The organism is Streptomyces umbrinus, from assembly GCF_030817415.1.
GTDB classification, from domain to species: domain Bacteria; phylum Actinomycetota; class Actinomycetes; order Streptomycetales; family Streptomycetaceae; genus Streptomyces; species Streptomyces umbrinus_A.
The window spans coordinates 793,359-1,250,859 of sequence record NZ_JAUSZI010000002.1 but is presented as its reverse complement, the minus strand read 5'-3'; the positions used below and the strand labels follow the sequence as shown (position 1 = coordinate 1,250,859).

Here is a 457,501-nt window from a genome sequence, read left to right as displayed (position 1 = left end):
CTCGCGGCTGACCACGTGAGAGGTGCGCGCGGTCAGGTCGGCGACGGTGATGTCCTCCTTCAGGCGGTAGCTCTGGCCGTACAGATCGCGCTGGGTGAGACCCGTGAGATAGAGGACCGCCTCGCGAAGCGTTTTCGAGGGGATGGTCCCGGTATGGATGGAGACCCCACCGACCATGTCGGGGCGGTCGACGACGGCGACCCGGCGGCCGAGCTTGGCCGCGGCGATGGCGGCCTTCTGGCCGCCCGGGCCGGATCCGATGACGAGCAAGTCGAAGTCGCGCACCCTCCGGAGTGTGTCAGCCAGAGGCTCTCGCCCGAAAGGGTGAACGGGTGTCGGTTCTTCCCGCTCACTGGAAGCCGGCGAGCTCCTGGCGGGTGCGCAGGGTCCAGGAGTGCTCCTCGCCGAGGTGCCGGACACGGTCCTGGAGTATCTGCCGCAGCAGCCGTGCGGCGCGCGCCCGGTCGCCTGCCTCACCGACACAGCGGGCGTGGGCGTTGCGGCTGCCCAGGGTGGCGGGGTGGTCGTCGCCGAGGATCCGGGTGCGGTCCTGTACGAGGATCTCCAGCAGGTCGGCGGCTTCCGCGGCGCGGCCGACGGCGCCCAGGCCGCGCGCGTGACCGCTGCGGGCGGCGAGCGTGTGCGGGTGGTCGTCGCCCAGGGCCGACCGGCAGTCGTCGACGAGGCGCTCGTACAGTTCGACGGCTTCCTGGGGTCGGCCGCGGCGGCTGGTGCTGCGGGCGTGGGCGGCGCGGATGGCGAACAGATGCGGGTGGCCGTCGTCGAGTACGGCACGGCTGTCGGTGAGCAGCTCGTCGAGCAGCCGCGCGGCCTGGTCGGGATCGCCCGCCTCGCCGGTGAAGAAGGCCCGGTAGCGCCGCCACACCAGGGCCACCGGGCTGCGGGAGCCGTGCGTCCCGCTGTCCCGCGCGCCGTCCCCGTTCGCGTCGGCCAGCAGTGCGGTGAGCAGCGCCGCCGCCCTGGCGGGGTCTCCGGACTCGCCGAGGAAGCGTGCGTGCCCATGACGGGCCGCGACGGTGTCGGGATGGTCCGGGTCGAGGACCTGGAGGCAGTCCTGGATCAGCTCCTCGAACAGCTCGGCCGCCTGCGCCGCGTGTCCGGCCTCCCCCAGGAAGTGGGCGTGGTGGCGCCGGTTGTTGAGCGTGTACGGGTGGTACGGGCCCTGCGTACGGGTCCGGTCGGCGACCAGGCTCTCGAAGAGCCGGGCCGCATGCGCGGGGCGGCCCGCGTCGCCCAGCAGATAGGCGCGCCCGTAGCGGGTGCTGAGGGTGTGCGGATGGTCGGCGCCCAGCAGCCGGGTGCGGTCGGCGAGCACCGTCTCGAACTCCGCCAGCGCCGGGCCGATCCGGCCGGACTCGCCGAGGAACAGGGCAAGGTTGTTGCGGCTGTTGAGGGTGTGGGAGTGGCCGGCACCCAGAACCCGTGCGCGGTCGGCGACGACGTCCCGCAGCAGGTCCGCCGCTTCGGCGGGGCGGCCGGCCATGCCGACGTACCGGGCGTAGGCATTGCGGTTCTCCAGTGTCTCGCGGGCGTCCGGGCCCAGTTCGCCCGTCGACTCGGTCACCAGCTCCCCGTACAGCTCGACGGCCCGCGCGGGGTTCCCGGCTTCGCCCACGCAGGTCGCGTACCACTGGCGGGGCAGCCGTCCGCGGCCCAGGCCGGCCTTCTCGAACGCGGCCATGGCGTGCGAGAGGTCGCCGCGCTGGTAGGCGGTGGTGCCGATGTCGAGTGCTCCCGTGGCGTTCGCGTGGCCGATGAGGGTCTCCCAGACGGTGTCCGGGATGCGCGGCGGCGGGACCTGCTCGTCGAGGGTGTGGTGGAGGTAGTCGAAGGCCTGGAAGCGGTCCCCGTCGTGCGGCAGCAGCAGGCTGGAGGTGGCATGCAGCGGTTCCGTCGCCCAGGTCAGCGCCTCCTCCCAGGGCTCCGGACGCAGCGCGGTCCCGCCGCGCCGCTCCAGATACACCTCGTGCAACCGGAGCAGGACCTCCTGCGGCAGCGGCTGGTGGAAGCCCGTACGGCGGGCGTCCGCGGCGGCCGTCACCAGCGCGGCGGCGCGCGGATGGGTGCCGGGCGACCAGGCGTTGTGCCACTCGTCCAGCAACTGCGGTGCGGCGGCCAGGTATTCGGCCACCCCGTGACCGTCCCGGCCGGCGCCCTTGACCGCCGCCCTGATCCGGGGGTCCTCGGTGTGCCGCTCGGCGCGGGCGATCTCGGCCGCGCTCCACGTACGGTCCACCCGCACCGTGGTGGCCAGCCGGATCACCTCACGGCCGCTGCGCAGGACATCGAACCCGGGCTCGTTGTCGGCCCCCGACCTGGCCCCGAACTTGCCGTGCTGCTGGGCGCTCATCGTCGCCAGGATCACCACACTGGAGTCCTCGGAGCCCAGCATCCGCTGCACATGACCCGCGGTCAGCCCGCCGACCCCCAGAAACACGTCCAACTCGTCGAGCCACACGACAGACCGGCGCGTCCGCACGACGAGGTCGACCAGGGGAACTGCCGACTCCCGGCTGTCGGGCACGATGAGGTGGTACCTGGCGAAATGCTTGCGCATCACCTCGTACGCGAGCCGCGACTTGCCCGCCGTCGACTCGCCGATCAGCAGGACGAACCCCTCACCCGCACTGAGCGCGGCCTCCACCTGCGGCATCATGTCCCGGTCGATGAACGCGGGCACCCGGCCGAGACCCGCCGCCCCACCACCGCCCGGCGGCGCCGGATGCACCCCGAGCCAGATCGGATCCCGCGCGTCGGCCACGGTCGGCACCCGCCCCCGCCGCGAGATCCTCAGCAGACCGGGTAACGCCTGCTGCCGCGCCGCGACCCGGTCCAACGCCTGCCCGCCCGATGCCACCGCGGCCCCCGCGGGCGCTGCGACGGCAGCACCGGGCGGCCCGAGAACCGCCACGAGCACCGGGCGAGCCACGGCCGCCACCAAGCGCACCACCCCGGCCCCCACAGACGCGAACCACCCCGCCCGCCACGCCATGACACCACCCCCGTGCGGCTGTTGGTCCTCCTTTTCCCGCTCGGGGGCCGGTGTAGCCATGCCGCGGGCGTTCCGCCTACTCGTCGGGGAACTTCCAGATGTACGGCTCGCCGTCCTCCTCCGACCAGTGGACCTCGAGGGACTTCGCGTTCGAGGGGACCAGGTACGACTCGCAGAAGACGTGGCTCTCGCCGGACTTCCAGCTCGTGACGTCGTACGGGTCCTCGCAGCCGGGGGCGTCGTCGGCGGAGCCGAGGAGCAGGGTGCCGCGCTGTCCGTCCGCCCAGATGGTGGTGCCGTCGCCCGCGTCGGAGTCGCTCGTGAGGGCCGGGCCCGCCTTGTGGGTGTACTTCACGTGGGCGACGGCGAGGGCCATGCCCTTGGCGTCGGCCTTGTCCTGGACCAGCTTCTCGGCCTCGGCCTCCGTGCCGAGATCGACCTTCTGGGCGGTGATCTCGTACGTGACCTTGCCGTCCTCCTCCTCGACCTTCCCCGTGGCGCTCTCGCCGGTGGCCAGCTCGCCCCCGGACGAGGCCTTGGACTGCGAGGCGGAGGCCTTGGGCCGGGAGGACTTCTTCGCGTCCGTGCCGGCGTCGTCGCCACCGCCGCATGCACTGAGGGTGAGCGCGAGGACGGCGGCGGGTGCGACGGCGCGCAGCGCGGAATGGTGGCGCAGCAAGACAGACTCCTTGAGATGAAAGGTGTGGGGGAGGCGAGGCCCCGGCTGCCGGTGGCGGCGCGGCCTGGCGGGCCGCGGTCAACACGGGCGGGGCATGGGGGAGTTCGCGCTCCTCGCAGAGGGCGCGATCACTCATCCGTTGAAGATCTTGGTGCAACCCAATGCGCTGCGTCAACAAATGTGAACGTTGTGTGAGGTGCGGTCGCCCTGGTGTGGAGGGCGCGTTGACCACGGGGTTCCGTGGCGACCCGGGTAACTCCCCGTCCCGGTGGGCGGATCAGGGCGCGGCGGAGCGCGCGACGCGGAACCCCACGTCGTCGACCTGATAGCTCGGGTGACTGCGGCGCCGTGCGGAGGCCCGGCAGCTCCAGTGTTCGTCGAACCAGCCGCCGCCGCGCAGGACTCGGTAGGTCCCGTAGACCTCGGCGTCGTAGACGTCCCAGCACCAGTCCCAGACGTTGCCGAGCATGTCGTGCAGGCCCCAGGGGTTGGGCTGCTTGCCGCCCACGTCGTGGATGCGCTCGTCCGAGTTGCCGCGGTACCAGGCGATGTCGTCGAGCGGCCCGTAGCGCGGCCCGGTCGTACCGGCGCGGCACGCGTGCTCCCACTCGGCCTCGGTGGGCAGCCGGTACCCGTCCGCGGCCGCGTTCCACTCGATGCCCTCGACGCCTTCGTCGTCGGTGTGGAGGAGGTACGCGGGGGCCAACCCCTCGTGCCGGGACAGGGCGTTGCAGAACCGGACCGCGTCCCACCAGGACACGCCCTCCACGGGCAGCAGGTCGCCCTCGGCGCTGCTCGGCCGCGCACCCGTGACCTGTGCGTACAGCGCCTGCGTGACCGGGAACGCCCCGAGCCGGTACGGCGCGAGGTCGACCTGCCAACTGCGGTGCGTCCGCCGGTCCGACAGCGTCACCTGCCCCGGAGGGACAGCGATCATCTCGTTCACCGTGCTCGTGTCCATGAGCTGTCGATCCTACTGAGGATCTCGGTCCGTCTCCGGGACCGCGTAGCCGGGCACGGACGGCCAGCGGACGGTCAGCACGACCGACTCCTCCTCCGCGAACCAGGAGTGGTCGACTCCGGGCCCCCACACCACGTAGTCACCCTGCTGTTGCAGCGTGACGCTGCGGCCGGGGAACTCGACGCGGAACCGGCCGCTCACCAGGACCTGGAGGGCCGTGCGTTCCTCGCCCTCGACCCACCGCGCCCGCTCGTCGCCCTTGGGGTGTACGCCCCACTTGATCTCCAGGGCCTCGCTGTGGCGCGGATCGTCGGCGTCCTTGAAGTGGCCGAGCAGCCACCCCCGGTCCAGTGCCGCGTCCTTGCCCGCGTTTCCCACATACACACTGTCGTTCACGCGCCCGGACGCTAGCAGTTGCCCGCGTCCGGTGCCGCGTCCGGTGCCGTGGCGAGGGTGGCGGGGCCTACCGTCCGTCCAGGATCGCGGGCAGCTCGTCCATCCAGGCCAGCACCGCCTCCTCGTAACGGATGCCGAAGGCCAGCGTGGCCTCCGTGAAGCGGTCCGGGGCGCCCGCGGCCGCTCTCTCGCGGTAGTCCGCGAGCCGCTTCTCGTGGTCCGCGCGGTGCCCGGCGATGAACTCCGTCAGCCGGTCCCGGTCCAGGGCGGAGCCGAAGGCGATGGTGAGCAGCAGCGGATAGCGGATCTGCTCGGAGCCCGGCGGCTCGGCGAGCCATGCGGCGAAGGCGGCCCGGCCCTCGTCGGTGAGGCGGTAGGGCTGCCGCGACCGGGGGCCCGCGGGCCCGGCCTCGACGAGCCCGCGGCCGGCGAGGGCCGCGAGCTCGCGGTAGACCTGGCTTCGGGTGAGGGTCCAGAAGTCGCCGATGAGCTGCTCGGCGGTGTGCACCAGCTCGTACCCGCTGGCTTCCCCGCCGTGCAGGAAACCGAGCAGCGAAGCCGCGGTGGGGTTGAGGTCGGCCATTCCGTTCTCCCCTTGACATTCCACTGTGGACGGTGTGCCATGAAATGAAGAGCACAGTCCACTGTGGCATGTCGGGAGGCGACCATGAGTACACCGGGTTTCGCGGCCGGGTTTCAGGGGCTGCACGACGAGGCCGAAGTCGCAGAGCTTCCGGTCAAAGGGACGCTGCCCGGCTGGCTGGAGGGGAGCCTGCTGCGGAACGGCCCCGCGCGCTACGACGCGGGGGAGCGCTCCCTGCGGCACTGGTTCGACGGGCAGGCGATGCTGCACCGCTTCACCATCGAAGGCGGAAGGGTCTCCTATGCCAACAGGTTCCTCGACACCGCCGCCCACCGCGCCGTCGAGTCGGGGACGATCGCCTACCCCGAGTTCGCGACCGACCCGTGCCGCTCACTGTTCGCCCGTTTCTTCACCCGCTTCTCGCGCAGGCCCACCCTGAACGCGAACGTCAACATCACCCGCTTCGGCGACCGCTTCGTGGCGCTGACCGAGACGCCGATACCGGTCGCCTTCGACCGGGACACGCTCGCGACCGCGGGAGTGGTCGGCTACGAGGACGAGTTGAGCGGCCAGCTGACCACGGCCCACCCGCACCAGGACCCCACCACCGGTGACCTGGTCAACTACCTGCTGCACTTCTCGCGCACCAGCGAGTACCGCGTCTACCGGCAGAAGGCCACGGGCACGGCCCGCGAGCTGATCGGCAGCCGCCGGATCGCCCGCCCCTCCTACATGCACAGCTTCGCGATCACACGCCGGTACGCGGTCCTCGCGGAGTTCCCGCTCGTGGTGAACCCGATGAGCATCGTGCTCAGCGGTCGGCCGTTCATCGAGAACTACCGCTGGGAGCCGGAGCGCGGCACCCGCTTCACGGTCATGGACCTGCGCGACGGCTCGGTGCGCGGTGTGTACGAGGGGCCGGCGTTCTTCGCGTTCCACCACATCAACGCCTTCGACGACGGCGACGACATCGTCCTCGACATGTGTTCGTACGAGGACGCCTCCGTCATCGACACGCTGTACCTGGACCGACTGCGCGCGGGCGACGCGGTCCCGTTCGCGCTGCCCATCCGCTACCGCATCTCTCTCGGCACCGGCGACGTCGAGATGAGGCGACTGTCCGAGGAGGCACTGGAGCTGCCGCGCATCGCGTACGAGCGGCACAACGGCGTCGACTACCGCTACGCGTACGGTGTGGGCGCCCGCGACCGCAGCGGTGACGACTTCCTCAACCAGCTCGTGAAGGTCGACGTGACGACGGGCCACGCGCTGAAGTGGTCCGAGGAGGGCTGCTACCCCGGCGAGCCGGTCTTCGTGGCGGCACCGACCGCCGCGCCCGGCGCGGAGGGCGAGGACGACGGTGTCGTGCTGTCGGTGGTCCTCGACTCGGCGCGGGGCTCGTCGTTCCTGCTGGTGCTGGACGCCCGCACGTACGAGGTGCTGGCGCGTGCGGACGTGCCGCACGCCATCCCCTTCGGCTTCCACGGGCTGTTCACCCGGCGCACCTCGTAGGCGCGGGCCTCGGCCCTTACGCGGGCTTCGGTCCTTACGCGGGACTCGTCCAGGTCCCGCTCTCGGCGGAGCGGGACATCGCGTCCAGGGCGGCCGCGCTGTGGACGGCGTCCTCGACCGTGGCGCCGTACGCCGTGCCCTCGGTGATCGAGCGCAGGAAGTTGTAGGCCTCGATGACCTTGAGGTCGTCGTAGCCCATGCTGTTGGCCGAGCCCGGCTGGAAGGCCGCGTACTCCCCGTGCCCGGGACCCACGTACAGCGTGCTGACCGGCTGGTCCTGGTACGACGTGCCCCGGCTGACGCTCAGCTCGCCCATGCGGCGGAAGTCCCAGGAGACCGCGCCCTTGGTGCCGTGGATCTCGAAGCCGTAGTTGTTCTGCTCGCCCACCGAGACCCGGCAGGCCTCCAGGACACCGCGGGCGCCGGACGTGAAGCGCAGGAGGCAGGACACGTAGTCCTCGTTCTCCACCGGGCCCAGTTCGCCGCCCGTCGAGCGGGCGTGGCCCGCGGTGGCGCCGGTGGGCCGGGCGCGCTCGGGGACGAAGACGGCCGTGTCGGCGGCAAGCGACGCGATCTCGCCGAGCAGGAAGCGGGCCAGGTCCACACCGTGCGAGGCGAGGTCGCCCAGCACTCCGCTGCCCCCGCGCTCACGCTCGTACCGCCAGGTCAGTGCGCCCTCGGGGTGGGCCGCGTAGTCACTGAAGAGGCGGATGCGGACGTGTGTGACCGTGCCGATCCCGCCGGAGGCGATCAGCTCGCGGGCCGCCGCGACGGCAGGTGCGTTGCGGTAGTTGAAGCCGACCGTGCCCTGCACGCCCGCCTTCGTGACGGCACCGGCCACGGCCCGCGCGTCCTCGGCGGTGAGGCCGACCGGCTTCTCGATCCAGATGTGCTTGCCCGCCTCGGCCATGGCGACGCCGATCTCGCGGTGCAGGAAGTTCGGGGCTGCGATGCTCACCGCCTGGACCCGGGGATCGGCGGCGACCTCGCGCCAGTCCCGAGCCGCCGTCGCGAAGCCGTACTGCTCGGCGGCCTCCTCGGCCCGGCCGGGCACCTCGTCGGCCACGGCGACCAGTTCGGGCCGCACGGGCAGCTGGGGGAAGTGGTGCGGCACACGGGCGTACGCCTGGGTGTGCACCCGCCCCATCCAGCCGAACCCCACGACGGCGACGCCGAGCGTACTCACCATGACTGCCCTTCTTTGGACCGGTCCAGAACTCTCCCGGTTCACACTGAAGGCCTGTTCCCGCACGTGTCAAGCCCGTCGGAGTATCCTCGCAACCCTTTGACAAGCCATCGATCCCTGTGGAACGGTCCATTTCATGAGACCACCGACGATCCGCGACGTCGCCGAACGGGCCGGAGTGTCGAAATCCCTGGTCTCGCTCGTGCTGCGCGGATCCGACCAGGTGCGCCCCGAGAAGCGGCAGGCCGTGCTGGCCGCCGTCGAGGAGCTCGGCTACCGGCCCAACGCCGCCGCGCGCAGCCTCAGCGAGCGGCGCACACGCACGGTGGGCGTGCTCCTCAATGACATGCGTAACCCCTGGTTCGTGGAACTGCTCGACGGCCTCAACTCCCTGCTGCACGCCCACGGCCTGCGCATGCTCCTTGCCGACGGTCACCTCAACCTGCGCCTGGGCGAGGACCTGACCCGCGCCTTCACGGACCTGCGGGTCGACGGCCTCATCGCCGTCGGCACGCTGCCGGGCCCCGAGGCCCTGCGCACGGCGGCTACGCGGGTGCCCACCGTCGTCGCGGGCGCCCGCGAACCCGTACTGCCGCACGTCGACATCGTCGCGAACGACGACCAGTACGGCGCCCGGCTCGCCACCGAGCACCTCATCGCGCTCGGTCACCGGCGCATCGCCCACATCGCGGGACAGGGCATGGTCGGCGAACTGCGCCGCCGCGGCTTCGAGACGGTCATGCGCGAACACGGACTGGCCGACACGGCCGTCGTGGAACAGGGCGACCTGACCGAGGAGGGCGGCTACCGGGCCACGGTCCGGCTGCTGAGCGCGGGCGAACGGCCCACCGCCGTCTTCGCCTTCAACGACATCGCCTGTGTCGGCGCCCTGTCGGCCGCCGAGGAACTCGGGCTCCGCGTGCCGCACGACCTCTCCCTCGTCGGCTACGACAACACCTACCTCGCGCGCCTGCGCCACCTGTGGCTCACCACTGTGGACAGCGCCGGCCACGACGTCGGCCGCCGCGCGGCGCAGTGCCTGCTCGACCGGATCGCCGACCCCGCCCGTCCCGCCGAGACCGTCCTCAGCACGCCGGTGCTGGAGGTACGGGGCACGACGGCCGCGCCGCGCGAGACCCGCGCCTGAGCCACGCACACCACGAGCCCCGCCGGAGCAGTGCAGGCGAACGCCCGGCCCGAACGAAGCCCGGGGAGCACCGGCGCGGGGCCGTGTCCTCGTGCGCCAAGGGTTCTAGAGTGGGCGGCTGTTGACCGGTTCACCGTGTCCTTCCCCTGGAGGAACGCATGTCCCGCAGACCGCCCCGACGTTCCGTGCTGCGCGACCTGGCCGCCGCAGGAACCGCGGTGATCGGCTTCGACCCCTTCACACGCAGTTGGGCGGTGACCCCGTCCGACCGGCCGCTGCACGACATCCCAGATCTGGACGGAACCCTCCACACCGACGAGGCCGCGCTGAGCGCCGCCGCCGACGACTTCGGCCACATCGTGCACCGCCGACCGGCCGCGGTGCTGCGCCCGGGCTCCGTCGCGGACGTCGTGGCGATGGTGCGGTTCTGCGACAGGCGCGGAATCCCGGTCGCCCCACGCGGACAGGGCCACGCCACGAACGGCCAGGCACAGGTCGCCGGCGGCCTGGTCATCGAGACCGCCCCGTTCGCCGCCATTCACTCCGTCGACTCCGGCAGCACGAGCGTCCGGGTCGGCGCCGGCGCCAAGTGGAGCGACGTCGCCAAGACCACCCTCGTCCACGGCCTGACCCCTCCCGTCTTCACCGACTACCTCGAACTCTCCGTCGGCGGAACGCTGTCCGTCGGAGGCCTCGGCGGCCAGACCCACCGCCACGGCGCGCAGGTCGACAACGTCCTGGAGCTGGAAGTCGTCACCGGCGCGGGGGAGTTGCTGCGCTGCTCCCCGACCCGCCACCAGGACCTGTTCCTCGCCGTACTCGCCGGCCTCGGCCAGTGCGCCGTGGTCGTCGGCGCGACCGTACGACTGGTCCGCGCGCCCGAGACCGTACGCCACTACCTCCTGCCGTACGACGATCTGCGGACCTTCGTGGACGACCAACGCGTGCTCGTCCGCGACCGACGGTTCTCCTACGTCGAGGGGCAGATGGTTCCGGATGCCACGGGCGCCTTCCGCGGGTACGTCATCGAGGCCGTCGCCTACGGACCTCCGGCCGGAGACGTTCCCGACGACACCGCGCTCCTGCGGGGCCTGCGGCACGACCCCTCCGGCGCGGAGATCACCGACATCCCGTACTACGACTTCCTCGACCGGCTCGCCCCGGCCGTCGCCGCTCTCAAGGAAGCCGGGCTGTGGGCATACGCCCATCCATGGCTCAACCTGCTCGTGCCCGGCCGGAAGGCGGCCGAGGTGACAGGCCGGCTCCTGGACGCGCTCACCCCGGACGACGTGGGTCCGGGCGGCGTCGTGCTGCTGTACCCGCTGGTGCGCGAGCACCTGCGGACCCCGCTGCTGCGCATGCCCGACGACCCGGTTCCCTACCTCTTCGCGGTCCTGCGGACCACTCCTCCCGACGACACGGCGTCGGTCCGGCGACTGCTGGCGGCCAACCGGTCCGCGTACGACCTCGTCCGCGCGGCCGGCGGCACCCAGTACCCGGTCGGCTCCGTGCCCTTCGACCGGGCCGACTGGCGACGGCACTTTGGGCCCGCCTGGCCCCGGTTCGCCGCCGCGCGGAAGACGTACGATCCGCGCGGGATCCTCGTCCCCGGACAGGGAATTTTCTGACCGGGCCGGTCATGGGCTGACCGACCCGGTCAGCCGACCGGGTCGTCGCACTGCGTCCCGGGCGGGCAGAACCAGAGCAGGGCCGTGTCCACGAGTTCCCGTTCGTCCTCGGTCCCGTCGGCCTCGGAACCGTACGCGACCAGTGCGTACCGTTCGCCGTCCGTCGCCTCGAAGCGATGGTCGATGACGTGCCGGCTGCCGCCGCCGCCCAGCTCGCCCGCGATCTCGTCGGCGCGGTACTCGTGCTCGGCCGCCTGTCCCACGGCGCTCGGGACCTCCTCCATGGCGACCGGTTCGTATCCGTCGAGCTTCTCCGCCTCGATCTGCGCGGCCTGCAAGGAGGAGTACGGAGAGGTCTCCATCACCTGGAACACCTGAAGCCGTCGGGTGCCGTCCGGACTGCGGTAGTCCACGATGTCGATGCCGTACTGCGACGACCGGCTCTTGCGCTCCCAGCCCTTCGGCAGCGCCACCCGATACCCCGCGACGTCCTGGAAGGACTCGTAGTCCTCGGGGAGGGCCGCCGACGACTCGAAGGTGGTGTCCTGCGAGGGCGACCCGTTCGGCGGCACGTCGTCTCCGGTCCCGCCCGACGTCGTCTCCGAGGAGTCCTGCCCGGTGGCGGCGGGTTCCCGGTACGGTTCCGGCTCGTCCTTCCAGGCCAGTGCCCAGATGCCGAAGGCGAGCCCGGCGACCGCGAGCACGATCCCCGTCTGCTGCCGGACGGTCTTCTGCCGCGGCACGTCCAGGTACTGGTCAGGGTGGAAGAGACGTTCGCGCCGGGAACCGCCCCACTCCTGACGCTCGATGTCGAACACCCTCATCGCAGCGGCCCTCCGTTTCGCCGTCCCGCGCCCGTCATCTGCTGCCTGCCGCCGTCCGTCGTCATCCCGTCGGTCATCCGAGGAGCTGGGCGATGCCCTGCACGACGGCTGTCGCCGAGGCGATGGCTCCGGCGGCCGCGGCCTGCGATCCCAGCCAGCCGCGTACGCCCGTCAGCAGGCGGGTGAGGCGTTCCGGCCCGGCGGCTCCGGTGCGCGTGATCTCCGCCTCCGCGTCGGCGAGTTCACCGTCGAGGGTCGTGTCCTCGGCACTTCGCTCCCGCGCGGGCAGGGCCTCGCGGAGGGCTCGAATCGCTTGGAGCAGTTCCGCGTGCCGCGGGTCCGGCTCCGCCGCCGTCTGGTTGACGGAGTACGCGCTGCCATGGCTGCCGGTGGCGATCGAGCCGCCGCTCATGGAGCCGATGTGCACGCTGCCGGCACCGCCGTCCTGCGTCGGCCGGCCGGGGATGGGGTGTCCTGTGTCGCTCATGTGCTGGGGTCCTTGGGGTCCGGTACCTAGCTGGGGTCGGTGCTCGGCGTGCCGTGCGCCGGTGCGGGGGCGGTGTTGTGCGAGGTGGCGCTGCCGTGGGGGCCGGTGGCGACGGAGCCGCCGGACATCGCCTGGACGAAGACGCTTCCACCGCTGACCTGGTAGACGTGCTGCTCGAACTGCTCGGTCTGGTAGCCGTGTGCGTGGAGCGCCTGGCGCACGCCGTTCACGATGCGCTCCTCGACGGTCTTGATGTACCGGGTGACGTCCATCTCCTGATACGGCGACAGCCAAGAGGTGGCGGTCAGTTGACGCAGCGAGACCCGGGGCACGTCGGGGGCCGGTTCGCGGGTGGACCAGCCGGTGCCGAGCTCCCTGGAGACGGTCTTCAAGGCACTGATGCCCGCGCTGACGCCGGTCGCGGGACCGTGGCCCAGGGCGCGTACGGCGCCGCGCGCCCAGCCCTCGGGCAGCCGGTCCACCAGGGCGTCCACGTTCCTGAAGTCCTTGCGGACCGGGCCGAGTACGTACGGTGAGACCTCCAGTACGAGCATGCCGCCCTGGGTGTGGACGCGGACCAGGACCGTCACCACGACCTGTTCGTGCCAGGCGCCGATGCGGACGCGCAGGAACACGCGCCGCCCCTCGCCGCCCTCGTCGACGGCTTCCTTCAAGTGGGCGGCGACCTGGACGGGGTCGTAGACCGTCAGACCGTCCCCGCCGGCTCCGCCCGCCGCCGTCGCGCTCGCGTCCGGACTGCCGCCGACGTGCAGTTCCTCGTCGCGGCCGACACCGCCCGGCAGATAGACGAAACGGTCGATCTCCAGTTCGCGGAGCCGGTCCTTACCGGTGCGTGCGGCCGAGTCGCGCAGCCGCAGCAACTGGGGCTCGATCATGGCGAGTGCGCCCTCGGCGGTGAGCGGCCCCTTGTCCTGGTGCGGGATCAGGGCTCCGTTCGAGGCGGGGTCGGCCGGGGCGGCAGGCCCGGTCGGCGGCCCGGAGCGCTTGCGCAGTTCCATCGCGAACGACCAGGCCCGACGCCGTGTGCCCAGTCCGACGAAGGGGCTGTCCGCTTCGTAGAGGGTCAGTTTGGCCTGCTGTTCGCGCTGGATGTTGGCGATCAGGTCCTCGTACAACGGCTCTGCGGGCAGGTTCGGTTGAGTCGTCTTCTGGAAGGTCCAGCGCGACAGCCATCGGCACAGGGACCGGCGCTGAGTGGCTTGGTGCCACCATGCGATCAAGGCGATGAGCAGCGGAAAAAGCAGCGGATACGGCGTCTGTACGGTGCCTTGGAGTACCCCGGCCACGTACCAGTACCAGTAGAAGAGGGCGAACATCGCCGCACACCACGTCACCGTGCGGCCGAAGCCCTCGGCCGCCTTGGCCACCGGGTCGGGGAGGCCCGCCTGACGTCCCTCGGAGCTCTGCGTCTTCACGGCGTGCGCGAACCACAGGCCGAGGGCGACGAACGCGTAGAACTGCGACCACGGCATGGGCATTCCGGCGGTGAGCTTCTCGTCGCCGCTGTAGAACGCGGTGAACACGTCGCTGAAACCGACCTCGGCCCCGTCGCCCCAGCTATCGGCGACGCGGTCCCAGAACATCACGACGTCGGACAGGAAGAAGCCGAGCCAGGCGATGAGCATCAGCCATGCCGTGCGCGCCTCCTGCCGGGTGACACGCACGGCATGGGCCAGTACGGGCAGGACGTCGACCCCCAGCGGAGGGGCCACCGGCCGCTCCTGGTGATCCACCAGTTCATCGATGACCCGGCGCCGGAAGCCGGCGTCCTGATAGACGCCGGCACACAACAGCCGGGTCGCCTCCGTGCGGCTGTACGGATGTTCCGGGAGGCTCACTCCGGCCACGTTGCTCCTATGTCCCCTGGTGTCAGGGGAAGGAAGCTAGTGGACGATCGGCCTCGCCCGTCCGGTCGTGGGGCACCGGCACTTCGTTAGGGTGAAAGGCCCCGTTTCCGCTGGACAGGGGTGAGAAGTTCGAAATCTCGGCCCACCATTCGAAACCTCAGCCCATCAGCGGATAGTGGCAGGCGGCCTGACGTCCCGAAGCGGTCCGGGTGAGCGGCGGACGTTCCACCGCGCAGCGCTCCCGGGCGTATGGGCAGCGGGTGTGGAACGTGCAACCGGTCGGCTTGGCCACCGGGTTGGGCACGTCACCGCTGAGGACGATGCGTTCCCGGCGCGATCCGGCCGCCGCCGCGTCGGTGCCGTCGTCGATCTCCGGGACCGCGGACATCAGCGCCTCGGTGTAGGGGTGCGCCGGGGCCGCGTACAGCTCCTCAGTCTCCGCGAGTTCGACGATCTCGCCGAGGTACATGACGGCGATCCGGTCCGACACATGCCGGACCACTCCGAGGTCGTGGGCGATGAAGACGTACGTCAGCCCGAACTCGTCCTGGAGATCGGCGAAGAGGTTCAGCACCTGGGCCTGGATCGACACGTCGAGGGCGGACACCGGCTCGTCGGCGACGATCAGTTTCGGGTCGGTGGCCAGCGCGCGTGCGATGCCGATGCGCTGGCGCTGGCCGCCGGAGAACTCGTGCGGGTAGCGGTCCAGGTGCGCGGTGGCCAGCCCCACGACGTCGAACAGTTCGGCGACCCGCTTCCGGACGGCGGCGGCGTCCCCGTAGCGGTGGATGAGCAGCGGCTCGGCGACGATGTCCCCGGCACGGCGCCGGGGGTTGAGCGAGGCCTGCGGGTCCTGGAAGACCAGCTGCATCCCGGGACGGACGGGGCGCAGGCGGCGCGCGGACAGCGTGCTGATGTCCTGGCCGTCGAACTCGACCCGGCCGCTCGTGAGGTCGGTGAGCCTGACCAGGCAGCGGCCGAGGGTGGACTTGCCGCAGCCCGACTCGCCGACGATGCCGAGCGTCTCCCCGGCACGTACCTCCAGCGAGACTCCGTCCACGGCTCGCAGGACCTTGCGGTGCCGGGCGAGCGAGTCGGCGCGCAGGGTGTAGTGCTTGGTGACGTCCGTGGCGCGCAGCAGTACGTCGCTGCCGGGCCGGGTGTTTTCGTCCGCTGCCGCTGTGTCGAGGGCCGTCACGGCGCCATCTCCCTGTCCGTCTCGTCCGTCCGCTGTGCCCCTGCGCCTGCTTCTGGGCCTGCCCGGGCCGCGAGACGCTGCGCCGCGCGGTCGTCCGGTGGCAGCCAACAGGCGTCGCGGTGGGCGGTGTTGCCGCTTCCCGCGGCGAGCTCGGGGCGCTCCTCGCACCGGTCGTGACGCGCCGGACAGCGCGGCGCGAACGCGCAGCCCTCGGGGAGGCTGTCCGGCGAGACCGGCATACCCGCGATGGTGGGCAGCCGCCGCAGCCGGGTTCCGCCGACGCGCGGCACCGAGTCGAGCAGTCCCCAGGTGTACGGATGGCGGGGGCCGTGGAACACCGCCTGGCGAGGGCCTTCCTCGGCCGCGCGTCCGCCGTACATGACGAGGACCCGGTCGGCGATCTCGGAGACCACGCCCATGTCGTGCGTGATGAGCACCACGGCGGAGCCGCGTGCGTTCAACTCCCGCATCAGGTCCAGGATCTGGGCCTGGATCGTCACGTCCAGGGCCGTGGTCGGTTCGTCGGCGATCAGCAGTGAGGGGCCGCAGGCGAGGGCCATCGCGATGACCGCGCGCTGTCGCATGCCGCCGGAGAACTCGTGCGGGTAGGCGTTCACCCGCGAGGCCGCGTCGGGGATGCCGACGTCGGACAGCAGCTCCACCGCGCGGGCCCGTGCGACCTTGCGGGACACCTGCTCGTGGGCCCGTATCTGCTCGGCGATCTGCCAGCCCACGGTGTAGACGGGGGTCAGCGCGGTCATCGGGTCCTGGAAGACCATGGCGATCTCCCGGCCTCGTATCGCGCGCATCTCCTTGTCGGGGAGAGTGAGCAAGTCGCGGCCACGGAAGAGGACTTGGCCCGAGACGGTGACGTTCGGGTTGGTCAGCAGGCGCAGTACGGCAAGCATCGACACGCTCTTGCCGGAGCCCGACTCGCCCACCACGCCCAGGATTTCGCCGGGAGCCACCGAGAGGGAGAGACCGTCGACCGCCGTGACAGAGCCTCGGCGGGTACGGAAGGTCACCCTCAAGTCGCGTACGTCCAGCAGGGGTTGGCCGGGCAGTTCCTTGACTGGCTGATCAGGCATGGCGGGCCCTCGGGTCGAGTCGCGCGTACAGGATGTCCACCAGGGCGTTGGCGAGGACGACGAAGAAGGCCGCGTACAGGACCGTGCCCATGATCACGGGCAGGTCGAGGTTCTGCAGGGCGTCGAACGTGAGCTTGCCGACGCCCGGCAGTCCGAAGACCACCTCGGTGAGCAGGGCGGCGCCGCCCACGAGCGCGCCGAAGTCCAGGCCGAACAGGGAGACGATCGGGATGAGTGAGCAGCGCAGGGCGTGCCGGACCAGGATGCGCCGCTCGGACAGGCCCTTGGCACGGGCGGTGCGTACGTAGTCCTCGCCCAGCGCGGTGACGACCTCGCCGCGCAGCAGCCGGGCGTAGATCCCTGCGTAGAGCAGCGCCAGGGTCAGCCAGGGGAAGAGCATGTGCAGTGCCCACTGGCCGGGGTCATGGCCCAGTTCGACGTATCCGGGTGGTGGCACCCAGGAGAACACCGTGTCGTGCAGCCGGTTCTGGGTGACCAGGTTGACGACCTCGCCGAGCCAGTAGGCGGGCAGGGACACGCCGACCACTCCGACCAGCATGATCAGTGGGTCGGCGAGCGTGCCGCGCAGGGCTGCCGCGGCGGTGCCCATCACGATGCCCACCGTCATCCAGATGACGGCCGCCCCCACCACGAGCGAAAGGGTCACGGGCATCGCCTGCACGATCTGCGGGACGACACGGGAGCCGCGGTTGACGAACGACTCCAAGTCCCGGTCGACCAGCAGGTGTTGCATCATCAGCAGGTAGCGGACGGGCATCGGCCGGTCCAGCCCGAAGGAGTGCCGCACCTGGGCGAGAGTGGCCGGATCGGCGTTGCGGCCCGCGATCCGCGCGGCCGGGTCCACGCCGGGGGTCGCGAAGAAGATCAGGAACACCAGCACGCTGATCGCGGACATGACGAACAGGGCGGACAGGAAGCGCCGGAGGGCGAAGTACAGCATGCGTCACACCCCTCCGCGCAGCCGGGCGCTCGGGTCGAGCGCGTCACGCACGCCGTCGCCCAGGACGTTGAGCGCCACCGTGGTCAGCGCGATGAGCAGTCCCGGGGCGATCGTCACGGCGGGCCGGGTGTAGAGGAGTCCGAGGCCGTCCTCGATGATCGTGCCCCAGCTGGCGTCGGGCGGCTGGACCCCGACGGACAGGAACGACAGCGCCGACTCGGTGAGCATGGCGAGCGCGGTCATCAGCGGCAGGAAGACGATCGCCGTGGGCACGACGTTCGGCAGCACCTCCCGGCGCATGACACGCAGGGCGGGCGCGCCCGAGCCGATGGCCGCCTGGATGAACTCCTTGTTGCGCAGCACCAGTACCTGGCCGCGCAGGGGCCGGGCGACGTACGGCACGTAGATCGCCGCGATGATCACCACGGGCAGCCACAGGCTCCCCGCGTCCACTGTGACCGGACCGAGCCGCAGTCCGTCGGTGAGCAGCACCACCGACAGACAGATGGCCAGCAGATACACCGGGAACGCCCAGATGACGTCCAGGATCCGGGAGATGACGGCGTCCACGACGCCGCCCGCGTAGCCGGCGAGGACGCCGACGGCCGTACCGATGACGACGGTCAGCAGGGCCGCGGTGACCCCGATGAACAGGCTGGTACGGCCGCCGTACAGCAGCCGTGCCATGACATCGCGGCCCTGGTTGTCGGAGCCGAGGAAGTAGTGGGCGGTGTCCCAGGTGGGCCCGATGGGCGTGACGCCGAGACCGAGCCCGGTACTGCTCGGGGTGAGCACCGGCACGGACCTGCCGTCGACGACCGTGGTGCCGGAGACATGGGACTGGAACGGGTCGGTGTGGGCGATGTGGTCCGCGTACAGCGGCGCGCACAGGCACACCAGGACGACGATCAGCAGGACGAGGGCCGCGGCCGTCGCCGGCCTGTTGCGGGACAGGTCGGCGACGGCGGTCCGCCAGGGACCCGGCGAGCGCCGGGCCTCGGTGGTGGTCGACGGGGCCATGGCGCGGCTCACTTGACCCACAACTGCCCGACGAGCATGTAGAACTGCTTGCTGAACTGGTAGTTGCCGACGCGCTTCGACGTGAAGTCGATGATCTTCGGGTTGATCACCGGTACGACCGGGGACTCCTTCATGATGTCCTGGTCGATCGTGCCCCACTGCTGGTCGGCGCTCTTCTGATCGGTCTGCCCGGTCTTCAGCGCGGTCCGCATCCGTGCGTCGATGCCCTTGTCGCAGAAGCCGGAGATGTTGATGCTGGAGTCGCTGCCCGGGTGGAACGAGGCGCAGGACAGCAGCACGTTGAGGAAGTCGGAGGCCGCCGGGTAATCCTGGTACCAGGACGTCAGGGCGAGCTGCACCTTGTTCTTGGTGTTCTGGATGTACGTGAACTGGATGTTGCCCGACAGCGGTTTGAGGGTGGCCTTGTAGCCGAGCTGGGTGAGCAGGCTCTGCAGATACTGGCCGATCGACTTGTTGACCTCGTCGTCCTGCACGACGATGCCGACCTCCTGCCCTGCCGTACCGGACTTCTTGACCAGTTCCTTGGCTTTGGCCAGGTCCGGGGCCGACCAGGTCTTGCCGCCGCCCTTGGTGTAGTCGCAGGAGTCGACGTGCCCGGGGAAGCCCGGCGGCAGGATGGTGCACGCGGGAGCGGCGAGGTTCTTGCCGCCGTAGAGCCGGACCACGGCCTCGCGGTCCACCGCCCAGTTGATGGCCTGGCGCGCCAACTTGTTGTTGAACGGCGCCGAGTTGACGTTGAGCGTCAGATACCAGAACGCGGTCAGCGGGTTGACGTGCGCCTGTGAGGCGTACTTGGTGCCTATCTCGTTCAGGCGGTCGGCGGGCGGCGGATCGTACATCCAGTCCGCCTGGCCGTTCTGGACGGCGGTGACCTCGGACTCGACGGTCTGCCCGAAGGTGTAGTCGATCCTGTCGGGATAGCCCTGAGGCTGGCCCTCCCGTGACCACTCCTTGAAGTGCGGGTTGCGGACCAGCTTGAGCGCCCGGTTCGGATCGTACGAGGCCGCCATGTACGGGCCGGTGGTCGGCAGTGGCTTTGTGCCCGCGTCCTTGGCCGGCGATTCCTTCGGCACCACGCTGGCGTGCGGGACGGCCAGCTTGTACGGGAACTCCGGGTCCGCGGCGGTGAGGTTGACGGTGACCGTGCCGGCCGACGCGTCGCCGACGACGCCCTTGTCGAGCGTGCAGTCCGCGGGCTTCTTGATACAGGCGTCCGCGCCGACGATCCCGTTGTAGAAGGTGCCCGCGGTGGGGCTGGAGACCTTGAAGATGCGTTGGAAGGACGCCACCACGTCGTCGGTGGTCAGGGCCTTCCCGTTGGAGAACTTGATGCCCTTGCGCAAAGTGAAGGTGTATGTCTTGCCGCCGTTGGTCACCTTGGGCATGGCCGTGGCCAGGTCCGGTACGACGGTGAACGACTGCTGACCGCCGGTCTTCTTGAACGCCAGCAGACCGTCGTACATCGACTGGTACAGCTGCCAGTACTGGAGTGTGTAGTTCACCTGCGGGTCCAGGCTGCCGGCGGCCGCGTGGGCGACCATCCGCAGGGTGCCTCCCTTGTGCTCCGGCTGGAAGGCGGAGGAGCCGGAGGAGGACGAGGTCGGGCCGGAGGCGCTGCCGTCGTCGGAGGACGAGCAGGCGGCGGCGGTGAGGGCGAGGGTGGCGGTGGTGGCGACGAGGGCGGTGCGTCTGGTGCTGCGGGACATCCGAACTCCCGTGGGTGGATCGAACGGTGGAGACAGCGGGGCGGGGCGGCGGGTCGAGCCGATCGGTGGAGCTGTCCGGTCGAGGCCGCGGGTCCAGTCGGCCTGTGGAGCCGGCCGAGTCAGTCGGTCGAGTCGAGGAACGCGCCGACGACCTGGAGGTAGAGCTCCTCCTCCTCGACGTGCGGCATATGGCTGGAGTGCTCGAAGAAGTGCCAGCGCACATCGGGGATGTGGTCGGCGAAGGGACGGACGGTTTCGGGAGTCGCCTCGTCGTACCGCCCGGACACCAGCAGGGTCGGGACGTCGACGAGGTGCAGCCGGTCGATGACCGACCAGTTCTTGAGGGTTCCGACGACGTGGAACTCGTTCGGCCCGTTCATCGTGTGGTAGACGGTCGGGTCGGCCTCGATGTTGTCCCAGGTGGCCTGGACCTCGGGCGGGGTCGGGACCAGGCGGCAGACATGGCGCTCGTAGAAGACCTGCTCCGCCGCGTGGTAGTCGGGATGGTCGGTGGTCCCGGCGTCCTCGTGGGCGAGCAGGGTCCGCTGCACCTCGGGCGGGAGAGCGGCGCGCAGCCCGGCCGCACCCGACAGCCACAGCTCCATGGACGCGGGGGAGTTGGCGATGACCAGGCCCCGCAGTCCCGGCGGGCGCCGTAGGGCGTGCTCGGCGGCGAGCATGCCGCCCCAGGACTGACCGAGGACGTGGTAGGCATCGGCGATCCCCAACGCCTTGAGGAGATTGTCGAGTTCGTCGAGGAAGAGCTGGACGGTCCAGAAGTCGGCGCCCCGGTCGGGCAGATGGGTGGACCGCCCGATGCCGAGCTGGTCGTAGTGCACCACGGGCCGGCCCTGTCGGCCGATGCCCGCGATGCGCAGCGTGTAGTCGTGACCGGCGCCGGGTCCGCCGTGCAGGACCACCAGAGGGGTCTTGCCCGGCTCGCCCGTGATCCGGTACCAGGTGGACCAGCCGTTGAAGTCGACGGTTCCGGTGTGGTTCGGTTCGGGGATCGCCACTGGGGAGCCTCCCGGACCGGCCGAGATTCGGTCGGTCCCTGTCTGAAACGCGATGGGTGTGACGGGTGTCTGCGATACTGATTGGGTAAATGGTCAGCGCACAAGACCTTTTAGCGGGGGCAGGGCAAGACGTAACTGCGTGTTTACGTGTCCAGCGCGCGTTTACATGTCCGGCATCCGCGACCCACCTGAGGAGGACCAGCTGACATCCGCACCGCAGCCGCCCGAGCCGGGGGACGAGTTCGCCCGGGTGCTCGACCGTGTCCTTCTCGGCGGCGCCTCTTCACCGTCCCTGCGCCCGGTACGCGTGACGTCCGCGGTCGACGAGGTCTCCGACCGGCTGCTCACGGCGATCGCCGTCGGGGACTTCCTGCCGGGACAGCGGCTGCCGGCCGAACGCGAACTCACCCAGCTGCTGCGGGTGAGCCGTCCCACCGTGCGCGAGGCGGTCGGGCGCCTCCAGGCCGTGGGTGTCATCGAGACCCGCCGCGGCCGCAACGGCGGTGCCTTCGTGCGCGAAAGCTGGAGCGAGTCCTCCGCGGCCGCGGTGCGCCGCACCCTGCTGCCCCGCTGGGAGGAGTTCGAGCAACTCTTCGATCTGCGGGGGCTGGTGGAGGGCATGGTGGCCGCCACGGCCGCCCGGCGCCGACGGCCCGAGGACCTCGAACCGATACGCGAGGCCCTCGGGGCGTACCTCTCCGCGACGACACCCCGCGAGGAGCAGATCGCCGACAGCGCGTTCCACGAGAGCATCTGCCGGGCCACGCACAACCCGCAGATCGCCACGCTCAGCCGGGACCTGCTGACCCGGATCAGCCTCGGCTTCCCGGCGGAACCCTGGGGCAAGGGGGAACGGTCCCACTTCCACCGGGCCAGCAGGGACCACAAGGCCCTCTATGAAGCCATCGCGGCCGGTGAGCCCGCCAAGGCCGAGGAGATCGCCCGCGACCACTTCACCATCAGCGCCGACATGATCCGCGAGGTACTGGCCCGGGTGCGTGCCGGCGAACCGGCCTGACGCGCTGCGAGCCCGATATCAGAAGGGCGGGATCTCCTCCGGCACGAGTCCGAGCTGCCGGAGGAGGCCGTACAGATCGGTCTCACCCCAGAACTCGACGATCCGCCCCTCGCTCAGGCGGTAGGACTTGATGCCCGACATGGGTCAGGTCACGCCCGGTGCGGTCGTGCGTGTACGTCAGGGTGAAAGCGGTGACCACCCTGTCCTCTGCGGCGAACAGATCGTCCACTCGTAGGCGGCAGTTGGACAGCCCCGGGCTCAATATCGCCCCTTCCGGACAGCGCCGCCCCCGCACGTGCTGCCCGGCGCCATGGACCATCACGTCTTCGGCGACGACTTCCGCGAGTTCGTCGAGGTCCTGTGTCTCGAACACGCGCAGATAGCGGAGGACGACCTCGGCGTTGAGCTTGCTCAGGGCGGTCGGCTCGGCGGGCATGGGAGGAACGTATCCAGCGGGGTCGACCGCCACCAGAGGAGTGCCGGCCGGTTGTCAGAGCACGGCGGTCACCTCGAAGCCCGCCTCGGTGATCGCGGCGCACACCTTCGAACCGTCGAGCCCCTCGCCCGTCACGGTCACCGAACCGGTGTCGAGGTCGATACCCACCCGGTCGACGCCCAGCACCCCGCCGACCTTGGTCTCCAGGGCGTCGGCACAGCGGCCGCAGGTCATTCCGATGACGTGGTACCGCTGTTCAGTCATGATCCCTCGTCTCTTCCCGACGTGCGCACGCACGCTGTGGGAGCCGCTCCGGGATCAGATACGCGTCCGTCGACAGCGGTGTTCACCGCCGCAGGCGACTCACAGGGAAGCCGGTCGGACGGTCCCGCCCGCACCGCCGAGCAGGTCCAACGCCGTGACGGCCACGTGCAGTTGGGTGCGAAGGGCGCCGGACTCCAGGTCGTTGCCCAGGAGCCGCTCGATGGTCCGCAGCCGTTGGTAGAAGGCCTGCCGGGAGAGCCCGACGTGCTTGGCGGCGATCGACTTGTTGCCGGCGGCGACGAGATATTCGCGCAGGGTCGAAAGGAGGTGGCTGCCGTGTCGGGCGTCGTGCTGGACGAGGCGTCCGAGCTGCTGTTCCACGTACCGCTGGACGCGCACGTCGTCGCGAAGCGAGTACAGCAGTTCCGGCAGACCGATGTCCGACGCGACATGGAAGGGGCGGTCCAGTGTTCCGGGGCCGATCGCGTCGGCGATCTGCTCGGCCTCGCGGAACGACCGGGTGACCTGGCTGAGTTCGGTGACTCCGGGGCCGACCGCCACGACGAGGCCCTCCCCGAACGTGCCGCGCAGATCCCGGCCGACGCGTTCCACCACCGGCTGCCAGGCCGAGGCACGGGCCAGCGCGAGCAGCAGTCCGGTCCGGTGTTCGGACAGGTCTCCCACCAGGGCCTTGACCCCCGAGATGGGCAGTTCCGCGGCGAGGTGCCCGGTCACAGTGGTGTCGCCGTCGGCGGTGTCCTCGTGGTCGATGACGACCGGGACGAGGCGGTGACCGGTCGTGGGCAGTCCGAGTGCCTCGGCCCTCAGACGCGCCTCGGTACGGCTCCGGTAGCGCCAGTGGAGCAGATCGAGCAGGACGGAACTGTGCGCGCGCCGGTCCCACTCGGGCCTGCCGGTCAGCCGTGCCAGGGTGAGGGCGGTGGCGGCCTGTTCGAGGATCATCGTCTGCTCGGGACCGATCGGCGGACCGGACGCGTGAGGCAGCATGATCAGCCGCCCCCACCGTCTGCCCCGGTCCTCGACCGGCGCCACGAGCCAGCCCTCGGGTCCGCTCGCCGCCGCCCGGTCCGGCGTCGGGGCGGTGCGCGAGCGTCGTGGCCAGGCCTCCAGGACCTGTCCGTCCGGAGGACCGGCGGTCCGGCAGATCACCGCGTGGTGGATCAGGTTCTCCAGGACCACCGGACACCCCGTGAGGTCCGCGGCGGCCTGCACGAACTCCTCCGGATCCGCGCCGCGCAGGGTGAGCGAGGTGAACAGCTCGCGCACCTGCTGGGCGCGGCGCAGCAGCTCGCCCTGCGCGTCCAGGATCAGCGCGTGGACGGTCTGGGTGACCTCGATGAACCGCACCCCGCGCGCCAGCACGATCAGCGGCAGGTCCCTCTCCCGGCAGGCGGTGACCAGTTCCTGCGGCGCGTGCTGGTAGCGGCGGCCCAGCTCGACGACCAGCCCGGCCACTCCCACATCTGCCAACGAGTCGACGTAGCCGCGCAGTTGGATGGGATCGGCCGGGTGCGGCATGCCCGTGGTGAGGACGAGTTCGCCGCCCTCCAGGAAGGAGGCCGGGTCGAGCAGCTCGGTGACATGGACCCAGCGGACCCTGCGCGACAACTGGTCCTCGCCTGCCGCGACCCGGGGCAGACCGGCGGCGATGACGGGCAGCCGCAGCACGTCCGCGACCGTGAGGAACGGCATGGGGACAGCTCCAGTCCGACGACGTGCCGACCGACCCGGCACGATGTCCGGACCACTCTGAGGGGTGAGACAGACCGATGCAAGGCTCGATTGCCCAGCTCAGCGCCATGCCCCGAAGGGGCGCGGGGAACGGCGCGAGCAACCCACAGAACCGCCAGCCGCGAACGCACCACGCGCCCCTGGGCGAAGAGGCGACCAGAACCAGAACGGGAGGCGTCAGGGCCGCCGCGCGATGAGATCCGCGACCGTGGCGATCGGGGACGTACGGGCCCGCCCGCCGGCTTCGTGCCGGTCCGCCCACCGGTAGGCCACGTACAGCCCGCGCACGCCCAGCCAGCGCAGCGGTTCCGGCTCCCAGGTGCCGGGGCGGTGCCCGGTCCACGGCAGCCGGGTGAGCCGGGACTCGCGCCGGAGCACCAGATCGGTGAGGGTGCGGGCGGCGAGGTTCGTGGAGGTCATACCGTGTCCGACATAGCCGCCGGCCCAGCCGAGCCCTGTGGCGCGGTCGAGTCCCACGGTGGCGGACCAGTCGCGGGGCACGGCGAGCACACCGCACCAGGCGTGGTCGACCCTGGCACCGGCGGTCTGCGGCAGCATCCCGTAGAGCGTGTCGGTGAGCTGGCCGATGGTGTGCGGGCGTCCACCTGCCCAGCGTCGTCCGTGCGGGAGCCGAAGCGGTACGGGACACCGCGGCCGCCGATCGCGATCCGGTCGTCCGGGGTGCGCTGCGCGTACATGTGCCCGTGTGCCGTGTCGCCCAGCGTCTCGCGGCCCGCCCAGCCGATCTCCTCCCACACCTCCTTCGGCAGAGGCTCGGTGGCGATCATCGAGCTGTTCATCGGGAGCCAGGCGCGGCGCAGCCCCTTGAACGAGGCCGTGAACCCCTCCGTCGCGCGCAGGACGACGGGCGCGGTGACCGTGCCGTGCGCGGTGACCGCCCGGCCGGGCTCGATGGCCGTGACCGGGGACTTCTCGTAGAGGGTTACACCGAGCCGTTCGACCGTCTCGGCGAGCCCCTTGACCAGGGCGGCGGGCTGCAGCCGGGCGCAGTGCGGGGTCCAGGCCGCGGCCGTCATGCCGTCGATGCGGATGCGGTCCGCGGCCTCCTCCGGTGTGAGCATCACGGCGTTCGGCACGCCCCACTCGTGGTCGGCCTCGGTCTTGTGGCGCAGCCGGGTCGCCTGTGCGGGGGTGCGGGCCACCCGCAGGGTGCCGCCCTTGACGATGCCGGCGTCGATCCCCTCGCGCTCGGCCACGGCGACGATCTCGTCGACGGCCTCGTTCATCACGCGCTGGTAGTCGAGCACGGCATCCCGCCCGTACTGCTTCGCCAGCCGGTCGCGGGCGCCGGGCACGAGCCCCGAGGCCCAGCCGCCGTTGCGGCCGGAGGCGCCGAACCCGGCGAACTCGGCCTCCAGGATGGTGATGCGCAGCGACGGGTCGGCCAGTTTGAGGTAGTACGCGGTCCACAGTCCGGTCAGCCCGGCGCCCACGATGCACACATCGGCGTCGCGGTCACCGGGCAACGCGGCGCGTGGGGTGGGCAGTTCGGCGAACCAATGGGAGATCCGGCCGTTGACCGGGCCGGGCTGACCGAGCGTGGTGGCGCTCACGGGATGTCCTTTCACGGCGGCTGGACGAGGAGACGACGAAGGTCAGACGCCGAGCAGGGGAGGCAGCTCGGAGAGGTTGCTGATCTCCTCGTACGGCTGGTAGGCGGCCGACCCCGGGAAGCCGTACCGGTTCACCCAGATCCGCCGCATGCCCTCGTACCGCTTGGTCGGCATGATGTCGTACTCCCAGCCCTGCGCGGTGTGGATGATGTCCTCGGGGCCGCGTCCGGTGGCCTTCATGAGGTACTCGAAGGCCTGCGGCAGCGGCTTGTACGCTCCGGCCTGCTCGGCGGTGAGGACGTGGTCCCACTCCACGCCGAGCTCGTCCACGGCGTACGAGATGAGGTCGTCCTCGCTGTTGGAGAGGATGGCGATGTCGTACTCGCCCTTGAGGCGGCGCAGCGCGTCCGGGACCTCGCGGAACGGCGTGAACTTCTTGATGGCCTCGATCAGCGCCTCGCCGTCCTCGGCCCGGTACTCCAGGCCGTGCAGCAGCATGACGTTGCGCAGGGTGCTGCGGACGACCTCGCGGTAGGGGCGGTAGACGTCGACGACGCCCTGGAAGCGCATGACGTACGCGTCGTGGTGGAACTGGTCCGGATCGACGCCGAACTCGGCCAGGCGGTCCTTGACGATCTCGTGCGTGGCGGTCCGGGTGTCGAAGTTGATGAGGGTCCGGTAGCAGTCGAAGCTGACGACCTTGCGCATGGGGTGAACTCCTCTGTGTGGGGCGGGGGTTGAGGTGTTTTGGAGGCGAAGCGGTGACAGGGTGAGCGGGTTCAGGAACGGCTGCTTGCCTCGGTGAGGCCCAGGTCCTTGGTCTCGGGGGCGAGGAAGTAGGAGACGACGAGTCCCACCAGCGTGATCGCCACGGCGATGCCCAGCGTGCCGCGTACGCCCAGGTCCTCGGCGGCGATCGGCAGGAGGAACGTGGAGGAGGCGGAGCCCACGCGGCTCATGGCCGTGGCGATGCCCACGCCCGTGGCCCGCAGATCGGTCGGGAACAGCTCGCTCGGGTAGACGAACTGCAGACCGCTGCCCGCCGCCTCGAAGAACTGGAAGGCCGCGAACAGGGCCACCACCGCGAAGGCCCAGTGCAGCGGCAGGACCGCCAGCGCGATCAGCGAGACATTGATGCACACGAAGCTGCTGATCAGGAGCGAGCGGCGGCCGATCCGGTTGACGACCACCAGGCCGAGCCCGATGCCGGCCACCGCGATGGTGGTGATCAGCGCGCTGGCACCGTATGTGCTCCCCACGCCGAACGCGGACAGCATCTGCGGCTGGAAGGAGCGGACCGCGAAGGCGGGCGCGACCTGACAGATCCAGAACACGGAACAGAAGACGACTGGGACGGTGTAGCCGCGTTTGAAGATCTCGACGAGATTGCCGAGTCCGGAGCCGCCCCGCTTTTCCTGGCGGCCCTCCGCGAGCAGCTCCTCGTCGCTCACCTCCTGGCCGAGGTGTTTGCGGACGACCGCCTTCGCCTCGTCCATGCGGCCGCGCGAGGCCAGCCAGCGCGGGGACTCGGGGATGCCGGCCCGCATGAACAGGAAGATGAGCGCCGGGACCGTTCCGGAGGCCAGCATCCAGCGCCAGGAGTCGTCGCCGAGGCCGGTCAGCGCCCAGCCCACCCAGTAGCTCACGCCGTACCCGACCCACCAGGCGAGGACCAGACCGGACAGGGCCGGGCCGCGCATCCGGCGGGGCACCAGCTCGGTGGTGAGGGCGGAGGCGATGGGGTAGTCGGCGCCGATCGCGATGCCGATGAGCAGCCGCAGCACCAGCAGCTGCCAGGCCTCGGTGACGAAGAACTGCAGCGCCGAGAAGACGACGAAGGTGGCCAGGTTGAGGACGTACATCAGATGGCGGCCGACCCGGTCGGTGATGGGGCCGAAGACCGCGCCGCCGATGAACACGCCGACCAGGACGGAGGCGGCTATCAGGCCCGTCCACAGCGTGTCGAGGGCGAGCGCGGGCGTGATGAGGCCGAGGGCGACGCCCATCACTCCGAGCAGATAGCCGTCGCAGAAGGGGCCGCCCATGGCGACCACCATGATCCGGCGGTGGAAGGAACTGACGGGCGCGTCGTCGAGCGACGAGGCCCCGCCGGTGGTTGATGAGGTCAGAGACATGCTTGAGGCTCCTGGGGGGACGCGGGAAGGCGAGGGGGACGCGCGCCGGCAGGGGGGCCGGGCGAAGGAGGCTTCGTACGTCAAGCATTGGAAAGCGGGGATGTGGGGGGATTTTTTTGAGGGGGGAAGGCGTACAGCGCTGTACGCGGTGCGGACCGGTCGTCTCCGGGTGGCCGGGCGAAGCGGTCCGGGGTTGGCCATCACCCTGGTTCAGCGCGGATCCACCGTCAATGAACACGGTGTTCTCTTGGGAGACGGCGGGTGGACAGTGTGTTCCGTGGCCGCCGGCCGGTTGACACACCGTCCACAGCGGCCGTCCCGGCAGAACACCGTGGTCATTGACCCTTCCGCCACGTCCCCGGAGGGTGGGAGCGGTACCTCGTACCAGCCGCCCCCGCACCGACTCACGCCGTGGGAGAACCGCCTTGGCTGACCGGCTCGTCGTCCTGCACCGCGGCATCCTGCCGCACAACGCCGCCGGCATCGAAAGCCTCGCGGACACGGTGTACGCCACCGAGGAGGAACTGCCGCACCTCCTGCCCGGCGCGGACGCCCTGCTCTGCTGGCACTCGATCACCCCCGCGGTCGAGGCGGCCTGGCCGGAGGACCCGTCGAGCGCACCGAACTGGGTGCACGTGGCCGCCGCCGGCGTCGACTCACTGCTCTTCCCGGCCCTGGTCGACAACCCCCGGGTGGTGCTCACCAACTCGCGCGGCGTCTACGACCGACCCATCGCCGAGTACGTACTCGGCCTGATCCTGGCCCTCGCCAAGGACTTCCCGGGCACCTGGGAACACCAGCGGCGCCGCGAGTGGCGGCCCCGGGACAGCGAACGCATCGACGGACGGACCGTCCTCGTGTGGGGCACGGGTCCCATCGGCCGAGCCGTGGCCCGTATGCTCCGCGCGGTCGGCATGCGGGTGAGCGCCGTAGGGCGTACGGAGTGCGCGGACGACCCCGACTTCGGCACCGTGCACGCCCTCTCCGGGCTGCGCCCCGCCCTGGCCGGGGCGGATTACGTGGTGCTCGCCGCTCCCCTCACGGCGGCCACCCGGGGCATGGTCGACGCGTCCGTGCTCGCGTCGATGAAGCCGGGCGCGCGGCTCGTGAACGTGGGCCGGGGCGGACTCGTCGACGAGGAGGCGCTCGTCCGGAACCTCACCGACGGCCGCCTGGCCGGAGCGGCCCTGGACGTCTTCGCCCACGAGCCGCTGCCCGCCGCCTCACCCCTGTGGGACCTGCCCGGCGTCATCGTCTCCCCGCACACGGCCGGCGAGGTCACCGGCTGGCGCGACGACCTCGCGGACCTGTTCCTCGACAACCTGACCCGCAGGGCCGAAGGCAGACGACTGCGCAACGTGGTCGACAAGGCACATGGCTATGTGCGGGAGGAGCGGGTGGGGACGTCTCCGGCGTAGACCGGGCGGCCGGGTGGCAGCCTGGTAGTGACGAGGACAGGGACAACGTGCCGATCCCACCTACCGCGGATCGCATGGCAACAGGAAGCGAGCTGGGCGACTACCTGCGCTCCCGGCGGGAGCGGATCCGCCCCGAGGACATCGGCCTGCCGGGCGGTGACCGGCGGCGGGTCGCGGGTCTGCGCCGCGAGGAGGTTGCCCTGCTCCTCCTGGGACCGGACACCTCCGCGTCCGTCAACATGGTCAGGATGCTGATGGACGGGACCGGCCCGGAACCCCGCGTCTGTACTTCGCGGTCGTCGACGTACGCGACGCCGCCGACCTCCACCTACGGGCGATGACCAGCCCACGGGCGGCCGGCGAGCGGTTCATCGGGGCCGCGGGGGACACGCTGTCCATGCACGACATCGCCCGCGTCCTGCGTGAGCGTCTGGGCGACGCCGCCCACCGCGTACCCGTGGACGTCCTGCCGGACGAGGCGGTGCTCCGGGCCGCCGAGACCGCCCCCGCGATGCGTCAGACGGCCGATCAGCTCGGCATCATCCGCCGCCTCGACAACGCGAGGGCGCGCCGCCTCCTCGACTGGAACCCCCGCTCCGGCGACGACGCCGTCACCGCCACGGCCGAAAGCCTCCTCCGCCTAGGCCTGCTCAAGGACGCGTCCCTCACGTAGGCGGCTGGCCCGGCGCCCCGGGCTTCGGCCGGAGCCCCGAGCAGGCTCAGCCGCGCTTCGGCGGTGTGTAGAAGTCGCCCTCGGACGTCCACACCCCGTCCTTCACGACCACTCGCTGCACGCTGCGGGTGCCGAGGTGGTTGGACGGGCTGAAGTTCATGACCGGCGACACCCCCGTGTCCACCTTCGTCGCCTTCTCGTACGCCTTGTTGATCGCGTCGGCCGTGACGGGTCCCTTGATGGTCTTCGCGATCTCCGCGAACACCTTCGCGTTGCTCCAGCCCCACAGCGCGAGGAATCCGGCGGGCTGCTTGGGCTCGTACTTGGCCATCGCGGTCCGGAACTCCTTCACCGCGGGGTCGGAGTCGGAGGGCGCCTTGACCAGCTGCACGGCCTTGAGCCCCTCGGCCGCGTCCTTGGCGAGGGAGACCGTCGACTCCGCGGCGACCGGCGCGTAGGCGTACATGGGCAGCGACAGCCCCTGCAGCTTGGCCTCCTTCAGGAAGGCGGCCGCCTCGGGGGAAGTGAGGATGATGACCACCGCCTGGGTCTTCGCGGCCTTCACCTTGCTGATCACCGGGGTGTAGTCGGTGGTCTGGTACTTGACCGTCAGCCGGTCGACCTCGACCGAGGGATCCCCCTTCTTCGCGACGGGCTCGACCTGCTTGGCCACGTTCACGAACGCGGCCGGGTCACTGTGCACGACGAGGATCTTCTTCGCGCCGTCCTGCACCGTCCACGCCGCGATCGCCGCGGCCTGGTCCTCGTAGAGGGTCTGGGTGCCGAACAGGCCGGGGCGCGGCGGCTCGAACCAGGACTCGTTGCCGCCCACCTCGTTGAGAACCGGAACCTTCGACTGGTTGAGGACGAACGGGAAGGCCGCCTCCGCCTGGGAGGTGCCGTTCGCGTTCACGATGGCCACGACCTTGTCCTGGCCGACGAGTTCGCGTGCGATCTGCACGGTCTGCTGAGGGTCGGCCGCGTTATCCTTGACGGTCCAACGGATCTTGCGGCCGTTGATGCCTCCGGATGCGTTGATCATCTTGAAGTACGCGTCGGCGCCGGCCTTCTGCGGCACGCCGTACGAGGCGGTGGCACCGGTCGTCGGGAGCCACGCTCCGATGTGGATCTCCGACGAGTTGCCGCCGGCTCCTGCGGAGTCCTGCTCCGCGCACGCGTTGGCGGTCAGCGCCACTACGGCCAGGACGGCCGTCGTTCCCGCGGCGCGGCGGAATTTTCTCATTGTCCGGAACACGGTCCACCTCGTTCACAACAGTTCACAACATGAGTTCGGTTCGTTTCACAGTCGAGCGGTGGTCGCGGCGGTCTCCCGGGCGCCGCTGAAGTACGCCGCTTCGGCGAGGGCGGCGAACGACGGGTCCCCGGGCCGCCCCTGAGCGGCGACCGACCCCTCGTGCAGCACGGCCACCTCGTGGCAGACGGACATGGCACGGCTGAGCAGCTGCTCCAGCAGAACGACCGTCAGGCCGTCGTGGGCCAGTCGCACCAGCCGGTCGTACACCTCGTCGACCAGTGCGGGCGCGAGCCCGAGCGCCGGCTCGTCGACGATCAGGACGTCGGGTTTGACGATCAGGGCGCGGGCGATGGCGAGCATCTGCTGCTCTCCGCCCGACAGTCCGGCGGCCGGTACGGACATGCGGTCGCGCAGTCGCGGCGGCAGCCACTCGGTCGTCTCCGCGAGGCGCTCGCGCAGCGGGGCCCCGGTGATGCCCGCCGCGTAGGCCGCCACTTCGAGGTTCTCCCGCAGGGACAGCGTCTTGAACAGCGCCCGTCCCTCGGGCGCCAGGCTGGTACGGACGACGGTCCCGCCCGTCTCCCTGCTGCCGCGCGCGGGCTTCAGCGAGCCGTGCAGGATCCCGGCGAGTGTGCTCTTCCCGGCGCCGTTGGCCCCGGCGATCCCGAGCACGACCCCCTCGCGTACGTCGAGGTCGACGTCCCGCAGGGCGACCACGCCGCCGTAGGTGTGACCGACCCCGCTCAGTCGCAGCACGCTCCGCTCACCGACCCGCTCGGGCAGCTCGGCCCGGCCGCCGACCGTACCCAGGTACGACGACCGCACCTCGGGGTTGTCCAGGACGGTGTCCGGGCTGCCCTCGCCGATGGTGCGGCCGAAGTCGAAGGCCAGCACCCGGTGTGCGACGGAGAACAGGTCGTCGAGCACGTGGTCGATGACCAGCACGGCGGTGCCCTGGGCGTGCAACCGCCTGATCTGCTGTGCCAGGAGGGCCCGTTCGCCGGCGTCCAGGCCGCCGAACGGCTCGTCCAGCACCAGGAGTTTCGGTTCCTCGGCCATCGCACGGGCGAGGTCCAGGCGTTTCTGCAGCCCGAACGGCAGCCCTCCGGGCCGTCGGTCGGCCACGTCGGCGAGGCCGACAGAGTCGAGCAGCCGTGCGACGTCGGCCCGGTCCCGGGCGGTGATCCAGCGGCGCGTGCACAACACGTTCTCGGCGACGGTGAGTTCGGAGAACACCTCCGCGTGCTGGAACGTACGCCCGATGCCCAGCCGGCGCCGCGCGGTCGCCCGAGCCTTGAGCAGGGAACCGCCCGCGAAATCGACCGTCCCGCTCACCCGGCCGTTGCCGGTCAGACCCGACACCGCGTTCAACAGGGTTGTCTTTCCCGCCCCGTTGGGCCCGATCACCGCCAGGATCTCGTCCTGCCGCAGCGACACCGAGGCGTCCTCCAACGCCTTCAGCCCGCCGTACGCGACCGATACGTGCTCCAGGCGCAGCACGACGTCGGCTTCACCTGAGGCCGTGGCAGTGGCCGTTGCTGCGGCCGGTTGCCGCGGTGCGAGGCCGACGGCAGGGGCCGGCTTCGAGGGCGTGGGTGCCGGCCGTCGCCACACGCGCCGGAGCAGCGACCGCAGGGGCGCGCTGAGGAACGGCACCACTCCGCCGGGCAGGAACAGCAGCACCCCGATCAGCACGAGGCCCTGCACGACCGGCTGGGGGAGTCCCACGGCGGACGACAGTGAGGGGTTCCAGGTCAGATAGGCGCCGCCGGCCACCGCGCCGATGATGGTTCCGACCCCGCCCAGCACGCACGCCGCGATGAGCGCGATGCCGAGGTTGAGGGAGAACGGATCCGGGCTGACGAAACCGGTGATGAGCCCGAGCAGTACACCCGCGAAGCTGGTGAACGCGGCGCTCACCGCGAACGCCAGCGCCGACTGCGCTTCGGGCGCGATGCCGATCGTACGGGCCGCCAGGGGATGTGATTTCGCGGCCACCAGCCGCATCCGCAGTCCGGACGCGGCGGCCGGTACCGCCAGCGCGAGCACCACGGCCGCGGCGCCGACCGCGAGGTACTGGGACTCGGAGCTGCCGCCCGCGAGGGTGCCCAGGCCCAGGGAGCTGCGCAGTTGGAGCACCGCGACGCCCTGGTCGCCGCCGGTCACGCTGCTCCAGCGGTTGACCAGCTCCAGCGTCACCATGGTGAAGGCGAGCGTCAGCAGGGCGATGTAGAGCATCGAGAACCTGGCACCCGCGTACCCGAGGAAGCCGCCGAGGACGGTTCCGGTGACCACCGCTCCCAGGATCACCGTCTCCAGCGGCCAGCCGTGGCCACTGCCGTACGCGGCGAAGTAGGCGCCGATGGCGAAGAACGCCGGGTGGCCCACCGACCAGATGCCGGACCAGCCCGCGAGCAGGCCGACCGACAGCACGACGATGGTGTAGATCGCGGCGAGCGCCACGGAGTACATCTGGTACGCCGGGATCGCGCCGGAGGCCATGAAGGCCATGAGTACCGCGCCGGCGGCCGGCCCGAGCGCGGCCTTCGCGAGGAGGGAACGGTTGAAGACCATGGGTACGACCCCTCAGACCCGTTGGAAGGTGCGGGTGCCGAAGATGCCCTGAGGGCGGATCAGCAGCACGAGAACAGTGAACGAGAAGACGAATGTGTCCCGGAGGCTCGCGGAGGCGTAGTTCGCCGCGAGGTTGTCCAGCACGCCGACGGTGAGTCCGCCGACGACAGCGCCGTACATGCTCGTCAGGCCGCCCAGGAAGATCCCGGCGAAGGCGCGGAACAGCGGTGCGACGAGGGCGGTCGGTACCAGCCCCGACCTCGGCGCGTACAGACACGCGGCGAGTGCGGCGAGGCCGAGGCCGAGCGCCCAGGCGATCCGGGCCAGGCGCTGCGCCCCGAGCCCGACGACGCGCGCGGTGTCCGCGTTCTCGGCCACCGCGCGCATCGCGGAGCCGAGCGTGGTGCGGGCGAACAGATAGCCCACGACGGCCATCGCCACCGCGGCGACGGCGATCGTCACCAGGCTCTGGACCGGCAGTGCCGCGCCCGACCAGCTCACCGTGCCGTTGACCAGGTTGGGGAAGGACTTCGGTTCGTCGCCCCAGATCGAACTGGCCACGTTCTCGACCACCAGGGACACGCCCATCGTCACGACCAGCGCGGAGAACAACTGTCCTTGGCCCAGTGGCCTGATCACGGTCTCGCGCACCAGCAGGCCCGCCACGACGGTGATGGTGACGGCCGCGACGATGCCGAGCACCGTCGCCACCCCCTGGTCGCGGAGCGAGACCGCCACGTACAGGCCCAGGGTCGCCAGGGACGCCATCGCGAAGTTCACGACGTCCGTGGCGCGATAGATGATGACCAGGCCGAGTCCCATGAGGCCGTACACGGCTCCGCTGGCCACGCCGCTGACCAGGACCAGCAGAAACTGACTCACGGTCCCTCCTTCTTCGAAGAACTTCGAGATGCGCGTGCGGCGTGTTCGCGCCACGTGCTCGAAAGCCGGGTACGCGGTACTCGCCGCTTAGTAAAGTGAACTCAATTCAGTAAGCTAGGCACTCCGGTGCCGGACGGGCAAGACTCGTGCACGGGATTTGTCGGAGTGCGGGTGATCCGGTGCCTGTCCGGCGCGATCCGCCCGACGGGCAGGCCCTTGGGCGGGCCCTAGCGCAGCGCGGTCCGCGCGGCCGCCAGGCCGAACACGAGCGCGGGGGCGAGGCCGCCCGCGTAGGCGCGCCGGTAGAGCCCGCCCGCGTCCGCGCCCGCCACGAGCAGGCCGGGCACGGTGTGCCGCCCGTCCGCCGCCAGGGCACGGGCCTCGGCGTCGATGAGCAGACCGCCGAAGGTGAAGGTGATCGCGGGGGCGGCCTCGATCACATAGAACGGCGGCTCGTCGAGCGGTTGCCGGTCGAGCAGTCGCCCCGGGGCCGGCTCGCCGCCCCCGCCGACGGTGGCGTTGTACTCCTCGACCCGGTCACGGATCCTGGCGCCCGGGTAGCCCCACTCCTCGGGCATCCACGCGAACTCCTCCAGGCTGTCGGCGACCGCGCTGCGGGCGCCCGCGCGATGGCAGAGCTGGAACTTGTCCACGCCGGGGATGCCCTCCACGTACGACGCGGAGATCCATTCCCGGTGCACGCGCGCGTCGGCGACCAGCAGCCCACGGGCCTGCGGTCTCTCCAGCAGCGCCATGGTGGTCAGATGATCCCCGACGGTCTCGTCGGCGAACCGTTCGCCCGTGAGGTCGAACAGCAGGGCGTGCTCGCTGTAGTAGAGGGCGAGGTCGACGAATCGGGCGGGGTCGGCGAGAGAGACGCCCGCGGGCATCAGATGCCCGTAGAAACCCGCGTCCTTCTTGCCGAACGCGGCCCCCGCCGCGAGACCGAGCGACAGTCCGTCGCCTTGGCTGTGCGGGTTCGCCCGCAGCTCGATGTCCGCGGCCTGGGGGTGTACGTGCTCCGTGCGCAGGCCCGGATCCCCCTGGAATCCGCCGGTCGCGAGCAGGGTCCAGGTGGTGTCGATCCGGCGGATCGATCCGTCCGGCAGCACGCACTGTGCACCTGTGACCGCGCCGTTCTCCGTCAGCAGGGTGCGCGTCGAAGTGGCGGTCAGTACCTCGCCGCCCCGGTCGCGGACCAACCGCTCGCAGGCGTCGAGGTAGTGGTTCGTGTCGAGCTGATGTCCCCGGCCGAAGCCGAGTACGGGCACCGGCGGCCGACATTCCACGCCGAGCGACCGGATCCAGGCCACCGCGTCGGCGAACCCGTCCACCAGGGCCGCGGCGAGTTCCGCGTCGCCGTCGGGGTTGACGCGACGCAATTCATCGAAGGTGGGGGTCGTCCATACGAAACCGGCGAAGCGCGCGGAGCCGCCGGGGCGCTCCGCCTTCTCCACGAGAACCACGGAGCCGCCTTCCGCGGCCACCCGGGCGGCGGCCGAGAGTCCGGCCATTCCGCCGCCCACCACCAGCAGATCCACTGTTCCAACACCCATAGCGGGTCCCACCGCCTAGTCGTGTCGCTGAGTGACCTGAACCCTAATTGAACTCACTTCTGTAGTCGAGAGGTGTGTCGGTACGAGCTTTGACAGGGCTGCTTTCGGCCGGGCAGGGCGGTTCGGATCAGTCGGGGACCAGCACGGTTCGCCCCCGTGTCTGGCCGGAGCGCAGTCTGTCGATCGCCTCCGGTGCGCTCGACAGGGCGAACTCCTCCGTCTCCACCCTGACCACGCCCTTGCGCGCCAGGGCGACGACCTCTTCGAGCTCCGGCCGCGTTCCCCAGAAGGGCAGCGAGATCCGCACCCCGGGAGGCAGTCCGCCGGGCTTGCGCACGGTGAGCTCCCCGCCGCCGCTCCCGACGACGGCCAGCTCACCGCCCGCCCGCAGGGCGCCGACCGCGAGTTCCAGGCTGGAGTGGCTGCCGACGAAGTCGAGCACGGCGTCCACGCCGATCCCACCGGCCTGTCGCCGGAGTACCTCCGCGGTGTCGGGCCGCAGCAGCGTGCCGAAGTGCGCGCCGCAGGCGTCGGCGAGCGCGAGCGCCTCCTCGCGTACGTCCACGGCGAGGACCCGCGCCGATGTCGTGGCCCGCAGGATCTGCACCGCCAGATGCCCCAGCCCGCCGACCCCGATGACGGCCACGCTCGCACCGCCACCGCCACCGCCACCGCCACCGCCGGAGCCGTCGAGTGGCAGCGCCGGCCGGATCCCGGACACGGCGTGATACGCGGTGAGCCCGGCGTCCGACAGGGGCGCCGCCTGCGCGCTGGGCAGATCGCCCACCGGAACCAGCAGTCGCCCGGACGGTACGAGCAGGAAGTCGGCCATACCGCCGTCGCGCCCCAGCCCCACTCCCGTACCGGTCCGGACCGCGTCGAGGTCCGCGCGGCGGTCGCAGTAGTTCTCCGCGCCGGCCGCGCAGCGGCTGCACAGCCCGCACCCCCAGGGGCCGTAGACGGCGACGCGCTCGCCCACCGCCGGACCGGTGGCCCCGGGCCCGAGCTCGGCCACCCGCCCGGCGACCTCGTGCCCGAGAGTGAACGGAGTTCGGTACGGAAGGGCGCCGGGTCGGGCGTCCAGGACGTGGAGGTCGGAGCGGCACACACCCGCCGCCTCCACGCGGATCAGGACCTCATCCGCCCTGGGTGTAGGGCGTGCCACTTCGGTCAGCACCGGTGGGCCGCCCCAGTGCGTCATCCGGACTGCTCTCATCCTGCCTGTTGACATGCGCGAAACGGTAGCAAAAATGAAGTCAGTTCAATAAGTGAGCGGAGGCGGGTGGATCCGATGGACGACGAAGACACGCCACACGGACGCTTCACGGGCAGAGCCGCGCTGGTCACCGGAGCCGGCTCCGGCATCGGCGCGGCGGTCGCCCGGCGACTCTCCGTGCAAGGAGCCGCGGTCTTCGCCGCAGACCTCGACGGCGCCGCGGCCGAAGCGGTCGCCAAGGAACTGTCCGGCGTACACCCGGTGACCATGGACGTCTCGGACGCCGACCAGGTCGACCGCGCGGTCGAAGAGGTCGTACGGGAGCGCGGGCGCCTGGACGTGGTGGTGCACGCGGCCGGAGTCGACGACCCGGAGGCGAAGCAGTGGATCGCCGAGGCGCTGCTCGACGAACGGCCGCCCGATGTCGTCACCCGGCTCGACGGGGCCGCTTGGCGGCGTGTCATGCGGGTCAACCTGGACGGCACCTTCCATGTCCTGCGGGCTGCGCTGCGAGTCATGGCGCCCCGCCGGTCCGGTGCGATCGTCACCGTTGGTTCCTCCTCGGCCTTCGACGCTCCGGCCGGCTATCCGCACTACGCGGCCTCGAAGGCCGGTGCGCACGTGTTGAGTCAGGCCGTCGCCAAGGAGGCGATCGCGTTCGGCGTCCGTGTGAACACGGTGGCGCCGGGGCCCACCGACACGGGGATGGCGGCGCGAACGCCTGCCGCGTTGCGGCAGGATCTGGCCGATCCTCGGGTTCGGCCCTACGCGACGGCTGGGGAGATCGCCGACATCGCGTTGTTTCTGGCCAGTGATGAGGCGGTGAATCTCGTTGGGGCGGTTCTGCTGGCCAACGGGGGGCGGTTCACGGTGTGAGGGGTCCGTGGGGCTGGGGATTCGGATTGCTGCTGCGGGTTGCGTGTGGCTGGTCGCGCAGTTCCCCGCGCCCCTGGAGGGGCGCCCGTGGAACCGGAGTTTGTTTGATCTAGGGAGGTCTGTGTGAATCGCCTCGATGTGGATCCGGCCGTGTTGCTGGAGAGCGAGGAGCGGAGTCAACTGCGGGCGGTTCTGCGGGACTTGTTCGCCGAGGCCTGTGGGTCCGAAGAAGTGCGCAAGCAAGTGGAGAGTCCGCGCGGGTACGACCAGGCGCTCTGGGCTCGGCTCGCCGGGGAGATCGGGGTGCATGGGCTTGCTCTGCCGGAGGAGTACGGCGGTGGGGGCTACACCTTCGCCGAACTCGCCGTGGCGCTGGAGGAGGCCGGGCGTGTGCTGTGTCCGGCGCCGCTGCTGTCGACCGTCGTGCTGGCAGGGCATGCCCTGCTGGGGAGTGGTGATCGGCGGGCCTGTGAGCGCTGGTTGCCCGGGATCGCCTCCGGTGCGGTCACGGCCACGGTCGCCGGGTTCGTGCAGGCCGCCGATGTGACGGCCGAACGCGGGCCCGACGGGTGGGTGTTGCGCGGGGAGGCCGACTTCGTTCCCGACGGCGAGGGTGCCGATTTGCTGCTGGTGGTGGCCCGGGCGCCGGACGGGGAGCGGCTGTTCGCCTGTGAACCGGAGCCACCGCACGGGAAGCATGGCTCGACCTGCGATCGTGCGGCCCGTCGCGTTCTCGATCCCACCCGCCGCCAGGTGCTCGTCCGCTTCCGGGGAACGCCGGCCGAACCGGTCGGTGAGCCCGGGCAGGTGCCCGGAATCGTCGACGCAGTCCTCGACGCCGGGCGGGTGGCGCTCGCCGCCGAGCACGTCGGCGGCTGCGCGCATGCCCTGGACGCCACCCTGGAGTACGTCTCGCAACGAACTCAATTCGGTCGGGCCATCGGCTCGTTCCAGGCGATCAAGCACCGACTGGCCGATCTGCTGGTCGAGGTGGAAGGGGCGCGGTCGGCGTCGGCGTACGCGAGCGCCTGTCTGGCGGAGTGGACCCCCGAGCTGCCCGTCGCCGCGAGCGCCGCGGCGGTGGCGTGCACCGGCGCGTACCGGCTCGCCACGACCGAATACGTGCAGCTCCATGGCGGTATCGGCTTCACCTGGGAACACCCGGCGCATCTGTACGTGCGCCGGGCGAGGGCCGACGAGGCGCTGTTCGGCACGGCCGACGACCACCGGCTGCGGTTGGCGGAACTGCTCGGCCTCACCGGCACTTCGGGCTGAGTGGCGGCTTCCGATCCATTGACAGGGGCATCTACTGCCCGCAGAATCGTACTGAATTCAGTTCAGTTTGGAGGAACTCATGGCAGTCGAAGACGAGATCCAGTTCGAGCGGGACGGTCACGTCGCGCGGGTCTGGCTCAACCGGCCGCACAAGAAGAACTGCGTGACCGTGCCGATCCTCAACCGTCTCGACGAGATCATCACCGAGGTCGACGCCGACCCCGAGCTGCGCGTGCTGGTGCTGCGCGGGCGGGGCAACACCTTCTGCTCCGGGTTCGACCTGGACAGCCTCAAGGCCGACTTCATCGGCAGCTCCACCGCCATCGACGTCGCCGTGCTGTCGGCGAAGGTCTGCGACCGGCTCTACTCGATGAAGACGCCGTCGATCGCGGTCCTCGAAGGCCATGTCACCGCGGGCGGCTTCGAGTTGATGATCTCCTGCGACTTCGCGATCGCCGCGGACGACGCCCTGATCGGCGACTTCCACATCCGCCGCGCGCTGTTCGGCGGGGCGGGGCCCATCTACCGGGTGCCGCGCATGATCGGCGTCCGCAAGACCAAGGAGCTCATGCTCACCGGCAAGCTGCTCACCGGGGTCGAGGCCGCGGAGTTCGGGCTCATCAACTCCTCGGCGCCGGCGGACAAGCTGGACGCCACAGTCGAGGAGTTCTCCGACCAGTTGGTCGACAAGAGCCCGTTCACCATGTGGATCACCAAGATGACCATCGACCGCAGCCTCGACGCCGACATCCAGTCGCTGATGGTCATGGAGCACCTCGCGGTCGGCGTGATGCTCAACTCCGAGGACGCGGCGGAGGGTGTGGCGGCCTTCCTGGAGAAGCGGGAACCGCAGTGGAAGGGCCGCTGAGCACCGCGGCCGACCCCGGGAGCCGGCTCCGCGGCTCCCGGTGCGCCGGTTGCGCGGTGGCCGTCTACCCCGCCGACCCGGCGTGCCCGCGCTGCGGAGGACCGGCCGAGCAGGTCGTTCTCTCCGGTACGGGCACGCTGTGGACGTGGACCGTCCAGCGGTACGCGCCCAAGTCGCCGCCGTACGCCGTCCCTGCCGCCGGATTCGAGCCGTTCGCCGTGGGATATGTCGAACTTCCGGAAGGGGTACGGGTGTTGGCCGTGCTGGACATCCGGCCCGAGGAAGCGGAGATCGGCATGCCGCTGACCCTCTCGGTGGGGGACGGCGTGCCGAGGGCCGTGGGAGCCAGGGCATGAGCGCCGAAGAGGTGCTGGTCTGCGGCGCCGGAATCACCTCCTTCGCCCGTACGGAGGACGACGGCAGACAGCTCGCCGTGCGCGCCGTCCGATCGGCACTCGCCGACGCCGGGCTGCCCTGGTCCCGGGTGCGGGCGGCCTACGGCGGCAGCGACGCGGCAGGCAACGCCGACACACTCGTCGCCGAACTCGGCCTGACCGGCGTGCCGTTCATCAACGTCCGCAACGGCTGCGCCACCGGCGGCAGCGCCCTGGTGTCGGCCGTGGGCGCGATCCGCTCCGGCGCGGCGGACGTCGCCCTCGCCGTCGGCTTCGACAAACACCCGCGCGGCGCCTTCGACCCGCGGCCCGCCGACTGGGGGCTCGACGAGGCATACGGGCGCGACGGGCTCATGGTCACCACCCAGTTCTTCGCCATGAAGATCCAGCGCTACATGCACGACCACGGCATCAGCGCCCGCACTCTCGCACTGGTCGCCGAGAAGGCGTACGCGAACGGGGTCCGCAACCCCCACGCGTGGCGCCGCAAGCCGGTCGAAGCGGACGAGATCCTGGCGTCCGGCATGGTCAACGACCCGCTGACCCGGTACATGTTCTGCTCGCCCGGCCAGGGCGCGGTCGCCCTGATCCTGTGCAACCGTGCGGTCGCCGACGAGCTGGAAGGCATCCCGGTCGCGCTGCGGGCCGCGGTCGTACGGACCCGGCGGTTCGGCTCCTTCGAGGTGTTCAGCCCCTGGGCGCCGCCCGGGACGCCGACCAGCGTGAGCGCGGACGCCGCCCGACTGGCCTTCGAGGAGGCCGGGCTGGGGCCGGGCGACATCGACGTGTGCCAGCTCCAGGACACCGAGAGCGGTGCCGAGGTGATGCACATGGCCGAGTGCGGATTCTGCGAGCACGGCGAGCAGGAACGGCTGATCCCCTCCGGCGCGACCGCGATCGGCGGGGCGCTACCGGTCAACACCGACGGCGGCTGTATCGCCAACGGCGAGCCCATCGGTGCCTCCGGGCTCCGCCAAGTCCACGAGATCGTCCAGCAGTTGCGCGGCAGGGCGGGTGAACGGCAGGTGCCGGGCGAACCGTCGACCGGCTTCACCCACGTCTACGGGGCACCGGGCGTCAGCGCCTGCACCGTGCTGACCCGTTGATCCCGGGACCTGATTCGCCGAAGGGAGGACCATGAGCGAGATCCCCGAACCCGAGGAGTTCCGTGCCGAGGCCCGGCGCTGGCTGGCAGGCACGGCGGAGCAACGCCCCGCACGCCAGGACTGGGACAGCGGTGACGACTCGGTGGCCGTCTTCGAGAACTGGACCGAGACCGAGGAACGTGCGCACACCGAGCGGATACGGGGCTGGGAGCGCACCCGGTACGACCGGGGCTGGGGCGCGCTCGACTGGCCACCGGAGTACGGAGGCCGCGAACTGCCCTCGTACTACGAGCAGTTGTACCGGACAGAGGAGGCAGCCTTCGATGTGCCCCGGCGCACCGAGGTCTTCCCGGTCACCCAGCAGCTCGTCGCCCCCGCGATCCGCATCTGGGGCACCGACGAACAGAAGGCCCGCTGGCTGCGCCCCATGCTCCGCACGGACGAGCTCGCCTGCCAGCTCTTCTCCGAGACGGAGGCAGGTTCCGACCTCGCCGCCGTCCGCACGCGAGCGGTGCGTGAAGGCGACGGCTGGCTGCTGCGTGGTCACAAGGTCTGGACTTCCGGCGCCCGCGTCGCCACCTGGGGCGTCGCCGTCTGCCGCACCGACCCGGACGTGCCCAAACATGCGGGCATCACGGTCTTCCTGGTCCGGATGGACGCGCCCGGCGTGACCGTGCGGCCCATCCGGCAGATGACCGGCGGCTCCAGCTTCAACGAGGTCTATCTCGACGACGTCTTCGTACCGGACGCCGACCGGCTCGGCCCTGTCGGCCAGGGCTGGCGGGTGACGCTCACCGTGCTCGCGGCCGAACGGCTGGACTCGGGAGGCCTCGGACTGGACAACGCCGACCGTGCCCTCCACCTCGCCTGCCGGCTGCCCCGCCCGCTCACCGGCGGTGAACGGCAGCAGGCGGCCGACCTGTTCGTCCGTACCCTCGTTCAGCGGCTCATCGGACTGCGCGTCACGGCAGCCGTGGCCGCCGGCCGTGAACCGGGCGCGGAGGCCTCCGTCGGCAAGCTCCACGCCACCGCGACCATGCGGGCCACCACCGATCTCGTACAGCAGCTCCTCGGACCGCGGCTGGCCGCCGACACGGGGGAGTGGGGCACGTTCGCCTGGACCGAGCATCTGCTGGGCGCCCCCGGTTACCGCATCGCCGGCGGCAGTGACGAGATCCAGCGCACGATCCTGGCCGAGCGGGTGCTGGGACTGCCCAAGGAGCCGAAGGGGGCGGTGAGTTGAGTACCGCGACCGAAGTGACGGAACTCGCCGGACGGGTGCGCGAGCGGCTCGCCGTCAGGCATCCGGGCGTGCCCTTCGGCGAGTTGCGCACATTGCCCGGCGGCCACTCGGGGCTCACCTACTCGATCGCGGCGGGATCGGCCTCGTACGTCGTGAAGGTTGTGCCGCCCGGGCAGCGGCCCGTCGGTCGCAACGACGTGCTCCGCCAGGCCGAGGTGCTGCGTGCCCTCACCGGATCGCCGGTCCCCGTGCCACAGGTGTTCGCCGTCGACGAGCGGGAACCGGCCTGGTTCGCCATGGAGTTCGTGGACGGCGAGGCGGTCGAGCCGGTCCTGGACGAGCACCGGCTCGACCCGGGCCTGTGCCGGACGCGGATGCTGGCCGTGGCCGGGGTGCTGAGGGATCTGCATGGCACGAAGACCGAGGTCACCTCGGAACTCCTCGATCCGGCGGGGGAGTTGGAACGGTGGGGACGCACCATGCGGGCCGTGCCGGAGGATCTCCGGCCGGGTGCGGAGGAGTTGCTGAGCCGCCTCGCCTCCATGGTCCCGGACGGCATGCCCCCCACCCTGACCCACGGTGACTTCAGGCTCGGCAACGTCCTGTGCCGGGGCGAGCGACCCGCGGCCGTCGTCGACTGGGAGATCTGGGGCCTCGGGGACCCTCGCATCGATCTCGGCTGGTTCCTTCTCTTCGCCGACCACCGGAACTTCCCTCAACTGGGCCGCCAGGTCCCGGGCCTGCCCACCGAGGAGGAGCTGCTCGCCGCCTATACGGACGGCCGCACCGAACTCCCCGACCTCGCTTGGTTCCGTGCCCTGGCCCGCACCAAGATGGCCGCGATCATGGGTCACAACCTGCGCAGACACCGCGAGGGCAAGCACCACGACCCCGACCAGGAGCGGCTGCCGCCGACCATCGCGGCGATGATCCGCACGGCGCTCGACATCCTCGCGCAACGGTCTTGAAGGAGCACCACCATGGATTTCGGACTCTCCCCGAGGACCGACGAACTCCGCTCGCGCATGGCCGCGTTCATGGACGAGTACGTCTTCCCCGCCGAGCCCGTGTACGACCGGCAGTTGGCCCAGGCGGTAAATCCGCACGAACTGCCGCCGGTCATGCGCGAGTTGAAGGAGAAGGCGCGCGCCGAGGGGCTGTGGAACCTCTTCCTCGCGCACGGCGACTGGGGCGCGGGCCTGACGAACCTCGAGTACGCGCCGCTCGCCGAGCTGGCCGGGCGGTCCGTCATCGGCCCCGAGGTGTTCAACTGCTCGGCCCCCGACACCGGCAACATGGAACTGCTCTCCCTGTTCGGCACACCGGAGCAGCAGGAGCGCTGGCTGCGGCCGTTGCTCGCTGCCGAGATCCGGTCGTGCTTCGCGATGACCGAGCCGGAGGTCGCCAGTTCCGACGCACGCAACATCCGCACCCGGATCACCCGTGACGGCGACGAGTACGTCGTCAACGGCCACAAGTGGTACACCTCCGGGATCCTCGATCCGGACTGCCGGCTGATCATCCTCATGGGCGTGACCGACCCGGACGCGCCCACGTACCGGCAGCAGAGCATGCTGCTGATCCCGCGCGACACCCCCGGCATCACCGTCCTGCGCGATCTGCCGATGTTCGGCTACACCGACCGCTGCGGCCATGGCGATGTCCTCTTCGAGGACGTTCGGGTGCCCGTGTCGGGCCTGTTGGGCGATGAGGGAGAGGGATTCGCCCTGGCCCAGGGCCGGTTGGGACCCGGACGCATGCACTACGCCATGCGCGCCGTCGGATTCGCCGAGCGGGCACTGGAGTTGATGTGCCGCCGGACCCTGACCCGTACGGCCTTCGGCGGCGCCCTCGCCGAACAGGGTGTCGTCCGCGAGTGGATCGCCCGCAGCCGGATCGAGATCGAGCAACTGCGGCTGCTGGTCCTCAAGTCCGCCTGGTTGATGGACACATCTGGCAACGCGGCCGCCCGTACCGAGGTCGCCGCCATCAAGGTGGCCGCGCTGGAGGTCGCCCACCGGGTGGTCGACCGGGCGGTCCAGGCGCACGGGGCCGCGGGGGTCAGTGACGACACCGTACTGGCGCGGCTGTTCGCCATCACCCGGGCGCTGAAGATCGCGGACGGGCCCGACGAGGTGCATCTGCGGACCGTGGCGCGCCGTGAACTGACCAAGTACCGCGAGGAGTCGGCATGAGCGGATACGCACTGAACGGCCGTGTCGCCGTGATCACCGGCGGTTCCCGGGGCATCGGCCTGGGCATCGCCAAGGCGTACCGGGAGGCGGGGGCCCATGTGGTGATCGCCGCCCGCAAGCCGGACGGACTCGCCGTCGCACGCGAGGAGTTGCTCCGCGTCAAGGGCGACGGCGAGGTGCACGAGGTGGTCGCCAACGCCGGGGAGCCGGACGACGCCGAGCGCTGTGCCGAGGAGACCATGGCACGGCTCGGCCGCCTCGACATCCTGGTCAACAACGCGGCCACCAACCCGTACATGGGCGATCTGCTCGACCTCGACCTGCCGCGCGCGGAGAAGACCGTACGGGTCAACCAGTACGGCATGATCGCCTGGACCCGGTGCGCCTGGCGGGCGTGGATGGCGGACCACGGGGGAGCGGTCGTCAACATCGCCTCCGTCGGCGGGCTCATCGTCGACCCGCACATCGGCTGGTACAACGCCACGAAGGCGGCGATGCTGCACATGACACGGCAGCTCGCGTACGAACTCGGGCCGCGGGCGCGGGTGAACGCGATCGCGCCCGGTCTGATCAAGACCGAACTGGCGCGGGCCGTCTGGGAGCCGAGGGAGCCGATCCTCACCGCGAAGCTGCCGTTGCGCAGGCTGGGCACGGTGGAGGACGTGGCGAACGCCGCGGTGTTCCTCGCCTCCGAGGCGTCGGCGTGGATGACCGGCCAGGCGCTCGTCCTGGACGGTGGGGCGACCGTGCTGCCGATCGGGGTGGACGCATGACGACGGCCTCCCCGACGAACCGGGACGCGGACCTGTTCTCGCTGCACGGCCGGACAGCAGTCGTCACCGGGGCCTCCTCAGGTCTCGGCGCCCGGTTCGCGACCGTCCTGGCCGCCGCCGGCGCCACGGTGTTCGCCGCGGCCCGCAGACCCGACCGGCTGAAGGAACTGGCCGACGACGATCCGCGCATCCACCCCGTTGTCTGCGACGTCTCCCGGGAGCTGGACCGCGTGCGACTGGCCGAGACCGTGCTCGCGGCCGGCGGAGGCTTCGACATCCTCGTCAACAACGCGGGGGCGCCCGGAGCTGTACGGGCCCAGGACGAGAGCGCCGACGCCTTCGCGGACGTACTGGCCGTGAATCTGGTGGCCGCCTTCCACCTCGCCCGGCTGCTGGCGGAGTCGCCGTCCGCCGGTCGTCCGCGGTCCATCGTGAACGTCTCGTCCGTCCTCGGGCTGGTCTCCGGTGCCCCGATGGGCGGTGCCGCCTACGCCGCGTCGAAGGCCGGACTCGTCGGACTGACCCGCGAACTGGCCGGGCAGTGGGGGCAGTCGGGGATCCGCGTCAACGCCCTGGCCCCCGGCTGGTTCCGCACCGAGATGACCCACGAGTTGTTCGCGGACGAGCGGTCCCGGCGGTGGGTCGAGCGCGGCACGATGCTCGGCCGGGGCGGTGAACAGGGCGAACTGGACGGGGCGTTGCTGTATCTGGCCTCGGACGCGTCCTCGTACTGCACGGGGCAAGTGCTCACCGTTGACGGCGGATGGACGGCGCGATGAGGGTGACGGTCGAGGTCGACGGTGACGGGGTGGCGCGCGTCGAGATGTGCCGCGGGGACGGCAACGCGATCGACCTGGCGATGGCCCGGGCACTGCTGGACGCCGCGCGGGAGAGCGAGCGGGCGGGAGCACGGGCCGTGCTGCTCACCGGGCAGGGTCGGCACTTCTGTGTCGGAGGCGACCTGAAGGAGTTCGCGGCCCTCTCCGGTGAGCGGCTGGTCGCGCACCTCACCGAGGTCACCGACGCGCTGCACGGAGCGCTGCGGATCCTCGCCGGTCTCGACGCGCCCCTGGTGACGGCTGTGCAGGGAAGCGCGGCGGGGGCCGGGCTTGGGCTCGCCGCGGCGGCCGACCTGTGCTTCGCGGCCTCGGACGCCGGCTTCACGGCCGCGTACACCGGCATCGGGTACTCGCCGGACGCCGGGGTCAGCTGGTCGCTGCCCCGGCTCGTCGGACCGAGGCGTGCCATGGACCTGCTGCTGACCAACCGCCGCATCCCGGCCGCCGAGGCCCTGGACATGGGACTGGTGAGCAGGATCGTCGCGCCGGAGCGGCTGTACGAGGAGGCCGCCGAGGCCGCGAGCGCACTGGCGCGCGGGGCCACGGGAGCGTACGGGTCGACCCGGCGGCTGGTCGCCGGGGCACTGTCGGCGGGGTTCGGCGAACACCTCGACGCGGAGGCCCGCCAACTGGCCGCCGCCGCGGTCTCCGCCGAGGGGCGGGAAGGCGTGGCCGCGTTCCTCGCCAAGCGCCGGCCCGACTTCACGCACGCCCCGGTCCCGTGAGCGCCCGGGCCGGACCGGTCGCCCCTCTTTCGTTCGCAACCGGCCTTCCATTCGTAACCGACTTGAACTTGGGTCTACTCTCGGACACCCGAGCGGTGATCGGTGCCGGTCGTGGCGAGAAGAGGGAGAGACGATGGTGAGCGCGCGGATCGTGGATCCGGACGAGGGGCCCAGGTCCAAGCGGGCCGCGATTCTCGTGGCGGCCGTGGAGCGGTTCGGGGAGGACGGCTACGAGAACACGAAGTGGTCCGAGGTCGCCGACCGGGTGGGCATCGGGCAGACCGCCCTCTACCACTACTTCGAGTCCAAGGCCCACTGCCTGCTGACCATCATGCGCCTGGAGCTGCAGCGCTCCCACGACATGTTCGTCGAGGCCACGGCCGGGAAGTCGGAGCCGGTCGAGGAACTGCGCGCGGGTGTCCGTACCGCCTTCGCGGTCACCGAGCAGGAGATCCGCCAGATGCGCATCCTGCAGGCCAACATGTCCCTGCTCGCCACCCCGCGGAAGTCCAAGCGCGAGGAGACCGAGCGCGTCGCGGCCCGCCAACTGGTGCAGATGGTCGAGCGGGACTGGACGAACCTGCTGATGCGCGGCATGTCCAAGGGCGCCTTCCCGGTCCGGGACGCGCACACCCTTGGGCTCGCCGTCCTCGGAATGATCGTGAGCGTCTGGCGCTGGTACCGCCCGAGCGGAGCGATCCCGCTCCCGGAGATCAGCGACATGATCGAAGGATGCGTGGTGCGCATGGTCGCCGAGTAGTAGTCCCGGCTGCCGGCCACGTCCCGCCTCTTGCCGGGGGCGGGACGCCCGCCTTACATTCAAACTGAAGTGAACTCAGGTTGTTTTAGACACGGGAACGCTGACAGGAACGCTGAGGAGAACGATCAGCATGGTGCTTCGCGCATACATGGCCGCCATGGACGGCCAGGATCCCGACAAGGCCCTGGAACTCCTGGAGCCCGACTTCCGCTTCCTCATCGCGCTTCCCGGCGGACAGCGGACCGGGAAGTCCCGCGAGGACTTCGCCGGCTACATCGCAGGGCGCGCCGCGGTGGACCGTACCCACGAGATCGTGCGGTCCGCGGTCGACGGCGACGTCGAGACGGTGTACGGCTTCGTGGTCGAGAAGGGTGTGACGGCGGGCGCCTTCCTCTCCGCCGCGCAGATCTCGCCGGCCGGGCTGATGGCGCGCTACCAGTCCTTCTTCACCACCGACTTCGACCTGGTGGACCGGCCATGACCACACAGTCGCGCGCCTCCGGGGCCGCTGCTTCCCAGCCTGCCGCTCCGCAGCCCGGCGCCTCTTTCCTGACGACCTGGTTCGCGATCCTTGACAGCGAGGACGCCGACCGGATCATCGACCTGATCAGCGACGACTTCTCGTTCGCCATCCTGTTCTCCACCGGCGGCGACGGCGCGACCGACTTCCACGGCGGCCGGGCCGAGATGGAGGGCTACCTCGCCCAGCGCGAGGTGGGCGTCCGCACCCACCACGTGCTCTCCGCGAGCACCGTCGGCCTGGACGAGCTGTTCCTGGGCGAGGTACGGCGCCACGGTGAGCTGGAGGCGACCTTCGTGGCCTCCGCGCGCCTGACCGGCACGGGCCGGGTGCGACGGCTGCTCATCGGGCGCTCGCCCTCCGTGCTGTTCACCTGAGGAGTTCCGGCAAGCCCGAGAAGCCCGAGAACTGTGAGGAGCGACGATGTACAACCTCGTGCTGATGGCCGCCCGGCCGTCCGACTGGACCCATGAGCGGTTCATCGACTGGTGGCGCGGCGACCATGCCGAACTGACGCGCACCCTGCCCGGTCTCAGGTCCTGGCGACACACCGAGATCGACACGGCTCTCGAGCCGCGCTCCGAGGGCTGGGACGGCGTCTCCATCCTGGGCTTCGACACCGCGGATGACCTGCGCAAGGCCCTCGACAGCCCCGAATGGGCGGCGGCCGTCGCCCAGGTCGGCGACATGAAGGGCCGCCGGATCGCGGTCATGGGCGGCGAGAAGGACATGCTCGCGGGCTGAGCGGGCTGAGCGGGCTGAGCGGGCTGAGCGGGCTGAGCGGGCTGAGCGGGCCGAGTGGGCCGGGCGCGTCGGCGGGCGGGCCGGCCGGCGGGAACGGACATCACCACCTTTCGCGCGACGAGGCGAGGAAGCGGATGCGACAGACAGTACGAGCTTTTCAGGAGCGGGCCGAGAAGGCCGACTTCACGGCCGTCATCGACGACGCCGGACCGCACAGCGCGCGCGAACTCCTGGCGCGCGCGGCCGACCTGGCCGACACCATGACACCTGACGGAACACCCGGGGGCACGGTCCTCCTCCAGGCCGACAACACCTGGCGCACGGTGGCGGCGACCCTCGCCGTGGGGATGACCGGCGGTGTCCTGGCCCTGGTCAACCGGCATACGACCCGGGCGGAGTTCGCCGCCGCCCTGGAGGACATCCGCCCCGACGTCGTGATCGCCGAGCCGGCCGCCCTCCAGGAGTGGCACGGCCGGGAGGGTCTACCCGGCGCGTGGCAGACCGAGGCCCTGGACGGCTGGACGGTCCTCGCAGGCCGCGGCCCGCGCGACGTCTCCCGCTGGTCCGGGGGCGCCCTCATCGGCCTCACCTCCGGCTCGACCGGACGGCCCAAGGGCGTCGTCCAGTCCGAGAGCGCGCTGCGGTACGCGTGCTCCAGCACCGCCGACATCAACGGGCTGCGCGACGGTGACGCGGTGGCCGCCGTCGTCCCCCTCTCCTCCACCGCCGCGTACTGCTTCGGCGTATGCATGGCGCTCATGCTCGGCGGACCGCTCGTCCTGAGCGGACGATGGGACCGCGAGGAGGCACTGGCGCGGATGGCGGCCCACGACGTCCGGTGGACCATGTGCGTGCCGACCATGGCCCTCCAGATGGGCTCGGCGGCGGCAGGATCGCGTGTCCTCGAAGGGGTCCGCTCGATCACCGTCGGAGGCGGCCCCATGGACCGCGGCGCGCTCGCCCGTGCCGAACGCTCCCTCGGTACGAGGATCCTGCGGGTGTTCGGCATGTCCGAGTGCCTGGGACACACCTCGCCGCGACCCGAGGACCCAGAGGAGCTCCGCCTGGACCGCGACGGCCGGCCCTTCCCCGGCACCGAACTGCGTGCGGTCGCACCGGACGGAACGGTCCTGGGCCCCGGCCGGACGGGCCGGGCCGAGGTCCGCGGTCCCTCCCTCTTCCTCGGCTACGCCCGCGACGGCAAGGTCGAGCCGCCCACCCTCACCCCGGACGGCTTCTTCCCCACCGGGGACCTGCTCATGACCGGCGACGACGGCACGGTCACCATCATGGGCCGCGAGAAGGACGTCATCATCCGCGGCGGCCGCAACCTCGACATCACCGAGATCGAGCGCGCAGTCGCCGGGCACCCGTCGGTGGCCCGCGTCTGCGTGGCACCCGTACCGGACCCGCTGCTCGGCGAACGCGCCGCCGTCCTGGTCGTGCCCGAGGACGGCGGCGAGGCACTCGGCCTCGACGAGATCACCGCACACCTCGCCGGCACCGGCCTGTCCAAGGCCAAGTGGCCCGAATTCGCTTTCGCCGTGAGCGAGTTGCCGCAGACGACCGTCGGCAAGCTCGACCGGTCGGGAGCCCGAGAACTCGCACGCGAACTGCACGCACGGCTTTCCGCAGAGCCGGAACCGACGCCGACGCAGGAACCGACGTCGACGCAGGAACCGACGCCGAAGCCGGAGTCGGAGCAGGGACAGCCTCGTCAAGGAGATGCATGACCACCCCCACGACCCGTGTCACCCGCTTCGACCGCGGCAGGTGGGCCGAGGCAGGAGCCGAGACCGTACGTCCCGGCGTCCACCGCATCCCGCTGCCGCTGCCGGACGACGGACTGCGGGCCGTCAACGTCTACGCCCTCGAAGGGCTGACGGAAGGGGTGGTCCTGATCGACGGGGGATGGTCGATCCCCGAGTCCCGCAGGGCACTTGAGGACGCGCTGGGCGGGCTCGGTCACGACCTCGGCGCGATCAGCCACGTCCTGGTCACCCACATCCACCGTGACCACTACACCCAGGCCGTCGAACTGCGCAGACTGCTCGGCTCCCGGGTCTACCTGGGCTCCGGCGAGCGCCGCGGCCTGGAACTGCTCGGGGAACTGCGTACGGACCAGCCGGTCGGCTCACTTCGGACGCTTCACCGGGCCGGTGCCCACGAACTCGCCGAGCGCATCGCCGCGATGGACCACGGCGGCTTCGACCCGAGCGTGTGGGAGGCACCGGACCGCTGGCTGGAAAGCGAGGAACTCCGGTTCGGGGAAGCAAGGTTGACGGTCGTCCCCACTCCCGGCCACACCCGCGGACATGTCGTCTACCTCGACCGGGCCCGGGGCCTGCTGTTCTCCGGGGACCACGTGCTGCCGCACATCACGCCCTCCATCGGCTTCGAACTCGGCGGCGGCACACTGCCGTTGGGCGACTACCTCGCCTCGCTGCGGCTGATGACCACCCTCTCCGACGCCCGGCTGCTGCCCGCGCACGGCCCGGTCGGCGACAGCGTCCACGCACGCGTCGGCGAACTGCTGGCCCACCACGACGACCGGCTCACCGAGACGCTCACGGTTCTCGGCGACCGTACGCTCAACGCCCATGCCGTGGCGGGGGAGTTGGGCTGGACCCGGCGCAAGGTGGCCTTCGCCGACCTCACCCCGTTCAACCAGATGCTCGCCGTCAGCGAGACCGCGGCACACCTGGACGTCCTGGTGGCCGACGGCCGTGCGCGCCGCACGGAGGAGGACGGCGTCGACCTGTACGCCGTCGTCACCGCCACTGCCTAGCGGGCGGGCCCTCGCCGAACAGGCCGCGCCAGCACCCTGAGACATCACAGGATGTGCCCGTCCCCGTTGGATGCCAAGGTCGATGACCATGACCATCGAACGGAGGAACCGATGCTGACGTCACGGCTACTCAGGTCCCGAAGAGGCTCGGCGGCCGTCGCGGGGGCGGCCACCGTCCTGCTCGCCGGGGCCGGGCTGCTCGCGGCCACGCCCGCCCAGGCAGCGCCGCGTCCGTGCCCCGGCGCAGGCCCGGGTGACCCGGCCCGTTGCGCCCAGGTGACCGGCATCGACCCGGGCTCGGCCCTGGTGATGCGTACCGCACCCAACTACGGCGCGACGCCGGTGGCCCGTTGGGGCAACGGGCAGTGGCTGGAGGTCAACTGCTGGACCACCGGCGACCCGGACGCGGACGGCCACGGCTACCGCTACTGGATGAAGGTCTCCACGGGGAGCGCCAGCGGCTACGTCAACGACTGGTATCTCGACACCGGCGGCCCTGGCACCTGGAAGCCGCTGATCCACCAGTGCTGACCCCGCCGACCCCACGGAAGGACCCCTCATGAAGCAGTCGAACCAGGCGCACTCGTCGAACCAGGCGCACTCGTCGGACCAGGCGCAGTCGTCGGACCCGCGGACGCGGCCCAGGCGGCGTCTGCGTGCGCTCGCCGCCACCGGCGCCGTGCTGACCGCCGCGGCCTTGGCAGTGGTCGGCGGAGCCGGCCGGGCGGGCGCCGCCATCCACCAGTGCAGCATCTCGGGCGACCGGACCAACTGCGCGTACGTCACCGGCATCGACGCGGGCTCCCACCTGGCCGTACGCACCGGCCCGAGCTACGGGGCCGCGAAGTCGCCCGTCTTCGGGCAGTACCAAAACGGGGACCAACTGGGCCTCATCTGCTGGACCACCGGCGACCCGGACGCGGACGGCAACGGCTACCGCTACTGGATGCGGGTCGACAACGGAATCGGCGACGGTTACGTCAACGACTGGTACCTGGACACGGGTGGCCCGGGCACCTGGAAGTCCCAGATCCCGCAGTGCTGAGCCGGACCGTGCGACCCACCGTGGCCCGCTGCGGCGCGGTGGGCCGCACGGCCCGTACCCCGTATGACGGGACCGCCCGGTCAGGTCCCGGTCCCACTCATCGCGCCGTCCAGCCCCCGTCGACATACAGCTCCGAGCCGGTCATGAAGCTCGCGTCGTCGGAGGCGAGGAACGCGACGGTAGCCGCCACCTCCTCGGGTGTGCCGAGGCGGCCGAGCGGGGTGCCGTCGAGCATGGCGGCCAACCGGGGCGTGTCGCGCCACAGTTCACGGGAGCGGGGCGTCTCGATGAAGCCCGGATGCAGGGAGTTGACCCGTACGCCGCGCTTCGCCCAGTGCAGCGCGGCGTTCTTCGTCATCAGACGTACGGCCCCTTTGGCCGCGTGATACGAGAACTGGGCACCGAAGCCGCCGACCGTGCCGAAGATCGACGCGACGTTGACGATCGAGCCGCCGCCGGAGCGCTCGATGGCCGGGCCGCCGTGCTTCATGCCGAGCCAGACGCCGGTCTGGGTCACGCCGATGACCCGGTCCCAGGTCTCCTGGGTCTCCGTCTCCACCGTGCCCATCGCGGCGATGCCGGCGTTGTTGACCAGCACGGACAGACCGCCCAGCTCGGCGGTCGCGCGGGTGACGACCGCCTCCCAGGCCGACTCGTCGGTGACGTCCAGGGCCAGGCCCACGGCACCGCCCCCGACCTCCTCGGCGAGTTTCGCGCAGCGGTCCGCGTCGACATCGGTCACCACCACCGCGGCGCCCTCGGCCGCGAGCCGCCGTACGACCGCTTCGCCGATGCCTCCGGTCGCGCCGGTCACCAGCGACACCTTGCCGGCCAGTCTCGCTTCCATCGTGTCTCCCACGTGCTCAGCCCTTGACGCCGCGCCAGGCCAGCGCGCCGCCGTCGATCACATACGTGGAGCCCGTGATGAACGCCGCGTCGTCGGACGCCAGGAAGCTGGCGAGCCGGGCCACCTCCTCCGGCCGTCCGAGCCGGTCCACCAACTGCGGTGCGGTCAGCTCCCGTTCCATCGCGTCACGGTCCTCGGCCGCCGCGAAGAAGTCCTGCGCGAGCGGTGTGTCGATGACGCCGGGGCAGAAGCAGTTGCAGCGCACGGGGGCGAGATCGACGGCGGTGACCTTGGTCAGATGGATGACACCCGCCTTCGTGACGCCGTAGGCGGGGGCGTTGGGGAAGCCGGTGAGACCGGAGACGGACGCCGTGTTCACGATGGCCGGGCCGCGCCGGGAAGCGCGCAGGAACGGCGCCGCGTACTTGGTGGCGAGCCACGCGGACTTGAGGTTGACCTCGTAGACCGCGTCCCATACCTCCTCGGCGAGTGTGTCGACGCTCCGGCCGGGGTCGGCCGTGAACGTGGTCTCGATCACACCGGCGTTGTTGACCAGCACGTCCAGTCCGTCGAACCGCTCCGCCGAACGCGTCACCATCGCCTCGATGTCGCCGCGCACCCGCAGATCGCAGATGATCGCCTCCGCCTTCGCCCCCGCCGCGCGCACCAGCCCGGCCGTCTCGGCGGCGGTTTCCTCGTTCCGGTCGGCGACGGCGACCGCCGAGGCACCCTGGCGGGCGAACTCCACGGCGATCGCCCGTCCGATGCCCTGGCCCGCCCCGGTGACGAGGGCGGTCTTGCCGTCGAGAGAACCCAGCATGCCGTTCGCTCCCGTCCGTGAGCCGTGTGATCCAGATAACTGAACCAACTTCAGTTCGGTGTCGAGTCTAGGTCCGGGACGCGAGGGCGACAAGGCTCAGGTCAGGTCTTCGGCCGGGCCCGTCGCCGCCCGGTGGAGGGGCCGGACCCAGAGAGGCAGACGTATGGCCGCCGCGGTCCCCTCCGTGGCCGCGCAGACCAGTTCGCGCCGAGCGCCCGGTGCATAGGTTTCCGGCAACACCGGCGAAGTGCGAGGAGAAAGGAGGCGGGCTCATGGAGAAGACCCAGTACGACACCTGTGTCATCGGGGCGGGACCTGCCGGGCTGGCGGTCGCGAGGGCCCTGGCCGAGAGGAACCTGCCGTACACGCACCTGGAGCGGCACACCGGGCCCGGCGGTATCTGGGACATCGACAATCCCGGCAGTCCGATGTACGAGTCGGCCCACTTCATCTCCAGCAGGACGCTCTCGGGATTCGGCGGCTGGCCGATGCCCGACCACTTCGCGGACTATCCGCCGCACCGGCAGATCCTGTCGTACCTGCGGTCGTTCGCCGACGCCTACGGTCTGACGGACCGGATCGAGTTCGGCGTCGAGGTCGAGGGCGTAGAGAAGAACGCGGACGGGACCTGGACCGTCACCCGGGCCGACGGACGGCAGAGCGTGCACGGCGAGGTCGTGGTGTGCACGGGCGCACAGTGGCACCCCAACCTCCCCGAGCTGCCGGGGAACTTCACCGGCGAGGTCCGCCACACGGTCGGCTTCCGCAGCGCGGACGAACTGCGCGGGAAGCGGGTGCTGGTCGTGGGCGCGGGGAACTCCGGCTGCGACATCGCCTGCGACGCGGCGCGCAGCGCGGACCACGCGGTGATCAGTATGCGGCGCGGGTACTGGTTCATCCCGAAGCACCTGTTCGGGCGGCCGGTGGACACCATCGCGGCCGGTGGGCCGAAGCTGCCGATGTGGCTGGAACAGGTGATCTTCGGCAGCCTCCTGCGGGTCATCAATGGAGATCCGAGGCGTCTGGGCCTGCAGAAGCCGGACCACAGGCTGTTCGAGACGCACCCCGCGGTCAACTCGATGCTGATGCACCACCTCCAGCACGGGGACATCACCGCAAAACCGGGGATCGCCCGCGCCGAGGGCAGCACCGTGTACTTCACCGACGGCACGAGCGACGACTTCGACCTCGTCCTGATGGCCACCGGCTATCTGCACAAGGTGCCGGTCGCGCAGAAGTACTTCGGCGACGAGCAGCACCCCGACCTGTACCTGTCGTCGTTCTCCCGCGAGCACCGGGGGCTGTTCGGCGTCGGCTTCATCGAGACCAACTCAGGCGCGTACCAACTCTTCGACGCCCAGGCGCAGTTGATCGCCGGGTACGTCCACGACTCGCGGCACGGGCTGCCGAACGCGGAGCGCTTCGCGCAGATGATCCGCAACGACCGACCGGATCTGACCGGGGGCCTGAAGTTCGTCGACTCGCCCCGTCACACCGGCTACGTCGACAGCGCGACCATCGTGAAGCACCTCGGCAGGATCGCGGCCCGGATGGGCTGGCGCACCGAGGGGCAGCCGCCTCCGGTGAGGTCCCCGCGGCGCGCGGAGGTGGTGTCGTGAGCGGCTTCGACTTCACTGACAAGGTCATGCTCGTGACCGGCGGTGCGGGCGGCATAGGCAGCGCGATGTGCCGCCGTTTCGCCTCCGGCGGTGCCCGCTGCGTGGTCGTCGACATCGACGCGGCCCGCGCCGAGAAGACCGCCGACGAACTGCCCGGCACCGGGCACTTGGGCATCGGCTGCGACGTCCTCGACCGCGCCCAGGTGGAGCGTCTCTTCGACCTGGTCGCCGACACGTACGGCCGGCTCGACGTCCTCGTCAACAACGTGGGCATGACCAGCGCTGAACGCTTCGACGTCCGCAGCGTCGAGAGCATCGAACGGGAGATCACGCTCAACCTGATCTCCCCGCTGATCGCGACCAGGATCGCGATCCCCCTGCTCCAGGCCTCCCGGGACGCCCGGGTGGTCACCACCGTCTCCCTCGGCGGGATCTTCCCGCTGGGCGAGACCCCCATCTACACGGCCTCGAAGTTCGGACTGCGGGGCGCGATGCTCTCCATCGGGCTCGACCTGAGGAGCAAGGGCATCCTCGCCGGGTCGGTGCTCCCGTCGGCCACCGACACCCGGATGCTGCGCCAGGAGGCCGTGGACGGCGGCAACTCCATGCAGTTCCAGGACCGGCCGCAGCAGCCCGCCGACGTCGTGGCGGCCGTGGTCAGCCTGCTGGACAGGCCCCGCCTGGAGGCCTACGCCCGGCCAGGTGAGTCGTGGCTCGTCCGGTTCGCGATGCTCGCGCCGAACCTGCTGCCGAAGGTCCTCCCGCTCTTCCGCAGGAGAGGCGATCGCGGGATGGCCCGCTATCTGGAGGACCTGCGCAGCAGGGGGCTGGCGTGCCGGGTCGACGACCGATGGGAACTGGTGGAGGAGGCATGACCACAGTGGAGAGCCGGTCCGTACTGCGCGTTCCCAACCCCACGACGGGGGAGCTGAACGCCACGCTCCCCGCCGCGACGGCCGAGGACGTCGCCAAGGCCGCGGAGCAGGCCCGACAGGTCTTCGATTCGGGAGTCTGGTCGCGGTTGCCGGTCCGCGAGCGGAGCGCGGTGCTGCTGCGGCTGGCCGGTCTGATGGAACGCGACGCCGAACTGCTGGCCCGGCTGGACAGCGAGGACGCGGGCAAGCCGATCTCCGAGTGCCGGACGGGTGACGTACCCGGCGCGATCGAGTCGATCCGCTGGTTCGCCGAAGCGGCCGACAAGGTCTTCGGCCGCGTGGCCCCGACCGGGTCCGACAGCCTCGGCCTGACGATCCGGGAGCCCATCGGGGTGGTCGCGGCGATCCTGCCGTGGAACTACCCGCTGGCCATGACCGCGTGGAAGGTCGGGCCCGCGCTGGCCGCGGGAAACAGCCTCCTGGTCAAGCCCGCCGAGGCGACACCGCGTTCGGCACTCCACCTGGCCGGTCTCGCCGCCGAGGCCGGCCTCCCGGACGGCGTCCTCACGGTCCTGCCCGGATACGGCCCGGTCACCGGGACCGCCCTGGCCCGCAGCCCTCTCGTCGGAGCGCTGTCCTTCACCGGGTCCACCGCCACCGGGCGGCGGATCCTCAAGGACGCGGCCGAGACCAACTTCAAGCGCGTCTCGCTGGAGATGGGCGGCAAGAGCCCCCAGGTGCTGATGGCCGACGCCCTCGCCTACGGGGACGACCTCATCGACGGCATGATCGAGGCCGCGTTCCTGACGATGGGCCAGAACTGCACGGCGGGCTCCCGCATCCTGGTCCATCGGAGCATCGCCGACGACGTCCTGGCCCGGTTCACCGTCGCCGCGAGGGAGCTGGTCATCGGCGACCCGGCCGACCCACGAACGCACATCGGCCCGCTCATCGACCGCGCCGCTTTCGACAGGGTCGCGGGAGCCGTGGAGGCCGCCCGCGCCGACGGAGCCCACATCCACACCGCCGGCCTGCCCGACGGTCTGCCGCCGCGCGGCGCCTACTACCCGCCGACCGTCGTCACCCACGCCCCCGAAGACAGCGACGTCCTCACCAAGGAGCTGTTCGGGCCGGTCGTGACGCTGCAGACCTTCGCCTCGGAGACCGAGGCGATCGCCCTGGCCAACGCCACCGCGTACGGTCTCGCGGCCTCCGTGTGGACCCGAGACCTCGACGCCGCCCTCCGCCTGGCCCGCGGCATCCAGGCCGGGGTCGTCTCGGTCAACTCCTACAGCGAAGGCGACATCACGACCCCCTTCGGCGGGTGGAAGGAGTCCGGCTTCGGCGGCGCGGAGAAGTCCACGAACGCCTTCGAACAGTGGACCCGGGTGAAGACCATCTGGATCCGGAGCCGCTGACCGACCCGCCGAGCACGGGGGCGTACGGGGCGTCCGTGGCGCCCCCTTCCGGCGTCAGCCCAGGGCCGGCCCCTCGGCGCCCAGCATTTCCTCCCGAAGCCGCCGCGAGGAGGTGCCGTGCCAGCGGCGCACCGCCCGGCGCAGGGTCCGCTCGTCGGAGAAACCGGCCTGATGGGCGATGTCACGCAGGGTCGGTTCCGGGCGCCGCAGCAACTGCTCGACGCGCTCCCTGCGTACTCCGTCGACGAGAGCCTCGTACGTGGTGCCGCAGTCGGCCAGCCGGCGCCGGAGCGTGCGCTCGCTGGCCGCGTGCCGACGTGCCTGCTCGGCGAAAGACGGCACCACCGGGAGGCTCTGCGCGATGGAGATCTCCATGACCTCCAGCAGCTCCTGGTGGTGCCGACGCGAGGCCATCTGCTCGTCGAGCGTCTCCAACGCCGACGCGAACGTCACCGGATCCCGGCCCGGCATCGGCGCCCTGGCCCACACGGGTTCGATGACGACACGGCTGACCGGGACCCCGAAGCGGACCGGACAGCCGAAGAAGGGACCGTACGGGTCGCTGTGGGCCGGTGCGGGGAAGGCGAACTCCACGACGCGCGGGCCGAATTCCGGGCCGACGGTCAACCGGGCCAGCGTGACCGCGGAGGTCAGCGCCTCCTCGACCAGGAAGACGGCGACACCCGGATCCATGGCGGGATCGGGCAGGTCGGCCCGGATGGCGAAACCGCCGTCCTCCTCGCCGGCCGACCACACCACCATCGCGCCGGACAGGTTCTGGTACGTCACCCCGGTCTCGGCGGCCTGCCGCAGGTTCTCCGCGGCCATGAGCGCGAAGCCGAGCAGCCCCCAGGCGGTCAGGTGCTGCGCCGCGCCCACCTTCATGCCCAGGTGCTCGTCACCGGTGAGTTCCAGGGCCCGCCGGATCACCGCGCTGCCCTGACGGTAGGAGACCCTGAGGGCCGCCGAACGCATCAGGGCCTCGCTCAGGCCGACCTGCTCCAGATGCGGCCGCAGGTCGACACCGCGCTCGAACGCGACCGAGGTGAGATAGCGCAGGATGTTCGGCTGGATCGTGGCCGATGTGCTGCGACTGGTTCCCGCGGGGACCGGCGGGACGTCCTCGACGTGCATCGCGCTCACCTCTTGCCTGGGCAGACCCACCTCTTGCCTGGGCGCACCACTGTAGGCCGCGGGACCCCAGCGGCAGGAGGTCTGGCCGGTGAAGTCCCCTGTCCGGCCGCCGGCGCCCCTCGCGCCTGGTCCCTGGCGCCCAGCACGCCCGGCTCAGCACGCCCGGCTCAGGCCGGTTGCCTGATGCTCTCGATGATCCGGGCGAAGCCCTCCTCTCCGTGGCCGGCGTCGATCTGGCGCCGGACGAGCCGCTGGACCATGTCGACCACCTCGGTGCTGATGCCCTGGTCCGCACTGGCGGCCACGAGGTCACCGAGGTCCGAGAACGCGAGGCTCTGCTGCCCCGCCACCGTGTAGTCCCCGCCGTCGATGACCGCGGCGAACCCCTGGAGGCCGCCGGTCATGGCTGTCAGCCAAGGCGCGGCGAGCGCGGCGAACTCGCCCGCCGTCACACCGGCCGGGGCGACCATTGCGGCGCCGTGCAGGAATCCGGCGAACATGACGTACATGCCGGCCAGCAGGGCGAGGTCGTACAGGGACGCCAGCCCGGCATCCTCACCGAAGTAGGTACTGGTGCCCCACAGTTCGAGCAGCGGCTTGTACTCGTCGAAGACCTCGGCCGATCCGCTGTAGAGGATCGACGACCCGGGCCGGCCGATCATGTCCGGCACGGCCATGATTCCGCCGTCCAGATACGCGACCCCTGCCTGGGCGGCCCAGCCCGCGAACTCCCGTGACTGCGCCGGGGACGTCGTGGTCACGTTGACCAGGGTTCGTCCGGCCAGCTCGTCGGAGAGCGGGTCGAGCACCTCGTGGACCGACGCGTGGTCCAACAGACACACGACTACCAGTCGGCCCGCGCGGACCGCGTCCCGGGCCGTGGCGGCCACCTCCGCGCCCTGCGCGACGAGTTCGTCGGCCTTCCCTGGAGAGCGGTTCCAGCAGGTGGTCGCGTATCCGGCCTTCACCAGGGCGCCCGCGAGGGCGGTCCCCATCGCACCCAGCCCGAGAACACTCACCTGGACACTATTGTCGGTCGTCATTTCCGGCGTTTCCCCTCGTGTTTGCGGTTCGGTTCGATCCTCTCCGCGGCCGGTAGGGTTGACCAGTACGGACTATTTAGTCGGGTACTCACCTGTTGGTAAGTACCCCTGGGGTCTTGGGTTCTGGGTTTTGGGGGACGGATGGCGACTCAGGCACGGCGTGGTCCCTATTTCTGCGGCATCGACGCGGCCATGGACGTGGTGGCCGGCAAGTGGAAGTCGCTGATCCTGTGGGAGCTGGACCACTACGGGGTCCGCCGGTTCGCCGAGTTGCGCCGCGGACTGCCGGGCGTCAGCGAGAAGATGCTGATCCAGCATCTGCGGGAGATGGAAGAAGACGGGCTCGTCCATCGTGAGGTGTACCGAGAGGTGCCGCCGAAGGTCGAGTACTCCCTGACGGAGCACGGCGTCTCGCTCAACGCGGCCCTGGCCTCCCTCGGGGCGTGGGGCACCGAACGCATCCGGCGGATCGGCGCCGAGAAGGTCTCCGCCGGTGTCGCGGAGACCTCTCAGAGCTAGACACCTGGGCTTCCGGGCAGGATCAACTGCCTTCCGGCAGGGCGCGGTTGAGGATCGCGTCCAGGTCGGCGGAGGCGGGGAGCGTGCCGAAGGCGTGTCCCCAGTCGCCGCCGAGGCGGGTCGCGCAGAAGGCGTCGGCGACGGCGGCCGGGGCGTGACGGACCAGGAGCGAGCCCTGCAGGACCAGCGCCATCAGCTCCACCAGCCGGCGGGCGCCCGTCTCGGCTCCCTCCACGTCGGACAGCTGGTCCCCGAGCCGGAGCACGGCGGCGTCGAGCCGGGCGTCGGCCCCGTGCGCCAGGGCGAGTTCGGCGAACAGGGCCTCGGCGGTGTCGGGCGCCCGGCCGAGGGCACGCAGCACATCGAGCGCGTTGACGTTGCCCGACCCCTCCCAGATGGAGAGCAGGGGCGCCTCGCGGTAGTGGCGGGGCATGCCCGACTCCTCCACGTAGCCGTTGCCGCCGAGGCACTCCAGTGCCTCGGCGGTGAAGGCCGGGCCTCGCTTGGTCACCCAGTACTTGCCGACGGCGGTGGCGATCCTGCGGAACGCCGACTCCTGCGCGTCGCCGCGGATCGCGCGGTCGGCGGCACCCGCGAGCCGCAGGGTGAGCGTCGTGGCGGCCTCGGACTCCAGTGCCAGGTCGGCCAGTACGTTGCGCATGAGGGGCTGGTCGATCAGGAGCGCTCCGAAGGCGCCGCGGTGCTTCGTGTGGTGGCCCGCCTCGACGAGGGTCTTGCGCATGAGCGTCGCGCTCATCATCACGCAGTCCAGACGCGTGCAGTTGACCATCTCGATGATCGTCTTCACGCCCTGCCCCTCGGGGCCGACCAGCCAGGCGACGGTGTTGTCGAACTCCGGCTCGGAGGAGGCGTTGGAACGGTTGCCGAGCTTGTCCTTCAGCCGCTGGATACGGAACGTGTTGCGGGTGCCGTCCGGCAGGATCCGCGGCACGAGAAAGCAGGACAGGCCGCCGGGCGCCTGGGCGAGGACCAGGAACACATCGCACATCGGCGCCGAGGTGAACCACTTGTGGCCGCGCAGCGTGAACACGCCCGGCTCGGCCGTCGGCGCGGCCACCGTCGTGTTGGTACGGACGTCCGAGCCGCCCTGCTTCTCCGTCATCCCCATGCCCGCCAGCAGCCCGCGCTTCTCGCCCGGGACGCGCAGGCCCGGATCGTAGACCCGGCTGACCATCAGAGGTTCGTAGACAGCGGCCAGCTCGGGCTGCCGCCGCAGAGCGGGTACGGCCGCGTACGTCATCGAGGTGGGGCAGCCGTGTCCGGCCTCGGTGTGGCCCCACACCAGGCCGCCGGCGGTACGGGCGACATGGGCACCGGACCTGTCGTCCGCCCAGGGCGAGGCGCCCAGGCCCTCGGCCACCGCCACTCCCATCAGCCGGTGCCAGCTCGGGTGGAACTCGACCTCGTCGATCCGGTTGCCGTAGCGGTCGTGCGTACGCAGCTCCGGCTCGTGGCGGTTGGCCTGCTCGCCCCACAGCTGGGCCTCTTCACCGCCGGCCACACGACCCAGACGCCGTACGTCGTCCTCGGCCCAGTCGGCGCCCTCGCGGCGCACTCCCTCCAGCAGGGCCGCGTCTTCGGAGGCGTCGTACGGCGTCAGGGGCGGAGCCTGGTTGGTGACGTCGTGCGTGGCGGACTGCTCGGGCGCGAGTATCGGGACCATACAGCCAGTGTTGCACTATCTCTGCGACCGCATCAAGGATGTAACACGCTGCTTCTGGGTGCGCTCCCCACCCACGCGGGCGGCACCGAACGCATGCCTGACACGGCCGCGCCCGCGTCCCGCCGCGCCTGACCGGGCACAATGCGACCCATGCGGTCCATGCGGATGAACGTCACTCAGTCGCCGGACGACGTCGAACTGCGCCCACTGTCCGCGCGGTCGGTCGTCCTGAGTCTTCTGCTCGGCGTGCATCCGCCGGAACTTCCGGTACGGGACCTGGTCCGCAGCGTCGAACCCTTCGGCATCGCCGGCTCCACGCTGCGGGCCGCGCTCAGCCGGATGGTGACCGCGGGCGACCTGGACCGCGCCGACGGGGTCTACCGCCTCAGCGAACGGCTCCTGGAGCGCCAGCGCCGCCAGGACGACGCGGTCCACCCGAGAACCAGGACCTGGGACGGATCATGGGAGACCGTCGTCGTCACCGCGACCGGCCGCGGACCCGCCGAACGGGCCGAACTGCGCGCCGAGTTGTCCCGCCTGCGACTGGCGGAACTGCGCGAGGGCGTCTGGCTGCGCCCGGCCAACCTGCGGCGCCCCTGGCCGACCCACCTCACGGAGGTCGCCCAACGCTTCACCGCACGCCCCGAACAGCCCGACCGCGCCCTGGCCGCGACCCTGTGGCCCCTCGACGACTGGGCCCACACCGCGGGCGCACTACTGGCCCACGTGGACCGACTGACCCACCCGGCCGACCGCTTCGCCACCTTCGCGGCCATCGTCCGCCACCTGGTCACTGACCCCGTCCTCCCGGACGACCTCCTCCCCACCCCCTGGCCGGCTCCGGCCCTGCGCGCCGCCTACACCGACTACCAACGAGAGGTGACGGAGGCACTGCACCGGGAACCGACATCCATGGAGCGTCTCGACGAGGGCTGAGGCGGTGCCGCGGTCGGGGTGGAGCAGTGTCCAAGGCCACCGCCATCGCCGTTCACGGCTCTGATTCCGGGGCTCACTCTTTCTCCTTGTCGGGGTCGGGGTCGGGGTCGGGGTCGGGGTCGGGGTCGGAGTTGGGGTTGGTGGGCGGGGGAGCGGTGAGTTCGGCGACCGCTGCTGCCAGGTGTTGCTGGAGTGGTTCGGGGAGGGGTTCGCCCTGGACGGCACCCACCATGTCCTGGGCCAGGTGGTGGAGCTTGGTGTTGGTGTTCTGGGAGACCGCCACCAGGACGTTCCAGGCGTTCTCCGGGCTCAGGCCGAAGGAGGCCATCAGGACTCCGCGGGCCAGGTCGATGACCGGCCGGGTCTGCATGGCGCGCTTGAGCTGGACGACTTCCGCGCGCAGGTCCCGCTCGGCGTCGCCGGGCAACGCGTCCTCCTCCGTGGGGCGGGGTGTCTGGCCGGGGCGTGCGTCCTGGCCCGGAAGGGCCGCGGCCCTTCCGGCATCAGCTGTGGGTGCATGTGTGGGTGCATGTGTGGGTGCGAATGCGGGCTCGAACAGTGACGACGTCTCGGTGACGGCGAGCAGTCGCTCGACCACCGGGTCGGCAGCCTGTATGACGACGGTCTTGGCGGCCTTCAGCGCACGCCGACGCAGGCGCAGCAGGACGTTGAGACCGGAGCAGTCGCAGAACTCGACTCCGCTCAGATCGAGATCCACACCGGTGACCGAGTCGGCGAGGGCTCGCCCCAGCTCCTGCTTCAGCTGCTGTTCGCCGTCGAGGTCGATCTCGCCGGCGATCACGACGGCTGTACGCGCGCCGACCTGGTGTTCCTCGATCTTCAGGGGCGCCGGCGGACGCCCCGTCCCCGCGATGACCGATGTCGCGCAGCCCGGCTCGTACCCGCCCTCGAACTGCGCGGAAAGTGCCGTGTCTCGCATGGCAGCCGCTCCTGAGGCATCCGGCCGTCTCTAACTCCCCCAGGCTCAGCTCCCGAGCGTCACACGTCAAGTGATACATGAAAATTCTTTCGTCCTTTTGAATGCGTGAATGGCAGGTCCTATGCTGTGGCGCATGGGTGGAGTACCTGAGACACATTCCGGCTGGACGTTCCTCACCAACCACGCCCGCGTACTGGCTGCCATCGCCGATGACCAGAACACCCGTATCCGGGACATCGCCGCGCGCTGCCGACTCACGGAGCGGGCCGTGCAGAAGATCATCGCCGATCTGGAGCAGGGTGGTTATCTCACCCACACACGGCAGGGGCGCACGAACGAGTACCGCATCGAGCCGGGGACCGGCCTGCGCCACCCGGCCGACGCCGGGCTGTCGGTCGCGGGCCTGCTCTCCGTGCTGGCACAGCACGACGCCGAGCGCGACACGAGATCACAGCGGCTGCAGACGGCATCCCTCTCCGAACAGGGTTCCACCACCGACCAGTGACGAGTGGCGTCGGCGCCATTCGGCCCACGCAAGATCGACTGGTGAGGCCCGGCGCTCAGGACTACCGTCGGTACAGCGAACGTCGACGTCCATGACGTCGCACACGCGGGGCACATGTCATGACGGACGCTCAGACGACACCCTCGGAAACTGCCAAGTCCCCGGAGCGGGGCCGAGGCAGAGGGATCGCACTACTCGTCATCGCCTCCTGTCAGCTGATGGTGGTCCTCGACATCACCATCGTGAACATCGCCCTTCCGCACATCCAGAGCTCGCTCGGCTTCTCGACCGAGAACCTGTCCTGGGTGATCAACGCCTACACGCTGACCTTCGGCGGTCTGCTCCTGCTCGGCGGGCGGTTGGGTGACATCCTCGGCCGTCGCCGGGTCTTCATGTTCGGCGTCCTGCTCTTCGTACTCGCCTCCCTGCTCGGCGGACTCTCGCAGGAGTCCTGGCAGTTGCTCGCCGCGCGCTCGCTGCAGGGCGTCGGCGGTGCCATCGCGTCCCCGACGGCCCTCTCGCTGATCACCACGACGTTCGAGGAAGGGCCCGAGAGGAACAGGGCGTTCGGCGTGTTCGCAGCGGTCTCGGCCGGCGGCAGCGCGATCGGCCTGCTGGCCGGCGGACTGCTCGTGGAGTGGCTCGACTGGCGCTGGGTCCTCTTCGTCAACGTGCCCATCGGCCTGCTGATCGTGCTGGCGACGCCCCGCTACATCAGGGAGTCCGAACGCCATCCGGGCCACTTCGACCTCCTCGGCGCGCTCACGTCCACCCTCGGCATGGTGATGCTCGTCTACGGGTTCATCCGCGCCTCGGAGGACGGCTGGAGCGACAGCCTCACCCTGGCGGCCTTCGCGGCGGCCGTCGTGCTCCTCGCCGTGTTCATCACCGTCGAGCGCAGGTCGAAACAGCCCATCACGCCCCTGTGGATGTTCCGCGACCGCAACCGGGCGGGCGTCTACGCGATCATGCTGAGCCTGGCCGCGGCGATGTTCGGGATGTTCTTCTTCCTGACGCTCTTCGTGCAGAACATCCTGGGCTTCAGCCCGCTGGAGGCCGGCCTCGCCTTCCTGCCGGTGAGCGCGATCATCGCCATCGGTGCCGGATTCGCCTCACAACTGCTGCCCAAGTGGGGGCCCAAGCCGTTCATGACGGTGGGCGCGGTCCTGTCCGCCATCGGACTCGGCTGGCTGACCCTGACCGGGGTCGACAGCACGTACGCGGGCAGCATCCTCGGCCCCATGCTGGTCTTCGGCTTCGGCATGGGTCTCAACTTCGTGTCGCTGACGCTGATGGCGGTCTCGGGAGTGGAGTCCAAGGACGCGGGAGCGGCCTCCGGGATCCTCAACGCCACCCAGCAGGTGGGCGGTTCGCTCGGTCTGTCGGTGCTGGTGACCGTCTTCGGTACGGCGAGCCGCAACGAAGCCACCGATCAGGTCCGCGACTTCATGGCGGAGGCGACCCCGGCCCAGCGCCTCGAGTTCCGCAGAACCGGGGAACTCCCGCCGCCCTGGAGCGACCAGGTGCTGACCTCGGGTATTTCAAGCGCGTTCATCGTCGCGGCGATCATCGCCGTCGTGGGCGCCCTGATCGCCCTGATCGTCATTCAGGTACGCCCCGACGATCTGGAGCGCCTCCAGGGAAACGGTGCCCTGGCGCCCGTAGCGGCCGGGGACGCCCCGGAGGCCGGGGAGGCACAGGGGAGCCCGGCCGACGCGAGCCGGCCGGCTTCGGACCCGCCCGGGTCCCGTCCGGGGCCCGGCGAGGATCCCCCCTCGCACGGTTGAGGCCAAGGCCGAGCCTCAAGGCAGCGGCTGTTCCGTCCAGATGACCTTCCCGGTGGGGGCGTAGCGGGTGCCCCAGCGTTCGGCGAGCTGGGCGACGAGGAACAGTCCGCGTCCACCCTCGTCCGTGCTGGCCGCGTACCGCAGGTGCGGTGACGTGTTGCTGCCGTCGAAGACCTCGCAGATCAGGCTGCGGTCGCGCAGCATACGGACCTGGATGGGGCCGGTGCCGTACCGGATGGCGTTGGTGACCAGCTCGCTGAGCATCAGCTCCGTGGCGAACGCCAGGTCGTCCAGCCCCCACTCCGTCAGCTGCCGGGTGACCGACGCGCGCACCTCGCCGACGGCGGCCGGGTCGGACGGCACCTGCCACTCGGCGATGCGGTCGGCTCCCAGGGCACGGGTCCCGGCGACGATCAGGGCGATGTCGTCACTGGGCCGGTCGGGAAGGAGGGCGTTGAGAACGCCCTGGCAGGTGTCCTCCGGCGACCGGTCGGCGCCTGCCAGCGCGGTACGCAGCAGCTCAAGGCCGACGTCGATGTCCCGCTCCCGGTCCTCCACGAGCCCGTCCGTGTAGAGGACCAGACGGCTGCCCTCCTCCAGCTCGAGTTCGGCCGTCTCGAACGGGAGGCCGCCGAGACCGAGCGGCGGACCCGCGGGCACCTCGGGGAACTCGACGCTGCCGTCGGGGCTGACGACGACAGGCGGTGGATGGCCCGCCCGGGCGACGGTGCACTTCCGGGAGGTCGGGTCGTAGACGGCGTACAGACAGGTGGCGCCGGTGATCGCGGCACCGCTGTCCTCCGCCGCCTCGTCCTGGTCGATGCGGCCGACCAGCTCGTCGAGGAGTCCGAGCAGTTCGTCGGGCGGCAGGTCGAGCGCGGAGAAGTTGTGCACGGCGGTCCGCAGCCGCCCCATCGTCGCCGCGGCGTGCAGCCCGTGGCCGACGACATCGCCCACGACGAGCGCGACCCGGGCACCGGACAACGGCAGTACGTCGAACCAGTCGCCGCCCACCCCGGCCTGTGCGGGCAGGTAGCGGTAGGCGATGTCCAGGGCGCTCTGCTCGGGCAGATTGCGCGGCAGCAGACTGCGCTGCAGCGTCACGGCCATGGTGTGCTCGCGCGTGTAGCGGCGCGCGTTGTCGATGGAGACCGCGGCACGGGCGACCAGCTCCTCGGCGAGGGCCAGCTCCTCCTCGTCGAACGGCTCCGGCTTCTCCGAGCGCCAGAAGTTGACCACGCCCATCACCAGGTGTCCCACCCGCACCGGAACGATGATCAGCGAGTGGATCCCGTACTCCACGACCTGCGCGGTGCGCTCCAGATCCTGCGCGAGCCACCCCGGGGCCTCCCGGAGGCTGGGCTCGACCACGGCCTGGCCGGTGCCGATGCTGCGGGCCTGGGGCGTGGACGCGACGAACCTGATCCGCTCGCCCACCGGATAGAGGGGAGCGTCCTTGCGGATACCGCTGAACGCCGTTCGGCGCAGATCGGTGCCCGCCTCCGGCTCCTCGCCGCTCAGCACGGCGTCGGCCAGGTCCACGGTGACGTAGTCCGCGAACCGCGGTACCGCCACCTCCGCCAGTTCCTCGGCGGTACGGGTCACGTCCAGGCCCGTACCGATGCCCACCCCGGCGTCGTACAGGAGTTTGAGATGCTCCCGGGCCACTTCGGCCTTGCCGGACAGGGCACGCAGCTCGGTCGAGTCGCGGAGTGTCGCGACGCTGCCGGCCGGGCCGCCCTTGAGGTCCGTGGGCCGCTGGTTGATCGCCAGCAGCCGGTCGCCGACCAGATGCACCTCGTCCGTCGCGACGCGCCCCGAGGCCAGCAGGGCGGCCGTGTCCGTGTCGAGGCCGAGTTCGAGCACATGCCGTCCCTCGGCGTCCCGGGGAAGGTCCAGCAGCCGCTTCGCCTCGTCGTTGGCGAGCAGCAGCCGCCCCTCGCCGCTGGCGATGATCACGCCTTCCCGGACCGCGTGCAGCACCGCGTCGTGGTGCTCGTACATCCGGGTCATCTCGAACGGGCCCAGCCCGTGTGTCTGGCGCAGTAGCCGTCTGCTCACCAGTGCCGTCCCGCCCAGGGCCAGGGCGAGTGCCGCGGCCGCGGCGGTCAGCAGGAGCGGGAGCTGCCGGTCCGCGACACCGCCGACGTTCTCGGTCGTGATACCCGCCGACACCAGGCCCACGACCTTGCCGTCGTCCGCCTTGACGGGAACCACGGCCTGCACCAGCGGCCCGATGGTTCCCGTGATCTCCTCGGTGAAGGAGCGGCCCTCCAGCGCCGGTTCGAGGGTCCCGACGAACTTCTTGCCGATCCGGTCGGGCTTGGGATGGGTGTAGCGGACCCCGTCGGTGTTCATCACCACGATGAAGTCCACCTTGGACCGCTCACGGGCCGCCTCGGCCCGCGGCTGAAGGACCGCGGTGGGATCGGAGGAACTCAGGGCGTCGCGGGTGCCGGGAGCATTGGCGAACGTCTCGGCGACGGCCAGGGAACGGTTCGTGGCCTCCTGGGTGCTGTCGTGCCGCACCTGCAGCACCAGGGCCACCACCGCGGCCACGACCAGCAGCAGCACGATCACCACTTGCAGGACGAACACCTGGCCCGCGAGACTGCGCCCGCCCAGCCCGGACCGCAGCCCCGCCGAGGGCCCGTGCCCGCCGTCGTGGGCCCCCCGGGGATCGACTGGATGGCGCGGCGTCTGCCGTGCCCGCCGCGCATGCGCTCGGCGAGGGCGGTCACGCCTGCGCCGCGCACGCAGGCCGTTGAGGTGGGGGGTCGACCGAGCCCAGGATCGACCCAAGAGTCGGACCATAAGCCCATGTCTACACTGCCGGGCGCCATGAGGCGAGAGGGTCACGTCCCGGGAGGGGCGACGGCCCGGGCCGGGTGGCCCAGACCAATGGCGGAAGGAGCGGCTCAGGCGTGTGGGGCAGTGCGTGCCGGCCGCGGCCCTGTGCCGGTGACTCCGGGCCGTCCGGTGCTGCCGTCGGCGCGATCTCGCCGCATCATGGAGAGGGGTCGATTTTGGGATGATTTGCGCTTAAGTGCGGGAGGTCGACATGCATACCCCGGATCGGTACCGGCTGACCTTCACCCATGAGGGCTTGGGTGTCGGTGCGACCACGGACAAGGTGGTCGTCGAACGGACCGACACCCTGGGACCGGGCGGAAACCCGGTCTACTGCGATCCCACCGGCATTCTCCGCGCCGAGATCAGCCCGGCGGGTGAGGTACGGATGCTGGCCAGCGGCGGCTACCAGTCGCCCCTCCCACCGTCCGCCGAACCGCTCCGGCAGTCATAGACGAGGTCAGGGAAGCCCAGGCGGGCCGTAGGCGAGCCCTAGGCGAGGAGCAGCGCGGCGGCGCTGCTCGCGCCGAGCGAGGCGCCCGTCACCGTCTGCGCGGTGGAGTGGTAGCCGAGGGCGACCCGTGACCAGCACACTCCGACCACGAGGACATACGCGGCGAGCCACCACACGGTGTGCGTGGCGGCGAGCATCGCCACGACCCCGGACGCGACGGCGGAGTCCACGCTGATCTTCCACGCCGTGTTCACGGCGAGCAGCGCGACCGTCGTGCCCCACAGCCCGAGCATCGCGGCCAGGATCCCCGCGGGAGCGCCGCCGAGGAGCATGACCAGGGTCCCGAGCCCGAGGGAGCCGAGGATCACGAAGAAGATCGGCGCCCGCTGCGTCCGGTCCACCACATGCCGGTCGCCCCAGGTGCCGCGCCCGCGCTCCCACTGGATGTACACGGCCGGCACGATCCCCGCGCACAGGGCACCGAGCAGGCCCCACGGAACGCCCGTCCAGTCACCCGCGGCGGCCGCCCCGATCCCGGTCATTCCGGCGACCAGGACATTGCGGGGCTGAGGACGTCGGTCACGACGCGGGCGGTTCTCATGCACTCGGCTTCACGGGTTGGGGGCGGGTGATCGGGCGGCGGCCCAGCATGTCATGTACGGCGCGGCGCGATGTGCCTGGCCGAAAGCACCGTTGGTCCTGTGCCGAGTCCCGGTTAGCGTGCTTTTCAACCGATCATCAGGGGGAAACAGCATGTCAGCAGGGCCTGTTGTCGATCTGCAGCAACTCGGAGGGGACTTCACGCGCGATCCCTATCCCGTCTACGCCGAACTCCGCGCGGCCGGACCCGTGCACAGGGTCCTCGACACCGACGGCGAGGAGGTGTGGTTCGTCGTCGGCTATGACGCGTGCCGTACCGCCTTCACCGACCCCCGGCTCAGCCGGGACTGGCGCAAGTCCGGCAACATCGGCCAGATCGTCAACACCGAGCAGGACCAGCCGGCGCTCGCCCACATGCTGATGTCGGACCCGCCGGACCACACCCGGCTACGGCGGCTGGTGGCAAGGGAGTTCACCCCACGCCGTATCGACGCCCTGGCCCCTCGCGTCCAGCAGATCGCCGACGATCTGCTGGACGCGATGCTCGCGGGGGACGAACGGCAGGCGGACCTGGTGGCCTCCTTCGCCTTTCCGCTGCCCATGACCGTCATCTGCGAACTGCTCGGCGTGCCCGCGCTCGACCGGGACGCCTTCCGCGCCTGGTCCAACGAGATGGTCGCCCGTACGAGTCCGGAGGCGGAGGCACGCGCCTACCAGGAGATGCCGGCGTACCTCGCCGAACTGGTCACGGCCAAGCGGAGCCGCCCCGGCCAGGACCTGCTGAGCGCGATGATCCACACCGTGGACGAGGGCGGCGACCGGCTCTCGCCCGACGAACTCATCGGCATGTGCGTGCTGTTGCTCATCGCCGGCCACGAGACCACGGTCAACCTGATCGGCAACGGCATGCGGGCCCTGTTCGCGCATCCCGGCCAACTGGCCGACCTGCGCGCCGACTTCGGGCTGCTCGAAGGCGCGATCGAGGAAATGCTCCGCTACGACGGCCCGGTGGAGAACTGCACGGACCGACTGGCGCTGGAGGACGTGGAGATGGGCGGGGTGACCATCCCCGCCGGTTCCACCGTCCTGATCGCCATGGCCGGCGCCGACCGCGATCCGGAGCGCTTCCAGCAGGCCGACCGGTTCGACATCCGCAGGGACTCCCGCGGCCACATCGCCTTCGGCCACGGCCTGCACTACTGCCTGGGCGCCCCGCTGGCCCGGCTGGAGGGCGGCATCGCGATCCGCACCCTCCTGGAACGCTGCCCGGACCTGAGGCTGGACGCCGACGAGACCGAGCTGCCGTGGATGCGGGGGCTGTTGATCAGGGGTGCCCGCGAACTTCCCGTGCGCTGGTGACCGTCGGCACTTCAGGCCGATGACCGACAGCGGGACGGCCGTCGCCGGTTACCGGCAGTAACTGGATCGCTCTCGCTGAACTCCGGCCGCCACCAGTGCGTACGCGGTGGCGCGCCCTCATCGACAACATGACTTCGCGGCGCCCGGCAGGCCTGTCTGCCGGGCGCCGCAAGGCGTTTGCGGGTCGGTGCCCGCCGCGTGGCGATGGAGACGGCGCAGACGTGACGCGCGCTCGCCGCCGCTCCCTGGGGTAAGGTCCTCGTCACTTCGGAGGCGCCCGTATCTCTCCGTCACATTGTCCGGCCGTGTACACCTGCCGGACGAGGAGGGCGTACGCGGACGAGGAGCAAGAAGCCGTATGGCGCCCTCGGGTGGGCTGGTTCATGAGAGGTTTCTATGAATCCGCGGGACGTTTGAACACTCGGGGCCTCCCCTCCGTATAGGGCGGGGGATTGCCATGCCGGCTCCGGCAACAGAAGCGTAGGAGTAGATCCTTGGGACGCAACACGCGCAGACGCCCAACAGGCGCACGACGCGCGACCATTGGGGCGGTCGCGCTGATGCTGGGTGGAGGTGGGCTGGTAGCGGCGAACGTCTACGCGACGGCCTCCGAGAGCGGTCAGAGCCAGGCCGGTCAGGTACTGGCCTCGGGAGCCGCCACGATCGACTGCCCGGACGTGGGCGGTCAGCTGACGGCGGTGCCGGACGAGGCGAAGGCCGAGGTCGACAAGGAACTCGCCCTCCTCGACAAGCAGATCGCCGAGGCCTACCAGCGGTTGCAGCAGTCGACGCAGGCCATCCAGCAGGACGGTGCCTTCGCCGAGAACTCGATCATGAACCCGCTGAAGGAGAAGCGAGCCGCGACCATCGAGCGGATCGCGATAGCCGTCGACCGGGTGGGGGATCGTCCGCAGGGTCTCGAGCCCTTCGCGGCCTGCATACTTCGCGCCTCGGGCAACCAGGGCGAGCAGGGCGGCGACGGACAGAACGGCGACCAGGGCGGCGAAGACCAGCAGCAGGACGGTCAGGCCCAGGACGGTCAGAACCAGGGCGAAGGCCAGGACGACGGCCAGAACCAGGACAACGGCCAGGGCCAGGGCGACGAGCAGGGCGATCAGCAGGGCGGCAACGGCGGCCAGGCCGGCAACGGCCCTGTGGCCGCCGACTTCGTGGACATCAAGTCGGTCCAGCCCAACGTGCAGAGCCCGCGCAAGCAGGGCAACGCCTCGCGCGGCACCTTCAGCACCGCCTGCGGTGTGAACGAGAACGGCCTGTTCAACTCCGACAACGTGATCGTGGCCCCCGGTGTCACCAACGGCGCCCACCACTTCCACGACTACGTCGGCAACCAGGACAACAACGCCTTCGCGAGCGACCAGGACCTGGCCAACGGCGACACGTCCTGCGAGAACAAGGGCGACAAGTCCTCGTACTTCTGGCCCGTGATCCGTCTGCAGAACGGCGCCCAGGAGCAGGACGCGGGTTCTCCCGGCGGCGGCATCGAGGGCAACGCCGGTGAGATCGTCACGCCCAAGCAGGTGACCATGACCTTCGTGGGCAACCCGCAGAGCAAGGTCACCGAGATGCCGAAGCTGCTGCGCATCATCACCGGTGACGCCAAGGCGTTCGTCAACGGCACCGCCAACGCCAACGCCTCATGGAGCTGCACCGGGTTCGAGGACCGGCAGCTGAAGGACAAGTACCCGCTCTGCCCGCAGGGCAGTGACGTGGTCCGCACCTTCAAGTTCCAGAGCTGCTGGGACGGCAACAACATCGACAGCGCCAACCACCGCACCCACGTGGCCTTCGCCGACGCCAACGGCGTCTGCGGGAACGGCTTCAAGGCCATCCCGCAGCTCGTCCAGCGGATCGTCTACGACATCGACGCGCCCAGCCTGAACGACGGCGGCCGCACAACTCCGCTGTTCGCGGTCGACTCCTTCCCGGAGCAGCTGCACAAGCCGGTCACCGACCACGGCGACTTCATCAACGTCTTCGACGAGGACCTGATGGGGGAGATGGTGGACTGCATCAACGGAGGCCGGAAGTGCGACGCCGCCGACGGTGCGGGTGGCGGCGGCGGGGGCGAGGAGCCGGGCAACTCTCCGTCGCCGACGCCCGAGAACCCGCCCGGCGGGAACAACGGGGACGACGACCCCGCGGACAACGGCAACGGCAACGGTGGCGAGAACACCCCGTCGCCCACGGCCACCGCCCCGTCCGGTGGGAACAACCAGGACGAGGAGCCCGCCGACAACGGCGCCGAGAACACGAAGAAGCCCTCCACCGACAGCACCCAGGCCCCCAACCCCGCCGACGGCGAGGACAAGGGCAACGGTGAAGCGGTGCCGAAGGCCGAATCGTCCCCGTCGGCCGTCCAGAGCGACGAGGCCGCGGCGACGGGTGGCGACGACAACGACCTCGGCGGCGCCGTGCCGGGCCCCGAACCGTCGGGCGCCTCGGTGCTCGAACCGCAGGCGACCTCGGGCGGACTCGCCGACACCGGGACGCAGTTGTGGCCGGCCGCGGCCGGAGCGCTGCTCCTGCTCGCGGGCTTCGTACTGCTCCGCCGTATCAACAGCAGGCAGACGTGACGCGGAGGCGCCACGATGAGGTAGCGCCACAACGAGGTAACGCCGTTTCGCAGTAGCGGCATCGAGGAGCCGACCGGGGAAACCCGGTCGGCTCCTCACTTGTGTGCGCGACCGTCTACCGCGGCGCCTCGTCCGGCCCCGTGCCGAGAACCTCGGCGATGAAGCTCGCCAACTGCTTCCGCATGTCTTCCCGGGGCACGCCTTTCGGACCGGCCAGGTGCTCGACGAGGTCGGCCCGGACGGCGGCGAGCAGCGCGTGCGCGGTGAAGTCGCTGTTGGTGAGGCCGGGAATCTGCTCCAGTGCGGACCGGAGCAGGCTGTGCCAACGCTCGTAGTGCTCCGCCTGGTAGGGGCTGTCGCTGCCGGTCGCCTCCAGGGCCAGGGCGAGATGGCGGTTGTCGAGCTTGAAGGACAGGAGGGCGTCGAGCAGGGCGGGTACGCGCTGAAGCGGCGGAGTGTCCGGCCCCAGTGGCGGCGGGCCCTCCTCGACGGCACTCCTGACCGGTTCGAGTCGCGTCGCGTACAGCGCCCGGATCAGTCCGGTGCGGTCGCCGAAGGCCCGGAAGAGCGTCCCCTTGCCGACGCCTGCCGCCGTCGCGATGTCGGCCATGGTGACCTCGTCCGGGCTCTCGCACTTGGTGAAGAGCGTGTCGGCGGCCGCGAGTACGGCAGCCCGGTTACGGGCCGCGTCCTTGCGTGGTCTGCGCTCGGTCATGCTGCTCCTCCATTTGCAAAGCGGACCCCGGGTCCGTATCGTCCATTGAAACGGACCGGTGGTCCGTATCGTACTGGACGGAGAAACGCATGCCCGCGAACACCTCACCGGCGGATCTGTACCGCCACAGCCTGCAGCTGCTCCTGGACAAGAACATCCCCGCCTGGGTCGACCTGTGGGCCGAGGACGGTGTCATTGAATTCCCCTTCGCGCCCCAGGGCTGGCCCGGGCGGCTGGAGGGCAAGGAGGCCATCGCCGCCTACATGCGCCACTATCCCGACCACATCGACCTGCACGACTTCCCCGACGTGCGGATTCACCTGACCACCGAGTCGGACGTCATTGTGGTGGAGATGCGCGCTGTGGGCCGCCTCGTCGAGACCGACAGTCCCTACGACATGACCTACATTGCCGTCGTGACCGTCCGGGACGGCCTCATCTCCTCCTACCGCGACTACTGGAACCCGCTCGTCGTTCAGGAACCCGGCGTCGACTTCACCGCGAGCGGTACCCGATGAGCATCACCGGCGCCGCTCTGCCCGCGAGCGTCACCGGCACGACTCTGGTCATCGGTGCCAGCGGCACCACGGGCAGCCGTACCGCCGCGCAGTTGATCGCTGCCGGCCATCGCGTCAAGGCCGCCGGCCGTCGCGCGACCCCGGTGCCGGGCGCCGAACCGGTCCGCTTCGACTGGGGCGACCCCGAGACCCACGCCGACGCCCTCGACGGAGTCGACCGCGTCTACCTCATCCCGCCCCTGGGCGACTCCGACCCGGCCTCGGTCATGCTGCCCTTCCTGCGGCAGGCCCGCGCCGCCGGGGTGCGGCGCGCGGTGCTCCTCAGCTCCTCGGCCATACCCGAGGGTGGCCCGGCGGTGGGGATGGTGCACCAGGCGCTGCCCGGCCTGTTCGACGAGTGGGCGGTGCTGCGGCCCTCGTGGTTCATGCAGAACTTCACCGGCGCGCACGCCCATGCCGACAGCATCCGTGCGGACGGCACCATCCTGACCGCGGCCGGCACCGGTCGTGTCGGCTTCGTCGACGCCGACGACATCGCCGCCGTCGCCGTGCGTGCCCTCACCGACGACCGCGCCCCCAACGCCGAACTGGTCCTGACCGGTCCGGAGGCGCTCAGTTACGACGACATCGCCGCGATCGTCACGGAGGTCACCGGTCGAATCGTGGTCCACCACCGGCTTGCTCATGAGCAACTGCGTGATCGCCTGGCGGCGTTCATACCGCTGGAGTTCGCCACCATGCTGGCCGACATGGACCGCGCCATCGCAGGCGGAGCCGAGGACCGCACCACCGGCACCGTCCGACTCCTCACCGGCCGTCCGCCGAACGGCTTCCGTGCCGTTGCCGAACGTGAGTTGAGCGATCCGGTCTCCTCGTAGAGGACGGCAAGCGCCTGTTCGCCGGACACCGGGTCGGCCCGGCGCCCGACGAACCGCGTGCTGTCAGCCGTGGTAGCCGATGTACCCGTTGCCGTCCCGGTCGTTGTTCCTCTTCGTGTAGCTGTGCACGTCCGCACGGCTCCCGGCCGGCTTGTAGAGGTAGATGGTGTCGGCGTCGTTGTTCCACATGAAGTTGCAGTTGTCGCGGTAGACGACGTTGTTGGCATCGGAGTCGTTGCCGTTGCCGCCGCGCAACTTCACATAGTCCCCGGGCTGGAGGTAGTGGTTCGCGGTGAAGTCGAAGCGGTTGCCGGCCTTGTCCTTGACGACATAGCCCTTGAGATTCACGGTCGCCGAGGACGAGTAGTTCTTGATGGTCAGGTATTCCAGGTGTGTATTGCCGGTGGTGCATCTGTTGGAGTCGCTGCCGGGCGCGTCGTACTGGACGCCCCGGACCTTCAACGCCGATGTGTACTCGGCCGCCTGGGCCGGGGCGGCAACGAGAACCGCCAGAGCGCCGGCTGTGAAGGACACGGCTATGACAGGGTGCTTTCGCATGGGAATCCCCCTCCAGATCGCTATGAGGCACTGGAGCCTAGCCATGCCGTGAACGAAGTGTGTCGGGTTGGGGGTTATTGCGTTTTCCGTCATGAAAACGTGATAGCGGTGCGAATGGTCGGGGGTGTGCTGGGCGCCCCCGCCGAGGGCGGAAATCCGTTGAAACCTGTCGGTAATACCCCTGTGGGGTGAATGCCCGCGCTCCTAGCGTGGTGAGCCGTTCCCGCCTGAGTCCGGCGGCACGTTCACACTCCAGGAAAGAGCACAGGCATGCAGTACTTCCTGCCGATCGTCATCGGCGTCCTCTACGCGCTGCTGATGTCCCTCATCCGGGAACCGCACCGGCGGCGCTTCAACGCCGTCATGGTCGCGGGGGCGGGCGCAGCGTACCTCAGCGGCGGCGGAATGGGTGGCTGGGAGCTCGCGTTCACGGCGGTCATGGCCTATGTCGCGTACCGCGGCCTGGACTCGTGGACCTTCATCGGTATCGGCTGGCTGCTGCACACCGCGTGGGACGTCGTGCACCACGTCAAGGGGAACCCCATCATCCCCTTCGCCCACGACTCGTCGCTGGGCTGCGCGATCTGCGACCCGGTCATCGCGGTGTGGTGCTTCATGGGAGGCCTGTCGCCGCGTGAGCTGCTGCGCAAGGTGCGGTCCGGGAAGTCCCGGGACCACGACGCGAACGTCCCGGCCGACCCGCACGCTGAGGCGGGGCGGCCGGGACGGGCGGTGCCGAGGGATCAGACCGCCGGGGCCGGGTAGGTCGGGTACTCCACCCCGGAAACGTGCTGGACGACCCGGATGACCTGGCACGAGTAGCCGAACTCGTTGTCGTACCAGAGGTAGAGGATCGCGTTGTCGCCGTCGACCTTGGTGGCGCCGGCGTCGACGATCGACGCGTGACGCGAGCCGATGAAGTCGTTGGAGACCGCGTCCGGGGCGCTGGTGAAGTCGATCTGGCGCTTGAGCGGCGAGGTCAGCGACACATTGCGGAGGTAGTCGAGGACCTCGTCGCGGGTGGTCTCGCGCCCGAGCCGCAGGCTGAGGATCGCGATCGAGACGTCCGGCACGGGCACGCGGATCGAGCTGCCCGTGATCGGCGCCTTGAGGTCGGGCAGCGCCTTGGCGACGGCGGAGGCGGCACCCGTCTCGGTGATGACCATGTTGAGCGGCGCGGAACGGCCGCGGCGGTCGGCCTTGTGGTAGTTGTCCAGCAGGTTCTGGTCGTTGGTGAACGAGTGGACCGTCTCCACGTGGCCGCGCACGACGCCGTACTCGTCCGCCATCGCCTTCAGCGGCGGCACGATCGCGTTGGTGGTGCAGGACGCGCAGGACAGGATCTGCTCGTCCGGCTTGATCGTGTCGTGGTTGACGCCGTGCACGATGTTCGGGACATCGCCCTTGCCGGGCGCGGTCAGGACGACCTTGTCGATACCCGGGCGCAGGTGCCCCGACAGGCCCTCGCGGTCGCGCCACTTGCCGGTGTTGTCGATGAGGATGGCGTCCCTGACGCCGTACGCCGTGTAGTCGACCTCCGACGGGTCGCTCGCGTAGATCACCTTGATCTCGTTGCCGTTGGCGATGATCGTGCTGTTCGCCTCGTCGACGGTGATCGTGCCCTGGAACTGGCCGTGGATGGAGTCGCGGCGCAGCAGCGAGGCGCGCTTCACGATGTCCTGCTCGCCACCCCGGCGGACCACGACGGCGCGCAGCCGCAGACCGTTGCCGGAGCCGGTCTTCTCGATGAGCAGGCGGGCGACGAGGCGGCCGATACGGCCGAAGCCGTAGAGGACGACGTCGCGCGGCTCACGACGATCGATCTTGTTGGCGCCCGTGGCGCCGGCGACGGACTCCGCGGTGAACTCGCGCACCGACAGACCGCGGTCGTCGGCCTTGTACGTCGCGGCGAGCATGCCGAGGTCGATCTGCGAAGGCCCGAGGTCGAGCTCGGTGAGGGTCTCCAGGAACGGCAGCGTCTCGGTGACCGAGAGCTCCTCGCCGGCTATCTGCCGGGCGAATCGGTGGGTCTTGAGGATGCTGACCACCGACTTGTTCACCAGGGAGCGGCTGTGCAGCAGGATCGTGACGTCCCGCTCCCGATGCAGCTTCCCGATGAGCGGGATCATCGACTCCGCGATCTCCTCGCGGGTCTTCCAGTTGGTGAACGAGTCGTCATTGACAGTCACAGGTTTATCTTTCGAGCTAGGCGGCGCTCATATGCTAAACCGTCGCCTTTTTGATCATGTCAGCGGCATCGCCAGTGGCGTCGGTCCAGCGGGTGGCGCGCTCGCTCGCGGTGGCCGAACGGCCTCGCTCAGCGTCGTCCGGGTGCGGCAGGTCCGGAGGTGCCTGGCCGCGGCGCTCCCACGCGCAGCCCGTCCATGATCAGGTCCAGGAGCCGGGTGGCGCGGGGCCGCCAGTCGCCGGCGGGGTCGATCAGCCAGAGGCCGCCGATGGCGAGGATGAAGTCGTCCGCGGTGACCCCTGGGCGGATGGTGCCGGCCTCGTCGTTGGCGCGGAGGAGGAGTTCGGCCGCCTCGGACACCGGGGCGTGCCCCGGCTTCGCCAGGTTCCCCGGACCGCTCGTCGCCTGCTGGATCGCGTTCGCGAGACCGGCCTTGGCCATGCCGAACTGGGCGAGCCGGTCCATCCACTCACGCAGTGCCTGCTCGGGTTCCCGCGTCTCGAGCAGCTGGGCCGCGCTGTCGGCGACCTGCTGCATCTCGTGGCGGTAGATCTCAAGGACGAGGGTCTCCCGATTGGGGAAGTTCCGGTAGAGCGTGCCCTGTCCGACGCCCGCTTTCTTGGCGATCACGCTGAGCGGGGTGTCCGCGGAGTTCGTCAGCTCGACCAGGGCCACTTTCAGGATGCGTTCGCGGTTCCGCTGTGCGTCCGAGCGCTGGGGTGCGTCCTTCTTCGGCTGCACTCGTCCTCCTCGCGGGTCCGTGTCCGAATCCCGACCTTGCTCAACCGGACAACTGTCCGTTACGTTTCCTGTGAGCGGACAACTGTCCGGTTGCGTCCATTCTAGCGGTGGGCACGGCCGGCGTGGACGCCCGTGACCGTTGTCACCAGCATTCCCTCTCTGACTCTTGTGCCCGCCGGACCGTCCCCCGGACGCACTCCGGGAACGCGAAAGAAGGCTGATCATGGCCCCAGCCACCCCCCCGACGCACAGCGCCATAAGTCTGAACATCAACGGCGAGAAACACACGCTCTCCGTCGACCACCGCACCACCCTGCTCGACGCCCTGCGTGAGCGCCTCGACATGACAGGTACGAAGAAGGGCTGCGACCAGGGGCAGTGCGGTGCCTGCACCGTTCTGCTCGACGGCCGCCGGGCCGTGTCCTGTCTGCAGCTCGCCGTGGCGGCCGAGGGGCGTGAGATCACCACCATCGAAGGCATGGCCGCCGGCGACCAACTCCACCCGGTGCAGCAGGCGTTCCTCGACCTCGACGGCTACCAGTGCGGCTACTGCACGCCCGGCCAGATCTGTTCGGCGATCGCGGTGATCGAGGAGCACGCGGCCGGCTGGCCGAGTGCCGTCACCGACGACGTCCGGCCCGAAGCCGGACCACCACCGCTGAGCGCCGACGAGATCCGCGAGCGGATGAGCGGCAACCTGTGCCGCTGCGGCGCGTACGTGTCGATCGTCGAGGCCGTCGCCCGTGGGGCCGCCGAGACGCAGGCCGTGACGTCCGCGGACCTCCCGCAGACCGAGGAGGCGGCGGCATGAGGGAGTTCGGATACCAGCGGGTGTTCGACGTCTCCGGCGCGGTCGCGCTGCTCGACGCCGACCCCGACGCCCGTTTCCTGGGCGGCGGCACCAACCTCGTCGACCTGATGAAGACCGGTGTCGAGCGGCCCGCCCGACTCGTCGACGTCCGCGAACTTCCGCTGGACACCGTCGAGTCGATGCGAGACGGCAGCCTGCGCATCGGAGCGACCGTCACCAACAGCGACCTCGCCGCGCACCCCGAAGTCCGGCGCCGCTACCCGGCGTTGACACAGGCGGTGCTGGCCGGCGCCTCAGGGCAGCTGCGCAATATGGCCACCGTCGGCGGGAACCTGCTCCAGCGCACCCGCTGCGGCTACTTCGCCGACGTGACCAAGCCCTGCAACAAGCGCGTCCCGGGCAGTGGTTGCCCCGCCATCTCGGGCGAGCACCACAACCACGCGATTCTCGGTGCCTCCGACCGCTGCGTGGCCACCCACCCCTCCGACATGGGCGTGGCGCTGACCGCGTTCGACGCCGTCGTGTCGTACGAAACGGCCGACGGACCGGGGGAAGTGCCGCTCAGCTGGCTCTACCTGCCAGTGGGGGACACTCCGCACCGCGAGACGGATCTGCCGCCGGGCGCGCTGATCACCCATGTCACGCTGCCGCCCGCCCCGGTCGCAGCCAACTCCCGCTACCGCAAGGTGCGCGAGCGGGCCTCGTACGCCTTCGCGATCGGCTCGATCGCCGCCGCGCTCGACGTCCAGGACGGCGTCGTACGCGATGTGCGTCTCGCCTTCGGAGCGGTCGCGTCCCGGCCGTGGCGGGCCCGCGCGGCCGAACGGGTGCTGGCCGGGGCACCGGCCGACGCCGAGACGTTCGCCGCCGCCGCGGACGCCGAACTCGCGGCCGCCCGGCCGCTGCCGCACAACGGATACAAGGTGACCCTGATGCGCAACCTCGTGGTGGCCGAGCTGACCCGACTCGCCGAGGAGGCCACCCGATGACCACCGTCACGACCGGCACCAGGGCGGTCAAGGGAGCCGTCGGCACCGCGCACACCCGCGTCGAGGGCCGCGACAAGGTCACCGGAGCGGCCCGCTACGCCGGAGAGATCCCCTTCGCCGAACTCGCCCACGGCTGGCTGGTGTTGTCGACCGTCGCCCGGGGCCGCGTCCGCTCGGTGGACACCGCGCTCGTTCTCGGTATGCCGGGCGTGCTCTCCGTCCTGCACCACGAGAACGCCCCACGGGTCGAGACCGACTACCCGGGGCTGCTCGGGTCCGCGCCGGACCCGACCGTGGCCGTCTTCCAGCACGACCGGGTGCCGCACATGGGCTGGCCCGTCGCCCTGGTCGTCGCAGAGACCTCCGAACAGGCACGGGAAGCCGCCGAAGCTCTCGTGGTGCAGTACGAGGAAGAACCGCACGACGTCGACTTCTACGCGGGACACCCGGACGCGTACGCGGCGGAGGGCCACATGCCGGGCGTGACGGCGAAGGGCGACCTGGAGGCCGAACTCGCCGCGTCCGCCGTCGTGGTGGACGAGCGGTACACCACCCCGGAGGAACACCACAACTCGATGGAGCCCCACGCGGCGACGGCACGCTGGGACGGCGGCCGGCTCGAAGTCGTCGACTCCAATCAGGGCACGACCTGGGTCGCGGGCGAACTGGCGAACCTGTTCTCGCTCGACCCGGCCTCGGTGTGGGTGCGGTCCGAGCACGTCGGCGGCGGCTTCGGCAGCAAGGGCGTCCGCCCGCACCAGGTGGCCGCGGTGATGGCCGCGACCGTCCTGCAGCGCCCGGTCCGGGTCGTCATGACCCGCCGTCAGATGTTCTCGCTGGCCGGCTACCGCAGCCCCACCACCCAGCAGGTCAGGCTCGGCGCCGACGCCGACGGGCGGTTGCGCGCGCTGGACCACAGCTCGCTGAGCCTCACCTCGACCGTGCACGAGTTCATCGAGCCCAGCGCCGGCGTGGCACGGGTGATGTACGACGCCGATGCCCACCACACGGCCAACCGGGTCGTACGGCTCGACGTGCCGACGCCGACCTGGATGCGCGGGCCGGGCGAGGCACCGGGGTCGTTCGCCATCGAGTCGGCGCTCGACGAACTCGCCGAGAAGTGCGGCCTCGACCCGATCGAACTGCGCGTACGCAACGAACCCGAGGTTGGCCCCGTGTCCGGGCTGCCGTTCAGCGGCCGCAACCTCGTCGCCTGCTTCCGCAAGGGGGCGGGCAGGTTCGGCTGGGCGGACCGCGACCCGCGTCCCGGACTGCGGCGCGACGGACGCTGGCTGCTCGGCACCGGCACGGCGGCCGCGTCCTTCCCGGCCGGTGCCGCCCCGTCCACGGCGGCCATCACGGCGGAGGCGGACGGAACCTTCACCGTGCGGATCAACGCGGCGGACATCGGCACCGGGGCGCGGACCGCGCTCACCCTGATCGCGGCCGACGCGCTGGAGGTGGCACCGGACCACATCCGCGTGCGCCTCGGCGACAGCGACCTCGGACCGGCGATGATCGCGGGCGGCTCGATGGGCACCCGCTCCTGGGCCTGGGCGCTCACGGCCGCGGCCGGCGATCTGCGCGAGCGGATCGCCCTGAGCGACGGCATTCCGCCGGAGGGGATCACGGCGCGCTCGAACACGACCGAGGCCATCGGCGCCCTCGCTCCGAAGGAACGCCACTCCTTCGGAGCCCAGTTCGCCGAGGTGGCCGTGGACGTCACCACCGGCGAGGTACGGGTGCGCCGCATGCTCGGCGTCTTCGCGGCGGGCCGGATCGTCAACCCCCTCACCGCCCGCAACCAGTTCGTCGGCGGAATGACCTGGGGCATCTCGATGGCCCTGCACGAGGAGGCGGTACGCGACCACCGCACCGGCGGCCACTACGGCGCCGACCTCGCCGGCTACCACGTCGCCGCGCACGCCGACGTACCGCACATCGAGGCGGACTGGGTGGACGACCCCGACCCGGACGACCCCGTCGGGATCAAGGGCATCGGCGAGGTCGGCATCGTGGGCGCGGCCGCCGCCATCGCCAACGCGGTCTGGCACGCGACCGGCGTACGCCACCGGAACCTGCCCATCCGTCCCGACCGCGTCCTCATGGCAGGCGAGGATGCTTGACATCAGCGAGGAGTTGCACGGCTGGGCGGAGGAGGGCCGGGACTTCGCCGTCGCCACCGTCGTGGCCGTCGGCGGCAGCGCCCCGCGCGGCCCCGGCGCCGCCCTCGCGGTCGACAGCGACGGAACGGTCATCGGCTCGGTGTCCGGCGGCTGCGTGGAAGGGGCGGTGTACGACCTCTGCCAACAGGCGCTGGCAGACGGCGGGACCGTCCTGGAACGGTTCGGCTACAGCGACGAGGACGCCTTCGCGGTCGGCCTGACCTGCGGCGGGATCATCGACATCCTGGTCACGCCGGTGCGCGCGACAGCGCCCGCCCGGACGGTGTTCCGGTCGGCGCTGTCGGCCTCGGCCCAGGGCGAGCCGACCGCCCTCGCCCGGGTCGCCCGGGGCCCGGCCGAACTCCTGGGCCAGGCCCTGCTCGTACGGCCCGACGGGTCGTACGAGGGTGGGCTCGGCGGTCACCCCGAGCTGGACCGGACGGCGGCGGCGCAGGCCCGGGCCATGCTGGACAACGGCAGCACCGGAACGATCGAGCTGGCAGCGGACGGATCGCACTGCCCCGGCGGTGTCACGCTGCTCGTCGAGTCGAGCGTCCCGCCGCCCCGCATGATCGTCTTCGGGGCGATCGACTTCGCGTCCGCGCTGGTCCGGGTCGGCAAGTTCCTCGGCTACCACGTGACGGTCTGCGACGCCCGACCCGTCTTCGCCACCCGGGCCCGCTTCCCGGACGCCGACGACATCGTCGTCGACTGGCCGCACCGCTACCTGCGGCGCACCACGACCGACTCCCGCACGGTCCTGTGCGTACTCACCCACGACGCCAAGTTCGACGTGCCCCTGCTGACGGAGGCCCTGCGAACGCCGGTCGCGTTCGTCGGCGCGATGGGATCGCGGCGCACGCACAACGACCGTGAACGCCGACTGCGTGAAGTGGGCCTGACGGAAGGGGAGTTGGCCCGGCTCAGCTCGCCGATCGGGCTCGACCTCGGCGCCCGTACGCCCGAGGAGACGGCCCTGTCCATCGCGGCGGAGATCGTCGCGGCCCGGCGGGGCGGCACGGGCGTCCCGCTGACCGGCTCGGACGCGCCGATCCACCGAGAGGGAGGAGAGCGGGGCGCCGCGGTGGCCGCCTGAAGCGGCGTCAGCCCAGCCGGGACACGTCGAGCGCGATGAGAGCCACGTGCAGTTCGGTCCGGCGCTCGCCGGATTCGAGGTCCAGGTCGAGCATCCGCTCGATGGTGTGCAGCCGTTGGTAGAGCGTCTGCCGGGACAGCTCGCCCCGGCGTGCGGCGGTGGTCTTGTTGCCGGCGGCGTCCAGGTAGTGGCGCAGCGTCGTCAGCAGGCTGGTGCCGTGCCGGCTGTCGTGGTCGATGAGCTGGGCGAGCTGCCGCTCGGCGAAACTCTGCACACGTGGGTCCTGGCGCAGCGCGTACAGGAGGTGCCGCAGACCGATGTCGGACAGCTCGTGGAAGGGCTTGTCCGAGGAGTGCGGCAGGGTCGCCTCCGCGACTCGTGTCGCCTCGCGGAAGGAACGGGCCGCGCGGGAGAGGTCGGTGACCTCGGAACCGACGCTCACGACGGCCCCCGAGTCCAGGTTCAGCGCGGTGCGGCCGAGCTGTTCGACCGTGGGCCGCCAGGACCCGGAGGGGCGCAGGGACAGCAGCACGCCCACGCGTCCGGGGGCCAGCTCGCCCACGAGGGCGGGCACGGTCACCGTCCGCAGGTCCTCGGCCAGCCGGGTCTCCAGCTCCTCGCCGCCCGGGTGCGTACGGGTGTCGACCAGGACGGCGAGGAAACGGCACTCCTCGGTGGGCAGGCCCAGCGCGGCGGCGCGCGCCCGGGCCTCGTCGGGGGAGCGGTGGCGCTGCTCGGCGATGTCCCGCAGCGTGTTGCGGTGCGCGCTCCGCTCCCAGGTCGTGGCGTGGATGAGACGGGCGATGGTCAGGGTCATCGCCGTCCGTTCCAGCACGGCCACGTCCTCGGGGCCGAACGACGGGGTACGGGGGGTACGGGTCGGGGCGGGGAGCATGATGACGCGGCCCCACGGTTCGCCCCGGTACTCCACCGGTGCCACGAGCCAGTCCTCAGGACCGAGCACCTCCGTGTGGTCGCGGCTAGGTGTCGCCCGGGAACGCCGCTCCCACCCGGTGAGCGCCTCCTCGACGGAATGGCCCGAAGGTTCGCAGATCACCGCGTGGTGGACCAGGTTCTCCAGCACGACGGTGTGGCCGCTCGTCTCCGCCGCCGCCCGGACCACCTCCTCGGGGGAGGCGCCGCGCAGCGTCAGCGCGGTGAACGCCTCGTGGATCTGCTGGGTCCTGCGCATCGCGTGCATCTGGTTGCCGACGATGAGCGCGTGGACGACCTGGGTGACTTCAAGGAAGTTGACGTCCTTGGACAGGGTGACGAGCGGCAGACCGCGGCTGCGGCAGGCGTGCACCAGCGCCTCGGGCGGGCGGTGGTACCGGCGGACCAGTTCGATCACCAGGGCCGCCGCTCCGATGTCGGCGAGTTCGTCCACGTACCGCCGCACCTCGGCGGGCTGCTCCGGCAGCGGCATACCGGTGGTGAGGACGAGCTCCCCGCCCTTCAGGAACGAAGCGGGATCCGTGAGCTCGGTGATGTGCACCCACTGGACCCGCCGGTCGAGACCGGACTCGCCGGCGACGACCCGGGGCTGCCCCGCGGCCAGCACGGGAAGACCCAGCACGTCGCCCACGGTGAGGGGGCGGCCCGTCACGGCCTCCGGCTCGCTCACGCGCCGCGGTCCGGCGGTCAGGTGTTCCTCACTCACGGTGCCTCCATACGTGCCCGGCCACTCTGACAAGCACCCGCCACCTGCGCAAGGCCGGTCCGACGGCCGTTGACCCGGTCGTTGACGACGTGCCCGGCCCCGTGAGGTTGACACATCGTCCAAATGCCGTGCCCGGAGCGGACAGATCAGACGTTGTGGCGGTCCGGCTCCCTGGAAATGCTGAAGACGCCGAGCGAGAAACGCGAGAAACGACCGAGCGACATCCGACACAGCGCCGGGAGACGAACATGACCACACTGTCGCCGCACCTTCGCCAGGCCACGCCCGTGGTGGCGGTCCGGGGCGAGGGCGTCCACCTGTACGGGGAGGACGGCCGCCGCTATCTCGACTTCACCGCCGGCATCGGCGTCACGAGCACCGGCCACTGTCACCCCAGGGTTGTGGCCGCCGCCCAGGAGCAGGTCGGCACGCTGATCCACGGCCAGTACACGACGGTCATGCACCAGCCGCTGCGGAAGTTGGTCGACAGGCTGGGCGAGGTGCTGCCGGCGGGGCTGGACAGTCTCTTCTTCATGAACTCCGGCAGTGAGGCCGTGGAGGCCGCGCTGCGTCTGGCCCGGCAGGCCACCGGCCGGCCGAACGTCCTGGTCTGCCACGGAGGCTTCCACGGCCGGACCGTCGCCGCGGCCTCCATGACCACCTCCGGCACCCGCTTCCGCTCCGGCTTCTCACCGCTGATGAGCGGGGTGGTCGTCACCCCCTTCCCGACGACCTTCCGGTACGGCTGGGACGAGGAGACCGCCACCCGCTTCGCCCTCCAGGAGCTCGACTACACGCTCCAGACGATCTCCTCGCCCGACGACACGGCCGCCGTCATCGTCGAGCCGGTCCTCGGCGAGGGCGGGTACGTGCCCGCGAACCGGGCCTTCCTCGAAGGACTGCGCGAGCGGGCCGACCGCCACGGCTTCCTGCTGATCCTGGACGAGGTGCAGACAGGAGTGGGCCGCACCGGCCGGTTCTGGGGCCACGACCACTTCGGCGTCACCCCGGACATCCTGGTCACCGCCAAGGGGCTGGCCAGCGGCTTCCCGCTGTCGGGCATCGCCGCCTCCGAGGAACTGATGCAGAAGGCCTGGCCGGGCTCGCAGGGCGGCACCTACGGCGCCAACGCCGTCGCCTGCGCCGCGGCCTGCGCCACCCTCGACGTCGTACGCGACGAGAAGCTCGTCGAGAACGCCGAGGCGATGGGAGACCGGCTGCGGGCCGGTCTCGAGACGGTCGCCGCGAACACCCCCGGCATCGGGGACGTACGAGGGCTCGGCCTGATGCTCGGCACCGAGTTCGTCACCGAGGACGGGCAGCCCGACTCCGCGACGGCCGCACGTGTGCAACGGGCCGCGGTGGACGAGGGGTTGCTCCTGCTGTTGTGCGGAGCCTGGAACCAGGTCGTACGGATGATCCCGGCGCTCGTCGTCGACGAGACGGCGATCGACGAGGGGCTGCGGGCCTGGTCCGCCGCCGTGGAAACCGGAACCTCGGCGCCGTGAGCGCTGGTCCGGACTCTCTCACGGGCCACGAGGCGGCGCCGCTGCCGCCTCGTGGGCCCGGCGCGTCGGCGGACGACGGCACCGAGGCGCTGTCGCGGCTGCTCGCCGGGACCGCCCCGGGGATGCGGGTCGACACGGGCGGCCGGACCGCCGCCTACGCGTACGACGCCTCCAACTACCGGGTGCCGCCACGGGCCGTGGCCTTCCCCCGCTCCGCCGCCGACGTCGCAGCCGTACTGAACGCCTGCCGGGAACTGGGCATCCCCGTCACGGCACGCGGTGGCGGCACCAGCATGGCGGGCAACGCGATCGGCCCGGGCGTCGTCCTGGACTTCTCCCGCCACATGAACCGCGTGCTGGACATCGATACCGCGGCCGGTATCGCCAAGGTCGAGGCCGGAGTGGTGCTCGACGAACTGCGGACCGCCGCGGGGAAGCACGGGCTCACCTTCGGCCCCGACCCGTCCTCGCACAGCCGGTGCACGCTCGGCGGGATGATCGGCAACGACGCCTGCGGCAACCGGTCCGTACGCCACGGGCGGACCGGCCGCCACATCGAGTCGCTGGAGATCGTCACCGCCGACGGCGTCCACGCGATCGCCGACCACGGCGGGCTGCGCGCGGCCGATCCCGCGGACACCGCGTCCGTCGAGCGCGTCGCCGAACTCGCGGACGAGGTAAGGCAGTTGGTCGCGGACCAGTTGGCGCTCATCCGCACCGAACTCGGCCGGATCCCGCGCCAGGTCTCCGGCTACCAGCTCCAGCACCTGCTGCCCGAGCACGGCTTCGACATGGCCCGCGCACTGGTCGGCACCGAGGGCACCTGTGCGGTCGTCGTCGCCGCGACCGTCCGCCTGGTGGCGACCGCTCCCGCCTCTGCTCTGCTGGCCCTCGGCTACGACGACGTCGTGGACGCGGCCGAAGACGTACCGGAGATCCTGCGCTGGTCGCCCACCGCCGTGGAGGGCATGGACGAGGCCATCGTCGCGACCATGCGCGCCCGCCGGGGAACGGACTCCGTCACCGGGCTGCCCGGCGGACGGGCCTGGCTGTACGTCGAACTCGACGGCGACGAGGAGGAGTTGGTCACCGCCCGCGCGGCCGAACTCCTCGACACCCTCAAGGCGCGCGGGCGGATGGCCGACGGGCGGCTGGTGGCGAGCCCCGGGGAGCGGCGGTCCCTGTGGCGGGTCCGAGAGGACGGCGCCGGTCTGGCCGCCCGCCTGCTGGACGGCGGGGAGTCCTGGCCCGGCTGGGAGGACGCGGCCGTCGCCCCGGAGGACCTGGCCGACTACCTGCGGGACTTCCGCGCGCTGCTGGCCGCGCACGAGCTGACCGGCGTGCTGTACGGGCACTTCGGCGCGGGCTGCGTCCATGTCCGCGTCGACTTCGACTTCGCCACGGACGCCGGCCGGGCCGCCGCCCGCCGCTTCCTCCAGGAGGCGGCCGCCCTGGTGGTCCGGCACGGTGGCACGCTCTCGGGCGAACACGGCGACGGCCGGGCGCGCGGTGAGCTGCTGGAGGTCATGTACAGCGACCGGATGATCCGGGCGTTCGCCGCCTTCAAGCGCGCCTTCGACCCGGAAGGCCTGCTGAACCCGGGTGTCATCGTGGCACCGGCCGCGCTCGACGCCGACCTGGCCCTGCACGGCCCTCCGGTACCGGACGGCCGCCCGACGCTCTTCACCTTCCCGCACGACGAGAACGGCTTCGCGGGTGCCGCCCGCCGCTGTGTCGGCATCGGCCGCTGTCGCTCCGACGCGTCGGCGGGCGGCGTGATGTGCCCCAGCTACCGCGCCACCGGAGACGAGAACGACTCCACCCGGGGCCGGGCACGAGCCCTCCAGGAGATGCTGCGCGGCGAGACGGTCCACGACGGCTGGCGTTCGACGGACGTCCGCGACGCCCTCGACCTCTGTCTGTCCTGCAAGGCGTGCTCCACCGACTGCCCGGTGGGCGTCGACATGGCCACGTACAAGGCGGAGTTCCTGCACCAGCACTACCGGGGGCGGATCCGGCCCCGCTCCCACTACTCACTGGGGTGGCTGCCATTCACCTCGGCCCTGGCCGCCCGGGTGGCGAGACCGCTGAACGCGCTGCTCCGCGGGCCCGTCGGCAGGCTGCTCGCGCGTGCGGGCGGCGTCACCAGAAAACGTACGATCCCCGCCTTCGCCTCCCGGCGCTCGCTGCGGTCCGCCCTGCGCACGTCCGCCACCGACGAGCCGACCGCACTGCTCTTCGTCGACAGCTTCACGCGCGCCTTCCGACCCCAGGTGGCCGGAGCCACCGCACGCGTGCTCGCCGACGCAGGGATACCCAGCGCCGCGCGGGACGGCCTGTGCTGCGGGCTGACCTGGGTCAGCACCGGTCAACTGTCCGTGGCGCGGCGGGTCATGGCCCGTACCGTGGCGCGGCTCGACGGCGGGCCCGGCAGCGAACTGCCGATCGTCGTGGCCGAGCCCAGCTGCGCCGCCGCGCTCAAACGCGACGTGCCCGAGCTGCTCGGCACCGAGGCCGCGCGGCGTGTCGCGGCACGTGTCCACACCCTGACCGGCGCGTTGACCGACCTCGCCGCACCCGACTGGAGCCCGCCACCGCTGCCGGAATCGGTGCTGCTGCAGACCCACTGCCACGAGTACGCGACCTTCGGCAGCCGCCGCCCCCGCGATCTGCTGACCCGCCTCGGGGTACCCGAGGTGACCGAGGCGGAGGGCTGCTGCGGCCTCGCCGGGAACTTCGGCTTCGAGGAACAGCACTACGGCACCTCGATGGCCGTCGCCGACCTGTCGCTCCGACCGCACCTCGACGCGGCCGCGGCCGGCGGCAGACCGACCGTGGTGGCCGACGGCTTCAGCTGCGCCACCCAGATCGACCACCTCGACCAGCTCGCGGGCGGCCGGGGAACCCGTGCGGTACATCTCGCGGAACTGCTCGACCCCGCCGCCCCCGCCCGTGCCGACCAGCCTGGAGACACACCATGAGCATCCTGAACGACGTACCCAAGCAGCTGTTCATCGGCGGCAAGTGGCTGGACGCCGAAGCCGGCGCCACGATGCCCGTGGACGACCCGGCGACTGGCGAGATCCTCTGCCAGGTCGCCGACGCCGGGCCCGAGGACGCCCGGCTCGCCGAGGAGGCCGCCGTCGCGGCGCAGGAGGACTGGGCCCGTACGGCGCCCCGCGCACGCAGCGAGATCCTTCGCCGCGCCTACGAGATCATCCTCTCCCGCACCGACGAGCTCGCCCTGCTGATGACCTCCGAGATGGGCAAGCCGCTGGCCGAGGCCCGCGGTGAAGTGGCGTACGCGGCCGAGTTCTTCCGCTGGTTCTCCGAGGAGGCGGTCCGCATCGACGGCGGCGGCTACGGCGTGCTGCCCGACGGCCGCAACCGCATGCTGCTGACGCGCCGCCCCGTCGGTCCCTGTCTGCTGATCACCCCGTGGAACTTCCCGCTGGCCATGGGCACCCGCAAGATCGGGCCCGCGATCGCGGCGGGCTGCACGATGGTGTTCAAGCCCGCCCCGCAGACCCCGCTGACCAGCCTCGCGCTGGCCGGGATCCTCCGGGAGGCGGGTCTGCCGGACGGCGTGCTGAACGTCGTCACCACCTCACGGGCCGACAAGGTCGTCGAGCCGCTCCTGAGGGGCGGTCGCATCCGAAAGCTGTCCTTCACCGGCTCCACGCAGGTCGGGCGGATCCTGCTCGCCCAGTGCGCGGACACCGTCGTACGCGCCTCGATGGAGCTGGGCGGCAACGCACCGTTCATCGTCTTCGACGACGCCGACCTCGACGCCGCCGTGGACGGCGCGATGATCGCCAAGATGCGCAACATGGGCGAGGCGTGCACGGCGGCCAACCGCTTCTTCGTGCACAGCTCCGTGGCGGACGAGTTCGCGGTGCGGCTCGCCGAACGCATGGGGGCGCTCGTCGTGGGCCCCGGCACCCACGACGGCGTGGACGTGGGCCCGTTGATCGACGACGCGGGCCGCGCCAAGGTCGAGGAACTGGTCGCCGACGCCGTCGGACGAGGCGCCCGGGTGCTGGTCGGCGGCGCCACTCCGGACGGGCCCGGCCGCTTCTACCCGCCGACCGTACTGGCGGGTGTGGACCCGGCCAGCCGGCTGATGGACACGGAGATCTTCGGGCCAGTGGCGGCGATCCTCACCTTCGACGACGAGGACGAGGTGATCCGCGTGGCGAACGACACCCCGTGGGGGCTCGTCGGCTACGTCTTCACCGCGGGCCTTGACCGGTCGCTGCGGGTCAGCGAGCGCCTGGAGGTCGGCATGGTCGGCCTCAACACGGGGCTCGTGTCCAACCCGGCAGCGCCCTTCGGCGGCATCAAGCAGTCGGGGCTGGGCAGGGAAGGCGGCCGGGTCGGGATCGACGAGTTCCTGGAGTACCAGTACCTGGCGATGCCGGTGAAGTGACCGGCCGCGCGCCCACCTCGCGCCCGGCCCGCCGCTGCGGCCCGGGCGCGCACCGGTGCGTACGGCTCAGCCGCCCGGTTCGGTTCCGTCCAGCAGCGCCACGACGCGCTCGGCCGTCTTCCGGCCTGCCCGCTGTTTGATCAGGCCTTCCTTCGCGACGGCCCGTACATGGATCGGGGTGGCCCACCCGCTCCCACGAGTCACGTCCACGGTGATCACCACCGGGTTCATGGCGAGGGCTCCGCCGCCGGTGAGCACCCGCAGGGTCACCCGGTCCGTCGTCGCTTCGAGAACCACCGGATGCGCACCGTGGGACATGCCGAAGAGCAGGGTGCGGACGCGTTCGAGGGCGGTGTCGAAATCCAGCGGCAGCTCACGGTCGAACTCGCCGACGTCGTTCCTCAGGAACCGGGAGGCGAACTTCCCACCGGGATTGATGCTGCCGAGGGCTTCCGCCAGGAGCCTGTCCTCCGGCTGCCGCATTCCGCCTCCCCGTTCTGTGCCTGCCCAGCTTCTGTGCCTGCCGGTCGAGGCAGTTCGCCAAGAGTGCGCCACCAGCCGGCGGTTTTCAACGCACATCTTTCGCCCCCTCCGCCCCTACCCGTTCCCATCCCTTTTCGGGGGCCGGCCCCCGAACCCCCACTCCTCAAACGACGGAGGGGCTGATCCGGCCCTGGACGGCAACGCGATGATGGCAGGTATGCGCATCCGAATCGACGCCGTCGACCTGCCCGGCCGTACCGCCTCCGCCCCCGCCGACGGCAAGGTCCTGGCGTACGACAACATCCATGTCGCCGTCCAACGCCGTGACCGTCCGGCCGAACTCCTCGAACCGCACCCGGGCGACGCCAGGTCCGCGACCTGGACCCTGGAGTGCACCGCGGTCACCTCACCGACCGGCACCGAGGTCAAAGGCCCCTACGTGCAGGACCGGCTGGGCCGCCGGTTCATCTACCTGTCCTGGGGCACGGTCGACGAGTCCGGCGTCTTCAGCATGTTCCGCCGCGCCAAGCTGATGCTCGACGTCGTCCCCGAAGAGGTACTCGCCGCGGCCGCCCGCGACGGCCTGCTGGTGGCCCGCCTCGGCCTGACCGACGAACAGGGCGGCCCCCTGTGCGCCCGCGTCGAACCCCCTCACATCACCTGGACCGCTGAACCCGCCGAGGGAGCCTGACCTCCTTTGGACAAGAGATCCTGGCGAGGTGTCGATTCGGCACGGCGCCGTTCGTCGATGGGGTGCAGGGGCCCACAGGGGCCTCGTCAATCACTGGAGGAAACATGAAGTACATGCTGCTGGTCTGCGGAGACGACACCGCCGACGCCTCCGGCATGGCCCCCGTCGAACCCTGGGTCGAGGAGCAGGGCGTCCAGCGCGGCGTACGGCTGCACGGCCACCGTCTGCGCCTGCCCGCCGAAGCGGTCACCGTGCGAGTGCGGAACGGCGAAGTGCTGTGCAGCGACGGGCCGTTCGCGGAGACGAAGGAGTACGTCGCCGGGTACGACATCCTTGAGTGCGACAGCCTGGAGGAGGCCGTCGAGGTGGCGGCGAAGCACCCCGTGGCGACCATCGGGGCCATGGAGGTGCGCGCGTTCTGGGAGGACGAGGACGCCGAGGGGGAGATCCGCCGCCTGGACGCGGAACTGACCGCGGCCGGCCGCGAGCGGGACTTCGACCGGGCGATGGCCTGCTACGCGCCGGACGTCGAGGTGTTCCACCCCGTGAGCGGTCTGGAGCAGCGCGGGATCGAAGCCCTCCGCAAGGCCGAGGAGATGTGGTTCTCCACGCTGGCCGGGCCGGTGGAGCGCGAGGTGCTCGAATTCCGCGTACGGGTCGACGAGAGCATCGCGTTCAGTCACGCGCTCGTACGGATGCGTGCCACGCTGGTCGGCGGTGGGTCGCTGGACACCACGGCGCGGGTGACCACCGGCTACCGCGCGGCGGGCGACCGCTGGCAGATCGTCCACCAGCACACGTCCGTTCCCTTCGACGCGGGCATCACGGGAGCCTCCGCGACCGGATGAGGACCGGTCGCGTGCCGTCAGCCGGTCCGCAGCACCCGGTCCGCGTTGGTCACCTGCTTGCGGATGTCCCGCTTGATCGCGGCGAGTTCCCGGGGCTTCGCGCTCATCGCCCGCCGCTGGTACGCCGCGTCGACCGAGGACCAGACGCCGATGACGTTCGTTTCACGTTTGCACCGTACGTCCGTGCCGGCCAAGGCGATCTCGGACGGGGTGGCCTTCGGACCTGTGAACTCGGGGTCCTTGCCCGGCGCCTGGGTCGGATCGGCGTACTGGTGGCCGTGCCGCTTCATACAGCGCGACCATGCGCGGAAGACCTCCACCACCCGTGGATCCTTCTGCGAGTCGCTGTAGCTGCCGATGTTGATCGTGCCGACGAGCTCGCGGTTGCCGATCTTCTCCGGGTCGTCCGACAGGGCCGCCGTGGCCTCGCCCTGGCATCCGCCGGCCGGAATGGCGCGCCCGCGTGCGTCCCTGTCCGCAGGGGTGCCGTCGTCGCGGAGGCCCGTCAGGAGGAGCATCTCTTCCGGCCCGGGCTTGGGCCCCGCGCTCTTCCCCTTGGTGCCGCTCGGTGCCGTGCCGGGGGCCGGGTGATATCCGTACCGGGCGGCGAGCCGGGCATCCGTGATCCCGTACCGGTGGGCCGTGTTGGCCGGATTCAGCGTGCCGGTGTCGGGCGCGGTCTCGGTGGGGACGGGCCAGGTGCGGCCGAAACGCTTCATGCAGGACGAGGTGAGCACGGCCCGCGCCCGGAACAGCCGGGCGACCTGCCGGTCGGTGAACAGGTAGGGCTCGATGGGCAGGACCAGCGATCCGACGCCGAGCATCGTCGGCACACCGGTCACGGGAGGCGGACCGGAGGCCGTCGCCCTCGGCTCGGCAGCCTGTCCCTCCGCACAGCCCGCGAGGGCGGCGGAGAGGGCGACCGCGGCCCCGATCCGCAGTGTGCGCTGCCCGGTTCGCGCCCGCATGTCATGCCCCCTCTTGTGTGCGGCCGTACAAAGAGCCCGTACGAAGGGCCCGTCCGAAGCTCTCGGACGGGCCCGAGCCCGATGTCAGCCGACGTACCACCAGCTCATCGAGGCGTTGTTGTTCCGTACACCGCTGTTGAGCTGCCGGGAGTTGCCCGGGTAGAAGTCGTCGTAGGGAGCGCTGCCGCTCGCGTTGTAGTTCTCGTTGTAGTAGATCCGCGCGGCATAGTTCGCGTCGTTGTTCCAGGCGCGGTTCACGTTGTTCTTCACGCGCTGGCCGCTGCCTTCACCCCCTGCGGCGAAGGTGTGCCCGGCGAAGTCGCTGACCCAGCCGCCGTACTTGCTCCACGAGCTGTTGCTGGACGCGCTGTAGTAGAGGTAGATGTTGCCGTCCCAGTCGGCGCGCTGGGTCTGGGCGGGCGCGGACGCGTCGGCCTGGGCGGACGCCGGAGCGGTGGCCAGGGCGGTGGTCCCGGCGACGAGAGCTGCCGCGACCGCGAGGGAACCGACCATTCGACGTGCAGTTGTCACGAAGTCCTCCGTTTGCCTACGGGCGGCGACGGAAACCGTCGGCGGTTTCCGTCGCCGTTCCCCCGTGGTGACTGGCCCTGAAACTAGGCCGGTTCCCGGAGCGCACAGGAACAGTTTCGGCCCTCGCCGAAAGACCAGGGCTGGCGAAATCGGAGCTATCGCGTCCTGCGCTCATCCGCGAGAGTGGGGCGCCTGGGGTAGCAGCCTTTCGGGGGGAAGCTGATGCTGCGTATCCATTTCAGCGCGGAGGACCTCGGCCGGATTCGCCTGGCGACCGGGCCGGATCCCGCTTGGGAAGCCCTGCTCAGCCTTCATGTGCTCGGCGGTCCGGACACCGATGTCGCGCTGCGCCGATGGCGCACGCACGTGAGGACGTCGATGGACACGGCCGCCCGGCCGCTGCTTCATCTCGTTCCACCGCGCGGGTACTCGCCCGACTTCCTGACACCGGCCGAGGGGACCACCGACCCCGAAGCGGCCGTCGACACGATCCTGTCCACCTCGCACGTTCGCCTGCGGACGGATGTGGGGACTCTCGGGCAGCAGCGCAGACTGCCCTCGTGGGCGGCCGCGCTCGCCGCGGGCCTGCCCGCGGCCAGACGTGGTCTGGGCACGGCCCTGCGCACGTATCACCGGCAGGCGCTGCAGCCGTACTGGACACAGATCGGCGCCTCGGTGGACGCCGAACGGGCCCAGCGTGCCAAGGCGTTCCTGGCCGGCGGGACCGACCGGCTGCTGAGCGGGCTGCACCCCACGGTGCAATGGCGTGCGCCGGTCCTGCAGGTGTCCTATCCCGAGGACCGGGACGTGCACCTCCAGGGGCGCGGGCTGCGGCTCGTTCCCTCGTACTTCTGCCGGGGGAGGCCCATCGCCCTGCGCGACGGCTGCCTTTCCCCGGTGCTGGTGTATCCCGTGAACCGCGGCATCGACGCGTTGCGGCCCGGCGGTGCCGTGGGGAGAGCGAGCGCACTCGACCGGCTCCTCGGCCGCACCCGGGCGGCGACCCTCGCCACGATCGCGGAGGTGGAGAACCCGACCGGCAACGAGATCGCCCGCCGCCTGGCCATCTCGCCCGCGTCCGTCAGCGAACACGCGACGGTACTGCGTGACGCGGGCCTGATTCACAGCCTGCGCGTACGCAACACCATGCGCCACACCCTCACGCCCCTGGGCACGGAACTCCTGGACGGCCGAGCGGCACGGCTGGGCTACGAGGCAGGGCAGGGCGACGCGGACGGGGCGGCGGGAGCGCTGGCCCCGTCGACCAGATGAGCAACTCGGTCTTTCCGGCGAGCGACTTGGGCTTGGGGGGCGACAGACACCGGTGTCGGAGGCCGGTGCATGGACGGGGAAGGGACGGGTCGTTCGTCGACAGGTAGTCCGGCGACAGGCCGTCCGGCGACGGGTGGTCCAGCGACAGGCCGTACGGCGTGCTCGTACTCGCTGGTCGTCCGCCGAGCCCGGTCGTCTCCCCGCCACTCCGGCCGAGGTTCTCGCCGCGCAGTACTGCCCGGGGCCGTGATCGGCTGTTTGGAGCAGGTGCGCGAGCGGTGGGTCGCGGGCGAGCCGATGCTGGGCGTGTCCTGCCCCGTCTGCCCGGGAATGATGATGCCGCTTCAGTGCAACCCTCGTCTGCGCCAGTGCCTGGTCACCGTGCTGGCCGCCGTCTCGATCGGCAGCGGAACGCTCCACCCTGCCGCCGCCACTCCAGGGGACGGTTCCCGCGACCACCCGGACCAGCTGCAGCGACAACTCGACAGGCTGGTCGCCGCTCCGGGCGGCCCGCCGGGCGTGGTGGTCCTCCTGCAGAACGGCGACAAGCGTCGCGTGCTGCGCGCCGGAGTCGCAGACCTGACGACCGGCCGCCCGATCGGACCCGGCGACCACACCCGGACCGCCAGCGCGAGCAAGGCATACAGCGGCGCGGTGGCCCTGCATCTCGTCCAGCAGGGCGCGCTGGACCTGGACGACACCATCAAGGCGCGACTGCCACGCCTGCCCCGGGCCTGGGCCAAGGTGACGCTGCGGCAGTTGCTGCAGCACACCAGCGGTCTGCCGGACTACAGCCGGGATCCGGAGTTCCTGCGCCTGCTCGCGGCCGACCCCCGACGGCACTTCGACTCACGACGCCTGCTCGACTTCGTCCGTGGCAAGCGCCTGCTGTTCCGACCGGGCTCCCAGTACCACTACTCGAACTCGGACAACATCGCCGTCGCCCTCATGGCCGAAGCGGTGACCGGCGAACCCTACGAGACACTGCTCCGCAAGATCGTCTACCGGCCCCTGGGCCTGCACGAAACCAGCCTCCCGCAGGGTTACGAGATGGTGCGGCCCTTCATGCACGGCTATGACGTCAGCGAGGTCCCGCCGCTGGACGTCAGCGAGTTGATCGGCGCCTCCGGAGTGTGGGCCTCGGGCGGGATCATCGCCACACCGCGGGACATGAACCGCTTCATCCGCGGCTACGCGAGCGGCGCACTGACCTCCCCGGCCGCGCTGCACGAACAGCGCCGCTGGGTGGACGGCGCCTCCGAGCCGGCCGGGCCCGGCCGCAACAAGGCGGGGCTCGGCATCTTCCGCTACACCACCCGGTGCGGAGTGGTGCTGGGGCACACCGGCAACACCCCCGGCTACACCCAGCTGATCGCCGCGACACCGGACGGCCGACGCTCCCTCACCGTCTCGCTCACCACTCAGGTGAACCAGACCACGACCCCGGACCTGCTGCGGAAGCTCCGCACGATGGAGGAATCGGCGGTGTGCTCGCTGCTGCGCATGGGGTGACCCCCGCGACCGACTCGTCGGCCGGGCCACCGGACGTTGTCCCGGTGGCCCGGCCGAATTCGCACCCGCATACCGGCCTTTCATGTGCCGGGGCATGCGCGATGCCTTGACATGTTCCTGCCGCAGTGCCTCTATGGGAGCGCTCCCACGTTTCTTCTGATGCTCAGGTTTCTTGGCGCTCACTTTCTGGAGTCGCAGTGAGAAGAGCAAGAAGCACGACACGAGGCACGACACGAAACACGACAAGAAGCGCGGCACCAGGCGTGCTGCGAAGGCGCCGCGTCGCCGCCCTGCTGACCCGACTGGTCACCCTCCTGGGGCTTGTCGCTCTCGGTGTCCTGGGTCCGGCGACGGCTCATGCCCAGTCGTCGCCCGGTGCCCTCGCCACCGGACTTCACATCAGCGACGGCCGCCTGGCCGAGGGCAATGGGAACGACTTCATCATGCGGGGCGTCAACCACGCCCACACCTGGTACCCGGGCGAGACGCAGTCGCTGGCCGACGTCAAGGCGCTCGGCGCCAACACCGTCCGCGTCGTCCTCTCCAACGGTCACCGCTGGACCAGGAACAGTGCCGCTGACGTCGCCGGCATCGTCAGCCAGTGCAAGGCCAACCGGCTCATCTGCGTCCTGGAGGTGCACGACACCACCGGATACGGCGAGGACGCCGCGGCCGGCACGCTCGACCAGGCGGCCGACTACTGGATCGGCCTCAAGGACGTACTGGCCGGTGAAGAGAACTACGTCATCGTCAACATCGGCAACGAGCCCTGGGGCAACACCGACCCGGCCGGCTGGACCGCCCCCACGATCGCCGCGATCAAGAAGCTGCGCAACGCCGGGTTCGAGCACACGATCATGGTGGACGCGCCCAACTGGGGCCAGGACTGGCAGGGCGTCATGCGGGCCAACGCCCAGTCCGTGTACGACGCCGACACCACCGGCAACCTGATCTTCTCGATCCACATGTACAGCGTGTACGACACCGCCCAGGAGATCACCGACTACCTGAACGCCTTCGTCAACGCCGGACTCCCCATCCTCATCGGTGAGTTCGGTGGGCCTCCCGACCAGTGGGGCGACCCGGACGAGGACACCATGATGGCGGCGGCCCAACAGCTCAGGCTCGGCTATCTGGCCTGGAGCTGGAGCGGCAACACGGACCCGATCCTCGACCTGTCGATCGGCTTCGACCCCAGCCGGCTCAGCTCCTGGGGCCAGCGCATCTTCAACGGCGCCAACGGAATCGCCCAGACCTCCCGCGAAGCGACCGTCTTCGGCGGCGGCGATCCGGGGGACACCCAGGCCCCGACCGCCCCCGGAACCCCGACCGCCTCCGCGGTGACGGCCACCTCCCTCACCCTCGCGTGGCCCGCCGCAACGGACAACGTCGGCGTCACCGGCTACGACGTGGTCCGCGTCAGCGGCGGCTCCGAGACCACGGTCGCCGCCTCCACCACCAACACCGTCGCCGTGACAGGCCTGACCGCCGACACGACGTACACCTTCGTCGTCTACGCCCGAGACGCGGCCGGGAACCGTTCGGCCCGCTCGGCCACGGTGAACGTCACCACCGACGAAGGCGGCAGTACCCCCGGTGTGGGCTGCTCGGTCGGTTACCGCGTCGTCGGCGAGTGGCCGGGCGGTTTCCAGGGTGAGATCACCATCCGCAACACGGGCACCACCGCCATCAGCGGCTGGACGCTCGCCTTCGCCTTCGCCAACGGTCAGACCGTCACCAACATGTGGGGCGGGACCCCCACCCAGAACGGCGGCGCGGTGAGCGTCACCCCCGCCTCCTACACCTCCACCATCCCCGCCGTCGGCTCGGTCACCGTCGGTTTCACCGGCAGCAAGGGCGCCACCGACACCGCCCCGACCGCGTTCGGGCTCAACGGCTCCACCTGCGCCACCACTTGACGCGCTGTACGCGCTTGCCGGTGGGGGCCGCCAGCCCCTGCCGGCACGGCGGACCCGTTCCGGCCGAGGGAGGTCAGCTCGGCTTCTCGCCGGTCTCGCAGATCAGACGGGCGATCTCGCGCAGTTTGATGTTCCGGTCCTGCGATGCCTTCTTGAGTACCTTGAAGGCCGTGTCCTCGGTCAGTCCGTGGCGTTCCATGAGGATGCCCATGGCCTCGCCGATCTCGTGCCGGGTCTCCAGGGCATGGCCGAGCTGCTGATGCGTACGGGCCGCGGAGAAGGCCACGGCAGCGTGCGAGGCGAGGATCCAGCCGGCGCGCTGTGCGGCCTCGTCGAAGGTGCCCGGCTGCCGGGAGTACACGTTGAGGGCGCCGAGATCGTCGTCCTCGGTGAAGAGGAGAAAGCCCATCGCGCTTCCCATGCCCAGCTTGTTCAGCTCGGGGGCGAAGCGGGGCCAGCGATCATGAGGTTGGCGCAGGTCCTGGATCGTGTAGACCTGTTGGCGGTCGGTCACGGCGTCGAAGCAGGGGCCTTCCCGCAGGTCCTGCTGGATCCGGTCCGCGCGGCGCACGAGATCGCTCGTCGCCGCCAGTGCGTGCACCTCACCCCGCCGCACGGTGAGAATGCCGGCGTCGTCGCATCCGTTGATCAGAACCGTCGCATGCTCCACGATGCGGTCCAAGGTGCCCTGCGCCGAGTCCTGGGCCAGCAGATCCCGCGCCATCTCCGCCAGGGCGACGGCGAACCGCTCCCAGACCTCGCCCGGCTCGTCCGTCATGTGTCACCCGATTACGTGGTCGAAGCGCCCTCGCGGCTCCACTGGGGGCCCATCTTGCCACCAGGGCGCCCCCACCGCGTCGAGCGGGCCCGACCTGTCCGGCGGAGCGCGATCACGCCTGAAATTCCTGAGTCACATGCCGCTCGGTGGCGTCGATGTAGTCGTGGAGGACCTGGCGGGAGCGCGTGAGGGTGTCGATGTGTTCGTCCAGCCCCTTCAGGCGCGCCCGAAGGGTGTCCAGGAGCTCCGGACAGGGTTCGAGATCGGGGGCCGTACCGGTGACGCAGGGCTGCAGGTACCGGATCTCCTCGGTCGACAGTCCGGCTTCGAGCAGCCTCCTGATCTGGGCCACGGTCAGGACGGCGTCGTCCGAGTACTCGCGGTAGCCGCTGGTGCCGCGGTCGGGCTCCAGCAGCCCCTGCGCTTCGTAGTAGCGCAGCTGATGCGTGCGGATCCCGGTCCGCCGGCTCAACTCCCCGATCAGCACGCCGATTCCCCCTTGACCTTCATACCGGTGTGAACGTTGACGATTCTGCCATGACCACCGACCCACTCAGGGGGAACGCATGACACAGAATCGCGATGCCGACCGCACGCCCGTGACGGTCATCGGACTGGGGCTGATGGGCCAGGCACTGGCCGGAGCGTTCCTGCGCGACGGGCACCCCACAACCGTGTGGAACCGCACGGCGGCCAAGGCCGAACCACTGATCGCACAGGGCGCGACACTCGCGGACTCGATCGCCGACGCCGTCGCGGCGAGCCCGCTCGCGGTCGTCTGCCTCTCGGACTACGACACCGCGCACAAGCTCCTCGATCCGGTCGGCGAGCTCCTCGACGGCCGGACCCTGGTGAACCTGACCTCGGGCACCTCGGCGCAGGCCCGTGAGACGGCCGAGTGGGCGGCGCGGCACGGCAGTGCCTACCTCGACGGCGTGATCCTGGCCGTCCCTCCGGGCATCGGCACGGCGGACGCCATCATCCTCTACAGCGGGCCCAGGGCGGCCTTCGACCTGCACGAACCCGCGCTGAGGAGCCTGGCCGAGGCAACGACGTACCTGGGCGGCGACCACACCCTGTCGGCGCTGCACGACATGGCCGTGCTGGGCCTGATGTGGGGCGTCCTGAACGGGTTCCTGCATGGTGCCGCGCTGCTCGGGGCGGCGGGGGTGGACCCCGCTGGTTTCGTCCCGCTCGTGAGGCAGGGGATCGGGATCGTGACCGACTGGCTGCCCGGCTACGCGCAGCAGATCGCCGAGGGTACGTACCCGGCCCTCGACGCGACCCTCGACACCCACCGGGCCGCGATGGAGCACCTCGCCCAGGAGAGCGAGTCCCGCGGTGTCAACGCCGACCTGCCCAGGTTCATCCAGGACCTGGCAGACCGGGCCCTGGCCGACGGACGCGGAGGTGACGGCTACACGGCGATGATCGAGCAGTTCCGCAAGCCCTCAGGATCGCGGTCATGACCGACCGTCGGTCTCGCCCTCCCGGGAATAGCCGGACCGCGTTCGCGACTTGGCCCTGGACATGACCGCCACACCATTCGACCCACGCACGCTGCTCGCGGAGAGCCGGCTCGGCGTTCTCGCGACGATCAAGTCGGACGGCCGCCCCCAGCTGTCGCCCGTCATGCCGTTCTACGACCGGGAGGCCGATGTTCTCCACGTTTCGATGACCGAGGGACGAGCCAAGACGGCGAACCTGCGCAGGGATCCGCGAGCGGCACTGGAGGTCACCGGCCCCGACGGCTGGTCGTGGGCGACAGCCGAGGGCACCGTGACCCTCACCGGGCCGGGAACCGACCCCCACGGCCCGGAGGTCGAGGCGCTGGTGGACTACTACCGGCGCGCCGCCGGTGAGCACTCGGACTGGGACGAATACCGGTCGGCGATGGTCACCGACCGTAGAGTGCTCATGACGATGACGGTCACCCACGTGTACGGCGCCAGGATCCGCTGAAGGCACCACGGCGAGCGAACAGCCCGAAGCGGACTCGGACGGTTCGATCACCGTCGGAACGCGCTCACCGCCGTGACACGCGGGGCTTGAAAACGCGGGGCGCGGGCTTGAAACCGAGGAGTGGGAGTCCGCAACCGGGACACCCGTCGGTCACGAGGGGCCGGACGAGCGGCTTCGGAGGGTGCTCCGGAGCCGCTCCGGCCGCGTTGTCAGTGCCCTCCGCAACAATGCGGAGCAGCGAGAACGTCATCGTCCCGGCGATGCGCGATCGCACCCGACCGACGAAAGGCCGCCCGTACATGACGCCCACCCCCCACCACCGAGCCGTGCCGCGCGTCCTGGACGGAGACCGCTGATGATGCTCCGAGCCCTCCCGCGCACACCCGCTCCGCTCGGCCCCGGCGGTGCCGAGGTTCTGCGTCTCATCACGGAGCAGCGCGTTCCCGTCTGGCTGACCGTGCACGCCAACGGCCGTCGCCGGTACGGATACTGGCAGCCCCTCAGTTCCGGCGCCGGGCTGGGTGTCAGCCATGTGGCCCTGCCCACCGACGAGTGCGACGCTCTGCAGGCGGCGGGCCGGATCGTGCTGGGGGACCCGGTCGTGGACCCGGCGAAGACCACCTACCCGGTGCGGCCCGCGGTGCCGGGCGCACCACCTGCGGCGGGCACACCACGCCAGACCCGGCAGGCACTCTCCGCGTGAACCGAGGGGCCCTCTTGCCACTCACTGGGGGGGGCGGTGCCCGGTTCCTACCGGGGCGAGAGCGGTACGACGGCGGTGATGCGCTTTCCTCCGGCGTCGAGCTCCGAGATCGTGATGTCCCGGGCGAGGTGGCAGACGATCGGCCAGCCGTGGCCCCCGACCCGCATGAATCCCCGCTCATCGATGTGCCGTGCCGATGTCGGCAGTTCCTGGCTGCGGTCGCTCACCGACAGACGTACGTCCCAGTCGTCCAGCGTCACCTCGAACTGGGTGACACCGCCGCCGTGCAGCATCGCGTTGGTGGTGAGTTCCGAAGCGACGAGCAGGGCGTCGCCGACGGCCTCGTCACCGGCCACAGTGGCGCGCCTACGGGATCGTCGTGCGCCTTCGAAGGCGTGCCTGACCGCCTCGCGCACCTCGGCCGGACTGCGCGGTCCCGGTGAACGGGACCGGCCGGGGACCGTCACCGTGTCGATCGGGTGCGTCCGGTGCTCCCCGCACATTCTTCGCTCCTTCGCCTGAAAAGACCTGAAAGCAGGCGGGCCCGCCGCAAGCGCGCAGCGGGCCCTGCGGAATTGATGATCACCATCAGTGCCGGAATATGTCCTTCGTCTTTTCCTTGGCCTGGCGGGCGTCACCCTTGGACTGCTCTGCCCGGCCCTCGGCGGTCAGGCGCTCGTTGCCGACGGCGCGGCCGGCAGCCTCCTTGGCCTTGCCCTTGGCCTGCTCCGTCTTGGCTCGTGCCTTCTGGTTCTTGGCCACTGTGGATCACGTCCTCACTGCTCGACGTTGCGCTCTACTATTACGGCTGACCGGGGAAAGCCCGTCCAAACACGGGTGGGTCGAGAATTCGGCGGGCTTCCCCCGAAGGGACGAATCATTCCCGACCCGGAAAAGGATTCACCGAATTTCACAGAACGAGGAGACGTGAGCGATGGGCACCGCTGGGCACGTCCCGCAGACGCGGGACATGATCGGGGAGGAGCTGTCCGGTGACGAGGCGCTCACCGCGCTGCGGCGCTACGGGGGCCGTAGCCTGCTGCTGGACGCGTTCTCCCGCTTCCGCTACGCCGACGGCTTCACCAGCGCACGTTCCCTCGCGTTCCAAGTGGTCCTGGGCATGGTGCCCTTCACGATCGCCCTGGTGGGCGTCGCCACCACCGTCCACACCGAGAGCGTCGGCCGGATCATCGAACTCACCCTCGGCCGGATCGTGCCGGGCGCCAGCGCCGACCTGGTCGAGGATGCCCTTGCCGAGACCGAGCGCAGCGCCGGCTCAGGGATCTGGAGCGCCCTGGCGATGTGGCTGGGCCTGGCCTTCGCGATACTCAACCTGGCCTCGGCCATGGGCCAGGTCGAAAGGGGCGCCAACCGGATCTACGGGATCGAGCGCGACCGTCCGGTCCTGGCCAAGTACGGCCGGTCCCTGCTGCTCGCCCTCGCAGCGGGCATGCCGATGGTCCTCGGCTTCCTCGTCCTGGTCGCCGGCGACGCGGTGGGGGAGTCGGTGGTCCAGGCCCTCGGCTGGTCGCGCGACAACCTCGACTGGTGGGGGCCGCTCCAGGTGCCGCTGGGCGTGGTGTTCGTCTGGGTCGCCTCGGCGGTGATCTTCCGCTGGGCTCCCCGCAGGGACCAGCCGGGCTACACGTGGCTCGCCTTCGGCTCGGCGGTCCATCTGGTGCTGTGGGTCGCGGCCACCTGGCTGCTGGCGTTCTACGTCGCCAGCAGCGGGTCCTTCGGTGCCGTGTACGGACCGCTCACCGCGTTCGTCGCGCTGCTGCTGTGGGCGAACCTCACCGGGATCGCGCTCTTCCTCGGTGTCGCCTTCGCCGCCCAGCTCGAAGCCGCCCGCGCCGGAATCACCGACGCCGTGAAGCCGGACCCGGGGCCCGGCCCCTGAACTACGGAAGGGCGGGTCAGCCGTTGCCGTGTGGGTGTGTCGTGATACTCTTGATCCAGTTGCAATTGTAGTTCCCGCACACTTCAAGTGGCTCGGATGATTACATATCGCCGGGCGCTTTTGTATTTCCGGCGCTCTTTCCGGACGGGTTCATTGCGGCGACGCAGGGGTTCACACAGTGCGGACCCCCGGGTACTGCCCCGAAGGGGAAATGACATGGCTACTGGAACCGTCAAGTGGTTCAACTCGGAAAAGGGCTTCGGCTTCATCGAGCAGGAGGGCGGCGGCCCCGACGTCTTCGCCCACTACTCGAACATCGCCACCCAGGGCTTTCGTGAGCTCCAGGAGGGCCAGAAGGTGAACTTCGACATCACCCAGGGTCAGAAGGGCCCGCAGGCGGAGAACATCACGCCTGCCTGACGTCGAATCGCACAAGGCAGCTGGGGTCCCACCTCGCGGTGGGGCCCCAGCTTGCTGATTTTTCCAGGGGTCCCCGACCGGGCCTCCTTCTTGTGTCACATCGCTGCGGCCGGATCATTTTCCGGTCTCGCACCCGGCTCGTTCTTGCAATTCGTTCGGCTTGTGTCCGCCGAGAATTCCTCGATACGTGCCCTATCGAGGAAGGTTCTTCATGAACCGTTCAGCTCGCACGAACGATGGTTATTCCAAGGGCCGCAAGGACGGCTTCGGCGGCTCCGGCCGGGGCGGCCGTGCCCGTCCGCAGAGCCAGGGGCGGCCCGTCACCCGGTCGGGTGGCAATGGGCGCCGGCCCGCCGCGCCGCAGGGAGAGTTCACACCGCCGACCACCGTCACCCCGGGCCTCCCCGCGGTCACGACCTTCGGTGAACTGGGCCTGCCCGCCGAGTTGCTGGAGACTCTCAACCGCCTCGGTGTGACCGAGCCGTTCCCGATCCAGGCCGCCACGCTGCCCAACTCCCTCGCGGGCCGTGACGTCCTCGGTCGCGGGCGCACCGGCTCCGGCAAGACGCTCGCCTTCGGCCTGGCACTCCTCGTGCGCCTGGCCGGGCGGCGTGCCGAGCCCCGGAAGCCGCTCGCGATGATCCTCGTTCCCACCCGTGAGCTGGCCCAGCAGGTCACCGACGCGCTGACCCCGTACGCCCGGCCGCTGAAGCTGCGGCTGGCCACCGTCGTCGGCGGTATGTCGATCGGCCGGCAGGCCGGGGCGCTGAGGGCCGGTGCCGAGGTCGTCGTCGCGACCCCGGGCCGTCTCATGGATCTCGTCGAGCGCAAGGACTGCCGCCTGGACCGGGTGGAGATCACCGTGCTGGACGAGGCCGACCAGATGGCAGACATGGGCTTCATGCCCCAGGTCACGGAGCTGCTCGACCAGGTACGGCCCGACGGCCAGCGGATGCTGTTCTCGGCCACCCTGGACCGCAACATCGACCTCCTGGTCCGGCGCTATCTCCACGACCCGGTGGTCCACTCGGTCGACCCTTCGGCGGGCACGGTCACCACGATGGAGCACCACGTGCTGTACGTGCACGGGGCCGACAAGCACGCCACCGCCACGGAGATCGCCGCCCGAGACGGGCGGGTGCTGATGTTCCTGGACACCAAGCACGCCGTGGACCAGTTCACCCGGCACCTGCTGGGCAGCGGGGTGAAGGCCGCGGCGCTGCACGGCGGCAAGTCGCAGCCCCAGCGCACCCGCACGCTGGCCCAGTTCAAGGACGGCCAGGTCACGGTGCTGGTGGCGACCAACGTCGCGGCCCGAGGCATCCACATCGACGACCTCGACCTCGTCGTCAACGTGGACCCGCCCGCCGACCACAAGGACTACCTGCACCGTGGAGGACGTACGGCCCGCGCCGGGGAGTCCGGCAGCGTCGTCACGCTCGTTCTGCCCAATCAGCGCCGCGACATGACGCGCCTGATGTCCGACGCCCGCATCAGGCCGCAGATCATCCAGGTCCGCTCGGGAGAGGCCGAGCTGAGCCGCATCACCGGTGCTCAGGCGCCCTCCGGGATCCCCGTCAACGGAAGTGCGCCGGTCACGGAGCGCCCCCAGCGCGGCGGTACGCCGTTCCGCGGCATGGGCACCCGTCCGGGACGTGCCGGTGGCGAGTCCCGCCGGTCCGCCGAGGCCCGGCAGACGGCCGAGGCGCGTAAGGCCGCCCGGGTCCGTCGCGGCGCGTAGACCGGGCACGAGCCGGTTCCCGAGTGGCGGTGGGCGCGGAGATCCACCATTTTGGTCCCAGATGCGATCATGTTGGCCACATCGGGGAAGTCGAGTCCCATGAGCGAATCAGAGTTTCCGCCCGAAGACCGGCCAGTGGACCTCTATCTCGACCTGTTGCGCGTGCGGATGGCGCCGTCGGACTACGCGTTGCTGCTCCGCATGGTCGAGCCAGTGCTGGAGGCGATGCAGGAGCAACGGGCTGGGCCGATCGAGTTGAGTCTCGAGGGCGAGGACGGCGCCGGCGTCTCGCAGGAGGTCCGCGACGAGGCGTCCCTCGTCGTGGCCGTCGCCGTCACGGGACGGCTGGACAACCAGATCGTCGAGATCGAGACCGACGAGGTCGGACCCGTCAGGGTCGTCACGGACTCCGGCACCGCGGCCGATCCGGCCAGGTGCCAGGAGATCGCCGACTTCATCGGCGAACGACACCGCCAGGACGAGGAGCTGCGCGGCATCGCGGAGGTGAGCGGCCTGCCCACCGATGTCTGACCCCCGCCGCGGCCCCGGGACCCGTCCGGGGCCGACGTACGACGGTGGGGCCTGGGACGACGGCACCGGGGTGCACCGGTGCCAGACGCGTCACACCGCACGCGTTCTCGCCGTGCCCCGGACAGGGGCCTGCGATGCTTTCGCTCGTGTCGATCACCTCGTCCGTGCCGGAACCGATCACGCCCGACGCCCCGGTCGCACTCCGTCGCCCCCTGCTCACCCAGCAGTGGCTGGACCTCACCTTCGTGCACTGGGCCGTCGATCCGGCGGACGTGGCGGGGCTGCTGCCGGACGGCACCGTTCCCGACACCGTTGACGGAGTCACCTTCGTGGGGCTGGTCGCGTTCCGGATGCACAAGGTGGGCTGGCTGCGCCTGCCGGGAGTGCCCTACCTCGGCTCCTTCCCGGAGACCAACGTGCGCCTGTACTCGGTGGACGCGCACGGCCGACGCGGTGTGGTCTTCCGCTCCATGGACGCCTCCCGGCTCGTGCCGGTGGTCATGGGGCGGCTCGCGTTCCGGCTGCCGTACGTGTGGTCCCGTATGTCCGTGCGGACCGGTGAGGACACCGTCGACTACACCAGCGCGAGGCGCGTGCCGGGACCGCGTGGGGCGTACAGCCGCCTCGTCATCAGGCCCGGGGAGCGCATAACCGAGCCGACGGGTCTTGAGCACTTCCTGACCGCCCGGTGGGGCATGCACAACCCGTTCTTCGGCGACGCGGGCTTTCTGCCGAACGACCATCCGCGCTGGCCGCTGCACCGGGCGACGCTGGTCGAGTGCGAGGAGAACCTGGTGGAGTCGGCCGGGCTGCCGGCGCCGATGGGTGAACCGGTGAGCGTGCTCTACTCGCCGGGCGTCCCCGTGCGTCTCGGGCGCCCGATTCCTCCACCGCGCGGTTGAGCCCCGTACGGCGAGCGCCGCACGGAGCGCTGTCGCTCAGCGGTGGCGCCCCCTTGGGCGGCGTGCCGTCAGCAGCAGCGCTATGTCGTCGGGGCGGTCGGCGACGTGCCGGGCCTTGGCGGTGAGGCGGTCCGCGACGGCGGCCAGTGAACGGCCGCCGGGGCGGGTAGCGGGGGAACCGGCCCGGGCCAGGGCCACCCGCAGAGCGGTGATGCCCTCGTCGATGTCGACGCCGGGCCGTTCGACCAGACCGTCCGTGTAGAGCGCGAGGATGGCGCCGGGCTCCAGCTGCAACTCCGTCACCGGGTACTGGGCGTGCTGGTCGACGCCGAGCACGACGCCGCCGGGGATGTCCAGGACGTGCGTACGGCCGTCCGGGTAGCGCAGGATCGGCGGCGGATGGCCGGCGCGGGCGACCCGGGCCAGACCGGTGATGGGGTCCAGCCGGATGTAGCAGCAACTGGCGAACAGGCCGGGATCGAGGTCGATCAGGAGCCGGTTGGTGCCGCTGAGGACCTCGTCGGGCGGATGGTCGCCGAGCGCGAACGCCCTTACGGCACTGCGCAGTTGACCCATGGTGGCGGCGGCCTGGACGCCGTGTCCCTGGACGTCGCCGATGACCAGCGCCAGACCGTCCCCGGACTCGACCACGTCGTACCAGTCGCCTCCCACGTCCATTCCCTGGGTGCCCGCCAGATAGCGCCCGACGGTCTCCACCCGCGGGTGGCCGGACAGGCGCCGGGGGAGGAGCGCCTGCTGGAGCCCGCGGGCGAGCGCGGCCTCGGTGTCGTAGCGGTGTGCCTTCTCCATGGCGTGGGCGATCAGCCCGGCGAGGGCGGTGAGCACCGTACGTTCCTCGGTGCTGAAGTCGCGGGGACGGTCGAAGCCCAGGATGCACGAGCCGACGGGGCGCCCGGAGGCGATGAGGGGCAGGAAGGCGCGGGCGCCCTCCGTGGCGTCGAGCGGGATGCCGGGATAGGCGGCTGTGAGCTGGTGCATCGACTCGAAGAAGAGCGGCTTACCGGTGGTGAGGGTCTCCACGCCGGGCAGCCGGGTGTCCAGACGGACCCCGTCGAACGGCGCGAGGAATCCCTTCGGGAAGCCCGATTCCCAGGCCAGATACAGATGCCGGTCCTGCAGCAGGTAGATGGCGAGCCGACGGCCGCCGAAGGCCGGCAGCAGTTCCTGCATCACGACCGCGGACACCTGGTGGGCGGTGACCGCCTCGGTCAGCGCGATCGCGAGGATGATCGGGCGGTACAGCGGGGCCATCGAGGTGACCGCGGCCGGGGATCCGTCGGCCAGGGGCGCGTCGGCCGGTGCGTTTGTCCCGGGTTGCGGCGCCGGTTCGGGAGGCGGGTCCGCCATACGGTTGGCCGGAACGAGCTTGCAGGTCAGGATGTCGGGACCCGGAAAGACGGAGAGCGAGAACCAGTCACCTCCCTGGGGATCCGCGAGGGGTTTGTCCTCGTCCTGGAGCGGCCGTACGACGTGGCAGTGCACCGGATGCGGTGACAGCAGGGCTTCCCGAAGGTGGTCCTCGTAGGCGGGCCTGTCCATCCATGGCACCGCCTCCCACAGGATGCGGCCCAGAAGCTCGGACCGTGGCCGGCCCAGGAGCTCCGCCGCCCGCGGATTCGCGTAGACGATCAGGCCCAGCCGGTCGAGGCAGAACACGCCCTCCGGGAGTAGGTCGGCCGCCTTGTCGGCCGCCGAGCCGATGTCCGGATCGAGCACGATGCCGCGGACGGGGTGCCCTCCGGGCGGTACGGACGTGTCGTGCGGGGTCCAGAGCTCCAGCAGCCGAAGGGTGCCGTCGACGGCGTGCACGTGCAGGGGCAGCGGCGGCGGTCTGCCCGCGGCCGTCTCCCGCAGGGCGGCCAGGATCTGATGGGAGTCGGCGGCGGCCACGGCGTCCGCGAGCGCCTGGGGGGTGTCGGCGGACGCTCCCGGCGCCACCCCGAGCAGGGCACGGAGACGGTTGTCGGCGGTCACGACATCCGTTGCCGGATCCCAGGTGAAACGCCCGATGGGCGCGGCAGGGGGCCCGGCCGCCGGTGGCCGTACGCACAGCGGTTCGTCGTCCCAGGCGACCGGAGACCCGTCGCCGTCCTCCAGGCTCCGCAGCGCCGCGCCCAGATCCTCGGCCAGTTGAGCCATGCGGTCACGGTCGGGCAGCACCGTGGTGGCGTCCGACGTCGAGGGGCGCAGGAGGGTCAGTACGCCGTAGACCGTCGACCCTCCGACCACGGGCACGTACACGGACCCGAACTGGAACGGCAGGCCCGCCGCGAACTGGGGGTAGCGGCGCATCGTCTCCGTGGCGTCCGGGAGCACCACCTGGACGCCCAGCCGGTAGGCGTCAGCGACGGGGAACCGACGGTCGACGTGCAGGCGCCACCAGGGGCGGAACAGCGGCCCGGGCAGCCCCGAGAGCACGGCCAGCCGCAGCAGCCCGGGTGTGCTGGACCGCAGGTACACGCCTCCCGCGAAGGCGTCGGCCGCGCCGATCGCCTCCGCCGTGATCCCGGTCAGCAGCGCGGCCAGGCGTCCGGGCGTCCGGGTGTCGTGCTCGGCTCTCCCAGTCATCGGCCCTACCTCGTCCGTGCGCCGCCGAGTGGCTGACACAGCAAGAATGCGCCACGATCGCCTCGGCCTGCACCCGGGCGGGGAACTCCGTGTGAATCCGACGAGGGTAACGGCGCCTGTAAGGGCCCGGGCGTCCGGAATCGTGACGGTCGGGTGGCAGGCGGCTACGGTCCGCCAGATTTCGGGATCAGCGCGCGCCCACCGGTGATCGCGGCCGACGGGCGCGTCCCGATCGGTGTCAGGCCGCCGGTCGCACCAGGCCGGACTCGTAGGCGAAGACCACCGCCTGGACGCGGGCGTGGGCGCCGATCTTGGCGAGGATGTTGCTGACGTGGGTCTTCACGGTGGTCGGGGCGATCGACAGGCGCTCGGCGATCTCGGCGTTGGACCAGCCGGACGCGACGGCGGTGAGGACGTCGCGTTCGCGCCCGGTGAGGGTGCCGAGGCCGACCTGCCCGTCGAGCGGGCGGACGGGGCGCTGCTGGCGGACCGTCTCGATGAGCGTGCGGGTCAGGCCTGGAGTGATCACGGCGTCTCCCGCGGCCACGATACGGATGGCCGCGGTCAGTTCGTCGGGAGTGGCGTCCTGGAGAAGGAATCCGGCCGCTCCGGCGCGCAGGGCGGCGTAGGCGCTTCTCTCCCGACCGGCAGGTGTCAGGACGAGCACGCGCGGGCGCTGCCCACCGGCTCCGGCGAGTTCCGAAACCAGCGGGAGGAGGGAGGGGTGGGCGATACGGCGGATGGTCGCGACGCCGTCCGTGTCGGCGACGCCGCTGTCCAACAGGACGACGTCGGGGCGGAGTCCGGCGCTGAGACGGACTGCCTCGGCTCCGGTCGCCGCTTCGCCGACGACGGTCAGGTCGGGCTCCGCGGCCAGGAGCATCCGCAGACCGAGCCGCTGCAGGGACTGGTCGTTCACGATGAGTACGGAGGTCATGGCAGGCGTTCTCCATGGGGAGGGGCGATGGGCGGCGTCCTCGCCGGGGACATGCGCGGAGCCCTGAACGAAACTGTTTCGTTCACCTCAATCACCAGAGTAGCCCTGCCGCTATCGATACGGCACCGTTTTTGTTGTGGTCTGGCTCACTCCTCGCCCTCAGGCCGCGGTCGGCCTGTCCGAGCGGCACTTCATCAGCGGCTGGACGCGCGTACCGAAGGTCTCGATGCCTTCGAGGAAATCGTCGAAGACCAGCATGATCCCCTTGGTGCCGGCGACCCCGGCGACCTCGTCGAGCATCCTCGCGACGGTCTCGTACGAGCCGACGAGCGTGCCCATGTTGAAGTTCACGGCCCCCTCGGGCAGCGAGATGGTCCGGGCGGTCGAGGAGCCGTCGGCGGCCGTGTCCGTGGCCGATTCACCCGCCATGTACGCCAGCGCTTCGAGGTCGGCGTTGTCGTGGTAGTCCTGCCACTTCGCCCGGGCGGCCTCGTCGGTCTCGTCCGCGATGACCATGAAGAGGGAGAGCGCCCCGACGTCACGGGCGGTCCCGCGTGCCATGTCCACGAGCGCGGCCGTGGTGTCCGAGAGCGCGAGGGGAGTGTTCACACCGCTGCCCAGGATGAAGTTGTACTCGGCGTGCTCGGCGGCGAACCTCATTCCCGTGCTGCTCTGGCCCGCGGCGACGATGTCGATGTGCCCGTTCGCCGGCCGCGGTGACAGCACGCAGTCATCCATCTCGTAGAACTCGCCCTTGAAGTTGCTGACACCCTCACTCCACAGCTCCTTCATCACGGTGACGTACTCGACCGCGCGGGCGTAGCGGTTGCCGAAGTGCTCGTCGCCGGGCCACAGGCCCATCTGCGCGTACTCCCCGGGCGCCCAGCCCGTGACGATGTTGACGCCGAAGCGGCCGGGGGCGATCGAGTCGACCGTCACGGCCATCCGCGCGACGATTGCCGGTGGCAGTGCGAGGATCGGTGTGGAGGCGTACAACTTGATCCGTTCGGTGACGGCGGCCAGGCCGGCCATCAAGGTGAAGGACTCCAGGTTGTGATCCCAGAACCCGGTCTCGCCACCGAAGCCCTTGAGCTTGATCATCGACAGGGCGAAATCGAACCCGTGCGCCTCGGCCCTCTGCACCACGGTCTTGTTCAGCTCGAAGCTCGGCAGGTACTGCGGCGAGCTCTTCGATATGAGCCAGCCGTTGTTGCCGATGGGGATGAAGACGCCGATGTCCATGCCGCTCCTCGTGTGTCGCCGTGATCGGAGGACTGCCCGAGACGAAGGGGTGTTACACGGGGTGCGGGAGTGTCGGACCGGCCATCGTCACGACAGGCAACTCGGCCTGAAGCCACAGGTGTTGAAGACCAGGTAAGGGAGGGTGGAGGCGAAGGTGTGATTCCTGCGAAGGCCCGCATTCAGTGAGGCCAGAACGGTAAAATTTATCGTATGAACGCACGGCTGGCTCTGCTCAGCACGGTGGAACCAGGTGTCGCGGAGAGCGAGATCTTCCGGTTGGCGCTCCAGCACGCGGTGGGCGAGCTCGGTGCGCTGGGAGGGATGATCCACCTTCGCGGCCCCATGTCCGCCCTGCGGCTGGTGTCCGCCGCCGGTCTCCCGCCGGTCCTCACGCGGGCCTGGGAGATCATCGACCAGGAGGGCCCCCTGGCCCCCGCCCGCGCCCTGCACCAGGGCAGCGGCGTCTGGGCGCCGCGGACACCGACCGGACAGGCCCTGCCGGTGGAGGGCACCTGGCCGGGAAGCGGGCTGGCGGCCGCCCCGCTGTCCAGCGGGGACCGCACCATCGGTGCCCTCTCCGTCGTCATGGGTGCGGGGGGCGAACCCACCCCGGAGCAGTGGGACTTCCTGCGCGCCGTGATCGCCTGGACCGAGGAACGCATGGCGCAGGCGACCCCGCCGGCCGGGCCCGCGCAGACCGAACTCAGCGGCGAGCGCCTCCGGCAGGCCCTCAAGGAGGTCAGCGTCGGCTCCTGGGACTGGGACATCCGCACCGGCGACCTGATCTGGGACGAGGCGGCCCTGGAGCTCTACGGCACCAGACCGGCCGATTTCACCGGCAAGATCGAGAACTGGATGAGGATCGTCCACCCCGACGACCTCGCCCCGACGCTGGGCGCCGCGCAGCGGGCGATCCGCGACCACACGGTGTACGAGGCGGAGTACCGCGTCCGAGGCCTGGACGGCACGTACGGCTGGACCCAGGCCCGCGGCCGGGCGACGTACGACGAACACGGCGAACCCCTCCGGATGATCGGCGTGGGCTGGGAGAGCAACGAATCCCGGTCCGCCCGTGACGCACTCAGCCGCGCCCTGCGCCATATGAGCGACGGCTTCCTGGCGTTCGACGACGAGTGGCGGATCACCTTCGCCAACCTGGAGGCGGAACGCACGCTGGGCCTCTCCGAGGAGGAGCTGTTCGGGCGTGTCCTGTGGGAACTGCCCACCGCGCAGCGGGTGTCCGGCATGGAGAGCCGCTTTCGCAAGGCCGCGGCGGAGGACAAGCCCGCCAGCTTCGACGTACACATACCGGAGGGCGACCGCCGCTACCATCTGCGGCTGGTCCCCGGTCCCGACGGCCGCACCCTCTACTTCACCGACGTCACCGAGAGGCGGCGGCACGAGGAGGAGCGTCAGGCCGCCGAGCGGGTCGCGTCCGAACGCGCCGCCCAGATAGCCGAGCTGACGGCCGCGCTCGCGAAGGCGACGACCTCGCGGGACGTGGTGGACGCCCTCGCCCCGCGGGTGCTGCCGCCGTTCGCCGCCGCCGGACTGTTGGTGCAGACGGTCGAGGGCGAGTTGCTGCACACCGTGGGAGCGGTCGGCTATCCGGACGGCTTCCTCGCGAGCGTCGACCGCCGCCCGCGGATGTCCGGCGACCCGGGCTGGGACGCGATCACGTCCGACACGCCGCTCTTCCTGTCCTCCGTCGAAGAACTCGTCGCGCGTTCACCGGGACAGGCCGATCTGCCCGGGCGCGCGGGCAAACAGGCGTGGGCGTTCCTGCCGCTGACGGCGTCCGGCGTCACCTTCGGTGTCTGTGTCGTGGCCTTCGACCGCCCGCGCCGCCTCACCGACGACGAACGCACCCTGCTGACCACCATCAGCGCCCTGGTCGCCCAGGCCCTGGAACGGGCGAGGCTCTACGACGCCGAACACGACCGATCCCGCGAACTCCAGCGCAGCCTGCTCCCCCGGGACCTGCCCACCCCGTCGGCCTGCACGGCGGCGGCCCGCTACCTCCCCGCGGGACAGGGCATGGACGTGGGGGGCGACTGGTACGACATCATCCCGCTCTCGGGCGGCCAGGTGGCCCTGGTGGTCGGCGACGTGATGGGCCACGGCCTGCCGGAGGCGGCGACGATGGGCCGCCTGCGCACGGCGGTCCACACCCTCGCCGACCTGGAACTGCCGCCCGACGAGATCATGAGCCATCTGAACGACATCGTCGGCGGCATGGGCGAGGAGTCGTACGTCACCTGCCTGTACGCGCTGTACGACTCGACCACGCAGATCTGCTCCATCACCCGGGCAGGCCATCCCCCGCCGGCCGTGGTCCACCCCGACGGCAGGGTCCACTTTCCGGAACTGGCCCCCGACCCTCCGCTGGGCGCGGCCGAACCACCCTTCGAGACGGTCGAGTTGGCGGTGCCGGAGGGCAGCCTGCTCGTGCTCTACACCGACGGTCTCGTGGAGTCGTCCACGCGCGAGATCGACGAGGGCATGGCGGACCTGGCCGGGCTGCTGCGCGCGGCACACATCACAGACGTGGACCCGGACGGGGAGCGCGATCGTCTGGAACGTCTCTGCGACACCCTCACGGCCGGTCTTCTCCCCGCCGAGCACCAGGCCGCCGACGACGCGGCGCTCCTCGTCGCCCGGCTGCACGCCCTGCCCGTGGAGAGGATGGCCTCCTGGTCGCTGCCCGAGGACCCCAGGGCGGCAGGCCAGGCCCGCCGCCACGTCCGTGAGCAGCTCTCCGCCTGGGGCCTCGACAGCCTGACACCGACCACGGAACTCCTGGCCAGCGAACTGGTCGGCAACGTCGTACGCCATGCCAAGGGCCCCGTCAGCCTGCGCCTCCTGCACGACGACGAGCTGGTCTGCGAGGTCTTCGACGGCAGCCTGACGATGCCCCGCATCCGCCGGGCGACGGACACCGACGAGGGCGGGCGCGGCCTGCAGCTGATCACGGCACTCTCCCGGCGCTGGGGCACGCGCTACACCGCGACCGGAAAATGCATCTGGACCGAGCAGGCACTCCTGGGCCCGGACAGCCGCAAGGACGAGCCGTCGGAAGCCCTGGAGCTGATGCTCCCGAACGTCGGGGAGTTCGACGGGGACCTGGACGCGCTCCCCTTCGGGGACCAGGAGTTGTAGGGACCAGGCCGCTCAGGGACCAGTAACTGCCGGGACGGGGCCGGAGATTCGACTCCTAGACAGCGTCGCGCCACACCTTCACGTCCAAGGTGGCGTACGTCGTGCCTGACGAACCCTGGTACGTCACCAGCCCCACGTGTCCCGTTCCGCTGAGGACGCACATCTGCTGGCCGGCGGTCAGGTCCTTGATCCAGATGTAACTCTTGTAGCCGGTCGCGCCCTTGCACGCCTCCACGCCTCCCTGCCGCCCCGCCGGCAGCAGGGCGAGGGAGCTGCCGGAGGTGGTGCCGGGGGCGAGGACCGCGCCCGAGGAGTAGACGGCGTAGGTCAGATCCTCGTCCGAGCTGCCGGTGTCCGCCTTGGGGCGCACCGGGGTGTCCGCCAGATACAGGTCGTGGCTCGCGGTCATCCGGATCGCGGAGTACGTCACCGGGGCAGGGGCCTTGGGCGCCGCGGGCTCGCTGGACGCGGCCGGGGGAGCCGGGTTCGGAGCCTGTGTGGGTGTCGCGGGCCCCGAAGGGCCGGACGGCAGCACGGACTTGTCGGGCTTCGGCTTCTTCGACGCCTTGGTGGACGGGGAGCCGGACGCCGACGGGGACTTCTCGGCTTTCGGAGCCGACTGCGACGCGGCCACCTCCGCGGACCCGGTGTCGTCCTTGTCGCCTTCCCCCTGGACGAGCAGCAGCGCGGCGGCCGCCCCACCGGCGACGAGCACGACTGCGGCCGCCGACAGCACCCAGGGCCGGGCCCCGCGGCCCGCGCCGTCCGTGCTGACCGGGGAGGTCTGCGCGGCGGCCGGCTCCTGCGGTTGGGGCTAAGGAGTCGGTGTGTACGCACCCGGTGCGGCCGGACTCCCCATCACAAACGGTCCGGGCAGCGCGGCGTGGGACTGCGCGGCATGGGACTGGGCCGCGTGGGACGGCGAGGTGGGGGAGTAGGCCGCCGCGGGGCTGAAACCGCCGGAGCCGGCGGGGCCGAAGCCGCCGCCTGAGCCCGCGGTCCCGAAGCCTTCGGAGTCCGCGGTCCCGAAACCGCCAGAACCTGGGGCCCCGAATCCGCCGGAACCTTGAGAGTTCGGAGCCGCCTCTGCCTGAGCCTGGGCGTGGGCCTGATGGGCTCCTTCGGCACGAGCCGCTATGCCCGCCGCCAGCTTGCCCGGCAGCCATGCCCCCGATGTGTACCGGGCCTCGTCACCGCGATGCGCCTGGATCGTCTGGACAGAGCGGATGACCTCCTCGACGGAAGGCCGCTCGGCGGCGGGCTTGCGCAGACACCGCGCCACCAACTCCCGTATCTCCTCGGGCACTTGGCCGAGGTCGGGCTGTTCGTGCACCACCCGGTAGAGCACCGCGTGCGCGTCCCCGTCCCCGAAGGCGCCGCTGCCCGTCGAGGCGAACACGGCGGTCTGCCCCAGCGCGAACACGTCGGCCGAGGGGGCGGCCTCGCCGCCGAGCGCCTGTTCCGGGGCCATGTAGGCGACCGTGCCGAGAGCCATGCCGCTCTGCGTCACCGAGGTGGCGTCGGCCGCCCGTGCGACACCGAAGTCGATGACGCGTGGGCCGTCGTCGGCGAGCAGCACGTTCGACGGCTTGAGGTCGCGGTGCACGATGCCCTCGCGATGCACCGCCTGCAGCGCCTCCGCGACACCGGCGATCAGCCGCAGCACGGTGTCGACCGGCAGTGGCCCGTGGTCGCGTATCGCGTCGGCGAGGGACGGACCCGGCACATAGGCGGTCGCGCACCACGGGACGGAGCCTTCGGTGTCGCTGTCCACGACCGGGGCCGTATAGAGCCCGTGCACCCGGCTCGCGGCCGCCACCTCGGCCTGGAACCGTTTGCGGAACTCGGCGTTCTCGGCCAGCTCGGGCCGGATCACCTTGACGGCGACGGCCCGTCCGCCCGGCGTGTGTGAGAGATAGACCCGCCCCATACCGCCGGACCCGAGCCGCGCCACCAGCCGGTAGCCGCCCACGATCCGCGGATCGCCGTCCTCCAGCGGCTGGAAACCTTCCGCGCCGGGCCCACCGTTGCTCAACACGCCCACTCCGCCCCAAGATCTGTTCAGTGGCCCCATTGCATCACGGGCCCGGTCCCGGGGTTTTCAGACCCGGGGTATCGGGAGGGCGTACACCTTGTTGAAGTGCTGGGCGATCAGCGGGCCGTTGCTGTCGCAGGCGAGTTGCCAGTCGTTGATGCCGGCGTCCTGGCCGTCTGTGAAGTTCCAGAGCAGCTCGCCCTGTTGGGCGTCGATCGCGTAGAACCCGTCCCTGTTGCGGGCGGCCGTGACGAACACCGAGCCGCCGCCCGCGACGAGGGCGTTGCCCAGATCGAGCCGAGGGGTCCTGCGGAACCAGCGCCGGGTGCCGTCGGCGGCGTCGAACGCCTGGACGCCGTGCGGGTTCCTGGTGGTGCAGTACACCGTGCCGGCCGCGGCGGCGACGGAGGCGAATCCGCCCTTCTCCTCCTTGACCCGCCAGCGCACCGCACCGGACTCCAGGTCCACGGCGATGAGTTCGCTGTCGACGGCGAAGACGGTTCCGCCGAGCACCACCGGGGCCGACCGGGCGTCGGAGTCGGAGTTCAGGGGCCGGCGCCACAGCACGTTCCCACGGCTCGCGGTGCCACGGGCCGTGAGCCGGTGCAGCCCGTCCATGTAGACGAAGCGGCTGGCTGCCATGACGGGCTTGAGATCGAGGCCGATGTCCTCCTCGCTGATGGGGATGACATTGGCCCGGCGCGCCCGCAGATCCGTGTTGAGGACGACGTTCGTGGAGGTGGCCGACCCCTGCGATCCGTCCGGGCGGCTGAACCGCAGACCCGAGATGGTGACCCTCTGGTCGCTGAACCCGCCGAGCAGCGTGTCGAACCGGAAGTCCTCGCCGAAGTCCAGGGAGAACCGCTCGATGCCCGTGACCGGGTCGACGCCCAACACGGTCGCGCCGGTGCCGAGAGCGACGACGTCGCCCGAGACGAGGAGCGGCGGGGTGGGTGACTGGCTGACGCCCCGGTAGGTCCACCGGGGGCGGGTGCCGTCGGCGAGGCCGAGGCAGAACAACGCGCCCGACTGCGACTTCAGCAGGGCCGTGTCCTTGTAGAAGGTCGCCGGTGCCTTGACGAGCGCGTCACCCTGGTAGACCCACAGCGGCTTCGGCGCCGGACCGGCCGGCTTCGGGGCCGGCTCGGTCCGGTCCTTCGGCTCACCGAGGAGTGCGGCGACGCCGGAACCAAGGGTGACGACGCCGAGCGCGGCGGCGGCGAGGACCGTACGGCGGGAGGGGCGCGGCCGGGCCCGTCGCCGTGAGCGGTGGGGGACCGGGTCGGGCGACGACTTCTCGGGCGGCGGGCTGGGCGTCGGGGCATGGGGAAAGACGACACGGCTGGAGCTCGGGCGCTCGGTGACGAGTTGCTGAACGGCCACGCGCGGGTCGCTGCGGACACCGGCGGCGGCCGTGCGGCCGGTGGGGGCGCGGGCGGGCTCCCGCTCGACGACGTCCGCACTCGATCCGGGCCCGAGGTCCAGGTCCATGAGGTCGGCGGCCTGCTGACTGATCCGGGCGGCCACGGGTTCCGGCAGCCAGCCCTCCCAGTCCAGCGCGTCGGCGCCACCGGGTGCGCACGCCGCCGACACCCGGTCCGGAGTGGGCCGGGCCGTCGGGGACTTGTCGAGACAGAGCTCGATGATGGTGTCCAGCGGATCCGGAACACCCGTCAGATCCGGTGTACCGTGCACCACTTGGTACAGCAGGGTGGCCGCCGACGAACCGTCGAAGGGCGCGTTCCCGGTGGCGGCGAAGGCGAGGACCGAGCCGAGACAGAACACGTCCCCCTCCGGGCCCATCGGGTCACCCGTGGCGTGCTCGGGGCACATGTACCGCGGGGAGCCCAGCAGCACACCGGACAGGGTGAGTTCGTAGCCGTCGGTGGCTCGGACGATGCCGAAGTCGATGACCCGGGGGCCCTCGGCGGAGAGCAGCACATTGGACGGTTTGAGATCGCGGTGAACCAGCCCCGCGGAGTGCACGGCGATCAGCGCCTCGGCGAGGCCGGCCCCGAGGGCGAGCACCGACTTCGGTGGCAGCGGCCCGTGTTCCTCGACCGCGTCGGCCAGCGTCGGACCGAGGATGTGCGCGGTGGCGAGCCAGGGGACGGGGCCGTCCGGGTCGGCGTCCACGACGGTGGCCGTGTACCTGCCGCTCACTGCCCGCGCAGCGTCCACCTCGCGCCGGAACCGGATTCGGAAGTCCCTGTTCGCGGCCAGCTCCGGCCGGATGACTTTGACGGCCACGGTCCGCTGCTGATCGTCCCGGGCGAGGAAGACCTCCCCCATCCCTCCGGCGCCGAGTCGCGCGACAGGACGGTACGGTCCCAAGTGCTCCGGATCCGTGGGACGAAGTGGCTCCATTGCCCTCAGCTCGCCTGTTCATCGTCGAATGGACTTGGGGCGAGAGTAGGTGCTGGAGGGACAGTTGGTGTACGCAACCGAGCAACCTATGGCCATTACTTGACGTTTCAGATAGATACCGCCCGGACGGTCTTCCAGCCGGTCGCGGCGGATGCGTACGGGAGCGTCAAGCCCGTCCGCGGGCCTGCTGGGAGCGTCGCGACAGTGAGTCGATGAGCACCGCGGCGAAGAGTACTCCGCCCGTGATGATGAACTGGACGGCCGTGGGGGTGTCGGTGATCGCCATTCCCGAGGCGATCGACTGGATGATCAGCATGCCGAGCACCGCGGACCAGGTGGTACCGCGTCCGCCGAACAGGCTGGTGCCGCCGATGACGGCCGCCGCGATGGCGTTGACCAGCAGGACGCCCGAGCCCGAACCCTGGCTCACCGACGTGATGCGCGAGGCCAGGAACAGGCCGCCGATCGCGGCCATGGTGCCCGAGACCGCGAGCACCGCGGTCTGCACCCGCGTCACGCTGAGGCTGGCGCGCCGGGCCGCCTCCACGCTGCCGCCCAGTGCGTAGACCTGCCGCCCGTAGTGCGTGCGGCGGAGCACGAGGTCGAGGCCGGCCACCATCACGAGGAAGATCAGGAGCGCGAGCGGCAGCCCCTGGAAACGGTTGAGCAGATACGCGGCGGTGAACGCGACCACCGCGACCACTCCCGTGCGCACCGTGATCCCCCGGAGCGAGCGGTGCGGCATGCCGACGGCCTTGCGTCGCCGCACGTCCTGGTAGGACACCAGGAAGACCACGCCCGCCGCGCCCGTCGCCAGACCGTAGGCCGCGGCGTCGTTGGTGAAGTAGTAGCTGGTCAGCTTGGCGACGAGTCCGTTCTCGTCGAGGTTGACGGTGCCGCTGGTCCCGAGGATGTAGAGCATGAGGCCGTTCCAGGTGAGCAGTCCGGCGAGGGTGACGACGAACGCCGGCACCCGGGTTCTGGCCACGGAGAAGCCCTGGACGGTTCCCGCCAGGGTTCCCGCGAGCACCGCGATGATGACGGCGAGCCATTCCGGCACACCGTGGTTGACGTTCAGCACGGCGAAGGCCGCCGCCGCGAGACCGCTGATCGAGCCGACCGACAGGTCGAGTTCACCGAGCAGCAGTACGAAGACGATGCCGACCGCGATCAGACCCGTACCCACGATGTCCACGCTGAGGTTGGACAGGTTCCGTGGGGAGAGGAAGTTCGAGTTGAGCGACTGAAAGGTGATCCAGACCGCGGCGAGGACGAGGACGACGGGGAGCGAGCCCAGTTCGCCGACGCGCAGCTTGCGCCGGAAGGCCGCGACCCCCTTCTCCGCGGCACGGGCGACGGCCCGCCCGCGGTGCGGCCGGCCGGCCCCGGCTCCCGGTGCGGTGGGTCCGGACCGTGTGCTGTCCGCGGTGTCGCGCGTCCCTTTCACCATCCCGCCTCCTGGGAGGCCGTCCGGCGGGGCACGTTCTCCGTGGCGCCGGTGATGGAGGAGATGATCTGTTCCTGGGATGCGGTGTTCACGTCGAAGAAGCCGTTGTTGCGGCCCAGTCGCAGGACGGCCGCCCGGTCCGCGAGAGCCTTGATGTCACCCATGTTGTGGCTGATGAGCAGGACGCCAAGTCCACGGTCACGCAACTGGTCGACGAGGTCCAGTACCTCGCCGGTCTGCTCGAATCCCAGCGCCGCGGTCGGCTCGTCCAGGAGGAGCACCCGCGGGTCGCCGAGCAGCGAACGAGCGATGGCGACCGTCTGCCGCTGACCGCTGGACAGCGAGACGACGGGGGCGCGCAGATCGGGGATGCCCCGGGTCAGACGGTCGAGCAGGCTTCTGGTGCGGCGTTCCATCTCCACCTCGTCGAGGAACCCGAGCCTGCGGATCTCCTGCCCGAGGAACAGATTGCCGACGACGTCGAGGTTTCCGCACAGCGCGAGGTCCTGGTAGACGGCGGCGATGCCCAGGTCCCGGGCGTCGTGGGGACGCCTGATGTGGACCGCCCGGCCCTCCCACTCGATGGAGCCCTGGTCCGCGGGGGAGACCCCGGAGATCACCTTGACCAGGGTGGACTTGCCCGCCCCGTTGTCGCCCAGCAGAGCGACGACCTGCCCGGCGTGGATCTCCAGCTCGATGTCGTCGAGGACCTCGATGACACCGAAGCGTTTGCATACGCCGTGCAGTGCCAGCAACGGGGGACTCGGCACGGAAACCATCTCCTTCCCGGGGGCGGGCCGGACCTGGTCGGAACCTGCTTGTCAGGTGAGTCCGGCCTCTTCGCAGGCGGCCCCGAGTTGGGGGGTACAGATCTGCTCGACCGTGTAGGCGCCGTCCTTCACCAAGGTGTCCTTGATGGTGTCGACCGTCACGGACACGGGGGTGAGCAGGACGGCCGGAACCGTGTGCCCGCCCAGGGGTGTCACCTCGCTCTTGGCGACCCGGTCGAGGCTTTCGTCGCGGGCCGCGGCCACGGCCATGGCGGCGCCGGCGGAAGCCTCGGGTCCGAAGGGCTTGTAGACGGTCATGTACTGCTCGCCGCCGACGATGCGCCGTACGGCTCCGAGCTCGGCGTCCTGCCCGGTGACCGGGGGCAGCGGGGCGACCTTGTTCGCCTTGAGGGAGGAGATACAGCCGGCGGCGAGGCCGTCGTTGGCCGCGTAGACCCCGTCGATGTTGTCGACGCCGAGGGCCGAGATGGCGGCGGACATGTTCATGTGCGCGGTCTCCGTCCTCCACTGGGTGGTGTCGTACGCCTTGCCGATCTTCACCCGCCCCTGAAGCACGGACAGTGCGCCCTTCTTGAACGACACCGCGTTGGGGTCGGTGGGATCACCGTTCATCATGACGATCTGGTCGTCGGGCGCCCTGTCGCCCATCGCTGTCAGCAGCGCCCTGCCCTGGAGTCTGCCGACCTCCTCGCCGTCGAAGGAGGCATAGCCCGCGATCGGGCCCTCGGCGAGGCGGTCGTAGGCGATGACCGGGACGCCCGCCTGGTCCGCCTTCCTGACGGCGGGGCGGAGCGATCTGGCGTCCACGGCCACGAGGACGATGGCGTCGACCCCCTTGCTGAGCATCGAGTCCATCTGTTCCTGCTGGATGGCCACATCGCCCTTGGCATTGGCGTTCTCGACCGCGCAGTCGTCGCACAGCTCCGTGATCCTCTTCTGGAGCAGGGGCCGGTCCTGTGTCTCCCAGCGGGCCGTGGTGGAGTCCGGAAGCAGCACGCCGATGCTCAGCGTGTTCCCGGTGTCGGAGTCGTCCTCGGCGTCCTGCCCGCAGGCCCCAAGGGCGACAACCGTCGAGATCACGGTCATGACGACGGCCGCGCCCCGGATGCAGGCCTTCATGTGAAAGACCTCCCTTGTCCTTCACCTCGTGTGACGAGGGGCGCTCACGGTTGCGTGCGCCCGGCCTGAGACGGTCAGGGGATCCGGGTGCCTCGTGGCGTCAAGGGCTGGCGTGTGATCGGCGTGGCAAGTCGAACACGTCGTAAGTGTGGCACCGGCCGTGGTGATCTGCGAACGCAGCGGCCCGGCTCCGGCCGTCGGTCGCGGCGGTTCGGCTCCGGCCGTCGGCGACGGGCGCGGGATACCGCGCGAAAGCGGCTGTACGGCGGGCGTCGAGACGATTTCTCAGGGCCTGTGGGGGTGCCCGTGAGGCGGTCTGCCACTGACCGCGATCAGCTGGATCTGTCGTGTTAGTCCCGATATGCGATTCTGGTAGGTGGGCGTCCGATCTCAACCCAGCGGCACCTGCCGCATGGACCGGAGGTAGGTCGCGGACATGCATCATGACGGCCGCGCCCTGGCCGGAGTCTCGGAGCCGCGGGAGTCCCGGGCCGGCGCCGACGACAACGGTTCACGGCCACCTCTGCCGGAGGCAGCCGCGAGCGACAGGCCCCTGACCTTCGCCGGAGTGGCGTTGGCAGCGGTCTATGTCCCCGATGCCGGGAACGGCGATCTCCGCCTGGTGGAGACGGCCGGGCGTGCCACGTCGCAGTACCTGCCGCCGGAGCGGCTGCCCCTGTCCGGTGACTCACCTGCGGCGCACGCCTTCCGCACCGACCGGCCGCTGTGGCTGGACCTCGTGGACCTCGCCACCCGCTCGGAGGACCGGGACTCCCAGCGACGGGACTCCGAAGGCCGGCGTTCCGAGGGCCGGGTTTCCGGAGGCGGGCTTTCCGGGGGCGGTCCGACGCCGTCGTCGGCACAGGCGCCGCAGGCACAGGAGCAGGAGCAGCAGGCGCAGGCGCCGCCGACAGAGGCACCGCTCGCCGCCCTCCCCCTGGGGACGGAGGGCAGGCGGCTGGGCTGCCTCGTCGTCGTGGGAGCGTCCCCGATCGGCTTCGAGGCCGAGCAGCGGCGCTTCCTGGAGCGGTACGCCGACGCGATCGCAGCCATGCTCCGGACCGAGGCCGACCGCCCCGCGCCCACGTCGCTGCTGAGCCCCGCCCTGCGGAGTCTGGGCGTCGGCTCGTTCGTCCTGATGCCGGACACCGGTCTGATCGAGGCGGACGAGGCTCTGCTCGATCTGGTCGGCATCACACCGGCCGACTTCGACGGCAAGGTGGACACCCTGCTGGCGCACGCGCTCCCGGAGGACATGCACGCGCTCATCTCGGTACTGGAACCGTCCACGGAGGCGTTCGGCCGCCGGGAGCTGGAGTTCCGTGTCCGCCGCCCCACCGGTGGAATGCGCTGGCTGAGCCTGACCTGCCGGGTGGTGGCGAGCACCGACGAGCGTCCGGAGCAGGTGCTGGGCGTGGTGACGGCGACCTCGGTCCTGCGGCAGAGCGCCGACGACGTGTCCAGGATCCAGTGGCTGACCGCCGCGCTCGACGACGCGACCACGGTCCGTGACGTCGGCCGGGTGGTGGTCACCGCCCTGCGCGAGCCGCTGGGCGCCGACCGGGTGGCACTCGCCGAGTTGCGGGACGACCGGCTCATGGTCACCGTGCTCGACCCGCCCCAGCCCGCGGCCTGGCCGGAGACATGGCGTTCCGAGTGGCGTTCGGAGTGGCCCGACGCACCGGTCAGCGCCCTGCCCACCCTGCAACTGGCGCTGCGGGACGGACGGATGAACCTGTGGTCCGCCGGCACGACCCTCGAACCCGGACTCGCGGGCATCGGTGCCGGAGGTCTGGCCGTGCTGCCGCTGCCCGCCAAGGGCCGGGTCGCGGGCGTGTGCCTGGTCGGCTGGGACGAGCCCCACGACTTCGTCCCCGAGGAGCGGTCCCTGTTCACCGCCACCGCGGCGCTGGTCGGACAGGCCCTCAACCGCGCGCACGCGCACGACGCCGAGCAGGAGCTCGCGACGATGCTGCAGCGCAGTCTGCTGCCCCGGCGCCTCCCGGAGCTGCCCGGCGGGACGGCCGTCGCCCGCTATCTGCCCGCCCGGCGGGGGCTGCAGGTGGGCGGTGACTGGTACGACGTCATCGCCCTGTCCGAGGACCGGGTGGCGCTGGTCATCGGAGACGTACAGGGACACAGCGCCGGAGCCGCGACGATCATGGGCCAGATGCGTACGGCAGTCAGGGCCTACGCGGTCGAGGGCCACCCGCCCGACGTGGTCGTCTCGCGCGCCAACCGACTCCTCGTCGGCATGGAGACCGATCTCTTCGCCACCTGCTGCTACGCCGAACTGGACCTGGAGGAGGGCAACACCCTCTTCGTCCGGGCCGGGCACCTCGCACCGCTGATACGCCATCCCGACGGCAGGACCGAGGAGGTGCAGGTCGAGGGCGGGCTCCCGTTGGGCATCCTCGCGGAGGCCGAATTCCCCATGACCACCGTCGCGTTGACCCCCGGCACGGTGCTCGCTCTGGTCACCGACGGCTTGGTCGAGGCGGCCGACCTGCCTCTGGACGAAGGCATGCGGCGCACACGCGACGCGCTCGCCGCAGCCGATCCCGCTGATCCGGGGCGGATGGCCGACGAACTGCTCGGCGGTGTCGACCGTCGCGAGGACGACGTGGCGCTGTTGCTGCTGCGCTACGACGGGATGAAGACCCGGCCGATCCGGGCCGGCTGGGCGGTGTGGCGGCTGCCCGACGCCGTCATGCACGCCCGCCGTTTCACCGCGCGCACGCTGCGCAAGTGGCGGGTCGAGGACGTGGCCGACTCGGTGCTGCTGGTCGTGTCCGAACTCGTGACCAACGCCCTGGTGCACACCCAGGGCCCGGTCCGCGTCGATCTGATGCTCCGCGGGGACCGGCTCCGGGTCTGCGTGACCGACTCCTCGCCGCGCGCGCCCGCCAAGCCCGTGTCCGTGGACTGGGAGTCGACCGGCGGTCGGGGCCTGCTCCTGGTCGAGGCGATGTCGGAGGCCTTCGGTTCGATGCCGGTGGCCGACGGCAAGCAGGTGTGGAGCGAGATCGTCGTGCCGAAGCACGAGCCGACTCCCGCGGACCCGGAGCCCGGGGCGGAACAGGAGCCCGGGACGGAACAAGGGGCTGCACCATGAGAACCCGTACGCGGCATCTGGTCGCGGCGCTCGTCGCCGGGCTCATGACGCTGTCCCTGGCCGCCTGCGGCGGCGACGACGTGGCGGACACGGACGGCTTCACCGTCGGTCTGCTGCTCCCGAGCCGGGCGGTCCCCCGCTGGGAGCATTCCGACAAGCCCCTCATCGAGCAGCGCCTCAAGGAGCTGTGCCCCCGCTGCACCATGGAGTACGCCAACGCCGAGAACGACGCGGCGAGGCAGCGGGAACAGCTGATGTCCATGATCACCAAGGGGGTCGAGGTCCTGATCCTCGACGCCGCCGACACCAGGGCGGTCCGCTCCTCGATCCAGGAAGCGCGCAAGGCGGACATCCCGGTCGTCTCCTACGACCGGCTCGCCGAGGGCCCGATCTCGGGCTATGTCACTGTCGACGGCGGACAGGTCGGCAAGCTCCAGGGTGAGGCACTCCTGAAGGCCATGAGCGACAGGGGGAACGGCGAGAACGTCGTGATGCTGAACGGCGATCCGACCAGCCCCAACGCGGCGTGGTACAAGCGGGGCACCCTGTCCGTCATCAAAGGCAAGGTGACGATCAGCAGGTCGTACGACATCCTGGGCTGGAGCAAGGACAACGCCCACACCAACATGTCCGCGGCCATCGCGGCCCTCGGGCCCGACCGGATCGACGGCGTCCTTGCGGTCAACGACTCCATCGCCGCGGGCGCCGTCGCCGCCTTCAAGAGCGCCGGCGTCAGGAAGCTTCCTCCCATCACCGGCCAGGACGCCGACATCGAGGCCGTGCGGCGCATCATCAGGGGCGAGCAGTACATGACGGTGTACAAGCCGTTCGCGGCGGAGGCCGACACGGCCGCCGCCATGGCGGTCGCCCTGGCGCGCGGCGAGGGTCTCGACGATGTCTCCACCACGTCGACCGACAGTTCCACCACCGAGGACATCCCGTCCGTCCTGCTCACTCCGAGCGCGGTGACGGTCGACAACATCGAGCGGACACTCGTCAAGGACGGCGTGTACACCGTCGACCAGATCTGCACCCCGGAACTGCGGCGCGCGTGTGAGAAGGCGGGGCTGACCCGGTAGGGGAACGGAGAGGGCATCGGAGGGCGTAGCGGAGGCCAAGGGATCCGATCCCTTCACCGGAACAACCCGGCTCCTCAGCGAACGGGGTACCGGAACGGCCCGGCTCCATTCAGCGAACGGGATGCCGGAACACCCCGGCTCCGGTCAGCGAACGGGACGCCGCCTGGCGCGCCGGGTCCAGACGACGGCGGCAACGATCACATCGGCTGCCAGGAGCATGATGCCGATGACCAGCAAGTAGCCCAGGCCGTCCGCCGCCACGCCGATGATCCCCAGGACGACGGCGGCGAGGACGAGCAGCAGGAAGAGCACCATCGCCCGCGCACCTCCCTTCGAGTCCCTTCGAGCAGGCTGCCGTATCAGCGGGCTGCCGGTCTCAGCGGCGCGCGAGTTGCCGCTCGCCGTTGGCCCCCGGCTGGTAGGCGATGCCGTAGTAGTGGAAGATCTCTTCCTCCTGCTCGGCGGGCAGAATGTCGTCCGTGCCGATCGAGGGAGCTTGTTTGACCAGGCTCTTGGCGTAGGAGACCTTGAGGTAGCCCGGCCCGAGGGTCGTCTCGTCGAGGGGGACGAAGACCAGGCGCTGCCGGGTGGGCAGTCCGGTCCGGACGGTGGCAACGGCCGGTTCGTCGGTGGCGGTGTCCACGTAGACCGCTTCGAGCGCGCCGATCCTGTGCCCCTTCGGATCGACGACGTCGTGGTTGCGCCATTCTCGGATGTCGGCTGCCTGGATCATGCCGTTTCCCCTCTGAGCGAGGCGCCCGTCGGCGTCGGCTGCTCCACGGAAGATCACGGCCGCGCATCGGCCGAGCCAACGACTCCGACGTGAACACGCCGGAGTCGCCCTTCCGGGCGGTTGCACGTGAGAGTGCACCACCCGCAACTATTTTACTACGGTCCGTGCGGGTCGGACATTCGTGAGTGCTGCATCGAATGCGTCCTGCCCGCGCTGTGTGCCGGAGGCGGAAACCGGCGATCGGGGCCGGGGCGGCAGCCATCCATTGCGGAAAGTACCTGAGGGTGTCGCACGGTATCCGCAAGCTTTGGGCAGGACTACGCTGCTGAGTGAGGCCCCAGTCCCCGGCAGCGATGTCCTGTTCCGCTCCTGGGAGGCCCACCGTGCACCAGGTGACCACTCACCGCGAAGAAGGGCGGCTGGTGACGGCTGTCGATTTGGCGCGGGATGCGGCTCTGCCGGCCGAGGTTGTCGAACTGCGTGCCAGGAACGAGCAGTTGGGCCGGGCGCTGGTGACCCGTGCGGTCATCGACCAGGCCCGCGGCATGGTGATGGCACTGGCGCCGTGCTCCAGCGAGAGGGCCTGGGACGTGCTCGTGGGTGTGTCGCAGCACTGCAACATCAAGCTCCGGGACGTGGCTGCGGCCCTGGTGGCCACTGCGGAGGGCGAGAGGCTCCCGGAAGAGATACGGCGAGGGCTCAGCCGGGCGCTGCGGTGCCTGCACGCGGCGGACCGGGGGTGACGGCGTGTGCTCGACGGATGGCACCGGGAGCTGTGAACTCAACTCTCCGGTGCCTTCGTCCCGGCCGGCCGTCGGACGCCCCTGCTGAGTAGCCCTGACGACGAGTCCCAAACACCCCACGATTCCTGGCCCGTTCGGCTACTCGGGCCGTTGGGTCCGGTCGTTGTGGGCGAGGCCGTCCGGATGCACAGACGTACGTTCTCCGAGGGGAAGAACCAGTACCTGCAAGGCTGTTGGGCCGGGCATCCGGTGGATCTGTCCTGCTTCCTGCCAGCCCCAGGCCGTGAAGGCCGCACGGACCGAGCGGTCGGACTGCTCCACCAAGGTGACGCCGAGCGAAGCCTCGTGGTCACCGAGCAGGCGTTCCTGCAGCCGACGGGCGAGCCCGTGGGCGTGCTGGTGGGGGTGCACGACGGTATCGAGGATCGCGAAGACATGTCCGGACGCGGTGAGTTGTTCCAGGTTCTGCGGCAGCGGACCGTGGAACCCCTGCCACCAGGAGCCGTCGCGCGACACCGGTACTCCGAAGGCACAGCCCGTCAGGGACCGGGCCTCGGCGACCAGCATGTCGAATCCCGGCAGTTGTACGTCGTCCGCCAGGCGGAGCAGGAACTTCTGCCGGTCGTGGAACTCCTCACCTGGCGAGGCGGCGGACGACTCCACGTACAGATCCGCGAGGTCCTCCCGCAGGCCCTCGGCCTGCCAGCGGTTCAGCCGGCGCAGCCGCACCGTGTCCAGGGTGGACGGCTCGGAAACTTCGGGGTCGTGCGGTTGGGGCGGGGTGCGCATGGGGCGCCTCGGTTCCAGACACTGGGAGACGTGTGGGCCAGGCATCGTTGCCAACTGGCAGTGCACCGCCGGGGTCTGGGACGCGTACTGACCAGCATAGCCCCGGATCGGCTCTGGGCCGGGGCCCGTTGGGAGTTTGAGAGCGGGCTGCCAGGGAACCCGTCGGGCGTGCTTCAGACCGGAGGCACGCCCGTGGGAGCAGCTGTCGCTGCTCCCCAGTGTGCTGCGGTCCGACGGCTCCCACGGTGAGCGATGCCACCGACCAGGGAGACACGTGCCCATGCCGAACGCACCCACGCAGAACCGGCCGACCAGACGTGTCTACGACGACGCCCCGGACACCGACGCCGCGTTCCGCCGTATCGCGGCTTTACCGAAGGGCCCGGAGAGGTCGGCGCTGCAGCAGGAAGTGGTGTGCGCCTGGGCGCCGATGGCCGTACGGCTGGCCCGGCGCTTCCGTCATCGTGGCGAGTCCTTCGAGGACCTCCAGCAGGTCGCCCAACTGGGCCTGGTCAAGGCGGTGTCCCGCTTCGACCCGACCCTCGGCACTGCCTTTCCGAGCTTCGCCATACCGACGATCCTCGGAGAGGTGAAGCGGCACTTCCGCGACGACCTGTGGATCGTGCATGTGCCGAGGCGCGTACAGGAGCTTCGCAGCCGGGTCCGCTCCGCCGGCAACGAGTGCGCTTCGCTCAACGGTCACGAACCCTCGGTCCATGAGATCGCGGCGCACACCGGCCTCACCGAGGCGGAGGTACGACTGGGCCAGGGAGCCCTGGAGGCATACACCGCCGTATCCATGGACGCCCTGCCGGGCCACTCCGCGGACAGCTACCCCTTGACCGACACCCTTGGAGGCATGGAGCCCGGCTTCGACCGGGTCGTCGACCGCGAGGCGCTCCGGCCGCTCCTGCAGGCACTGCCCGAACGAGAGCGGCAGATCCTCTACATGAGGTTCTTCTGCGAGATGACCCAGCAGCGCATCGCCCTGCAACTCGGCCTCTCCCAGATGCATGTCTCCCGTCTGATCACCCGCATCTGCGCAGGCCTGCGCGATCAGGTGTGGGCCGAGGCCTATGATCTGAGGAAGGCGTCATGACGACGTTTCGGGTGCACGGGCGACGCCGGGGTGCGGGCCCGGACGGTCAGGCGCCCAGACCGACGTGGGGTTCGGAGCCGTTGATGAACGCGCGCGCCACATCGACCAGGCGCCGGTTGTGGGAGCGGGCGTAGCCGCGCAGTGCGGTGAAGGCCTGCTCCATGTCGATGTTCTGGCGTTCGGCGAGTTTCCCCTTGGCCTGCTCGATCAGCACCCGGCTGTTCAACGCCGTCTGGAGTTGTTCGTTGAGGACGGTGCTGCGGTGGGTGGTGCGCTGCTGCAGGAGGCTGATGGTGGCGACGTCGGCCAGGGCCTGGGCGATGAGGGTGGCGGCGGGGTCGAAGGGACCGGGGGTGGCGCGGAACAGGTTCAGCGCGCCGACGACCTCGTCCCGCAGACGCATGGGCAGGGCCTGGACGGCGCCGAATCCGCTGCGGTGGGCCGCCGTGACGAAGCGCGGCCAGCGGTCGACCTCCCGCGTCAGGTCGGGGATGATCACCGGTTGCCCGGTGCGGAAGCACTCCAGGCAGGGTCCCTCGTCGTTCTGGAGCTGGAAGAGTTCCAACAGGCGAACCTGTTCGTCGGAGGCGGCCATCACGCGCAGTTTGCCGTCCCGGTCGGCGAGCAGCACCCCGGCGGCGCCCGCGCCGAGCATGCCGACGCAGCGGTCGGTGAGCAGGCGCAGGAAGTCGATGAGGTCGAAGTCGGCGACCAGGTTGTCGGCGAGCTCGACGAAGGTCTTGGCCAGGAGCTGCTGATTCATCGTGGCACCCTTGATTGAGACTAGTCCCGCCGGGAGGGGGCGGGAAGTGCGGCACGTTCGTCGGTCGGCACCGATGCGTCAGGTTTCCTCGTCGGTCCGGTCGGGTTCCGCGTCGGGGGAGAAGCGGAGCCGGTGGGCCACCACATCGGCGGCCACGTCGGCGAGCCGGAGCCCTTGCACATAAGCGTGGGCGCGGAGCCGGACGAATGCTTCCTCGATGCCGACGCCGAGTTGGACGGTGAGGATGCCGCTGGCCTGGTCGATCTCCGCCCGGTAGGCGCCCAGGTCCTCGATGCCCCGGACTTCCAGTGCTCCGTCGACCGGTGCGCCCGCCTCGACGATCTGCGTGTCGAGCAGGAGCAGTGTCGCGAGATCGGCGAACGCCAGCGCGTCGGCCAGTAACTCGGCGTCGAGCACGGTCGGCACGTCGGCGTACAGGTCCAGAACTCCCGGGATGATCGCTCCCATCTGCAGGGGGAGCGCGAAGACCGCGCGCGCTCCGGCTTCCAGAGCCGCATCGGCGAACACGGCCCAGTGCTCCTGCAGTTCACCGGTGAGCAGATCGGGCGTCAAGACGGCGGAACCCCGTACGAAGGCGTCCACGCACGGTCCCTCGCCCAGCGTGAGCTGGAGCTCCTCCAGCTGTGCGCTGATGTCGTCCGTGCTGCACAGCGGATGGCTCGCCGCGGTCCGGGACATCGCCGACAGCCCGGCCCCGCCGATCGGCAGCGCTGCCACGGCCGCGGCGCACACGTCCACCACACCGGCCCGGGCGCCGCGCCGGGCCGCCTGCTCGGCGACCAGCACCTGGATCCGGGCGGACCGGCTGTCGGGCCTCACCCCGGCCACCGCGTCCAGGCATCGTCGGCAAGGCCTTCCAGTTTCGCCGCGGTGCGTTCGCCGAGGGGAAGGACCAGGACCCGGTGCACCGTGGCGCTGGTGGACTTCCAGACCACTCCCGCGTCCAGCCACCCCCAGGAGTGGAGTGCGGTGAGCGTGAGGTGATCGGCCCGGTCCACCAAGGTGGCGCCGAGCGACGCCCGGTGATCGGTCAGCAGCCGCTCCTGCAACCGGCGGGCCACGTCCTGGTCCTGCGGATGCGGGCGGACCAGGGTGTCGATGATCGCGAATACGCCGCCGGACTTGGCCAGTTGCTCGATGCTGCGCGGCAGAGCTCCGTCGAACCCCGGCCACCAGAAGCCGTCGCCGCGCACCGGGAATCCGAAGGCGCATCCCACCAGGCCGTCCGTCTCCGCGATCACCATGGCGAACCCCGGCCGACGGATGTCGGAGGCGAGACGGTTCAGGAAACTCTGACGGTCGGTCCGGTCGGTTCGGCCGGCCCGGCGGTACGGATCACGGGGTGACGTCTCGCGGGAGGCCACGTACAGATCCGCCAGTTCCCCGCCCAGGCTCTGCGCCAGCCTGCGATTCGCCCTGCGTAACCGCACCGCGTTCGTGGCGGACCACTCGCCGCCTCGGAGGTTCGCGCCCACCCGGCCGCTGCCCGGGGCCGCGCGGGGATCAGCTGAGGGCATGGGACGAGTCGGATTCGAAGGTCTGCGGCAGGCGCAGTTTCTGCACAGTGGTCAGAACGCCCATGGTTCTCACACTCCTCACGTCGATGCTGTCTTCCGGACCCGAGCGGTCCGGGAGACACACGGCACGGGAAGACCCCGGCCTGCTGTCCGTGGTGCGGCGGCCGGGGTCCTGGGCTGCGGATGGTGCGACTGGCTGAGCGCTGAGGCTCCTGCCGAAGCCGTCAGCCGGGAGAACGGGAAGGTACGACGGTCCGGTCGGCCGGGATGACACCGGCGGCGGCGAGAACATGCTCGGCCGAGACGGCGTTGTCGTCCCGTACGGCCATGGCCATCGCGGCGTGGGCAGGTGCGGGGGCAGCCTGCGGAGGTATCACCAGGAACAGGAAATGGTCCTGGGAGCCCCGGCTGACGATCATCGTCCTGTCCCCGACGGCGGACCAGTCGATACGGACCGTATGCCCCGCGACGACCAGGTGGCCCGGGGTCTCGTCCCAGTCGTTCGTGTCGAGGCCGACTCGGGAGATGTTGCCGAGCCGGGCCGTCAGTGCGATGACCAGGCCGGACAGTTGGCTCCCGATGTCGCGGGACCTTGGCCACCACGCGCCGTCGAACGTCCCCGTGCGCTTGGAGGTCGTCTCCAACCGCAGCACCGCGGTGCCGGGAAGCACCGGCTCACTGCTGGTGTCCGCCAGGAGCTGTACGGGGAGCATGATGACTCACTTCCCTTGGGTGCGGGCCCAGGCCCAGGACCGGAGTCGCCCACGGCCGCCGTCGCCCTGGGCTCGGCGATCACCGGTACCGCTCGTTGCGGCGCGACCGGGAACCTGCGGCGGGGCCGATGGCGCGGGTCCCCGGGCAGCCGGCAGGGAGCGGCTGAAACGGAAGGCCGCGATGCGCTCGTCGTGCTGGTTGTTGAGCCGGTGGATCAGGAACGCGCCCAGAGCCACCATCGCCAGGATCACCACTACGGTCACGAAGGTCTCCATGGCCCTCACACCTCTTTCGCCGGATGCGGCGTCGCAAGAGCGACCGCCGGTGTGCCGAGTCCCGGAGCAGTCACCGCCGGGATCCGCGGACCCGCGGGGCCACCGGCCTCATGGCCTCCTTCGGAGTCCCAGACCGCCTCGACGGTCCGGTCGGTCTCCGTCACTGTGCCCAGGCGCGCCGCCTCTGCCATCAGCTCGCTCGCGGTCGACGTGCGCAGTGGATCGCTCGCGGCGGCCAGCAGCCAGGCGGCAGAGTGGGGATTCGTCTGCGGAGGGATCACCAGCAGGTCCCAGCGGCCCACGCGATAGGAGAGCAGCAACATCTGGTGCGGGTCCTGCTGGGCCATGAACGAGCCCACCTTCACGACATGCCCCGCGACGGGCACTTTGCGTGGGACGGTCGGCCAGTGTGCGGGATTCACCGTGACCCTGGTGATCCGCCCCCACAGCGAATCGAGCACGGCGGTCAGTGCGGGAAGTTCCGCCCCGAGATCGCGGGAGCGGGGCCACCAGGCGCCGTCCAGCAGAGCCGGTGCGGAACCGCTGGGAGCCAGCGACATCCGCAGGGACGGAGGAGAAGGCCGGTCTTCGAGTGTCGGCGCGTACGAAACGGTCGCAGTCATGATGCGAACCCTGCTCCGGAGCGGTCGAAACCGGCCCCGGCGTAGTCAATCGCCGAAAACGACACGAGCATGGAGGCCGGTGCGCGAAATACTCTCGGTAACCCCAGCCTACTCCTCCGGCGAACCTCACGGACCGTGCCCGGGCACGGCGGTGGAGCCGGACAGCCGGTCTCGGCGTCGACGTCCGACTCGCGAGGCGTGAGCGGTCGACCGGCAGGCGGCTACGCGTCGATGACGAGCCCCTTCGCTTCGAGTACGGCGGCGAGGTTGCTGACCTCGATGACGCTCTTGCCGGAGCGGTAGGCCGCGATGTAGGCGTCCTCGGCCTCGACCCGTTCCTGGGACTTGCGCACGACGTCCGCCACGTCGTCGCGCCGTACGATCACCACGCCGTCGGCGTCGGCGCGCACGACGTCGCCGGGACGGACGATCTCGCCGCCGATCAGCACCGGCTCGGCCATCGGCCCCACGGTCTCCTTGACTGTGCCCTTCATACAGACGCTGTACGAGAAGACGGGGAAGCCGAGTTCGCGGAGTTCCCGCGTGTCCCGGACACCGGTGTCGGTGACGAGGCCGCCCAGACCCTTGGCGACACACGCGTTGGCCAGTACGTCGCCGAAGGAGCCCGCCTCGGCGTACTCGCCGGCCGAGACCACGATGACGTCACCGGGCCGGGCGTGGGCGATGGCGACCTGCAGCATGACGTTGTCGCGGGGAGCGCAGCGCACGGTGAACGCGGGGCCGCACAGCGACATCGCGGGGTCGACCGGCTTGATGGTCGAGTCCAGGGCACCCAGGCGGTCCTGTGCCTCGTGGATCGTGGCGGCTGAGTACTTGCTCAGCTGCTCGACCAGGTCCGGGTCGGGCCGGTCGAACTTCGTGTTGACGCGGATCATGACGCTCCTTCGGGTTTTCAGGAGGGGCGGGCAGGTCTTCAGGAGGGGTCGGCAGGGGACAGGTCCGCGCAGGCGCGGCCGATCCGCTCGCAGGCCTCGGTGAGGACGTCGGTGGAGGTCGCGAAGGAGATCCGGAAGTAGCCGGGTGATCCGTACGCGGCACCGTGGATGACCGCCACCTGCTGCGACTCCAGCAGATGGCGGGCGAAGTCCTCGTCCGAGCCGATCACTTCACCCGCGGGAGTCCGCTTCCCCAGTACGGCCGTGCAGTTCACGAAGGCGTAGAAGCCGCCGCTCGGTGGCGTGCAGGACAGATCGGGGATGTCGTCGACCAGCTTCACCGTCACGTCGCGGCGGCCGCGGTAGACGGCCACACAGTCGCGTACGAAGTCCTGGTCGCCGGTGAGGGCGGCGGTCGCGGCGGCCTGGCTGATCGACGACGGGCAGGACGAGATCTGCGACTGCAGGGTGTTGACGGCCGCCACCAGCGAGGCGGAACCGACGCCGTAGCCGATCCGCCAACCGGTCATCGCGTAGGCCTTGGAGACGCCGTTGGTGAGGAACACCCGGTCGGTCAGGCGTGGTTCGACGGCGGCGAGGCTGGGGACCTGACCCGGCTCGAACCAGATCTCGTCGTAGATCTCGTCGGTCAGCACCTGGACGTGCGGGTGGGCCAGCAACACGTCGGCCAGCGCGCGGAGTTCGTCCGCCGTGTACGCGGCTCCCGTGGGGTTGCCCGGGGCGTTGAGGATCACCCAGCGTGTCCGGTCGGTGATCGCCGACTCCAGCCGCCGCGGAGTCAGCTTGAAGCCCTCCGACTCAGGGCAGGGCACGACGACCGGTGTGCCGTCGTTGGCAAGGACCATGTCCGGATACGACACCCAGTACGGAGCGGGGACGATCACCTCGTCGCCCGTGTCCAGCGTGGCCATCAGCGCGAGGAAGATGACCTGCTTCGCCCCTCCGCCGACGGCGATCCGGTCGGCGGAGTAGCGCAGCCCGTGCCGCTGCTCCAGCTTCTGGGCGATGGCGGCCCGCAGTTGGGGCGTGCCGTTGACCGGGGTGTACTTCGTGTCGCCCCGCCGGATCGCCTCGACCGCGGCGGCCTTCACATGCTCGGGGGTGTCGAAGTCGGGCTCGCCGACCGTCAGGTCCAGGATGGCGAGTCCCTGTGCCTTCAGCTCGCGGACGCGCTGGGCCGCCGCGGTGCTCGGCGAGGGCTTGATCCGCTGAACACGCAGGGCGGTCAAGGCGGTTGTGGAGGTCGCCATGTCAGTCGGTCCGCCTCTCGAAGTTGAGGCCACCTGGCACCTGGAACGTCGGCAGGATCTCGATGTGGCCGATGTTCACATGGCGCGGCGAGCCGACGGCGAACTCGATGGCGTCCGCGATGTCCTCCGGCTTGAGCGACTCGTAGCCGTCGTAGAACTGCTTCTGGGCCTCCTCCATGTCGCCGAGGAGCCGGCCGAAGATCTCCGTCTCCACCCGGCCGGGGCAGATCTCGGTCACCCGGATCCGGCGGCCGTAGCCGTCGACGCGCAGCTGCCGGGAGAGGGTGTGCACGGCCGCCTTGGTGGCGTGGTAGACGGTGTTCCCGCCGAAGTTGTAGACGCCGGCGATCGAGCTGATGTTGACGATGTGCCCGAGGTCGCGCTCGACCATCCCGGGCATGATCAGGCGCACGAGGTGCAGTACGGCCTGGAGGTTGACCGCGATCTGCTCGTCCACGGCGAACTCGTCGGCGGAGAGGATGTTCCCGGTGCGGGAGACCCCGGCGTTGTTGACCAGGACATCGACCTCGATGCCCCGCAGCGTCTCGGTGAGGGCGGCCGTGTCGGTGATGTCGACGGCGTGCGGGGTGCAGCCCGTACGCCGGGCGAGGTCGTCGAGCCGCTCGGCGTTACGGGCGACGGCGTGGACTTCGAGCCCCTGCTTGGCCAGCCGTTCGACGACCACGGCTCCGATTCCGGTGGAGGCTCCTGTCACCAGGGCGGTGTTGTAGTCGGAAAAGGGCATGTGGATGCGCTCCTAGAGGTCTCTGGAGAGAGGTGGGGGGTGAAAAGAGGGCGGGGGGTGAGGGCGTTCGGCCGGGCTACGCGTCGCGCAGCGGCAGGTGTGCCCTGTCCTTGACCCGGGACACGGCGATGAGCGTGCCGAGTGCGGTGACGACCGCGTAGAAGGCGGGCATGTTGACGTTGCCCGTCTTGTCGATGAGGTAGGTCATCAGCAAGGGAGCGGTACCGCCGAAGAGGGCGGCCGAGACGTTGTAGCCGAGCCCGTAGGCGGAGTAGCGCACCCGGGTGGGGAAGAGCTCGACGAGCAGGACGTGGATGACGCCGGTGTGACCGGCGAAGATGACCGCCATGATGCAGGCGCCCAGGATGGCGAGCGGGACACTTCCGGTGCCGATGAGCAGGTAACAGGGAACGCCGGCGACGGCCATGGCGACAGCGGCTCCCGCGAGGACCTTCTTGCGGCCGATGCGGTCGGAGAGGCTGCCCATGTACGGGATGGCGATCGAGATGGCCACCAGGCTGGTCGCGGTGACGAGCAGGCCCTGCACCTTGCTGAAGTTGAGCTCGGTGTTCATGAAGGTCGGCATGTAGCTGAACAGGACGTAGTAGCCGGAGCCGTTCATGAGGGGGATGAACAGGGCGAGCAGCATCGCCCGGCGGTGCTCGGGGGAGGAGAAGGCCTCCTTGAGCGGGTTCTTGGACAGCCCGCCCTCTTCCTTGAGGCGGTTGAAGTTGGGGGTGTCGCTGATCCGCTTGCGGATGTAGATGCCGGTGATGCCGAGCGGCACGGCGAGCAGGAACGGGATGCGCCAGCCCCACGACTCCATACGGTCCTGGCCGAGGCCGCTGGTCATGGCGGCGGCGATCAGCGTGCCGGTGAGCAGGGAGAGGAACGAGGCGATCTGGGCGTAACTCGTGTAGAGGCCGCGCTTGCCCTCGGGAGCGTGCTCGGCGAGGAAGCTCATCGCGCCGGAGGCCTCGCCGCCGACCGAGAAGCCCTGCGCGACACGCAGCAGGATCAGCAGGGCGGGGGCCGCGATGCCGATGCTCGCGTACGTCGGCAGAATGCCGATCGCCGCGGTCGCGACGCTGATCAGCATGATGACGAAGACGAGCATCCGCTGGCGGCCGATGCGGTCGCCGAGGTGGCCGCAGATGATCCCGCCGAGCGGGCGGAAGAAGAACGAGACGGCGTAGCCGAGGAAGACGAACTGGACGGCGGTCGCGTTGTCCGCGTTCGGGAAGAACACGACGGCCAGGGTGCCCGCCATGAAGCCGAAGATTCCGTTGTCGTAGAGCTCGGCGAAGATGCCCACGCACCCGGCGAGGGTGACTTTTCGCGCGGTTTTCGGATCGACGGTGTTCGGCACCGGCTGAGCGGCCACGGTACTCATGACGTTCTCCTGTCTGCAGGCAGGTTAAGGGGAGACGGGGACGGTGCGTGCGGGGCTTGAGGGGATGCGCAGGGCGTCGAAGACGGTGCGCACCCGGTTCTGGAGGGCCTGGACGGCGCTTCGCTGGGAACGGTGGGCGGCCACCGCCTCGGCGACGGTCCGGTGCCGGAAACGGACGGTCTGGCCCGGTCCGACCTGGCCGAGCGCGGACAGTCCGGTCGCGGTCACGACGGCCAGTACGGGATAGCCGGCGGTGACGCCGCGGCCGCGGTGCAGGACGAGCAGCTCGTCGCCCGCGGGGACCTCGACGGCTCCCACGGGGACACCACGCGAGAGCACCTCGCCGGTCGCCACGCGCCGGGGCACGTCACCGGCCATCCGCAGTCCGATGTGGTTGCTCTGCGGGCTCACGGTGAACTCCGACCCGAACAGCCGGTCCGCCGTGTCACCGAACTCGGCGAGGTCGGGGCCGTCGGTCACGTCGATGGTCCACGGCGACGGGAGGAGGGTCATGGGGAAGCGGGGCACGGGTGCGCGCAGCCGGAACAGCGGGATGCGGTACTCCGGGTGGTCGACGGGCGGGCAGTGCCGCTGGAGGCCGAGCTCGTCCCCGTCGCGCAGTGAGTGGCCGAAGCCGAGGATCGTGTCGGGGGCGCAACTGCCTTGCAGATAAGGGGTGTTGAACGAACCCAGCACGGCGAGGTAGACCCGGATGCCGCTCCGGATGCCGCTGATACGGATCGTCTCGCCGGACCGCACGGAGAGGGGTTCCCACTGCGGCCGTACGACGCCGTCGACGGTCAGGTCGGCCGGCGCGCCGGTCACCGCGACGAGTACGTCGGTCGACGGCGTGCAGCTGAAGTCCAGGGCGGTGATCTCCAGCAGCGGCGCGCCCTCGTCGTTGCCGCAGAGCACGTTGGCGACGCGGGCGGAGTGCTGGTCGAGCGCGCCGTTCACCGGCAGGCCGTAGCGGGAGCGCCCGAACCGGCCCAGATCCTGCACGGTCGCCATGCCGGCCCGGAGGACGTTCAGGGTGTCAGCCATGCGACACCGCCAGGGAGCGGCCAGCGTGGTCGTCCCACCGCTCGGGCGTGATGGGTACGAAGCGGAAGGTGTCGCCGGGCCGGTACGCGGTCAGCGGGTCGGCGTCGAGGTCCTCCAGGACGCGCAGGGGAGTGCGGCCGAGCAGCGGCCAGCCGCCGGGCGACGGCATCGGGCAGATCACGGCCTGACGCCCGGCCACCGCGACCGAGCCGGGCAGCACCCGTGTGCGGGGCGAGGACAGTCTGGGTACGGGCCGGGGGAACGCAGGGCCGTCCATCATCGGTGCGCCGGCCGGTGCGCCGAGACAGCGGACCGTGAGGTCCGCGGCGGAGTGCAGCTCCACCACCTCGCGCTCACTCAGCCCCAACTGCTCGGCGACGACGGGAAGATCGGGTCCGAACTCGCCGCCGTAGACCACCGGGACGACGAAACACCGTGCCGCGGGCGGCGTCACCGGGCCCTCGCCGAGCCGGTCAGCCTCGTGCCGCAGCACGCGCCGTACCGTGTCGTGATCGGTGTCGGCGCAGTCGAACTCGACGAGCAGCGAGTCGTAGGTGGGCACGATGCCGTGCACCCCGGCCAGCCGCACCGCGTCGAAGGCATCGGCGAGGCCGTGCACGGTCTGCCAGGCGCGCTCGGCGTCCATGCCGACGGCCTTGGCCACGACGCCCGAATCGCCGCAGTCCACGATCAGGACACTGCCGCGCGCGGTGTCGGCGCCGTCCACGACGCCCGTGCTGCTGTCCATGTCAGGCGGCCTTTCCGTCGAGCACGTCGGCCAGGGCCGTGATCTCGACGTCTGCGGCGAGCAGGTCCTGGCGCACACGGTGGGCCAGGGAGATCGCGCCCGGGGTGTCTCCGTGCAGCAGCACGGTGTCGCAGTCGACGGGGATGTCACGCCCGCCGACGCTGCGTATGACGCCCTCGGTCACCATGCGGATCGTCCGCTCGGCGATCTCCTTCTCCTCGTGGATGACCGCCCCTGGCTCGCTCCGCGGCACCAGCGTGCCGTCGTCGCGATAGGCCCGGTCGGCGATCCCGACGATGCCCACCCGCAGGCCGCGGGCGCGTGCGGCGTCGGCGAGCTCGCCGTCCTGGGCCAGGACGATCAACGACGGGTCGAGGGAGGCGACCGCGTCCGCGACGGCCGCCGCGTAGTCGGGCCGGGTCGCGACCAGGTTGCCCAGCCGGCCGTGCGGCGCCACATGGCGAAGCCCGGTGCCGTTCGACACGGCGAACGCCTGGAGCGCGCCGACCTGATAGAGCACGTCGGTGCGGACCTCGTCCGGTGTCACGTCCATCGCGCGGCGGCCGAACCCGACGAGATCGGGAAAGCTGGGATGCGCGCCCACGGCCACGCCGCGCCGCACACAGTGACGGACCGTGGCGTCCATGATCCGCGGATCGCCCGCGTGGAACCCGCAGGCGATGTTCGCCGATGTCAGCACATCGAGGAGAGCCTCGTCGTCACCCATCGTGTAGGCGCCGAACCCCTCGCCGAGGTCGGCCACGAGATCAACCCTGTGCGTCATGACATCCTCCGGACAGAAGAAGAAAACGGGGGCGCCGCATTGTCGTTCCAGTGCTCTGCGGGCGGGTCTGGACGCCGCCCGAAAAGAGGAATTAACGGGGCCGATACATTTCCTGCGAGATACGCGAGCCGTTCGGTCGGGCGACCTCGGAATCGCGTTTCGGTGAACGTAGTCCGAACGCGAGGAGGCGGCAAATACATGTTGTGCGTGACGTAATCACCGTTGGATATGACGTGGAGCACACGCGCCAAGGGCCGTGCGGCGGACCCGCGCCTACCATGAGGCTCCGCCCCCGCTGGAAGGCCGCACATGGACACCAGGCGTCTCTACTCGTTCGTAAAGATCGTGGATGCCGGGAGCATCACGCGCGCGGCGGACATCCTGCACATCGCGCAGCCCGCGCTCAGCCAGCAGCTCTCGGCGCTGGAGGCCCAGTTCAAGCAGCAGCTGCTGATCCGCAGCAAACGAGGTGTGGCCCCGACCGAGGCGGGCCGCGCGCTGTACCGGCACGCGCAGCTCATCCTGCGCCAGATCGACCTCGCCCACGCGGCGGTCGACATCTCCGGGCGGGCGCCCGCGGGCAGCGTCTCGGTGGGCCTCGCCCCCTACAGCATGGGCGCGGCGCTCGCGCTGCCCCTGCTCAGGAGCGTGCGCGAGCGCTACCCCGACATCCTGCTGCACATCAACGAGAACTTCGGCGGTGTGATCAGCGAGGCGATCATGACCGGCCGGATGGACATGGCGTTCATCTACGGGGCCGGGCCGCTGCGGGGCGTGCAGTTCGAGCCGCTGCGCACCGAGGACCTGTTCCTGATCGCCGCGCCGGGCGGGTCGGTGCCCTCCGGGGACGGCGACGTCTCCCTCGAAGAGCTGGCCGGCGTCCCGCTGCTGCTGCCCAGCCGCATCCACACCATCAGACAGGTCGTCGACGCCGCGTTCCAGCACGCCTCGCTCGAACCCAGGGTGGTCGGCGAGATCGAGTCGGTCCTGACCCTGATCAGCGCGGTGGGCGCCGACGTCGGGGCGACGGTCCTGCCCTGGTCCGCGGCGCGCGCGACCCTCGACGTACGGAATCTGGTGGTACGCCGGATCGTCAATCCGGCGATCACGGTGAAACTGTCGCTGTGTACCTCCGACCATCAGCCGCTGTCGGAACCCGCGCACGCCGTGCACGACCTCTTCCATGAATTGATCACGGAATTCGATGAGGACGCCGCCTTCGGGGACGCGTCGATGGAGTCCTCGAAGGCGTCGGATTAATGCATCCCGATTTTCGATGACGTCACACAAATTGGCTATTTGTTGCTCCGGAATGTGCTGACTAGCGTCTTCACGAATCGAATCGAACCAAATCGACTTCACTGATTTCGTGAAACGCGGATCAAGCACGGGAGAAACCGATGAAGCAGCGTGTGCTCACCACCCGGGCCGCCCTCCCCGGCGGCGGCATAGCCCGCCTGGAGTCCCACGCCGAGGTCGTGGCATGGCCGGGGACGAGCAAGCCCGAACCGCGGGATCTTGCGGAACTGGCGAAGGGCGCGAGCGCGATCCTGGCCCTGGGCAACGACCGGGTGGACGCCGCACTGCTGGACGCGGCGGGGCCCACGTTGCAGCTGGTCGCGCTGGCGAGCATGGGCTACGACGCGGTCGACCGGGAGGCGGCGGCCGAACGCGGCGTCGTGGTCACCCACACCCCCGGCGTTCTCGCCGAGACCACCGCCGACCTCACCGTCTCGCTCATCCTCATGGCCCGCAGGCGACTCGGCGCCGCCCGCGACTCACTGGCCGCCGGCCAATGGGGCCTGTTCCGGATGGACGACTACCTGGGCCTGGACGTGCACGGCGCCACGCTCGGCCTGATCGGCTACGGCCAGATCGGCCGAGCCGTGGCGCGCCGGTCCCAGGGCTTCGGGATGCGGGTCCTGCACCACGACCCGTACGCGCCCGACGACGCCCTCTCCACATCGGTGGACCTGCCAACGCTGCTCGCCGAGGCCGACGTCGTCTCGCTGCACGTCCCGCTCACCCCGCAGACGCGACACCTCATCGGCGCCGCCAAACTGGCGGCCATGAAGCCCACCGCCACCCTCGTCAGCACCTCGCGCGGTGGTGTCGTGGACGAGGACGCCCTGCTGCGGGCCCTGCGCGACGGCGTCATCCACTCGGCGGGTCTCGACGTCTTCGAGCGCGAACCCATGGGGAGGGAACTCTCCCCGCTGGTCGCCGAGCCCCACGCGGTCACGCTTCCGCACATCGGTTCCGCCACCGAGGCCACGCGGGCCGCGATGGTGGATCTCGCCGTGGACAACATCCAGGACGTACTCGCCGGAGGCCCGGCACGCACACCGATCCCGGGCGGCTCGGCCACCCCGGGACAGGACAGTGCCCCGCGCCCGGTGGGTGGGCGCGGGGCCAGGTGACGCGGGTGGGCCGGAGCCGCGGCCCGCGAGCGGGTCAGAGCGCGGCGGCTGCGCTGTGCAGGTTCTTGGCCGCCAGCGCGAGTCCCTCGGTCTGGGAGTAGGCCGCGTCCTCGTGCTCGATGTTCACGGCCATGTCCGGGTCGATCTCCGCGAGGGCGCGCAGGAACTCGGTCCAGTAGGGGACGTCGTTGCCGTTGCCGACGGCGACGAACTTCCACGCCGGGTTCTCCGGCCAGGCGTTGCACCAGAAGCCGTAGCCGGTGGGCACCTTGCCGGGCGCGTCGGCGGGCACGCGGGTGAACGACGTGTCCAGTACGCCACGGATGTCGGCGCCGGCACAGAGCGTCGCGTCCTTCGCGGCGGCGTGGAACACCAGCGGGCCCAGCCACTTGATGGAGGCGACGATGTCCATGCCCTGCCACATCAGGTGGGAGGGGTCCATCTCCGCGCCGACGTTCGTCAGGCCGCCCGCGTCGACCAGCCGCTTGAGGGTGACGGGGGAGAACACCACGTTGTGCCGGTGCATCTCGATGGCGACCCGGACGTCGTTCTCCCGGGCCAGCGCGTCGATCTCCTTCCAGAACTCGACGGCCACGTCCCACTGGTAGTCCAGGACGTCCATGTAGACGCCGTCCCACGGGTTCACGACCCAGGACGGGTACTTGGCGTCGGGGTCGGAGCCCGGGGTGCCGGACATCGTGACGACGTGCTTCACACCCAGCAGACCCGCCAGCCGGATGGTGCGGCGCAGGTCGTCGGCGTGCTTGGGCCCGACGCCCGGGAGCGGGTTGAGGGGGTTGCCGTTGCAGTTGAGCCCGGTCAGTTCCAGCCCACGCTCGGCGAAGGTCGCCAGGTACTCCTCGCGCGCCTTGGCCGAGGACAGCAGCAGGTCGACAGGGCAGTGCGGGGAGGGGATGAAGCCACCGGTGCTGACCTCCACCGAGGTCAGCCCGTTCTCCTTGAGGATGTCAAGCGCTTCGGTGAGGGTGCGGTCGTGCAGACAGGCGGTGTAGGCGCCGAGCTTGAGGGCCATGTGTCTCTTCCTTCTCCACAGGCTCTACGAGGGGGTCAGGCGGCGGGCGGGACCGTGACGGCGGCACCGCCGGCCCGGGAGGACCCGACGACGGCCCGGATGATCTCCATGGTCCGCAGCGCGTCGGCGAAGGTGGCGCAGGCCGGCAGCGGCTCGGCGACTCCCGCGACCTGTTCGAGGAAGGCACGGGCCTGGTAGGTGAAGTTGTCGGCGTTGCTGGCGCCCACACCCGGCGCCTCCATCGGAACTCCGCCCGCGAAGTACGGCATCTGCGGACCGGCGATGATCTGCCGGGCGCCACGCGTACGGGCCTCGGGCTGGGCGTCGTCGAAGAGGTACTCGGCCGGCCGGTGCTGGTCGAACGCGGCCCGGCCGCCGAGGCCCAGGACGTCGAAGGCGAGCCCGTTGGGCAGGCCGAAGCCGGTGCGCGTCACCGAGAAGGTGCCCACCAGTCCCGACTCGAAGCGGGCGGTGAAGGACGCGGTGTCCTCGTTCTCTACCTCGCCGAACTCGTCGGAGACCGGCGCGGCGTTGTGCCCGACGACAACGCCGAGCGACAGGGGCCGCTTGGGGATGGCCGTACCTGTCGCCGCCCCTCCCCATCAAGGCTGTTCGCGTGTAGAACCCGCCGACGGAGAAGGCCGGACCCCACGGCCCAACTGCTCCGACACAGGCAACGGCCCGGCGCAGACCGGTCCTCGCGACCGGTCTGCGCCGACTTCCCCGGTGGTACGTCGGTGGTACGTCAGACGCGGTCGGCCGCGATCAGCAGGTACTGGAAGCTGCCGTTCTTGTACGCGGTGAGGAACGTGTCCTCGATGCCCGTGACCAGGTGGTCGGCCTGCTTGCGGAGTTCCCAGTAGGGGAGGGCGTCGGCGGTCAGGTCCTGCACGTGGACGGGCACCAGCCGGTTCCGGGCCATCGCGCGGAAGTACTCCGACCGTGGGTGGATGTCGCAGATGTAGTGGGCGTTGATCAGGGACACCTCGCGGGAGGCCCGCCCGTACGCGTCGTTGTAGCAGCCGGTGATCGTCACGTAACGTCCGCCGCGGCGCAGCAGCCGGGCATGCTCGGCGAACAGCAGGTCCAGTTCCACGTACATGGTGGACTCGTTGTTCCAGGATGCCGCGTACGCGCCCGACCGGAAGCCGGTGTCCAGCATGTTCCGGTGGTGATAGGCGACCTTGTCGTCGATGCCCCGCTTGCGGGCCTGCGCGTTGGCGAACTCGGCCTGCTTGGCGGAGATGGTGACTCCGTCGGCGTGGCAGTCGTACCGCAGGTTGGCCACGACACTGCCGCCGCCGCGTCCGCAGCCGGCGTCGAAGACGCGGTCGTCGCGGGAGAGGGGGCCGAGGTGGCTGGAGAGGAGCACGGCCTGTTCCTGCTCCAGACGGTGCAGTTCGGCGGTGAGTCGCTCCCGGCGCAGGTCGGGATCGGTCTCGTCGAGCACGGACCGGTCGGCTGCTCCGATGCCGTAGTGATGGTGGTAGAGGTCGTCGATCCTGCCGAGTTCGAGGTTGACCGGGTTCTCCTCGGCGTTCCAGTAGTCCGCGACGCGGGTCTGGTACGTGGACTGGGTCGGCACCGGGGCTGTCGTGGTGCGTGCGTGGGGGGCGGTGGCCAACGGTGACTCCTCGTGATGGTGCGTGTGACAGTGTGTCAGTTGCGCGCGCTTCACCAGTAGTTGGGCAAGTGGTAGCGGTGGGTGTTGGTGGCGTGCCACTCGTGGTTGCCGGCCACCCAGTCGGACAGTCCCTGTGCATAGCGCTCGACCAGGGGTGAGGTGGCGGACAGGAGTGCCGACTCCTCCTTGAACGCCGCCATGATCCTGTTGTGGATCTCGACCGCCTTGAGATACGCGGCCTTCAGACCGCGCTTCTCGTTCGCGGCGATGACCTGGGGCAGATTCCGATGTGTCGGATCGCTGGCCAGCTCCTTGGTGAAGGAGTACAGGTCGTTGACGATCGTGGTGGCGTTGCACGCGAGGGCGGTGATCCGCTGGATCTCCGGCCGGGCGTACACGGCCTCGGGCAGTTCGTATCCGTCCACGGCGTCGACGATCGACAGACAGGGCCGGAAGTTGTTGAACTGCCGCATCACCAGGTACTCCCACACCTGCGGCACGTACCGGATCTCCGACCAGGCGGCCTCGCCGAGGTAGCCCAGATGCAGCCGGGCGATGTCGTGCACGAACCTGTCGGTCTGACTGGGAGTGGCGAAGACGGCGTAGTCCCGCAGCGCGAAGTGGTACGAGCGAAGCGGCCCGTCGGCCCGTACGCCGCGGCGCCACTCCTCCTCCAGCTCGGGAGTGCCGTGGTAGGGATCGAGTGCCGCCTGGGCCATGATCAGCCGGCCGCCCAGCCCGCGTGGTGAGCCGCCCTTGCCCTCGTCCTCTTCGCAGTAGAGGTTGTCGACGAGGTTCTCGGCGAGGAGCAACTTGCCTGCCGAGGTGAGGCGTTCGAGGTCGGCCGCGCCGGGGTGCTGCAGGACGACGGCCCGGCCGAACTGGAAGCCGGAGAAGTCCCCCTTCCATGCCGCCGGGAACAGGTCCAGCCCGTGCGCCCACTCCTCCAGCCTGCGGTCGACCTCGGCGGCCTTGGCCGGGTCGGCGGGGGCGACGGGCCGGTACCGCAGCCCGGGGATGGCCCCGCCCCGCCGGGGCGGGCGGGCGAGGCTCGGCGGACCGGGCAGCCGCGACCGCGAACCGGAGGCCGACGGTGTGCTCATTCCGCGGTCCGCCCGACCTGGACGTTCTCCAGGATCCCCGCGGCGTCGGGCACGAGGATGGCCATCGAGTAGTAGGCGGTGACGAGGTAGCTCATGATCGCGGTGGTGTCGATGCCCATGAACCGCACGTTCAGACCGGGCTCGAACTCCTCGGGGATGCCGGTCTGGTGGAGCCCGACGACCCCCTGGTCCTTCTCTCCGGTGCGCAACGCGATGATGCTGCTGGTGTGCTGCGGACTGATCGGGATCTTGCCGCAGGGAAAGAACGGAACACCCCGCCAGGAGGGCACCTCGTGGCCCTCGACGTTCACCGTTCCGGGCACCAGGCCGCGCCGGTTGCAGTGCCGGAAGAAGGCGGAGATCGCCTTCGGATGGGCCAGGAACAGCCGGGTCTTGCGGCGCATCGACAGCAGCTCGTCGAGGTCGTCGGGCGTGGGCGCACCCGAGTACGTGCTGACGCGCTGGCCGTGGTCGACGTTGTGCAGCAGACCGAACTCGCGGTTGTTGACCAGCTCCCACTCCTGGCGCTCGCGGATCTCCTCGACGGTCAGGCGCAGTTGCTGCTCGGTCTGGTCCATCGGATGGTTGTAGAGGTCGGCGACCCTGGTGTGGACGCGCAGCACGGTCTGGGTGAGGGACAGCTCGTACTCGCGCGGGACGAGGTCGTAGTCGACGAAGCCGCCGGCGAGGACCGGCTCGCCCACATGGCCGGCCTGTACGGGGACATCGGCCTCGCCCTTGCGGTTCATCGGTTTGCTCTGCTGCTGTGCGAACGCGTCCAACTGGGCGGCGAGGGACGGGGTGCGGTCGACGAACTGCCTCAGGGTGTCCCAGTTGAGGGCGAGGACCACGCCCGTGGTCTCGGCCCGCACCGAGTTGAGCCACAGGGGGTCGGCCTGGCCGATCGCCTCGTCCCCCATTCCGTCGCCGTCCGTGATGACGCCGGTGACCTCCTCCTCGCCGTACTTTCCGATGGTGTAGCGGGTGAACCGGCCGTGGACGACGAGGTAGGCCTCCGTGACGGGCTGTCCGGCGTCGAAGATGATCTGGCCGGCGCGTACCTCCCGCACCCGGAAGCGGGAGGAGATCTCCTTGAGGGCCGCGGTGTCGGAGTAGCCGCGCAGGGCGGGCAGTTCGGTCAGTGTCTGGGGGATGACCTTGATGTCGTCCGCGCCGTTCTGCTCGAACTGCACCCGGCCCCGGCCGACGCGGAGCTGGAGTCGCCGGTTCACCCGGTAGGTGCCGCCCTTGATGTCCACCCACGGCAGCATCTTGAGCAGCCATCGCGAGGTGATGGCCTGCATCTGCGGTTCGGACTTGGTGGTGGTGGCGAGCTGACGCGCCGCCTGGGTGCTGAGGCTGGTGAAGCGTTGTTCGTCGGTGGGCCCGGCGGCGCTTTCGGGCGAGCTTTCCGGGGCAGACACATTTCCTCCCAAGGCATGAGCGGACGTGAGGGGACGCGCACGAACATGGCTGAACAGGGTGGTGTCGGGGGCTTCGGGACTCAGGAAGGGTGCGGGCGGCTCGGACCTGACCCGCTGTCAGGGAGGCCGGGGTGGGGGGAACGCCCGGACGGCACCCTCGTTATGGTCCGGGCAACTTGGCAGCACGCGCTGCATGTCAAAGCCAAACAGCCTCGACCGCCACTCGGGAACCGCGCGAAAGGGGCGTGTTCACGCCCCGACGACGCCACCCCACGGCCCGAAGCAGCCCCCCGACGAGCGCGCACTCCCACGCCGGTGAAGTGCCCCCTCCCACCGCTTGAGTTCTAGTGGTCGTCGCAACACCCCCAGTCAGGGGATGCGATGGACTTCGAAGTACGCAAGGAACGCCAGCGGCAGGGGCCGAAGAAGCTGGACCGGGAACGGGCCGCATACTTCCAGCTCATGCAGCAAGGCGTGAGCAGTCAGGAAGCCTGCCGAATCGTCGGCATCAACCTGCGGACCGGCAAAAGATGGCGTAACGGTTCACACGCGAACGTCGGCCGGAAGAAGGCGGCGCCTCCGATCTACCAGGAGGCGCCGCCTCCTTCTGGCCCTTCCCGCTACCTGCGCGAGGCTGACCGCATCCACATAGCCGACCGGCTCCGCGAGAGAACCACCATCCGCGCGATCGCCGCCGAGCTGGGCCGCAGCCCCTCGACCATCAGCAGGGAGATCCGCCGCAACCGGCATCCCACCAACGGCCAGTACCGGCCCCACGCCGCCCAGGCCCGCGCCGACGCCCGCCGGCCCCGCCCCAAGCCGGGGAAGATCGGCCAGAGCGCCGAACTGCGGGACTTCGTCCAGGACCACCTGACCCTGCGGTGGAGCCCGGAACAGATCTGCCACGCTCTGCGCATACGGTTCCCCAGCCGGCCGGAGATGCACGTGACCCACGAGACGATCTACCAGGCCCTCTACGTCCAGGGACGGGGCGAACTGCGCCGGGAACTGGCCCGCGCCCTGCGCAGCGGACGCGCCCGCCGACGTCCTCACCGGCAGGCATACAAGCGCCAGCCCCGATCGATCCCGAACATGGTCATGGTCAGCGACCGCCCGGCAGAAGCCGACGACCGGGCCGTCCCAGGACACTGGGAAGGCGACCTCATCATCGGCAAGGACCACAAATCGGCGATCGGCACACTCGTCGAACGCACCACCCGTTACGTGATGCTGGTCCACCTGCCCATCGACCACAGCGCGGCCAGCACCCGCGACGCTCTCGTGGAAACCGTCCAAACCCTGCCGCCCCACCTGCGGCGTTCCCTCACCTGGGACCAGGGCTCGGAGATGGCCGCCCACCAGGCATTCACCATCGCCACCGACATCCCGGTCTACTTCTGCAACCCGGCCAGTCCCTGGCAGCGCGGCTCGAACGAGAACACCAACGGCCTGCTGCGGCAGTACTTCCCCAAGGGCACCGACCTGTCCGTCCACACCCGCAAGCACCTGGACGCAGCCGCCGCCGAACTCAACAGCCGCCCACGCAAAACGCTCGGCTGGGAAACCCCAGCCGAGCGCCTGTCTAAACTACTCGCGGCCTGAACAACCGACCACGTGTTGCAACGACCCCTCGAATTCGCCCCGGCGCGGAGGGCGCACGAACGCCTCGAAGCCCCTGCAGACGCTCCGCGTCACGGTGGGCCTCGGCCTCGTTGCTGTGGGCCAGGTCCTGCTCAGGTCAGTCGAGGATCGACATGGATCTTGGGGCCAGGCCCGGCGTGGGGCGGGCGGATGCCGGCCAGGACGTCACCGACCTGATCCAGGCCGACGGTCGCGGCGACGAGAGGGCCGGGGTCGACGGATCCGTCGGCGTAGGCGCGGATCGTGGCGTCGAGGCCGGGTGAGGCGGACAGGATGCCGACCGCCGTGACGTCCTTGAGGGCGAGGGTGCGGGTGTCGATCCGGCTCGGCTCACCGGCCAGTCCCACGTACACGACGCGGCCGGCCGGTTCGACCGACTCCAGCGCCCGGCCGGGCAGATGGACGGCGTTGGAGGCGTCGATCACGGCGTCGAACGGCAGGCCCGGGACGGAGCCCTCCGTCCATACGTGTGCGAAGTCCAGCGTGCGGGCGAAGGCGAGCGACTCTTCGGTGCGGCCCATCAGATGCACCTCCGCACCGGCGGCGCGGGCGAACATCGCGACCAACAGCCCTATGGTCCCCGGGCCCAGCACCAACGCCCGGTCGCCGGACCGTAGTTCGGCGGCCTGTGCGGCGCGCAGGGCGTTGCCGCCCGGCTCCACCAGCGCGCCGAGTACGGGACCGACGGAGTCGGGCAGAGCGTGCAACGAGGAGGCCGGTACCGCGAGTTGCTCCGCCAGAGCGCCCGGCCGCTGCCCGCGTATGCCGACCTCCTGCCGCTTCTCGCACACATGCTGGTGACCCCGGCGGCAACGCCGGCAGAGGCCGCAGCCGAGCATGGTGTCGCCCATGACCCGCCTGCCGATCCAGGCGGGATCGACGCCGTCGCCGACCGCGGCCACGCGACCGGCCCACTCGTGGCCGATCCGCGTCGGGTAGGTGGAGTGGCCCTGGTGGAGGTAGGCCATCGCACCGCGTGAAGAATTCGACGTCGGTGCCGCACACGCCGACCCGCTCGACATCGACGACGACCTCGCCGGGAACGGCCACCGGCACCGGAACCTCCTGCACCGCGTACTTCCCGGGACCGGTCAGTACGAAGGCACGCATCAGGCGGGAGCTCACCGCGGCCCGAGCACGTGCTGGCGCTGGGCGCCGAGGTCCTTGATGCCCAGCTCCATGACATCACCGGGCTGCAGCCACACCGGCGGGCTGAACCCCATGCCGACGCCGGGCGGGGTGCCCGTGTTGATGAGGTCACCGGGTTCCAGGACGAGGAACTGACTCAGGTAGTGCACGATGAAGTACGGGTCGAAGACCATCGTCTTGGTGCTGCCGCTCTGTCGGCGCACCCCGTTGACGTCCAGCCACATGTCCAGCGCCAGTACGTCGCCGATCTCGTCCGGGGTGGCCAGCCAGGGACCGGCGGGGTTGAAGGTCTCGGCGGACTTGCCCTTGGCCCATTGCCCGCCGCGTTCCAACTGGAAGGCCCGCTCGCTGACGTCGTTGACGACCACGTAACCGGCGATGGCGTCGCGTGCCTCGTCCACCGAGTCCAGATAGCTGGTGCGGCGGCCGATCACGATGCCGAGCTCCACCTCCCAGTCGGTCTTGGTGGAGCCGCGCGGGATACGCACGTCGTCGTTCGGGCCGACGAGCGTGTTGGGCGACTTGGTGAAGAGGATCGGCTCGTCGGGAACAGGCATGCCGGTCTCGGTCGCGTGGTCGCGGTAGTTGAGGCCGATGCACAGGATCTGGTGCGGGCGCGCGATCGGGGCGCCGACACGTTCCCCGGCGAACCGCGCCATCTGACCCGCGGCCACCCGCTCGGCCACGACGGGGCGTATGCGGTCGATGCCGCCCGAGCCGAAGAACGCCTCGTCGAAGTCCGTGACGACATCGGAGAGATCGACGTATGTCTCGTCGTCGATACGGGCGACGGGCTTCTCGGCGCCGACGGCGCCGATACGCATGAGGTGCACGAGGTCAGTCTCCAATGGTGGGACGGCGAGGCGGGGGAGGGGGAGATGAGGGATGACCGGGTCCTGGCCCGGACAGTCGACCCCGACGGTGGGTCGGTCACCGGTGCGGCTCTCCCAGAGGCCCGAGTACGGCACGGATCTCGTCGAGGGCGCCGACCAGGGTCTCCAGGGGAGTCCGGTACGCCAGCGCGCTGATGCTCAGAGCGCCGGAGGCGGTCGTCGGCGAGGTCGCGTACACGGGCAGGGAGAGGCAGTTGACACCGGTCTCGTTCTCCTGGTCGTCGAGGCCGTAGCCGCGTTCGCGCGTGATCCGCAGTTCGCCGTGCAGGGCGGCGGCCGTGTACAGGGTCCGCGGAGTGCGGCGTACCAGGGGCGTCGAGCCGATCCAGGCCTCGACGTCGTCGAGCGTGTCCAACTGCTGGGCGAGCAGCAGCTTTCCGACGCCGGTGGTGTGCGCGGGATTGCGGCCGCCCACCGTGGAGGTCAGCCGGACGGCCCCGGTCGGCGGGTCGACCTTGGCGCGGTAGACGACCTCGCGGCCGTCCAGGACCGCGTAGTGCGAGGTCTCGCCGAACCGGTGGGCCAGTGCCTCCAGCGCGGGACGGATACGTACGTGCTCGGGGCGGGCCTCGTGGTGGGCGAAGGCCATCCGCAGGAACTCGTCGCCGAGCACATACCGGCCGCGGACGTCCTGGTCGGCCAGACCGGCCCGGCGCAGGGCACCGAGCGCCCGGTGCACGGTCGGCTTGGGGCTGCCGATCACCCGTGTCAGCTCCTCAAGACCCACCCCATCGGGATACCGGGCGAGTTCCTTGAGGACGGCGAGCACCCGGTCCGAGCCCACAAGTCGGCTGCTGTCGGCGCCTGTTGAGCCGTCCGCGTCGGGGTCTGTCGATCCTTCGAACGTCTGCGTATGCTTCATGGCGTTCCAAAGATTAGACCCCTGTGTCGATTATTGGAAGGAGTTCAATGGTGACGCTCCGCAGCGCCCAGTGGTACGCGGGTCAGGACCGCAACGCCTACATCCACCGGGCGTGGATGCGACGTGGCGTGCCCGGTGATGCCTTCGACGGCCGCCCGCAGATCGCCATCGCCAACACCGCCTCGGACCTGACTCCCTGCAACGCGCATCTGAACGAGGTGGCGGCCTCGGTCCGCAACGGCGTCTACGAGGCGGGCGGCATTCCGCTGGACCTGCCCGTGGTGTCGCTGGGCGAGACACAGGTGCGGCCCACGGCGATGCTCTGGCGCAACATGGCGGCGATGGCCACGGAGGAGATGCTGCGGGCCAACCCCATCGACGGCGTCGTCCTGTTGGGAGGCTGCGACAAGACGATCCCGTCGCTGCTGATGGCCGCCGCCTCGGTGGACCTGCCCGCCGTCGTCGTGCCCGGCGGCCCGATGCTCACCGGCACCTTCCGCGGTACGCCGCTGGGGTGCGGCACCGACGTGTGGCGGCTGTCGGAGGAGGTACGGGCCGGCATGCTCTCCCAGGAGCAGTTCACCCGCTCCGAGTCGGCGATGATCCGCAGCCGCGGGCACTGCAACACCATGGGAACCGCCTCCACGATGGCGCTGGTGGCCGAGGCCCTCGGCACGGTCGTGCCAGGAGTGGCCGGCACCCCCGCCCCCGACAGCCGACTGCTGGAGGCCGCGCACGGCACCGGCCGGCTGGCGGTGGACATGGTCGCCCTCGACCGACGGCCGGGCACCTTCCTGACCAAGGCGTCCTTCCACAACGCGATCGTCGCGCTGGCCGCGATCGGCGGCTCGACCAACGCGGTCGTCCATCTCCTGGCGATCGCGGGGCGGTTGGGGATCGACCTGTCGCTCGACGACTTCGACCGCATCGGTTCCCGGGTGCCGGTCCTGGTCGACCTCCAGCCGGCCGGACGCTTCCTCATGGAGGACTTCCACCGCGCCGGAGGCCTGTCCGCCGTCCTGCGCGAGGTACGCGACCTGCTGGACCCGGACGCCCTCACGGTCACCGGCGAACCGCTCGTGAACCATCTCGACGACGCGCCGATCTGGGACGGCGAGGTCATCCGCACCCGTGCCGAACCGCTCGTCGCGGAGGGCGGCATCGCCGTGCTCCGCGGCAACCTCGCCCCGGACGGCGCGCTCATCAAACCCGCCGCGGCCTCCGCCCACCTGCTGCGCCACAGCGGCCGCGCGGTCGTCTTCGACTCGATCGAGGACTTCCACGCCCGCATCGACGACCCCGATCTCGACGTCGACGCCGACTCGGTCCTCGTGCTGCGCGGCTGCGGCCCCAAGGGCTACCCGGGCATGCCCGAGGTGGCCAACATGCCGCTCCCGAAGAAGCTCCTGGAACAGGGCGTCCGCGACATGGTCCGCGTCTGCGACGGCCGCATGAGCGGCACCGCGTACGGCACCGTCGTCCTGCACGTGGCCCCGGAGGCCGCGGCCGGCGGCCCGCTCGCCCTCGCTCGTACGGGGGACCACATCGGCCTCGACGTCCCGGCCCGCCGCATCGACCTCGACGTATCGGCCGACGAACTGGCCCGCAGGACCCCCACGAAGGCCACCGTCACGGGTTTCGCGAGCCCTCGGCGTGGCTGGGAGCGTCTCTACGTCGACCACGTCCTCCAAGCCGACACGGGCGCCGACCTGGACTTCCTCGTCGGCTCCAGCGGCTCGGAGGTGAGCCGTGAATCGCACTGACTCACGCGCGCCGCACCGGACCGACGCCCCCGACCTCGCGGAGAGACATGACGACCACCAGAGCGGCCCTCGTCACCGGAGGGGCCAGGGGACTGGGCGCGGCAGCGGCTGAACGTCTCAGGGCCGATGGGCTGAAGGTCACGACACTCGACCTCGACGGTGCCGACATCTGCGCGGACGTGACGGAGGAAGGGATGCTGCGCCGGATCGCCGAGGAGATCGGGCCGGTGGACGTACTGGTCAACTCGGCAGGCATCGTAGGACCGAACAAGCCGCTCACCGAGACGACCCCCGAGGAGTGGCGCCACGTCCTCGACGTCAATGTCCTGGGCACCGTGAACACCATGCGGACGTTCGTCCCCGGCATGCGCGACCGCGGCTGGGGCCGTGTGGTCAACTTCGCCAGCATGGCAGGCAAGGACGGGAACGCCGACCTGTCGGTCTACTCCGCGTCCAAGGCGGCCGTGATCGCTTTGACCAAGTCCGCGGGCAAGGAACTGGCCACCAGCGGCGTCCTGGTCAACGTCATAGCTCCCGCCGTCATAGCGACACCCATGAACGACAGCACGGCTCCCGACGTGCTCGCCCGCATCGCCGGTCTGATCCCGATGCGGCGGATCGGCCGCCCCGAGGAGGTGGTCGAACTCGTCGCGTTCCTGTCCTCCGACCGGGTCAGTTTCTCCACCGGAGCCGTCTACGACATCAGCGGCGGAAGGGCGACCTACTGACTGCCGGGACCCTCCGAGCCCTCATGAAGACCGCTGGTCCGCCAGGGCCTCGAAGTAGGCCTGCTGCGAGGGGTAGTAGTCGTCGAAGCTCGGCGCCGGAGTGCCGTCGCGTGAGGCGACAAGCATGTCCAGGTAGTACTCCCAGCCCGGTCCGATCTCGCCGAGTCCCTTCGTGGTCGTGAGGTGATGGACGAACTGGAGCTCCGTCGTCCCGGCCGACTCGGACAGCCGCAGTTCCATGCGCCAGTCGCCCGCTTCGTCGGACGTGGAGACGGCGAGGTGCCGCGGCGGCTCGCACGCGTCGATACGCACCTCGGTCCACGCCTCGCCCTCCTCGAACGCCATCCGGACCCGGATGGTACGACCCGGCGCCGCGTCCCCTTCCCAGGGACCGAACCACCGTGCCGTGCGCTCCGATTCGGTGACGCTCGCCCACACGTCATCGATGGGCGCCCGGAACGTACGGGTCAGGATCAGGTCGTTGCCGTCGGCGGTGGGCACGAGCCGGCCGCTGGGTACTGGTTTCATGCGGTGTCCTCCGTACGTTCTCCATGTGGTGCCGTGCGACGCATGGACCTCTCACGGCGGGTGCGACGAACCTCTGTCTCAAGGGCGTCCAGGCGCTGATCCCAGCCGCCCGGCGCGCGGATCACGGCGATCCACTCGGCGACTTCCGCCAACGGCGCCGCATCGAGTCTGTACATCCGCTGCCGCCCCACGAGCTCGTCGCGGACCAGCCCGCACTCCCGCAGCACCCGCAGATGACGACTGATCGCCGGCCGGCTGATGGTGAAGCGACGCGCGATCTCCCCCACCGTGAGCGTGGCCCCACGCAGCATGAGAAGGATTTCCCTGCGTACGGGATCCGCTATCGCGTGGGCCACTTCGTCCATGACGAAAAGCGTAACCCCTTAGTTACGGGTTTGCTTCCAGTGGGCGTGCCTCGGACGACTGCTTCGAGGATCTGCCCCCGCGTCCGAGGTCCATCTCCCGCCATTCCGGCCGCAGCCCGGTCAGGTTCGTGGCGAGGAAGTACGCGACTCCGCAGGTGACCAGCACCGGCACGAGCCCGACGACGGCCACCGCCGCCCCGGCGATCAGCCCGCCGAGGGGGATGCCGGACCAGGCCAGCGAATCACCGAGCGCGTTGACACGGCCCAGTACGGGACGGGGCACCCGCTCGAAGAGGACGGCCCCGATGATCGGGTTGAGGAAGCCCGCGCCGAGCCCGCTGGCGGCGAACACGGCCAGTACGACGCCCATCGGTGCGTCGGCGGCGAGGACCAGGAAGCGCGGCGCCCCGGCGACCAGGAACCCGGTGAAGAACACCGCCCGGCGCCGCAGCCGGTGTGCGACCGCTGTGGCCAGCAGGCTCCCGCCGATCGCCGCGGCTCCCGCCATGCCGCTCATCAGGCCGATCGCTGTCGGTCCGTTGCCGGATTCCCTGGCCCAGACAGGGATGAGCACCGCGCTGAAGGCCGCATCCAGCAGGTTGGTGATCCCGACCATGACGATGAGGGTGAGGAGCAGCGGATCGCCGCGCAGGAAGGTGAAGCCTTCGCCGAACCGCCGCCAGTAGCCCGGCTCAGGCTCCCCGCCCGGCGACGGGGGCGCCGCGGTTGCGCGTCCCACGTCCTGGGGCAGTGCCACCGCGACGATCACCGATCCGGCGGCGAAACAGGCCGCGTTGACCACAAGACCCGTCAGGGGGCCGAGCAGCGCCACCAGGGATCCCGCGGCCGCGGGGCCGACCGTGGAGGCGAGCCGCTCGATCACGCCGGACAGGCCCGCGGCCCGCTCCAGCGGCACCCGGCTGCGGTCGGCCGCCTCCGGCACCATGACTTCCTTGGCGAGGTCGCCCGGACCACGGGCCGCCCCGATCAGCGCGACCAGGGCCAGCAGCAGGGGAAAGGAGAGCAGGCCCAGGCCGTGGAGGAGGGGAACGACAGCGGCGGCCGTCGCGCTGGCCAGGTCGGTGACCCAGGAGACGACGCGCGGCCCCACCCGGTCCACCAGCGGTCCGGTGAGCGCCTTGACCACCACGTACGGGGCCATCTCGCAGAAGGCGACGAGTCCGGTCCGGGTTGCGCTGCCGGTCGTGACGAGTACGAACCAGGGCAGCGCGATGCCGGAGATCCGAGTGCCCGTCAGCGACACCGCCATCGCCGAGAGCACCCCGCCCAGCGGACGCAAGGTGCGCGCGTCGGCTAAGTCGTCCGTACCGGAGGCCTTCTTCGTCATGGCCTCTCCGTGCCCGCGTCCGCGCCTGCATCGGCGTCTGCGCCTGTGCCCGTCGAGGTGGCGGGAGCGTCGGGCTCGGGCAGGAGGTGGGTGATCACGGAGAACCGCTCGGCGCCCTCGGGTGCCTGCGCCGCCGCCCCCGGTGTGTCCTGCCGATAGCGGGAGATGACTGCCCGCAACTCCTCGTAGAGCGCGGAAGCCTCCTCGGGAGTGATCCGCAGGGGCCAGTCGCTCATGTCGAAGGTGTCCCGCCAGACACGAGGCATGGTCTGAAGCTCGTTGAGCGCCTGCTGGGTGCGCGAGGTGTACGTGGCGGCGACGGACTGCAGGTAGGCCAGTGCGGCCTCGGGTTCCCGCTCGACCAGCTCTTGATCGTTGAACCACGTCCGCTGGTGCACCGAACGCCACCAGCGCTCCCGCGCGTTGCCGCGTTCCGTGTCCTCCTCGACGAGACCGGCCGCACCGAGCTGGCGCAGATGGTAGCTGGCCGTGCCGGAATTGACGCCCAGCCGCTCCGCAAGCCGGGTGGCCGTCGACGGACCATGCTTCCGCAGCAGTCCCACCAACTGCACCCGCACCGGGTGCGCGAGGGCACGCAGCCCCTTGGCATCCAGAACGACCGAGTCCGGATGGGGAGTCAAGTCCTGTGGCCGCTCGCTCCGTTCAGTCATACCGAGTGACCCTAGACCGCAAAGGGTTCTTCGCAAAGACTTCTTTGCGAAGAAGCCTCTGCGGTCCATGCCGCCCTCGCGGCAACACCGCTTCTTGGCATCATGAACTCAGTGAATGCGACCGGTGCTTCAGACGAACGTGACCAGCTTCTCCGTGCGCGGCTGACGAGTCTGCTGGAGGGTGTTCGTCCCTGGGACGAACAGGAGCGTGCCCATCTCGCCGAGGCGGTGGAGTGGGTTGCCGGCGGAGCTCCGCTCCATCGGGTACGGAAACCCGATGTGCCGCCGGTCCATCTCGTCAGCTACTTCGTGGTCCTGGACGAGAAGCGCGGCGAACTCCTGCTGGTCGCCCACCGGAAGGCCGGTCTGTGGCTTCCCAGTGGCGGTCATGTCGAGCCGATGGAGGACCCGTGGGACACGGTGGTGCGTGAGTGCCGCGAGGAAGTGTTCATCGACGCCGTTCCGTCGGTGGTCGCCGGCAGGCAGCCGTTTTTTCTGACCATCACGCAGACGCGCGGGCAGGGACGGCACACTGACGTGTCGCTCTGGTACGTCCTGGGGGCGGATGTCGGCAGTGTCGTCGCCTTCGACGAGGACGAATTCTCGGCGATCAAGTGGCTCTCGCTGTCACGGGTCCTCGCCGAGCCCGGGGACACCCTCGACCCGCACATGCACAGGTTCACCCGCAAGCTCATGGCCGCGCGGCCAGGGTGAGCGCAGCCCCTCCGTCCGCTCACATCTCACGTTCAAAGCGCGTCAGCCACCAGCGTGTTGGTGTCGGACGCGATCGCGACGCCTTCCTGCGTCGGTGTCCGGCGACGAGCAATGCCGAGCCGGCGAGGGCCGCGATCCCGGTGCCGACGGCCCAGCTGCCAACTCCGCTGCCGCCCTCCTTGGGCAGAGCGCAGGAGACCGTGCCGTTCTCGGCCACCTGGACGGGTGCCGTGTCGTTGCTGCGTTCGGTGTCCTTGACCCGGCTGCCGCCCGGCCCTGATTCGCCGGTCCGGGCAGAGACGGACACGCAGCCGGAACGGGTGTCGTCGCTGGTGGTGCGCAAGGTGAACTCGTAGAAGACCTTCTGGCCGACCTCGCTGTACTGGCTGCAGGTGTAGCTGCGGCCGCGATTCTTCGTCCGGCAGACCTGGTCGGCCATCTCCTCCTCGGCTTCGGGGTCGTAAGGCGCCCGGATCACCTCCGTGCCGGGCGGTGCGATGAACACGGTCCGGATCTCGCCCGTCTCGGCGGGGCCGTTGTTGCGGTAGCCGACGCGGATGCGGTGGGTCGTGCCGACCTTGCCGCGCAGCGCTGCGCCGATCGCCTCGATGTCGGCGGTGTTCCGCACCGGCACCTTCACCTCCGCCGGCTCAGGGGTGGTGGTGAACGTCGTCCCTTTGCCGCCGGTCGGGTCCGGAGTGAGGGAAAGGGGTGTGCCTTGCCCCGGCGTGAGGCCGGGGGCGGGGTCGCCCACGCAGCATGGCGGGCCCGGGTGCCGTCCGGAGGAGTGGAAGGACCACGCCCCGTAGGACAGTCGCTCGGCCAGCGCGGCTCGGCTCGGTTTGACCCGCAGCACCGGCTTCACCCGCATCGTCACGCCGGGAGCTATGACGGCGTCGGGAAGGAGGCATTGGACGGTGTCTGCGTCCTTGGCGTAGCGGCAGTTGCTGTGCCGGGTGGCCGCGGACAGATCTGCGTTGCCTTCGATGAGCAGGACGACACCGCGGGCAGGGACATCGCCGGTGTTGCGGATGACGATGGGCACGCTGAAGGTCTCACCGACGGCGATCGTCTTGAGGGCGGGACTCTCGTTCACTCGCAGTTCGGGCCGCCCGGCGATCACCTTCAGGCTGCCTCGGACGGCGGGCAGGCCTTCCGGCTTGAGGGTGTAGCTCAGGGTGCCGGAGTCCCCGGCATGGACCCCGGCTGCGGGGCGGAGCTTCAGCTCCTGCATGTTCCAGCCCTGGGAGTCGGGGTGCAGCTGCTTGGAACAGGTGAAGGACGGCATCCTCGGCCTGCAGCCGTCGGCCCCCGAGGCGACGACCGCGACGCCGTCGATCCCCGCCGCGTCCACGGTGAGTTCGGCATTCCGTGGCGGCCCGTCGTACGCGAACTCGAGGCCGAGCACATCGGAGGTGTACGGCTCCTGCGAATGCAGCGGTACGTAGAAATAGTCCTGTGTGATGTCGCGCGGACCCCTCTCCGCCGCCGTGGCCCGGCCAACGCCCGTAAGAGCGGTCATCAAGGTCAGGACAATGGCCACCACGCACCGGACGACGACCGCGCGCCGACGGTCCCGTATCCCGAACATTGCCGCAGTATCCCGCACCACCTCCCGCACCACCTCCTGTACGACCAGCCGTCCGTGGAGCCGAAACAGGGTGGCAGTCCCTTGCAGTTGGGGCCTACGATCATGACCAAGGCGGGGTCGTAGCACAGAGGTAGTGCGCCGCGACATCATCTCGGAGGACGTCGGTTCGAATCCGGCCGCCCCGCCCCTTCGGAGCACGCGGTTCGGGGCCCGCGGCCATGAACAAGCGCCACGGGTCGAGAACAAGCTCCAGGCGGAGACGCCTGTTCAGTCGATGATCGCGGTGGCCTCGACCTCGACCAGGAGGTCGGGCGCGGCCAGAGCGGCGACACCCACCCCGGTGAGCGGTGCGGCCGGGGTGACCCCCAGCTTCGCGGCGGCGCGTGCGACCCCTTCCGCGAACAGGGGCATCTTGTCGGGGGTCCAGTCGACGAGGTAGACGGTCAGTTTCACCACGTTGTCGAACGAGGCGCCGACCTCGGCCAGAGCCGTGCCGACATTGAGGTAGGACTGCTCGACCTGTGCGGCGAAGTCACCTTCGCCGACCGTGACCCCGTCGGCGTCCCAGGCGACCTGCCCGGCGAGGTAGATCAGCTTCGACCCGGTGGCGACCGATACCTGTCGGTAGAGGTCGACCTTCGTCAGTCCTTCGGGGTTCACCAGAGTGATGGCCATGCCGACTCCTTGTTCAGAGCCCTTGCGATGAGGGCTCGTTTCCGTCGTTCCATGATTCCCGTGGTCTCTTGTGGTTACTGGGAAACCGTAGGAGAGTGAGCGCTGACATGGAAGAACGCACTTTTCAGTGACTGGGGAACCTGATGGTGACCAAGCAGTTCAGCGACTCGCCGGACGAAGCGGACCTGACGCGCGCGGACTCTTTGGCGCGGGAGATCTTCTCGGACGTCGCCAACAAGTGGGCGCTCCTGATCATCGAGTCCCTCGGTGAGCGCACCCTGCGCTTCAGCGAGCTGAGGGACGAGGTCGAGGGCATCAGCCACAAGATGCTCACGCAGAACCTGCGCATGCTGGAGCGCAACGGCCTGGTCGACCGGAAGGTGCACCCCACCGTGCCGCCCCGGGTCGAATACACCCTCACCGAGCCGGGCCAGGGCCTACGGGCGACGGTGGACGGAATGTGTGACTGGACCCACCGGTACTTCGGTCACATCGAGGCCTCTCGCCGCAGCTTCGACGGCTGACAAGGGGGTTTGCGCGCGTTCTGTAATGGTTGTCATGCCTCGCGGTGTTACATCAGCCTGTCGGTATGCGCCGTACGACTCCCAGTACCCAGGCCACTGACTTCTCTGCCGACGTCGCCACTCCGGACGGGGCGCCGGCGTGATCGCACTGACCATCAAGGCGCTCGTTCCGGTCGTCCTGCTCATCGCGCTGGGCTACGCGCTCAAGCGAACGGTGATCACAGCCGAGAGTTTCTGGCCGGAAGCCGAGCGGCTGAGCTATCGCGTTCTGCTGCCCGCGCTGTTCCTGCACAGTCTGGCGACCGCCGACACCGACGATCTGCCTGTGCGTGCCCTGGCCGCCGTTCTGATCGCCTCCACGGTGGCCGTGGCCGTGCTGGTCGTCGCGTGCAGGCCCATGCTGCGGCTGAGGGACGATGCGTTCACGTCGGTCTTCCAGGGCAGCATCCGGTTCAACAACTACATCGGCGTGACGATCGCGGGCGGCCTGTTCGGCACCAAAGGCATCGCCTTCGCCGCGGTCTGCAACGCGGCGATCGTGCCGACGGTCAACGTGCTGTGCGTGCTGGTCTTCGCACGGTTCGGCAGCGCCCGCCCGAGCCTCTCGGGCGTCGTCAAACAGCTGGTGACCAACCCGCTCATCCTCGCCTGCGCGGGAGGCATCCTCCTCCAGGCCCTCGACCTGAGCCTGCCGCCGGGCATCGCACCGGCGATCCAGGCACTGGGTGCGGCCGCGATGCCGCTGGGTCTGCTGTGCATCGGTGCCGCCCTGCGCTTCGGCGCCGCACGGTCGTGGACGGCACCCATCCTCGCGTCCTCGTCCGCCAAGTTCGCGCTCATGCCGGCCGCGACCTTCCTGGCGGCTCAAGTGGTAGGCCTGGGCTCCCACGCGCTGATCATCGCCGTACTCTTCCAGGCCCTGCCCACGGCATCGTCGTCGTACATCATGGCCAGGCAACTGGGCGGCGACGCACCGCTGATGGCCGGGATCACCGCGACGCAGACGCTCCTGGGCATCGCCGCCGTCCCGCTCGTCGTGGCACTGGTCCCGGCGTAGGGCCGCCCCGGCGGCTGGGGAGAGGCGGACAGGGGGCTGCCGAACGCCGCTCCTGCCCTTCTGGGAAGGCAATCCGGGCCCGCCGACCGGATTAGGCCTGCTTCATACGGTGGCGCCGCACCGCGTCCGTGTTGGCGCAGCGCGCGCGACAGTAGGCGCGGCGGCCGTTGCGGCTGGTGTCCACGAAGACGGTCCGGCAGGAGTCGAGTGCGCATGCGCCCAGCCGTTCCCCCTCGGCCTCCATGGTGAAGATGGCCAGGCCTCCCGCGGTCACGGCCTTCACACGGCTCTGGAGGTCCTGGCCGTCCGGAGCGAAGTGGAGATGTGGCCGCAATTCGTCGTGCGTGGTCAGATACACACTTCCGGCTCCGTCCGCGAGCAGCGCGTTGATGGTCCGGCACAGCCCGGTCTGCGAGGACGCCTCGAAGACCGGCCTCAACCGCCGCGACCACGCCCGGATCTCCTCACCGGCGGCAGCAGTCACCCGCGGACGACGGATCTGATGCTCCCGCAGCGCCCGCTCCAGCGCCTCGGGCGTCCACGGGCCGCTCGATTCGAGATTCACCAGGGCCACGGCCAGATGGACACCGACCATGTTGTCATGCTCAAACTGCACTCAAGCATTACAGCACAGACCCTGCGGCGGGGTCGTAACCGAGGGCGCTCAGATTCGTCAACTGCCTTGCCTGTCAGGTGATTTGGCGGTCCGGTATTGGCTCTGGCGGCCGGTGTCGCCTACTCTCGAAAATACCTACGGGGGTATAGCGTGAAGATCGTGAGGAGTCCTTCATGCCATCCACGTCCTCCGCCCGCCGTTCCGCCCGGAGGCGCCACCGGGTGCTGATCGTCGGAGGCGGCACCGCCGGTATCACCGTCGCTGCACGCTTGCGCCGAGCCGGTGTCACCGACGTCGCGGTGCTCGAACCGGCGAGCACCCACTGGTACCAGCCGCTGTGGACCCTGGTCGGCGGCGGTCAGGCCCCGCTGGACATCACCCGCCGCCCCGAGGCCTCCGTGATGCCGAGGCGGGTGTGCTGGATCCGCGAGGCTGCCGCATCCGTCGACCCCGAGGCGCGGACGGTCACCACGACCGAGCACCGCACCATCGGGTACGACCACCTGGTGATGGCTCCCGGTCTCCAGCTGGACTGGGACGCAGTTCCCGGCCTGGACACAGCCGTCGGACACGGGGCTGTGTCCAGCAACTACTCCTTCGCGCATGCTCCGTACACCTGGGAACTGATTCGAGGCCTGCGCTCGGGCACCGCGGTCTTCACCCAGCCGACCGGCCCGGTCAAGTGCGGCGGCGCCCCGCAGAAGATCGCCTACCTGGCCGCCGACCACTGGCGCAGGCAAGGTGTTCTGGACCGCATCCGAGTGGTCCTGGTCCTGCCCGCGGACTCCATGTTCGCCGTACCCGTCTGGCGCCGGGCCCTGGAGAGGGTCGCCGACCGCTACGGCATCGAGGTGCGACTGAACTCGGAGATGACCTCTGTTGATGGCGCTGCCCGTCGGCTGACCGTGGCCAACCACTCCACGGGCGACGAGGAGACCCGCGGCTTCGATCTGCTCCACGCCGTCCCGCCGCAGAGTGCCCCCGACTGGGTCAAGCACAGCCCGCTCGCCGATCCCACCAGTCCGTACGGCTATGTGGAGGTCGACAAGTACACCCTTCAACACCCGCGCCACCGCAATGTGTTCGCCCTTGGCGACGTCGCGAACCTGCCCACCTCCAAGACTGGCGCCGCCGTCCGCAAGCAGGCCCCCGTCGTGGTCGCCAACCTGCTGGCCGAGATCGAGGCCGATCCCAAGGGCGAACGCCGTGACCTGTGCCGCTACGACGGCTACACCTCCTGCCCGTTGGTCACGGCCCGCGACAGGATGCTGCTCGCCGAGTTCGACTACGACCTGCGCCCCGCCCCCAGCATCCCCTTGGTCGACACCACCGAGGAACGCCGGGACATGTGGCTGCTCAAGCGCTACGGCCTTCCCGCCCTGTACTGGCACGGCATGCTCAAGGGCCTTGCCTGGAAGGCCGGGTGATCCGCGTCCCGCCCTGCCCAACCCAGCCCCGCCCAGCCACTCCACGAAAGCCACAGCCCGAACCTGTGGGATACGTGAACTGGTCTACGCACCAGGCCAGTTGGGACGTACGTTGTCCGGTGAACCATCCACGCCTCGGCCGAGAGACGGGCTGCACTCATGACCGACCACGCGACGACGCCCGGACCCGAGGCGCATCAGAAGATCGACACTTCGGTGCCGCACTCTGCGCGGATCTGGAACTACTGGCTGGGCGGCAAGGACAACTACCCCGTGGACCAGGAGGCCGGCGACGCGTACACCGCCGTCTTCCCCGGCATCGTGACCATCGCCCGCAGCAGCCGCGCCTTCCTGCGCCGCAACATCACGTACCTGGTCGCCGAGGCGGGCATCCGGCAGTTCCTGGACGTCGGAACCGGTCTGCCGACCGCTGACAACACCCATGAGGTCGCCCAGCGCATCGCGCCGGAGTCCAGGATCGTCTACGTCGACAACGACCCGCTGGTGGTGGCACACGCCCGCGACCTGCTCCACTCCACCCGGGAGGGGGCGACCGCCTTCGTCGACGCCGACGTGCTGGACCCGGAGCGCATCCTGGCGGCCGCAGCCGAGACGCTGGACCTCACCCGTCCCACCGCCCTCGTCCTGAGTAACATCCTGGGCCACGTCGCCGACCACGACCGGGCGTGCTCCATCGTCACCCGCCTGATGGACGCGCTACCTTCCGGCAGCCACCTCTCCATCAACGACGGTTCACGGGGCATCGATCCGGTCTTCGAGCAGGCCCAGGACGCCTACAACGAAAGCGGCGCCGTCCCGTACAACCTGCGTACCGTCGACGAGATCACGGCGTACTTCGACGGTCTGGAACTCATCGAGCCCGGGGTCGTCTCGGTCCCCCTCTGGCGCCCGGAACCCACCTCTGCCACCCCCGAACCCGTCGGCGAGCACGGCGGCCTCGCCCGTAAGCCGTGACCGTCGGCTGTACGGGCGTGCCTCAGGGGCCGAAGTGCTCCACGCGCGCTTGCGCGGGTGGGTAGGGGGAGGACGAGGTCGTGCCGACGGACCAGTACTCGCCGGTTGCGGGTATCCGGGCAAGTGCGTTGAGCACGACCGGTGTCGTCGCGAGCGGACCTCGTTCGCTCACCCAGGCCGTGCCGTCCCAGCGCAGATAGTGCGCCCGTGTCTGGTCCCAGAAGTCCCAGCCGGCGATACGGTCCGGCCGCCCCTGGTCGTCGCCGGTGATGCCGCTGAGCAGGCCGACGGTGAACGGCGGGGTGACGTAGCTCCACGTGGTGCCGTCCCAGTGCCGCAGCACGCAGCTCGGGGGCTTTCCGGGCGGCCCGCCGACCCCGTAGTCGTAGCCGGTGAGCCAGACGTCGTTGTCGGCGCAGGGGAGAAGCCCGGTGACGCCGAAGCGGAGCCCTGTGGGCGGCGGCAGTTCGGTCCAGGCTCCGTCCCAGCGAGCGACGACACCGGTTCCGTACACCCATATCTCGCCACCCGGTGTGCGGTGGACGCCCGACGGCGCCTCGGTCACCGTGCTCGGCAGCAGCGCGCACCAGCGCCACTCCCGCTTGTTCCAGTGCAGCAGCCCCTGCCCGTCACTGTTGCGGCCGGAGACCCAGGCCCGCCCGTCGGGGGCGACCGCCACGCCGGTGAGTTCGGTCCCGGTGTCCTCCTGCCCCGGGTAGGCCACCTCCTGCCAGGTGACGCCGTCCCAGGCCAGCAGGTGCCCGTGCCCGGAGGTGTCGGTGCCGACGGCCCACGCCGCGTCGGGGGAGCTGCCCGCGACGGAACGCAGTTGTCCGGCGAAGTCCAGATGGTCCAGGCCGGTCCGTGTCCACGCCGTACCGTCCCAGCCCATCGCCAGCGGCCTGCCCCGTGTGGAGCCGTTCCGGCCCTCCTCGCCCACGGCCCACGCGAGCTCCGGCCCGGCGGCCGCCACGTCGACGAACTGCGCGGCCTCCTGCCCGTTCGGCACGGGCACGGGCTGCCAGCCCGGGGGAAACGCGGCGGCGGCAGCGCTGCGGGCGGCCGCGAACGGCCCGGCCGCCGTGGTCAGCCCGAATCCTGCCGCGGTGCCGATCAATCCACTGACGAAGTGCCGTCTTCGCACGGGAACTTCCCTTCCTGTGCCGAGTAGGGAGGATCCACCGTTGGGCAGTACGCCGAAGAGGTCAATGCACGGAGGTGAGCATCTCGCGGCCCGTCGGGAATCGGCCGAAACACCCCGGCCGACGCCTTGGAGTGGGTGTGCCGGGAAGTCGTACGGCCCTCACCGCCCCCGGGGCAGGCCCGTCACGGACATCATGAGTGAGTAGAGCGAGGTCGTGGCCGTGATGAAGAGACGGTTGTTCTTCGGGCCGCCGAAGGCGATGTTGGAGACCGGCTCGGGCACGCGCAGTCGTCCGATGAGGGTGCCGTCGGGGTCGTAGCAGTGCACGCCCTCGTCGAACGCGGCGGCCCACAGTCGCCCTTCGTCGTCGAAGCGGATGTTGTCGAAGCCGCCCTCGGTGTGCTGGGCGAACACCTTGCCGTCCGAGAGGGTGCGATCCTCGTGCACGTCGAAGACGCGGATCTGTCCGGCCTTCGTGTCGGCGACGTACAACTGCCTTTCGTCCCCCGAGAAGACCAGGCCGTTCGGTCCGCCGAAGCCGTCCGCGACCCGGTGGATCCCGCCGGTCACGGGGTCGATCCGATAGACGTCGCAGCTGCCGATCTCGCTCTCGGCGCGGAACCCCTCGTAGTCGCTGGTGATCCCGAAGTCCGGGTCCGTGAACCAGACGGAGCCGTCGGAGCGTACGACCGCGTCGTTCGGGCTGTTGAACCGCTTGCCCTCGAAGCGGTCGGCGAGCACGGTGACGCGGCCGTCGTGCTCGGTGCGGGTGACTCGGCGGTTGCCCTGCTCGCAGCTCACCAGCCGGCCCTCGCGGTCGAGAGTGTTGCCGTTGACGTGTCCGGCCGGGGAACGGAAGACCCCGATCGCGCCCGTCGTCTCGTCACAGCGCAGCAGGCGGTCGTTGGGAATGTCGCTCCAGATCAGCTGCCGCCAGGCGGGCAGATAGAGCGGCCCCTCGGCCCAGCGGCAGTCGGAGTACAACTGCTCCAGACGCGCGTCGCCGTTCGCGCACCGACCGGTGCGAAAGCGCTCATCCAGGACCTCGTACAGGTTGTTGAGAATCTCGCCGGACATGGCCAACCTCTCTCCGTGCGGAGCTGAGCGTCATGCGGATCTGAACGTCATTCGCCGTGATCCTAATATGACCGAACGGGATATGGTTGGGGTATGGGGATGGTCAACGGGATCGTGGACGACGTCGACAGGGCGCTGATCGCGGAGCTGCAGCGCGACGCCGGGCAGGCCTACGCGCTGCTCGGCAGGGCGGTCGGCCTGTCGGCCGGTGCCGCTCACGATCGTGTACGTAAGCTCCGTGAACGCGGCGTGATCCGCCGTACGACCGTGGACGTCGACCCGGCCGCCCTCGGGCGGGGCGTGCTCGCCTTCGTCATGGTCGACTCGTCGGCCTGGATGGGGGAGGCGTCCGAATCGTTCGCCGCCATCCCCGAGATCCAGGAAGCCCACGTCATCGCGGGCACGGCGTCCGTCCTCGTGAAGGTGCGCACGGCCACCACGGAGCAGTTGCAGGACGTCCTGCGGCGGCTCTACGAGATCGAGGGCGTGAGTGGGACGCATGCGACGGTCGTGCTGGAGACATTCTTCGAACGGCCGGTCGGTGCCGACTGACGGTGCCGGGCCGATGCTTGTCGGGTGCCGGGAGGCACCCATCGTGAAACTGATTGCTGGAAAGGGCACTTCGAAATCGTGAATCTTTGGTCGATCTACCAGCACGGCTTCGCGCGGATCGCCGCGTGCACCGGCCATGCGGCCATCGCCGACCCGCCCGCCAACGCGGAGGCGGTCCTGCGACAGGGCCGCCGATGTGCGCAGGACGGGGTCGCCGTCGCCGTGTTCCCCGAACTCTGCCTGTCCGGCTACTCGATCGAGGACCTGCTGCTGCAGGACGCGCTGCTCGACGAGGTCGAGGAGGCGCTCCAGACCGTGGTCGCCGGGTCGGCGGATCTGCTGACGGTGCTCGTCGTAGGTGCCCCGCTGCGGCATCGCCACCGCATCTACAACTGTGCGGTGATGGTGCACCGCGGGCGGATCCTCGGTGTCGCGCCCAAGTCCTACCTGCCGAACTACCGCGAGTTCTACGAGCGGCGGCAGATCGCCGCGGGCGACGACGAGCGGGGCGGAACGATCCAGGTCGGCGGAGCGACCGTGCCGTTCGGCACGGACCTGCTCTTCGCGGCCGAGGACGTCCCCGGCCTGGTACTGCACGCGGAGATCTGCGAGGACATGTGGGTGCCGGTGCCCCCGAGTGCGGAGGCGGCGCTGGCCGGAGCGACCGTCCTCCTCAACCTCTCGGGCAGCCCGATCACGGTCGGCCGGGCCGAGGACCGGCGGCTGTTGTGCCGCGCCGCGTCCGCCCGCTGCCTCGCCGCCTACGTCTACGCGGCGGCCGGACTGGGAGAGTCGTCCACCGACCTGTCCTGGGACGGCCAGACCATGATCTACGAGAACGGTGAACTGCTGGCCGAGACCGACCGGTTCCCGCTCGACGACCAGTACGCGGTGGCGGATGTCGACCTCGACCTGTTGCGGCAGGCCCGCGCCCGGATGGGCACGTTCGACGACAACCGCCGCACCCACGCCGCGCGCACCAGCGGCTTCCGGTCCGTGTCGTTCCGGCTCGACCCGCCCGCGACCGACCTCGGACTGCGTCGCAGGGTCGAGCGATTCCCGTTCGTACCGGCCGACCCCAGCCGCCTCGCCCAGGACTGCTACGAGGCGTACAATATCCAGGTCACCGGCCTGCAGCAGCGACTGGCGGCGATCGGCGGCCCGAAGGTCGTCATCGGTGTGTCTGGCGGCCTCGACTCCACGCACGCGCTGATCGTCGCCGCCCGGGCCATGGACCGCGCGGGCCGCCCGCGCAGCGACATCCTGGCCTTCACCCTGCCCGGTTTCGCGACCAGCGAGGGCACCAAGAGCAACGCGCACAAGCTGATGCGTTCGCTCGGAGTCACCGCCGCCGAACTGGACATCACGCCGACGGCCCGGCTCATGCTCCAGGAGATCGAGCACCCGTTCTCCGCCGGTGAGCCGGTGTACGACGTGACCTTCGAGAACGTGCAGGCCGGGTTGCGCACCGACTATCTGTTCCGGCTGGCCAACCAGCGCGGGGGCATCGTGCTCGGCACCGGTGACCTGTCCGAGCTGGCGCTCGGCTGGTGCACCTATGGCGTCGGTGACCAGATGAGTCACTACAACGTCAACTCCGGTGTCCCGAAGACATTGATCCAGCACCTGATCCGATGGGTCATCAGCAGCGGTCAGTTCGAGGAGGAGACCAACGAGACGCTGGCCGCGATCCTCGACACGGAGATCAGCCCGGAGCTCGTGCCGGGAGAGGAACTGCAGTCCACGGAGTCCAAGATCGGCCCGTACGCGCTGCACGACTTCACCCTGTTCCACATCCTGCGCCACGGCTTCCGGCCGTCGAAGATCGGCTTCCTGGCCTGGCACGCATGGCACGACCAGGGCGCCGGTGTATGGCCGCCGGGATTCCCCGAGGCCAAGCGGACGGCGTACGACCTGCAGGAGATCCGGCACTGGCTGGAGACCTTCTGCCGCCGCTTCTTCGGGTTCGCGCAGTTCAAGCGCTCAGCCATGCCGAACGGGCCGAAGGTCCTGGCCGGTGGTTCCCTGTCACCTCGCGGCGACTGGCGCGCCCCGTCGGACAGCACGGCGGCGGTCTGGCTCAGGGACCTCGCCCGCTGGGACGCTCCACAGAAGCCGGAAGGGGAGTAGGCGAACCTCGGGTCCAAGGGAGAGTAGGCGAACCTCGGAACCGCGGACAGAGCCCCGGAATCGCCCACCATGGCCCGGCCGATTGCCCAGACTTGCTCCTGATTCCACTGAAGAGCAGAAGGGACCGCGCGCATGGCCGACACCGCTCTCCTCGTGATGGACGTCCAACAGGTCATCGTCGACATCGCCGACGACGGCTCCGGATATCTGACGCGCCTGCGGCAGGCGATCGACGGCGCCCATGCGGCGGGCATTCCCGTGATCTACGTGGTCATCGGGTTACGGCCGGGGCAGCCCGAAGTCAGCCCGCACAACAGGGCGCTCACCGCTGCCGTGGAGGCCGGCCTCTTCGCCGAGGGAGACCCCGGCACCGAGATCCACCACGATGTCGCTCCTCAGAAGGGCGACATCGTGGTCACCAAGCGGCGGGGGAGCGCGTTCTCGGGCAGCGACCTCGACCTGGTGCTCAGGGCGCGTGGCATCGACAGCCTTGTTCTCGCCGGCATCGCCACCAGCGGTGTCGTGCTGTACACCCTGTGCCAGGCCAACGACCTGGACTTCGGGCTGACCGTCCTGTCGGACGTCTGCCTGGACACCGACCCCGAGGTGCACAGGTTCCTCACCGACAAGCTGTTCCCGCAGTGGGCGGATGTCGTCGCCGTCGAGGACTGGCTCAAGGCTCTCGCACCGGGACAGGAACCTGTGTCCGAGGGGTGAGGGGCGAGCCCGTTGTTGCCGGGTGGCGAGGCTATGCGTACGGCCGGTCGCCCGCGATGGCGACCCGTTCCGCCACCCGAGGGTGCGGTGCGTAGTCGTTCACCGCGTAATGCTGGGTCGCGCGGTTGTCCCAGAAGGCGACATCGCCCGGCTGCCACTGGAACCGCACCTGGTACTCCGGCACATGGGCCTGCTGCGTGAGGTAGCGCAGCAGCCGGTCGCTCTCCTCGCGGTCCATGCCGGTGATCCGGGTGGTGAACGAGGTGTTGACGAAGAGCAGTCGCCGCCCGGTCTCCGGGTGGGTGCGCACCACCGGATGCTCCACGGGCGGAAAGACGTCCTGGAGCGGTACGAGCCGCTCGGGCGGGTAGAAGCGGGCGAAGCCGGGGATGAAGTCGTGCACGGCGGTGGCCCCGTCGACGCGGTCCTTCACCTCCTGCGGCAGATTGTCGTAGGCGGCGGCCATGTCGGCCCACATGGTGTCCCCGCCGAGCGGCGGAACCTCGTGCAGCTGAAGCACGGCACCGAGCGCGGGCCGCTCGCGGAAGGTCACATCGGCGTGCCAGACGTTCTCGAAGGTGGGCGCGGATCCACTGCCCTTGTCGAAGCGGACGACATCCTCGCTGGAACCCTGGGCGAGCAGCGGATTGGTCTCCAGCTCGCCCCACTGCCGGGCGAAGTCACGCTGCTGCACGGATGTCAGCCGCTGGCCACGGAAGAACAGCACCTTCCACTCCAGCAGCGCCCGGTTCACCTCCTCGCGCAGCGCGTCTCCCAACGGCCGCGCGAGACTGAGGCCCCGTATCTCCGCCCCGATCGTGCGCCCTTGGGGCACCACCTCGAAGTGTTCGTACGGGCGCTCCTCCCGCCCCTCGGGCAGGCGGCGCAGGACACGCGCGCCCTCGTACATCCCGCCCTCGGGTACGCGGGCCTCGCGCAGTGTGATCTGTGGTCCGGCGCTCATGACAGTCATGGCTTCCAACTCCTCATGCGTGTACTTCCGGTGGCAGACGGCAGGTTGCTCAGGAGACGTGCCCTCGCCTGCCGCGAACGGAGGAGTTCAGCGACGCGGTGCGACCATGCACCGGGAGTCGTCCGGGCCATGAGGAAGTGGGAGTCGATCCGGACCGTGAGGAAGGAAGACCGGCACTGTCAGGGCGGGGGCGCGGCGAGCGACGGCTCGGCAACTGCCCCGCTAGCGGCCTGAGCGCTCGCACCCGGTCCGATCCGGGACGCGCAGCGGCCCCGTCGTGTCGAACCAGTGTCCGGTCATACGGATGAGTGTGTGAGTTCCGCCGGGCGCTGTCAACATGGCATCGCGGGTCAGCCTGTTGTCCGCAACGGTGTGGTGGCCGGCGGTGTTGTGTTGTCCGCCGGGCGGCGGCCGCGTCCGGCCGCCGCTGTGCCACCTGCCTGCACCCCACGGTGGGGTGAGACGTGTCACCCCGACGAGGCAGTGGTCAGGCAGTGACCGGCTCCTGCTCCGCGGAGTTGTCAGCAGCAGGCGTCTCGGCCGCCGTGTAGAAGACGGACGAGCCCTGCTTGGTGCGCTGGACATGGCCCTTGGCGACGAGCCCCTCCACCGTGGTGCGCACGACCTTGGGCTTGATGTCGCGGTCGGGGTGGGCCTGGGCGAGTGCGGTGCTGATCTCCGCGGAGGACCGCGGTTCGGACTGCCGGCCGAGGTGGTTGTGGATCAGCTCCACGAGGGTGGGCAGCTTCGCCGCAGGTGCGGACGCCTTCGGCTCGGCGGTTTTGGCTGCTGCCTTCTTCGGCTTGGCGGCAGTCGCCTTCTTGCGCCTGCCCGACTTGGTCTCGGTCGAGGCCTGTCGCGGCAGCGAAGGCTTGGCTGCCGTGACACCCTCCCCCTCGCTCGAACCGGCTTCGAGGCTCTCCGCGCCCAGCGTCCGCTGCAGGTTCACCAGCAGGGACTGGTCGTGCTGCAGGGCACTCAACTGCTCCTGAAGCGCGGCCACTTCGGCGCCGATACGTTCCTGTTCCTTGGTGTTGCGCTCAAGGTCCGCAGCCACCTGAGCGGCGTACTGCGTCTTGAGTTCCGTGGTCGCTGACTCGACTTCGGACATGGCAGCTACCTCTCCTCCTGCATTGTGTGGTGCTGACGCCGGATGGTACTCGCATCATCCACGCCATGATCCTCACTCTGACCAGGCTTGTCCGGCGGATTCATGACCCGGACACAACTGCCTTGGGCTGCATATGCCTGGGGAAGAGTGCACTCAGGTGGCGTCAGCACCTCCCTCACGTGCTGTCTCAATTTCAACCTTCAAGGTGAATGCGAAGTCGCCTGACACTCGTGCCGAGTCGGTCTGTCATGTGTGTGGAACGGAAAGGGCCGGCCCGACGCTGTTGGCGTCGGGCCGGCCCTTTCCGGTGGTGCGGTGCACCTCCATGGACGGTCAGTCCGTACCGGACTCCATGGCGGCGCGGTCCAGCAGCGCGTCCTCCTCGGAGACCTCGCCGCGGGAGGCGATGGCCTCGGCGCCGCCCTCCGGCATCTCCGGCATGGTGCCGATGAGGCCGGTCGCGGCGGCCTGGGAGGCGCCGATCGCGGGGCTGCCTGTGCCGATCAGGCCGAGGCCGACGTACTGCTCCAGCTTGGCGCGCGAGTCGGCGATGTCGAGGTTGCGCATGGTGAGCTGGCCGATCCGGTCCACCGGGCCGAACGCCGAGTCCTCGGTGCGCTCCATGGACAGCTTGTCCGGGTGGTAGCTGAATGCCGGACCCGTGGTGTCGAGGAGCGAGTAGTCCTCACCGCGCCGCAGCCGCAGTGTCACCTCACCGGTGACGGCCGCGCCGACCCACCGCTGCAGCGACTCGCGCACCATCAGCGCCTGCGGGTCCAGCCAGCGGCCCTCGTACATCAGCCGGCCGAGGCGCCGACCCTCGTTGTAGTACTGGGCGAGGGTGTCCTCGTTGTGGATCGCGTTGACGAGACGCTCGTAGGCGGCGTGCAGGAGAGCCATGCCGGGGGCCTCGTAGATGCCGCGGCTCTTGGCCTCGATGATGCGGTTCTCGATCTGGTCGGACATGCCGAGGCCGTGCCGGCCGCCGATGGCGTTGGCCTCCATGACCAGGTCGACGGCGGAGTCGAACTCCTTGCCGTTGATCGTCACCGGGCGGCCCTGGTCGAAGCCGATCGTCACGTCCTCGGTGAGGATCTCGACCTCGGGGTCCCAGAACCGCACGCCCATGATCGGCTCGACGGTCTCCACACCGGTGTCCAGGTGCTCCAGGGTCTTGGCCTCGTGGGTGGCACCCCAGATGTTGGCGTCGGTGGAGTACGCCTTCTCCGTGCTGTCCCGGTAGGGCAGGCCGTGGGCGAGCAGCCACTCCGACATTTCCTTGCGGCCGCCGAGCTCGGTCACGAAGTCCGCGTCCAGCCAGGGCTTGTAGATCCGCAGGTGCGGGTTGGCGAGCAGGCCGTAGCGGTAGAACCGCTCGATGTCGTTGCCCTTGAAGGTGGAGCCGTCGCCCCAGATCTGTACGTCGTCCTCCAGCATCGCCCGCACCAGCAGCGTGCCGGTGACGGCGCGGCCGAGGGGGGTCGTGTTGAAGTACGCGCGCCCGCCCGAGCGGATGTGGAACGCGCCACAGGTGAGCGCGGCCAGGCCCTCCTCGACCAGCGCGGCCCGGCAGTCGACCAGGCGCGCGATCTCCGCACCGTAGGCCTGCGCACGGCCGGGCACCGAGGCGATGTCGGGCTCGTCGTACTGGCCGATGTCGGCGGTGTACGTGCACGGGACGGCGCCCTTGTCGCGCATCCAGGCGACCGCGACCGAGGTGTCGAGTCCGCCCGAGAAGGCGATGCCGACGCGCTCGCCGGTGGGCAGGGAGGTGAGGACCTTAGACATAGGAAGAGTATGCACGATGGCGCATGATCATACAAAGCCGGTGTGGCGCAGCCCTCTGTCGCTGGTCGGGAAAGCCCAGGACGGCCCGTGGACCGCGGATGCTGTCGGGGGCCCGCGGTGATGTCAGAGCGGCCGCGCTGAGGTCAGGGGGTGAACGTGTCCGTGAGGCGGATGTTGTAGCCGTCCTCTTCCATCAGGACGACGGTGACCCCGAAGGGCGAGGGGTGGTCCATCTCCAGCGGAGTGAACGAGAAGTCGACGGCGGCCCGGATCGGCGGGACCAGTTCGCCGCCCGGCTGCGGCTCGGGCGCGGGAAGCCAGTGGGGCGCGGCCGACGCCTCGCCCTCGGGGGAGTGGGGCGAAGCCTGTTCGGTGTACGGGAGCTGGTGGAGCACGTGGCCGCCGTCCTTCGTGGCGTGCACCATGTTCAGGCAGGGCGCCGGGCCGGTGACGGGCAGCTGACAGGCGGTCGCGACGTCGTGGGTCTCCCAGACGAGGACGACTTCGTCGGCTCCGGCCGCCGCGGCGATGTTCGAGAGCTGGGCGATACCGGTCTGCGCGTCCCGGCCGGCGCTGGTGGGGCGTACCCGGATCAGACCGACGAGTTCGCCGCGCACCAGCGGCATGATGACCGGGCGGGGCACCGCCCCTTCGCAGAGACCCGCGGTGTACGCGTTCTTCATCGACTCGACCAGCGTGTCCCAGATCTGCGTGTCCACGAACTTCCCCTTACCAACGACCTGTTCACGATCACGCCGACCCTGTCACGGCAGCCGCTCCGCCGCCAGCGGCCGTGGACAGGGCCGCCGGAGTCGCTGCGTCCGTGCCGTGCGGTAGGAGCCCGTGCACAGGGGAAAGCCCCGACTGGACGGGGGAGACCAGCCGGGGCCGTAGGCCGTGGCGTGCGGAGGGCGGTCGCCTCTCGGCGGGGTGCTCCATGGGGCTTCAGCCGAACGATCGTCCCCATGGGCTTGAGGTGAGGCCCGGGGACACTGTCCCCTCCGCAGCCACATACAGATGAACGGCCGGCCGTCCCCGCTTGTTCCGTGAGGGGGGCCGGGCACCTTGTGAGTTGGGGCACTCAAGGGCGCGCCGGCATCGGCGCGCGCCTCACCGACGGCGCGTCCGCCCGGGCGCTCAGGGCGTGCCCTGCGCTCTCGCCACTGCGACCAGTCCGGACCGGTGCATGACCTGATCCACGGTTTCGATGAGCGAGTTGCCTGCGGGAATCACGGTCTCGATGTCGCCCGGCAGGAGGTCCAGCGGCCGGTACCAGTCGCGCAGTTGATTCTCGCCGACCGTGTGGGCGATCGGTTTGGTGGCGTGTCGGGCGAGGGTCTCCTCGAAGGGGACGTCCAGGTAGAAGCAGTGGGCGCGGTTCGGGTGGTCGGCCAGGAGCCGGGCCGGCATCTCGCCGTAGCGCGCGACGTACAGGATGCCTTCCAGCACGGTGTGGAAGCCGTGTTCGAGGGCGTGCCGGACGGTCAGATCGATCAGGCCGATGTTCGCGCCGCCGGGGATGTCGCGCTCGCGCAGCACATCGCGCCGGAGGGTGTCCTGGCTCACCACGGCGAGACCCCGCCCATACCGCTCGCGCAACCCGGCGGCCACCGAACTCTTGCCGCTCGCGCTGTTGCCGCGCAGCACCACCAGTTGCGTGGGGGAGGAGACCCCCGTCATCGGGGGCACCCTACCGATATCGCCTTCGCTCCCCGGCAACACGTCTCCGCTCGGAGTGCGAGCCGGCCGACCGTCCAAATGCGCTTGTCCGTCGTCGCGGCAGCGCACTACCTTGCCGAGGTGGATCTCTTCTCACGCTCCTGGACGGCGTTGCGCGCGGCGGTCGCCGAGCTGTCGGACGAGGACTTCGCCCGGCCGTCCGGCTGTACCGGGTGGCTTGTGCGGGACCTGGTGTGCCACCTGGTCATCGACGCTCAGGACGTCCTGATCACCCTCGTGACTCCCGCCGAAGGGGAACCGACCCGCGACGCGGTGACCTACTGGGACATCGCCGAAACGCCACCGACCGGCGACGACCCGCTCGACGCGCTGACCGTCCGGCTGGCCGCCGCGTACGGGGAGCCATGGCTGCTCAAGTTCCACCTGGACGACGTCGGCTCCGCCGCCGGTCGCTCCGCCGAACTCGCTGACCCGGGGCTCCGGGTAGGCACCCGCGACCAGGTCCTCACCACGGGCGACTACCTCTCCGCGTACGTCCTTGAGTGGACGCTGCACCACCTCGACCTGGTCGCACACCTCCAGGACGCGGCAGAACCGCCCGCAGAGGGGCTCGCCCGGTCCCGGGAGATGCTGGAGAAGATCGCCGGGTCCGCGTTCCCCGCTTCGTTCTCCGACAAGGACGCGCTGCTGGTCGGCACCGGACGGCGTGCCCCGACCGACGCGGAGAACACCGAACTGGGCGAACTGGCCGCGAAACTCCCGTTCATCCTCGGCTGATCGTGTGCCACGAGATCCGTTAATTCCATTCAATCGTCGTGACCCGAGAAAACGATAGAGCGATCCTCGCGACCGCTTGCACAATCCTCTTCCGTCTGGGAGCAGGAGGACCGGCCGTGTGCTGCAATTGAGGTATGTACCTCGACGAGCTCCGCGACCTGCTCGTCCGGCACGCGCGGCCGGACTGGACCACTGCCATCGACGGCGTACTGATCTCGAAGGTCGACCGCTCGGATCCGCCGTCGCTGTCGATGTCCGGCACGGTGCTGGCAGTCATCGCCCAGGGCGCGAAACGCCTCGCGCTGGGGGAGCGGGTGTACGAGTACGGGGCCGGGCAGTACCTCGTCACCTCGGTGGATCTGCCGGTCACCGGGCATTTCACCGAGGCCACTCCGGAGCACCCGGCGTTGGGGTTCGGGCTCATGCTGGAGCCGTCCGCCGTCGCCGAGCTGCTGTTGCAGGCGGGGGCGGGAGACATTCCCCGCTCGGGCGGCAGCGCGCCGCCGGGCATCGCTGTCAGCGACGCTCCCCATGCGCTGCTCGACGCCGTGGTCAGGCTGTTGCGCCTGCTCGACGAGCCACGCGACCGGGCGGTGCTCGCGCCGCTGGTCAAACGCGAGATCCTGTGGCGCCTGATTGCCGGCGAACAGGGCGGCATCGTGCGCCAGTTGGGCCTGGCCGACAGCAGCCTCAGCCACATCGCGCGGGCGGTGCGATGGATCCGTGAGCACTACGCGCAGCCGTTCAGGGTCGAGGACGTGGCTCAGCTGTCCGGCATGAGCGTCTCCGCGTTCTACCGCAACTTCCAGACGGTGACCGCGATGAGCCCGATCCAGTTCCAGAAGCAGATCCGGCTGCAGGAGGCCCGACTGCTGCTGGCCACTCACCCCAACGACATCACCGGGGTCGGCCAGCGCGTCGGCTACGACAACCCGTCGCAGTTCAGCCGGGAGTACCGCCGCCAGTTCGGCGCACCACCCAGCCAGGACGCCGCCGACCTGCGCCGCTCCGTACGTACCCCCGCGGCCGCCCTGCCCTGACAGGTTGCAGCCCAACAGAAGAGGATTGTGCAAGGAGGCGGGAGAATTGTTCTTCTTTCCTCCCGTTTCAGAGTGCTTCCATGAATGAGTCGGATTTCCCCATGGGATTCCCTATCGGATTCCCCGGTGAGGAATTGCAGATCCACTCAAGTGCAGGAGGCACGACATGAAGGTCGCCATTGTCACCGGTGCCAGTTCCGGTATTGGTCGGAGCGCGGCAATACAGATCGCCAAGCGGGGGGTCGGAGTGATTCTGACCTTCAGCGGCAACCGGCAAGGGGGCCTGGACACCGTGGCGGCGATCGAGAAGGAGGGCGGTACGGCTGTCGCGCTGCCGCTGGACGTCGGTGAGAGCGGCAGCTTCCCGGCCTTCCGCACGTCCGTGGTCGACGTGCTGCGCGACACCTGGGGGCGCGACAGCTTCGACTACCTCGTCAACAACGCCGGCTTCGGGCAGATGGCGATGTTCGAGGACACCACCGAGGAACTGTTCGACCGGTTCATGCGGGTCCTGCTGAAGGGTCCGTACTTCCTGACCCAGACGCTGCTGCCGTTGATGGCCGACGGCGGAGCCGTCGTCAACACGACCAGCAACTCCGCGATGACGTCCGGTCTGGAGCCCGGCTACTCGGCGTACGCGTCGATGAAGGGCGGCCTGATCGTCCTGACCCGCTACATGGCCAAGGAGTTCAGCGTGCGGGGCATCCGCGTCAACGCGGTCGCACCGGGTTCCACCCGCACTCGGATCTCCGACGACGCCTTCGAGCGGTTCCCCGAGGTGATCCCGGCCCTCGCGGCGAAGACGGCATTCGGGAGGGTCGGCGAACCCGACGACATCGGCCCGGTGATCGCCTCCCTGCTCTCCGAGGAGAGCCGTTGGATCACCGCGCAGAACATCGAGGTGTCCGGCGGCTTCAACCTCTAGTGCTCCAGTGCGGCAGCCAGGTTGCTGACTGGGCTGGTGGGTTGAGGGCGCTTCGAGCAGGTGGCGGGTCTCCGGGACGGGCCGCCTGATCCGGTCGCGGCCGCGGGCGGGCGACGATGTCGGCGCGTCCGTCCTGGCCGTCAGCACCACTTGGCATCCCGTGTCCGCCGGACGGGCAGCCGGTACCAGGTCGGATCCTCAAGAACGAGCTCAGGTGCGGGGCCGTCCATCGGCGATGATCGTGACGAGGGTGTCGACAAGTTCATCGGCGGACGTGCGCCAATTCCCGGTGCTGAAGTGGCCGCTCAGTTCTGCGCTGATGATGCCGCTGACGCCTGTGAGGAGCAGAGCGCCGTACCGGTGCAGGTCCTGTTCGTCGACGAGTTCGGAGGCGATGGCCAGGAATTCGTCCTGAGCGCGGCAGGAGGCGCGGATCATCGTGGCGGGGTCGTCGCCGCCCGGGGGGCCGAACATCTGCCGGTAGTGGTGAGGGTGGCGGCGGCCGATGGAGACGAGCGCGGTGAGGGCGCCCCGAAGCCTGCCGGACGGGGTCCCGCGCAGGGCTGCGATCTCGTCACCGAAACGCTCCCAGTCCTCTGCGGCGACGGCGACGAGCAGGCTCTCCTTGTCGGCGAAGTGTCCGTAGGGGGCGCCGCGGCTCACACCGGCCCGTGCGCCCACATTCCGCAGGGTCACCGCTTCAGGGCCGCCCTCGTCGAGCAGTTCGGCGGCCGCGTCGAGAAGGGCGCGGCGCGTGGCGGCGGCGGACTCTGCGCGACTGACCATGCCCACATATTACAGATGACAGTGTCACATCATTGGCTTGACGTTGTCACATGAAACCTCTTACGGTCATTCATGTGACAACGTCATGCGAGTGCGAGGAACCGGGCAGCTCAACCGGCACGTTCCTACGCGCCACACAGGAGTGACGCACCTTGGATCTGCAACTCGTCGGCAAGGACGGCTGCATCGGCGGGCCGGCGGCGTGCTGCCTGCTATTGCCTGCCCCCATCCACAGAGACCCTCGGGAAAACAGACGGCGAGAGAGCAAGGTGTGATGATGAATTCGGACGGCACAACGGCGATCGCACGACCCGGACGTTTGGGAGACCACACCCAAAGCCTGCGCACCGACCCACGCACCGATCCACGGGTCGTCGAAGCACTGGCACCGTTCGGCCTGGACGACAACGTCGCACTCGCCCCGCTCCGTCCCGACGCCCCGCGGGAGCAGTTACTCGAGTTCGTCACGGCCGCCGAGACCGGGACCGAGGAACTCCTTGCCGCGCTCGTCGACGGCCTGGAGCCGATAGCAGGGCTTGACCACCACACCGAGACGATCACCGGCCCGGCCGGCAACGACATCCAGCTGTACGTGACACGGCCCGCGGAATCCTCTGCCCCGTTGCCCGGGATCCTGTACCTGCACGGTGGCGGCATGGTGATGCTGAAGGGCTCGGGTCCGATCTACGCACGGTTCCAGGACGAGCTGGCCGCCACCGGTCTCGTCGTCATCGGCGTCGAGTTCCGCAACGGTGGCGGCGTACTCGGTCCGCACCCGTTCCCGGCCGGCCTCGACGACTGCGCGGCAGCGCTCGACTGGGTGCACGAACACCGCGCGGAGCTGGGGATCTCCACACTCACCGTCGCGGGTGAGTCGGGTGGGGGAAACCTTGCGCTCGCGACCGCCATCCGTGCCAAGCGCGAGGGCAGGCTCGCGGCCGTGGACGGTGTCTATGCCATGGCGCCGTCCATATCGGGTCTCTACGGCAGCAGCGCCGGGGATCGTGAAGCGGCGTTGCCGTCGCTCGTCGAGAACGACGGGTATTTCATGGCGTGCGACGGGATCGCGGTCTTCGCCGAGGTCTACGACCCCGGTGCTGAGCACGCCACCGATCCCCTCTGCTGGCCCTACCATGCGTCGGTCGAGGACCTGTCCGGACTGCCGCCGCATGCCATCTCCGTCAACGAACTCGACCCGCTGCGTGACGAGGGGCTGGTCCACCACCGCCGTCTCGTCGAGGCCGGGGTCGAGGCCGTGTCACGAACCGTGGCCGGGACGTGCCACGCAGGCGATCTGATGCTCCGGTCCGCCATCCCGGAGATGTACGACGCGACCGTGGAGAGCGTGCACCGTTTCGCTGCCGGCCTCTGAAAGTGACGTCACCGGTGAAACAGGAGAAACCCAGTACCTGTCCGCCGCCCTACCGGCTTGTTGGTACTCCAGCCTGACTTCGCAACCTTGTCGCGGACCCGGCTGGGAACGGGTACGGCCACCGCGTGACCATCGGAGGTTGGTTGGACTCCCGAAGATCGTGCGGTGGCCGCGGGCCATGGCGTGGACCATGTCCGCCGGCGGGCGATGTCCGACCGGGCCATGGTCCGGATCGCGGGACGGTTCGGCCGAGTTGACCCCCGGGCGAGTGCTCGCGCCCACCTGCTCGGGTTGCTGTCGGCTGTCGAGCGGAAGAACTGCCGGCAGCCGGCCGGACAGGCCGGCCTGGCACGACCCCAGCCCGCCTGGCTTGGGAAATGATCGCCGCCGCGCTGGAGGAGGCACGCGGCATCGGTTACGTGACGGCCGTCGCCTGCTCGACGCGGGTGCGGATCAACCACTGTCGCACCCCGGTCCACGCGGACACCGCCGCCGACGCGGCCCCGAACCCGTCCCCCGATCCGCACCCCCCGGCCGGAAGTCACCTGTGAACACGCCTGCCCCATTGATGGGGTGGCGTATCGCGGCCTCTGTGGCCGTTTGCCGGGCGGCGCTCGGCCACCGGCATGGCTGGCGAGGGGGTTGGGGAGCGTGCAGCACTCCAGAAGGGTCAGAGGCCGCAGAGGCGGTTCCAGAGCGCAGTTGAGCGGGTTGTCAGGTGCGGCGGCGCTGTTCGGTGTCGCCGCGCTCGTCGTCTCGGCGGTTCCTGCCGACGCGGCGACAGCGGGGGCACCGCAGCCGCCGAGCCCGGGGGAGGTGATACCGGGCCAGGAGACGCGGACACCGGCGCTCGTGCGGGACATCCGGGAGCAGGCGCCGCCGACGGGCAGCGCGGCGGGCGCGGCCCGCACCTACCTGGACGACAAGCAGAGCCGGTTCCGCATCGCGGATGCGCAGCGCGATCTCGTACCCGCCGGGACTGTCACCGCCAACGGCCGGGAGACTGTTCGGCTCCAGCAGGAGCACCGAGGCGTGCCCGTCCTGGGCGGTCAGTACGTCGTCCGCATGGAGAAGAAGGACGGGGAGCGGGTCGTCACCGGCACCTCGGGAAAGTACTTCACCGCACTGCGCACCGGCACGACGCCCGAGGTCGGCGAGGAACTCGCCGTCGAGCGTGCCGTCGACGCAGTCCTCGCCGAGCTCGACGAAAAGCACTTTGCCGCGAAGCTGCCGCGCGAGGGCGACGAGGACGAGTGCCCGCTCACCGGTACCGCCCGCGGGCTCGTCGTCCTGCCCACCGGAGCAGGCGTCCTCACCCAGCGGGTCACCGTGCGCGGCATCGACCCGGCGAGCGGTGAACCCGTACAGCGCGAGGTCTACATCGACGCCCGCGCCGGATATCCGGTTCTCCAGTACAGCGGTATCAAGACGTTCGGCGCCCTTGGCCCGGCGGCCGGGAAGCCGGCGGCGGGCACCGCGCCGAAGCGGGCGCGCGCCGCGGAGAAGGGGTTCCGGCGTCCGGCTCGACGGCACGACCGTCGCCCTCGACGTGGAACTCGACGAGGCGCGCGGCGAATACGTACTGCGCGACCGCACCCGAATACCCGGCGACGACTCCATCGACAACGTCCTGTCCACCTGGGACGCGCGCGGCAAGTGGGCCAGTGACGTGGGCGGGCAATGGCCCGACGGAATCCAGGAGTTCGGCTCGCCGACCCCCGCGTTCGGCACCGAGGCCACCGAATCCGGAGCCGTCGACGCGCACTGGGCGGCCGGGCAGGTCTACGACTACTTCAAGAACAAGCACGGCCGGAACAGCCTCGACGGCCGTGGCATGACCATCAACTCCCTGGTGGGTATCACCGATTCCGGGCAGTCGTACGTCAACGCCTTCTGGGACGGCCAGAAGATGGTGTACGGCACCGGTGACGCCGAGTACCGCCCGCTCTCCGCGAGCATGGACGTCGTCGGCCACGAGATGACCCACGGCGTGATCGAGCACTCCGCGAACCTCGTCTACGCGGGCCAGTCCGGCGCCATGAACGAGGCGATCGCGGACTACTTCGGCAACGCGATCGAGACCGACGCGTACGACATCCCGGTGACGGACCCCGACGCGGGTCTCCTCGGTGAGCGGCTCTGCCGCACGAAGACTCCCCGGGAGTGTGCGCTGCGCGATCTCAACGACGGGCGGAACGCGGCCAAGTCGTTCCTCGGCGTCGGCTTCGCCACCGACAACGGCGGTGTCCACCTGAACTCGACCATCTTCGGCGGGGCGCTCTGGGACGCCCGCGAGGACCTGGGCGCCGAGGTCACCGACCGGATCGCCTACAAGGCCCTGACCGAGTACCTCACACCGCTCGACGGCTTCACCGAGGGACGGGCCGCCGTGCTCGCGGCCGCCCAGGACCTGGGCATCCCGGCGGCCGGCCAGAAGGCGCTGCAACGCGCCTTCACCGCCCACGGAATCGTGCCCGGCTGGGAGCCGGCCCTCGGAGTGGACTCCGACCCGCTGCTCGACCGGGTCAACACCACCCGTACGAACCTGGGTGCGGGCGGCGGCTGGTGGGCGGCGTCCAAGTCCGACGAGGAGGGCTCGGAACCGTACTCCGTATGGGCCGGACGCGCCGACGGCGAGGGACAGCTCAAGCTGATGAGCCCCAACGACGGCCGCTACCACGTCAATCCGGCGACCGACGGCAGGACGGTGGTGTGGCAGGCACACGGCTCCGACGGCGTCGACATCCTGGCCAGACCACTCGCGGGCGGGCCGGTGAAGGTGCTCTGGCACGGCAGGGCCGTGGGCAGTTCGGTGGACGTCGACGGTGATGTCGTGGCCTTCGACTACCAGAACTACGGCGGGCGTCAGGGCGTGGCGTATCTGAGTCTGAAGGACCCGACGAACAAGGTGACGACCGGCGGGGGGACCTACCACCGGGCGTACTCCTCGTCGGCGAGCAATGGCAAGGTCGCCTATCAGGAGCGGCGACGGGTGCGCGCCGAGTACGCGCTGAACACGGTCGTCGTCGATGTCGCGACCGGCGAGAAGAAGGAGATCCAGACGGCCCCCGGCGGCACGAGCCTCGGTCCGACGGCCATCAACGGCTCGTACGTCTTCTGGCTTCTCGACGAGGGCACGGCCGAGGGCAGGACGGCCCTGCGCCGCGCCGCGCTGGACGGTTCCGGCGTGGTGGACCTCAGCCCGCAGACCGGGTCCGACGCCCTCAACGCGTACGACGTGACGGTGTCCGAGGACGCGGTGACGGTCGGCACCTACCTTCCCGACACCGAGATCCGCAACGAGTCGGTTCCCAAGCTCCACCAGTTCGCGGCGGGCGGCTCGCCCGAGGAGCCCGGCACTCGCAAGGGCCGCGTCTCCTGCAACCGCGGCGAGCAGTCGTCGGCCGCCGCGGTGGCGGGCAGCCAGGTGGTGTGGCTGGACGCGGCGACCGGCGTCACCGACGTGGTGACCCGCACCCGCGCGACGGGCCGATGCGGCTGACCGCCCGCTGTCAGTCGCGCCAGCGCCGGGCCCGTACGGGACAGGGAATCGTCCGGCCGATCACCGAGTTGACGTGTCAGTAGCCGAGATCTTCAAGGAGCCGACATGTCCGATGAACCCGTCGTCCGCGGACTCCGCCTGGTGGTCACGGCGGCCGACTACGACGCGGCGCTGCACTTCTACCGCGATGTCCTCGGTCTGCCCGAGCAAGGCGCGTTCGCCTCCGCCGACGGACGGGTCACCATCCTCGATGCCGGTCGCGCCACCTTGGAGATCGCCGATCCCAACCACGCCGCCTTCATCGACGAGGTCGAGGTCGGCCGGCGCGTGGCCGGCCACATGCGGGTCGCCTTCGAGGTCGACGACTCCGTGGCCACCACGTCGAAGCTGGCCGCCGCCGGGGCCCAGGTGCTCGCCGAGCCGACGCGTACCCCCTGGAACTCGCTGAACTCCCGGCTGGAGGCACCGGGCGATCTCCAGCTGACGCTCTTCACGGAACTCGGCGACCAGGCCGGGGGCTCGGGGGTCCCCCGCTGATGTTGGGAATACCGCTGCGGGGTCCCCTGTTGTACAGCACAGAATGACATGCCTCCGTCAAATCGAGGAGGCAGAGGTGCCGTCGCCTTTCGGTGGACGGCTGTGAGGAAGGAAAGCCCATGAGGGTCGGCATTCACCCCGTTTCCCGCCCGGTCGTCTACCGGGACCGTGCCGCGGACGTCGCGTTCCTCACCCGTTCGACCGCGGACTCGACGAGGACGATCGAATGGGAGGACGGCAACACCTACCCGGTGATCGATGTGGAGGTGTCGTCGGCCAGCCACCCGTTCTACACGGGGAACTCGCGGGTCATGGACAGCGCGGGCCGTGTGGAGCGGTTCGAGCGGCGCTACGGACGTGCGGCGTCACTGACCCGATGACGCGCGGCCGGCATCCGAGCAGGAGGAGAGCAGAGCCATGAAGGTGCGCAAGTCGTTGCGCTCGCTGAAGTCCATGCCCGGGGCGCAGGTCGTGCGCCGACGGGGCACGGTGTTCGTGATCAACAAGAAGAACCCGCGCTTCAAGGCCCGCCAGGGCTGACGTACAGCGAGTAGGCGCGTACAGCGTGTGGGCCGCCGGGCCCGGCTTCCCCTGAGGGGAAGCCGGGCCCGGCCTGCTGTGCGGGGGGAGTACCGGTCATCACAGGTTGCCCAGGCGGGCGTCCCGCCACAGGTCGACGCCGCCGTCGGTGGCGTACTTGTCGATCTCGGCCAGTTCCTCGCTGCTGAAGTCGGGGTTCTCCAGTGCGGCGACGTTCTGCTCCAACTGCTCGGGGCGTGACGCGCCGATGACGAGCGAGGTGACGCGTTCGTCCCGCAGGGCCCAGGCGAGGGCCATCTGGGCCAGGCTCTGACCGCGACGGGCCGCGATGTCGTTGAGGGCGCGCAGCCTGCGCAGCATGTCGTCCGACAGCCACGTGGTGTCGAAAGAGGTCCCCTGCGCCGCTCGCGAGTCCTGCGGGACCCCGTCGAGGTAGCGCCCGGTCAGCAGCCCCTGGGCGAGGGCCGTGAAGCCGATGACCCCGAAGCCCTCCTCCTGCGCGGTGTCGAGCAGGCCGTCGGTCTCGACCCAGCGGTTGAGCATGCTGTACGACGGCTGGTGAATGAGGAGGGGCGTGCCCAGATCCCGGAGGATGGCGGCCGCCTCGCGGCTGCGCTCGGCGTCGTAGGAGGAGATGCCGACATACAGGGCCTTGCCCTGGCGGACGGCGGTGTCGAGCGCCCCCATCGTCTCCTCGAGGGGAGTGTCGGCGTCGAGCCGGTGGGAGTAGAAGATGTCCACGTACTCCAGCCCCGTACGACGCAGCGACTGGTCCAGCGAGGCCAGCATGTACTTGCGGGAGCCGCCGCCCTGGCCGTAGGGGCCGGGCCACATGTCCCAGCCGGCCTTGGTGGAGATCACCAGCTCGTCCCGGTACGGCGCGAGGTCCTGCTTCATCAGCCGCCCGAAGTTGGTCTCCGCGGCGCCGTACGGCGGACCGTAGTTGTTCGCGAGGTCGTGATGGGTGATGCCGAGGTCGAAGGCGCGCAGAGCGATCGCGCGCTGGCTCTCGAAGGACCGGTCGTCCCCGAAGTTGTGCCAGTAGCCCAGGGACAGGAGGGGCAGGTCGAGCCCCGAACGCCCGGTGCGCCGGTAGCCCATGGTGCCGTCGTAGCGGTCAGGATTCATGACATGGCTCATCGAGTGATCTCCGGGTGGTGCGGTACGGGACGGACCCATCGGACCCATCGGGATCGCGGGGATCCACCTGCCCACACTGCCCCCGCCTGATCCCGAAGTCCAACAGCTCCCCGCCATGGGATTGAGCGGTGCCGTTTCTGAATCGGAAGGGCGCTACTCCGGGGCCGGATTGACGGATTGGCGTCCGGCCTCGCTGGGCAGGGAGCCATGGAATGTCATGAGCACGACTACCTTTCCCCCACAAGGAGGTCGACCATGCACGTCCGTAAGCCGACGATCGGACTCGCTGCCGTCCTGACGGTGACCTTTTCGCTGATGGGCGGCCAGGCCGTGGCCACCCCGTCCACGACCGCTCCCTCCGAGGTCGCGGACAGCGCCGTCGCCGCCCGTGTCGTCACCTACGACGCGAGCGGTTCCGCGGAGTTCAAGTCCGCCGTCGACCGCGGTGCGGCGATCTGGAACGAGAGTGTCGACGCCGTCGAACTGCGCCCGGTCGCGACCGGGCAACGCGCCAACATCCGGGTCCTGGCGGACAACGGCTGGCCCAGGGCCCTGCCCACCACACTGGGCAACGGAACCGTCTACATCGGACGCCAGGCCGTTGACCAGGGCTACAACACGGTCCGCATCTCGTCCCACGAACTGGGCCACATCCTCGGCCTGCCGGACCGCAAGCCCGGCCCGTGCTCAAGCCTGATGTCCGGCTCCACTGCCGGAATCGCGTGCACGAATCCCTACCCGGACACGGTGGAGAAGGCGGAGGTCGAGGACAACTTCAGCAGCGCGCTGGCCCGGACGGGCGGAGCGGCGCGCAGCGGTGTCGTGATCGTGGACTGACGCACGGCGCCGTGTGCGGGTGTGGGCGGAGGCCGGGACATCGTGGCGTCCGCCCACACCCGCACACGGCGACCGTCCGAGCGACCTCTGAGACCTCTCCGGCGTCAGCCCCGCCGACGCAGCTTGCTCAGGAACCCCTTGGCCTGGGCCCGTCGCCGCGGATCGGCGGAGGCGCGGCGTACCTGTTCGATGGTGCGCCGCCCCTGAGGGCTCCTGGCGAACCGTTTGATCTTCTCGATCATCCCGGGCACAACTCCTCCTAGGGCGAGGCCGGTGACACTGATGCCTGCACGCCCTGTATACCCCGTCATCGGGAAGTAAGCGCCTGACGGGCCCCGCGCACGGGATCAGTACCTGTCCGTCCCGTCTACTGCTCCGCCCGGGGAAAGCACTGTCGGACGTGTCCTCTAAGCTCCCGCGCATGAGCGAGGGGGACAGCGACAGACGCGTCATCGACGGCCGGTTCCGACTGGAGTCGCGGCTCGGCGGCGGTGGGATGGGAACGGTCTGGCGGGCCACGGACCTCGTGCTGCACCGGAATGTGGCCGTCAAAGAGGTGCGGCCGCCGGACGCGGGGCTGGCCGAGTACGACCCGGACGGCGCGCGGATGCTCCGGGAGCGGGTGCTCCGCGAGGCCAGGGCGCTGGCCAGGATCGACCACCCGAACGTCGTGACGATCCATCACATCGTCGACGGCGGCGAGGGCACCTATCCATGGATCGTCATGGAACTGGTCGGCGGCGGATCGCTGGCCGACCGCCTGGTCCGTGGACCCATGGACACGACCGAGACGGCCCGGCTCGGACGCGAGGTGCTGGCCGCACTGCGCGCCGCGCACGACGCGGGCATCCAGCACCGGGACGTCAAGCCCGCCAATGTGCTGCTGCGCCCCGACGGCCGCCCCGTGCTCACGGACTTCGGGATCGCGGCGATCCGCGAATCGACCGCACTGACCGCCACCGGTTCGATCATCGGCACGGCCGACTACATGGCGCCGGAGCGAGTCTCGGGCAACGACGGCGGAGCGGCATCGGACCTCTGGTCGTTGGCGATGATGTTGTACGCCGCCGTCGAGGGCCGGCACCCCCTGCGGCGGGGCACGACGCTGGCCACCCTCGCGGCCGTCCTCTACGAGGAGGTCCCGCCACCGGTGAAGGCAGGGCCTCTGGCGGACGTACTGATGCGTGTGCTGGTGCGGGATCCGGCAGCGCGGCCCGATGCCGAGACCCTCGACCGGATGCTGGCTTCCGTGGTCGAGGGCGGAGTGGCCGCCGCCGCGGCCGAGGGCACCACTTCCTACCGGCTGATGCCCCCGTCGGCCGCCCCACCGGCCCCGCCGTTTCCTTCCGGATCGGGCGAGTTCGGCCCACTGACCGGGTACCCGACACCGCAGGACGCGGTTCCCGGACTGCCCGCCACTCCTACGCCGTACCCGGTGGCCCCTGCCGGTGCGCCGTCGCCCGGCCGACCGTCCCGGCACAGGCACTGGTCCAGGGTCGTCCTGTCCGCCGCAGCGACAGCGCTCGTCGGCGTCCTAGTGTGGGCCCTGGTGCCGGACGGGGAGAAGTCCGACTCCTCGTCCTCCGGGGGTGCGGGGAGCGGGGCGAGAGCGACGCCGTCGAGCAGCAGTACCTCGACGACCGAATCGTCCGCCGACGCCTCGATGCCCACGCCCAGGCAGACGGCAAAGGGAAACACCACTGATCTGCTGACGCCCGACGGCATCCGCACCGCGATCAAGGCGTTCAAGAAGGAGACGGGCAGCGACCTGTTCGGCGATTTCAAGGTGTACCCCGAGCACATCTCCGCCTACGTGATGGTCAAGGGCAGCCGGACCCGGTACGACACGTACACCTACCGTGTCGACCGGGGTCTGGAGAAGGGAATCATCAAGGGCTCGCTGTCCGGCGGAGCCCAGGTGTTCAACCCGGACGAATTCGACTGGGACACGGTCCCCTCGCTGCTCGCCGAGGCCAGGAAGAAGCTGAACGTCGACAGTCCCACGAGCCGCTACCTGCTGGTCGAAGGGCCGAACGAACTGCGCGGCACCCCCGCCGACATGGCTGTGTACCTCAGCAACGAGTACAACGAGAGCGGCTATCTGGAGGCCGACATCCACGGCAAGGTGACCAAGGTGATGGCCGCCGACGGATGATCCCGGGCCGTCATCCCGTCGTACGCGTCACGCGATCTCAGCGAATGCGGTACTTCTCCCAGAAGGAGCCCAGATCCTTGTTCGTCACGGACTGCGCGGCCTTCTTGAAGTCGGCGGTGGTGGAGAGGCCGTACCAGTGGTCGCGGGCGTACCGCTTGAGGAGGCGTGCCATGGTGTCGGCTCCGAGGGTGTCCTCCAAGCGCGCCAGGGCGCAGGGGCCGGCCGTGTAGATCAGGTGGTATTCGTTTCGGTGCTCGGCCCAGTAGACCATCGAGTTGGTGAGCGCGGTGCTCTCGCTCGGCCAGTCGTCGGACCAGCAGTCGCTGGTGTCCCAGCCGTAGAAGCGTGCGTTGGCGTACTGGGCGAAGCTCTCGTCGAGCCAGGGTGCGCCGTATTCGTCGTTGCCCACGATGCCGTACCACCACTGGTGGGCCACCTCGTGGACGACGGCGCCGCCCTCTTCGGTGGTGCCGAGGAGGACCAGGCCGGGGTACTCCATGCCGCCGCCGAACTCCTTGGTCATCACGAGGTCGAGCTCGCCGTACGGATAGCGGCCGAACTCCTTACCGAACCGGTCGACGGCGGCGACGCCGTCCTGGCGGTTGAGGCGTACACCCGCGGCGGGTGTGTTCGGCGCCCAGTACGACTTCACGCGCACGCCCCCGGGCGAGGTCTCGCTCGCCGTGCGGAACGGGCCCGCCGCCCACGCGAAGTCCCGGACCCGGTGCGCGACGCTGTGCGTGACCGTGCGCCCGCGCGTGCCGGGGCTCGTCCAAGTGCGGCCGGTCGCCGGGACCTTGAGGGCCGCGGGGTGGTCGATGCGTGCCCGGAAGTCGCTCGCCAGGGCGTAGAAGCTCTCGCCGGTCGCCACGTACGGATCGAGGTGCCAGCCTTTCGCGTCGTTCACGGCGAGTACCGGCAGGGCGTTGCCCAGGAAGCGGAACGCGCCCTCACGGCCGAAGCGGGCGTTGCGCTCGGGCACGGTGATGGACACGTCGAAGGCGATGGCCGTCCGCTCACCGCGCGCGAGCGGCTTCGGCAGGGTGATGCGCAACGCCGTGCAGTTCACGGTGAGTTGTCCGGCGGTGCCGCCGCGCACCTTGGTCAGCCTGACGGGGGACGGCTTGCCGGGCGTGCCGCACTTGTCGTCTCCGTTGCCCCACAAGCGTACGTACACCTCGTGCAGGGGCCGTTCGGAGGCGTTGCGGAACGTCACCCGCTGGTGGCCCGTCCAGTGGGAGCCGTCGGCGTTGCCGCGCAGGGTCACGTCGTAGCGAAGGCGATCGGGTGTCGCGGTCTCGGACTTGCTCGCCTCGGACTCGGGTGCCGTGACGGCATCGGCCACGGTCGTGCCCGTCGCCACGAGCAACGCGACCAGGCCAACGAGCAGACGGCTAACGGTTCTTGACGGCCAGACAGGCAGCGACGACATGGCAGCGGATGATGCCACACCGGTCCGACATTCGCGCCCGCCGCCGCTACAACTGACAGATTCCGGCCGTCGGTTGCCGGGCGTGGAGTTCAGTGGCCGGCGCAACCGACGTTCAGCGCAGGCGTCGGACGTCCGGGCAGTCGACCTCAGGCGAACCGCCGTACGGATCGGTGACGGTCCTCGTGCCGGTGACCTTGCCGGAGAGGCACAGCTCACCGCCCAGCAGCCTCAGGTCGAGGGTGAACTCCACGCTCTTGCCGGAGCGTTGTGGGCCATGGATCCGCCCGTCGACGTAGCCGAGGCAGCGGAGGACATCCTTGACCTGTGCCGGTGTCGGGTCGGGCGTGTCCTCGAGGGCGTTCGCGATGCGGCGGGAGTGGACACGGGCATCGCATTTCTCCACGGGGCTCAACTCCATCTCCTTCCTGGCGTCATCAGGGTCTCTGGGCTCTACCGGGGGAGGCGGTTCCTCCGGCGGCAACGGCTCGGGCAGGGGGGTGAGGGGCGGCTCCGCGGGATCCGGTTCCTCCGGCGGTTCCGTGGGGGGCTCCTTGGTCGGCTCGTACTTCAAGCAGGGTTCGGTGATGGAGACGAGGAGTTCCATGAACGCCAGGAAGTCGGGGTCCGAGGACTCGGGGTCCGAGGAGTCGGTGGGGAAGACCGTGGCGGGGGCGGTCGCGGTCGAGCCGGCCTCGACCCGGTCGTCGGTTCCGGCGTTCGGGTCCTTGCCTGCCGCTCGTTCTGAACCGCAGGCGGTGAGAGTGAGGGCGAGCGCGCACAGCGCCGCGGGTATCGCGCCGCGGCGGATGCGTGAGGGCCGTAATACGCGGTGAATGCGATGATTTTCGCTGGAAAGTCGTCTCATGCTCGCAGTGTGTGCGCGGGCAGTGGACCGCACATGAGTACGGCTACTCAGAGCAAGTCACCAGTGCACGCCCGGACTTCACCCGGCGGCGCCACGGAGCACATGGACTGCCTGCCGTCCAGTCCTGGCGGCGGCGGGTCCGGAGTGTCATCGGAGAGGGCGGGCCCGCCTGGGCGGTGCGGACGCCGGCTGCGGGTATCGCCCGCCTCGGCCAGTCAGCACGTGCATGCGCCGGTCGCCGCCCACCTCGCCCGCAGCCACCGCGTCGGCAGCCAGGTGCTGCACACGCCGGCACCGTTCGGCGAGGTGCTGTTGAGCGGCCGTTGGTCCGCCGATGGGCCCTGACGTGAGAGTTTCGGGCTCCGCCGAAACTAGTGGTGTGTTCGGTATACCGACCGCCAAGCTGGGGGCGCCAACCGGGGCCTCGACCTGCCCCGGACGGGAGTTGACAGCGCCTGCACGCCTCACCCCTTGGTCTTGACCTCATCAACGAAGGAATGCCCCCACATGGCAGACGAGTTGGTCCTGCGCGCCCAGAGATTCGTCAACCAGGCCTACGGCGACAAGATCGGCATGACCGTCGAGGAGAACGGCCGCACGGGCTGGAGCACCATGTACTCCCTCACCAGGGCTCTCCAGTGGGAGCTGGGCATCAGCCCCGTGGCGGACAGCTTCGGCCCCACCACCCTGCGCGTCCTGACACAGAAGTTCCCCCGGCTCAACAGTGCCACCGTGCCGTCGGCCAACTTCTGCCGCATCATCCAGTCCGCGATGTACTGCAAGGGCTATGACGGCGGTGACATCGACGGTGTCTACAACGAGAACGTCCAGGCCGGCATCACCAAACTCAAGCAGGACATGGGGGTCGACGGTGTCCATCCCGGCTCCGACCTGACCCCGAAGGTGTTCAAGGGCCTGCTGAACATGGACCCGTACGTCCTCGTCAGTTACGGGGACAGGCCCGGTGACGAGGACATCCGCTCGATCCAGCGCTGGCTCAACGGGCGGTACACCCACCGGCAGGACTTCTTCGGCATCCCCTGCGACGGCCACCACTCCCGCGACGTCGCCAAGTCCATGCTGTTCGCCATCCAGTACGAACTGGGCATGGCCAACGGCTCCTTCGGCCCCGCGACCCAGGCGGGTCTCAGACAGCACACCCTCAGGGTCGGCAGCACAGGTGTCTGGGTGAACCTGTTCACGGCCGCCATGATCCTCAACCAGAGACCCCATATAGCGTTCGGCGGAACCTTCACGTCCGACCTGTCCTCGGCGGTCTTCGAGTTCCAGGACTTCGTGAGGATCTCCCCGAACGGGGACGGCGACTACCCCACCTGGGCATCCCTGCTGATCTCCTACGGCGACCAGTCCCGCTCCGGTGCCGCCTGCGACTGCATCACGACCATCACCCCGGCCCGCGCCCAGTCCCTGTTGTCCGCCGGGTACGTGTACGTCGGCCGCTATCTGTGCAACGTCCCGAACGGCCGGGACAAGATGATCAAGCCCGGTGAGCTGCAGACCATCGCGGCCAACGGCCTCAACTGCTTCCCGATCTACCAGACCTTCAGCGACGGGGCCGCGTACTTCAAATACAGCCAGGGCACCCGGGACGGCCTCGACGCGATCGACTGGGCCAAGTACCACGGCTTCAAGGACGGCACCCGCATCTACTTCGCCGTCGACTACGACGCGTTCGACCACGAGGTGACCTCCAACATCCTGCCGCACTTCAGGGGATCTTCCGGGCGGTGCAGGAGAACTCCCGCTACCGGGTCGGCATCTACGGGCCGCGCAATGTGTGCCGCAGGGTGCGCGAGGCCGGGTACACCGACGCGAGCTTCGTCTCCGACATGTCCAGCGGGTTCTCCGGGAACCTGGGTTTCCCCATGCCGGGGGACTGGGCGTTCGACCAGATCGCCACCGTGACCGTGGGAACCGGTGCCGGAGCCATCGAGATCGACAAGAACATCGCCTCCGGACGAGACGTCGGGCAGAGCAGCTTCGACCCCGGCGCGGACACCGCGGGACTGGATGTCGACTTCAACGCGACGTACCGGGCCGCCATGCTCCAGGAGGTGCGCTCGTACCTGGAGTCCATCGGCGTCCCCGAGACGGGTGGCGACGGCTGGACCGACACGGACTGGGCGACGCTGGGAGGCATCTCCAACACCAACGCGTTCGACCTGGTCCTCTCCGCGGACTGGCTGTTCACCTCGCTGGCCCGGCAACTCAGGGTGCGCAAAGCCCTGATCCAGGCTCCGGTGCTGTGGGAACTGCGCAAATTCAACCCACTGGACGTCGTCGCCGACACGGCGGTCAAGACCGGCGTGGACGACGACTGCAGCACCGGCTGGGCCCAGATCTTCGCCTGGGTGGCCATCGACGCGAGGAACCACTGCGTCGAGCAGGGCATCATCAACGGCTCGATCCTGGACGACCCCAGGGACAAGCCGTCGGTGTGGACCCAGCTGAACGAGGACCCGATCTACAACATCAAGTCGGCGGCCTACCTGACGATCTTCAACGCCCACCCAGATCAACCTGCCGCGGCCGGGGCTGAACACGAGTGAGGGTGACTCCGAGAGAATCCTCAGCCGTTACAACGGTCCCCCCGTGACGAACGACGGGAAACCGAACCTTCCCGCCCTGCAGTACGGCCGTGAACTCATCGGCCTGTACCGGGTGTTGGAGAAGTACTACCGGCTCTCCCGCAATGGCTGACGTGAAGGGGACGAACAGCGTGACAACCGGCATGACAGGCATGACGCGACGCGATGTCGTCAGGCACACCGCGGTCCTCGGCACCGTCACCCTGGTGGGCGGTGGCTCCGTGCTGGCCCTGCCCGCCGGGGCGGCGGCCGCCGGGAGACCCGGGCCCGACGACGCCCCCGAGCGGCCGACATCGCCCAACGGCTGGGAGCTGGAGGAGAAGGCCAACGACGTCTCCACGGTGTGGACCCGGCCCGTACCGGGCACGGGCATCGGCGTGGACGTACGCATCGGAGACGTGGAGACGGTCCTCGTGCACGTTGTCCGGCGCTTCCACTACGAGATCGACGAACTCCGCAAGGGAGACCTGGCCGGCTGGCGCGCACCGGCCCGGGTGAACCTGAAGCGGGCGGAGGGCAATCGGGCGTCCGGCACCGCCGTCGCGATCCGGCCCGGCTCCTACCCGCCCGGAGCCAGGGGAGGGTTCTTCCCGCCCCAGCTCATGGTGATCCGCGACATCCTCGCCGAGTGCGACGGTGTCGTGCGGTGGGGCGGGGACGACGACCGCCCGTACGAGGCGCTGTTCTCCATCGACGTACCGCCCGGTGACCAGCGGCTGGCGGACCTCGTGGCCAAGCTGCGGAGCTGGGCCGACGAGCCCGGAGCCGGCCCGGGCACCCAGGTGGACGTGGCCGACACCAAGCGGCGCGGAGCCGCCACCACGCTGGAGCGGCGACAGAGAAAGACCGCCTGACACCGAACGTCCGGCACCGCCAGGTGGCCGTGGATCCGTGTGATCCACGGCCACCTGCCGTACGCCCCCTGGCGGCGCCGACGGCAGGACCCGTGCACTCAGTCATCTAGAATGACGGCCAACGCGCTTCTATGCGCGGGGAGTTGAGTTCAACGCCAGGGAGAACATCCATGGGCGCCACAGAGACCGTAGGCACACCTGAGGCGGGCTCCGGGCTGGACGCCCGGACCGCGGGGCCGACGGTGCCACGTCTGGTGCTGGGGGCACGACTGCGTCGGCTGCGGGAGGAGCTGCACTTCTCCCGTGAGGAGGCGGGCGAGGCCATCCGCGCCTCCCAGTCCAAGATCAGCAGAATGGAGTGGGGCCGGCACGGGTTCAAGATGCGTGACGTGTCCGACCTGCTCACGCTCTACGGAGTCACGGACGAGGCCGAGCGCGCCACCTTGCTGGCTCTGGCGCAACAGGCCAACACCCCCGGCTGGTGGCAGCCTTACAACGACGTGGTGCCCGCCTGGATGCAGGCCTACCTCGGGGCCGAACAGGCGGCGAGCCTCATCCGCTGCTTCCAGCCCCAGGTCGTGCCCGACCTGCTGCAGATTCCCGAGTACGCTCGCGCCGCCGTCCGGCTCACCTGCCCGGAGGCTTCCGCGGAGGAGATCGACCGGCGGGTCACTCTGCGCATGCAACGCCGGCAGATCCTGCACCGTCAGCGAGCGGCTCAGTACTGGGCCGTGATCGACGAGGCGGCGCTGCGCCGCCCGGTGGGCGGCACCGGCACGATGCGCGCCCAGCTCCAGCACCTCATCGAGATCTGCCAACTCCCGCAGATCACCGTACAGATCGTGCCGTTCCTCGCCGGTGGTCACGCCGCGGCCGGTGGTCCGGTCACCATCGTGCGGCTGCCCGGCGGTCTGTTGCCCGACATGGTGTACCTGGAGCAGCTCGCCAGTGCCGTCTATCCCGACAAGCCGAGCGAGATCGAGTACTACTGGGGTGTCATGAACCGCGTGGTCGTCCAGGCCGATTCGCCGGACGCGACGTGCACGATCCTCCATCGCATCCTTCAGGAGACCTGACCCGAACGGATCAGGACTCGCGGTGGTCGATGGAGTGAGGACCGGTCGTCGCGCCCGGCGGGCGTCGCGGCGGCGTACACCAAGTGGGCCGCCCGTCGGGGGACTTCAGCGCTTGAGGGCGACGCCTCCGTACTGATGCACTTCCGCCGGGAGGCCCCAGGCCTCGGTGTCGGGACGCCAGCGGGAGCAAGAGGCCACGCCCGGTTCGAGCAGTTCCAGGCCGTCGAAGTAGCGCTCGATCTGCTCGGGGCTGCGAAGGATGTACGGGATCGAGCCGCCCTCGTTGTACTGGCGGATGGCATCGACATAGGCATCGCTGGTGTCGGTGCTGTCGTACTGCACGAGGAAGCTGCCGGCCGGCAGACCGTCCACCAACTGCCGCACGATCGAACGTGCTTCGTCGTGGTCCTCGATGTGGCCGAGGATGCCCATCAGCATGAGGGCGACAGGCTGGTCGAAGTCCAGTGTCCTCGCCGCTTCCCGCAGGATCGTGCTCGGGTCCCGCAGATCGGCGTCGACGTAGTTGGTGACCCCCACCGAGCTGCTGACCAGCAGTGCGCGGGCATGTGCGAGCACCAAGGGGTCGTTGTCGACGTAGACGATCCGGCATTCCGGGGCCACCCGCTGGGCGATCTCATGGGTGTTGTCCACGTTCGGCAGCCCGGTGCCGATGTCCAGGAACTGCCGGATTCCCTCCTCGGCGGCGAGATGACGGACGGCGCGGGCGAGAAAATAGCGGGCGGCGCGGGCTCCGGTCTCGATCCCCGGGAAAATGTCACGGAACGCGTCACCGGCTATGCGGTCGACTTCGTAGTTGTCCTTGCCGCCCAGCCAGTAGTTCCAGATCCGGGCCGATTGCGGCACGGTGGTGTCGATCTTGGAGAGTGCCTCCTGGTCGGAGTTCTCTCGTGCATCAGTCATGAACACTCCTGTGTGTACGTATGTGTGTACGCAGTGCGAGAACCGCGAAACTGTCGAGCACCAGTCGTGGAGAGCCACGTTATTCCCCGGGTTTGGATCATGTAAATCCACAAGCTCAACCTGTCCGTGCCTCGCTGGCCAATGGCTTGTTTGTGTTCTCCGGACGGGCCGTGGTCCGACATCCGTGCCGTCACTTCACAGAACGCGCACATAAGTTCATGGGCCCTTTAGGTTTCAAGCGTTACGCTCACCGGCAGTCGAGTGGCCGATGTCGGCGCCCCACCCGCCGCGGCCCTCGCCCCCCAGAGGCACAGGAGATTCGGCGTGCGTGACGGCGACGTAGTGGTGATAGGCGGCGGCTATGCGGGCGTCCGGCTGGCGAAACGGCTGGACGGGACGGCGCGGGTCACGCTGGTCGATCGCAAAGAGGTCTTCTTCCACCGCATCGCCTCCCTGCGCGCCGGAGTACGTCCGGAATGGACGATGGCCCCGTTCATCCCGTACGACCGGCTGCTCGGCAACGGCCGGGTGGCCGTGGGGAAGGCGGTCCGCGTCGACACCGCCGAGCGAGAGGTGGTGCTGGCCACCGGAGAGCGCCTCCCGTACGACGTGGTGGTGATCGCCACCGGCGCCGACTATCCCGAACCGGCCCGTTTCTCCGGCACCACCGCCGAGGAGGCGGCCAAGTCGTTCGCCGGACACCAGCAGAGCGTGGCCACCGCGGATCATGTACTGGTTGTCGGCGGTGGCCCTTCCGGCGTCGAGCTGGCCGCCGAGATCCGTCTGGCCCGGCCGGGCGCCCGGGTCACGCTCGCCCACTCCGGCCAGGCCCTGCTCCACTCCACGGGCAGCGAGCGGGCCGGACGCAAGGCCCGCGCCTGGCTGGAGTCCCACGACGTGGAGGTGCGGCTCGACTCGTTCATGTCCCCGGGCCACGACTTCGGTACGTACCGCGACGCGCGCGGGAACGTGGTGGAGGCCGACCGCTCCTTCTGGGCGACGGGCACCACCCCCAACACGCTCTGGCTGCGCCTGGGTGGACACGGCGACTGGCTGAACGCGAGCGGGCATGTGAAGGTCGACCGGATGCTCCGGGCCGAGGGCCGACTGGATGTATTCGCGGTCGGCGACGTGAACGACGCGAGCGAGCTCAAGATCACCCCCGCAGCGCTCGCCCAGGCGGACCTCGCCGCCCACAACATCCGCGCCTACCTGGGCAGTTCGGGCAAACACCGCACTCAGTCCCGCTCGTACCGGCCCATCCACCGCACCCCGCTCATCGTGCCGTTCGGCCAGGCGGACGGGGTGACCATGCTGCCCGTACTGGGCGGCGAGACCGCTGTACTCGGCGGCCGGACCACCACCCTGGCCAAGGCAAAGACCCTGATGACCCCCTACATGAGGCGCCAACTGGGGTACACCGCGGCCTGACACGCGAAGCGCGACTTTCCCGTACACGAACGACGACGCCACCCGGTGGCACCCGTCGTTCGCCCACGTTTGCCCTCTGGGGTAAGGTCCCCACGTTTCCAACTACCGACTGAAGGCGAGCCGGTACGGGGAGTGCGGAAGGGGCGGCAAGACGATGGAATCCCAGTTGGGCGACGGCGGATCCGTGGATCTGGACGACACACCGTTGGAGGCGATGACTCCCGAACCGCTCCTCACCCGGGACTACGAGACACGCCCCTCACTGGTGTACGAACGGCTGAGGCAGCGTCACGGCCCGGTCGCGCCGGTCGATCTCCTGGGCGTACCCGCCTGGTTGGTCCTCGGCTACCGGGAGTCGCTCGAGGTACTCCAGGACGACGACGGTTGGCCGAAGGGCCTGGAGAACTGGCGGGCCCGTTCGGAGGGCCGCGTCCCCGCCGACTGGCCACTCGGGCCGTCCCTCGAGGTCAACCACGTACTGATCCAGGGCGGTCCCGGATACCCGCGGTTGCGTACGGCGTGGGACACGGCTCTCAGGCCGTTCCAGGACCCGCGCCATCCCCAGGCGAAGAAGCTCAAGACGGCCGTCACCGCCTACGCCGACGAACTGATCACCCTGGTGGGCCAGGCAGGCGGAACGGGCCTCGCGGACCTGTCCGCCCAGTTCTCCCGGCCCCTGCCGCTGATGGTGGCAAGTCACCTGCTCGGCTTCCCCGGTTCACAGGGCGACGACGCGCTGATGGACATGTGGCGGGTCCTGGACGCGGGTCCGGACGCGGAGCCCGCCCTGGAGCGCCTGTTGGCGACGCTGGCCGAACTGGCGGCGATGAAGCTGAAGACGCCGGGGGACGACTTCCCCTCGCATCTGCTGGCCGCACACCCCGACCTCTCGCTCGACGAGCTGGCCCGTGAGCTGTTCATGCTGCTGGGCATGACGTCCGACCACGTCGGCATCCTCATCTCCAACACGGTGGTCGAGGTCCTCTCGGGCGACGGCGGCGCGCGTGCCAGCCTGTCCGCCGGGATGGTCAGGGAGACCATGAACCGGGTGGTCATGCGCAAGCCGCCGCTGGTGAACTTCGTGCCGCGCTTCGCCACCAAGGACACCCCGCTCGGGAAGTACACGATCCGCGCGGGCGACCCGGTCTGGGTCTCCGCGGCGGCGGCGCATGCCGACCCGCTCTTCGCCGACAGCGCGGCGAAGAGCACCACCGTCAGCACCCGGGCGCACCTGTCCTGGGGTGCGGGCCGTCGTCAGTGCCCGGCGCGCGAACTCGCGTCCACGGTCGCGGCGGTCGGCGTGAGCCGCCTGTTCGAGCGGTTCTCCCACCTCGACCTCGCACTCCCCGTCGACCAACTGCCGTGGCGCTCCTCGCCCTTCATGCGGGGCCTGCGCTCGCTGCCCGTACGGTACGAACTCGCCTCGGTGCCCGATCAGCCGCCGGCGCACGACCCGGCGGTGGAACCGGCCGAGACGGAGCTGCCGGACCCGTCCGCCCGACAGCGCTCGTCACTGTGGCGCTATCTGACGAGCCTGATCCGCACCGGCCGCTGACGCAGGAAGGCGCGTGCGGGACCTTGGGTGAGGCCGGAACGCGCGTGACGGCCTCACCCAAGGTCCCGCACCACGCGCCCCATTCTGTCCAGTGCCTGGCGCAGGATGGCCGGTGAGGTGGCGAAGTTGAGGCGCGCACATCCCGCGCCGCCGGTGCCGAAGACGTGGCCGGAGCTGAGGGCGACGCGGGCTTCGTCGAGGAACATCCGCGCCGGTCCGGCGAGGTCGGCCACGACGCCCGGGCCGTTGGCCCGGTGTTCGTCGTGCAGCCCCAGCCGTGTGCAGTCCAGCCACGCCAAGTAGGTGCCCTGGGGCGGGAGGTACCGGATGCCGGGGAGGTGTTCCTCGATGAGCCGCCCCAGCAGGGTCCGGTTCGCATCGAGCCCGCCCAGCAGTTCGTCGAGCCAGTCCCCGCCCTCCCGGAGCGCGGCCGTGTGGGCGAGGATCCCCAGGTGGCTGGGCCCGTGACCGACCTCCTCGGGCATCCGGCGGAGGTCGGCGGCAGCCTCCTCGCCCGCGATCGCCAGGGCGGCTTTGAGTCCGGCGAGGTTCCACGCCTTGGAGGCGGACATCAGAGCGAAGCCGTTCTCGGAGCCGGGCACGCTGAGGAAGGGCGTGAACGTGGCGCCCGGCAGTACGAGCGGGGCGTGGATCTCGTCGGAGACCACGCGGACGCCGTGTCGGCGGGCGAGCGCCGCGATGGCTTCCAGTTCCTGGCGGGTGTGCACGACACCGCTCGGATTGTGCGGGTTGCACAGCAGGAACGCCGGACATCGGCCGTGCCGCCGCGCCCGTACGAAGGCGTCCTCCAGGGCCTCGAGGTCGATACGCAGGTCGGGGCCCAGGGGAGCCTCGATCACCTCGCGGGCGTCGTGGCCGACGAAGGCGTAGAACGGCGGGTAGACGGGCGAGCACACGACGACGGCGTCGCCGGGGTCGGTGATGAGACGCAGAACCTCGACGATGCCCAGCATGACGTCGGGCACGATGGTCGTGTTCTCGACGCGAAATCCGCCCCACTGCCAGCGGTCGGCTGCGAAGGCGGCCAGGGCCTCGGCATAGGCGGTTCCGTGGGGGTACCCGGTGTCGCCCAGGCCGATGGCCCTGTGCAGCGCGTCGGCGACGCAGGGAGCCAGCGGGACATCCATCTCCGCCACCCACAGGGGCAGTACGTCCTCGGGATGAGCGCGCCACTTCATGCTGGTACGCCTTCGCAACTGCTGCAGGGACACCTGCACAAGGGGATCGGTCCGTCCGCTCTCGGCGTCCTCGGACACTGCCTGCTTCGTGGTCTCGGTCACGCGATCCTCCAACGTCCGGGCGATGCGGGCCTGTAGGTGGTGGCGGCCGCGCGTACGGCGGCTTCGATCGGCCGGCGGTCTGTGGGCGGTCAGGAATTCGGAGCCTACGGAATTGCACAGTCTCCTCGCGAGATGGACTTGTCCGAGGGTTCTGCCCTTTCGTGCCGTTGGCTGGATTCAACAGGCATCCACTTGGGCTGGATTCCGTATCCCCGGGAAGAGGCGCGGATCCAAGCTCCGGCAGTACGACGGGTCCGCCTGAGCACGATGAGACCTGCGGCTATGGTTCGCCCATGAAAGCAGCGGTGCACAACCGGTACGGTCCGCCCGGCGTGGTCAGGGTCACCGAGGTGGACAAGCCGTCGATCGGGGACCAGGACGTTCTGGTGAGGGTGCACGCGACGACGGTCAACCGCACGGACTGTGCCTACCGCGCGGCCAGTCCCTTCTTCGTACGCATACTCACCGGCCTTGCCCGGCCCCGGCGTACGGTGCTCGGGACCGAGTACGCGGGAGTGGTGGACTCGGTCGGCAGCGGCGTCACGTCCTTCCGGGCCGGCGACCGGGTGTTCGGCTACAACGAGGGGCAGTTCGGAACGCATGCCGAGTACCTGTCGGTTTCGCACGACGGCGCCATCGCGGCCATGCCGGACGGCGTGACCTTCGAGGAGGCCGCACCCGGCACCGAGGGGTCCCACTACGCGCTGGCGTTCCTCGACAAGGCGGGCATCCGGCCCGGACAGGACGTACTCGTACATGGCGCGACCGGCGCCATCGGCTCGGCGGCCGTGCAACTCCTGAAGCATCGCGGGGCCACCGTGACCGCGGTGTGCGGCGGGGCGCACATGGAACTGGTGAAGGGCCTGGGCGCGGACCGGGTCGTCGACCACACCGCCCAGGACTTCACCCGGGACGAGCAGAGCTACGACGCGGTGTTCGACGCGGTCGGCAAGAGCACGTTCGGCCACTGCAAGCGGCTGTTGAAACCCGGCGGGGTTTATCTGTCGTCGGATCTTGGCCCCTGGTGTCAGAATCTCCTCCTGCCACTTGTCACACCTTTCTTCCGCGGCAGGAAAGTCAAGTTCCCCTTTCCGAAGCAGAACCAGGAGATGGCGCGGTATTTCCGGGACCTGATGGAGTCGGGAGAATTCAGGCCGGTCATCGACCGACGCTATCCGCTGGAGGAGGTCGTCGACGCCTATCGGTACGTCGAGGCGGGGCAGAAGACCGGCAATGTCGTCATCACTGTTGTACCGCCGAACTGATCGAACCTTTCGCGGGCATGCGATGGCGCGGCTTTCGCAGCCTGGCCCCGAACGGCACACCGCCCCGCGCACCGAAGGGAACCTGTCCGTGCACTCGTTCTTCCTCCCAGCCGTCGGCGGTCACATCCGCTGGATCGACATCCCCGGCAGCACGACATCGTGGACCTGCGCGGCGGCGTGTCCAGCATCGAACACGGCTACCTCATCGACGACGAGGGCATCGATCTCATGCTGGAGACGGGGGCGTTCGTCGTACGGACCCTGTCGACCTTCCACATGGGCCGGGAACGCTACACAGCCGAGGCGTACGAGAAGAAGACGCGGCTCGCCGATGCCGCCATCGAGCGGCTGAGGGAGGCGGTCCGGCGCGGAGTGAAGATGGCCCTCGGCACCGACGCGGGAGCTGTCCCGCACGCCCGGAACCTCGAAGAGCTCGGCCACATGATGAAACTGGGCATGTCGCCGCTGGACGTCATCCGCGCCGGAACGCTGACGCCGCTCAGCTGATGGGGCTCGACGACACTCTCGGCACCATCGAACCGGGAAAGACCGCCGACCTCGTCGTGTGCGACGGCGATCCGGTCGCCGACATCGATGTGCTCGCCGACCCGGCGAACGTGGTGCTGGTCATGCAGGAAGGCCGCCTGGCCAAGCACACGCTGCCCGGGGCCGCCGGGTGGCGAAGGCGGCGTGACGAAGACACCCGCCGCGAGGGTCACCACACCCGTGCGGCTGCCGGTCGCTTGTCACGCCTGGACGGTGGGTCGAACGTTGATCTCGCCGATCTCGACGTCGACGGGCTGCTCGATGGCGAAGGCCACCGCGCGGGCGACCGCTGCCGGGGGGATGCCCATCGCGTCCATGTTCTTGCGTGTCTGGTCACGGACGTGCGGGTCCGCCATGGAGTCGGCGAGATCGGTGCGGATGTATCCCGGCGAGATGGCCGTCGTGCGCACCACCCCGTCGGTGGACTCCTTGCGCAGCCCCTCGTGGACGGTGCGCACCGCGTTCTTGGTCGCGGCGTAGACGGCCATCGAGGGGGACACGGTCAGGCCGGCCACGGAGACGATGCTCACCAGGTGGCCGGACCCCTGCTCGCGGAAGGCGGGCAGCGCGGCGGCGATGCCGTTGAGGGTGCCGCGAAGGTTGACATCGATCATGGCCGACCAGCCTTCGGTGTCGAGGTCGGCCAGCGGGCTGATCGGGGCGATGCCCGCGTTGTTCACCAGTACGTCGATACGGCCGTACTGGTCGATGGCGGTGGAGACGAGGCGCCGCAGGTCCTCGGCCTTGGTGACGTCGACGACGCACGCGGTGGCGCGGCCGCCCTGTTCCCGGATGTCCTGGGCTATGGCGTCGATGCGCTCGCTGCGGCGTGCCGAGAGGACGACCGCGGCGCCGCGCTGCGCGAGCAGCCGGGCCGTGGCTTCGCCGATGCCGCCACTCGCTCCGGTGATGGTGACGATCTTGTCGTCAAGAGATAGCACTACTGCCTCCAAGTAAAGTGGACACGTGTCCGCTGTGTGTTTCAGCGTACCGGACACGTGTCCACTTGTCAGAGGCGGAACATCAGGAGAGGCCCATGAGTACGCCTGCGCGCCGTCCGGACGCGGAGCGGAACCGGACTCGCATCGTGGAGGCCGCCCGTGCGGCCCTCGCCGAGTCGAGCCACGTCCACCTCAACGAGATCGCCAAGCGCGCCGGTGTGGGACAGGGAACGCTCTACCGGAACTTCCCCAACCGCGAGGCGCTCCTCGCCGAGGTCTACCGGCGCGACGTCGAGGAACTCGTGGCCGCCTCCTCCGCTCTGCTGGCGGACCACGAGCCCGTGGAAGCCCTGCGTCGCTGGCTCGACCGGGTGATCGGCTACGCCGAGATCAAGCACGGCGTCCTGGCAGCGCTGGAGCCGGCCGCGTGGCAGGACCTCGTCGCCCACAGCCAGAACCCCATCGAAGGCGCCCTCGGTCACCTGCTGGACGCCGGGAAGGCGGCCGGTTCCATCCGCACGGACGTGGACGCCCACGGGGTCCTCCTGCTCATCGCCTACCTCGGCCGCCTGGACCGGGCCGAATGGGAGTCGAAGGCGCGGCCGTTGATGAACGTCATCCTCGACGGCCTTCGCCGACGGGACGCGGACCGGTAAGGGCCGGGGGAGGGGTGAGGGCGGGGAGGCGTCAGCGTCGTGGATGGGGAGAGGCGGGTTCTGGTTCCTGCCAAGGCCGTTCAGCGATGTACTCGGCAAGGAACTCGCCGGGGTCTCACACCCGCACGGCAGACCCGCGCTCGCTCATCTGCGGTGCGCACAGCACCCGCTTCTTCCGTACGCGCTTGCCCTCGATCGCCGCGACCGTCAGCCGTGCCGCCTCCGCCGCGATCTGGGTCAGTCCCCAGTCCACGGTGGTCAGCGGTGGGGTGAGCACCCGCGACACCGGATGATTGTCGAAGCCGACCACGGAGACGTCCCGGCCCACCTCCAGTGAGGCGTCCGCGGCGGCCGCGTACACCCCGTACGCCAGTGAGTCCGAGAAGCAGAACACGGCGGTCGCGGGGCGGGACCCGTCCAGGACGCCGCGTGCCACCGCCGTCGCCTCGCCCAACTCCTGCGGGCAGGGCACCAGTTCGGCCCGCAGGCCGAGGCGGTCGGCCGCCTCGCGGACATACACGTCGGCGGGCCGGTCCGGGGTGCTCGGGCGGGTCGGGGTCAGAACGGTCACCCGGCGGTGGCCCAGGCCGTGCAGATACTCCAGTACGGCGTCGATTCCGGCCCGGTTGTCGAAGATGACCTGGCCGGCCGTACGGGCCCGGCTCAGCGAGTCGCCGACGGCCACCACCGGCAGCGAGTCGGCGATGGCGGCCCAGCCCTTCGCGGACGGGTTCACGGGAGACACCAGCAGCGCGTCGACCCGCTGGTCGCGAAGCTGCTTGGCGAGGGCCAGTTCACGGTCGGGGTCGCCACCCGCGTCGAGGATCAGCGCGTAGCGGTCGCCGGCCAGCAGTTCCCGGCCGATGGCCGCCATCAGCTGCTGCTGCCACAGGTCCTGGAGGTCGCCCGCGAGGACGCCGACCATGCTGGTGCGGCCGCTGACCAGTGCGCGGGCGATGGGATCGGCCTCGTAGCCGAGTTCGGCCGCGGCCCGGCGCACCCGTTCCTCGGTCTCCTTCGAGACGTGTTTGCCGCGCAGGGCGTACGAGACGGCGGCGGTGGAGAGGCCCGTGGCCTCGGCCACCTCCCGAAGGGTGGTGCGCTTGCTGGGCCTGGCCATGCCGGGAAGCCTACCGGGACGCGTCCGCGTTGTGAGCACACGGCCCGCCGGGCGCCGCCGTGGTCCCGCCCGTACTTGGGTCCGTACTCAGGCGCCGCTCCCGAGCGCGGGCCCGTCGCCGCCCGCGCATGCTTGACAGACACGCTTGTTAATCGCTTAAGTTAACCGTATAAGTGAAACGCTTAACCTGGTTGACCGCCACTCCTTACCCTTTTGCCAGGATCTTTGCCAGCCCGAGGACCGCCGCGTGCCCACCGACGTCCACCAGCACATCTGGCCACCCGACTTCATCGAGTTGCTGCGCTCCCGCACCACACCGCCGTACCTCGACGGCTGGACCCTGCACGCGGGCAGCGAACCGCCCTACGAGGTCGACCCGGCCGACCACGACATCGCGGCCCGTACGCGTCTTGCCGCCACCGACGGTCTCGGCCTCGCCCTGGTCTCCCTCTCCAGCCCCCTCGGCATCGAGTACCTGCCTCCCGCCGAGGCCGCCCCACTGCTGTCGGCGTTCCACGACGGCGCCCTCGCACTCCCGGCCCCCTTCGGCGTCTGGGCCTCTCCCTGCCTGTCGGAACCGGACCCCGAGGCCGTCGAACGTGAACTCCGGCGCGGCTGCGCGGGCCTCCAACTGCCCGCCACAGCGCTGCTGGACGCGGCCGGCTGGACCCGGTGCGCCCCCTTCCTCGACGTCCTCACCCGCCACGGCAAACCTCTCTTCATCCACCCGGGCGCGGTCCAGCCCACGCCCGACGCCCCGCCTTGGTGGCCCGCCCTGGTCCCGTACGTCCACCAGCTGCACGCGTCATGGTTCGCCTTCCGCGCCTTCGGCCGCGCCCGACACCCCCGCCTGCGCGTCTGCTTCGCCGCCCTCGCGGGCCTCGCGCCACTGCACGGCGAACGGCTCGCGATCCGCGGCGGAGGGCGGGGGCAGGTCGACTTCGACGCGTTCTACGAGACCTCCTCCTACGGAACTCGCGCCGTGGACGCGGTCGTTCGTGCCGTCGGCATCGACGTGGTCGTCGGCGGCAGCGACCGCCCGTACGCGCCTCCCGTCATCCCCGACCTCGGCGCGGCGGCCGCCGTCCACGCGCTGCGCATCACCAACCCCGCCCGCCTCCTGTACGGCCGTGCCCGAGCCGTGTCCCCGTGGCGGACCCGATCCGAAGGGAGCCACTCATGACGTACGAGTCCCTGCCCGACCGCACCCTCGACAAGCGCGAACTCCAGGCGCTCGTCGACGACCTCGCCGCCCGCCCCGACCTCTGGCGCGAACAGGTCGCCTTCTCCGACGAACAGCGGCACTACGCGTCCTTGTACCGCGACGAATACGTCGACGTCTGGCTGCTCTGCTGGACCCGGCAGAACGACACCGGCTGGCACGACCACGACATCTCCTCCGGCGCCGTCGGCATCGTCCAGGGGGCGCTCCACGAGTCCAACCCGCGCATCGGCGGCAGCCACCTGTCCGTCACCGTCACCACCGGTGAGTCCTTCTGCTTCGGCCCTGAGCACATCCACCGGCTCACCGGCGCCACCGACGACGCCGTCTCGATCCACGCCTACTCGCCACCGCTGTGGCGCCTCGGCCAGTACGACATCACCGAGGACGGCCTGATGCGCCGCATCTCCGTGTCGTACGCCGACGAACTGCGCCCACTGGACACCCCGGCGGCCTGAGGCGGACTGGCCCGACCGAGTGTCCCTCAGCTCCGACCCCGGTCGAGAGGAGCACTGAGGGCGAGGTCCTCATCGAGCTTCGCGACCACGGCGTCGGCGATGGACGGCGTAACTCGTGACCCACGCCTCAACTGCACCGAGGAACCCGACAAGCTGCTCCCGAACCAGGCCCAGTAGTTCAGGCAGCTGAGCCAGAGGAAGCTCGATGGGAAGACCCTCCTGACGATCCCCATCAGGCCACAGCCGGGCAACCGCACCGGCATGCTCGACGCGCGGCGATGGATCGTGGCCGAGCCACGGCTCGTCGCCGTTCATCAGATCGAGCCAGTCCCGCCAGTTCTCCAGCCCGGAACAGCACCCTGGCACCGCTGTGACCCCGGTGGCCGTGTCCCGTATCCGCAGACCGCCGGGAGCGATGACGCACTCGGTCGCCACCAGCCGCCCGACCTGCTCCAGGCTGTCCTTGGGCGCGCGTGGTCGGCGTTCGCGCTGCCCCTTGTTGTAGTCCGTCAGGACAGCCATCGCGGTGCCGAGTTCGTGTGACGACAGCTCGCCGGACAGGGCCAGAAGCCGATCTGGCGGCGAGTCGGCAACGGGCCACAGAGCGAAGTCAGCGGGCACGTATGTCTCCAGTGCGGCGTCCACGATCAGCATGTATCCAGTGTCTCCCGTCAGGACGAGGACGCCGGGATCAAGTCCTCCAACGCTTGATCGGGACAGTGGCGGCGCCCAGCTTGCCCGGTCCGGCGGCAGCGGCTAACGTACAATCTAATGGTTGTACGTCAGGAATTCGCCGAGCGGGCCGATCGCATCTTTCATGCCTTGGCCGATGCGACGCGGCGCGAGATTGTGGCTCTCACGCTGGCTGGGGAGTACTCGGTCTCGGATCTCGCCCGGCGGTTCCCGATGAGTTTCGCGGCCGTGCAGAAACATGTGGCGGTCCTGGAACAGGCCGGGCTGGTCACCAAGGAGCGGCAGGGCCGCGAGCAGCGAGTGCGCGGCAGTGCGGACTCCCTGCGTGAGGCCCATCGCCTGCTGGACCAGCTCGCAGATGTGTGGCGTGGACGCATCGACCGGATCGGCGCGATCCTTGCCGATCCAGGTCCAGGTCCAGAGTGCGGTCCCGATTCCCATCCCCACTCCGATCCCGAAAACGGCAAGGAGCACCTGTCATGACTGTGATCGATGTCCAGAAGAATCCTGAAGCTCTCGCGCTGACGATCACCGCGCGGTTCGACGCGTTGCCGGCGCGGGTGTGGCAGGTCTGGGAGGACCCTCGGCAGTTGGAGCGGTGGTGGGGACCGCCGACCTACCCCGCGACCGTTGTCGACCACGACCTGACTCCCGGCGGTGCGGTCACGTACTTCATGACCGGGCCGGAAGGTGACAAGCACTACGGGTGGTGGCGCGTCCTGACTGTCGACAGCCCGAACGGGCTGGAGTTCGAGGACGGCTTCGCCGATGACACCGGCAAGCCCAACTCGGACATGCCGACGATGATCGTCCGCGTTCGGCTTGCTGCGGACGGCGAGGCCGCCACCCTGATGACGGTCGAGAGCACGTTCCCCACGGCCGAGGCGATGGAACAGCTGGTGTCCATGGGTATGGCCGAGGGCATGTCCGCAGGCCTGGGCCAGATCGACGCGCTGCTGGCCGAACCCGCAACCTGATGGCGGGGTGAGTCATCGAGCACTTTTCAACCCGTCCGGGTACGAAGGCTCCGCGCCAGGGTCGGGATCATCACCGCCGCAGGGACGAGGTGCAGCCCGAGGAGGGCGGTGATGGTGGTGTCTGCCCCGGAGAGGAGGGGCGGGATCAACGAGATCGCGGTCAGCGACACTGCCGTCCACACGAACCGCTGGGCGGGTCGAGCGCTCCAACGAAGAAGAGCGACGGCGATGACGATGCCCACGACCGAGAAGAAGCCGGTCACCACGGCGAACCCGGACAACGGGATCGTCTCGCCACCGTCGGAGACCTCGAAGTCGACGCCAGCGGCCTTGGCGAGCGCCGCGGCGAGGGTGGTGACCACCACCGCCGCGAGCGTGGCAATCAAGCCGGTGCCGACGAGCCCGCGGAATCGGTGGGTGTGGCCGGTCCGGCCCGATGCCGGGCCTGCGACGACTCCGGTGTCGTTCATGCTGTTCATGTCGTTCCTCCGTCATTCGGTAACTGGCGTACGGGGTCTGTCGACTGGCGTGTGGCGGTGCCGGCCCTTGGGGTGACGATGCGCACCCTCGCCGTGCGACGGCCTGGGTTGCGCAGGGCGCGGACGCCGGTGCCGCGGAGCCAGAACCCGGCGTCTCGTCCGAGGACCGGCCCGGGCTCGCCGTCGCGCAGCTCCAGCTGCACCCGCCCGCGGGTGACGACGCCGAACGCGTCGAGCCACTCCGCCGCGACCACCGCGACACGCGCGCCACCGCGCAGCGTGAGCGTCCGCACCGGGACTACTCCGTGCCGCCCGCCGACAGGCGCTCCGGCAGCCCGAGCCGCGGGAACTGGTCGTCGTGGAAGATGACGATCTCGGTGATCGCCCCGCCGGTGATCCGCAGGACGTCGATCGCAAGCAGCAGGTACGCGCCCTCCTGCTCCCGCCAGAGGTAGAAGGCGAAGGCGGGCTGCCTGTTCACCGATGTGAGGACGCAGCGCAGGCGCCCCAGGTCCTCGAACCCGCCCTCGACCCAGTTGTTCACCACCGTGTCGCGGCCGACGTACAGGCCCGGGGTGGGCGGCATCGAGAAGCGGACGTCGTCCCGCAGCATGGCAGCGAGACCTTCGACGTCCTTGGCGACGCTCGCGTCGGTGAAGCGGCGAGCCAGCTCGCGCGTCCCTGGGTCCTCCTCGCCGCCGGTCCAGTCCTGCCGCTCGGCGGGCAGGTGCTCCCGCATGCCGGCGCGGGCCCGCTGCAGCGCGCTGTTCACGGAGTTGACGGAGTCCCCGAGGAATTCCGCGACGTCCTTCGCCGGCCAGCCGAGCACGTCCCGCAGGATCAGCACGGCCCGCGGGCGCGGCGCGAGGTGCTGGACCGCGACCAGGTACGCCAGCTCGATCGTCTCCCGCGCGACGGCGACGGTCTCCGGCTCGTCCGCGTCGCCCGCGGGCAGTTCGTCGAGCAGCCGGTCCGGGTAGGGCTGCAGCCACAGAACCTCGCCGCCGGTCGCAGGCTCCGGGCGGCACTTGGCGAGCAGGTCCAGGCAGGCGTTGGTGGCGATCCGGTACAGCCAGGCCCTGAACGTCGACCGTCCCTCGAAGGTCTCCCGCCGCCGCCAGGCACGGAGGAACGTCTCCTGCACGGTGTCCTCGGCGTCCTCGAACGACCCGAGCATCCGGTAGCAGTGCACGTGCAGCTCCCGCCGGTGCCGCTCCGCCAGCCCCGTGAACGTCGGCTCGTCGACCTCGTCCAGACTGCTCACGCCCAGCTCCTCCGGCCGCGTGTCCGCACTCATGACGTCATCCTTCCGCCTCGTAATGTCCTGTCGTAGGTGTGACGGGTACGGGCGCGAAAACTCATCACTGGGTCGGAAGGCATGGCTGAGCGTTTCTCGTCCTTGATGGGAAACGGCTCACTGTTCGGTCGGCACGCAGAGGACCGGGACGCTCGACAGATGGAGCAGCTTGTGGGGAGTGGAGCCCAGCAGTGCCCCGCGCATCGGGCTCTCTCCCCAGCTGCCCACCACGATGAACCGTGCCCCGTGGCGTGACGCGGCGTCGATCAGTGCCTGGGCGGGTTTCTGGTCGATGATTTCGACGGTTGTCCTTACGTCGGCCGCGTCGGCCACACTGACGGCGTGGTCGAGTGCGACGCGTCCGGCCTCGCGGACGGCTTCGTGGTGAGCGCCGTACTCCTCGCCCACGGTTCCCGGAGCCGCGGCGCCGTAGACCAGCACGAGCGGCTCGTCGAACGCGGCGGACACCTCGATCGCGACGCGCAGTGCGCGGGCCGCGCCCGGCGACTCGTCGTATCCGAGGACAACCGACATCTCAGGACTCCTTGCCGTGGACGAGATCGGCGTCGGCCACACCCGGGCGTTCCGACCAGAAGACCGGCGACATCAGCCGCCGTACGACCATGAGCACCACACCGATGAGAGCGATCCCGATGCCGATGACGAGCGGGGGACCGAGCCCGAACCACGAGACACCGCTGTAGGAGTTCTCGGGGTCGGCCATGTCGGAGACCGATTCCACCAGCAGCCACGCCAACAGCCCGGCGCCGGCCAGTGGGCCCAGGCCGATGAGTACGAAGTAGCGCACGCTCTCGGTCAGATGGCGGCGGTAGTAGACCGCGCAGGCCACACCCGTGAGCGCGTAGTAGAACGCGATCAGCAGCGACAGCGCGGTGAGCGAGTCGAAGAGGGCGTTGGTGCTGATCTGGTTGACGACGACGTACCAGGCGATGGCGATACCGGCGACCCACCACGTGCTGACGTCCGGCGTACGGAACCGCGGGTGGATGTGTGCGAAGTGCTCAGGCAGCGCGTGACGGCGGGCCATGGACAGTGCCGTGCGCGACGCCGGGATGATCGTCGTCTGCGTCGACGCCAGCGCGGACGTCGAGACCGCCAGCAGCACGACCCAGTCCCAGCCGCCCATCACCTCGGTGGCGAGCAGGGCGAAGACGAACTCCTCCTCGTCGGCGTTGTCGGCGAGGAAGGTCGTACCGGCGTAGGCGACGACCGCGAAGCCGACCGACAGATAGGTCACCAGCAGCACGACCGTCGACCAGACGCCCGCCTTGCCGGGAGCGGTCGCGGAGTTCTCGACCTCCTCGGTGAGATTGACCGCCGACTCCCAGCCCCAGTAGATGAACACCCCCAGCAGCAGGGCTCCGGTCAGCGATGCGCCGCCGGCTCCGAAGGGGTTCAGCCACTTGAAGGCGGGGTCGATGGAGTCGAAGGAGCTGCTGCCCGCGTAGACCCGGTAGAGCGCCACCACGACGAAGGCGATCAGACAGGCGACCTGCGCCAGGATGAGGACGTTCTGCACCTTGGCCGACACCTCGGTGCCGATGACGCACACGGCCGTCATCACGAGGATGAGCAGCACCGCGAGCGACTGGCGTACGAAGTCGTTGTCGGCCCAGCTGTCGAGGCCGAAGGCCAACAGGGCGAAGCTCACGGCTACGTCCGCCAGCGATCCGACGACCAGAACTCCGGTCATGGCGATGGCCCACCCACCGAGCCAGCCGGCCCACGGCCCCATGGCCCGGGTGACCCACGAGAAGGTCGTGCCGCAGTCCTGGTCGACCTTGTTGAGGTAGTAGAACGCCGAGGCGATCAACAGCATCGGCACGAAGGACGCGACCATCACGCCCGGGGCGTAGATGCCCACCAGCGCCACGATCGGACCGATGACCGCCGCCAACGAGTACGCCGGGGAGGTGGAGTTGAGACCGATGACGAGCGCGTCGACGAAGCCGATCGCGTTGGCCTTCAACCCGACAGGTGGGGGTGCGTCCGCAGTGTCGTCGGCCATGTTCCCTCGCTCCGGTTGTGCGTGAATCCATACAACAGGGCGTTGTGGAACTTTTTACGCTATTGAGGGCCTCTTGGATACGCATGTCACCTGGGTAGGCGTCCGCAGGTGCCTGGCAGGCAAGGACGGCAGGCGGTACGTGGAATTCAGAGGGCGGGGCTGTCGGTCCCGTCCTCCTGTACGGCCGTGTCCTCGCGCATGCCCCACGGTGATCCGTACTCCGTCAGCAGGTCGAGGAACGGCCGGGGCGGCAGTGCCTCGGGGCCGAGCACTCCGCTGCCGTGCCAGGCTCCCGACGCGATGAGTTCGAGAGCGGCCACGGGGTTGATCGCGGTCTGCCAGACCACGGCCTGGGAGCCGTACTCCCGCATCGACCACTGGTTGTCGACCACGTGGTAGAGGTAGACCTCCCGAGGCCGGCCGTCCTTGGTGCCCCTGACCCACGTACCCGCGCACGTCTTGCCGTGCATACGGTCCCCGAGACCGGCCGGGTCGGGCAGACAGGCGGCGACCACGTCCCGCGGGGAGACCGTGACCTTGCCCGTTCCGGTCTCGGTGCCGCCGTTCACGGTGACCGGGTCGGTGCGGTCCAGACCCAGTTTGTGCAGGGTCTGGAGGACGCCGATGAACTCGTCGCCGAGACCGTACTTGAAGGTGACCCGCCGGGCCTTCAACCACCGGGGGACCAGCAGCACTTCCTCGTGCTCGACGTTGACGCACTCCACCGGCCCCATGCCCTCCGGGAAGTCGAAGACCTCGGGCTCACTGAAGGGCGGCGTGGTGAACCAGCCCCGCTCCGCTTCGTAGACGACCGGTGGGTTGAGGCATTCCTCGATGGTCGTCCAGATGCTGAAGGACGGGGCGAAGTCGTAGCCGTCCACGACCAGGTTGGCGCCGTCACGGATGCCGATCTCCTCGATCTCGTCGAAGAGGACGTCGGCGGCGTAACGGGCGAAGACGTCCGACAGGCCCGGTTCCACACCCATGCCGACCAGCGCGAGCCGGTCCGCCGCCTCCCACTCGGCGGACCGTTCGAACTGCGCGTCCCCCAGTTTCACGCCGCACTCCTGGTAGGGGCGGGTCGGATGCGGCCGGGACAAGGACATCGCCATGTCCAGGTAGTGGGCGCCATGGGTGAGTGCCGCGTCGAACAGCGGCAGCACGAAGCGGGGGTCGGTGGCATTCAGCAGGACGTCACAGCGGTGCTCGGCGAGGGCGGCCCGCACACCTGTCGTGTCCGAGGCGTCGAGTCGCACAGCCGTGAACCTGTGCTCGTCCTCCCCGAGGGCCGCGACGGCCGACTCCGCCCGCGCCGGGTCGTAGTCGGCGACGACCATGTGCTCGTAGAAAGAACGCCGGGCCGCGATCCTCGTGATCGCGGTCCCGACGCCGCCCGCTCCGACCAAGAGAACTCGCATGGCGCAGCACTCCTTCGTCCCGCCGTCGCAGGGGAGCCCCCTGCCTGTTCGGTGGGCCAGGACGATATCAGCCGGACCGCCCGGTGAGAGGTGACTGATCCGGAGATGTCGCGCCATGCTCGATCGGCTTCGTATGCCCAGGTCAGAAGCGGAGTTGTACCGTGCCGCGTCCCTAGATCACTGCCGCGCCGCGCGGGGCTGATCGAGGTGTGGTGCCGGCCGGCGGCGTGGCGCTGCGGGCCTGGAGTTCGATGGCCAGGGGTGCGGCGGTGAACATCGAGGAGTACGTGCCCACGACGATGCCGATGAGCAGGGCGAGGGCGAAGTCGGTCAGGGAGTCTCCGCCCAGCAGGGTGAGGGCGGAGAGGATGAACACGGCTCCCATGCCCGTGTTCACCGTGCGGGGGAGGGTTTGCAGGATGGCGGTGTTGGCGAGGCGCGAGAAGGGTGTCTTCCGGTCGCCGGCCGACAGTTCCCTGATGCGGTCGAAGACGACGACGGAGTCGTTGACGGAGTATCCGATCACGGTCAGCAGGGCCGCGAGGAACACGCCGTCGATCGGCTTGCCGAGCCAGGCGAAGACACCTACGAGGATCAGCGCGTCATGGGCCATCGCGGCGACCGCGGATGTGCCGAAGGTCCAGCGGAAGCGCACCGCGAGATACAGCAACTGGGCGGCCAGGGCAGAGGCGAGGCCGATGAGAGCACCTCGGCGCAGTTCGTCCCCGAGGCTGGGGCCGATGAGCTCGTCGCGGATCTTGTCGGCACTGCCCGCGAGATCGCTGATCGTCCTGTCCATCTTCGCCGCCTCGGCGTTGGACAGTTGGTCCGTCCGTACGGAGAGGTCGTCGTCGCCGGAGGTCTGGACGACCGCGCGGGGCAGACCCGCGTCGGCCAGGGCGTCCCGGGCGCGGTCGGCGTCGACCGGTGCCGAGGTGGCGTACTCCATGAGCCGTCCGCCGGTGAACTCGACGCCGAAGTTCAGCCCCCGGATCGCGATGCCCGAGGTGGCCAGGACGAGGGCGACGGCGGACGCGGCCAGCCAGGTGCGCCGACGGTGCATCAGGTCAGGATTGCGGCGGACGAGCCAGTCGCGGACCTTACCGGTGTTCGCGATGCCGGTGAGACGGGGACGGCGTCGTACGGATCGGCGGGCGACCGCGTGGTCGGCGAGTACGCGCGTGATGACCAGGGCGCTGAGCATGGAGGCGAGAACGCCGATGCCCAGGGTGACACCGAACCCGCGGACAGGTCCGGAGGCGAGGAAGAAGAGCAGGCCCGCGGCGATGAGCGTGGTGATGTTCGAGTCGGCGATGGCGCTGAACGCGTTGCGGAATCCGGCGGTGAGGGCGGCGCGCAGGCCCTTGCTCTGGCGGGCCGCGTATTCCTCGCGGGCCCGTTCGAAGACGAGCACGTTGGCGTCGACGGCCATACCGATGGCCAGGACGAACCCGGCGAGCCCCGGGAGGGTGAGGGTGGCGCCGAGCGCGGCGAGAGCCGCGTAGGAGATGACTCCGTAACAGGTGAGGGCCACGGCGGCCAGGGCACCGAGGAGTCGGTAGACGGCGATGATGAACAGGGAGGTCAGCGCGGTGCCGATGACGGCGGCCCGGGCACTGGCCTCGATGGCCGATGCGCCCAGGGTCGGGCCGACCGTGCGCTGTTCGACCGTCTCGACCGGCACCGGCAGGGCTCCGCCGTTGATGAGCAGGCCCAGTTCGCGGGCCTCGTCACGGCTGAAGGAGCCGGTGATCTGAGTGGACCCTCCGTCGATGCCCGTACGGCAGGCGACGGAGGAGTTGACCTGCGGGGAGGAGATGACCTTGTCGTCCAGGACGATGGCGACGCGGCGGGCGGGATCGCCGGCGGGACGACAGGCTGCCTCGCCCGTCAGGCGGGCCCAGGCGTCGCCGCCCGCTCCCTTGAAGTCGACGCCGACGTACCAGCCGACCCCGCTCTGCTGGTCGATGCGCGCCTCGGCGCTGTCGACGTCCGCGCCGGTGAGTGCCGACGGGCCCAGGCGCACGGGCTGACCGGATTCGTCGGGCAGGACGAGTTCCGCCGGCTTCTTGGGCAGCGGCTGACGTGAGGTTTCGCCGGCGTCCGCGGTACCGAGGACCGGATGGAAGGCGAGTTGGGCGGTGCGGCCAAGCACGTCGGCGGCCTCACGCGGGTCCTGGATGCCAGGCAGTTCGACGATGATCCGGTTGTCCCCGGAACGGGCGATGGTGGGTTCGGCGACGCCGAGCGCGTCGATGCGGTGGCGCAGCACCTCCAAAGTGCGGTCAGTGGCCTCCGAGTCGGCCTTGGCCGTGGGCGAATCCCGGGTTTCCAGGACGATCTGAGTGCCGCCGCGCAGATCGAGTCCGAGGCGGACCGGCACGGTCAGCGTGATGAAGAGCGACAGGGCGAGAACGGCAAGGGCGAAGAACGCCCGCACGCGAATGGCGCGCGTCAAGGGTGCCTCCAACAGGCATACCGCAGCCGTGAGAAGGGTGCGGTGGGGATCGACTGGGTGACGTCAGTTGCCGTTGGAGGGCGGCGGTCCCCGCCCGCTGTGACGCTCGGAGTGCTGTGGAGGTGTGAAGGCGTCCTGAGAGAGCGGCAGTTGCGGCCCGGACTCCGGCAGGGGGAGTACCAGGCCGGGCGGGACGGACACTCCGCCCGGAGTCAGGGTGTGCCATTCGCCCGGCGCGGCCCTGCCCACGCGGGACTGCTGGCCGCAGGCGGTGGTGTACTTGTCGTCGGCGTTGCTACGGGTACCGGCCTTGGTGGCGACACTCGTGGCCGGGGGGATCTCCGCGGTCGGTGCCAGGTGCTGGTACGCGACGCCTGCGACCGGCGTCGGTGCGACGGTGGTGGCCGCGGCGGGGATGCCCTGGAGACCGAGTACGCCGAGGAGGGCGAACAGTGCCGACAGGAGCGCGCCGGTGACGGGGGTGAGGTTCTGGCTGTCGGAGGTGGAGGACGCACGGGTTTGCTGTGGCATGCGACACCTCCTCCTCATGTGTCTCTCCGGGCCCGGTCAGGGGTAGGGCCGCCACGGGGGGCGGCCCTTGAGGACAACGGATGAGGAACGCATAAGGTTCGCGCAGACCGACACGGATGGTGAATTCGGTGCAGCTTCAGCAGCTCCAGCAGGTTGTCAGCCGTCGTTCGTGTCGTCGTCGGGTACCCAGCGCAGTACGTCACCGGGCTGGCAGTCGAGCGTCCGGCAGATCGCGTCCAGGGTCGTGAACCGCACCGCCTTCGCGCGGCCGTTCTTCAACACGGCGATGTTGGCGGGCGTGATGCCGACGGCAGCCGCGAACTCGCCGACCGACAGCTTGTGTCTGGCGAGCTGGACGTCGAGGTCGACGATGATCGCCATCAGACGACCGCGGCGATCTCGGTCTGCAGATCCGTCGCCTTCCGCAAGAGGCTTCGCATGATGACGGTGAGCATCGCGAACGCCGCTCCCACGCCGACGCTCGTGATCGCGGCGCCCAGGGCGCCGAGTTCCTCCATACCGTCGTCGGGAGACGGGATGTCGGCCACGAAGAGATGCCCGGCGACCCCGATCGCCAGCAGCGTCGCCACGACGGAGGATCCGATGACGATGTCGACCCAACGGAAGGCCAGCGGCGAGAAGATCGCGCCGCGTCGGACCATGGCGAGCAGCATCCACACCGCGACGAGGGTGACCTGGACACAGACGACGCCGACGATCGCCACCGTCACATACGGCGTGGCGAACGGTGCGTAGGGAGGGAAACGGTCGACCTCGTCCGCCGCTGTCGTCGGAATGACTACGAACTGGCCGAAGAGACCGACCAGGATCGCTGCGGCGATACCGGCGCGGAGCGCGGCTATGAAGAGACGATGCATGCATCGATTATCGATGGGTATCGATCGAAAGGCAATCGATCTCGTTGAGGTCTGGAGACCTTGCAGGTCGAAGTCGATCTCTCGCATCGGAATCGGACGGCAACTCACCTGTGCTCGGGTGCGGACCCGGCGATGTGGGTTGTGGCTCCCGCTCTGCCCCGGTGGGCTGAAGCAGCGTACGCCGCCGAGAACGATGAGAACGTGCCCGTCGCGCAGTCTGCCCTTGAGTACACCTGTGGACGACGACGGGAGACGAGAGTGAGCAGACGCACGAGTGGGGCGGGCCGGTGGCGTCGGCGGACGGCTCGGGTGGGGCTGGTGGGTGTGGCTCTGGCGGGGTTGGTGGCCGGGCTCGTGGTCGGAGGTCCGCCCGCCGACGCGTCGGCGAAGGCGTCGGCCGCGGCCGGGGGACGGAAGACGTTCACCGGTGAGATCGACGGGGCGGAGTACCGCGTCGAGTTGCCCGCCCGCTGGAACGGGACGCTGGTGCTCTACAGCCACGGGTACTTCCTGGCCGAGTGGGTGCCGGAGGGCGTGCAGGTGGCCAACCGCGTCGAGACCGAACAGTGGCTGGTCGAGCACGGCTACGCGGTGGCGGCGTCGAAGTTCAAGAACGACGGCGTCGGCTACGGGGTCCAGGACGGGGTGACCGACCAGGTCGCGCTGCTCGACTGGTTCGAGGAGCACGTGGGCGAGCCGCGGCGGACCGTGTCCAGTGGCATGTCGCAGGGCGGTCTGATCGCGGCACTGCTCGCCGAGCGGAACCCGAAGCGCTTCGACGGGGTGGCCGCGATGTGCGCGGAGTACGACACACACGCGACGTGGAACTCCGGTCTCGACATCACGTTCGTGGTCAGGACCCTCCTCGCGCCCGGCGAGGACATCGAGTTGGTCCGGGCCGGCGAGGATGCCGCGGCCGGCCGGGACGCGTTGGCCGCCGCGATCGACCGTGCCCTCGAAACCCCCGAGGGGCGGGCACGGTTGGCCCTGGCCGGAGCCGTGGCGAACATTCCGGGGTGGTACGCGGCGCACGAGCCGAAGCCGACGGCGACCGGCGAACTGGTCGCCGCCCAGGCGCTGTGGACGAAATGGGCGTACAGCTATGGAATCGGGCCGGTCGGCCGGACCGAGTTGGAGGCCCGCGCGGGCGGCAACCCGTCCTGGAACACCGGCGTCGACTATGGTCGGCTGCTCGCCAGGTCGAGCCGGCGGGACCTGGTCCGCGACGCGTACGCCGCCGCACCCGGAGGCGACCTGGACGCCGGCCTGAAACGCCTGGCGAAGGCACCGCGGATCGGGCCCGACGCGAAGGCAGTGGCCTACCAGTACCGCCACGGCATCGTCCGCGGTACGACGCCGGCTCCCGTCGTCACCCTGCACTCGACCGGCGACGGCGGCGCGGTGACCGACCAGGAACGGTGGTACGCCGACCAGATCCGCCGCCACGGCAACTCCGTCTCGCTGCGGCAGCTCTGGGTGGACCGCGGTGGGCACTGCTCGTTCAGCTCCGCCGACGAACTGGTCATGCTGCGGACGCTGCTCGACCGGATCGACGACGGGCAGTGGCCGAGCACCACACCGACACGGCTCAACGCCTCGGTGAGCGCGATGGGTGCGGCGTACCAGAAGGTGCTGGACCTCGGCACCGGCGCGGACCTGCCCTTGGAGCCTGCGTACACCGACTTCACACCGCCGAGGATGCTCCGCCCGTCGCGGTGACTCCAGGTTGGAGATCCGGTGGGGATCGTCCATGACCCGGCTGATCTCAGGCAGGTTGGCTGACACCCACGACGCCGCTGCATAGGTTGATCGGTGTTGAACCAGGCGATGTACGCAGGGGGAACACCATGTGGGATGACGACGACCTGTGGGTCGGCGGCGAGCTGCTGCTGCCCCACGGGTTCGTCCTGATGGACAACACCACGATCTTCGGCGCCCGGAGAGCTTTCCAGGGACGATCGGCGTACCACCGGCCCATGCCTTCAGGGGTCGATCTGCGATCCCTTATGGACGTACTGGAGGCCATCGTCCTGGTCGAAGGCTTCAGCGTGGACAACTCCAGCCGGGACGACCACGTCGTCTGGCCCGAACTGCATCAGGTGAGCCGCGCGAACGGCCGCTTCTTCAGGGAAACGGACATGGTCTCGGGTTCGGGAACACTGCATGCCGCGCTGCTTCAGACCGGGGCCAGAGAGGTGATGCGCCTGTTGAGGTCGGGGCAGTTGGGAGAGCACCTGGGGTTTGTTCCGTCGTCCGACACCCTGGAGGTCCTGCCGCTCCACTACCGGGATTCAACCGAGTTCGTGGATCTGACCATGGAGGGTGTGGATCCCGCACACGAGCGGACAGTCGCACGCGACCTACGTGAACTCGTACACCTTCTCGACCGGCAGGAAACAGCGACAAGGAGCTTTGCGCTCTTCGCGTTCCGGGGCTTCTACTACCAGGGGATGGCCTATTCGGGCGGCACGCCGTACATGCCGCACACCTGGCGTTCATCCCTGATCCGCAGCCGGCCGGAAGAACAGCCCATCAGTTTCAGGGACCTGGTGGTGAGCCGGGCGACGGGCATCAGAGAGGGGGTGCGCTCCCAGATCAACAACGGGTTCGGCGGTGCCGCGGTGTCGGCCGACTTCCCGCTCATCGCCTCCTACGTCGTCAGTCAGTGCGCCACCCGGGGTGCACTGTTGGAGACGGCGGTCGAGGTCAGGCGGAGCGCCAAGGCCACCGCGTTCCGGAACTGGATTCGCGAGATCGACTGCAAACTCCGCAATCAGGAGGACCTCATCTCTGTGAGGGCAGCCCAGGAGGAGGTGCGTACGCTCGTCCACGAACTCGAACTCGACCTGGGTCTGGCCAGGAGCGAGAAGCAGCAGGTCACACTCACGCTCGGTCTGCCCATTGCCTCGGCCGAGACCATGGTTCCCTTGCCCCGCAGTCCCCGTATGCTGCGTCGAATGCTCAGACGCCGTCCCCATCTGGTCTTTCTCCGCGAACTGGCACGCGAATCAGCACGCTTGACCCCGTTCGCCCTCGCTTTCCAGCGACTCGGACCGTGAGGGTTGCGGACCCGTCATGATCCAGGGGTGGCCGGCTGGACGGGCAGGGCCCACAGCACAGCCGGCTGTCCCGGCACGGCACCCACAGGAGCTCTCGTGACGTACGACATCACCGCCCTCCGCTCCCAGTTCCCCGCGCTGAGCGCCGGAACCGCGCACTTCGACGGACCCGGCGGTACCCAGACCCCACAGCCCGTCATCCGGGCCATCGCCGATGCACTGGCGCAGCCTCTGTCGAACCGGGGGCAAGGGACACCGGGGGAGCGGAACGCCGAGAGCATCATCACCAAGGCCCGGCAGGCCCTGGCCGATCTGTTGGGAGCGGACCCCAGAGGGATCGTCTTCGGCCGTAGTGCCACTCAGCTCACCTACGACTTCTCCCGTGCCCTCGCCAAGACGTGGTCGCCCGGGGACGAGGTGGTCGTCACCCGTCTCGATCACGACGCCAATATTCGCCCATGGGTCCAGGCCGCCGCCCAGGCCGGTGCCACTGTGCGCTGGGCCGACTTCGACCCCGCCACCGGAGAACTGACCGCCGCCGACGTCCGCGCCGTTCTGTCGCCGCGTACCAGGCTGGTCGCCGTCACCGCCGCCTCCAACCTGATCGGAACGCGTCCCCCGATCGCCGAGATCTCCGGCCTGGTTCGCGATGCAGGAGCTCTGACGTATGTCGACGGTGTTCACTGCACCGCCCACGCGCTGGTCGACCTGGAGCGGCTCGGCGCGGACTTCTTCGTCTGTTCTCCGTACAAGTTCCTCGGCCCCCACCACGGAGTCCTCGCCGCCCGGCCGGAGTTGCTGGAGACGTTGCGGCCGGACAAGCTTCTTCCCTCCACCGACGCGGTGCCGGAGCGCTTCGAACTGGGCACACTGCCCTACGAGTTCCTCGCGGGTACCGCAGCGGCGGTGGATTTCCTCGCCGCGCTCGACACGGAGGCAACAGGAACGCGACGGCAGCGCCTTACCTCGGCGTTCATGGCGCTCGAAGCGCATGAACAGTCCCTGCGCGCACAACTCGACAAGGGCTTGTCCTCGCTCACAGGGGTTCAAGTCCACTCCAGGGCGGTCGATCGCACTCCCACCCTGTTGCTCACGTTCGAGGGCCGATCGTCGGTGGAGGCATACCGGTTCCTCGCGGAGCGTGGCGTCCACGCGCCGTCGGGGTCCTTCTACGCGATCGAGGCCTCCCGCCGACTCGGCCTCGGCGACGCCGGTGGCCTCCGGATCGGCCTGGCCCCCTACAACAACACGGAGGACGTCGAACGGCTCCTGGACGGTCTGTCCGAGTTCCTGGCGCTCTGAGGGGAGCCATCGACCTCGTTCAGGGGGAGGGGGAGGGCGACAGCGCCGGGTCCGCTCCCCACGCCGCGGCGCACAGCGATCGGTCGACCTCCTCGGTGTAGTGGGCCGCCGCGAGCCACGCGTGGGCGAACCGGTTGACGTCGGCTGGGACGAGACGGCCGAAGACGTCGCGCGACCGGTCCGCGGCGGCCGAACGGAGTTCGTCGAGGAGGCCTCCGGCGCAGGCGAAACCGTAGCGGCCCAGGCGCCGGCTGTCGGTGGCGCTGTCTCCGGGGAAGGCGAGCACGCGACGGCCCGCCGAGGCCGCCTGGTGGACACGGCGCCGCAGGAGATGCAGCGGCGCCTCGTCCGGAGCGGGTGGCGATCCGACGGGTGCCATCGCCGGGGCGGGCAGGTCCGCGTGCTGGAGGCGGTCGAGACCCAGGTCGAGATGGGCCCCGGGATCGCGCGGGTGGTCCGCGGCGAGGAGCAGTGCCCGGGGCAGAGGAGACGGGTCGAGGCGGGCGACGACTCGCAGTCGGGTGCCCGGGGCGGCCGCGAGGAGACGGAGGTTGTCGCGGTAGAGCAGCGCGGGGTGGTCATGGGCGGCGGCGAGGCGGAGCGTCAGTCCGTCGCAGTCGGCGAGCAGGCAGTCGCCCGCCGCCTCGCGGACCGTACCGGTGAGGATCACGTCGAGGAACAGCAGGCCGTCCCCGCCGGTCAGGGCACGTGAAACCTGATCGGCGACGGGCAGTGCCCACAGGCCGGCGAGAGGGTCCTCGCGCCAGGCGGCGCCGGACGCGCGCACGGCCCGTACGCCCGCTCCCGCGCCCAGTCGGCCCGTCGGGGAGACGGTCGCACCGGACACGGCGAGCCCGGCCCTCGACAGTTCGCGGTGGGTGAGAGCCGTGTCCCCGATGCGTACGGCCCGGTCGGCCGCACCCACCGCCCGGCCGGGCCCTCCCGGGACGACGTCCGAGACCGTATGGAGACGGCCCTCGGCGTCGGACGCCCAGGTGACCGCTCCCGCGTATCCGGTCGCCGTGAGGACTGGCTCGGAGAAGAGCCCGTACAGCCGCAGGGATCCGTCCGGGGAGTACGGCTGCCGTGCGGTGCCTCGCAGGGCGGCGAGTTCGGGGCCCGTTGAGCCCGGAAGGCGATGGGCTGTCCCGAGGACTTCGCGGAGTGTCGCGGTCAGATCGGTGAGGCGGTACGCCGGGTCGGCGCAGCGGGCGGCGCGCAGTTGGGTGACCACGGATACCGCCGAGGCGGCGATCCTGGGCAGGCCGCTGATCCGTGCGGTGTGAGCGGCGCGCAGCAACTCCGCCTGCAGCACGGCGCCCGCCCCGTCCGCACCGGCTTCGAGTACGGCGGCCGCGGCGTCGTACATGGCTTGTGCGGCGGCGCGTTGGTCGGGGGTGAGGGTGTCGGACTCTGCGGGTGACGCGGACCGGGTGCTCGCCGAGATCGGCTCATTCGCGGAGGCGGGTGCGTCCTCGCCGACCGATGCGGGCACGGCGTCCGGCATCGACTGCGACCCGGACCCGGACCCGGACCCGGACCCGCACCCGGGCTCGGGCTCGGAATCCGCGATCGGTGCCGCCGAGGCCGCGGCCGCGCGGTGCAGGCAGTCCGGCGCCAGCAGGCAGCCGCAGCGGATCGCGTCCGTGGTGGTCACGGTGCCGCCGGGGGCGTGCAGTTCGAGATGGGTGTCGTCGTCGACGGCGATGCGTACGGTGTCGCCGTCGCGGACGGACGGCCGCCCCGCCAGCTTGGTGATGCCGGCGTCCAGCCGCTTGCGCAGGCGGGGCGTGAGCCCTTGGACGAGTTCGGCGGTCACCGCCGGAGCGACCTGAGGCAGGTCGAGGCTCAAGAGACTTTCTCCCCTACCCAGCGGGCGAGTTCGAGTGGGCTGAGGGCGGCGACGGGCATGCCCGCGGCGACGAGTTGTCCCGCGACGCCGGTCGAGTACCGGGGGCGACCGGCGTCGTCCAGGCTCGCGCAGCCGAGTACGTGGCAGCCGGCCCCGACGAGACCGCGGACTTCGGCGAGCAGACCACCGAGGGGGTAGCCCTCCTCGAAGTCGCTGATGACCACGACGAGGGTGCGGGACGGCACGGTGACGAGCTCGCGGGCGTGGCGCAGCCCGGCGGCGATGTGGGTGCCGCCGCCCACGCTGACCTCGAGGAGCAGCGACAACGGGTCGTCGACATGGCCGGTGAGGTCGATGACCTCCGTGGAGAAGGCCAGGAAATGCGTTGAGAGGGTCGGCACTCCGGCCAGGACGGAAGCCGTGAGGGCCGCCCAGACCGTCGAGGCCTCCATGGACCCCGACACGTCGGTGACCAGGATCAGCCGCCAGTCCGCGGCGCGTTTGGCGCGCGAACGGAAGACGGGGTGCTCCGGGATGACCTGGACGGTGCCGTCCGGACCGCGGCGCGCGGTCGCGAGGTTGGCGCGCAGTGTGCGGGGCAGATCCAGGCCGCCACCCGGCCGTCGGCTGGGGCGCGGCAGGACCGCGCCGTGCAACGCGGGGCGCAGGCGTGTGGCCAGTTCCCGGGTCAGCGCCTTGACCAGGCGGCGGACCAGCGGGCGCAGCGCGGCCAGTTGTGCCTCTGGCAGCCCTCCCGCGTGCTGGAGGACGGTGCGCAGCAGGTCGACGGAGGGCCGCACCACGTCCGGGTTGAGCTCGGCTATCACGTCCTTGCGGCCCGACGCCGCGGCCGCCGCCAGCACCTCTTCACGGATGCCCGGTCCGAACAGGGCGGCCAGTTCCTCGGACCACTCACGCACTCCTGGGTACGAAGCCTCCCGGCCGCCCCCGCCGCGTCGGCGAGGTCCGGTCAGGTCGCCCCTGCTGCCCTCGCCGCGTCCACTGCCGTACAACTCGTCCAGCGCGGTCGCGAACGCCGAGGCCGAGCGCGGCAGTTGATCCGTACGACGGCCGAGTACGAGCCGCCAGCGGTCGGCGGACGCGAGGACGTGATCCTCGAGGGAGTGCTCAGCGACTCGCTCGGTTGCTTCGGTTGCTTCGGTTGCCTCGGTTCCGGGGCTCCCGAGGGTTTTGGAGGCTTCGCGCGCTTCGGGACTCTGGGTCGCCGGAACGCGGTCGTCCCCCTTGGGCGGATTGGGCGGATTGGGCGGATTGGGCGGAGGTAGGAGCCCGAGCGCGCGGAGGGCGGCGCGGGCCGCGAGGTCCGCGCGGGTCCAGGTGGCGAGTGCCGCGGGGTCGACGCCGCCGGTGTCGGTCAGATGCGTGGTGGCGAGGCGCTCTTCGACGGTGTCGAGGAGCCGGTCGCGTGCCGCCGGACTGAGGGTGTCGAAGCCTCCCCGGAGCGCCGGGAGCCGGTCGAGGAACTGCCGGTCGGGCATCTCGATGATGCGGTTGAGCAGCGGCTCCAGGGCGGGGGCCGCCGCCTCCAGGAGTGGGCCCGCGGCGGTAAGCACCCCGATGAGCCGGTCGGTGAGGGCGGTCCGGGCCTCGGGAGTGCTGGCCGAGTCGACCCAGGAAGCGACGCGATCGCCCAGAACATGCGGGTCCTCGTGACCGAGGAGAACGCGTACGGCTCCGGCGGCGCCGCGCATCAGCGGGGAGCCGTCGGCGGCCAGCCGGGCGAGCGCGTCGGCGAGCCGTATGCCGCCCAAGAGGTCCGCGCGATGGGCGAGTTCGAGCAGCGCGTGTGCGTCGCCCCGGTCCTCGGAACCGGTGAGACCGTCCACCTGCCGCACCGCCGCGGCGGTCAGCAGCTCGGCCACGGTGGCCACCGTGTCGGTACGTTCCTCGTCGGTGTCGAGGCCTGCGACGTGACCCGCCCGCAGACGGTCCAACAGGGTCAGGCCGGCGAGGAGTTCCGGCAGCGTGGCGGACTGCGGCAGCACCTCGCGGACGTCGGAGAGGCGTTCGTCCGTGAGGGCGGGCAGGCCGCACTCCGCCGCCTGCCGAAGGCCGTGCAGGGTCTGCGCCGCTGTTGGCCCGCCCTCGTCCCGCTCCGCGCGCCGGCGTTCGCGCAGCAACCCCTCGGCGGCCTGCGCGGGGGTGACTCCCCGGACACCGGCCGCGGTCAGCATGGCCGCCGTGGCGGGCGTCCAGCGCACCTCCCAGCGAGAGGTCAGCGCCTCGGAGCCGCCTGCGCCGACGACTTCCTTTGCCTCTCCGTACGGCACACCGCACACGGTCAGGCGCTGCAACAGGAGTTCTCGGCGGGCGTCCATGTCGGAGCGCAGTGGGTCCAGGCGCAGATCCCGCGTGGCGTCGGTGCCGTGGCTGTCGGGCCCGGGCAGCCCCAACGCCGCCAGCTCCGCCTCCACGGCCGGAGCGAGTCCACTGCGGGGTGCTCCGGGTGCCGGGCGGCCGCCGCGCGTTCCCACGAGTACTCGCTCCATCGCCTGTGCGACGGCTCGGCCGCGCCCGTACGGCTCCCCCTGTGTGAGTACGGTCTGCACCGCTTCGACCAGCTCGCCCCGGCCGGCCGCGGGGAGTCCACGCAGTCGGGCGAGGTCTCCCGCGAGGCGGCAGATCTCCCGGGCATCGGCGGGTCCCGACGGGTGGCCGAGGGAGCGCAGTTGGGCACAGATCTGCACGGCGGCGCGTGTCAGGGCGTCTTCCAACGCGACCGGGTCGCCCGCCGCGCCCAGAACCAGGTGCTGCCATTCCGGGTCCCGGATGCCCGCCGGGTACCCGGACCGCTCGTCCAGGAGTGCATAGGTGTAGGGGATGAACGACGTCGTCCATGCCGGGGCCTCGGAGTCCGAGCCGATGGGGGCGGGCGATCGGGGCTCCGTCGGTGTGCCCGGTGACGTCAACGCCGGGGCGTGGAAGGCGCCGACGAGCACGGCTGCTCGTTCGCCGTTCGCGGTGGCGGCGGCCAGCCGGGCGCGCATCCACTCCTCGCGCCGCAGGTCCAGCTCGGGCACGCCTCCCGAGGCCTCTGCGTCCTCGCGCAGCGCCCAGCCCGTCAGGAGGGCGGCCCGCCGCAGTGCTTCGGGAGGCGAGCCCGGGGCGGCCGTCTCGACGAGGCGGTCCCAGAGGTCGTCACCGGTACGGCCCGTGAGCCGGACCCGTAGCGCGGCGGCGAGGCCGGCCCGGTGGAACGTCTCGTGGACGCCGACGGGATCGGGAACGCTGGGTGTCTCGCGGGCAGCGACCTCGTCGGAGCCGGTACCGCCGGGCGACTGTGCCGATGCCGGAGCGGTGGAACTGTCGGAGGGCGACGCGGACGCCGGATCGGTGGGAGTGCCGGGCTGCTCCGGGGCCGAGGCCCGGTCCGTACCGTCGTCCGGGCATGCGGAGGTGTGCCGTTCGGCGCTCCACGCCCGGTCGGCGAGCGGCAGGTCGCACGCGACGACCGGCACGTCGTGTCGCGCGGCCCAGCGCACGGCGGCGAGTTCGGGCGAGAAGTCGGCGAACGGATAGAAGGCCGGGCCCCGGCCGCCGCCCCCGTCGCGGGGAGCGGCGGCGAGGGCGACCGGGGCCCGCGTCTCCTCATGACCGAGCCAGGGCAGCCATTCCTGCATTTCGCCGGGGAGTTCGACGAGCAGCACGTCCGGCTCGGCCGCGTCCAGCAGCGCGGGCACGGCCGCGGCCAGGGAGGGCGCGTGGTGCCGTACGCCGATGAGGTAGGGCGCCGCCGGGTCGGTGAGGGCCGCGACGGCTTCGTCGGGGGAGAGGGGCACGGCGGTCAGTCCTCCAGGACGGTGCGCAGGTCCCACAGGGTGCGCCAGGTGGCGGAGCCCTGTTCGGCGCGGCGCCTGACGGGGCCGTCCCAGTAGCCGCGCAGCCGGGCCGCGTCGGCGGGGTCGTCCTTGCGGACCACACCGAGGAGGTGACCGGGCAGCAGGCCGAGGACATCACGGTCGCCCGGGAAGTAGGCGGCGGCGAGCCCCAGCGCGCCCGCCACGGACACGGCTTCCGCGGTGCTCATCACCGTGGAGGGCCGCTCGACCTCCCAGCCCTCCGCGGACCGGCCCTCCCGCAGGTCCCGGAAGGCCGTGATGAGGGCTTCCAGTACGGCGTCGTCGACGCGGAAGGGTGCTCCGGCCCGCTCGACCGAGGTGCGTGCCTGGCTGCGCACGAGCGCGGTCTCGGCGTCGAGGTCCGCGATGGGACCGACGGTCTCGAAGTTGAAGCGGCGCTTCAGCGCGGCCGACATCTCGGAGACCCCCTTGTCGCGCAGGTTGGCCGTCGCGATGAGGCTGAAGCCGGGTGCCGCGTGGGCCAGGGAGTCCTCGGTGCCCGCCAGTTCGGGTACGGCGATGCGCCGCTCGGAGAGCAACGACACCAGTGCGTCCTGCACTTCGGGCAGGCAGCGGGTGACCTCCTCCACCCGGGCGACGGCTCCCCGGGTCATGGCGGTCAGGACGGGCGAGGGCACGAGGGCCTGGCGGCTGGGTCCCTGGGCCAGCAACAGGGCGTAGTTCCAGCCGTACTTCAGCTGGTCCTCCGTCGTGCCCGCGGTGCCCTGGACGACCAGGCCGCTGGTGCCGCAGACGGCGGCGGACAGCAGCTCGGACAGCATGGACTTGGCGGTGCCGGGCTCGCCGACGAGCAGCAGCCCGCGCTCGCCGGCGAGGGTGACGACGCACCGCTCGACCAGGGCTCGGTCGCCGACGAACTTGCCCTCGACGACGAGGCGCCGCGGCACACCCTCGGGCGTAGGGGCGTCGTCGGGCAGCCGCAGGGCCCGGCCGTCGCTGCCCATGACGAACGTGACGACGGCACGGGGCGTGAGCCGCCACGCGGGTGGGCGCGGCCCGTCGTCGTAGGCGGCGAGGAAGGCCAGCTCGGTGGCGTGCCGGTCCTCGGGCGGAGTGATCTGGCGGGCCGTGTCGGCGGCCAGGGTGGTGGTCATCGGTGGTCCGTCCGGTCGGGTCGGGAGGTCGTCATCAGGGGTTCGTCCGGTGGGCTCGGGCGGTGGTCATCGGCGGCGGCCCTTCCGGGTGGCGCGGGTGGTGAGCTTCTCGTAGGCGGGCGCGTCACCGTCCTGGACGCGTTGCCAGGCGCGGGCGAACAGGTCGGGCACCGGGAGGCGGGGCACGGCACGCGAGCGGTCGCGCACCGGGTAGAGGCCCTCTTTCCAGGTCTCCACCGGCAGGGCGGGGGACTTGAGGTCGCGCCAGCCGCAGGGCAGGAAGAGGGTGCGCCCGGCGCGCGGTCGCTTCGCCTCGACGACCAGGTCGGTGGCGGCCAGTTCGGTGCGGGCCTTCTTGAGCCGAGCGGGCTTCCAGCCGGTCCAGCGTGCGCAGTTGCGGTCCGTCGGATCGGGCAGGGCCAGCAACTGGAGGTAGAGCGCGGCCGCGTCCTCACTCAGACCGCGTGCCGCGGCCACTTCGGCGACCAGCGCGGGAGCGACGACAGTGGGGTCCTGTGCGTGACCGACGGGTCCCTCCGGGGCGAGGCCGGCCGCCAGGGCTCGGTCGAGTCCGTCGCCGAGGATCGAGCGCAGGGTGTGGAGACCACCGTCGTGATTCGGACCCACCAGACCCTCCAGGAGCCCGAGGACCGAGTCGTCCGGACCGGTGAGCACGGCGGGGCGGAGCAGTACCGCCTCCTGCTCGCCGTACCAGGGGCGCAGCACGAGGGCCTCCCCGACAGGCGTCAGTCCGTGTGCGTCGGCGCCTCCGGTGGAGGGAAGGCCGTACGCCTTGCGCAGTTCGACCGCCGTCGAGCCGCCCTTGTCCGTCCACATGACGTCGAGTTCGAGCAGCAGCCCGGGGTCGGTGAGACGGCGGCGCAGGGCGGCGAGGCCCTCGGGCAGGAGGGCACGCAGCGGGTCCCCGTACGGCAGGCCGTAGGCGAGTGCGGTCAGGGAGGCGACGGCACGGCTCAGGTCGTACCGTCCGGGCAGCGCCGCGGGGTCCGCGGGGGCGAGGTTGCCGTCCTTGTCCGGCCGTTGGACCGTCGTGCGGCTGATCCAGGGGGTGAGCCCCGGATTGAGCACGGCCTCGGCGGAGTCGGCGGGCAGACCGGCGAGATCGACTGCGAGGTCCTCGGGCAGGCGGACGACGGAACCGAGGCGCTCGGCCCACACCCGGCCCGCGGCCGAGATGTCCGGTCCGGTGGTCCACAGGTCGGCGGGGTCCTCGGGCAGCAGAGCGCTCATGAGGGCGAAGCGGTCCTCCCGGCCGAGCGACGACAGACGTCCGTTGCCCAGGTCCATCTGCCGGGGTTTCAGACCGATCGTGGCGAGTACGTCGGCGCTGGGGTTCTGCGGACGTGCGGCGAGGAGCACGGTGGCCTGGATGGGGCCCAGACCGTCGCGGGTCGCTGCGGCGAACGCGGCGGGCGCCTCGGAGTGCCAGGGGGCCGCGCCCTTGTCCCGGATCGTCCGGGTGAGGGCGGCCAGGCCGTCGGCGGGGAACGCCGGCTGCACCGCGGTCTCCTTGTCCAGGGTGAAGTGGGCGACGGCGCCGAACGCGCCGGAGGGGTCGTGGTCGAGGGCGAGCCAACTGACCCGGTTGCGCTCGTTGTCGACGTTCTGGCAGCCGAGGAGGACCACGGTGCGTCCGTCCCGGCGGAGCACCTGACCGGCACGCTGCTGCTTGGTGTGCGGCTCGCTCAGCAGGATCTCGCGCAGCCCCCCTCCGGGTGCGGCCAGCGGTCCTTCGGCGACCGCCTCGAGCAGCAGGAGCAGGGATTCCCGTTCGGCGTCGGTCAGGGTGGGCGTGGCGGTTCGGTAGGCCAGCGGCCGCAGCACGGCCAGGATCGACGGCCACACGATGCCGATGTCGGGGATCGTGCGCTCCTCACTCCGCCAGCCGTCACCGAGGGCGCCCGTCTGCGCGAGATCGGGCAGCGGCTTGCCCTCTGCGGGCCGTCCGGACAGCACATGGTTCACGGCCCGGATCTGGCGCAGCGCGGTCCACGCGTGATTGCCTCCCCACCATCCCCCCAGATCGGCGATGCCGGCGGTGACCGCGCGAAGGGTCCGGTCCTCGCCGTGCTTGGGGCGGTAGTCGGCGAACATCTCCTCGTTCTGCCGCTGTTCGGGCCGCTTCTTCTCGACCGGCGGGGCCACGAACGCGGCAGCCGTCCCGGTGAGGCGGAGCGCCTCACGGACCAGGGCGGACACACCGATGAGCAGCCGCTCGTCGGTGAGGCCGGGCAGAGCCGTCGACACGGCAGGCCGAATGAAGTCGTCCACCGACGGGACGACGGGCTTGCCGTCGACGGTGGTACCGGCGGCGTCGCCGGCCTTGACGACCAGGGCCTCACGCTCGATCAGGGCCCGGGCGCCGGCCCGCAGCACGTCGGCCACCGCCTCGTCGGTGAGCGCGCGCAGCACGGCGGACGCCCGTTCGTCGCGGGGGCGCAGTGCGTGCCAGAAGGCGAGGGGCGGGACGAGCCGGGTGCCGGCGGCGTACTCCCCGCCCGGCTGACCGGGTACGACCCGGCCGAGTTCGCCGGTGTCAGAGGTGTCCTCGGAGGCGAACAGCACGACGTGCATGTTGAGGCACGCGGCGACGGGCTCGGCACCTCCCGGCAGTCGGAGCGCACCGAGAGGGAAGCCGGACGCTCGCAGGGTGACGGTCCGGCCGTCCGGCGTACCGGCGGTCGTCCGCGACTCGGTGCCTTCGCCCTCCGAGCGCACCCAGCGGCCGAGCACGGAGCCGTCGGTGCCGAAGGGGCTCTGTTCGAGGCCGGGTTGCAGCGGCAGGACCTCGCAGTGGTGCTGCAGGAGTGCGGCGTCCTCACGGATGCCGGACCGCAGGAAGGCGGGCAGGGACGCCCGTCCGTGCGTACCGGTGTCCGGGTCGTACTCCAGCCAGACCTGCTGTCGGCCCTGCCTGCCCTGGCGCCAGCACGTCGTGCCGTCACCTATGACGGACCGGCTCGGCGGCAGGACGGTGTCGCCGGCGTGCAGGGTGCGTCCGCCGGTGGCACGGCCGCCGCCGGGAAGGGGGATGGAGGGGTCACCGGCGTCGTTGCTGTACCAGTGGGGCAGTTGCTCGCCGCCGAGGGTGAACACCTCGGACGGCCGGGTCGACCAGTAGCCGAACTGCTTGCTGTCCTGCCGCCACATCACGAGCAGTTCGCCGTCGGTGTAGCGGAACTGCGGTTGCTGCCAGCGGTCCAGCTCGACGGGCAGGCGCAGGTCGTGGTCGAGCAGCACCTTGTCCGGTCCGACGACGACGGCCTTGTGCCTGCGGGAGAGGATCAGCGCGGGCCAGGCCTCGGTCAGGCGCAGTGCGTCGTCGTCACGGTGGCGCCTGCGCCCGCTCTTGGTCCTGGCATCGGTGTCGGTGTCGGCTTCGAGGAGGCGCAGCGCCTCGTCCAGGGCGGGCCAGCCCAGTTCGTCGGGGATGCCGGCCCGCAGGGTGCGGCCGAGCAGCGGTGCGATCTCGTGCTCCCCGACACGCGCGACCGCCTGAGGGCTGACCCGGGCGGCGACCGGCCGGAAGGGGCGCAGGCGGTTGAGCGCCGCGCGGGCGCCGGGCAGGCCCGTCGAGGCGCGGAATGTCTCGGCCGCGTCGTCCAGCCACTCGCGCAGCACGTCACTCAGTACGGGATGGGCGGCGAGGGCCTCCAGCACGCCGGCGAGTGTCCGGTCGTCGCTCAGCGCATCGATGGCCCGGTGCAGCAGGGGCCGGAAACGCGGGTCCGCGGCGGTGGCGGTCAGGTCGCGCCCACCGGACTCACGGTCGCGAAGCCAGCGGTCGAGGGACAGATACACCTCTTTGTCCGGGTCGGGCATGGCGAGGGGGACTCCCTGTGCCACGCACAGGTCCAGCAGGTCGAGGTCGGCACCGGCGTGCCAGCGGCCCGTGAACAGGTCCGCGGTCCGGCCGTCGGCACGCAGCCGCGGCGCCATCCGTTCGACGAGCCGGAGGGTGAGCGGGGAGCGGCTGCTGACCGTGCCGCCGTGCTTGCGGTGGGCGGCCCAGCGGCTGAGCCACTCCGCCGCGTCGACGGCTCCCGCCTTCTCACCGTCCTGACCGGCCCGATCGGCCCGACTGTCCTCGCCGTCCTTGCCGCCCTCGTCGTTCTCGCCGGTGAGGAGGCGGTCGGCGCCGCTCTCCGCGAGCAGCGTCAACCAGAACTCGTCGTCCTTGACCTCGCGGCCCAAGGTGGTCGGCATGATCTCCAGCAGCCGTGCCCGTACGGCCGGTTGCCGCTCGGCGAGGACCGCGAGGGTGGCTCGGTAGGCGGTCCAGAAGGAGACGGGCGCGCGCACCGCGGCGGGCGAGGCGACCAGGTCGGCCACCAGGGCGCATTCCTCGGTGACCCGGGACAGCCCGGCGGCCTTGATCAGGCCGCGGGCGTCCTGCGGCAGCGAAGCGTACGGCGGCATGCCCGCCGCGCAGCGCTCCACGCACAGTTGCCGGAACTGCGACCACGCCGTGGCCGGATCGAGCCGGTGGGCCAGGTCCTTCACATACTCCTTGAGCGCCTTGACCGTCAGCGCCCCGGCGAAGGCGAACTCCAGGAACACGGCGCGCTGCCGCTCCTCGTCGACGGCGAGCGCGTGCACCCGCTCGGCCTCGCGGGCCTTGCCGAAGAAGGCCGCGGCGTACGTCGTGTTCTCGTGCTGGAGGAAGATCCGGGCCGCCTGCTCGTAGAAGGTGGGCAGGAAGTGCGGCACGGCACGGCCGAGCCGCTCGCCGAGTTCCTCGAAGCCCTCTTTGGCGGTGCCGGGGCGGGACTTGGCCTGGCGTGCGAGCCGTTCGACGTCCTTGACCAGGGCCAGCGCGTGGTGGCCGTTGGCCGGGTCGTTGACCAGTGCCCAGGCGGGGAAGCCGAGGGTCTCGCGGCGTACCTGTCCGACCTCGGGGGTCTCCGGTTCGCGGGCCAGACCGAGGAACTCCAGGGCGAGGTCCTCGGCCTCGCCGAGGGTGCCGGGCACGAGACGGACGGCGAGCCGGCCGTCCAGCGCGGGATGGGTGTACGTCCGTACGGTGAGGGAGTCGGCGTCATCGCCGGTGGTGGTGCCCACGGGCAGGACGGCACCGGCTTCGAGGAGCGCGGCCGCGGTGGTGTGTGCGTAGGTGGTCATGCCGCCTGCTCCTCGTCCTCGATGTCCCGCCCGGCGAACAGGGCGGCAGCCATGCGCATGCCCTCCGACCAGGCGACGGGCCCCACCTGACCGAGCTTCAGCACCCGGCCGGAGCCGTCGGTCCACATGAGCGGGCCGGTCTCGGTCTCCTCGTATCCGTCGTAGTCGCCGATCCAGACCCGGGCCTCCACACCGCGGGCGTCCTCCCGCACGGAGCAGACGGCGTTGCCTCCGCGCACGCGGTAGCCGAGCTGGGTGGTTCGACCGTGCAGGAAGCGCAGTTGCTTGAACGCCCCGCCCGCGTAGTCCTCCACGGTGGTGGCCTCGGCGTCGAGGCCCGCGGGGCGCCGCCACACCTCGCGGAAGAGCTGCTGGGCCCGCTGCTCGACGCCGAGTTCGACGGCGAACTCCCGGAGTTCCTCAAGGTCGTCGAGAAGGACGGGGTGGGGGAGGTGGACCAGCTCGGGGGCGATGCGGATGCTGTCCCCGTCGAGGTCGACGAGGCCGAGCCCGCGGTCGAGGTCGGCGTCCCGGAGGAATCCGGCCACTTCGCCGTCCGGACCGGTGACGACGAGATCGCGCAGTGCGCTCTGCCAGGCGGGATCCGGCCACACCCGGGCGATGACGGCGAGGGGCACGGGAAGCGAGCGCACCATCCACTTCTCGACATCGGTGAGGCACTGGCGTTCGTGCCGTTCCAGCCACTCGGCGAGCTGCCGCAGTCCCATGACCGCGGGATCGTCCGCGAGTTTGGCCGGTACGGACTTCAACTGCCGTCCCGCGGCGTTGCGGCACACGACCTTTCCGCCGTCGAGGCCGACCTCGTAGTCGCCGGCCGTGACCCACCCCATATGTGCCTCCCCGCACTTCACTGACCCGCACTTCACTGATCAAGTGACCGGAACTCTAAGTGAGACCACTGACAACGCCTGCTCCGAGCCCACTCGGACCGCCTCCGGGCCGATTTCGAGTCCGGAATCAGTAAGTCCCCAGTACCCTGCGGGCTTTCGAGGTGCCGTGGGAATCGGGAGGTGCGGGAGGGGACGTCAGGATCTCGCGGACGAGCTGGACGACGAGTTCCGGAAGCGGCTGCTGCCCCCAACTGCGGTGCGCGCACTGGCACTTTGGCTGGCCGGACCCGGCGCTCGGTACGTGAAAGGTGCCGGCGGCCACGCCGTGGAGTACGTTCCCGCACACTGGTCGGGCGTCGAGCCATGGCCCGTTGAGTTCCCCGAGTGGTCGGGGACAGGAACCGCGAGAATCAGCCGTGACCAGGTGGTCGCCTCGACTCGCAGGGCAGCAGAGCGCTCGGCGTGGTCCGAGGCCCTGGTCGCGTCGTACGCATGGGGGCAGGGCCGGACCGGCTACGGTCCGCACCGCCTCAAGGAGATCCTGGCGGAGCCCACTGTCGACGACGCGTTGGCCATGGCCGGCGCCGCCCTTCGCCGCGAGGGCGCCGTCGCGGCGTATCGCGGCCTCCGCGGGGCGGTGAAAGGACTGGGACCGGCGTTCTTCACCAAGTTCCTCTACTTCCTTGACCAGGGCTACGTCCTCGACCAGGGCTACTCCCACGACCTGGGGACGGACGCTTCCGCCGTTCCCCGCGCGCTGATCCTGGACCAGCGGGTCGCGCGTGTGATGAGGGCTCATGCCGCGCGGGTGGGCGCGGACATGGGACTGGCCTCCGCGTCGGACGTGGCCGCCTGGATCTGGTCGGACAGTGGCTGGACCTCTCATCGGTACGAGGTGTACCTGGGGTGGGTCCACCCGCGACCGAGCAAATCGCCTCCGCGGGGATCGGATGGCCCGGGTCACGCCCGGATGTGTTGGAACTGGCGTTGTTCGACGGTGTCTGAAACCCCGCGTCCTGACATCTGGCGCGGAGGAGTGCCTGACCTGCCTTCTTTCGGCCTGTTCGAATCTCGTAGACCGGCGGTCGTGTTCACACGCACTCTTACTTTCATCACAACAACCACACACCTCGGGAGAGACATCATGCGTACCCGCCGCCTAGCCCTCCTGTGCAGTACCGCCGTACTGGCTCTCGGAGGGAGCCTCGCGGTCGCGCCCTCCGCGAGTGCCGCGGTCGCCGAGCCGAACTGCAACTACATCTCCGACACCGCCCGGCCCACGGTCCGTCCCAACGACGAGGGCAACGCGGTTCGCCAGGTGCAGTGCCTCATCAACTACTACAGCAAGTACTCCGACTGGCTCGACGTGGACGGGGACTACGGCCAGGCCACCGCGCGGGGCGTGTACTACGTGCAGACCTGTAACGCCACCGACGGCGGTGCCGACGGCATCGTGGGTCCCAGCACGTGGAACCGCCTCTACAACCCGAAGCCCGCCTGCGCGCTGTAGGGCACTCCTCCGTTCCACCGGCTGCCCGCTTCCCGACCGAAGGAGCGGGCAGCTTCGACCGGCCAGGCCCCCCACAGGAGGAATCACGCGATGACGGTCCCGGACTCGAACCCCGCAGGCTCCCGGAGCCCGGCCCGCACGGCGTCCCCGGTATCGCGACGCGTGTTCCTGGGCGGCCTCGGAGTCGCCGCCGCGTTGAGCGTCGTGCCCCGCCCGCCCGCGGCCGCTGCCGCCTCCGCCGCGTACACGTTGCGCTCGCGCGCGGCCTGGGGCGCGGACGAGACCCTGCGGTTCGCAGCCGACGGTACGGAGATCTGGCCGCCCGAGTACTACCCGGTCCAGACCCTCACCGTGCACCACACCGACGACGGGAGCACCGATCCCGACCCGGCCGCGGTGGTCCGCGCGATCTACCGCAACGACACCGTCGGCAAGGGCTACGGCGACATCGGCTACAACTTCCTGATCGACAAGAACGGCCTTGTGTACGAAGGGCGTTGGTCCGGCACCGACGGCACGCCCGCGCACGACGCGTCGGGGCGGCTCGTCACCGGCGCGCACGTCCAGGGATACAACAGTGGAAACCTCGGAATCGCCCTTCTGGGGACGCTGACGACCACGCCCCCGACGACCGCCGCACGCACCGCGCTCATCCAGCTCCTGGCCGAACTGGCCGAGCGCCATTCGATCGCCCCCCTGGGGAAGGTGTCCTACCTCAATCCGGTGAGCGGAGCCGCCCGCGTCGCTCCTGCCATCGGCGGTCACCTCCACTGGGCTGCCACAGACTGCCCGGGTACGGTCTTCGCAGACATGCCCGCCATACGCACAGAGGTGGCCGCCCTGATCCAGGGCTGACGGTTCGGGCGGGCGTACACAGCACTGACCCCGCTGTGTGCGCCCGAAGGATGATCCGGTCCAGTCATTGTCTTCACGAGGGCCGGCGAGGCATCGTCTGCCGCGTCGGGCAGGAATCACGCATGGGGGGACCGTGCTGCGTATCCACTTCACGCCGGAGGATCTCGTCCGAACGCGGCTCGCCTGCCGCCCCGATCCCTTATGGGAGATCGCCGCCAGTCTGCACCGGCTACAGTCCCAGCTCGGGCGCTGGGCCCACGCTGCCTGGTACCGCGACGCCCGCGCTGCCATCTCCGCACAGCAACTGGGCTCCGTCGTACGCACGTTGCTGCTTCCGCTGTTCCCCCGCGCGACGTACTTCCCCGACTTCCTCACCCCGGCCGAGGCGGGCCATGGCCTGAAGAGCGGGCTGGACGCGATCCTCGACACACCGCCCGCCCGGGTCCGGCACGAGATCGGTCTGCTGGCACAGGTGAGGAACGTACCGACGGACATGTACCGCCTGGCCGACAAGGACGTCCGCGCGGAACTGGTCGCGTCGCTGCGCAAGTACCACAACGCGGCCATCGCCCCCTACAGCGACCGTATGCAGGCCCGTGTCGATGCCGAGTGCGCCCGCCGGGGCCGCGATCTGCTGCACGGCGGAGCGGAGGGGCTGCTCGGCGGACTGGGGCCGGCCATGCGCTGGAGAGCCCCCGTCCTGGAGGTGGAGTACGTGGGCGGTGTCGATCGTGATCTGCACCTGGGCGGCCGCGGCCTGGTCCTGATCCCCTCGTACTTCTGCTGGCAGAAGCCGGTCTCCTTCGCCGACCCCGATCTGCCGCCCGTCCTGCTGTACCCGCTGGCATCAGACGGACCCGTTCCCGAACACCGCCCGGCCGAGGCGCCGTTGTCGGCACTGCTCGGACGCACCCGCGCCGCGGTACTGCTCGCGGTGACGTACGGTGCCACGAACTCGGAGATCGCCCGCGCGGTCTCGGTGTCCCCCGCCAACGCCAGCCACCACACCACCGTGCTGCGCGACTCGGGACTCATTGTCAGCCACCGCCACGCGAACACCGTCCTGCACACCCTCACACCGCTGGGAGCGGCACTGCTCCGCCTCCCCGACCAGGACCGGCAGATCACGGTGCAGGACGGCTGAGTACCGGAGTTCGGTTTTCCCGGGCGGCCGTTACGCCGCCGGGCCGCCCACAGTACGGTCGCACGCAGGACGGGAGACGCCGGAAGAGGAACACCCATGAGCCCGAACGCAGTTGACGCCGTACGTCTGGAGGACGCGGTGCTCACGCGTGCCGCGCAGGCGGGTGACGTCACTGCCCTGGGTCTGCTGCTCGAACGGCACCGGGCAGGCATGCGCGCGGTGGCACTGAGCATCCTGGGACCGGGGCCCGACGTCGACGACGTGCTCCAGGACGCGGCCGTGACCGCGCTCCGCCGCGTGGGCGACGTCCGCGATCCGGCGGCCATCGGTCCATGGCTGCGGATGATCGTGCGCAACGCCGCCCGTTCCCTGCTGCGAGGCTCCGTGGCCTTCCGACCGATCGACGATCTGCACGTGCCCTCCACGGACGCCGGACCGGAGCGCCGGCTGGAGCACCACGCGATGCGGGACTGGATCTGGGAGGCCATCGAAGAGCTTTCCCCCACACTGCGACTGCCCCTGGTACTGCGTCACTTCAGCACCGGCGTCACGTCCTACGAGCGGATAGCCGACGCGTGCGGAGTCCCGGTCGGCACGGTCCGCAGCCGGCTCAACCAGGGACGGGCCAAGCTCGCGACCGCCCTCGCCGCCACCGCCGACGCTCCGCACGGCGACACGGCGCGACGCACCCGCGCCAGCCGGATCGTCGACAGCCTCGTAGTTCACGGACCCGTCGGCCACCACTTGGACGGCCGCCTCGTCATCGCCCGCGAAGTCCGTCTGCAAAGCCGTGGACACCTGCCGGCTCGCGGCGTCCTCGGGAAGGACCCGTTCGTCCGGGGTACCGAACGTGACGCCGAGGAGCGGCGCCGCGGCGAGCAGGAGCACCGCGAGGACCGGCACGCTGGTCAGCACCGGTCGGCGCATCACGGTCCCGGCCAGTCGGCCCCAGAAAGGTGCGCGCCGGCGATGACGGTCGGCCCTGGGCCAGGGGAGCCTGCCGCTGTTGATGCGATGCCCCAACAGCATGAGCAGCGCGGGCATCACGAAGAGGGTGCCGACGGCCGCGATGACGACCACACCCACACCGGCGTAGGCGAACGAGCGGAGGAAGTACTGCGGGAAGACCAGGAGCGCGGTGAGCGCGACCGCGACCGTGCCGGCCGAGAACACGACCGTACGTCCCGCCGTGTGCACCGTCGTTCGAACCGCGTCGGCAACGCTCGTCCCCGACGCGAGCTGCTCCCGGAAACGGCTGATCATCAACAGCGCGTAGTCGATGCCCAGTCCGAGCCCGAGGGCGGTGGTCAGGTTGATCGAGAAGACCGACACGTCGGTGACGCTGCCCAGGAGCGCGAGTTCCGCGAAGGTCCCGGCGACCGCCACCGTGCCGATGGCGAGCGGTAGCAGAGCCGCGACCACGCCCCCGAACACGATGAGAAGGAGCAGCAGCGTCACGGGGACGGCGATGATCTCCGCGAGGAGGAGGTCCTTCAGTACCTGCTCCGACAGTTCGGCGCCCACCGCCGTACCGCCGCCGGCCTGGACGGTGAGTCCCTCGTACCGGCCCCTGTACGTGTCGATGATGTCGTGCGCGTGCTCTTCCCGCGTCGACTCGTCGCCCTTCACATGGGCCAGGACCAGGCCGCGGCCGCCCACCAGTTTCCCGAAGGCGCCCACACCCACGACGCTCATCGCAGCAACGAGGACGGAGGCCACCACAAGCACAGCTCTGGGCCACCGAACCGTCAATTCCGCAACGCGGTCCAACATGTCCATCCTTTGGTTGAGGGGCCTCATGGAGGCGGATCCCGATACGAGGCCGTTCGGCTGCGCGCAGACAAGACGCGGGACCGGCCCAGGAGTTCGATCCCGGCGACGTGAGCTGGCTCACAGCTGCGGAGCGTCCTTCGGCCGGCCGCACGATGCGGCGTGTCTTCCCGGAGCCAAGACCTCACGGTCTCCTCGGCGAGCGCCTGGGACGAGGTCTTCACCGGCCTCCACGGCGCGAGCCGCATCAAAGTGCCGGATCGCCGCACTCCATGGGCCGGACGCCTGAAGTGGCAGCGTTCGAAGGTCTACGGCCTCGCCCTGTGCGCCGGCGGAGAGGAAGTGGTCGACGGGGACACCCGGCACATCCGGTCCGACCCCCGAGGCACGTACGAACCCCTCGTACCGCTCGCCGGGACGGCCTGCGTCGAACAGGGGGCGTCGTCCGGGGAGATAGGGCCAGGCGGCATGGCGCTGTGCGACATCGACCGCCCGCTGACGTTCGCGCACGGTGACGATCTCGTGGGGATCTCCTTCCTCATGCCCGGCCAGAACGTCGCCGGACGCAGCCGTGTCGCGGCCGGAGGGCCGCACGTACTCAGCGGCGCCAACGGACTGGGCCGAGTCGTCCGGCAGTTGACGACCACACTGCACGAGGAGCGCGAGCAACTCTCCGAGTCGACCTTCGACATCGCGTGCGACCGACTCCTGGACCTGGTGTGTCTGGCCGCGGAGGGCGGCAACGATTCGGCGCCCACCGGGCAACGAGCGACGGTCGAGGCCGCGATCCGGCGCTACATCCGCGAGCATGCCTGCGACAGGGACCTGGACGTCGTCGGCGCGGCGCAGCGCCGGAAGCACCTCGTCGAGTCGGACATCACGTCGACCGGGCCACGAGCATCAACTCCGGCACTTCGTACACGAGTTGACCTGAACGGATCACCTGCCGGCGGGAGCCGAACCGATCTCCACCACACGAGCCCACGTGGGCGGGGTGTCGGGTACGTACTCGGGATCGTCCTCGTCCCACGACCCGGAGTCGTACGACCGGGGGAACAGGCCGACCACCGTCCGGCAGGACGGCTGCGCGCTCGGCCAGGGCGTCTGACCGTCGGTCAGGACCACGATGACATCCGGCCGCGGCCGGGTACGGAGCGCCTTGGCGAAGCCCGTGCGCAGATCCGTGCCCCCGCCGCCCAGCAGCGGAATCCCCTCGGCGCGGCACAGCGGGTGCACGACCTCGGCGGACGCGTCGCACGGCAGTACGGAGACCAGATCCCGGCGGCCGCCCACGGCATGGGAGATGGCGGCAACCTCGCGGAGAGCGCTGCCCAGTTCGGCGTCGCTGACCGAGCCGGAGGTGTCGATGATCACGGAGACCCGGGGCGGTCTGCGCCGGAGACTGGGGAGCACGACGCCCGGCACTCCGGCCGACCGGCGTGAGGGACGGCCGTAGCTGTAGTCCTGGCCCGCGCCGGATCCCGAGCTCGCCGAACGGATCGCCGCGCCCAGCAACTCCCGCCACGGCTGCGGTGGTTGGAAAGCCTCGTCGGCCCATCGCTGCCACGCCTTGGGGGCGTTCCCCGGACGGCCCTTGATGCCCTGCGCCACCCGGAACCGAACCGCGTCGCGTTCCTGCGCGCTGAGGCCGTGCGCGCCGTTCGGTCCCAGTTCCCACCCTCTGTCCAGACCGTCCGCCCCACTGCCGCAGTCCAGCCAGGCGTGGCCCTGGGTGCGCGGCCCGAGCCGGAACTGCCGCAGGTAGTCCTCCATGAGCTGCCCCTCGGGCAGCCCCAGGGAGCCCGGCTCGACGACGTCCTGGGGCCAGGCCAGCCCGTCGCCGTACACGTCGTCGTTGATCTCACAGTCCGCGGCGATGTTCATCCGCAGCCGTTCCCCGGGGCCGGTCAGTCCGCGTTCCTTCGCGACCCTGTCACTGCGCCCGTGGTGGTCGCGCAGCAGGTGCGACACCTCGTGCACCCACACACCGGCCAGCTCCTCCACCGGTGTGCGGTCCACGAACGCCGGTGAGACGTAGCACCGCCAGTGCCGGTCGACGCCCATCGTCGGTACCGAACGTGACTCCACGGTGTGCAGGGCGAACAGCGCCGTCGCCAGGTAGGGCCGGGCCCGGGCCGCCTGCAGCCGGGCGGCGAAGAGCTTGTCGAGGTCCAGCGCCCTCGGCGGATCCGGGATCACCGGCTCGCCCTGGTGGTGACCGCGGCCCGGGCCGCCGCCCGGTCTGCCCGCCGGGAGATGGACACCGCTCCGGCGAGCTGTTCGATCGATGCCGGAACGTCCCAGTCCTGCTGACGCAGCGAGGCGAGCGTGGTCGCCGGGACGACCACCAGGTCCGGGGCTCCGGTGTCCAGCGCCCGCACCAGAAGCGCCCATGCGGCGTCCCAGCGCGTCTTGTCCGGGCGCTTGCGGACGGCGGCCACGACACCGTCGAGCACGGCCTGGCGCAGATCCCCGCGCTCGGGCAGGGCGGCGGACTCCGGGTCGGCGAGCAGCAGTTCGGGGTCCGGGAGGTCCATCCGGTCCAGGCCGGCCAGCAGTTCCAGACCGGGGCCGTCCCCAACCGTTCCCCTGACCAGTAGGGACAGCACCTCCCTGGAGGAACCGGCCGCGGTCACGAAGGCGATGAGGCACAAGGTCATCTCCCAACTGCGCGGTGACGGCCAAGGTCCGCCCCGGCGCGTCTCGTTGCTGGGCAGCCGGTGTACGAGTCCGGGGCGGGCGGAGAGGAGTTCGCACACGGCACGGCGGGCGAAGCCCACGGCCTCCGGCAGCCGCTCCGGATCCAGCCGCGGCAGTGTGGCCCGCGGCCAGGTCCCACCGAGTCCGCGAACCACCACGTCGTGGTCATGGGTCCACTGGAGATGGACGAACCGGTTGGCCAGGGGCGGGCTCAGCTCCCAGCCGTCGGCCGCCGAGGACCGCGGATTGGCGGCGGCCACGATACGTACGCCGGGCGGCAACTGCAGGGCGCCGATGCGCCGTTCGAGTACGAGGCGAAGCAGCGCGGCCTGCACGGCAGGCGGCGCGGTGGACAGCTCGTCCAGGAACAGCAGCCCGCGGCCGGCCCGTACCAGTCGGACCGCCCAGTCCGGCGGGGCCATCGGGACGCCCTGTTCCGCGGGATCGTCGCCGATGACGGGCAGCCCGGAGAAGTCCGACGGCTCGTGCACGCTGGCGATGACGGTGGTCAGTGGAAGGTCCAGGGACGCGGCGAGCTGTGTCAGCGCCGCGGTCTTGCCGATACCCGGCTCGCCCCACAGGAGGACGGGCAGGTCCGCGGCGACGGCCAGTGTGAGGGCCTCCAGTTGGATGTCGGGGCGCGCTTCCGTGGTGGTGTCGCGCAGACGGGCCAACAGGTCGCCCGCTATGTCGAGTTGGGAGATGTGCGTCGGGTCGGAGGGTGCGCTGGGCGCGGCGAACGGGCTGTATGAGGGCATGTTTGATCACCTGAGGGTTCGTGGAGCGGCGAGTAGAGGCAGGGGTGAGCAGAAGGCAGGGGCGAGCGGAGGACAGGGGCGAGTTGAAGGCAGGCAGAGACGCCCCTGGATCAGCGGCCGGTCGTGTGGCGTGGATGGGAGCGGTGGCTGGGAGGGCGAGGCAGACTCGGGCGGACGCGGCCGGGTCCCGGGCCGGCGAGGTCCGCCCGGAAGAGCCCGTAGAGGATGCGCCGCCGCGCGGCCGCCTCCAGTTCGTCCCGCAGTGCGCCGTCGCGCAGCAGTGCGTCGGGGCCCAGCAGGCCCTCGACGACGGCCAGTGCTCCGGCGATGTCGCCGTGGTGGAGGCGTTCCCGGACACCGGTGAGGCAGTCCGGATGCCGGTGGGCCGTGTCGATGGTCTGGAGGCAGGGGAGCGGTGTGCCGGTCAGCTCGGCGAGGAGTTCCTCCCGGCGGATCTCGCCGGGGTCGTGGTCCAGTGGGGACAGGACTCCGTGGACCATGCCGATCCGGTGCTGCTCTCCCCGGCAGTCCACGAGGTGCGGTTGCCCTGGCCGGGCAGGCACCCGCCCGGAGGTCCGGGAGGGACCTGTCAGGGAGTGGTCCGGTGCCAACGCCGAAGCGACCAGCGGATGCAGCCGATCGATCTCGATCGAACCACTGCGGACCAGTTCCAGGTCGGGCAGCGTCCAGGTCGCCGCGTCGGGCAGGACCGGCAGCGCGGCGGTGGCCCCTTTCGTGGGCGCCACGGCGAGGGCGAACCCGGGCGACCCCGCGCCCTCACCGTCCGCGGCCAGGTCCAGCAGCAGTCGCTGCCCGGATCCCACCCGCACGGCGACGGTACCGGTGGACCGTCCCTCGGCGCGGAGCAGTATCCGCGCCTCGGCGGCCCACCGGTCGACGGCACAGCGCGGATCCCACGGCACCGGCTCCGGCACATCCGGGTTCACCAGGCTGAGGCCCTCGCCGGCCTTCACCAGGGGAAGGCCTTCGCCGGTCGGCCGATCGGCTCCCGACCGGACCCGTAGCTCATCGCTCCTGCGCGCGTCCCACAGATGACGGTGCAGATCGAGGCGGAACCGCCGGTTCGGCCGGGGGTGCGGGTGACGGCGGGCGCCGGCGTCGGCATGGGATCCGTCCCACAGCGCGAGACTGATGCGCTGACCGGCGTCCGCCCAGGCGGGCGCTGTCCGGACCACAAGAAACACCGGGCCGGGGCTGTCACGCGTGCCTGGGCCGTCACGCTCCTCCGCGTCGTACCGCGTCAGGGCGATCGTCAGCCCTGGCCGCAGCAACCCGTGGGGAGCGGTCCTCGGCATGTGCCAGCGCAGCAAGTCAGGCGCCAAGTGGCGGAGATCCGCGCGGACTTGGGCGGCGAGGTCCCGGCCTCGGGTACGGGCCAGGGACCGCAGATCGAGATCGACATCCACACCCGCGGCGGCGCACGCTCCCGCCCAGTCCCCGGCACGGCGGCGGGCGGACGCGGTCTCGATCATGGAGGGCGGCACGGCGAACTCTCGCACGCGCGGCCAGAAGGAAAGGCGGAGATCCTCGTAAGCGGTGTCAGTGAGCATCAGCACTCACCTTGCGCGGACGGGACCCCCATTCTGTCAACAGAGTGAGTCGTCATCGCGAGCGACAGTAGCGCCCTCGCGCCGACCTGTCAGGTGGTTTTCCGTGGCAGTCAGTTCGGGCCACCTGGATCCGCAAGAGCCTGGAGCACGGCGGCGACAGCCTGCCGCAGCCGCGGGGACGGGTCCGAGGCGAGGGTCCCCAACCGGTCGTGCAGCGCCTCGCGGCCAGGCGGGAGCGCGAAGCCGAACCTGAGCCACTGCTCGAGAGCGAGCGCGGCGCTGTAGCGGACCGGCTCCTCAGTGTCGTCGAGCCCTCGCACCAAGCGGCGTACGTCCTCCTCGGCGCCGTATCTGCCGCGACCTGGGCCATCAAGGTCTTCCGGGACGAGTAGCGAGAGCACCGCGGCCCTGACCTCGGCCGCCTCGGCACTGTCGGCCAGGCGTCGCAGGACCGGCAGTGCGTCAGGCAGCCCGATCAGGGCATAGCCCGTCCGCCAGGCCGTGCTCGGCTCCGCCGCGAGGCGATCGACCAGAACGCGGGTCACGGGCCAACGCTCCCAGAGGCGCAGTCCGCTGTAGACGGCTGCGCCCAGGCCGTCGACGGCACCTGCCTGCACATCCGTGTCCGGATCGTCGAGCAGCGGGAGCAACTGCCACACGGCGTCCCATCTCCCGCACTCGCCAATGGCTTTCGCGGCGGCGGCACGGGTCGGTCCCGGCACCCCGGTGTCGTCGATGACGCCGCGCAGGAGTTCCACGGCCGTCCCGGTGTCCACCTCTCCCAACGTGCGAGCGGCCGCCGGACCGGCCACGGGGTCGCGCAGCCATCGCCGTGCCGGGCCGATCAGTTGCTGGTCGCCCGGCTGTTCCAGCATGCGCAGCAGACGCGCTGCCACGGCCGGGCTCTGTTCCACGTCAAGCGCGGTGGCCAGGGCGTCACGAATCTGCGGCGTCTCCACGTCGGACAGCCGCGACGCCACCGCGATCCGTACGTCGGGGGACGGGTCGCGCAGCCCAGCGAGCAGCGAGTCGAGCAGTCGCTCGGTGCACCGGCCCGGCAGCAGGGTGAGCGCCTCTATGCGTGCGGCGGCGTCGCCCTGCCGGGCCGTCCGGATCACCTCGGCCTTCACGGCCGGATCGTCCCGCAGTTCGTAGATCAGGCTCCGGGCCCGTCCCCACACGGCGCCGTCCGGATCGCCGAGCAGGCTCACCAGCGTCGAGACATCGCCGGGCACGCCCAAAGCCGTCAGGCCGACGAGAGCGTTGATACGGACGTGGTACTCCGGGTCGTCGAGCAGCTTCGTGAAGGCACGCACGATCCCGTCGCCGTGCAGCCCAAGGTGGATCGCGGCGAGCGAGGCCCTGCGGCGTACCCATGGATCCATGTCGCCCATCAGGAGCGGCAGCACCTTCTCGCCCGCCTCCGGCACCCCGAGCCGGCCGAGGCCGATGGCCGCGGCCTCGCGGACCTGGGGCACCGGGTCACCGGCCGTCTCGGCGAGCACCCAGGCGTGCTCGCGACGGCCGACCTTGCCCAGCCCCTTCGCCGCCGCCACGCGACGCTGTGTATTGCGACCCGCCAACTCCCTCAGGAAGAAGGCGATCTGGTGCTCCGGTCCCATGACACACCCCGGAAAGGAAGACCTCCGAGCCGCCCGGAGGTTGTACGGCCCCGACCGGGTCCACCGAGGATCACAGTCCGCGGGCGAAGGAGTCGAGGACGGCGAAGTCGGTGTCGAGCAGCCCGACCCGGGCATCGACATGGTGGAGAAGCGCCGGGCCCCCGTGGTGCGAGGCGACGAAAGCACGGTCGGTGTCGTCGAGGTCGTCGTCGACCCAGGCGAACGGGCGGCCCCCGGCGTGCGCGACGAGGTGACGGGTCTTCCAGAACGTGCCGTCCGGGCGTATGTCATGTGTCGTGGGCCAGTCCACGACCGGCAACCGCGGAAGGCCGATGACAGGCCCGATGAACGTGTTGGCCTCCGCGCCCCAGGTGGTCGCCCACACCAGGTCGTACTGCTCCCCCAACTCCCTCAGCCGGGAACCGTGTTCGGGGTTGAGCCACACCCGGAGCGGCTTCACGTGGGCCCGTGGCGTACTGGGGTGCTGGGCGATCCAGCCCTCGGGCTTCATCCGGTGCGTGTCATACCCCGCGGGCCGTCGGTGCGGCTTGGCGGCATAGGGGTTGAGCGGCCCGTCCACGTCGAGGTAGAGAAGCGGCCGGTTCATGCCGATACCCCCATTTCCATCGCTGCTCCCGCCCCGCGGTTGGCTTGTTCACGCGACTCCCGGCCAGGTGGCGGTCACCAGCCAGAGCCGCGATGTCAGCCGTACGCCGGTGTCCGACTCGTAGGCGCGGAAGGCGTCGACCGCCGCGCGCCGGGCATGCTCCGTGGCCTGCGGGTCGGTGTCCCGCAGCCAGTGCCGCATGGGGCCCCAGCCGAAGAGGAAGGTCGCGGCGTCCTCCGCGTCCGTGCCCCACACCTGAGTCCGTTCGATCGCCTCGGCGTCGGCGTCCTCGAAGCCGGCGTCGCGCAGAACGCCCGTGGTGCGTTCGGGGTCGGCGAAGGAGGCGGGGCCTGTCTTCGTGTCCTGGGACAGGTCGGGCAGGGGCACATGCTCGGCGACGGCGGCAAAGATGACGGACTGTTCCATTCGGCTGAAGGCCTGCGGACAGACGAAGGCGAGGCGTCCGCCCGGCCGCAGAGCCCGTCCGATGTTGGCGAACGCGGCCACCGGATCGGCGAAGAACATCACCCCGAAGCGGCTGACCGCCACGTCGAAACCCGCCTCGGGAAAGGGGTACACCTGGGCGTCGCCCTGTACGAAGGAGACGTTGTCGAGCTTCTCCTCGGCTGCGCTCGCCCTGGCCCGCTCCAGCATCGGCACGGACAGGTCGACACCGAGGGCTCGGGCTCCTCGGCCGGCCGCGAGGCGGGTGAGACGTCCGTTGCCGCAGCCGACGTCGACGACCGCGTCCGTGTCCTTGATACGGGCGGCGGTCAGGAGAGGCGCGTTGGCGTCGTCGTTGAGATTGTCGTAGCGCGTCTGGTGATCCGCCCAGTGGGTGCCTTCGTAGCCGTTCCAGGCCTCGGCCTGATGCGTGTTCACGATCGTCTCGTCCGTCATACGTACATGGTGAGGCCCGCTTTGACCCGTGTCACCGCGTCGGGCGGAGCGCGGGCGGCGGCGTCAGGCGGAGGCGGCCGCCTGGAACTGCTCGCGGTGTGCTCGGGCCGCGGTCATCAGGCCGTCCAGGGCGTCACGGGTCTGAACGAGTTCCGCGATGTGTGCGGTGAGCCGGTCGCGTTCCTGGCCCATGCGTTCGAGGGCGGCGTCCGAGTTCTCCTCGCTGGGCGAGTCGACGCAGGGGAGCAGTTCGGTGATGGTCCGGCTGGACAGGCCTGCCGCGTACATCCGCTGGATGAACGTGACGCGCTCGACCTCGTAGTCCGTGTAGTGCCGCTGGCCACTGGCGCTGCGGGTGCTGGTGAGCAGGCCCTGTTCCTCGTAGTAGCGCAGCGACCGGACGCTGACGCCGGCCCGTTCGGCGAGCTCTCCGATGCGCATGTCGTTCTCCCCGCTCCCGGCTGTTACCTGCGCTGTTACCTACGACACAGGCCTTGCCTCTGACGTCAATGTCAGGTTTTAGCGTAACCGCTGTGCCCGGGACCCGGGCCGACGGATCGCGAAGGAGTCCTGAAGTGACGAGCCTGTTCCAGAGCCATCAGCTCGGCGAACTGACGCTGCCCAACCGTGTCGTGATGGCCCCCATGACGCGGGTGAGGGCCGCTGCCGGTGGCCTGGCGACGCCGTCGATGGCGACCTACTACGCCCAGCGTGCGACCGCCGGGCTGATCGTGACCGAGGGGGTCCAGCCGAGCCTGATCGGGCAGTCCAACCCGGGCACGCCCGGTCTGCACACCGAGGAGCAGCAGGCCTCGTGGCAGCCGGTGACGGACGCCGTGCACGTCAACGGAGGGCGGATCTTCGCCCAGGTCATGCACGGCGGGCGCGTCTCGCATCCCGACACGACGGGCACGCGGCCCGTCGGCCCGTCGGCCGTGCCCGCCGTCGGCGACGTCTTCACGCCGACCGGCCCCCAGCCCGCCCCCGTGCCCCGCGCGCTGGAGACCTCGGAAGTCCCGGAGCACGCCCGCTCCTACGCCGACGCGGCACGCCGGGCCGTGGACGCGGGATTCGACGGAGTGGAACTGCACGGAGCCAACGGATACCTGATCTCGCAGTTCCTCTCGTCCAACGCCAACCTGCGCACGGACCGGTACGGAGGCTCCGTGGCCCACCGGATCAGGTTCGCCGTCGAGGCGGTGTCCGAGACCGTCGAGGCGGTCGGCGCGGCCCGCACGGGCATCCGGCTCTCCCCGGGCGGGACCTTCTGGGGTGTGCGGGAGTCGGAGGTCACGGAGCTCTACACCGCCCTGCTCGGCGAGTTGGCGCGGCTGGAGTTGGCGTACGTCCATCTCGAAGCGACCGCGGACGAAGAGGTGCTGGTGGCGCTCCGCCGTGCCTGGCCGGGCACACTCGTCATGAACCCGGTCGTCCCCATGGGCCCCAAGCAGACCGGCAGGTCCGAGGCCGACCACTGGCTCGGTCTGGGCGCGGAACTCATCAGCTTCGGCCGCGCCTTCATCGCCAACCCCGATCTGGTGGAACGCCTGCGCACGGGTGTTCCCGTCGCGCCCGTCGACGAGGCGACCTACTACCAGGGCGGCGACGCGGGGTACCTGACGTATCCGGCTCACCAGTACAGCGCCTGACAGCGGCGGTTCGGCGGGGCGGCTCGCTCAGCGGCGCGCCGCTCGCCGGTTCCCGAGTCCGGTATCCGATCGCCTCTGTCAGACGATGCCGCGGTCCAGTTCGTCGAGCCGGCCGGTCTCCAGGTGCGCGATGTCACCGCCCGAGTCCAGGGCCGCGTCGAGGAGGAGAGGGAGCGAAGTGCCGTACACACGGACCTCGTTCGGCTCGTCGACGAGCCGGAAACGAGGGCGGTTCGTGTCTTCGCCGTCGGACGGTGCTTCCTCGATCCGGCAGACGACCCAATGGGTCGTCCCTGTGCGGGAGTCGTCGACCGCGCCGAGACTCCGGCCGTCCGCGAGGTCGATGATGATGGCGATCGAGTGCGCTCGATGACCGCGCCACATCGTGCGGCGGTCGGCGATGGGCCGCAGTCGCCAGGCGCCGTCGAACAGTGTCGCGGAGCCGACACGGCTGTAGAGCGCCACCACGTCCGCGCACCCCTCGAACCAGAGCCCGTCCGGAGACTGCGCGGGGGTGGTGGCATGGTCACACACGATCCGGTCGATCACGTCGTCCATCTCGACCGCAGCCGAGGTGAGATGCCAGCCCGCCACCGGCCGCAGCGATCCGTCGTCGTCCTGGCCGACACCCACGAGTCCGGCGTGCAGGGCGACCACTCGATTGTCGCCTTCCACCCGGTCGTTGATGTGGACGACCAGCCGTGACAGGGTGGCCGGCACGTCGTCGCTGCGCACCCCTGGGCCCGTGTAGAACATGCCGTCGAGGGTCAGGTCGCGCGGTTCGTCGAGGGGGAGTTCCAGCAGTGGATTCGGCCTCGTGACGGCACCGCGGCGGGTCAGATACGGATAGAACCGTGCGATCCACCCGGTGACGACCTCGCCGCCGTAGGCGTCGACCGGGCTGTAGATGCGGCGCCAGAACGCGGTGTCGACGTCGCCTGCCGCGGCACGGACGAACTGGTCGGCCATCGGGACGAGCGACCGGCACCACGTCTCCATGCCCAGGTCGGCGACCGCGTCCAGCCGTGCGCGGATCCGCTGCCAGTCCTCGACCGTGCCGGCCAACGTGATCGACGGGATTCCGCAGACGAAGGTCATCCACAAGGCGAAGTACGGCGCGTACGCGTCGAGCATGACGATGCGTCCCGCGACCCGCTCGACATCGGTACTGGTGGAGAAGTCGCACTCGAACAGATCGGCGGTCGTGCCGGTGCCGTCGATCTCCGCCGCGAGCAGTTTGTGGAACAACTCCACAGCGTCCTGCCAGGAGTTCGGGTCGCGCGGCATCGGCCCGTCGACGGCCACGGTGAGTCGCCTGCGGCCCGCGTGACGCACCAGCCGTGGCCGCAGCTCCTCGGCATGCAGACGGATGTGCTGGGCGAGGCCCTGCGCGATCGTCAGCCATACCGCGTCCGGGGTCAGCACCAGCCGACGATGATCGGCGAACGCACGCCCCACCGCCCCGAGCAGCGGATGCACACCATTGGGCTCGATGACCGGAGTGCTCGGGTCCCCGCCGACCGCGAGCGCGTCCACGGCCAGTTCGCCGAGAGGCCGGGTGGGCAGCGGCTCTGGAGCGGGCGTCACATCGTCGATCTCGAACGTCACCATCGCGCGATTCTATGGAGTTGTGGGCTCCTCGGTGATCAGTAGGCTGCCCCCCGTGGACGCGGGCGGGCATACGGACGACATCGGTGCCGGAGTGGACGGTCAGGGCTGGTCCAACACCCGTGCCTGGGTGGAGAAGACGCTGGGTGAAGGCGAACGCATCAGGGCCGTCGTCCCGCTGCGCGGCGGCTGGACCTCACGGATGCGCCGCCTCGACATCGAAGGGCAGGGCGAGCCCAGGTCGCTCGTCCTGCGGTCGTTCGTCAGGCCCTTCTTCGTCAAGCACGCGCAGGGGCTCCTCACGCGCGAAGCGGACATGTTGAGGTTCCTCGCGGAGACCTCCGTGCCGGTCGCCGATTTCCACGGCGTGGATGCCCTTGCAGAGCACTGCGACCACCCCTCGCTCCTGATGTCCTGGCTGCCTGGACGTGTCCGGCTGGACGGCGACGAGGACGTACCGCGCAGGACCGGGCTGCTGGCTCGGCAACTCGTCGACATCCATGGGCTGTTCGTGCCGACGCGCACACGGCCGCGTACGTACCAGGCCTGGACGGCGGCCGATCGCGTGCGGTTGCCCGAAGGCACGCTGCGGCCCGAACTGTGGCAACGAGCCGTGGACGTCATCCACCGTCCGCCCCCGCCGTACCGGCCCTGTTTCCTGCACCGCGACTTTCATCCCGGCAATGTCCTCTTCACCGGCCACGGCGCCGACTTGGCGGTCACCGGTGTCGTGGACTGGGTGGAGACGTCCTGGGGCCCGGCCGACCTGGACGTGGCCCACTGCTCCACCGCGCTCGCCCTGCTGCACGGCGTCGACACCGGAATGCGCCTGGCCGACGACTACTCGGCAGTCGGGGGAGCGCTCGACGGGGATCCCGGAGCCCACCTGTACTGGCGTCTGCTGGATGCCCTCGCCTTCGCACCGGACGCGGAGAAGGTCGCCGGTCCCTGGCGGGAGCTCGGCCGGCACGACCTCACACCCGTGACGCTCACCCACCGGCTGGAGGACTATCTCCAGGCACTGCTCACCCGATACGGGTGATCGCGACTGACCGTGCTCCGAGAACGGACAGCCGTCAGCTCGGGGAGTCCTCCGGTCCGCCGTCGGTCTCCTCCACCGGTGGCATGAAGGCCCGCAGCCACCGCTCCGTCTGGGCGACGTGCGCCTCGGCCGCGCCGGCGGCGGCGCCCGGGTCGCGGTCGGCGATGGCAGTGGCCAGGACCCGGTGGTCCGCGTCGCTCTTGCGCCGCATCTCCGGGCCCTCGGGGAGGGTGAAGACCTGGTACTTGCGGGAGCGGGCGCGGAAGACCGCGAGCAGGGAGGCGAGCGTGGGGTTCTCGGCGGCCCGTGCCACTTCGGCGTGGAAACGGTGGTCGAGCTCCGAGGCCTCGGTGGGGTCTTCCGTGGCCTCCATGGACTCGATGAGCGAGTAGAGCGTCTTCACCGTCTCGGGGGTCCGGCGCGCGGCGGCCTTGGCGGCCACGTGCGCCTCCAGCACCCGACGGATCTCGTAGACCTCCAACAGGCCCGACAGCGGCAGGAGTTCGAGGGTCAGCGACAGACTTCCGATGACGTCCTCGGGCCGGAGCTGGGAGACGTAGGTGCCCGACCCGTGCCGCGGCTCCACCACACCGAGCGCCGCCAGCATCCGTACGGCCTCGCGCAACGGACCCCGCGAGACGCCCAGTTCCTCGCCGAGCTCGGCCTCGGGCGGGATGCGGTCTCCCGGGCCCAGGCGCCCCGTCGCGATCATGTGACGCAGACCGTGGAACGCCTTGTCGACTGCGGACATCCGATTCCTCCCCTGACGGGCCGGCGGCACCACCGAGACCCTCGGGCACTGTAGTCAGTCATCTGATGTCTCGGATGTATCGGCCGGGAGTCATCTGATGACTTTCGCTGCATGACCCTTGCGAGGCCGGAAAACGCCTGCCAGGATGCCGAGTCATCATACGTGTCGCCGTCATCCTCTGATGTCTGGTGGCACTCGGGTTCGGTAGATGTGGAGTGATGTGAGCGAGACCGAGGTCACCACCGCCCCGCGTCCCCTGCTGCTGGCGGACGGCCGGCCCGCCGCCCGGGCGTGGTCGCTGGACCCCGTCATGAAGCACCTGAACCACGGCTCGTTCGGGGCGGTCCCGCTGGTGGCGCAGGAGCGGCAGAACGAACTGAGGGCCGAGATGGACAGTTCCCCGGTGGTGTGGTTCCCCGCGCTGCCGCAGAAGATCGCCGACGCCCGGGTCGATCTCGCGGCCTTCCTGCGGGCCACCCCCGACGACCTCGCCCTGGTGCCCAACGCGAGCGCCGGAATCAGCGTCGTACTCAACGCTCTGCCGCGTCGCCGCGGCGGCGCGATCGTCGTCACCGACCACGGCTACGGAGCCGTGACCATGGGCGCCGAACGGCTGGCCCGGCGCTGGGGCGGCGAGGTCCGCACCGCCCGCGTGCCGCTGGACGCGGACGAGGAGCAGGCGTACGAGGCCGTGATGGCGGGGACCGACGACGCCACGGACCTGATCGTCGTCGACCAGATCACCTCGGCGACCGCCCGCCGGATGCCGGTCGAGCGGATCGGCGCCGGGGCCGCGCGGCTCGGGGTCCCCCTGCTCGTGGACGGCGCGCACGCTCCCGGCCTGATCGAGGCTCCGCTCGACGGCCTGACGTGCGACTTCTGGGTCGGCAACCTGCACAAGTGGGGCTGCGCGCCGCGCGGCACCGCAGCGCTGGTCGCACGCGGCGCGCAGCGCGAGGACCTCTATCCGCTGATCGACTCGTGGGGCGCCCCCGACCCCTATCCCGACCGCTTCGACCAGCAGGGCACGGTGGACGTCACCGGCTACCTCGCCGCGTCGACGGCACTGGACTTCGTCGACCGCACCTGGGGCTGGGACACCGCCCGCCGGTACATGGACGACCTGGCCGGCTACGCCGAGCGCCTCGTCGGAGCCGCCTTCGCCGAACTGGGCGCCGTCCCCGGCATCGTCGACGTGGGCATGCCCGTTCCCGGGATGCGGCTCGTCCGGCTGCCCGAGGGGCTGGCCGGCAGCCGGATCGAGGCGGACGCACTGCGCGACCGGGCCGCCCGGGAACTGGGCGTGGAGGCGGCCTTCACCAGCTTCGACGGCATCGGCTACATGCGGCTGTCCGCACACGTCTACAACACCGCCGTCGACTACGAGTACTTCGCCGAGGACTGCGTCCCCGTCATCGGCGAATGGGCCCACGCGGCCCACTGACAGCCCGGCGCGTCGACGGCGCGACACCGCGATTCCCCGACAGCAAGGCCCCCACACCACGGCCCCCACACCACGGCCCCCGACACCAGGCCCCCCGCCCCCGAAGCCGCAGCCAGCGCGCCCGTATCCAAGGAAGAGGTCGGCACGATGAGTAGAAGGACGGCAGCTCTCGCCCTCGGCACAGCCGCCACCATGGTCCTGACCGGCTGTTCCGCCATGAGTGGCGGAGAAGCCGACGGAACAGTCACTCTCAACATGGTCGAGAGCCTGACGAACCCCGCCCGCACGGACCTGCTGAAGGGCCTGATAGCGGACTTCGAGAAGCAGAACTCCAAGATCAAGGTCAATCTGATCTCGCCGCCCACCGAGCAGGCGGACCAGAAGATCCAGCAGATGCTCCAGTCCGGCAGCGGCGTGGACACCCTCGAAGTACGGGACACCACGGTGGGCCCGTGGTCGAACAACGGCTGGCTCTACGACATGAAGAAGGACCTCAAACCCTGGAAGGGCTGGGAGGCGATGACGGAGAACGCGGTCAAGGCCTCCGAGACCGCCGCAGGCAAGACGTACTTCGTGCCGTACGGCTTCTACGGCCTGAGCGTCTTCTACCGCACCGACCTGATCAAGGAGGCCGGCTTCGACAAGCCCCCGGCCACCTGGGACGAACTGCTCGAACAGGCCTCCGCCATCCACGATCCGGCCAAGCGCCGGTACGGGTACGCCTTCCGCGGCGGGGCCAACGCCAACGGCAACGCCACCGCCGTCATCGAGGCGTACGTCGCCGACAAGATCGACCCCGCCGACGGCTTCAAGGTGAAGGACGGCAGCACGATCTTCGCCGCCCCCGAGGCCGTCGACGCGATGAAGACCTACCTCAAGCTGTTCAAGGAGGCGTCCCCCAAGTCGTCCGTCTCCTGGGGCTATCCGGAGATGGTCGAGGGCTTCTCCAACGGCTCCACGGCCTTCCTGCTGCAGGACCCGGAAGTGATCGCCACCGTCTCGGAGTCCAAGTCGATCGCGAAGAACCAGTGGGACACCGCTCCGCTGGTGGCGGGGCCCAGCGGCAAGACCGTACAGCCACTCGCCACCGCCGGCTGGGGCATCGCGGACGGCAGCAAGCACAAGGCAGAGGCCGTCAAGCTGGTCGAGTTCCTCTCCGAGGGCAAGGCGTCGACGGCCTTCACCAAGAAGAACAGCCTGGTGCCGATCCTCAAGTCGGCGACCGAGGACCCCTTCTACAAGACCGGCCCCTGGTCCAGCTACGTGACCATGACGGAGAACCCGGACACCTACCTCAACGTCAGCCAGCCGCGTGGCGTCGCCTGGTGGGCGGAGTGGCAGCAGAAGGCCGACGCGGACATCCAGAAGATGGTGCTGGGCAAGACGACTCCCGAGAAGCTGCTGGACGGCTGGGACGCGTACTGGACCGAGAAGCGGCAGCAGGAGAACTAGCCATGCCCACCGCGTCCGACACGACGGAAACGACGAAAGCGGCGTCGGCGGGGCCCTCCGGAACAGGGGGCACCCCGCCCGGCCGCGGCGTGCAACGAGGCCGCCGCAAGCCGGAGTTCACCGCCCGGCGCGGCTTCCTGATCGCCGCCTTCATGGCCCCGGCCGCGGTCTTCGTGGCGGTCTTCACGTACTACCCGATGATCGCCGGCAGCCAGATGGCCTTCCGCAAGTGGAAGCTGACGGACCTGACCGACACCTCCTGGGTGGGCCTGAAGAACTTTCGCGACGTCTTCGCCGACCCCGCGTGGGGCACCGTGCTGGGCAACACCGGGATCTGGGTGTTCGGTTCGATCGTGCCCCAACTGGTGATCGGGTTCGCCCTGGCGCTGTGGCTGCGCAAGAAGTTCCGCTTCCGGGGCCTCTACCAGGCGCTCATCTTCTTCCCTTGGGCGATCTCCGGCTTCCTCATCGGCATCCTCTTCCGCTGGATGTTCAACAGCGAGTTCGGCGTCGTCAACGACCTGCTGCAGAAGGTTGGCCTGATCGACGAGCCGGTCGCCTGGCTGGCCGACCCGAAGACGGCCATGTTCGCCGTCGTGGTCGCCAACATCTGGTACGGCGTCACCTTCTTCACCATCATGATCCTGGCCGCGCTGCAGTCCATCCCCGAGGAGCTGTACGAGGCGGCGGCGCTCGACGGTGCGGGGAAGGTGCGCACCCTCTTCCAGATCACCATTCCGTACATCCGGGTCACGCTCGCGCTGACTGTCCTGCTGCGCGTCATCTGGATCTTCAACTTCCCCGACCTGATCTTCGGGATGACCGGCGGCGGGCCGAACAACGAGACGCACATCGTGACCACCTGGATGATCAAGATCACTCAGCAGGGCGACTACGGCAGGGCCTCCGCGCTCGGGCTCATCGTCGTCGCCACGCTGCTGGTGTTCGCGGTCTTCTTCCTCCTGGCCACGCGTGAGAAGCGAGAGGTGAAGTCGTGATCGGCAAGGAGTCCACGGCGGGCCGGGCCACCAAGTTCACCTTCCTGGGACTGTGGCTGGTCTTCACGGTCTTCCCGCTCTACTGGATCACCATCACGTCCCTGAAGGCGCCCGGCGACATCTTCGCCTTCCCGATCGCGTACTGGCCCGAGCACTTCTCGCTGGAGAACTACAGCGGGCTCTTCGGCAAGGCCGACTTCGGCGTCTACCTCACCAACAGCCTCATCGTCGCGTTCGTGGCGGGCGCGGTGGCCACCGCGATCTCGATGCTGTCGGCCTACGTGCTGGCCCGCTTCGAGTTCCGCACCAAGTCCGCCCTGCTGATGGCCGCGCTGGTCACCCAGATGATCCCGACCTTCATCGCGCTGGGGCCGCTGTACCTGCTCATGACCGACCTCAACCTGGTCGACAACAGGCTCGGACTCATCCTCGTGTACGTCGCCGTGTGCATCCCCTTCTGCACGGTGATGCTCCGCGGCTTCTTCGAGAACATCCCGGACGCGCTCGAGGAGGCCGCCATGATCGACGGCCTGTCCCGGTTCGGAGCACTGTTCCGGGTGCTGCTGCCGGTGATGCGTCCCGGGATCGTGGCCGCGTTCATCTTCAACTTCGTCAACTGCTGGAACGAGCTGTTCCTGTCGGTGACGCTGATGAACAGCGACAGCAACAAGACCGTCCCCACGGCCCTGAACGGCTTCATCTCCAGCTTCAACATCGACTGGGGATCCATGTCCGCGGCAGCGGTGCTCACCATCCTGCCGACGATGCTGCTGTTCGCCTTCGCCAGCCGCCACATCGTCCAGGGGCTCACCGCCGGAGCGGTGAAGGGATAGGTGAAGGGCGGAGGGCCGTGTGTGGATCAGCCGCTGCGGCCCTCCAGTGCTGCGGCGATGTCGTCGAGGTCCTTGGCGATGGCCTTGCTGACCGCCCGCGCGCCCAGGCCGCCCATGATCTTGGCCAGCAGGCCCGCGACCCCACCGGTCGCCACGGCCGAGAACGTCATGCGGGCCGTCGTCGTCACCGGGCCGTCGGCTCGCAGCACCCACTCCGAGATGTAGTGCGAGCCGTGGGACTCGGCCTCCACCACATACCGCTCGGGTGGCTCGCTGGCCGTCACCCACATCTCCTCGGTGGCGTCCTTGCCGAACATGCGCCGCGTCTCCCGCCACCGCGTACCGACGCCGAAGGCGCCCTCCGTGAGGACCTCGACCTTCGAGACGCTGCTGAGGACGTGCTGCATGCCGGCCAGGTCGGTGATGGCCTCCCACACCGGTCCCTGGGCCGCGGCGATGCGCCGCTCGACGACGACACTTCTGCTGGTCATGGTTCCCGTCCTTTGATCTTCGCAGGGAATCCCGGCCTTCAAGCCTGGCGGGAATGCGATCTTCGGCCCAGAGGAGCGAAGTGCCGGAGTTCTCTGCGTCTGCGGCGTGTCGGTCAGGCCGGCCGTTTCTGGTTGTCGATGTAGTCCTTGACGATGCTCCGTGGTGGGCCTCCGCAGGATCCTGCGGAATACGACGGGGACCAGAAGACGGCTCCCGTGCCGATCTGGTTGATCCGGCCGGTGTACTCCGCGCGCCGGTATCGGGAGCTGACGCTCTTGAGGCTGTTGACGAGTTTGGACAGGGCGATTTTCGGTGGGTAGTGGACGAGCAGGTGGACGTGATCGCCTTCGCCGTTGAACTCCCGCAGCTCGGCGTTGAAGGACTGGCACACATCCCGCATGATCTCCTCGCAGCTCATCAGCATGTCGTTATCGAAGACCTCCCGCCGGGTACTTTGTGACAAACACCAAGCGTGAACTCGACCGGAGGGGGGTGGGCTGGGTGATCCGCGCGTACAAGTTCCTGCTGCGGCCCACCGTCCGGCAGGCCCAGGCGCTGGCCGAGATGCTGCGGGATCACTGCTCCCTCTACAACGGGGCGTTGCAGGAACGGCGTGACGCCTACCGGCATGTCTCGAAGACCAGCGTCAAGTACGGCGGCCAGTCGGCGCAGCTCAAGGACATCCGGGCGTTCGACCCGGAGCGCCAGGGGCGCTGGTCGTTCTCCTCGCAGCAGGCCACCCTGCGCCGCCTGGACAAGGCGTTCGCCGCGTTTTTCCGTCGTGTCAAGTCCGGTGAGACGTCCGGTTACCCGCGCTTTCGCGGGGTGAGCTGGTTCGACACGGTGGACTTCCCCAAGGACGGCGATGGCTGCCGCTGGGATTCCACCCCGCACGACCCGGCCACCCGCGTCCGCTTCCAGGGCGTCGGGCATGTGAAGGTCAACCAGCACCGTGCCGTGGCAGGCCGGGTCAAGACGGTGTCCGTGAAGCGTGAGGGCCGTCGGTGGTTCGTCGTGCTGACCGCCGAACAGGACCAGCCGGAGCCGCTGCCGGTGACCGGCAGCGTGGTCGGCATCGACCTGGGCATCGCGAACTTCCTCGCCGACTCAGGCGGCGGGTTCGTCCCCAACCCGAGACACGGCCGTAGGGCTGCCGCAAAGCTCGAAGCCGCGCAGCAGGCTCTGTCCCGGTTCCCGCGTTGTAAGGCCAAGGACCGTACCGCCAACCACCAGCGGGCCGTGGACCGGGTCGCCCGCCTGCACGGCAAGGTACGGCGTCAGCGGCTCGACCACGCGCACAAGACCGCTCTCGGCCTGGTTCGTGCGCACGACGTCATCGCGCACGAAGACCTCACGATCCGCAACATGAGCAAGGCCCCCGCGCCGAAACCCGACCCCGACCAGCCGGGAATCTTCCTGCCCAACGGGTCATCGGCGAAGGCCGGACTGAACCGTTCGATCGCTGATGCCGGTTGGGGGGTGTTCCTGACGATCCTGCACGCCAAGGCTGAAAGCGCCGGACGGGAAGTGATCGCCGTTAACCCCCGCAACACCTCCCGCCAGTGCCCCGAATGCGGGCACACCGTCAAGGAGAACCGGCCCACCCAGGAAGAGTTCCACTGCCTAGCCTGCGGCCACACCGCACACGCCGACACAGTGGGAGCCACCAACGTATTACGGGCCGGGCTGGTCCGTCGCAACGCCAACCCGGCGTAACGAGAAGCCCCCGGCTCCAGCCGGGGGAGGAGTCACGAAAGCACCAGGGTCCGACCCGACAACCGACAACGGCCTGATGACCGCACAAGGCGACCTGCGGCTCGCCCTCGGTCACCGACCCGAACGGCCGGGCGCCCCGAGGCGCCCCGGCCGCGGTGGTGGGTCAGCGCGTGACGTCGAAGGACGCGGCCGCGGGACACGAACGTCGTGTCCCCGTCCTTCGCCGCCGCGAGCGCCGAGACGTACCAGGTGCCCTGGGCCAGCTCGGCCGCCTCCTCCTTCGTGACCCGCAGCGTGTAGGTGCAGCGGGACGTCTCGTCCGTCGTGCTCCTGCACGTGGCGCTGTCCACGGACCGGAGCTCCGCCTCGGTCGGGTCGAGCTTCGAACTCGCGGGCCACGCAAGGACCTTGAGGCTTCGGATGCCCGAGTCGTCACTCACGTCCGCGGTGAAGGTGAGTTTGCCCGCGCCGCTGTCGGACGGGGCCACGTAGCGGGCCGAGCCGTTCTTGAGGGTCGGCTCGGTGGCGGCGGAGGCCGAGGCCACGGCAAAGCCACCGGCGGTAATTCCGCCAACGACGAAAACACCGATGAGCGACGACACGAGAATGCGCTTGGACATGGGAGATCCCCCTGAATTCGTTTCGGAGCAGATGTTTTCACCTGCGGAAAGACACGGAAAGCGTGCACATAATGGCGATTCGAGGAAAGTAGGCGAACCGCTGGTCGATCGCCTTCTCGATGGGATCGAGCTTATGGCGCGAGACAATGCGCGGTCCTCGCGCTGAGGGATGATTGCCGTCTCGAACCGGAGATAGAGGAACGCTCCCGGGCAGTCCACCGGCCGTCCGTCATCCCGGCGCCACCGCATCTGCAACCCAGGTAAGAGAACGAAATCCGACTTCAGCCGGAGCCGGGCCGCTCACCTGCGGCCATAGCCTTGATCCGCCATGAACCGAACCGACATCGACATCGACACCGACGACCGGCTGCTCCCGGTCCTGCTGCTCTGCGCCCAGGCCGTGGTGTGGCCCGGGGCGGCACTGGTGCGCGGAGCCGTCCCGCCCTCGTCCTCCCTTCTCCTGGCGGCCCTGGTCGCCGGACTGGTGACGGCCGCCCTCGCTCTCCGCCGTACCGGCCCGGTCGTCACCCTCCTTGTGGTCGCCGCCGCCTGTGCGGTGGGCGCCGGTCCGCTGCCCACCGGGGCGACGGCGCTGTTCGGAACCGCGGGTGTCGCGCTGGCCCTGTTCACCGTGGCGACCGAACGAGACACCTTCACCACCGTGTTGTGCGTGGTGACGCTCGCCGTCTGGCAACTGCTGTACGGCCTCACCCTGCACGGCCTCAGCGACCGGAACGGACTCGACCTCGTCCTGACGGCTCTGCTGTACGCCGTCGCGTGCGGCGCGGGCCTCCTCGTACGCAGGGCCCGTCGCGCCCGGCGAACGGCCGAACAACTGCTGAGTCGAGCCGAGACAGAGCGGCACCGCCTTCCGGCGGTCGAACGGCGCCGTATGGAAAGGGAGTTGCACGACGTCAGCGCCCACCATCTGACGGCCGTGGTGGTCACGGCGGGGGCGGCGCTCGGGCTGCGGGACCGTCGCCCCGAAATGGCCGACGAGGCACTGGAGTTCGCGGCCGAGACCGGCCGCGAGGTCACCCGGGCACTCGGCGCGGTGCGGGCGCCGGCGCCCTCGCGGGAGGACCTGCCGTCGCCGGAGGAACGGCTGCGGGGCCTGGTCGCGGGGTTCCGCCGGCTGGACCAGGAGGTCGACTGCGAGATCGACCCTCTGCCGGACGGCGCCGTGGCGGACGCGGCGTACGGCATCGTGCGCGAGGCGCTGACCAACGTGGCCCGGCACGCTCCCGGTGCGCAGACGAGGGTGCTGTGCCGGTACGGCGACACGCGCACGGACGTCGTGGTCACGAGCGCGGCACCGCCGGCCGGTTCGGCGGCACACGGTGCGGGCCTCGGCGGCGGACGCGGCCAGGGCTTCCTGCGTTCCCGGGCACGGGAGGCGGGCGGCACGCTGACCAGCGGTCCGACGGCGGACGGCGGTTGGGAGGTGCGCGCGGTGCTGCCCGGCCGGACCGCCGCCCCGGTGGAGAGGTCGGCTCCGTGGAGCTACCGCCTGGCGCAGGTGACGGCAGCCGTCGGCCTGTGCGTGCAGCCGCTGCTCCCGGTGCTGGTCGTCCGGACGGAGACCGCGTCGAGCAGCTCGCACGTGTCCGCGGGGGTCCTCTTCGCGTTGCTCGCCGCGGCACAGGCGGTCGCGCTGCTGTGGCTGCGCCGGGCGCCCCGCGCCGCCCAGGGCGTCCTGCTCGGTCTGGCCCTGCTCTGGCCGCTGGCGATGGCCACCGGCGAGTACACCGGTCCGGTCCTCCTGCCACCGGCGCTGAGCATGCTCGCCACCTGCGCGGCGCTGGCCGCGGACGGGGCCCGTACCGCTGCCGCTGCCTCGGACGAGACACACCCCGCTGCCGGTTCGTCCTCTGCCGAAATCCGTCGGCGCGCAATCCTGACGGCCCTGTCGGCCCTCCCGGTAGCGGCCGTGGTGGTGCACGCGGCGGCCGCGACCGCCGCCGTCCTGGACCGGGGCACGACCATCCCCGCCTGGGCGGTCGCCGCCTCGGCGACGTCCGGGGCATCCCTGGTGGTCGGCGCCGCCCGCCGGGCCGGAACTCTGCGCGGGCGGCGCGACCGGGTCGCCCGTGGCACCCGGGACGATCGCCTCGCCACCTGGACCGAGGAGGCCGTCCGGGACGCGTGGGCCGAGCGCCGCCGGATCGCCGCCGGGCTGGAGACCACAGTGCTGGCGCGCACCGCCGGAATGGTCGCGGAGGCGGAGGCGGGCCGCCTCGACACGACCGCCGAACGAGCCCGCGAGGCCCTGGCCGCGATGCGCGCCCTGCTCGACACGGTCCGAGGAGGTGAGGCGGAGCCCGAACTAAGGCCGCAGCCAACCCTTCAGGCCCTCGACCTGCTCGCCCACCAGAGCCGGGCCACCGGCCGCGACGTCGAGATACGGCTGACCGATCGCGTGCCGGAGCGATTGCCCACCGTGGTGGACCTGGCCGCCTACCATGCCGCCGAGATCATGCTGGCCGCCGGCGGGGATGAGCCTGCGGTGCTCGGACTCGACGCGGACGACGGTACGTTGACGCTCACGGCCACCGGGGTACCTCGCGCTGCCCGGCCCGCCGTACGGGAACGGCTGGTGGCGAGGGTCGCGGCGCTCGGCGGCACCCTGACCACCGATGCGCCGAACACGCTCCGCCTCCGGCTGCCACTCGTTCCGGAGCAGAGCCACGAAGAGCAGAGCCACGAAGAAGGGGAGCGATGAGTCTCAGAGTGCTGGTCGTCGACGACCAAGGCGTCGTACGGGCGGGGTTCGCCGCCATGATCGACGCCGAGGAGGACATGACGGTCGTCGGCGAGGCCGCCGACGGCGCCGCCGCGGTACGCCTCGCCGAAGAACTGGCGCCCGACGTGGTCGTCATGGACGTCCGGATGCCCGAACTGGACGGCATCGCTGCCACCCGGATCATCACCGGCCGCCAGGACGCGCCCCGCGTCCTCGTGTTGACCACCTTCGACCTCGACGCGTACGTCTTCGACGCGCTGCGCGCGGGTGCCTCCGGATTCCTGCTCAAGGACGTGCATCCCGCCGAACTACTGCACGGCATCCGGGTGGTGGCCACGGGCGAGAGCGTGCTCGCCCCGTCCGCGACACGGCGGCTCATCGGCCACTACGCGTCCGGGGCGGGCACCGGGACCCGTGCCGACCCCGGCCCCCGCGAGCTGGACAGCCTGACCGGCAGCCAACGAAACGTCCTCACCCTGGTCGCGTCCGGGCTCAACAACTCGGAGATCGCCGAAGAACTCGGCATCACCGTCGGCACCGTGAAGTCCCACGTCAACGCGCTGCTGCGCAAACTCGGGCTGCGCGACCGCGTACAGGTCACGATCCTGGCGTACGACCTCGGCCTCGCCCGCCCGAACCCCCCGGGCGCCCACCTGTGAAGGCCCGGCGCCGCGCACGCGTCACGGCCCGACCGGCCCGTCAGACTCGCGCCACGAACTTCACCTCGACCAGTAGCTCGGGGAAGGCCAATCGGGGGGTGCCGATCATGGTGCTTGCCACCTGGGGGTCCGGCCGTCCGTAGGCTTCCTTGCGCACCGGCCCCGCCGCAGCGTCACCCGCATCGGCATCGACCACGTAGAGGACTTCGTCGACGACGTCGTCCAGCGACGCGTCGAAACGCTTCAGCAATTCTGCCGCGTTGGCATAGCACTGGCGCAACTGCTCACCCATGTTGGAAAAGTCGGTGACCAGCCCGTCCTCATTCACCGGAGCGGGGGCGACGAGTTCCGTCCCGTCGTGTGCCACCTGGCCGGAGAGGTAAATGGTATCGCCGCGCTTTACCGCCTGAACGTACCCGTAGCTTTCTTCCCAGGGGACTCCGAAGCTTTCGACCTGATCTGCGTCTGCCCTGCTCATATCGCTCCGATCGCGAAAAGTGAGTTCCCAAGAACGGTATGGGGCCAGGTTGAGATGGAACAGAAGCAGCCGTGCCACTTTCAGCAAGGATCGTGCCGGAACCGCAGGCCGGGCCCGATGCCGAGCCCGTGAGCTAGCCTGGAGAGAGGTGGGTGGGCAGTAGGGGGCACGGAGATCAGGGGGCGCAGTTGCGATCCGGAGACGACCGGACCATTGTCGCGATCCTTGCGATGCCGCGAGCGTATTCACTGGACGTCAGCATCCCGGCGCATGTGTTTGGTCAGCACCCGGGTTATCAAGTCTTCGTGTGCGGCGACCGGAATCTCGACGCGGTCGACGATTCGAGCGACGGCCCATCGCGCATCGATGTGGCCGCGGACATCAGGCCGACCCACTCGCTCTCAGATGTGGAGTATGCCGATATCGTCGTGGTCCCGGGCTATGAGAACCCGAGTCTCCCCATCCCGGAGGGCTATCTGAAGGCAGTGCGGCTCGCGGGCGAGCGGGGCGCCCGGACAGTCGCCGTCTGCACGGGTGTTTTCGCGCTCGCGGCCACTGGAATGCTTGATGGGAAGACGGCGACGACGCACTGGCAGTACACCGACCGACTTCGGACGACGTATCCCGGAGTCGAGGTCGCCGAGAACCGGCTGTTCGTCGAGGACGGGGCAGTTCTCACGTCCGCGGGTGCGGGATCGGGAATCGACGCATGTCTCCACGTCATCCAGAGCGATTTCGGAACGACAGTCGCCGAGGACGTGGCGAAGGACGTCGTCCTCTCCACTGCCCGCAGTGCGAACGAGCCACAGTACGTGGACGGTTCGCCCCCTCCGCGCGCCGGCCTTCAGGCGACCCGGGAATGGGTGATCGAGAACATTGGATCCGCGATCACCGTGCAGCGGATGGCGGACCACAGCCGGCTCTCGCGGAGAACCTTCATTCGCCACTTCGTGCGCGAGACAGGTATGCCGCCCATGCACTGGGTCGCCCGGCAGAGGATCCTCGGCGCGCGCCGACTCCTCGAATCCTCCGACTGGTCTGTGGAGAGGATCGCCGGAGCGGCGGGGTTCGGCACGGCCGCGAATTTCCGCAACATCTTCCGACGAGAGGTGGGAGTGACCCCGACCGCCTACCGGAAGACACATGCGGCGACGGCCGTCACTCGGTCACATACGCGTTGAGCGGCGACAGCCCGTCCAGGTCCACCTGGACCCCCTTCAGCTTGGAGCTGTAGAGGAACGTGCGCACAGGCACGTACACCGGAATGGCCGCCGCCTGCTCCATCACCCGGCGGTCGACGGTGGACCACTTCTCGCCCGCGGCCGCCAGGTCGGCCGTCCCATTGGCCACGTCGATCGCGTCGTTGACCGCCGTGCTGTTGAGCCGGGAGAAGTTGGAGGTCGTCGGGTAGGTGTAGCGGCCGTCGAAGGAGTCCGGCAGGAACGCCGACGCCAACGGGAGGCCGCTGATGTTCATCGGCAGGCGGGCCAGGTCGTACGCGCCGTCGCCCACGTTCTCGTAGATGTCGGAGACGTCGACGTCCTTCAGCGCCACCCGGAAACCGGCCTTGTCCAGGGCCTTCTTCACCGCTTTCGCCCGTGCCTCGTCGGCTGTCGTCGCATAGGCGAGGGTCAGCGGGAAGCCCGTCTCGCCGGCCTCGGTGAGCAGAGCGCGGGCCTTGGCGGGGTCACCGTGCGCCCCGGCCCCGTACAGATCGAAGTCGCGCGAACCGGGGATGCCCGGTGGCATGAGGTGGTGCGTGGCCACGCCGTCCTCGCCGCTCGCGGCCAGGACGTCCGCTGCCGGATACGCGGTGGCGATGGCCTGACGGACCTTCAGCTTCGGTACGCGTTTGGTGTCGATGGAGTACGCGTGTACGTAGGGGGCCGGTGACGTCACCCGGACCGTGCCGCTGCCGGTGGCGCCGTCCGTCGTGCCCAGCCCGTCCTTGTCCAGCGAGCCGGAGAACGTCATCACGGCCGACTTCGAACCGGCCGTGCGGATCCGGGACTTGATCTCGTCGAGGGTCAGCGAACCGGTGATCTCGTAGCGGTCGGGATACGCGGTGCGCACCGGGTCCGAGTTCGCGCGCCACTTCGGGTTGCGGGTGAGCGTGAGGTTCTTGGCGCCGGTGAAGGAGTCGACCTGGTACGGGCCCGTCGACGGCAGGAGTGTGGAGGTGCCGGAGATGTCGGAGACCCGCTCCGGCACGGGTGCGCCGTTCGGGCCGGCCAGGACGACGTTGAAGTCGGGGTGGGCGCCGTCGAGGTGGAAGACGATCGTGCGGTCGTCCGGGGTCTCGATGACGCCCGGCGGCATCTCGTGCTCGCCACCGATACCGTCCGCGTCCTCGGGACCGAGTAGGAAGCTGCGCAGGGTGCGGTCGCCCATCGGGAACTTGTCGGGGTCGAGGGCGCGCTTGACCGCGAACGCGAAGTCCTGGGCGCGTACGGGCGATCCGTCGTTGTAGGTGAGGCCCGGTTTGAGGGTGAACGTCCAGTCGCGGCCCCCCAGCGACGGCCGGCCGGTGTCCTCGGCGAGGTCCCCGACGAGTTGGACGGAACCGTTGGGCAGGGTTTCGAGGGTGGTCAGGCTGCGGTAGACGAGGCGGGAGATCAACCGGTCGGCCCCGGACCACATGTTGCCCGGGTCGAGAGTGGTGATACCCCCCGGTTCGAGGACCGTGACCTTGCCGCCCTTGGTGGCGCCCCGCACCGCCGGGGCGGGGCCCTTGGCGTCGGCGTCGGAGCCGAGCGTGAGGGTCTGGGTCTTCGCCACCGCGGCCACAGTGCCGGCACCGGCCTTCTGCCCGCCGGGGCCGCTCTTCCCACTCCCCTCGTCGCCGTCGTCGCCGCCGAAGGGCTGGACGACCGAGAAGATGACCACGAGCGCGGTGACGACCGCGGAGGCCGCGATCCATGTGACGCGCCGCCCGCGAAGTCGAGCCGCCGGAAGAGCGGGCGGCTGCTTCGGGTGCGGCGGCGCGAGCAGGTACGAGGTGGGGTCGGGGCTGGTGGTTGTGGCGCCCGCCGCCAGTCGCTGCCGGGCCGAGGCAGGTGCGGAGGGCCCCGGTTCGGGCGATACGTCGGCCGGGCTCCCGGGTGCCGTGGAGGCGGAGTCCTGCCCCAAAGGCGGGGTGCGGTCCGGTAGTTGGGCCGGTTCGGCGGAGGCAGGGACCTGCGGCGCGGGCAGGGCCAGTCTCTCGAAAACCGCCCGTGCCTCCTCCGCCGTCGGCCGCTCGTCGACCGGCTTCGCCAGCATCCGCCCCACCAGCTCGTCCCACTCGGGGGCGAGCCCCGGACGCCGTACGGACGGCTTCTCCGGTGTCTCGTACACATGGCTGTGCATCAGTGCGGGCGCCGACGTCGAGTCGAAGGGCGGTGCGCCGGTGAGCATCTCGTACACCGTGCAGCCCAGCGCGTACACGTCCGTACGGCCGTCGTCCGCGCCCCGCGTGAAGCGCTCGGGAGCCATGTAGGGGAGGGTGCCGATGGGGGAGTCGGTGGTCGCGGTGAGCCGGCCGCCGGTCGCCGCGTCGAGGAACTTGGCGATGCCGAAGTCGAGCACCTTGACCGTGCCCTCGTCGGTGAGCATCACGTTCGCCGGTTTGATGTCGCGGTGCACGATGCCGGCCCGGTGTGCGGTCGCCAGGGCCCGGCAGACCTGTGCCGCGAGTTCCGCGACCCGCTCCGGGGGCAGCGGCCCTCCGTCCAGCAGCTCGCCCACGGTCCGGCCCGAGAGCAACGGCATGACCAGGTAGGGGACTTCACCGTCCGCCCCGTGGTCGAAGACCGGCACGATGTACGAGCTGTCCAGTGCGGCGGCGGCCCGCGCCTCCCGCCCGAACATGGCGAGCAGCCGCTCCCGCTCGGCGCCGGCCGTGCCGGGTGGCAGGCTCAACAGCTTGACGGCGACCGGGCGTTCGAGCCGCGCGTCCCTGGCCCGCCACACCACGCCCATGCCGCCGGCACCGATCCGCTCCGTGAGCGTGTACCGGCCGTCCAGGACCGTGTCGCGCATCCCCGCCCCCACTCGCTCAAGGAATCAGCGGTCTCAATGTACCTACGCACAAGGGGAGTTGAGCGGTTCCCGGGTGAGGTGCGGGGGCTTGCGTGACCGATGCGTTCGTCTCATGCTTGCCGCGACGCCGAGGCAGGGGGGCCTTGAGATGCGAAACGGGCGTGTCCTACGAGCTGCCGCCGTACTGGGTGCACTGGTGGTGTGGGCGACCGGCTGCTCGGACGGCGACGACGAAGCGAGTGGATCGTCGGCGCCACCGACCGTGTCGGCCCCGGCCTCGGTCGGGACCCCGTCGAGCAGCCCGTCCAAGCCGGCGTACTACGACAACGACGACAACGTGCTGATGGCCAAGGGTGACTGCTACGGGCCCCCGAGGGGTGACGAGCAGGGTCATGCCGTGGAGATGCCCTGCGACGACCCCGACGCCATCGGCAAGGTCCTCAAGCGCGTCGAGAAGAAGACGACCGTGTACACCTACATCGACTGTTCCGACTCCACGGACGACGTGCTGGGCATCAGCGGCGATCCCGGATGGGAGGTCGCGGGCTCGCGTGACTACCTCAAGTACGTGGCCGGTGTGGGCTATGCCTGCGTACGCAACCTCAAGGCCCCGCACCCCGGCGAACCGGGCCAAGGCGGTATGGAGATCCGCGTCGGTGACTGCCTGGAGGCTTCGGACACGGGTGACAAGTACGAGGAGGTCCCCTGCGAAGGGGAGGTGCTGCCCGACGTCAAGGTCATCGGCGAACCGGACCTGGACAACAACTGTCCGCGCAAGGACGACACCCAGCTGACGGAGGAGTCGATCCTGAACGTGGCCGGGCTGGGCGGCGGTCCGGTGTACTGCGCGAGGGCATTCGCGGAGCTGTGAGGGGTGTGCGCACGGCGGCCGGCTCCCGGTGCCGCTCTTTGCACGGTTCCGCGTAGGGTCGTCCAGCTTCTGTCGTGCGAGTAGGGCGGGCTGGTTCGTGGACCTGGGCATCATCGGGCAGGCAGTCGGACTGTTCGCCGTCACCAACATCGACGACATCCTGATCCTGGCGCTGTTCTTCGCCCAGGGCGCCGGGCACCGCGGGTCCAACCGCAGGATCGTGCTGGGCCAGTACCTCGGGTTCGCCGCGATCCTGGCCGTGGCCGTGGCCGCCGCGCTGGGTGCCACCTTCCTGCCCGAGCCGGTCGTCCCGTACCTCGGTCTCCTGCCCCTCGCCCTTGGCCTCAAGGCGGCCCGGCAGGCATGGAAAAACCGTGGTGAGGACGGCGACGACGAGGACCGGGAACAGGCGGGCGGACCGACCTCCGTGGCGGTGGCCGCCGTGACCTTCGCCAACGGCGGGGACAACATCGGCGTCTACGTTCCCGTGTTCGCCACCGCCGGCATCGGCGGGATGAGCGTGTACGCCGCGGTGTTCCTGATCCTGGTTGCCGTGTGGTGCTTCGCGGGCAGGTTCTTCGCCGCCCGTCCGGTCGTCGCCAAGGCGCTCGCCCGCTGGGGCCACGTCCTGCTGCCCGTCGTCCTCATCGCCATCGGCCTGCTCATCCTCATCGAGGGTGGCGCCTTCGGGCTCTGACCCGGCCTGTCCGAGCCCGGTTTCGGAGGCTCTGGTCCCAGATGAGCGCCCGGAATCGGCCAACGGGAGTGCCGTCGAGGACCGAGTGGGAGAATCCCCTTCCTGGGGCCGCCCGCTACGGCCATGGGACGGTCGGTGCATCTCTCCGTCGGCGCCCGGGAGGACCGGAAGGAACCGTCAGCGTGATCGAGTGGGTGTTTCTCAGCGCCGGGGCAAGGCCCGTCCCTCGGCCGGTCGCGACCCCGCTGGTGTGGGCCGCGGCTTTCGGCGGTGCCCTGTTGCTGGTGGCCACCCTCAACGCCCTCGTCGGTCCCGACCGGCCCGCGCTCGCGCTGGCGGCGCTGTCCCTGCTGGCCGCACTGCTGGGCGGGCGCTCACGCTTCACCGCGGCTCCCGGTACGGCCGCGCTGTGCTGGCTGTTCCTCAACGCCTTCGCCATCCCGCCCCTGGGCACCCTCAGCTGGGCCGGACACCGCGACACGTTCTGGCTCAGCTGTCTGCTCGCGGCGGCTCTCATCGGCACGGCGGTCGCTCGCCTCGTCCATGCCCGCGCCGCCTACCGCCGCATAGCCGCGGGAGCCGGCCCCGCGGCGTGGGAACCGGGCGAGCGCCCGGAGGACGCCTGACCGTCACCGGGGGCGCACGCAGGCCCGGGTACGTACCCGGCCCCAGGGGTCGGGCCTTGATCGTGCGTGGCCCGTTCGCATGAAGCTTGTCTGTCCCGGGGTGTCAGAACCCGCACCCCACTCCGTCCTTCTCCATCGTGAGCCCTGCCTGGGCTGGGGATCTTGCGCAGAGCACGTGCACGATTCCCACGCCTCCGGCATCCGGACACCAAGTGCGAAGGGGCGTACCTGTGGAGACTGGCCGACGAGATGTCCTGCGTACCGGAGGAGCCGTCGCGGCCGCCGGGGCCGCGATCGCGCTGGGTGGCGGAAACGGCCCGGCCTTCGCCTCCGCCCGCCGGACGGCCCTCGTCGGGGGAGCGGAGTCCGGCGCATGGCGCGAGCTGGCCAGGAGCCTGAGCCCGGCCGCCCGGCTGTACCGACCGGGGCAGCCGGAGTACGCCGCCCGTGCGACGGCCGACAACCAGCGCTACGCGTACGTGCGTCCTGCCGGGGTGCTCGCCTGCGCGACGGAGAGCGACGTACAGACGGCGGTGCGGTGGTGCGCGAAACACGGAGTGCCGCTCGCTCCCCGCTCCGGCGGTCACAACTACGCCGGCTACTCCACCACCCCGGGCCTGGTGGTCAGCCTGCGCGCGATGAATCAGGTCGTGCCGCGAGGGCATGAGCTGCGGCTCGGCGGAGGCGCCACCAACTCCGACGTGTACGCCGCCCGCGCCGCGAACCTGTACTTCCCCGGTGGCCGTTGCCCCGAGGTGGGCGTGGCGGGCCTGACCCTCGGCGGCGGCCTCGGCTTCAACGACCGCAAGTGGGGCCTGACTTGCGACCGGCTCACGGAGACGCGACTCGTACTGGCCGACGGCAGCCTCGCCCGCGCGGCCGAGGACGAGAACCCGGACCTGTTCTGGGCCTGCCGCGGCGGAGCAGGCGGCAACTTCGGCATCAACACCGCGTTCACCTTCGCCGCCGTACCCGTGGGCAGGCTGCGCGCCACCGTCTTCCACCTCACCTACCCCCTGCACGTGGCCGTCGATGTGCTGGAGGAGCTGCGGGACATCCTCGACACGGACCGCGACAACGACTTCGACGTACGCATCGGCTTCAAGCACGCCGGCGACGGCACGGCCGCCCTCGCCCTGCTCGGGCAGCGGCTGGGCGACGAGGACGGACTGCTCCGCCGGTTCGCACCGCTGCTGCGCCTGCGCCCTGCCCAGGCGGTCATCGAGGAACGCGGCTTCTGGTCCGCGCAGGACTTCCTGATGGAGACCCCCGGTCCGAAAGAGGCCTACGCCTCCAAGTCCCTCGTCCCCCATCAGTGGCCCGGCCCCGACACCGTGGCGGCCATCGCCGACTGGACCCGCAACTGGCGCCCGGGACCGGGCCGCAGCACCGGCTACGTGACCCTGTTCGCCATGGGCGGCGACACCGCGACACGACGACCGGACGAAACGGCCTACCCCCACCGGGAAGCCGCCTTCGTGATCGACATCGGCACCCACTGGAAGCCGGCCGCCCCGCCCGCCCAGGTGCGCGGCCTGCTGGAACAGACCCGCGCCGCCCACCACATGCTGCGCCGTCACCTGAACACCGACGCCGCCTACGTCAACTTCCCCGACCCGGACCTGCGCGACTGGCGGCACGCCTACTACGGCGCCAACTACGACCGCCTGGTCGACGTCAAACGCCGGTGCGACCCCGCCGCCCTGTTCCGCTACCAGCAGGCCGTCGGCCGCCCACAGCCCTGAGCCTGGGCCTTACGGCGTGAGGTAGGTGTGGAAGACGTTCGCGGGGTCGTACGTGGCCTTGAGGGCCTGTAGCCGCTCCCAGTCCTCCGGGGTGTACGACCTCCGAGCGCGGGAGGCGTCGGCGGTGAGGTCGGCCTCGGCGACGTAGTGGCCGGTTCCGTACGGCTCGACGGCACGCATGGTGTCCCGGAGCCAGCGGGTGTTGGCGCTGTCCGCCGCCGGGTCGTCCCAGATCGCGAAGGGGGCGACATAGGTCTCGCCCAGGACCGAGAAGGCCATGTCGTCGGAGAGGGAGCGGTCCCGGGAGGCGGGCCACAGGGGAGCGAGGACGAGCGACTGCTCGGAGGGGGCTCGGGCGAGTGAGGCGGCGAGGATCGGCAGCAGGGTCTCGTACCCGGTGTCCGACCACAGGGTGTCCACCGCGTTGCGGTGCTCGTGGGGCCAGAAGCCGGACGAGGTGCCGTACAGGTCCTCGAAGGTCTTCGGCTCATCCGTCTGTTGGAACAGGGCGAGTTCGGCGAACGGGCAGGCACGCAGTGGGTCCAGGCAGCGGACGGCCTCGTCCCGCGTGCGGGCGAAGGCGGCGCCGGTGAAGCTGATCACCTTGGGCCTCGGCGAAGCCGCCGTGATGTCCGGGGAGGCGGTCGAGAGCATGAAGGACGCCTCGACGTTCGCCGGAAGGAGCCGGGCCGCTTCGGTGGCCCAGCGGGTGACCCTTTCGACCTCGGTCAGGGGGAAGGTGTACGTGGTCTCGGCGACCGCCGCCGGAAGGTCGTGCAGTGTCACGTGGAAGCGGGTGGCGACCGCGAAGAAGCCGGGGCCAGCGCCGCGTGCGGCCCAGAAGAGGTCGGGGTTCTCGCTTCGGCTGCAGGTGACGGCCTCGCCGTCCGCCGTGACCACCTCGACCGCCTGCACGCCGGCGGCAGCCGGACCGTGAAGGCCCGAGTTCCAGCCGAGCCCACCGCTGAGGAGGTAGCCGCTCAGGGCGACGGGCCCGCAGTGCCCGGCCGGGAAGGCGAGGCCGTGCGGGGCGAGCGCGGCGACGAACTCCCGCCCGGTGAGCGCGGGTTGGACGGCCGCGGTGCGTGCGGCCGGATCGATCTCGCAGGCGTTGAGCGCCGAGAGGTCGATGAGCATGCCGCCGTCGCGCAGCGGGGAGCCGCACCAGCTGTGCCCATGGGAGCGAATGGCGACGCGGAGACCTTCGGAGCGGGCCAGCCGGACGGCCGCCCGGACATCGCTGTCCGAGGCGACCCGGACGATGAGGTCGGGAAAGCGCTCCGGCTTGAGGCCGTTCCACAGCATGGCCGACCAGGTGCTGTCGTAGGCGGCGTCGCCCCGCCGGACGATCTCCCCTTCGATCACTTCACTGCCCCCGCCAACTCCGCTCATGATGCGCTCCTCAGTCGGTGGTCAGTCGGGGCAGTCGGGGTCAGTCGGTGGTGGTCAGCCCGAAAATCAGGATGCACAGCCCCCAGCACAGCATCACGAGGGCCGCCCCCGCCACATGGGTCCGTACGGAACGCGCCCTGCTGGGCGCCAGCCAGAAGGCGAGAACCCGGTTCACCAAGGGCATCAGCAGCCAGGTCAGAATGGAGACGCTCAGCATGTTTCCGATGAACAGGCCGATATAGCCGGGCAGTCCGAGCTCGTCCAGCTCGAAACCGACCGTCAGATTCAGAACCATCACGGTGGGATACAGCGCCAGCACAACGGTCATGGCCTGTTTCCAGCTGGGCGGGACCGCCTCGTCCGCGCCTTCCCCGAAGCGGAACCAACCGCTGAACGCGGACTCCACCTTGCGCACGTCGTAGGAGTAGAAGTAGTCCCGGCCTTCCTCAAGGAGCTTTTCGCGGGCGCCCGACGCGAGCCACTCGTCGAGGTGTTCGTGGGTGTCGAATCTGAATACGACGACCCAGTTGTCCTGGATCCCCTCGACCGGCTTGAACAACTCGGTCCCCATGAAACCCGGGTACTTCTCCTGGGCCTTGAGGGCCTTGTCCTGCCACCGCATGAAGTCCTCTTCGCGGCCGGGCCGCACCTCGTGGGAGATGACCGCCGTGACGGCTTCCTCGTCCGGGGGCGGTGGAGTGCCGCCGACCAGGACCTCCTGGGTCGGTGTCCCGTCGAACAACGGACGTCCCTGGGCAAGCAGTTCCTGGCGCTCGCCGGATTCCAGCCAGGCGGTCAGCAGGTCGATACGGGAGAAGCGAAAGACCACCACCCATTCCCGCTCTTCACCGGCGCCCGGGGGATATATTTCCGTCCCCTCGAATCCGTCGAATGCGCGCACGGCATGGTTGGTCCGCTCCTGCCATCGCTCATAGTCGTCGGCGCGGCCTTCCCGCACCTTCTGGGAGGTCACAACGGTCGCACCGTCGCCGGTCGGGGCACGGATTGCACTGACACCCATGCGGAGTAGTCTAATTCCAAGGGGAGTTATCGGGCAATCGGGGCAGTTTTCCTCGGTGATGCCGAGCGGAGGTCCGACATGAGTCACAAGGAGTTTCTGACCGAAGCGGTACGGTTGGCGACCGAATCCGTCGATGAGGGCTGGGGCGGTCCGTTCGGTGCTGTGATCACCCGGGACGACGAAATCGTGGCCCGGGGTCAGAACCGCGTTCTGCTCACCGGCGACCCCACCGCGCACGCCGAAGTGGAGACCATCCGCAAGGCCGTGCAGCGTCTGAATCCCGAGGCTCCCTCGATATCGCCGGAACACCAGAACGAGAGCACGCTCGAATATGTGCCGCGCCCCGAAGGGTCCCCCGACCCGGTACCGGAGCGGGCCCGGATGCTCAAGGGCTGCTCGATCTACATCAGCGGCGCCCCCTGCCCGATGTGCATGAGCGCCATCTACTGGTCGCGGATCGACAACGTCTACTACAGCTGCGATCTGAAGGCCACACGCGAGATCGGCTTCGACGACGCCTTCCAGTACGAGGACTTCCAGAAGCCCCTCGACCAGCGCCGCATCCACGTAGAACAGATCCACCCCGAACTCGGCGCCCAGGCCTACGAAACCTGGTCGCACAAGCCGGACCGGCATCCCTACTGAAGCGGCATCCTCACCGGAGTCGCGGACGGGATCAGCTGTCGCTCGGACGAGTCCCGGCAGTGGCCTCTACCCGGTAGGCCCGCGGCGCCACGCCCACCGCCCGCTTGAAGGCGTTGCTGAAGGCGCTCTCGGAGGTGTAGCCGACGGAGCGGGCGAGGGTCGCGACCGGGGCGGTGTCCTGTCTCAGGGCCCGGGCGGCCAGGCTCATGCGCCAGTTCAGCAGGTAGGTCAGGGGCGGTACTCCGGCCGCCTCCTTGAACCGTACGGCGAACGTGGTGCGGGACATCGCCGCCGCTCGGGCGAGCTCCTCCAGCTGCCAGGGGTGGGCCGGGTCGCCGTGCATCAGGCGCAGCGCAGGGGCGAGCCGTTCGTCGGCAAGGGCGCGCAGCCAGCCGGGCGGGAGCCCTTCCGAGTCGGTCAGGCAGATCCGCAGCACCTGCACGAACATCAGCTGTGCGAGCTGGGCCGAGACGAACTCGACGCCGGCCCGGCGTGTCTTCATCTCCGTCGCCAACTGCCCGATGAGCCACCGCAGTACGCCTGCCTCGGGCGAGTCGGCCCGTACGTGGACGAGCTCCGGCAGCGCCCGGCGCAGCAGGTCACCGCGGTCCCGGCTCAGGTCGATGTGCCCGGACACGCATTCCACGTCCACGGCCTCTCCCTGGCCGAGCCGCTCCATCCGGGTCACCGGGTCCATGACGACGTCGTTGGAGTCCGTCGGCTCAACGCCGGGCCGGTTGCACAGCGTGTACGGCTGCCCGCCGTCGGAGACCACGACGTCCCCCTCGGTGAGCCGCACGGGTTCGCCGCCCGCCTCGCGGACCAGCAGGCAGCTGCCCCGCAGCACGGCGTTCACTTTGAGGCGGTCGCGTCCGCGCAGCTCGATGGCCCAGTCCCCGCCGGCCGTGAAGCCACCGGAGAACACGCTGCGGGCGTCGGCGACGGCCAGGGCGTCGGACAACGGGTCTGCGGTCATACTCGAACTATCACGCAAGTAATGCGGATTCTCAAGCATTCATCGTACGGATCAGTCGACCTACGGTGGTCTGGGCAGCTCGTCCTGAGGCTTGAGGAGAGACCAGACATGACCACCACACAGCACCCCCTGGGTTCCGGCTTCGGCGCCGCTTCGACCGCCGAGGAGGTGATCAAGGGGATCGACCTGACCGGCAAGGTGGCGATCGTCACCGGCGGCTACTCCGGCATAGGGCTGGAGACCGCCCGCGTCCTGTGCGCGGCCGGCGCCGAGGTCGTCGTACCGGCGCGGGACGTGGAGCGGGCCCGGACGGCGCTCAAGGGCGTACCCGGAGCCCAGGTCGAGCACCTGGACCTGCTGGACCCGGCGTCCATCGACACCTTCGCGGAGAAGTTCCTGGCGTCCGGGCGTCCCCTGCACCTCCTGGTCAACAGCGCCGGGATCATGGCGACCCCGCTGGCGCGGGACGCGCGCGGATACGAGGGGCAGTTCGCCACCAACCACCTGGGGCACTTCCAGTTGACCACCCGGCTGTGGCCCGCGCTGGTCGCGGCCGAGGGCGCGCGGGTCGTGGTGCTGTCGTCGCGCGGCATCCGCTTCGCCGGTGTCGACTTCGACGACCTGCACTTCGAGCACCGGGCCTACGAGCCCTTCCTGGCCTACGGGCAGTCGAAGACAGCCAACGCCCTGTTCGCCGTCGAGGTGGACCGGCGCGGGCAGGCGCAGGGCATCCGGGCGTTCGCCGTGCACCCGGGGCTCATCGTCGACGCGGGCCTGGTCAAGCACCTCGACCCGGCCGCACTCCAGGCCGCGGGCGCTCTCGACAGCGAGGGCAAGCCCGTCCGTGACCCCAAGCGCCAGATGAAGACCGTGCAGCAGGGCGCGGCCACCAGCGTCTGGTGTGCGACCAGCCCGCAGCTCGACGGTCTCGGCGGGGTCTACTGCGAGAACGTCGACATCAGCCCGCTGGTGACCCCCGGGAACGAGGCCGCCTGGGCCGGCGGCGACGGCCCGGGCGTACTGCCCCGCGCCGTGGACCCGGAGGCGGCCGCCCGCCTCTGGGAGGTCAGCGAACGGCTCACGGCCTGACCGTGGCGTCGATGCGAGCCGGCTCGGTCGATGCGGGCCGGCTCGTCGGCGTCGAGGTCCAGGAGAGGCACCAGTGACGCCGCATCATGCTTTCGTACTGACGAACGTCACGGTCAAGTGGTGACATCACGCCCTGTCAGGTGAGCGTGAAGGCAGATGAGGTGGATGCATGACCTCGATGCACAGAACCTTGTCCCTCGCCCTCGCCGCAACCGCCGTGGTGGCGACCGCGGTAGCGGTGACCGCGATTCCGGAAGAGTCGGTGGCGGCGATGCCTGACACCGTGCGGTGGGGCCCGTGCTCGGAGAAGAAGGCCGCTTCACCGGCTGCTTCACCGCGTCTGGAGTGCTCGACACTCAAAGTCCCGCTGGACTACGGCAATCCCGACGGCCGAGAGATAGAGATCGCGATCTCCCGGCTGGCGAGCAGGGAGCCCTCGAAGCGCCGAGGCGTGCTGCTGACCAATCCAGGCGGCCCCGGCATCTCAGGACTCGGCTACCCGGCCGTTCTCGCCGCCTCGGGGCTGCCGCAGAAGGTGCTGGACTCCTACGACGTGATCGGCTTCGATCCGCGCGGCACCGGCCGCAGCACGCCGGTGACCTGTGACCTGACGCCGGCACAGCGGAACCGCGGCAACCTGCCGCCGTACGCGCACACCGCGGCCGATGTCGCGCGGGCGGCGGGGAACGCGCGGACCATCGCCAGGCAGTGCGCTGCCTCGAAGACGGGATCGATGCTGCCGCACACCACCACCGCGAACACCGCGCGCGACATGGACCGCATCCGGGAGGCACTGGGCGAGCCGAAGCTCTCGTACCTCGGTGGGTCCTACGGTTCCTACCTCGGTGCGGTGTACACGACGCTGTTCCCGGGGCGCAGCGACCGGATCGTGCTCGACAGCAACCTGGGCCCCGGCGGTTACGACGTCACGGCCATGCGGTCGCTCGCCCGTGGAATGGAGGACAGGTTCCCGGACTTCGCGGCGTTCGCGGCCGCGCGCCCCGAGTACGGTCTGGGCACCACGCCGGAGCAGGTGACCGCGAAGTTCTTCGAGCTCGCGAAGCGGTTGGAGGGGAAGCCGGTCCGGGGCATCGACGGGACGTTGTTCCGCGGGATCACCTTTGACCGCCTCTACAGCGATGCGTCCATGCCCGTGTTGGCCGAGATGTGGCAGGCGCTCGACAAGGATCGGCCGCTGCCGCCCGACACCCCGCCGTCGATGGACAACATGGAAAACTTCATGGCCGCTCGTTTCTATGTGATCTGCGGTGATTCTCGCTGGCCGGGGACGGTCCGGGAGTATCAGCGCGATGTCGCGGCCGACCGGCTGAGGTACCCGATGCTGGGCGGGTCGGCGGCAAGCATCGGACCGTGCGCGTTCTGGCCGGACGAGCGGGTCGAACCGCCGGTGCGCATCGGTGACCGGGGTCCGTCGAACGTGCTCATGGTGCAGAACGAGCGCGACCCGGGAACGCCGCTGGCCGGCGCCCAGAAGCTGCGGCAGACGTTCGGGAAGCGGGCCACGCTGGTGACGGCCGACCAGGGCGGGCACGGTGTCTATCCGTTCGGCCCCAACACGTGCGCGAACGACGCGGTGACGGCGTTCCTGACCACCGGGCACCGCCCGTCGCAGGACCTCGCCTGCGCGGCGGAGCCCAGCAAGTAACGGGAGCGAAGGCATGCTCAAGGAATGGCGGCATCGTCGGGCCGTGCGGCGGGTCATGCCCGGGGACGGGCGATCGTTGAAGCGTTTCCGCTGGTGGCAGGTTCTTACTCGCGCACTGTTCCATCTTCGGCTGATGGACGACGACGGTCGGCAGGCGGTCTATGCCGTCGACGTCAGGCATCAGAACTACTCGTCCTCGTCCGGCCGGGTCATAGCCCACCTGTACCTCGATGGCAGGCATCACGCCGAGTCCACAGTCCCTGCCGTTTTCCCCGTCCAGGACGGCACCGTCAAGGTGAGGACGAGCGGCTTCGGGCTCAAGCGCTGCCACTACGTCACTGCCGAGGGGGCCGAGTTCCAGCTCACCCCGGACCCCGCCTCCGCCGAGGGGCGCCGCGCGCGTTTCGACCGCGCGCACCCCGCATTGAGCCGCTGTATCGGTTCCCTGTCGGCAATCGTGCTCGTCATCGGCCTGGTTCTCCTGATCCTTCAGCTCGCCGAACAGGTCACCCGGGATCCGGAGGGCGTCGCCCAGTACGTCGGGACCTTCACCTCGCCCATTGATCTGACGGCATGGGGCAACGTCGTGATCGGGGTGGCCACTGTGGCGGCCAGCACGGAGCGGGCGCTGCGGCTGCGCTACAGCCGGCTGCTCGACGGGGCGGCGGGCTGAGCTCGACGGAGCTGACTTGGGCCTGACGGGTGGGCGCCCGTGAACACGCTCGCCCTCGAAAGGCCGGCCCACCAGGGGCCTGTCCGGCGGGACTTGCCGGACAGGCCCCTGGTCCCTAGGGGGGCTCAGCGCTTGAGCGTGAAGGTGAAGTCGCCGGAGAGCTTGCCGCTCAGCCGGATCGCCGACACGAGGTTCCCCTCCGTGATCAGTCTCCCGACCTCGGCCCGCGGAAGACCGAAGCCTTCGGCGATCAGCCGCACCGGCCGGACAGGGATCCGCGCCGTGAAGCGGACCGACACATCGATCACATCGCTCACCTCGCGGTCCAGGTGATCCGGTCCGCCGGTGTCGAGACGCCAGGCGTTGTCCCAGTCGAGGGCGATGCGATTACGGCGTCGCACGACCGGATCCTGGAGCAACTCGGCTGCCAGACCAGGGTCGTTGTCGTGCAGCCGGTCCAGCAGCTCAGCTCGTACGGAGCGCACGTTCATCCGCTCCAGGACCGTGAGCTTTGTGGTTTCCCCGCAGGTGGTACAGAGCGCGAGGAGCCAGGCGTCGATGAGCTTGTGGTGTGCGTTGACGCGAAATTTGCCGTTCGCCCGGAAGCGCTCGGACGCGCACGCGTGGCAACGGCGGAGAACCAGCGGTAGGCAGGTGGGCATGACCACCCAGTCTTCGAGCACAGAAGTACACCGGTTTCAGTGAGAAGTCCGCAGCAAAAAGGAGCGCGGCGCAGATGCGCGACGCGCGACGATTCAGCACTCGGGGGGTCTCACACGGTGTACAACGGCACGTCCTTGCCCAGACGACTTGGTTCGGCAGCACGGTAGTGGCGCACAGCGGCGCTGCTCCACTGGTTTTTCGAGCGCCTCACGCCGGGTTCCGTCCGGCGGATCATGGACTGGGCCAGAGCCGAAACGTGGCTAGGTGAAGGTGGCGGAACGTGGTTCTGCGATGCCGACGAAGAACTCCTCCCGTGTCCGGATGTCGGCGGACCACCCCAACTCGGCGAGTTCGCCTGTGAGTTCCTCCGGATCGTGGAAGACCTTCACGATGCGGTACTCGCTGCCGTCGTCGAGTCGACGCACTTCCGCGGCCACGTCCTCACGGGCGGCTGCGGAGGGGCCTTCGTCGATGAAGATGGCTTTGCCGTGCGGTGCGAGTGCGGCAGCCACGGTGTTCCAGAAGTCGCCGAGCCGGGACGGCGGGACATGGGAGAGCCAGAAGGCGAAGAACACGGTGTCGTACCGGCGCGGCGGCTGCCAGTTGAACACGTCGACGCGCTCGAACCGGACGTCGGCGGAAGCTGTCCGTGCTTGTGCGATACCCAGCACCTCCGGTGACGCGTCGACAGCGGTGACCGAACTCGCCCGCGCGGCCAACGCTCCAGTCCACTGCCCCGTTCCGCAAGCCAGCTCCAGCACGTCCCCGGCAATCGGCAGGTCGTCGACCACAGTCAGCAACTCGCGGAGATCCTCACGCTCGGCATAGACCCGGTCGTACTCGGGCGCGCGGGCTCGGTAGTAAGCCATCTGTTCCGTCAGCAGGGCATCCTCATTGACTGCCATGACGTCGACCCTAGTGTGATCGGTCGCTTCACCACTGATCCCAGAACAAGCCAATGCATGGCGCTGGGAGGGATCAGCCCCTGATGACGCAGAAGGGGTGGCCGGCCGGGTCGGTCAGGACCCGCCATCTGTCCTCGTTCGGCTGGTGATCCGGCTTGCCCGCGCCCAGGTCCAGCAGCCGGGCCTCGGCCTCGTCCAGGTCGTCGACCGCGAAGTCGAGGTGAAACTGCTGGGGAACCGTCTGGTCGGGCCAGCGCGGAGCCTGGTAGTCGTCGACCCGTTGAAAGCCGATGGTGAGCCCGTTCTCGCAGGTGAGAGCAGCGAAGTCGGCGTCGGATTTCGGGTGGGGTTCGAGGCCTGTGGCCTGCTGGTAGAAGGCCGCCAGAGCCAGTGGATCAGGGCAGTCGAGTGTGATCGCGCTGAGCTTCATCTGCAGAGCATCCCAGGGGATGTGGGCCCATCAATAGCCGACGCGGAACGTCGCGTCCTGCTGTTCGGTTGACGTCGAGATCGGGTCGATGCGCAGCACGTAGTTGGCGTGGCGGATGTAGCGAGTCGGGTTGTTGTACGAGCGGAAGGACGACCAGGAGCTGTCCGCGAGGCCCGCCGTGCGGTAGAAGGTCGCGTCGCCCGCATACGTCGACGTGCCGTCGTTGACGTCGGGTTGGAGCTGGTAGTTGTAGTGCCGCAGATAGCGGGTGGGGTAGTTGACCGACTGGAAGGAGACACCGGAGCTGTCGGCCAGACCCGGAACGAGCTTCCACTGCGAGTCGGTGTACAGGTCGAAGGGGTACGTGTCGATGCGGGCCGCGTAGTTGGCGTGGCGCACGTAACGGTCCGGGAAGTTGTACGACTTGAGCCGGTTCCAGGTCGGCGCACCCCACTTGGTGAGCAGGTTGTTGTACTCGGCCGTGGTGATCGTCGCGATGCCGCAGTGCTTGGAGTTGACCGGCTGGGTGTAGGTCTTCTGGTCGAGCGCGGTCCAGGTGCCCGAGGCAAGGTTGGAGGACTGCCAGGCGTAGAAGACGCCGTTGGGGGTGTACGTGTCACCCCACAGGTACCAGGTGTTCGAGGTCAGTGACTTGAACACGGTCGGGGCCTCGGTGCCGCCGTGTGCGACGCCCGCGCTGAACTCGGTGAAGCTGCCCGGGGCGAGAGAGCTGGACCTCGCCGCCACCAGTGTCTGGTTCTTCTTGAAGAAGAGGTAGTTGACGCCGTTGACGCCGACGGCCATGTTGCCGTCGATGACGTCGTAGCCGGGGTCGAAGAAGACCTGCGGGGCCGAGGCGGTCACGAAGTCGCTGGTGTAGTTCACCATGATCACGTTATGGCCGCTGGAATTGACCGAGGAGTAGATGACCGCGTACTGGCCTCGCCCTGCGTCCCAGAACGCCTCGGGGGCCCAGCTGTGGGTGGTCATGTCGTGGAGCTTGAGGCGGCGGTAACCGGTGAAGGTGCGCAGGTCGGCGGAGTCCCAGACATGGATGTACTGGCTGTTGTAGCTCCAGTCCGTGCCCTTGAGGTCGGTGGCGATGGCGACGAAACTGCCGTCCTGCTTGCGCATGAGGAACGGGTCGCGCAGACCGAGGGCGCCCGCGGTGGGGGTGACCACGGGGTTGTTCTGGTTCAGCGGCGTCCAGTTGAGCGAGTCGGTGCTGACGGCGAGGTGAAGGCCGTAGTCGGTGCCCGCGCCGAGGCTGGTCGACTCGGTGAAGTAGCACATCACGTACGCCGAGTCGGCCGCGTGGGCGGTGCCGGCGCCGAGGGTCAGTACGCCGGACACGGCCAGGGGAGTGGCGGCGGCCATACCGAGGAAGAGGCGGCGGGACGGCTGGGGTCTTGCGCTCATCTTGGTCTCCAGGCGGCGTACGGGGGCGGGTGAGCGGCTGCGCGGCGAGGGCGAACCGGGACGTGAAGGAAGCAGCCAGGCAAGCGAGTTGGCCGATATTTCGAACCAGGTTCGGAAAGTCGATCAGAAGGTAGAGCGCTGTTCAGCGCGCGTCAATCACTCTGTCGAGGCTGTGGTGAATCTGTGCCGCCGAGGGCTGTGGGCCTCCGGTCGCGAGGAGGTGCCGGGTTCGACGGATCGACCGAAGCGGACGGACTGCGGTGCGAGTGGCGTGGTGATGCGGCTGCGGGTGTCCTCGACGGGGCCCGCGCTCGATTGATCCGCGTCAGCGGGGGATGCCCGCGTCATCCAGGAATTGGTGCATGACTTCCGCGGGAAGGCCTGGGTTGCTGAGGGCGTAGGAGGAGGTCTCCGGGTTCCCGCAGCTTTCGAGGATGAGGTCGACCGGCAGTGCGGGGTGTGCGGCTGCCACGGCGCGTACAAGATCGTCGGGGTCGGCGAGCAACCGGACCAGAACGTCGACGGGTGCTTCGGGGTCCAGCCCCACCAGCCGTCGCTTCGCTGGATCCGGGTCGTCGGCGAAACGTTGCCCGTTGCCCGCGCGCGGGAAGTTGGGGTGGCCCTGCAGAGCGCCCTTGGTGATGACCTGGCAGTCCAGATAGGTCTGCAGCACCACCTCGCTGTCGACGGTCGGCTGGTTCTCGCACAGCAGGAGTCGTACGGGGTGGTCGTCGTCCTTCGAGAGCAGGTCGATGGCGTCGGCAGGCAGGTGCGGGCTGTAGGTGGCGCTGCGCCGTAGCAGAGTGTTGGCCGACTTGGCGCATTGGCGCAGGACATCGGGATCGGCGCAGAGGCGAACCCATTCGACGGGATGGAGCCGGTCGGACGGGCCGATGGTGACGGCGGCGCGTTCCGACTCCGTCAGTTCGGGGCGGACCGATACCGCCAGCCGTACCCTGTGCTCGTCGTCGTCCGCCAGCTCCCGGACGATATCGATGGGAACGTTGAGGTTGGCCGCCAGCTCTCGCCGGTCCTCCGCATCGGCGCCGGCTGCGAGCCGTTCGGCGGTCGCGGTGCTCATGGCGCCGCAACGGATCACTGTCCACCGGTCGAGGCTGTCGATTCCTGCGTCCAGAAGCAGGTCCGTGTACGTCGCGTCTTCGCGGCAGGCCTCGATCATGGCCGCCTGGCGGACTGAGTCGTCGGCGTCGCCGAGCAGACAGCTTCGGGTGTCCTCCGGGAGCAGGGCCCACTCGCGGCAGGCCGCCCGGCGAAGGTCCGCTTCCTGATGGTCGGCGAGCCCGGCGACCAGGCTCGGAGCCGTGTGGTGGCAGAAGGCCGCGTTTCGGCGGACCTTCGGATCCGGATCGGCGAGCAGACGCTGCTGGGTGGACAGGGGCAGTGGCGGCGTGGGGACTCGGAACCAGTCGGGTCCGATGGCCAGACCGAGGCGGACGTATGGATCGGGATCGTCCACGAGCCTGGCGCGTTGTTCCGCCGGTACCGAGATGTTCTCGGTGAGCAGAGCCCGCACCCTGCGGTCGGGGTGCGCGACCATGGCATCGACCACGTCGTCCGGCAGAGCGCGGTAGGCGATCGTGCCTCGTGCCGCCTCGGCTTCCTCGCACAGCAGCCTGGTCAGGACGTCGGCCGGTGCCGCGGGATTTCGCGCGATCGCGGCGATGGTCTCGCGGTGACCGCAATCTCCACACATGCTGGGCCTCCCTGTTCGCCAACGGCCGTCGCGGGTCCGCAGATTGTGCGCATGTCGTGTGTGCGAGGTCAACGTCGATGATCATGCTCAGTCGCACGTCCAGAGACCGACGAGCGGCTTTCAGGGGCAGGGAGTGCCGCTGCCGTGCCGCTACCCAGCTGTTCTCCAGCCTGATCGGTACGTGTCCTCCGACGGCCCGAACCGAAGCGGTGCAGGGGGCAACGGCGAGGCCGATACTGCACAGCGCCGCCAGGCGCACAACCACGGGTGACCAACCCTCAACACTCCTGAGTTCGGGCAGGCGGCCCGAAAACCCTCCCTCACTCGCACACCGGAGCGGTTAATTCCGGTCAGATTGTCCCCTTCGCGGATCTGGCTGAAGTCGATGTCACCTCATTAGATGCCCGCGGCATCTAATGAAGATCGGTACGACGCACCCTTCGTCCGCGAGGTCTTCGATGACAGACATGACGGATACGGCAGACGTGAGGCCGCTCTCGGCGCCCGTCGCCTTCCCCCAGGACCGCACCTGTCCCTTCCAGCCGCCCACGGCCTACGACCCCCTGCGCGCCGCCCGACCGCTCGCCCGCGTGACCCTCTACGACGGCCGGACCGTCTGGCTGGTCACCGGCCGTGACGTGGCCCGCAGCCTGCTCGCCGATTCCCGCCTGTCGTCCGACCGCATGCGCCCCGGCTATCCGGCCACCTCGCCGCGCATCGTGGCGTTCCGCGACCGTCGGGCCGCCCTGCTGAACGTCGACGACCCCGAGCACCACGCCCAGCGGCGGATGCTGGTCCCGAGCTTCACTCTCAAGCGCGCCGCCGCGTTGCGGCCGGCCATCCAGCGGATCGTCGACGAATGCCTCGACGCGATGCTCGCGCAGGGCCCGCCCGCCGAGTTGGTGAACGCCTTCGCGCTCCCCGTCCCCTCGACGGTGATCTGCGAACTGCTCGGTGTCCCGTACGCCGATCACGAGTTCTTCGAGGAGCAGTCCCGTCGGCTGCTGCGCGGCCGGGACCTGGACGAGGTGCGGGACGCGCGCGACCAGCTCGACGGCTACCTCGGGGCGCTGATCGACCGCAAGTCCGAGTCACCCGGCGGCGACGGTGTCCTCGACGCCCTGGTCCACGAACAGTTGCGGGAGGGCGCGGTGGACCGCGAGGAGGCGGTCGCGCTCGCCACGATCCTGTTGGTCGCCGGCCACGAGACGACCGCCAACATGATCTCGCTGGGCACGTACACCCTGCTCCAACACCCCGAACGGCTCGCGGAGTTGCGGGCCGACCCGTCGCTGTGGCCCGCGGCCGTCGACGAGTTGATGCGGATGCTGTCCATCGCGGACGGACTGCTGCGGCAGGCCACGCAGGACATCGAGGTGGACGGGACGACGATCCGCGCCGGCGAGGGCGTGGTCTTCGCGACCTCGGTCATCAACCGCGACGGGGAGGTCTACGCCGAACCCGACACCCTCGACTGGCACCGCCCCACCCGCCATCACGTGGCGTTCGGCTTCGGCGTCCACCAGTGTCTCGGCCAGAACCTCGCCCGTGCCGAAATGGAGATCGCCCTGCGTTCCCTGTTCGAGCGGGTGCCCGGGCTGCGGCTCGACGTGGCGCCGGACGAGGTCCGCTTCAAACCGGGCGACACGATCCAGGGAATGCTGGATCTGCCCGTGGCCTGGTAGGGGGTCTCCTCATGCACATCGACATCGACACGGACGTATGCATCGGCGCCGGCCAGTGCGCGATGTCCGCCCCGGCCGTATTCACTCAGGACGACGACGGCTTCAGTACCCTCCTGCCCGGACAGGAGAACAGCGCCGACCCGATGCTCCGCGAGGCGGCCCGGGCCTGCCCGGTCGGCGCCATCAAGGTGTCGGAGACCGCGCGACCGTGACTGCCGTGGTGTCCCCTTGGGCAAGTGGCCACCACGGCTACGCCGCCAACGCGTCGTTCCCGTCCGTCGGGTCAGAAACCGACATCGGCGTCCCGGTACGTCGGCGGCCGGCGGACGCGGGAAGCCTGCTCGTAGGCGTGGGCGAGGCGGAGCAGAACCGGCTCGCTCCACGCCGTACCCATGAAGGTCAGGCCGACCGGCAGGCCGAACGCGAAGCCGGCCGGGACGCTGATCGCGGGGTATCCGGCGAGCGCGGCAGGCGTCGACGAGCCGCCGCCGTAGCTGTCCCCGCGGATCAGGTCGATCTTGGCCGGTGGTCCGGTGGTCGGCATGACGAGGGCGTCCAGGTCGAAGCGCCGCAGCACCGCGTCGATCCCCTCGGTGCGTGAGAGCCGGTGGTTGGTGGCCAGGGCCTCACGGTATTCGCGTTCGGTGAAGTCCAGCTCGTGCACCGCCTCCAGGCCGTCCTGCCGCACGTAGCGCAGTTCGCGGTCGGCGTGCGCACGGTTGAACGCGATCAGCTCCGCCAGGCTGCGCGGATGGTCACCGGGAGCGGCGGCCAGGTAGGCGTTGAGTCCACGCTTGATCTCGTACGCCTGGACGACCATCGAGCTGGGCAGGTCCTCGAGCTGCTCGGCTGTCGGGATGTCGGCAGGGTCGACCACCGTCGCCCCGGCCTTGCGCAGTGTGGCGATCGCCCGCTCCGCGATCTCGTCGGCGTGGTGGCTGTAGCCGAAGTACACCGCTCGCGGTACGCCGATGCGGGCCCCGCGCAGCCCGTCGGCGTCGAGGAAACGGGTGTAGTCACGATGGAAGTGGCCCCGGCTCGCCTCGGTCGCCGGATCACGGTCGTCGATCCCGACGAGCGTGCCGAGCAGGATCGCGGCGTCCCGGACCGTACGCGCGATCGGACCGACACTGTCCTGGCTCGGCACACCGGGGATCACACCGCCGCGCCCGACCAGTCCGACGGTCGGCTTCACCCCGACCACGCAGTTCGCCGAGGCCGGGTCGATGATCGAGCCGTTGGTCTCCGTACCGATTCCGGCGACGCACAGGTTGGCCGCGGCGGCGACCGCGGTTCCTGAACTGGACTCGTTCGGCGACCGGTCCAGTTTGTAGGGGTTACGGGTCTGGCCGCCGCGGGCGCTCCAGCCGGCGTGGTGGGTGAGCGACATCCCGCCGGCCCACTCGCTGAGATTGGTCTTGCCGAGGATGACGGCGCCGGCCGCGCGCAGCCTGGCGGCGACCCTGGCGTCTGTCGCCGGCCGCAGGCCCCGCAGGGCGAGCGATCCGGCCGTCGTGTGCATCCGGTCGGCGGTCTCCACCAGATCCTTGAGCAGGATGGGCATGCCGTGCAGGGGTCCACGGCGGTCTCGCTCGGAGTCCAAGCGCCGGGCCTCTCGCAGTGCGTCGGGATTGACCTCGATCACCGCGTGCAGGAGCGGGTCGACGCGTTCGATGCGCTCCATATAGTGGCGGGTGAGCTGTTCGGCGGTGAGCCGTCCTTCGTCCATCCGACGGCGAAGCTCGACGATGCCGAGCTCGTCCAGGTCTGTGGCCGCCGCGCGTGCCGTGTCCGCGGCTCGTCCCGTGGTCGAGGCGTCGGCACGGGCGGGGACTGCGCCGAGCCAGGGTGCGGCGGCTGCGGCGGTGCCGAGCGCGAGCACAGTACGGCGTGGGGCGTTGTTCCGGTCCATTCGGTGCGGCTCCTGCGACGAGGTGATCGATACGCACCTTCACGCTAGAAGCGTGGCCGAGGATTTTCGCTGCGGCTGTCCCCCGGCTCTGTGGGGAGAGCAGCCCCCGGTCACCTCGGGGGGCCAGCCGGAATGTCTCCGGACGGCAGACCTCTGCGGGCCATTCCTCCACTTGTGTGGATTCAAGTCGTTTGTCTGGTGCGGGTGTTGAGTCGCGGTTAGCGTGCCTTGACCGATGTGCCTCAAGGGGGAGCAAGTAGATGCATAAGACAGGTATCCGCAGGATTCTGGCGCGACTGGGCGTCGCGCTGCTGGCGGCCACAGGACTCGTCCTGACCGGACCGAGCGCCGCACAGGCCGGCACCGTCGTCGACATCCCGGCGCCCACTCCGGGCGGCGTCTCCATGACGATGAAGTTCTACGGGGCGGTCGTGCCCCAGCCCTACACTCCGGATCCGGACGCCGCGTACAACGAACCGAACACCTGCCAGCTGTACTTCCGGCAGTTCGACCCGTCCTCCGGCTGTGGTGGCTTCAAGCTCGGGACGGTGCTGCACAACGTCCGCGAGCAGCCCGGCTACAAGGCGGGACTGGCGGGTACCGGATACTTCGACGCGTATGCGGACACCGACCGCACCTTCGGCTGTCTGCGTCCTGACGGCAGCTTCGACCACTCGACCGCCTTCGTCGTGCACCAGGACCAGCGCCGCCTGTCCCCGGTCTACGTGGAGGGCGGCGCCGCCAACCTCGTGCAGCGGCTCCGGGACTATCCTGACGGCGAATACGGGCCCAACTGGTTCGTCAACTTCACCCCGATCGTGGACGTCGACTGCCCGGCCGGCATGACCCCGATCCAGTACGGGCTCAAGGTCAGCAACGTGCGGGTGTCGATCGACGACCCCGAGATCTTCGGTACGACGACGTGGGCCTACCCGGGGCCGTTCTACGCGTAGAACGTCGAAGAACCGGCGCGTACGAGGGCCTGCCTGGCCCTGAGAGGCTCCCAGGCCCTCGTACGTGACCCTGGGCGGTCGGTCCGGGACGACCCGAACTGTCCATCTCTGCAGTGGAGTTGACGCCCGCGGCCGGGCACCGGTGCGGACATGACGCGGAAAAGTCGTGCGCAATCCGTGGTTGATTGCGCAACAAGGCTTATGGCAAGGTCACTTCACAACTGTCGGGCGTGCCGCTTCATACCGCAGGCCTGATTTCCCTCTTGCCCCCACTCGAGTGGAGTCCGCGTGCCCAAGAGCTCGCACCCCGGCGTGGACGGACAGCGTCCCCGTCACAGTCATACCCGCCGCCGAGCGGAGCGGCACGCGCGGGGCAACCGGCATCCCCTCGGTGCGCGGTCACGGGAATCCCAGAGGCATGTCCGACGAGGCTACGCAGCCGTTCAAGGGCCCGCGCCGACGGTGCGCGGACGGCGGTGCGAAGGCCGCGTACCGCGTACGAACAACCCCTGATGCCCTGCTGATCGAGTGCGGAGCCTCCCGCTCGACACGGCCGACGACGGAAGCTCCCCGAGGGCCGGACGCCGCCTTGCAGGAACGGCTTCGGCACATACTTTCCGGCTTCAGGCCAAGAATCTTCGACCGGGTCCTTCATGCGACGGGCCGCCGGGTCGGCCCCTCCCCTTTGTCATGCCACCGCTGACTGAAAGCACCCCACTCCGTGACCATCTCGATTTATGAGGGCCTACCGGCCGGTCGGCACGCAGCCATTCCCCAAGGCAGCCTGCTCCGCCGGGTATACGCACCCAGAGCCTTCGACGCGCTCGCTTTCTCCATGTGCACCTACGCCATGCCGCTCCTGGTGCTGGCCACGACCAAGTCGGCCTCTCTGACGGGTCTCGCCTTCGCGCTGGAATGGCTTCCGCGGGTTGCGGCCTTCGGCCTGGCGGGCGACCTGGTCGACCGGCGTGGAGCCGCGATCGTGTTCTTCCTCGCCTCCCTGGCACGGGCGCTGCTCGTGGCGGCGGGAGGCGTCGCCCTGTTCATGCTTCCGAGCGGGACGGCCGAAACGGTCACCGTGATGGCGCTGGCCGCCGGAACAGGTGCCCTGACACAGTTCAGTTTCATCGCCAACGAAGCCGTGGGCGCGATCGTCAGCCGGCGAACGGCAGGACAGGCGCACAAGGTGCAGGCCGTGCTGATCGGCATCGACCAGACCGCCACGCTCACCGGGCCCGCGCTGGGAGGTGTGCTCCTGCTCGCCGGGCCGAGCCATATGCTCGCCGTCCTCGGAGTGTTGTCCGTCCTCGCGGCCTGTCTCGCCCTGCAGACCCCGCCGACGCCACTGCGCGGCTCGGCGAAGAACGGTGTGCGACGGGAAGCAGGGCTCAAGACCGGCTGGCACACGCTGATTTCACTGCCCGTGCTGAGCTGGCTCGTGGCCGGGCTGGTCGTCTCCAACCTTGCGCTCGGGCTGTTGCAGGCCGCCAGCCCGATCATCGTGATCGAGCGCTTCGGGCTGACCTCGGCAGCCGTGGGCACGCTCTGGTCGGCGGCAGCGGCATCCACCCTCCTCGCCGTCGCGGCCTGCCGATTCGCGCTCAACCGGCTGGGCCTGTGGGGCGTCGGCGTGGTCTGCTCCACCGTCGCGTCCGCGGCTTGCCTCGCCCTGGCACAGGCGCCCACCTACATCTCGTACGTCCTGGTCATGGCGCTCTTCATGGCCGCGGACGGCGGCCTGACGGTCGTACTGCGCACACTGCGCTCCCTCCTCATACCGCCGGCCGCCTTCGGAAGCACCCTCTCTCTGACCATCCTGCTCCTGCTGCTGCCCTTCCCGGTCGCGGGAATCGTGGTTGCCCTGACACCGTTGTCGGCGCTCCAGCACGCCATCCTGGTGTGCGGCATACTCCAGGCCCTCGCCCTCGGCCTGGCGTTCCTGCGGCTGCGGGGCGATCCGGTCCTGCGCGGCTCCGGCAACATGGCCCGGGCGACGGCCTGACGGCGAGGCGGCCTCAGGGCCAGGAAAAGGGCTGGGCGGGACAACGCCCGGACTGCTAGCTTGCATTCGATCGTGACATCGAGCGAGGAGGTGAGACCCATGAACGCTGTATCCATGTGGGTGCTCCCCCTCCCTTCACGGTCGGGCGATTGACACAGGTGTCGCCGGGAGCGCCTCGACAAGGCACTCCCGAAAGGCAACACCCCCATGAATTCTGTGCAATTCACCGCGGAAACATCGTCGAACGGTCTCCGCGAACGCGACTTCACCGTAGGTGAGATCCCCGGCGTGCTCTGGTCGCCCGCCTCCGGCTCCGATCGCGCGCCCCTGGTGCTGCTGGGCCACGGCGGCGGCACGCACAAGAAGGCGCCGGCGATGACGGGCCGCGCACAACTCCTCGTCGCCGGCTGTGGTTTCCACGTCGTCGCCATCGACGCGCCCGGTCATGGCAGCCGGCCCCGCACGGCTCATGACGAGCAGGAGATCGCCCTGATGCGGCAAGCCATGGCGGCGGGCGAACCGGTCGGCCCGATCGTCGTCCGGTACAACTCCCACCTGGCGGACCGTGCCCTACCGGAGTGGCGGGCGACCCTGGACGCCCTCCAGGAACTGCCGGAGATCGGCGCCGACGGGCCGGTCGGCTACTTCGGTCTGAACATGGGCACCGCGATCGGGGTGCCGCTGACGGCGGTCGAATCCAGGATCACCGCCGCGTCCTTCGGCCTCCACTGGCCCGACGCCCTGGCCGAGTACGCGCGGCGGATCACCGTACCGGTCGAGTACGCGCTCCAGTGGGACGACGAGCACATCCCACGCGAGTCCGGTCTCGCGCTGTTCGACGCCTTCGCCTCGAAGGAGAAGACGTTGCACGCCAACGCGGGCGCGCACAAGGAACTGCCACGGTTCGAGGCCGACAGCGCGGTCCGGTTCTTCGCCCGGCATCTCGGCCGGGCCATGACGTCACCGGCGTGACCTGACGGGTATGGGCGTCCGGCCACAGGCCGGGCGCCCACACCGCTGTCAGGAGCCCTACGCCTTCGGCTGGGTGAAGCGGATGCTGTTGCCGAAGGGGTCGCGGAGCCCGCAGTCGATTCCGTACGGACGCTCGGTGGGTTCCTCGGTGAACTCGACGCCCCGGGCCAGCAGCTTCTCGTACGTCTTCCGGCAGTCGTCGGTGGTGAAGATGAGGTGGCCGCCCATCGCCCCCTTGGTCAGCAGCTCCCGTACCTGCTGCGCCGTCTCCTCGGACAGCGCCGGAGGGCCCGGCTTCTCCAGCAGGATCTGGCGGTCGGGGTGACCGGGGACGTTGACGGTCAGCCAGCGCATGAAGCCCAGGGACACGTCGGTGTTGACCTCCAGGTCGAGCTTGCCCACGTAGAAGTCGAGGGCCTCGTCCTGGTCGAGGACGTAGATCTGCGAGTGCGTGATGGCGGTGAACATGTGCATCACGCTATCGAGCCGACCGGACGAAAACTTATCCAAAACTGCTCAGCCGACGGGACGGTACGGCTCGTGCGGACGGTCAGCCGCTCGGACGCGTCCACGCCATCGTGAAACACGTCGGCACGGGCGCGGTCACCGCTGCCCGGCGGTATGCCCTCGGCGAGAAGCCGACGATGTCGCGGAACGTGCGACTGAAGGTTCCCGGGCTGCCGAAGCCCACCTGGAAGCAGATGTCCGTCACGCTGCGGTCGGTCTCCCGCAACAGGAACATCGCCCGCTCGACCCGGCGGCGCTGCAGATAGCGGTGCGGTGTCTCGCCGAACGTGGCCCGGAAGGTGCGTGTGAAGTGCGCCTGGGACACATGGGCGATCCGGGCCAGGGCCGGGACGTCCAGCGGCTGCGCGTAGCCACGGTCCATCGCATCCCGTGCCCGAAGCATGCGACGGTTGCTCTCCTCTGCGGCACGACTCACGAAGCCATCACATCACGGACCTCCGCGGCCCGTGAAAGAGGCCGGAGACCAGGATTGTTTTACGTTGCCTTTGCCATTTGGGAACCCTGGTGGCCGCGAAGAGCGTTCACTTGTCGCGGGGCGTGAACCAGCGCGACCGATGATCAGTACCGGACAGGCAACAGAAGCCGAGGTGGCAGTAGTGGCGATGTGGGACCGGCTCAAGGACCAGGCCAAGAACCTCCAGCAGTCCCAGAGCGGCAGGGGATCGGGGGGACAGGGGCAGGCCCCTCACGGCCAGGGCCAGGCCCCCTATGGGCAGGGCCAGGCTCCGTATGGGCAAGGCCAGGCTCCGTATGGGCAGGGTCAGAGCGGTGGCCATGCGCCCGGTTCGTCCTCCGGTGGCTCCAAGGCCAAGCTGGTCGGGCTGCTCAAGTCCCAGCTCGCGTCGGTCAAGACCGAGCTCAAGAGCGGCGCCTACCGGGACGCCAGCATGGCCATGTGCGCGCTCGTGGCCGCGGCCGACGGACATGTGGAGCAGGCGGAGAGGCAGCGGGTGGAGGAGCTGATCGTCTCCAACGAGGTGTTGCAGAACTTCCCGGCGGACCAGCTTCGCCAGCGTTTCAACAAGCACCTGGACCAGCTCATCGCCAACTTCGAGGTGGGCAAGGCCGAAGCGCTGCGGGAGATCGCCAAGGCCGCCAAGAAGCCGGTGGAGGCCCGCGCGGTCATCCAGACGGGCATCGTGGTCGCGGGTGCCGACGGGCACTTCGACCAGTCCGAGCAGTTCGCCATTCGCGACGCCTGCGCAGCCCTCGGTCTGTCACCCACGGAGTTCGGCGTCTGACAGCTGCCGCCGCCGCCGACTCAGCTGCCGCCGACTCCACCCCCCCTCCGGAGTCGGCGGCCCCGTGACGTCGGCGGCCTCGTGGTCACGCCGAAGGGGATCCACGGCGTGAACCCGTTCCTCCTGCGTCCTACGCGCCTCTGTCCTGGGGGCGAACTGGCCGGTATACAAGTTCAGTCACCGTGCAAGGGCGCGCCGTCGGCGGCCCGGCTCGCGGTGTCGGACCCAGGGGGGAATCTTGAAGAACCGTCGCACCCAGTCCGGCAGCACGGCAATGAACCGCCGACGGGCGACCGCCGTGGGAGCGGCGGTCAGCGGCTGCGCCCTCGTCGTCGCGTCCGCGGCACCTGTCGCGGCGCACGGTGGCGGCCACGGCCGAGGTACGGACTACGTCTCGCTCGGGGACTCGTACACCTCGGGGCCGGGGATCCCGACGCAGGTGGACGCGAACTGTGCCCGCTCCGACCACAACTACCCCTCACTCGTCGCCGCGGAGCGCAGAACGTCCACGTTCAAGGACGTGAGCTGCGGCGGCGCCACCACCGAGCAGATGTGGAAGGCACAGGGGACCAACCCTCCGCAGCTCAACGCGCTGCAGCGGGACACCGACCTGGTGACCGTCCAGATCGGCGGCAACGACATCGGGTTCAGCTCCATCATCAGCACCTGCGCCCAGCTGAGTTCGCAGGACCTCGCGGGGGACCCGTGCCGGCGTCACTTCAAGTCTTCCGGGGTCGATCAGCTGACGCTGAGGATCCTCGAAACGGCACCCAAGATCACCCGCGTGCTGCGGGCCGTGCACGCCAGGGCGCCGCACGCCCGCGTGCTCGTCGTCGGGTACCCCGCTCTCCTGCCGGACGACGGCAGCGGCTGCTACCCCTCGGTGCCGTTCGCGGCCAAGGACTTCCCCTATCTGCGCGACACCGGCAAGCGCCTCAACCTGATGATGCGCGTGGTGGCGCGGTTGAACGGGGCCGAATACGTTGACACATACGGACCCACGATCGGACACGACATGTGCAAGGCCCCGGACATCCGCTGGGTCGAACCGCTGCGACCGGCCTCGCCCGCGGCCCCGGCCCACCCCAACGCCAAGGGCGAGGCGGCCATGGCGGGTGCCGTGCTGCGGAGCCTGAGCAAGGGGCACGGGCACTGACGGACCTCCCGCGAGGAGCCCGTCCGCTCGCCTCATCGGAGGATCACCACGTGCGAAGGAGGGACTCAGGGGGCAGAGGGACCGTGGGAAGACAGAACGTGCGCGGCCGGTGAAGGGATGGACATCGTGGTACGACCGAAGATCCTGGTGGTGGGAGCGGGCTTCGCGGGAGTCGGATGCGTCCGGCGCCTGGAGCGCAAGCTCGGATCCGACGAGGCCGACGTGGCGCTGGTGACACCGTTCTCCTACCAGCTCTATCTGCCCCTGCTCCCACAGGTCGCCTCAGGAGTGCTGACTCCGCAGTCGATCGCCGTGTCCCTGCGCCGCAGCCGCAAGTACCGCACCCGCATCATCCCCGGTGGTGCCATCGGTGTGGACCTCAAGGCCAAGGTCTGTGTCGTCCGCAAGATCACGGGCGAGATCGTCAACGAGCGGTACGACCACATCGTGCTGGCACCGGGCAGTGTCACGCGCACCTTCGACATCCCGGGCCTCACCGACAACGCCCGCGGTATGAAGACGCTCGCCGAGGCCGCGTACCTCCGTGACCACGTCATCTCACAGCTCGACCTCGCCGACGCCAGCCAGGACGAGACCGAGCGGGCGGCGCGCCTTCAGTTCGTGGTGGTCGGCGGCGGCTACGCCGGTACGGAGACCGCCGCGTGCCTCCAGCTTCTGACGCACCAGGCCGTCAAGCGCTACCCGAGGCTCGACCCGAAGCTGATCAAGTGGCACCTGATCGACATCGCGCCGAAGCTGATGCCCGAACTGGGCGACAAGCTGGGCCGCAGCGCCCAGGAGATCCTGCGCAGGCGGGGCATCGACATCTCGCTGGGCGTCTCCATCGCGAAGGCAGGTCCGGACGAGGTCACCTTCACAGACGGCCGGGTGGTCCCGACCCATACGCTGATCTGGACCGCCGGAGTCGCTGCGAGCCCCCTCATGGCCACCCTGGGCGCCGAGACGGTCAAGGGGCGGCTCGCGGTCAGCTCCGAGATGTCCCTGCCCGGCCACGACGGCGTATTCGCACTCGGCGACGCCGCCGCCGTACCGGACGAGGCCAAGGACACGGAGGGCGCCATCTGCCCACCCACCGCTCAGCACGCGATGCGCCAGGGCAAGCACGTCGCCGACAACGTCATCGCGTCCCTGCGCGGACAGCCGATGACGCCGTATGTCCACAAGGACCTGGGACTCGTCGTCGACCTCGGCGGCTCCGATGCCGTGTCCAAGCCGCTCGGTGTCGAGCTGCGCGGCCTGCCCGCCCAGGTCGTCGCCCGCGGCTACCACTGGTCGGCGCTGCGCACCAATGTGGCGAAGGTCCGGGTGGCGACCAACTGGGCGCTGAACACAGTGGCCGGCCACGACTTCGTGGGCACCGGACTGCTGTCCCGTTCGTCCGCGAAGCTGCGGGACTTCGAGCACACGAACGCGTACCTGACCCCGGAGCAGATCCGGGAGCGCACCGAGACCGGGTGACGCGAGGGGCGCGAGCGTACGCGGCCCGGTCGGCACACGAGTGGCCCGGAGCGATCCGGGCCACCGGGTGTGGACGGCGACACGCGGGGGCAGTGAGCCTGTCGGGCCCAACTCGTCGGAAAGGCCGACGAGTTGGCCGATCCGGAGGAGGATCCCCGTGAGCAGCACGTCTCGGCTGGGCAAGGTCCGCAGAACGTTCGTCATGACCGGCTGCGCGGTCGCCCTGGTCTTCGGGTCGACGTCCGCACTCGCCACTCCCGGCAGCGGGGTCACCGGCACGATCCTCGCCCAGGGCACCTCGGCCGGAACACTGAAGGTCAAGGCCAAGGGGCGCACGGACGTCATAGTCCGGTCCATCACCATCGCGCCGGGCGGCACGACGGGCTGGCACTACCACCCGGGCCAGCTCATCGCCGTCGTCAAGTCGGGCACACTCACCCGCACGCTGCAGGACTGCTCGGTGGAGGTCAGCCAGGCGGGCACATCGTTCATCGAGCCGGCCGGGTCCCGTCACGTCCACGTCGGGCGCAACCTCGGGACCGAGCCGGTCGAGTTGTACGTCACCTACCTCGTGCCCAAGGGCAGCCCGCTGTCCCTCGACGCGGACGCCCCGGCGTGTGCCGGGAGTTAGGCACACGTCGGAGCATTCGGTTCCGTCGTACTCTCAGCGGACCTGGGGAGCGCTGCCCAGCTGTGCTTCCGCATCCGTGAGGATCTCCGTCACCCGCAGGCCGAACGCGGCGTCGCACGGATGCGGGCGACCGGTGCGGGCGGCTTCGAGGAGGGCGTCGGCGGCCCGGGTGAGAGCCTCGACCGCCCCTTCGGCGGACCCCGGAAGGACGGTCACCCCGGCCTTGCCCCGCAGCTCGACGGCGGCTCCGGCGGCCGCGGGCGGGGCCGTCAGGCTGAGAGTCAGCGTGCTCGACGCTCCGCTGACGTGGTGGAGCACCAGGTGAACGGTGTCCTTCGGGCCCCGGGCGGCGGCGGCCACGCGCTCGACGTCGCCGAGCACCGGCATCAGCACGGACAGGGCGTGCGGGCCGACATCCCAGAGTCCGCCCTTCTCCTGCCGCCACGGCGACGCGGCGAACGGGCTGTCACTGGTGAACACGGCGCCGAGCCACTCGGCCCGTGCGGTGAACCAGCCCTCCGTGGCGGCCTGATCGGCGATCCAGGCCTGGATCTCGGGCTGGAAGCGGCTGGTGAAGAAGACGACCGAGGCCACGCCGGCCTGCTCGACCGCCTCGACGACGGCGCGCCCCTCCTCCACGGTCGCCGCGAGAGGCTTGTCCAGCAGCAGATGGCAGTTGGCCCGCGCGGCGCGCGCCGCGAGCGGTGCCTGCACGGACGGAGGCAGGGCAATGGCAACCGCGTCCACCTCGGCGAGGAGGGCGTCGACATCCTCGTACGCGCGTGTCCCATGACGGTCGGCCAGCGCCTTGGCCGCGTCGGCGCTCCTGCCCCACACCCCCACGAAGTCCAGTTCGCGATGCCCGCTCAGGGCGGGAGCGTGAGCCATGTCGGCCCAGGGTCCAGTACCGAGCAGTCCGATGCGCATGCCGCCACCTCTCGTCGTGCCTGTCTCGTACGGCGGCCGCCGTCCGTGATCGTCCGGCTCCACCCGGAGTGAGCTTTTCACGCAGGCCCGGACGCTGCCCAGCCCCACCCACCGCACCGGAGACCGCGAGTACGCGGTCCTGCGGGGTTAGCGTCGGCTCCGTACCAGCAGATACAGGAAGTACGGCGTGCCGATGACCGCCGTCATCAGGCCGGCGCCCAGTTGGGCGGGGGCGATGACCGTCCGGCCGAGGAGGTCGGCCGTGCAGACGAGCGCGGCGCCGAGGAGGACGGCGACCGGCACGACCCGTACGTGCCGCCGGCCCACGAGGGCACGTGCCGCGTGCGGGGCCACGAGTCCCACGAAGCCGATGGTGCCGGCCGAGGCGACGGCGGTCGCGCTGAGCAGGACGCTCACCACCAGGAAGCCGAGCCTGGCCGGGGACAGCCGCAGGCCGAGGAGCCGCGGGGTGTCCGCGTCCAGGGAGATGAGGTCCAGCTCGGTGCGCCGGGCGACCGCGACGACAAGGCCCATCACCAGCACGAGCGCGACGGGCAGGACGTCCGGCATGGTCCGGCCGTACGTCGAACCGGACAGCCAGGTCAGCGCCTTGGTGGCGTTGAACGGGTCGGTGAGCACGATGAGCAGGCTGACCAGTGCCGTCGTACCGGCGGCCATGCCGATGCCGACGAGGACCAGCCGGTTCTGCTGGTAGCCGCCCCGGGCGGCCAGCCCGAAGACGATGACGGAGGTGATCGCGGCGCCCGCGAACGCGGCTCCCGCGACGCTCCAGGTGCCGGCGACGGGCACGGTCGTGACGAGGAGTACAGCGCCCAGTGCGGCTCCGCCGGAGACGCCCAGCACTCCCGGCTCAGCGAGCGGGTTGCGGGTCACGGCCTGCACCAGCGTGCCGGCCAGGGCGAGCGCCGCGCCCGCGCACAGGGCCGCGAGCACCCGGGGCATCCGGGTGTCGAGGACGAAGGACACGGTCTGACCGGCCCGCCCCTGCGCCCAGTTCACGACATCGCCGAGCAAAAGCTTGCTGTCGCCCAGCAGCGCGCCGGCGATCGTGACGCCGACGACCACGGCGACAAGTACGGCCAGCGTGACCAGGAACGCCGCCCGGCTGGGGATGCGCAACCGGTCCGGTGCCTCGGCCCCGGACGTGTCCCGCAGCCGCAGGGCCATCACCACCAGGAACACCGCGCCGATGAGGCTGGTGACGACGCCGGTGGGGACGGCGACGGCCGTGTCCGAGGGCACCAGGGCCCGCAGCAGCACGTCCGAGCCGAGGACCAGGCCCGCGCCGACCACACCGGCCACGGGCAGGTTCTTACGGGTGCGGACGAGACCCCTGAACCGGCGGGCGAGCGGACGCACCAGGGCCGGTGCGCACAGACCGACGAAGCCGATGGGCCCGGCCAGTGTGACCGCCGCCGCGGACAGCAGCGTTGCCAGTACGACCACGGTCACGCGGGTGGCCCGGACCGGGACGCCCAGTCCGCGCGCGGCGTCGTCACCGAGGGCGAGTGCGTCGACCCGACGGGCGGTCAGCAGCAGGCCGACGAGCCCGACCAGGGCGACGGGCAGCATCTGCAGGACACCGTCGAAGCCGTTCTGGCTGATGCTGCCCTGGTTCCACTGGTACAGGCCCTCGGTCTGCTCGGGGAACAGCAGGAGCAGGCTCTCCGTCATGGAGGTCAGGCCCAGCGCCAGCGCGGTGCCGGCGAGGACCAGTCGTACGGTTCCCGTGCCGAGGCCGGACAGGGCGAGTACGACGGCCGCGGCCAGGAGCCCGCCGGTGAAGGCGACCCCGGAGGAGGCGAGCAGCGGGAGCGAGGCGCCGGTGGCGCCGACCAGCCCGAGCGCCAGGTACGAGCCGGCGTTCACTGCGAGGGTGTCGGGAGCGGCGAGCACGTTGCGGCTGACGGCCTGCAGCACGGCGCCCGCCACGCCGAGGATGACGCCGACCAGGATGCCGGCGGTCATCCGCGGCAGCCGGGAGGCGATCACGACCGACGCGTCGGACGGATCGGCCTGCCCGGTCAGGGCCTTGAACACCTCGGCCGGTCCGACGGCCGCGGTGCCCTGGGTGATGTCGACGACGGCGAGGACGGCGACCAGGAGGACGAGCCCGGCCGCCACCGCGACCGCGCCCGTCCGGGACGCGGCCGTCGGCGGACGGGTGACGGGGGGCGTTGTGGTGACGGCCATGGCTCCGCTACTTCGTCTGCTTCTGCTTCTTTCCGGGTCGTCTACTTCGTCAGCGCGTCGACGACGGCGTCGATGTACGCCTCCATCGACTGGGGGCCGCCGAACATCCAGATGCCGTCGGGCAGTCGGTGCACCTTGTCGGCTTTCACGAACGGCAGGGACTTCCATACGGCGTTCTTCGCCAGCGCGCCGGTGAAGGGCGTGCTGCCCTTGTCGCCGTCGTTGCCTATGTAGGCGAACCGGACGTCCTTCGGCAGGGCGGTGAGCCCCTCGACGTCGGTGGTACCGAGGCCGTAGGCGGCGTCGCCCTTGATCTTCCAGGCGTTCTTGAGGCCGATCTGCTCGTTGACGGCCCCGATGAGCGAGCCGCTGGTGTACGGGCGCAGGGAGACTTGGTTGGAGGTGACGTAACCGTCGGCGAAGGCGAAGTCCGTGCCGTCGAGACCGGCGTCGGTCAGGGCCTTCTTGCCCTCGGCGACCTTGGCCTCGAAGTTCGTATGGGCCGACTTGGCCTTGTCGGTGGTGCCGGTGGCCTTGGCGATGAGGTCGAGGTTCTCCAGCATCTGACCGACCTGGTCCGAGGCGTCGGCGGACTTGATCCCCAGCACCGGGGCGATCTTGCGCAGCTGCTTCACGGCCGCGGGCGGCAGGTCGGAGGAGGCCACGATGAGGTCGGGCGAGAGGGAGGCGACGGTGTCCATGCTCGGCTCGCCGCGCGTGCCGATGTCCTTCGGCTCGTTCTTGAGCGGGACGGCGGTGTCCCAGGTCTTGTAGCCCTTGACGTCGGCGACGCCCACGGGGTCGACGCCGAGCGTGATGAGGCTCTCGACCTCGTTCCACTCGGTGGCGACGACCTTCGTGGCCGGGCCGTCGAGCTTGAGCTTCGCGCCGGTGGAGTCGGTGAGGGTGATGGCCTCCGACTTCTTCTCGGACTTGTCCGCGGTGGGCTCGGTGGTGCCGCAGGCGGCAAGGGCGAGCGCGGCGGCGGTGGTGGCGGCCGCGGTGAGCAGGAGGCGTCTCATGAGGTGGTGCCGAGCCTTTCGGTTCGAGTGTTCCGTGTGTGGTGGCGGCCGATCGGGCGGGTGCGCAGTCGGCCGGTGAGGGGGTCTGTGTCGACGTCTATCCGGATGCCGTAGACAGCGGTCAGGCGTTCCGGTGTGAGGACGTCCTCGGGCAGGCCGTCGGCGACGATCCGGCCCGCTTCGAGCAGCGTGATGCGGTCGGCGATGGCCGCCGCCTGGTCGAGGTCGTGCAGGACGACTCCGACGGCGATCCCGTGGTCGTCCGCCAGGTCGCGGATGAGGTCGAGGAGTTCGATCTGGTAGCGCAGGTCGAGATAGGTCGTCGGCTCGTCGAGCAGCAGCACGCCGGTCTCCTGGGCGAGGCAACTGGCGAGCCACACCCGCTGCAACTGGCCGCCGGACAGATGGTCGGCGCCCCGCTCGGCGAGGTCCGTGACACCGGTCAGGGCGAGCGCCCGGTCGATCGCGGCCGACGCGTCCGGATCGGGTCGGCCGAAGCGGCCCCGGTACGGGTAGCGGCCGAACTCGACGACGTCCCGCACGGTCAGTCCGCTGGGCGTGGGGCGGCCCTGGGTCAGCAGGGCGACGTGGCGCGAGAACTCACGGGCGCTCAGGGCGAGGCCGTCTGTGTCGCCGTCGATCCTGAGCGTGGCGTGACGGCCCCGCTGCAACCGGGCGATCGTCCGCAGGAGCGTCGACTTGCCGCTGCCGTTGGGACCGACCAGAGCGGTCACCTCGCCGGGCCGGAGCGCGACCGCGGCGTCGTGTACGACGTCGACGCCGTCGTACGACACGGTCACACCCGTGGCCGACAGCTCATGACCGCGCAGACGAGGGGTGTCGGCTGCTTCTTCACCAGATCTCACGCGATGAAGGTTAGCCTAACCTAAATTCGCCTTGACGGGGGTGGTCGGGAACTGGTTCAGCCGGTCTGCCAGGACGCCGGATTCCACACTTCCGAGCGGCGCAGCGACTGCGGGCAGTGCAGGTAGATCTCGTCGATCTCCAGGACCAGGGCCAGCGTGGGGCGCTGATCGTCCAGCTTCATGGCGTCGAAGAACGGGGCGTCGGTGAGGATGCGGGCCCTGCCGTTGACCCGCAGGACCTCCTTGCTGCCGGGTATCAGGTACAGCAGGCCGGCGTGCGGGTTGTCGAGGATGTTGTGGAAGCTGTCGCCCCGCCGGTTCCCCGGCCGGTCGGGCAGGGCGAGCGTCCCGGGGTCGATGACGTGCGTGAAACCGGGGGCGTCCCCGCGCGGGGAGACGTCACAGTTGCCGCGCGCGTCGGACGTGGCCAGCAGGCAGAAGGGCGAGCGGCCACTATGTCCCGGTCCTTGTCGGTGAGTTGGTCGTGAACCTTCTCGATCACTATGGGCCAGGGCTCGCCCAGCAGCTCACGCAACTCGGTGCTCGACGTCAGCTCGACCCAGCCCTCCTCGGTCGCGGCGTCCGGCCCGTTCCCGGCGGTGTCGATCGTGTGCGGCAAGATCGTGTGCGGCAAGGCCGGCTCCCAACGTACGTGCGTCCAGCGAGTGGTTGCACATGGAACATCATCTTGAAGTTAGGCGTACCTTACTTTGCGGTGCGGACGTGAACGTGTGTGTGGCTGCCCTCGTGCCCCCGGCTTCCGGGCTCTGATCGGGCCTGAGCGGTGGCTGCTGCGCGTACGACGGTCAGGCCGCACCGGTATGGCTCGTTGAGCTCGCCGTCGGGGAAGAGCCCCGCCAGCGCGGTGCGGTTCGCGCCGAGGAGTTCGGCCCGCTCGGTGGGGTCCATGACCACGAAGTGCGAGTGCGTGGCGAGGTTGCGGATGTGCTCCTCGACGGTGATCCGGCGCGACCAGGTGATCTCACGGGTGTCCACCCGGACCGGGAACGGGGCGAACAGCTCGGCCACCGTCGTCGGGAAGCCGCGGGTGAAGGGTGCGAGCCGGTCCTCCTCCGCCGCGACCCATGGGACGCGGGTGTCGGCCTGGTTCCACCACAGGGCCAGTACGCCGTGGGGACGCAGCACGCGCAACGCTTCGGGGGCGGAGCGGGCCGGGTCGGTCCAGTGCCAGGCCTGCGCGTAGGCGATCACATCGAAACTGCCGGCGGCGAAGGGCAGACGGTTCCCCTCGCCCCGCACCAACGGAACCTCGGGCTCGGCCCGTCGCAGCTCCGCGGCCATACCGGCGCCCGGCTCCATCGCGACGACGTGGGCCCCGCGCTCGCGCAGCAGCCGGGTGGCGATACCGGTGCCGGCTCCGCAGTCCAGCACGTCGGCGCCGGCCAGTGGTCGGCCGGCGAGCTCCTCCACGGCGTCGAAGAGGGCGGGCGGATAGTCGGGGCGGGTGGCGGCGTACTGCGCGGCGACGGAGTCGAAGGACAGGGCGCGGGGCTGGTTCGCGTGTAATGCCATGCCTGCGATCTTTGCGGGCGGGGGCGAGGTTGTCAGTAGGCGGTGGCCGTGGCCGCGGCCCGTAGCTTCCGGGGCCGGTCATCTATGGACCCTCCCGGTTATCCGCTAACATAGAATAATTAGATAGATGAATAGGCTAGTGGTGGCGAGGAGTGGCCGTGGACTTCGGGCTGACCGACGAGCAGGACATGTTGCGCGCGACGGCACGGCAGTTCGTCGCCGATGTGTGCCCGGCCGAGAAGGCGAAGCAGTGGGACGAGGAGGGCGTCGTACCGCCCGAGTTGTTCCGGGGTATGACTGAACTCGGGTGGTTCTCGCTGCCGTTCAGCGAGGAGGAGGGCGGCGACGGCGGGGGACCGCTCGAACTCGTCCTGATCGCCGAGGAACTCGGGCGGGCCAGTTTCGACGTCGCCATGTGCTACATCGGCGTCCTCATCCCGGGAATCACCGTCTTCCGGTGGGGCAACGAGGCACAGCGCGACTTCATCCGCGAGCAGGTCATGACCGGACGCCACCGGCTCGCCGTCGGCCTCAGCGAGCCGGACAGCGGCTCCGACGCCGCCGCGCTGCGCACCACCGCGGAGGACCACGGCGACCACTTCCTCGTCCGCGGCCAGAAGGCATGGTGCACCGGCGGCGGGCTCCCCGACACGACCATCGCGACCTATGTGCGCACGGGACCCCGCGAGCCCAAGCACGGCGGCATCAGCCTGCTGCTCGTCGACCCCGCGACCGACGGCGTCGAAGTACGCCGCACACCCACGCTGGCCCGGCACATCCTGGGTACCAACGAGGTCTTCTTCAACGACGCTCTCGTACCGAAGGAGAACCTCGTGGGGCCGCGCGACGAGGGCTGGAAGGTCATGCTCTCCAATATCGAACTGGAGAAGGTGATCATCAGCGGGGGGTACCTGGGCGCCGCGCAGGCCACGCTGGACGAGATGCTGGAGTACGCGCGCACCCGGCACGCCTTCGGCCGTCCGATCGGCAACTTCCAGGCGCTCGCCCACGCGATGGCCGATCTGCAGACCGAGATCGACTCCGCCCGGCTGCTCGCGTACCGCGCCGCCTGGCTGCTCGCGCAGGGCAGGCCGTGCACCCGTGAGGGCTCGATGGCGAAGCTGAAGGGTTCGGAGACGTACGTGGCGGCCGCCCGGCTCGGGATGCAGGTCTGCGCCGGGCACGGTTTCTCGACCGAGAGCGTGATGAGCTTCCGCTACCGCGAGTCGATCGTCGCCACGATCTCCGGCGGGACCAGCCAGATCCAGCGAAACGGGATCGCCCGCAGCATGGGCCTGCGGTCCTACTGACCGACCCCTCCCGGCGTCCTCGGCAGGGCCGGTCGATCTCACCGGTCCTCGGCGTCTCCGCCCTGTTGTCCGGCCAGCCACTGCGCGTGCCGTGCGTAGTGGCTGTGGTCGCGCGTCACCCAGATTCCGGCGGCGCGGGCCAGTACCGCTCCGCCCGGCGGCAGCGTCAACTCGCCCGCGATGTACCAGCGTGAGCCCTCCCTCCGGTCGGCCCACACCCGCAGCTCCAGGGGGCGTTCCACCGGTACCGGCTTCACGAAGCTCACCGTCAGCTCGGCCGTCACGCTCATCACGCCGTGCAGCAACGGGAGATGGCCGAGACAGTCGTCCAGGACGGCCGCCGTCCAGCCGCCGTGCGCGACATCGGGGCCGCCCTCGTGGGAACGCGGACAGCTCAGCTCGAACCTCGCCACACCGTCCTCGTCGAGCCGTTCGCGCTCCACGCCGAGTCGACAGGAGCCGGCGGCGCGGCACCCACCGCACAGGGTCACGCCCCCGGCGGTACGCGGCGGCTCCGACAGGCCCGACCCCGCCCAGTGCCCGTTCGGCGTCGGCACGCCGGTCTTTCCGGTTCCCGTGGTCGACATGGCGGAACTCCTCGTGTCAGACATCGGCAAGCAGCGGGCGCAGCTTCCCGGCGATGAGCTGGACTTGGCGGGCGACCATCTCCTCGGGCATCCCGGCCAGCGAGGCCCACAGGAAGACCCCTTCGACCGGCAACCCCGCCACGTACGCCTTGATGGCATCGGCGGTCTCCTGCGGTGTGCCGTACAGGAACTGGCCGACGCCGGTCGCGCTCAGCCCCGTCTCCCGCCACTTCTCGGGGTTGATCGGACGGGGGGCCGGCTGGTCGGTCCCCTCCACCATGTACCGGCGGTAGCTGTCCCATTGGTAGGAGAGATGCTTGCGGACCACCGGCCAGTCGCCCTCCGGGTCCTCGGTGACGAACGTGGTGAACGAACCCTGCATCCGGCCCGCCGACATGTCGTAGCCGCTCTCGGCGAGTCCCTCCCGGTACGGCTCCAGCAGCGCGGGGTTGAGCGACAGCAGACCGGTGCCCAGCCTGCCTGCCCGGCGGGCGCCCTGCGGGCCCTGGTAGCCGAGCCAGATCGGCAGCGGGTCCTGGACCGGCCCGGGGGTGACCAGGGACTCGGCCCACAGCCCGCGGATCTCCCGCACCCGCTGGTCGGTCGTGGAGTAGCGCTTGGTCAGGTCGGCGTCGTACAGGCGGTATTCGGGCACGCGATAGCCCGTGCCGAGTCCGAGGTCCAGGCGGCCGTCGCTGATGATGTCCACGAGCGCGGCCTGTTCGGCGATCTCGGGGGCTGCGTGCAGCGGTGCGGGGATGACCGCGGTACCGAGACGGATCCGCCGTGTGCGGGCCGCGGCCGCGGCCGCCATGGTGAGCGGCTGCGGGAGGTACCCGTCCTCGAAGCCGTGGTGTTCGGAGAACCAGACCGAGTCGATGCCGAGCCGGTCCGCCTCCTCGCACATCTCCAGGGCGAATCCGTAGACCCGGGACCAACTCTGCCGCCAGGGCGGGGGATTGCGCATGTCGAAGTAGATGCCAACCCTCACGAGGGGCCACCTTTCCTTGTTTCGTCAGCGAGCCGGATCGTCGCGCGGGTGACGGCGACCCCGTCCCCGGGCGGCAGCAGCCGTATCGGACGCAGCTCCATCGCCTCGATCTCGGGCAGGTCCTCGACCATCGCGGAGATCCGCAGCACGGTCTCCTCCAACGCCGCGAGGTCCACGCCGGGGCCGCCCACCCTGCCGTCCAGCAGCGGAGCCGCCCGCAGCGAGCGGACCATCTCCCGGGCATCGCGGTCGCTGAGCGGGGTCACCCGGTGGGCGACGTCCGCCATCAGGTCGGCGTAGTCCCCGGTGAGGCCGAAGGCGACCACCGGGCCGAACACCGGGTCGGCGCCGACGGAGAGGAACGCGTCGAGCCCAGAGCCCAGCCCAGTGGCTCGCCCGGAGCCTCGTTCGGTGTCCCGCACGGCGATCCCGTACGAGTCCAGCAACTCGGCGGCGATACGCGCCGGTACGGGCCCGGGAGCACATCCGGCGAGCAGCGACCTGGCTCGGTCGGCGTCGACTCCGGGGAGATCCGGGACGACACCCGCGGGCGTACTCCGCCACGCCTGGTAGGCCGCCGCGTGCCCGAGCGAGGCCGCCGCCGACTCGGGGAACGCGTAGGTGGGGACGACCAGTTCGCCCCGGTGAAGGAGATCGGCGACGCCCGCGCCGCCCAGGAAACTCGCCACCACAGGCTTCGACGGCGCGGCCTCGGCCGCGTCGAGGATCGCCGCCGCCACCTCGTCGGGCTTGTCCGCCAGCGGAGGCATGAACAGGACTATGGCGGCGTCGATCTCGTCGTCGGCCAGTACGGCGTCGAGTGCCTGCCGGTAGTGCGCGGCGGTCGCCATGGGAGTGAGGTCGGCCGGGTTGGCGACCTCCGCCCCGGGGCCGAGGGCCGCGCGGAGCGTCTCCCGGGTGCGCTCGCCGAACCGGGGCACGCGCAGGCCGCTCGCCGCGCATGCGCCGACGGTCAGTGCCGCGGGCCCGCCCGCGTTGGTGATCACGGCGACCCTGTTGCCGGGCGGGGGAGGCTGGTGGGCGAGCAGCAGCGCCGCGTCGAACAGCTCCTGGAGGCTGCGTGTACGGATCACGCCGGACTGGGCGAACAGCGAACTCACCGCCGAATCCGATGGACCCGTCGGGTCCGCATGCCCCGCCGAATCCCCTCGACGTCCCGGGCCTCTTCGCCCTCCCGAGTCCACCTGACCCGTCGTGTGCGCGTGACCCGGGTGGACCGCGATGATCGGCTTGCGCGGCGCGACCCGGCGGGCGATGCGGGCGAACCGGCGTGGATTGCCGAAGGTCTCGACGTGCAGCAGGATCACCGAGGTCTCGGGGTCCTCCTCCCACCACTGGAGCAGGTCGTTGGTGGACACGTCCACGGCATGGCCCACCGATACGAACCCGGAGAAGCCCAGTCGCAGCCGCCGGGCGAAGTCGAGCACCGCGAGCCCCAGCGGCCCGGACTGGCTGGACATCGCCACCCGGCCGGGCGTGGGCAGGGCGGGCGAGAAGGTCGCGGCCAGCCTCGCCGCGGGCGTCGTGTTGACCACGCCCATGCAGTTCGGGCCCACCAGCCGCATCCCGGAGGCGCGGGCGAACCGGGACAGTTCCAGTTCGGTCGTCCGCCCGGCCGCACCGGTCTCCCCGAAGCCGGTGGAGACGACGACCACCGCCTTGACACCGGCCGCCGCACACTCCCGTACGACCTCGGGCACCGCCTCGGCCCGTACGGCGATCAGCGCCAGACCCGGCGGCTCGGGCAGTTCCCGGACGCTCGGGTACGCCCGGGCGCCCGCGACCTGCTCGGCCCGCGGATTGACGGGGAAGACGCTGCCGCGAAAACCGCCTCGCAGCAGGTTGGCCACGATCTCGTGACCGATCGTCAGGGGGCGCCGGTTGGCGCCGATCACCGCGACCGACCGGGGTTCGAGCAGGGGACGCAGGGAGCGTCGTACGGCCGTGTGCTCGCGGCGCTCGGCCCGGGCGACCGCCTGGGCCTGCGGGTCGACGGCGATGTCGAAGTGGACGATCTGGCCGGGTGGCCCGGACTCGACCCGGTAACCGGAGCCGAGGAACACGTTGATCATGCGGGTGTTGTCGGCGAGGACGTCGGCCTTCAGCACCCGGATGCCCCGGGCGCGGGCGGCAGCGGCGATGTGCTCCAGAAGCAGTCTGCCGAAGCCCTCGCTCTGGTCGTCGTCCCGGATGGTGAAGGTGACCTCCGCGTGGTCCGGGTCCTCGGTGTCACGGACGTAGCGCACCAGGCCCGCGATCTCGTCGCCGGCCAGCGCGACAAGGGCCAGCTCGTTGAGGTAGTCCACGTACGCGCCGCGCCGGATCACGTCGTCGCGCGCCCGGATCACCGGGCCGAGCGAGCGGTAGGCCAGGGTCGCCCGCGACAGGCCGCCGACGAAGGCGACCAGACGGTCGGCGTCCTCCGGCCGGATGGGCCGGACGAAGGTCGACCGCCCGGTCCTGACGAGTCCGGGCTGTTCCAGGTCCTCGGGGTACGCGGGCTTTTCCAGGTCCTCGGGATACGGGGGAGTGCTCACTGTTTCGTCCGGGGTCCTCGCGTCGCCGACGCCGCTCAGACGGCCGCCTCCTGGGGAGTCTGCTCGGGCAGACGGAACAGTTCGTTGAAGGTGCCGCGGGTGACGCGCTCGCGGATCTCCTCGGACACACCGTCGAACAGCTCGTGCAGCGTGGACTGCGTGTGCCCGTACGTGCCTTCCAGGTGGGGGTAGTCGTCGCCCCACATCACATTGCGGTAGCCCGTCGCCTCGACGATCTCCACCGAGCTCTTGTCGTGCTGGAAGGAGGCGTACACCTGCTGCCTGATGATCTCGCTGGGCAGCCGGCTCAGCTTCGGCCGTACGAACATGCCGTGCTGGCGGTAGGCCTCGTCCATCCGGTCGCCGATGGCCGGTACCCAGCCGGCGCCGCCCTCCGCGATGAGGATCCTGAGGTCGGGGTGACGGTCCAGGGCGCCGCCCGCGACCATGTGCGAGACGACGCGCATGCCCGGGTAGGTCGTCTCCATGTAGTTGACGACGGCGCCTCCGGGTCCGCGGAAGACGACGTTCTCGCCACCTGTGCCGATGTGGAAGCCGAGTACGACACCGGCCCGCTCGGCCGCGGTCCACAGCGGCTCCCAGAGGTCGAGGGCGTACTCCTCACCTGGCCGGGTGGAGCACGGCAGGAAGACCGACTGGAAGCCCATCTCCGCGACCCGCTCGACCTCGGCGACCGCGTCCTCGACGTTGGTCGTCGAGACGCAGGCGGGGGTGATGATGCGCTTCTGCTTCCCGAGGACCTCCGAGTGCGCCCAGTCGTTCCAGGCCCGTACGGTCTCCCGCGCGAGCTCCCGCTCGGTGATCGAGCACAGCCAGAACCCCATGGAGGGAAAGGCGAGTTGGCCCCAGACGCCCTCCTGGTCCAGGTCCTTGAGCCGGACGTCGAGGTCCCGGGCGCCCTGCGGTCGCATGGCGTCCATGAAGTCGTTCAGCTGGCGGTCGATGCGCTCGCCGTCGATGTAGAGCACCTCGTACTTGTCGCCGCGTTCGCTGCGCGGCGCTCGGTCGGCGAGGCGCGGCGGCAGCGCCCGGATCCAGAGGTCGTCGGGTTCCATCACGTGGGAGTCCCCCGAGTTGACCCAGATCTTCGTCATGGCGCTCCTTCGGGTCAATGGATGCAATCAGTTAGCTATTTTAGTCGTATCGGCCTCCGGGTGGAAGGCCGGAAGGGGTGGAGATCAGCTTCGGCGCCGCTCGATCTCCTCCACCAGTTGCGGGAGCACCTGGAAGAGGTCGCCCACGACGCCGTAGTCGGCCAGCTCGAAGATGGGGGCGTCCTGGTCCTTGTTGACCGCGACGATGGTCTTGGAGGTCTGCATGCCCGCGCGGTGCTGGATCGCCCCCGAGATGCCGGCGGCGAGGTAGAGCTGCGGGGAGACCTGGGTGCCCGTCTGGCCGACCTGGTGGCTGTGCGGATACCAGCCCGCGTCCACGGCGGCGCGGGACGCCCCGACGGCCGCGCCCAGCGTGTCGGCGACGCGCTCGATGACCGCGAAGTTCTCGGCGCCGTTCACACCGCGGCCGCCGGAGACCACGACGTCGGCCTCGGTCAGCTCGGGCCGGTCGCCGCGCTCCCGCGGCGAGCGGGACAGGACCTTGGCGGCGGCGGAGGCGGGGCCGAAGGTGACGTCCCACTTCTCTGTTTCGGGTGTGACGGGGGCCGGTTTGGGGGCCGCGGCGTTCGGCTTGACCGTGATCACCGGGATGCCCCGGGTGACATGGGCCGTCACCTGGTACGTCGCCGCGAACGCGGACTGCTCGGTCACCGGGTCACCCTCACCGGCGACGATGTCGACGGCGTCCGTGATCAGCCCCGACTCCAGGCGGAGTGCGACCCGAGCGGCGGTCTCCTTGCCGTCCGGGTTCGAGGGCAGCAGGATCGCCGCCGGGCCGGTGTTCTCGGCGATCTGGGTGAGCGCGTCCACGGCCGGAGTGACAAGGAGTTCGTCGACCTCGGGGGCGTCCACGACGTAGACCTTGTGCGCGCCGTACCGGCCGAGCGCCTCGGTCGCTGAGTCCGCGTCCCGCCCGAGGAAGACGGCCGACGGTTCGCCCAACCGGCGTGCCAGGGTGAGTAGTTCGAGGGTCGGCTTGCGTACGACGCCGTCGGTGTGATCGACGAGTACGAGGATCTCGGCCACGGTGCTGTACTCCTCCTGTTGGAACGGTTCCGGGGCGGGGCGGTGGGACCGCTGCTGGTGCGGTGCTGTCGGCGGTCAGGCGAACTTCTTGGCGGTGAGGAACGCGGCCAGCCCGACGCCGCCCGAACCGTCGTCGGCGACGATCTCGCCCTTGGAGCGCGGCGGGCGCCTGGTGGCGCTGTCCACGGCCGACCGCGCACCGGCCCGGCCCACCTGCCCGGCGTCGATGCCGAGATCGGCGAGGTCGAGGGTCTCCAGGGGCTTCTTCTTCGCGGCCATGATCCCCTTGAAGGAGGGGTAGCGGGCGTCGCCGGAGCGGTCGGTCACCGACACGACGGCGGGAAGTGCGCCCTGGACCCGGACGGTCGCGGAGTCGCCCTCGCGGCGGCCGGTGACCGTGCCGTCCTCGACCGTCAGCTCCTCGACGTGGGTGACGGCGGGGACTCCGAGCCGTTCGGCCAGCAGCGCCGGTACGACGCCCATGGTGCCGTCCGTCGAGGCCATCCCGCACAGGACGAGGTCGAAGCCGAGCCGTTCGATCGCCCTGGCCAGCACGAGTGAGGTCCCGAACGCGTCGCTGCCCTCGATGTCCTCGTCACTCACATGGGTCGCCGAGTCGCCGCCCATGGCGAGCGCCTTGCGCAGGGCGTCCTTCGCGTCGTCGGGGCCGACGGTGAGGTAGCTGATCTCGGCGTCGACGTCCGACTCGGCGATCCGCAGGGCCTGCTCGACGGCGTACTCGTCGAGTTCGGACAGCAGGGAGTCGACCGACTCGCGGTCGGTCCTCCCTTCCTCGGTGAAGGTGCGGTCCGCCGTGGCGTCGGGCACGTGCTTCACGCAGACAACGATCTTCACAGTGCTCTCTCCGTGCTCTCCCGAAGGTCTAATGAGTTCTAATAGTTAACTATATGGATCGCTGGAGCGCGAGAGTCTCCCGAAAATCCGTCGAATTGGTTGACTGATTGTGCTGATAGCTGGAAGATCTGGGCAGCCGAGCCGCGAGGAGGCGCCATGGGCGGTGACAGGGACACCGGGGACAGGTACTTCGAGCCACAGGTGGAGACCATGCCCCGCGACCAGCTGCGGGCCCGGCAGGAAGAACGGGTGCTGGAACTCGTCGAGTACGCCTACGGCAACTCCGCCTTCTACCGAGAGCTCTGGGACGAGCACGGGGTGCACCCACGTGACATCCGCTGCCTGGACGACTTCCGGGCGCGCATCCCGTTCATCACCAAGGACATGGTGCGCGCCCACCGGGCGCGCACCGGCGATCCCTTCGGCGGTCTGCTCTGCGTTCCGGTCGAAGGGCTGACCTCCGTCTCCTCCAGCTCAGGCACCACCGGCGACCCGGAGTTCTTCGCCGAGATCTGGGAGGACGCACCGCCCCTGGTGACCGCACAGGTGCGTGACCTCTGGGAGCTCGGCCTCAGGCCCGGGGACCGGGTGCTCAGCCCGCCCGGCACCTTCCGCAACCTCATGGACCCCGGCTACCAGGCGCTCGGCGCCGTGGTGATCGAGGTGGACACCTGGCTCGGGAAGATGAACGAGGTCGTCGACGCCCTGCGCACCTACCGGCCGGCCTACCTGCAGATGATGTATCCGCAGATGGTGGAGCTGGAGCACCTCGCCGAGAAGACGGATCTCAAGGAGGCGTTCTCCTCCCTGAAGGGTGCCTCGTGCGCCGGACAGCCCCTCAGCCGGAAGATGCGCGAGCGGATCCGCGACGACTGGGGTATCGACGTCTACGAGTACACCAGCGCGGCCGACACCGGCACCGCCTGGGAGTGCCGGGAGCACGACGGCTTCCACCTCTGGGAGGACACCGTCTTCGCGGAGTGCGTCGAGGTCGACGAACAGGGCGGATGGCGTGACGTCCCGGAGACGGACCTCGGCGAACTGGTCGCCACCGACCTGGACAACCGGGCCGCACCGTTGATCCGCTACCGCAGCGAGGACCTCGTCCGCCTCTCGGGGGACCGCTGCGGCTGCGGGCGGACCCACGCCCGGATGTGGGTGGCCGGGCGGCGCGGTGACGAGACGCTGGTCCAGGGGCGTTCCGTGGTCCTGCGGGACATCTGGCGGGCCGTGGAGGATCAGCCGGAGACGGCGTCAGGGGTTTTCCAGATCGTCCGGGACCGACGCGAGGTCGACGAACTGCGGTTGCGCGTCGGCTACGACCCGGGGCTCACCGCGGATGTCGACGCCCTGGCAGGGCGGCTCGGCGAGGCCGTGCGTGAGCTGACCGGAGTCAAGCCGGTGCTCGACATGCGCACCGAGGAGGACCTGTTGAAGACCATGACCAGTGTCGCCAAATTCCCCCGGGTGGTGAAGAGCTGATGGCGCGCGCCGACACCCTGGCCCGCGCCAGGACACTCGACCGGCCCGAACTGGCCTACCTCGTACGCTTCCCCGCCGCCGACGGCATGCGGGACATGGAGCTGACCTGGGCGGAACTCGCCCGGGACACCGCATGGGTCACGGCACGGCTGCGGGAGCACGGACTGACCGCCGGGCAGCGGGCGCTGCTGACCACCTCCGGCTTCGAGGGCTTCTGGGGTCACGCGGTGATCGGCGCACTGCGGTCGCTCAAGGTGACCTACGGCATCGCGGAGGCGATGGGCTGGGACCATCGCCGGACCTCGGTCTTCCACCGCGAACTGGACCCGCACGCGGTGATCGGCCTGTCGGCGGAGACCCTGGAAGGTCTCGCCGGAGCAGCCGATCTCGGTGAGATGTTCCGCTCGACGTCCCTCGTACTGGCCCGGCCCGCGGCCGTGCCGATACTCCGCGGGGTGGGCGTGTCCGCCTGCCTGATCTCCGCCGTGGGACCGGCTCTCGCCCTGGAATGCCCCGAGCGGTGCGGCGCACACGTGAACGGCGCCGAATGGCGGGTCGGCGAGCGCGAGGACGGACAGCTGTACGTCGCGGCGGGGGAGGGGCGTGCCTCGCCGCTCCCCGAGACACCTCTCGGCATTGCGGGCCGCGTCGCCACGGGCAGGTGCGCCTGCGGCAGCGAGGATCCGCGCGTACTGCTCGGCGATGTCAACGCGTCGTATTCAGCAAGGAGTTGAGGATGTCTGAAGGAGTGGTCTACGGCCGTGTCGTGGTCGTCACCGGGGCCGGCAACGGGATCGGCAGGGCACACGCCCTGGCGTTCGCCGCGCACGGCGCGAAGGTCGTGGTCAACGACCTGGGCGGTTCACGCGACGGAGGGGGCTCCTCGGCCGGGCCCGCGCAGACCGTGGTCGACGAAATCGTCGCGGCCGGCGGCGAGGCGGTGGCGAACACGGACGACATCTCCACCTGGGAGGGCGCCGGCCGGCTCGTCCAGCAGGCCGTGGACACCTACGGCGGCCTCGACGTGCTGGTCAACAACGCCGGCATCCTCCGCGACCGGATGATCGTGTCGATGACGGAGCGGGACTGGGACAGTGTGCTCGCCGTCCATCTCAAGGGCAGCTTCGCCACCCTGCACCACGCGGCCGCGTACTGGCGGGGGCGTGCCAAGTCCGGTCACGACAACGACGCCAGGGTCATCAACACCACCTCTCCGTCCGGCATCTTCGGCAACCCGGGTCAGTCGAACTACGGCTCGGCCAAGGCCGGCATCGCGAGCCTCACCGTCATCGCCGCGGCCGAACTCGCCCGCTACGGCGTGACGGTGAACGCCATCGCGCCCACCGCGCTCACCCGGCTGACCGAGGACATCGAGATGATGAAGCGGGCCGCCGAGAGCGAGGACCTGACCCCGGAGGCCATCTCCCCACTCGTGGTGTGGCTGGGCTCGGCGGCGTCGCGCGAGGTCACCGGCCGGGTGTTCGGCGTCGTCGGCAACCGGATCACCGTACTGGAGGGCTGGGTCAACGGCCCCGGTGCGAGTGCCGAGACTCGATGGACTCCGGAGGAGCTGTCCTCCGTCGTACCGAACCTGGTGGCCAAGGCGGCTCCGAACGCCGACGCCCTCGGCAACCGGAACGGGGCGTGAGATGACGACGACGCAACGGCCGGTCACCGAAGGCCTGTTCACCTGGCCGCCCTCCGCATCCGAACCCCTCCGGCTCATCGGCTCCGAGTGCACGGCGTGCGGTCTGGTGAGTTTCCCGGCGGCCTCGGACTGCGTCCGGTGCGCGAGCGACGAGTCGAAGATACGGCTGCTCGCGGACCGCGGGACGCTGTGGACGTACACGACCCAGAACTTCCGCCCGCCGTCCCCGCCGTACGACGGCCCCGAGACCTTCGAGCCGTACGCGGTCGGTTACGTCGAACTCGCCGGCGAGCTGCTGGTCGAGGCCCGTCTCACCGAGCCCGACCCGGAGAAGCTGCGGATCGGGCAGGACATGCGGCTGACGCTCGTGCCCTATGCCGTGCGGGACGACGGCACGGAGGTCATGACGTTCGCGTTCGCCCCGGTCGAGGAGTCCGCCCAAGCAGAGCCGGTCGAGGAGGAGGCGTCATGACCGAGGCCGTCATCATCGGGGTGGGGCTCCACCCCTTCGGCCGGTTTCCCGGCAAGCCCGCCATGGACATGGGTGCGGACGCCGTACGGCTCGCGCTCGCCGACGCGGGCGTGACCTGGCCGCAGATCCAGGGCGGTTACGTCGGCAGCTTCGAGGTCGCGAACCCGGACGCGATCGTCGGCAAACTGGGCCTCACGGGCGTTCCGCTGCGGGGCGTGTTCAACGGCTGTGCCACGGCCGGTACGGCGGTGGCCCTCGCAGCCCGGGCCATCGAGACCGGCGAGCACGACCTGACCATCGCCATCGGCCTGGACAAACACCCGCGCGGCGCGTTCGCCGCGGACCCCTCCGTCGCCGGCATCCCCCCCTGGTACGGACAGACCGGGCTCTTCCTCACCACCCACTTCTTCGGCATGAAGATCAACCGCTATATGCACGACCACGGCATCTCCCACGAGACGCTCGCGCGCGTGGCGTCGAAGAACTTCCGCAACGCGGCCGGAAACGAGAAGGCCTGGCGCCGAACTCCCCTCACACCTGAGGAGGTTCTCGCCTCCCCGGTCCTCAACCACCCACTCCGCCAGTACATGTACTGCGGCCCGGACGAGGGCGCAGCGGCCCTCGTGCTGTGCCGCGCCGACCAGGCCCACAAGTACACCTCCACGCCCGTACGGATCCGGTCCACCTCCCTGCGCAGCCGCAGGCTCGGTGCCTTCGAGGTGCAGAGCCCGTCGTTCCCCGTGGGAGAGCCGGTGGAAAGCCCGACGGTCGACGCCTCACGCGAGGCGTACGAACGGGCAGGCATCGGACCCGAGGACGTCGACGTGGCTCAGCTCCAGGACACCGACGCCGGGTCCGAGATCATCCACATGGCGGAGAACGGCCTCTGCAAGGACGGCGAACAGGAACGCCTCATCGCCGAGGGCGCCACCGAGATCGGTGGCCGGCTTCCGGTCAACACGGACGGCGGGCTGCTCGGCAACGGTGAGCCCATCGGGGCCTCCGGCCTGCGCCAGATCCACGAGATCGTGCTCCAACTGCGCGGCACGGCGGGCACCCGGCAGATCCCCGGCACACCGCGCGTCGGCTACACCCACCTGTACGGCGCACCGGGCGTGTCGGCGGTCACGATCCTCTCGACCTGAAAGCAGCACCTGAAAGCAGCAGGGGACCCCCGATGGAACATGACATGCAGGACTTCACCGCCGAGGTGCGCCGCTTCCTCGACGCGCACGTGGCGAAGGCCCCCGACCGCACCGCCTTCACCTGGGGCGAGGGCGACGACTCGATGGCGTACTTCAGCAGCCTCCCGCCGGAGGAGGAGCGGGAGCACGTGCAACGGGCGAGGGACTGGCAGCGGATCCGCCACGAGAACGGCTTCGGCTGGATCACCGGCCCGCCCGAGTACGGCGGCCGTGGCCTCACCCCCGTCCATGACCTGCTCTACGACGCCATCGAGTCCGAGTACGACGTCGCCGACACCGGCACGCTGAGCGTGATCGGCCTGGGCATGATCGGCCCGACGATCCTCGCCCACGCCCAACCCCGCATCAAGGACCGCTGGTTGCCCGCGATGTACCGCGGGGACGCCATCGCCTGCCAGCTGTTCAGTGAGCCCGGCGCGGGATCGGACCTGGCGAGCGTGGCGACGAAGGCCGTCCGTGACGGCGAGGACTGGGTGCTCAACGGCCAGAAGGTGTGGACGTCGGTCGCCCAGCACAGCCAGATCGGCCTCGCACTGACCCGTACGAATCCGGACGCGCCCAAGCACCGCGGCATCACGGCTTTCCTGGTCCCCATGGACGCCCCCGGTGTCGAGGTCCGGCCGCTCAGGCAGATGACCGGGGGCGCGGACTTCAACGAGGTCTTCCTCACCGACGTGCGCGTCCCCGAGGACCACCGCCTCGGCGAGATCGACGGCGGCTGGACCGTCGCCCTGACCACCCTGATGAACGAGCGCGCGACGGTCGGCAGCGAGGGTGCGGGACCGGTGGCCGCGGCCCTGTCCCCGGACCGGCTCTCGGCACTGATGCGCGCCACCTGGACCTGGGACGACCGCGCCCTGCGCGCCCGTCTCGCAGAACTCCTCGTGGACGCCATGGCCACCGAGCACCTCAACACGCGCGCCCTGCGCACGCTGCGGGCGGGCGTCACGCCTGGCCCGGAGAGGTCCGTCGCCAAGCTGATGTACGGTCAGAATCTCACCAGGGCCGCCCACTTCGTCGCGGACTGCCTCGGACCCCGGCTCGTCGCCGACACCGGCAAGTGGGGCACGTACGCCTGGTCCGAACTCCTCCTGGCCACCCCGGCGTTGCGCATCCTCGGCGGCACCGAGGAGATCATGAAGAACATCCTCGCGGAACGGGTCCTCGGTCTGCCGAAGGAGGCACGCGCGTGAGCGCCGACGATAGCGAGTTGAGGGAACTCCGGTCCTCCGTAAGGCAGTTCCTGGAAGCCAGGTCTCCTGAGGAGGCGGTCCGCAAGCTCATGGAGAGTGAGCCGCGCTTCGACCTCGACGTGTGGGCCCAAGCGGCCGACCAGTTGCGGCTGCCGAGCCTGGTGATCCCCGAGGAGTACGGCGGCGACGGCTTCGGCCCGGTCGAACTCGGCGTCGTCCTGGAGGAGATGGGCCGCGCCCTGCTCTGCTCACCCTTCTTCTCGACGGTCGTGCTCGCGGCCCAGGCCTTGCTCGCCTCCGGCGACAAGGGCGCCTGTGCGCGTCATCTCCCCGGCATCGCGGCCGGGCGGACCACCGCGGCCCTCGCTGTCGCCGAGGACGGTGGCTCCTGGGACCCCGCCCTGATCTCCGCCCGCGCGGTACCTGACGGGGACGGAGGCTGGCGGCTGAACGGCCGCAAGTCCTTCGTGATCGACGGTACGACGGCCGACCTGGTCCTCGTGGTCGCTCGTACCGTCGCCGGTCCGTCGCTCTTCGCGGTGGAGCGGACTTCCGCCGGTGTGGCAGCCGAGGCGATGGAGACCCTGGACGCCACCCGGGCGATGGCCAGGCTGACGTTCGACACCGTGCCGGCCGCCCTCGTCGGCGCGGACGGGGCGGGCGGGCGCGTCATGGCCAGGGTCCTGGACATCGCCACGGTCGGGCTGGCCGCCGAGCAGGCGGGCGGGGCCCGCCGGTGTCTGGAAATGAGCGCCGACTACGCCCGTACGCGGCATCAGTTCGGCCGGCCGATCGGTTCCTTCCAGGCCGTCAAGCACAAGTGTGCGGACATGCTCGTGCAGGTGGAGCTGGCCGAGGCCGCGTCCCGCGAGGCGGCACGGTCGGCCGCCGAGGGAACCCCCGACTTCCCGGTCGCCGCCGCCGTCGCCCACGCCTGCTGCTCACGGGCCTACATGTTCGCGGCCATGGAGAACATCCAGGTCCACGGCGGCATCGGCTTCACCTGGGAGCACCCGGCCCACCTGTACTTCCGGCGGGCCAAGTCCTCACAGCTGCTCTTCGGCGGCCCGGCGGTGTACCACGAGCGGCTGCTCGACCGGCTCGGCATCTGAACCGGCGCTGCGTCAGGACCAGTTCCACACCTGGTTGATGCTGCCCGCGCAACCCCAGCCCTGCACCCTTTGACCGTCCTGGCCGGAGGTGTTGGCCTCCGCGTCCAGGCAGAGGCCGTCCGGGACGCTGACCAGTGTTCCGCCGCCACCGAGCCGCCATCTCTGGGCGCTCTGTCCGTCGCAGTTCCTGGCCCGGATCTGCTGGCCGTTCCGGCCCACCGTGCCGGCGTCCAGGCAGAGGTGGCTGCCCTGGTTGACAACGACGTACTCGGAACTCTGACCGGACACCCGGTACAGCGCCCACTTCTGGGTGGCCGTGCCCTGGCATCCCCACACCTGTGCGTCCGGCTCGCGGATGTCGAGGCACCGGGCGACCGACGCGCCGTCGACGCTCTGGGTCACGGTGACCGCGCCGGCCTTGACCGGCCCGGGCGGCTTGCCGTACAGCAGCTTCTTGGTCGCCTCGCCGACCTTTCCGTCGACGGTGATACCGGCCTCGCTCTGGAGGGCCCTGACCGCGGTGAGGGTCGCCTCCCCGAACCGTCCGTCGATCGTGACGCGCAGGCCGTGCCCCACGAGAAGCATCTGCAGTGCCTCGACGCAGACGCCCTGGGATCCCGACGCGATCTCGGCGGGACAGCGGGAGGTTCGGATGTCCAGCGTCGCGGGATCCCGTGAGCCCTCGTCACCGGGGGACTTCTCCGCGGCCTGGTCGAGGCCCGTCTTCGACGGAGTGGCCTTCGGCGCCTTCTGCGAACTGGTGGGCACCGAGGCCCCCTTCTCCGTCACGGCCGACGACGCCTGCGGCCCGGTGCCGGCCGAGGGTGCGGTGTCGCCCTGCCGCAGAAGGGCGACGGTGATGCCCCCGGCGACCAGGACGCCCGCCATGGCAGCGGCGCCCGCCATCAGTTTTCTGCGCCTTCCGGGCGTCGGCCTTCTGCGCCTCCCGGGCATCGGCGCGGCAGGGGCGACGGACGCGACGGAGCCGGTGGACGGGTCCACGGGCGGCGCCGCGGCGAGGGCGGCGGGCCGTCCGTCGCCCAGGGGTGCCCACTTCGGGGCGGACCGGAGCGGCTGCCCGTCAGGAGCCGGCAGTTGGTGCCCGATGGCGGTCCTGAAGACCGCCTCCGGTAATGGGCGGCTCAGAGGATCCTTGTCCAGACAGGCACGGATGAACTCGGCCAGGTCCGCGTCGACGGCCGCCACCTTGGTGAGGACTTCCTCCCGCGGCGCTTCGAAGGCCACCCGGTGCAGGACGTCGACACCCGTCCCCTCGCCGAACGGCGCCCGCCCGGTGACGGCGTAGGCGAGGGCGGAGGCCAGCGCGAAGACGTCGGAGGCGGCCGTCACCTCGTTGCCCCGGACCTGTTCCGGGGACATGAAGGCGGGGGTGCCCACGTTCTGGCCCGTCGCGGTGATCGAGGTGTCGTCGGTGGCCCGGACGACACCGAAGTCGATGACGCGAGCGCCATCGGCCGCCAGGATCACATTGGACGGCTTGAGGTCACGGTGGACGATCCCCGCACGCCAGATGGCTTCGACCGCACGCCCCATGTCGGCCATCAGCCGCCAGGCCACCGTCGCGTCGACCGGCCCGCGCGCGGTGACGACTTCGTCGAGCGTCGGCCCTGGGACGTACTCGGTGGCGACCCACACCAGGTCCTCGTCGAAGCCACTGCCCAGCAGCCGTACGATGTGTGCCCCCTGGACGCGGTCCAGTGCGCCGACCTCGCGCTCGAAGCGCTTGCGGAACCGGGGATCCTCCGCGTATTCGGGCCTGATCACCTTGACGGCGGCCATTCCCGTCCCGCCGACGGTGTCGCGGCCCAGATAGACCCGGCCCATTCCGCCGCTGCCCAGCCGTGACATCAGCACATAGGGGCCGACCCGTGCGGGATCGTTCTTCCTGAGCGGGACCGGGGCCGGCGGGTCCATGCCGACCGCCGCGTAGGCGAGCGCGACGGACCGGTTGAGCTGGAGGTCAGTCATGGGGGATCCCGGTCTCTCGCGTGACATGTGCGACGAGCGCGGCGTGCGCGACTGACGTCGGTCAGCGGGAGACTATCCCAACATCCTTGCGAAAATGGTGAGTTGGTGTTCGATTCAACCTTGTGTCGCCTTTCCCAGCAGAGCCTTCGCGATGATCACCTGCTGGACCTGACTCGTGCCCTCGTAGATACGGAAGAGACGCGCGTCGCGGTAGAAGCGCTCGACGGCGACTCCGCGCATATAGCCCGCGCCGCCGTGTATCTGCACCGCCCGGTCCGCGACCCGCCACACCATCTCGCTGGCGAAGTACTTCGTGCAGGACGGTCCGATCTTGGTGTCCGTACCGGCGTCGAAGGCGCGGGCGGCCTCCAGGACCGTGGCGCGCCCGGCGTAGTAGTCGGTCATCGAGTCGGCGACCAGGCCCTGGACCAGTTGGAAGGAGCCGATCAGCCTGCCGGACTGGCGGCGGGTGCCGGCGTACTCGACCGACTCGTGGACCAGCCGCTCGGCCATGCCCACGCAGAGCGCCGAGATGTGCACCCTGCCGTGCGCGATGCAGCCCATCGCCGTGCCGAAGCCCCGGTTCAGGCCGTCCTCGCCACCGACGAGCGCGGAGGCCGGTACCCGTACGTCGTCGAAGAACACGTCGGCGGTCCAGGCGCCGAACTGGCCCATCTTGTGGTCCTTCGGAGCCACGGTGAGGCCCGGCGTGCCGGCCGGGACCAGGAACGTGGAGATCCCACGGGTGCGTGGCGCGTCGGGGTCGGTGCGGGCGAAGACCATGAAGACGTCGGCGAGCGGGGCGTTGGTGATGTACCGCTTGGCACCGTTGATCACCCACTCGTCGCCTTCCAGATGGGCGCGTGTGGTCAGCGTCGACGGGTCGGACCCGGCCTCGGGCTCGGTGAGCGCGAACGACGCCAGTACGTCACCGGAGGCGATCCTCGGCAGCCACTCGGCCTTCTGCTTCTCCGTGCCGCCGACCATGAGGACATGACCCGCGATGCCGTTGTTCGTCCCGAACATCGACCGCAGTGACGGAGTCGTGTAGCCGAGCTCGAACATGAGCTGGGCCTCCTCGTACATCGACAGACCCAGCCCGCCGTACTCCTCGGGCAGCGCGAAGCCGAACAGGCCCATCTTCTTGGCCGCCTCGCGGATGTCCGCGGGCATCTCGTCCTTCTCGTCGATCTCCGCCTCAAGCGGCACGACGCGTTCCCGGACGAAGCGCCGGACCTCGGACAGCACCGCGCTGAAGTCAGCCGCGTCCATGTCGACTCCCTGATAGTCCTGATAGCCCTGGTTGTACTCAGTGATCTGTTTGTGTCTCGTCCGGCTTCCGCTCCGGCCGGTAGCACACGGCCAGCAGCGCCGCCGCGCTCGCCGTGCCGATTCCCGCCGCCAGCAACGCGGGCCCCGTACCCGCGCGTTGACGTCGCAGCAGCCCGTCGAGCGAGTACCTGCCGTTGCCCAGCGCCGCCAGCGCGACGGCCGTGCCGCCCACGACACCGACGTACTCCCAGCCGCCCTTGAAGACGAAGAAACCCTTGCCCCGGTGGTCGGTCCGGGCCGCCACGGCCATCAGACCCACCGCTGCCGCCGCCGGGAGAGGGTTGGCCGCGCCCAGGGTGATGCCCACGCCCGCCGCCATCTCGGTCCCGGCAGCCATCCGGGCGTGCACCTCGGGCGGCTTCAGGCCGAGCGCCTCGAACCAGCCCGTCGTGCCCTTGAGTCCGCCCGGCCCTGCGACCTTGTTCCAGCCGTGCGCGAAGAGCATCGGGCCCAGCGTCGCGCGCAGCACGAGAGCGGCGACGTCGTGGCCGCCCCTGCTGCCTCGGGCCTTCACTGGCCCACTCCGGTGGCCCGGCCGGCGGGGGCGACCCCGTACAACTGCGGTACGGCGTCGACGAGTTCGTCGTACGTGAGTGCCTCGCCCGACCGGCTGGGATGGACGCCTGCGACGGTCCAGCCCTGTAGTCGGTTCAGCCGGTTGCCCTCGATGCGCAGGACCTGGCCGGTCAGCCAGGCCGAGGTGTCGGAGGCCAGGTAGACGACGACACCGGAGGCGTTGGCGGGATCGCGCGGATCGAAGCCGTCGACGGCCTGGAGGGACGCACCGACGTCCAGCCCGTCCGTCATCCGCGTGGCCGCGATCGGTGACACGGCGTTCGCGGTGACGCCGTACCGGCGCATTTCCAGGGCGGTGAGAACGGTGAGCCCGGCTATCCCGGCCTTCGCCGCGCCGTAGTTGGACTGACCCTGATTTCCGAACAGGCCGGTCCCGGACGTCGTGTTGATCACGCGGCCGGCGACACGCTCACCCCGTTTCGACGCCTCGCGCCAGTACGCGCAGGCGTGCCGCGTCAGCGCGAAGGTGCCCTTGAGGTGCACTGCGATCACCGAGTCGAACTCGGCCTCGCTCATCGAGAACAGCATGCGGTCGCGCACGATCCCCGCGTTGTTCACGACGATGTCGAGGCGGCCGAACTCCGCGACGGTGTCCGCGACCATGGTCTCGGTCGCCGCCCAGTCCGTCACCGAGGAGTGGTTGGCGACCGCCCGGCCGCCGAGCTTGGTGACCTCGGCGACGACGTCGTCGGCGGGGGAGTCGCCCGTCCGTTCGCCGTGCACGCCCGAGCCGAGATCGTTCACCACCACGGTCGCGCCGGCCTCGGCGAGCGCCAGGCAGTGCGCCCGGCCCAGCCCTCTCCCACCGCCGGTGACGATGGCGACCTTGTCGTCGAGGATGCCCACGCCGTACCTCCTGAGCAGATCTGTCGGGTCAGTTGAGTTCGCGGAGTACTTCGTCGGTGTGCTCGCCGAGCGTCGGCGCGCCCCCGCGTGGCTTGTCGTCGACACCCCAGAAGGCGACGGGTGTCGCCACCGTCCGCAGCATCGGGGCGTCACCCATGCCCGGCTGTTCGACGAACGCCCCGACCGCCTCCGCCTGCGGATCGGCCGACACCTCCGCCAGGGTCTGCACGGGCGCCCACCACACACCCTCGGCGTCGAACCGCTCCGCCCACTCCTCCAGCGGGCGGAGCGCGAACTCCTCGTCGAACACGGCGATCAGTTCGCGTACGTGGCCACGCCGGGCCTTGCCCGTCGCGAACCGCTCGTCCGTCGCCAGGTCCTCGCGGCCCAGTGCCTTGACGACACCGGGCCAGTGCCGGTTGCCCTCCAGACCGACCAGCCAGAACCAGCGGTCGTCGGCGGCCTGGTAGGAGTTGTAGAGCGGGGACTCGTGCTCGGTGCGGTGGCGGGTACGCCCGCGCTTGCCGAAGAAGTTCTGCAGGGCCAGGTCGTTTCCGTTTGCGTACGTGCCGGAGCGGAGCAGCGACACGTCGACCACACCGCCCTCACCCGTACGCCCTCGCCGCAGCAACGCGGCGAGAACACCTGCCACCAGGTTGGACGCGGCCGTACGGTCGCCGAGGCCGGGCCGGATGCCGGGCGGCGGCTCCCCGGCCGGGTTGAGCATGGCGGCGATGCCGGGCCGGGCCCAGAAGGCGGAGACGTCGTACCCGGCCCGGTCGCGCTCGGCGCCTGCCCAGCCGTAGCCCGTCAACGTGCCGATGACCAGGCGGGGATGGCGGGCGCGCAGTTCGTCCGGTGCCAGGCCCAGGCGTTCCAGCGCGCCGGGGCGGAGATTGGTGACGAAGACGTCGGCGCGCTCAAGGAGCCGCTCCAACGCGTCCTTGCCCTCGTCCGACCGCAGGTCGAGGACGATCCCGCGTTTGCCGCGGTTGTCGGTCTCGAACGGGGGCGCGCTGTCGATGTCCTGACCGACGTGCCGGAGGGTGTACCGGTTGGGGTCACCGGTCGGAGCCTCCACCTTCACCACGTCGGCGCCCCAGTCGGCGAGCATGGTGGCAGCGGCAGGTGCCGCCACCCACATGCCCAGCTCGACGACGGTAATGCCCTCCAGTGGCCGCACGGTCCACCACCTCCACACCGGTTCGGATCAGTCGGGATCAGTCAGGGATCTGTCGGGTGAACTCCGGGACGCTCGCTACCTGCCGCGGAAGTCTCCGGGGCGGCGCTCGCGGAAAGCCTTGAGCCCCTCGGCCCGGTCCTCGGTGGAGAACAGCACGGAGACGGTCTCGCGCTCGTACGCGATCGCCGTCTCCAGGTCCATGCCGAGCCCGTGGTCGATCAGCCGTTTGCCCGCCGCGAGCGCCAGCGGTGCCCCGGCCGTCAGCGTGGCGGCCAGCGCTTCGGCGGCGGCGAGTGCTCCGCCGCGCTCGGCCAGTTCGTTGACCAGACCGAGCTGCCAGGCCCGTTCCGCGTCGATCGGCTCGCCGGTGAGGATCATCTGCTTGGCGATCGCGGGAGGCAGCAGTCGCGGCAGCCGCTGGGTGCCGCCCGCGCCCGGCAGAACGCCGAGCTTCATCTCGGGCAGACCGAGCCGCGCACCCCGCTCCACGACCCGCAGGTCGCAGGCGAGCGCCAGCTCGAGACCGCCGCCGAAGGCGAACCCGTGGACGGCCGCGACCGAGGGCTTGGGAAACTCCTCCAGAAGCGCGTACACCCCGGTCAGGCGCTCCACGAAGGCGCGGAACTGCCCGGGTGCCGTGAACGACTCGATCTCGCTGATGTCGGCCCCGGCCGAGAAGGCGCGGCCCGCTCCCGTCAGGACCAGGGCGCGTACGTCGTCGTTGTCGCGTAGGTCGTTCAGTGTCTGTGCGAGCCGGTCGACGGTCTCGGAGCCGACGGCATTGAGCTGTCCGGGCCGGTCCAGGGTCAACACGGCGAGTCTGTCGCGGAGTTCGACGTTCAGCACGGTGCTCACCTCAGACCATCGTGAGGCCGCCGCTGACCGAGAGCGTCTGCCCGGTCATGTAGGCGGCGTCGTCGGACGCGAGGAAGGCCACCACTCCGGCGATCTCGGCGGGCCGGGCGACGCGGCGCAGCGGGATCGCCCGCACGGTCGCGTCGTACATCTTCTGGCTGTACTCGGCGACCTGGCCGAGCAGCGCGGTGTCGGTCGGCCCCGGACAGACGCTGTTCACGGTGATGCCGTGCCGGGCGACCTCGCGGGCCAGCGCCTTGCCGAAGGCGATGACCCCGCCCTTCGTCGCGGAGTACACCACCTCGCCCGACGAGCCGACCCGGCCGGCGTCCGAGGCGATGAGGACGACCCGGCCGCCGCCGCGCTCGGTCATCGAGTCGAGCACGGCCCTGGTCATGGTGAGGGTGCCCCGCAGATTGACCGCGATGATCCGGTCCCAGGTCTCCTCGGCGCTGTCGACGAAGCGGCCGATGACGTCGACGGCCGCGTTGTTGACCAGGATGTCCACCGGGCCGAGTTCGCCGGTGACCCGTTCGACGGCCTTGCGCACGGCCACGCTGTCGGAGATGTCCACGCCGACGCCCGTCGCGCGGACGGAATGCCGTTCGGCGAGTTGGGCCGCGACCTTCACAGCGGCCTCCTGGTCCAGGTCGCAGACGGCGACCGAGGCTCCCTGGGCGGCGAGTCGGTCGGCGATCGCCTCGCCGATGCCGCGGCCCGCTCCGGTGACGAGTGCCACCTTGTCCCGTACGCTCACGCGCCCTCCCTCGCCCAGCCACCGATACAGCGCTATCGTATAACTACTTCAGCTAAATAAGCGAGATGCCTGAGTGGAGTCGAGCATGCGCCGTACGATCTTCACCGCGGAACACGAGCTGTTCCGGGATACCGCCCGCACCTTCTACCTGCGTGAATGCGCCCCGAACGCCGAGCGGTGGGAGCGGGACGGCCAGGTGGGCCGGGCCGCGTGGGCGGCCGCGGGCAAGGCCGGGCTCATCGGCTGGCAGTTCCCGGAGGAGTACGGCGGGCAGGGGATCTGGGACTTCCGCTACAACGCCATCATGGCGGAGGAGATGGCGGCCACCAGCTCGGTCGGCATCGGGCTGGGGCTGCAGAACGACGTCATTCCGCCCTACCTGATGCACCTGACGACCCCGGAACAGAAGGCCCGTTGGCTGCCCGGGGTGGTCAGTGGCGAGACCATCTGCGCGCTCGCGCTGTCCGAGCCGGCCGCCGGGTCCGACCTCAAGGGCATCCGCACCACCGCCCGCAGGGACGGCGACGAATGGGTCATCGACGGGTCCAAGACCTTCATCACCAACGGCATCCTGGCCGACCTGGTCATCGTCGCCTGCAAGACCGACCCGGACGCCGGGCACAAGGGCATCAGCCTGATCGTCGTCGAGCGCGACACCGAGGGCTTCGAGCGCGGGCGCAAGCTCGACAAGGTCGGGATGAAGGCCCAGGACACCGCCGAGCTGTTCTTCCATGACGTCCGCGTCCCCGTCGAGAACCTCATAGGGCAGGAGGGTCGCGGTTTCTACCACATGATGGGCAACCTCCCGACCGAGCGGCTGGCCATCGCCGTCTCCTCGCTCGCCGCGGCGGAGCGGGCCTACGGGCTGGCGCTGGAGTACGCCAAGACCCGTACGGCGTTCGGACAGCCCATCGGGCAGTTCCAGGCGAACCGCTTCGCCCTCGCCGACATCAAGGCCAAGCTGGGCGTCGCCCGGGTCTATGTGGACGGCTGCATCATGGCCCTCTTCCAGGGTGAGCTGACCCCCGAAGAGGCGGCCGCGGCCAAGTACTGGACCTCGGAGACCGGCTGGGAGGTCATCGACCGCTGTATGCAGCTCTTCGGCGGCTACGGCTACGTCAACGAGTACGAGATCGCCCGCATCTGGCGGGACAGCCGGGTCCAGCGAGTGTTCGGCGGGACCTCGGAGATCATGCAGGAGATCATCGGGCGCTCGCTCGGACTGTGAACCCGTGGGGCGGGACGTGCTCCAGTCATTGCTTCAGTCATTGACTACCTTGGCTAAATAGGTTAGCTATTTAACCTGGATGCGCGGACGGCGCCGGACGGTTTCAAGGAGGCATCCGTGGTCACGGTCGATGTGAAGCTGCACCAGGACAGAGCCGAGCACGATCTGCCGCAGCCGCGGCTGGTCATCGGCGGCAAGGACATCACCGACACCAGTGGCGGCCTCTACGAGCACAGGAATCCGGCGACCGGCCTGGTCCAGGCGCACATCCCCCTTGCGGGTGCCGCCGAGGTGGACCGGGCCGTGGCCGCCGCACGCCAGGCCTTCGAGGTGTGGGGCACCATGCGCCCCACCGAGCGCCGCCGACTGCTCACCCGCTTCGCCCAGCTGCTCCGCGACCACATCGCCGACTTCGCCGCGATCTGCCCGCTGGAGAACGGCGTCTGCATCGGCGGTTGGGCTTCGAGCGTCGGACCGCACGTCGCCGAGTGGACCGAGTACTACGCCGGCTGGGCCGACAAGATCGAGGGCATGGTCGGCGCGGCCTACAGCCCGCACGAGAACGTCGAGTACACCATCGCCGAGCCGTACGGCGTCATCGGTCACATCATCACCTGGAACTCGCCCGCGCTCTCCTTGGCGATGAAGGTCCCGCCGTCGCTCGCCGCCGGGAACACCGTGGTCATCAAACCGGCCGAGTCGACGCCGTTCTCGGCGCTGCTCTTCGCCGACCTGGCCCGCGAGGCCGGCATCCCCGACGGTGTGATCAACGTCGTCACCGGGCTCGGTGACGCGGGCGCCGCCCTGGTGACGCACCCCGGGGTCGACAAGATCTCCTTCACCGGCGGACCCGCCACCGCGCGCCGCATCATGGCCGACGCGGCGCTGAGCCTCAAGCCCGTCGTGTTCGAGCTGGGCGGCAAGTCCGCCAACCTGCTCTTCGCCGACACCGACCTGGACACCGTCGTGCCGTACTGCGCGGCCTTCGCCATGAGCAACTCCGGGCAGGGCTGCGCGCTGCCCACCCGGCTGCTGGTCGAGCGGCCGGTCTACGACGAGGTCGTCGCGCGTGTCACCGGGGTCGTGGCTCACCTGCCCGTCGGTGACCCGCTCGACCCGACGACGTACATAGGCCCCCTCATCAGCGAGGCCGCCCGCGACCGCGTCCAGGGCGTGATCGACAAGGCCGTCGAGGAAGGTGCGGGCCGGCTCGTGTTCGGCGGTGAACGTATCGACTCCGACGGCTACTTCGTGTCCCCGACGGTCTTCGCGGACGTCGACAACCGCAGCGACCTCGCCCGGCAGGAGATCTTCGGCCCGGTCCTGGCCATCACCCCGTTCGACACCGAGGACGAGGCCGTCGCCCTGGCCAACGACAGCGAGTACGGCCTGTCCGCCTACATCCAGACCCGTGACATCGCGCGCGTCAACCGCCTGGTGCCGCGTCTGAAGGCCGGCACCGTCTATGTCAACCCCGGGCCGAATCCCATCACTTCGCCCGCCACGCCTTTCGGAGGCGTCGGCCTCAGTGGGTTCGGGCGGGAAGGCGGCAAGGCCGGCCTGGAGGAGTTCATCAACGTCAAGGGTGTCGGCATCGGCCGCGTCTGACCCTCCCCTTCCGAAGCCTTTGGAGCCATGAGCATGCATTCCGCCCGCCGCCTGACGCTCGGCGACATCATCCGCGAGCACCGAAGGTCCTTCCCCGACGGCGTCGCCCTCGTGGACGGCGAAGTCCGGCTGACCTGGCCCGAGTTGGACGAGCGCACCAACCGGCTCGCCAACGCCCTCACGGATGCCGGGGTCGGGCCGGGCGACCGCATCCTGTGGCTGGGACAGAACTCCTTCCGGATCTGGGAGCTGCTCGGCGCCGCGGCGAAGACCGGCGCCATGGTCTGTCCCGGGTACTGGCGGTGGGCAGCTCCCGAAATGGCGTTCGCGGTCGAGGACTTCGACCCCAAGGTCGTCGTCTGGCAGGACGAGGAGATCGGCGACACGGTCGGCAAGGCGCGAGCCGAACTGGGCAGCGGCCACCGGGCGTTGTGGCTGCGGCATGACGTCGAGAGCGCTGCGGGCCCCGATTCCTACGAGTCCTTCCTGGCCTCCGGATCACCCGAGGACCCGTCCACCGACGTCGACCCGGACTCCGCGCTCCTGGTCATCTACACCGCCGCGATCACCGGCCGGCAGTCCGGCTCGATGCTCTCGCACCGCAACCTGCTCGCCATGGGCACGAGCAGCGCCTGGATGGGCGACATCGGCCGGGAGGCCGCCTTCCTCGGCGCCGGACCGATGTTCCACATCGGCAACTACCAGTTCTGGGGCGTCCCGGCCTTCGTCCACGGCGGCAAGAACGTCATCGTCCGCCGCGTGATCGCCGAGGAACTGCTCCCGTTGCTGGCGGCGGAGCAGTGCACCCACGCGTATCTGATGCCCCCGACCATCGCGCAGCTCGTCGCCCTGAACCGCGAGGCAGGCCACGATCTGTCCCGTCTGCGGGCCAGCGTCGCCGCACCCCTGTGGCAGGGCACCGTGCCGACCGACCAGAGCCGCTTCACCCGCAACGGCGGTGGCGAAGGCCGCGGCTATGGGCAGACGGAGGTGACCGGGTTCGCCGTGACCGGCGCCCATGGCGGCTCGGGCACCGGCAACGCGGGACGACCGGGACCCTTCAGCGCCGTACGCATCCTGGACAGCGCCGGCAAGGAGTGCGCGATCGGCGAGGCCGGCGAGATCTGCGTCCGCGGCGACCTCGTGCACCTCGGCTACTGGAACCGCCCGGAGGTCAACGAGGAGCGCTTCCGCTTCGGCTGGTGGCACACCACCGACCTCGGACGGCGTGAGCCCGACGGCACGATCAGCTTCCTCGGGACGACGACCCGCATGCTCAAGTCGGCGGCCGAGAACATCTTCCCCGCCGAGGTGGAGAACTGCGTCGAGTCCCATCCCGCGGTGAAGGAGGCCGCCGTGATCGGCGTGCCCAACGAACGCTGGGCCCAGGACGTCAAGGCCGTCGTGGTGCTCCAGGAAGGCGCCGACTCGGTCACGTCGGCGGACATCGTCGAGCACTGCCGGTCGCGCATCGCCTCGTACAAGAAGCCGAAGACGGTGGAGTTCGTCGAGGCACTGCCCCGCACCAAGGACTTCGCCAAGGACTACGAGGCACTCGACGAGCGGTTCGGCGGTGGCGGCTATCCCGGCGGCGACACGCTGGGCGCGGGACGGTGACCCCGTGAACGACCGCCAGCCCGTAGTGGTCGGCGTCCACGCCACCGAACAGGCGCTGACCCTCCCCGACCGTGACGCCATGGACCTCGCCCTCGAAGCCGTGTCCGGCGCGATCGCCGACGCCGGGCTGACCCCGGCGGACGTCGACGGCGCCCAGGTCGACTGGCCCGGCCCCGGCGGCGTACCCGGCGAGGGCAGCTCATGGGCCCGCATGCTCGGCCGGGACCTGCGCTGGACCAGCGACTCGATGCTCGACAACGCGGGCTCCCGGGGCCTGCTGAAAGCGGCGGCGGCCGTACGGGCCGGACTCGCGGACACCGTCGTGGTCGGCGGCTGCAAACTGGTCGCACGCGGGGCAGGTCCCGTCGGGGCCGGTGTACCGCTGGAGTTCGCCGACGTGTGGGGCAGCTACGTGGTCGCACAGTTCGCGCTGGTCGCGGCACGGCACATGCACGAATACGGGACCACGGCCCGCCAGTTGGCCGAGGTCGCGGCGACGGTCCGCAACAACGGCACGACCAACCCCGAGGCGATGATGTACGGCCGCGGCCCGTACACCGCCGACGACGTGCTCGCCTCCCGCATGGTCGCCACACCCTTCCACCTGCTGGACTGCTGCATCGTCGGCGAAGGCGGCGCCGCACTCGTGGTGACCACCGCCGAACGGGCCCGCGACCTGGCCCACCCACCCGTCGCCGTGCTCGGCGGAGGCATGGAGTACCACCAGGCCGCGTACGCCAATCCGGCGCTGCACCGGGAAGTCGGGCAGCTCGGCCGCGACGCCGCCGCCCGCGCCTACACGATGGCCGGCATCGGCCCGCACGACGTGGACGTGTTCTCCCTCTACGACCCCAACTCCTTCGAGATCATCAGGCAGTTGGAGATCCTCGGCCTGTGCGGGGAAGGGGAGGGCGGACCGCTGGCAGCCAGTGGCGCCATCGCCGTCGGCGGCAAGCATCCCGTCAATCCGGACGGCGGCTGCCTGGCATACGCCTGGAACGGGACACAGCAGATGACACTCAAGGTCGTCGAAGCCGTACGACAGTTGCGCGGCAGCGCGGTGCACCAGGTCGAGGGCGCGGAGCTGGCGGTCGTCGGCAACGCCGGATCCGGGGCGCAGCACTACGAGATGAGCGTGCTGGGGAGGACCCGATGAGCCGGCCCGTACCCGTCCCCACCCCGCTGTCCCGGCCCTTCTGGGACGCGGCCGGGCGCGGAGACCTGGTCGTACCCTGTTGCACGAGCTGCGGCCTGCGCTTCTTCGTGCCCGAACCCGCCTGCCCCGGCTGCATGTCCCGGGACTGGCGGTACGTGCCCAGTACGGGCCGCGGGACCGTCTACTCGGTGACCGTCGTCCACCGGGCGCCCGGCCCCGGCTTCGACACACCCTTCGCGCTCGCCGTGATCGACCTCGACGACGGCGCCACCCTGCTCTCGCACGTCGACGCCGGCGATCCGGACAACGTCGTCATCGGCATGCGCGTACGCGTGGACTTCCGGCCCTACACGGACGAGATCGCACTCCCGTACTTCGTGCCGGACACGAGACACGAGCGACTGACAACCGAATGAGCGTGGAGGTGGGCGCGGTGACGAACACGCCGGTACGGGTTCCCAAGATGGCCGAGCTGGTGGCGGCACAACTGCGCCGGAAGATCGTGCGCGGGGAGCTGACCGAGGGGGAGGCGCTGCCGGCCGAGACGGCGCTGATGGAGGAGTTCGCCGTCTCCAGGCCGACACTGCGCGAGGCTTTCCGGGTACTGGAGTCGGAGTCGCTGATCAGCGTGCGCAGGGGAGCCAGGGGCGGGGCGCGCGTGCAGATCCCGGAGGGCACCGTCGCCGCCCGCTACGCCGGGGTGGTCCTCGAATACCGGGGCACGACCCTCAAGGACGTCTACGACGCCCGTACGGTCATCGAGGCGCCGTGCGCCGGGCTGCTCGCCGAGCGGCGCACGGACGAGGACCTGGAGCGACTGCGGGCCGCCGTCACCGAGGCCGAGGCGCTGATGGACGATCCGTCCGCCTTCATCCGCGCCCACATGGAGTTCCACGCGCTTGTCGTCGAACTCGCGGGCAACGAGACGCTGAGCGTCCTCAACGGCATGGTCCGGCACATCATCGACCAGGCGAACTGGTCCCACGTCGACCTCGACGCCGGCAGCCCCGAGAACGTACGGGCCAATCGCCGCGGCTTTCGCGCCCATGGCGCGCTCGTCGAGCTGGTGGCCGCCCGCCGGGCCGAGGCCGCCGAGGAGCTGTGGCGCGTCCACCTTCAGGAGGCCGAGGACTACCTGCTGCAGAGCAGGTCCATGACGACGGTCCTGGACCTGCTCGGCTGAGCGACGGCGGCTGACGACTGACAGTGCGGCCGTCAGCTGCCGTGCAGTTCCTGCACGATCGGCTCCCACACCTCGGCGTCGATCTCGTACGCGGTGTAGAAGGACACCCGGTCCACCAGCGACCCGTACCGGCGGCGGATCTCGCCCGCCACGCGCTGCGGCTCCGCCACCACCGCGAAGGTGTGCAGTACGTCGTCGTCGACGAGCCCGCCCATCGCCTCCCACTTGTCGGCGCGGTCCGACTTCGACAACGCGTTGAGCTCGTCGCCGAGTTCGCCCCAGCCGTGCAGCTCCAGGACACCGCGGTAGGCGGGGGTGCTGCCGTAGAACGCGATCTGGCGCCGGGTGCCGTCCACCGCGCGGGCCAGCTCCTCCTCGGTCCGGCCGGTCGCGGTCAGCAGCAGATGGGAGACGGAGAAGTCGCCGCGCGTACGGCCCGACTTCGCCAGCCCGGTCTCGACGGTCGGCAGAGTGACCTCCCGCAGATACCGCTCGGTGGTGAAGCCGTGCGCGAGGAGGCCGTCCGCCACCTCGCCCGCCACCCGGGTCATCGCCTCCCCGACGGCGGCCACGAAGACCTGGGGCGCACCACCGGGAGCGGGCGGGGGAGAGAAGAACGGGGACATCAGCGTGTGCGTGTAGAAGTCGCCGCGGAAATCGAGCTTCTCGCCCTCGTTCCAGGCGGCCCAGATGGCGCGCAGCGCGCTCACGTACTCCCGCATACGAGCCGCGGGCCGGCTCCACGGCATGGCGAAACGCCGCTCGATGTGCGGCTTGATCTGGCTGCCGAGGCCCAGCACGAAGCGCCCGCCGGAATAGGTCTGCAAGTCGTGGGCGGTGTAAGCGAGTTGCATGGGCGAGCGGGCGAAGGCCACCGCGATGGCCGTACCCACCTCGAGCCGGTCGGTGTGCTCGGCCGCCAGCAGCAGCGGCAGGAAGGGGTCGTGCTTGGACTCCGAGCCCCACAGTCCGTCATAGCCGGCCTTCTCATGGTGCCGGGCCTCCTCGACCACCTCGGCGGTGCGCCACACATTGAGCTTCCCGTCGACCTTCATTCCGCTCCTCCGACCGCGTTCGGGCTGCTGTCCATGCCGATGCGCTGCACGAGCAGTTCCCGGTGGTACGCCGGATCGCCGAACAGCAGTTGTGATGTCTTGGCCCGCTTCAGATACAGGTGGGCCGGGTGTTCCCACGTGAAGCCGATGCCCCCGTGGACCTGGATGTTCTGCTCCGTCGCCCGCAGACAGGCGTCGGAGCAGAACGCCTTGGCCAGGCTTGCCACGGCGGGCAGTTCCGGGTCCTCGTTCTCGGCCGCGAGCAGCGCGTAGTGCGCGGCGGCGCGGGCCGACTCCACCTCCAGCAGGACGTCCGCCAAGAGGTGCTTGATGGCCTGGAAGGAGCCGATGGGCCGCCCGAACTGGTGCCGCACCTTGGCGTACTCCACCGCCATGCCGAGCGCGCGGGACGCCACTCCGACCTGCTCGGCGGCGAGTGTCACCGCGGCCCGGTCGAGCACCTCCGACACCAGGTCCCAGCCGTCGCCCCTGCTCGTACGGAGCCGCGTCGCCGGTACGTCGTGGTAGTCGAGACGTGCCTGTCTGCGGGTGGGGTCCATCGTGGGCAGGGGCTCACGGGTCAGCCCGGCCGCGACGCCGTCCACCCAGAACACGCCGATGCCTTCGCCGGTACGGGCCACGGTGAGGACGACATCGGCGGCGGCGCCGTCGAGCACGAACATCTTGTGCCCGTTCAGGAGCCAACTCCCCGCCGCCTCGCGGGCGGTGAGCCGGATCCCCTCGGCGTCCCAGCGGGTGGGGGCACCTCCCGGGCCGCCAGGGCCTGGGGGAGAGCCCTCGGTCAGGGCCAGCGTCCCGACCAGCTCGCCCGAGGCCAGGCCAGGAAGCAGTCGCTTGCGGGCGTCCTCGTCGTCGCAGCGCAGCAGAGTCGTGGTCGCGAGCACGGCCGAGGCCAGGAACGGCGCGCACAGCAGCGCCCGCCCCAACTCCTCCATCACCACGCCGACTTCGACCGGCCCGCACCCCGCACCGCCGTACTCCTCGGGGACGGCAAGCCCCTGGAGTCCGAGCTCCGTTCCCATCCGGCGCCACAGTGCCCGGTCGAAGCCCTCCGGGGTCTCCATCAGACGCCGCGTCTCGGTCTCGGGGGAGGTGTCCGCGAGGAACGCCCGCACTGTGCGTCGCAGTTCCTCCTGCTCCTCGCTGAACGCGAAGTCCATGCCCCTCAGCCCTTCTCGACGGTCCGGCGACCGCCGCGCGACGCGATGATCTTCTCGACGACGGCGATGTGGTCCGGGTCGTGCATGGTGTCCCGCTCGGCGAGCAGGGCAGGTTCCAGCACGGAGTTCATGGCCTGCTCCAGGTGGAGGTTCACCGCCCGCTTGGTCTCGCGCAGAGCCCGCGCGGGCAGGGCGGCAACCCGCCTCGCCAGGTCCATGGCCTCGTCCAGCACCTTGTCCTTCGGTACGACACGGTTGGCGATGCCCAGCCGGACGGCCTCGTCGGCCCCCACCCGGTCGCCGAGGAACAGCAGTTCCTTCGCCCGGGTCAGACCGACCAGCAGGGGCAGGACGAGTGCCCCGCCGTCGCCCGCGACCAGCCCGACCTGGACGTGCGGGTCGCTGATGTAGGCGTCGTCGGCGATCAGTACGAGGTCGCTCAGCAGGGCCAGGCTGCAGCCGAGGCCCACGGCGGGCCCGTTGACCGCCGCGATCACCGGCAGAGGGCAGCGGACCAGGCCGGTGATGATCCGCCTGGCCTCTTCGACGTTCCGCTCCCGGAAGGCCCGGTCGCGCTGGACCCGGGTCATGATGTCGAAGTTGCCCCCGGCGCTGAACGCCCGCCCGCGACCGGTGAGTACGACCACTCGTGCTTCCGGGTCGTCGGCGAGTGTGTCCCACACCGACGCGAGACCGGAGTGCAGCTCCTCGCTCATCGAGTTGAGCTGGTCCGGCCGGTTCAGCTCGATCAGCCGGACCGCCCCGTGGGAGGTCACCACCAGATCCGCCGGATCAGTCATGTCCGCACCGCCGCAATCCATCAATGAGTCAGTAGAGTGTAATGCTATAACTAATTAAGCTAACTGGGAACCGGTCGCAGGGTGACGAGGCCGGCCGCCAGGGCCTGTCTGACAATTCCCTCCCCCAGCCTCCGGCCGGGAGGTGCCCCCAGCCTCACGACGCCATGCACGCACTCTCGCCGCACCGGGCGCAGAGCCAAGTACGTCCAGTACGAGGCTCTACGCCCGGCACGCCGAGAGCACGCACCTGACGCCGAGGCCGCCCTCCGGGCGACGACGGGAATTGTCAGACAGGCCCTAGGCGACGAGGCTGACGGAGGACGGGCATGCCGGAGCAGGAGTACGAGACCGTGCGGGCCGAGGTGGCGGACCGGATTCTCACGGTCACCCTCAACCGGCCGGCGAAGCTGAACGCCTTCAATCCGCAGATGATGCGCGACCTGCTGGACGTCCTGGACGCGGCCGACGCCGACGACGAGGTACGCGTGGTGGTGGTGACCGGAGCGGGCCGCGGCTTCTGTGCGGGCGCCGACGTCAGCTCCGGCGGCTCGTCCTTCGACCATCGAAAGGCGGGCGCCTGGCACCGGGACACCGGCGGCCGGGTCGCGCTGCGGATCTACTCCAGCAACAAGCCCGTGATCGCGGCGATCAACGGCCCGGCGGCGGGCGTCGGGGCCAGCATGACCCTGCCCATGGACATCCGGCTGGCGTCGACCTCGGCCAAGTTCGGCTTCGTCTTCGCGCGCCGCGGCATCGTGCCGGAGTCCGCCGCGAGCTGGTTCCTGCCGCGGGCCGTGGGGATGCAGCGGGCCATGGAATGGGTGGCGACGGGCCGCGTCTTCGGCCCCGACGAGGCCCTCTCCGCCGGGCTGGTCCGCTCCGTCCACCCGCCGGAGGGGCTGCTGCCCGCGGCGTACGAACTCGCCCGTGAGATCGCCGAGAACACCTCGGCGATCTCGGTCGCCCTGTCGCGCCAGATGATGTGGCGGATGCTCGGCGAGTCCCACCCGATGGCCGCGCACCGCCTGGACTCGCGGATCATGAGCCAGATCGGCGGCGGCCCGGACCCGGTGGAGGGTGTCGAGTCGTTCCTCGCCAAGCGGCCGCCCGAGTTCCCCGGCCGGGTCAGCAAGGACATGCCGGCCGTGCACCCCTGGTGGCAGGACGAGGAGTTCCGGCCCTTCGGCGAGTAGCCCCGACCTCCGACCGGATCATGGCCGAAACGCCACTCTGTCCCACGGTCCGGGACTGCCACGCGGCCATCAACACCGGCCTCGACAAGCTCGGCAAGGGTCGAGTGGTTGTCTCTCGGCGCCTTACGAATTGATGAGATCTGTCCGAAACATTGTCGTAGTTTCCCTGAAGTGTTAGCGTCCGCACGGCGTTCATTCAGTTGAATGCGTTAAACCATTACGCCCTGGACGGTGACCATGAGCGATGGTTTCCTGTACGAATCCTTCCGTGGTGTCGACTGGGGAGTCGCCACCGCGGACACCATCGCGGCCCCGCCGCCGCCCCCGCCCGAGCGCGGCGGGCACTTCAGGCAGTGGACCGACGACGTCCGGCAGCTGGTCGGCGTCGCTCCCGACGCGCACCGGATGGTGGCCGGCTGGCCACGGCTGCAGCCCGACGGCCCCGGCGCCTGGGACCGGCAGGCCCTGGACCGCTGCGACCGCGCCCTCGACTCGCTGCTCGAACTCGGTCTGAAGCCCGGCCTGACACTGCTCGACCGCTCATTGCCGCCCTGGCTGGAGGCTTCCGGCGGCTGGCTTGCCCGCGACACCGCGGAACACTTCGCCGCCTACGCCGCCGAGCTGGGCCGCCGCTTCGGCGACCGCGTGACGCGCTGGATCACCTCCACCGACCTCGCCGGGCCCACCCTCGCGGACCACGTGGCCGGGATGTACACACCGGGCCGGGGCATCGGCCGCGCGGGCCTCTCCACGGTCCACCACATTCTGCTCGCAGGCGGACTCGCGACCCAGGCACTCAGGGCCGCCGGCGCGAGCGGCCGCATCGGCACCACGGTCACCCTCGTCGGCGGCTACCCGGCCACCGACGACCCCTTCGACCGCCTCGCCCTGGAACGCCTGGAGAGCTGGACCAACCGCCTCTTCCTGGACCCCATGCTGCTCGGCGAGCACATGGTGACCGAGGACGACGTCTCCCCGGTCGAGGCCACCGGCTGCGTACACCCCGGGGACCTGGAGATCATCGCCACCGCCCAGGACATGCTGGGCCTCTCCTGGCACACGCCCTTCCGCGTCACCGCACCGGAGAACCTGCCCCACGTACTGCCGGCCGACAAATGCCTGGGCACCCTCAACGAGGTGAACCGACTGCTCGTCGGCCTCGGGTTCGCGATCACCCCGTTCGACGATGTGGAGACGACGGCGTACGGCTGGCCCCTCATCCCCGAGGCGCTCGCCGACGCCGTCGCGGACCTCCACGACCTGTACGGAGAGCTCCTGCCCCCACTGTCCGTCATCGACAACGGCATGGGCGATCTGGACCTGGTCGACGAGACGGGGCACAGCGACGACACCCGGCGCAGGGCACTGCTGCGCGCCAGGCTCTCCTGGCTGGGCCGGGTGATCGCACGAGGTGTGCCCGTCTGCGGCTATGAGTACTGGTCGGTGCTCGACAACCTGGAGGCGAAGTTCCGCTACACCCGCCTCTACGCGATGGCGGTCCCGGACCACGAGCCCCCGCCGCGTCCGCCGATGCCCTCGGACTGGGTGCGTGGAGGGGCGTTCGCGGGCCCGGTCCCGTCCAGTGCAGCGGCCGGCCTGACGCTGGTGCCGACCGGGCCCCGCGCTCAGAGCGTCGGAGCCCCGTAGTCCCTGCCCCGGATCAGTCGCACCGGGGTGTAGACGAGCACGTCCTCGTCCCGCTGGTTGCGTACGGTGATCCGGCTGGTCACCACACCCCGGCCGGGCTTGCTGGAGGGGCGGGAGTCCGTGGTCTCCACGACGGCGTACAGCGTGTCGCCGACGTACACCGGCCCCTGCACGGTCAGTTCCATGTGCAGGAAGGCCAGGCCCGTCCCGTGCAGCACGTTCGTCTGGAGTACGAGTCCCTCGGCGATGCAGTACGTCAGCGCCCCCGGGACCAGCCGGCCCGTGTAGCCGCCGTCCGCTGCGTGCGAGGCGTCCCAGAAGAGCGGCTCGTTGAAGCCGCCCCAGGTGATGAAGTTGACCAGGTCCGTCTCGGTGACGGTGCGGCGGGCGGTCCGGAAAACCTGGCCCTTCGGCATCTCCTCGTACGTCATCCCCTTGACCAGCGGCGGGATCTCGGTGGCGGTGTGCTCCGATGTCATGGCGGCTCCTCAGGCATTCGTGGCGTTCGCAGGCGTCTGCGGGCGTCCGTTGGTGTCAGCGGCTGTCTCTGGGCGTCGGTCGGTGGACGCCCGTAGGTCAGAGGTCGATCGGGTGCTTGTCCGCCACGCCCTCGAAGTCCGGGGCGCGCTTCTCGCGATGGGCGGCCAGTCCTTCGACGACCTCGTGTCCGCCGAACCCGAAGAACTCGAGCCCCAGCGAGGCCTCGAAGATCGGCTGAGCGGTGCGGTACCAGTGGTTGAGGGACCGCTTGGTCCAGCTGATGGCGCTGGCGGGCCCGGCGGCCAGGGCGGTCGCCACCCGCAGACCCTCCGCGTGCACGTCCTCGTCGTCCACGCACTTCGACACCAGGCCGATGCGCTCGGCCTCCTCGCCGGTGAGCGTCTCGCAGGTCAGCAGGTAGTACTTGGCCTTGGCCATACCGCACAGCAGCGGCCAGCAGATGGCGGCGTGATCACCGGCAGCGACCCCGAGTCGCGTGTGCCCGTCGACGATCTTCGCCCTGCGCCCGGCGATGGAGATGTCCGCCAGCATGCCGACGACCAGCCCGGCTCCGACGGCCGGGCCGTGAATCGCGGAGACCACCGGTTTGGAACAGTTGATCACTCCGTACACCATGTCCCGTGCCTCGCGCATGACCCGGGCCCGCACCGCGTAGTCCCCGGTCATGGCCTCGATGGAGTCGAAGGTCCCGCCGGCCGAGAACGCCTTGCCCGCTCCCTGGACCAGCACCGCACGCGTCTGCTCGTCACGGTCCACGACAGCCCAGACATCGGCGAGCTCACCGTGCATCCGAGGATCCACGGCGTTGAGGTTCGGGGCGTCGAGCACGATACGGAGCACGCCGGACGCGGGCCGCTCGAACGTCAGGCTCGTGAACTGGTCGTAGAGATCGGTCACGTCGCGCTCCTGGTGTATTCAGTGCGGATACTATAATTATCTAACTGTATCGAGGGGTGGGCTAGCAAGCGGTCGTCAACCGCTTCGCACCGAGGACGGGAAGCGCGGCATGGATCTCACCTTCAGCGAGGAACAGGACGAACTGCGCAAGGTTGTACGGTCGTTCCTCACCAAGCACGCCACGGAGGCCGACGTGCGCCGCCTGGCCGCGGACCCGACCGGGTACGACCCGGTCGTCTGGCGGCGGATGGCCACGGAGATCGGCCTGCAGGGACTCGCCGTGCCGGAGAAGTACGGCGGCTCGGGCTTCGGCTACGTCGACCTCGGCGTCGTCTTCGAGGAGACGGGCCGCGCGCTGCTGTGCGCGCCGTACTTCGCCACCGTCGCCCTGGCCGCCGAGACACTGCTGCGCTGCGACGACGAGAGGGCCCGCGGCGACCTTCTCCCGGGCATGGCGTCCGGCGAGACCGTCGCCACGCTCGCGCTCACCGAGGAGAACGGCCGGTGGGACGAGGCGGGCATCCGGCTCACCGCCCATGACAAGGCGGGCGGCTGGCGGCTGACCGGCGTGAAGACGTACGTCCTCGACGGGCACCTCGCCGACCTGCTCCTGGTCGCCGCCCGCACCCCCTCCGGCATCAGCCTCTTCGCCGTCGAGGCCGAAGCACCGGGTCTCGCCCGCACGCCCCTCCCGACGCTCGACCAGACACGTAAGCAGGCACGGGTGGAGTTCACGAACACTCCCGCCCGCCTGCTGGGCCCCGAGGGCGCGGCCTGGCCGGCCCTCGAACGCACCCTCGCCACAGCCTCCGTACTGCTCGCCGCCGAACAGGTCGGGGGAGCGGCCGCCGCGCTGGACGCCGCCGTGGAGTACGCCAGGATCCGCGAGCAGTACGGACGGCCCATCGGCTCGTTCCAGGGGATCAAGCACAAGTGCGCCGACATGCTCGTGGAGATCGAGTCCGCCCGCTCGGCCGCGTACGGCGGACTGTGGGCGCTGGACGCGGGCGACGAGACGGAGACCGCGATCTCGGCGGCCCTTGCCCAGGCGTTCTGCTCGGAGGCCTTCACGAAGGTGGCCGGCGACAACATCCAGGTCCACGGCGGCATCGGCTTCACCTGGGAGCACCTCGCGCACCTGTACCTCAAGCGGGCCAAGAGCTCCGAGGTGCTGCTCGGCACACCGTCGTACCACCGGGAGCTGCTCGCCGCCCGGCTCGGCATCTGATCACCGGCAAAGGAGCTGGCATGGAGCTGGACTTCGGGCCCGCGGTACGCGACTTCCGCGACGAGCTGCGGGACTGGCTGGCCGAACACCTCATGGGGGAGTTCGCCGAGCACCGGGGCGTGGGTGGTCCCACCGACGGGGCGGCCTGGGAGGTCCGCCTCGCCTGGGACCGCGAGCTGGCGGCCGGGAACTGGCTGGGGGTCGGCTGGCCGCGGGAGTACGGCGGACGGGGGCTCGGGCTCCTCGAGGAGATCGTCTTCGAGTACGAGTACGCCCGCGCGAACGCCCCCTACCGGGCCACCGGCAACGCCCTCGACCTCCTCGGGCCGATGCTCCTCGCGATGGGCAGCGAGGCGCAGAAGAAGCGCTTCCTGCCGCCGATCCTCTCCGTCGAGGAACTCTGGGGCCAGGGCTTCAGCGAGCCGGGCGCCGGCTCCGATCTGGCCTCCGTGCGCACGCGGGCCGAGCGCGACGACGGGGGCACCTCCTTCGAGGGCACCTCCCGCCCGATCGGCGTCGAGAGCGGGGGCGAGTGGGTGGTCAACGGGCAGAAGGTGTGGACCTCCTTCGGCATCCACGCCGACTGGCTCTACGTCCTCACGCGCACCGACCCCGACTCCCGGCGGCACAAGGGGCTGACGATGCTGCTCGTCCCGGCCGACCAGCCGGGCGTGGAGATCCGGTCCATCCGCAATCTCGCGGGCCAGGACGAGTTCGCCGAGGTCTTCCTCTCCGACGCACGCACCGACGCCGACATGGTCGTGGGCGAGGTCGGCCAGGGCTGGCGCACGGCGATGGCCACCCTCGGCATCGAACGCGGCACCACCCTGCTGCCCCAGCAGCTCGCCTTCGAGCGGGAGGCCGAGGCCCTGATCGGCCTGGCCCGCGAGCGCGGCGCGCTCGACGATCCGATGCTGCGCCGCCGGATCGTGGACGCCTGGATCTCCGTACGCATCATGCGCACCACCAACCTGCGGACCATCGCCGAACTGACCGCGGGCCGCGCGCCGGGACCGCAGGCCACCACGGCCAAGCTGTACGCCTCGACCCGGCACCAGCAACTCGGCCATCTGGCCATGGAGTTGGCCGGACCCGCCGGGCAGATCGTCGACGAGGACTACGCCCTGGACACCCGGCAGCGCTCCTTCCTCCTGTCACTCGCGGAGACGATCTACGGCGGGTCGAGCGAGATCCAGCGGAACATCATCGGGGAACAGGTCCTCGGCCTGCCGAAGGAGCCCCGGCCATGAGCGACGCAGTGGGTCGGCAGTTGTCGCATGCCACGGGACGGTCCTTGGAGGACCGCATCGACCGCATCGAGTCCCATCTCGCCATCCAGCAACTGCCCGTCCGCTACGCGCTCGCCGTGGATGCCCGCGACCTCGACGCCTGGGCCGGCTGCTTCCGGCCGGACGTGGAGATGGGCCGGCACGGCCGGGGCCGGGAAGCGCTGCGGGCGTACATCGAGCCCCTCGTCCGGGGCTTCCGCCGGTCGGTGCACCAGATCTGCGGACACCGCGTCGAGTTCACCGACCGCGACACGGCGACCGGTGCCGTCTACTGCCGTGCCGAGCACGAGGTGGGGGACCGGTGGATCGTGATGGCGATCTGCTACCGGGACGACTACGCGCGCGTGGACGGCGAGTGGTACTTCTCCCGCCGCCGCGAGCAGCACTGGTACGCGGCCGACGTGACCGAGCGCCCTCAGGCCGTGGGCTTCAACGGCTGGGAGGGGTCCGGAGAACCGGCGCTGCCGGACGCCTTTCCCTCATGGGCGCCCTTCTGGAAGGACATGTGATGCAGCGAGGCACACGGCTGGCCGGGAAGACGGCTCTCGTCACCGGTGGAGGACAGGGGGTCGGCCGCGGCATCGCGCTCGCGCTGGCCGCCGAGGGGGCGGCCGTGGTGATCACCGGCCGTACCGAGAGCAAGCTCAAGGACACCGCCGGGGAGATCGCCGAGCGCGGTGGGAGCGCGTACATCAGCGTCGGGGACGTGGGCGACCGTGCCGACGTCGACCGCATGGTGGCCGAGACCGTGCGGGAGTTCGGCGGGCTCGACGTGCTCGTCAACAACGCCCAGTCCTCGGTCCAGCGACGGCTGGAGAAGACGTCGTACGAGGATGTCGAACTCACCTATCGCAGCGGGCCGTTGGCCGTGTTCCATGCGATGCAGGCGGCCCTGCCCCACCTCAGGGACAGCCGCGGGAGCGTCGTGAATCTCGGCTCCTCGGCAGCTGTGCAGGGCGAGGTTACCTTCGCGGCTTACGCGATGGCCAAGGAGGCGATCCGCGGGCTGACCCGGGTTGCCGCGAGGGAGTGGGGTGCGTACGGGATCCGCGTGAACGTCGTCTGCCCCGCCGCGCTCAGTCCGGCGGCGGAGGAGTACCTGGCCGCGCACCCGCAGAAGGCGGCAGAGCTCGCCCACGAGATTCCGTTGGGCCGGCTCGGGGCCCCGGAGGCGGACATCGGCCGAGCGGTGGCCGCGCTGGTCAGCGACGACATGGCGTATCTGACGGGGGCGACGCTGATGCTGGAGGGGGGCCGGACGCTGATCGGGTGACCTGGTGTCCGCGGTTGGTCGGTGTGGATGCCGGGCAACGCCGTCGAGCGGCCCCGGACCGCCCAGGGACGGCCCGAAAGCTGGGACTTACTCGTCACTACCGGCCACCTGGACCGCTACGTGCCGGGGGCCCGGGAACAAGAGCGTTGTCAGTGGCGGCTGTTGGCTTCCATGGCAGCGATGAGCCGGTTCGCTGTTCTCACCGAAGAACACGGCGGATAAGAGCTCGTAAGAGGATCATGGGTGGGCCTTCTTGAGGCGTCGCCGGCAGATGAGGCTGCCTGCCGGGGGACGAAGGCGTCGTGGAGTTCGAGGCGGCGTTCCCATCGGGTGGCGAGGCGTTTGAACTGGTGGAGGAGGGCGAAGGCCCGCTCGACGACGTAGCGGAGTTTGTGAAGCTCCGCCTGTCGTTCGCGAAGTTCAGCTGTGTGGCGTGCCTGCTACCGGTTGGCCACGAGGAAGTCCTCCAGGACCTCGACGAACCGCGCCGGCTGCTCCTCGGCCGGGTAATGGCCGCAGTCGTCGAGGACGACCCCCGTGACGTCGTCGGCCGCCAGCCGCATCGTCTGGGCGGTATTCGCGCCGCTCCACAGCGCGCCGCCGAGGGCGAGCACCGGCAGCGTCAGCCGGGTCTTCTTGCGCTGCTCGTTCTGCGCGATCGTCTCGTCCAGCGCCCGGTAGTACGCGAAGCTCGCCCGCAGCGCGCGAGGATCCGCGGTGATCGCGTCGACGTAGACGTCGACGGCGTACGCGGGGATCGCGTCCGGGGTGGCTGCCTTCTTGGCGAACTGGTAGCCGAAGAAGAGCCGCTCCCGCCCCCGGACCAGCTCCTCGTTGAGGTCGGTGAGCCGGTTGAAGCCGAACTGCCAGAGCTTCAGATTGACCGCGGCCGGGCCGAAGAACGGCGGGGACGGCGTGAGACCGGGGATCACTGCTTCGAGGATGGCGAGCCGGCCCACCCGCTCGGGGTGATCGGCGGCGAGGGCATATCCGGTCCACGTACCGATGTCGTGGCCGACCACGTCGAACCGGTCGTGCCCGAGCGCGGCCATCAACGCGACCAGATCGGCGGACAGCGTGCCGGCGTCGTACCCGTCGTCGGGCTTGTCCGAGAGCCCGGCCCCGCGCGAGTCGACGGCGACGACGGTGTGCCGGCGGGCGAGCGCGGGCATCACCTCCCGCCAGGCGTACCAGGTCTGGGGCCACCCGCCGATCAGCAGCAGCGCCGGGCCGTCCCCACCGGTGACCACGTGCAGCCGCAGCGCGTTCGCCTCCACGAGCCGGCTGGTGAAGACGTCGGTGAACCCGTCGGGCAGCCGCAGCGAACTCAAGCCTGTCGTGCCGTCGGCCGTACTCATCATGGAACGATCAGTGCAACTTGTCATACCGACGACCATACGCATCTTGAAACGATCGGTGCAAGATGTGTAGGCTGACGAACCATGGCGGGCCGCAAGCAATTCGACGTGGACGAGGCGCTACGACGCGCGATGTACGTCTTCTGGCGCTGGGGCTATTCGGAGGCCTCGATCGACCGCCTGACCGAGAGCACGGGCCTGGGCCGGAGCTCGCTCTACGGCACCTTCGGCGACAAGAGCACCCTCTTCCGGAAAAGCCTCCAACGGTACGCGCAGACCTACCACCCGCTGTACGACCAGGCACTGTCCGGCCCCCACCCGAGCCCGAGCGCCGTTGTGGCCGCCTACCTGCAGGTCACCCTGAACCGCATCGCCGACCCGACGGTCCCGGATGGCTGCCTGCTCACGGTGTCGGCAACGCAGCTCCCGGCCCTCGACGCGGAGGGCCGGGCGATGGTCCGCGCCATGATCGACGGTTTGCGGGCGATGCTGGAGCGGGCGTTGCTGGCGGCGGGGGCCGATGATCAGGAGGCGGCAGAGCTGGCGTTGTGCACGCTGGCAACGAACAAATCTCTGGCAGTGCTGAGCCGCGCCGGTTTCTCGGGCGAAGACCTGGCAACCGTCGCGGCAGCCGCCGCCAAGAATGCCAAGGCTCCGCCGAACCGGCCGGCCGAACCGTCGGGGCCGCGATAGGCGGGAACGACTCCGTCGCCAATGGATCTGCAGAGACCAATCCGAACAGGGCCCTGACGGGTCTCGGCGGTCAGCCACGGCGAGGGGTGTGCCGCGTGCACGGCCGGTTCGCCGGGCCCGCGCACCCATACGGAGCGCAGACCTCTCGTGCTGAGCACATGTCCGTCCACCGACAGGTGGCCGTCGACGCGTCCTGGCCGACACCCGACCACGGTCCAGCCCAGCGCGAGCTCACCGTCTTTCAACCGGAACAAAGGCCCCGCCGAATGCTCCGCCGCCTCACACGACCCCCCGCGCCCGCAACCCCGCCAACTGACCCTCCGTCACCCCCGCCAGCCGGCCCAGGACTTCGGCGGTGTGCTCGCCGAGGCCGGGCGGCGGGGCGTAGTCCTCGACGGGGGTCGCCGTGAAGCGGATCGGGTTGGCGAGGAGCGGGAGGCGCCCGGACACGGGGTCCTCGACGTCAACCAGCATCCCCCGATGCTTGATCTGGGGGTCGGCGAAAACCTCGGGCATCTCGTTGAACGGCCCGGCAGGGACGTCGTGTTCGTCCAGAACAACGAGCCACTCGTCCCGCGTGCGGGTCAGCATGATCTCTTCGAGCACAGGCAGGATCTCCGAACGATGGGCGATCCGCGCGGAGGTGGTACCGAACCGCGGATCCTGAAGGAGGTCGCTGCGCCCGGCCGCAGCACAGAACGCGGCGAACTGCTTGTCGTTGCCCGCGACGAGGAACACCGGCTTGTCCTTGCACAGGAAGGCCTGTGAAGGGACCCCGCCGTAGCCACCGTTGCCGCGCCGCTGCGGAACCTCCCCGGACACGAGGTAGTTCATCGCGAAGTGCGACAGTGAGGCGAGCCCGCAGTCCAGCAGGGAGAGGTCGATGAACTGGCCCTCGCCGGTGGCGTCCCGGTGTCGCAGCGCCGCCAGGACGGCCGTGGAGGCGTACAGCCCGGTGAGGATGTCGACCATGCTGACCCCGACCTTCATCGGCTCGTCGGGGTGTCCGGAGACGCTCATCATCCCGGACATGGCCTGGAAGATGCCGTCGTAGCCCGGGCGGGCTGCGTACGGTCCGGTCTGGCCGAAGCCGGTGACCGACAGGTACACCAGGCGCGGGTTGAGCTCGCGCAGGCTCTCGTGGTCGAGGCCGTACTTCGCCAGTGTCCCCGCGCGGAAGTTCTCGACGAGGACGTCCGAGCGGGCGGCGAGGGCGCGGATCAGCGCCTGGCCCTCGTCGGTGGCGTGGTTGACGGTGACCGACTGCTTGTTGCGGTTGCAGGAGAGGTAGAAGGCGGCCGTGTCCCTGCGGTCGCCCTCGGGGCCGGCCGCGAAGGGTGGCCCGTACGTCCGTGAGTCGTCGCCCGTCCCGGGGCGCTCGACCTTGATCACCTCCGCGCCGAGGTCGGCCAGCATCTGGGTGGCCAGCGGGGCCGCGAGGATGCGGGAAAGGTCGAGGACGCGTACTCCGGCCAGGGCGGTCGACGGCATCGAGGGGCCTCCCTCTGGGGGAGTACTCCGTGCCGGAGCACCCCGTGACGAGCGAGCTAATGAGTTATATAAATAATACATCTGGAGCTCGGGTTCGTCCCGTACGATTGCTTCAACTATTCTATTCATGTAACTATATCGATCGGCCGGGCAGGCCGAGACCGGAGGGCGTGCGGATGACCGTCGCGGCGAGGACCCTCACCGACCAGGAGCAGCGCCAACGCCGTGCGTGGTTCCGGGCCCGCTGGGAACGTGGGGTCGCGTTCAACCGCAACTGCCGTATGCGCATGCTCCGTTGGGACCCCGACGGCGTCGAGGTGGCACTTCCGTACGCCGAGGCGCTCTCCGCCCACGAAGGCGTCTTCCACGGCGGAGTGATCTCGGCGCTCATCGACACGGCGGGCGCCGGAGCCGTGATCGCCGGGCACGACTTCCAGAAGGGGAGCCGGCTCAGCACCGTGTCGATGTCGGTCCAGTACCTCGCGCCCGCCCGGGGCCGGGAGGCCGTCGCCTTCGCGCGGTGCGTCAGACGGGGCCGCCGACTGCACTTCGCCGATGTCGACGTGCGGATGCCCGACGGACGCATCTGCGCCCGGGGCCAGGTGGTGGTGACCATCTCGGGGGAGCGGCCGGGCGTCGGTGACCCCATCGAACCGTTGACCGAGGAGTGACGTGATGTCCGAGGAGCCCACCCAGGACCGGGACCAGGACCAGGATCTGGTGCTCTACGAGGTCGACGAGGACGGCGTCGCCACCGTCACCCTCAACCGGCCCGAGCGTAAGAACGCGTGGAGCATCCCCATGGAGCGCCGCTTCTTCGCGCTCCTCGACGAAGCCGCCGAGGACCCCGCCGTCCGCGTCGTGGTCATCACGGGCGCGGGCCGGGCGTTCTGCCCCGGCATGGACGTCCAGAGGCTGGAACAGAACGCACAGCCGGGCCAGTCCCTCAACCTCCAGGCCCGCGTCCCCATGTACAGCAGGCGGAACATGCCGAAGCCCCTGATCGCCGCCGTCAACGGCGCCTGCGCGGGCATCGGCCTGGTCCAGGCACTCATCTGCGACATCCGCTTCGCCGCCCGCGGAGCGCGCTTCACGACCGCCTTCACCCGCCGCGGCCTGGCCGGCGAGTACAACATGTCGTACGTGCTGCCACGCGTCGTAGGCCTGGAGAACGCGCTCGACCTGCTGCTGTCCGGCCGGGTCTTCGACGCTGACGAGGCGAAGGAACTCGGCCTCGTCAGCCGCGTCGTGGAGCCGGAGGACCTGCTCGATGCCGCCCGCTCCTACGCCCGCGACATCGCCCGCAACTGCTCCCCGCGCGCCATGGCCGTCGTACGCCACCAGGTGTACGGCGACCTCGACCGCGACTTCACCGGGGCGCTCGCCCGCTCCTACTCCGCCATGGAGTTCTTCGCGGGCTCGCCGGACTTCCGCGAGGGCGTCGCCAGTTTCGTGGAGAAGCGGGAGCCGAAGTTCGAGGGACTGCCTCCCGACTTCGACCCGGACGAGGCCACCCGCGACGCCTTCCTGCCGTACTGACCCGCCGTACTGACCCGCCACGCGGCGCGTCGTACTAACCGCCGTACTGACCGCCGTACCGACCGAGGAGACTGGACGATGACAGGGCAGCCGTTCCCCGTCGAGGCCGGGCACATCATGATGTTCGCCCGGGCCATCGGCGACGAGACCCCGGCTCACCAGGGTGAGACCGCACTCGCGCCGCCCACCTTCATGATGGCGAGCGCTCAGTACGACCCCGACCATCGCCTGCGGCCCAGGCAGGGCGAGGAGTGGTTCGGGTCGGGGAGCGGTCCCGGGGTGATGCCCGAAGGCGGCGGCGGGCTGCACGCCGAGCAGCACTTCGAGTACCACCGCCCGGTGCGCGCGGGGGAGACCCTGTACGCGACCACCGTTCCCGGACGCAGCTGGGAGAAGCAGGGCCGCACCGGCCGCCTGCTGTTCAGCGAGCGCGTCACCGAGTACCGGGACGCCGCCGGCGAACCCGTCGTGAGCGCCCGGACCGTGGCCGTGGTGCCCGAGGGCCCGGCAACCCCGAAGGACGCACGATGAGCCTGAGCGCGGACGGCATCAAGGTCGGTGAGACCCGGGAGAGCGTGCTGGTCGAGGACCTGAAGCGCACCCGGATCGTGCAGTACGCGGGCGCGTCGGGCGACTACAACCCGCTGCACACCGACGAGAGGTTCGCCACCGAAGTCGCGGGATATCCCGGCGTGTTCGCCCATGGAATGCTCACGATGGGCATGACCGGCCGGGTCCTCACCGACTGGGTGGGCACCGAGGCACTGCTGACCTTCGGCGTGCGCTTCAAGGCCCAGGTCTGGCCCGGGGACACCCTGACGGCCACGGCGACCGTCGAGTCCCTTGAGGACACACCGGCCGGACCGGTCGCCCACTTCTCCGTGCGCACCGTCAACCAGAACGGCGCCGAAGTGGTCACCGGCATCGCGGCGGCCCGGCTGGAGCCCTGAACCGATGGGCGGCGCGCCGAAGGCCGTAGCGGCACCCACCTGGACCGCGATGGTGAGCCGTGCCTACGACCACGCGCGTCCCGCCGTCCGGTTCCGCGACCTGAGCTGGACAGGACGCGAACTCCTCGACCGGGCGGGCGGCGCGGCCGACCTGCTGGACACGCTCGGCCTCGCCCCCGGCGAGCCGGTACCCGCGCTGATCGCCACCTCCGCCGACGCTCTCGCGCTGGTCGTCGGCGGCGCGGGATCGGGCCATCCGCTCGCCCCGCTCGGCGTGCGTGCGACCCCGTACGAGATCGCGGCGGTGGTCAAGGCCTCGGGTTCCCAACTCCTTCTCGCCCAGCCGGAGTTCGCCGAACTCGGTGAGCATGTCGCCCGACTGGTCGGCTGCCCGGCCGTGGTCGTCCCCGAACTGCGCCCGAGCGGACGGGCGTTGACTGCCGAGCCCGACGCTCTCGCCGCAGTCCTGCACACCTCCGGGACGACCGGCATCCCCAAGCCCGTCCCCATGACTCAGCGGCGGCTGGCAGCCCGCGCGCATGTCAACGGCCGGCTCTGCGCGCTCGACCCGGACAGCTTCTACGGAGGCAGCGCGCCCTTCCACCACATCGCGGGCCTCGGCAACATCGCCGTCGCCCTCGCCGCCGGCGCGCTGATCACCGGTCTGCCGCGCTTCACCGTCGAGGGCTGGGCCCTGCTGCGGGAACTCGGCACCACCCACACCAGCATGGTCCCCGCGATGCTGGAAACGCTGCTGGCGGCCGGTCAGGCCCGCCACGAAGGGCTGCGCGTCCTCCAGTACGGCGGCGCGCCCATCCGCCCCGGCACACTGCGGCGCACGTACGAGGCGATGCCCGGCGTCCGGATGCTCAACATGTTCGGGCAGACCGAGGGTTCGCCCATCAGCGTGCTCACCCCCGAGGACCATCGCGAGGCGGTCGCCGGACACACCGCACTGCTGCGGTCCGTCGGACGGGCTGCCCCCGGCGTCGAACTGCGGGTCCGCGACGCCGGGCCGGACGGGGTCGGCGAGATCCACGCCCGCGCCGACCATCTCTTCCGCGTGGACGCCGAGGGCTGGCTGCACAGCGGCGACCTCGGCCGGGTGTCGGAGGACGGCTATCTCTACCTGTCCGGCCGACGCACCGACATGATCATCCGAGGTGGCGAGAACGTCCACCCGCTGGAGGTGGAGACGGTTCTGGCCGCGCACCCCGGCATCGCGGACGTGGCGGTCGCCGGCGCGCCGGACGACCGGCTCGGCCAGACCGTCGTCGCCTTCGTCGTACCCGTCGACTCGGGCGACCCACCGGAACCGGCGGCGCTCAGGGCGTTCGCCCGCGACCGCCTCTCCGGGTTCAAGGTGCCCGTCCGCTGGTGGTTCGTGGACGAGCTGCCGCGCAACGCCAACGGCAAGGTCGTACGCCGCGACCTGCGGGAAGCGCCGGAGAACACCGGGGAACAAGGGAGACTCGTATGACACTTGACCACTCCGTCGTCGCCCCGGAGACCGTCGGCGTCGACCCGCGTCGGCTCGACGTACTGCTGCGCAGGATCCGGCTGGAGGTCGACCACGGACCGCTGCCGTCCGCGCAGGTCGCCGTCGCCCGCGGCGGCCGGCTGGTGGCCTTCGAGACCTGGGGCGACGCCCGTCCGGACACCCGGTACATCCTGCAGTCCGTCGGACGGTCGATCGTCGGGGGCGCCGTGTGGAAGCTGGTCGGCGACGGGCTGCTGGACGTGGGCGAGCAAGTCGCCGCGATCATCCCGGAGTTCGCGCCCAACGGGAAGGAGGAGGTGACGGTAGAGCAGGTCCTCACGCACACTGCCGGCTTCCCCTTCGCACCGCTCGGGTACCCGAAGACTCTCGACCGCGAGCAGCGGCTCGCCGCGTTCGGCCGCTGGCGGCTCGACTACCCGCCGGGCAGCCGCTTCCAGTTCCACCTCACCTCGGCGGCCTGGCTGATCGCCGAGATCGTCGAGCGGCGTACGGGCCTGACCTTCGCCGACTACCTGCACGAACGGATCGCCCGCCCGCTGGGCCTGTCCTCGATCGAACTCGGCGTCCCCGTGGAGCGACAGCCCGGCACCGTCGCCCCGATGATCGCCACCGACCGTACGGACGACGACCAGGACCCCGACCCGTGGGGACCCTGGTACCTGTCCGACCCGCGCGTGCTGGCGGCCGGGGAGCCGAGTCACGCACTGGTCGCCACCGCCGCCGATGTCGCCCTGTACTTCCAGGCGCTGGAACACTCGGGCCTGTGGAAGCCGGAAGCGGTGGCGGAGGGCACCCGGATCCGCCTCACCGAGCACCCGCACGGTGAACAGATCTACGGGGGCGGCAGTGGGCGGCGTACGAGCATGGGGTTGTTCGTCACCGTGGCCGGTCCGGACGCGGGCAGCCAACTGCCGTCCACGGGCTCACCGTTGCTCTTCGGCAGCGCCGGAGCGGCGTACCAACTGGGCTTCATGGACCCGGAGTCCGGCCTGTCCTTCGCCTGTCTGAGCAACGGTTACCCGCTCGCGGGCTACGACCACTCGCGGCGCGGCGCGGCCCTGCTCACCAACCTGGCGAACCTCGCGGCCGATCTCGCCGACTGAGCCGTGGCCGAAGCGCCGAGTCGCAAGCGCCGATTCGCACGTGCCATGACCTGCTGACTGAGCCCGGTACCGAAGTCGGTACCGGGCTCACTCGCGGAGACTGCCCTGCTCAACGGCTGATCAGCTGCTGCGCGTTGTTGTACATGATGTCGTCCTGGACCGACTCGTCGAGCTCCGCGAGGAGCTTGCGGTAGTCGGCCGGGTTGGCGATGCCCTCGGCGTGCGGGAAGTCCGAGCCCATCACGATGGACTCGTGATAGCCGAGACGCTTCACCAGGCTCGGGATGTCGTCCTCCGGGTAGGGCACCACCCGGATGTGCTTGCGGAATACCTGGCTGGGGCGCTCGTCCAACTGGCCGCCGATCCAGGGGCCGTTGCGGCCCATGCCGCGGCTCTTGTCCATGTGACGGACGAAGTGCGGCACCCACTCGGCGCCGAACTCGGACACCAGGACGTTGATGTCGGGGAAACGCCCGAAGAGGTTGTCGAAGATCAGCGCAGACAGCGTCTCCTCGATCGGACGCTGGCCGTAGGTGTTCATCCACTGCCACGCGGACATCCGGAAGTGGATCGGGCTCGCGTCGTGGCCCCAGGCCGGGGCGACGTTCGAGTTGTAGTAGAACTCGCTGATGTGGTAACAGACGCTGGCCTTGGCCTCGTTGACCAGTTTCCAGAACGGGTCGAAGTACGGGTCTCCGGGCGAGCGGCCGTACTGCGGGCCGGTCGGCAGCATGATGAACCGGGCGCCCTGCTCCAGCACGAACTCCAGCTCCTTCACCGCACTGTCCAGGTCGCGCAGGGACAGCAGGGCGGGGGAGTAGATGCGGTCGTTGTGGTTGAAGCCCCACACCTCGTTCATATAGCGGTTGAACGAGTGGTAGTTGGCGTAGAGCGGCTCGACGCCCTGTACGTACTCCTCGGCGACCAGAGCCCAGCCGCCCGGGTAGATGATCGTCTGGTCCAGGCCCTGCTCGTCCATGACGCGCAGCCGGGCCTCGCGGTTCTGGTACGCCTCGTGCATCGGCTCGAACTGGTACGTCTCGTCGGGGTTGCCCGAGGCCATCGCCTTGAGCATCTCCTTGAGCGAGCCGGGCCGGTAGACCTGCCCGAACTCGGGCTCCAGACAGACCACGATCCGGTCCCCGGCGAGGATGACCTCACGGCCGTCCGGCAACGTCACCGGCGCCACTGCCTGGCCGAGGAACTCCTTCGGGAGGTAGCGCGTGAAGGAGTCCCGTTCCTCGTACATGTGCTGGTCGCAGTCGAAGATCCGCTTGCGCTGTTCGGCCATGGCCGTCGCCTCCACCCTGAAAGCCATTAAGTACGCCTCCTATAATTATCTAACTATTTGGAGAGCGCAAGGGAGGATGAGGAGGCGGTTGTTCGGACGGTCAGTCGATGAGCTCCAGAACCGTCTTCGGGCCCAGTGCGTTGACGACGTCGTCGGCGCTGGAGATGTGGCGCTGCCACAGCTTCTCGGCCTCGTCCGCCTTGCCGGACTCGATCAGGCCGACCAGCCGGACGTGTGCCCGGTGGCCCTTGAGGGCCTGCGCCTTCTGGGTCTCCGCGTCGGTGGCGGCCGCGGTGTACGAGGCGTTGGCCCGGTCGATGATGTTGCGCAGCATGCCGCAGAGGAGGATCAGGGTCTGGTTGCCGGTGAGCTCGACCAGGAGGGCGTGGAAAGCGTCCTGTGCGTCCACCAGGGCCAGCGGGCTGTCCAGTACGGCCTTCTCGGCCGCCACCGCGTCGCGCAGCCGCTTGATGTCGTCCGCCGTGTGCTTGGTGGCGACCTGGCGCGCGCACGGCGGCTCGATGAGGGCAGCCGCCCGGTAGACGTCTCCGAGGGTGGCGCCGCGGTACTCCAGGATCAGGCCGGCGAAGCGGGCCGCGACGTCCGAGTCGGGCGCGCTCACCCGGGCGCCGCCGTGTGCTCCACGGCGGACCGTGATCAGGGACTCCGACTCCAGGACGCGGAACGCCTCGCGCAGGGTCGGCCGTGAGATGCCGAACTGCTCCATCAGTCCCGACTCCGGCGGAAGCGCGTCGTCGGGCTTCAGCTCGCCCCGTACGATCTGGCGGCGCAGGTGTCCTGCGACCAGTTCGGCCGTCTTCGGTACGCGCACCTGGCGTCCGACGGGGCCGCGGGAGGGAGCGGGCACGATCGGCGTTTCTGCGCGGGCTGCCTCAGCCACGGTGGGCTCCTCATATAGCAAAATGAATCGTCTTAGTGCATCGAGGGTACCAGGTCAAGGGTCGGGTGATCTTGTCCGTGCGGGACTTGGTCTGGCGTCCGGACCGGCGTTGGGTATATAGATGATTCATCTAGCTATAAATCAAACGGGCCCGTGGGAGTGACCTCGATGACCGAGAACCCGACCCCGGTGATCCTCACCGAGCTGACCGACGACGGGGTCATGCTCCTCACCCTGAACCGGCCCGAACGGCACAACGCCTGGACGCTGGAGATGGAGCTGCTCTACAACGAGCTGTTCGACCGCGCCGAGGCCGATCCGGCGGTTCGGGCCGTCGTGCTGACCGGGGCGGGACGCAGCTTCTGCCCGGGCATGGACATGAGCGTGCTGGACGGGGCGTCCTCCGGCGCGAGCCCGTGGCCGACCGACCGTCTGCCTCCGCGCACCCGGCCCATGTCCTTCCCGAAACCCCTCGTGGCGGCCGTCAACGGCGCCTGCGCCGGCATCGGGTTCAACCAGGCGTTGATGTGTGACGTGCGGTTCGCCGTACCGGACGCCAAGTTCGCCGCCGCCTTCAGTGCGCGCGGCCTGGTGGCGGAGGACGGCGTGTCGTGGATCCTGCCCCGGCTCGTCGGATACGGGAACGCGAGCGATCTGCTGTTGTCCTCACGCCGGATCACCGGTACGGAGGCCCTGGCGATGGGCCTGGTCAACCGCCTCGTCGAGCCGGCGGAACTGCTCCCGACAGCGATCGCGTACGCCACCCGGCTGGCCTCCTCGGCCAGCCCGTACGCGATGTCCCTCATCAAGCGGCAACTCGCCGACGACCAGTCGAGGAGCTTCACCGAGAGCCGCGACAGCGCGGCCGCGCTGCTCGCCACGGCGAAGCGGGCCCCGGACTACCGCGAGGGCGTACGCAGCTTCATCGAGCGCCGACAGCCGGAATTCGCGGCGCTCGGGGCACCACCGGCATCGGAGACGGCTTCGGTGCTCCGGGGGGAGCCCTCGTCATGACGCGAGCCGAACTGCCCCTGCACCGCCGCACGATCACCGTGACCGCCTACGAGGAGGACGGTGACGAGATCTCGGTCGAGGCGGTGCTGAGCGACGAGCGGCCCCGGGCGGAGCTGCCGGCGCACGTCGTCCACCGGATGGTGCTCGAAGTGCGGATCCGTCTCGCGGACATGGTCGTGGTGCACGCCAGCGCGGCTATGCAGACCTTCCCGCACACCGAGTGCCCGCTGATCACCCCGGTCTTCGACGGGCTTGTCGGGCTCGGCGTCGCCGCCGGATACAACCGGGCGATCCAGGAGCGGTTCCGAGGCGTGTCCGGCTGCTCGCACCTCTACGAGCTGGCCCGTGCCCTCGGCCCCGCCGTCGTTCAGGCGGCCATTTCGGCCAACGCGCGCCGCCGTGACGCCGGTGAGCCGTCCCACGACCCGCGCTCGACGGCGGGCGTGCTGAACAGCTGCCACATCTGGGCGCCGGACGGTGTGGGTCTGCGCAAACTCGACGCGGGCTGGCGGCCTGGGCAGGGGCCGCGTCCGGTTCCGGGGGTGGAGGCGTTCGGAGGGGCGTAGCCGACGTGTGTTTTCGCCCCCGCCGCCCCTACCCTCCCCCACTCTCGAGCGAAGCCGAGAGTGGGGGAGGGTAGGGGCGGCGGGGGCGAGATCAAGCCCTCGGCTCGCGTGGGAGCCCCAGTGCCTTCTCCGCGAGGATGTTCCGCTGCACCTGGGACGTCCCGGCGTAGATCGTGCCGGAGAGGGCGATCAGGTAGGTCGTCGACCAGGACGCAGACGAGTTCGCGGCGCCGGGATCGTCGGTGCGGTAGGTGCGCAGGGGTGGCCGCCCGACGGGAACCTGGCCGTGCAGGCCCATGATGTCCATCGCCAGGTCGGTGACCTTGGTGTGGTACTCGCTCCAGTACAGCTTGGCGATCGACGTCTCGGGGCCGGGCTCGGCGCCCTTGAGCCAGCCGGTGAGTATCCGGTAGCCGAGAAAGCGCATGATCTCGACCTTGGACCAGCACCAGGCGATCCGCTGCCGGATCACCGGATCCTGGTCCTTGCCGTACAGGCGGGCCAGCTCGACGAGGCGCTCGACCTCCGCCCGGAAGAGGATCGGATTGGTCGCCGCCTCCTCCCCGCGCTCCACGCCCAGCAGGCTCTGCGCCACCGTCCAGCCGTTGTCGACACCACCCACGACGAGGTCGGCCCGGGTGCGGGCGCCGTTGAAGAAGACCTCGTTGAAGTGGAGCTGCCCGCTCATCATGCGGAACGGCCGGACCTCGACACCGGGTTGGTCGAGGGGCACGAGGAGGAAGGAGATGCCGCGGTGCTTGGAGGCGTCGGGGTCGGTGCGGGCCAGGACGAAGATCCAGTCGCTGTGGTGGGCGCCGGAGGTCCACACCTTCTGCCCGTCGATCACCCACTCCCCACCGTCACGTACCGCGCGCGTCCTGAGAGAGGCGAGGTCCGAGCCCGCGTCCGGTTCCGAGTACCCCTGGCACCAGGTGTCCTCGCCGCTGAGGATGCGCGGCAGGAAGTGACTCTTCTGCTCCTCCGTACCCCAGCGCAGCAGCGTGTTCGCCAGCATCTTCACGCCGAACGTGTCCTGCGGCAGACCGAACGGCACGCCCGCCAGGGCCAGTTCCTCCATCAGGACGACCTGGTGGAGCTTGGACAGGCCGCGGCCGCCGAACTCCTCGGGCCAGGTGAGCGAGAGAAAGCCGCGCTCGGCGAGCCGCCGGCGCCAGTCGCGGGCGAAGGTCCATGCGGCCTCCTCGTCCAGGGCTCCGATGCCCTTCCAGCCGGCGGGCAGGGCGTCGGCGAGGAACGCTTTGACCTCGGTGCGGAACGCCTCGGTCTCCGGGGGATAGGTGATGTCCACCTGCAGTGCCTCCTGCGCTCGGCCGCCTCATCGCGGTATTGATTGTTTGAGTGTAATAGGTTATCTATTTAAGAGGAATAGCGACGAGCCAGGGCGGGCTGACATGGGACTGCTGGACGGCCGGAACGCCGTGATCACCGGCGGCGCACAGGGCATCGGCTTCGAGATCGCCGGCGTGCTCGGCGGTGCGGGCGCGTCCGTCGTCATCGGCGACATCAACGAGGTCGCCGCGGCGCAGGCCGCCGAACTCCTCGCCAAGAACGGCGTGGCCGCCACCTCGCTGCGCTGCGACGTCACCGACGAGGACGAGGTCGCCGCTCTGGTCGCCCATGGCACCGACGTGTTCGGACCGGTCGGCGTCATGGTCAACAACGCCGGGATCACCCGCGACGCGACCCTGCGCAAGATGGCACTCGCCGACTTCCGCGCCGTCGTCGACGTCCACCTCGCCGGAGCCTGGAACGGCACCCGGTACGCCGCCGAGGCCATGCGCGCCCACGGACAGGGCGGCAGCATCGTCAACATCTCCTCCATCGCCGGCAAGGTCGGCAACTTCGGGCAGACCAACTACAGCGCCGCCAAGGCCGGACTCGTCGGTCTCACCAAGGCGTCCGCCAAGGAACTGGCCCGGGCCGGCATCCGGGTCAACGCCGTACAGCCCGGCCTCATCCGCACCGCGATGACCGAGGCGATGCCCCAGGCCGCCTGGGACGCGAAACTCGCCGAGATCCCCATGGCCCGCGCGGGCGAACCCGCCGAGGTCGCCCAGGTCGTCCTCTTCCTCGCCTCCGACATGGCGAGCTACATCACCGGAGCCGTGGTCGAGGTGACCGGCGGCCGGTACATGTGACCCGGCTCCCCGCCAGACCCGTACCCCTCATGAAAGGCACGACGGATGCCCGCCCTCTTGCGTGACGCGGTGATCTGCGAACCCCTGCGTACCCCGGTCGGTGGTTACGGAGGCGTCTTCCGCGACGTGACGGCGGCCGAGCTCGCGGCCACGGTCGTACGCGCCGTGCTGGAACGAACCGGCGTACCGCCCGCCGCGGTCGACGACGTCCTGCTGGGCCAGTGCTACCCCAACGGCGAGGCCCCGGCCATCGGCCGCGTGGCCGCCCTGGACGCCGGCCTGCCCGTGGAGGTGCCGGGGCTCCAGATCGACCGCCGCTGCGGCTCCGGACTGCAGGCGGTCATCACCGCGGCGATGCAGGTGCAGACCGGCGCGAGCGACCTGGTGCTGGCCGGTGGCGTCGAGTCCATGAGCCAGGCCGAGTTCTACACCACGGACGTGCGCTGGGGAGTACGCGGCGCGGGCACCACCCTGCACGACCGGCTGGCCCGCGGCCGTGTCACGTCCGGCGGCGTCAACCACCCTGTTCCCGGTGGCATGTTGGAGACGGCCGAGAACCTGCGGCGTGCGTACGGCATCCCCCGCGAGGAGCAGGACGAACTCGCCCAGCGCTCGCACGAGAACGCCGTCGCGGCCCAGCGGGAGGGCCGGTTCGCCGACGAGATCGTCCCCGTCACCGTACGCACCCGGAAGGGCGAGACGGTCGTCGACACCGACGAACACCCGCGCCCCGGCTCGTCGTTGGAGAAGCTGGCGTCGCTGCGTCCCGTACTCGGCCGGCAGGACCCCGAGGCGACCGTCACCGCGGGGAACGCCAGCGGGCAGAACGACGGCGCCTCGATCTGTGTCGTCACCCACCCCGAGCGCGCGGCCGAATTGGGCCTGCGCCCGCTGGGCCGCCTGGTCTCCTGGGCCGTCGTGGGCGTGCCGCCCGAGACGATGGGCATCGGACCCGTGCCCGCCACGGCCAGGGCGCTGGAACGGGCCGGACTGAAACTCGCCGACATGGACCTGATCGAACTGAACGAGGCCTTCGCCGCCCAGGTCCTTGCCTGCACCCGTGAATGGGCCCTGACCGAGGCCGACTTCGACCGGTTCAACGTCAACGGCTCAGGCATCTCGCTGGGCCACCCCGTCGGAGCCACCGGCGGCCGCATCCTCGCCACCCTGCTGCGCGAACTGGACCGCCGCCAGGCCCGCTACGGCCTGGAGACCATGTGCCTCGGCGGCGGACAGGGCCTGGCCGCGGTCTTCGAACGGCCGACCCACGCACACAACGCGCTCAACGCTCCTGGAGGACGCTGATGGCCGGACTGATCGCATATGGCGCGTACGTGCCGTACCACCGCCTCGCCCGAACGGATGTCGCCGCCGTACTGGGCACCAAGGCGGGCAAGGGAACCCGGGCGGTCGCGGGCTACGACGAGGACACCACCTCCATGGCCGTCGAGGCGGCCCGCGGAGCCCTGGCCCTCGACGGGCTGCGCCCCCGCATCGGGCAGCTCTTCCTCGCCACCGCCGCGCCCGCCTACCTCGACAAGACGAACGCGACCGCCGTGCACGCCGCGCTCGGCCTCGACGAGCACGTCCTCGCCGCCGACATGGCCGGCTCCGTACGCTCCGGCCTCGGCGCCCTGGTGACCGCCGCCCGTTCCCCCGTCCCGACCCTCGTGGTCCTCTCCGACCTGCGGACCGGGCTGCCCGGCTCCGCCGACGAGACCGCGGGCGGCGACGGCGCCGCGGCGTTCGCGTTCGGGGGCCACCGCAACGGGGCGCCCGTTATCGCGGAGCTGCTCGCCCACGACACCGTGAGCGACGAGATCCTCGAACGCTGGCGGCTGCCCGGCTCGCCCACCTCCCGCGTCTGGGAGGAGCGGTTCGCCGAGGAGATCTACGTGACCCTGGCGGGGAAGGCGCTCGGCGCCGCGCTCGACCAGGCGGGCCTGGACATCGGCGCGATCGACCACTTCGTGGTCTCCGGACTGCACGCGCGCGCCTGTGCGACCGTGCGGCGTACGGCAGGTGTGCGCCCCGAGGCGGTGACCCCGGACCTCACCGGGGCGATCGGCAACGGGGGCACCGCCCAGCCCGGTCTGCTCCTCGCCGACGTCCTCGACCGCGCCCGCCCCGGCGAGACCATCGCGCTGGTCGTTCTCGGCGACGGCGCCGGAGTCCTCCTGCTGCGCACCACCGAGGCGCTGACCACGCACCGCGGCGCCCGCCCGGTCGCCGCCCAGATCGCCGCGGGCAGCGCCCCGGTGCCGTACGCCACGTACCTCTCCTGGCGAGGTCTCCTCGACCGGGAGCCGCCCCGCCGGCCGGACCCCGAGCCGCCCTACGCCCCGCCCGCGCACCGCCGGGGCGGCTGGAAGTACGGCTTCGTCGCCTCCCGCTGTGAGAAGTGCGGCACCCGGCATCTGCCGCCGGACCGGGTGTGCGTCTCCTGCCGGAGCGTCGACGCCATGACCGACGAGCCGATGGAACACGTGCGCGGCACCGTCGCCACCTTCACCGTGGACCGCCTGGCCCACACACCGAGCCCGCCGATGCTCGTCGTGGTCGTCGACTACGACGGCGGTGGCCGGTTCCGCTGCCAGCTCACCGACGCCACCGAGGCCGACGCCGTCATCGGCGCCCGGGTGGAGATGACGTTCCGGCGCACGGTCACCGCGTCCGGCGTCCACAACTACTTCTGGAAGGCCCGGCCGGTGCGCACGGGCGACACCGACCGGACCGAGGAGACACACGGATGAGCTCGCACGGAATCCGGGACCGGGTCGCGATCGTCGGCATGGGCTGCACGACCTTCGGCGAACACTGGACCCGCTCGGCCGACGATCTGCTGATCGACGCCGTCGGCGAGGCCGTCACCTCGGCCGGCATCACCCTCGACGACATCGACGCGTTCTGGCTCGGCACCCAGGCGTCAGGCGTCTCGGGGCTGACCCTCAGCAGGCCGCTCCACCTGCAGTACAAGCCGGTCACCCGCCTGGAGAACATGTGCGCCACCGGCTCCGAGGCGCTGCGCAACGCCTGTTACGCCGTCGCCTCCGGCGCGTACGACGTGGCCATGGCGGTCGGCGTGGAGAAGCTCAAGGACTCCGGCATGTCCGGGCTCTCGGGCACCACCATGCCGGGCGCGGGCGACGACAGCCGCGGCGAGATCACAGCCCCCGCGAACTTCTCCCTCCTCGCCCCCGCCTACGCCGCCAAGTACGGCCTGTCGGAAGAGGAGTTGAAGGACGTCATCACCCGCATCGCCTGGAAGAACCATGTCAACGGCGCCCGCAACCCCCGCGCCCAGTACCGCAAGGAGGTGCCGCTCGAGCGCATCAGGTCGGCGCCGATCGTCGCGGGGATGCTCGGCGTGTTCGACTGCTCGGGGGTCTCCGACGGCTCGGCCGCGGCGATCGTCGTACGGGCCGAGGACGCCTACAAGTACACCGACAGGCCCATCTTCGTGAAGGCGCTGTCCTTCGTCGCCGGTCCTGCGGACGGCCTGCTCGACCCGGAGTACGACTTCACCACGTTCCCCGAGGTCGTCGCGTCCGCCCAGGAGGCCTACCGGCAGGCCGGAGTCACCGACCCGCGCGCCGAGATCGCCCTCGCCGAGGTCCACGACTGCTTCACGCCCACCGAACTGGTGCTGATGGAGGACCTGGGCTTCTCCGAGCGCGGCCAGGCATGGAAGGACGTCACCAGCGGGGCCTTCGACCTGGACGGCTCACTGCCGGTCAACCCGGACGGGGGACTCAAGGCCTTCGGTCACCCCATCGGCGCGTCGGGCCTGCGCATGATGTTCGAGGCCTGGCTCCAGCTGCGGGGCGAGGCACCGCCGGAGCGCACGGTCCGGACGCTGGCAGAAGGGCGTTCGCTGGCCCTCACGCACAACCTGGGCGGCGGACCGGGCGAATGTGTCTCCTTCGTGTCGGTGGTCGGAAACCAACTCACCGATTGAGAAAGGCGGTTCGGTCATGGGACGACTGGACGACAAGATCGCGATCGTCACCGGAGCCGCGTCCGGCATCGGCGCCGCCACCGCACGCCGCGTGGCGGCCGAGGGCGCGCACACGGTCGTGGCCGACCTGAACCTCGACGGCGCCAAGGCGGTCACCGAGGAGATCCGCGCCGCCGGAGGTTCCGCGACCGCGGTCCCGGTCGACCTCGGCGACATCGAGAGCGTACGGGCCATGGTGGACGCGGCGATTCAGACGTACGGCGGACTCGACGTCCTGCACAACAACGCGGCGGCCACCCACCTGGCCGCCCGCAAGGACCTCGCCGTCGTGGAGGCCGACCCCGCTGTCTGGGACGACACCATGCGCATCAACCTCCGCGGGACCATGGTCGCCATTCAGGCCGCGGTCCCGCACATGGTCGCGCGCGGCGGCGGCTCGATCATCAACACCTCGTCCGGGGCCGGGCTCGCGGGCGACCTGCGCAATCCCGCGTACGGGGCCTCGAAGGCGGCGCTCATCAACCTCACGCAGTACGTCGCCACCCAGTACGGCAAGCAGGGCGTGCGCTGCAACGCCATCGCGCCGGGCTTCATCGTCACGCCGGCCAGTTCCGGCTCGGCGCACGGCGCGATCCGTGAGGCGATGCTCCGTCATCACCTCACGCCGCGTCTGGGTGAGCCGGAGGACGTCGCGTCCGCGGTCGTCTTCCTCGCCTCCGACGAGTCCGCCTTCATCACCGGGCACACCCTGCGCGTGGACGGTGGCCTGCTGGCCCACCAGCCGTATGTGGCGGACCTGCGCGACGCGTAGCGCTCCGCTGGATATGCGGTTCGTTGTCTGCGGGCCGGTGGGGGCTTGTCGCGCAGTTCCCCGCGCCCCTGACGGGGCGCGGTCCTGCACCCGAATTCCCCAGGGCCGCTCAGGCGTTCACCGGATCCTCCGCCGTCCCGGTCGCCGTCCCCTCCTCGGGTGTCAGGTTGCCGAGGTAGGCCGCCCGGACCGCCGGGTCGCCGCGTACCTCCTCCGGCGTGCCGACGCAGATCCGGCGGCCGAAGTCGAGCACGACGACCTCGTCGCAGACGCTCATGACCATGTCGACGTCGTGCTCCACGAGCAGCACACCCATGCCCCAGTCCTCGGCGAGCCGCCGGACCAGATGGGCCAGCTCCCGGGACTCGTCGTCCGACAGTCCCGCGGCCGGTTCGTCGAGCAGCAGGACGGACGGCGAGGTCGCCACCGCGCGGGCGATGGCCAGCAGCCGCCGCTCGCCGTACGACAGGTCGCCCACCGGTCGGTCCAGGGCGCCCTCCAGCCCGAACTCCCTTATGGCGACGAGTACATGGGCGGGCAGCGGGCGGCTGCCGGGGCGCACCAGGTCCTTGAGGTACGCCCACGGTCCGGGCCGGTCGCAGGCGGCGTACAGGTTGTCCAGGACGCTCATGTCCTCGAACAGCTCCAGTGACTGGAAGGACCGGCTCAGACCGGCTCCGGCCCGTCGGTGCACCGGCAGGCGGGTCACGTCCCGGTCGCCGAGGCGGACACCTCCGGACGCCGCCCGGGTGAAGCCGGTGACGGCGTCGATGGCGGAGGTCTTGCCCGCGCCGTTGGGACCGATGAGACCCACGACCCGGCCCGGCTCGATGTCGAAGGAGAGGCCGTCCACGGCGACGACCCCGCCGTACCGCACGGTGAGGTCCCGCACGTGCAGGGGCAGTCCGTGGGTGCGGTGAGCGGCCTGGGGCGGTGCCGCGTGGTGTACGTCCGGAGCGACCACCTCGTCGCCTTCTGCCGCGCCCTGCGCGACGCCGGCGTGCTTCGGGCCTCGCTTCGAGAGCAGTCGGCGTTCGGCTGCAGCCGCCTGCTTGCCGACCTCCCGTCCGATGCCGTCCTGGTTGCCCACCAGGGTCAGTACCAGGATGATCCCGCCGATCAGCGGCATCCATTCGCTGAGCCCGGGCAGCACCAGGTCCCCGAAGCGGGCGCCGACCGTGCCCGCGGCGAAGGTGGCGGCGAAGAGCGGTCCGACGAGGAAGCCGACGCCGCCGATGACCGCGAGTCCGAGTGCGGTGATGGACTCGAAGCTCGCGAAGTCGGCGAAGACCACCGAGGTCGAGCGGAAGCCGGTGAGCACTCCGGCGAGCGCGGCGATGGCCGCGGACAGCCCGAAGGCGTAGAGCTTGGCCGCGCGGACGTCGATGCCGAGGGCCGCCGCGGCCCGCTCGTTCGCCCGCACCGCGATGAGCCGGCGGCCGGTTCTGCTGCGCCGGACGTTGGCGACCACGAGGGTGGCGGCCACGAACATCACCAGTACGACGGCCGCGTACCGCTGCGGATGGTCGACGCCGGAGATGTCGATCCCGAAGAGTGTCTGCTTGCCCACCGCGATGCCGTCGCTGCCCGGTGTCGTGGACAGGTCCGTGTTCTGGAAGACCATCGTCTCCAGCGTGGTGCCGAGCCCGAGCGTGATGATCGCGAGGTTGACCCCGCGGGTGCGGACGGCAGGCAGGGCGAAGAGCAGGCCGATCGGCACCGTGCCCAACACGCCTGCGAGCAGGGCGAGTTCGAAGGGCCAGCCCCAGTCGGCGGCCGCGTGCCCGGCGATGAAGGCGCCGGTCCCGGCGAGGGCGTACGCCGCGAGCGAGACCTGTCCCGCGTACCCGGTGACCACGATGATCGACAGGATGATCAGCGAGAGCACCAGGGTGTTGGTGATCGCGTCGGCCCACAGCGGCGAGGACAGCCCGATCAGCAGCAGCCCGGTCACGACGGCGAGCGCCAGCGGCACCGGGCGCACCCTTCCGCTGCCCAGGGCGGGCAGCCGCTCCAGGAACGTGCCGCGCAGCGGCAGGGCCCGGCCGCGGGCGACGAGCATCAGGGCGATGACGAGGAAGGGCACCGACGCGGCGAGTCCCGTGACGTCGGAGCCGAAGCGGGTCAGTTCGGACTGTACGACCCCGATGACCAGGCCGCCCGCCAGCGTGACGGGGAACGACGAGAACCTGCCGACCAGCGCGGCGGCCAGCGCGCTCAGCAACAGGGTGGTCAGTCCGGTCACCGACAGGCCGATGACTGGCACGATCAGGATGCCCGTCAGCCCCGCGAGGGCTGAGCCGAGTCCCCAGTTGGCGGCGGCGATCAGGTCCGCGGACCAGCCGAGCGAGGCGGCCACGCCCTGGTTCTCCGCGACCGCGGTCGTGCCCAGGCCGAACAGGGTGCGCTTGTAGAGGGCGTGCAGGGCCGCGGTGACGACGACGGCGATGCCGAGCAGCCAGATCCGGTCCTCGGAGACCGTCGCGCCGGCGATCTCCACCAGCCCGGACGGCAGTTTGGCCGGCACCAGCTGCACACTGTCGCCGTAGCGTTTGACCGCGACGGCGGTGAGCACGATGAACACCGCCAGGGTGCCGACCAGGCGCGCCAGCGAGGACGCCCTGCGCAGCGGCCGGATCACCAGCAGGTGGGTGAGCACCCCCAGCACCGTGGACCCGAGCACCCCGCAGGCGACGGCGGGCCAGTACGGCACACCGTGGTTGACGGCCAGTTCCCACTGCACGTAGGCGCCGGCCATCCCGATCGCGCCGTGCGCGAAGTTCAGGACGCCGGAGCCCCGGTAGACCAGCACGATGCCGTGCGCGGTGAGCGCGTAGAGCGCACCGAGCCCCAGGCCGAGCAGTGCGAAACGCAGGATGTCGTCCACGTGAAGAACCTCCCAGGGCCTTACTTCTCAGAGCTCCATGAGTAGCGAACGCCGGATCGCCCGACAAGACCAGACAGCGTATTTATTTAAATAATTGTGCCGAGAGTACTTCACTAAACAAACGCCACCCTCCATGCTGTCGGCATCTCGACGTCGCCCATTGACGGGCGCGAGCCCCGCGGAGGGACCCATGAACGACTCACGACGACGTAGAAGTGCCACAGCGAGCTGTCTCGCCGTGACCGGAGCCCTACTGGCCGCCGGATGTGGGGGAGAGGCCTCCAGCAGCTCGTCCGACACGTCCTCACTGAAGGGCGCGACGGTCAAGGTGATGGTCTGGGCACCGGAGAACACCCAGGGCAGCGCACAGCCCGGGGTCCGGCAGACGGCCCAGGCCTACGAGAAGTGGATCAACGACAACGGCGGCATCAAGGGGGGCCCGCTGAAGGTCCTCACCTGCAACGAGAAGAACGACGCCGACGAGGCCGAGAACTGCGCCCAGAAGGCGGTCGCCGAGAAGGTGGTCGCGGTCGTCGGCTCGTACAGCCTCGCCGGAGACCGCTACATGCCGATCCTGGAGAAGGCAGGCATCCCCTACCTCGGCGGGACGGGCGTCTCGGCGGCTGAGTTCTCCAGCCCGATGTCCTTCCCGGTCAACGGCGGCACCCCCGTGGTGTTCGCCGCACACGGCAAGCAACTGGTCGACGAGGGCTGCAAGAAGATCTCCGGCGTCCGGTACGACGTCGCGGCCGCCGACACCGTCTCGAAGTTCCTCGCGCTCGGCGTGACCGCCGCCGAAGGAGCGCCGCCCAAGGACCTCAAGGTGCCGCTCACCGCCACGGACCTCGCCCCGCAGGTCGCCGCGGCGACCAAGGGCACCGACTGCGTGAGCGTCATCCTGGGCACGCACTCGGACCTGTTCGTGAAGTCGTATGTGCAGTCCGGCGCCAAGACCGAACTGGGCAGCGTCGTCGGCAACCTCACCCCGGAACTCGCCGAGAGCACCGGCGGCGCCAGTAGCCCGCTGAACGGCGCCGCGATCACCGGCTACTACCCGCCGACCTCAGACCCGGCCTGGAAGGACTTCGTCGAAGCCACCAAGGGCGAGGGCCTCGACACGTCGAACGGCGCCAACGCGACGGCCTGGGTGGCGTTCAAGGTCTTCACCGAAGCCGCCAAGAAGCTGCCGACGATCTCGGCCAAGGCCCTGGTCGAGGAGCTCAACACGACGAAGGGCATCGACACCGGTGGCCTGACCCCACCGCTGACCTGGGCGGAGTCGACGGCCCTGCCGATCAAGGGCCTGAACCGCATACACAACACCACCGCCACCGAACTGACCATGCGCGACGGAAAGATCGAGTGGGCCAAGTCCGGGTCGACCTTCATCGACGTCCGGAAGGTGCTGACAGGCGGCTCGGCCGGCTGACCTCCGGCATACGAGAGCCCTGGAGCCCGAGGAAGGAGAACGTCCGTGCACGACACCGGACAGCCCTTGATCGAAGCCCGCGCACTGTCCGCCGGCTACGGCACCGTGCCCGTACTGCGCGACCTCGACATCGAGGTCCGCCCCGGTGAGGTCGTCGCTCTGCTCGGGCCCAACGGCGCGGGCAAGAGCACGACCCTGCGGGTGCTGTCGGGAGAACTGGCCCCGATGAGCGGCGAGGTGCGCTGGCTGGGCGGCACCGGCCACGCACCACTGCACCGCCGCGCCCGCCAGGGGCTGGCCTACGTCGGTGAGCGGGCGGTCTTCACCCGTCTCGACACCGCCGACAACCTGCGCGTGGGCCGGGTGACGACGGACCAGGCCCTCGCGCTCTTCCCCGAGCTGGAGAAGCGGCTCAGGACCGGTGCCGGAATGCTGTCGGGCGGAGAGCAGCAGATGCTGTCGCTCGCGCGGGCTCTGTGCCGTACGCCCAAGCTGCTCCTCGCCGACGAGCTCTCGCTCGGTCTCGCACCACTCGTGGTCGACCGCCTCCTGCGCGCGGTGCGCGAGGCGGCCGACCGCGGGCTCGGCGCCCTGCTGGTCGAACAGCACGTGCGCAAGGTGCTGGACATCGCCGACCGCGTGTACGTGCTGCGCCGCGGCCGGATCGTCATGACCGGGACCCCGAAGGAACTGCGCGCGAACCTGGACGAGATCGAGTCGTCCTACCTCGCGCACAAGGCAACTGTGACAACGGATTGAGGTAGGTGCTGTGGCAAGCGCACGCGAGCAGATCCGATCCCTGGTCCGGTCCGGCGACACCTTCGACCAATCCGCCGAAGACATGGCGGAGCTGCAACTGGAGGCCGCGCGGGAGGCCTTCGCCGCCCACCGCGAGCGCATCCCGCTGCTGCGCACCCGGGCGGAGGAGACCGGCGTACGCGAGGTCACCGGCCTCGACGACCTCGTGCCCCTCCTCTTCTCGCACACCAGCTACAAGTCGTACCCCGTCTCCCTCATCACCGCCGGCCGCTGGGACCGGCTCCTGCGCTGGTACTCGACCGTGTCGGTGGTCGAACCGGACGAGGTCGACGTCGACGGCGTACGTGACATCGACGAGTGGACCGAACGCATCACCGCCGCCGGCCACCGCCCCTACATCACCAGCGGCACGTCCGGGAAGGTCTCCTTCCTCAACTGCGACGGCACCGACCTCCGGTTCCTGCACGACATCCTGGAGCACCTCACCTGCTGGCCCGACCCCCTGCCGCCGAATCCCGTCCGCCGCGGCTACCTGCTCGCTCCGGCGAGCGGACCGATGCGCTCCATCGACGGCTTCCGCTGGCACGCGGACGTCTTCGCACTGCCCGGCGAGACCCGGCTGCTCACCGAGGACCCCATGCGGGTGTCCGAGCTGATGAGCAGCGCGCTGCTGCGCCGGCGGATGGCGGAGGGCATCGCGACCCCGCAGGAGATCAGCTCCTTCGAGTCCGCTTCCGGCTCACGGGAGGAGGAACTGGGCGCGGCCATGGCCCGGATCGTCGACGACATCGCCGCCCACCGCGACGAACCGTTGCTGATCGCCGGGATGAACAACCAGCAGTTCACCCTGATCCAGGGCCTGCGCGCCCGAGGCGTACCCGACGGCGGCCTCCACCCGGACACGCTGGTGCTCAGCGGCGGCGGCAACAAGGGCCGCGCGCTGCCCGACGACTACCAGCAGCAGTTCGCCGCCTTCTACCAGGGCGTACGGCGGGTACGCAGCTACGGCATGACGGAGTTTCAGGGCTCCTGCCTCGCCTGCGAGAAGGGCAACTACCACGTGCCGCCGTGGGTGATCCCGCTGGTGCTCGACCAGGCGGGCGAGAAGCTGCTGAACCCCGAACACGGCGTCGTGGAAGGGCGGTTCGCCTTCCTGGACGTCTCCCTGGAAGGCCGCTGGGGCGGACTGATCAGCGGCGACCGGGTCTTCGTGGACTTCTCACCGTGCGAGTGCGGCAGATCGGGCCCGGCCGTCCTGCCGGACATCCAGCGCTTCGGAGACCTCGGCGGCGACGACAAGATCACCTGCGCGGCGACACTCGACTCCTATGTGAGGGGAATGATCCACGGATGAGCGGTACGACGCTGCAGGGCGAACCCTCGGTGGAGACGGCGGTGGTGCACGTCGTGCGGGGCGAGGTCGACCAGGCCCCGCCCGTCGGCCACGGCCGCGGAGCCTCGGCCTTCACGGCACCGGCGCTCGATCTGGACCGCCTGGTGTGGTCCCGCACCGAACCCGGACCCGCCTTCGACGTGCCCAGCGCGGAGATCGTCGACCTGCTGGTGGAGACCGGTGAGGCGCTCAAGGCCGACCGGGAAGGGCTGCTCGCCGAAGCGCTGGAACGCATGGTCCGGATCAGCCCGCTCCCCGCCGAGGTGCTCGAACGCGCCTACGCCGTGCTGTGGCGCAGCTTCCAGCGGACCAGTCTGCACGCCCAGATCGACCACGAACTCGGCGGAGCGGACGTGCTCGACGGCTGGCGCGAGGTGCGGCTGCCCGAGGGCCGGATCGCCGCCACGCGCGCCTTTCCGCCGCGCCTGGTGCACATCATCGCGGGCAACGCGCCCGGCGTGGCGGCGATGTCCGTCGTACGCGGCGCCCTCACCAAGGGCGTCAACCTCCTCAAGCTGCCCTCGAACGACCTGTTCACCGCGACCGCGATCCTGCGCACGATGGCCTCGGTGGCACCCGGTCACCCCGTCGCGCGCTCGTTCTCCGCGGTGTACTGGAGGGGCGGCGACGAGACGGTGGAGAGCGTGCTGTTCCGTCCGCAGTTCTTCGACAAGCTGGTCGCCTGGGGCGGCGAGGCCACGATCCGCGGGGCCCTGAAGTACGTCGGACCCGGCTTCGAGCTCGTCTCCTTCGATCCCAAGACCTCCATCTCGGTGATCGGCCGCGAGGCCTTCGCCTCCGAGGAGACTCTGCGACAGGCAGTGGAGGAGGCCGCCTCGGACGCCACGTTCTTCAACCAGCAGGCGTGCGTGGCCAGCCGCTTCCAGTTCGTCGAGGGCTCCGAACAGGACGCCGACCGCTACGCCGCGCTGCTCTGCGAACGCCTCGGCGTCGCCCGGGAGTTCAGCTCGGCTGACGGCCCACGGGTCGCCGGGGAACTCCGCGAGGAGATCGACGTACTGCGGTCCCTCGCCCCCGAGTACCGGGTGTGGGGCGCGTACGACGGCCGAGGTCTCGTCATACGCTCACCGGAACCGGTCGACTTCCACCCGGACGGAAAGATCGTCAACGTCGTCCCGGTCGCCGCGCTCACCGACGCCGTCACGCACGCCGGGGTCGCCACCCAGACGGTCGGCGTGTACCCCGATACCCGCAAGCCGGAACTGCGCGACGCCCTCGCCTGCGCCGGCGTCCAGCGCGTGGTGTCGCTCGGGAGGGCGGGCGGTATGCCACCCGGCCTCTCCCACGACGGCTTCTATCCGCTGCAACGGCTCATGCGCTGGGTGAACGACGAGTAACTCGTCGCCGGAGGGTTCCGGTTCTGATACGTCCGCCCCGGCGCCGCACTCAGGAGAGTGCCGCACCGGGGCGGACGTCATCGCGACCCGCGCTCAGCAGTTGCGGATGCTCCAGACGGGGGTCCAGGTGTAGGAGTGCAGGGCCGAGTCGGGCCTGAAGGAGTGGAGGACGTTGCCGCTCTGGCCGTAGAAGTACGAGGTGACGCCTCCGGTCTGGAAGTCGTAGTAGTAGCCGGCGCCGTCCCAGTACGACACGGAGTACCGGTTGCAGGAGTAGAGGAAGAAGATCTCCCAGCTGCCCGTCGTGGGATCCCAGACCTCCGTGCAGAGGTTTCCGCTGGGGCAACTGAACGTGCCGCCGGGTGCCACGTGGATGGACCTGGCGGACGGTGAGACGCTCGGCGAGTTCGCGGCCGCCGACCGGGTCGACGCCGACTGTGCGTCCTGCGGCGCCGGTGGCGCGGTCAGGACCCGGCCGACCGCGCTGTCGTCCGAGGCGACGGCTGCCTGGGCCGGGCCGGCGGTGAACACAGCCGCCAGCATCAGAGCCAAGGCACCGACGAGGCCGAGGACGGAGCGCCTGGCACGCACTCCGTGCACGCTATCCATTCTGCGCATTCGGTTGATCCCCCTGTTCAGGACGCGACATACGAGGCACCCGGTGGCGGTGTGGCCCCGTTCGTGGTGCCAGGCTGTCGTCGGCCGGCGCGTGGCCGCCACACGTTGAAGCCGTGGCTTAAACGGAAGCCGCCTCTCAGGCGTCTCGCGCCTGGTGCCAAGGGGCAGGCATGAGGCGTCAGTCGTCAGTTGTCAGGGGTCGAACGGCGTGTGCGGTGTGTGCGGTGCGCCCTCAAGGAGGACGAGCCCCGCGGGTGTGATCGTGTGCAGCACGTGCTTGCTGCGGCGCACGCTCAGCAGCAGTCCGGCCTGTCGCAGCACGCCCGTGTGCTGGCTCACCGCCGCCCCGGAAATGCCGATCCGCTCCGCGAGTTCACCGGTCGTACGTCCGGTCACGACGTCCTGCAGGATGGCGGCCCGGGTACGCCCGAGCAGCGCGCCCAGTCCCCCGTCCCGGCCCGTGGCGCCGGGCATCAGCGCCCAGCCGGGCGTGTGCTGGATCGGGTAGACGAGGACCGGTGTGCGGTCGGGGGCTGGTACGGCGAGAGTGACGGGTCGTCGGGAACAGAAGAAGGACGGTTGCAGCAGTAACCCCCGTCCATCGAGCCGCAGTTCGTGGTCGACCGGGTAGTCGGCCTCAAGTACCGGCGGCTGCCACCGCAGTACGGGCCGGAGGCTCGCCAGCAGCCCATCGGTTCCGCCTCCCAGCACCGCCCGGGCGCGTACGGCACGGTCGGCGTCCACCTGCGCCCGGATGTGCGGCCAGAAGGCGGCGAGCGCTCGCCGGTGGTACCCGTGCAGCGCGGCGCCCAGCCGTTGCACGGCTTCGAGAGTGCCCTCGGCGAGAGCACGGGCCTCGGCAGGCAGCGGTCTCGGCCGGGCCGGGGAGGCGACGAGCCTGGCCAGATCGCCGCGCAGGTCGGCCCGGGGCGTGCCGAGCACGGTGTCGACCGCGCTCTCCAGCCCGAGGGAGCCGCCCAGGTCGGGCGTGAGGAAGTCCGGGAAGTAGCCGCGGGGCGGCAGCAGCGCGGCGAGCAGCCCGTCCGCCGGACCCAGTCGTGGCCGCACGATGCGCCGCCACTCGCCGAACGCCAGAGCGTTCTCCTCCCTGATCAGCGCCTGGAAGCTGTTGACGATCTCCCACAGGGGGTCGGGGGCTGCGGCGACACGTACACGTGCGATGTCGTCGGCCGTGAAGTGCACCCGCAGCATGGGGATCTCCGACGGTGAGCGGTCATCAGGCGAACGGCGGTGCCCAACGACAGTGATGGAGCCCAACTGCCCGGGCAAGGGGGCACATTCGGTCACACGGGTCCTGCCGGCCCGGTCGGCCGTGCGCGGTCCCCGGAGTGGGCGCCGCTCTGGGACGTCCGGGCCGGCCGGGTGTGGAAGAAGCCGGCCAACTCGGTGATGGCGGGCGTGACGTACTCGTCCTTGTCGTACAGGTCGACGTGGCGGGCGCCTTCGATCCAGTGGAGTTCCTTCGGGCCGCGGGCCTTCTGGAACGCCTCGACGCTCATCCAGGAGGTCACCGCCTCACGTCCGACGATCATCAACAGCGGGCGCGGCGCGATCAGGTCGACGAAGCCGAAGGCGTCGAAGGAGACCATGCGGTCGACGCTGGACCAGGTGAGGGACTTCGCCGAGCGCGAGTGCTGGGCGCGGTCCGTGCAGTAGTACTCGAAGCCGTCGGCGGCGTGCCGGCCGCCCAGGGCGAGGGCCTGCTCAGCGGTGTCGGGGAAGAGCTGGAAGCTCTGGACGCCCTCACCGAGAGCCTCGGCGGTACGCGCGGCGGCGGCCGCGTCGAGCATGCCCTGGATGACGGCGGGGTCCTGCGTGCCGTCGGCACCCAGCCGGAACTGGCGGGCGATGTCGACGCCACTGACGGTGCCGACGGCCTTGATGCGATGGTCGGTGGCGGCGGCCGACAGCGCGTACCCGCCGGAGGCGCAGATGCCCAGGGCCCCGATCCGGTCGGCGTCGACCTCGTCGCGTGTCGCCAGGTACGACACCGCGGCCTTGATGTCCTCGACCCGGTGGGCCGGGTCCTCCAGGCCACGCGGGGTGCCCTCGCTCTCACCCTGAAAGGCGGCGTCGTACGCGAGAGTGACGAAGCCCAGCTCGGCGAGGCGCCGCGCGTACAGCCCGGCGGCCTGCTCCTTCACACCGCTGCCGGGATGTCCCACCACGATGGCAGGGCGGGCTCCGGCGGCTTCGCCAGAGGGGTTGTCTCCGGGGCTGTCTCCAGGGGCGTAGAGGTGGCCGGCGAGCTTCGGGCCGGCGCTGAGGAAGGTGACGTCCGTCCTCGTGATGTCTGTCTTCATGATGTCCGTCCTCATGATGGTGATCTCCAGCCGCGCAGAGGGGCGGGCTCGCATCGGTGGCGAGCTCCGGCAGCCGCCCGGAATCCGCCGACCGCGTCCACCACCGTCATGCCGCCCGGCGGCAGGTGCCAGGGACGGTGCTGCCTATGCAGACCAGTACCAGGCACGCGGCAGCAATCCTGCGGACACTGGAGTCATGGAAGACCCTGGCAATCCTTCCGACGGCAACGAGCTGGGCGGCTTTCTGCGCGCCCGCCGCGCGGCCCTCGACCCGCACAGCTTCGGTCTGCCGGACGACGGACGCCTGCGCCGCGTTCCGGGGCTGCGCCGGGAGGAGCTGGCCCAGCTCGCGCATGTGAGCGTGGACTACGTCGTCAGGCTGGAACAGGGCCGCACGCGCCGCGTCTCCCGCCCGGTCCTGGACGCGCTCGCCGACGCGCTGCGGCTCGCCCCGGACGAACGCTCCTACCTGTTCACCCTGGCCGATCTGAGCCCCAGCGCCCGGCCACGGCCCTCGGGCAGGCCGGAGGTCGCCCCACGGCTGCGGAGCCTGCTGGAGGGCATGCACGACGTTCCCGCGATGGTGCTGCATCGGCGTATGGACGTGCTGGCCTGGAACCGGGGAGCGGCCGCCCTGCTGACCGACTTCGGCACGCTGCCGCCGGCCGAGCGCAACCTGATCCGGCTGACCTTCCTCGACGACTCCTTCCGCGCCCTGTACGCGGACTGGGCGCGCGCCGCACGCGAGTGCGTCGCCGTCCTGCGGATGGAGGCGGGCTGCCGCCCCGACGACCGGACCCTGACCGCCCTGGTCGGTGAACTCAGTGTCCACGACGCTGACTTCCGCACCTGGTGGGCCGGCCACCAGGTGCGCGGGCCGAGGCAGCTCACCAAGACCTACCACCACCCGGTCGCGGGCACCGTGACCCTCGACGTTCAGCAGTTCTCCGTCGACACCCACCCCGACCAGCTGTTGGTGGCCTACACCGCGTCCGACTCCGCCTCCCAGGAAGCACTGCGCTTCCTTCTGCAGTGGACACCGACGGACCCGCCGTCCGTACCGCCGCGGAGGACGACCACGTCGCAGTGACCTTGAGTACGGGAACTCATGTGCGCGGTCAGGCGCCGGGACAGACTGTGGTGTCCATGACCAATCCAGAAGGAGCGAACGTGAGACGGACGAGGAAAGCTCTGGCCGTGACGGCGCTGGCGGCGTCAGGGCTTACGGGTGTGGTGGCGGGCCCTGCCACCGCGTCGACCGATGTCTTGTTGCCCCACCCTGGTCCGGAGGGCCTGGTGTGGGTGGAGGAACGCGTGGGAGATGGAGGCGTCGCGTCGGGCGGCGCGTGGGAGGGGCTGCCGACCGTCCTCACCGTGGCCTGCGAGGGTGGCGGCAGCGTGCGGGTGACGATGGAGTCGCAGCAGGTGGAGGTTGCCGCGTTCTCGGTTGATTGTCCGTCAGGGGCTGCCGGAGTGGGCTCGGTGACCATGGAGGCCGGTGTGGTTCGTCCGGGCTCCTTCTTCGTGGCCGTCGACGCTTCCACGGAGTCCCTTCGGTGGGCGCTGACGGTGACACAGCCGGAGTAGGTGTCTGCTGACCAGTGGTCACCTGCCCGAGGGCGGGTGACCACACGTCGGACCGAGGTGTTCCTGTCGAGCCGCTCCAGTGCGGCGACGCCGACGGGCGTGCATAGTACTCTCCTTCACCCGAGTTGCAAAGCCCCCTGAAACAAGGGGAGTTGATTCTTCCGGGAGCTCTGATCAATTGCCCTGCACCTCTGCCGCCGCAGCAGCGGCAGACGAGCAACGGAGGACACACACCTATGATCCACGCCCGGCGAATTGCCGCATCATGCATGACGGCCGCACTGGCCGCCGCCTCGCTACTCGTCGCCGCTCCGGCCGAAGCCTCTCCCGGCGCGTGCTACATCACGAGCTACGACAATCCACTCATCCCCGGGAGTGGGCACTACCTGGTGCCTGAGTACAACCTCTCGTACGGCATGAACGACTTCTGCGTGACGTCGTGGCAGAGGCAGATCAACCGCCGCTATGGCCAGGTGCTCACTGTCGACGGCATCTTCGGTCCCCGCACCAGGGACTGGACCACGCGAATCCAGGGCTCCCAGCAGTACTCCTGGTGCGCGGGAGGCGTGGACGGAATAGCGGGGCCCAAGACGATCAGCTGCTTCGAGCATGTGAACGGCTATACCGAGTGGGGGTAGGGGGCATGGCTCCCCTCGTGGAGAAGACAACCACGTCAACCACGTAGACCGACTCGGAGAAGCGTCGGAGAGCCGGTTGGCCCCCTCCGCAGGGCGTTCCCAGACTCACTTGGCGTCAAGCGAATCGTGCACGTGCTGAGTGCGTGGAGTACGGCCGGGGGCCCGTCGAGGGTGATCGCATGCCGTGCCCTGCCGGGGGGGCCGTGGTGCGGGATCGGGTGGGGCGTTGGCCGTTGGTGGGCCGCGAGGAGGAGTTGGACTCCTTCGCCGCGGCACTGGCGGACCGGGAGTGCCGGGGGTTCGTGGTGGGCGGGTCGGCCGGGGTGGGCAAGTCCCGGCTGGCCGAGGAGTGCCTGGGCCGGGCTTCGGCGGTGGGATTCCGGGTGGGCCGGGCCACGGCGAGTGCCGCGGCGGGTGCGGTGCCGCTGGGGGCGATCGCCCATCTGTTGCCCGCGGGGGTGGATCTGTCGGACCCGGTGGCCGGGTTCGCCGCGGTCGCCGAGCGGCTGGCCGCCGGGCCGGGGCGGCGAAGATGGGTGCTGCTGGTCGACGACATGCATCTGCTGGACTCGGCCTCGGCGGTGCTGCTGCGGCAACTGATGGACACCGGCGTGCTCCTGCTGATCGGCACCGTCCGCAGCGGTGAGCCGTACGGGAAGGCCGTCACGGCGCTGCGGGGCGGAGACGCGGTGCGCCGGGTCGACCTGACCGTACTGAGCCCGGAGCAGATCGAGGCGCTGCTCCAGGCCGCGCTCGGCGGCGCGGTCGCCCGGCGCAGTCTGCACGAGTTGTCTGCTGCCAGCGGCGGCAACGTGCTGTACCTGCGTGAACTGGTCCTGGGCGCACTGACCGCCGGGGACCTGACCGAGGACGGGGAGATCTGGCACCTGGCCGAAGGCCGACTGCCGGCCACCGCGCGGCTGACCGAAGTGATCGGCAGCCGGCTGGCCACCGCGGATTCCGCAGGACGCCCCGTACTGGAACTGCTGGCGCTGTGCGAGCCGTTGACCCTGGCCGATGCCGAGGACCTGGCCCCGCCGCAGGTGATGGCGGCCTTGGAACAGGCCGGACTGATCCGCATCATGCAGGACCGGCGGCGCACCGCCGTGTCCCTGGCCCACCCGCTGTACGGTGAGGTACTGCGAGCCGGTCTCCCGGTCCTGCGCCGCCGGGCCCTGTTGCTGGACCAGGCCGCACGCGTCGAGGCCCGCGGCGCACGCCGCCGCGGCGACCTGCTGCGCATCGCCACCTGGCGGCTGGCCGCCACCGGCACCGCCGACCCCACCCTTCTCACGCAGGCCGCCCTACTGGCTCGCCACGCGCACGACTACCCCCAGATCGTCGCTCTCCTGGAGGCCCTTCCCGTAAAGCACCTCACCACGGCCACCGGCCTGATACTCGGCCATGCCTTCTTCGAGATGGGCCGCTGGGACCAGGCCGAGGCGGCCATCGCCGAGGCCGACGCCGTGGCGATCGGTGAGCCGGACAAACTGGCGGTCGCTCTGGTCCGGACGCTGAACCTGCTGTGGAGCAACGCCCGCCTCTCCGCGGCACTCGCGGTCAACGACGCCGCCCTGGACCGGATCACCAGCGCCGAGGGCCGCCGCAAGCTGCGGATCAATGAGGGCTTCATGCGAATAGTCGCCGGCCTGCCGGCCCAGGGGCTGGCCCTGCTGGACGACGTGGAGACCGACGTCGGTGACGCACCCGACGTCGACGTCTGGCTTCGAGGTGCCTGGATGAAGCCCTTCGCGCTGGCACTGGTGGGCCGCACCGGCGAGGCCGTGACCTGGGCGGAGCGCGCCCACGCCGGCCACCGGAAGGTCGACGAACACGCCCTCGTCTCCCATCCCGCCGTCCAGCGCATCCCGCTCGTCCTCGTCCTCGCCCTCACCGAAGCCGGCCTCCCGGACGAAGCCCGCCGCGAGGGCGAGCGCACCTACGCCGAACTGGTCGTCGCCGATTCTGTCGTACGGGTCTGGCTGGCGGTCTTCCTCGGACGTACGGAGTGGCCGGCCGGCAGGCCGGCGACCGCCCGCCGCTGGTGGGCCGAGGCCGCCGCCCTGGCCCGTTCCTTCGACCACACCATGGCCCTGCGCCCGGTGCTCGCCGGCCTCGCCGCATGTGCGGCCGTACTGGGAGACCTGGACGCGGCCGAAGCGTCGCTGGCCGAACACCGCACCCTGCCGCCGCTGGCACCGGGCCTGGTGTCGGCAGGGGAGGAACGCCTGGGCGAAGCATGGCTGTTGGCCGCTCGCGGACACCTGGGCCGGGCACGGGCCGTACTCACGGCCGCCGCCCTTGCCGCCCGCTCGACCGGCCACCTGACCGGCGAGGCACTGCTGCTGACCGATGTGGCCCGTCTCGGCGGAGCGAAGGAGGTCACGGACCGGCTGACCGCACTCGCAGAGAGATGCGACGGGGCACTCGCCCCCGCCCGGGCCCAACTGGCCGCCGCGCTCGCAGCCGACGACCCCGACCAACTCCTCCAGGCCGCCGACGCCTGCCAGGCCGTCGGCGCGGACTTGCTCGCCGCAGAGGCGGCCACCGCCGCAGCGGCCGCCTGGCGCCGGGCACACCAGGCCCGCCGCGCCTCGGCTGCTGCCCACCGGGCCGCAGCGGCACCGGCCCGCTGCGAAGGCGCCCGCACACCACTGCTGACCACCGCCGAGTCCACCGCTCCACTCACCGACCGCGAACGCGAGATAGCCCTGCTCGCGGCGCTCGGCAACGCCAGCAAGGACATCGCCGACGCCCTCGCTCTCTCGGTGCGCACCGTCGACAACCACCTCCACCGCGCCTACGCCAAACTCGGCGTCACCACCCGGCGCGAACTGGCCAAGACCCTGAGGACACCGTCACCCGTCCCACGTCCGGATCACCAGCACGGCCGGTCGTAGACCGCGACCGGCGGTTGAGTACCGACTACTCACGCCATCCCACCGCGGCACCTGCATTCTCATTCATGGAAGCGCCGGTCATGGGCTCAGGAGAGTGCCGGCCCGCGACCGAACGGCGGTTGCGGAAAACTCAACGGAGGGGCAGTCGATGGGCAGAAACGCGTTGTTACGGATCATGGTGGTCGCCGCGATGGCAGGTTCCGCGGTATCCCTGACCGGAGGGTCGGCGAACGCGGCCACCGGAGTTTTCAGGAGCGGCGACAACGTGGTCGTGAACGCGGCAGCGGGCCGCGCGAACAACATCATGGTCAGCCTGTCGGGGAGTGTCGTCTTCATCCAGGACACCGCCGACACCCTGACGGCCGGCACCGGTTGTGCGGTCCAGGTCGACGGGTCGGTGGCCTGTTCGATCGATCTCATCCGCGCCTCGGTCGTGGTCAACGCCGGGGACGGCAACGACACCATCACCAAGACCGCCGCAGTCCGCGGGGAACTGAACGGGGAATCGGGCGGCGACACCATCAACGGCGGCTCCACCCAGGGCAACACCAACGTCCTCAACGGCGGGGCGGGCAACGACACGGTGAACGGCGGCCCCGTGAGCGACCTCCTCGTCGGTGGGCCCGGCGCAGACACGCTCCGCGGCGGAGGCGGGTTCGACATCGTCAGCTACCTGGAGAGCACCTCGGGCGTGGTCGTCGACTTCGACAACTCCGCCGACGACGGCGTCGGCGTGGAGGGCGACAACGTCCTCACCGACGTGGAGGCCATCTACGGCAGCCAGTTCGGCGACACGATCACCGGGAGCGCCTTGAACGACACCATGCTCGGCTCCGGGGGCAACGACCGGCTGGTCGGCGGGGCTGGCAACGACACGCTCCAAGGCGACCTCGTCCAGAGCATCGGCGGCGTCGGCTCCGACACCCTCATCGGCGGCCCCGGGAACGACACCCTCAACGGCGTGGACAACATTTTCGGCAACGACTCCCTCGACGGGGGCGCCAACACGGACACGTGCACCGCCGACGCCGGAGATCCTAAGAGCTTCTGTGAGGCGTGAGGCGGAGCGGCCTCCACTCCTGCTCTGTCGGTCCGATCCAGAGCCACTTCTCACAACTGGAGGATGATCCAGTGGCCGTGAACATGATCCGTACGGGAAAGAAGTCAGTCGGCCGTGTCGCCCTCGCCGCGGCATTCGGCCTGAGCCTGGTCGCGCTCTCGGGTGCCGGCGCCAACGCCGCTCCCGCACAGACCCAGGCGGTGTACACCCTCGTGATCAACAGTCGCAGCGTCAAATGCCTGGACGTACCGGAGAACAGCAGTTCCAACAACCAAGGCATCGAGCAGTACGAGTGCAACGGCAACGGCAACCAGCTCTGGACGCTGGAGTCCCAGGGCAACGGCTTAAGCCCATTCCGGTGACTACGTCCACGCCGCCTGAACGGGACATCGCCACGACCTCGTGGCCCTGCGCCGTGAGCAGCTCGACGACGTGCTGTCCCACCCGTCCGGTCGCTCCGGCGACTGCGAACTTCCTGCGTGCGTCCATGATCCGGTCTCCTCGGAATCCTCTGCGCTGTTGCCTTTCTGACGAAGCGCGGAGGGGGAGTGTGACCGAAGGGCATGAGGAATCCCCGGAACCGGGGTTGTTGTCAGGCGGCGCGGGCGCGGAGGCGGCGCAGCATGCGGGGGTCCTCGAAGCCGACTGAGCGGGCGGCGGCGTCGGTTGTCGCGCCGTGGCTGATGAGGTGCTGGGCACGTTCGAGGCGCAGGGCCTGCTGGTAGCGCAGTGGGGTGAGTCCCGTGGCGCGGCTGAAGAGGCGGGTCAGGGTCCGTTCGCTCACGCCGACGGCCGAAGCCAGGGCGGGGAGCGGGAGCGGCTGGTCGAAGCGGGCGTCGATGAGGTCCTGGGCCCGGTGCACGGTGTCGTGGAGGTGGGAGCGGTTCCTGAGCATCGCGCTGGACTGCGGCTCATGGCCGTTGCGGCGGGCGTAGACGACCATGTCGCGGGCCACCTGCGCGGCGACGGCCGGGCCCTGCCGGGTGGCGACCAGGTGCAGAGCCAGGTCGATACCGCTGGCGATACCGGCCGAGGTGATCACCCGGTCGTCGGCGGTGAACAGGACGTCGCGGACGACCACTGCCGCGGGGTGGCGCACGGCCAGCTCGTCCTGCACGTCGTGGTGGGTGGTGCAGCGGCGGCCGTCCAGCAGGCGGGCCTGGCCGAGAGCCTCGGCTCCGGCACACACGCTGGCCACCGTCCCGCCTCTGGCGTGGTGGTCCCGCAGGACCTGGAGGGAGGCGGCACCGATGGCCGGACTGTCGGCCAGGGTCGCCGCCCGCCAGCCGGGCACCACGATCAGGTCCTCGGGCCCGAGCTCGGGCCAGTCCAGCCCCGCCACCAGCGGCAGCCCCTGCGCGGTGGAGATCTGCGCCCGCTCGGCGACGTAGGAAAGCGCGTAGGGGTGCCCGAAGTCGGCGGCCGTCGAGAAGACCTGCGCGGGTCCTGCCAGGTCCAGCAGATGGACTCCGGGCACCAGGAAGAAGACGATGTGGCTCACGATTCGGTCATCATGCCCTACGCTCCGCCTCGGCCTCCAGCTGGTCGACGGTCGCGATGGTGGCGAAGCGTCCGGCCAGGGCGTACTCGGTCCGCCTGATGACCTCTTCGGCGGGCAGCGTGCGCGGGTCGGCCAGCAGCTCGGCGACGCTCTGCTCGGCGGGGGCGTCGCGGTGGGGGATGGGATTGGTCGCGGTCGCGTCGGTGACGAACGTGACCTGGTAGCCGAAGTCGCCGGCGACGCGGGTGGTGGTCTCCACGCACTGCTCGGTACGGATGCCGCAGACCGTGAGTTCGCTGACGCCACGCTCGGTGAGCAGTTGCTGCAGGTTGGTGGTGGTGAAGGCGTTGTGCGAGGTCTTGTGGATCAGTGGTTCCCCGTCCGCCCGCTCCAGCTCCTCCATGAGCCGGACATGGCCGAGGGCCGGGTCGAAGACATCCCCGCTGCCCGGCTCGGAGTGCAGCACCCATACGACCAGGTCCCCGGCCTGACGGGAGAGCCGGACCAGACGGTTCACCTGGTCGGCGATCTTCAGGTCAGAGGTGGTCTCCCACAGCGGACGGGCCCGGAAGGACTCCTGGACATCAATGACGATCAGCGCTCGGGTCATGCCCCAAGCCTGGGCCGCGCGGGAGAGTCCGGGCCAGGCCACATCGGGTCCGGGTGCGGACCGATCCGGTCATCGGTGGAGCGAGGGGGTAGCTGAGGTCGTCCCCCTGTCCCTACGGGTCCCTACCACGAGTCCCGACGAGTGGAGTCGCGATCCGCAGAGAACTGATGCCGCCGGCAACGTTGAAATGCTGATGGGCGTGAGCCTGGCGGCGCGCATCCCGCACGCCGCTCGTGGCCGCCGCTTCGATTTGCCGCGCTTCCGGACCGGAATCCATCCGGCGCCTCTGACGGCCCACCAGCACGGTCACGGCGGCCGTCACGATGGACACGACCGCTGTAGCGGCCAGGACCGGATAGACCATCCTCACCCCTGCTCGCCTCGGACCGTTCACCACGATCGCGCCCCGGAACAGATCGCCCAGGGCCGGTCACGCCACCGTACGCAGTGGGCGAGCACGGGCGAACGGGCGCTTCCAGCACCAATGACCGGCAGAACTCTGCCGCCCTCCGGCAACTTCCAAGAACCGACGAAACACAGCCGGCGAGGTGACGGATTGTCAGCCGCGGGGTCAGTGGGCCGGATGTCTGGCTCGCGCCGGGCGGCGTCTGCTGCCCCGCCCGCATCGTCGTTGCCGAGGGTGCGTCTGCAGGCCTTGGGCCGTGGCATGCTGCCACCGATGGTCGGACGGGGGCAGGGCACGATGGGGGAACTGGCGGAGCTCGAGGAGTGGGTCGCGGTGATCGACGCGTGCATCGAACCCATCGCGACGAGGCCGGTGGATCTCACCGACCCCGACTGGATGCGGAAGATGGAGGAGGGTCCGCGTCCGCTGGACGAGGCGGGGATTCGGCCGGAGGCCGAGGCGGCGCTGCGGGACGTGCTTTCCCTCTACGAGGAGGGCGACGAGGAGGTCCGGGCCGCCCTGCGCGCGCTCCTGGAGCGGTGTCACCACTTCGGCGGGGCGACGACGCTGCCCTCCGAGCCCACGCCCCAAGGCTTCCGGCAGCGACTCATGGAGATGTCGGTCGAGGATCAGGGCCGCGACACACGGGACATGATGGTCGGCCTGAACGGTCTGTGCGGGCAGGCCCGGGATGCCGGTGTCGACATCCGGCCGCTCCTGCTGGACGTGGCCGAACTCTCCAGCGAGGTCGACAAGTACGGGATGGGTTCCACACGGGACATCCTGCTCCGGGCGGCCGGAAGGGAGCCCAGCGGACTCTGGTGAGCGTGGCGCACGGGAACGGGCCGCCGTTTTCTCCCTCCGAAGCCGGGCGAGGCTTCGGAGGGGGATTCGCGCGCTTCCCCCGCCCCGTCGAAGTCTTCGCCCCCAGCCGGTTCTCCACTTGGGAATGGCCCGCTTCAGGTGACCGGCGGAGCCAAGGTCGCCGGAGTTGGCCCGTCCGGGCGGACGGTGATGCCGTGTACCGCCTTTGTGGGGGTGGAGGAGAAGGCTGGGACGTGAGCCGGTAGCAGGTGTTCGAGTAGGACTGTTGATTCGCGGAGTGCGAATTGCAGGCCGAGGCAGGCGCGGGGGCCGATGCCGAAGGGGAAGTAGGCGCCCGGGTGGGTGGGGCGGACGCCCGGCGTGATGAAGCGCTGGGGGTCGAAGTGCTCCGGGTCCGGCCAGAGTTGGGGATCGCGGTGCGTGAGGTACGGGCAGACCAGGAGGTCGGTGCCCGCCTCGACGGCGTACCCGGCGAGGGTGTCGTCCTCGCTGGCGTGGCGGGGCAGGATCCAGGCCGACGGGTAGAGCCGGAGCGTTTCGTGGATCAGGGCCTGGACGGCCTGGCGGCGTTCCGGGGACCCTTCGCCGCCGGCGGCCAGTGCTTGTTCGCGGGCGCCGGGGTTCCGGTCGAGGAGCAGGTAGAGCCAGTTCAGGGTGGTGGCGGTGGTCTCGTGCCCGGCCGCCAGCAGCGTGACCAGTTCGTCGCGGATCAGCCGGTCGGTGTACTCGGGATGCTCGGCCGCGGCCTCGAGCAGGACGTGCAGCAGGCCCGGGCCGTCGGGTCCTGCCGCTCCGCCGCGGGCGGCCTCGATGGCGTGCCGCGCGACGGCGTCGATCCGGGCGAGATCGGCGGAGACGGCTTCCCGGGCGTCGCCGATGTCGGCGGGCAGAGTCGGAAGAGCGGCCCCCACGCTTTCCACGGCGGCCAGTTCGCGCTCGGTCTCGTCATCGAGGGCGTACCCGGTGAGGGAGCGCCAGATGGAGTCGAGGGCGAAGCGGCGCATCTCCTGCCCGACATCGAAGGGCTGCCCGGTACGGGCGTACCCGTCCCAGCGTCCGGCGGTGGTCCGGGCAGCATCGCTGATCCGCTGTTCGTAGCGGCGCATCCCGGTACCGGTGAACTGGGACTGCAGCAAACGGCGTTGCTGCTTCCACGCCGCACCGGTGGCGGCCAGGACACCGTCGCCGATCAGCAAACGGGCACGGTGGGAGCGCTTGACGTACCGCTCCGGGTGCCGGGCCAGTACGTGTTGGACCGCTTGCGGGGCGGTGACCAGAACAGTGGGGGCCGGCCCGAGGCGGAACGCGGCGACGCCGCCGTGCCGTTCGCGCACCTGGGACAGCAGCTCGACCAGTTCGCCTCCGCCCGAATGCCATTGCTTCACGAGCTCAGGCTCGGCTTCGGGGACCGGCCGCCCCGTTCCGGGGGCGTACGAAGGGGAGCCGAGACTGGCTTCAGTGTCCATGTTTCCTCTCGTGGTCAACTGCCGGGCTCGGCCGTGACGGAGCACCAGCACCAAGGCGGACTGTACGGGAGCGGACACGTCGGGTGACAGTCCACTTGGCGCGGCCTCCGTCGCCCGAACGGTATCCGGCACGGCCCGGACACCCTCGTCCTGCGCCGCGCAGGGAACCGCCTTCGCCCTAGACTCGGGCCATGGACAGGACGGACCGCGCCAGCCGGATGATCGCCGCACCACCGGCGACTGTCTACTACGCCCTCATGGACCGGGAGTCGCTGGAAGCCTGGTTGCCGCCGGACGGCATGCGCGGGCGGGTCGAGTGGTGGGATCCCCGGCCTGGTGGCGGGTTCCGGATGGTCCTCACCTACCTCGATCCTACCGACAGTCCCGGAAAGACCTCGGACGCGACGGATGTCGTCGACGTGGGGTTCGCCGAACTGGTGCCACCGGAACGGGTGGTGCAGCGGGCGGTGTTCGAAGCCGACGACCCGTCGTTCGCGGGAACCATGACGATGACCTGGCATCTCGCTGCCGTCGGTGACGGAACCGAGGTGACCGTCACCGCCACGGATGTGCCACCCGGCATCGACCAGGCGGACCACGAAACCGGGATCGCCTCCTCGCTGGCCAACCTGGCGTCGTACCTCGAAGGGACCGACTGATTCAGGGCGGCTACGGCCTGGCCCGGTCACGTCGAAGGCAGGTGGCAATCCCGCTGCCGCCCTGGGCTCGGCCCGCCCTGGGCCCGGACTACTCGGACGGGCGCAGATTGTTCTGGAGATCGCCCGCGCCCGTGATGATGGAGGTGTAGAGCGCGGAGCAGGTATTGAACTTCTGGGTGGTGGCGGCATCGACTGTGGTTTCGGGCACGGTGGCGCACAACTGGGTGAAGTACTGGTCGTATTGCTCGTTGATGGCGGTGGTGCCGTCCAGTGTCGCCTGGTAGCGGTCCTTGTCGGGACGAGCCTCCACCTCCTTGTGCAACCGCTCGGTGATCGCGTGCACGGCCGCCGCATGGGTCTCGCAGGCACTGCCCACGCCTGCCGTGCAGCCGTCGGGCTTCGCGCTCACCGCCTCGCTGATCCTGTCGTGCCACTTCGCCTCCAACTCCAGGGACTCGCCGCCCTGTTCGTCGGTGGAACCTCCACAGCCCGCGGCCGCGGCCATGACCCCGCAGACCAGCAGCGGTATCAGCGACCGGAGCCCCGTACCGGCTCGCATCGCGCCCCCTGTCGTCGTGTCCTGCCCGCCCGGGCCGGGCGGAGCGCCGAGAGCGTAGCGCAACCGCGCCGGACCGGTCAGGAATCGAGAAGCACACTGCGCACAAGGACAAGACGCGCTGTTCCACGCTGGGCTTCAGCGATCGGGTGAACCTTGACGTCGGCGCCATGTGGCCGACCGTCTGCTGCGACAGGGGGGAGGTGCAGCGACGTCAGCCCTTCTCGACCAGGGCGATCAGTTCGGTGGCGACGGCCAGGGACTCGTCGACGCTGTGGACGGCGTACATGGAGTCGACCATGAAGTGGTCGATGCCGGTGCGCTCGTGGACAGTCTTGATGGTGTCGGCGACCTGCTGGGTCGAGGTGCCCGCATCGATGTTGACCCGCAGGACGGCATCGATCGCGGACGGGTCCCGGCCGGCCTCCCGGGCCCACAGGTCGATGGCCGCCCGCTGGTTCACCAGCCCGTCGACGTCCACGTAACTGGGCACCACGATCAGCGGCAGCCAGCCGTCACCGCGCTCGGCGACCCGCCGCAGGGCGCGCTCGGACATGGCACCGAGGTAGAAGGGCGGACGAGGGCGCCGGGCGGGCTTGAGGGGGGAGTGATGCAGGGGCACCGAAATCAGCTCACCGCTGTACTGGGCCGGGTCGGTGGTCCAGATGGCGTCGAGGGCGTCGAGCAGTTCGTTCATCCGGGCGCCGCGACGGGTGAAGTCCGAGCCCGCCGCCTCGTACTCCTCCGGTGACCAGCCGATTCCGAAGCCGGGCAGCAGGCGGCCGTCGCTGATCACGTCGATGCTGGTGAGCGACCTGGCCAGCTGGACGGGCGGATACAGCGGGGCTATGAGTACATGCGTTCCGAGCAGTACGCGTTCGGTGGCGCTCGCGGCGATGGCCAGGAGTACGAACGGGTCGGCGGCCGTGTTGAGTTCGGCCGGAATCGAGTCTCCCTGCCCGCCGTAGCCGACCTTGGGGTTGACGGCGGCCAGGTTGCGGTCGCCCACCCAGAGGCTCGCGGCCCCCGCGTACTCCGCCTCGCGCGCGAACTCCGCGGTCCGGGCTATGCCTAAGGCCTGCTTGTGGAACTGCGGGAGCGCGAAACCGATCTTCATGGCTGTTCCTTGCTGAGTAGTCGTGGCAACCGTCGGCCGTCCCCTCGGGCGACCAGCGCATACCGGTTCCCTGTAAGGGAGTTGGCAGCGCGGGACGGTCGTCCACGGCCGTCATGCGGCACCGAGAGTACAGAAGTTGATTGCGCAACTACTTCGATTGGTCACCGACGGCGTGTCGCGCCCCGCCTCAGTCACCTCCCACGAAGCCACTGTCGTGGTCCACATCCAAGTCCGCAGTGTCGTTGGTGAGTTGGGCGACATACCCACATCCCGTACGGTCGGTGGGCCCGTCCGGGGGTCGGCGACCGTTCGCACCGGCAGTGGATCATGGAGCCGCCGACGACCAGAGCGATCGCGCCGAAGTCCACCAGACGCGGGCCCAGCACGACGCCCAGTCTCCTGAAGACGTCGTCCAGCACCCGCTGGGCCCGCTCCTCTCCCGCTCTGGCCCGTCCGGCGATGTCGTGAACATCGGCGGCGGGGTCGCCGTAGCGGGTGAGGATCGCCCGGCGGGAGACGGTGTCCCCAGCGGCGGCCGTCGATCTCGGTGAGGTCCATGCGCCCCTCGGGCGGTATGCCGGGACCGTTGTCGCAGATGCGGCCGTCGGCGAGAAACGCCGAGCCGACAATCTGATTCATTGGCCGTGGCCAATGCGGCACTGCCGCTGCATGCAGAAATTCCATCAAAATGGAATGAACTGAGCAACCCTGTCGGGAGGTTGCGCAGAATGGATCCCATCCTTGAGGCCCTGCTTGTCAGATGAAGCAGATCCTCTTCCAGGCGGTACGCGATGCCGACTGGCCCCTGCGCGCGGCAACCAGCGCCAGATGTCCGGGCACGCCTGACATGGGTACCTTCGACGGCGGCCCGGGCGAGGAGCTGTTGGCCGGTCCAGGACGTGGCGCCGCCCGGCTCCAGCGCGGCGACGCAGGAGTAGGGCCGGCCCGGAATGAACTGCGACCCTGTCTTCGTGCGACCGTAGACGTGGCAGAACAGTCGCTCTGCCAACCGGTGAAGGGCGTTGCTCTCGATGCACAGGACCGCGTGCTGCTGAAGAACGAGCGCGATGAGTGGGAACTGCCCGGTGGGCGCCTGGACCGATGCCTCGTGGCCCGGCCGGCGACACACCACGAGCCGCGGGACTGGGCACCCCGCATGCGGAACTTGTCCTCATGGCAAGCGACTTGGCGAGCATCCTGCGCTTCCACCGCCGCGCGCACCGCCTGAACCAGTCCGAGCTCGGCGGCCTCCTGGGCTATGACAAGACGTACATCTCCGCTCTCGAACGCGGAAAGCGCGTCCTGGACGATGTCGGCTTCGGTGCCGCGTCTGCGGGTGCCTGCGCCCGCCACCGCGCTTCCTGGGTCTCACCCACGTCGCCCACCAGTCCGGCCACGCCCCAACGCCTTGGTGGCCCTGTCCACCCTGCGGAGATGGGCGTTGGTGAAGCGTCGGTCGGGGTCGAGCCGGTCGCGCAGTGCCGTGGCTGCGTCCACCGCCCGACCCGGAGTTCTCAGGCCCCGACTACGAGTTCGGGGTGCTCGTGCTCGCAGGTGTCGTCGATGCCGTAGGTGTCCCAGGCGGGGAACGGGTCGACGGGCGGCAGGCTCTCGCGGTCGGTCATGAGGCAGTCGGTCAGTGCGGCGTGGAGAGCTTCGGCGTGCAGGTGCGTGCCGATGAAGACGAGTTCCTGGCCGCTCGGTCCGTCGGTGTCGCGGGCGGCGGAGGGTTCGAAGCGGGCGACGGAGCCGGCCTGGGACCACAGGCCCGTCACATGCGGGCGGCTCGCGAGGGTGAAGAAGCCTTTGGAGCGCAGGATCTGCCCGAAGGTGCCACCGTCGAGTTCTCCGGTGACGAAGGACCACAACCGGCCCGGGTGGAACGGCGCTTCGGAGCGGAAGACGGTCGAGGAGATGCCGTACTCCTCGGTCTCTGGGACATGGTCGCCGTTGAGCTCCATGACCCAGCCCGGTGCCTGCTGGGCGCGCTCGAGGTCGAACAGTCCGGTGCCGAGCACCGCGCCGAGCTCGACCCGGCCATGGGCGGCGGGGACGATCCGGGCAACGGGGTTGAGGCGGCTGAGCGTTGCCCGGAGCCGGGCCGCGGCGTCCTCGTCGACGAGATCGAGCTTGTTGAGCACGATGACGTCGGCGAACTCGATCTGGTCCATCAGCAGGTCGCTGACCGTGCGTTCGTCGTCCTCGTACTGGTCCAGGCCCCGTTCGACGAGTTCGTCACCGTTGGTCAGTTCGGGCAGGAAGTTCGCCGCGTCGACGACGGTGACCATGGTGTCGAGGCGAGCGAGGTCGCCGAGGGTGGCGCCGTCGTCACGGGCGAAGGCGAACGTGGCGGCGACCGGCATCGGTTCCGAGATGCCGCTCGACTCGATGAGCAGGTAGTCGAAGCGGTCCTCGCGGGCCAGCCGGTCGATCTCCTCCAGCAGGTCGTCGCGCAGGGTGCAGCAGATGCAGCCGTTGGTCATCTCGACCAGTCGTTCCTCGGTCCGTGACAGGGCGGCTTCACCGCCGCGCACCAGGGTGGCGTCGATGTTGATCTCGCTCATGTCGTTGACGATGACCGCGACGCGCAGGCCTTCGCGGTTTCCCAGGACGTGGTTGAGCAGGGTGGTCTTGCCCGCGCCGAGGAATCCGGAAAGGACGGTTACGGGCAGTCGGTCGAACCTCATGACCGGTCAGCCCTCGGGGCGCAGCAGCCCGCGCTCGTACGCCTTGACCAGCCGCTGGGGCACGAGCCGGGCGACCCCGTCGACCGTGACCGGCACGAGTTGCGGGGTGGCCGCCTTCCACTGGGCGCGGCGGTGACGGGTGTTGCTGCGGGACATTTTCCGCTTGGGAACGGCCATGTCGGTCCTCCTCGTTGGGTGAGCAGGGTCGAGGCTATATGAAAATGGATCCCGTTATCAATATTGCAGTGGGGTGGGCAGGTGTGGTGGTCGTGCGTCCTGGCCAACGGTGGTGCCGCTGGTGTCGGGGGCGAGCACGTCGGCGTACATGGCCGGTTGGCTGAGGGTCAGCCGTTGACCGCTATCACGGTCTTGCGGCCTGCGCAGGCATACCAGCCGCGGGTGTCGGCCGTGAGGGCGGTGACGGGAGCGGGAGCTGTGCGGGTGTGTGTTTCGGTCAGGCCCTTCGCGGTCGTCCGCAGTGCCGCGCAGGCGCGGCCCGCTGCCGCGTACACCGTGGCGCCGTCCGGTGCGACGGCAGGCGGGCACTGGGCGGTGCCGGTGTCCTCGAACTGCTTTGCCCGGCCGCGGGATCGGCCCGTGCGCGGATCGAGAGCGGTGAGAGTACGGCCGTCTTTCCAGTGCAGCAACAGTCCGCCCGCGACGACGGGGACATGGACGCCGCCGGGGCGCCGGGTCCAACAGGCATCGAGGCCGAGCGCGGGCATGCTCCAGATCAGGCGAGCGTCGTCGAGGCCGAAGCCGGTCAGGAGGAGGCCGGCGGTGCCGGTGCGGGCGAGAGCCGTGGCACCGCGTGCGATCTCGGCTTTCGGAGCGCGGGCGGCTGTCCGGTCTCCGCTGCGGGCTTCGACGATGTGCAGCATGCCCTTCTCGGTGAGCAGCGCGAACCGGTCAGGGGGCAGTGCGCCCACGGCCGTCACCGTGTCGCCCTCGCCCAACTCCCGGTAGGTCCACAGCTCTTCGCCTTCCCTCGCGTCCACGCAGGTCGGACGGGCGAACTCGTCGGTGAGCAGGAGGGCGTCGCCGACGACGGCGGGTCGGCGCCACTCGGTGGACTGCTTGCGGCGCCACAGCTCGGTGCCGGTGGTGAGCGAGACGGCGCGCAGCACGTCCGTGTCGCGGATGACCATAACGGTGCCGGCGGGCGCGTACCACTGCTGAGTGGGCTCCGGCGTCGCCACCTTGGGAAGGGTCTTTCCGGTGCTGGTGGCGGTCGGGGCGAGGCCGATGTCACCCGCGAGGAGCAGCCCGTCGTCGGTGACGCCCCAGTCGTCCGGGACCTCGCCAGAGGTCTCCGCAGCCCAGCGCCGACGGCCCGTCGAGGCGGTACGCAATTGGGTCGAACCAGTACCGGTGAGTGTTCCTTCGAGTCCGTGCAGGACGAGCCCGGCCGGTGTGGTGAGCAGGGCGTCCACCCGGCCGGCGCCGGCGCTCAGACGCCAGCGGATGGCGCCGGGGGCGGCCGTTCCCCCGGCCACCTTCCAGGCGTCCGGATCCTCGTCAGGGTCGTCGGCGCCACCGCCCTGCGCCACCGCGTAGCCGAACAGGCCGACGAAGGCGGCGCTGCCGGCTGTGAGAGCGGCCCGGCGGGACAACTCGCCCCACCGGGAGGGGGAACGGGTTGGGCTCGGCAACGAGACGGTGGGAGCCGGCATCGGCTCCGGGCCGGGGTACGGCGTCGGCCACCAGGGAACGCAGCGGCTCGTCGCGCCACCAGGCCGACGGGGCGGGTGTGACAGTGCGGAGGAGTGTCGCGGCGGCATCGGGGCGGTTGCCGGGGGACTTGTCGAGGCAGGCGTCGATCAGGTCCTTCAGGCCCAACTCCACGGGTACGTCGTCGAGTTCGGGCTCCTCGTGGACGATCCGGTAGAGCAGCGCGGGTGCCGAGGCCGCACCGAACGGATCCCGGCCCGTCGCCGCGAACGCGAGCACCGCGCCCAGCGCGAAGATGTCCGTCGCCGCGGTCACCGCCGGGCCGTCGAGAATCTGTTCCGGGGACATGTACCCGGGGGTGCCGATCATTCCACCGGTCTCCGTCAGGGCCCGGTCGTCCTGGGCGCGGGCGATCCCGAAGTCGATGACGCGGGGGCCGTCCAAGGTGAGCAGGATGTTCGACGGCTTCAGGTCACGGTGGACGAGACCGGCCGCGTGGATGTCGCGCAACGCCTCGGCGAGGGCGGCAGCGAGGGCACGTACGGCCGGTGCGGGCAGGGGGCCGGTCGCCGCGACGGCGCGGCGCAGGGTGACTCCGGGCAGAAAGGCGGTGGCCAGCCAGGGGAGCCGGGCGTCGGGGTCGGCGTCCAGCACGGGGGCCGTGTAGGCGCCGGTGACCCTGCGGGCGGCGGAGGCCTCGCGGCGGAACCGTTCCCTGTAGTGCGGGTCCGCGGCCAGGTGCTCATGGATCGTCTTGATGGCGATGAGACGGCCGCCCGGAGAGCGGGCGAGGTAGACCTGGCCCATGCCTCCGGCGCCGAGCCGGCCGATCAGGTGGTGCCGGCCCAACTGCCTGGGGTCCTCGGGGTGAAGGGCGGTGGTCATGCGCGGGCCTCCTGAGGGCCTTTCCCTCGCCGTCGGTGGTCGTCGGTGGGCGGGTGCTGTTGGCGTTGTGCCCGCTCGCGCGGACCGGCGTGGCTCACGGGCCGCGGAACGTCTGCAGCGTTGTACCGGTGCACACATGGATCAGGCCGTCGCCCGCCGCCCCGTACGACGCCGTGGTCAGGCCGTCCACCGGGACGGCCCAGCGCAGTCTGCCCGTGGCGGCCGTCAGGGCGTGGATACCCCACGTGGACGTGCCCGCGAGCGTGCCGGAGACGCCCGGGCGGGGGCCCGTCGCGTAGACCACGGTGCCGTCCGCCAGAGGGCGGCCGTCGGTGGTGGTGAGTGCGCGGACGTCGTCGCGCCACCAGCGCCGGTCGCCGTCGGCCGTGTCCAGTGCGCCCAGGCCATCGGCCGTGGCGGCTACGAGGAGTTCGTCGCCGACCAGCGGTGCCACCACTTCCGCGTCCGCCAGGTGCCGTGTCCACCGCGCCTTCCCCGTGGCCAGGTTCACCCGGCGCACGGACTTCTGCGTCGTGTAGTAGTGGGTTCCCCGGGCTCCCGGATGCACCTCGGGCGTGGCCGAGCCCTCGGGGATGCTGGACTCCTCCTCGCCGGTGCGCTCATCGAGCACGTACAGGGGACCGAATGTCTCGGTCGCCGAGGCCAGGGCGAACCGGCCGCCCGCCGCGTCCAGCGCGGTCACCTGCGCCGCCGTACCGGCCCTGAACCACAGCGGGGCGCCCGTCGGCAGGTCGAAGCCGTACGCCCGCCAGCGCCGCCCCCGGTTCGAGCGCCGTGCCCACAACGTGTCGTACTTGGCGAACGTGACCAGGCATGTCGTGCGCTGCGTGACGGCGAGCAGCGTCTCGCCGCCGTCGGGCGAGTCGAAGCCGTAGGGCCGGTACGGGTTTGACTCCAGGGCGCCCGTGCGCCACCGCTCCGTGCCGCCCGCCGCGTCGATCGCCACGATTCCGGGGGAGGAGACATCCGCCCGGCGGTGGGTGACGTACACCGTGTCACCGTAGGGCAGGACGGCGGACGCGTCCTCGAACTCCCAGGCCACGGCGCCGGTTTGCGGGTCGAGTCGGCGGGCCGTGCCGTCGAAGCGTACATAGAGGGCGTTGGCCGTACGGGTCAGCGTGCCGCCGTATTCGAGGGCGCCCACCTCGCGGGTCCACAGCGGGGTGCCGGAGCGCCAGGACGGGGTGACCGGCTGCCGCCGCGCGCCGGGCTCGTCCCCCAGGAGGGCGATCGTCGTCGCCGTCGCCGCCGCGGCGGTCGTGACGGCGGCGCCCGCCCACGCGAACACGCGTCTGCGCGACGGACCCGCGGGGGTCGGCGGGGTCGGCGGCGGGTCGATGCGGGTGGCGCCCTCCCCGTCGGCCTCGGCCGACACGGCGATCCGGCGCGCGACGGCCTCCTCGTGGCCCTCGATCAGTGCGGTCACCTCCGGCCGCTCCCACCACGGCCGTTCGGTCGCGCGGGCGGCGCACCAGTCCAGGACCTCCGCCGCGGTGGGGCGCCCGACCGGCCCCTTTGACAGACAGCGAGTCAAGAAGGCGGTCCACTCCCCGTCCGGTACGCCGACGAGGTCGGGGTCCTCGTGCAGCGTCCGGTACACGATCTGTGGTGCCGTACCCCCGCCGTGCGGATTGCGGCCCGTCGCCGCCAGCGCGAGCAGCGCCCCGAGCGCGAACACGTCACAGGAGGCGGCGGGTTCGGTGGCGTACGTGATCTGCTCCGGAGCCATGAAGCCGACAGAGCCGAGCATGTCCCCGCTCCCCGTCAGGGCCTCGTCCGAGGCGCCCGAGGAACGCCCGTCGCCGAGTGCCTTCGCGATACCGAAGTCGATGACGCGCGGACCATGGCCGGTGATCAGGACGTTCGCCGGCTTCAGGTCGCGGTGCACCAGGCCCGCGGTGTGGATCGCGGTGAGTGCCTCGGCAAGGGCGGCACCGAGCGAGGCGAGGTCGCCGGCTGCCAGTGGCCCGTACCCGGCCACGGCCTCCGACAGAGTGGGGCCCGCGCAGTACTCGACGGCCAGCCACGGCAGCGGGGCCTGCGGCTCCGCGTCGAGCACGGCCGCCGTGAACGGGCCGGTCATGGCGCGCGCCGCCTGCACCTCACGCCGCAGCCGCTCCCGGAACAGCGGCTCGGCGGCGAGGTGCGCATGCATCACCTTGACCACGACAAGCCGCCCCGACCCCGAACGGGCCAGATACGCACGGCCCATGCCACCCGCCCCGAGCAGCGTGAGCGTCCGGTACTCCCCGAACTCGAACCGGCCCATCGGCCCCCCTGCCTGTACGCCCCGTGCGCCGATGATCCATGCGACGCCTGTACGGCTCCAGAGGTTCCCGCGAACCCGAAACGCTCAATGGACGGCTCCGGCGGCGGACAAGGCCGACTGACCGGCCGCTCCGAGGCCGGCATCGGAAGCGGATGCGTCAGAGGTGACTGCCCCACCGGACGAACAGGGTGGGGTCGTTCATCGCGCTGCCGGGCGGAAGGATGTCAAAAAGGTGTTGAGGGCCTGCTGGTTGGCGGGAGTGTTCCAGTCGTCGGCCGGGGTCGTCCACCTGATGGAGTAGCCGAGGTCGGTGTCGACGAGGAGGGCGCGGGCGAGCGTGCGCGTGCGGTCGGGGTCGCCGTCGGCGAACCATTCCAGATCGGCTGCCCGTCCACCGGAACCGTCCACACCCCGGATGTCGCCGATGCGGTCGAAGCCCGGGTTGAGGCGCCGCAGTTGGGGCTCGAAGTTGCGCCAGACGGCGACGGGGTCGGACGAGGGGACCCTGCCGAAGGTGATCCTCAGTGCGCGGGGGTCGCCCGTGGCGCCGAACGTGACACTGAAGGCGTTGTCCGGCCGACCGGTGTCCTTGATACGCCGCCAGTCCGAGGGCAGTTGGACCGAGAACCCTTCCGGCGCGTCGTAGCGCTTGGTGGCGGGCGGTGCCGTCTTCTCGGCGGAAGCCGTGGGGGAGGGGGCGGCGGGCGCGCCCGGGTCCGATGCGCCGGCCGAAGCGCCGCCGGTCGGGTCCGCGGAGGGACGAGCAGGGGTGGAAGCCGCGGGAGGCGGCGCGGCCGCGGGACCGGATGCGGTGGGTACGGGGCCGGAGGCGTCGGGTGCGTCCGAGGCCGGTCTGCTGTTCAGGGCGAGCACGACCGGGATGGCCACGACGGCCAGCGCGGAACCGACAATGGCGAGGACGATGGGCCGCTTCCTGTGCCAAGTCCGTTCCGTTCCCGGCGAGTTCCCGTACGCTCCGCGCAGCCGGAACATGTGCGACTGCTGGGCCGAGTCCTCGCTCACCATGCGGCTCAGCGCCTGGCGGAGTACCGGTTCGGTGAGCCGTTCGTTCGGGTTCTCGCGCAGCAGCCCGTGAATGGTCTGGCGCAGCCGGCCGGTGTGGACGTCGTCCCCCGAGGATCTTTCACCCTCTCCCCGGGCCCCCTCTCCCACATACACCTGCGCGAAGGTCGAACTGCCTTCGCCGCGCCCCTGGTTCGGAGCGGGCGGCCGACCCTCGATCATGGTGTGCAGCAGTGCCCCCAGGGCCCACAGATCCGTCGAGGGATCGATCGCCTCACCACGAATTTGTTCCGGAGAGGCGTACGAGGGTGCGGTCGCCCTCAAGGACCGGGTCGCTCCGGTCAGTCCGAACCCCGTGACCACGACCCCGCCGTCCGCCTTGACGAAGACCTGGTCGGGACCGAGGTCGCCGTGCGTGACGCCCAGGCGGTGCGCGGCCGCGAGTACATCGAGGATCTGCAGGCCGATGCGGACCGCCCGGGGCTGGTTGAACGCCCCACGCCGGTCGAGGAGTTCGCTCAGGGACCGGCCTTCGATCGGTTCCATGACGGTCCACAGGCGGCCGTCCTGCTCGGTGACATCCAGAACGGTGGCCACCTGGCCGGGGGCGGCGGCCTCCAGATCCGCGGTCTCCCGCAGCACCCGGGCCGTGGTCTGGCGGGACGTCTCCTCGCGGAGGACCGCGGGCAGCCGTGCTTCCGCCAGGAACACCAATCGGCCGGACGCCATGTCCTGGCCGTGCCAGCCGACCCGGAATTCCTCTCGGTGCACGATCTGGAGCGGTCGATACCTCCCGGCGATCAACTCATTTGTGGAGGTCTGCGCTTCTGCCATGCTGATCCTTCACTGCGCCCGTGGTTTGCACCTTGGCCATGAGTACGAAGGCAATGCGGGTGAGTGTTCAATCAGGTGTGATTGCGCTTTCCGGCGGTGCGGCGGGCCGAGGCTCCGAGGTCGGGCCGTGTTTGGCCAACTGGCCTCAGGCGAACAGGATTTGGTGCAGGACGCGGCTCAGGTGAACGCGCAGTTCGTCGGCGGACATTTCTGCGAGCCTGCCCACCTTGACGATGTAGCGGGTGAACGTCACGCCGATCAGCTGTGCGGCGAGCATCCCGATGCGGACGTCCATGTCGTCGCCGGTGAGGGCCTCGCGGTAGGCCGACTCGCTGTGGGCCTGCATGGCGGTGTAGAGATTTGCCGCGGCGGCCTCGTTGGTGGCGGCACTGCGCAGGAGCGCGACGAACGGGTCGCCGGAGGGGTTGCTCTCCATCCGCTCGACGAAGCCGGCGGCGATCCGCTCGGGCAGCGTTTCGCGGTCGCCGGCGACGAGGTCGGTCAGGTCGCGAGTGCCGGGTACCGCCGCCAGGAAAAGACGCTCCTTCGAGGTGAAGTGCAGCATGACCAGGCCGTGCGTGACACCCGCCCGGCGGGCGATGTCGCGAATCGTCGCCCGTGCGTAGCCTCGTTCGGTGAAGGCCTCGCGGGCGGCCTCCAGGATGGCTGCGCGGCTCGCCTCCGGATCGCGTCGACGGCCGGTGGCCGATGCCCGCGCCGGAGCCTTGTCGGGGCGTGAGGTTGTTGGCACCCCTTTACTGTACGCGCGTACAGAACAGCCTCGCAATGGCCGTTCGATGCGGTACTGTCCAAACGGTCATTAGTGGAGTCGGGCTGTGCCAACAGGCGCACGTCGCTCTCAAGCCCGTCCAGAACGTGAAGGGGACTTCCATATGAGTACGTCCATCGTCATCGGCGGCAGCGGCGGGCTCGGCCGCGTCATCGCCCAGCGATTCGCCGACCGTGGTGACTGCGTCGTCGTCACCAGCCGGGACAAGGCACGGGCCGAGGCGACGGCGGAGGAAATAGGAAGCAGGGTCCGGGGCATGGCGCTCGACCTGTCCCAACCCGACACGATCGCGCACGCCCTCGGCGGCATCACCGAAGTCGACCAGTTGGTCATCACGGCCATGGATCCCGTTCCGAACTCCCTGGCCGACTTCGATCTCACCGACGCCGTCCGCGTCGTGACCATCAAACTGGTCGGGTACGCCGAAACGGTCCGTGCGCTGCGCGACCGCTTCAACCCGGCCGCTTCAGTCGTCCTCTTCGGCGGTCTGGCGAGGGAACGCCCTTACCCGGGCTCGACGATGGTGACCACGTTCAACGCCGGCCTGACCGGCCTGGTCAAGACCCTCGCCGCCGAGATCGCCCCGCACCGGGTCAATGCCCTGCACCCCGGCGTGATCGGAGACAGTCCCAAGTGGCGTGACGTCACCGACCACCCGCACCTCCGCCGCACACCCACCGGACGTCTTGTCACCATGGCCGAGATCGCCGACGCCACCGACTTCCTCCTGCGCAACGCAGGCATGAACGCTCACGATCTGAACGTCGACGGCGGCATGCTGATCACCTGACAGAGAGCGGCTCATCGCACGGCGGCGTCAGTGTGCGGCGCCGCCGAACCCGAACTCGTTGCCGTCCGGGTCGTGGTAGGTGACCTTGCGCATGCCCTCCGAGTAGGTCTCGCGGCTCGTGGGCTCCAGACCCCGGTCGGCGATCCCCGCGACACGGGTGTCGAGGTCGTCGACGAGGACGGTGTGCACGGCGTTTCCCGCCTGACCGGGCCGCTGCACGATGTACACGTACCGGTGTTCCGCCAGTTCCCATACGGCTTCCGTGTCGTGCGGGAAGAACGTCGGCGGGGTGCCGAGGAGTCGCTCGTACCAGGGCAGTGCAGTTGCGTAGTCGTTGACGGGGATGCCTGCGAAGAGGTCGAGGGGCATGCCGTCATGGTAGGTGCGGCGCCTCCGGTGCGCGTGGATACCCCGCTGCCAGGGGACGAGGATGGGTGCCGTCCCCGATGCGCGGGCGTGGCGGGCTGGGTGAGAGTGAGGTGAAGGAGCACCGCCCGCGAGCGTGGCCCGGGCGAATTGCCCTTCCGAGGGCGGGGCTGGACGCGAGTGTCATGACATGGCTGACGGTGTCGAAGAGGGCCGGCTGACGACCGTACCGGCTGATGGTGCTGTTCATTGTGGCGACGCGTTCCTGTGCGTGTGGCCGCTGGACTTAGCCCTCGCTCGCCCCAACTGCTGTGGAAGGAGCGGAACATGCCGCAATCCGACGACGACTGGATCGCCGGCCTCGAGGCCCGGCTGCGGCTCGACGACCCCCGCTTCGCCCATGGCTTCGGCCGGGGACGTCCCCGCCGCCCGCGCGAATACCGCCGAGGCAGGGCGTGGCTGGCGATGACACTCGCGCTCAGTGCGGTGGTCGTCGGCGCTGTTCTCCCGCACGGGCTGCTGCTCGCGGCCGGGCTGGTCGCGGCGGCCTGCGCGGTGAACCTGTTCGACACGTCCCGCCGACGCCGCCTCCGGCTGCCCCGGTCATGAGTCGGCCTGGGCCCGGGGATGTGTTCCTCTTACTCCGCCGTGGCACTTGGGACACGGCCGTCCGTCAAACCCAGCGACTGCGAGGCGACGGCGCTCAGTTGCTGCGAGGCGCGTACATGATCACAGCCATCCCGGCGAGGCACACCAACGCGCCGATGACGTCGTACCGGTCGGGCCGGTAGCCGTCGGCGACCATGCCCCAGGCGATCGACCCGGCGACGAAGATCCCGCCGTACGCGGCGAGGATGCGTCCGAAGTTGTCGTCGGACTGGAAGGTGGCCACCACGCCGTAGAGACCGAGGGCGATGACACCGGCGCCGATCCAGATCCAGCCCTTGTGTTCGCGGATGCCCTGCCAGACCAGCCAGGCCCCGCCGATCTCGAACAGGGCGGCCACGACGAACAGGGCAACGGAACGCGCAACGGTCATGATCGGTGAGCTTACCGACGCAGGGTGGGGGTTCGGCGTGTGTTGTCGGGTGCGGGTGGGTGGGGGCTGGTCGCGCAGTTCCCCGCGCCCCTGAAGGCGGGGCTGCGCCCCTGGCTTTCCGCGAACCCCCGGTGGTTACTTCTCGGCAGGTGCGTCGGGACTTGGGACCAGGTCCCGGTTCTGGGGTGTCTCGGTGATGGTGGGGGTGGACCGGTGTGACCGGCCGGTAGTTCCAGATCGGCCAGGGCCCCACGACGGCACCGAGATACGCCTGAACGTCAACGGCCACGCAGCCGCCGACCGCACCCAGGAGACAGCGTGATGACCACACCGGCCCGCATCCTGCCCGCCGACGACCACGCCCTGGTCCGCCACGGCGTCCGCCTCATCCTCGACGCCGAGCCGGACCTGACTGTCGTGGCCGAGGCTTCCGACGGCGCCGAAGCCATCGCCCAGGCCCGCGGCAACGACATCGACCTGGCCATACTCGACATCGCCATGCCCCGCCGGACCGGCCTGCAGGCCGCCCGCGAACTGGCCCGCCTCCGCCCCGGCCTGCGCACCCTGATGCTGACGATGTACGACAACGAGCAGTACTTCTTCGAGGCCCTCAAATCCGGCGCCTCCGGCTACGTACTCAAATCCGTCGCCGACCGAGACCTCGTCGAAGCCTGCCGCGCCGCCCTGCGCGACGAACCCTTCATCTACCCCGGCGCCGAGACCACTCTCATTCGCACCTACCTAGACCGCGCCCGCACCGGCGAACAACTGCCCGCCCGCCCCATCACCGAACGCGAAGAGGAAATCCTCAAACTCGTCGCCGAGGGCCACACCTCCAAGGAGATCGCCCTCCTCCTCGTCATCAGCGCCAAAACCGTCGAACGCCACCGCACCAACCTCCTCCAGAAGCTGGGCCTGCGCGACCGCCTGGAACTCACCCGCTACGCCATCCGCGTCGGCCTCATCGAGCCCTGAACGCCGGTCAGGTGGTGGGGGGAGAGTCGGCCGGTGAGGAGTTGGAGTGACAGGCCCCAGGACGCGACGAATGCGACCGGGGCCCAGTTGCCACCCATCAAGGTTGGTGCGTGACGCTGACCTGTACGGTCACGGTGCCTCTGTTGTCCTGGACGCATCGGTCGGCCTCGTCGTTGATGGCCAGTTGCAGGGTGCCGTTGTTGGCCGCCTTGAAGGTCAGCTTCCGTCCGACGGAGCGTATGGGAAGGGCCTTTTCGCCGGCGAGGCGTGCCAGGAGGGCGCCGAACGGTGCCGCGGGCTTGATCTTGCAGTCCTTCGCGCCGTCCAGTGACTGGTCGATGGCCGCGTTGTATCCGACCGGGCCGGTCATGGGGAGGCTGACGTGGTCGACGGTCCATTGGCCCGAGACGAAGCGCACGGTGACCTTGTCTCCTGGTTGGACGGTCACTCCGGTCACCTTCTGCCAGCCGGTCGTGGACTTCACGGCCTGGCGGGTGGTCGTCGTGACGGGGTCCTTCTTGAGCGGCAGCACTCCGGTGAGGAACAGGCCACCGCCAACGCCCGCCGCCAGCACCGCAGTTCCGACCATCGCCCACAACAGCCGCTTCGCGCCCCGGTGGCGGGACGAGGGCTGGGGCGTGGGCCTGAGCGAGGTGGTGTGCGTTGCCGTCGGTGCGGTCTGTCCGGCCGGGACCAGGCCCTGTCGGCCGCTGGTCATGGTGTCCGCGTCGGCCAGCAGGGGCGCGGGCCAGGATGCGTGGGCGGTCGGTGACGGCAGCAGCGGTCCGGCGTCCATGTGTCCCGCCGCGACGCGGTGCAGCGCGTCGCGCGTACTGGCCGCAGTGGGGCGTGCGTCGGGGGACTTGCGCAGGAGTGCCTCGATGACCGGGAGCAGCGGGCCGAGCCGCTCGCTCAGGGCGGGTTCCTGGTAGGCCACCGCGTGGAGTGTGGCGGGCCGTGCCGGTCTGCGGAACGGGGACAGCCCGCCGCACGCCGTGGCCAGGGTCGCGCCCAGGGACCACAGGTCGGAGGCCGGGCCGACCTCCGACCCCATCACCCGCTCAGGGGCCATGAACTCCAGCGAGCCGATCAGCTCGCCGGTGGTGGTGAGGAACTCGCCGTCGTCCAGGACCGCGATGCCGAAGTCGGTGAGGACGGCGCTGCCGTCGCGGCGGAGCAGGACGTTGGCCGGTTTGACGTCGCGGTGCAGGGTGCCGGCCGCGTGCACGGCCTCCAGCGCGTCGAGCAGTTGCAGTCCGAGGGAGGCGGTGCGCTGCGGGGTGAGTGGTCCGGTCTCGGCGATGTGGTGGGCCAGCGAGGGCCCTTGGACGAGTTCCATGACGATCCACAGCCGGTCCTCGGACTCGACCAGGTCATGGACGCCCACCACATGCGGGTGCGGCACCCGCGCGACCGCGCGCGCCTCACGGACCGCACGACGCACCCGGACCCGCTGCTCCTCGTCGCCGTGGGTGAGGATGTGGAGTTCCTTGACGGCGACCGGGCGGTCCAGCAACTGGTCATGAGCCCGCCAGACCGTGCCCATGCCGCCTCTGCCGAGGACGTCGTGCAGCAGATATCGACCGGCGATCAGCCGCCCCGAACCGCGTTCCGAACGTATCCCCGCCTGGTGATCGCCATCTCCGGATATCACGCGCTCTCTCACGTTTCCTTCCCGGCGGCCTGGACACCCACCGGTCGTCGTTTGTTCGAACCGGACCGAGCGTAGCGGCCGGAGGTCGGTCCGGTGCATGGCTTCTGTCCACGTCGTACGTTCTGCTGCCGGGGGCAGCAACAGCAGTGGCCCCTCGAAATCGCCCAGGGGCCACTGCCGTTGCTGCCTACCGCATTACTTGGCGGGCTTGTAGAAGGTGTAGGTGGCGGAGTACGGGACGCTCGTCTGGTCCGTGCCGGTGCAGGCGGTGGTGGGAGCGACGCCGCCGCGCGTGTTGAGGCGCTGGATGTAGGAGACGTCGGCGAAGACCCCGGTGCCGCGAGTGGCGGTGGACTTCAGGAGGAGTTCGGGGATGGTGCCGGCCTTGGGGGAGGTGGCAACGGCGGCGGCGTTGACGGCGCTGCCGTCCACCGTGGACACCCAGACGGGGCCGCGGGAGTGGAGGGCGACCGTGCGGCGCGAGTGGTCCTTCTTGGCCCACAGGGTGGCAGCGGGCTCCAGCAGCTTCCAGGCGCCGTCGGTGCAGGTGTAGGTCTGGACGCCTTCGGCGGAGAAGACGCCGGTGAGCCGGTTGCCGTCCGGGACCTTCAGCGCGTCGGGTACCTCGACGCCGGTGCGGGCGGGCTGCGAAGCCGCCGCCGGGCCGACCGTCGCGCCTACGAGCGTGGCGGCGGTGACAGTGGCGAGAGCCGTGGTGGTGAGGACAAGCCGCTTGGCTAGCTTCATCAGGTGTGTCTCCAGAGCAATTTCTGAACGTGTTCGTGGGAATGGACGCGGATGCCGTGTGTCCCAAAGCCAGGACTGGGCAGGTTCCAGACGTCCGGGCCGGTCAGATGATCTTCAGCCTTGCTGCCGCACTGTACGCGTGAACCCAGCTGGCTGTTCAGCCAACTTCTGATCATTCAGTAGCCAACTCTGCTCACTGCCTTGGGCGCAGTACATCAGGCTCAGACGCGTATGGATCGCGGCCTTGCGCGTATGGCTGTGGGGCAAGAGGCGGTGGTTGCGTAGGCCGTCGTAGTCGACGCCGGGGCACCACGGATCGTGCAACTTCACGAGCCACCCCGGCCGAACCGCCGTAAGCCGAAAAGGAATTCAGCATGACTGGCATCGCGGACATCGAGTCGTACCCGTTGCCGATACCGGCGGACCTGCCGAAGAACGTGGCCGACTGGACGGTCGACCCGCGGCGCGGCGCGTTGTTGATACATGACATGCAGCGGTACTTCCTGCGCCCCTTTCCCGACACCATGACCAGTCAGCTCGTACGGAACACGGTCTCGGTACTGGACCGGTGCCGGGCACTTGGCATGCCGGTGGCGTACACCATGCAGCCCGGTGGCATGGACCCGTCGCAGCGCGGCCTGCTCGCCGACTTCTGGGGTGCGGGAATGTCAGCCGAGCCGGCCGACCGTGACGTGCCTGAACCACTGCAACCCGGGCCGCTGGACGGGGTGTTCACGAAGTGGCGGTACAGCGCGTTCTTCCGTACCGAGTTACTGGCATGGCTGCGCCGGCACAATGCCGATCAGCTCGTCATCTGCGGGGTGTACGCCCATATAGGGGTCCTGGCCAGCGCGGTCGACGCGTTCAGCAACGACGTTCAGCCATTCGTCGTGGCCGACGCTGTCGCCGACTTCTCGGCGCAGGACCATCGATTCGCCCTGGAGTACGCCGCGCGGAAGTGCGCTGTCGTGGTCACCGCGGAGGACGTCCTGCCGTGAACGGTACGTCAGGTCTGCTCCGCCGGGTGCTGGCAGCGGAGCCGCCCCCGTTCGCCCTGCTGCACCGCCCGGAACGGACCGGGCGACATCAACTCGACGTACTGACAGGCGAGTTGTGCATGCCGGACAGGCTCGCCGATGTCCCGGTGGCCGAAGAGGGCACCGAAGACGGCCAGGGGCATGAGGTCCTGACGGTCATCCCCTACCGGCAGCTCCGCGAACGTGGCCTCGACTGTGTAGACGACGGTGCGCCGCTGATCGCGATGCTGATCACCGAGCAGGCGGTGGTGCCGCTGCACGATCTGCTCCGACGCATACCCGAGGTCCCGGTCCGGCTCGTCGACGGGCACTTCGACACCGACGACGACACCTATGCCCGTACCGTCGAACGGATCGTCAGCGACGAGATCGGGAAGGGCGCGGGCTCCAACTTCGTGCTCGGACGACGCTTCGCCGGGCGTATCGCCGACTACGACCTCGACGTGGCACGCACCGTCTTCCGCCGGCTGTGCGAACAGGAGTCGGGCGCGTACTGGACCTTCCTCATCCACACCGGCACACGCACGTTCGTCGGCGCCACGCCGGAACGCCACGTCAGCCTGCACGACGGTGACGCGGTGATGAACCCCATCAGCGGCACGTACCGCTATCCCGAGGACGGCCCCACCCTGGCCGGACTGATGGCGTTCCTGGACAGCCACAAGGAATCCGACGAGCTGCACATGGTGCTCGACGAGGAACTGAAGATGATGGCCCGCGTCTGTGACAGCGGCGGTGCCCGGGTCCTGGGGCCGCGGCTCAAGGAGATGGCACGGCTCGCGCACACCGAGTACCTCATCACGGGCCGGTCCCGCCGGCATCCGCTGGACATCCTGTCGGAGACGATGTTCGCGCCCACGGTGACCGGCAGCCCGCTGGCCAGCGCATGCCGGGTGATCACTCGGTACGAGCCGGCCGGGCGCGGTTACTACGGCGGGGTCGCAGCGCTGATCGGCCGCGACCCCACAGGCGGCCACCGCCTCGACTCGGCCATCATGATCCGTACGGCGGATCTCGATCCGACGGGTCAGGTACGGACAGGGGTCGGCGCCACGCTCGTACGGCACTCGGATCCGGCGGCCGAGGTGGCGGAGACCCGCGCCAAGGCGGCGACCCTGCTCCGAGCCATGTCCACCGATCCGGGGGCCGCGGCCCGCCCCGGACCCGGCCGCCGTCGCCCGCTCGGCGAGCATCCGTACGTACGGGACCTGCTCCAACGCCGCCGACGCGGCCTCGCCGGGTTCTGGCTCGCCGCCACCGAACACCCACCGCCGACGCCCGTGTCCTCCTCGCGCCGGGTCCTGGTGGTGGACGCCGAGGACATGTTCACCGCGATGATCGCCGCGCAACTCCGCTCACTGGGCCTGGTGGTGACCGTCCGGCGCTGGGACGAACCCTACTCATGGGAAGCGGACGATCTTGTGGTCCTGGGCCCCGGGCCGGGCGATCCCCGAGTCGCCGACGATCCCAGGAACTCCCACCTGCGCGAGGCGATCGAGAGGCTGCTGGCCGGGCGGAAGCCGTTCCTCGCCGTGTGCCTGAGCCACCAACTGCTCAGCCTGGTACTCGGGTTGGACGTGCGCCGCGGTGCTGTGCCGCACCAGGGCACGCAACGCGAGATCGAGCTGTTCGGCGAGAACGAGACGGTGGGCTTCTACAACACGTTCGCCGCGCACAGTGACACCGACAAGCTCGACGTGCCAGGGGTCGGCCTGGTGGAGGTCGGTCGGGACGCAGGCACCGGCGAGGTGCACGCACTTCGCGGACCTGGCTTCGCCTCCCTGCAGTTCCACGCCGAGTCGGTGCTGACCCGCAACGGCCCCGCCCTCTTCGCCGCGCGCATCGACGAGGCGCTGGCCTGACACATGCCCAACCCGCGACCGAGGAGATCGACCATGACCCAACACACGAGGCCCCAGGAGTGGGTCGACAACGACTCCGAACTCCGCCGCACCAACCGGGCCACGGTGGAGCGATACCTGGACATGACGGAAGGACCGGCGAGGCTCCGACGCCACCACCTGTTCACCGAGGACGCGCGGGGCGGCCTCTGGACCACCGACACCGGACAACCGGCCGCTGTCACGGGACGGGAGAACCTGTACCTGATGGCCGCGTGGTCGCTCGAGTGTTTCCCCGACTGGCGCTGGACCAACGTCGAGATCCACGAGACCCAGGACCCCAACCGCATATGGGTCGAGTGCGACGGAGAAGGGCAGATCATCTTCCCCCACTATCCGCCGGGCCACTACCGCAACCACTTCATCCACTCGTTCCGCCTCGACAACGGAAAGATCGCGGAGATACGGGAGTTCATGAATCCCTGCGAGCAGATGCGGGCTCTGGGCATCGAGGTACCCGTCGTCAAGAGGGGCGGGATCCCCACCGACGGGGAGGTGGCATGACCTCGGTGGTCGTCGTCGGTTCGGGCGCGGCGGGGCTGGCCGCGGCCCTGTCGGCACGGGAATCGGGCGCCGAGGTCACAGTTGTCGAAGCGACCTCGACGATCGGCGGCACCACCGCCCTGTCCAGCGGGGCGGCCTGGCTGCCCGGCAACCACCTGCCGCTTGCCGCCGACGACACCCGGCAACGCGCCCGTACGTATCTGAGTTCGCTCAGCCGCTCCGACGAATACGGGTACGTGCCCGCGGACACCGCCATGTCCGACCGGTTCGTCGACGAGGCACCGCGCGTGGCCGAATGGCTCGAGATGAGGACACCGCTGCGCTGGGCCACCCTTCCCATACCGGACTGCCACGGCACGCTGCCGGGCGGGTACGGCGCCGGACGGTCGCTCGAACCACGGCCGTTCCGCACCACACCGCAGGTCGCCGCCCTCATGCGCGCCGCCCTGCCCTGGCGGTCGCGGGCGACCCTCACCGAACTCCTCACCGGCAAAGCCGCACCCGACCTCATCGGGCAGCGCAGACAGGCCGGAATACACACCGCGGGGCAGGCACTGGTGGCCGCACTGCTCACGGCCGCCATCGACGCGGGCGTCACCATCCGCACACACGCCAGAGCGACGAGGTTCCTCGGCACCGGCGTGGCGGTCGACGGCACTCCGCTCGACGGACGGGTCGTACTCGCGACGGGTGGCTTCGAACGCGACGAGGCGTTCGTCCGGCGATTCCTCGGCGGCCCGGTTGCCGGCCTCACCGGAGCACCGGGCGCCCGCGGTGACGGGCTGCGCATGGCCATCGCCGCCGGGGCCGCGCTGCACAACACGTCGCAGGCCTGGTGGTGCCCGACGATCCGGATACCCGGCGACGCGATCGACGGCCAACCCGTGCACCGGATCCTCCTCGCCGAGCGTGCGCGCCCCGGTGCGGTGCTGGTCGACTGCGACGGTCACCGGTTCACCAACGAGGCCCGGAGCTACCACGAGGTCGGCCGATCGCTGCACCCGACCGAACCGTCCTGGCTGATCGTCGACGCCGCCCACCGCCGCCGCTATCCGATCGGCCCGGTCCGCCCCGGTGACCCCGACCCGGACTGGCTGCAACGCGCCTGCACACTGCTGGAGTTGGCGCGTCTCATCGATGTCCCGGGCGACGCGCTCGCCAAGACGATCAGCCGATTCAACTGGGCGGCGGCCGCCGGCGAGGATCCGGACCACGACCGAGGAACGAACCCCTACGACGGCGTCATGGGCGATCCCGGCGCCGTCCACCCGACGTTGGGTCCCCTGTACTCACCACCCTTCTACGCCGTGCCGGTACGCCCCGGACTCGGCGGAACCAGCGGCGGCCCGCACACCGATCCCGACGGGCGTGTACTGCGAGACGACGGAACGGCCGTACCGGGGCTGTACGCCGCGGGCAACGTCGCCGCCGGCCCGTTCGGGTCCGCCTACCCGGGCACCGGCGCGACGATCGGCCAGGCCCTCGTGTTCGGCGCCCTGGCAGGCAGAGCAGCGGCAGGAGACTGAACCCACCATGCACCAGTACGTGATCGTCGACGTGTTCACCACGGTCGCCCTGCAGGGCAACCCCCTGGCCGTCTTCCCGGACGCGGTCGGCATCCCCGCCGAGAGGATGCAGCTGATCGCCCGCGAGATGAACCTCTCGGAGACGACGTTCGTCCTCCCCGCCCGGGCCGACGGCGACCGGAGGGTCCGCATCTTCACCCCGGTCAACGAACTGCCGTTCGCCGGGCACCCGGTACTGGGCACAGCCGCGGTGCTGGGCGTGTCAACGGCGGTGGACCGGTTACGGCTCGAAACCGCGGGCGGCACCATCCCGATCGAATTCAGCCATCGACGCGAGCGGACGGTCACGGCCGCCATGCGCCAGCCGATCCCGGTCCGGGAGCCATACGGGCGGCAGGGCGAACTCCTCGACGCGCTCGGCCTCGAATCCTCGACCCTTCCGGTGGACGCCTACCGCAACGGGCCCCGGCACGTCTACGTCGGAGTCGAGAGTGTGGCGGCCCTCGCCCGGGTCCAGCCCGATCTGCGGGCGCTGGCGAGACACCCGGACATGGCCGCCATCTGTTTCACGGGTTCGGGAGAGCACTGGCGGATGCGGATGTTCTCCCCGGCCTACGGCGTGAGCGAGGACGCGGGGACGGGATCGGCCGCCGGCCCGCTCGCGGTGCATCTCGCGCGCTACGGACTCGTCCCGTTCGGGAAGCGGATCGAGATCGTCCAAGGTGTGGAGATGGGCCGCCCGTCCCAGATGTTCGCCAGGGCAGAGGGCAACAGCCGTCAACTGGACACGGTCGAGGTCGAAGGATCAACGGTCATCACCGCCCACGGAACCCTCCTCGCCTGAGCCTGGCCGGCCCCATCGCCCGGGTCAGGCTCCACAGGCCCGGCGGGACTCCAGGTCACGGAAACGGCCTGGTGAAATGCCGTACTCACGGCGGAAAGCGGCTCCGAACGCGAATTCCGTCGAGTAGCCGACCTGACGGGCGATGTTCGCCAGTGGCGCCTTGGTCTCCCGGAGCAGACGGGCCCCGTGGCTCAGGCGCCGACCGGTCAGGTACGTCATGGGTGGCGTTCCCACCATCGCGGTGAATCGTTTGGTGAACGCAGTCCGCGACATCCCTACACTCTGGCCGAGCTGCTGCACCGTCCACGGCTTGTGCAGGCTCGAATGGATCTCGCGCAAGGCGACGGCGATGGCGGGATCGCCGATCTCCGGCCGGTCGGCGTCGCGGTTCTGCTCCAGCCATTGGCGCAGAGCGTGGGTCAGCAGCAGGTCCAGGAGCGCGGGGCGGGTCGCCCCACTGCCCGGTTGTGTCTCGGACACGTCCACGGCCAGCAGATCGGCCAGCAACCGCAGTTGCAAGGCGCGGTCATGGCCCGGTGAAACCACGAGGACCTCGGGCAACGCTCTCAAGTACGGATGTACTTGACCGTGGTCGAGCCAGTACGCGCCGCAGAGGAACTCGACGTCGGCCGGATCGGGACTGCTCGGATCGGGACTGCTCGGGTCGGGACTGTGCGGATCCTCGCGCACGACCTCTGCCGCCGGGGGCAAGTCCTTGAGCAGGCCTGGCGCGTGACTGAATCCGAGTTCGGCACCGAACGGGGTGAGAACGACATCGCCCGCCTTGAGTGCACGCGGCCGGCCGGTTGCCGGGATCAGCCAGCCACTGCCCCGCAGGAGGATGTGGAACCCGCTGCCCGCGAAGGCGGGGAATCGCATGCCCCAAGAGCCCGACTCCCTGACCCGGCAGGCCTCGGCCCGCCCGATCCGCACGCTGCCGATCGCTTCGCTCAGGATGTCCATGCCTGAGCCGGCACGGGCACGAGTGATGGCAACCATGCGGGTCGAACTCTCTTGGTTCACGAGTCTCTCGTCTTTCGTATGCAACAGGGCCCGGAACTGCTCGGGTTTGCCCTACCGCCGGAGCCTAGGTTGATCGGTACGCCCGGCACTTGAACCACAGCGGCATCCGAACAGAACATCCGCGCCACAAGCCGGTGTTGCCGCGCGGAGAGCCGGTTCGACGATGTGGACCCGGACCCGGACCCGGACCCGGCGCCGGCGCCGGCTCAGGCCACGAGGGACCTTTCCGACAGCCATCTCGCCAGATCCTGAGCTGTCTCCGCCGATGCCGGCGCGTCAACTCAGTGCCTCTGTACGGGGTGTGCAGGATTGTTGCGGCGTCGAACATACCGTGAGAACTCCACCGCGCCGGTTACCGCGAGCGCGAACCCGACGCCGACTGCGATGGAAAGGAGCGTGTTCTCCTGGAAGAAGACGCCACCGAGGTATCCCGACAGTGCGGTATAAGCACTCCACGTGGAGGTGGAAATCGCAACGTACAACATGAACCTGCGCAGCGGGTATCTCACCACCCCCGCCGTTCCCGTGGCGAGATAGCGTCCGACCGGAATGAATCGCGTGGAGACGAGCACAAAACCGCCGCGTAATTCCAGCTCGCGCTCGAACCGGTCATACGCCTTCCGGCGTTTGGTGCCAACTGGCAGGCGCTTTAGTGCGCGTTCCCCCATCAACCGGCCGATGGAGTAGGGAACGAGGTCGCCGAGAAAGGCACCGGCCGTCGTAGAGGCAATGACAAGCATGATATTCGTCTGCCCGGTTGCGCCGGCGATGCCTGCGATGATCACGACGGGTTCACTCGGGATCAACGGGAGGAAAGAGTCGAGTAGGGATACCGCAATGAGTACGGCGTAGAGTGTGGGTGACGCTATCAAAGACTCCGCGAGGTTTATCCAGTCCGGCATGTGCTACGCGCCTCCTGTCGTACGGATGCGGAACTCCACGAATGATTCCCCAATTCTTGGAGGCGGTTATGGGGTAGCAGGTGCCGTGGTGAGCATCCAGTGGCTGAACGTGGCGTAGCGTTGCGCGAATTCGACTGCGTCGCCGGCATGTTCGACGGCGGTGGAGTGCTCGCGTACCGTGTCGAAGCGGGCGCTGCGGGTGTGCTCGTAGGTGGTGAGGGCCTTTTCCAGGTCGGCCTCGGCTGTCAGGATGCTGCGCAGGACGCCGACGTCCTCGATGCCGAGAGTGCCGCCGGAAGCGATGTGGGGGGACAGTCCGTGCGCGGCGTCGCCAATCAGAGCGACGCGCGCGCTGGTCCAATGGGGCAGTTCCGGGACCAGCGTGACCTGGTTCTCCAGGATGGATTCCTCCGGCGTTTCGGCGATCATGGACAGGAGGTCGTCGTTCCATCCCGCCTCAGTCAGATTCCGTGCGCGCTCCAGTGCCCGTTCGCGCTTGCTTCCGGTGAGCGGCCCGGCATCGAACTGGTTGACCATCCACATGGCCCGATCACGAGCGATCCTCGCGTACCCGCCGCGGGTTCGGCGGTGGCCGACGGTGAGTACGGTGGGCTCTGAGTTTTGATTGCCCGTCGGCACGATCGCACGCCAGGAGTAGTGGCCGGAGTGTGGTACGGCGTCGCTTCCCGGCACCAGCTGCTTGCGCACATTTGAGTGGACGCCGTCCGAGCCGATCAGTAGATCCGTGCGAAGTGTCTCGCCGTTGGCGAGGTGCACGACGACGTCCGATCCGGTCTCGGTATATCCGGTCACGTGGGCGTCGAGGCGGATTCGGTCGCGACCGATGGTGTCGGCCAAGAGGTTGTTCAACTCGGGGCGCGGTACGAGCAGGAACTGGTGATCCCTGTCGGTGTAACCAGGAGCGCGGACCGGATCGCCGGCAGGGTTGAAGAACCACATGTTGTGCTCGATGCCCATGTCGCGGATTTCCGGGCCGATGCCGAGGTGGTCGAACTCTCGCAACGCGTTGGCCCACAGGCCGATTCCGGCGCCGACGGCCCGAATCTGCGGTGCCTTTTCCAGCACGATGACTTCGTGGCCGATGAGCTTGAGGGAGACTGCTGCTGTCAGCCCTACAAGGCCGCCACCGACGACTATCGTGGATTTCCTGGACAACTTCTTTACTCCTTAGTGCGGTATGGCCCGGAGACACGTCTCGACACTACGAGCAGCCGTCGCTTGCTTCAAATGCAATATAGTCAATGAGAGATTTACCCGTATGCATTTGACCCCCGGTGCGCGCCACCGGGTCACGCCACGCCGCTGTTCAGACGTCGGCCGGCCCCGCTTCGGCCGCGTCGACGCCTGTCGTGAACCGGTGCCCGAGGAAGGCGGCGAAAGAGTCGCGTACCTGAGCGCGGAGCCACGCGTGGGCCTGGTCGTTGTCGTAACGCTGGTGCCAGGCCAGGGTCACCGGCACGGGTGCGAGGTCAAACGGTGGCGTGCTGATGCGGAGTCCGCAAGCGTCGGCCGGCACATCCGCTCGGACACCACGACGAGCAACTCGCTCTGGCTGAAGATGTGCAGTGCCGCAGTGCCGCAGTGCCGCAGTGCTGGTGGGGGCGGATGCAACAACTCTGCGCCGCAAGCCGAGGCTATTCAGGGCAACGTCGATCGGGTCCCTGCGCAGGGATGGTCGGGGCGGAACGCGACCACGAGCCGGTCGTCACCGAGCGTTTCATGGTTGATCTCCGGCAGGACCGGCATGGTCGAGCTGATCTCCAGATCGACCGTGCCGTGCCGCAAATCGTTGGTGTCGATGTCGGTCTCCGCCAGCAGCCGCACGGACAGGCCACGTCCAGCTTGTTGGATCGCTGCGAGGAGATGGGGAGCGATCGCCGTTGTGAGGGCGTCGTTTCCCCGGACGGTGAAAGCTCTCTGCAGGGTGCCGAGATTCAGCGCGCGCTTCGGTTCGAGGATCGCGCGCGACTGTTCGACGAGGTAGTGCACCTCGTCACGAATTTTCAGGGCGTAAGGCGTCGGTGTCATGATCCGGCCTGTGCGGACCAGGATCTGGTGCCCGGTGAGTCGGCGGATCCGGCGGATCCGGCCGAGGCTGCGGCTCGTGGCCGGAGCGGACAGTCGTAGCCGTACTGCAGCCCCTGTGGCACTGCCCTCCTCCAGGAGGGCATCCAGCACCGCCATGAGATTCAGGTCCAGTTGCATGCGGGGGGGCATGTTAGGGCGACCAAGTATGCGCTGGTCGGCATGAGTTGGCGGCTGCACGGTCGTTCCTCCGAGACATGCGTACGCATGCGTATGGATCCGCACCACCGGAGTATGTGCCCTTCGTCCGGTCGTTGGTTGAGTCGGCTGTGCGACAACCTCATCCGACCGGCCGCGCCGACTTCGTCCGTGGAGGCAGGGACATCGATGAAGCGGGGATGCCGATGAAGGACGTCACGATCACCGAGCTGTTCGCCGATCGCGTGCGGTCCGCACCCACGGCGACGGCGCTGCGCTTCCGCGGTGAGGAGATGACCTATCGGCAGTTGGATCTGCGGGCCGAACACCTGGCACACCGGCTGCGAGACGTCGGCGTCGGGCCGGAGGACATCGTCGGTGTATGCGTCGAGCGCTCCTTCCAGATGATCGTCGCTCTGCTCGGTGTGCTGAAGGCAGGAGCCGCGTACCTCCCGCTGCATCCGGACGAGCCCGCCCTGCGGCTGCGGTTCATGCTCGACCACGCGGACGCCCGTGTCCTGCTCACCCACCGGCCCCTTCTCGGGCAACTGCCCCATCTCGGCGTGACCGTGCTCGATGTGGACGGCCCCGAGGTCCCTGGTGCCGCGCCACTTCCGCCCAGCGGGTCGGCCGACGGGCTGGCCTACGTGCGCTACACCTCGGGTTCGACCGGTCATCCGAAGGCAGTGGCCGTGCCGCACCGCGGCGTGGTCCGGCTCGTGCACCACGCCGAGTGGATCGAGTTCGGCTCCGACCAGACCTTTCTCCAGCTGTGCGCGCTGACGTTCGACCCGTCCGAGTTCGAGATCTGGGGAGCCCTGCTGAACGGTGGCTGCCTGGTCATCCATCCACCCGGCCCGTTGTCGCTGCCCGAACTGGCGGAGTGCCTCCGGCGGGAGAGGATCACGACGCTCTGGCTAACCGCCGGACTGTTCCACCGCATGGTGGACCGCCACGTGGACAGCCTCGGCGGTCTTCGCCAACTCGTCGCAGGCGGCGACGTGCTCTCACCGGCCCACGTCAACCGCGTACGGCGTGCCCACCCGAAGGTCCGGATGGTCAATGGTTACGGCCCGACGGAGAACACCTGCTTCACGACATCCCATACGGTCACCCGCCAGGTCAGCGGGACAGTTCCGATCGGTACGCCGATCGCCGGTACACGCGTGTACATCCTGGACGAGGGCCTGCGGCCGGTTCCCGAAGGGGAGTGGGGTGAGCTGTACACCGGCGGAGCCGGGCTCGCGCGCGGTTACCTGCACCGTCCGGAGTTGACCGAGCGGCGCTTCCTGCCCGATCCGTTCGTGCCGGGCGAACGGATGTACCGGGTCGGGGATGTGGTCCGTCGCGGCTGGAGCGGCGTGATGGAGTTCCGCGGCCGCGTCGACGACCAGGTGAAGATCGCCGGGCACCGGATCGAGCCCGGCGAGATCGTGGCCGCGCTGACCGACCAGCCCGGTGTGTCGGAGGCCGTCGTGATCGCCCGGGAAGACGTCACACCGGGCGAGAAGGTCCTCGTCGCCTATGTCGTCGCGGAACTCCCGGAACTCCCGGACGAGAACCTGGCCGACTTGGCCACCGAACTGCGCCGAGCGCTCCGCCACCGGTTGCCGCGGTACATGGTCCCCGCCGCGATCACGATGGTCCCCGAGTTCCCGTTGAACCGGGCGGGCAAGACCGACCGTACGGCGCTACCGGCGCCGAAGCTCGTGCCACGCGCCGTCGACACCGCCTACGAGTCACCGAGGACGCCGGTCGAGACGAAGCTGGCCGCTGTCTTCGCCGATGCTCTGGCGGTCGAACAGGTCGGCATCCACGACGACCTCTTCGCCATCGGCGGCAACTCGCTCATCGCCGCCGACGTCCTCGCCCGACTCCGCGGCGAACTGGCGGTCGACGTACCGGCGGCCCGCCTGTTCTTCGAGAACCCCACGGTGGCCGGACTGGCCGAGACGGTCGCCGCGCACCCCCGATCGTCCGCCGAATCATCCGACGAGGACCACGAGGGAGACCGGGCATGCGACTGACACACCCGACCGGAGACGAAGCGATCGACCTGGAGAAGGTGGATCTGGTCGATCCCGTCGTGCACGCGGAGGGCGACCCGCATGCGATCTGGCTCGCCATGCGCACCCACGACCCCGTGCACTGGCAGCAGTTACGTCCGGACCTGGGATTCTGGTCGGCCACGGCCTACGACGATGTGGCGAAGGTGTTGCGGGACCACACCGCATTCACCTCCGAACACGGCACGCTGCTGAACCTGTTGGGGAGGAAGGATCCGGCCGGCGGGAAGCAACTTCCCGCGACCGATCCGCCACGGCACACACGCATGCGCGCACCGATCCAGCGTGCGCTCAACGGCCGTGCGGTGGAGGGGCATCGCGGTGTGATCCGCGACGAGGTCCGTCGTCTCTTCGCCGAGATCGTCGACGGTGAGCCGTTCGACTTCGGCGCGCTGACCGACCAGTTGCCGATGGCGGTGATCGGGACACTCATGGGCCTCGATCGCGACGACTGGTCCCACCTGACGTTCCTCGCCACCCAGGCCGTCGCGCCGGACGATCCCGAGTTCGTCCGGCCTGAGGGCGCGCAGGCCACACTGCACCGGGCGCACCGGGAGTTGTTCGCCTGCTTGCAGGACGCCGTGGCGAAGCGCCAGGGCGGCGGCACCGGCGACCTGATCGACGTACTGTCCACGATGGAGTTCGAAGACGGCGGAGGACCGCTGACCGCGGGCGAAATCGTCTCGAACTGCTACAGCCTGCTGCTCGGCGCGGACGCCACGACACCGCACGTACCGAACGCGGCCCTGGCCGAGTTGACCGCCACCGACACGTACGCCGCCTGGGCCGAGCATCCGGAGCTGCTGGACAGCGGGATCGAGGAAGCGCTGCGCTGGTCCTCACCGACCAGCCACTTCATCCGCTACGCCACGCACGACGTCCAACTCGGCAAGGTCACGGTCCGCGCGGGGGAGGCGGTCGCCGCGTGGATCGGCTCGGCGAACCGGGACGCGAGCGTGTTCCCGGACCCGTACACCTTCGACATACGCCGCAACGCTCGGCGGCACCTGGCCTTCGGCGTCGGTCCGCACTTCTGCCTCGGCCACGCCCTGGTCAGGATCACGTTGGAGGAGTTCTTCCAGGAACTCTTCGCCCAGTTCGAGCACTTCGAGCCGGCGAGTGAACCGGTACACCTGCACTCGAATTTCATCGCGGGGATCAAGCACCTGCCGTTGATCGCGACTCGCCGCAAGGGGTAGTCGAGAGCGGGGCCGGCTTGTCGTAGTGGGCTCACGAGACGGGCGGGTCCGCGACCGGGCTCGCTGCGTAGCCGTAGCCGTAGCCGTAGCCGTAGCCGAGCCGCTGCGGTGTGCAGTGCCCGCACAACAGGAACAAGTGATCGCGTTCGTCCGGAGCGAGGCGCGGCCCGCGGGGGATGGCCGCCGCCGTCTGTTGGGACGGCTGCGGCCGCTGCCGAGCTCCAGGCGGACGAAGTAGTCGGCCGACAGGTCGCACAGTTCTGCCACTTCTCCCTTTCGCAGCTCGCGGGCGCGCAGACATGTTCCGCAGCGCAGCCCCACGTCCTCCGGCTGCAGCGCCTCCCGCCGGGCACCGCGAGCATGTCGCCCGGCGACGCGCAGTCCGTTGAGCCACCTCAACCACTGACTGTCATTCAGTGGTTGAGCGGGTCCTTCATCCGCGCTGCCGGCTGTCGTCCACTGGTTGTCACGGAAACGGTGCGGCACGGGCCCCCGCGTTCCGCGACAACTCGGTTGCCCAGCAACGGACATGGCGCCGACTGAGACGAGAGGCCCCCCGTGAGCAAGTGGACGGCTGCCGACCTGCCGGGAATGACGGGCAGGCCACGGGAAGGGCGTTCCGGCGTCCTCGTATGCGCCACGCCCAAAACCGCCGGGGTTTTGCTCCTCCCACCGAAGTCCAGGAAGGTCGACACGCCATGCACTCGAACAACATCGGCATCCGGACGGAACATCCGTGCCGCGGGCGGTCGTTGGAGCAACGCATGCGAGAGGGATCGGAAGGCGATGAGTACTGGAGCTAGGGCCGATGTGTCGCACGGGGCGTTCCATCTGGACTCCACGGTCCCGGGCGCCGCATCGCGAGGGCTCGACGCCTTCCGGCGCGGCTGGGAGACGCAACTCGGCGGTGGCTTCAGGCTGCCGGCCTTCAGCCCCGCCACGATCGGTGACTTCCGGGTCAAGGGTCGCGCCGCCAGGCTGAGCGACGTGACGATCGCCGATCTCCACGGTGCCTCGGCCACCCGGACCGCGGGCACTCCACGCGGAGATGAGGATCTGGTGCGGATGTACGTGGTGCGGCAGGGCGCTTGGGCGTTGGACGGCCCGCGCGAGCGTGACGAGCACACCGTGTCCGCCGGGCAGTTCCTCCTGCGGCACTTCGGACATCCGTCGGCCTTCGAGACAGCACCGCACACCACGGCGAAGATCGCCTTCCTGCCCACTGCGATGCTCGGACCGTTGCTCGGGAACCGCACAATCACCGGACCGGTCGAATCGCCCGAGGTGCGGCTGCTGGTGGCGCACGCGAACATGGTCCACGAGACCATCGCCGACCTGAGTCCGGCCGGTGTGCACGCCGCCCACAGCACCCTGATCGAACTGGCCAAGGCGGTGGCGCAGAGCCGGTTGGACGACACTGAACCCTTACTGGCTCCTTCGCTGGCGCAGGCCGCGAAGGACCTTGCGGACAGTCATCTCGCCCATCCAGAGCTGTCTCCGACCATGCTGGCGCGTGAACTACGTGTCTCTGTACGGACCTTGCAGCGGGCGTTCGCCGCGGTGGGGGAGTCGGTGACCACCTACATACGCCACCGGCGCCTGGAGCAAGCCCGCCTCGCTCTCACCGCCGGACCCGGCCGACCGAGCGTCTCGGAACTCGCCGCCCACTGGCAGTTCGCCGACAGCAGCCACTTCATCCGGGCCTTCAAGAAGCGCTACGGCCAGACCCCCACCGAGTACGCCCGCTCGACCAGGCCGGCCTAGCCGGCGGAAAAGCTCGTCCCGGCACTCCCGCCTCCACTCCTGCGGGGAAACCCCCGCCCAGCCCGGGGGCCAGCACCTGAGCCACCCCCTACCGGGGTATCACTCCCGACTTGGCTCCCCAGCGTGACGCACCACGCCCAACCGTCTTCCTACCTTCCTCCCCGTCACCACGGACGAGACAGAGGGAGACGCACGGATGCGCCGCTTCAAGCAGGCCCTGACCACGGCCGTACTGACCGCACTGCTGGTCGGCAGCACGGCAGGCTGGGCCTCGGAGAGCACCGAGAGCGCGCTGAGTGGTCCGCTCCCCGGCACCGCCGCCTGGCTGGCGGACGACTCTCTGGGCAAGGAACTACCGGACCCCACCACGGCCACCCCGGCCGAAGTGGCGGTCTTCTTCGCCGACCTGACCGACACTCAGCAGCGGCGATTCGTCGAGGACCACCCCACCGTGGTGGGCAACCTCGACGGCGTCCCCGTAAGCCTCCGTTACGAGGCCAACGCCCCCGCAGGCGACCAGGTCCTGGCATACGACCCGCGCGGCCGCGGCCTGATCGTGCGGGTCGCGGGCAACCTGGAGAACGCCACCCACGTCTCGGTGATCGTCCCCGGCTCGGACATCGGCATCTCGACGTTCGACCGTACGGCACAGTGGGCCGCCGATCTCCAGGAGGAGGCGGGTGACGACACGGCCGTCATCGCCTGGGCCGGCTACACCACCCCCTCGGGCATCGGCCCCGACCTGGCGACGGGCCGGCTCGCCGAGACCGGTGCCGAGCGCCTCACCCGTTTCACCGAGGGTCTGGACGCGGCCGGCCTCCCCGCCCCCTCCCTCTTCTGCCACAGCTACGGCTCGGTGGCCTGCGGCCTCGCCGCACACGACACCGACGCGAACGACATCGTCGTCATGGGCTCGCCCGGCATGCGCGCCGACGACGTCACCGCGCTGGGCACCGATGCCCACATCTGGGCGGCGAAGTCCCCGGACGACTGGATCGACCGCGTCCCCAACGTCGAGGTCCTGGGGCTGGGTCACGGCGCGGACCCCACCTCGCCCGACTTCGGTGCGACCGTCCTGCCCGCCGACGACGTCCCGGCACACGACGAGTACTTCACTCCCGGTACCTCCACCCTGACCGCGTTCGCGGCGATCGCCGGCGGAGACCTGTGATGAAGACCTCCACGAAGCTCGCGAAGCTCACCGCCAAGATCGACGACCGGACCCCCGCCCACCGCGACCGCGCTGTCGACGGTTTGCGCGCGCTGGCGCTCCTGGCCGTCCCGACCGGCCACTGGCTGCTCGGTGGCTTCACCCTCGACACCGGCGGCGGCCTGCGCAACGCCAGCCCGCTGGCCACGTTCGGCGTGCTGGCCCCGGCCAGCTGGATCCTCCAGATGCTGGGCATCTTCTTCCTGGTCGGCGGCTACTCCTCGTACCTCTCCTACCGGCGCCGCAAGGGGTCGGCCCGCGAGTGGATCACCGGCCGGCTCACCCGCCTGGGCCGCCCGGTCCTCGGCGTCACCGCCGTGTGGGCGCTGCTACTTCCCACCCTCCATTACGGCCTCGGCGTCCCGACCGCCACCCTGCACACCGCGTCGACACTGGTCGTCCAGCCCCTGTGGTTCGTCGGCGTCTACGCCGTGATCACAGCCCTCACGCCGTACTGCGTCCGCGCCTCGCAGCGCCTCGGCTTCCGGGCCGCGGCCCCGCTCCTCGGCTCGGTCGCGGTCGTCGACTTCCTCCGCTACGGGCCGTACTCGGACGCGATGCCGTCCTGGGTGAGTCTGCTCAACCTGCTCCCGGGCTGGATGTTCGCCTACCAACTGGGCGTGTCCTGGGCGGACAAGCGGCTGGGCCGCCGCGAGGCGTGGCTGCTGTTCGCGGGCGGCGCGGCCCTGTTCGCCACCCTGCTGCTCGCCTTCCACTACCCGGCGTCGATGGTGGGCGTGCCCGGCACGTCCCGTACCAACTCCCATCCGCCGTCACTGCTGGTCCTGGCGCTCGCGGCCGCCCAGTCCGGCGCGGCGATCCTGCTGCGCGACCGGCTGGCCCGGCTGCTCCGGCGGCCCGCCCTGTGGGCCCCGGTGGTGATGATCAACCTGTCGGCGATGACGATCCTGTGCTGGCACCAGACGGCGATGCTCGCCGCCGCGGTCCCCGCCTCGTACGTCGGCGAGATCCCCGGCCTGACCACCGCGCCGGACTCGGCCGGATGGATCCTGGCGCGGATGGCCTGGCTGCCGCTCTTCGCGGGGCTGCTCGTGGCGATCGCGAAGTTCGCCCAGCCCTTTGAGACCCCATGGGACCGCACGAGCAGGACCCGCCGCGCGGTGGCGGGCGTGCTGGCGGCGGGCTTCGCCTACTTCGTGCTGGCGGCGTGAGCAATGCCCATACGGACCGCCGTGTCACCGCGACTACGCACCGCTGTATCACCGCGACCACGGACCGACATGGCACCGCGATCCGGGGCCACCGCACGGACACTCGCACACCCCCTTCAGCGTGCAGGCCCCCGATCGGCCGGGTGATGGCTCCATGGCCCGCCAACACCCGGGATCCGTACGTCATTTCAGGCCGGGCCGACGAGCCGCGTGCCGCATCGACACCATCCACCGAACACAGGAGTACAACCATGTCCTTGGCCGGCGAAACCGCTCTGCCGCACCCCGAGAAGACCGCCGCGAGGCAGTCCCCACCGGACACGGGCAGCGAGTTCACGCCCCTGCTGCACGACGTCAAGGAACAGGAGCTACTCGACCGGCGCACCGGCTGGTACGCGCGCACCATAGCGACCAACGTGCTCTGTCTGGCCGCCACCGTCACCGGCATGGCACTCATCGGCGATTCGTGGTGGGTACTCGCTCTCGCTCCCGTCCTCGCCGTTCTGTGCGCCCGCACGGCGTTCATCGGCCACGACGCGGGCCATGCCCAGATCAGCGGCAACCGCGTCACGAACCGCCGCATCGGCCTCGTCCACGGCAACCTGCTGCTCGGTATGAGCTACGCGTGGTGGAACGACAAGCACAACCGCCATCACGCCAACCCCAATCACATCGGCAAGGACCCAGACGTCGCCGCCGACGTCCTCGTCTTCACCAGCGAGCAGGCCGCCAGCCGCACGGGTCTCCGCGGCTGGCTCACCCGCCACCAGGCATGGCTTTTCTTCCCCCTCACCCTCCTCGAAGGCCTCGCCCTGAAGCTCCACGGCTTCCAGGACCTGCGCCGCCAGAGCGGCCGCGAGCGCCTGGTGGAGGGCGCGCTCCTCGTCGCCCACATCGCCGGGTACGTCACCCTGCTCCTGACGACCATGCCGCTCGCGCACGCACTCGTCTTCACGGCGCTCCATCAAGCCCTGTTCGGGCTGCACCTGGGCATGGCCTTCGCGCCCAACCACAAGGGGATGGACATGCCCGACCCCGACGGCGAGAAGTGGGGACACCTGCGACGCCAGGTCCTCACGTCCCGCAACATCAGGGGCAGCGTCCTCACCGACTGGTTCCTCGGCGGCCTCAACTACCAGATCGAGCACCACCTGTTCCCGAGCATGCCCCGCCCCCACCTGAGGCTCGCCCAGTCCATGGTGAAGGCCCACTGCCGCGACCTCGGAATCCCCTACGCGGAGACCGGCCTCATCGACTCCTACCGCCAGGCCCTGCGGCACATGCACGAAGTGGGAGAACCGCTGCGCTCCGACAGGAGCCATTCACGGGTTCGGCGGTCTCGGTGACCGCGGTTCCGCCAAGTCGGCCCGGCAGTTGCGCGTCTCCTGACGTCGTCCCGCCTCACATAGGCTGGGGCCCATGACCTCAGTGGAGGAGGAACCCCCGCGCGCGCTGCTCGCGGGGGCTTCGCGTCGGTGGGTACGGCTGCTGCCGTGGGCCGTGGCGTTCGTGCTGAGCGTCGCCCTGCTGCCCACCACCATCCAGGTGCTCACCGCCGACTACGGCCTGAACGGCGGCATCGCGAGCGCGCTGGCCGTCGCGCAGGCGGCACCACTGCTGCTCGCCGTCGTCCGCCCGCTGCAGGCCTGGTACGTGATCTTCGCCGCGGACGTGGCCGGAGCGCTCGCCCTGCTCACCGTCGACTTCAAAGAGCAGCTCCTGTGGCCGTTCCCGCCCATGGAGATCGTCGGATACGTCGGTCTCTGCCTCGCCCTCGGCCTCCGCGAGCCGCGCCGAACGCTGCTGCTGGTGTGGCTGGCCACGGCGGCCGCGAACGTCGGCCTGGGGTTCTTCGCGCCCAACGGCGCGAGCGCCATGAACGTACTGCTCACCATTCTCAGCGGCGTCGTACTCGTGCTCGGCGGTGCGCTCCGCGAGCGGTACGACGCGCAGCGCAGGCTGGCCGAGCAGGAGACGATCAGCGAGGCCGAGCGAGACCGGCGGACGCTGCTGGAGGAGCGCGCCCGTATCGCGCGTGAGCTGCACGACGTGGTGGCGCACCACATGTCCGTCATCACGGTGCAGGCGGACACCGCGGCGTACCGCCTGGAACGGCTCCCGCCGGACGTGCAGGAGGAGTTCACGTCCATCGCGGCGACCTCGCGCGAGTCGCTCGGCGAGATGCGACGGCTCCTCGGCGTGCTGCGGAACGAGGAGGCGAACGGCGAACTCGCGCCCCAGCCGGGCCTGACGCGGATCGGGCAGCTGGTGGAGGCGACGGCAAGGGCTGGCGTGCCGGTGGAGTTCACCCCTTGCGACGCCGACGTGCCCGAGGCGGTGGGCCTCTCCGCGTACCGCATCGTCCAGGAGGCCCTCGCGAACGTCGTGCGGCACGCGCCGGGCGCTCCGACACAGGTGTCGTTGTCGGAGTCCGTGTCCGAGTCCGAGTCCGAGTCAGGTTCGGAGGACAGTGCGCGGCTCACCGTTCTCGTGGTCAACGGGCCGTCGCCCGAGCCGCCCGCCGCGCCGCTCGAGGAGGGCGGCACCGGGCACGGCCTCGTCGGTATGCGCGAGCGGGTGCGGCTCGTCGGCGGCACCCTCGACGCGGGGCCGCTGCCGGGCGGCGGCTTCCGGGTGGCCGCCCAACTTCCCCTGACCGAAAAGGACTTCACGTGACCACGCGCGTCATCATCGTCGACGACCAGGCCATGGTGCGGGCCGGCTTCGCCGCGCTGCTGGCCGCCCAGAGCGACATCGACGTGGTGGGCGAGGCCCCCAACGGTGCGCAGGGCGTCGAGCTGAGCCGGAGCACCCATCCCGACGTCGTACTGATGGACGTCCGTATGCCCGAGATGGACGGCCTGGAGGCCGCGCGCCGCCTCCTCGCACCCCCGCCGGGCGTGACGCACCGGCCACGCGTGCTGATGCTCACCACGTTCGACGTCGACGACTACGTCTACGAGGCGCTGCGGGCGGGCGCGAGCGGCTTCCTGCTGAAGGACGCGCCGCCGGCCGACCTCATCGCGGCGGTACGCGTCGTGGCCTCGGGCGACGCGCTGCTCGCCCCCTCCGTGACGCGCCGCCTCATCGCGGACTTCGCCCGGCAACGTCCCGCGGGCCGAGGCAAGCCCGCGCTGCGGCTCAAGGCACTGACGGAACGTGAAACCGAGGTCCTCACCCTGGTGGCCCGAGGCCAGTCCAACTCGGAGATCGCGGAGACGCTGGTGCTGGCCGAGCAGACGGTGAAGACGCACGTGAGCCGCGTCCTCACCAAGCTCGACCTGCGCGACCGCGCCCAGGCGGTGGTCTTCGCGTACGAATCGGGGCTGGTGGCCCCGGGGGAGTAGGACGGGCCCGACTGGGACTGAGGCCCCGGGACGCCGAGCGCGTCGCCATCGGAGCGGAGGGGCCTGTGGCTCCGGGGGTGGCACGGTGCGCGTGGGCGCTCCCGACTTGCTGGTGCCGGTGTCCCTGAGGCGTGTCGGGCGGGTCGGGGTCTGAGTCGGGGGCGGCTCGCTCCATGACCCCGGACGGCGCAGGCGGACCGTCACCCGCCCACGGCAGACAGGCCGGGGCTCGGGCCTCGGGCGGTAGCCCCCGGCGGGCCCTGGCCCTCCTCCACCCCCTACCGCGGTAGCACCTCCACATTGGCTCCCGGGTATGACGCCCGGCGCGCAGCCGTTCCCGCACTCTCCTCCTCGTCGGCACGAGAACATCGCGAGAGGGCGGAACATGAAGCTACGCAGCGGCAAGCGGCAGCAGACGGACGACCGACCGGAGGCTCCGGCCGCCACACCCGGTCTCGCCGTCGAACTCCGCGGTGTCCGGCGGCAGTACGGCCGCGGCGCGGGCTCGGTGCACGCCCTCGCCGGCGTCGACCTCGCCCTCCCGCGCGGCACGTTCACCGCGGTCATGGGCCCGTCCGGGTCCGGCAAGTCCACCTTCCTGCAGTGCGCCGCCGGGCTCGACCGGCCCTCGGCGGGATCCGTGCGCCTCGGCGGTACGGAGATCACCGGCATGAGCGAGAACAAGCTCACCGAGCTCCGCCGCAGCCGCCTCGGTTTCGTGTTCCAGGCGTTCAACCTGCTGCCGTCGCTGACCGTGGAGCAGAACGTCCTGCTGCCCCTGCGCCTCGCCGGTCAGCGTCAGGACCGCCGCCGGGCGGCCGCCGTGCTCGCGCAGGTCGGACTCGCCGACAAGGCGCGGCGCAGGCCCGGCGAGCTCTCCGGCGGCCAGCAGCAGCGTGTGGCCGTCGCCCGCGCCCTGGTCACGAGCCCCGACGTGATCTTCGCCGACGAGCCCACCGGCGCCCTCGACACCGGTACGGCCGCCGAGGTCCTCGGCCTGCTCCGGCGAGCGGTGGACACCCTCGGCGCCACCGTCGTCATGGTCACCCACGACCCGACCGCGGCTGCCTGGGCCGACAGCGTGCTGTTCCTCGACGACGGCACCTTCGTCGACGGCCTGGAGCGCGGTTCGGCGGAGCAGATCGCGGCGCGGATGACGATGCTTGCCCGCCGTACGAGCGCGATGGCAGGGGCCGCGGCATGAGGATCTTCGCCCCGAACGGCCTCGCTCGCGCGGCCGTACGCTTCAAACCCGCGTCGTTCGCGGGCACGTTCGTCGCGCTGATGATGTCGGCGCTGATCGTCGCGGCCTGCGGCATCCTGCTGGAGACGGGCGCCCGCGCCTCGGTGCCGGCACAGCGGTACGCGAAGGCGCCGGTCGTCGTGGCGGCCGACCAGTCCGTGCGAGTCGTCGCCGACAGCATCGACGGCCCCGAGGAAACCGTGTACCCGCTGCCGGACACCGCCCGCGTGGACGTGGGGCTCGCGGCGAAAGCCGCCCGGGCGCCGGGTGCCGAGGCCGCGGTGCCGGACTTCACCTTCCCGGTGCGGCAGGGCGACGGCGCGCTCGCCGGCCACGGCTGGGGCTCGCACGCCTTCACCGGCACCGCGCTGTCCGCGGGCGCCGCGCCGCGCGCGGGCGAGGTCGTGCTCGACGCTGCCGCGGCCCGTACCGCGAAGGCCGACATCGGTGACACCGTCGCGCTCGAAACGGCGGCCGGCCGTACGGACTTCCGGATGTCCGGGCTGGCCAAGGCCGGGGAGGGTGACACAGCGGTGGCGGGGGCGGCGGCCGATGGCAGCGCCACGGCCTGGTTCGCCGACGCCGAGGCACCCGCGCTGGCCGGGCACCCCGGCAAGGCCGACGCCATCGCCCTGCTGGCCGCGGGCGGCGCCGACACCGGCGCCCTCGCAGCCGCCGTCGAGAAGTCCCTCGCCGGCTCCGGCGCGCAGGTGCACACCGGCGACGGTCGCGGCGAAGCCGAGGAGCGGGGCCTGGCGTATGCCAAGGAGACGCTCCTCGGACTCGGCAGCCAGTTCGGCGGGATCGCCACCCTGGTCGCCGTCTTCACCGCGGCCGGCACGGTCGCCCTGTCCGTCGGCCGGCGCACTCGCGAGTTCGCGCTTGCTACGAGCCGTCGGCGCCACCCCGCGGCAGATCCGCCGCGCGGTCGCCGCGGAGGCGCTGCTCGTCGCGCCGCTCGCCGGGCTGGTCGGGTGTCTGCCCGGGATCGCGCTGGCGCGCTGGTGGTTCGGGCAGCTGAAGGACCGCGGGGCCATCCCGCAGGCGGTCGATCTGCACGTCTCCTGGATCCCGCTGCTCGCCGCCGTCGGCACCGGACTGCTCGCGGCGCTCGGCTCCGGCTGGATGGCCGGGCGCAGGCCCGCGAAGATCAAGCCGGGGCAGGCGCTCACCGAAGCCTCGGTTGAGCGGCTGCGGCCGGGCGTCATCCGTACCGTCCTCGGGCTGGGCGCCCTCGTCGGCGGCGCGGTCTTCTCCGGAGTCGCCGCCTCCGCCGCCGGTGACAATGCGGCCAATGCCTCCCTCGGCGTCATCATGCTCTTCATGCTCGCCGTCGCCCTGCTCGGCCCGCTGGTGGCCCGGCTGTGCGCGGCACTCTTTGGCCTGCTGCTGCGCGGCGGCGGCGCCTCGGCGGCGCTGGCCGCCGCCAACTCCCGTACCAACGCCCGCCGGTTGGCCTCCGCGATCACCCCGATCGTGCTGGCGATGGCCTTCGCCTCGACGCTCGTCTTCATGCACACGAGCGAGAGCCGAATCGCCTCGGAACAGCTCCGCGACGGCATCACCGCGGACCACGTCGTCACGGACCCGGCGGGCCTGCCCGCCGACGCCGCCGCCCGGGCCGCCCGCGCTCCCGGCGTAGACGCGGCCGTGAGCCTCCTCGACACGCAGGTGCTCGTGCCCGTCGACTCCGGCGGCGAGACGTCACTGCAGGGGGCGGCGACCCAGGGCGTCTCGGGCTCCGGCGCCCAGCTCGCCAAGGTGGAGGACCTGGACGTACGCAGCGGCAGCCTGGACCGCATGGGTGCGGGCCGTATTGCCATCGACAAGACCCTCGCCACCTCGGCGAAGGTCGAGGTCGGCGACAAGCTGCCGCTCTACCTCCCCGACGGCACCGAGGCCCGCCCGGAGGTCGTCGCGGTCTACGGCCGCGGCCTGGGCCTGGCGGCGGTCACCATGGAGCGCGCGGCCCTGGCCGGCCACGTCACGTCGGCCTTCGACAGCACCCTGCTGGTACGCGGTGGCGAAGCCAAGCCGCTCGCCGCACTCGGCGAGGTCACCGACGCCTCGGGCTACGCCGTCGAGCAGAATGTGGAGCGCGAACTCGGCGCCTGGGCCAACTACACGATGGCCGCCGTCCTGGGCGGCTTCGCCGTCATCGCCGCCGTCAACACCCTGGTGATGACGGTCCTGGACCGCCGCCGTGAACTGGCCACGCTCCGCCTCGTCGGTTCCACCCGCCGCCAGGTGCTGCGCATGCTCCACTGGGAGAGCCTGCTGGTATCGGTGGCGGGCGTGGCCCTGGGAACGACCATCGCCATGATCACGCTGACCCCCATGATGCGCGGCCTGACGGGCGAGTCCCCACACATACCCCCACTGCTGTACGCCACTTTCGCCGCGACCGCGGTATCCCTCGGCCTCCTCGCCGTAACCCTCCCGGCCGGCGCGGCACTGCGCGACCGCGAGGCCTGAGATCTGTCGGTTCCGCAGAAGGGGCCTCCTCCGAGCTGCGTTTCTGCAGCTTGGAGGAGGCCCCTCGCCGTGTGGAGACGCCAAGGTCCGCCCCGCGGAAGGCCGAGCCATCGGTCTTGCCGCCTCCACCCCCTACCGCGGTAGCACCTCCACATTGGCTCCCCGGTATGACGCCCGGCGCGCAGCCGTCCCCGCACTCTTCACCCGTCGCAGAAGTGGACGGACACGAACCCGTAGTGAGGAGTCCTCAATGCAGCAGAGCAGGACCGGAAGTACAGACACCGGACTGCACACGAGATGGAACGGGCGGCTCATCGGGCTGGTGGTTGTCCTGGCCCTCGTGAACTTCGTGGTCGACTCGGCCATCACCGCGCCACTGCTCGTCCTCCCGGAGATGCTCGACCATTTCGGTACCGACCAGGCGGCGTGGCTCAACGCCACCGCGATGCTGGCTGGGGTGATGTGGGCACCCCTGCTCGGAAAGAGTGCCGACATCTACGGCAAGCGCAGGGTGCTCGTGGTGGCCTTGCTCCTCAGCTGCGCGGGCGCCCTCTTGTGCGCGGTGGCCCCCAGCCTCTGGGTGTTCGTGCCAGGGCGCATGCTTCAAGGAGCGTCTCTGGCCGCGGTGTTCCTCTCCGTCGCGATCGTTCGAGGTGTCTGCGCACCCCGCATCGCGATGATCGTCGTGGGCATCGTCACCTCCAGCTCCGCGGTGCTCAACATCGCGTCGCGTTTCCTCATCGAGAAACTGGCCACGGAGTTCGGCTTCCAGATCCTGTTCCTCCTGTCGGCCCTCGTCGGGGCCGCGATGGCGATCTGCGTGCGGAAGGTGATTCCCGAATCCCTGGTCAAGACGCCAGGCAAGATCGACGTCGCCGGTGCCCTCCTTCTCGGCGGAGGTCTCGCCGGGGTACTCAGCTATGTCAGCCTCGGCTCGGACCTCGGTTGGCTCGCCGCCGGCCCGCTGGCTCTCCTCGTCGGCGGCGTCGCGGCACTGGTCAGGTGGTTCCTGGTCTCGAGCCGGAAGCCCGACCCCCTGATCGATGTCAGGGACCTCGATGGGCCACTGGTGCTCATGCTCCTCGTCGTCTTCCTCGGAGCCGGTTCGTACCAGAGCATGCTTCAGCTCATTCCTCTCATCGGTGACGTCTCGGCGGATCAGCAACTCGGGTACGGACTGGCCGACCAGGGATCAGTCGCACAGTTGCTCGCGGCGCCCGGACTCGGAGTCATGCTCGGAGGTCCGGTTGCCGGATGGCTTGGCGCACGCATCGGACCGGCCTCGACGCTGGCCGGGACAGTCATGCTCGGAACGGTGGTGACCATCGGGATGTTCCTCGGGGCCTCCCAGCTTGCCGTCGCGCTCTGCTGCGCATTCCTGCTCGGTGTCACGGTCGGAGCGCTCGGCACATCCGGCTTCAACATGGCGGGCAGCCTGGCGTCCGCCGAACGGCAGGGCATCGTGTCCAGCCTGGTCATGGTCATGGTGTCGATCGGGTCGGTGGTCCTGAACTTCGTGGGCGCGGCCGTTCTCAAGTCGACCGCCGTCGTGGTCGAAGGCGAGACAACGAACTCGGCCACCGGCGTATTCAGCTACATCGCGATCGCTTCCGGCGCGTTCGCAATCGCCGCGGTGCTGGTCGTCATGCTCGTACGAAGCACACGCCGCAGCCGCATCATGCCGGCGCCCGACCTGGAGCGGGAAGCGGTGTGATCGACCTCTGAAGGGGTCGGCAGAAGCCGAAAGTCTCCTCGCGTACACGTAATCCGAGTTGGTCTTCGAATTCCTCATAACGGACTGGGAGTTGACGAATGAACATAGGAACTGCATCGAAAGGTACGGTCCTGGTCTCCGGCGCGAGCATCGCGGGTCCGGCCGTGGCGTTCTGGCTGCAACGGTACGGATTCACGGTGACGGTGGTGGAGAGGTCCACCGGGCTGCGGGGTGGTGGCTACCCGATCGACGTACGTGGCACGGCGGTTGAGGTCGCTCGCCGGATGGGAATCCTGCCGCAGCTCCAGAAAGCGCATATCGAGTCACGCCGGTTGACCTTCCTCGATGCCGACGGCAGTGCGGTGGCGGTGGTTCATCCGCAGGCGGTGGTCGGCGGCGTCGAGGGACATGATGTCGAGGTGCCTCGCGGGGACTTGGCGGAAGTCCTGTACGGGGCCGTCCGTGACGAGGTGGAGTTCGTGTTCGACGACTCCATCAATGCGCTCAAGGAACACGAGCACGGTGTCGACGTCATCTTCCGCAGCGGCGTCCAACGCAGTTTCGACCTGGTTCTGGGCGCGGACGGACTGCACTCGCGGACCCGGGAGCTCGTATTCGGCCCCGAGCAGCAATTCCACCGCTACCTCGGGTACTGCTTCGCCATCTTCACCATGCCCAACACGCTGGGCCTCTCCCATGAAGCACTCATCTGGAACACCCCCGGAAGGGCCGCGGCGCTCTACGCGGTCAAGGACGGCAACGAGCTGCACGCATTCCTCAACTTCGCTCAACCCGAGCAACCGCACGAGGTCCTCCGCGACTCCGAGGCACAACGTGATCTCGTTGCCACCACCTTCGCCGACGACGGATGGGAAATCCCGGCCATGGTCGCCGCCATGCGCCACGCCAACGATTCGTTCTTCGACACCGTGAGCCAAGTCCACATGCCGTGCTGGTCCAGCGGCCGGGTCGCGTTCCTCGGCGATGCCGCCTACGCCCCCTCGTTCCTGACCGGGCAAGGCTCCAGCCTCGCCCTCGTCGGCGCCTACATGCTCGCCCGCTCGCTGGCCGCCCAACGCGACCACACCGTGGCCTTCGCCGCCTACGAACGCGACATCCGCGGATTCGTCGAACTGAACCAGGCACAGGTGGGTGAACGCGACGCGGCGCTCTTCCCCACGACGGCCGAGGCCCTTGAAAGGCGCAACAAAAGGCTTCGTGGTCTCACCGCTCTGCCACCAAAAGCCGGGCGCCCGGCCCACACAGCCCTCACATTGCCCGAACACATCGGGGACCGTGGCAACTGAATTCATCGAGGCCGATTTCAATCGGCAGATCGGCGCATGAGCCAGCGGGCTGAGCGATTCCCTTGGCGGGCAAGGCAGTTACGGTCGGGGCACCAGGTCCGACATCACCGCAGGCGGCAGCGACGGGTTGGCGGCAGCCGCTTCGACCACCCGCCAGTCGGTGTCGGTGAGGAGGTCCACGATCACCGGCGGCGGGAGCGCCGGGTGGCCGGCGGCGATGGGCCTCGCCCTTTTGTCTGCCAAGCAGGCGAGCAGCGCCGGGGCGGTCGCATTGCGATGCCGGGCGACCTCGCGCAGTGCCTTCTGCACCGGTGGTTGGTGCTGGGCCAGGTCCTCCAGTAGCGCCGGAGCCGTGTCCGGATTGGCCGCCACCTTGGCAAGGACCCGGGATCCGTGCCGGTCGACCATGGTGCGCAACCGCGCTTCGGAGAGCCCCGGGTGCCCGGCGATGGACTTGACCACTTTCGCGTCAGGGTCGGTGGCCAACGCGTCACGAATCTCGGTCGGCAGATCACGTCGTTGGGCCAGGAGCATCCGTACGGCAGGGTTCGGTGACTTGGCCAGTTCCTCGACCTCCATGGGTGCGGCGGCGGCGATCCGCGGCAGCAGGGTGGCACCGATCTTGGCAGTGTCGGCCAGGTCGGTGAGCACATCGAGCGGTACGTGCGGGTTGTGTGCGAGCCTGCGCCGTACTTCGTGGCCCTGGTCGCCGGCCAGTACGCGGATCAGGGCTTCGTCGATCGCGGGATTCTCGGCGAGGTCGGCTCGTACGCCGGGAGTGCCGTCCACGGCGAGTCGTCCGCACACCTCGGAAGGCAGGTCCGGGCGGGCCGCCAGTGCCCAGCGAAGCAGCGTCGACGGATGGCCGGCGAAGCCGATGACGGCCTCGGTTGGTGTGGCAGGGTTCCGCAGAGCCGCATGCTGCATGTCATGCATGGTGGACTCGTGGGAGCCGTCGCAGGAGGCGCCCGGCAGTAGATCGCAGTCGAGCCGGGCGCATTCAGGATCATGCACGAACGGCGTCTTTTCGCGGTCGCAGACCAGACACCGCCGCGCGGGCGCCAGCCCTTCGCCGGATATCAGCGCCGCCAGTACGGCCGACGGTGTTGCCTCGTTTGCCGCGACCGCGCGGCGGACCTCGGCATGCGGATGCTGCGCAAGCCTGGCTGCCATGTCCGGCGCGGCATACAGCGCGAGCTCCGCGACGACGCGTACGTCCGGGTCCGCGGCAAGTGACTTCACCACATCGGACGGGAGGCTGGGACAGGCAGCCAGCTTCTCCCGGTGCACAGCGACCGGATCTGCCGCGAGCAGGCGCGCCCACTCCGGTCTGCCGACGCCTTCATGGAGCAGGGCGAGGGCAGCGTGTGGCTGCGCCGCGGGATCGATGTCGGTGGCGGTCAGCCGGCCCTCGTACGCAAGCCGCCCTGCGCTCTCCTCGACGCGCGATACCAATGCAATCGCCTGAGCATGGCTGAGGTCCGCGCGACCGGCGAGGTCCGCGGCGATGTCGGTGTCCGCGACCGCGATCAGCCGGTCGACCAACTCGGACGGCAGGGCCGCATTGGCGGCGAGCCCGCACAGGACGTGGTTCACGGAGGGCATCCTGCCTGGTCTGGGACCGGAGTGGCTCGTGGATTTCGACGTCGACGAGTTGGCACGAAGACCTGCGCGCGCTGGTCGCCGACGCCGACGGCCCCGCGGTACCTCGCCGGATCCACGCCCTGCCCGTCGGCCACCGCTGGGACCACCACGTCGGCATCACCCTCCTCGGTGACGCCGCGCACCTGATGTCCCCCTTCGCGGGCGAGGGAGCCAACCTGGCCATGCTCGACGGTGCCCGGCTCGGCCGGGCGATCGACGACCACCCCGGCGACAGCGAGTCCGCCCTCACCGCCTACGAACAGGAACTCTTCCCTCGTAGCGAGGCGTCCGCCACCGACTCCGCCGCCGGCCTGGAGATGATGTTCGGAGACAACGCTCTGGAGGGCCTGCTCGACCAGTTCGCCTCCCACCCCCACGCCGAGAACTGACGCTTGCCGCAGCACCCCGGGGAGGAGCCCACACCTCACGCGCTCGTTCGCACCGGACGCCGGAGCAAGTAGACGCCCGCGGTCGAGACCAGGACGGCCATACAGGCGATGAACACCAGCCCGGCGCCCTCCAGGCCGATCGGACCCGTGAGTACTCCCACACCGATCACCGGCACCGAGATGCCCGCGTAGGCCACCACGAACAGCGTCGAGATCACCGACGCGCGGCGGTCCGTGGGAGACGCCTGGGCCACCGCGGACAGCGCCCCGCGAAAGGCCAGGCCCTGCCCGACTCCACCGACGATCGCGCTCAGCACCACCAGCGAGAGCAGGTCCCAGTGCAGCGCGCCCGCGAGCAGCGCCAGTCCGGCGAGGAGCCCGGCGCAGCCCAGCGGCAGCGATCGTTCCAACCCGACCCGGCCGACCACCAGTTGCCCTGCGGTCGAGGAGAAGAAGGCGAGCGCGACGACAAGCCCGCTCACGGCGTGGTTGTCCACGTCCAGGGACTCCGCGAGGAACGCCGGGCTGACCGACGTGAACACCCCGAACAGCGCGAACCCCACGAACGAGGCGACCGCCGCAGGCCCGAACACCTTCCGCACCTGTGGGGGCACACCGGGCCGCTGTGGCCGTACCGTGCTCAGCGGCCGCCGCTCGCGGACGGCCTCCGGCAGCCACAGCAGGACGGCGGCCGAGCCGGTCACCAGCGCGAGGTGCACGACGAACGGCAGGTACAGCGGCCAGGGGGCGTACTGAGCGAGGATTCCGGCGAGCAGCGGACCGCAGCCCAGACCGCCCATGTTGGCGGCGGTCGCCACGAACGTGGCCCGGGACGCACCGCCGTCCGGTGCCAGCTCGATCACGTACACCGTGGCAGCCCCGGTGAAGAGACCGGCGGACAGTCCCGAGAACAACCGCCCCACATACAGCCAGCCCAGCCCGGTGGCGCACAGGAAGCAGACGGCGCTGGCCGCCGCGAACCCCAGGCCCCAGAGCAGCACAGGCCGCCTGCCCACGGCATCCGAGACGTTGCCCGTCAGCAGCAGCATGGCGATGACCCCGAAGGCGTACACGGCGTACACGACGGTCACCGTCAGCTCGGAGAACCCGAACTTCTCCTGGTAGAGGCTGTAGAGAGGGGTCGGCAGCGTGGTGCCGGCCATGCACACGGCGAACACCGCCCCGCTCAGCAAACACTGGCGCCACCCTCGGAGATCACCGTCCATGCCGCCGACGGTAATCCCGCGACCCGCCGGGCACCCGCGCGGCGTGCCCGAGGCGCCGCCATACGGGAAAGTGGCTGACGCCCAGGAACGGCCCCATTCCGGCTCGATGGCCCGAGTCGTCATGCGCCGCAGCGCGGTCGACGGCCGATCGGTCGTCTTCTGGCGGCCGGGCTGCATGTACTGCCTGCGACTGCGCATACGGTTGGGCCGCAATGCCCGCCAGTTACGCGCAGTCGGCCGCGCCCGCTCGACGTGGGAAAAGCCTTCGACCGACCGCACGCCGATCCGGCACCCTCCACGGCATGACCAAGCCGTCCTTCATCCCCGGACTGGAACTCTCCCGCCACTTCTACTTCGAAGCTGTACGGCCCCTGCTGGACGAAGTCGTCCCCGGAACTGCGCACTCCGCCGCCCGGCTGGGCAGCGGCTCGGAAGTCCTCGGATTCGACACCGCCCGCTCGGCCGACCACGAGTGGGGCCCCCGCCTCCAGCTCTTCTTGCACCCGCAGGACGTGACCCGTCATGGCGCGACGATCACGGAACTGCTCTCCGAACGCCTGCCGAAGACCTTCCGCGGCTATCCGACGCACTTCGCAGTGGCCGGAGAAGCGGGCATCGGGGTCATGCAGACGACCGACGGGCCGGTCCGTCACCGCGTCGAAGTCACGGATCCGGGCGCCTGGTTCACCGCGCAACTGGGCTTCGACCCGCGCAAGGACGTCACACTCGCGGACTGGCTGGCCACGCCCACTCAACTGCTTGCCGAGGCCACCGGCGGTGCCGTCTTCCACGACGGACTCGGCCGGCTCGCGACGGCGCGCGCAGCCCTCGACTGGTACCCCCACGATCTCTGGCTCTACGTACTCGCCTGCCAGTGGCAGCGCATCTCCCAGGAGGAAGCCTTCGTCGGCCGTTGCGGTGAAGTGGGCGACGAACTCGGCTCCGCCGTCGTCACCGGCCGCCTGGTGCGCGATGTGATGCGGCTCTGCCTGCTCATGGACCGTCGCTATCCGCCCTACAGCAAGTGGCTCGGCAGCGCCTTCGCCCGCCTTCCTCAAGCGTCCTCCCTCGCCCCGGTCCTCACCGCGGCCCACGCCGCCACCGACTGGCACATCCGCGAGCACCACCTGACCCGCGCTTACGAGGCCATCGCGGCCATGCACAACCAACTCGGCGTCACCGACCCCGTCGACCCCACCACGCGGCCCTACCACAGCAGACCATTCCAGGTGCTGCACGCCGAACGCTTCACCGAGGCGCTGATCGCCCGCATCACCGACCCGACGATTGGCTCCCTGCCGACGGTCGGTGCTGTGGACCAGTTCATCGACAGCACCGACGTCCTCAGCCGCCCGGAACTGACACGCGCCGCCACTCACGTGACGGTGTCTGAGCCCCCACCTGCGTAGTGCGGTCTGAAAGCGCCACACCGGACAAGCGGATCCTTGACCGGCTGGTGGCCCAGGTGATGGCCAAGTTGAGCGGGAGCCTTCCCAACAGGAGCCCGATCGATGTCCAGGGAAGTCATCTCCACGTGACGCGGTCATGCTCCACACGTTGCTCGTGCGACCCGAGGACGCCGACGGGTGCGGACGCCGGTGGGGACCGTCGCCCACTCCGTATCGAGTCCTACGCCTGGGCGAGCTTCGCCAGCAGTGAGAGTGAGTTCCGCCAGGCCATGGCGCTGGTGGCGGCGTCTTCCAGCGCGCCGCTCTCGCTGATCCGTACCAGCGTGCCGGTGCCTTCCGGCGAGAATGTGATCTCGACAAGGTCGCCCGGCTCCGGCAGCCATCGGAAGGCGAAACGGCGGCCGGGTTCCACAGCCACCACCGTGGCGCGAAAGCTGCCGTGCTCGTCCCACCGTAGGACCATCGCGCCACCGGCCACCAGCTCGATCTCGGCGCCCCCGAACGCGTACCACTGCTGGAAGTACTGCGGGTCGGTGATCAGCCGCCAGGTGCTGTCCGCGTCGGCAGGGACCAGGGTCTGCTCGGAGATTCTTTCCATCCCGTGACGGTAACGGGGCCGGGCGGCAAGTGCACCGAGCCGAGTCGGTCCGTCGGCGGCGGGGCTACGTGTCTGCCGCTCCCGCTCTCCTGAGGAGTTCGGCCGTCTCGAGGTGGGGGCCGATGTTCGCCCAGTGCAGCGGGGAGCGGCCTGAGCCGTGGTCTTCATGAAGGTTCGGATCGGCGCCGTGCGCCAATAGTTCGCGCACTGTGTCGGTGTGCCCCCAGCATGCGGCCGCGCACAACGGCGTGCCGTCCGAGCCGAGTCCGCTGCTCTCGGCGTCAGGGGCGGCTCCGGCCGTCAGGAGCAGGCGGGCGATCTGTGCTTCTCCGTTCACGGATGCCACGTACAGAGGGGTGGTGCCCTCGCTGTCTCCTTGCTCCGGGTCGGCTCCGGCCCGCAGCGCCGCCTGCACGCGGGCGGTGTCACCCGCCAGAATCGCTGCGAAGAGTTGGCGGGAGAGCTTCTTCCGCTGCCGCTGGTTCATGGGGGCCGAGGCTAACGACTGGGTGCGTGACGGAGCCAGTCATATCCACTCCGCCCACTCCACAGCAAGTGACGTTCGTGGAAGCGAGTTGAGGGGGATGAAGACGGCTATGGGACTGTCGACGCGGTTCACGGAGTTGCTCGGTGTGCAGCACCCGATCGCGCTGGCGCCGATGGGCGGATCGGCCGGTGGTGCGCTGGCGGCGGCCGTGTCTCGTGGCGGCGGGCTCGGGATGCTGGGCTCCGCGAACGGGGACCCGGAGTGGCTGGCCCGCGAGCTGCCGCTCATCGCGGAGGCCGGCGGGAGGTCGTGGGGCATCGGATTCCTGACCTGGCGGATCGACGCCGACGCGATCGAGCGGGCGCTTGAACACCGGCCCAGGGCAGTGATGTTGTCCTTCGGGGACCCGAGCCCGTTCGTTGAGCGCATCCGCGCGGCGGACACGGTGCTGATCATTCAGGTGACCGATCTGGAAGAGACCAGGCAGGCGGTTGACCTGGGTGCCGATGTCATCGTGGCGCAGGGTACCGAGAGCGGTGGGCATGGGGCTCGACAAGGGCGTTCCACCTTGCCGTTCGTGCCGGTCGTGGTGGATCTTGCGGACCCCGTGCCGGTACTGGCGGCAGGCGGGATCGCCGACGGCCGCGGGGTGGCGGCAGCCCTGGCGCTGGGCGCGGCGGGGGCGCTCGTCGGCACACGCTTCCAAGCCACGGCCGAGGCACTGGTGGATCCCTCGACCGCCAAGGCGATCGTCGAGGGACATAGCGAGGACACCGAGCGCAACCGGGTGCTCGACATCGCCCGAGGCTCCCGGTGGCCGTCGAAGTACACCGCTCGGACCCTGGGCCACCGCTACCTCGACCGGTGGCGGGGCAGGGAAGCCGAACTCGCCGCGGATCCCAGGGCCATGCAGGACTACCAACACGACGTGGCGCAGGGGGAGATCCCCTCGCTGCCGATGTGGGCCGGCGAGGCGGTCGACCTCATCACCGACCTGCCATCCGCAGCTGATCTCGTCACCACCCTGGCCACGCAGGCTGAAGACGCACTCAACCGTGCCGGAAGACTCTGATCGGACCGGCCGGCCATTGAGCGGGAGGTGAACGTTCGCGGAAACCACGTTCCCGCGAGCGTCGCTGTGGTGATGTGGTCCTTCGTGTCCGCGCCCAGGGAGGTCCCCGTGTCCAGAACGCCCCAGGAGATCTTCGAGAGTTACATCTACGCCGGCACCGTGAGCCGGAATGCCGATGCCCTGGCCGAGAGCTTCACCGAGGACGGCGTCTTTGAGGCACCGCTCGTGCCTGCCGGTGCCGCCTTCCCCAGGCGGATGGTCGGCCGGGAGGAAATCCGGACCGCCATGGCGGCGTACTACGAACAGCCCACGAAGGACGGCAGCTCGCCGAACTTCGAGAAGTCCGGGTACGTGCTGCACACCACCTCCAGCCCCGATGTCTTCATCGCCGAGATCGACACGGTCTTCGACGGAGACGGAGAGGACGTGACTGTCTCCCTGGTACAGATCTTCCGCATCCGTGACGGGAAGATCGCCCGGCTGCGTGACTACTTCGCGCCGGAGTTGGTGAGTTGAGTACGTCAGCGGTCCCGAGCAGGTGTGGCCAACGGCTTCCGCAGGGAACTCGAAGCCCGTTCGGCACGCCAAAATCCCTGCGCCCGCAGCCGCCCTCCGTCGTACGCTGACGCCGCTGTCTGACGAGGGAGGACGCATGGAGATCCGGAGCCTGACCCGTACCGAAGCCGAGCGCCGGGGTGCGTTGTTGGAGGTCGAGCGGTACGACGTGGACATCGACCTCAGCGGTCTGGCCGACGGGCCGGAGATCCGGTGTGTTTCCACCGTGGCCTTCAGCTGCCGTGAGCCCGGCGCGGAGAGCTTCGTGGACTGTGCGGCGGAGGTGCGGAGCGCCACGCTGAACGGCAGCCCCCTCACCTCCACCGGGGACGGCCGGATAGCTCTGCCCGCGCTTGCCGGGCACAACGTTCTGCGCGTGGAGAGCGTCCAGGCCGACACGACCACGGGCCAGGGCGTGCACAGGGCGATCGACCCCGCGGACGGCGAGGTCTACGTGTGGATGAGTTTCGAACCGGACGAGGCCCGCTTCGTCTGGGCGTGTTTCGACCAGCCCGACCTCAAGGCACCGCACGCCTTCACCGTCACGGCCCCGCCCGTGTGGACCGTCACCAGCAACTCCGGGGACCCGCGCATCGAGCAACTGGAATCGGCACGCCGCTGGACCTTCCCGGACACCCCGCCGCTGTCGACGTACAACACCGTCGTCAACGCGGGCCCCTTCCACGAGATCCGCCGCGAGGCCGACGGCCACGACCTGGGCATCTACGCCCGCCGCTCACTCGCTCCGATTCTCGAGCGTGACGCGGACGAGCTCTTCACCCTCACCCGTCAGGGCCTCGCCTTCTTCGGCGAGGTCTTCGCGATGCCGTTCCCGCAGCGCAAGTACGACCAGGTGTTCGTGCCCGAGTTCGGCGGGGCGATGGAGAACTACGCCTGTGTGACCTGGTCGGACGCGTTCCTGCGGCGGGCCACGCCGACGCCCGCCGAGAGCGAGCTGCTCGCGAAGGTGCTGCTGCACGAGATGGCGCACATGTGGTTCGGCAACATCGTCACGATGCGCTGGTGGGACGACCTCTGGCTGAACGAGGCGTTCGCGGAGTTCGCCTGCCACTGGGCCGCCGAGCGCGCCACCCGCTACACCGACGCGTGGGCGGGCCACCTGGCGGGCGACAAACTCAAGGCGTACCTCTCCGACCAAGGCCCCGTCTCGCACCCGATCCACCAGCCCATCCACGACGTCGCCCAGGCCGCGTCGATCTTCGACAACATCACGTATCCCAAGGGCGCTTCCGTCCTCCAGCAGCTCATGACGTATGTCGGCGAAGAGCGCTTCAGGGCCGGCATGACCGCCTACTTCGCGCGTCACGCGTGGGGCAGCGCCAGTCTCCAGGACCTGATCGACGCCCTCTCCGAGGCCAGTGGGCGGGACCTGGACAGCTGGCGGAGTGCCTGGCTCGCGACGGCGGGCACCGACCGCTTCTCACTGGAACGCGACGGCGACACCGTCACGTTGGTGGCGGCCGACTTTCCGCGTCCGCAGGTCCTGGCGGTGGGCGCGTACAGCCGGAACGGCGGGAACGGCAGCAACGGCAGGAACAACGACACGAGCGGCGAAGTCCTGGAACGCAGGGCGCTCGTGCGCGTCGAGGTCACGCAGACCCGCACTCCGGTCACCGGCCTCCCGGCCGAGGCCGACCTCGACGTTCTGCTGATCAACGACGAGGACCTGACCTTCGCCACGACCCGTCCCGACCCCGCGACCAGGGACGCCTTCTTCCGCGCGGCCGCACAACTGCCCACTGCCATCTCTCGGGGCGTGGCCACGGCGACCGTGTGGGACATGCTGACCACCGGCGAGGCCACGGCGGCGGAAGCCGGGCGGTGCATCACCGCCGTCCTCACGGCAGAGACGTCCGATGCCGTGATCGAGCCTTATCTGACCCTCGCCGCGACCATCGCCGAACTGTGGGCACCGGAAGGCGAACGCGCGGGACTGACGGCGGCGGTGGCGGAGGCCTGCAGGCGCCTCGCTGCGGATCCCGGCCGTCGCCAGGTCGCCCTGCGCGGACTGGCCCGCACCGCGACGAAACCGGACGACCTGGCGTGGCTCCGCGAACAGGCCGGCGACGACGTGGACCTGCTCTGGCGAGCGCTGGTCCGCGAGGCTGAACTGGGCGGGGACGTCTCGTCGGAGAGTGCACTCCTGCTGGAACGCGACCCGGACCCCGACGCCTGGGTCCGCGCCCTCACCGTACGGGCAGCCCTGCCGGACCCCGCCGCGAAGGCAGAGGTCTGGCAGAAGCTGGCGGTGGACCGTGCGGTGCCCGTCAACTCGGTCGGCCAGGTGGCGGCGGCGTTCTGGCGCCCCGACCAGGATGCCCTGTTGACGCCCTACACACAGCGCTACTTGGACTCGATCCCGCACCTGCATCGAGGCGGGATGATCCCGGCGATGGTCTTCGCAGGCCAGCTCTTCCCACCGCATGCCATCGACCCCACGTACATCGAGGAGGCCCAGAAGGCGTCCCACGACGCGGCCCCGGTGGTCCGCAACACCATCCTGGAACGCTCGGACACGGTACGGCGAATGCTCCGCTCCCGAACCGGGACGACCTGACCCGTAAAGGTGAGTGGGTCAGCCGAGCTTGAGCAGCAGTTCGGCGAGTTCGACCGGCATGGTGACCATGCAGTCGTGGCCGGTCGCCAGTTCCCACACCTCTGCTGGGGCGCCGTTGGGCTGTGTCGCGGGAACGGGACGCCGGTCGAAGCCGTCCGGCTTGCCGACAGTGCAGTGGATGTGGGTCCGCGGGACCGCGTTCACGGCCGGGTTGTCGAGTCGGACCGGTTGTTGGAGGCAGCGCACCGGCTGGTCCGACAGCATCGTGCGCAGCCAAGCGACGTCCGCCGGGTCGGTGACCCCGAACAGACCCGAGGGCGGGGGCAGTTCGGGCAGTGGCGGAACCCGCCAGCCACTGTCGGACTTCACGGCGAGGTCGATCAGGGCCTGGGTCACGGGCAGGACATCGGCCGCGCTCTCGCCGTCCTCCGGCACCATCGCATCGAGGTAGACCAGACGCGCGATCCGGTCCGGGACCTGGTTGGCCGCGGACGAGATGACCAGCCCGGCGTAGCTGTGCCCCACGAGGGTCACCTCGGTGAGGTCCTCCTCGACGATCAGCTTGACGATGTCGTCGACATGGGTGTCAAGGCCCACCTCGGGGCCGAGCAGGTGCGCCTTGTCGCCGTAGCCGGTCAGCGACGGCGTGAGCACCTGATGCCCGGCCGACGCCAGCAACGGAACCACCCGCTGCCAGCACTCTCCACTGTGCCAGGCACCATGAATCAGCAGATACGTCGACATGTTTGCTCCTTGCTGTGCTTGTCCGCGCTGCAGGCGGGCGATGACGTGGGCCGCCGGCCACGCTGCCGTCCAGCCTCCGACCGGGCCAGGGCCCCCGCGATCCTGGGGGTGACAGGACCAGGCACGCGCGCAGCCGGGCAGATTACAGTGGAGAGATGACCGACGGACCGAACCTGCTTGGCGATTACGTGCGCGCCCGCCGTGAGCTCGTCACTCCCGAACAGGTCGGTATCCCCGTCATGGGGGTACGGCGCGTACCGGGTCTGCGCCGGGAAGAGGTCGCGATGCTCGCCGGTATCAGCGTCGACTACTACCTGCGCCTGGAACAGGGCCGCGACCGCAACCCCTCCGTACAGGTCCTCGAGTCCCTCGCCCGCGTGTTGCGGCTCGACGACGACGCGACGGCATACCTGCTGCGCCTCGGCGCCGACAAACCCCGACGGCGCCAACGCCGACGCCGGAAGGAGATCGTTCCTCCGGGCATCGCCGGCCTCGTCGCCATGCTCCCGCTGCCCGCCACGGTCGAGGGCCGCTACTTCGACGTACTCGCCGCCAACGCCCTGGCGACCGCCCTGTCCCCGCGTCTCGTGGCGGGAGCCAACCGGCTGCGGGACGTGTTTCTCGACCCTGCCGAACAGGCCCTCTATCCGGACTGGGAGAACGCCACCGTGGGCATGGTCGCGGGCTTCCGCGAGTCCGTCGGCACCGACACGGACGACCCGCGATTCATCGAGCTCGTCGGCGAACTCTGCCTTGCCAGCCCCCGCTTCAGCCGGCTCTGGGCTCGCCACGACGTAGAGGCATGCGAAGGCGCACCCAAGCACATCGACCACCCTCAGGTCGGTGGCCTGCAGCTGAACCGGGAGAGGCTGGCCATCGGCGGCACGGCAGGCCAGATGCTCGTCGTCTACCATCCGGACCCCGGCACTGACAACGCCGACAAGCTGGCACTGCTCGCCTCTGCCATACAGATGTCTGTCCGGACGTGACGAGCCGCTGGACGGTGGCCAGGGCCTCCGTAGGGGTGAGCCGGGCCGCTCGGACCGAGGGGTAGACGCCGGCCACCACCCCGATCACCACGGCACCTCCCACGCCGCTCAGCACAGCCGAGACGGGGACGACCGGAGGCCAGTCGTGCCAGGACGCGTAGCCGACCGTGGCGAGGACGCCGATGACCGTGCCCGCCGGTCCGCCCAGCGTGGACAGGACGACCGACTCCGTCAGGAACTGACCGCGGATCTGCCCCCGGCTCGCACCCAGGGCGCGACGCAGCCCGATCTCTTGGCGCCGTTTCCAGCACCGAGACCACCATCGTGTTGGCCACCCCGATCCCGCCCACCAGCAGCGCGACTCCCGCGAGGCCCAGGAACAGCGCAAGGCGATGGTCAGCGACATCGCCCATGAGCTTCACAGCCCGCTCAACAACATCCGGGTCTGGCTGGAGGCCGCGGAGGACGGAGTCGCTGAGTCCGACGACGAGTTCACCACCTCGCTCCTGGAGGAGGCGCTGCAACTGCAGCACCTCATCGACGACTTGCAGGGCTTCGCCGCAGCCGACGCGGGTGTGCTGCGGCTGCACCGCGAGGATGTCTTCGTACGGGACCTCCTCCACCAGGTGGCGACAGCACACAGTGCTGCGGCGGACGCGGCCGGAGTAATCCTCACCGTCCGCACGGACGACGATCCGAAGCTGTACGCCGATCCCGTACGCATCCGCCAGATGATCGGCAACCTGGTGTCGAACGCGGTGCGGCACACGGCGGCCCGGGGCAGTGTCGAACTGCGCGCGGTCGGCGCGGAGTCCGGGGTGACCATCGAGGTCAGGGACACCGGCCATGGCATCGAGCCGGAGGAACTGCCGTATGTCTTCGACCGTTTCTGGCGAGCGGAGAAATCCCGCAGCCGGTCCACCGGCGGCAGTGGGCTCGGCCTGGCCATCGTCCGCCAGCTCACCCACGCCCACGACGGGACGGTCACGGTCCACAGCACTCCGGGGGCAGGCATGGTCTTCGGCGTGAGGCTGCCTGTCGTACGTGCCGACGGGCAGAGGAGCCGACTGACTCGGACCCCCCTCCGCCCGAGGTGACATGGAAGCCGGGCCCGGGTCAGGAACCGGGCCCGGCTTCGGATCAGGTCAGGTCAGAGGCTCCAGGGTGATGTTGCGGAACCGGACCTTGTTCCCGTGGTCCTGCAGACGGATCGCGCCCGCGGCCGGTGTCTCGGCTCTGCCCGAGGCGGTGGGGCCGTCGAGGGCGATGTCGTCGTGCACCTTCTGGCCGTTCCAGACCACTGTCACCCGCGCGTCGGCCGTCTTGCGGCCGCTGTCGTCGTAGTGGGCGGCGCGGAAGACGATGTCGTACGTCTGCCAAGTCTCCGGAGCTTTGGCCGCGTTCACATCGGGTGCCTTCTTCAGATAGATGGCTCCGGCTTCGTTGGTGTCCAGTGAGGTGTCACCGTAGGAGTCGAGGATCTGGAGTTCGTAGCGGTCCTGGATGAAGATTCCGCTGTTGCCACGGTCCTGTCCCGTGACATCGGGAGGCAGCAGCGGAACGCGGAACTCGACATGCAACTTGAAGTCCTGGTACGCGTCCAGGGTCCGGATGTCACCGCAGCACACCTCCATCGACTGCTCGTCGGTGAGCGGCCACTTGAGCCGTCGCCCGTCCGTGTGCTGCCACTCGGACTGCGAGGCGGCGCTCCCGTCGAAGAGAGTGAGCTGTGCCCCGTGCGGGCGAACAGTGATCAGATCGAGGTTGACGTGGCCGGTGTCGCCGGCGTCGTAGCTGTAGGAGACGGTGTTCTTTCCGGCGCGCAGCACTACCGGTTCGGTCTGTGTGGACCATGAATCCCAGTCACCGGTGGAGGCCAGCTTCACTTGCCGCAGCTTCTTCCCGTTGGTGTACAGGGAGAGCGACTTGGTGCCCTGGAACGGATTCGGGCCGTTGGAATAGCGCAGGTTGACGTCGTACGTGCCCGCCTTGGGGACTGTCACGTCGAAGGTGGTGGCAACCTTGCCCTCCGTGGAGTACCGGTCGACGAAGCCGCTGCCGGAGTGGCCGACATGATCGGTGTTGACGCCCGCTGAGCCCGTCAGACGCGCTTCCTCGGCCTCGTACTGAGTGGCGGGCGGCGGCTGCTTGCCGGGCATGGCATTGAGCGTGTACCAGGCCTCGGTGCTCCACAGCGCCTCACCGGACGCAGAGGTGAAGGGACGTGGGGACCGCAGGTGGACGACCCGGCCCGACTTCAGCCCGTCCAGCCGAAGCCGCACGGTACGCCCGTCCTTCGACAGCTCGGCAGATCGTACGGGCAGGGCTTCTTCGGCGATCTTCGGGCCGCCGTAGTCGGCGGTCGGCGTGTAGCGCCACTGCTCGGCCCGGTAGCGCTTGGCCAGCTCCTCGGCCGTCGTCGCGGACACCGGCTGGGTGTACGTCAGGTCGAAGCCGCCCGGCACGGCGCGCATCGTCTGGATGTCGAAGGTGTTGCCGCCGTTGGGCGTGAGCTTCTGCAGGCCGAACTTGAGCTTGCCCTCCTGGCCCCAGTTGCCCTCGGCGCCGAGACCTCCGGCGTAGATCGAGCCGTCGGGACCGAGGGTGAGGCGGTTGACTCCGGCCTCAAGACCCTGCGTGTAGCGGAAGACGGCGCCCTGATACTGGCCCTTCACCTTCTCCAGGTACGCGCGCTGCAGGCCGCCGTAGGTCACGTCGCCGATCAGCATCTGACCCGCGAACCTGCCCTTCTTCACATACAGGGGTGTGGAGGGCGAGTTGGCGATCTCGTTCTGGGGCAGCCACAGCACGGGATTGGTCGGTGTGGAGGCGTCGAACGGGCCGGACGGCTCGGTGTAGTGGTTGAAGAAGCGGTCCGGCTTGACGTGGACGAGCTTCGAGGAAGGAAGCCAACCGCCCTGGTTGTCCGTGGCGAAGAGCTCACCGTCCGGGCCCCAGCCGATCCCGTTCGGCGTACGAAGTCCGCCGGCGACCGGGCTGATCCTGCCCGTCTTCTTGCTGACCTTGTACGTGACCCCGCGGCCCGGCGCGGGCTGCGGAACCGTGGTCGCCCCGCCGAGGTTGATGGAGACGGAGAGGTTCACATAGAAGTAGCCGTCGCGGTAGAGGAGTCCGAAGGCGAACTCATGGAAGTTCCCTCCGTACGGCCAGGTCGCCACGGTGCGGTACTCGTCGGCCACGTCGTCGCGGTCCCGGTCGACGAGCCGGGTCAGCTCGTGCTTCTGCGAGACGTACAGCGAACCGTCGACGTACTTGATGCCCATGGGCTCACGCAGACCACTTGCCACCTTCTTGAAGGTGACCTCGTCCTTGCTCGTCGGACCGGTGACGTTGTCCAGCAGATAGACCTCTCCGGCAACGTTGTCGGAGCCGCCCCAGGTACTGATCGCCAACCGTCCGTCGGGCAGCCAGTCCATACCGGTGACCTGCGGTTCGAAACCGTCGGGGCGCAGATCGGTGAGCGTCAGGTCCGGCCGTACGGAGGTGAGCGGGAGGCCGTCGCCGGGGGAGTCGCCGCTCGCCTCACATTCCTTGCGTCCGGGTGCCGTCACCCGGACGACGTCGGCATCCGTAGTCAGCGCCTCGCGGGGCACGACAGCGAAGTCGCTCTCGCCCGGCGGCTTCCAGGCCAGTTGGAGCTGCTGCCCGCCGTCGCGCTCGAAGTGATCGATGCGCAGCGGGTGCGACCCCGCGGTGAGCGAGACCGCGCCGTCCTTCGGCTCCGCGCCGTGGAGTCCGTCGTGGTCGACCACCGTGGTGCCGTCGATGGTCAGCCGGGAGCCGTCGTCGCTGGTGAGACGGAACCCGTAGGTACCGTCGCGCGGCACGACCAGGTTGCCGGTCACCTCTGTGACGAAGCGGTCGGAGAAGCCACCGAAGTCGTCGGCCGTGGACCAGTCCACCGTGGCCTTCAACGAGTCGTGGTTGGGGGTCTGTCCGGGCTTGAGGGTGCACAGCTTGCTCAGCGGCGTCTGCACGTCGAACACGCGCAGCGTGACACCGGGCTCCTGTGGCGGGAGGTCCGACGGGGCGGCTGAGGACGCCGGGGCGGCCAACAGGCCGCCGGCGAGGACGGCTCCGGTCAGTAGGGCGGTGAGAAGTCTTCGGGCACGCAGGAACGGATGGTGGGACAACGGTCCTCCATAAGGCGGGACCGGACCGTGCCGGATTTCGTTCCGGTCTTCAGTGACGTGGCTGCGTTGCGCCGCCAACCTAAGGGGCTTTCACTTGGCATGTCCATACTTTGTCATCTCAGTGTTCAAAGTTGCGGCCGGAGCCATTACTCCCGGGGTAATCGACCGTTCTCCCCTCACTCCAGCAGGATCAAGCACATCGACGGGAACCCCCGCCGGGATTCAGCCGTAGCAGCGAGGAGAGTGCCATGGCCGTCAAGTCCACCGTGACCAAGGCGAGTTCAGCAACCATCGCGGGTGCGGCCGGCACCGCGAGTTCCGTGGCTGAAGCCACTCGGGCTGCCGTGCAGGAGTTCATCGCCGCCCGGGTGGCCGGGGACACCGGGCGGCTCGTCGTGCTCTTCGCCGACGAGGTCGACTGGATGCTCGCCGAGAACCCCGCCGTCCCGTGGATCCGCCCGCGCTCCACCGCCGCCGAATGCGCCGCCCAGTTCACGGAGTTGATGGAGCACACCGTGCCCGAGGACGCGCGCGCCTCCGTCGACACCTTCCTCGTCGACGGCACCGACGCCGTCCTGATGGGCCACCTGTCGGGGACCGTACGCGCGACGGGAAAGTCCTTCGAGGGCCCGTTCGCACTGCGCCTCACCGTCGAGGACGGCCGGATCACCCGGCACCACCTCTACGAGAACAGCCTGTCGATCGCCGAGGCCTGCGCCTCGTGAGGGCGAGGACGGCCCTCGACCACGATCCTCCGTTCCAGTGGTCGAGGGCCGTCCTGATGCCTTGTACGGGTCCACGGCGGCGGGTCGGTGCCTGGCCGGGCTCAGCGCTTGGCCACGAAGACGTGCGCGGCGGTCTGCGTGGGGAGTTCGGCGGCCTCCCCGCCGCTGCCGACCAGCACGCCGCCGGACGATGACGTCACGCGCACGACCGCGCCGGGCCGCACCCCGGCCTGCCGCAGGGTGCGCATCAGCGGGAGATCGGTCTGGATCAGCTCCCCGATGCGCCCTACGACCGCGCTCGCGCCGAACGGCCCGGGGTCCAGTTCGCTGAGGCTGACGATGGGCTCGTCGAGGAACGGATCCAGGCTGCTCTTCACGCCGAGCTCCTCCAGGCCCGGGATCGGGTTGCCGTAGGGCGACTTGGTCGGGTTCCGGAGCAACTCCAGGGCACGGCGCTCGACGGCCTCGCTCATCACGTGCTCCCAGCGGCAGGCTTCGTCGTGCACCTGCTCCCACTCCAGACCGATCACGTCGACGAGCAGACACACGGCGAGCCGGTGCTTGCGCATCACGCGCATGGCCAGTCGACGGCCCGTCACCGTCAACTCCAGGTGCCGGTCGCCGGCGACGTGCAGCAGCCCGTCGCGCTGCATGCGGGCGGCGGTCTGGCTGACGGTGGGCCCACTCTGGTCCAGGCGCTCGGCGATGCGGGCGCGCAGGGGGACCACGCCATCCTCTTCGAGCTCCAGGATGGTGCGTAGATACATCTCCGTGGTGTCGATGAGTACGGACATGCTGTTCGTCAGGCGGGAGTCTCGGCACTGGCGGTCAGGACCGCGCGGCCGAGTATGTGGCCCGCCATGGTGAACCCGAGGACGGCCGGCGTGGCGTCGGCGGCCACGCCGATGGACTCGACGGCGAGGGCATGCACCACGACGAAGTAGCGGTGCGGGCCGTGCCCGGCCGGCGGGGCGGCGCCGATGAAGCGGGCTGCGCGGGCGTCGTTGGGCAGCTGGAAGGCGCCCTCGGGCAGGCCCGAGCCGGTGTCGTCGCCGGCGCCCTCGGGCAGCTCGGTGACGGTGGCGGGGATGTCGGCGACCGCCCAGTGCCAGAACCCGGACCCGGTGGGGGCGTCGGGGTCGTACACGGTGACGGCGTAGCTCTTGGTGCCTTCCGGGGCGCCGTTCCAGGACAACTGCGGCGAGACGTCCTTCCCGCCGGGGACGCCGGACATGCCGGAGAGTTGCTCGGGCGACCAGGCGGAGCCGTCGGTGACGTTGGCGCTCGTAACGGTGAAGGAGACCGCCTCGGGGAGGCGGGCGAAGGGGTCGTTGGCGCTCATGCGCGTCGTTCCTTTCAGACCGTGCGGTGGGGTGGCGGTGACGCGGCCGACGGAGGGGCCGCGGCGTCGCGCAGAGGGATCCCTGCCGACTTCCGCCGACGATGGAATCGACGATAACACGGATAATCGATTATCGACTGGATCGTCTACGATGACGGCATGACCCAGACGGCCCACACCCCGACTTCGCCGGGCAAGCAGATGCTCTCCGAGCAGGTCTACGCATACCTGCGGGACGCGATCATGCGCGGGGAGTACGCCCCCGGCCACGCCCTCAAACCGCAGGATCTCGCCAAGGAACAGGGCGTGAGCCTGGCCGTCGTGCGCGAGGCGCTCGTGCGGGTGGTCGGCGAGGGTCTCGCCGACCGGCTGCCCAACCGCGGCTTCGCCGTCCCGTCCTTCTCCGACAGCCGCTGGCAGGAGATCACGGAGGCACGCCGAACCATCGAACCGGTCGTGCTGCGCATGTCCGTCGAGCGCGGCGACGTCGACTGGGAGGCCCGCGTACGTGCCGCCCACCACCGTCTGGCGCGCACTCCGGCGTACGTTCCGGAGGAGGGCGAGTACTACAGCAGCGCATGGTCCGAAGCCCACCGGCTCTTCCACCGCACCCTGTTGGAAGG

General features: G+C 70.2%; 406 protein-coding genes and 15 pseudogenes (2 of these 421 only partly in view). 213 read left to right on the top strand and 208 right to left on the bottom strand.

What is annotated here, in order from left to right; translation table 11 throughout:
• From sthA to QF035_RS06310, 6 genes are all read right to left on the bottom strand, one after another.
• Positions 1-285, bottom strand: partial view of a Si-specific NAD(P)(+) transhydrogenase gene (gene sthA / locus QF035_RS06335; protein WP_306936034.1) — the 5' portion only. 1,119 nt of this gene lie to the left of the window's left edge; only the first 285 of its 1,404 coding nucleotides appear in the window; its start codon is at positions 283-285; the stop codon falls past the left edge of the window.
• A 64-nt stretch (positions 286-349) separates the two neighbouring features.
• Positions 350-3,073, bottom strand: coding sequence for a tetratricopeptide repeat protein (locus QF035_RS06330; protein WP_307518843.1), 2,724 nt, complete (start codon positions 3,071-3,073; stop codon positions 350-352).
• Positions 3,074-3,089: 16 nt separating this feature from the next.
• On the bottom strand, positions 3,090-3,692 hold the full coding sequence (locus QF035_RS06325) for a hypothetical protein (protein WP_307518842.1): 603 nt from the start codon (positions 3,690-3,692) through the stop codon (positions 3,090-3,092).
• 277 nt (positions 3,693-3,969) lie between these two features.
• Complete coding sequence (locus QF035_RS06320; protein ID WP_307518841.1) at positions 3,970-4,653, bottom strand: formylglycine-generating enzyme family protein; 684 nt, start codon at positions 4,651-4,653, stop codon at positions 3,970-3,972.
• A 12-nt stretch (positions 4,654-4,665) separates the two neighbouring features.
• Positions 4,666-5,049, bottom strand: a complete 384-nt coding sequence (locus tag QF035_RS06315; RefSeq protein ID WP_307518840.1) for a signal peptidase I — start codon at positions 5,047-5,049, stop codon at positions 4,666-4,668.
• A 67-nt stretch (positions 5,050-5,116) separates the two neighbouring features.
• Entirely contained in the window at positions 5,117-5,632 is a 516-nt protein-coding gene (locus QF035_RS06310) for a PadR family transcriptional regulator (protein ID WP_307518839.1), read from the bottom strand.
• Between the two features lie 84 nt (positions 5,633-5,716).
• Between QF035_RS06310 and QF035_RS06305 the strand changes: the two genes are divergently transcribed.
• Positions 5,717-7,144, top strand: a complete 1,428-nt coding sequence (locus QF035_RS06305) for a carotenoid oxygenase family protein (protein WP_307518837.1) — start codon at positions 5,717-5,719, stop codon at positions 7,142-7,144.
• Positions 7,145-7,178: 34 nt separating this feature from the next.
• Here the strand turns inward: QF035_RS06305 and QF035_RS06300 are convergent, their stop codons facing one another.
• Positions 7,179-8,333, bottom strand: coding sequence for a Gfo/Idh/MocA family protein (locus QF035_RS06300; RefSeq protein ID WP_307518836.1), 1,155 nt, complete (start codon positions 8,331-8,333; stop codon positions 7,179-7,181).
• Positions 8,334-8,466: 133 nt separating this feature from the next.
• On the opposite strand from QF035_RS06300, the gene QF035_RS06295 reads away from it, so the two are divergent.
• Complete coding sequence (locus tag QF035_RS06295) at positions 8,467-9,477, top strand: LacI family DNA-binding transcriptional regulator (protein WP_307518835.1); 1,011 nt, start codon at positions 8,467-8,469, stop codon at positions 9,475-9,477.
• A gap of 158 nt (positions 9,478-9,635) precedes the next feature.
• Positions 9,636-11,105 carry an FAD-binding protein gene (locus QF035_RS06290; RefSeq protein ID WP_307518834.1) on the top strand — a complete coding sequence of 490 codons (1,470 nt, stop codon included), beginning with the start codon at positions 9,636-9,638 and terminating at the stop codon, positions 11,103-11,105.
• A gap of 29 nt (positions 11,106-11,134) precedes the next feature.
• On the opposite strand, the gene QF035_RS06285 is transcribed toward QF035_RS06290, so the two are convergent.
• The 9 genes from QF035_RS06285 to QF035_RS06245 all read right to left on the bottom strand — a co-directional run bounded on the left by QF035_RS06285 (position 11,135) and on the right by QF035_RS06245 (position 21,294).
• Positions 11,135-11,929 carry a hypothetical protein gene (locus tag QF035_RS06285; protein WP_307518833.1) on the bottom strand — a complete coding sequence of 265 codons (795 nt, stop codon included), beginning with the start codon at positions 11,927-11,929 and terminating at the stop codon, positions 11,135-11,137.
• A 73-nt stretch (positions 11,930-12,002) separates the two neighbouring features.
• On the bottom strand, positions 12,003-12,416 hold the full coding sequence (locus QF035_RS06280) for a hypothetical protein (protein ID WP_307518831.1): 414 nt from the start codon (positions 12,414-12,416) through the stop codon (positions 12,003-12,005).
• Between the two features lie 26 nt (positions 12,417-12,442).
• Complete coding sequence (locus tag QF035_RS06275) at positions 12,443-14,275, bottom strand: hypothetical protein (protein WP_307518830.1); 1,833 nt, start codon at positions 14,273-14,275, stop codon at positions 12,443-12,445.
• Positions 14,276-14,441: 166 nt separating this feature from the next.
• Complete coding sequence (locus tag QF035_RS06270) at positions 14,442-15,482, bottom strand: ABC transporter ATP-binding protein (protein WP_307518829.1); 1,041 nt, start codon at positions 15,480-15,482, stop codon at positions 14,442-14,444.
• The gene (locus QF035_RS06265) at positions 15,479-16,570 is read right to left on the bottom strand and encodes an ABC transporter ATP-binding protein (protein ID WP_307518828.1); all 1,092 of its coding nucleotides are present in this window, start codon (positions 16,568-16,570) and stop codon (positions 15,479-15,481) included. Before QF035_RS06265 ends, QF035_RS06270 begins: the two co-directional genes overlap by 4 nt.
• The gene (locus QF035_RS06260; RefSeq protein WP_307518827.1) at positions 16,563-17,531 is read right to left on the bottom strand and encodes an ABC transporter permease; all 969 of its coding nucleotides are present in this window, start codon (positions 17,529-17,531) and stop codon (positions 16,563-16,565) included. The genes QF035_RS06265 and QF035_RS06260 overlap by 8 nt, the downstream gene beginning before the upstream one ends.
• Before the next feature lie 3 nt (positions 17,532-17,534).
• Positions 17,535-18,551 carry an ABC transporter permease gene (locus QF035_RS06255; protein WP_307518826.1) on the bottom strand — a complete coding sequence of 339 codons (1,017 nt, stop codon included), beginning with the start codon at positions 18,549-18,551 and terminating at the stop codon, positions 17,535-17,537.
• 8 nt (positions 18,552-18,559) lie between these two features.
• The gene (locus tag QF035_RS06250) at positions 18,560-20,278 is read right to left on the bottom strand and encodes an ABC transporter substrate-binding protein (protein WP_307518824.1); all 1,719 of its coding nucleotides are present in this window, start codon (positions 20,276-20,278) and stop codon (positions 18,560-18,562) included.
• A 119-nt stretch (positions 20,279-20,397) separates the two neighbouring features.
• Positions 20,398-21,294: a proline iminopeptidase-family hydrolase gene (locus QF035_RS06245; RefSeq protein WP_307518823.1), complete on the bottom strand. Its 897-nt coding sequence runs from the start codon at positions 21,292-21,294 to the stop codon at positions 20,398-20,400.
• A gap of 166 nt (positions 21,295-21,460) precedes the next feature.
• Here QF035_RS06245 and QF035_RS06240 point away from each other — a divergent pair, with 166 nt between their 5' ends.
• Positions 21,461-22,312, top strand: coding sequence for a FadR/GntR family transcriptional regulator (locus QF035_RS06240; RefSeq protein WP_307518822.1), 852 nt, complete (start codon positions 21,461-21,463; stop codon positions 22,310-22,312).
• A gap of 82 nt (positions 22,313-22,394) precedes the next feature.
• Here the strand turns inward: QF035_RS06240 and QF035_RS06235 are convergent, their stop codons facing one another.
• The 6 genes and pseudogenes from QF035_RS06235 to QF035_RS06210 all read right to left on the bottom strand — a co-directional run bounded on the left by QF035_RS06235 (position 22,395) and on the right by QF035_RS06210 (position 28,473).
• Entirely contained in the window at positions 22,395-22,748 is a 354-nt protein-coding gene (locus QF035_RS06235; RefSeq protein WP_307518821.1) for a nuclear transport factor 2 family protein, read from the bottom strand.
• 54 nt (positions 22,749-22,802) lie between these two features.
• On the bottom strand, positions 22,803-23,012 hold the full coding sequence (locus QF035_RS06230) for a heavy-metal-associated domain-containing protein (protein ID WP_307518819.1): 210 nt from the start codon (positions 23,010-23,012) through the stop codon (positions 22,803-22,805).
• A 99-nt stretch (positions 23,013-23,111) separates the two neighbouring features.
• Positions 23,112-24,725 carry a PucR family transcriptional regulator gene (locus QF035_RS06225; RefSeq protein WP_307518818.1) on the bottom strand — a complete coding sequence of 538 codons (1,614 nt, stop codon included), beginning with the start codon at positions 24,723-24,725 and terminating at the stop codon, positions 23,112-23,114.
• Positions 24,726-24,941: 216 nt separating this feature from the next.
• A pseudogene (locus tag QF035_RS06220) lies at positions 24,942-26,338 on the bottom strand (NAD(P)/FAD-dependent oxidoreductase).
• A gap of 42 nt (positions 26,339-26,380) precedes the next feature.
• Entirely contained in the window at positions 26,381-27,046 is a 666-nt protein-coding gene (locus QF035_RS06215; protein WP_307518816.1) for an HAD-IA family hydrolase, read from the bottom strand.
• 71 nt (positions 27,047-27,117) lie between these two features.
• The gene (locus QF035_RS06210; RefSeq protein ID WP_307518814.1) at positions 27,118-28,473 is read right to left on the bottom strand and encodes an MFS transporter; all 1,356 of its coding nucleotides are present in this window, start codon (positions 28,471-28,473) and stop codon (positions 27,118-27,120) included.
• Between the two features lie 425 nt (positions 28,474-28,898).
• On the opposite strand from QF035_RS06210, the gene QF035_RS06205 reads away from it, so the two are divergent.
• From QF035_RS06205 to QF035_RS06195, 3 genes are all read left to right on the top strand, one after another.
• Positions 28,899-29,891: a D-2-hydroxyacid dehydrogenase gene (locus QF035_RS06205; protein ID WP_307518813.1), complete on the top strand. Its 993-nt coding sequence runs from the start codon at positions 28,899-28,901 to the stop codon at positions 29,889-29,891.
• Positions 29,892-29,965: 74 nt separating this feature from the next.
• Positions 29,966-30,232: a hypothetical protein gene (locus QF035_RS55665; protein WP_373466606.1), complete on the top strand. Its 267-nt coding sequence runs from the start codon at positions 29,966-29,968 to the stop codon at positions 30,230-30,232.
• Positions 30,229-30,564 (top strand): hypothetical protein, encoded by a 336-nt coding sequence (locus tag QF035_RS06195; protein ID WP_307518812.1) that lies wholly within the window; start codon positions 30,229-30,231, stop codon positions 30,562-30,564. The genes QF035_RS55665 and QF035_RS06195 overlap by 4 nt, the downstream gene beginning before the upstream one ends.
• 46 nt (positions 30,565-30,610) lie before the next feature.
• On the opposite strand, the gene QF035_RS06190 is transcribed toward QF035_RS06195, so the two are convergent.
• From QF035_RS06190 to QF035_RS06170, 5 genes are all read right to left on the bottom strand, one after another.
• Entirely contained in the window at positions 30,611-31,807 is a 1,197-nt protein-coding gene (locus QF035_RS06190) for an ABC transporter substrate-binding protein (RefSeq protein ID WP_307518811.1), read from the bottom strand.
• A gap of 57 nt (positions 31,808-31,864) precedes the next feature.
• Positions 31,865-34,393, bottom strand: coding sequence for an ATP-binding cassette domain-containing protein (locus tag QF035_RS06185; RefSeq protein WP_307518810.1), 2,529 nt, complete (start codon positions 34,391-34,393; stop codon positions 31,865-31,867).
• A gap of 12 nt (positions 34,394-34,405) precedes the next feature.
• Positions 34,406-35,275 (bottom strand): branched-chain amino acid ABC transporter permease, encoded by an 870-nt coding sequence (locus QF035_RS06180; protein ID WP_307518809.1) that lies wholly within the window; start codon positions 35,273-35,275, stop codon positions 34,406-34,408.
• A gap of 227 nt (positions 35,276-35,502) precedes the next feature.
• Positions 35,503-36,831, bottom strand: a complete 1,329-nt coding sequence (locus tag QF035_RS06175) for an FAD-dependent oxidoreductase (protein ID WP_307518808.1) — start codon at positions 36,829-36,831, stop codon at positions 35,503-35,505.
• 127 nt (positions 36,832-36,958) lie between these two features.
• A complete protein-coding gene (locus QF035_RS06170) occupies positions 36,959-38,047 on the bottom strand; it encodes an NAD(P)-dependent alcohol dehydrogenase (protein WP_307530913.1) in 1,089 nt (362 codons plus the stop codon).
• Between the two features lie 75 nt (positions 38,048-38,122).
• On the opposite strand from QF035_RS06170, the gene QF035_RS06165 reads away from it, so the two are divergent.
• The 19 genes from QF035_RS06165 (at position 38,123) to QF035_RS06075 (ending at position 54,199) form a co-directional block, all read left to right on the top strand.
• Entirely contained in the window at positions 38,123-38,923 is an 801-nt protein-coding gene (locus tag QF035_RS06165; RefSeq protein ID WP_307518807.1) for an SDR family NAD(P)-dependent oxidoreductase, read from the top strand.
• Positions 38,924-39,046: 123 nt separating this feature from the next.
• Positions 39,047-40,198: an acyl-CoA dehydrogenase family protein gene (locus tag QF035_RS06160; protein WP_307518806.1), complete on the top strand. Its 1,152-nt coding sequence runs from the start codon at positions 39,047-39,049 to the stop codon at positions 40,196-40,198.
• 79 nt (positions 40,199-40,277) lie between these two features.
• Positions 40,278-41,066, top strand: coding sequence for an enoyl-CoA hydratase/isomerase family protein (locus QF035_RS06155; protein ID WP_200394132.1), 789 nt, complete (start codon positions 40,278-40,280; stop codon positions 41,064-41,066).
• Positions 41,051-41,422, top strand: a complete 372-nt coding sequence (locus QF035_RS06150) for a Zn-ribbon domain-containing OB-fold protein (RefSeq protein ID WP_307518804.1) — start codon at positions 41,051-41,053, stop codon at positions 41,420-41,422. Before QF035_RS06155 ends, QF035_RS06150 begins: the two co-directional genes overlap by 16 nt.
• Positions 41,419-42,567 (top strand): thiolase family protein, encoded by a 1,149-nt coding sequence (locus tag QF035_RS06145; RefSeq protein WP_307518802.1) that lies wholly within the window; start codon positions 41,419-41,421, stop codon positions 42,565-42,567. Before QF035_RS06150 ends, QF035_RS06145 begins: the two co-directional genes overlap by 4 nt.
• A gap of 31 nt (positions 42,568-42,598) precedes the next feature.
• Positions 42,599-43,810, top strand: a complete 1,212-nt coding sequence (locus tag QF035_RS06140) for an acyl-CoA dehydrogenase family protein (protein ID WP_307518801.1) — start codon at positions 42,599-42,601, stop codon at positions 43,808-43,810.
• Positions 43,807-44,778, top strand: coding sequence for a phosphotransferase family protein (locus tag QF035_RS06135; protein WP_307518800.1), 972 nt, complete (start codon positions 43,807-43,809; stop codon positions 44,776-44,778). Before QF035_RS06140 ends, QF035_RS06135 begins: the two co-directional genes overlap by 4 nt.
• A gap of 12 nt (positions 44,779-44,790) precedes the next feature.
• Positions 44,791-46,005 (top strand): acyl-CoA dehydrogenase family protein, encoded by a 1,215-nt coding sequence (locus tag QF035_RS06130; RefSeq protein ID WP_307518799.1) that lies wholly within the window; start codon positions 44,791-44,793, stop codon positions 46,003-46,005.
• Positions 46,002-46,778 carry an SDR family oxidoreductase gene (locus QF035_RS06125; protein ID WP_307518798.1) on the top strand — a complete coding sequence of 259 codons (777 nt, stop codon included), beginning with the start codon at positions 46,002-46,004 and terminating at the stop codon, positions 46,776-46,778. Before QF035_RS06130 ends, QF035_RS06125 begins: the two co-directional genes overlap by 4 nt.
• The gene (locus QF035_RS06120) at positions 46,775-47,557 is read left to right on the top strand and encodes an SDR family NAD(P)-dependent oxidoreductase (RefSeq protein WP_307518797.1); all 783 of its coding nucleotides are present in this window, start codon (positions 46,775-46,777) and stop codon (positions 47,555-47,557) included. Before QF035_RS06125 ends, QF035_RS06120 begins: the two co-directional genes overlap by 4 nt.
• Positions 47,554-48,342, top strand: a complete 789-nt coding sequence (locus QF035_RS06115; RefSeq protein WP_307518796.1) for an enoyl-CoA hydratase/isomerase family protein — start codon at positions 47,554-47,556, stop codon at positions 48,340-48,342. Before QF035_RS06120 ends, QF035_RS06115 begins: the two co-directional genes overlap by 4 nt.
• A gap of 133 nt (positions 48,343-48,475) precedes the next feature.
• A complete protein-coding gene (locus QF035_RS06110; protein ID WP_143641214.1) occupies positions 48,476-49,102 on the top strand; it encodes a TetR/AcrR family transcriptional regulator in 627 nt (208 codons plus the stop codon).
• Between the two features lie 130 nt (positions 49,103-49,232).
• Complete coding sequence (locus QF035_RS06105) at positions 49,233-49,583, top strand: nuclear transport factor 2 family protein (protein ID WP_307518794.1); 351 nt, start codon at positions 49,233-49,235, stop codon at positions 49,581-49,583.
• Complete coding sequence (locus QF035_RS06100; protein ID WP_307518793.1) at positions 49,580-49,999, top strand: hypothetical protein; 420 nt, start codon at positions 49,580-49,582, stop codon at positions 49,997-49,999. The genes QF035_RS06105 and QF035_RS06100 overlap by 4 nt, the downstream gene beginning before the upstream one ends.
• 46 nt (positions 50,000-50,045) lie before the next feature.
• Positions 50,046-50,366 (top strand): EthD family reductase, encoded by a 321-nt coding sequence (locus QF035_RS06095; protein ID WP_307518792.1) that lies wholly within the window; start codon positions 50,046-50,048, stop codon positions 50,364-50,366.
• 134 nt (positions 50,367-50,500) lie between these two features.
• Positions 50,501-52,099, top strand: a complete 1,599-nt coding sequence (locus QF035_RS06090) for a class I adenylate-forming enzyme family protein (RefSeq protein ID WP_307518790.1) — start codon at positions 50,501-50,503, stop codon at positions 52,097-52,099.
• Positions 52,096-53,154: an MBL fold metallo-hydrolase gene (locus tag QF035_RS06085; protein ID WP_307518789.1), complete on the top strand. Its 1,059-nt coding sequence runs from the start codon at positions 52,096-52,098 to the stop codon at positions 53,152-53,154. The genes QF035_RS06090 and QF035_RS06085 overlap by 4 nt, the downstream gene beginning before the upstream one ends.
• 111 nt (positions 53,155-53,265) lie before the next feature.
• Positions 53,266-53,685, top strand: a complete 420-nt coding sequence (locus tag QF035_RS06080) for a hypothetical protein (protein WP_307518788.1) — start codon at positions 53,266-53,268, stop codon at positions 53,683-53,685.
• 28 nt (positions 53,686-53,713) lie between these two features.
• A complete protein-coding gene (locus QF035_RS06075) occupies positions 53,714-54,199 on the top strand; it encodes a hypothetical protein (protein WP_307518787.1) in 486 nt (161 codons plus the stop codon).
• A gap of 97 nt (positions 54,200-54,296) precedes the next feature.
• Here the strand turns inward: QF035_RS06075 and QF035_RS06070 are convergent, their stop codons facing one another.
• Both QF035_RS06070 and QF035_RS06065 read right to left on the bottom strand, forming a co-directional pair.
• On the bottom strand, positions 54,297-55,046 hold the full coding sequence (locus QF035_RS06070; RefSeq protein ID WP_307518785.1) for an SDR family NAD(P)-dependent oxidoreductase: 750 nt from the start codon (positions 55,044-55,046) through the stop codon (positions 54,297-54,299).
• Positions 55,047-55,062: 16 nt separating this feature from the next.
• Positions 55,063-55,866 carry an SDR family NAD(P)-dependent oxidoreductase gene (locus QF035_RS06065; RefSeq protein ID WP_307518783.1) on the bottom strand — a complete coding sequence of 268 codons (804 nt, stop codon included), beginning with the start codon at positions 55,864-55,866 and terminating at the stop codon, positions 55,063-55,065.
• Between the two features lie 272 nt (positions 55,867-56,138).
• On the opposite strand from QF035_RS06065, the gene QF035_RS06060 reads away from it, so the two are divergent.
• The 3 genes from QF035_RS06060 to QF035_RS06050 are packed head-to-tail and all read left to right on the top strand — an operon-like array spanning position 56,139 to position 59,778.
• Positions 56,139-57,485 carry a flavin-containing monooxygenase gene (locus QF035_RS06060; protein ID WP_307518781.1) on the top strand — a complete coding sequence of 449 codons (1,347 nt, stop codon included), beginning with the start codon at positions 56,139-56,141 and terminating at the stop codon, positions 57,483-57,485.
• Positions 57,482-58,360 carry an SDR family NAD(P)-dependent oxidoreductase gene (locus QF035_RS06055; RefSeq protein WP_307518780.1) on the top strand — a complete coding sequence of 293 codons (879 nt, stop codon included), beginning with the start codon at positions 57,482-57,484 and terminating at the stop codon, positions 58,358-58,360. The genes QF035_RS06060 and QF035_RS06055 overlap by 4 nt, the downstream gene beginning before the upstream one ends.
• Complete coding sequence (locus QF035_RS06050; protein ID WP_373466605.1) at positions 58,336-59,778, top strand: aldehyde dehydrogenase family protein; 1,443 nt, start codon at positions 58,336-58,338, stop codon at positions 59,776-59,778. Before QF035_RS06055 ends, QF035_RS06050 begins: the two co-directional genes overlap by 25 nt.
• A gap of 54 nt (positions 59,779-59,832) precedes the next feature.
• On the opposite strand, the gene QF035_RS06045 is transcribed toward QF035_RS06050, so the two are convergent.
• Complete coding sequence (locus QF035_RS06045) at positions 59,833-60,912, bottom strand: AraC family transcriptional regulator (protein WP_307518777.1); 1,080 nt, start codon at positions 60,910-60,912, stop codon at positions 59,833-59,835.
• Between the two features lie 167 nt (positions 60,913-61,079).
• Positions 61,080-61,955 (bottom strand): NAD(P)-dependent oxidoreductase, encoded by an 876-nt coding sequence (locus QF035_RS06040; protein ID WP_307518776.1) that lies wholly within the window; start codon positions 61,953-61,955, stop codon positions 61,080-61,082.
• A 141-nt stretch (positions 61,956-62,096) separates the two neighbouring features.
• Here QF035_RS06040 and QF035_RS06035 point away from each other — a divergent pair, with 141 nt between their 5' ends.
• Entirely contained in the window at positions 62,097-62,474 is a 378-nt protein-coding gene (locus tag QF035_RS06035; protein WP_307518775.1) for a winged helix-turn-helix transcriptional regulator, read from the top strand.
• A 22-nt stretch (positions 62,475-62,496) separates the two neighbouring features.
• On the opposite strand, the gene QF035_RS06030 is transcribed toward QF035_RS06035, so the two are convergent.
• Positions 62,497-64,158 (bottom strand): acyl-CoA dehydrogenase family protein, encoded by a 1,662-nt coding sequence (locus QF035_RS06030; RefSeq protein ID WP_307518773.1) that lies wholly within the window; start codon positions 64,156-64,158, stop codon positions 62,497-62,499.
• A gap of 159 nt (positions 64,159-64,317) precedes the next feature.
• Here QF035_RS06030 and QF035_RS06025 point away from each other — a divergent pair, with 159 nt between their 5' ends.
• Positions 64,318-65,094, top strand: coding sequence for a PaaX family transcriptional regulator C-terminal domain-containing protein (locus QF035_RS06025; RefSeq protein ID WP_307530911.1), 777 nt, complete (start codon positions 64,318-64,320; stop codon positions 65,092-65,094).
• Positions 65,095-65,167: 73 nt separating this feature from the next.
• On the opposite strand, the gene QF035_RS06020 is transcribed toward QF035_RS06025, so the two are convergent.
• Positions 65,168-66,034 (bottom strand): anti-sigma factor antagonist, encoded by an 867-nt coding sequence (locus QF035_RS06020; RefSeq protein WP_307518772.1) that lies wholly within the window; start codon positions 66,032-66,034, stop codon positions 65,168-65,170.
• Positions 66,035-66,167: 133 nt separating this feature from the next.
• Between QF035_RS06020 and QF035_RS06015 the strand changes: the two genes are divergently transcribed.
• Together QF035_RS06015 and QF035_RS06010 are read left to right on the top strand one after the other, a co-directional pair.
• Positions 66,168-66,539, top strand: a complete 372-nt coding sequence (locus QF035_RS06015; protein ID WP_307518770.1) for a helix-turn-helix transcriptional regulator — start codon at positions 66,168-66,170, stop codon at positions 66,537-66,539.
• A 119-nt stretch (positions 66,540-66,658) separates the two neighbouring features.
• Positions 66,659-68,326 carry an MFS transporter gene (locus QF035_RS06010; RefSeq protein ID WP_307518769.1) on the top strand — a complete coding sequence of 556 codons (1,668 nt, stop codon included), beginning with the start codon at positions 66,659-66,661 and terminating at the stop codon, positions 68,324-68,326.
• Between the two features lie 15 nt (positions 68,327-68,341).
• On the opposite strand, the gene QF035_RS06005 is transcribed toward QF035_RS06010, so the two are convergent.
• Positions 68,342-71,140 (bottom strand): SpoIIE family protein phosphatase, encoded by a 2,799-nt coding sequence (locus QF035_RS06005; protein WP_307518767.1) that lies wholly within the window; start codon positions 71,138-71,140, stop codon positions 68,342-68,344.
• Positions 71,141-71,387: 247 nt separating this feature from the next.
• Between QF035_RS06005 and QF035_RS06000 the strand changes: the two genes are divergently transcribed.
• The gene (locus QF035_RS06000) at positions 71,388-71,630 is read left to right on the top strand and encodes a DUF6296 family protein (protein WP_307518766.1); all 243 of its coding nucleotides are present in this window, start codon (positions 71,388-71,390) and stop codon (positions 71,628-71,630) included.
• Positions 71,631-71,668: 38 nt separating this feature from the next.
• Here the strand turns inward: QF035_RS06000 and QF035_RS05995 are convergent.
• Positions 71,669-72,231: pseudogene (locus QF035_RS05995) on the bottom strand (hypothetical protein).
• A 152-nt stretch (positions 72,232-72,383) separates the two neighbouring features.
• Here QF035_RS05995 and QF035_RS05990 point away from each other — a divergent pair.
• Together QF035_RS05990 and QF035_RS05985 are read left to right on the top strand one after the other, a co-directional pair.
• Positions 72,384-73,589: a cytochrome P450 family protein gene (locus QF035_RS05990; RefSeq protein ID WP_307518765.1), complete on the top strand. Its 1,206-nt coding sequence runs from the start codon at positions 72,384-72,386 to the stop codon at positions 73,587-73,589.
• A gap of 560 nt (positions 73,590-74,149) precedes the next feature.
• Positions 74,150-76,183 (top strand): DUF1996 domain-containing protein, encoded by a 2,034-nt coding sequence (locus QF035_RS05985; protein ID WP_373466927.1) that lies wholly within the window; start codon positions 74,150-74,152, stop codon positions 76,181-76,183.
• A gap of 115 nt (positions 76,184-76,298) precedes the next feature.
• Here QF035_RS05985 and QF035_RS05980 read toward each other — a convergent pair whose 3' ends face one another.
• A complete protein-coding gene (locus QF035_RS05980; protein WP_307518762.1) occupies positions 76,299-76,898 on the bottom strand; it encodes a TetR/AcrR family transcriptional regulator in 600 nt (199 codons plus the stop codon).
• Positions 76,899-76,987: 89 nt separating this feature from the next.
• Between QF035_RS05980 and QF035_RS05975 the strand changes: the two genes are divergently transcribed.
• Entirely contained in the window at positions 76,988-77,416 is a 429-nt protein-coding gene (locus QF035_RS05975; protein WP_307518761.1) for a nuclear transport factor 2 family protein, read from the top strand.
• The gene (locus QF035_RS05970; RefSeq protein ID WP_307518760.1) at positions 77,413-78,294 is read left to right on the top strand and encodes an NmrA family NAD(P)-binding protein; all 882 of its coding nucleotides are present in this window, start codon (positions 77,413-77,415) and stop codon (positions 78,292-78,294) included. Before QF035_RS05975 ends, QF035_RS05970 begins: the two co-directional genes overlap by 4 nt.
• 63 nt (positions 78,295-78,357) lie before the next feature.
• Here the strand turns inward: QF035_RS05970 and QF035_RS05965 are convergent, their stop codons facing one another.
• Positions 78,358-78,852 (bottom strand): lamin tail domain-containing protein, encoded by a 495-nt coding sequence (locus QF035_RS05965; protein WP_307518759.1) that lies wholly within the window; start codon positions 78,850-78,852, stop codon positions 78,358-78,360.
• 270 nt (positions 78,853-79,122) lie between these two features.
• Between QF035_RS05965 and QF035_RS05960 the strand changes: the two genes are divergently transcribed.
• On the top strand, positions 79,123-79,617 hold the full coding sequence (locus QF035_RS05960; RefSeq protein ID WP_307518757.1) for a DUF6010 family protein: 495 nt from the start codon (positions 79,123-79,125) through the stop codon (positions 79,615-79,617).
• On the opposite strand, the gene QF035_RS05955 is transcribed toward QF035_RS05960, so the two are convergent.
• A complete protein-coding gene (locus QF035_RS05955; RefSeq protein WP_307518756.1) occupies positions 79,596-81,041 on the bottom strand; it encodes a glyceraldehyde-3-phosphate dehydrogenase in 1,446 nt (481 codons plus the stop codon). The two genes, QF035_RS05960 and QF035_RS05955, sit on opposite strands and share 22 nt — an antisense overlap.
• Before the next feature lie 128 nt (positions 81,042-81,169).
• Positions 81,170-81,781: a TetR/AcrR family transcriptional regulator gene (locus QF035_RS05950; protein WP_307518754.1), complete on the bottom strand. Its 612-nt coding sequence runs from the start codon at positions 81,779-81,781 to the stop codon at positions 81,170-81,172.
• A gap of 223 nt (positions 81,782-82,004) precedes the next feature.
• Between QF035_RS05950 and QF035_RS05945 the strand changes: the two genes are divergently transcribed.
• Genes QF035_RS05945 through QF035_RS05930 form a run of 4 tightly spaced genes read left to right on the top strand, consistent with a single transcriptional unit; the run spans position 82,005 to position 86,842 of the window.
• Positions 82,005-82,592 carry a (2Fe-2S)-binding protein gene (locus QF035_RS05945; RefSeq protein WP_307518752.1) on the top strand — a complete coding sequence of 196 codons (588 nt, stop codon included), beginning with the start codon at positions 82,005-82,007 and terminating at the stop codon, positions 82,590-82,592.
• Positions 82,589-83,581 (top strand): FAD binding domain-containing protein, encoded by a 993-nt coding sequence (locus QF035_RS05940; protein WP_307518750.1) that lies wholly within the window; start codon positions 82,589-82,591, stop codon positions 83,579-83,581. Before QF035_RS05945 ends, QF035_RS05940 begins: the two co-directional genes overlap by 4 nt.
• On the top strand, positions 83,578-85,707 hold the full coding sequence (locus QF035_RS05935) for a xanthine dehydrogenase family protein molybdopterin-binding subunit (protein ID WP_307518748.1): 2,130 nt from the start codon (positions 83,578-83,580) through the stop codon (positions 85,705-85,707). Before QF035_RS05940 ends, QF035_RS05935 begins: the two co-directional genes overlap by 4 nt.
• Positions 85,700-86,842 carry an XdhC family protein gene (locus QF035_RS05930; protein WP_307518747.1) on the top strand — a complete coding sequence of 381 codons (1,143 nt, stop codon included), beginning with the start codon at positions 85,700-85,702 and terminating at the stop codon, positions 86,840-86,842. The genes QF035_RS05935 and QF035_RS05930 overlap by 8 nt, the downstream gene beginning before the upstream one ends.
• Positions 86,843-86,849: 7 nt before the next feature.
• Here the strand turns inward: QF035_RS05930 and QF035_RS05925 are convergent, their stop codons facing one another.
• The gene (locus QF035_RS05925; protein WP_373466604.1) at positions 86,850-88,502 is read right to left on the bottom strand and encodes a PucR family transcriptional regulator; all 1,653 of its coding nucleotides are present in this window, start codon (positions 88,500-88,502) and stop codon (positions 86,850-86,852) included.
• 248 nt (positions 88,503-88,750) lie between these two features.
• On the opposite strand from QF035_RS05925, the gene QF035_RS05920 reads away from it, so the two are divergent.
• The 3 genes from QF035_RS05920 (at position 88,751) to QF035_RS05910 (ending at position 94,439) form a co-directional block, all read left to right on the top strand.
• Positions 88,751-90,010: an aspartate aminotransferase family protein gene (locus tag QF035_RS05920; RefSeq protein ID WP_307518745.1), complete on the top strand. Its 1,260-nt coding sequence runs from the start codon at positions 88,751-88,753 to the stop codon at positions 90,008-90,010.
• Positions 90,011-90,132: 122 nt separating this feature from the next.
• Entirely contained in the window at positions 90,133-92,991 is a 2,859-nt protein-coding gene (locus QF035_RS05915; RefSeq protein ID WP_307530907.1) for an FAD-binding and (Fe-S)-binding domain-containing protein, read from the top strand.
• Positions 92,992-92,996: 5 nt separating this feature from the next.
• Positions 92,997-94,439 (top strand): NAD-dependent succinate-semialdehyde dehydrogenase, encoded by a 1,443-nt coding sequence (locus QF035_RS05910; protein ID WP_307530905.1) that lies wholly within the window; start codon positions 92,997-92,999, stop codon positions 94,437-94,439.
• Between the two features lie 66 nt (positions 94,440-94,505).
• Here QF035_RS05910 and QF035_RS05905 read toward each other — a convergent pair whose 3' ends face one another.
• A complete protein-coding gene (locus QF035_RS05905) occupies positions 94,506-94,922 on the bottom strand; it encodes a hypothetical protein (RefSeq protein WP_307518743.1) in 417 nt (138 codons plus the stop codon).
• A 217-nt stretch (positions 94,923-95,139) separates the two neighbouring features.
• On the opposite strand from QF035_RS05905, the gene QF035_RS05900 reads away from it, so the two are divergent.
• On the top strand, positions 95,140-95,613 hold the full coding sequence (locus QF035_RS05900; RefSeq protein ID WP_307518742.1) for a DUF5990 family protein: 474 nt from the start codon (positions 95,140-95,142) through the stop codon (positions 95,611-95,613).
• A gap of 104 nt (positions 95,614-95,717) precedes the next feature.
• Positions 95,718-96,461, top strand: coding sequence for a nuclear transport factor 2 family protein (locus QF035_RS05895; protein WP_307518740.1), 744 nt, complete (start codon positions 95,718-95,720; stop codon positions 96,459-96,461).
• Positions 96,462-96,478: 17 nt separating this feature from the next.
• On the opposite strand, the gene QF035_RS05890 is transcribed toward QF035_RS05895, so the two are convergent.
• Entirely contained in the window at positions 96,479-97,429 is a 951-nt protein-coding gene (locus tag QF035_RS05890) for a hypothetical protein (RefSeq protein ID WP_307518738.1), read from the bottom strand.
• 84 nt (positions 97,430-97,513) lie between these two features.
• Entirely contained in the window at positions 97,514-97,960 is a 447-nt protein-coding gene (locus tag QF035_RS05885; RefSeq protein WP_307518736.1) for a hypothetical protein, read from the bottom strand.
• 222 nt (positions 97,961-98,182) lie between these two features.
• Between QF035_RS05885 and QF035_RS05880 the strand changes: the two genes are divergently transcribed.
• The 3 genes from QF035_RS05880 to QF035_RS05870 all read left to right on the top strand — a co-directional run bounded on the left by QF035_RS05880 (position 98,183) and on the right by QF035_RS05870 (position 102,663).
• A complete protein-coding gene (locus tag QF035_RS05880) occupies positions 98,183-99,232 on the top strand; it encodes a MarR family winged helix-turn-helix transcriptional regulator (protein WP_307518734.1) in 1,050 nt (349 codons plus the stop codon).
• Between the two features lie 336 nt (positions 99,233-99,568).
• A complete protein-coding gene (locus QF035_RS05875) occupies positions 99,569-100,744 on the top strand; it encodes a serine hydrolase domain-containing protein (protein WP_307530904.1) in 1,176 nt (391 codons plus the stop codon).
• 263 nt (positions 100,745-101,007) lie between these two features.
• On the top strand, positions 101,008-102,663 hold the full coding sequence (locus QF035_RS05870) for a cellulase family glycosylhydrolase (RefSeq protein WP_307518733.1): 1,656 nt from the start codon (positions 101,008-101,010) through the stop codon (positions 102,661-102,663).
• A 73-nt stretch (positions 102,664-102,736) separates the two neighbouring features.
• Here QF035_RS05870 and QF035_RS05865 read toward each other — a convergent pair whose 3' ends face one another.
• Both QF035_RS05865 and QF035_RS05860 read right to left on the bottom strand, forming a co-directional pair.
• Positions 102,737-103,441 (bottom strand): GAF and ANTAR domain-containing protein, encoded by a 705-nt coding sequence (locus QF035_RS05865; RefSeq protein ID WP_307518731.1) that lies wholly within the window; start codon positions 103,439-103,441, stop codon positions 102,737-102,739.
• 112 nt (positions 103,442-103,553) lie between these two features.
• Positions 103,554-103,928 carry a MerR family transcriptional regulator gene (locus QF035_RS05860; protein WP_307518729.1) on the bottom strand — a complete coding sequence of 125 codons (375 nt, stop codon included), beginning with the start codon at positions 103,926-103,928 and terminating at the stop codon, positions 103,554-103,556.
• Between the two features lie 79 nt (positions 103,929-104,007).
• Between QF035_RS05860 and QF035_RS05855 the strand changes: the two genes are divergently transcribed.
• From QF035_RS05855 to QF035_RS05845, 3 genes are all read left to right on the top strand, one after another.
• Positions 104,008-104,910 (top strand): NAD(P)-dependent oxidoreductase, encoded by a 903-nt coding sequence (locus tag QF035_RS05855; RefSeq protein ID WP_307518727.1) that lies wholly within the window; start codon positions 104,008-104,010, stop codon positions 104,908-104,910.
• A gap of 61 nt (positions 104,911-104,971) precedes the next feature.
• Positions 104,972-105,403: a PPOX class F420-dependent oxidoreductase gene (locus QF035_RS05850; protein ID WP_307518725.1), complete on the top strand. Its 432-nt coding sequence runs from the start codon at positions 104,972-104,974 to the stop codon at positions 105,401-105,403.
• Positions 105,404-105,758: 355 nt separating this feature from the next.
• The gene (locus tag QF035_RS05845; protein WP_307518723.1) at positions 105,759-106,106 is read left to right on the top strand and encodes a hypothetical protein; all 348 of its coding nucleotides are present in this window, start codon (positions 105,759-105,761) and stop codon (positions 106,104-106,106) included.
• 47 nt (positions 106,107-106,153) lie between these two features.
• Here QF035_RS05845 and QF035_RS05840 read toward each other — a convergent pair whose 3' ends face one another.
• Together QF035_RS05840 and QF035_RS05835 are read right to left on the bottom strand one after the other, a co-directional pair.
• Positions 106,154-106,609, bottom strand: a complete 456-nt coding sequence (locus QF035_RS05840) for an ATP-binding protein (protein ID WP_307518721.1) — start codon at positions 106,607-106,609, stop codon at positions 106,154-106,156.
• Positions 106,610-106,694: 85 nt separating this feature from the next.
• Positions 106,695-106,868, bottom strand: coding sequence for a CsbD family protein (locus QF035_RS05835; RefSeq protein WP_143641262.1), 174 nt, complete (start codon positions 106,866-106,868; stop codon positions 106,695-106,697).
• A 172-nt stretch (positions 106,869-107,040) separates the two neighbouring features.
• On the opposite strand from QF035_RS05835, the gene QF035_RS05830 reads away from it, so the two are divergent.
• The 5 genes from QF035_RS05830 (at position 107,041) to QF035_RS05810 (ending at position 111,600) form a co-directional block, all read left to right on the top strand.
• Positions 107,041-108,006, top strand: a complete 966-nt coding sequence (locus tag QF035_RS05830) for a YihY/virulence factor BrkB family protein (protein ID WP_307518719.1) — start codon at positions 107,041-107,043, stop codon at positions 108,004-108,006.
• A gap of 216 nt (positions 108,007-108,222) precedes the next feature.
• Positions 108,223-108,426 (top strand): cold-shock protein, encoded by a 204-nt coding sequence (locus QF035_RS05825; protein WP_055614959.1) that lies wholly within the window; start codon positions 108,223-108,225, stop codon positions 108,424-108,426.
• Positions 108,427-108,637: 211 nt separating this feature from the next.
• Positions 108,638-110,167 carry a DEAD/DEAH box helicase gene (locus tag QF035_RS05820; RefSeq protein WP_307518717.1) on the top strand — a complete coding sequence of 510 codons (1,530 nt, stop codon included), beginning with the start codon at positions 108,638-108,640 and terminating at the stop codon, positions 110,165-110,167.
• 99 nt (positions 110,168-110,266) lie between these two features.
• Positions 110,267-110,698, top strand: a complete 432-nt coding sequence (locus QF035_RS05815) for a hypothetical protein (RefSeq protein WP_269649883.1) — start codon at positions 110,267-110,269, stop codon at positions 110,696-110,698.
• A 134-nt stretch (positions 110,699-110,832) separates the two neighbouring features.
• On the top strand, positions 110,833-111,600 hold the full coding sequence (locus QF035_RS05810; RefSeq protein ID WP_307518714.1) for a YqjF family protein: 768 nt from the start codon (positions 110,833-110,835) through the stop codon (positions 111,598-111,600).
• Positions 111,601-111,636: 36 nt separating this feature from the next.
• Here the strand turns inward: QF035_RS05810 and QF035_RS05805 are convergent, their stop codons facing one another.
• From QF035_RS05805 to rutA, 3 genes are all read right to left on the bottom strand, one after another.
• Positions 111,637-114,189: a SpoIIE family protein phosphatase gene (locus tag QF035_RS05805; RefSeq protein ID WP_307518712.1), complete on the bottom strand. Its 2,553-nt coding sequence runs from the start codon at positions 114,187-114,189 to the stop codon at positions 111,637-111,639.
• 238 nt (positions 114,190-114,427) lie between these two features.
• A complete protein-coding gene (locus QF035_RS05800) occupies positions 114,428-115,126 on the bottom strand; it encodes a LuxR C-terminal-related transcriptional regulator (RefSeq protein WP_307518710.1) in 699 nt (232 codons plus the stop codon).
• A gap of 159 nt (positions 115,127-115,285) precedes the next feature.
• Positions 115,286-116,368, bottom strand: a complete 1,083-nt coding sequence (gene rutA / locus QF035_RS05795) for a pyrimidine utilization protein A (RefSeq protein WP_307518708.1) — start codon at positions 116,366-116,368, stop codon at positions 115,286-115,288.
• A gap of 210 nt (positions 116,369-116,578) precedes the next feature.
• On the opposite strand from rutA, the gene QF035_RS05790 reads away from it, so the two are divergent.
• Positions 116,579-119,527 (top strand): SpoIIE family protein phosphatase, encoded by a 2,949-nt coding sequence (locus tag QF035_RS05790; RefSeq protein ID WP_307518705.1) that lies wholly within the window; start codon positions 116,579-116,581, stop codon positions 119,525-119,527.
• 55 nt (positions 119,528-119,582) lie between these two features.
• On the opposite strand, the gene QF035_RS05785 is transcribed toward QF035_RS05790, so the two are convergent.
• The 6 genes from QF035_RS05785 to QF035_RS05760 all read right to left on the bottom strand — a co-directional run bounded on the left by QF035_RS05785 (position 119,583) and on the right by QF035_RS05760 (position 127,286).
• The gene (locus QF035_RS05785) at positions 119,583-120,263 is read right to left on the bottom strand and encodes a hypothetical protein (RefSeq protein ID WP_307518703.1); all 681 of its coding nucleotides are present in this window, start codon (positions 120,261-120,263) and stop codon (positions 119,583-119,585) included.
• Positions 120,264-120,341: 78 nt separating this feature from the next.
• Positions 120,342-121,565, bottom strand: a complete 1,224-nt coding sequence (locus tag QF035_RS05780; RefSeq protein ID WP_307518701.1) for a serine/threonine-protein kinase — start codon at positions 121,563-121,565, stop codon at positions 120,342-120,344.
• A gap of 63 nt (positions 121,566-121,628) precedes the next feature.
• Entirely contained in the window at positions 121,629-123,854 is a 2,226-nt protein-coding gene (locus QF035_RS05775; protein ID WP_307518699.1) for a protein kinase domain-containing protein, read from the bottom strand.
• A gap of 241 nt (positions 123,855-124,095) precedes the next feature.
• Positions 124,096-125,379, bottom strand: a complete 1,284-nt coding sequence (locus tag QF035_RS05770) for a sugar ABC transporter permease (RefSeq protein ID WP_307518697.1) — start codon at positions 125,377-125,379, stop codon at positions 124,096-124,098.
• Positions 125,373-126,155 carry an ATP-binding cassette domain-containing protein gene (locus QF035_RS05765; RefSeq protein WP_307518695.1) on the bottom strand — a complete coding sequence of 261 codons (783 nt, stop codon included), beginning with the start codon at positions 126,153-126,155 and terminating at the stop codon, positions 125,373-125,375. Before QF035_RS05765 ends, QF035_RS05770 begins: the two co-directional genes overlap by 7 nt.
• A 42-nt stretch (positions 126,156-126,197) precedes the next feature.
• A complete protein-coding gene (locus tag QF035_RS05760; RefSeq protein ID WP_307518693.1) occupies positions 126,198-127,286 on the bottom strand; it encodes a sugar ABC transporter substrate-binding protein in 1,089 nt (362 codons plus the stop codon).
• A 436-nt stretch (positions 127,287-127,722) separates the two neighbouring features.
• Here QF035_RS05760 and QF035_RS05755 point away from each other — a divergent pair, with 436 nt between their 5' ends.
• Both QF035_RS05755 and QF035_RS05750 read left to right on the top strand, forming a co-directional pair.
• Positions 127,723-130,401, top strand: coding sequence for a SpoIIE family protein phosphatase (locus QF035_RS05755; protein ID WP_307518691.1), 2,679 nt, complete (start codon positions 127,723-127,725; stop codon positions 130,399-130,401).
• Entirely contained in the window at positions 130,398-131,480 is a 1,083-nt protein-coding gene (locus QF035_RS05750; protein WP_307518690.1) for a sugar ABC transporter substrate-binding protein, read from the top strand. The genes QF035_RS05755 and QF035_RS05750 overlap by 4 nt, the downstream gene beginning before the upstream one ends.
• A gap of 144 nt (positions 131,481-131,624) precedes the next feature.
• On the opposite strand, the gene QF035_RS05745 is transcribed toward QF035_RS05750, so the two are convergent.
• Entirely contained in the window at positions 131,625-131,795 is a 171-nt protein-coding gene (locus QF035_RS05745; protein WP_307518688.1) for a hypothetical protein, read from the bottom strand.
• Positions 131,796-131,856: 61 nt separating this feature from the next.
• Positions 131,857-132,213 carry a PRC-barrel domain-containing protein gene (locus QF035_RS05740; RefSeq protein WP_307518687.1) on the bottom strand — a complete coding sequence of 119 codons (357 nt, stop codon included), beginning with the start codon at positions 132,211-132,213 and terminating at the stop codon, positions 131,857-131,859.
• Positions 132,214-132,605: 392 nt separating this feature from the next.
• Here QF035_RS05740 and QF035_RS05735 point away from each other — a divergent pair, with 392 nt between their 5' ends.
• Entirely contained in the window at positions 132,606-132,956 is a 351-nt protein-coding gene (locus tag QF035_RS05735; protein ID WP_307518686.1) for an ANTAR domain-containing protein, read from the top strand.
• Positions 132,957-133,094: 138 nt separating this feature from the next.
• Here QF035_RS05735 and QF035_RS05730 read toward each other — a convergent pair whose 3' ends face one another.
• On the bottom strand, positions 133,095-133,745 hold the full coding sequence (locus QF035_RS05730) for a hypothetical protein (protein ID WP_307518685.1): 651 nt from the start codon (positions 133,743-133,745) through the stop codon (positions 133,095-133,097).
• Positions 133,746-134,025: 280 nt separating this feature from the next.
• Here QF035_RS05730 and QF035_RS05725 point away from each other — a divergent pair, with 280 nt between their 5' ends.
• The gene (locus tag QF035_RS05725) at positions 134,026-134,844 is read left to right on the top strand and encodes a SigB/SigF/SigG family RNA polymerase sigma factor (RefSeq protein WP_307518684.1); all 819 of its coding nucleotides are present in this window, start codon (positions 134,026-134,028) and stop codon (positions 134,842-134,844) included.
• A 46-nt stretch (positions 134,845-134,890) separates the two neighbouring features.
• On the opposite strand, the gene QF035_RS05720 is transcribed toward QF035_RS05725, so the two are convergent.
• The 13 genes from QF035_RS05720 to QF035_RS05660 all read right to left on the bottom strand — a co-directional run bounded on the left by QF035_RS05720 (position 134,891) and on the right by QF035_RS05660 (position 145,638).
• Positions 134,891-135,607, bottom strand: coding sequence for a GAF and ANTAR domain-containing protein (locus tag QF035_RS05720; protein WP_307518683.1), 717 nt, complete (start codon positions 135,605-135,607; stop codon positions 134,891-134,893).
• Positions 135,608-135,685: 78 nt separating this feature from the next.
• Positions 135,686-136,447 carry an ANTAR domain-containing protein gene (locus QF035_RS05715; RefSeq protein WP_307518681.1) on the bottom strand — a complete coding sequence of 254 codons (762 nt, stop codon included), beginning with the start codon at positions 136,445-136,447 and terminating at the stop codon, positions 135,686-135,688.
• Positions 136,444-137,145, bottom strand: coding sequence for a hypothetical protein (locus QF035_RS05710; RefSeq protein ID WP_307518680.1), 702 nt, complete (start codon positions 137,143-137,145; stop codon positions 136,444-136,446). The genes QF035_RS05715 and QF035_RS05710 overlap by 4 nt, the downstream gene beginning before the upstream one ends.
• 224 nt (positions 137,146-137,369) lie before the next feature.
• Positions 137,370-137,858, bottom strand: coding sequence for a DUF5994 family protein (locus tag QF035_RS05705; RefSeq protein WP_307518679.1), 489 nt, complete (start codon positions 137,856-137,858; stop codon positions 137,370-137,372).
• A gap of 6 nt (positions 137,859-137,864) precedes the next feature.
• Entirely contained in the window at positions 137,865-138,134 is a 270-nt protein-coding gene (locus QF035_RS05700; protein ID WP_307518678.1) for a hypothetical protein, read from the bottom strand.
• A gap of 5 nt (positions 138,135-138,139) precedes the next feature.
• The gene (locus QF035_RS05695; protein WP_307518676.1) at positions 138,140-138,757 is read right to left on the bottom strand and encodes a DUF5994 family protein; all 618 of its coding nucleotides are present in this window, start codon (positions 138,755-138,757) and stop codon (positions 138,140-138,142) included.
• A 221-nt stretch (positions 138,758-138,978) separates the two neighbouring features.
• On the bottom strand, positions 138,979-139,653 hold the full coding sequence (locus QF035_RS05690; RefSeq protein WP_307518675.1) for a 4-carboxy-4-hydroxy-2-oxoadipate aldolase/oxaloacetate decarboxylase: 675 nt from the start codon (positions 139,651-139,653) through the stop codon (positions 138,979-138,981).
• Between the two features lie 38 nt (positions 139,654-139,691).
• Positions 139,692-140,924 (bottom strand): aspartate transaminase, encoded by a 1,233-nt coding sequence (locus QF035_RS05685; protein ID WP_307518673.1) that lies wholly within the window; start codon positions 140,922-140,924, stop codon positions 139,692-139,694.
• Between the two features lies 1 nt (position 140,925).
• Entirely contained in the window at positions 140,926-141,669 is a 744-nt protein-coding gene (locus tag QF035_RS05680) for an SDR family oxidoreductase (RefSeq protein ID WP_307518672.1), read from the bottom strand.
• A gap of 76 nt (positions 141,670-141,745) precedes the next feature.
• Positions 141,746-143,062, bottom strand: coding sequence for an MFS transporter (locus tag QF035_RS05675; RefSeq protein ID WP_307518670.1), 1,317 nt, complete (start codon positions 143,060-143,062; stop codon positions 141,746-141,748).
• A 24-nt stretch (positions 143,063-143,086) separates the two neighbouring features.
• Complete coding sequence (locus QF035_RS05670; protein ID WP_307518668.1) at positions 143,087-144,106, bottom strand: 5-oxoprolinase subunit C family protein; 1,020 nt, start codon at positions 144,104-144,106, stop codon at positions 143,087-143,089.
• On the bottom strand, positions 144,099-144,854 hold the full coding sequence (locus tag QF035_RS05665) for a 5-oxoprolinase subunit B family protein (protein ID WP_307518666.1): 756 nt from the start codon (positions 144,852-144,854) through the stop codon (positions 144,099-144,101). Before QF035_RS05665 ends, QF035_RS05670 begins: the two co-directional genes overlap by 8 nt.
• Before the next feature lies 1 nt (position 144,855).
• Positions 144,856-145,638, bottom strand: a complete 783-nt coding sequence (locus tag QF035_RS05660; RefSeq protein ID WP_307518664.1) for a LamB/YcsF family protein — start codon at positions 145,636-145,638, stop codon at positions 144,856-144,858.
• A gap of 309 nt (positions 145,639-145,947) precedes the next feature.
• On the opposite strand from QF035_RS05660, the gene nac reads away from it, so the two are divergent.
• The gene (nac, locus tag QF035_RS05655) at positions 145,948-146,898 is read left to right on the top strand and encodes a nitrogen assimilation transcriptional regulator NAC (RefSeq protein WP_307518662.1); all 951 of its coding nucleotides are present in this window, start codon (positions 145,948-145,950) and stop codon (positions 146,896-146,898) included.
• Between the two features lie 140 nt (positions 146,899-147,038).
• Positions 147,039-148,058 carry a 2-hydroxyacid dehydrogenase gene (locus tag QF035_RS05650; protein WP_307518660.1) on the top strand — a complete coding sequence of 340 codons (1,020 nt, stop codon included), beginning with the start codon at positions 147,039-147,041 and terminating at the stop codon, positions 148,056-148,058.
• Positions 148,059-148,092: 34 nt separating this feature from the next.
• Here the strand turns inward: QF035_RS05650 and QF035_RS05645 are convergent, their stop codons facing one another.
• The 5 genes from QF035_RS05645 to QF035_RS05625 all read right to left on the bottom strand — a co-directional run bounded on the left by QF035_RS05645 (position 148,093) and on the right by QF035_RS05625 (position 153,242).
• Positions 148,093-149,091 (bottom strand): sugar phosphate isomerase/epimerase family protein, encoded by a 999-nt coding sequence (locus QF035_RS05645; RefSeq protein ID WP_307518658.1) that lies wholly within the window; start codon positions 149,089-149,091, stop codon positions 148,093-148,095.
• A gap of 35 nt (positions 149,092-149,126) precedes the next feature.
• On the bottom strand, positions 149,127-149,540 hold the full coding sequence (locus QF035_RS05640; RefSeq protein ID WP_307518656.1) for a hypothetical protein: 414 nt from the start codon (positions 149,538-149,540) through the stop codon (positions 149,127-149,129).
• A 296-nt stretch (positions 149,541-149,836) separates the two neighbouring features.
• Positions 149,837-150,715: a geranyl diphosphate 2-C-methyltransferase gene (locus QF035_RS05635; RefSeq protein ID WP_307518654.1), complete on the bottom strand. Its 879-nt coding sequence runs from the start codon at positions 150,713-150,715 to the stop codon at positions 149,837-149,839.
• A 50-nt stretch (positions 150,716-150,765) separates the two neighbouring features.
• Entirely contained in the window at positions 150,766-151,818 is a 1,053-nt protein-coding gene (locus QF035_RS05630; RefSeq protein WP_307518652.1) for a family 2 encapsulin nanocompartment cargo protein terpene cyclase, read from the bottom strand.
• Positions 151,815-153,242 (bottom strand): family 2B encapsulin nanocompartment shell protein, encoded by a 1,428-nt coding sequence (locus QF035_RS05625; RefSeq protein WP_307518650.1) that lies wholly within the window; start codon positions 153,240-153,242, stop codon positions 151,815-151,817. The genes QF035_RS05630 and QF035_RS05625 overlap by 4 nt, the downstream gene beginning before the upstream one ends.
• Positions 153,243-153,716: 474 nt before the next feature.
• Here QF035_RS05625 and QF035_RS05620 point away from each other — a divergent pair, with 474 nt between their 5' ends.
• Positions 153,717-154,844 (top strand): IS30 family transposase, encoded by a 1,128-nt coding sequence (locus QF035_RS05620; protein ID WP_373466926.1) that lies wholly within the window; start codon positions 153,717-153,719, stop codon positions 154,842-154,844.
• A 131-nt stretch (positions 154,845-154,975) separates the two neighbouring features.
• Here QF035_RS05620 and QF035_RS05615 read toward each other — a convergent pair.
• The 3 genes and pseudogenes from QF035_RS05615 to QF035_RS05605 all read right to left on the bottom strand — a co-directional run bounded on the left by QF035_RS05615 (position 154,976) and on the right by QF035_RS05605 (position 157,787).
• Positions 154,976-155,993, bottom strand: a pseudogene (locus QF035_RS05615) (zinc-dependent alcohol dehydrogenase).
• Between the two features lie 11 nt (positions 155,994-156,004).
• Positions 156,005-156,865 carry a fumarylacetoacetate hydrolase family protein gene (locus QF035_RS05610; RefSeq protein WP_307518647.1) on the bottom strand — a complete coding sequence of 287 codons (861 nt, stop codon included), beginning with the start codon at positions 156,863-156,865 and terminating at the stop codon, positions 156,005-156,007.
• A 97-nt stretch (positions 156,866-156,962) separates the two neighbouring features.
• Positions 156,963-157,787 (bottom strand): IclR family transcriptional regulator, encoded by an 825-nt coding sequence (locus QF035_RS05605; protein ID WP_307518646.1) that lies wholly within the window; start codon positions 157,785-157,787, stop codon positions 156,963-156,965.
• 47 nt (positions 157,788-157,834) lie between these two features.
• On the opposite strand from QF035_RS05605, the gene QF035_RS05600 reads away from it, so the two are divergent.
• Positions 157,835-159,550, top strand: a complete 1,716-nt coding sequence (locus QF035_RS05600; protein ID WP_307518644.1) for a dihydroxy-acid dehydratase — start codon at positions 157,835-157,837, stop codon at positions 159,548-159,550.
• A 47-nt stretch (positions 159,551-159,597) separates the two neighbouring features.
• A complete protein-coding gene (locus tag QF035_RS05595) occupies positions 159,598-160,278 on the top strand; it encodes an SDR family NAD(P)-dependent oxidoreductase (protein WP_307518642.1) in 681 nt (226 codons plus the stop codon).
• A 21-nt stretch (positions 160,279-160,299) separates the two neighbouring features.
• Here the strand turns inward: QF035_RS05595 and QF035_RS05590 are convergent, their stop codons facing one another.
• Genes QF035_RS05590 through QF035_RS05575 form a run of 4 tightly spaced genes read right to left on the bottom strand, consistent with a single transcriptional unit; the run spans position 160,300 to position 163,190 of the window.
• A complete protein-coding gene (locus QF035_RS05590) occupies positions 160,300-160,806 on the bottom strand; it encodes an SRPBCC family protein (protein ID WP_307518640.1) in 507 nt (168 codons plus the stop codon).
• On the bottom strand, positions 160,803-161,171 hold the full coding sequence (locus QF035_RS05585) for a metalloregulator ArsR/SmtB family transcription factor (protein WP_307518638.1): 369 nt from the start codon (positions 161,169-161,171) through the stop codon (positions 160,803-160,805). The genes QF035_RS05590 and QF035_RS05585 overlap by 4 nt, the downstream gene beginning before the upstream one ends.
• A gap of 22 nt (positions 161,172-161,193) precedes the next feature.
• Complete coding sequence (locus QF035_RS05580; protein WP_307518636.1) at positions 161,194-162,519, bottom strand: MFS transporter; 1,326 nt, start codon at positions 162,517-162,519, stop codon at positions 161,194-161,196.
• Complete coding sequence (locus QF035_RS05575; protein ID WP_307518634.1) at positions 162,516-163,190, bottom strand: winged helix-turn-helix domain-containing protein; 675 nt, start codon at positions 163,188-163,190, stop codon at positions 162,516-162,518. Before QF035_RS05575 ends, QF035_RS05580 begins: the two co-directional genes overlap by 4 nt.
• A 102-nt stretch (positions 163,191-163,292) precedes the next feature.
• Here QF035_RS05575 and QF035_RS05570 point away from each other — a divergent pair, with 102 nt between their 5' ends.
• A complete protein-coding gene (locus QF035_RS05570) occupies positions 163,293-163,904 on the top strand; it encodes an NUDIX hydrolase (protein ID WP_307518632.1) in 612 nt (203 codons plus the stop codon).
• Positions 163,905-163,923: 19 nt separating this feature from the next.
• Here the strand turns inward: QF035_RS05570 and QF035_RS05565 are convergent, their stop codons facing one another.
• Together QF035_RS05565 and QF035_RS05560 are read right to left on the bottom strand one after the other, a co-directional pair.
• Positions 163,924-165,495: a hypothetical protein gene (locus QF035_RS05565; RefSeq protein WP_307518630.1), complete on the bottom strand. Its 1,572-nt coding sequence runs from the start codon at positions 165,493-165,495 to the stop codon at positions 163,924-163,926.
• A 267-nt stretch (positions 165,496-165,762) separates the two neighbouring features.
• The gene (locus QF035_RS05560) at positions 165,763-166,170 is read right to left on the bottom strand and encodes a RidA family protein (protein ID WP_307518628.1); all 408 of its coding nucleotides are present in this window, start codon (positions 166,168-166,170) and stop codon (positions 165,763-165,765) included.
• 143 nt (positions 166,171-166,313) lie between these two features.
• On the opposite strand from QF035_RS05560, the gene QF035_RS05555 reads away from it, so the two are divergent.
• Complete coding sequence (locus tag QF035_RS05555) at positions 166,314-166,694, top strand: winged helix-turn-helix transcriptional regulator (protein ID WP_055616014.1); 381 nt, start codon at positions 166,314-166,316, stop codon at positions 166,692-166,694.
• A gap of 139 nt (positions 166,695-166,833) precedes the next feature.
• Positions 166,834-167,751 (top strand): AEC family transporter, encoded by a 918-nt coding sequence (locus QF035_RS05550; RefSeq protein WP_307518627.1) that lies wholly within the window; start codon positions 166,834-166,836, stop codon positions 167,749-167,751.
• A 91-nt stretch (positions 167,752-167,842) separates the two neighbouring features.
• On the opposite strand, the gene QF035_RS05545 is transcribed toward QF035_RS05550, so the two are convergent.
• Positions 167,843-168,367, bottom strand: coding sequence for a CGNR zinc finger domain-containing protein (locus QF035_RS05545; protein ID WP_307518625.1), 525 nt, complete (start codon positions 168,365-168,367; stop codon positions 167,843-167,845).
• Between the two features lie 173 nt (positions 168,368-168,540).
• On the opposite strand from QF035_RS05545, the gene QF035_RS05540 reads away from it, so the two are divergent.
• Both QF035_RS05540 and QF035_RS05535 read left to right on the top strand, forming a co-directional pair.
• Positions 168,541-169,794, top strand: coding sequence for an NAD(P)/FAD-dependent oxidoreductase (locus QF035_RS05540; protein ID WP_307518623.1), 1,254 nt, complete (start codon positions 168,541-168,543; stop codon positions 169,792-169,794).
• A gap of 159 nt (positions 169,795-169,953) precedes the next feature.
• Complete coding sequence (locus QF035_RS05535; RefSeq protein WP_307518621.1) at positions 169,954-170,769, top strand: SAM-dependent methyltransferase; 816 nt, start codon at positions 169,954-169,956, stop codon at positions 170,767-170,769.
• A 22-nt stretch (positions 170,770-170,791) separates the two neighbouring features.
• Here QF035_RS05535 and QF035_RS05530 read toward each other — a convergent pair whose 3' ends face one another.
• Positions 170,792-171,913 carry a hypothetical protein gene (locus QF035_RS05530; protein ID WP_307518619.1) on the bottom strand — a complete coding sequence of 374 codons (1,122 nt, stop codon included), beginning with the start codon at positions 171,911-171,913 and terminating at the stop codon, positions 170,792-170,794.
• A 159-nt stretch (positions 171,914-172,072) separates the two neighbouring features.
• Positions 172,073-172,990 carry an SMP-30/gluconolactonase/LRE family protein gene (locus tag QF035_RS05525; RefSeq protein ID WP_307518618.1) on the bottom strand — a complete coding sequence of 306 codons (918 nt, stop codon included), beginning with the start codon at positions 172,988-172,990 and terminating at the stop codon, positions 172,073-172,075.
• A gap of 114 nt (positions 172,991-173,104) precedes the next feature.
• Here QF035_RS05525 and QF035_RS05520 point away from each other — a divergent pair, with 114 nt between their 5' ends.
• The 3 genes from QF035_RS05520 (at position 173,105) to QF035_RS05510 (ending at position 176,389) form a co-directional block, all read left to right on the top strand.
• On the top strand, positions 173,105-173,542 hold the full coding sequence (locus tag QF035_RS05520; RefSeq protein ID WP_307530903.1) for an Lrp/AsnC family transcriptional regulator: 438 nt from the start codon (positions 173,105-173,107) through the stop codon (positions 173,540-173,542).
• 78 nt (positions 173,543-173,620) lie between these two features.
• The gene (locus tag QF035_RS05515; protein ID WP_307518616.1) at positions 173,621-175,672 is read left to right on the top strand and encodes an NAD(+) synthase; all 2,052 of its coding nucleotides are present in this window, start codon (positions 173,621-173,623) and stop codon (positions 175,670-175,672) included.
• A 132-nt stretch (positions 175,673-175,804) separates the two neighbouring features.
• The gene (locus QF035_RS05510; RefSeq protein ID WP_307518614.1) at positions 175,805-176,389 is read left to right on the top strand and encodes a cysteine hydrolase family protein; all 585 of its coding nucleotides are present in this window, start codon (positions 175,805-175,807) and stop codon (positions 176,387-176,389) included.
• A gap of 31 nt (positions 176,390-176,420) precedes the next feature.
• On the opposite strand, the gene QF035_RS05505 is transcribed toward QF035_RS05510, so the two are convergent.
• The 5 genes from QF035_RS05505 to QF035_RS05485 all read right to left on the bottom strand — a co-directional run bounded on the left by QF035_RS05505 (position 176,421) and on the right by QF035_RS05485 (position 181,941).
• A complete protein-coding gene (locus QF035_RS05505; RefSeq protein WP_307530902.1) occupies positions 176,421-177,353 on the bottom strand; it encodes a TauD/TfdA dioxygenase family protein in 933 nt (310 codons plus the stop codon).
• Between the two features lie 496 nt (positions 177,354-177,849).
• Positions 177,850-178,473, bottom strand: coding sequence for a BlaI/MecI/CopY family transcriptional regulator (locus QF035_RS05500; protein WP_307518612.1), 624 nt, complete (start codon positions 178,471-178,473; stop codon positions 177,850-177,852).
• Positions 178,474-178,806: 333 nt separating this feature from the next.
• Positions 178,807-180,261, bottom strand: a complete 1,455-nt coding sequence (argG, locus tag QF035_RS05495; RefSeq protein WP_266756234.1) for an argininosuccinate synthase — start codon at positions 180,259-180,261, stop codon at positions 178,807-178,809.
• A 143-nt stretch (positions 180,262-180,404) separates the two neighbouring features.
• On the bottom strand, positions 180,405-180,980 hold the full coding sequence (locus QF035_RS05490; RefSeq protein ID WP_307518610.1) for a hypothetical protein: 576 nt from the start codon (positions 180,978-180,980) through the stop codon (positions 180,405-180,407).
• A 418-nt stretch (positions 180,981-181,398) separates the two neighbouring features.
• Entirely contained in the window at positions 181,399-181,941 is a 543-nt protein-coding gene (locus QF035_RS05485) for an AAA family ATPase (RefSeq protein ID WP_307518608.1), read from the bottom strand.
• A 120-nt stretch (positions 181,942-182,061) separates the two neighbouring features.
• On the opposite strand from QF035_RS05485, the gene QF035_RS05480 reads away from it, so the two are divergent.
• The 3 genes from QF035_RS05480 to QF035_RS05470 all read left to right on the top strand — a co-directional run bounded on the left by QF035_RS05480 (position 182,062) and on the right by QF035_RS05470 (position 184,683).
• Positions 182,062-182,718 carry a maleylpyruvate isomerase N-terminal domain-containing protein gene (locus QF035_RS05480; RefSeq protein WP_307518606.1) on the top strand — a complete coding sequence of 219 codons (657 nt, stop codon included), beginning with the start codon at positions 182,062-182,064 and terminating at the stop codon, positions 182,716-182,718.
• Between the two features lie 134 nt (positions 182,719-182,852).
• A complete protein-coding gene (locus QF035_RS05475; protein WP_307518605.1) occupies positions 182,853-183,758 on the top strand; it encodes an AraC family transcriptional regulator in 906 nt (301 codons plus the stop codon).
• A 166-nt stretch (positions 183,759-183,924) separates the two neighbouring features.
• The gene (locus QF035_RS05470) at positions 183,925-184,683 is read left to right on the top strand and encodes an SDR family NAD(P)-dependent oxidoreductase (RefSeq protein WP_307518604.1); all 759 of its coding nucleotides are present in this window, start codon (positions 183,925-183,927) and stop codon (positions 184,681-184,683) included.
• A 210-nt stretch (positions 184,684-184,893) separates the two neighbouring features.
• Here the strand turns inward: QF035_RS05470 and QF035_RS05465 are convergent, their stop codons facing one another.
• On the bottom strand, positions 184,894-185,469 hold the full coding sequence (locus QF035_RS05465) for a TetR/AcrR family transcriptional regulator (protein ID WP_307518602.1): 576 nt from the start codon (positions 185,467-185,469) through the stop codon (positions 184,894-184,896).
• 319 nt (positions 185,470-185,788) lie between these two features.
• Between QF035_RS05465 and QF035_RS05460 the strand changes: the two genes are divergently transcribed.
• The 7 genes from QF035_RS05460 to ykgO all read left to right on the top strand — a co-directional run bounded on the left by QF035_RS05460 (position 185,789) and on the right by ykgO (position 191,420).
• On the top strand, positions 185,789-186,841 hold the full coding sequence (locus tag QF035_RS05460; RefSeq protein ID WP_307518600.1) for an alpha/beta hydrolase fold domain-containing protein: 1,053 nt from the start codon (positions 185,789-185,791) through the stop codon (positions 186,839-186,841).
• A gap of 377 nt (positions 186,842-187,218) precedes the next feature.
• Complete coding sequence (locus QF035_RS05455) at positions 187,219-187,392, top strand: hypothetical protein (protein WP_307518598.1); 174 nt, start codon at positions 187,219-187,221, stop codon at positions 187,390-187,392.
• Between the two features lie 151 nt (positions 187,393-187,543).
• Entirely contained in the window at positions 187,544-188,509 is a 966-nt protein-coding gene (locus QF035_RS05450) for a hypothetical protein (protein ID WP_307518596.1), read from the top strand.
• Positions 188,391-190,343 carry a M4 family metallopeptidase gene (locus tag QF035_RS05445; protein ID WP_307518594.1) on the top strand — a complete coding sequence of 651 codons (1,953 nt, stop codon included), beginning with the start codon at positions 188,391-188,393 and terminating at the stop codon, positions 190,341-190,343. Before QF035_RS05450 ends, QF035_RS05445 begins: the two co-directional genes overlap by 119 nt.
• A 105-nt stretch (positions 190,344-190,448) precedes the next feature.
• Positions 190,449-190,880, top strand: a complete 432-nt coding sequence (locus QF035_RS05440) for a VOC family protein (protein ID WP_307518593.1) — start codon at positions 190,449-190,451, stop codon at positions 190,878-190,880.
• Between the two features lie 119 nt (positions 190,881-190,999).
• Positions 191,000-191,260 (top strand): type B 50S ribosomal protein L31, encoded by a 261-nt coding sequence (locus tag QF035_RS05435; RefSeq protein WP_307518591.1) that lies wholly within the window; start codon positions 191,000-191,002, stop codon positions 191,258-191,260.
• Positions 191,261-191,297: 37 nt separating this feature from the next.
• Positions 191,298-191,420 carry a type B 50S ribosomal protein L36 gene (ykgO, locus tag QF035_RS05430; protein ID WP_055617363.1) on the top strand — a complete coding sequence of 41 codons (123 nt, stop codon included), beginning with the start codon at positions 191,298-191,300 and terminating at the stop codon, positions 191,418-191,420.
• Positions 191,421-191,519: 99 nt separating this feature from the next.
• Here the strand turns inward: ykgO and mgrA are convergent, their stop codons facing one another.
• Entirely contained in the window at positions 191,520-192,560 is a 1,041-nt protein-coding gene (gene mgrA / locus QF035_RS05425; RefSeq protein ID WP_307518589.1) for an L-glyceraldehyde 3-phosphate reductase, read from the bottom strand.
• Between the two features lie 255 nt (positions 192,561-192,815).
• On the opposite strand from mgrA, the gene QF035_RS05420 reads away from it, so the two are divergent.
• Complete coding sequence (locus tag QF035_RS05420; RefSeq protein WP_307518587.1) at positions 192,816-193,397, top strand: snapalysin family zinc-dependent metalloprotease; 582 nt, start codon at positions 192,816-192,818, stop codon at positions 193,395-193,397.
• Positions 193,398-193,501: 104 nt separating this feature from the next.
• Here QF035_RS05420 and QF035_RS05415 read toward each other — a convergent pair whose 3' ends face one another.
• Entirely contained in the window at positions 193,502-193,639 is a 138-nt protein-coding gene (locus tag QF035_RS05415) for a hypothetical protein (protein ID WP_169801986.1), read from the bottom strand.
• Between the two features lie 179 nt (positions 193,640-193,818).
• Here QF035_RS05415 and QF035_RS05410 point away from each other — a divergent pair, with 179 nt between their 5' ends.
• Positions 193,819-195,552: a serine/threonine-protein kinase gene (locus tag QF035_RS05410; protein ID WP_307518585.1), complete on the top strand. Its 1,734-nt coding sequence runs from the start codon at positions 193,819-193,821 to the stop codon at positions 195,550-195,552.
• Positions 195,553-195,589: 37 nt separating this feature from the next.
• Here the strand turns inward: QF035_RS05410 and QF035_RS05405 are convergent, their stop codons facing one another.
• A complete protein-coding gene (locus QF035_RS05405; protein ID WP_307518583.1) occupies positions 195,590-196,984 on the bottom strand; it encodes a M1 family metallopeptidase in 1,395 nt (464 codons plus the stop codon).
• Between the two features lie 112 nt (positions 196,985-197,096).
• Positions 197,097-197,849: a hypothetical protein gene (locus QF035_RS05400; protein ID WP_307518581.1), complete on the bottom strand. Its 753-nt coding sequence runs from the start codon at positions 197,847-197,849 to the stop codon at positions 197,097-197,099.
• A 222-nt stretch (positions 197,850-198,071) separates the two neighbouring features.
• Between QF035_RS05400 and QF035_RS05395 the strand changes: the two genes are divergently transcribed.
• The 4 genes and pseudogenes from QF035_RS05395 to QF035_RS05375 all read left to right on the top strand — a co-directional run bounded on the left by QF035_RS05395 (position 198,072) and on the right by QF035_RS05375 (position 202,388).
• A complete protein-coding gene (locus QF035_RS05395; RefSeq protein ID WP_307518579.1) occupies positions 198,072-198,194 on the top strand; it encodes a hypothetical protein in 123 nt (40 codons plus the stop codon).
• 162 nt (positions 198,195-198,356) lie between these two features.
• A pseudogene (locus QF035_RS55660) lies at positions 198,357-200,570 on the top strand (glycoside hydrolase domain-containing protein).
• 31 nt (positions 200,571-200,601) lie between these two features.
• Positions 200,602-201,312, top strand: coding sequence for a hypothetical protein (locus QF035_RS05380; protein WP_307530900.1), 711 nt, complete (start codon positions 200,602-200,604; stop codon positions 201,310-201,312).
• A 170-nt stretch (positions 201,313-201,482) separates the two neighbouring features.
• On the top strand, positions 201,483-202,388 hold the full coding sequence (locus QF035_RS05375) for a helix-turn-helix domain-containing protein (RefSeq protein ID WP_307518575.1): 906 nt from the start codon (positions 201,483-201,485) through the stop codon (positions 202,386-202,388).
• 105 nt (positions 202,389-202,493) lie between these two features.
• On the opposite strand, the gene QF035_RS05370 is transcribed toward QF035_RS05375, so the two are convergent.
• Entirely contained in the window at positions 202,494-203,309 is an 816-nt protein-coding gene (locus tag QF035_RS05370) for an SAM-dependent methyltransferase (protein WP_307518574.1), read from the bottom strand.
• Positions 203,310-203,633: 324 nt separating this feature from the next.
• Here QF035_RS05370 and QF035_RS05365 point away from each other — a divergent pair, with 324 nt between their 5' ends.
• Together QF035_RS05365 and QF035_RS05360 are read left to right on the top strand one after the other, a co-directional pair.
• On the top strand, positions 203,634-204,740 hold the full coding sequence (locus QF035_RS05365) for an NAD(P)/FAD-dependent oxidoreductase (protein ID WP_307518572.1): 1,107 nt from the start codon (positions 203,634-203,636) through the stop codon (positions 204,738-204,740).
• Positions 204,741-204,894: 154 nt separating this feature from the next.
• Entirely contained in the window at positions 204,895-206,295 is a 1,401-nt protein-coding gene (locus QF035_RS05360; RefSeq protein ID WP_307518570.1) for a cytochrome P450, read from the top strand.
• A 53-nt stretch (positions 206,296-206,348) separates the two neighbouring features.
• Here QF035_RS05360 and QF035_RS05355 read toward each other — a convergent pair whose 3' ends face one another.
• The gene (locus QF035_RS05355) at positions 206,349-207,596 is read right to left on the bottom strand and encodes a MalY/PatB family protein (protein ID WP_307518568.1); all 1,248 of its coding nucleotides are present in this window, start codon (positions 207,594-207,596) and stop codon (positions 206,349-206,351) included.
• Positions 207,597-207,889: 293 nt separating this feature from the next.
• Between QF035_RS05355 and QF035_RS05350 the strand changes: the two genes are divergently transcribed.
• Together QF035_RS05350 and QF035_RS05345 are read left to right on the top strand one after the other, a co-directional pair.
• Positions 207,890-208,861 (top strand): NAD(P)-dependent alcohol dehydrogenase, encoded by a 972-nt coding sequence (locus QF035_RS05350; RefSeq protein WP_307518566.1) that lies wholly within the window; start codon positions 207,890-207,892, stop codon positions 208,859-208,861.
• A 228-nt stretch (positions 208,862-209,089) separates the two neighbouring features.
• Positions 209,090-209,448: pseudogene (locus QF035_RS05345) on the top strand (amidohydrolase family protein); the annotation flags it as partial.
• 159 nt (positions 209,449-209,607) lie between these two features.
• Here QF035_RS05345 and QF035_RS05340 read toward each other — a convergent pair.
• Positions 209,608-210,348 (bottom strand): SDR family oxidoreductase, encoded by a 741-nt coding sequence (locus tag QF035_RS05340; protein WP_307518562.1) that lies wholly within the window; start codon positions 210,346-210,348, stop codon positions 209,608-209,610.
• 95 nt (positions 210,349-210,443) lie between these two features.
• Here QF035_RS05340 and QF035_RS05335 point away from each other — a divergent pair, with 95 nt between their 5' ends.
• On the top strand, positions 210,444-211,004 hold the full coding sequence (locus tag QF035_RS05335) for a TetR/AcrR family transcriptional regulator (RefSeq protein ID WP_307518561.1): 561 nt from the start codon (positions 210,444-210,446) through the stop codon (positions 211,002-211,004).
• A gap of 115 nt (positions 211,005-211,119) precedes the next feature.
• On the opposite strand, the gene QF035_RS05330 is transcribed toward QF035_RS05335, so the two are convergent.
• Positions 211,120-212,124 (bottom strand): LacI family DNA-binding transcriptional regulator, encoded by a 1,005-nt coding sequence (locus QF035_RS05330; protein WP_307518559.1) that lies wholly within the window; start codon positions 212,122-212,124, stop codon positions 211,120-211,122.
• Positions 212,125-212,371: 247 nt separating this feature from the next.
• Here QF035_RS05330 and QF035_RS05325 point away from each other — a divergent pair, with 247 nt between their 5' ends.
• Both QF035_RS05325 and QF035_RS05320 read left to right on the top strand, forming a co-directional pair.
• Positions 212,372-213,307: an amidohydrolase gene (locus tag QF035_RS05325; protein WP_307518556.1), complete on the top strand. Its 936-nt coding sequence runs from the start codon at positions 212,372-212,374 to the stop codon at positions 213,305-213,307.
• Positions 213,304-213,804, top strand: coding sequence for a cysteine dioxygenase (locus QF035_RS05320; protein ID WP_307518555.1), 501 nt, complete (start codon positions 213,304-213,306; stop codon positions 213,802-213,804). Before QF035_RS05325 ends, QF035_RS05320 begins: the two co-directional genes overlap by 4 nt.
• A 69-nt stretch (positions 213,805-213,873) precedes the next feature.
• Here the strand turns inward: QF035_RS05320 and QF035_RS05315 are convergent, their stop codons facing one another.
• Complete coding sequence (locus tag QF035_RS05315) at positions 213,874-214,458, bottom strand: hypothetical protein (RefSeq protein WP_307518553.1); 585 nt, start codon at positions 214,456-214,458, stop codon at positions 213,874-213,876.
• 117 nt (positions 214,459-214,575) lie between these two features.
• On the opposite strand from QF035_RS05315, the gene QF035_RS05310 reads away from it, so the two are divergent.
• Positions 214,576-214,980, top strand: a complete 405-nt coding sequence (locus tag QF035_RS05310; RefSeq protein ID WP_307518551.1) for an ArsR/SmtB family transcription factor — start codon at positions 214,576-214,578, stop codon at positions 214,978-214,980.
• On the top strand, positions 214,977-215,474 hold the full coding sequence (locus QF035_RS05305; RefSeq protein ID WP_307518549.1) for an SRPBCC family protein: 498 nt from the start codon (positions 214,977-214,979) through the stop codon (positions 215,472-215,474). Before QF035_RS05310 ends, QF035_RS05305 begins: the two co-directional genes overlap by 4 nt.
• 26 nt (positions 215,475-215,500) lie before the next feature.
• Here QF035_RS05305 and QF035_RS05300 read toward each other — a convergent pair whose 3' ends face one another.
• The 10 genes from QF035_RS05300 to QF035_RS05255 form a co-directional block, all read right to left on the bottom strand.
• On the bottom strand, positions 215,501-215,953 hold the full coding sequence (locus QF035_RS05300) for a DUF6069 family protein (protein WP_307518547.1): 453 nt from the start codon (positions 215,951-215,953) through the stop codon (positions 215,501-215,503).
• Positions 215,950-216,246 carry a hypothetical protein gene (locus QF035_RS05295; protein WP_307518545.1) on the bottom strand — a complete coding sequence of 99 codons (297 nt, stop codon included), beginning with the start codon at positions 216,244-216,246 and terminating at the stop codon, positions 215,950-215,952. Before QF035_RS05295 ends, QF035_RS05300 begins: the two co-directional genes overlap by 4 nt.
• A gap of 5 nt (positions 216,247-216,251) precedes the next feature.
• Positions 216,252-217,250, bottom strand: a complete 999-nt coding sequence (locus QF035_RS05290; protein WP_307518543.1) for an RNA polymerase subunit sigma-70 — start codon at positions 217,248-217,250, stop codon at positions 216,252-216,254.
• 117 nt (positions 217,251-217,367) lie between these two features.
• A complete protein-coding gene (locus tag QF035_RS05285; RefSeq protein ID WP_307518542.1) occupies positions 217,368-217,784 on the bottom strand; it encodes a universal stress protein in 417 nt (138 codons plus the stop codon).
• Between the two features lies 1 nt (position 217,785).
• Positions 217,786-219,279 carry an APC family permease gene (locus QF035_RS05280; RefSeq protein WP_307518540.1) on the bottom strand — a complete coding sequence of 498 codons (1,494 nt, stop codon included), beginning with the start codon at positions 219,277-219,279 and terminating at the stop codon, positions 217,786-217,788.
• Between the two features lie 146 nt (positions 219,280-219,425).
• Positions 219,426-220,697 (bottom strand): saccharopine dehydrogenase family protein, encoded by a 1,272-nt coding sequence (locus QF035_RS05275; protein ID WP_307518538.1) that lies wholly within the window; start codon positions 220,695-220,697, stop codon positions 219,426-219,428.
• A 172-nt stretch (positions 220,698-220,869) separates the two neighbouring features.
• Positions 220,870-223,155: a protein translocase subunit SecD gene (secD, locus tag QF035_RS05270; protein ID WP_307518537.1), complete on the bottom strand. Its 2,286-nt coding sequence runs from the start codon at positions 223,153-223,155 to the stop codon at positions 220,870-220,872.
• A 63-nt stretch (positions 223,156-223,218) separates the two neighbouring features.
• A complete protein-coding gene (locus QF035_RS05265; RefSeq protein WP_307518535.1) occupies positions 223,219-223,686 on the bottom strand; it encodes a hypothetical protein in 468 nt (155 codons plus the stop codon).
• A gap of 156 nt (positions 223,687-223,842) precedes the next feature.
• On the bottom strand, positions 223,843-224,067 hold the full coding sequence (locus QF035_RS05260) for a helix-turn-helix domain-containing protein (protein ID WP_307518534.1): 225 nt from the start codon (positions 224,065-224,067) through the stop codon (positions 223,843-223,845).
• Positions 224,067-224,564: a DUF2975 domain-containing protein gene (locus QF035_RS05255; RefSeq protein ID WP_307518533.1), complete on the bottom strand. Its 498-nt coding sequence runs from the start codon at positions 224,562-224,564 to the stop codon at positions 224,067-224,069. The genes QF035_RS05260 and QF035_RS05255 overlap by 1 nt, the downstream gene beginning before the upstream one ends.
• 258 nt (positions 224,565-224,822) lie before the next feature.
• Here QF035_RS05255 and QF035_RS05250 point away from each other — a divergent pair, with 258 nt between their 5' ends.
• From QF035_RS05250 to QF035_RS05240, 3 genes are all read left to right on the top strand, one after another.
• On the top strand, positions 224,823-226,283 hold the full coding sequence (locus QF035_RS05250) for an alpha/beta hydrolase family protein (protein ID WP_307518532.1): 1,461 nt from the start codon (positions 224,823-224,825) through the stop codon (positions 226,281-226,283).
• A gap of 128 nt (positions 226,284-226,411) precedes the next feature.
• A complete protein-coding gene (locus QF035_RS05245; RefSeq protein ID WP_307518531.1) occupies positions 226,412-227,623 on the top strand; it encodes a hypothetical protein in 1,212 nt (403 codons plus the stop codon).
• 96 nt (positions 227,624-227,719) lie between these two features.
• Positions 227,720-228,925 carry a cysteine desulfurase-like protein gene (locus tag QF035_RS05240; protein ID WP_307518529.1) on the top strand — a complete coding sequence of 402 codons (1,206 nt, stop codon included), beginning with the start codon at positions 227,720-227,722 and terminating at the stop codon, positions 228,923-228,925.
• 19 nt (positions 228,926-228,944) lie between these two features.
• Here QF035_RS05240 and QF035_RS05235 read toward each other — a convergent pair whose 3' ends face one another.
• From QF035_RS05235 to QF035_RS05215, 5 genes are all read right to left on the bottom strand, one after another.
• On the bottom strand, positions 228,945-230,777 hold the full coding sequence (locus QF035_RS05235) for a hypothetical protein (RefSeq protein WP_307518527.1): 1,833 nt from the start codon (positions 230,775-230,777) through the stop codon (positions 228,945-228,947).
• A complete protein-coding gene (locus QF035_RS05230) occupies positions 230,774-234,577 on the bottom strand; it encodes a vWA domain-containing protein (protein WP_307518525.1) in 3,804 nt (1,267 codons plus the stop codon). The genes QF035_RS05235 and QF035_RS05230 overlap by 4 nt, the downstream gene beginning before the upstream one ends.
• Before the next feature lie 5 nt (positions 234,578-234,582).
• Complete coding sequence (locus QF035_RS05225; RefSeq protein WP_307518524.1) at positions 234,583-235,752, bottom strand: ATP-binding protein; 1,170 nt, start codon at positions 235,750-235,752, stop codon at positions 234,583-234,585.
• Between the two features lie 66 nt (positions 235,753-235,818).
• Complete coding sequence (locus QF035_RS05220; protein WP_307518522.1) at positions 235,819-240,894, bottom strand: hypothetical protein; 5,076 nt, start codon at positions 240,892-240,894, stop codon at positions 235,819-235,821.
• Positions 240,891-241,745 (bottom strand): DUF4132 domain-containing protein, encoded by an 855-nt coding sequence (locus QF035_RS05215; RefSeq protein ID WP_307518520.1) that lies wholly within the window; start codon positions 241,743-241,745, stop codon positions 240,891-240,893. Before QF035_RS05215 ends, QF035_RS05220 begins: the two co-directional genes overlap by 4 nt.
• Here QF035_RS05215 and QF035_RS55655 point away from each other — a divergent pair.
• The 5 genes and pseudogenes from QF035_RS55655 to QF035_RS05195 all read left to right on the top strand — a co-directional run.
• Positions 241,732-242,649 (top strand): annotated as a pseudogene (locus tag QF035_RS55655) (8-oxoguanine DNA glycosylase OGG fold protein); the annotation flags it as partial. The gene QF035_RS05215 and the pseudogene QF035_RS55655 overlap by 14 nt on opposite strands.
• Positions 242,650-242,889: 240 nt before the next feature.
• Positions 242,890-243,255, top strand: a complete 366-nt coding sequence (locus QF035_RS05210) for a peptidoglycan-binding domain-containing protein (protein WP_307518518.1) — start codon at positions 242,890-242,892, stop codon at positions 243,253-243,255.
• A gap of 90 nt (positions 243,256-243,345) precedes the next feature.
• Complete coding sequence (locus QF035_RS05205) at positions 243,346-244,110, top strand: N-acetylmuramoyl-L-alanine amidase (protein ID WP_307518516.1); 765 nt, start codon at positions 243,346-243,348, stop codon at positions 244,108-244,110.
• Between the two features lie 133 nt (positions 244,111-244,243).
• Complete coding sequence (locus tag QF035_RS05200; RefSeq protein ID WP_307518514.1) at positions 244,244-245,254, top strand: ArsR/SmtB family transcription factor; 1,011 nt, start codon at positions 244,244-244,246, stop codon at positions 245,252-245,254.
• Positions 245,255-245,350: 96 nt separating this feature from the next.
• Positions 245,351-245,839, top strand: a pseudogene (locus tag QF035_RS05195) (RNA polymerase sigma factor); the annotation flags it as partial.
• A gap of 3 nt (positions 245,840-245,842) precedes the next feature.
• Here the strand turns inward: QF035_RS05195 and QF035_RS05190 are convergent.
• Positions 245,843-247,027 (bottom strand): annotated as a pseudogene (locus QF035_RS05190) (MMPL family transporter); the annotation flags it as partial.
• Between the two features lie 159 nt (positions 247,028-247,186).
• Between QF035_RS05190 and QF035_RS05185 the strand changes: the two are divergent.
• Positions 247,187-247,648 (top strand): annotated as a pseudogene (locus tag QF035_RS05185) (AraC family transcriptional regulator); the annotation flags it as partial.
• Positions 247,649-247,963: 315 nt separating this feature from the next.
• Here QF035_RS05185 and QF035_RS05180 read toward each other — a convergent pair.
• From QF035_RS05180 to QF035_RS05150, 7 genes are all read right to left on the bottom strand, one after another.
• A complete protein-coding gene (locus QF035_RS05180; protein WP_307518512.1) occupies positions 247,964-249,223 on the bottom strand; it encodes a vWA domain-containing protein in 1,260 nt (419 codons plus the stop codon).
• Entirely contained in the window at positions 249,220-250,482 is a 1,263-nt protein-coding gene (locus tag QF035_RS05175) for an AAA family ATPase (protein ID WP_307518510.1), read from the bottom strand. Before QF035_RS05175 ends, QF035_RS05180 begins: the two co-directional genes overlap by 4 nt.
• A gap of 110 nt (positions 250,483-250,592) precedes the next feature.
• Positions 250,593-252,053, bottom strand: a complete 1,461-nt coding sequence (locus QF035_RS05170) for a hypothetical protein (protein ID WP_307518508.1) — start codon at positions 252,051-252,053, stop codon at positions 250,593-250,595.
• Positions 252,054-252,163: 110 nt separating this feature from the next.
• Entirely contained in the window at positions 252,164-253,675 is a 1,512-nt protein-coding gene (locus tag QF035_RS05165; protein WP_307518506.1) for a HEAT repeat domain-containing protein, read from the bottom strand.
• 70 nt (positions 253,676-253,745) lie between these two features.
• Positions 253,746-254,282 carry a hypothetical protein gene (locus QF035_RS05160; protein WP_307518504.1) on the bottom strand — a complete coding sequence of 179 codons (537 nt, stop codon included), beginning with the start codon at positions 254,280-254,282 and terminating at the stop codon, positions 253,746-253,748.
• Positions 254,283-254,330: 48 nt separating this feature from the next.
• Positions 254,331-255,182 carry a class I SAM-dependent methyltransferase gene (locus QF035_RS05155; protein WP_307518502.1) on the bottom strand — a complete coding sequence of 284 codons (852 nt, stop codon included), beginning with the start codon at positions 255,180-255,182 and terminating at the stop codon, positions 254,331-254,333.
• A gap of 63 nt (positions 255,183-255,245) precedes the next feature.
• A complete protein-coding gene (locus QF035_RS05150) occupies positions 255,246-255,623 on the bottom strand; it encodes a MerR family transcriptional regulator (protein ID WP_307518500.1) in 378 nt (125 codons plus the stop codon).
• A gap of 134 nt (positions 255,624-255,757) precedes the next feature.
• Between QF035_RS05150 and QF035_RS05145 the strand changes: the two genes are divergently transcribed.
• The gene (locus QF035_RS05145) at positions 255,758-256,831 is read left to right on the top strand and encodes an alkene reductase (RefSeq protein WP_307518498.1); all 1,074 of its coding nucleotides are present in this window, start codon (positions 255,758-255,760) and stop codon (positions 256,829-256,831) included.
• A 78-nt stretch (positions 256,832-256,909) separates the two neighbouring features.
• On the opposite strand, the gene QF035_RS05140 is transcribed toward QF035_RS05145, so the two are convergent.
• Complete coding sequence (locus tag QF035_RS05140; protein ID WP_307518496.1) at positions 256,910-258,442, bottom strand: DUF4419 domain-containing protein; 1,533 nt, start codon at positions 258,440-258,442, stop codon at positions 256,910-256,912.
• A 52-nt stretch (positions 258,443-258,494) separates the two neighbouring features.
• Between QF035_RS05140 and QF035_RS05135 the strand changes: the two genes are divergently transcribed.
• A complete protein-coding gene (locus tag QF035_RS05135; RefSeq protein WP_307518494.1) occupies positions 258,495-259,481 on the top strand; it encodes a phosphotransferase family protein in 987 nt (328 codons plus the stop codon).
• A gap of 34 nt (positions 259,482-259,515) precedes the next feature.
• Here the strand turns inward: QF035_RS05135 and QF035_RS05130 are convergent, their stop codons facing one another.
• Positions 259,516-260,232 carry a FadR/GntR family transcriptional regulator gene (locus QF035_RS05130; RefSeq protein WP_307518492.1) on the bottom strand — a complete coding sequence of 239 codons (717 nt, stop codon included), beginning with the start codon at positions 260,230-260,232 and terminating at the stop codon, positions 259,516-259,518.
• A 220-nt stretch (positions 260,233-260,452) separates the two neighbouring features.
• Here QF035_RS05130 and QF035_RS05125 point away from each other — a divergent pair, with 220 nt between their 5' ends.
• The 4 genes from QF035_RS05125 (at position 260,453) to QF035_RS05110 (ending at position 264,959) form a co-directional block, all read left to right on the top strand.
• On the top strand, positions 260,453-261,676 hold the full coding sequence (locus QF035_RS05125; protein WP_307518490.1) for an aminotransferase class V-fold PLP-dependent enzyme: 1,224 nt from the start codon (positions 260,453-260,455) through the stop codon (positions 261,674-261,676).
• 147 nt (positions 261,677-261,823) lie between these two features.
• Positions 261,824-263,128 carry an ABC transporter substrate-binding protein gene (locus tag QF035_RS05120; RefSeq protein WP_307518488.1) on the top strand — a complete coding sequence of 435 codons (1,305 nt, stop codon included), beginning with the start codon at positions 261,824-261,826 and terminating at the stop codon, positions 263,126-263,128.
• A 2-nt stretch (positions 263,129-263,130) separates the two neighbouring features.
• Complete coding sequence (locus tag QF035_RS05115; protein WP_307518486.1) at positions 263,131-264,126, top strand: carbohydrate ABC transporter permease; 996 nt, start codon at positions 263,131-263,133, stop codon at positions 264,124-264,126.
• Positions 264,123-264,959, top strand: a complete 837-nt coding sequence (locus QF035_RS05110; RefSeq protein WP_307518484.1) for a carbohydrate ABC transporter permease — start codon at positions 264,123-264,125, stop codon at positions 264,957-264,959. Before QF035_RS05115 ends, QF035_RS05110 begins: the two co-directional genes overlap by 4 nt.
• Before the next feature lie 26 nt (positions 264,960-264,985).
• On the opposite strand, the gene QF035_RS05105 is transcribed toward QF035_RS05110, so the two are convergent.
• Both QF035_RS05105 and tnpA read right to left on the bottom strand, forming a co-directional pair.
• Entirely contained in the window at positions 264,986-265,450 is a 465-nt protein-coding gene (locus QF035_RS05105) for an SRPBCC family protein (RefSeq protein ID WP_307518482.1), read from the bottom strand.
• A 113-nt stretch (positions 265,451-265,563) separates the two neighbouring features.
• A pseudogene (gene tnpA, locus QF035_RS05100) lies at positions 265,564-265,969 on the bottom strand (IS200/IS605 family transposase).
• Between tnpA and QF035_RS05095 the strand changes: the two are divergent.
• On the top strand, positions 265,953-267,167 hold the full coding sequence (locus QF035_RS05095) for an RNA-guided endonuclease InsQ/TnpB family protein (RefSeq protein WP_307518480.1): 1,215 nt from the start codon (positions 265,953-265,955) through the stop codon (positions 267,165-267,167). The pseudogene tnpA and the gene QF035_RS05095 sit on opposite strands and share 17 nt — an antisense overlap.
• A gap of 32 nt (positions 267,168-267,199) precedes the next feature.
• Here the strand turns inward: QF035_RS05095 and QF035_RS05090 are convergent, their stop codons facing one another.
• Complete coding sequence (locus tag QF035_RS05090; RefSeq protein ID WP_307518478.1) at positions 267,200-267,787, bottom strand: DUF5707 domain-containing protein; 588 nt, start codon at positions 267,785-267,787, stop codon at positions 267,200-267,202.
• Between the two features lie 328 nt (positions 267,788-268,115).
• Here QF035_RS05090 and QF035_RS05085 point away from each other — a divergent pair, with 328 nt between their 5' ends.
• Both QF035_RS05085 and QF035_RS05080 read left to right on the top strand, forming a co-directional pair.
• Positions 268,116-270,509: a sensor histidine kinase gene (locus QF035_RS05085; protein WP_307518476.1), complete on the top strand. Its 2,394-nt coding sequence runs from the start codon at positions 268,116-268,118 to the stop codon at positions 270,507-270,509.
• Positions 270,506-271,189 carry a response regulator gene (locus QF035_RS05080; protein ID WP_307518474.1) on the top strand — a complete coding sequence of 228 codons (684 nt, stop codon included), beginning with the start codon at positions 270,506-270,508 and terminating at the stop codon, positions 271,187-271,189. The genes QF035_RS05085 and QF035_RS05080 overlap by 4 nt, the downstream gene beginning before the upstream one ends.
• 40 nt (positions 271,190-271,229) lie before the next feature.
• Here the strand turns inward: QF035_RS05080 and QF035_RS05075 are convergent, their stop codons facing one another.
• The gene (locus QF035_RS05075) at positions 271,230-271,745 is read right to left on the bottom strand and encodes a Rid family hydrolase (RefSeq protein ID WP_307518472.1); all 516 of its coding nucleotides are present in this window, start codon (positions 271,743-271,745) and stop codon (positions 271,230-271,232) included.
• A gap of 74 nt (positions 271,746-271,819) precedes the next feature.
• Here QF035_RS05075 and QF035_RS05070 point away from each other — a divergent pair, with 74 nt between their 5' ends.
• A complete protein-coding gene (locus QF035_RS05070; protein ID WP_307518471.1) occupies positions 271,820-272,848 on the top strand; it encodes a GlxA family transcriptional regulator in 1,029 nt (342 codons plus the stop codon).
• Here QF035_RS05070 and QF035_RS05065 read toward each other — a convergent pair.
• Entirely contained in the window at positions 272,826-275,687 is a 2,862-nt protein-coding gene (locus QF035_RS05065) for an ABC transporter substrate-binding protein (RefSeq protein WP_307518469.1), read from the bottom strand. The two genes, QF035_RS05070 and QF035_RS05065, sit on opposite strands and share 23 nt — an antisense overlap.
• 148 nt (positions 275,688-275,835) lie before the next feature.
• Between QF035_RS05065 and QF035_RS05060 the strand changes: the two genes are divergently transcribed.
• From QF035_RS05060 to QF035_RS05045, 4 genes are all read left to right on the top strand, one after another.
• Positions 275,836-276,558, top strand: a complete 723-nt coding sequence (locus tag QF035_RS05060; protein ID WP_307518467.1) for a hypothetical protein — start codon at positions 275,836-275,838, stop codon at positions 276,556-276,558.
• A 97-nt stretch (positions 276,559-276,655) separates the two neighbouring features.
• Positions 276,656-277,255: a cadmium resistance transporter gene (locus QF035_RS05055; RefSeq protein WP_307518465.1), complete on the top strand. Its 600-nt coding sequence runs from the start codon at positions 276,656-276,658 to the stop codon at positions 277,253-277,255.
• Positions 277,256-277,437: 182 nt separating this feature from the next.
• Positions 277,438-277,881 (top strand): hypothetical protein, encoded by a 444-nt coding sequence (locus tag QF035_RS05050; protein WP_307518463.1) that lies wholly within the window; start codon positions 277,438-277,440, stop codon positions 277,879-277,881.
• Between the two features lie 230 nt (positions 277,882-278,111).
• Entirely contained in the window at positions 278,112-279,626 is a 1,515-nt protein-coding gene (locus QF035_RS05045; RefSeq protein WP_307518461.1) for an FAD-binding oxidoreductase, read from the top strand.
• A 9-nt stretch (positions 279,627-279,635) separates the two neighbouring features.
• Here the strand turns inward: QF035_RS05045 and QF035_RS05040 are convergent, their stop codons facing one another.
• Positions 279,636-281,018 carry an FAD-binding oxidoreductase gene (locus tag QF035_RS05040; RefSeq protein ID WP_307518459.1) on the bottom strand — a complete coding sequence of 461 codons (1,383 nt, stop codon included), beginning with the start codon at positions 281,016-281,018 and terminating at the stop codon, positions 279,636-279,638.
• Positions 281,019-281,058: 40 nt separating this feature from the next.
• Complete coding sequence (locus QF035_RS05035; RefSeq protein ID WP_306935835.1) at positions 281,059-282,039, bottom strand: antibiotic biosynthesis monooxygenase; 981 nt, start codon at positions 282,037-282,039, stop codon at positions 281,059-281,061.
• Between the two features lie 78 nt (positions 282,040-282,117).
• Between QF035_RS05035 and QF035_RS05030 the strand changes: the two genes are divergently transcribed.
• Positions 282,118-282,684, top strand: coding sequence for a nucleoside deaminase (locus tag QF035_RS05030; protein ID WP_266756413.1), 567 nt, complete (start codon positions 282,118-282,120; stop codon positions 282,682-282,684).
• A 31-nt stretch (positions 282,685-282,715) separates the two neighbouring features.
• On the opposite strand, the gene QF035_RS05025 is transcribed toward QF035_RS05030, so the two are convergent.
• Entirely contained in the window at positions 282,716-283,660 is a 945-nt protein-coding gene (locus QF035_RS05025; RefSeq protein ID WP_307518456.1) for an AraC family transcriptional regulator, read from the bottom strand.
• A gap of 108 nt (positions 283,661-283,768) precedes the next feature.
• On the opposite strand from QF035_RS05025, the gene QF035_RS05020 reads away from it, so the two are divergent.
• From QF035_RS05020 to QF035_RS05010, 3 genes are all read left to right on the top strand, one after another.
• A complete protein-coding gene (locus QF035_RS05020; RefSeq protein WP_307518454.1) occupies positions 283,769-284,749 on the top strand; it encodes an oxidoreductase in 981 nt (326 codons plus the stop codon).
• A gap of 178 nt (positions 284,750-284,927) precedes the next feature.
• Positions 284,928-286,415: an alpha/beta hydrolase gene (locus QF035_RS05015; protein WP_307530898.1), complete on the top strand. Its 1,488-nt coding sequence runs from the start codon at positions 284,928-284,930 to the stop codon at positions 286,413-286,415.
• 13 nt (positions 286,416-286,428) lie between these two features.
• Complete coding sequence (locus QF035_RS05010) at positions 286,429-287,088, top strand: hypothetical protein (protein WP_307518452.1); 660 nt, start codon at positions 286,429-286,431, stop codon at positions 287,086-287,088.
• A 125-nt stretch (positions 287,089-287,213) separates the two neighbouring features.
• On the opposite strand, the gene QF035_RS05005 is transcribed toward QF035_RS05010, so the two are convergent.
• From QF035_RS05005 to QF035_RS04985, 5 genes are all read right to left on the bottom strand, one after another.
• On the bottom strand, positions 287,214-287,771 hold the full coding sequence (locus QF035_RS05005; protein ID WP_307518450.1) for a DUF1062 domain-containing protein: 558 nt from the start codon (positions 287,769-287,771) through the stop codon (positions 287,214-287,216).
• Positions 287,772-288,011: 240 nt separating this feature from the next.
• Complete coding sequence (locus tag QF035_RS05000) at positions 288,012-288,656, bottom strand: class I SAM-dependent methyltransferase (protein ID WP_307518448.1); 645 nt, start codon at positions 288,654-288,656, stop codon at positions 288,012-288,014.
• A 73-nt stretch (positions 288,657-288,729) separates the two neighbouring features.
• The gene (locus QF035_RS04995) at positions 288,730-289,086 is read right to left on the bottom strand and encodes a VOC family protein (RefSeq protein ID WP_307518446.1); all 357 of its coding nucleotides are present in this window, start codon (positions 289,084-289,086) and stop codon (positions 288,730-288,732) included.
• 30 nt (positions 289,087-289,116) lie between these two features.
• Positions 289,117-290,505, bottom strand: coding sequence for a glycoside hydrolase family 43 protein (locus QF035_RS04990; RefSeq protein WP_307518444.1), 1,389 nt, complete (start codon positions 290,503-290,505; stop codon positions 289,117-289,119).
• A gap of 325 nt (positions 290,506-290,830) precedes the next feature.
• On the bottom strand, positions 290,831-292,219 hold the full coding sequence (locus QF035_RS04985) for a hypothetical protein (protein ID WP_307518442.1): 1,389 nt from the start codon (positions 292,217-292,219) through the stop codon (positions 290,831-290,833).
• 458 nt (positions 292,220-292,677) lie between these two features.
• Between QF035_RS04985 and QF035_RS04980 the strand changes: the two genes are divergently transcribed.
• Positions 292,678-293,904 carry a cytochrome P450 gene (locus QF035_RS04980; RefSeq protein WP_307518440.1) on the top strand — a complete coding sequence of 409 codons (1,227 nt, stop codon included), beginning with the start codon at positions 292,678-292,680 and terminating at the stop codon, positions 293,902-293,904.
• Between the two features lie 11 nt (positions 293,905-293,915).
• Positions 293,916-294,116 carry a ferredoxin gene (locus tag QF035_RS04975; protein ID WP_307518437.1) on the top strand — a complete coding sequence of 67 codons (201 nt, stop codon included), beginning with the start codon at positions 293,916-293,918 and terminating at the stop codon, positions 294,114-294,116.
• A gap of 71 nt (positions 294,117-294,187) precedes the next feature.
• Here the strand turns inward: QF035_RS04975 and QF035_RS04970 are convergent, their stop codons facing one another.
• Positions 294,188-295,816, bottom strand: coding sequence for an amidase (locus tag QF035_RS04970; protein ID WP_307518436.1), 1,629 nt, complete (start codon positions 295,814-295,816; stop codon positions 294,188-294,190).
• A 260-nt stretch (positions 295,817-296,076) separates the two neighbouring features.
• On the opposite strand from QF035_RS04970, the gene QF035_RS04965 reads away from it, so the two are divergent.
• The 3 genes from QF035_RS04965 (at position 296,077) to QF035_RS04955 (ending at position 299,743) form a co-directional block, all read left to right on the top strand.
• Positions 296,077-296,769, top strand: coding sequence for a hypothetical protein (locus tag QF035_RS04965; RefSeq protein ID WP_307518434.1), 693 nt, complete (start codon positions 296,077-296,079; stop codon positions 296,767-296,769).
• Positions 296,770-297,490: 721 nt separating this feature from the next.
• Positions 297,491-298,771 (top strand): MFS transporter, encoded by a 1,281-nt coding sequence (locus QF035_RS04960; RefSeq protein WP_307518432.1) that lies wholly within the window; start codon positions 297,491-297,493, stop codon positions 298,769-298,771.
• 207 nt (positions 298,772-298,978) lie between these two features.
• Complete coding sequence (locus QF035_RS04955) at positions 298,979-299,743, top strand: alpha/beta hydrolase (protein ID WP_307518430.1); 765 nt, start codon at positions 298,979-298,981, stop codon at positions 299,741-299,743.
• A gap of 57 nt (positions 299,744-299,800) precedes the next feature.
• Here QF035_RS04955 and QF035_RS04950 read toward each other — a convergent pair whose 3' ends face one another.
• Together QF035_RS04950 and QF035_RS04945 are read right to left on the bottom strand one after the other, a co-directional pair.
• Positions 299,801-300,211: a VOC family protein gene (locus QF035_RS04950; protein ID WP_307518428.1), complete on the bottom strand. Its 411-nt coding sequence runs from the start codon at positions 300,209-300,211 to the stop codon at positions 299,801-299,803.
• Between the two features lie 82 nt (positions 300,212-300,293).
• A complete protein-coding gene (locus QF035_RS04945; RefSeq protein ID WP_307518426.1) occupies positions 300,294-300,686 on the bottom strand; it encodes a helix-turn-helix domain-containing protein in 393 nt (130 codons plus the stop codon).
• A 181-nt stretch (positions 300,687-300,867) separates the two neighbouring features.
• On the opposite strand from QF035_RS04945, the gene QF035_RS04940 reads away from it, so the two are divergent.
• The 4 genes from QF035_RS04940 to QF035_RS04925 all read left to right on the top strand — a co-directional run bounded on the left by QF035_RS04940 (position 300,868) and on the right by QF035_RS04925 (position 304,778).
• A complete protein-coding gene (locus tag QF035_RS04940; protein ID WP_307530897.1) occupies positions 300,868-301,512 on the top strand; it encodes a tellurite resistance TerB family protein in 645 nt (214 codons plus the stop codon).
• Between the two features lie 274 nt (positions 301,513-301,786).
• Positions 301,787-302,668 (top strand): SGNH/GDSL hydrolase family protein, encoded by an 882-nt coding sequence (locus QF035_RS04935; RefSeq protein ID WP_307530895.1) that lies wholly within the window; start codon positions 301,787-301,789, stop codon positions 302,666-302,668.
• A 117-nt stretch (positions 302,669-302,785) separates the two neighbouring features.
• Positions 302,786-304,147: an NAD(P)/FAD-dependent oxidoreductase gene (locus tag QF035_RS04930; RefSeq protein WP_307518424.1), complete on the top strand. Its 1,362-nt coding sequence runs from the start codon at positions 302,786-302,788 to the stop codon at positions 304,145-304,147.
• A 202-nt stretch (positions 304,148-304,349) separates the two neighbouring features.
• On the top strand, positions 304,350-304,778 hold the full coding sequence (locus tag QF035_RS04925; RefSeq protein ID WP_189843102.1) for a cupin domain-containing protein: 429 nt from the start codon (positions 304,350-304,352) through the stop codon (positions 304,776-304,778).
• Positions 304,779-304,811: 33 nt separating this feature from the next.
• Here QF035_RS04925 and QF035_RS04920 read toward each other — a convergent pair whose 3' ends face one another.
• The 6 genes and pseudogenes from QF035_RS04920 to QF035_RS04895 form a co-directional block, all read right to left on the bottom strand.
• Entirely contained in the window at positions 304,812-305,705 is an 894-nt protein-coding gene (locus QF035_RS04920) for a Gfo/Idh/MocA family protein (RefSeq protein WP_307518422.1), read from the bottom strand.
• A 147-nt stretch (positions 305,706-305,852) separates the two neighbouring features.
• Complete coding sequence (locus QF035_RS04915; RefSeq protein ID WP_307518420.1) at positions 305,853-307,919, bottom strand: iron ABC transporter permease; 2,067 nt, start codon at positions 307,917-307,919, stop codon at positions 305,853-305,855.
• A 41-nt stretch (positions 307,920-307,960) separates the two neighbouring features.
• Entirely contained in the window at positions 307,961-308,941 is a 981-nt protein-coding gene (locus QF035_RS04910; RefSeq protein ID WP_307518418.1) for an ABC transporter substrate-binding protein, read from the bottom strand.
• Positions 308,938-309,807 (bottom strand): ABC transporter ATP-binding protein, encoded by an 870-nt coding sequence (locus tag QF035_RS04905; protein ID WP_307518416.1) that lies wholly within the window; start codon positions 309,805-309,807, stop codon positions 308,938-308,940. The genes QF035_RS04910 and QF035_RS04905 overlap by 4 nt, the downstream gene beginning before the upstream one ends.
• A gap of 56 nt (positions 309,808-309,863) precedes the next feature.
• Positions 309,864-310,426, bottom strand: a pseudogene (locus QF035_RS04900) (MSMEG_1061 family FMN-dependent PPOX-type flavoprotein).
• Between the two features lie 86 nt (positions 310,427-310,512).
• Positions 310,513-311,340, bottom strand: a complete 828-nt coding sequence (locus QF035_RS04895) for a class I SAM-dependent methyltransferase (RefSeq protein ID WP_307518415.1) — start codon at positions 311,338-311,340, stop codon at positions 310,513-310,515.
• 158 nt (positions 311,341-311,498) lie between these two features.
• Here QF035_RS04895 and QF035_RS04890 point away from each other — a divergent pair, with 158 nt between their 5' ends.
• Positions 311,499-312,650, top strand: coding sequence for an acyl-CoA dehydrogenase family protein (locus tag QF035_RS04890; protein WP_307518413.1), 1,152 nt, complete (start codon positions 311,499-311,501; stop codon positions 312,648-312,650).
• A 38-nt stretch (positions 312,651-312,688) separates the two neighbouring features.
• On the opposite strand, the gene QF035_RS04885 is transcribed toward QF035_RS04890, so the two are convergent.
• The 6 genes from QF035_RS04885 to QF035_RS04860 all read right to left on the bottom strand — a co-directional run bounded on the left by QF035_RS04885 (position 312,689) and on the right by QF035_RS04860 (position 319,803).
• Entirely contained in the window at positions 312,689-313,237 is a 549-nt protein-coding gene (locus tag QF035_RS04885) for a PaaI family thioesterase (RefSeq protein WP_307518411.1), read from the bottom strand.
• 16 nt (positions 313,238-313,253) lie between these two features.
• Positions 313,254-314,228 carry an LLM class flavin-dependent oxidoreductase gene (locus QF035_RS04880; RefSeq protein ID WP_307518409.1) on the bottom strand — a complete coding sequence of 325 codons (975 nt, stop codon included), beginning with the start codon at positions 314,226-314,228 and terminating at the stop codon, positions 313,254-313,256.
• The gene (locus QF035_RS04875; RefSeq protein ID WP_307518407.1) at positions 314,225-316,786 is read right to left on the bottom strand and encodes a bifunctional acetate--CoA ligase family protein/GNAT family N-acetyltransferase; all 2,562 of its coding nucleotides are present in this window, start codon (positions 316,784-316,786) and stop codon (positions 314,225-314,227) included. Before QF035_RS04875 ends, QF035_RS04880 begins: the two co-directional genes overlap by 4 nt.
• A gap of 35 nt (positions 316,787-316,821) precedes the next feature.
• Positions 316,822-317,901 (bottom strand): amidohydrolase family protein, encoded by a 1,080-nt coding sequence (locus QF035_RS04870; protein WP_307518405.1) that lies wholly within the window; start codon positions 317,899-317,901, stop codon positions 316,822-316,824.
• 84 nt (positions 317,902-317,985) lie between these two features.
• Positions 317,986-318,948 (bottom strand): electron transfer flavoprotein subunit alpha/FixB family protein, encoded by a 963-nt coding sequence (locus tag QF035_RS04865; protein ID WP_307518403.1) that lies wholly within the window; start codon positions 318,946-318,948, stop codon positions 317,986-317,988.
• 75 nt (positions 318,949-319,023) lie between these two features.
• Complete coding sequence (locus QF035_RS04860) at positions 319,024-319,803, bottom strand: electron transfer flavoprotein subunit beta/FixA family protein (protein ID WP_307518401.1); 780 nt, start codon at positions 319,801-319,803, stop codon at positions 319,024-319,026.
• A gap of 156 nt (positions 319,804-319,959) precedes the next feature.
• On the opposite strand from QF035_RS04860, the gene QF035_RS04855 reads away from it, so the two are divergent.
• The 7 genes from QF035_RS04855 to QF035_RS04825 are packed head-to-tail and all read left to right on the top strand — an operon-like array spanning position 319,960 to position 326,915.
• A complete protein-coding gene (locus QF035_RS04855; protein WP_307518399.1) occupies positions 319,960-321,285 on the top strand; it encodes a phenylacetate--CoA ligase family protein in 1,326 nt (441 codons plus the stop codon).
• Entirely contained in the window at positions 321,285-322,019 is a 735-nt protein-coding gene (locus tag QF035_RS04850) for a hypothetical protein (RefSeq protein WP_307518397.1), read from the top strand. The genes QF035_RS04855 and QF035_RS04850 overlap by 1 nt, the downstream gene beginning before the upstream one ends.
• A gap of 2 nt (positions 322,020-322,021) precedes the next feature.
• Entirely contained in the window at positions 322,022-322,933 is a 912-nt protein-coding gene (locus QF035_RS04845; RefSeq protein WP_307518395.1) for an SDR family oxidoreductase, read from the top strand.
• Position 322,934: 1 nt separating this feature from the next.
• Positions 322,935-323,405: a Zn-ribbon domain-containing OB-fold protein gene (locus tag QF035_RS04840; protein WP_307518393.1), complete on the top strand. Its 471-nt coding sequence runs from the start codon at positions 322,935-322,937 to the stop codon at positions 323,403-323,405.
• Positions 323,402-324,550 carry a thiolase family protein gene (locus QF035_RS04835; RefSeq protein WP_307518391.1) on the top strand — a complete coding sequence of 383 codons (1,149 nt, stop codon included), beginning with the start codon at positions 323,402-323,404 and terminating at the stop codon, positions 324,548-324,550. The genes QF035_RS04840 and QF035_RS04835 overlap by 4 nt, the downstream gene beginning before the upstream one ends.
• Before the next feature lie 32 nt (positions 324,551-324,582).
• Positions 324,583-325,803, top strand: coding sequence for an acyl-CoA dehydrogenase family protein (locus QF035_RS04830; RefSeq protein ID WP_307518388.1), 1,221 nt, complete (start codon positions 324,583-324,585; stop codon positions 325,801-325,803).
• A complete protein-coding gene (locus QF035_RS04825) occupies positions 325,800-326,915 on the top strand; it encodes an acyl-CoA dehydrogenase family protein (RefSeq protein WP_307518386.1) in 1,116 nt (371 codons plus the stop codon). Before QF035_RS04830 ends, QF035_RS04825 begins: the two co-directional genes overlap by 4 nt.
• A gap of 12 nt (positions 326,916-326,927) precedes the next feature.
• Here the strand turns inward: QF035_RS04825 and QF035_RS04820 are convergent, their stop codons facing one another.
• The 7 genes from QF035_RS04820 to QF035_RS04790 form a co-directional block, all read right to left on the bottom strand.
• Positions 326,928-328,904, bottom strand: coding sequence for a protein kinase domain-containing protein (locus QF035_RS04820; protein WP_307518384.1), 1,977 nt, complete (start codon positions 328,902-328,904; stop codon positions 326,928-326,930).
• Positions 328,905-329,018: 114 nt separating this feature from the next.
• The gene (locus QF035_RS04815) at positions 329,019-330,176 is read right to left on the bottom strand and encodes an acyl-CoA dehydrogenase family protein (RefSeq protein ID WP_307518383.1); all 1,158 of its coding nucleotides are present in this window, start codon (positions 330,174-330,176) and stop codon (positions 329,019-329,021) included.
• A gap of 37 nt (positions 330,177-330,213) precedes the next feature.
• Positions 330,214-330,750 carry a DoxX family protein gene (locus QF035_RS04810; protein WP_307518382.1) on the bottom strand — a complete coding sequence of 179 codons (537 nt, stop codon included), beginning with the start codon at positions 330,748-330,750 and terminating at the stop codon, positions 330,214-330,216.
• Positions 330,747-331,658 carry an SDR family NAD(P)-dependent oxidoreductase gene (locus QF035_RS04805; RefSeq protein ID WP_307518380.1) on the bottom strand — a complete coding sequence of 304 codons (912 nt, stop codon included), beginning with the start codon at positions 331,656-331,658 and terminating at the stop codon, positions 330,747-330,749. The genes QF035_RS04810 and QF035_RS04805 overlap by 4 nt, the downstream gene beginning before the upstream one ends.
• Before the next feature lie 28 nt (positions 331,659-331,686).
• Positions 331,687-332,841 (bottom strand): CaiB/BaiF CoA transferase family protein, encoded by a 1,155-nt coding sequence (locus QF035_RS04800; protein ID WP_307518378.1) that lies wholly within the window; start codon positions 332,839-332,841, stop codon positions 331,687-331,689.
• A 75-nt stretch (positions 332,842-332,916) separates the two neighbouring features.
• Positions 332,917-333,696, bottom strand: coding sequence for an enoyl-CoA hydratase/isomerase family protein (locus QF035_RS04795; RefSeq protein WP_307518376.1), 780 nt, complete (start codon positions 333,694-333,696; stop codon positions 332,917-332,919).
• A gap of 1 nt (position 333,697) precedes the next feature.
• Positions 333,698-334,453 (bottom strand): SDR family NAD(P)-dependent oxidoreductase, encoded by a 756-nt coding sequence (locus QF035_RS04790; protein WP_307518374.1) that lies wholly within the window; start codon positions 334,451-334,453, stop codon positions 333,698-333,700.
• Positions 334,454-334,538: 85 nt separating this feature from the next.
• Between QF035_RS04790 and QF035_RS04785 the strand changes: the two genes are divergently transcribed.
• From QF035_RS04785 to QF035_RS04760, 6 genes are all read left to right on the top strand, one after another.
• Entirely contained in the window at positions 334,539-335,681 is a 1,143-nt protein-coding gene (locus tag QF035_RS04785) for an acyl-CoA dehydrogenase family protein (protein ID WP_307518372.1), read from the top strand.
• A 117-nt stretch (positions 335,682-335,798) separates the two neighbouring features.
• Positions 335,799-337,289: an aldehyde dehydrogenase family protein gene (locus QF035_RS04780; protein ID WP_307518370.1), complete on the top strand. Its 1,491-nt coding sequence runs from the start codon at positions 335,799-335,801 to the stop codon at positions 337,287-337,289.
• Between the two features lie 27 nt (positions 337,290-337,316).
• Positions 337,317-338,906 carry an AMP-binding protein gene (locus QF035_RS04775; RefSeq protein ID WP_307518368.1) on the top strand — a complete coding sequence of 530 codons (1,590 nt, stop codon included), beginning with the start codon at positions 337,317-337,319 and terminating at the stop codon, positions 338,904-338,906.
• A gap of 4 nt (positions 338,907-338,910) precedes the next feature.
• Positions 338,911-340,062 (top strand): thiolase family protein, encoded by a 1,152-nt coding sequence (locus tag QF035_RS04770; RefSeq protein WP_307518366.1) that lies wholly within the window; start codon positions 338,911-338,913, stop codon positions 340,060-340,062.
• Positions 340,059-340,478, top strand: coding sequence for a Zn-ribbon domain-containing OB-fold protein (locus tag QF035_RS04765; protein ID WP_307518364.1), 420 nt, complete (start codon positions 340,059-340,061; stop codon positions 340,476-340,478). The genes QF035_RS04770 and QF035_RS04765 overlap by 4 nt, the downstream gene beginning before the upstream one ends.
• A gap of 17 nt (positions 340,479-340,495) precedes the next feature.
• On the top strand, positions 340,496-341,245 hold the full coding sequence (locus tag QF035_RS04760) for a FadR/GntR family transcriptional regulator (protein ID WP_234048055.1): 750 nt from the start codon (positions 340,496-340,498) through the stop codon (positions 341,243-341,245).
• A gap of 32 nt (positions 341,246-341,277) precedes the next feature.
• Here QF035_RS04760 and QF035_RS04755 read toward each other — a convergent pair whose 3' ends face one another.
• The 3 genes from QF035_RS04755 to QF035_RS04745 are packed head-to-tail and all read right to left on the bottom strand — an operon-like array spanning position 341,278 to position 344,281.
• Complete coding sequence (locus QF035_RS04755; RefSeq protein ID WP_307518361.1) at positions 341,278-342,300, bottom strand: LLM class F420-dependent oxidoreductase; 1,023 nt, start codon at positions 342,298-342,300, stop codon at positions 341,278-341,280.
• Entirely contained in the window at positions 342,297-343,481 is a 1,185-nt protein-coding gene (locus QF035_RS04750; protein WP_307518359.1) for an acyl-CoA dehydrogenase family protein, read from the bottom strand. The genes QF035_RS04755 and QF035_RS04750 overlap by 4 nt, the downstream gene beginning before the upstream one ends.
• 5 nt (positions 343,482-343,486) lie before the next feature.
• Positions 343,487-344,281: an enoyl-CoA hydratase/isomerase family protein gene (locus QF035_RS04745; protein WP_307518357.1), complete on the bottom strand. Its 795-nt coding sequence runs from the start codon at positions 344,279-344,281 to the stop codon at positions 343,487-343,489.
• A gap of 326 nt (positions 344,282-344,607) precedes the next feature.
• Here QF035_RS04745 and QF035_RS04740 point away from each other — a divergent pair, with 326 nt between their 5' ends.
• Together QF035_RS04740 and QF035_RS04735 are read left to right on the top strand one after the other, a co-directional pair.
• On the top strand, positions 344,608-345,474 hold the full coding sequence (locus QF035_RS04740; protein ID WP_307518355.1) for a crotonase/enoyl-CoA hydratase family protein: 867 nt from the start codon (positions 344,608-344,610) through the stop codon (positions 345,472-345,474).
• A 237-nt stretch (positions 345,475-345,711) separates the two neighbouring features.
• Positions 345,712-347,121, top strand: coding sequence for a family 1 glycosylhydrolase (locus QF035_RS04735; RefSeq protein ID WP_307518353.1), 1,410 nt, complete (start codon positions 345,712-345,714; stop codon positions 347,119-347,121).
• On the opposite strand, the gene QF035_RS04730 is transcribed toward QF035_RS04735, so the two are convergent.
• Together QF035_RS04730 and QF035_RS04725 are read right to left on the bottom strand one after the other, a co-directional pair.
• Complete coding sequence (locus tag QF035_RS04730; protein ID WP_269652044.1) at positions 347,100-347,600, bottom strand: MaoC family dehydratase; 501 nt, start codon at positions 347,598-347,600, stop codon at positions 347,100-347,102. The genes QF035_RS04735 and QF035_RS04730 overlap by 22 nt on opposite strands.
• A 97-nt stretch (positions 347,601-347,697) precedes the next feature.
• Positions 347,698-348,519: an enoyl-CoA hydratase/isomerase family protein gene (locus tag QF035_RS04725; RefSeq protein ID WP_307518351.1), complete on the bottom strand. Its 822-nt coding sequence runs from the start codon at positions 348,517-348,519 to the stop codon at positions 347,698-347,700.
• A 109-nt stretch (positions 348,520-348,628) separates the two neighbouring features.
• Between QF035_RS04725 and QF035_RS04720 the strand changes: the two genes are divergently transcribed.
• The 4 genes from QF035_RS04720 to QF035_RS04705 are packed head-to-tail and all read left to right on the top strand — an operon-like array spanning position 348,629 to position 352,309.
• Positions 348,629-349,747: an acyl-CoA dehydrogenase family protein gene (locus QF035_RS04720; protein WP_307518349.1), complete on the top strand. Its 1,119-nt coding sequence runs from the start codon at positions 348,629-348,631 to the stop codon at positions 349,745-349,747.
• Positions 349,748-349,767: 20 nt separating this feature from the next.
• On the top strand, positions 349,768-350,997 hold the full coding sequence (locus tag QF035_RS04715; protein ID WP_307518347.1) for an acyl-CoA dehydrogenase family protein: 1,230 nt from the start codon (positions 349,768-349,770) through the stop codon (positions 350,995-350,997).
• On the top strand, positions 350,994-351,545 hold the full coding sequence (locus tag QF035_RS04710; RefSeq protein WP_307518345.1) for a nuclear transport factor 2 family protein: 552 nt from the start codon (positions 350,994-350,996) through the stop codon (positions 351,543-351,545). Before QF035_RS04715 ends, QF035_RS04710 begins: the two co-directional genes overlap by 4 nt.
• On the top strand, positions 351,545-352,309 hold the full coding sequence (locus QF035_RS04705) for an SDR family NAD(P)-dependent oxidoreductase (RefSeq protein ID WP_307518343.1): 765 nt from the start codon (positions 351,545-351,547) through the stop codon (positions 352,307-352,309). Before QF035_RS04710 ends, QF035_RS04705 begins: the two co-directional genes overlap by 1 nt.
• Positions 352,310-352,749: 440 nt before the next feature.
• Here QF035_RS04705 and QF035_RS04695 read toward each other — a convergent pair whose 3' ends face one another.
• A complete protein-coding gene (locus QF035_RS04695; RefSeq protein ID WP_307518342.1) occupies positions 352,750-353,694 on the bottom strand; it encodes an alpha/beta fold hydrolase in 945 nt (314 codons plus the stop codon).
• A gap of 57 nt (positions 353,695-353,751) precedes the next feature.
• Here QF035_RS04695 and QF035_RS04690 point away from each other — a divergent pair, with 57 nt between their 5' ends.
• Positions 353,752-354,360 (top strand): TetR/AcrR family transcriptional regulator, encoded by a 609-nt coding sequence (locus QF035_RS04690; RefSeq protein WP_307518340.1) that lies wholly within the window; start codon positions 353,752-353,754, stop codon positions 354,358-354,360.
• 279 nt (positions 354,361-354,639) lie between these two features.
• Here QF035_RS04690 and QF035_RS04685 read toward each other — a convergent pair whose 3' ends face one another.
• Positions 354,640-355,851: a CaiB/BaiF CoA transferase family protein gene (locus QF035_RS04685; RefSeq protein ID WP_307518338.1), complete on the bottom strand. Its 1,212-nt coding sequence runs from the start codon at positions 355,849-355,851 to the stop codon at positions 354,640-354,642.
• 176 nt (positions 355,852-356,027) lie between these two features.
• Here QF035_RS04685 and QF035_RS04680 point away from each other — a divergent pair, with 176 nt between their 5' ends.
• From QF035_RS04680 to QF035_RS04655, 6 genes are all read left to right on the top strand, one after another.
• Positions 356,028-356,522 (top strand): PaaI family thioesterase, encoded by a 495-nt coding sequence (locus tag QF035_RS04680; protein WP_307518336.1) that lies wholly within the window; start codon positions 356,028-356,030, stop codon positions 356,520-356,522.
• Between the two features lie 4 nt (positions 356,523-356,526).
• On the top strand, positions 356,527-357,390 hold the full coding sequence (locus QF035_RS04675; protein WP_307518334.1) for an enoyl-CoA hydratase-related protein: 864 nt from the start codon (positions 356,527-356,529) through the stop codon (positions 357,388-357,390).
• Between the two features lie 78 nt (positions 357,391-357,468).
• Positions 357,469-357,921 carry an FAS1-like dehydratase domain-containing protein gene (locus QF035_RS04670; protein WP_307518333.1) on the top strand — a complete coding sequence of 151 codons (453 nt, stop codon included), beginning with the start codon at positions 357,469-357,471 and terminating at the stop codon, positions 357,919-357,921.
• Positions 357,918-358,340, top strand: a complete 423-nt coding sequence (locus QF035_RS04665) for a MaoC/PaaZ C-terminal domain-containing protein (protein ID WP_307518331.1) — start codon at positions 357,918-357,920, stop codon at positions 358,338-358,340. Before QF035_RS04670 ends, QF035_RS04665 begins: the two co-directional genes overlap by 4 nt.
• A 4-nt stretch (positions 358,341-358,344) precedes the next feature.
• The gene (locus QF035_RS04660; protein WP_307518329.1) at positions 358,345-359,820 is read left to right on the top strand and encodes a class I adenylate-forming enzyme family protein; all 1,476 of its coding nucleotides are present in this window, start codon (positions 358,345-358,347) and stop codon (positions 359,818-359,820) included.
• Positions 359,817-360,944, top strand: a complete 1,128-nt coding sequence (locus QF035_RS04655; protein WP_307518327.1) for a serine hydrolase domain-containing protein — start codon at positions 359,817-359,819, stop codon at positions 360,942-360,944. The genes QF035_RS04660 and QF035_RS04655 overlap by 4 nt, the downstream gene beginning before the upstream one ends.
• A 109-nt stretch (positions 360,945-361,053) precedes the next feature.
• Here the strand turns inward: QF035_RS04655 and QF035_RS04650 are convergent, their stop codons facing one another.
• A complete protein-coding gene (locus tag QF035_RS04650; RefSeq protein ID WP_307518325.1) occupies positions 361,054-362,262 on the bottom strand; it encodes an amidohydrolase family protein in 1,209 nt (402 codons plus the stop codon).
• Between the two features lie 73 nt (positions 362,263-362,335).
• Positions 362,336-363,136 (bottom strand): FadR/GntR family transcriptional regulator, encoded by an 801-nt coding sequence (locus tag QF035_RS04645; RefSeq protein WP_307518323.1) that lies wholly within the window; start codon positions 363,134-363,136, stop codon positions 362,336-362,338.
• A gap of 168 nt (positions 363,137-363,304) precedes the next feature.
• On the opposite strand from QF035_RS04645, the gene QF035_RS04640 reads away from it, so the two are divergent.
• Together QF035_RS04640 and QF035_RS04635 are read left to right on the top strand one after the other, a co-directional pair.
• On the top strand, positions 363,305-364,150 hold the full coding sequence (locus QF035_RS04640) for an enoyl-CoA hydratase-related protein (protein WP_307518321.1): 846 nt from the start codon (positions 363,305-363,307) through the stop codon (positions 364,148-364,150).
• On the top strand, positions 364,147-364,716 hold the full coding sequence (locus QF035_RS04635; protein WP_307518319.1) for a DUF2889 domain-containing protein: 570 nt from the start codon (positions 364,147-364,149) through the stop codon (positions 364,714-364,716). The genes QF035_RS04640 and QF035_RS04635 overlap by 4 nt, the downstream gene beginning before the upstream one ends.
• A 91-nt stretch (positions 364,717-364,807) precedes the next feature.
• Here QF035_RS04635 and QF035_RS04630 read toward each other — a convergent pair whose 3' ends face one another.
• On the bottom strand, positions 364,808-366,025 hold the full coding sequence (locus QF035_RS04630) for an acyl-CoA dehydrogenase family protein (protein WP_307518317.1): 1,218 nt from the start codon (positions 366,023-366,025) through the stop codon (positions 364,808-364,810).
• Between the two features lie 103 nt (positions 366,026-366,128).
• Between QF035_RS04630 and fabG the strand changes: the two genes are divergently transcribed.
• Genes fabG through QF035_RS04605 form a run of 5 tightly spaced genes read left to right on the top strand, consistent with a single transcriptional unit; the run spans position 366,129 to position 371,644 of the window.
• Positions 366,129-366,875, top strand: a complete 747-nt coding sequence (gene fabG / locus QF035_RS04625) for a 3-oxoacyl-ACP reductase FabG (protein ID WP_307518316.1) — start codon at positions 366,129-366,131, stop codon at positions 366,873-366,875.
• 45 nt (positions 366,876-366,920) lie between these two features.
• Positions 366,921-368,180: an acetyl-CoA C-acetyltransferase gene (locus QF035_RS04620; RefSeq protein WP_307518315.1), complete on the top strand. Its 1,260-nt coding sequence runs from the start codon at positions 366,921-366,923 to the stop codon at positions 368,178-368,180.
• Positions 368,180-369,628: an OB-fold domain-containing protein gene (locus QF035_RS04615; RefSeq protein ID WP_307518314.1), complete on the top strand. Its 1,449-nt coding sequence runs from the start codon at positions 368,180-368,182 to the stop codon at positions 369,626-369,628. Before QF035_RS04620 ends, QF035_RS04615 begins: the two co-directional genes overlap by 1 nt.
• Entirely contained in the window at positions 369,625-370,833 is a 1,209-nt protein-coding gene (locus tag QF035_RS04610) for an acetyl-CoA acetyltransferase (protein ID WP_307518313.1), read from the top strand. The genes QF035_RS04615 and QF035_RS04610 overlap by 4 nt, the downstream gene beginning before the upstream one ends.
• A 16-nt stretch (positions 370,834-370,849) precedes the next feature.
• Positions 370,850-371,644 (top strand): SDR family NAD(P)-dependent oxidoreductase, encoded by a 795-nt coding sequence (locus QF035_RS04605; protein ID WP_055617252.1) that lies wholly within the window; start codon positions 370,850-370,852, stop codon positions 371,642-371,644.
• A gap of 109 nt (positions 371,645-371,753) precedes the next feature.
• Here QF035_RS04605 and QF035_RS04600 read toward each other — a convergent pair whose 3' ends face one another.
• A complete protein-coding gene (locus QF035_RS04600) occupies positions 371,754-374,531 on the bottom strand; it encodes a branched-chain amino acid ABC transporter permease/ATP-binding protein (RefSeq protein WP_307518310.1) in 2,778 nt (925 codons plus the stop codon).
• Positions 374,532-374,769: 238 nt separating this feature from the next.
• Here QF035_RS04600 and QF035_RS04595 point away from each other — a divergent pair, with 238 nt between their 5' ends.
• From QF035_RS04595 to QF035_RS04580, 4 genes are read left to right on the top strand one after another with little or no spacing between them, the layout of a single operon-like run.
• The gene (locus tag QF035_RS04595) at positions 374,770-375,960 is read left to right on the top strand and encodes an ABC transporter substrate-binding protein (RefSeq protein ID WP_307518309.1); all 1,191 of its coding nucleotides are present in this window, start codon (positions 374,770-374,772) and stop codon (positions 375,958-375,960) included.
• A 45-nt stretch (positions 375,961-376,005) separates the two neighbouring features.
• Positions 376,006-376,719 carry an ABC transporter ATP-binding protein gene (locus QF035_RS04590; RefSeq protein ID WP_307518307.1) on the top strand — a complete coding sequence of 238 codons (714 nt, stop codon included), beginning with the start codon at positions 376,006-376,008 and terminating at the stop codon, positions 376,717-376,719.
• 10 nt (positions 376,720-376,729) lie between these two features.
• Positions 376,730-378,073 carry a hypothetical protein gene (locus QF035_RS04585; RefSeq protein ID WP_307518306.1) on the top strand — a complete coding sequence of 448 codons (1,344 nt, stop codon included), beginning with the start codon at positions 376,730-376,732 and terminating at the stop codon, positions 378,071-378,073.
• Positions 378,070-379,470, top strand: a complete 1,401-nt coding sequence (locus QF035_RS04580; RefSeq protein ID WP_307518305.1) for an acyl-CoA reductase — start codon at positions 378,070-378,072, stop codon at positions 379,468-379,470. Before QF035_RS04585 ends, QF035_RS04580 begins: the two co-directional genes overlap by 4 nt.
• Before the next feature lie 93 nt (positions 379,471-379,563).
• Here the strand turns inward: QF035_RS04580 and QF035_RS04575 are convergent, their stop codons facing one another.
• The 3 genes from QF035_RS04575 to QF035_RS04565 all read right to left on the bottom strand — a co-directional run bounded on the left by QF035_RS04575 (position 379,564) and on the right by QF035_RS04565 (position 382,400).
• Entirely contained in the window at positions 379,564-380,070 is a 507-nt protein-coding gene (locus tag QF035_RS04575) for a hypothetical protein (RefSeq protein WP_307518303.1), read from the bottom strand.
• A gap of 210 nt (positions 380,071-380,280) precedes the next feature.
• Positions 380,281-381,300: an ArsR/SmtB family transcription factor gene (locus QF035_RS04570; protein ID WP_307518302.1), complete on the bottom strand. Its 1,020-nt coding sequence runs from the start codon at positions 381,298-381,300 to the stop codon at positions 380,281-380,283.
• Positions 381,301-381,392: 92 nt separating this feature from the next.
• Positions 381,393-382,400, bottom strand: a complete 1,008-nt coding sequence (locus tag QF035_RS04565; protein ID WP_307530891.1) for an alpha/beta hydrolase — start codon at positions 382,398-382,400, stop codon at positions 381,393-381,395.
• A 208-nt stretch (positions 382,401-382,608) separates the two neighbouring features.
• Here QF035_RS04565 and QF035_RS04560 point away from each other — a divergent pair, with 208 nt between their 5' ends.
• The 6 genes from QF035_RS04560 (at position 382,609) to QF035_RS04535 (ending at position 388,959) form a co-directional block, all read left to right on the top strand.
• Positions 382,609-383,502: a helix-turn-helix transcriptional regulator gene (locus QF035_RS04560; protein WP_307518300.1), complete on the top strand. Its 894-nt coding sequence runs from the start codon at positions 382,609-382,611 to the stop codon at positions 383,500-383,502.
• A gap of 80 nt (positions 383,503-383,582) precedes the next feature.
• A complete protein-coding gene (locus QF035_RS04555; protein WP_307518299.1) occupies positions 383,583-383,999 on the top strand; it encodes a hypothetical protein in 417 nt (138 codons plus the stop codon).
• A gap of 269 nt (positions 384,000-384,268) precedes the next feature.
• Positions 384,269-384,637, top strand: coding sequence for a peptidoglycan-binding domain-containing protein (locus QF035_RS04550; protein ID WP_307518298.1), 369 nt, complete (start codon positions 384,269-384,271; stop codon positions 384,635-384,637).
• A 218-nt stretch (positions 384,638-384,855) separates the two neighbouring features.
• Complete coding sequence (locus tag QF035_RS04545) at positions 384,856-387,537, top strand: LuxR C-terminal-related transcriptional regulator (protein ID WP_307518297.1); 2,682 nt, start codon at positions 384,856-384,858, stop codon at positions 387,535-387,537.
• Positions 387,538-387,685: 148 nt separating this feature from the next.
• Entirely contained in the window at positions 387,686-388,597 is a 912-nt protein-coding gene (locus QF035_RS04540) for a calcium-binding protein (protein WP_307518296.1), read from the top strand.
• A 71-nt stretch (positions 388,598-388,668) separates the two neighbouring features.
• Positions 388,669-388,959, top strand: coding sequence for an RICIN domain-containing protein (locus tag QF035_RS04535; RefSeq protein ID WP_307518295.1), 291 nt, complete (start codon positions 388,669-388,671; stop codon positions 388,957-388,959).
• A gap of 230 nt (positions 388,960-389,189) precedes the next feature.
• On the opposite strand, the gene QF035_RS04530 is transcribed toward QF035_RS04535, so the two are convergent.
• Together QF035_RS04530 and QF035_RS04525 are read right to left on the bottom strand one after the other, a co-directional pair.
• Positions 389,190-390,098: a GlxA family transcriptional regulator gene (locus tag QF035_RS04530; RefSeq protein WP_307518293.1), complete on the bottom strand. Its 909-nt coding sequence runs from the start codon at positions 390,096-390,098 to the stop codon at positions 389,190-389,192.
• Between the two features lie 10 nt (positions 390,099-390,108).
• Positions 390,109-390,708: an isochorismatase family protein gene (locus QF035_RS04525; protein WP_307518292.1), complete on the bottom strand. Its 600-nt coding sequence runs from the start codon at positions 390,706-390,708 to the stop codon at positions 390,109-390,111.
• A gap of 679 nt (positions 390,709-391,387) precedes the next feature.
• Between QF035_RS04525 and QF035_RS04520 the strand changes: the two genes are divergently transcribed.
• Complete coding sequence (locus QF035_RS04520) at positions 391,388-391,939, top strand: hypothetical protein (RefSeq protein WP_307518290.1); 552 nt, start codon at positions 391,388-391,390, stop codon at positions 391,937-391,939.
• 134 nt (positions 391,940-392,073) lie between these two features.
• Here QF035_RS04520 and QF035_RS04515 read toward each other — a convergent pair whose 3' ends face one another.
• Entirely contained in the window at positions 392,074-393,405 is a 1,332-nt protein-coding gene (locus tag QF035_RS04515; protein WP_307518288.1) for a cytochrome P450, read from the bottom strand.
• Positions 393,406-393,596: 191 nt separating this feature from the next.
• Here QF035_RS04515 and QF035_RS04510 point away from each other — a divergent pair, with 191 nt between their 5' ends.
• Positions 393,597-394,064, top strand: coding sequence for an SRPBCC family protein (locus QF035_RS04510; RefSeq protein WP_307518286.1), 468 nt, complete (start codon positions 393,597-393,599; stop codon positions 394,062-394,064).
• Positions 394,065-394,152: 88 nt separating this feature from the next.
• On the opposite strand, the gene QF035_RS04505 is transcribed toward QF035_RS04510, so the two are convergent.
• From QF035_RS04505 to QF035_RS04465, 9 genes are all read right to left on the bottom strand, one after another.
• Positions 394,153-394,623 (bottom strand): hypothetical protein, encoded by a 471-nt coding sequence (locus QF035_RS04505; RefSeq protein ID WP_307518285.1) that lies wholly within the window; start codon positions 394,621-394,623, stop codon positions 394,153-394,155.
• A gap of 211 nt (positions 394,624-394,834) precedes the next feature.
• Positions 394,835-395,737, bottom strand: coding sequence for a TIGR03619 family F420-dependent LLM class oxidoreductase (locus QF035_RS04500; protein ID WP_307518284.1), 903 nt, complete (start codon positions 395,735-395,737; stop codon positions 394,835-394,837).
• A 1,514-nt stretch (positions 395,738-397,251) separates the two neighbouring features.
• Positions 397,252-398,424: a GTP-binding protein gene (locus QF035_RS04495; RefSeq protein ID WP_307518282.1), complete on the bottom strand. Its 1,173-nt coding sequence runs from the start codon at positions 398,422-398,424 to the stop codon at positions 397,252-397,254.
• 6 nt (positions 398,425-398,430) lie between these two features.
• A complete protein-coding gene (gene rpmF / locus QF035_RS04490; RefSeq protein ID WP_307518280.1) occupies positions 398,431-398,601 on the bottom strand; it encodes a 50S ribosomal protein L32 in 171 nt (56 codons plus the stop codon).
• A 167-nt stretch (positions 398,602-398,768) separates the two neighbouring features.
• Positions 398,769-400,037, bottom strand: coding sequence for an outer membrane protein assembly factor BamB family protein (locus tag QF035_RS04485; protein ID WP_307518278.1), 1,269 nt, complete (start codon positions 400,035-400,037; stop codon positions 398,769-398,771).
• Entirely contained in the window at positions 399,943-400,980 is a 1,038-nt protein-coding gene (locus QF035_RS04480) for a serine/threonine-protein kinase (protein WP_307518276.1), read from the bottom strand. The genes QF035_RS04485 and QF035_RS04480 overlap by 95 nt, the downstream gene beginning before the upstream one ends.
• A 94-nt stretch (positions 400,981-401,074) precedes the next feature.
• A complete protein-coding gene (locus tag QF035_RS04475) occupies positions 401,075-403,270 on the bottom strand; it encodes a protein kinase domain-containing protein (RefSeq protein ID WP_307518274.1) in 2,196 nt (731 codons plus the stop codon).
• Positions 403,271-403,468: 198 nt separating this feature from the next.
• Positions 403,469-405,127 (bottom strand): serine/threonine-protein kinase, encoded by a 1,659-nt coding sequence (locus tag QF035_RS04470; protein WP_307518273.1) that lies wholly within the window; start codon positions 405,125-405,127, stop codon positions 403,469-403,471.
• A gap of 145 nt (positions 405,128-405,272) precedes the next feature.
• The gene (locus QF035_RS04465; protein WP_307518272.1) at positions 405,273-405,878 is read right to left on the bottom strand and encodes a TetR/AcrR family transcriptional regulator; all 606 of its coding nucleotides are present in this window, start codon (positions 405,876-405,878) and stop codon (positions 405,273-405,275) included.
• 142 nt (positions 405,879-406,020) lie between these two features.
• Between QF035_RS04465 and QF035_RS04460 the strand changes: the two genes are divergently transcribed.
• Positions 406,021-406,707 (top strand): SDR family NAD(P)-dependent oxidoreductase, encoded by a 687-nt coding sequence (locus QF035_RS04460; protein ID WP_307518271.1) that lies wholly within the window; start codon positions 406,021-406,023, stop codon positions 406,705-406,707.
• 27 nt (positions 406,708-406,734) lie between these two features.
• Here QF035_RS04460 and QF035_RS04455 read toward each other — a convergent pair whose 3' ends face one another.
• The gene (locus tag QF035_RS04455) at positions 406,735-407,076 is read right to left on the bottom strand and encodes a VOC family protein (RefSeq protein WP_307518270.1); all 342 of its coding nucleotides are present in this window, start codon (positions 407,074-407,076) and stop codon (positions 406,735-406,737) included.
• Between the two features lie 324 nt (positions 407,077-407,400).
• On the opposite strand from QF035_RS04455, the gene QF035_RS04450 reads away from it, so the two are divergent.
• The gene (locus QF035_RS04450) at positions 407,401-407,682 is read left to right on the top strand and encodes a DUF3040 domain-containing protein (protein ID WP_307518269.1); all 282 of its coding nucleotides are present in this window, start codon (positions 407,401-407,403) and stop codon (positions 407,680-407,682) included.
• Between the two features lie 94 nt (positions 407,683-407,776).
• Here the strand turns inward: QF035_RS04450 and QF035_RS04445 are convergent, their stop codons facing one another.
• Positions 407,777-408,112, bottom strand: a complete 336-nt coding sequence (locus QF035_RS04445; protein ID WP_307518268.1) for a YnfA family protein — start codon at positions 408,110-408,112, stop codon at positions 407,777-407,779.
• A gap of 321 nt (positions 408,113-408,433) precedes the next feature.
• Here QF035_RS04445 and QF035_RS04440 point away from each other — a divergent pair, with 321 nt between their 5' ends.
• Positions 408,434-409,087: a response regulator gene (locus QF035_RS04440; RefSeq protein WP_307518267.1), complete on the top strand. Its 654-nt coding sequence runs from the start codon at positions 408,434-408,436 to the stop codon at positions 409,085-409,087.
• Positions 409,088-409,184: 97 nt separating this feature from the next.
• On the opposite strand, the gene QF035_RS04435 is transcribed toward QF035_RS04440, so the two are convergent.
• Together QF035_RS04435 and QF035_RS04430 are read right to left on the bottom strand one after the other, a co-directional pair.
• On the bottom strand, positions 409,185-410,741 hold the full coding sequence (locus tag QF035_RS04435) for a serine/threonine-protein kinase (RefSeq protein ID WP_307518266.1): 1,557 nt from the start codon (positions 410,739-410,741) through the stop codon (positions 409,185-409,187).
• 195 nt (positions 410,742-410,936) lie between these two features.
• Positions 410,937-411,488, bottom strand: a complete 552-nt coding sequence (locus tag QF035_RS04430) for a DUF3455 domain-containing protein (protein ID WP_307518264.1) — start codon at positions 411,486-411,488, stop codon at positions 410,937-410,939.
• A gap of 374 nt (positions 411,489-411,862) precedes the next feature.
• Here QF035_RS04430 and QF035_RS04425 point away from each other — a divergent pair, with 374 nt between their 5' ends.
• From QF035_RS04425 to QF035_RS04405, 5 genes are read left to right on the top strand one after another with little or no spacing between them, the layout of a single operon-like run.
• On the top strand, positions 411,863-412,486 hold the full coding sequence (locus QF035_RS04425) for an isochorismatase family protein (protein ID WP_307518262.1): 624 nt from the start codon (positions 411,863-411,865) through the stop codon (positions 412,484-412,486).
• Entirely contained in the window at positions 412,483-414,387 is a 1,905-nt protein-coding gene (locus tag QF035_RS04420) for an anthranilate synthase family protein (RefSeq protein ID WP_307518260.1), read from the top strand. The genes QF035_RS04425 and QF035_RS04420 overlap by 4 nt, the downstream gene beginning before the upstream one ends.
• 33 nt (positions 414,388-414,420) lie before the next feature.
• Positions 414,421-414,930, top strand: coding sequence for a PhzA/PhzB family protein (locus tag QF035_RS04415; RefSeq protein ID WP_307518259.1), 510 nt, complete (start codon positions 414,421-414,423; stop codon positions 414,928-414,930).
• Positions 414,927-416,456 (top strand): FAD-dependent oxidoreductase, encoded by a 1,530-nt coding sequence (locus QF035_RS04410; protein ID WP_307518258.1) that lies wholly within the window; start codon positions 414,927-414,929, stop codon positions 416,454-416,456. The genes QF035_RS04415 and QF035_RS04410 overlap by 4 nt, the downstream gene beginning before the upstream one ends.
• A gap of 7 nt (positions 416,457-416,463) precedes the next feature.
• Entirely contained in the window at positions 416,464-417,300 is an 837-nt protein-coding gene (locus QF035_RS04405; RefSeq protein ID WP_307518256.1) for a PhzF family phenazine biosynthesis protein, read from the top strand.
• A gap of 24 nt (positions 417,301-417,324) precedes the next feature.
• On the opposite strand, the gene QF035_RS04400 is transcribed toward QF035_RS04405, so the two are convergent.
• From QF035_RS04400 to QF035_RS04380, 5 genes are all read right to left on the bottom strand, one after another.
• The gene (locus QF035_RS04400) at positions 417,325-418,299 is read right to left on the bottom strand and encodes an AraC family transcriptional regulator (protein ID WP_307518254.1); all 975 of its coding nucleotides are present in this window, start codon (positions 418,297-418,299) and stop codon (positions 417,325-417,327) included.
• Positions 418,300-418,604: 305 nt separating this feature from the next.
• Positions 418,605-419,225 (bottom strand): DedA family protein, encoded by a 621-nt coding sequence (locus tag QF035_RS04395; protein ID WP_307518253.1) that lies wholly within the window; start codon positions 419,223-419,225, stop codon positions 418,605-418,607.
• 66 nt (positions 419,226-419,291) lie between these two features.
• Positions 419,292-420,401, bottom strand: coding sequence for an FAD-dependent oxidoreductase (locus tag QF035_RS04390; protein WP_307518252.1), 1,110 nt, complete (start codon positions 420,399-420,401; stop codon positions 419,292-419,294).
• Between the two features lie 151 nt (positions 420,402-420,552).
• Entirely contained in the window at positions 420,553-420,705 is a 153-nt protein-coding gene (locus QF035_RS04385) for a hypothetical protein (RefSeq protein ID WP_307518250.1), read from the bottom strand.
• Positions 420,706-420,884: 179 nt separating this feature from the next.
• Complete coding sequence (locus QF035_RS04380; RefSeq protein WP_307518249.1) at positions 420,885-421,511, bottom strand: LysR family transcriptional regulator; 627 nt, start codon at positions 421,509-421,511, stop codon at positions 420,885-420,887.
• Between the two features lie 158 nt (positions 421,512-421,669).
• Here QF035_RS04380 and QF035_RS04375 point away from each other — a divergent pair, with 158 nt between their 5' ends.
• From QF035_RS04375 to QF035_RS04320, 12 genes and pseudogenes are all read left to right on the top strand, one after another.
• On the top strand, positions 421,670-423,496 hold the full coding sequence (locus QF035_RS04375; RefSeq protein WP_307518247.1) for a non-ribosomal peptide synthetase: 1,827 nt from the start codon (positions 421,670-421,672) through the stop codon (positions 423,494-423,496).
• Entirely contained in the window at positions 423,487-424,734 is a 1,248-nt protein-coding gene (locus QF035_RS04370) for a cytochrome P450 (protein ID WP_307518246.1), read from the top strand. Before QF035_RS04375 ends, QF035_RS04370 begins: the two co-directional genes overlap by 10 nt.
• Before the next feature lie 786 nt (positions 424,735-425,520).
• Positions 425,521-426,498 carry a helix-turn-helix domain-containing protein gene (locus QF035_RS04365; protein ID WP_307518244.1) on the top strand — a complete coding sequence of 326 codons (978 nt, stop codon included), beginning with the start codon at positions 425,521-425,523 and terminating at the stop codon, positions 426,496-426,498.
• A gap of 196 nt (positions 426,499-426,694) precedes the next feature.
• Entirely contained in the window at positions 426,695-427,669 is a 975-nt protein-coding gene (locus QF035_RS04360; RefSeq protein ID WP_307518243.1) for an alpha/beta hydrolase, read from the top strand.
• Positions 427,669-428,880: an acyltransferase family protein gene (locus tag QF035_RS04355; RefSeq protein WP_307518241.1), complete on the top strand. Its 1,212-nt coding sequence runs from the start codon at positions 427,669-427,671 to the stop codon at positions 428,878-428,880. The genes QF035_RS04360 and QF035_RS04355 overlap by 1 nt, the downstream gene beginning before the upstream one ends.
• Before the next feature lie 251 nt (positions 428,881-429,131).
• Positions 429,132-430,226, top strand: coding sequence for a fatty acid desaturase family protein (locus QF035_RS04350; RefSeq protein WP_307518240.1), 1,095 nt, complete (start codon positions 429,132-429,134; stop codon positions 430,224-430,226).
• Between the two features lie 73 nt (positions 430,227-430,299).
• A complete protein-coding gene (locus QF035_RS04345; protein WP_307518239.1) occupies positions 430,300-431,556 on the top strand; it encodes a sensor histidine kinase in 1,257 nt (418 codons plus the stop codon).
• Positions 431,553-432,227 (top strand): response regulator, encoded by a 675-nt coding sequence (locus QF035_RS04340; RefSeq protein WP_307518238.1) that lies wholly within the window; start codon positions 431,553-431,555, stop codon positions 432,225-432,227. Before QF035_RS04345 ends, QF035_RS04340 begins: the two co-directional genes overlap by 4 nt.
• A gap of 385 nt (positions 432,228-432,612) precedes the next feature.
• Positions 432,613-433,431, top strand: a complete 819-nt coding sequence (locus tag QF035_RS04335) for an ABC transporter ATP-binding protein (RefSeq protein ID WP_307518236.1) — start codon at positions 432,613-432,615, stop codon at positions 433,429-433,431.
• Positions 433,428-435,945, top strand: a pseudogene (locus tag QF035_RS04330) (FtsX-like permease family protein). The gene QF035_RS04335 and the pseudogene QF035_RS04330 overlap by 4 nt, the downstream one beginning before the upstream one ends.
• A 250-nt stretch (positions 435,946-436,195) precedes the next feature.
• Positions 436,196-437,659: an MFS transporter gene (locus QF035_RS04325; protein WP_307518234.1), complete on the top strand. Its 1,464-nt coding sequence runs from the start codon at positions 436,196-436,198 to the stop codon at positions 437,657-437,659.
• Positions 437,660-437,757: 98 nt separating this feature from the next.
• A complete protein-coding gene (locus tag QF035_RS04320) occupies positions 437,758-438,966 on the top strand; it encodes an FAD-dependent monooxygenase (protein ID WP_307518232.1) in 1,209 nt (402 codons plus the stop codon).
• Between the two features lie 78 nt (positions 438,967-439,044).
• Here QF035_RS04320 and QF035_RS04315 read toward each other — a convergent pair whose 3' ends face one another.
• On the bottom strand, positions 439,045-440,562 hold the full coding sequence (locus tag QF035_RS04315) for a hypothetical protein (RefSeq protein WP_307518231.1): 1,518 nt from the start codon (positions 440,560-440,562) through the stop codon (positions 439,045-439,047).
• A 59-nt stretch (positions 440,563-440,621) separates the two neighbouring features.
• Between QF035_RS04315 and QF035_RS04310 the strand changes: the two are divergent.
• A pseudogene (locus QF035_RS04310) lies at positions 440,622-440,999 on the top strand (FAD-dependent oxidoreductase); the annotation flags it as partial.
• A gap of 35 nt (positions 441,000-441,034) precedes the next feature.
• Here QF035_RS04310 and QF035_RS04305 read toward each other — a convergent pair.
• Entirely contained in the window at positions 441,035-442,225 is a 1,191-nt protein-coding gene (locus QF035_RS04305) for an MFS transporter (protein ID WP_307518229.1), read from the bottom strand.
• Between the two features lie 302 nt (positions 442,226-442,527).
• On the opposite strand from QF035_RS04305, the gene QF035_RS04300 reads away from it, so the two are divergent.
• Positions 442,528-443,634: a DUF4037 domain-containing protein gene (locus tag QF035_RS04300; protein ID WP_307518227.1), complete on the top strand. Its 1,107-nt coding sequence runs from the start codon at positions 442,528-442,530 to the stop codon at positions 443,632-443,634.
• A 220-nt stretch (positions 443,635-443,854) separates the two neighbouring features.
• On the opposite strand, the gene QF035_RS04295 is transcribed toward QF035_RS04300, so the two are convergent.
• Entirely contained in the window at positions 443,855-444,232 is a 378-nt protein-coding gene (locus QF035_RS04295; protein ID WP_307518225.1) for an SRPBCC domain-containing protein, read from the bottom strand.
• Positions 444,233-444,296: 64 nt separating this feature from the next.
• Entirely contained in the window at positions 444,297-444,719 is a 423-nt protein-coding gene (locus QF035_RS04290) for an ankyrin repeat domain-containing protein (RefSeq protein ID WP_307518224.1), read from the bottom strand.
• A gap of 109 nt (positions 444,720-444,828) precedes the next feature.
• Between QF035_RS04290 and QF035_RS04285 the strand changes: the two genes are divergently transcribed.
• The 3 genes from QF035_RS04285 (at position 444,829) to pepN (ending at position 448,924) form a co-directional block, all read left to right on the top strand.
• Positions 444,829-445,791, top strand: a complete 963-nt coding sequence (locus tag QF035_RS04285) for an NAD(P)H-dependent flavin oxidoreductase (protein WP_307518223.1) — start codon at positions 444,829-444,831, stop codon at positions 445,789-445,791.
• A gap of 108 nt (positions 445,792-445,899) precedes the next feature.
• On the top strand, positions 445,900-446,307 hold the full coding sequence (locus tag QF035_RS04280) for a nuclear transport factor 2 family protein (protein WP_307518221.1): 408 nt from the start codon (positions 445,900-445,902) through the stop codon (positions 446,305-446,307).
• Between the two features lie 136 nt (positions 446,308-446,443).
• Positions 446,444-448,924 (top strand): aminopeptidase N, encoded by a 2,481-nt coding sequence (gene pepN / locus QF035_RS04275; RefSeq protein WP_307518220.1) that lies wholly within the window; start codon positions 446,444-446,446, stop codon positions 448,922-448,924.
• An 18-nt stretch (positions 448,925-448,942) separates the two neighbouring features.
• Here pepN and QF035_RS04270 read toward each other — a convergent pair whose 3' ends face one another.
• On the bottom strand, positions 448,943-449,668 hold the full coding sequence (locus QF035_RS04270) for an alpha/beta fold hydrolase (protein WP_307518219.1): 726 nt from the start codon (positions 449,666-449,668) through the stop codon (positions 448,943-448,945).
• A gap of 155 nt (positions 449,669-449,823) precedes the next feature.
• Here QF035_RS04270 and QF035_RS04265 point away from each other — a divergent pair, with 155 nt between their 5' ends.
• Positions 449,824-450,657 (top strand): helix-turn-helix domain-containing protein, encoded by an 834-nt coding sequence (locus tag QF035_RS04265; RefSeq protein WP_307518217.1) that lies wholly within the window; start codon positions 449,824-449,826, stop codon positions 450,655-450,657.
• Positions 450,658-450,670: 13 nt separating this feature from the next.
• Here QF035_RS04265 and QF035_RS04260 read toward each other — a convergent pair.
• A pseudogene (locus tag QF035_RS04260) lies at positions 450,671-451,043 on the bottom strand (ABC transporter permease); the annotation flags it as partial.
• Between QF035_RS04260 and QF035_RS04255 the strand changes: the two are divergent.
• Positions 451,002-451,754, top strand: a pseudogene (locus tag QF035_RS04255) (sensor histidine kinase); the annotation flags it as partial. The pseudogenes QF035_RS04260 and QF035_RS04255 overlap by 42 nt on opposite strands.
• A 48-nt stretch (positions 451,755-451,802) precedes the next feature.
• On the opposite strand, the gene QF035_RS04250 reads toward QF035_RS04255, so the two are convergent.
• Positions 451,803-454,811 carry a family 16 glycoside hydrolase gene (locus QF035_RS04250; RefSeq protein WP_307518215.1) on the bottom strand — a complete coding sequence of 1,003 codons (3,009 nt, stop codon included), beginning with the start codon at positions 454,809-454,811 and terminating at the stop codon, positions 451,803-451,805.
• Between the two features lie 248 nt (positions 454,812-455,059).
• Here QF035_RS04250 and QF035_RS04245 point away from each other — a divergent pair, with 248 nt between their 5' ends.
• A complete protein-coding gene (locus QF035_RS04245) occupies positions 455,060-455,536 on the top strand; it encodes a nuclear transport factor 2 family protein (protein ID WP_307518213.1) in 477 nt (158 codons plus the stop codon).
• A 101-nt stretch (positions 455,537-455,637) separates the two neighbouring features.
• Here the strand turns inward: QF035_RS04245 and QF035_RS04240 are convergent, their stop codons facing one another.
• Together QF035_RS04240 and QF035_RS04235 are read right to left on the bottom strand one after the other, a co-directional pair.
• Positions 455,638-456,330 carry a metal-dependent transcriptional regulator gene (locus tag QF035_RS04240; RefSeq protein ID WP_307518212.1) on the bottom strand — a complete coding sequence of 231 codons (693 nt, stop codon included), beginning with the start codon at positions 456,328-456,330 and terminating at the stop codon, positions 455,638-455,640.
• An 8-nt stretch (positions 456,331-456,338) separates the two neighbouring features.
• Positions 456,339-456,878: a YbhB/YbcL family Raf kinase inhibitor-like protein gene (locus QF035_RS04235; protein WP_307518210.1), complete on the bottom strand. Its 540-nt coding sequence runs from the start codon at positions 456,876-456,878 to the stop codon at positions 456,339-456,341.
• A gap of 159 nt (positions 456,879-457,037) precedes the next feature.
• On the opposite strand from QF035_RS04235, the gene QF035_RS04230 reads away from it, so the two are divergent.
• On the top strand, positions 457,038-457,501 hold the 5' portion of the coding sequence (locus QF035_RS04230) for a GntR family transcriptional regulator (RefSeq protein WP_307518209.1). 232 nt of this gene lie beyond the right edge of the window; only the first 464 of its 696 coding nucleotides appear in the window; it begins with the start codon at positions 457,038-457,040; its stop codon lies off the right edge, out of view.

What these genes read in the sequence shown, in the direction of transcription:
- QF035_RS06330 (WP_307518843.1), bottom strand. Translation starts at nt 3,073, where the DNA reads ATGGCTACACCGGCCCCCGAGCGGGAAAAGGAGGACCAACAGCCGCAC.
- QF035_RS06320 (WP_307518841.1), bottom strand. Translation starts at nt 4,653, where the DNA reads ATGGACACGAGCACGGTGAACGAGATGATCGCTGTCCCTCCGGGGCAG.
- QF035_RS06310 (WP_307518839.1), bottom strand. Translation starts at nt 5,632, where the DNA reads ATGGCCGACCTCAACCCCACCGCGGCTTCGCTGCTCGGTTTCCTGCAC.
- QF035_RS06305 (WP_307518837.1), top strand. Translation starts at nt 5,717, where the DNA reads ATGAGTACACCGGGTTTCGCGGCCGGGTTTCAGGGGCTGCACGACGAG.
- QF035_RS06300 (WP_307518836.1), bottom strand. Translation starts at nt 8,333, where the DNA reads ATGGTGAGTACGCTCGGCGTCGCCGTCGTGGGGTTCGGCTGGATGGGG.
- QF035_RS06295 (WP_307518835.1), top strand. Translation starts at nt 8,467, where the DNA reads ATGAGACCACCGACGATCCGCGACGTCGCCGAACGGGCCGGAGTGTCG.
- QF035_RS06290 (WP_307518834.1), top strand. Translation starts at nt 9,636, where the DNA reads ATGTCCCGCAGACCGCCCCGACGTTCCGTGCTGCGCGACCTGGCCGCC.
- QF035_RS06285 (WP_307518833.1), bottom strand. Translation starts at nt 11,929, where the DNA reads ATGAGGGTGTTCGACATCGAGCGTCAGGAGTGGGGCGGTTCCCGGCGC.
- QF035_RS06280 (WP_307518831.1), bottom strand. Translation starts at nt 12,416, where the DNA reads ATGAGCGACACAGGACACCCCATCCCCGGCCGGCCGACGCAGGACGGC.
- QF035_RS06265 (WP_307518828.1), bottom strand. Translation starts at nt 16,570, where the DNA reads ATGCCTGATCAGCCAGTCAAGGAACTGCCCGGCCAACCCCTGCTGGAC.
- QF035_RS06260 (WP_307518827.1), bottom strand. Translation starts at nt 17,531, where the DNA reads ATGCTGTACTTCGCCCTCCGGCGCTTCCTGTCCGCCCTGTTCGTCATG.
- QF035_RS06255 (WP_307518826.1), bottom strand. Translation starts at nt 18,551, where the DNA reads ATGGCCCCGTCGACCACCACCGAGGCCCGGCGCTCGCCGGGTCCCTGG.
- QF035_RS06250 (WP_307518824.1), bottom strand. Translation starts at nt 20,278, where the DNA reads ATGTCCCGCAGCACCAGACGCACCGCCCTCGTCGCCACCACCGCCACC.
- QF035_RS06240 (WP_307518822.1), top strand. Translation starts at nt 21,461, where the DNA reads ATGTCCGGCATCCGCGACCCACCTGAGGAGGACCAGCTGACATCCGCA.
- QF035_RS06235 (WP_307518821.1), bottom strand. Translation starts at nt 22,748, where the DNA reads ATGCCCGCCGAGCCGACCGCCCTGAGCAAGCTCAACGCCGAGGTCGTC.
- QF035_RS06230 (WP_307518819.1), bottom strand. Translation starts at nt 23,012, where the DNA reads ATGACTGAACAGCGGTACCACGTCATCGGAATGACCTGCGGCCGCTGT.
- QF035_RS06225 (WP_307518818.1), bottom strand. Translation starts at nt 24,725, where the DNA reads ATGCCGTTCCTCACGGTCGCGGACGTGCTGCGGCTGCCCGTCATCGCC.
- QF035_RS06215 (WP_307518816.1), bottom strand. Translation starts at nt 27,046, where the DNA reads ATGCGCAAGGTCGTCAGCTTCGACTGCTACCGGACCCTCATCAACTTC.
- QF035_RS06210 (WP_307518814.1), bottom strand. Translation starts at nt 28,473, where the DNA reads ATGTCTCTGACCTCATCAACCACCGGCGGGGCCTCGTCGCTCGACGAC.
- QF035_RS55665 (WP_373466606.1), top strand. Translation starts at nt 29,966, where the DNA reads ATGGCAACAGGAAGCGAGCTGGGCGACTACCTGCGCTCCCGGCGGGAG.
- QF035_RS06195 (WP_307518812.1), top strand. Translation starts at nt 30,229, where the DNA reads ATGACCAGCCCACGGGCGGCCGGCGAGCGGTTCATCGGGGCCGCGGGG.
- QF035_RS06190 (WP_307518811.1), bottom strand. Translation starts at nt 31,807, where the DNA reads ATGAGAAAATTCCGCCGCGCCGCGGGAACGACGGCCGTCCTGGCCGTA.
- QF035_RS06185 (WP_307518810.1), bottom strand. Translation starts at nt 34,393, where the DNA reads ATGGTCTTCAACCGTTCCCTCCTCGCGAAGGCCGCGCTCGGGCCGGCC.
- QF035_RS06175 (WP_307518808.1), bottom strand. Translation starts at nt 36,831, where the DNA reads ATGGGTGTTGGAACAGTGGATCTGCTGGTGGTGGGCGGCGGAATGGCC.
- QF035_RS06170 (WP_307530913.1), bottom strand. Translation starts at nt 38,047, where the DNA reads ATGAGAGCAGTCCGGATGACGCACTGGGGCGGCCCACCGGTGCTGACC.
- QF035_RS06165 (WP_307518807.1), top strand. Translation starts at nt 38,123, where the DNA reads ATGGACGACGAAGACACGCCACACGGACGCTTCACGGGCAGAGCCGCG.
- QF035_RS06155 (WP_200394132.1), top strand. Translation starts at nt 40,278, where the DNA reads ATGGCAGTCGAAGACGAGATCCAGTTCGAGCGGGACGGTCACGTCGCG.
- QF035_RS06145 (WP_307518802.1), top strand. Translation starts at nt 41,419, where the DNA reads ATGAGCGCCGAAGAGGTGCTGGTCTGCGGCGCCGGAATCACCTCCTTC.
- QF035_RS06140 (WP_307518801.1), top strand. Translation starts at nt 42,599, where the DNA reads ATGAGCGAGATCCCCGAACCCGAGGAGTTCCGTGCCGAGGCCCGGCGC.
- QF035_RS06130 (WP_307518799.1), top strand. Translation starts at nt 44,791, where the DNA reads ATGGATTTCGGACTCTCCCCGAGGACCGACGAACTCCGCTCGCGCATG.
- QF035_RS06125 (WP_307518798.1), top strand. Translation starts at nt 46,002, where the DNA reads ATGAGCGGATACGCACTGAACGGCCGTGTCGCCGTGATCACCGGCGGT.
- QF035_RS06120 (WP_307518797.1), top strand. Translation starts at nt 46,775, where the DNA reads ATGACGACGGCCTCCCCGACGAACCGGGACGCGGACCTGTTCTCGCTG.
- QF035_RS06115 (WP_307518796.1), top strand. Translation starts at nt 47,554, where the DNA reads ATGAGGGTGACGGTCGAGGTCGACGGTGACGGGGTGGCGCGCGTCGAG.
- QF035_RS06110 (WP_143641214.1), top strand. Translation starts at nt 48,476, where the DNA reads ATGGTGAGCGCGCGGATCGTGGATCCGGACGAGGGGCCCAGGTCCAAG.
- QF035_RS06105 (WP_307518794.1), top strand. Translation starts at nt 49,233, where the DNA reads ATGGTGCTTCGCGCATACATGGCCGCCATGGACGGCCAGGATCCCGAC.
- QF035_RS06100 (WP_307518793.1), top strand. Translation starts at nt 49,580, where the DNA reads ATGACCACACAGTCGCGCGCCTCCGGGGCCGCTGCTTCCCAGCCTGCC.
- QF035_RS06095 (WP_307518792.1), top strand. Translation starts at nt 50,046, where the DNA reads ATGTACAACCTCGTGCTGATGGCCGCCCGGCCGTCCGACTGGACCCAT.
- QF035_RS06090 (WP_307518790.1), top strand. Translation starts at nt 50,501, where the DNA reads ATGCGACAGACAGTACGAGCTTTTCAGGAGCGGGCCGAGAAGGCCGAC.
- QF035_RS06085 (WP_307518789.1), top strand. Translation starts at nt 52,096, where the DNA reads ATGACCACCCCCACGACCCGTGTCACCCGCTTCGACCGCGGCAGGTGG.
- QF035_RS06080 (WP_307518788.1), top strand. Translation starts at nt 53,266, where the DNA reads ATGCTGACGTCACGGCTACTCAGGTCCCGAAGAGGCTCGGCGGCCGTC.
- QF035_RS06075 (WP_307518787.1), top strand. Translation starts at nt 53,714, where the DNA reads ATGAAGCAGTCGAACCAGGCGCACTCGTCGAACCAGGCGCACTCGTCG.
- QF035_RS06070 (WP_307518785.1), bottom strand. Translation starts at nt 55,046, where the DNA reads ATGGAAGCGAGACTGGCCGGCAAGGTGTCGCTGGTGACCGGCGCGACC.
- QF035_RS06065 (WP_307518783.1), bottom strand. Translation starts at nt 55,866, where the DNA reads ATGCTGGGTTCTCTCGACGGCAAGACCGCCCTCGTCACCGGGGCGGGC.
- QF035_RS06060 (WP_307518781.1), top strand. Translation starts at nt 56,139, where the DNA reads ATGGAGAAGACCCAGTACGACACCTGTGTCATCGGGGCGGGACCTGCC.
- QF035_RS06050 (WP_373466605.1), top strand. Translation starts at nt 58,336, where the DNA reads ATGGGAACTGGTGGAGGAGGCATGACCACAGTGGAGAGCCGGTCCGTA.
- QF035_RS06045 (WP_307518777.1), bottom strand. Translation starts at nt 60,912, where the DNA reads ATGCACGTCGAGGACGTCCCGCCGGTCCCCGCGGGAACCAGTCGCAGC.
- QF035_RS06040 (WP_307518776.1), bottom strand. Translation starts at nt 61,955, where the DNA reads ATGACGACCGACAATAGTGTCCAGGTGAGTGTTCTCGGGCTGGGTGCG.
- QF035_RS06035 (WP_307518775.1), top strand. Translation starts at nt 62,097, where the DNA reads ATGGCGACTCAGGCACGGCGTGGTCCCTATTTCTGCGGCATCGACGCG.
- QF035_RS06030 (WP_307518773.1), bottom strand. Translation starts at nt 64,158, where the DNA reads ATGGTCCCGATACTCGCGCCCGAGCAGTCCGCCACGCACGACGTCACC.
- QF035_RS06025 (WP_307530911.1), top strand. Translation starts at nt 64,318, where the DNA reads ATGCGGATGAACGTCACTCAGTCGCCGGACGACGTCGAACTGCGCCCA.
- QF035_RS06020 (WP_307518772.1), bottom strand. Translation starts at nt 66,034, where the DNA reads ATGCGAGACACGGCACTTTCCGCGCAGTTCGAGGGCGGGTACGAGCCG.
- QF035_RS06015 (WP_307518770.1), top strand. Translation starts at nt 66,168, where the DNA reads ATGGGTGGAGTACCTGAGACACATTCCGGCTGGACGTTCCTCACCAAC.
- QF035_RS06010 (WP_307518769.1), top strand. Translation starts at nt 66,659, where the DNA reads ATGACGGACGCTCAGACGACACCCTCGGAAACTGCCAAGTCCCCGGAG.
- QF035_RS06005 (WP_307518767.1), bottom strand. Translation starts at nt 71,140, where the DNA reads ATGGTCCGACTCTTGGGTCGATCCTGGGCTCGGTCGACCCCCCACCTC.
- QF035_RS06000 (WP_307518766.1), top strand. Translation starts at nt 71,388, where the DNA reads ATGCATACCCCGGATCGGTACCGGCTGACCTTCACCCATGAGGGCTTG.
- QF035_RS05990 (WP_307518765.1), top strand. Translation starts at nt 72,384, where the DNA reads ATGTCAGCAGGGCCTGTTGTCGATCTGCAGCAACTCGGAGGGGACTTC.
- QF035_RS05985 (WP_373466927.1), top strand. Translation starts at nt 74,150, where the DNA reads ATGCTGGGTGGAGGTGGGCTGGTAGCGGCGAACGTCTACGCGACGGCC.
- QF035_RS05980 (WP_307518762.1), bottom strand. Translation starts at nt 76,898, where the DNA reads ATGACCGAGCGCAGACCACGCAAGGACGCGGCCCGTAACCGGGCTGCC.
- QF035_RS05975 (WP_307518761.1), top strand. Translation starts at nt 76,988, where the DNA reads ATGCCCGCGAACACCTCACCGGCGGATCTGTACCGCCACAGCCTGCAG.
- QF035_RS05970 (WP_307518760.1), top strand. Translation starts at nt 77,413, where the DNA reads ATGAGCATCACCGGCGCCGCTCTGCCCGCGAGCGTCACCGGCACGACT.
- QF035_RS05965 (WP_307518759.1), bottom strand. Translation starts at nt 78,852, where the DNA reads ATGCGAAAGCACCCTGTCATAGCCGTGTCCTTCACAGCCGGCGCTCTG.
- QF035_RS05960 (WP_307518757.1), top strand. Translation starts at nt 79,123, where the DNA reads ATGCAGTACTTCCTGCCGATCGTCATCGGCGTCCTCTACGCGCTGCTG.
- QF035_RS05945 (WP_307518752.1), top strand. Translation starts at nt 82,005, where the DNA reads ATGGCCCCAGCCACCCCCCCGACGCACAGCGCCATAAGTCTGAACATC.
- QF035_RS05940 (WP_307518750.1), top strand. Translation starts at nt 82,589, where the DNA reads ATGAGGGAGTTCGGATACCAGCGGGTGTTCGACGTCTCCGGCGCGGTC.
- QF035_RS05935 (WP_307518748.1), top strand. Translation starts at nt 83,578, where the DNA reads ATGACCACCGTCACGACCGGCACCAGGGCGGTCAAGGGAGCCGTCGGC.
- QF035_RS05930 (WP_307518747.1), top strand. Translation starts at nt 85,700, where the DNA reads ATGCTTGACATCAGCGAGGAGTTGCACGGCTGGGCGGAGGAGGGCCGG.
- QF035_RS05920 (WP_307518745.1), top strand. Translation starts at nt 88,751, where the DNA reads ATGACCACACTGTCGCCGCACCTTCGCCAGGCCACGCCCGTGGTGGCG.
- QF035_RS05915 (WP_307530907.1), top strand. Translation starts at nt 90,133, where the DNA reads ATGCGGGTCGACACGGGCGGCCGGACCGCCGCCTACGCGTACGACGCC.
- QF035_RS05905 (WP_307518743.1), bottom strand. Translation starts at nt 94,922, where the DNA reads ATGCGGCAGCCGGAGGACAGGCTCCTGGCGGAAGCCCTCGGCAGCATC.
- QF035_RS05900 (WP_307518742.1), top strand. Translation starts at nt 95,140, where the DNA reads ATGCGCATCCGAATCGACGCCGTCGACCTGCCCGGCCGTACCGCCTCC.
- QF035_RS05895 (WP_307518740.1), top strand. Translation starts at nt 95,718, where the DNA reads ATGAAGTACATGCTGCTGGTCTGCGGAGACGACACCGCCGACGCCTCC.
- QF035_RS05890 (WP_307518738.1), bottom strand. Translation starts at nt 97,429, where the DNA reads ATGCGGGCGCGAACCGGGCAGCGCACACTGCGGATCGGGGCCGCGGTC.
- QF035_RS05880 (WP_307518734.1), top strand. Translation starts at nt 98,183, where the DNA reads ATGCTGCGTATCCATTTCAGCGCGGAGGACCTCGGCCGGATTCGCCTG.
- QF035_RS05875 (WP_307530904.1), top strand. Translation starts at nt 99,569, where the DNA reads ATGCCGCTTCAGTGCAACCCTCGTCTGCGCCAGTGCCTGGTCACCGTG.
- QF035_RS05865 (WP_307518731.1), bottom strand. Translation starts at nt 103,441, where the DNA reads ATGACGGACGAGCCGGGCGAGGTCTGGGAGCGGTTCGCCGTCGCCCTG.
- QF035_RS05855 (WP_307518727.1), top strand. Translation starts at nt 104,008, where the DNA reads ATGACACAGAATCGCGATGCCGACCGCACGCCCGTGACGGTCATCGGA.
- QF035_RS05850 (WP_307518725.1), top strand. Translation starts at nt 104,972, where the DNA reads ATGACCGCCACACCATTCGACCCACGCACGCTGCTCGCGGAGAGCCGG.
- QF035_RS05845 (WP_307518723.1), top strand. Translation starts at nt 105,759, where the DNA reads ATGATGCTCCGAGCCCTCCCGCGCACACCCGCTCCGCTCGGCCCCGGC.
- QF035_RS05840 (WP_307518721.1), bottom strand. Translation starts at nt 106,609, where the DNA reads ATGTGCGGGGAGCACCGGACGCACCCGATCGACACGGTGACGGTCCCC.
- QF035_RS05830 (WP_307518719.1), top strand. Translation starts at nt 107,041, where the DNA reads ATGGGCACCGCTGGGCACGTCCCGCAGACGCGGGACATGATCGGGGAG.
- QF035_RS05825 (WP_055614959.1), top strand. Translation starts at nt 108,223, where the DNA reads ATGGCTACTGGAACCGTCAAGTGGTTCAACTCGGAAAAGGGCTTCGGC.
- QF035_RS05820 (WP_307518717.1), top strand. Translation starts at nt 108,638, where the DNA reads ATGAACCGTTCAGCTCGCACGAACGATGGTTATTCCAAGGGCCGCAAG.
- QF035_RS05815 (WP_269649883.1), top strand. Translation starts at nt 110,267, where the DNA reads ATGAGCGAATCAGAGTTTCCGCCCGAAGACCGGCCAGTGGACCTCTAT.
- QF035_RS05810 (WP_307518714.1), top strand. Translation starts at nt 110,833, where the DNA reads ATGCTTTCGCTCGTGTCGATCACCTCGTCCGTGCCGGAACCGATCACG.
- QF035_RS05805 (WP_307518712.1), bottom strand. Translation starts at nt 114,189, where the DNA reads ATGACTGGGAGAGCCGAGCACGACACCCGGACGCCCGGACGCCTGGCC.
- QF035_RS05800 (WP_307518710.1), bottom strand. Translation starts at nt 115,126, where the DNA reads ATGACCTCCGTACTCATCGTGAACGACCAGTCCCTGCAGCGGCTCGGT.
- rutA (WP_307518708.1), bottom strand. Translation starts at nt 116,368, where the DNA reads ATGGACATCGGCGTCTTCATCCCCATCGGCAACAACGGCTGGCTCATA.
- QF035_RS05790 (WP_307518705.1), top strand. Translation starts at nt 116,579, where the DNA reads ATGAACGCACGGCTGGCTCTGCTCAGCACGGTGGAACCAGGTGTCGCG.
- QF035_RS05775 (WP_307518699.1), bottom strand. Translation starts at nt 123,854, where the DNA reads ATGGGGGAGGTCTTCCTCGCCCGGGACGATCAGCAGCGGACCGTGGCC.
- QF035_RS05770 (WP_307518697.1), bottom strand. Translation starts at nt 125,379, where the DNA reads ATGGTGAAAGGGACGCGCGACACCGCGGACAGCACACGGTCCGGACCC.
- QF035_RS05765 (WP_307518695.1), bottom strand. Translation starts at nt 126,155, where the DNA reads ATGGTTTCCGTGCCGAGTCCCCCGTTGCTGGCACTGCACGGCGTATGC.
- QF035_RS05760 (WP_307518693.1), bottom strand. Translation starts at nt 127,286, where the DNA reads ATGAAGGCCTGCATCCGGGGCGCGGCCGTCGTCATGACCGTGATCTCG.
- QF035_RS05755 (WP_307518691.1), top strand. Translation starts at nt 127,723, where the DNA reads ATGCATCATGACGGCCGCGCCCTGGCCGGAGTCTCGGAGCCGCGGGAG.
- QF035_RS05750 (WP_307518690.1), top strand. Translation starts at nt 130,398, where the DNA reads ATGAGAACCCGTACGCGGCATCTGGTCGCGGCGCTCGTCGCCGGGCTC.
- QF035_RS05745 (WP_307518688.1), bottom strand. Translation starts at nt 131,795, where the DNA reads ATGGTGCTCTTCCTGCTGCTCGTCCTCGCCGCCGTCGTCCTGGGGATC.
- QF035_RS05740 (WP_307518687.1), bottom strand. Translation starts at nt 132,213, where the DNA reads ATGATCCAGGCAGCCGACATCCGAGAATGGCGCAACCACGACGTCGTC.
- QF035_RS05730 (WP_307518685.1), bottom strand. Translation starts at nt 133,745, where the DNA reads ATGCGCACCCCGCCCCAACCGCACGACCCCGAAGTTTCCGAGCCGTCC.
- QF035_RS05725 (WP_307518684.1), top strand. Translation starts at nt 134,026, where the DNA reads ATGCCGAACGCACCCACGCAGAACCGGCCGACCAGACGTGTCTACGAC.
- QF035_RS05720 (WP_307518683.1), bottom strand. Translation starts at nt 135,607, where the DNA reads ATGAATCAGCAGCTCCTGGCCAAGACCTTCGTCGAGCTCGCCGACAAC.
- QF035_RS05710 (WP_307518680.1), bottom strand. Translation starts at nt 137,145, where the DNA reads ATGCCCTCAGCTGATCCCCGCGCGGCCCCGGGCAGCGGCCGGGTGGGC.
- QF035_RS05705 (WP_307518679.1), bottom strand. Translation starts at nt 137,858, where the DNA reads ATGCTCCCCGTACAGCTCCTGGCGGACACCAGCAGTGAGCCGGTGCTT.
- QF035_RS05700 (WP_307518678.1), bottom strand. Translation starts at nt 138,134, where the DNA reads ATGGAGACCTTCGTGACCGTAGTGGTGATCCTGGCGATGGTGGCTCTG.
- QF035_RS05695 (WP_307518676.1), bottom strand. Translation starts at nt 138,757, where the DNA reads ATGACTGCGACCGTTTCGTACGCGCCGACACTCGAAGACCGGCCTTCT.
- QF035_RS05690 (WP_307518675.1), bottom strand. Translation starts at nt 139,653, where the DNA reads ATGATCCGCGTCAACACGAAGTTCGACCGGCCCGACCCGGACCTGGTC.
- QF035_RS05685 (WP_307518673.1), bottom strand. Translation starts at nt 140,924, where the DNA reads ATGGCGACCTCCACAACCGCCTTGACCGCCCTGCGTGTTCAGCGGATC.
- QF035_RS05680 (WP_307518672.1), bottom strand. Translation starts at nt 141,669, where the DNA reads ATGCCCTTTTCCGACTACAACACCGCCCTGGTGACAGGAGCCTCCACC.
- QF035_RS05675 (WP_307518670.1), bottom strand. Translation starts at nt 143,062, where the DNA reads ATGAGTACCGTGGCCGCTCAGCCGGTGCCGAACACCGTCGATCCGAAA.
- QF035_RS05670 (WP_307518668.1), bottom strand. Translation starts at nt 144,106, where the DNA reads ATGGCTGACACCCTGAACGTCCTCCGGGCCGGCATGGCGACCGTGCAG.
- QF035_RS05665 (WP_307518666.1), bottom strand. Translation starts at nt 144,854, where the DNA reads ATGGACAGCAGCACGGGCGTCGTGGACGGCGCCGACACCGCGCGCGGC.
- QF035_RS05660 (WP_307518664.1), bottom strand. Translation starts at nt 145,638, where the DNA reads ATGACGCACAGGGTTGATCTCGTGGCCGACCTCGGCGAGGGGTTCGGC.
- nac (WP_307518662.1), top strand. Translation starts at nt 145,948, where the DNA reads ATGGACACCAGGCGTCTCTACTCGTTCGTAAAGATCGTGGATGCCGGG.
- QF035_RS05650 (WP_307518660.1), top strand. Translation starts at nt 147,039, where the DNA reads ATGAAGCAGCGTGTGCTCACCACCCGGGCCGCCCTCCCCGGCGGCGGC.
- QF035_RS05645 (WP_307518658.1), bottom strand. Translation starts at nt 149,091, where the DNA reads ATGGCCCTCAAGCTCGGCGCCTACACCGCCTGTCTGCACGACCGCACC.
- QF035_RS05630 (WP_307518652.1), bottom strand. Translation starts at nt 151,818, where the DNA reads ATGAGCACACCGTCGGCCTCCGGTTCGCGGTCGCGGCTGCCCGGTCCG.
- QF035_RS05605 (WP_307518646.1), bottom strand. Translation starts at nt 157,787, where the DNA reads ATGAAGCATACGCAGACGTTCGAAGGATCGACAGACCCCGACGCGGAC.
- QF035_RS05600 (WP_307518644.1), top strand. Translation starts at nt 157,835, where the DNA reads ATGGTGACGCTCCGCAGCGCCCAGTGGTACGCGGGTCAGGACCGCAAC.
- QF035_RS05595 (WP_307518642.1), top strand. Translation starts at nt 159,598, where the DNA reads ATGACGACCACCAGAGCGGCCCTCGTCACCGGAGGGGCCAGGGGACTG.
- QF035_RS05590 (WP_307518640.1), bottom strand. Translation starts at nt 160,806, where the DNA reads ATGAAACCAGTACCCAGCGGCCGGCTCGTGCCCACCGCCGACGGCAAC.
- QF035_RS05585 (WP_307518638.1), bottom strand. Translation starts at nt 161,171, where the DNA reads ATGGACGAAGTGGCCCACGCGATAGCGGATCCCGTACGCAGGGAAATC.
- QF035_RS05580 (WP_307518636.1), bottom strand. Translation starts at nt 162,519, where the DNA reads ATGACGAAGAAGGCCTCCGGTACGGACGACTTAGCCGACGCGCGCACC.
- QF035_RS05575 (WP_307518634.1), bottom strand. Translation starts at nt 163,190, where the DNA reads ATGACTGAACGGAGCGAGCGGCCACAGGACTTGACTCCCCATCCGGAC.
- QF035_RS05570 (WP_307518632.1), top strand. Translation starts at nt 163,293, where the DNA reads ATGAACTCAGTGAATGCGACCGGTGCTTCAGACGAACGTGACCAGCTT.
- QF035_RS05565 (WP_307518630.1), bottom strand. Translation starts at nt 165,495, where the DNA reads ATGTTCGGGATACGGGACCGTCGGCGCGCGGTCGTCGTCCGGTGCGTG.
- QF035_RS05560 (WP_307518628.1), bottom strand. Translation starts at nt 166,170, where the DNA reads ATGGCCATCACTCTGGTGAACCCCGAAGGACTGACGAAGGTCGACCTC.
- QF035_RS05555 (WP_055616014.1), top strand. Translation starts at nt 166,314, where the DNA reads ATGGTGACCAAGCAGTTCAGCGACTCGCCGGACGAAGCGGACCTGACG.
- QF035_RS05540 (WP_307518623.1), top strand. Translation starts at nt 168,541, where the DNA reads ATGCCATCCACGTCCTCCGCCCGCCGTTCCGCCCGGAGGCGCCACCGG.
- QF035_RS05535 (WP_307518621.1), top strand. Translation starts at nt 169,954, where the DNA reads ATGACCGACCACGCGACGACGCCCGGACCCGAGGCGCATCAGAAGATC.
- QF035_RS05525 (WP_307518618.1), bottom strand. Translation starts at nt 172,990, where the DNA reads ATGTCCGGCGAGATTCTCAACAACCTGTACGAGGTCCTGGATGAGCGC.
- QF035_RS05510 (WP_307518614.1), top strand. Translation starts at nt 175,805, where the DNA reads ATGGCCGACACCGCTCTCCTCGTGATGGACGTCCAACAGGTCATCGTC.
- QF035_RS05505 (WP_307530902.1), bottom strand. Translation starts at nt 177,353, where the DNA reads ATGAGCGCCGGACCACAGATCACACTGCGCGAGGCCCGCGTACCCGAG.
- QF035_RS05500 (WP_307518612.1), bottom strand. Translation starts at nt 178,473, where the DNA reads ATGTCCGAAGTCGAGTCAGCGACCACGGAACTCAAGACGCAGTACGCC.
- argG (WP_266756234.1), bottom strand. Translation starts at nt 180,261, where the DNA reads ATGTCTAAGGTCCTCACCTCCCTGCCCACCGGCGAGCGCGTCGGCATC.
- QF035_RS05485 (WP_307518608.1), bottom strand. Translation starts at nt 181,941, where the DNA reads ATGACGGGGGTCTCCTCCCCCACGCAACTGGTGGTGCTGCGCGGCAAC.
- QF035_RS05475 (WP_307518605.1), top strand. Translation starts at nt 182,853, where the DNA reads ATGTACCTCGACGAGCTCCGCGACCTGCTCGTCCGGCACGCGCGGCCG.
- QF035_RS05470 (WP_307518604.1), top strand. Translation starts at nt 183,925, where the DNA reads ATGAAGGTCGCCATTGTCACCGGTGCCAGTTCCGGTATTGGTCGGAGC.
- QF035_RS05465 (WP_307518602.1), bottom strand. Translation starts at nt 185,469, where the DNA reads ATGGTCAGTCGCGCAGAGTCCGCCGCCGCCACGCGCCGCGCCCTTCTC.
- QF035_RS05455 (WP_307518598.1), top strand. Translation starts at nt 187,219, where the DNA reads ATGATCGCCGCCGCGCTGGAGGAGGCACGCGGCATCGGTTACGTGACG.
- QF035_RS05440 (WP_307518593.1), top strand. Translation starts at nt 190,449, where the DNA reads ATGTCCGATGAACCCGTCGTCCGCGGACTCCGCCTGGTGGTCACGGCG.
- QF035_RS05435 (WP_307518591.1), top strand. Translation starts at nt 191,000, where the DNA reads ATGAGGGTCGGCATTCACCCCGTTTCCCGCCCGGTCGTCTACCGGGAC.
- ykgO (WP_055617363.1), top strand. Translation starts at nt 191,298, where the DNA reads ATGAAGGTGCGCAAGTCGTTGCGCTCGCTGAAGTCCATGCCCGGGGCG.
- mgrA (WP_307518589.1), bottom strand. Translation starts at nt 192,560, where the DNA reads ATGAGCCATGTCATGAATCCTGACCGCTACGACGGCACCATGGGCTAC.
- QF035_RS05420 (WP_307518587.1), top strand. Translation starts at nt 192,816, where the DNA reads ATGCACGTCCGTAAGCCGACGATCGGACTCGCTGCCGTCCTGACGGTG.
- QF035_RS05415 (WP_169801986.1), bottom strand. Translation starts at nt 193,639, where the DNA reads ATGATCGAGAAGATCAAACGGTTCGCCAGGAGCCCTCAGGGGCGGCGC.
- QF035_RS05410 (WP_307518585.1), top strand. Translation starts at nt 193,819, where the DNA reads ATGAGCGAGGGGGACAGCGACAGACGCGTCATCGACGGCCGGTTCCGA.
- QF035_RS05405 (WP_307518583.1), bottom strand. Translation starts at nt 196,984, where the DNA reads ATGTCGTCGCTGCCTGTCTGGCCGTCAAGAACCGTTAGCCGTCTGCTC.
- QF035_RS05400 (WP_307518581.1), bottom strand. Translation starts at nt 197,849, where the DNA reads ATGAGACGACTTTCCAGCGAAAATCATCGCATTCACCGCGTATTACGG.
- QF035_RS05380 (WP_307530900.1), top strand. Translation starts at nt 200,602, where the DNA reads ATGACAGGCATGACGCGACGCGATGTCGTCAGGCACACCGCGGTCCTC.
- QF035_RS05375 (WP_307518575.1), top strand. Translation starts at nt 201,483, where the DNA reads ATGGGCGCCACAGAGACCGTAGGCACACCTGAGGCGGGCTCCGGGCTG.
- QF035_RS05370 (WP_307518574.1), bottom strand. Translation starts at nt 203,309, where the DNA reads ATGACTGATGCACGAGAGAACTCCGACCAGGAGGCACTCTCCAAGATC.
- QF035_RS05360 (WP_307518570.1), top strand. Translation starts at nt 204,895, where the DNA reads ATGGAATCCCAGTTGGGCGACGGCGGATCCGTGGATCTGGACGACACA.
- QF035_RS05350 (WP_307518566.1), top strand. Translation starts at nt 207,890, where the DNA reads ATGAAAGCAGCGGTGCACAACCGGTACGGTCCGCCCGGCGTGGTCAGG.
- QF035_RS05335 (WP_307518561.1), top strand. Translation starts at nt 210,444, where the DNA reads ATGAGTACGCCTGCGCGCCGTCCGGACGCGGAGCGGAACCGGACTCGC.
- QF035_RS05330 (WP_307518559.1), bottom strand. Translation starts at nt 212,124, where the DNA reads ATGGCCAGGCCCAGCAAGCGCACCACCCTTCGGGAGGTGGCCGAGGCC.
- QF035_RS05320 (WP_307518555.1), top strand. Translation starts at nt 213,304, where the DNA reads ATGACGTACGAGTCCCTGCCCGACCGCACCCTCGACAAGCGCGAACTC.
- QF035_RS05315 (WP_307518553.1), bottom strand. Translation starts at nt 214,458, where the DNA reads ATGCTGATCGTGGACGCCGCACTGGAGACATACGTGCCCGCTGACTTC.
- QF035_RS05310 (WP_307518551.1), top strand. Translation starts at nt 214,576, where the DNA reads ATGGTTGTACGTCAGGAATTCGCCGAGCGGGCCGATCGCATCTTTCAT.
- QF035_RS05305 (WP_307518549.1), top strand. Translation starts at nt 214,977, where the DNA reads ATGACTGTGATCGATGTCCAGAAGAATCCTGAAGCTCTCGCGCTGACG.
- QF035_RS05300 (WP_307518547.1), bottom strand. Translation starts at nt 215,953, where the DNA reads ATGAACAGCATGAACGACACCGGAGTCGTCGCAGGCCCGGCATCGGGC.
- QF035_RS05290 (WP_307518543.1), bottom strand. Translation starts at nt 217,250, where the DNA reads ATGAGTGCGGACACGCGGCCGGAGGAGCTGGGCGTGAGCAGTCTGGAC.
- QF035_RS05285 (WP_307518542.1), bottom strand. Translation starts at nt 217,784, where the DNA reads ATGTCGGTTGTCCTCGGATACGACGAGTCGCCGGGCGCGGCCCGCGCA.
- QF035_RS05280 (WP_307518540.1), bottom strand. Translation starts at nt 219,279, where the DNA reads ATGGCCGACGACACTGCGGACGCACCCCCACCTGTCGGGTTGAAGGCC.
- QF035_RS05275 (WP_307518538.1), bottom strand. Translation starts at nt 220,697, where the DNA reads ATGCGAGTTCTCTTGGTCGGAGCGGGCGGCGTCGGGACCGCGATCACG.
- QF035_RS05265 (WP_307518535.1), bottom strand. Translation starts at nt 223,686, where the DNA reads ATGCCACAGCAAACCCGTGCGTCCTCCACCTCCGACAGCCAGAACCTC.
- QF035_RS05260 (WP_307518534.1), bottom strand. Translation starts at nt 224,067, where the DNA reads ATGGCGATCATCGTCGACCTCGACGTCCAGCTCGCCAGACACAAGCTG.
- QF035_RS05255 (WP_307518533.1), bottom strand. Translation starts at nt 224,564, where the DNA reads ATGCATCGTCTCTTCATAGCCGCGCTCCGCGCCGGTATCGCCGCAGCG.
- QF035_RS05245 (WP_307518531.1), top strand. Translation starts at nt 226,412, where the DNA reads ATGTGGGATGACGACGACCTGTGGGTCGGCGGCGAGCTGCTGCTGCCC.
- QF035_RS05225 (WP_307518524.1), bottom strand. Translation starts at nt 235,752, where the DNA reads ATGACCACCACCCTGGCCGCCGACACGGCCCGCCAGATCACTCCGCCC.
- QF035_RS05220 (WP_307518522.1), bottom strand. Translation starts at nt 240,894, where the DNA reads ATGACCACCTACGCACACACCACCGCGGCCGCGCTCCTCGAAGCCGGT.
- QF035_RS05215 (WP_307518520.1), bottom strand. Translation starts at nt 241,745, where the DNA reads ATGGGGTGGGTCACGGCCGGCGACTACGAGGTCGGCCTCGACGGCGGA.
- QF035_RS05210 (WP_307518518.1), top strand. Translation starts at nt 242,890, where the DNA reads ATGCGTACCCGCCGCCTAGCCCTCCTGTGCAGTACCGCCGTACTGGCT.
- QF035_RS05205 (WP_307518516.1), top strand. Translation starts at nt 243,346, where the DNA reads ATGACGGTCCCGGACTCGAACCCCGCAGGCTCCCGGAGCCCGGCCCGC.
- QF035_RS05175 (WP_307518510.1), bottom strand. Translation starts at nt 250,482, where the DNA reads ATGCCCTCATACAGCCCGTTCGCCGCGCCCAGCGCACCCTCCGACCCG.
- QF035_RS05170 (WP_307518508.1), bottom strand. Translation starts at nt 252,053, where the DNA reads ATGCTCACTGACACCGCTTACGAGGATCTCCGCCTTTCCTTCTGGCCG.
- QF035_RS05165 (WP_307518506.1), bottom strand. Translation starts at nt 253,675, where the DNA reads ATGGGACCGGAGCACCAGATCGCCTTCTTCCTGAGGGAGTTGGCGGGT.
- QF035_RS05160 (WP_307518504.1), bottom strand. Translation starts at nt 254,282, where the DNA reads ATGAACCGGCCGCTTCTCTACCTCGACGTGGACGGGCCGCTCAACCCC.
- QF035_RS05155 (WP_307518502.1), bottom strand. Translation starts at nt 255,182, where the DNA reads ATGACGGACGAGACGATCGTGAACACGCATCAGGCCGAGGCCTGGAAC.
- QF035_RS05150 (WP_307518500.1), bottom strand. Translation starts at nt 255,623, where the DNA reads ATGCGCATCGGAGAGCTCGCCGAACGGGCCGGCGTCAGCGTCCGGTCG.
- QF035_RS05140 (WP_307518496.1), bottom strand. Translation starts at nt 258,442, where the DNA reads ATGGTGACGTTCGAGATCGACGATGTGACGCCCGCTCCAGAGCCGCTG.
- QF035_RS05130 (WP_307518492.1), bottom strand. Translation starts at nt 260,232, where the DNA reads ATGTCCGCAGTCGACAAGGCGTTCCACGGTCTGCGTCACATGATCGCG.
- QF035_RS05120 (WP_307518488.1), top strand. Translation starts at nt 261,824, where the DNA reads ATGAGTAGAAGGACGGCAGCTCTCGCCCTCGGCACAGCCGCCACCATG.
- QF035_RS05115 (WP_307518486.1), top strand. Translation starts at nt 263,131, where the DNA reads ATGCCCACCGCGTCCGACACGACGGAAACGACGAAAGCGGCGTCGGCG.
- QF035_RS05105 (WP_307518482.1), bottom strand. Translation starts at nt 265,450, where the DNA reads ATGACCAGCAGAAGTGTCGTCGTCGAGCGGCGCATCGCCGCGGCCCAG.
- QF035_RS05090 (WP_307518478.1), bottom strand. Translation starts at nt 267,787, where the DNA reads ATGTCCAAGCGCATTCTCGTGTCGTCGCTCATCGGTGTTTTCGTCGTT.
- QF035_RS05085 (WP_307518476.1), top strand. Translation starts at nt 268,116, where the DNA reads ATGAACCGAACCGACATCGACATCGACACCGACGACCGGCTGCTCCCG.
- QF035_RS05080 (WP_307518474.1), top strand. Translation starts at nt 270,506, where the DNA reads ATGAGTCTCAGAGTGCTGGTCGTCGACGACCAAGGCGTCGTACGGGCG.
- QF035_RS05065 (WP_307518469.1), bottom strand. Translation starts at nt 275,687, where the DNA reads ATGCGCGACACGGTCCTGGACGGCCGGTACACGCTCACGGAGCGGATC.
- QF035_RS05060 (WP_307518467.1), top strand. Translation starts at nt 275,836, where the DNA reads ATGCGAAACGGGCGTGTCCTACGAGCTGCCGCCGTACTGGGTGCACTG.
- QF035_RS05040 (WP_307518459.1), bottom strand. Translation starts at nt 281,018, where the DNA reads ATGAGCGGAGTTGGCGGGGGCAGTGAAGTGATCGAAGGGGAGATCGTC.
- QF035_RS05035 (WP_306935835.1), bottom strand. Translation starts at nt 282,039, where the DNA reads ATGGGTGTCAGTGCAATCCGTGCCCCGACCGGCGACGGTGCGACCGTT.
- QF035_RS05030 (WP_266756413.1), top strand. Translation starts at nt 282,118, where the DNA reads ATGAGTCACAAGGAGTTTCTGACCGAAGCGGTACGGTTGGCGACCGAA.
- QF035_RS05025 (WP_307518456.1), bottom strand. Translation starts at nt 283,660, where the DNA reads ATGACCGCAGACCCGTTGTCCGACGCCCTGGCCGTCGCCGACGCCCGC.
- QF035_RS05020 (WP_307518454.1), top strand. Translation starts at nt 283,769, where the DNA reads ATGACCACCACACAGCACCCCCTGGGTTCCGGCTTCGGCGCCGCTTCG.
- QF035_RS05015 (WP_307530898.1), top strand. Translation starts at nt 284,928, where the DNA reads ATGCACAGAACCTTGTCCCTCGCCCTCGCCGCAACCGCCGTGGTGGCG.
- QF035_RS05010 (WP_307518452.1), top strand. Translation starts at nt 286,429, where the DNA reads ATGCTCAAGGAATGGCGGCATCGTCGGGCCGTGCGGCGGGTCATGCCC.
- QF035_RS05000 (WP_307518448.1), bottom strand. Translation starts at nt 288,656, where the DNA reads ATGGCAGTCAATGAGGATGCCCTGCTGACGGAACAGATGGCTTACTAC.
- QF035_RS04995 (WP_307518446.1), bottom strand. Translation starts at nt 289,086, where the DNA reads ATGAAGCTCAGCGCGATCACACTCGACTGCCCTGATCCACTGGCTCTG.
- QF035_RS04990 (WP_307518444.1), bottom strand. Translation starts at nt 290,505, where the DNA reads ATGAGCGCAAGACCCCAGCCGTCCCGCCGCCTCTTCCTCGGTATGGCC.
- QF035_RS04985 (WP_307518442.1), bottom strand. Translation starts at nt 292,219, where the DNA reads ATGTGTGGAGATTGCGGTCACCGCGAGACCATCGCCGCGATCGCGCGA.
- QF035_RS04980 (WP_307518440.1), top strand. Translation starts at nt 292,678, where the DNA reads ATGACAGACATGACGGATACGGCAGACGTGAGGCCGCTCTCGGCGCCC.
- QF035_RS04975 (WP_307518437.1), top strand. Translation starts at nt 293,916, where the DNA reads ATGCACATCGACATCGACACGGACGTATGCATCGGCGCCGGCCAGTGC.
- QF035_RS04970 (WP_307518436.1), bottom strand. Translation starts at nt 295,816, where the DNA reads ATGGACCGGAACAACGCCCCACGCCGTACTGTGCTCGCGCTCGGCACC.
- QF035_RS04965 (WP_307518434.1), top strand. Translation starts at nt 296,077, where the DNA reads ATGCATAAGACAGGTATCCGCAGGATTCTGGCGCGACTGGGCGTCGCG.
- QF035_RS04955 (WP_307518430.1), top strand. Translation starts at nt 298,979, where the DNA reads ATGAATTCTGTGCAATTCACCGCGGAAACATCGTCGAACGGTCTCCGC.
- QF035_RS04950 (WP_307518428.1), bottom strand. Translation starts at nt 300,211, where the DNA reads ATGTTCACCGCCATCACGCACTCGCAGATCTACGTCCTCGACCAGGAC.
- QF035_RS04935 (WP_307530895.1), top strand. Translation starts at nt 301,787, where the DNA reads ATGAACCGCCGACGGGCGACCGCCGTGGGAGCGGCGGTCAGCGGCTGC.
- QF035_RS04930 (WP_307518424.1), top strand. Translation starts at nt 302,786, where the DNA reads ATGGACATCGTGGTACGACCGAAGATCCTGGTGGTGGGAGCGGGCTTC.
- QF035_RS04925 (WP_189843102.1), top strand. Translation starts at nt 304,350, where the DNA reads ATGACCGGCTGCGCGGTCGCCCTGGTCTTCGGGTCGACGTCCGCACTC.
- QF035_RS04920 (WP_307518422.1), bottom strand. Translation starts at nt 305,705, where the DNA reads ATGCGCATCGGACTGCTCGGTACTGGACCCTGGGCCGACATGGCTCAC.
- QF035_RS04915 (WP_307518420.1), bottom strand. Translation starts at nt 307,919, where the DNA reads ATGGCCGTCACCACAACGCCCCCCGTCACCCGTCCGCCGACGGCCGCG.
- QF035_RS04910 (WP_307518418.1), bottom strand. Translation starts at nt 308,941, where the DNA reads ATGAGACGCCTCCTGCTCACCGCGGCCGCCACCACCGCCGCCGCGCTC.
- QF035_RS04895 (WP_307518415.1), bottom strand. Translation starts at nt 311,340, where the DNA reads ATGGCATTACACGCGAACCAGCCCCGCGCCCTGTCCTTCGACTCCGTC.
- QF035_RS04885 (WP_307518411.1), bottom strand. Translation starts at nt 313,237, where the DNA reads ATGTCGACCACGGGAACCGGAAAGACCGGCGTGCCGACGCCGAACGGG.
- QF035_RS04870 (WP_307518405.1), bottom strand. Translation starts at nt 317,901, where the DNA reads ATGACGAAGATCTGGGTCAACTCGGGGGACTCCCACGTGATGGAACCC.
- QF035_RS04855 (WP_307518399.1), top strand. Translation starts at nt 319,960, where the DNA reads ATGGGCGGTGACAGGGACACCGGGGACAGGTACTTCGAGCCACAGGTG.
- QF035_RS04850 (WP_307518397.1), top strand. Translation starts at nt 321,285, where the DNA reads ATGGCGCGCGCCGACACCCTGGCCCGCGCCAGGACACTCGACCGGCCC.
- QF035_RS04845 (WP_307518395.1), top strand. Translation starts at nt 322,022, where the DNA reads ATGTCTGAAGGAGTGGTCTACGGCCGTGTCGTGGTCGTCACCGGGGCC.
- QF035_RS04840 (WP_307518393.1), top strand. Translation starts at nt 322,935, where the DNA reads ATGACGACGACGCAACGGCCGGTCACCGAAGGCCTGTTCACCTGGCCG.
- QF035_RS04835 (WP_307518391.1), top strand. Translation starts at nt 323,402, where the DNA reads ATGACCGAGGCCGTCATCATCGGGGTGGGGCTCCACCCCTTCGGCCGG.
- QF035_RS04830 (WP_307518388.1), top strand. Translation starts at nt 324,583, where the DNA reads ATGGAACATGACATGCAGGACTTCACCGCCGAGGTGCGCCGCTTCCTC.
- QF035_RS04820 (WP_307518384.1), bottom strand. Translation starts at nt 328,904, where the DNA reads ATGACTGACCTCCAGCTCAACCGGTCCGTCGCGCTCGCCTACGCGGCG.
- QF035_RS04815 (WP_307518383.1), bottom strand. Translation starts at nt 330,176, where the DNA reads ATGGACGCGGCTGACTTCAGCGCGGTGCTGTCCGAGGTCCGGCGCTTC.
- QF035_RS04785 (WP_307518372.1), top strand. Translation starts at nt 334,539, where the DNA reads ATGCGCCGTACGATCTTCACCGCGGAACACGAGCTGTTCCGGGATACC.
- QF035_RS04775 (WP_307518368.1), top strand. Translation starts at nt 337,317, where the DNA reads ATGAGCATGCATTCCGCCCGCCGCCTGACGCTCGGCGACATCATCCGC.
- QF035_RS04765 (WP_307518364.1), top strand. Translation starts at nt 340,059, where the DNA reads ATGAGCCGGCCCGTACCCGTCCCCACCCCGCTGTCCCGGCCCTTCTGG.
- QF035_RS04755 (WP_307518361.1), bottom strand. Translation starts at nt 342,300, where the DNA reads ATGAAGGTCGACGGGAAGCTCAATGTGTGGCGCACCGCCGAGGTGGTC.
- QF035_RS04750 (WP_307518359.1), bottom strand. Translation starts at nt 343,481, where the DNA reads ATGGACTTCGCGTTCAGCGAGGAGCAGGAGGAACTGCGACGCACAGTG.
- QF035_RS04745 (WP_307518357.1), bottom strand. Translation starts at nt 344,281, where the DNA reads ATGACTGATCCGGCGGATCTGGTGGTGACCTCCCACGGGGCGGTCCGG.
- QF035_RS04740 (WP_307518355.1), top strand. Translation starts at nt 344,608, where the DNA reads ATGCCGGAGCAGGAGTACGAGACCGTGCGGGCCGAGGTGGCGGACCGG.
- QF035_RS04735 (WP_307518353.1), top strand. Translation starts at nt 345,712, where the DNA reads ATGAGCGATGGTTTCCTGTACGAATCCTTCCGTGGTGTCGACTGGGGA.
- QF035_RS04730 (WP_269652044.1), bottom strand. Translation starts at nt 347,600, where the DNA reads ATGACATCGGAGCACACCGCCACCGAGATCCCGCCGCTGGTCAAGGGG.
- QF035_RS04720 (WP_307518349.1), top strand. Translation starts at nt 348,629, where the DNA reads ATGGATCTCACCTTCAGCGAGGAACAGGACGAACTGCGCAAGGTTGTA.
- QF035_RS04715 (WP_307518347.1), top strand. Translation starts at nt 349,768, where the DNA reads ATGGAGCTGGACTTCGGGCCCGCGGTACGCGACTTCCGCGACGAGCTG.
- QF035_RS04710 (WP_307518345.1), top strand. Translation starts at nt 350,994, where the DNA reads ATGAGCGACGCAGTGGGTCGGCAGTTGTCGCATGCCACGGGACGGTCC.
- QF035_RS04705 (WP_307518343.1), top strand. Translation starts at nt 351,545, where the DNA reads ATGCAGCGAGGCACACGGCTGGCCGGGAAGACGGCTCTCGTCACCGGT.
- QF035_RS04695 (WP_307518342.1), bottom strand. Translation starts at nt 353,694, where the DNA reads ATGACAAGTTGCACTGATCGTTCCATGATGAGTACGGCCGACGGCACG.
- QF035_RS04690 (WP_307518340.1), top strand. Translation starts at nt 353,752, where the DNA reads ATGGCGGGCCGCAAGCAATTCGACGTGGACGAGGCGCTACGACGCGCG.
- QF035_RS04685 (WP_307518338.1), bottom strand. Translation starts at nt 355,851, where the DNA reads ATGCCGTCGACCGCCCTGGCCGGAGTACGCGTCCTCGACCTTTCCCGC.
- QF035_RS04680 (WP_307518336.1), top strand. Translation starts at nt 356,028, where the DNA reads ATGACCGTCGCGGCGAGGACCCTCACCGACCAGGAGCAGCGCCAACGC.
- QF035_RS04675 (WP_307518334.1), top strand. Translation starts at nt 356,527, where the DNA reads ATGTCCGAGGAGCCCACCCAGGACCGGGACCAGGACCAGGATCTGGTG.
- QF035_RS04670 (WP_307518333.1), top strand. Translation starts at nt 357,469, where the DNA reads ATGACAGGGCAGCCGTTCCCCGTCGAGGCCGGGCACATCATGATGTTC.
- QF035_RS04665 (WP_307518331.1), top strand. Translation starts at nt 357,918, where the DNA reads ATGAGCCTGAGCGCGGACGGCATCAAGGTCGGTGAGACCCGGGAGAGC.
- QF035_RS04660 (WP_307518329.1), top strand. Translation starts at nt 358,345, where the DNA reads ATGGGCGGCGCGCCGAAGGCCGTAGCGGCACCCACCTGGACCGCGATG.
- QF035_RS04655 (WP_307518327.1), top strand. Translation starts at nt 359,817, where the DNA reads ATGACACTTGACCACTCCGTCGTCGCCCCGGAGACCGTCGGCGTCGAC.
- QF035_RS04650 (WP_307518325.1), bottom strand. Translation starts at nt 362,262, where the DNA reads ATGGCTTTCAGGGTGGAGGCGACGGCCATGGCCGAACAGCGCAAGCGG.
- QF035_RS04640 (WP_307518321.1), top strand. Translation starts at nt 363,305, where the DNA reads ATGACCGAGAACCCGACCCCGGTGATCCTCACCGAGCTGACCGACGAC.
- QF035_RS04635 (WP_307518319.1), top strand. Translation starts at nt 364,147, where the DNA reads ATGACGCGAGCCGAACTGCCCCTGCACCGCCGCACGATCACCGTGACC.
- fabG (WP_307518316.1), top strand. Translation starts at nt 366,129, where the DNA reads ATGGGACTGCTGGACGGCCGGAACGCCGTGATCACCGGCGGCGCACAG.
- QF035_RS04620 (WP_307518315.1), top strand. Translation starts at nt 366,921, where the DNA reads ATGCCCGCCCTCTTGCGTGACGCGGTGATCTGCGAACCCCTGCGTACC.
- QF035_RS04615 (WP_307518314.1), top strand. Translation starts at nt 368,180, where the DNA reads ATGGCCGGACTGATCGCATATGGCGCGTACGTGCCGTACCACCGCCTC.
- QF035_RS04610 (WP_307518313.1), top strand. Translation starts at nt 369,625, where the DNA reads ATGAGCTCGCACGGAATCCGGGACCGGGTCGCGATCGTCGGCATGGGC.
- QF035_RS04605 (WP_055617252.1), top strand. Translation starts at nt 370,850, where the DNA reads ATGGGACGACTGGACGACAAGATCGCGATCGTCACCGGAGCCGCGTCC.
- QF035_RS04580 (WP_307518305.1), top strand. Translation starts at nt 378,070, where the DNA reads ATGAGCGGTACGACGCTGCAGGGCGAACCCTCGGTGGAGACGGCGGTG.
- QF035_RS04570 (WP_307518302.1), bottom strand. Translation starts at nt 381,300, where the DNA reads ATGCTGCGGGTGCACTTCACGGCCGACGACATCGCACGTGTACGTGTC.
- QF035_RS04560 (WP_307518300.1), top strand. Translation starts at nt 382,609, where the DNA reads ATGGAAGACCCTGGCAATCCTTCCGACGGCAACGAGCTGGGCGGCTTT.
- QF035_RS04550 (WP_307518298.1), top strand. Translation starts at nt 384,269, where the DNA reads ATGACGGCCGCACTGGCCGCCGCCTCGCTACTCGTCGCCGCTCCGGCC.
- QF035_RS04540 (WP_307518296.1), top strand. Translation starts at nt 387,686, where the DNA reads ATGGGCAGAAACGCGTTGTTACGGATCATGGTGGTCGCCGCGATGGCA.
- QF035_RS04525 (WP_307518292.1), bottom strand. Translation starts at nt 390,708, where the DNA reads ATGACCCGAGCGCTGATCGTCATTGATGTCCAGGAGTCCTTCCGGGCC.
- QF035_RS04520 (WP_307518290.1), top strand. Translation starts at nt 391,388, where the DNA reads ATGGTCGGACGGGGGCAGGGCACGATGGGGGAACTGGCGGAGCTCGAG.
- QF035_RS04515 (WP_307518288.1), bottom strand. Translation starts at nt 393,405, where the DNA reads ATGGACACTGAAGCCAGTCTCGGCTCCCCTTCGTACGCCCCCGGAACG.
- QF035_RS04510 (WP_307518286.1), top strand. Translation starts at nt 393,597, where the DNA reads ATGGACAGGACGGACCGCGCCAGCCGGATGATCGCCGCACCACCGGCG.
- QF035_RS04505 (WP_307518285.1), bottom strand. Translation starts at nt 394,623, where the DNA reads ATGCGAGCCGGTACGGGGCTCCGGTCGCTGATACCGCTGCTGGTCTGC.
- QF035_RS04500 (WP_307518284.1), bottom strand. Translation starts at nt 395,737, where the DNA reads ATGAAGATCGGTTTCGCGCTCCCGCAGTTCCACAAGCAGGCCTTAGGC.
- QF035_RS04495 (WP_307518282.1), bottom strand. Translation starts at nt 398,424, where the DNA reads ATGAGGTTCGACCGACTGCCCGTAACCGTCCTTTCCGGATTCCTCGGC.
- rpmF (WP_307518280.1), bottom strand. Translation starts at nt 398,601, where the DNA reads ATGGCCGTTCCCAAGCGGAAAATGTCCCGCAGCAACACCCGTCACCGC.
- QF035_RS04480 (WP_307518276.1), bottom strand. Translation starts at nt 400,980, where the DNA reads ATGACCACCGCCCTTCACCCCGAGGACCCCAGGCAGTTGGGCCGGCAC.
- QF035_RS04475 (WP_307518274.1), bottom strand. Translation starts at nt 403,270, where the DNA reads ATGGGCCGGTTCGAGTTCGGGGAGTACCGGACGCTCACGCTGCTCGGG.
- QF035_RS04470 (WP_307518273.1), bottom strand. Translation starts at nt 405,127, where the DNA reads ATGGCAGAAGCGCAGACCTCCACAAATGAGTTGATCGCCGGGAGGTAT.
- QF035_RS04460 (WP_307518271.1), top strand. Translation starts at nt 406,021, where the DNA reads ATGAGTACGTCCATCGTCATCGGCGGCAGCGGCGGGCTCGGCCGCGTC.
- QF035_RS04455 (WP_307518270.1), bottom strand. Translation starts at nt 407,076, where the DNA reads ATGCCCCTCGACCTCTTCGCAGGCATCCCCGTCAACGACTACGCAACT.
- QF035_RS04450 (WP_307518269.1), top strand. Translation starts at nt 407,401, where the DNA reads ATGCCGCAATCCGACGACGACTGGATCGCCGGCCTCGAGGCCCGGCTG.
- QF035_RS04445 (WP_307518268.1), bottom strand. Translation starts at nt 408,112, where the DNA reads ATGACCGTTGCGCGTTCCGTTGCCCTGTTCGTCGTGGCCGCCCTGTTC.
- QF035_RS04440 (WP_307518267.1), top strand. Translation starts at nt 408,434, where the DNA reads ATGACCACACCGGCCCGCATCCTGCCCGCCGACGACCACGCCCTGGTC.
- QF035_RS04430 (WP_307518264.1), bottom strand. Translation starts at nt 411,488, where the DNA reads ATGAAGCTAGCCAAGCGGCTTGTCCTCACCACCACGGCTCTCGCCACT.
- QF035_RS04425 (WP_307518262.1), top strand. Translation starts at nt 411,863, where the DNA reads ATGACTGGCATCGCGGACATCGAGTCGTACCCGTTGCCGATACCGGCG.
- QF035_RS04415 (WP_307518259.1), top strand. Translation starts at nt 414,421, where the DNA reads ATGACCCAACACACGAGGCCCCAGGAGTGGGTCGACAACGACTCCGAA.
- QF035_RS04410 (WP_307518258.1), top strand. Translation starts at nt 414,927, where the DNA reads ATGACCTCGGTGGTCGTCGTCGGTTCGGGCGCGGCGGGGCTGGCCGCG.
- QF035_RS04405 (WP_307518256.1), top strand. Translation starts at nt 416,464, where the DNA reads ATGCACCAGTACGTGATCGTCGACGTGTTCACCACGGTCGCCCTGCAG.
- QF035_RS04400 (WP_307518254.1), bottom strand. Translation starts at nt 418,299, where the DNA reads ATGGTTGCCATCACTCGTGCCCGTGCCGGCTCAGGCATGGACATCCTG.
- QF035_RS04395 (WP_307518253.1), bottom strand. Translation starts at nt 419,225, where the DNA reads ATGCCGGACTGGATAAACCTCGCGGAGTCTTTGATAGCGTCACCCACA.
- QF035_RS04375 (WP_307518247.1), top strand. Translation starts at nt 421,670, where the DNA reads ATGCCGATGAAGGACGTCACGATCACCGAGCTGTTCGCCGATCGCGTG.
- QF035_RS04370 (WP_307518246.1), top strand. Translation starts at nt 423,487, where the DNA reads ATGCGACTGACACACCCGACCGGAGACGAAGCGATCGACCTGGAGAAG.
- QF035_RS04365 (WP_307518244.1), top strand. Translation starts at nt 425,521, where the DNA reads ATGAGTACTGGAGCTAGGGCCGATGTGTCGCACGGGGCGTTCCATCTG.
- QF035_RS04360 (WP_307518243.1), top strand. Translation starts at nt 426,695, where the DNA reads ATGCGCCGCTTCAAGCAGGCCCTGACCACGGCCGTACTGACCGCACTG.
- QF035_RS04355 (WP_307518241.1), top strand. Translation starts at nt 427,669, where the DNA reads ATGAAGACCTCCACGAAGCTCGCGAAGCTCACCGCCAAGATCGACGAC.
- QF035_RS04350 (WP_307518240.1), top strand. Translation starts at nt 429,132, where the DNA reads ATGTCCTTGGCCGGCGAAACCGCTCTGCCGCACCCCGAGAAGACCGCC.
- QF035_RS04345 (WP_307518239.1), top strand. Translation starts at nt 430,300, where the DNA reads ATGACCTCAGTGGAGGAGGAACCCCCGCGCGCGCTGCTCGCGGGGGCT.
- QF035_RS04335 (WP_307518236.1), top strand. Translation starts at nt 432,613, where the DNA reads ATGAAGCTACGCAGCGGCAAGCGGCAGCAGACGGACGACCGACCGGAG.
- QF035_RS04325 (WP_307518234.1), top strand. Translation starts at nt 436,196, where the DNA reads ATGCAGCAGAGCAGGACCGGAAGTACAGACACCGGACTGCACACGAGA.
- QF035_RS04320 (WP_307518232.1), top strand. Translation starts at nt 437,758, where the DNA reads ATGAACATAGGAACTGCATCGAAAGGTACGGTCCTGGTCTCCGGCGCG.
- QF035_RS04305 (WP_307518229.1), bottom strand. Translation starts at nt 442,225, where the DNA reads ATGGACGGTGATCTCCGAGGGTGGCGCCAGTGTTTGCTGAGCGGGGCG.
- QF035_RS04300 (WP_307518227.1), top strand. Translation starts at nt 442,528, where the DNA reads ATGACCAAGCCGTCCTTCATCCCCGGACTGGAACTCTCCCGCCACTTC.
- QF035_RS04295 (WP_307518225.1), bottom strand. Translation starts at nt 444,232, where the DNA reads ATGGAAAGAATCTCCGAGCAGACCCTGGTCCCTGCCGACGCGGACAGC.
- QF035_RS04290 (WP_307518224.1), bottom strand. Translation starts at nt 444,719, where the DNA reads ATGAACCAGCGGCAGCGGAAGAAGCTCTCCCGCCAACTCTTCGCAGCG.
- QF035_RS04285 (WP_307518223.1), top strand. Translation starts at nt 444,829, where the DNA reads ATGGGACTGTCGACGCGGTTCACGGAGTTGCTCGGTGTGCAGCACCCG.
- pepN (WP_307518220.1), top strand. Translation starts at nt 446,444, where the DNA reads ATGGAGATCCGGAGCCTGACCCGTACCGAAGCCGAGCGCCGGGGTGCG.
- QF035_RS04270 (WP_307518219.1), bottom strand. Translation starts at nt 449,668, where the DNA reads ATGTCGACGTATCTGCTGATTCATGGTGCCTGGCACAGTGGAGAGTGC.
- QF035_RS04265 (WP_307518217.1), top strand. Translation starts at nt 449,824, where the DNA reads ATGACCGACGGACCGAACCTGCTTGGCGATTACGTGCGCGCCCGCCGT.
- QF035_RS04245 (WP_307518213.1), top strand. Translation starts at nt 455,060, where the DNA reads ATGGCCGTCAAGTCCACCGTGACCAAGGCGAGTTCAGCAACCATCGCG.
- QF035_RS04240 (WP_307518212.1), bottom strand. Translation starts at nt 456,330, where the DNA reads ATGTCCGTACTCATCGACACCACGGAGATGTATCTACGCACCATCCTG.
- QF035_RS04235 (WP_307518210.1), bottom strand. Translation starts at nt 456,878, where the DNA reads ATGAGCGCCAACGACCCCTTCGCCCGCCTCCCCGAGGCGGTCTCCTTC.